General features: G+C 71.5%; 286 protein-coding genes, 3 tRNA genes and 7 pseudogenes. 163 read left to right on the forward strand and 133 right to left on the reverse strand.

What is annotated here, in order from left to right; genetic code table 11:
* The 10 genes from ACFYOP_RS18965 to ACFYOP_RS19010 all read left to right on the forward strand — a co-directional run.
* Positions 1 to 1,074 (forward strand): FtsK/SpoIIIE domain-containing protein (locus ACFYOP_RS18965; protein WP_356899414.1); only part of this gene is annotated, 1,074 nt, incomplete at its 5' end.
* 88 nt (positions 1,075 to 1,162) lie between these two features.
* Positions 1,163 to 1,822 (forward strand): DUF2637 domain-containing protein, encoded by a 660-nt coding sequence (locus ACFYOP_RS18970; RefSeq protein WP_356899413.1) that lies wholly within the window; start codon positions 1,163 to 1,165, stop codon positions 1,820 to 1,822.
* A 19-nt stretch (positions 1,823 to 1,841) separates the two neighbouring features.
* Entirely contained in the window at positions 1,842 to 2,036 is a 195-nt protein-coding gene (locus tag ACFYOP_RS18975) for a hypothetical protein (protein WP_356899412.1), read from the forward strand.
* 1 nt (position 2,037) lies between these two features.
* Positions 2,038 to 2,232 carry a mobile element transfer protein gene (locus tag ACFYOP_RS18980; protein ID WP_356899411.1) on the forward strand — a complete coding sequence of 65 codons (195 nt, stop codon included), beginning with the start codon at positions 2,038 to 2,040 and terminating at the stop codon, positions 2,230 to 2,232.
* A 16-nt stretch (positions 2,233 to 2,248) separates the two neighbouring features.
* Positions 2,249 to 2,407, forward strand: a complete 159-nt coding sequence (locus ACFYOP_RS18985) for a hypothetical protein (RefSeq protein ID WP_017947661.1) — start codon at positions 2,249 to 2,251, stop codon at positions 2,405 to 2,407.
* 25 nt (positions 2,408 to 2,432) lie between these two features.
* Complete coding sequence (locus ACFYOP_RS18990) at positions 2,433 to 2,750, forward strand: SpdD-like protein (RefSeq protein ID WP_356893763.1); 318 nt, start codon at positions 2,433 to 2,435, stop codon at positions 2,748 to 2,750.
* Positions 2,751 to 2,841: 91 nt separating this feature from the next.
* On the forward strand, positions 2,842 to 3,036 hold the full coding sequence (locus tag ACFYOP_RS18995) for a hypothetical protein (RefSeq protein ID WP_356893765.1): 195 nt from the start codon (positions 2,842 to 2,844) through the stop codon (positions 3,034 to 3,036).
* Positions 3,033 to 4,403 carry a replication initiator protein RepSA gene (repSA, locus tag ACFYOP_RS19000; protein ID WP_356899410.1) on the forward strand — a complete coding sequence of 457 codons (1,371 nt, stop codon included), beginning with the start codon at positions 3,033 to 3,035 and terminating at the stop codon, positions 4,401 to 4,403. The genes ACFYOP_RS18995 and repSA overlap by 4 nt, the downstream gene beginning before the upstream one ends.
* Positions 4,400 to 4,612 carry a helix-turn-helix domain-containing protein gene (locus ACFYOP_RS19005; protein ID WP_356899409.1) on the forward strand — a complete coding sequence of 71 codons (213 nt, stop codon included), beginning with the start codon at positions 4,400 to 4,402 and terminating at the stop codon, positions 4,610 to 4,612. The genes repSA and ACFYOP_RS19005 overlap by 4 nt, the downstream gene beginning before the upstream one ends.
* The gene (locus ACFYOP_RS19010) at positions 4,612 to 5,772 is read left to right on the forward strand and encodes a site-specific integrase (protein WP_356899408.1); all 1,161 of its coding nucleotides are present in this window, start codon (positions 4,612 to 4,614) and stop codon (positions 5,770 to 5,772) included. The genes ACFYOP_RS19005 and ACFYOP_RS19010 overlap by 1 nt, the downstream gene beginning before the upstream one ends.
* A gap of 51 nt (positions 5,773 to 5,823) precedes the next feature.
* On the opposite strand, the gene ACFYOP_RS19015 is transcribed toward ACFYOP_RS19010, so the two are convergent.
* Positions 5,824 to 5,897: transfer RNA gene (locus ACFYOP_RS19015), tRNA-Gly, on the reverse strand.
* 220 nt (positions 5,898 to 6,117) lie between these two features.
* Here ACFYOP_RS19015 and ACFYOP_RS19020 point away from each other — a divergent pair.
* The 3 genes from ACFYOP_RS19020 to ACFYOP_RS19030 all read left to right on the forward strand — a co-directional run bounded on the left by ACFYOP_RS19020 (position 6,118) and on the right by ACFYOP_RS19030 (position 7,469).
* The gene (locus ACFYOP_RS19020) at positions 6,118 to 6,300 is read left to right on the forward strand and encodes a hypothetical protein (RefSeq protein ID WP_356899407.1); all 183 of its coding nucleotides are present in this window, start codon (positions 6,118 to 6,120) and stop codon (positions 6,298 to 6,300) included.
* 79 nt (positions 6,301 to 6,379) lie between these two features.
* Entirely contained in the window at positions 6,380 to 6,955 is a 576-nt protein-coding gene (dcd, locus tag ACFYOP_RS19025; protein WP_356899406.1) for a dCTP deaminase, read from the forward strand.
* Between the two features lie 16 nt (positions 6,956 to 6,971).
* A complete protein-coding gene (locus ACFYOP_RS19030; RefSeq protein ID WP_356899405.1) occupies positions 6,972 to 7,469 on the forward strand; it encodes a phosphoribosyltransferase in 498 nt (165 codons plus the stop codon).
* A gap of 93 nt (positions 7,470 to 7,562) precedes the next feature.
* Here ACFYOP_RS19030 and ACFYOP_RS19035 read toward each other — a convergent pair whose 3' ends face one another.
* From ACFYOP_RS19035 to ACFYOP_RS19045, 3 genes are all read right to left on the reverse strand, one after another.
* Positions 7,563 to 8,438 carry a Yip1 family protein gene (locus tag ACFYOP_RS19035; protein ID WP_356899404.1) on the reverse strand — a complete coding sequence of 292 codons (876 nt, stop codon included), beginning with the start codon at positions 8,436 to 8,438 and terminating at the stop codon, positions 7,563 to 7,565.
* A gap of 261 nt (positions 8,439 to 8,699) precedes the next feature.
* On the reverse strand, positions 8,700 to 10,985 hold the full coding sequence (locus ACFYOP_RS19040; protein WP_356899403.1) for a (Fe-S)-binding protein: 2,286 nt from the start codon (positions 10,983 to 10,985) through the stop codon (positions 8,700 to 8,702).
* A 127-nt stretch (positions 10,986 to 11,112) separates the two neighbouring features.
* Complete coding sequence (locus ACFYOP_RS19045) at positions 11,113 to 11,664, reverse strand: sugar transferase (protein ID WP_356899415.1); 552 nt, start codon at positions 11,662 to 11,664, stop codon at positions 11,113 to 11,115.
* 326 nt (positions 11,665 to 11,990) lie between these two features.
* Between ACFYOP_RS19045 and dnaK the strand changes: the two genes are divergently transcribed.
* The 4 genes from dnaK to ACFYOP_RS19065 all read left to right on the forward strand — a co-directional run bounded on the left by dnaK (position 11,991) and on the right by ACFYOP_RS19065 (position 16,314).
* Positions 11,991 to 13,838: a molecular chaperone DnaK gene (gene dnaK / locus ACFYOP_RS19050; RefSeq protein WP_356899402.1), complete on the forward strand. Its 1,848-nt coding sequence runs from the start codon at positions 11,991 to 11,993 to the stop codon at positions 13,836 to 13,838.
* Positions 13,835 to 14,488 carry a nucleotide exchange factor GrpE gene (gene grpE / locus ACFYOP_RS19055; RefSeq protein WP_356899401.1) on the forward strand — a complete coding sequence of 218 codons (654 nt, stop codon included), beginning with the start codon at positions 13,835 to 13,837 and terminating at the stop codon, positions 14,486 to 14,488. Before dnaK ends, grpE begins: the two co-directional genes overlap by 4 nt.
* Positions 14,489 to 14,678: 190 nt before the next feature.
* Entirely contained in the window at positions 14,679 to 15,863 is a 1,185-nt protein-coding gene (gene dnaJ / locus ACFYOP_RS19060) for a molecular chaperone DnaJ (RefSeq protein WP_356899400.1), read from the forward strand.
* A 1-nt stretch (position 15,864) separates the two neighbouring features.
* On the forward strand, positions 15,865 to 16,314 hold the full coding sequence (locus ACFYOP_RS19065; protein ID WP_356899399.1) for a heat shock protein transcriptional repressor HspR: 450 nt from the start codon (positions 15,865 to 15,867) through the stop codon (positions 16,312 to 16,314).
* A gap of 81 nt (positions 16,315 to 16,395) precedes the next feature.
* Here the strand turns inward: ACFYOP_RS19065 and ACFYOP_RS19070 are convergent, their stop codons facing one another.
* Positions 16,396 to 17,388, reverse strand: a complete 993-nt coding sequence (locus tag ACFYOP_RS19070) for a helix-turn-helix transcriptional regulator (RefSeq protein ID WP_356899398.1) — start codon at positions 17,386 to 17,388, stop codon at positions 16,396 to 16,398.
* A gap of 128 nt (positions 17,389 to 17,516) precedes the next feature.
* Here ACFYOP_RS19070 and ACFYOP_RS19075 point away from each other — a divergent pair, with 128 nt between their 5' ends.
* Both ACFYOP_RS19075 and ACFYOP_RS19080 read left to right on the forward strand, forming a co-directional pair.
* Positions 17,517 to 17,780 (forward strand): hypothetical protein, encoded by a 264-nt coding sequence (locus ACFYOP_RS19075; protein ID WP_356899397.1) that lies wholly within the window; start codon positions 17,517 to 17,519, stop codon positions 17,778 to 17,780.
* Positions 17,777 to 18,094, forward strand: a complete 318-nt coding sequence (locus tag ACFYOP_RS19080) for a (2Fe-2S)-binding protein (protein WP_100108277.1) — start codon at positions 17,777 to 17,779, stop codon at positions 18,092 to 18,094. Before ACFYOP_RS19075 ends, ACFYOP_RS19080 begins: the two co-directional genes overlap by 4 nt.
* A 119-nt stretch (positions 18,095 to 18,213) precedes the next feature.
* On the opposite strand, the gene ACFYOP_RS19085 is transcribed toward ACFYOP_RS19080, so the two are convergent.
* Positions 18,214 to 18,618, reverse strand: a complete 405-nt coding sequence (locus ACFYOP_RS19085; protein WP_356899396.1) for a TIGR03618 family F420-dependent PPOX class oxidoreductase — start codon at positions 18,616 to 18,618, stop codon at positions 18,214 to 18,216.
* A 163-nt stretch (positions 18,619 to 18,781) separates the two neighbouring features.
* Here ACFYOP_RS19085 and clpB point away from each other — a divergent pair, with 163 nt between their 5' ends.
* On the forward strand, positions 18,782 to 21,388 hold the full coding sequence (gene clpB, locus ACFYOP_RS19090) for an ATP-dependent chaperone ClpB (protein ID WP_356899395.1): 2,607 nt from the start codon (positions 18,782 to 18,784) through the stop codon (positions 21,386 to 21,388).
* Positions 21,389 to 21,438: 50 nt separating this feature from the next.
* Here the strand turns inward: clpB and ACFYOP_RS19095 are convergent, their stop codons facing one another.
* On the reverse strand, positions 21,439 to 22,044 hold the full coding sequence (locus ACFYOP_RS19095) for a hypothetical protein (RefSeq protein ID WP_356899394.1): 606 nt from the start codon (positions 22,042 to 22,044) through the stop codon (positions 21,439 to 21,441).
* Between the two features lie 103 nt (positions 22,045 to 22,147).
* Here ACFYOP_RS19095 and ACFYOP_RS19100 point away from each other — a divergent pair, with 103 nt between their 5' ends.
* Positions 22,148 to 22,684 carry a YbjN domain-containing protein gene (locus ACFYOP_RS19100; protein WP_356899393.1) on the forward strand — a complete coding sequence of 179 codons (537 nt, stop codon included), beginning with the start codon at positions 22,148 to 22,150 and terminating at the stop codon, positions 22,682 to 22,684.
* Positions 22,685 to 23,046: 362 nt separating this feature from the next.
* Here the strand turns inward: ACFYOP_RS19100 and ACFYOP_RS19105 are convergent, their stop codons facing one another.
* Positions 23,047 to 24,240, reverse strand: coding sequence for a pyridoxal phosphate-dependent aminotransferase (locus tag ACFYOP_RS19105; protein WP_356899392.1), 1,194 nt, complete (start codon positions 24,238 to 24,240; stop codon positions 23,047 to 23,049).
* 780 nt (positions 24,241 to 25,020) lie between these two features.
* Here ACFYOP_RS19105 and ACFYOP_RS19110 point away from each other — a divergent pair.
* The 22 genes from ACFYOP_RS19110 to ACFYOP_RS19215 all read left to right on the forward strand — a co-directional run bounded on the left by ACFYOP_RS19110 (position 25,021) and on the right by ACFYOP_RS19215 (position 50,060).
* Positions 25,021 to 25,602: a DUF2617 family protein gene (locus tag ACFYOP_RS19110; RefSeq protein WP_356899391.1), complete on the forward strand. Its 582-nt coding sequence runs from the start codon at positions 25,021 to 25,023 to the stop codon at positions 25,600 to 25,602.
* A 53-nt stretch (positions 25,603 to 25,655) separates the two neighbouring features.
* A complete protein-coding gene (locus tag ACFYOP_RS19115) occupies positions 25,656 to 27,251 on the forward strand; it encodes a polyamine aminopropyltransferase (protein ID WP_356899390.1) in 1,596 nt (531 codons plus the stop codon).
* A 106-nt stretch (positions 27,252 to 27,357) separates the two neighbouring features.
* On the forward strand, positions 27,358 to 28,404 hold the full coding sequence (locus ACFYOP_RS19120) for an SRPBCC domain-containing protein (RefSeq protein ID WP_356899389.1): 1,047 nt from the start codon (positions 27,358 to 27,360) through the stop codon (positions 28,402 to 28,404).
* Positions 28,405 to 28,423: 19 nt separating this feature from the next.
* Entirely contained in the window at positions 28,424 to 29,221 is a 798-nt protein-coding gene (locus ACFYOP_RS19125; RefSeq protein ID WP_356899388.1) for an aldose 1-epimerase, read from the forward strand.
* Positions 29,222 to 29,420: 199 nt separating this feature from the next.
* A complete protein-coding gene (pyrE, locus tag ACFYOP_RS19130) occupies positions 29,421 to 29,960 on the forward strand; it encodes an orotate phosphoribosyltransferase (RefSeq protein WP_356899387.1) in 540 nt (179 codons plus the stop codon).
* 188 nt (positions 29,961 to 30,148) lie between these two features.
* A complete protein-coding gene (gene fbaA, locus ACFYOP_RS19135) occupies positions 30,149 to 31,171 on the forward strand; it encodes a class II fructose-bisphosphate aldolase (protein ID WP_356899386.1) in 1,023 nt (340 codons plus the stop codon).
* Between the two features lie 81 nt (positions 31,172 to 31,252).
* Positions 31,253 to 32,410, forward strand: coding sequence for an aminotransferase class I/II-fold pyridoxal phosphate-dependent enzyme (locus tag ACFYOP_RS19140; RefSeq protein ID WP_356899385.1), 1,158 nt, complete (start codon positions 31,253 to 31,255; stop codon positions 32,408 to 32,410).
* Between the two features lie 27 nt (positions 32,411 to 32,437).
* A complete protein-coding gene (locus ACFYOP_RS19145) occupies positions 32,438 to 33,955 on the forward strand; it encodes an MFS transporter (protein WP_356899384.1) in 1,518 nt (505 codons plus the stop codon).
* 11 nt (positions 33,956 to 33,966) lie between these two features.
* Positions 33,967 to 34,380, forward strand: coding sequence for a DUF3151 domain-containing protein (locus tag ACFYOP_RS19150; RefSeq protein ID WP_356899383.1), 414 nt, complete (start codon positions 33,967 to 33,969; stop codon positions 34,378 to 34,380).
* Positions 34,381 to 35,032: 652 nt separating this feature from the next.
* Complete coding sequence (locus ACFYOP_RS19155; protein ID WP_356894376.1) at positions 35,033 to 35,812, forward strand: DUF3152 domain-containing protein; 780 nt, start codon at positions 35,033 to 35,035, stop codon at positions 35,810 to 35,812.
* Between the two features lie 87 nt (positions 35,813 to 35,899).
* A complete protein-coding gene (locus ACFYOP_RS19160; RefSeq protein WP_356894378.1) occupies positions 35,900 to 36,718 on the forward strand; it encodes a tryptophan 2,3-dioxygenase family protein in 819 nt (272 codons plus the stop codon).
* The gene (gene kynU / locus ACFYOP_RS19165; RefSeq protein WP_356894380.1) at positions 36,711 to 37,898 is read left to right on the forward strand and encodes a kynureninase; all 1,188 of its coding nucleotides are present in this window, start codon (positions 36,711 to 36,713) and stop codon (positions 37,896 to 37,898) included. The genes ACFYOP_RS19160 and kynU overlap by 8 nt, the downstream gene beginning before the upstream one ends.
* 377 nt (positions 37,899 to 38,275) lie before the next feature.
* Positions 38,276 to 39,148, forward strand: coding sequence for an alpha/beta hydrolase (locus ACFYOP_RS19170; RefSeq protein WP_356894640.1), 873 nt, complete (start codon positions 38,276 to 38,278; stop codon positions 39,146 to 39,148).
* Between the two features lie 49 nt (positions 39,149 to 39,197).
* On the forward strand, positions 39,198 to 40,019 hold the full coding sequence (locus ACFYOP_RS19175) for an NAD(P)H-binding protein (protein ID WP_356894382.1): 822 nt from the start codon (positions 39,198 to 39,200) through the stop codon (positions 40,017 to 40,019).
* Between the two features lie 137 nt (positions 40,020 to 40,156).
* The gene (locus tag ACFYOP_RS19180) at positions 40,157 to 40,579 is read left to right on the forward strand and encodes a hypothetical protein (protein WP_356894384.1); all 423 of its coding nucleotides are present in this window, start codon (positions 40,157 to 40,159) and stop codon (positions 40,577 to 40,579) included.
* Positions 40,579 to 41,223, forward strand: coding sequence for a hypothetical protein (locus ACFYOP_RS19185; protein ID WP_356894386.1), 645 nt, complete (start codon positions 40,579 to 40,581; stop codon positions 41,221 to 41,223). The genes ACFYOP_RS19180 and ACFYOP_RS19185 overlap by 1 nt, the downstream gene beginning before the upstream one ends.
* A 3-nt stretch (positions 41,224 to 41,226) precedes the next feature.
* Positions 41,227 to 45,969 carry a putative T7SS-secreted protein gene (locus ACFYOP_RS19190; RefSeq protein WP_356894388.1) on the forward strand — a complete coding sequence of 1,581 codons (4,743 nt, stop codon included), beginning with the start codon at positions 41,227 to 41,229 and terminating at the stop codon, positions 45,967 to 45,969.
* A gap of 2 nt (positions 45,970 to 45,971) precedes the next feature.
* Positions 45,972 to 46,478, forward strand: a complete 507-nt coding sequence (locus ACFYOP_RS19195) for a hypothetical protein (protein WP_356894390.1) — start codon at positions 45,972 to 45,974, stop codon at positions 46,476 to 46,478.
* The gene (locus ACFYOP_RS19200) at positions 46,475 to 46,756 is read left to right on the forward strand and encodes a pentapeptide repeat-containing protein (RefSeq protein ID WP_356894392.1); all 282 of its coding nucleotides are present in this window, start codon (positions 46,475 to 46,477) and stop codon (positions 46,754 to 46,756) included. The genes ACFYOP_RS19195 and ACFYOP_RS19200 overlap by 4 nt, the downstream gene beginning before the upstream one ends.
* 73 nt (positions 46,757 to 46,829) lie before the next feature.
* A complete protein-coding gene (locus tag ACFYOP_RS19205) occupies positions 46,830 to 48,179 on the forward strand; it encodes a histidine kinase (protein ID WP_356894394.1) in 1,350 nt (449 codons plus the stop codon).
* Positions 48,176 to 48,835 carry a response regulator transcription factor gene (locus ACFYOP_RS19210; protein WP_356894396.1) on the forward strand — a complete coding sequence of 220 codons (660 nt, stop codon included), beginning with the start codon at positions 48,176 to 48,178 and terminating at the stop codon, positions 48,833 to 48,835. Before ACFYOP_RS19205 ends, ACFYOP_RS19210 begins: the two co-directional genes overlap by 4 nt.
* A gap of 19 nt (positions 48,836 to 48,854) precedes the next feature.
* Positions 48,855 to 50,060 (forward strand): cytochrome P450, encoded by a 1,206-nt coding sequence (locus ACFYOP_RS19215; protein WP_356894398.1) that lies wholly within the window; start codon positions 48,855 to 48,857, stop codon positions 50,058 to 50,060.
* Positions 50,061 to 50,405: 345 nt separating this feature from the next.
* Here the strand turns inward: ACFYOP_RS19215 and ACFYOP_RS19220 are convergent, their stop codons facing one another.
* Positions 50,406 to 52,064 (reverse strand): ABC transporter permease, encoded by a 1,659-nt coding sequence (locus tag ACFYOP_RS19220; protein ID WP_356894400.1) that lies wholly within the window; start codon positions 52,062 to 52,064, stop codon positions 50,406 to 50,408.
* Positions 52,061 to 53,011, reverse strand: a complete 951-nt coding sequence (locus ACFYOP_RS19225; protein WP_356894402.1) for an ABC transporter ATP-binding protein — start codon at positions 53,009 to 53,011, stop codon at positions 52,061 to 52,063. The genes ACFYOP_RS19220 and ACFYOP_RS19225 overlap by 4 nt, the downstream gene beginning before the upstream one ends.
* 89 nt (positions 53,012 to 53,100) lie before the next feature.
* Between ACFYOP_RS19225 and ACFYOP_RS19230 the strand changes: the two genes are divergently transcribed.
* Positions 53,101 to 53,610 carry a MarR family transcriptional regulator gene (locus ACFYOP_RS19230; protein ID WP_356894403.1) on the forward strand — a complete coding sequence of 170 codons (510 nt, stop codon included), beginning with the start codon at positions 53,101 to 53,103 and terminating at the stop codon, positions 53,608 to 53,610.
* Here ACFYOP_RS19230 and ACFYOP_RS19235 read toward each other — a convergent pair.
* Both ACFYOP_RS19235 and ACFYOP_RS19240 read right to left on the reverse strand, forming a co-directional pair.
* Positions 53,595 to 55,415 carry a hypothetical protein gene (locus ACFYOP_RS19235; RefSeq protein ID WP_356894404.1) on the reverse strand — a complete coding sequence of 607 codons (1,821 nt, stop codon included), beginning with the start codon at positions 55,413 to 55,415 and terminating at the stop codon, positions 53,595 to 53,597. The genes ACFYOP_RS19230 and ACFYOP_RS19235 overlap by 16 nt on opposite strands.
* Before the next feature lie 36 nt (positions 55,416 to 55,451).
* Positions 55,452 to 56,255 (reverse strand): diacylglycerol kinase, encoded by an 804-nt coding sequence (locus ACFYOP_RS19240; protein ID WP_356894406.1) that lies wholly within the window; start codon positions 56,253 to 56,255, stop codon positions 55,452 to 55,454.
* 153 nt (positions 56,256 to 56,408) lie between these two features.
* Between ACFYOP_RS19240 and ACFYOP_RS19245 the strand changes: the two genes are divergently transcribed.
* Positions 56,409 to 57,692 (forward strand): adenylosuccinate synthase, encoded by a 1,284-nt coding sequence (locus tag ACFYOP_RS19245; RefSeq protein WP_356894408.1) that lies wholly within the window; start codon positions 56,409 to 56,411, stop codon positions 57,690 to 57,692.
* A gap of 201 nt (positions 57,693 to 57,893) precedes the next feature.
* On the forward strand, positions 57,894 to 58,697 hold the full coding sequence (locus ACFYOP_RS19250) for a hypothetical protein (RefSeq protein WP_356894410.1): 804 nt from the start codon (positions 57,894 to 57,896) through the stop codon (positions 58,695 to 58,697).
* 398 nt (positions 58,698 to 59,095) lie between these two features.
* On the opposite strand, the gene ACFYOP_RS19255 is transcribed toward ACFYOP_RS19250, so the two are convergent.
* On the reverse strand, positions 59,096 to 60,946 hold the full coding sequence (locus ACFYOP_RS19255; RefSeq protein ID WP_356894412.1) for a serine/threonine-protein kinase: 1,851 nt from the start codon (positions 60,944 to 60,946) through the stop codon (positions 59,096 to 59,098).
* A gap of 188 nt (positions 60,947 to 61,134) precedes the next feature.
* On the opposite strand from ACFYOP_RS19255, the gene ACFYOP_RS19260 reads away from it, so the two are divergent.
* A complete protein-coding gene (locus ACFYOP_RS19260; protein WP_356894414.1) occupies positions 61,135 to 62,499 on the forward strand; it encodes a S1 family peptidase in 1,365 nt (454 codons plus the stop codon).
* Positions 62,500 to 62,524: 25 nt separating this feature from the next.
* On the opposite strand, the gene ACFYOP_RS19265 is transcribed toward ACFYOP_RS19260, so the two are convergent.
* From ACFYOP_RS19265 to ACFYOP_RS19275, 3 genes are all read right to left on the reverse strand, one after another.
* A complete protein-coding gene (locus tag ACFYOP_RS19265; RefSeq protein WP_356894416.1) occupies positions 62,525 to 64,258 on the reverse strand; it encodes a serine/threonine-protein kinase in 1,734 nt (577 codons plus the stop codon).
* Between the two features lie 127 nt (positions 64,259 to 64,385).
* On the reverse strand, positions 64,386 to 64,886 hold the full coding sequence (locus ACFYOP_RS19270; RefSeq protein WP_356894418.1) for a MarR family winged helix-turn-helix transcriptional regulator: 501 nt from the start codon (positions 64,884 to 64,886) through the stop codon (positions 64,386 to 64,388).
* On the reverse strand, positions 64,883 to 65,473 hold the full coding sequence (locus ACFYOP_RS19275) for a DJ-1/PfpI family protein (RefSeq protein WP_356894420.1): 591 nt from the start codon (positions 65,471 to 65,473) through the stop codon (positions 64,883 to 64,885). The genes ACFYOP_RS19270 and ACFYOP_RS19275 overlap by 4 nt, the downstream gene beginning before the upstream one ends.
* 179 nt (positions 65,474 to 65,652) lie before the next feature.
* On the opposite strand from ACFYOP_RS19275, the gene ACFYOP_RS19280 reads away from it, so the two are divergent.
* Positions 65,653 to 67,008: an aspartate aminotransferase family protein gene (locus tag ACFYOP_RS19280; protein ID WP_356894422.1), complete on the forward strand. Its 1,356-nt coding sequence runs from the start codon at positions 65,653 to 65,655 to the stop codon at positions 67,006 to 67,008.
* A 212-nt stretch (positions 67,009 to 67,220) separates the two neighbouring features.
* Here ACFYOP_RS19280 and ACFYOP_RS19285 read toward each other — a convergent pair whose 3' ends face one another.
* The gene (locus ACFYOP_RS19285; RefSeq protein WP_356894642.1) at positions 67,221 to 67,667 is read right to left on the reverse strand and encodes a hypothetical protein; all 447 of its coding nucleotides are present in this window, start codon (positions 67,665 to 67,667) and stop codon (positions 67,221 to 67,223) included.
* A 101-nt stretch (positions 67,668 to 67,768) separates the two neighbouring features.
* Here ACFYOP_RS19285 and ACFYOP_RS19290 point away from each other — a divergent pair, with 101 nt between their 5' ends.
* The 3 genes from ACFYOP_RS19290 to ACFYOP_RS19300 all read left to right on the forward strand — a co-directional run bounded on the left by ACFYOP_RS19290 (position 67,769) and on the right by ACFYOP_RS19300 (position 71,790).
* Positions 67,769 to 68,530, forward strand: coding sequence for a GntR family transcriptional regulator (locus ACFYOP_RS19290; protein ID WP_356894424.1), 762 nt, complete (start codon positions 67,769 to 67,771; stop codon positions 68,528 to 68,530).
* The gene (locus tag ACFYOP_RS19295; RefSeq protein WP_356894429.1) at positions 68,527 to 70,938 is read left to right on the forward strand and encodes a dolichyl-phosphate beta-glucosyltransferase; all 2,412 of its coding nucleotides are present in this window, start codon (positions 68,527 to 68,529) and stop codon (positions 70,936 to 70,938) included. Before ACFYOP_RS19290 ends, ACFYOP_RS19295 begins: the two co-directional genes overlap by 4 nt.
* Positions 70,939 to 71,139: 201 nt before the next feature.
* Positions 71,140 to 71,790, forward strand: a complete 651-nt coding sequence (locus tag ACFYOP_RS19300; RefSeq protein ID WP_356894431.1) for a hypothetical protein — start codon at positions 71,140 to 71,142, stop codon at positions 71,788 to 71,790.
* 181 nt (positions 71,791 to 71,971) lie between these two features.
* On the opposite strand, the gene ACFYOP_RS19305 is transcribed toward ACFYOP_RS19300, so the two are convergent.
* A complete protein-coding gene (locus tag ACFYOP_RS19305; RefSeq protein WP_356894433.1) occupies positions 71,972 to 75,043 on the reverse strand; it encodes a DNRLRE domain-containing protein in 3,072 nt (1,023 codons plus the stop codon).
* Positions 75,044 to 75,823: 780 nt separating this feature from the next.
* Here ACFYOP_RS19305 and ACFYOP_RS19310 point away from each other — a divergent pair.
* Both ACFYOP_RS19310 and ACFYOP_RS19315 read left to right on the forward strand, forming a co-directional pair.
* Positions 75,824 to 82,363, forward strand: coding sequence for an RHS repeat-associated core domain-containing protein (locus tag ACFYOP_RS19310; protein WP_356894435.1), 6,540 nt, complete (start codon positions 75,824 to 75,826; stop codon positions 82,361 to 82,363).
* 121 nt (positions 82,364 to 82,484) lie between these two features.
* Positions 82,485 to 82,994: a hypothetical protein gene (locus tag ACFYOP_RS19315; protein ID WP_356894437.1), complete on the forward strand. Its 510-nt coding sequence runs from the start codon at positions 82,485 to 82,487 to the stop codon at positions 82,992 to 82,994.
* A gap of 372 nt (positions 82,995 to 83,366) precedes the next feature.
* Here the strand turns inward: ACFYOP_RS19315 and ACFYOP_RS19320 are convergent.
* A pseudogene (locus ACFYOP_RS19320) lies at positions 83,367 to 84,422 on the reverse strand (transcriptional regulator).
* 434 nt (positions 84,423 to 84,856) lie between these two features.
* Here ACFYOP_RS19320 and ACFYOP_RS19325 point away from each other — a divergent pair.
* From ACFYOP_RS19325 to ACFYOP_RS19340, 4 genes are all read left to right on the forward strand, one after another.
* The gene (locus ACFYOP_RS19325) at positions 84,857 to 85,084 is read left to right on the forward strand and encodes a hypothetical protein (protein WP_356894439.1); all 228 of its coding nucleotides are present in this window, start codon (positions 84,857 to 84,859) and stop codon (positions 85,082 to 85,084) included.
* Between the two features lie 469 nt (positions 85,085 to 85,553).
* Positions 85,554 to 86,624, forward strand: coding sequence for an asparagine synthase (locus ACFYOP_RS19330; RefSeq protein ID WP_356894441.1), 1,071 nt, complete (start codon positions 85,554 to 85,556; stop codon positions 86,622 to 86,624).
* Positions 86,625 to 86,710: 86 nt separating this feature from the next.
* Complete coding sequence (locus ACFYOP_RS19335) at positions 86,711 to 87,013, forward strand: hypothetical protein (protein WP_356894443.1); 303 nt, start codon at positions 86,711 to 86,713, stop codon at positions 87,011 to 87,013.
* The gene (locus ACFYOP_RS19340; RefSeq protein WP_356894445.1) at positions 87,010 to 87,753 is read left to right on the forward strand and encodes a class I SAM-dependent methyltransferase; all 744 of its coding nucleotides are present in this window, start codon (positions 87,010 to 87,012) and stop codon (positions 87,751 to 87,753) included. The genes ACFYOP_RS19335 and ACFYOP_RS19340 overlap by 4 nt, the downstream gene beginning before the upstream one ends.
* A 25-nt stretch (positions 87,754 to 87,778) precedes the next feature.
* Here the strand turns inward: ACFYOP_RS19340 and ACFYOP_RS19345 are convergent, their stop codons facing one another.
* On the reverse strand, positions 87,779 to 88,522 hold the full coding sequence (locus ACFYOP_RS19345) for an SLATT domain-containing protein (protein WP_356894447.1): 744 nt from the start codon (positions 88,520 to 88,522) through the stop codon (positions 87,779 to 87,781).
* A gap of 405 nt (positions 88,523 to 88,927) precedes the next feature.
* On the opposite strand from ACFYOP_RS19345, the gene ACFYOP_RS19350 reads away from it, so the two are divergent.
* From ACFYOP_RS19350 to ACFYOP_RS19365, 4 genes are all read left to right on the forward strand, one after another.
* Positions 88,928 to 89,263 carry a YbaB/EbfC family nucleoid-associated protein gene (locus ACFYOP_RS19350; protein WP_356894449.1) on the forward strand — a complete coding sequence of 112 codons (336 nt, stop codon included), beginning with the start codon at positions 88,928 to 88,930 and terminating at the stop codon, positions 89,261 to 89,263.
* Positions 89,264 to 89,342: 79 nt separating this feature from the next.
* A complete protein-coding gene (recR, locus tag ACFYOP_RS19355) occupies positions 89,343 to 89,942 on the forward strand; it encodes a recombination mediator RecR (protein ID WP_356894451.1) in 600 nt (199 codons plus the stop codon).
* Positions 89,935 to 90,594 (forward strand): DUF5063 domain-containing protein, encoded by a 660-nt coding sequence (locus tag ACFYOP_RS19360; RefSeq protein ID WP_356894453.1) that lies wholly within the window; start codon positions 89,935 to 89,937, stop codon positions 90,592 to 90,594. The genes recR and ACFYOP_RS19360 overlap by 8 nt, the downstream gene beginning before the upstream one ends.
* Positions 90,595 to 90,688: 94 nt before the next feature.
* The gene (locus ACFYOP_RS19365) at positions 90,689 to 90,868 is read left to right on the forward strand and encodes a hypothetical protein (protein ID WP_356894455.1); all 180 of its coding nucleotides are present in this window, start codon (positions 90,689 to 90,691) and stop codon (positions 90,866 to 90,868) included.
* A 31-nt stretch (positions 90,869 to 90,899) separates the two neighbouring features.
* On the opposite strand, the gene ACFYOP_RS19370 is transcribed toward ACFYOP_RS19365, so the two are convergent.
* From ACFYOP_RS19370 to ACFYOP_RS19380, 3 genes are all read right to left on the reverse strand, one after another.
* Positions 90,900 to 91,745, reverse strand: coding sequence for a methyltransferase domain-containing protein (locus ACFYOP_RS19370; protein WP_356894457.1), 846 nt, complete (start codon positions 91,743 to 91,745; stop codon positions 90,900 to 90,902).
* A gap of 51 nt (positions 91,746 to 91,796) precedes the next feature.
* Positions 91,797 to 92,669, reverse strand: a complete 873-nt coding sequence (locus ACFYOP_RS19375) for an alpha/beta hydrolase (protein ID WP_356894459.1) — start codon at positions 92,667 to 92,669, stop codon at positions 91,797 to 91,799.
* Positions 92,670 to 92,938: 269 nt separating this feature from the next.
* Positions 92,939 to 94,675: a LuxR C-terminal-related transcriptional regulator gene (locus ACFYOP_RS19380; RefSeq protein WP_356894461.1), complete on the reverse strand. Its 1,737-nt coding sequence runs from the start codon at positions 94,673 to 94,675 to the stop codon at positions 92,939 to 92,941.
* A gap of 797 nt (positions 94,676 to 95,472) precedes the next feature.
* On the opposite strand from ACFYOP_RS19380, the gene ACFYOP_RS19385 reads away from it, so the two are divergent.
* The 4 genes from ACFYOP_RS19385 (at position 95,473) to ACFYOP_RS19400 (ending at position 100,059) form a co-directional block, all read left to right on the forward strand.
* On the forward strand, positions 95,473 to 96,744 hold the full coding sequence (locus ACFYOP_RS19385; protein WP_356894463.1) for an aspartate kinase: 1,272 nt from the start codon (positions 95,473 to 95,475) through the stop codon (positions 96,742 to 96,744).
* A 25-nt stretch (positions 96,745 to 96,769) separates the two neighbouring features.
* On the forward strand, positions 96,770 to 97,822 hold the full coding sequence (locus tag ACFYOP_RS19390) for an aspartate-semialdehyde dehydrogenase (RefSeq protein WP_356894465.1): 1,053 nt from the start codon (positions 96,770 to 96,772) through the stop codon (positions 97,820 to 97,822).
* Between the two features lie 387 nt (positions 97,823 to 98,209).
* Positions 98,210 to 98,872 carry a SigE family RNA polymerase sigma factor gene (locus tag ACFYOP_RS19395; RefSeq protein ID WP_356894467.1) on the forward strand — a complete coding sequence of 221 codons (663 nt, stop codon included), beginning with the start codon at positions 98,210 to 98,212 and terminating at the stop codon, positions 98,870 to 98,872.
* 107 nt (positions 98,873 to 98,979) lie between these two features.
* Positions 98,980 to 100,059, forward strand: a complete 1,080-nt coding sequence (locus ACFYOP_RS19400; RefSeq protein WP_356894469.1) for a hypothetical protein — start codon at positions 98,980 to 98,982, stop codon at positions 100,057 to 100,059.
* A gap of 259 nt (positions 100,060 to 100,318) precedes the next feature.
* On the opposite strand, the gene ACFYOP_RS19405 is transcribed toward ACFYOP_RS19400, so the two are convergent.
* The 7 genes from ACFYOP_RS19405 to ACFYOP_RS19435 all read right to left on the reverse strand — a co-directional run bounded on the left by ACFYOP_RS19405 (position 100,319) and on the right by ACFYOP_RS19435 (position 113,366).
* Positions 100,319 to 101,074 carry an SURF1 family protein gene (locus ACFYOP_RS19405; protein WP_356894471.1) on the reverse strand — a complete coding sequence of 252 codons (756 nt, stop codon included), beginning with the start codon at positions 101,072 to 101,074 and terminating at the stop codon, positions 100,319 to 100,321.
* Between the two features lie 83 nt (positions 101,075 to 101,157).
* Entirely contained in the window at positions 101,158 to 103,002 is a 1,845-nt protein-coding gene (locus ACFYOP_RS19410) for a prolyl oligopeptidase family serine peptidase (protein WP_356894473.1), read from the reverse strand.
* A 125-nt stretch (positions 103,003 to 103,127) separates the two neighbouring features.
* The gene (locus tag ACFYOP_RS19415) at positions 103,128 to 108,047 is read right to left on the reverse strand and encodes a DNA repair ATPase (protein ID WP_356894644.1); all 4,920 of its coding nucleotides are present in this window, start codon (positions 108,045 to 108,047) and stop codon (positions 103,128 to 103,130) included.
* Between the two features lie 257 nt (positions 108,048 to 108,304).
* Complete coding sequence (locus tag ACFYOP_RS19420; protein WP_356894475.1) at positions 108,305 to 110,407, reverse strand: SPFH domain-containing protein; 2,103 nt, start codon at positions 110,405 to 110,407, stop codon at positions 108,305 to 108,307.
* A gap of 243 nt (positions 110,408 to 110,650) precedes the next feature.
* Positions 110,651 to 111,295, reverse strand: coding sequence for a hypothetical protein (locus ACFYOP_RS19425; RefSeq protein ID WP_356894477.1), 645 nt, complete (start codon positions 111,293 to 111,295; stop codon positions 110,651 to 110,653).
* Positions 111,296 to 111,901: 606 nt separating this feature from the next.
* Complete coding sequence (locus ACFYOP_RS19430; RefSeq protein WP_356894479.1) at positions 111,902 to 112,477, reverse strand: TerD family protein; 576 nt, start codon at positions 112,475 to 112,477, stop codon at positions 111,902 to 111,904.
* Positions 112,478 to 112,823: 346 nt separating this feature from the next.
* Positions 112,824 to 113,366 carry an MOSC domain-containing protein gene (locus ACFYOP_RS19435; RefSeq protein WP_356894481.1) on the reverse strand — a complete coding sequence of 181 codons (543 nt, stop codon included), beginning with the start codon at positions 113,364 to 113,366 and terminating at the stop codon, positions 112,824 to 112,826.
* An 80-nt stretch (positions 113,367 to 113,446) separates the two neighbouring features.
* Here ACFYOP_RS19435 and ACFYOP_RS19440 point away from each other — a divergent pair, with 80 nt between their 5' ends.
* The 5 genes and pseudogenes from ACFYOP_RS19440 to ACFYOP_RS19460 all read left to right on the forward strand — a co-directional run bounded on the left by ACFYOP_RS19440 (position 113,447) and on the right by ACFYOP_RS19460 (position 116,783).
* Positions 113,447 to 114,133: a TetR/AcrR family transcriptional regulator gene (locus ACFYOP_RS19440; protein ID WP_356894483.1), complete on the forward strand. Its 687-nt coding sequence runs from the start codon at positions 113,447 to 113,449 to the stop codon at positions 114,131 to 114,133.
* A 68-nt stretch (positions 114,134 to 114,201) separates the two neighbouring features.
* Complete coding sequence (locus ACFYOP_RS19445; RefSeq protein ID WP_356894485.1) at positions 114,202 to 114,687, forward strand: hypothetical protein; 486 nt, start codon at positions 114,202 to 114,204, stop codon at positions 114,685 to 114,687.
* 448 nt (positions 114,688 to 115,135) lie between these two features.
* Positions 115,136 to 115,297 (forward strand): annotated as a pseudogene (locus tag ACFYOP_RS19450) (IS1380 family transposase); the annotation flags it as partial.
* 296 nt (positions 115,298 to 115,593) lie between these two features.
* A complete protein-coding gene (locus ACFYOP_RS19455) occupies positions 115,594 to 116,262 on the forward strand; it encodes a hypothetical protein (RefSeq protein ID WP_356894487.1) in 669 nt (222 codons plus the stop codon).
* A gap of 26 nt (positions 116,263 to 116,288) precedes the next feature.
* The gene (locus ACFYOP_RS19460) at positions 116,289 to 116,783 is read left to right on the forward strand and encodes a hypothetical protein (protein WP_356894489.1); all 495 of its coding nucleotides are present in this window, start codon (positions 116,289 to 116,291) and stop codon (positions 116,781 to 116,783) included.
* Positions 116,784 to 117,192: 409 nt separating this feature from the next.
* On the opposite strand, the gene ACFYOP_RS19465 is transcribed toward ACFYOP_RS19460, so the two are convergent.
* Positions 117,193 to 117,266, reverse strand: a tRNA-Pro gene (locus tag ACFYOP_RS19465).
* Between the two features lie 183 nt (positions 117,267 to 117,449).
* Complete coding sequence (locus tag ACFYOP_RS19470; protein WP_356894491.1) at positions 117,450 to 118,388, reverse strand: metallophosphoesterase; 939 nt, start codon at positions 118,386 to 118,388, stop codon at positions 117,450 to 117,452.
* An 854-nt stretch (positions 118,389 to 119,242) separates the two neighbouring features.
* Here ACFYOP_RS19470 and ACFYOP_RS19475 point away from each other — a divergent pair.
* The gene (locus ACFYOP_RS19475; RefSeq protein ID WP_356894493.1) at positions 119,243 to 119,707 is read left to right on the forward strand and encodes a GatB/YqeY domain-containing protein; all 465 of its coding nucleotides are present in this window, start codon (positions 119,243 to 119,245) and stop codon (positions 119,705 to 119,707) included.
* 108 nt (positions 119,708 to 119,815) lie between these two features.
* Here ACFYOP_RS19475 and ACFYOP_RS19480 read toward each other — a convergent pair whose 3' ends face one another.
* Positions 119,816 to 122,050 (reverse strand): transglycosylase domain-containing protein, encoded by a 2,235-nt coding sequence (locus ACFYOP_RS19480; RefSeq protein WP_356894495.1) that lies wholly within the window; start codon positions 122,048 to 122,050, stop codon positions 119,816 to 119,818.
* A gap of 409 nt (positions 122,051 to 122,459) precedes the next feature.
* Between ACFYOP_RS19480 and ACFYOP_RS19485 the strand changes: the two genes are divergently transcribed.
* On the forward strand, positions 122,460 to 122,804 hold the full coding sequence (locus ACFYOP_RS19485; RefSeq protein ID WP_050791514.1) for a WhiB family transcriptional regulator: 345 nt from the start codon (positions 122,460 to 122,462) through the stop codon (positions 122,802 to 122,804).
* 242 nt (positions 122,805 to 123,046) lie between these two features.
* Here ACFYOP_RS19485 and ACFYOP_RS19490 read toward each other — a convergent pair whose 3' ends face one another.
* Positions 123,047 to 124,450 carry an ArsA-related P-loop ATPase gene (locus ACFYOP_RS19490; RefSeq protein ID WP_356894497.1) on the reverse strand — a complete coding sequence of 468 codons (1,404 nt, stop codon included), beginning with the start codon at positions 124,448 to 124,450 and terminating at the stop codon, positions 123,047 to 123,049.
* The gene (locus tag ACFYOP_RS19495; RefSeq protein ID WP_356894499.1) at positions 124,447 to 125,409 is read right to left on the reverse strand and encodes an ArsA-related P-loop ATPase; all 963 of its coding nucleotides are present in this window, start codon (positions 125,407 to 125,409) and stop codon (positions 124,447 to 124,449) included. The genes ACFYOP_RS19490 and ACFYOP_RS19495 overlap by 4 nt, the downstream gene beginning before the upstream one ends.
* Before the next feature lie 116 nt (positions 125,410 to 125,525).
* Here ACFYOP_RS19495 and ACFYOP_RS19500 point away from each other — a divergent pair, with 116 nt between their 5' ends.
* From ACFYOP_RS19500 to ACFYOP_RS19515, 4 genes are all read left to right on the forward strand, one after another.
* Positions 125,526 to 125,687 carry a DUF4177 domain-containing protein gene (locus ACFYOP_RS19500; protein WP_356894501.1) on the forward strand — a complete coding sequence of 54 codons (162 nt, stop codon included), beginning with the start codon at positions 125,526 to 125,528 and terminating at the stop codon, positions 125,685 to 125,687.
* Positions 125,684 to 126,160, forward strand: a complete 477-nt coding sequence (locus tag ACFYOP_RS19505) for a RidA family protein (protein WP_356894503.1) — start codon at positions 125,684 to 125,686, stop codon at positions 126,158 to 126,160. Before ACFYOP_RS19500 ends, ACFYOP_RS19505 begins: the two co-directional genes overlap by 4 nt.
* A 132-nt stretch (positions 126,161 to 126,292) precedes the next feature.
* Positions 126,293 to 127,159, forward strand: a complete 867-nt coding sequence (locus tag ACFYOP_RS19510) for an NUDIX hydrolase (RefSeq protein WP_356894505.1) — start codon at positions 126,293 to 126,295, stop codon at positions 127,157 to 127,159.
* A complete protein-coding gene (locus ACFYOP_RS19515; protein ID WP_356894507.1) occupies positions 127,156 to 127,998 on the forward strand; it encodes an MBL fold metallo-hydrolase in 843 nt (280 codons plus the stop codon). Before ACFYOP_RS19510 ends, ACFYOP_RS19515 begins: the two co-directional genes overlap by 4 nt.
* 106 nt (positions 127,999 to 128,104) lie before the next feature.
* Here ACFYOP_RS19515 and ACFYOP_RS19520 read toward each other — a convergent pair whose 3' ends face one another.
* Positions 128,105 to 128,779: a Crp/Fnr family transcriptional regulator gene (locus ACFYOP_RS19520; protein WP_356894509.1), complete on the reverse strand. Its 675-nt coding sequence runs from the start codon at positions 128,777 to 128,779 to the stop codon at positions 128,105 to 128,107.
* A 291-nt stretch (positions 128,780 to 129,070) separates the two neighbouring features.
* Between ACFYOP_RS19520 and nth the strand changes: the two genes are divergently transcribed.
* The 3 genes from nth (at position 129,071) to ACFYOP_RS19535 (ending at position 132,036) form a co-directional block, all read left to right on the forward strand.
* Positions 129,071 to 129,916 carry an endonuclease III gene (gene nth / locus ACFYOP_RS19525; RefSeq protein ID WP_356894511.1) on the forward strand — a complete coding sequence of 282 codons (846 nt, stop codon included), beginning with the start codon at positions 129,071 to 129,073 and terminating at the stop codon, positions 129,914 to 129,916.
* 58 nt (positions 129,917 to 129,974) lie between these two features.
* Positions 129,975 to 130,712, forward strand: coding sequence for a CoA pyrophosphatase (locus ACFYOP_RS19530; RefSeq protein WP_356894513.1), 738 nt, complete (start codon positions 129,975 to 129,977; stop codon positions 130,710 to 130,712).
* A gap of 115 nt (positions 130,713 to 130,827) precedes the next feature.
* Positions 130,828 to 132,036 (forward strand): MarP family serine protease, encoded by a 1,209-nt coding sequence (locus ACFYOP_RS19535; protein WP_356894515.1) that lies wholly within the window; start codon positions 130,828 to 130,830, stop codon positions 132,034 to 132,036.
* A gap of 18 nt (positions 132,037 to 132,054) precedes the next feature.
* Here ACFYOP_RS19535 and ACFYOP_RS19540 read toward each other — a convergent pair whose 3' ends face one another.
* The 6 genes from ACFYOP_RS19540 to ACFYOP_RS19565 all read right to left on the reverse strand — a co-directional run bounded on the left by ACFYOP_RS19540 (position 132,055) and on the right by ACFYOP_RS19565 (position 140,096).
* Positions 132,055 to 132,246, reverse strand: coding sequence for a hypothetical protein (locus ACFYOP_RS19540; RefSeq protein ID WP_356894517.1), 192 nt, complete (start codon positions 132,244 to 132,246; stop codon positions 132,055 to 132,057).
* A gap of 125 nt (positions 132,247 to 132,371) precedes the next feature.
* Positions 132,372 to 133,319, reverse strand: coding sequence for an alpha/beta hydrolase (locus ACFYOP_RS19545; protein ID WP_356894519.1), 948 nt, complete (start codon positions 133,317 to 133,319; stop codon positions 132,372 to 132,374).
* Between the two features lie 55 nt (positions 133,320 to 133,374).
* Entirely contained in the window at positions 133,375 to 133,878 is a 504-nt protein-coding gene (locus tag ACFYOP_RS19550; RefSeq protein ID WP_356894521.1) for a phage holin family protein, read from the reverse strand.
* Between the two features lie 55 nt (positions 133,879 to 133,933).
* On the reverse strand, positions 133,934 to 135,328 hold the full coding sequence (nhaA, locus tag ACFYOP_RS19555) for a Na+/H+ antiporter NhaA (RefSeq protein ID WP_356894523.1): 1,395 nt from the start codon (positions 135,326 to 135,328) through the stop codon (positions 133,934 to 133,936).
* 196 nt (positions 135,329 to 135,524) lie between these two features.
* The gene (acs, locus tag ACFYOP_RS19560; protein WP_356894525.1) at positions 135,525 to 137,480 is read right to left on the reverse strand and encodes an acetate--CoA ligase; all 1,956 of its coding nucleotides are present in this window, start codon (positions 137,478 to 137,480) and stop codon (positions 135,525 to 135,527) included.
* A 240-nt stretch (positions 137,481 to 137,720) separates the two neighbouring features.
* Positions 137,721 to 140,096, reverse strand: a complete 2,376-nt coding sequence (locus ACFYOP_RS19565) for a bifunctional SulP family inorganic anion transporter/carbonic anhydrase (RefSeq protein WP_356894527.1) — start codon at positions 140,094 to 140,096, stop codon at positions 137,721 to 137,723.
* Between the two features lie 286 nt (positions 140,097 to 140,382).
* Between ACFYOP_RS19565 and ACFYOP_RS19570 the strand changes: the two genes are divergently transcribed.
* On the forward strand, positions 140,383 to 141,690 hold the full coding sequence (locus ACFYOP_RS19570) for a hypothetical protein (RefSeq protein ID WP_356894529.1): 1,308 nt from the start codon (positions 140,383 to 140,385) through the stop codon (positions 141,688 to 141,690).
* A 125-nt stretch (positions 141,691 to 141,815) separates the two neighbouring features.
* On the opposite strand, the gene ACFYOP_RS19575 is transcribed toward ACFYOP_RS19570, so the two are convergent.
* A complete protein-coding gene (locus ACFYOP_RS19575) occupies positions 141,816 to 142,802 on the reverse strand; it encodes an ATP-binding protein (RefSeq protein WP_356894531.1) in 987 nt (328 codons plus the stop codon).
* Positions 142,803 to 142,905: 103 nt separating this feature from the next.
* Here ACFYOP_RS19575 and ACFYOP_RS19580 point away from each other — a divergent pair, with 103 nt between their 5' ends.
* Complete coding sequence (locus tag ACFYOP_RS19580) at positions 142,906 to 143,736, forward strand: oxidoreductase (protein ID WP_356894533.1); 831 nt, start codon at positions 142,906 to 142,908, stop codon at positions 143,734 to 143,736.
* 392 nt (positions 143,737 to 144,128) lie between these two features.
* Here the strand turns inward: ACFYOP_RS19580 and ACFYOP_RS19585 are convergent, their stop codons facing one another.
* Positions 144,129 to 145,001 carry an HAD-IB family hydrolase gene (locus tag ACFYOP_RS19585; RefSeq protein ID WP_356894535.1) on the reverse strand — a complete coding sequence of 291 codons (873 nt, stop codon included), beginning with the start codon at positions 144,999 to 145,001 and terminating at the stop codon, positions 144,129 to 144,131.
* Positions 145,002 to 145,526: 525 nt separating this feature from the next.
* Between ACFYOP_RS19585 and ssd the strand changes: the two genes are divergently transcribed.
* From ssd to ACFYOP_RS19620, 7 genes and pseudogenes are all read left to right on the forward strand, one after another.
* Positions 145,527 to 146,630, forward strand: a complete 1,104-nt coding sequence (ssd, locus tag ACFYOP_RS19590) for a septum site-determining protein Ssd (protein WP_356894537.1) — start codon at positions 145,527 to 145,529, stop codon at positions 146,628 to 146,630.
* On the forward strand, positions 146,627 to 147,775 hold the full coding sequence (locus tag ACFYOP_RS19595) for a TadA family conjugal transfer-associated ATPase (RefSeq protein WP_356894539.1): 1,149 nt from the start codon (positions 146,627 to 146,629) through the stop codon (positions 147,773 to 147,775). Before ssd ends, ACFYOP_RS19595 begins: the two co-directional genes overlap by 4 nt.
* A 14-nt stretch (positions 147,776 to 147,789) precedes the next feature.
* On the forward strand, positions 147,790 to 148,623 hold the full coding sequence (locus tag ACFYOP_RS19600) for a type II secretion system F family protein (RefSeq protein ID WP_356894646.1): 834 nt from the start codon (positions 147,790 to 147,792) through the stop codon (positions 148,621 to 148,623).
* A 155-nt stretch (positions 148,624 to 148,778) separates the two neighbouring features.
* On the forward strand, positions 148,779 to 149,408 hold the full coding sequence (locus tag ACFYOP_RS19605) for a type II secretion system F family protein (protein ID WP_356894541.1): 630 nt from the start codon (positions 148,779 to 148,781) through the stop codon (positions 149,406 to 149,408).
* 75 nt (positions 149,409 to 149,483) lie between these two features.
* Positions 149,484 to 149,684 (forward strand): DUF4244 domain-containing protein, encoded by a 201-nt coding sequence (locus tag ACFYOP_RS19610; RefSeq protein WP_356894648.1) that lies wholly within the window; start codon positions 149,484 to 149,486, stop codon positions 149,682 to 149,684.
* Positions 149,671 to 150,294 carry a TadE family type IV pilus minor pilin gene (locus tag ACFYOP_RS19615; protein ID WP_388452161.1) on the forward strand — a complete coding sequence of 208 codons (624 nt, stop codon included), beginning with the start codon at positions 149,671 to 149,673 and terminating at the stop codon, positions 150,292 to 150,294. Before ACFYOP_RS19610 ends, ACFYOP_RS19615 begins: the two co-directional genes overlap by 14 nt.
* 53 nt (positions 150,295 to 150,347) lie before the next feature.
* Positions 150,348 to 150,569: pseudogene (locus ACFYOP_RS19620) on the forward strand (Rv3654c family TadE-like protein); the annotation flags it as partial.
* A gap of 40 nt (positions 150,570 to 150,609) precedes the next feature.
* Here the strand turns inward: ACFYOP_RS19620 and ACFYOP_RS19625 are convergent.
* Positions 150,610 to 153,309: a DEAD/DEAH box helicase gene (locus ACFYOP_RS19625; protein ID WP_356894545.1), complete on the reverse strand. Its 2,700-nt coding sequence runs from the start codon at positions 153,307 to 153,309 to the stop codon at positions 150,610 to 150,612.
* Positions 153,310 to 153,387: 78 nt separating this feature from the next.
* Here ACFYOP_RS19625 and ACFYOP_RS19630 point away from each other — a divergent pair, with 78 nt between their 5' ends.
* From ACFYOP_RS19630 to ACFYOP_RS19680, 11 genes are all read left to right on the forward strand, one after another.
* Positions 153,388 to 153,741, forward strand: coding sequence for an STAS domain-containing protein (locus ACFYOP_RS19630; protein ID WP_003967428.1), 354 nt, complete (start codon positions 153,388 to 153,390; stop codon positions 153,739 to 153,741).
* Between the two features lie 92 nt (positions 153,742 to 153,833).
* Positions 153,834 to 154,274: an ATP-binding protein gene (locus tag ACFYOP_RS19635; protein WP_356894547.1), complete on the forward strand. Its 441-nt coding sequence runs from the start codon at positions 153,834 to 153,836 to the stop codon at positions 154,272 to 154,274.
* A gap of 541 nt (positions 154,275 to 154,815) precedes the next feature.
* Positions 154,816 to 157,221, forward strand: coding sequence for a sodium-translocating pyrophosphatase (locus ACFYOP_RS19640; protein ID WP_356894549.1), 2,406 nt, complete (start codon positions 154,816 to 154,818; stop codon positions 157,219 to 157,221).
* Positions 157,222 to 157,421: 200 nt separating this feature from the next.
* Positions 157,422 to 158,009: a small secreted protein gene (locus tag ACFYOP_RS19645; RefSeq protein WP_356894551.1), complete on the forward strand. Its 588-nt coding sequence runs from the start codon at positions 157,422 to 157,424 to the stop codon at positions 158,007 to 158,009.
* A 73-nt stretch (positions 158,010 to 158,082) separates the two neighbouring features.
* On the forward strand, positions 158,083 to 159,582 hold the full coding sequence (locus ACFYOP_RS19650; protein WP_356894553.1) for a methyltransferase: 1,500 nt from the start codon (positions 158,083 to 158,085) through the stop codon (positions 159,580 to 159,582).
* Positions 159,583 to 160,228: 646 nt separating this feature from the next.
* On the forward strand, positions 160,229 to 160,426 hold the full coding sequence (locus tag ACFYOP_RS19655; RefSeq protein WP_356894555.1) for a hypothetical protein: 198 nt from the start codon (positions 160,229 to 160,231) through the stop codon (positions 160,424 to 160,426).
* Positions 160,427 to 160,649: 223 nt separating this feature from the next.
* Complete coding sequence (gene topA, locus ACFYOP_RS19660) at positions 160,650 to 163,487, forward strand: type I DNA topoisomerase (RefSeq protein WP_356894557.1); 2,838 nt, start codon at positions 160,650 to 160,652, stop codon at positions 163,485 to 163,487.
* 119 nt (positions 163,488 to 163,606) lie between these two features.
* Positions 163,607 to 166,735, forward strand: a complete 3,129-nt coding sequence (gene tmk, locus ACFYOP_RS19665) for a dTMP kinase (protein ID WP_388452168.1) — start codon at positions 163,607 to 163,609, stop codon at positions 166,733 to 166,735.
* A 319-nt stretch (positions 166,736 to 167,054) separates the two neighbouring features.
* Positions 167,055 to 168,260: a DNA polymerase III subunit delta' gene (locus ACFYOP_RS19670; protein WP_356894561.1), complete on the forward strand. Its 1,206-nt coding sequence runs from the start codon at positions 167,055 to 167,057 to the stop codon at positions 168,258 to 168,260.
* Positions 168,261 to 168,393: 133 nt separating this feature from the next.
* The gene (locus ACFYOP_RS19675; protein ID WP_356894563.1) at positions 168,394 to 169,935 is read left to right on the forward strand and encodes an alpha/beta hydrolase; all 1,542 of its coding nucleotides are present in this window, start codon (positions 168,394 to 168,396) and stop codon (positions 169,933 to 169,935) included.
* A 111-nt stretch (positions 169,936 to 170,046) separates the two neighbouring features.
* Positions 170,047 to 170,123, forward strand: a tRNA-Thr gene (locus ACFYOP_RS19680).
* 644 nt (positions 170,124 to 170,767) lie between these two features.
* Here ACFYOP_RS19680 and ACFYOP_RS19685 read toward each other — a convergent pair.
* Positions 170,768 to 171,294 (reverse strand): annotated as a pseudogene (locus ACFYOP_RS19685) (transposase); the annotation flags it as partial.
* A 180-nt stretch (positions 171,295 to 171,474) separates the two neighbouring features.
* Between ACFYOP_RS19685 and ACFYOP_RS19690 the strand changes: the two are divergent.
* A pseudogene (locus tag ACFYOP_RS19690) lies at positions 171,475 to 171,813 on the forward strand (transposase); the annotation flags it as partial.
* A complete protein-coding gene (locus ACFYOP_RS19695; RefSeq protein WP_356894564.1) occupies positions 171,753 to 172,685 on the forward strand; it encodes an IS4 family transposase in 933 nt (310 codons plus the stop codon). The pseudogene ACFYOP_RS19690 and the gene ACFYOP_RS19695, both read left to right, overlap by 61 nt.
* Before the next feature lie 335 nt (positions 172,686 to 173,020).
* On the opposite strand, the gene ACFYOP_RS19700 is transcribed toward ACFYOP_RS19695, so the two are convergent.
* Both ACFYOP_RS19700 and ACFYOP_RS19705 read right to left on the reverse strand, forming a co-directional pair.
* On the reverse strand, positions 173,021 to 173,155 hold the full coding sequence (locus ACFYOP_RS19700) for a hypothetical protein (RefSeq protein WP_356894566.1): 135 nt from the start codon (positions 173,153 to 173,155) through the stop codon (positions 173,021 to 173,023).
* 253 nt (positions 173,156 to 173,408) lie between these two features.
* Positions 173,409 to 174,161, reverse strand: a complete 753-nt coding sequence (locus ACFYOP_RS19705; protein WP_356894568.1) for an enoyl-CoA hydratase-related protein — start codon at positions 174,159 to 174,161, stop codon at positions 173,409 to 173,411.
* Between the two features lie 223 nt (positions 174,162 to 174,384).
* Here ACFYOP_RS19705 and ACFYOP_RS19710 point away from each other — a divergent pair, with 223 nt between their 5' ends.
* On the forward strand, positions 174,385 to 175,320 hold the full coding sequence (locus ACFYOP_RS19710; protein ID WP_356894570.1) for a 3-oxoacyl-[acyl-carrier-protein] synthase III C-terminal domain-containing protein: 936 nt from the start codon (positions 174,385 to 174,387) through the stop codon (positions 175,318 to 175,320).
* Positions 175,321 to 175,374: 54 nt separating this feature from the next.
* On the opposite strand, the gene ACFYOP_RS19715 is transcribed toward ACFYOP_RS19710, so the two are convergent.
* Complete coding sequence (locus ACFYOP_RS19715) at positions 175,375 to 175,860, reverse strand: MarR family transcriptional regulator (RefSeq protein WP_356894572.1); 486 nt, start codon at positions 175,858 to 175,860, stop codon at positions 175,375 to 175,377.
* Between the two features lie 24 nt (positions 175,861 to 175,884).
* Positions 175,885 to 176,334, reverse strand: coding sequence for a hotdog fold thioesterase (locus ACFYOP_RS19720; RefSeq protein WP_356894574.1), 450 nt, complete (start codon positions 176,332 to 176,334; stop codon positions 175,885 to 175,887).
* 112 nt (positions 176,335 to 176,446) lie between these two features.
* Here ACFYOP_RS19720 and ACFYOP_RS19725 point away from each other — a divergent pair, with 112 nt between their 5' ends.
* Together ACFYOP_RS19725 and ACFYOP_RS19730 are read left to right on the forward strand one after the other, a co-directional pair.
* A complete protein-coding gene (locus ACFYOP_RS19725) occupies positions 176,447 to 177,406 on the forward strand; it encodes an aldo/keto reductase (RefSeq protein WP_356894576.1) in 960 nt (319 codons plus the stop codon).
* A gap of 266 nt (positions 177,407 to 177,672) precedes the next feature.
* The gene (locus ACFYOP_RS19730) at positions 177,673 to 178,644 is read left to right on the forward strand and encodes an aldo/keto reductase (protein ID WP_356894578.1); all 972 of its coding nucleotides are present in this window, start codon (positions 177,673 to 177,675) and stop codon (positions 178,642 to 178,644) included.
* A gap of 122 nt (positions 178,645 to 178,766) precedes the next feature.
* Here the strand turns inward: ACFYOP_RS19730 and ACFYOP_RS19735 are convergent, their stop codons facing one another.
* Entirely contained in the window at positions 178,767 to 179,300 is a 534-nt protein-coding gene (locus tag ACFYOP_RS19735) for an isochorismatase family cysteine hydrolase (RefSeq protein WP_356894580.1), read from the reverse strand.
* Between the two features lie 65 nt (positions 179,301 to 179,365).
* Here ACFYOP_RS19735 and ACFYOP_RS19740 point away from each other — a divergent pair, with 65 nt between their 5' ends.
* From ACFYOP_RS19740 to ACFYOP_RS19750, 3 genes are all read left to right on the forward strand, one after another.
* Positions 179,366 to 180,265 (forward strand): alpha/beta fold hydrolase, encoded by a 900-nt coding sequence (locus ACFYOP_RS19740; RefSeq protein WP_356894582.1) that lies wholly within the window; start codon positions 179,366 to 179,368, stop codon positions 180,263 to 180,265.
* Between the two features lie 218 nt (positions 180,266 to 180,483).
* Positions 180,484 to 183,738 carry a BTAD domain-containing putative transcriptional regulator gene (locus ACFYOP_RS19745; RefSeq protein ID WP_356894584.1) on the forward strand — a complete coding sequence of 1,085 codons (3,255 nt, stop codon included), beginning with the start codon at positions 180,484 to 180,486 and terminating at the stop codon, positions 183,736 to 183,738.
* On the forward strand, positions 183,735 to 185,075 hold the full coding sequence (locus tag ACFYOP_RS19750) for an MFS transporter (RefSeq protein ID WP_356894586.1): 1,341 nt from the start codon (positions 183,735 to 183,737) through the stop codon (positions 185,073 to 185,075). The genes ACFYOP_RS19745 and ACFYOP_RS19750 overlap by 4 nt, the downstream gene beginning before the upstream one ends.
* 41 nt (positions 185,076 to 185,116) lie before the next feature.
* Here the strand turns inward: ACFYOP_RS19750 and ACFYOP_RS19755 are convergent, their stop codons facing one another.
* The 18 genes from ACFYOP_RS19755 to ACFYOP_RS19840 all read right to left on the reverse strand — a co-directional run bounded on the left by ACFYOP_RS19755 (position 185,117) and on the right by ACFYOP_RS19840 (position 202,443).
* The gene (locus tag ACFYOP_RS19755) at positions 185,117 to 185,506 is read right to left on the reverse strand and encodes a PPOX class F420-dependent oxidoreductase (protein WP_356894588.1); all 390 of its coding nucleotides are present in this window, start codon (positions 185,504 to 185,506) and stop codon (positions 185,117 to 185,119) included.
* A gap of 19 nt (positions 185,507 to 185,525) precedes the next feature.
* Entirely contained in the window at positions 185,526 to 187,187 is a 1,662-nt protein-coding gene (locus ACFYOP_RS19760) for an FAD-dependent monooxygenase (RefSeq protein WP_356894590.1), read from the reverse strand.
* Positions 187,184 to 188,764 carry an MFS transporter gene (locus tag ACFYOP_RS19765; protein WP_356894592.1) on the reverse strand — a complete coding sequence of 527 codons (1,581 nt, stop codon included), beginning with the start codon at positions 188,762 to 188,764 and terminating at the stop codon, positions 187,184 to 187,186. The genes ACFYOP_RS19760 and ACFYOP_RS19765 overlap by 4 nt, the downstream gene beginning before the upstream one ends.
* A gap of 200 nt (positions 188,765 to 188,964) precedes the next feature.
* Complete coding sequence (locus tag ACFYOP_RS19770; protein WP_356894594.1) at positions 188,965 to 189,672, reverse strand: HAD-IB family hydrolase; 708 nt, start codon at positions 189,670 to 189,672, stop codon at positions 188,965 to 188,967.
* A complete protein-coding gene (locus ACFYOP_RS19775; RefSeq protein ID WP_356894596.1) occupies positions 189,669 to 190,412 on the reverse strand; it encodes an SDR family oxidoreductase in 744 nt (247 codons plus the stop codon). Before ACFYOP_RS19775 ends, ACFYOP_RS19770 begins: the two co-directional genes overlap by 4 nt.
* Before the next feature lie 17 nt (positions 190,413 to 190,429).
* On the reverse strand, positions 190,430 to 191,413 hold the full coding sequence (locus tag ACFYOP_RS19780; protein WP_356894598.1) for a ketoacyl-ACP synthase III: 984 nt from the start codon (positions 191,411 to 191,413) through the stop codon (positions 190,430 to 190,432).
* A gap of 36 nt (positions 191,414 to 191,449) precedes the next feature.
* Positions 191,450 to 192,163 carry a 3-oxoacyl-ACP reductase FabG gene (gene fabG, locus ACFYOP_RS19785; protein WP_356894600.1) on the reverse strand — a complete coding sequence of 238 codons (714 nt, stop codon included), beginning with the start codon at positions 192,161 to 192,163 and terminating at the stop codon, positions 191,450 to 191,452.
* Positions 192,160 to 193,395, reverse strand: coding sequence for a beta-ketoacyl-[acyl-carrier-protein] synthase family protein (locus tag ACFYOP_RS19790; protein WP_356894602.1), 1,236 nt, complete (start codon positions 193,393 to 193,395; stop codon positions 192,160 to 192,162). Before ACFYOP_RS19790 ends, fabG begins: the two co-directional genes overlap by 4 nt.
* The gene (locus ACFYOP_RS19795; RefSeq protein WP_356894604.1) at positions 193,392 to 193,634 is read right to left on the reverse strand and encodes a phosphopantetheine-binding protein; all 243 of its coding nucleotides are present in this window, start codon (positions 193,632 to 193,634) and stop codon (positions 193,392 to 193,394) included. The genes ACFYOP_RS19790 and ACFYOP_RS19795 overlap by 4 nt, the downstream gene beginning before the upstream one ends.
* A 110-nt stretch (positions 193,635 to 193,744) precedes the next feature.
* Positions 193,745 to 194,785: a 3-oxoacyl-ACP synthase gene (locus ACFYOP_RS19800; RefSeq protein ID WP_356894606.1), complete on the reverse strand. Its 1,041-nt coding sequence runs from the start codon at positions 194,783 to 194,785 to the stop codon at positions 193,745 to 193,747.
* The gene (locus tag ACFYOP_RS19805) at positions 194,785 to 195,804 is read right to left on the reverse strand and encodes a ScbA/BarX family gamma-butyrolactone biosynthesis protein (RefSeq protein WP_356894608.1); all 1,020 of its coding nucleotides are present in this window, start codon (positions 195,802 to 195,804) and stop codon (positions 194,785 to 194,787) included. Before ACFYOP_RS19805 ends, ACFYOP_RS19800 begins: the two co-directional genes overlap by 1 nt.
* Before the next feature lie 786 nt (positions 195,805 to 196,590).
* The gene (locus ACFYOP_RS19810) at positions 196,591 to 197,097 is read right to left on the reverse strand and encodes an NUDIX domain-containing protein (protein ID WP_356894612.1); all 507 of its coding nucleotides are present in this window, start codon (positions 197,095 to 197,097) and stop codon (positions 196,591 to 196,593) included.
* Positions 197,094 to 197,225, reverse strand: a complete 132-nt coding sequence (locus tag ACFYOP_RS19815; protein ID WP_356894614.1) for a hypothetical protein — start codon at positions 197,223 to 197,225, stop codon at positions 197,094 to 197,096. The genes ACFYOP_RS19810 and ACFYOP_RS19815 overlap by 4 nt, the downstream gene beginning before the upstream one ends.
* Before the next feature lie 149 nt (positions 197,226 to 197,374).
* The gene (locus tag ACFYOP_RS19820) at positions 197,375 to 198,199 is read right to left on the reverse strand and encodes an MFS transporter (protein WP_356894616.1); all 825 of its coding nucleotides are present in this window, start codon (positions 198,197 to 198,199) and stop codon (positions 197,375 to 197,377) included.
* A 177-nt stretch (positions 198,200 to 198,376) separates the two neighbouring features.
* Positions 198,377 to 198,529, reverse strand: a complete 153-nt coding sequence (locus ACFYOP_RS19825) for a hypothetical protein (RefSeq protein ID WP_356894618.1) — start codon at positions 198,527 to 198,529, stop codon at positions 198,377 to 198,379.
* Between the two features lie 207 nt (positions 198,530 to 198,736).
* The gene (locus ACFYOP_RS19830) at positions 198,737 to 199,135 is read right to left on the reverse strand and encodes a hypothetical protein (RefSeq protein ID WP_356894620.1); all 399 of its coding nucleotides are present in this window, start codon (positions 199,133 to 199,135) and stop codon (positions 198,737 to 198,739) included.
* Positions 199,136 to 199,142: 7 nt separating this feature from the next.
* Positions 199,143 to 199,325: a hypothetical protein gene (locus ACFYOP_RS19835; RefSeq protein WP_356894622.1), complete on the reverse strand. Its 183-nt coding sequence runs from the start codon at positions 199,323 to 199,325 to the stop codon at positions 199,143 to 199,145.
* Positions 199,326 to 199,866: 541 nt separating this feature from the next.
* Positions 199,867 to 202,443, reverse strand: a complete 2,577-nt coding sequence (locus tag ACFYOP_RS19840; RefSeq protein WP_356894624.1) for a polysaccharide lyase family 8 super-sandwich domain-containing protein — start codon at positions 202,441 to 202,443, stop codon at positions 199,867 to 199,869.
* Between the two features lie 140 nt (positions 202,444 to 202,583).
* Here ACFYOP_RS19840 and ACFYOP_RS19845 point away from each other — a divergent pair, with 140 nt between their 5' ends.
* From ACFYOP_RS19845 to ACFYOP_RS19860, 4 genes are all read left to right on the forward strand, one after another.
* Positions 202,584 to 202,814: a hypothetical protein gene (locus tag ACFYOP_RS19845; RefSeq protein ID WP_356894626.1), complete on the forward strand. Its 231-nt coding sequence runs from the start codon at positions 202,584 to 202,586 to the stop codon at positions 202,812 to 202,814.
* A gap of 25 nt (positions 202,815 to 202,839) precedes the next feature.
* Positions 202,840 to 203,466 carry a hypothetical protein gene (locus ACFYOP_RS19850; RefSeq protein ID WP_356894628.1) on the forward strand — a complete coding sequence of 209 codons (627 nt, stop codon included), beginning with the start codon at positions 202,840 to 202,842 and terminating at the stop codon, positions 203,464 to 203,466.
* A 198-nt stretch (positions 203,467 to 203,664) separates the two neighbouring features.
* The gene (locus ACFYOP_RS19855) at positions 203,665 to 204,174 is read left to right on the forward strand and encodes a SigE family RNA polymerase sigma factor (RefSeq protein ID WP_356894630.1); all 510 of its coding nucleotides are present in this window, start codon (positions 203,665 to 203,667) and stop codon (positions 204,172 to 204,174) included.
* Positions 204,175 to 204,253: 79 nt separating this feature from the next.
* Positions 204,254 to 205,516: a hypothetical protein gene (locus tag ACFYOP_RS19860; protein WP_356894632.1), complete on the forward strand. Its 1,263-nt coding sequence runs from the start codon at positions 204,254 to 204,256 to the stop codon at positions 205,514 to 205,516.
* A gap of 350 nt (positions 205,517 to 205,866) precedes the next feature.
* On the opposite strand, the gene ACFYOP_RS19865 is transcribed toward ACFYOP_RS19860, so the two are convergent.
* Entirely contained in the window at positions 205,867 to 207,579 is a 1,713-nt protein-coding gene (locus ACFYOP_RS19865; RefSeq protein ID WP_356894634.1) for a bifunctional 3'-5' exonuclease/DNA polymerase, read from the reverse strand.
* 105 nt (positions 207,580 to 207,684) lie between these two features.
* The gene (locus tag ACFYOP_RS19870) at positions 207,685 to 208,245 is read right to left on the reverse strand and encodes a sugar O-acetyltransferase (protein WP_356894636.1); all 561 of its coding nucleotides are present in this window, start codon (positions 208,243 to 208,245) and stop codon (positions 207,685 to 207,687) included.
* Positions 208,246 to 208,353: 108 nt separating this feature from the next.
* Here ACFYOP_RS19870 and ACFYOP_RS19875 point away from each other — a divergent pair, with 108 nt between their 5' ends.
* On the forward strand, positions 208,354 to 209,028 hold the full coding sequence (locus tag ACFYOP_RS19875) for a lipoprotein (RefSeq protein ID WP_356894638.1): 675 nt from the start codon (positions 208,354 to 208,356) through the stop codon (positions 209,026 to 209,028).
* A 50-nt stretch (positions 209,029 to 209,078) separates the two neighbouring features.
* Here the strand turns inward: ACFYOP_RS19875 and ACFYOP_RS19880 are convergent, their stop codons facing one another.
* Together ACFYOP_RS19880 and ACFYOP_RS19885 are read right to left on the reverse strand one after the other, a co-directional pair.
* Complete coding sequence (locus ACFYOP_RS19880; RefSeq protein ID WP_356897886.1) at positions 209,079 to 211,208, reverse strand: FtsX-like permease family protein; 2,130 nt, start codon at positions 211,206 to 211,208, stop codon at positions 209,079 to 209,081.
* Positions 211,202 to 211,927, reverse strand: coding sequence for an ABC transporter ATP-binding protein (locus tag ACFYOP_RS19885; RefSeq protein WP_356897885.1), 726 nt, complete (start codon positions 211,925 to 211,927; stop codon positions 211,202 to 211,204). The genes ACFYOP_RS19880 and ACFYOP_RS19885 overlap by 7 nt, the downstream gene beginning before the upstream one ends.
* A gap of 115 nt (positions 211,928 to 212,042) precedes the next feature.
* Between ACFYOP_RS19885 and ACFYOP_RS19890 the strand changes: the two genes are divergently transcribed.
* Together ACFYOP_RS19890 and ACFYOP_RS19895 are read left to right on the forward strand one after the other, a co-directional pair.
* On the forward strand, positions 212,043 to 213,188 hold the full coding sequence (locus ACFYOP_RS19890; RefSeq protein WP_356897884.1) for a DUF2786 domain-containing protein: 1,146 nt from the start codon (positions 212,043 to 212,045) through the stop codon (positions 213,186 to 213,188).
* Between the two features lie 237 nt (positions 213,189 to 213,425).
* A complete protein-coding gene (locus ACFYOP_RS19895; protein WP_356897883.1) occupies positions 213,426 to 215,501 on the forward strand; it encodes an FUSC family protein in 2,076 nt (691 codons plus the stop codon).
* A gap of 83 nt (positions 215,502 to 215,584) precedes the next feature.
* On the opposite strand, the gene ACFYOP_RS19900 is transcribed toward ACFYOP_RS19895, so the two are convergent.
* Genes ACFYOP_RS19900 through rpmB form a run of 3 tightly spaced genes read right to left on the reverse strand, consistent with a single transcriptional unit; the run spans position 215,585 to position 216,654 of the window.
* Positions 215,585 to 216,073, reverse strand: a complete 489-nt coding sequence (locus tag ACFYOP_RS19900; RefSeq protein WP_356897882.1) for a hypothetical protein — start codon at positions 216,071 to 216,073, stop codon at positions 215,585 to 215,587.
* 39 nt (positions 216,074 to 216,112) lie between these two features.
* Positions 216,113 to 216,418: a 30S ribosomal protein S14 gene (rpsN, locus tag ACFYOP_RS19905; RefSeq protein WP_356897881.1), complete on the reverse strand. Its 306-nt coding sequence runs from the start codon at positions 216,416 to 216,418 to the stop codon at positions 216,113 to 216,115.
* Complete coding sequence (rpmB, locus tag ACFYOP_RS19910) at positions 216,418 to 216,654, reverse strand: 50S ribosomal protein L28 (RefSeq protein WP_356897893.1); 237 nt, start codon at positions 216,652 to 216,654, stop codon at positions 216,418 to 216,420. The genes rpsN and rpmB overlap by 1 nt, the downstream gene beginning before the upstream one ends.
* 61 nt (positions 216,655 to 216,715) lie before the next feature.
* Here rpmB and rpmG point away from each other — a divergent pair, with 61 nt between their 5' ends.
* From rpmG to ACFYOP_RS19935, 5 genes are all read left to right on the forward strand, one after another.
* Positions 216,716 to 216,880, forward strand: a complete 165-nt coding sequence (gene rpmG, locus ACFYOP_RS19915; protein WP_356897880.1) for a 50S ribosomal protein L33 — start codon at positions 216,716 to 216,718, stop codon at positions 216,878 to 216,880.
* A gap of 3 nt (positions 216,881 to 216,883) precedes the next feature.
* Positions 216,884 to 217,132 (forward strand): type B 50S ribosomal protein L31, encoded by a 249-nt coding sequence (locus tag ACFYOP_RS19920; protein ID WP_356897879.1) that lies wholly within the window; start codon positions 216,884 to 216,886, stop codon positions 217,130 to 217,132.
* Positions 217,129 to 218,265 carry a GTP-binding protein gene (locus ACFYOP_RS19925; protein WP_356897878.1) on the forward strand — a complete coding sequence of 379 codons (1,137 nt, stop codon included), beginning with the start codon at positions 217,129 to 217,131 and terminating at the stop codon, positions 218,263 to 218,265. Before ACFYOP_RS19920 ends, ACFYOP_RS19925 begins: the two co-directional genes overlap by 4 nt.
* Position 218,266: 1 nt before the next feature.
* Positions 218,267 to 218,518: a 30S ribosomal protein S18 gene (gene rpsR / locus ACFYOP_RS19930; RefSeq protein ID WP_356897877.1), complete on the forward strand. Its 252-nt coding sequence runs from the start codon at positions 218,267 to 218,269 to the stop codon at positions 218,516 to 218,518.
* A 205-nt stretch (positions 218,519 to 218,723) separates the two neighbouring features.
* On the forward strand, positions 218,724 to 218,966 hold the full coding sequence (locus ACFYOP_RS19935) for a DUF397 domain-containing protein (RefSeq protein ID WP_356897876.1): 243 nt from the start codon (positions 218,724 to 218,726) through the stop codon (positions 218,964 to 218,966).
* A gap of 80 nt (positions 218,967 to 219,046) precedes the next feature.
* Here ACFYOP_RS19935 and ACFYOP_RS19940 read toward each other — a convergent pair whose 3' ends face one another.
* Positions 219,047 to 219,541: an ATP-binding protein gene (locus tag ACFYOP_RS19940; protein WP_356897875.1), complete on the reverse strand. Its 495-nt coding sequence runs from the start codon at positions 219,539 to 219,541 to the stop codon at positions 219,047 to 219,049.
* 316 nt (positions 219,542 to 219,857) lie between these two features.
* Here ACFYOP_RS19940 and ACFYOP_RS19945 point away from each other — a divergent pair, with 316 nt between their 5' ends.
* From ACFYOP_RS19945 to ACFYOP_RS19955, 3 genes are all read left to right on the forward strand, one after another.
* Entirely contained in the window at positions 219,858 to 220,778 is a 921-nt protein-coding gene (locus ACFYOP_RS19945; RefSeq protein WP_356897874.1) for a helix-turn-helix transcriptional regulator, read from the forward strand.
* Between the two features lie 61 nt (positions 220,779 to 220,839).
* Complete coding sequence (locus ACFYOP_RS19950) at positions 220,840 to 222,297, forward strand: aldehyde dehydrogenase family protein (RefSeq protein ID WP_356897873.1); 1,458 nt, start codon at positions 220,840 to 220,842, stop codon at positions 222,295 to 222,297.
* Positions 222,298 to 222,419: 122 nt separating this feature from the next.
* Positions 222,420 to 222,974, forward strand: coding sequence for a DinB family protein (locus ACFYOP_RS19955; protein ID WP_356897872.1), 555 nt, complete (start codon positions 222,420 to 222,422; stop codon positions 222,972 to 222,974).
* Between the two features lie 34 nt (positions 222,975 to 223,008).
* On the opposite strand, the gene ACFYOP_RS19960 is transcribed toward ACFYOP_RS19955, so the two are convergent.
* Positions 223,009 to 223,710, reverse strand: a complete 702-nt coding sequence (locus ACFYOP_RS19960) for a VOC family protein (RefSeq protein ID WP_356897871.1) — start codon at positions 223,708 to 223,710, stop codon at positions 223,009 to 223,011.
* A 41-nt stretch (positions 223,711 to 223,751) separates the two neighbouring features.
* Between ACFYOP_RS19960 and ACFYOP_RS19965 the strand changes: the two genes are divergently transcribed.
* Complete coding sequence (locus ACFYOP_RS19965) at positions 223,752 to 224,393, forward strand: PadR family transcriptional regulator (protein ID WP_356897870.1); 642 nt, start codon at positions 223,752 to 223,754, stop codon at positions 224,391 to 224,393.
* Positions 224,394 to 224,400: 7 nt separating this feature from the next.
* Here the strand turns inward: ACFYOP_RS19965 and ACFYOP_RS19970 are convergent, their stop codons facing one another.
* Positions 224,401 to 225,825, reverse strand: a complete 1,425-nt coding sequence (locus ACFYOP_RS19970) for a glutamate decarboxylase (protein WP_356897869.1) — start codon at positions 225,823 to 225,825, stop codon at positions 224,401 to 224,403.
* 114 nt (positions 225,826 to 225,939) lie between these two features.
* Complete coding sequence (locus ACFYOP_RS19975; RefSeq protein ID WP_356897868.1) at positions 225,940 to 226,305, reverse strand: YbjQ family protein; 366 nt, start codon at positions 226,303 to 226,305, stop codon at positions 225,940 to 225,942.
* A gap of 131 nt (positions 226,306 to 226,436) precedes the next feature.
* Here ACFYOP_RS19975 and ACFYOP_RS19980 point away from each other — a divergent pair, with 131 nt between their 5' ends.
* Positions 226,437 to 227,138, forward strand: a complete 702-nt coding sequence (locus tag ACFYOP_RS19980) for a VTT domain-containing protein (protein ID WP_356897867.1) — start codon at positions 226,437 to 226,439, stop codon at positions 227,136 to 227,138.
* Positions 227,139 to 227,152: 14 nt separating this feature from the next.
* On the opposite strand, the gene ACFYOP_RS19985 is transcribed toward ACFYOP_RS19980, so the two are convergent.
* Positions 227,153 to 228,826 carry a threonine/serine exporter family protein gene (locus ACFYOP_RS19985; RefSeq protein ID WP_356897866.1) on the reverse strand — a complete coding sequence of 558 codons (1,674 nt, stop codon included), beginning with the start codon at positions 228,824 to 228,826 and terminating at the stop codon, positions 227,153 to 227,155.
* 139 nt (positions 228,827 to 228,965) lie between these two features.
* Positions 228,966 to 229,460 (reverse strand): inorganic diphosphatase, encoded by a 495-nt coding sequence (locus ACFYOP_RS19990; RefSeq protein WP_005314187.1) that lies wholly within the window; start codon positions 229,458 to 229,460, stop codon positions 228,966 to 228,968.
* A gap of 67 nt (positions 229,461 to 229,527) precedes the next feature.
* On the opposite strand from ACFYOP_RS19990, the gene dacB (ACFYOP_RS19995) reads away from it, so the two are divergent.
* The 6 genes from dacB (ACFYOP_RS19995) (at position 229,528) to folE (ending at position 237,004) form a co-directional block, all read left to right on the forward strand.
* Positions 229,528 to 230,979, forward strand: a complete 1,452-nt coding sequence (gene dacB / locus ACFYOP_RS19995; protein WP_356897865.1) for a D-alanyl-D-alanine carboxypeptidase/D-alanyl-D-alanine-endopeptidase — start codon at positions 229,528 to 229,530, stop codon at positions 230,977 to 230,979.
* Between the two features lie 87 nt (positions 230,980 to 231,066).
* Positions 231,067 to 232,221: a zinc-dependent metalloprotease gene (locus ACFYOP_RS20000; RefSeq protein WP_356897864.1), complete on the forward strand. Its 1,155-nt coding sequence runs from the start codon at positions 231,067 to 231,069 to the stop codon at positions 232,219 to 232,221.
* Positions 232,222 to 232,464: 243 nt separating this feature from the next.
* Entirely contained in the window at positions 232,465 to 233,508 is a 1,044-nt protein-coding gene (gene tilS, locus ACFYOP_RS20005; RefSeq protein WP_356897863.1) for a tRNA lysidine(34) synthetase TilS, read from the forward strand.
* Between the two features lie 38 nt (positions 233,509 to 233,546).
* Entirely contained in the window at positions 233,547 to 234,086 is a 540-nt protein-coding gene (gene hpt, locus ACFYOP_RS20010) for a hypoxanthine phosphoribosyltransferase (RefSeq protein WP_264250189.1), read from the forward strand.
* A gap of 161 nt (positions 234,087 to 234,247) precedes the next feature.
* Positions 234,248 to 236,281 (forward strand): ATP-dependent zinc metalloprotease FtsH, encoded by a 2,034-nt coding sequence (gene ftsH / locus ACFYOP_RS20015; protein WP_356897862.1) that lies wholly within the window; start codon positions 234,248 to 234,250, stop codon positions 236,279 to 236,281.
* A 117-nt stretch (positions 236,282 to 236,398) separates the two neighbouring features.
* A complete protein-coding gene (gene folE, locus ACFYOP_RS20020) occupies positions 236,399 to 237,004 on the forward strand; it encodes a GTP cyclohydrolase I FolE (RefSeq protein WP_356897861.1) in 606 nt (201 codons plus the stop codon).
* A 28-nt stretch (positions 237,005 to 237,032) separates the two neighbouring features.
* Here the strand turns inward: folE and ACFYOP_RS20025 are convergent, their stop codons facing one another.
* The 7 genes and pseudogenes from ACFYOP_RS20025 to ACFYOP_RS20055 all read right to left on the reverse strand — a co-directional run bounded on the left by ACFYOP_RS20025 (position 237,033) and on the right by ACFYOP_RS20055 (position 242,822).
* A complete protein-coding gene (locus ACFYOP_RS20025; RefSeq protein ID WP_356897860.1) occupies positions 237,033 to 237,518 on the reverse strand; it encodes a DUF3180 domain-containing protein in 486 nt (161 codons plus the stop codon).
* Positions 237,519 to 237,595: 77 nt separating this feature from the next.
* Positions 237,596 to 238,195 carry a 2-amino-4-hydroxy-6-hydroxymethyldihydropteridine diphosphokinase gene (folK, locus tag ACFYOP_RS20030; protein ID WP_356897859.1) on the reverse strand — a complete coding sequence of 200 codons (600 nt, stop codon included), beginning with the start codon at positions 238,193 to 238,195 and terminating at the stop codon, positions 237,596 to 237,598.
* Entirely contained in the window at positions 238,192 to 238,551 is a 360-nt protein-coding gene (folB, locus tag ACFYOP_RS20035) for a dihydroneopterin aldolase (RefSeq protein ID WP_356897858.1), read from the reverse strand. The genes folK and folB overlap by 4 nt, the downstream gene beginning before the upstream one ends.
* Positions 238,552 to 238,743: 192 nt before the next feature.
* Positions 238,744 to 239,190, reverse strand: a complete 447-nt coding sequence (locus tag ACFYOP_RS20040; protein WP_356897857.1) for a nuclear transport factor 2 family protein — start codon at positions 239,188 to 239,190, stop codon at positions 238,744 to 238,746.
* Entirely contained in the window at positions 239,187 to 240,044 is an 858-nt protein-coding gene (folP, locus tag ACFYOP_RS20045; protein WP_356897856.1) for a dihydropteroate synthase, read from the reverse strand. The genes ACFYOP_RS20040 and folP overlap by 4 nt, the downstream gene beginning before the upstream one ends.
* A 123-nt stretch (positions 240,045 to 240,167) precedes the next feature.
* Positions 240,168 to 241,441: pseudogene (locus ACFYOP_RS20050) on the reverse strand (phosphatidylglycerol lysyltransferase domain-containing protein); the annotation flags it as partial.
* 208 nt (positions 241,442 to 241,649) lie between these two features.
* Positions 241,650 to 242,822 (reverse strand): betaine/proline/choline family ABC transporter ATP-binding protein, encoded by a 1,173-nt coding sequence (locus tag ACFYOP_RS20055; RefSeq protein WP_356897855.1) that lies wholly within the window; start codon positions 242,820 to 242,822, stop codon positions 241,650 to 241,652.
* A gap of 208 nt (positions 242,823 to 243,030) precedes the next feature.
* On the opposite strand from ACFYOP_RS20055, the gene ACFYOP_RS20060 reads away from it, so the two are divergent.
* From ACFYOP_RS20060 to ACFYOP_RS20075, 4 genes are all read left to right on the forward strand, one after another.
* Entirely contained in the window at positions 243,031 to 243,717 is a 687-nt protein-coding gene (locus tag ACFYOP_RS20060; protein WP_356897892.1) for an ABC transporter permease, read from the forward strand.
* Positions 243,717 to 244,397: an ABC transporter permease gene (locus tag ACFYOP_RS20065; RefSeq protein WP_356897854.1), complete on the forward strand. Its 681-nt coding sequence runs from the start codon at positions 243,717 to 243,719 to the stop codon at positions 244,395 to 244,397. Before ACFYOP_RS20060 ends, ACFYOP_RS20065 begins: the two co-directional genes overlap by 1 nt.
* A gap of 55 nt (positions 244,398 to 244,452) precedes the next feature.
* Positions 244,453 to 245,430: an ABC transporter substrate-binding protein gene (locus ACFYOP_RS20070; RefSeq protein ID WP_356897891.1), complete on the forward strand. Its 978-nt coding sequence runs from the start codon at positions 244,453 to 244,455 to the stop codon at positions 245,428 to 245,430.
* A gap of 83 nt (positions 245,431 to 245,513) precedes the next feature.
* Entirely contained in the window at positions 245,514 to 246,584 is a 1,071-nt protein-coding gene (locus ACFYOP_RS20075; protein WP_356897853.1) for a hypothetical protein, read from the forward strand.
* A gap of 73 nt (positions 246,585 to 246,657) precedes the next feature.
* Here ACFYOP_RS20075 and ACFYOP_RS20080 read toward each other — a convergent pair whose 3' ends face one another.
* Together ACFYOP_RS20080 and ACFYOP_RS20085 are read right to left on the reverse strand one after the other, a co-directional pair.
* Complete coding sequence (locus tag ACFYOP_RS20080) at positions 246,658 to 247,800, reverse strand: NADH-quinone oxidoreductase subunit D (protein ID WP_356897852.1); 1,143 nt, start codon at positions 247,798 to 247,800, stop codon at positions 246,658 to 246,660.
* A 23-nt stretch (positions 247,801 to 247,823) separates the two neighbouring features.
* Positions 247,824 to 248,777 (reverse strand): SAM-dependent methyltransferase, encoded by a 954-nt coding sequence (locus ACFYOP_RS20085; RefSeq protein WP_356897851.1) that lies wholly within the window; start codon positions 248,775 to 248,777, stop codon positions 247,824 to 247,826.
* Positions 248,778 to 248,873: 96 nt separating this feature from the next.
* On the opposite strand from ACFYOP_RS20085, the gene ACFYOP_RS20090 reads away from it, so the two are divergent.
* Together ACFYOP_RS20090 and ACFYOP_RS20095 are read left to right on the forward strand one after the other, a co-directional pair.
* Positions 248,874 to 250,073 (forward strand): sensor histidine kinase, encoded by a 1,200-nt coding sequence (locus ACFYOP_RS20090; protein WP_356897850.1) that lies wholly within the window; start codon positions 248,874 to 248,876, stop codon positions 250,071 to 250,073.
* Between the two features lie 30 nt (positions 250,074 to 250,103).
* Positions 250,104 to 250,778, forward strand: a complete 675-nt coding sequence (locus ACFYOP_RS20095; RefSeq protein WP_356897849.1) for a response regulator transcription factor — start codon at positions 250,104 to 250,106, stop codon at positions 250,776 to 250,778.
* 36 nt (positions 250,779 to 250,814) lie between these two features.
* Here the strand turns inward: ACFYOP_RS20095 and ACFYOP_RS20100 are convergent.
* The 3 genes and pseudogenes from ACFYOP_RS20100 to ACFYOP_RS20110 form a co-directional block, all read right to left on the reverse strand.
* Positions 250,815 to 250,963, reverse strand: a pseudogene (locus tag ACFYOP_RS20100) (transcriptional regulator); the annotation flags it as partial.
* A 33-nt stretch (positions 250,964 to 250,996) separates the two neighbouring features.
* Positions 250,997 to 251,179 (reverse strand): DUF5937 family protein, encoded by a 183-nt coding sequence (locus ACFYOP_RS20105; RefSeq protein ID WP_388452213.1) that lies wholly within the window; start codon positions 251,177 to 251,179, stop codon positions 250,997 to 250,999.
* Between the two features lie 378 nt (positions 251,180 to 251,557).
* Entirely contained in the window at positions 251,558 to 252,781 is a 1,224-nt protein-coding gene (locus ACFYOP_RS20110) for a beta-eliminating lyase-related protein (protein ID WP_356897848.1), read from the reverse strand.
* A gap of 117 nt (positions 252,782 to 252,898) precedes the next feature.
* Between ACFYOP_RS20110 and ACFYOP_RS20115 the strand changes: the two genes are divergently transcribed.
* The 10 genes from ACFYOP_RS20115 (at position 252,899) to ACFYOP_RS20160 (ending at position 261,036) form a co-directional block, all read left to right on the forward strand.
* On the forward strand, positions 252,899 to 253,819 hold the full coding sequence (locus ACFYOP_RS20115) for a DUF2520 domain-containing protein (protein ID WP_356897847.1): 921 nt from the start codon (positions 252,899 to 252,901) through the stop codon (positions 253,817 to 253,819).
* A complete protein-coding gene (panC, locus tag ACFYOP_RS20120) occupies positions 253,816 to 254,898 on the forward strand; it encodes a pantoate--beta-alanine ligase (RefSeq protein ID WP_356897846.1) in 1,083 nt (360 codons plus the stop codon). Before ACFYOP_RS20115 ends, panC begins: the two co-directional genes overlap by 4 nt.
* Positions 254,895 to 256,607, forward strand: a complete 1,713-nt coding sequence (locus ACFYOP_RS20125; RefSeq protein WP_356897845.1) for an L-aspartate oxidase — start codon at positions 254,895 to 254,897, stop codon at positions 256,605 to 256,607. Before panC ends, ACFYOP_RS20125 begins: the two co-directional genes overlap by 4 nt.
* Positions 256,608 to 256,609: 2 nt before the next feature.
* Positions 256,610 to 257,614, forward strand: coding sequence for a carboxylating nicotinate-nucleotide diphosphorylase (gene nadC / locus ACFYOP_RS20130; RefSeq protein WP_356897844.1), 1,005 nt, complete (start codon positions 256,610 to 256,612; stop codon positions 257,612 to 257,614).
* Positions 257,614 to 258,411: a type III pantothenate kinase gene (locus ACFYOP_RS20135; RefSeq protein ID WP_356897843.1), complete on the forward strand. Its 798-nt coding sequence runs from the start codon at positions 257,614 to 257,616 to the stop codon at positions 258,409 to 258,411. The genes nadC and ACFYOP_RS20135 overlap by 1 nt, the downstream gene beginning before the upstream one ends.
* A gap of 301 nt (positions 258,412 to 258,712) precedes the next feature.
* Complete coding sequence (locus ACFYOP_RS20140; protein ID WP_356897890.1) at positions 258,713 to 259,333, forward strand: hypothetical protein; 621 nt, start codon at positions 258,713 to 258,715, stop codon at positions 259,331 to 259,333.
* Positions 259,334 to 259,346: 13 nt separating this feature from the next.
* Positions 259,347 to 259,520: a hypothetical protein gene (locus ACFYOP_RS20145; protein ID WP_356897842.1), complete on the forward strand. Its 174-nt coding sequence runs from the start codon at positions 259,347 to 259,349 to the stop codon at positions 259,518 to 259,520.
* A 103-nt stretch (positions 259,521 to 259,623) separates the two neighbouring features.
* Positions 259,624 to 260,019 carry a BlaI/MecI/CopY family transcriptional regulator gene (locus tag ACFYOP_RS20150; protein ID WP_356897841.1) on the forward strand — a complete coding sequence of 132 codons (396 nt, stop codon included), beginning with the start codon at positions 259,624 to 259,626 and terminating at the stop codon, positions 260,017 to 260,019.
* Between the two features lie 9 nt (positions 260,020 to 260,028).
* Positions 260,029 to 260,556: an amino-acid N-acetyltransferase gene (locus ACFYOP_RS20155; protein ID WP_356897840.1), complete on the forward strand. Its 528-nt coding sequence runs from the start codon at positions 260,029 to 260,031 to the stop codon at positions 260,554 to 260,556.
* 141 nt (positions 260,557 to 260,697) lie between these two features.
* Complete coding sequence (locus ACFYOP_RS20160) at positions 260,698 to 261,036, forward strand: Lsr2 family protein (protein ID WP_356897839.1); 339 nt, start codon at positions 260,698 to 260,700, stop codon at positions 261,034 to 261,036.
* Here ACFYOP_RS20160 and ACFYOP_RS20165 read toward each other — a convergent pair.
* Positions 261,015 to 261,578, reverse strand: coding sequence for an SCO3374 family protein (locus ACFYOP_RS20165; protein ID WP_356897838.1), 564 nt, complete (start codon positions 261,576 to 261,578; stop codon positions 261,015 to 261,017). The two genes, ACFYOP_RS20160 and ACFYOP_RS20165, sit on opposite strands and share 22 nt — an antisense overlap.
* Before the next feature lie 431 nt (positions 261,579 to 262,009).
* On the opposite strand from ACFYOP_RS20165, the gene ACFYOP_RS20170 reads away from it, so the two are divergent.
* A complete protein-coding gene (locus ACFYOP_RS20170; RefSeq protein WP_356897837.1) occupies positions 262,010 to 264,535 on the forward strand; it encodes an ATP-dependent Clp protease ATP-binding subunit in 2,526 nt (841 codons plus the stop codon).
* A gap of 101 nt (positions 264,536 to 264,636) precedes the next feature.
* Here ACFYOP_RS20170 and dacB (ACFYOP_RS20175) read toward each other — a convergent pair whose 3' ends face one another.
* On the reverse strand, positions 264,637 to 266,235 hold the full coding sequence (dacB, locus tag ACFYOP_RS20175) for a D-alanyl-D-alanine carboxypeptidase/D-alanyl-D-alanine-endopeptidase (protein WP_356897836.1): 1,599 nt from the start codon (positions 266,233 to 266,235) through the stop codon (positions 264,637 to 264,639).
* A 564-nt stretch (positions 266,236 to 266,799) separates the two neighbouring features.
* Between dacB (ACFYOP_RS20175) and ACFYOP_RS20180 the strand changes: the two genes are divergently transcribed.
* On the forward strand, positions 266,800 to 267,543 hold the full coding sequence (locus ACFYOP_RS20180; protein ID WP_356897835.1) for a M23 family metallopeptidase: 744 nt from the start codon (positions 266,800 to 266,802) through the stop codon (positions 267,541 to 267,543).
* An 80-nt stretch (positions 267,544 to 267,623) separates the two neighbouring features.
* Here the strand turns inward: ACFYOP_RS20180 and cseC are convergent, their stop codons facing one another.
* The 6 genes from cseC to ACFYOP_RS20210 all read right to left on the reverse strand — a co-directional run bounded on the left by cseC (position 267,624) and on the right by ACFYOP_RS20210 (position 273,190).
* On the reverse strand, positions 267,624 to 268,985 hold the full coding sequence (gene cseC, locus ACFYOP_RS20185; protein WP_356897834.1) for a two-component system sensor histidine kinase CseC: 1,362 nt from the start codon (positions 268,983 to 268,985) through the stop codon (positions 267,624 to 267,626).
* Between the two features lie 10 nt (positions 268,986 to 268,995).
* Positions 268,996 to 269,700: a two-component system response regulator CseB gene (cseB, locus tag ACFYOP_RS20190; RefSeq protein ID WP_356897833.1), complete on the reverse strand. Its 705-nt coding sequence runs from the start codon at positions 269,698 to 269,700 to the stop codon at positions 268,996 to 268,998.
* Positions 269,701 to 269,721: 21 nt separating this feature from the next.
* Positions 269,722 to 270,372, reverse strand: coding sequence for a hypothetical protein (locus tag ACFYOP_RS20195; RefSeq protein ID WP_356897832.1), 651 nt, complete (start codon positions 270,370 to 270,372; stop codon positions 269,722 to 269,724).
* Positions 270,360 to 270,935 carry a SigE family RNA polymerase sigma factor gene (locus ACFYOP_RS20200; protein ID WP_356897831.1) on the reverse strand — a complete coding sequence of 192 codons (576 nt, stop codon included), beginning with the start codon at positions 270,933 to 270,935 and terminating at the stop codon, positions 270,360 to 270,362. The genes ACFYOP_RS20195 and ACFYOP_RS20200 overlap by 13 nt, the downstream gene beginning before the upstream one ends.
* A gap of 194 nt (positions 270,936 to 271,129) precedes the next feature.
* Positions 271,130 to 272,044 (reverse strand): A/G-specific adenine glycosylase, encoded by a 915-nt coding sequence (locus ACFYOP_RS20205; RefSeq protein ID WP_356897830.1) that lies wholly within the window; start codon positions 272,042 to 272,044, stop codon positions 271,130 to 271,132.
* A 498-nt stretch (positions 272,045 to 272,542) separates the two neighbouring features.
* Positions 272,543 to 273,190, reverse strand: a complete 648-nt coding sequence (locus tag ACFYOP_RS20210; protein ID WP_356897829.1) for a phosphatase PAP2 family protein — start codon at positions 273,188 to 273,190, stop codon at positions 272,543 to 272,545.
* Positions 273,191 to 273,366: 176 nt separating this feature from the next.
* Between ACFYOP_RS20210 and ACFYOP_RS20215 the strand changes: the two genes are divergently transcribed.
* The gene (locus ACFYOP_RS20215; protein WP_356897828.1) at positions 273,367 to 274,206 is read left to right on the forward strand and encodes a hypothetical protein; all 840 of its coding nucleotides are present in this window, start codon (positions 273,367 to 273,369) and stop codon (positions 274,204 to 274,206) included.
* 93 nt (positions 274,207 to 274,299) lie between these two features.
* Here the strand turns inward: ACFYOP_RS20215 and disA are convergent, their stop codons facing one another.
* Together disA and radA are read right to left on the reverse strand one after the other, a co-directional pair.
* Positions 274,300 to 275,451: a DNA integrity scanning diadenylate cyclase DisA gene (gene disA / locus ACFYOP_RS20220; RefSeq protein ID WP_356897827.1), complete on the reverse strand. Its 1,152-nt coding sequence runs from the start codon at positions 275,449 to 275,451 to the stop codon at positions 274,300 to 274,302.
* Positions 275,452 to 275,495: 44 nt separating this feature from the next.
* Positions 275,496 to 276,938 carry a DNA repair protein RadA gene (radA, locus tag ACFYOP_RS20225; protein ID WP_356897826.1) on the reverse strand — a complete coding sequence of 481 codons (1,443 nt, stop codon included), beginning with the start codon at positions 276,936 to 276,938 and terminating at the stop codon, positions 275,496 to 275,498.
* A gap of 195 nt (positions 276,939 to 277,133) precedes the next feature.
* On the opposite strand from radA, the gene ACFYOP_RS20230 reads away from it, so the two are divergent.
* On the forward strand, positions 277,134 to 278,876 hold the full coding sequence (locus ACFYOP_RS20230; protein WP_356897825.1) for a hypothetical protein: 1,743 nt from the start codon (positions 277,134 to 277,136) through the stop codon (positions 278,874 to 278,876).
* A 298-nt stretch (positions 278,877 to 279,174) separates the two neighbouring features.
* On the opposite strand, the gene ACFYOP_RS20235 is transcribed toward ACFYOP_RS20230, so the two are convergent.
* Entirely contained in the window at positions 279,175 to 279,984 is an 810-nt protein-coding gene (locus ACFYOP_RS20235; protein WP_356897824.1) for a hypothetical protein, read from the reverse strand.
* 40 nt (positions 279,985 to 280,024) lie between these two features.
* Between ACFYOP_RS20235 and ACFYOP_RS20240 the strand changes: the two genes are divergently transcribed.
* From ACFYOP_RS20240 to ilvD, 4 genes are all read left to right on the forward strand, one after another.
* The gene (locus ACFYOP_RS20240) at positions 280,025 to 280,954 is read left to right on the forward strand and encodes a Ppx/GppA phosphatase family protein (RefSeq protein ID WP_356897823.1); all 930 of its coding nucleotides are present in this window, start codon (positions 280,025 to 280,027) and stop codon (positions 280,952 to 280,954) included.
* A gap of 22 nt (positions 280,955 to 280,976) precedes the next feature.
* Positions 280,977 to 281,795: a sugar phosphate isomerase/epimerase gene (locus tag ACFYOP_RS20245; RefSeq protein WP_356897822.1), complete on the forward strand. Its 819-nt coding sequence runs from the start codon at positions 280,977 to 280,979 to the stop codon at positions 281,793 to 281,795.
* A complete protein-coding gene (locus ACFYOP_RS20250) occupies positions 281,792 to 282,433 on the forward strand; it encodes a TetR family transcriptional regulator (protein WP_356897821.1) in 642 nt (213 codons plus the stop codon). The genes ACFYOP_RS20245 and ACFYOP_RS20250 overlap by 4 nt, the downstream gene beginning before the upstream one ends.
* A gap of 112 nt (positions 282,434 to 282,545) precedes the next feature.
* Complete coding sequence (gene ilvD / locus ACFYOP_RS20255; RefSeq protein ID WP_356897820.1) at positions 282,546 to 284,396, forward strand: dihydroxy-acid dehydratase; 1,851 nt, start codon at positions 282,546 to 282,548, stop codon at positions 284,394 to 284,396.
* Positions 284,397 to 284,427: 31 nt separating this feature from the next.
* Here ilvD and ACFYOP_RS20260 read toward each other — a convergent pair whose 3' ends face one another.
* Entirely contained in the window at positions 284,428 to 286,599 is a 2,172-nt protein-coding gene (locus tag ACFYOP_RS20260; RefSeq protein WP_356897889.1) for a serine/threonine-protein kinase, read from the reverse strand.
* A gap of 133 nt (positions 286,600 to 286,732) precedes the next feature.
* Here ACFYOP_RS20260 and ACFYOP_RS20265 point away from each other — a divergent pair, with 133 nt between their 5' ends.
* From ACFYOP_RS20265 to proC, 5 genes are all read left to right on the forward strand, one after another.
* The gene (locus ACFYOP_RS20265; protein ID WP_388452231.1) at positions 286,733 to 287,083 is read left to right on the forward strand and encodes a peptidase; all 351 of its coding nucleotides are present in this window, start codon (positions 286,733 to 286,735) and stop codon (positions 287,081 to 287,083) included.
* 33 nt (positions 287,084 to 287,116) lie between these two features.
* Positions 287,117 to 287,635 (forward strand): hypothetical protein, encoded by a 519-nt coding sequence (locus tag ACFYOP_RS20270; protein WP_356897819.1) that lies wholly within the window; start codon positions 287,117 to 287,119, stop codon positions 287,633 to 287,635.
* Positions 287,636 to 287,875: 240 nt separating this feature from the next.
* Complete coding sequence (locus ACFYOP_RS20275) at positions 287,876 to 288,643, forward strand: ABC transporter ATP-binding protein (protein WP_356897818.1); 768 nt, start codon at positions 287,876 to 287,878, stop codon at positions 288,641 to 288,643.
* Positions 288,640 to 289,377: an ABC transporter permease gene (locus ACFYOP_RS20280; protein WP_356897817.1), complete on the forward strand. Its 738-nt coding sequence runs from the start codon at positions 288,640 to 288,642 to the stop codon at positions 289,375 to 289,377. The genes ACFYOP_RS20275 and ACFYOP_RS20280 overlap by 4 nt, the downstream gene beginning before the upstream one ends.
* A 118-nt stretch (positions 289,378 to 289,495) precedes the next feature.
* Positions 289,496 to 290,305 carry a pyrroline-5-carboxylate reductase gene (gene proC, locus ACFYOP_RS20285; RefSeq protein ID WP_356897816.1) on the forward strand — a complete coding sequence of 270 codons (810 nt, stop codon included), beginning with the start codon at positions 289,496 to 289,498 and terminating at the stop codon, positions 290,303 to 290,305.
* Positions 290,306 to 290,332: 27 nt separating this feature from the next.
* Here proC and ACFYOP_RS20290 read toward each other — a convergent pair whose 3' ends face one another.
* On the reverse strand, positions 290,333 to 291,241 hold the full coding sequence (locus tag ACFYOP_RS20290) for a zinc-binding dehydrogenase (RefSeq protein ID WP_356897815.1): 909 nt from the start codon (positions 291,239 to 291,241) through the stop codon (positions 290,333 to 290,335).
* 285 nt (positions 291,242 to 291,526) lie between these two features.
* Between ACFYOP_RS20290 and ACFYOP_RS20295 the strand changes: the two genes are divergently transcribed.
* A complete protein-coding gene (locus ACFYOP_RS20295; RefSeq protein ID WP_356897814.1) occupies positions 291,527 to 292,222 on the forward strand; it encodes a ScbR family autoregulator-binding transcription factor in 696 nt (231 codons plus the stop codon).
* Here the strand turns inward: ACFYOP_RS20295 and ACFYOP_RS20300 are convergent.
* The gene (locus tag ACFYOP_RS20300; RefSeq protein ID WP_356897813.1) at positions 292,211 to 292,975 is read right to left on the reverse strand and encodes an SDR family oxidoreductase; all 765 of its coding nucleotides are present in this window, start codon (positions 292,973 to 292,975) and stop codon (positions 292,211 to 292,213) included. The two genes, ACFYOP_RS20295 and ACFYOP_RS20300, sit on opposite strands and share 12 nt — an antisense overlap.
* Positions 292,976 to 293,144: 169 nt before the next feature.
* Entirely contained in the window at positions 293,145 to 293,939 is a 795-nt protein-coding gene (locus ACFYOP_RS20305) for a ScbR family autoregulator-binding transcription factor (protein ID WP_356897812.1), read from the reverse strand.
* Positions 293,940 to 294,084: 145 nt separating this feature from the next.
* On the opposite strand from ACFYOP_RS20305, the gene ACFYOP_RS20310 reads away from it, so the two are divergent.
* On the forward strand, positions 294,085 to 295,074 hold the full coding sequence (locus ACFYOP_RS20310; RefSeq protein WP_356897811.1) for a ScbA/BarX family gamma-butyrolactone biosynthesis protein: 990 nt from the start codon (positions 294,085 to 294,087) through the stop codon (positions 295,072 to 295,074).
* 90 nt (positions 295,075 to 295,164) lie between these two features.
* Here ACFYOP_RS20310 and ACFYOP_RS20315 read toward each other — a convergent pair whose 3' ends face one another.
* From ACFYOP_RS20315 to ACFYOP_RS20335, 5 genes are all read right to left on the reverse strand, one after another.
* A complete protein-coding gene (locus ACFYOP_RS20315; protein ID WP_356897810.1) occupies positions 295,165 to 295,413 on the reverse strand; it encodes a phosphopantetheine-binding protein in 249 nt (82 codons plus the stop codon).
* A 90-nt stretch (positions 295,414 to 295,503) separates the two neighbouring features.
* The gene (locus ACFYOP_RS20320; RefSeq protein ID WP_356897809.1) at positions 295,504 to 296,523 is read right to left on the reverse strand and encodes a beta-ketoacyl-ACP synthase III; all 1,020 of its coding nucleotides are present in this window, start codon (positions 296,521 to 296,523) and stop codon (positions 295,504 to 295,506) included.
* Positions 296,524 to 296,573: 50 nt separating this feature from the next.
* A complete protein-coding gene (locus ACFYOP_RS20325) occupies positions 296,574 to 297,962 on the reverse strand; it encodes an aldehyde dehydrogenase family protein (protein WP_356897808.1) in 1,389 nt (462 codons plus the stop codon).
* Positions 297,962 to 299,059 carry a phenazine antibiotic biosynthesis protein gene (locus ACFYOP_RS20330; protein ID WP_356897807.1) on the reverse strand — a complete coding sequence of 366 codons (1,098 nt, stop codon included), beginning with the start codon at positions 299,057 to 299,059 and terminating at the stop codon, positions 297,962 to 297,964. Before ACFYOP_RS20330 ends, ACFYOP_RS20325 begins: the two co-directional genes overlap by 1 nt.
* 215 nt (positions 299,060 to 299,274) lie before the next feature.
* Positions 299,275 to 300,030: a DsbA family protein gene (locus ACFYOP_RS20335; protein ID WP_388452241.1), complete on the reverse strand. Its 756-nt coding sequence runs from the start codon at positions 300,028 to 300,030 to the stop codon at positions 299,275 to 299,277.
* Positions 300,031 to 300,517: 487 nt separating this feature from the next.
* Here ACFYOP_RS20335 and ACFYOP_RS20340 point away from each other — a divergent pair, with 487 nt between their 5' ends.
* Positions 300,518 to 301,474 carry an oxidoreductase gene (locus ACFYOP_RS20340; RefSeq protein ID WP_356897805.1) on the forward strand — a complete coding sequence of 319 codons (957 nt, stop codon included), beginning with the start codon at positions 300,518 to 300,520 and terminating at the stop codon, positions 301,472 to 301,474.
* A 53-nt stretch (positions 301,475 to 301,527) separates the two neighbouring features.
* On the opposite strand, the gene ACFYOP_RS20345 is transcribed toward ACFYOP_RS20340, so the two are convergent.
* The 9 genes from ACFYOP_RS20345 to wrbA all read right to left on the reverse strand — a co-directional run bounded on the left by ACFYOP_RS20345 (position 301,528) and on the right by wrbA (position 311,094).
* Entirely contained in the window at positions 301,528 to 302,616 is a 1,089-nt protein-coding gene (locus ACFYOP_RS20345) for an LLM class flavin-dependent oxidoreductase (RefSeq protein WP_356897804.1), read from the reverse strand.
* A 26-nt stretch (positions 302,617 to 302,642) separates the two neighbouring features.
* Entirely contained in the window at positions 302,643 to 303,059 is a 417-nt protein-coding gene (locus ACFYOP_RS20350) for a PPOX class F420-dependent oxidoreductase (RefSeq protein ID WP_356897887.1), read from the reverse strand.
* Between the two features lie 129 nt (positions 303,060 to 303,188).
* Complete coding sequence (locus ACFYOP_RS20355) at positions 303,189 to 304,247, reverse strand: ketoacyl-ACP synthase III family protein (RefSeq protein WP_356897803.1); 1,059 nt, start codon at positions 304,245 to 304,247, stop codon at positions 303,189 to 303,191.
* A gap of 41 nt (positions 304,248 to 304,288) precedes the next feature.
* A complete protein-coding gene (gene aroC / locus ACFYOP_RS20360) occupies positions 304,289 to 305,473 on the reverse strand; it encodes a chorismate synthase (RefSeq protein ID WP_356897802.1) in 1,185 nt (394 codons plus the stop codon).
* Positions 305,474 to 305,475: 2 nt separating this feature from the next.
* Positions 305,476 to 306,690, reverse strand: a complete 1,215-nt coding sequence (locus ACFYOP_RS20365; RefSeq protein ID WP_356897801.1) for a 3-hydroxybenzoate 6-monooxygenase — start codon at positions 306,688 to 306,690, stop codon at positions 305,476 to 305,478.
* Positions 306,691 to 306,754: 64 nt separating this feature from the next.
* The gene (aroA, locus tag ACFYOP_RS20370; RefSeq protein ID WP_356897800.1) at positions 306,755 to 308,005 is read right to left on the reverse strand and encodes a 3-phosphoshikimate 1-carboxyvinyltransferase; all 1,251 of its coding nucleotides are present in this window, start codon (positions 308,003 to 308,005) and stop codon (positions 306,755 to 306,757) included.
* Positions 308,005 to 308,748, reverse strand: coding sequence for an SDR family oxidoreductase (locus tag ACFYOP_RS20375; RefSeq protein ID WP_356897799.1), 744 nt, complete (start codon positions 308,746 to 308,748; stop codon positions 308,005 to 308,007). The genes aroA and ACFYOP_RS20375 overlap by 1 nt, the downstream gene beginning before the upstream one ends.
* A 322-nt stretch (positions 308,749 to 309,070) precedes the next feature.
* Positions 309,071 to 310,198: a DUF6081 family protein gene (locus ACFYOP_RS20380; RefSeq protein ID WP_356897798.1), complete on the reverse strand. Its 1,128-nt coding sequence runs from the start codon at positions 310,196 to 310,198 to the stop codon at positions 309,071 to 309,073.
* Positions 310,199 to 310,476: 278 nt separating this feature from the next.
* Positions 310,477 to 311,094 carry an NAD(P)H:quinone oxidoreductase gene (gene wrbA / locus ACFYOP_RS20385; protein ID WP_356897797.1) on the reverse strand — a complete coding sequence of 206 codons (618 nt, stop codon included), beginning with the start codon at positions 311,092 to 311,094 and terminating at the stop codon, positions 310,477 to 310,479.
* Between the two features lie 451 nt (positions 311,095 to 311,545).
* Between wrbA and ACFYOP_RS20390 the strand changes: the two genes are divergently transcribed.
* Positions 311,546 to 312,424, forward strand: a complete 879-nt coding sequence (locus ACFYOP_RS20390) for a shikimate dehydrogenase (protein WP_356897796.1) — start codon at positions 311,546 to 311,548, stop codon at positions 312,422 to 312,424.
* Between the two features lie 266 nt (positions 312,425 to 312,690).
* Here ACFYOP_RS20390 and ACFYOP_RS20395 read toward each other — a convergent pair whose 3' ends face one another.
* The 10 genes from ACFYOP_RS20395 to trpS all read right to left on the reverse strand — a co-directional run bounded on the left by ACFYOP_RS20395 (position 312,691) and on the right by trpS (position 323,598).
* Positions 312,691 to 313,890, reverse strand: a complete 1,200-nt coding sequence (locus ACFYOP_RS20395) for a transposase (RefSeq protein ID WP_356897795.1) — start codon at positions 313,888 to 313,890, stop codon at positions 312,691 to 312,693.
* Between the two features lie 342 nt (positions 313,891 to 314,232).
* Entirely contained in the window at positions 314,233 to 315,336 is a 1,104-nt protein-coding gene (locus tag ACFYOP_RS20400; RefSeq protein WP_356897794.1) for a 3-dehydroquinate synthase family protein, read from the reverse strand.
* Entirely contained in the window at positions 315,333 to 315,920 is a 588-nt protein-coding gene (locus ACFYOP_RS20405) for a shikimate kinase (protein WP_356897793.1), read from the reverse strand. Before ACFYOP_RS20405 ends, ACFYOP_RS20400 begins: the two co-directional genes overlap by 4 nt.
* Positions 315,904 to 316,236, reverse strand: a complete 333-nt coding sequence (locus ACFYOP_RS20410; protein ID WP_356897792.1) for a hypothetical protein — start codon at positions 316,234 to 316,236, stop codon at positions 315,904 to 315,906. The genes ACFYOP_RS20405 and ACFYOP_RS20410 overlap by 17 nt, the downstream gene beginning before the upstream one ends.
* A gap of 225 nt (positions 316,237 to 316,461) precedes the next feature.
* Positions 316,462 to 318,345, reverse strand: a complete 1,884-nt coding sequence (locus ACFYOP_RS20415) for an anthranilate synthase family protein (RefSeq protein ID WP_356897791.1) — start codon at positions 318,343 to 318,345, stop codon at positions 316,462 to 316,464.
* Complete coding sequence (locus tag ACFYOP_RS20420) at positions 318,342 to 319,004, reverse strand: isochorismatase family protein (RefSeq protein WP_356897790.1); 663 nt, start codon at positions 319,002 to 319,004, stop codon at positions 318,342 to 318,344. The genes ACFYOP_RS20415 and ACFYOP_RS20420 overlap by 4 nt, the downstream gene beginning before the upstream one ends.
* 35 nt (positions 319,005 to 319,039) lie before the next feature.
* Positions 319,040 to 319,825 carry a 2,3-dihydro-2,3-dihydroxybenzoate dehydrogenase gene (locus ACFYOP_RS20425; RefSeq protein ID WP_356897789.1) on the reverse strand — a complete coding sequence of 262 codons (786 nt, stop codon included), beginning with the start codon at positions 319,823 to 319,825 and terminating at the stop codon, positions 319,040 to 319,042.
* Positions 319,826 to 320,143: 318 nt separating this feature from the next.
* On the reverse strand, positions 320,144 to 321,367 hold the full coding sequence (locus ACFYOP_RS20430; protein ID WP_356897788.1) for a 3-deoxy-7-phosphoheptulonate synthase: 1,224 nt from the start codon (positions 321,365 to 321,367) through the stop codon (positions 320,144 to 320,146).
* A gap of 330 nt (positions 321,368 to 321,697) precedes the next feature.
* On the reverse strand, positions 321,698 to 322,255 hold the full coding sequence (locus ACFYOP_RS20435; RefSeq protein ID WP_356897787.1) for a hypothetical protein: 558 nt from the start codon (positions 322,253 to 322,255) through the stop codon (positions 321,698 to 321,700).
* A 344-nt stretch (positions 322,256 to 322,599) separates the two neighbouring features.
* Positions 322,600 to 323,598 (reverse strand): tryptophan--tRNA ligase, encoded by a 999-nt coding sequence (gene trpS, locus ACFYOP_RS20440; RefSeq protein ID WP_356897786.1) that lies wholly within the window; start codon positions 323,596 to 323,598, stop codon positions 322,600 to 322,602.
* Positions 323,599 to 324,297 lie beyond the last annotated feature (699 nt).

A 324,297-nucleotide genomic window follows, 5' to 3' on the forward strand; every position in this document is an offset into this window, starting at 1 on the left:
AGGCCCGGACAGGACGCCTTCGACGTGGCCGCATCGTGCGACCGGCTGCGGCACTCGTTCGCCATGTACGGCGTCACCTCGCGTGAGATCCGCTCAGGCGTGGTCGAGCTGCGGATGACCGGCTACGACGTCCTGGCCCGGGTGCAGATGCCCACCAAGCTCGACCGCGTGCCGATGCGCGTTCCTGTCGCGCTGCGGGAGGACGGAGCTGTCCACTACCGCGACTACCGCACCTGTCCGCACGCCCTGACCGTCGGGGCCACGAAGTCCGGCAAGTCCGTCTATCAGCGCAACTTGGTCGCCGAACTCGCCGCCGAGGATGTCGCCTTGGTCGGCATCGACTGCAAGCAAGGGGTGGAGCTGTTCCCGCTGGCCCGTCGCTTCTCCGCGCTGGCCGACAACCCCGACACCGCCGCCGAACTCCTCGAAGCACTCGTCACGCACATGGAGGGCGTCTACCAACTGATCCGCGCTGACCAGCGCATCACCGCCGATATCCCCGACGCGGAGATCGCCGCCGACATCTGGGACCTCCCATCTCATCTGCGGCCCGTCCCCATCGTGGTCCTCGTGGACGAGGTCGCCGAACTCGCCCTGTTCGCCACCAAGGAAGAGGAGAAGCGCCGGGACCGCATCATCACCGCGCTCGCCCGCCTCGCCCAGCTCGGCCGCGCCGCCGGCATCTATCTGGAGATCTGCGGGCAGCGCTTCGGCTCCGAACTCGGCAAGGGCATCACCATGCTCCGCGCCCAGCTCACCGCCCGCACCGCCCACCGCGTCAACGACGAGACCAGCGCGAACATGGCCTTCGGCGACATCGCCCCCGACGCCGTCCTGGCCGCCATCTCCATCCCGACCGACACACCCGGCCTCGCAGTCACCGGCGACTCGACCGGCGGCTGGGCCCGCATCCGCACCCCGCACACCTCGATGCGCCAGGCCGTCAACGCCTGCAACCGGCACGCCCACCGCACCCCGGACCTGCCCGGCCTCGACGCCTTCCGGCCCGAGCTGCCGCCCACGGTCTCGCTCGTCAAGATCCCGGCCCAGACCGAGGCACCCGCCTCCGCCTGACCCGCCCCCGCATCCCGGTCGGCGCGACCGTCTCGCGCCAGCTCCCTACCCCCGCCATGCCCAAACGCCCTGCAAAGGAGGTGAAGACATGACCCGCAAGCTGCGCATCGACGCCGTCCTGGTGCAAGCCGTGATTGCCGGGGCCCTGTCCTTCGCCCACCTGCACGACCTCGCCGCCGCTGCCGGACAGACCGGATGGAAGGCATGGGCCTACCCCGTCTCCGTCGACCTGCTCCTGGTCGCCGCCTGGCGACGGCTGCGCAACGACGGCCCGTCCCGGCTCGCCTGGTGCTGGTTCCTGATCGCCCTGGTCGCCTCGCTCGGTGCGAACGTCGCCACCGCCGGATTCCTCGACCTGGCGCATCCGCCCGCCTGGCTGCGCTTCGGCATCGCCGGATGGCCCGCCCTCGCCTTCCTTGGCGGCACCCTCCTCGCCCACTCACCCGCCGCGACCGACCACGCCCCCGAACCGGAGCCCGAGCCGGTCGAGGTTGTGCCGGCCGAATCGGAACCCGCGCCTGAGCCGGTTCCCTTCGCCGAGCCGGAGCCCGCCTCGGCCTTGCCCACAGCGCCCGAGCATGCTCCCGCCCCGGCTCCGTCGGTCCCGGCCGCGCTGGTCGACCACGCCCGCAAGGTCGCCGACGACCACCACGCCCGGACCGGCACACCGATCGACACCGACACCCTGCGCGCCCGCCTCGGCGTCCCGGCCCCGATGGCCGACGTCATCGCCGCCCAACTCACCTGACCAGGAAGGGAGGAACCCCGTGACCCGTGACGCCGCCGACCTGACCGCCGCCGACTACCTCGACAGCGCCCGCGAGATGACTGCCGCTGACCGGCCCTACCTCGCGCACCTGCTCGCCGAAGAAGCGGCCCAGCGCACCACCGACCCGGCCACCGCCGCCGGTATCCGCGCCACCTATCCCGACCCGACGATCACCCGAACGGAGAGCGACTGACATGCCCGCCCGCGACTACTTCCACTCCGTCATGCGGATCGGCCCCGTACAGATCGGCACCCACCGCGACCGGCACGGCCGCACCAAGCACGCCGCCGTCTGCACCGCCGACCGCTGCGGCTGGTCCGCCGACTTCTCCAGCTCCTCGGCCGCCCAGCTCGCCGCCCGCACCCACCGCTGCCGCATCTCCGACTGAACGGGAGACCACCGTCATGGACGTTCCGCTCTGGCTCGCCCTGATCGTCGTCGGCGCCCTCGGCATCAAGCTCATCCGCCCGCCCTGGTGGCTCGTCGCCGTGCTCCTCCTCGGCGGCTTCCTCCTCGCCGACAGCCTCCTGGCCCCGGTCATCGACACCGCCATCAGCAAGTAGCCCACCGCAGAAAGGAGAAGCACTCATGTTCCGACCGAAGATCCCGACCATGCCGACCCCCACCGGCATCGTCACCCCGCCCGCCGTCGAGCCGACCGCGATCGTTCAGCACACCGCTGCCCCGGCTCCGGTCCCCGTCGCCCCGGCGGCACCCGCCCGGCCCACGGTCCAGCTCACCCCCGGCACCGCGCTCGCCCTCGTCGGTGGCGGCACCGCCGTCGTGCTCGTCGTCGGCGCGGTCCTGGTCTCGATGCTCTTGGCGGTCGCCGTCACCGCGGCTTCGGTCGCCGTGTGCGCGCTCGTCGTCCGCTCGCTGATCGCCTCCGAGCACAAGCGCCGCTGACCGGCCCCCGGGGCGGTCTCAACCGCCAAGTCTCGCCCGCCCCGGGAGCCGTGGCCCAACCCATCGCAAAGGACAAGAAGGGACACCCATCATGGCCCAGCCCACCACCACGCCCGCGCGGGTCTGCTCGAACTGCGACGGCTTCCCCACCGTCCGCGTCACTCTCGGCGGCCGCGACCGCCGGGGCAACCTGCGCACCATCACCGTCCACTGCCCGGCCTGCCACGGCACCGGCACCCGCCCCGCCCGCCGGCCGATCCCCGCCCGCATCGAGGTGGCCGCGTGACCGACACCGCCACTGCGGCGGGCCTGGACCCGGCCACCCTGGACGATGTCCTTCGGGTGGCCGGGTCCCCCGGCTTCGACCGCTGGAAAGACCAGGTGCACCGCACCGGCGGCTGCTCCGACCCGATCCACCTCACCGGCTGGACCCTCGCCAAGGACAAGACCACCGGCGAGACGCTGCGCCGCTACTCCACCGACACGGAACCGGACGGACGGCTCCGCGTCGCCTGCGGCAACCGCCGCGTCTCCCGCTGCCCCACCTGCGCCTACACCTACGCCGGAGACACCTACCACCTCATCCGCGCGGGCCTAGCGGGCGACGAGTCCAAAGACATCCCCGCCACCGTCCGCGACCACCCGCGCGTCTTCGCCACCCTCACCGCGCCCTCGTTCGGCCCGGTCCACAACCGGCCCGACCGTGGCGTCTGCCGCTGCGGCACCCGCCACCCCGAGGACGACCCCGCCCTGGGCACCGCCCTCGACCCGGCCACCTACGACTACACGGGCACGGTCCTGTTCAACAACCACGCCGGGCAGCTCTGGCAGCGCTTCACCACCCGCCTGCGCCGCGAGATCGCCGCCTGCGCCGGGCTCTCCCAGCGGGAGCTGAAAGAGGTGCTGCGGGTCTCCTACGGCAAGGTCGCCGAGTTCCAGAAGCGCGGCGCGATCCACTTCCATGCCGTGATCCGTCTCGACGGACCGGATGGGCCGGACTCGCCGCCCCCGTCGTGGGCGAGCGTGCAGCTGCTTGACGACTCCATCCGCGCGGCTGTCGCTCACTCGTACACCTCGGTCACGGTCCCGGCTGCCGGGGACCATCCGCGCCGGCCTTTCCGCTGGGGCACCCAGCTCGACATCCGACCCGTCAAAGCCTTCGGCGATGGCTCCGACATCACCGAGCAGGCTGTCGCCTCCTACGTGGCCAAGTACGCCACCAAGGCAGCCGAGTCGACCGGCAGCCTTGACCGCCGGATCGGGAACCGGGAAGTGCTCGACCTCCTGGACGTGCCCGACCACCCCCGCTGCCTCATCGAGGCCTGCCTCGACCTCGCACCCCTCTACCCGGATCGCAAGCTCGACGCCTGGGCCCACATGCTCGGCTTCCGCGGCCACTTCTCCACCAAGTCCCGCCGCTACTCCACCACCCTCGGCGCGCTGCGCCAGATCCGCGCCGACTACCGCGCCGCCCAGGACCATGACGCCCTTGGCGACCCGGACACGGTGCTGGTTCTCGCCTCCTGGGAGTACGCCGGACACGGCCACACTCCCGGCGAATCCGCTCTCGCCGCCACCATCGCCCGCGACATCCAACTCAACCGCGAAACCGCCCGCGAAGCCCTCGCCGCCCTGGAAGGAGACTGGTCGTGAGTGACCTCCTGCTGACCGTCGAGCAAGCTGCCGAACGGCTCGGCACCACCGTCCGCTTTCCTCGGCGGCTCATCGCCGAACGGCGGATCGCCTTCGTCAAGGTCGGCCGCCATGTGCGGATCGCGGAAAGCGCGCTGGACGCCTACATCGACGGCAACACCGTCCAGCCCACCCGCCGCCGTCGTTCTCGCTACGGAAAGGCTGCCTGATGGCCAACAAGAAGGGCAGGCGGCGGGCGTTCGGTGCGGTGCGAAAGCTGCCGTCCGGGCGGTACCAAGCTCGTTATCCCGGCCCGGACGGTGTCATGCGGCCGGCGCCCGAGACCTTCGCGACAGTGCGCGACGCTGACGACTGGCTCGCCGAGAAACGGACCGAGATCCGCCGTGGTGACTGGCAGGACCCGGACGCCGGGGCGGTCAACTTCGAGGACTACGCGACCCTGTGGGTCAAGGAACGGCGGCTTTCCCCGACGACCGACGAGTTGTATCGGCGGCTCCTCCGACTGCACATCCTGCCCGCCTTCGAGGACCTCGACCTCGACGAGATCACGGCTCCGCTCGTGCGCTCCTGGCGCTCGGAACGGCTCGACTCGACCGGGGCCGAGACCACCGTTGCCAAGAGCTACCGACTACTGAAGGCCATCCTGGAGACGGCCGTCGAGGACGAGTTGATCCGCCGCAACCCCTGCCGCATCCGGGGTGCGGGCAAGGAAACCGCAGCCGAACGGCCCGTCGCCACCGTCGACCAGGTCGACGCGCTCGCCGATGCCCTCGGTCCGCGCTGGCGGCTGATGGTCTACCTCGGCGCGTACGGCCCGCTCCGGCCGGAGGAACAAGCCGAGCTGCGCCGCAAGGACGTGGACCTCGACAATCTGACGATCCGAGTCCGGCAGGCCGCGCCGGAGCTCACCACCGGGAGGCGGGCCGAGGGACCGACCAAGTCGGAGGCGGGCAAGCGGCTCGTCGTCCTGCCGGCCTTTCTGCGGACCGACCTTCGGCGGCATCTCGACTGGTACGCGGAGAAGGGACCGGACGGACTTCTGTTCGTGGGGGAGAAGGGCAAGCCGTTCCGGCGGTCCACCTTCGGGCGGAAGTGGCGCACGGCCCGTACGAAGGTGGGTCTTCCCGACGGCTTCCGCTTCTACGACCTTCGTCACACCGGGCACACTCTGACGACTCGCTCCGGCGCGACGCTCAAGGACACGATGGTGCGGGCCGGGCAGTCGACCGAGCGAGCCGCGCTGATTTATCAGCACTCGGACGTCGAGCGTCAGCGGGAGGTCGCTGCCGGTCTCGACAGGCTCGTCCGGCAGCGGCGCCATGCAGTGGATGACCAAGCATCTGGCACGGATGTGGCACGGGACGCTTAGACAGGTCCAGACAACAGATAAGGCCCGGGTCTATGACCTGGGCCTTCTGCGTGGAGCGGGTGACGGGAATCGAACCCGCGCTCTGAGCTTGGGAAGCTCATGTTCTACCATTAAACTACACCCGCGCGGCGGACCGGTGATCGGTGCCGCATCGTCGCACACTCTACCTCATCGCTCGCCCCACGGTGTATTTCGCCGCGGGGTGTTCGTGGTTTCCGGGGCGCGGACGCGGGTGCGGGGCGCGGGAGTTGGGGCGTACCGTGGCGGGGCGGAGTGCCGCGTGTGGCGGTGTCCGGGGTATCCCCTAATGTGACCTTCGTCCGCATTCGCTGGGGAAGGGGCCCGATGGACTTGATGGAGCGCACCGTCGTCCGCTGTGCCGAGGGGCACGTGTTCAGTACCGCTTCGTTTCCGATGCAGCAGCTCGGGACCGACCGGATCGGGCCCGGGCGGCTGATCCGGTGCCCGCGGTGCGCGCGGCTGAGGAGCGCCGTACCCGTGGCTCAGGGCCGGCAGAGCAAGCAGTAGCGACGCAGCAGAGACGCGGAGAGCGCGCGGGCAGGTGTCCGATTGGGGACGGCCCGCGCGCTCTGCGTATCCTCGGGACGTGCTTCTCTCAGACAAGGACATCCGGGCCGAGATCGCCGCCGGGCGCGTGCGTATCGACCCTTACGACGAATCCATGGTGCAGCCCTCGAGCATCGATGTGCGGCTGGACCGCTACTTCCGGGTGTTCGAGAATCACCGCTATCCGCACATCGACCCTGCCGTCGAGCAGAGCGATCTCACCCGGCTCGTCGAGCCGGAGGGCGACGAGGCGTTCATTCTTCACCCCGGCGAGTTCGTGCTCGCGTCGACCTACGAGGTCATCTCCCTGCCGGACGACCTCGCGTCGCGGCTGGAGGGGAAGTCCAGCCTCGGACGGCTCGGTCTGGTGACGCACTCGACGGCCGGCTTCATCGACCCGGGGTTCTCCGGGCACGTCACTCTCGAGCTGTCGAATCTCGCCACGCTGCCGATCAAGCTCTGGCCGGGCATGAAGATCGGGCAGCTGTGCATGTTCCGGCTCACCTCGCCCGCGGAGGAGCCGTACGGGAGCGCGCGCTACGGCTCCCGCTACCAGGGGCAGCGCGGACCGACGGCCTCCCGGTCGTTTCTCAATTTCCATCGGACGCAGGTGTGAGGACCGGAGCAGCGGCATGAGTGACGTACGCGAGAACCTGACGTACGAGAAGTTCGGCGGCGCGATCCGCGAGCTGGCGCAGACGATCGCCGACGACGGGTACGAGCCCGACGTCGTGCTGTCCATCGCGCGCGGCGGGGTGTTCGTGGCCGGCGGGCTGGCGTACGCGCTGGACTGCAAGAACATCCACCTGGTGAACGTGGAGTTCTACACCGGCGTGGGAACGACGCTGGAGATGCCGGTCATGCTGGCGCCCGTGCCCAACGTCATCGACTTCTCCCACAAGAAGGTCCTCATCGCGGACGACGTCGCCGACACCGGCAAGACGCTGAAGCTCGTCCACGACTTCTGCCTGGACCATGTGGCGGAGGTGCGGTCCGCCGTGATCTACGAGAAGTCGCACTCGCTCGTGAAGTGCGAGTACGTCTGGAAGCGCACCGACGAGTGGATCAACTTCCCCTGGAGCGTGGACAAGCCCGTCGTACGGCGGAGCGGCCAGGTGCTGGACGCCTGACCGCGGCACAGCGGACACGCGAAGGCCCCTGGAACCCAAGAAGGGGTGCCAGGGGCCTTCGCGTCCGCGCCTGCGGACGCGGCTCAGACCGGCTCAGATCGTGCCGAGCTTGATGATCGACAGCAGCGCGATCAGCTGGATCGCCGACGCGCCCAGCGCCTTCGGCCACGGCAGGTCGTGCGACTTGCTCACCATCGACGTGAACAGCGCGCCCGCCGCCAGCCACGTCGCCCAACCGAGCACCTGCACCAGGGAGTTCTCGCCGCCCAGGAAGAGGGCGACGACGAGGCGTGGCGCGTCGGTGAGGGACATGATCAGCATGGAGAGGCCCACGGTGGGCTGCCAGGCGCCGTTGCCGCCGAGCTGGCGGGCCAGAGTGTGGGTGACCGCGCCGAGGACCAGGCCGCTGATGACGAACGCGGCGCTGGTGACCATCACGTACGAGATCGCGTTCGAGAAGGTCGCCTTGATGACCTCGTCACGGGGCTCGTCGAAGCCGAAGATCGCGAGCATGCCGTAGAGCACGGTGACGATCAGCGCCGGCAACCAGACCGCGTGGTCGCGCATCTGGAGGAACGTCGGCCCGGGCCGCAGCAGGATGCCGCTCAGGAGCTGCTTCCAGTGCAGACGCGGGCCCACGGGGGCGGCGGGCGCGGCGCCCGCCTGGTAGGTCGCGCCGTCGCCGTAGGGGTCGTCGGGCACGCTGAACATCTGCGTGTGACCGGGGTTGTTGGCCGCGTACGGGTCCTGGGGGGCGCCGTACTGAGGGTGCGGATCGCCGAAGTACTCCGGTTCGCCGTATCCGCCACCGCCCTGCGGCGCGCCGCCCGCGTGGGGCCACTGCTGCTGATGCGTGTACGGCGGCGCAGGGGCCTGCCCGCCGCCCGTGTAGGGCGGCGGCGCCTGCTGCGCCTGCTGTCGTTGCGGGGTGCGGTTGTCCCGGCCGCGTCCGATCCTGAATCCAGCCACGTCAACGAACGTACCTGGTCCGGCGGGACGGGGTGGCGGCGGACCGGAAACGGGAGGGCGTTTGCGGCCGACCTGTGACATCCCCTAGGGGGACCCCGGGGGGCCTGCCCCCGGGCCCGAAGAGGCTCCAACGGCATGGGGCGGGCCGCTCCCACGCACGAGCGGCCGGTCCTGCCCCCGAGGCAGGTCCGGCCGCTCAGCGTTCTCTCGTGTTCTCTCCCGGGCTCCCGCGGAGTTGTTCCTCCGCGGAGGTGGAGACGGTTACTTCACCGGCTCCGGTTCCGGCGCCCCCTCGGACTCCGTCTCCGGCGCGGGGTCGGCCGGCGGGGTCTTGACCGAGTCGAGCAGCAGCTGCGCGACGTCGACGACCTGGAGGGACTCCGGCGCCTTGCCGTCGTTCTTCTTGCCGTTCACCGAGTCGGTGAGCATGACCAGGCAGAACGGGCAGGCCGTGGAGACGATGTCCGGGTTGAGGGACAGGGCCTCGTCGACGCGCTCGGTGTTGATGCGCTTGCCGATCCGCTCCTCCATCCACATCCGCGCGCCGCCGGCGCCGCAGCAGAAGCCGCGCTCCTTGTGGCGGTGCATCTCCTGCTGGCGCAGGCCCGGGACGGCCGACATGATCTCGCGCGGGGGCGTGTAGACCTTGTTGTGGCGGCCCAGATAGCACGGGTCGTGGTAGGTGATCAGACCGTCGACCGGGGTGACGGGGATCAGCTTGCCCTCGTCGATCAGGTGCTGCAGCAGCTGCGTGTGGTGGATGACCTCGAACTCGCCGCCCAGCTGCGGGTACTCGTTCGCGATCGTGTTGAAGCAGTGCGGGCAGGTGGCGACGATCTTCTTGGCCGACTTCGGCTTCTTCGTCGACTCGTCCTCGTCATCCTCGCCGAACGCCATGTTCAGCATCGCGACGTTCTCCTGGCCGAGCTGCTGGAACAGCGGCTCGTTGCCCAGGCGCCGCGGCGAGTCACCGGTGCACTTCTCGTCGCCGCCCATGATCGCGAACTTGACGCCCGCGATGTGCAGCAGCTCGGCGAAGGCCCTGGTGGTCTTCTTCGCGCGGTCCTCGAGGGCGCCGGCGCAGCCGACCCAGTAGAGGTAGTCGACCTCGCTGAGGTCCTCGATGTCCTTGCCGACGATCGGAACGTCGAAGTCGACCTCCTTGGTCCACTCGACGCGCTGCTTCTTGGCCAGCCCCCAGGGGTTGCCCTTCTTCTCCAGGTTCTTGAGCATCGTGCCCGCCTCCGACGGGAACGAGGACTCGATCATCACCTGGTAGCGGCGCATGTCGACGATGTGGTCGATGTGCTCGATGTCGACCGGGCACTGCTCGACGCAGGCGCCGCAGGTGGTGCAGGACCACAGGACGTCCGGGTCGATGACGCCGCCCAAGCCGTTCGACGCAGCGTCGAGCGTCCCGATCAGGGGGCGCTCGGCCTCCGCGAGGGCGGACGCGGGGACGTCCTTCAGCTGCTCCGGGGTGGCCTTCTCGTTGCCCTCCATGTCCTTGCCGCCGCCGGCCAGCAGGTACGGGGCCTTGGCGTGCGCGTGGTCGCGCAGGGACATGATCAGGAGCTTCGGGGACAGCGGCTTGCCGGTGTTCCAGGCGGGGCACTGCGACTGGCAGCGGCCGCACTCGGTGCAGGTGGAGAAGTCCAGCAGGCCCTTCCAGGAGAACTGCTCGACCTGGGAGACACCGAAGGTGTCGTCCTCGCCCGGGTCCTCCCAGTCGATCTCCTTGCCGCCGGACGTCATCGGCTTCAGCTCACCAAGGGCGCTCTCGCCGGTCGCGTTGCGCTTGAACCAGATGTTCGGGAAGGCGAGGAAGCGGTGCCAGGCCACGCCCATGTTGGTGTTGAGCGAGACCGTGATCATCCAGATCATGGTCGTGCTCAGCTTGATCATCGCGAACAGGTAGACCAGGTTCTGCAGCACGCCGAGGCTCAGGCCCTTGACGGCCAGGACCAGCGGGTACGAGGCGAAGTACGCGGCCTCGTAGCCCTCGACGTGGTGGATGGCGCCCTCGAGGCCGCGCAGCACGTAGATCGCCAGGCCGATGATGAGGATGACGTACTCGACGAAGTACGCCTGTCCCATCTTCGAGCCCGTGAAGCGGGACTTGCGGCCGGGGCGCGACGGCAGGTTCAGCAGCCGGATGGCCATCAGCGTGGCGATGCCGAGGATGGTCATCGCGCCGATGAACTCGATGTACATCTCGTACGGCAGGAAGCCGCCGATCAGCGGGAGAGTCCAGTCGGCCTGGAACAGCTGGCCGTACGCGGTGACGATCGTCGGCGGCAGCGTCAGGAAGCCGATGGCGACGAACCAGTGCGCGAAGCCGACGATGCCCCAGCGGTTCATCCGCGTGTGGCCGAGGAACTCCCTGACCAGGGTCACGCTGCGCTGGTAGGGGTTGTCCGTCCGCGTGCCGGCGGGCACCGGCTGCCCCAGCTTGAAGTGGCGGACGAACTGGCCGATGGCGCGGGCGAGCAGCGCAACGCCGACCACGCTCAGGGTCAGCGACACAATGATCGCGGCGAGTTGCATGGAAGGCTCCTCGGGCCTGCGAGGGTGGGAGGACTAGGTACTACTAAGCGGTAACTTATTCAGCCCGAGCTGAGACTACCCACTTATTCCGCCGCACTGTAGCCACGCATGCGGTGATCTGTGTCGCTCAGGCAACCCTGACCGGGGTCACCGGGGCGGCGTGGACGACGCTGCGTCCGGCGACCGCCACGGGCACCGTGCGGGCCAGGATCGCCAGGTCGAGTCCCAGCCAGTGCTGCTCCACATAATGCAGGTCCAGCACGGTCATTTCCTCCCAGGGCAGCTCGGAGCGCCCGCAGACCTGCCAGAGGCCGGTCATTCCGGGCCGCACCGCGAGCCGGGCCCGCTCGGGGCCGAGGCCCGCTTCGACGGCGTCCGGAGCCAGCGGATGCGGTCCGACCAGGGACATCTCGCCGCGTACGACGTTGAGAAGCTGGGGCAGGCGGTCCAGGAAGTGGCGCCGCAGCACCCGGCCGACCGGAGTGACGGCTCCCGGATGCCCGGTGCGGAACGTGAGCATCGAGAACGTGCGGCCGTCGAGGCCCACGCGCTCGCGGCGCCGCAGCACGGGGCCCGGTGACGTCAGCGCCACCGCCGCCGCGGCGGTCAGCAGGAGCGGCGAGAGTGCCAGCAGCAGGACCAGGGCGCCCGCCAGATCGACGACCCTCTTCGCCGTCATGGGCGTGGCGGTCATGGGCGTACCCTCCTTGACCGGGCTCATCATGGAATGACAGTTCTTGACCGCTTTTTTCGAATATGACTCTCCCAGAGGTGCGCGTTCCGAAAGGGCTGCGCCACGCGAAGAGGACTGCGTGCCATGCGAAGGGGGCTGCGCCACGCGAAGAGGACTGCGCCACGCGCACGTCGGGGCATGTGCGCAAGGAAGAACTGCACGTAAGAGCGGGATAAAAGTTGAGCGGCCTCGACTCAGCTCTGTTGACTCCGGGAAACGAGTGATGCATCCTTGAGCCAGTTCCACTCAAGTCAGTCGTTGGAGGAATCGAAATGGCACGTGCGGTCGGCATCGACCTGGGCACGACGAACTCCGTCGTCAGCGTTCTGGAGGGCGGCGAGCCCACCGTCATCACCAACGCCGAGGGTGCCAGGACCACGCCGTCCGTCGTCGCCTTCGCGAAGAACGGTGAAGTGCTGGTCGGCGAGGTGGCCAAGCGCCAGGCGGTCACGAACGTCGATCGGACCATCCGGTCCGTCAAGCGTCACATGGGCACGGACTGGAAGATCGAGCTCGACGGAAAGAACTTCAACCCGCAGCAGATGAGCGCGTTCATCCTGCAGAAGCTGAAGCGCGACGCGGAGTCGTACCTCGGCGAGAAGGTCACCGACGCGGTGATCACCGTCCCGGCGTACTTCAACGACTCGGAGCGCCAGGCCACCAAGGAGGCCGGTGAGATCGCCGGTCTGAACGTGCTGCGCATCGTCAACGAGCCCACCGCGGCCGCTCTGGCGTACGGCCTGGACAAGGACGACCAGACGATCCTCGTCTTCGACCTCGGCGGCGGCACCTTCGACGTCTCGCTGCTGGAGATCGGCGACGGCGTCGTCGAGGTGAAGGCCACCAACGGCGACAACCACCTCGGTGGTGACGACTGGGACCAGCGCGTCGTCGACTACCTGGTCAAGCAGTTCCACTCCGGGCACGGCGTGGACCTGGCCAAGGACAAGATGGCGCTCCAGCGTCTGCGCGAGGCCGCGGAGAAGGCCAAGATCGAGCTGTCCTCGTCCACCGAGACCTCGATCAACCTGCCGTACATCACGGCCTCCGCCGAGGGCCCGCTGCACCTGGACGAGAAGCTCACCCGCGCCCAGTTCCAGCAGCTGACGTCGGACCTGCTCGAGCGCTGCAAGACCCCGTTCCACAACGTCATCAAGGACGCCGGCATCCAGCTGTCCGAGATCGACCACGTGGTCCTGGTCGGCGGCTCGACCCGGATGCCCGCCGTCGCCGAGCTCGTCAAGGAGCTGACCGGCGGCCAGGACGCCAACAAGGGCGTCAACCCGGACGAGGTCGTGGCCATCGGCGCCGCGCTCCAGGCCGGTGTGCTCAAGGGTGAGGTCAAGGACGTCCTGCTCCTCGACGTGACTCCGCTGTCCCTCGGTATCGAGACCAAGGGCGGCATCATGACCAAGCTCATCGAGCGCAACACCACGATCCCGACCAAGCGGTCCGAGATCTTCACGACGGCCGAGGACAACCAGCCGTCCGTGCAGATCCAGGTCTACCAGGGCGAGCGCGAGATCGCGGCGTACAACAAGAAGCTCGGGATGTTCGAGCTGACCGGTCTGCCGCCGGCCCCCCGCGGCGTCCCGCAGATCGAGGTCGCCTTCGACATCGACGCCAACGGCATCATGCACGTGACCGCGAAGGACCTGGGCACGGGCAAGGAGCAGAAGATGACCGTCACCGGCGGCTCCTCGCTGCCGAAGGACGAGGTCGACCGGATGCGCCAGGAGGCCGAGCAGTACGCGGACGAGGACCACCGCCGCCGCGAGGCCGCCGAGTCCCGCAACCAGGGCGAGCAGCTGGTCTACCAGACCGAGAAGTTCCTCACGGACAACGAGGACAAGGTCCCCGGCGAGGTCAAGACCGAGGTCGAGACCGCGCTCAGCGAGCTGAAGGAGAAGCTCAAGGGCGAGGACTCCGCCGAGATCCGCACCGCCACGGAGAAGGTCGCCGCGGTCAGCCAGAAGCTCGGCCAGGCGATGTACGCCAACGCCGCGCCCGAGGGCGGCGCCGCCGGCGCCGAGGGCCAGGCCGGACCCGCCGCCGACGACGACGTGGTCGACGCCGAGATCGTCGACGAGGACAAGCCGAAGAAGGACGGTGCCGCGTGACGGAGGAGACCCCGGGTTTCGAGGAGAAGCCTGACGTCCCCTCCGGCGCCACCCCTGACGACGCCGCCGAGACCGCCGAGGCCTCCGAGCAGGAGACCCCGGCGGCCCCGGAAGGGGACGCAGCACAGACCGTCGGCCTGACGGCCCAGCTGGACCAGGTCCGTACCGCTCTGAACGAGCGGACGGCCGACCTCCAGCGGCTCCAGGCCGAGTACCAGAACTACCGCCGGCGCGTGGAGCGCGACAGGGTCACGGTCAAGGAGATCGCCACCGCGGCGCTCCTGACCGAGCTGCTGCCCGTGCTCGACGACATCGGCCGCGCCCGGGAGCACGGGGAGCTGGTGGGCGGGTTCAAGTCGGTGGCCGAGTCCCTCGAGACGGCCGCCGCCAAGATGGGCCTGCAGCAGTTCGGCAAGGAGGGCGAGCCCTTCGACCCGACGATCCACGAAGCCCTGATGCATTCGTACGCGCCGGACGTCACAGCGACGACGTGCGTCGCGATCCTGCAGCCCGGGTACCGCATCGGCGAGCGAACGATTCGCCCGGCGCGGGTCGCGGTCGCCGAACCCCAGCCGGGTGCGGCTCCCGCGGCGCAGAAGGAAGAGAAGCCGGCCGACGAGGAGAGCGGTGGGCCCGAGGAGGGTGCGTGACCGGGCTCCGCGTGGATGAGCGAGCGGCGTCCGGCGCGTGCAGATGCGAGGCGGAGGAGGGAGACATGGCGAGGCCATGGCGACCGACGACATCGCAGCGGATGCGCGTGCCGGGGGTCGCGAGCCCACGCGGAGCAGGGGCAGGCACCCTGCGGGCCGACGCAGGAAACGTCCGGGAGGAGGGACGCCGATGAGCACGAAGGACTTCGTCGAGAAGGACTACTACAAGGTCCTCGGCGTCCCCAAGGACGCCACAGAGGCCGAGATCAAGAAGGCGTACCGGAAGCTCGCCCGCGAGTTCCACCCGGACGCCAACAAGGGCGACGCCAAGGCCGAGGAGCGCTTCAAGGAGATCTCCGAGGCCAACGACATCCTCGGTGACGCCAAGCGGCGCAAGGAGTACGACGACGCCCGCGCCCTGTTCGGCAACGGCGGCTTCCGGGCTCCGGGCTCCGGCGGTCCCGGCGGCAGCTTCAACTTCGACCTGGGCGACCTCTTCGGAGGTCCCCAGGGCGGGGGCCAGAGCGGCGCGGGCGGCTTCGGAGGCGGCCTCGGGGACGTGTTCGGCGGCCTGTTCAACCGTGGTCCCGGTCCGGGCACGCGGACGCAGCCGCGCCGCGGCCAGGACATCGAGTCCGAGGTGACGCTCAGCTTCACCGAGGCGGTCGACGGGGCGACGGTCCCGCTGCGGATGTCCAGCTCCGCCGCGTGCAAGGCGTGCTCCGGCACCGGCGACAAGAACGGCACGCCCAGGGTGTGCCCGACCTGCGTCGGCACCGGTCAGGTCTCGCGCGGCGGCAGCGGCTCGTTCTCGCTGACCGACCCGTGCGTGGACTGCAAGGGCCGGGGCCTGATCGCCGAGACCCCCTGCGACGTCTGCAAGGGCAGCGGCCGGGCCCGCAGCTCCCGCACCATGCAGGTCCGCATCCCGGCGGGCGTGTCCGACGGGCAGCGCATCCGGCTGCGCGGCAAGGGCGCGCCGGGCGAGCGCGGCGGCCCGGCGGGCGATCTGTACGTGGTCGTGCATGTCGACGCCCACCCGGTGTTCGGCCGCAAGGACGACAACCTGACCGTGACCGTGCCCGTCACCTTCTCGGAGGCGGCGCTCGGCGGCGAGGTCAGGGTGCCCACGCTGGGCGGTCCGCCGGTGACGCTGAAGCTGCCGGCCGGGACGCCGGGCGGACGCACCATGCGCGCCCGCGGCAAGGGCGCGGTCCGCAAGGACGGCACCCGCGGCGACCTGCTCGTCACCGTCGAGGTCGCCGTGCCGCAGGAGCTCAGCGACAAGGCGAAGGAAGCGCTGGAGGCCTACCGCGAAGCCACCGCGGACGAGGATCCGCGAACGGAGCTGTTCCAGGCCGCGAAGGGAGCTTGATATGGACCGGTCGGGGCGCAGTCGCAACCCTTACGAGCTGACCGACGAGTCGCCGGTGTACGTCATCTCGGTCGCCGCACAGCTGTCGGGTCTGCATCCGCAGACCCTGCGGCAGTACGACCGGCTGGGGCTCGTCTCCCCCGACCGCACGGCCGGCCGGGGCCGGCGCTACTCGGCCCGTGACATCGAGCTGCTGCGCACCGTCCAGCAGCTGTCGCAGGACGAGGGCATCAACCTGGCCGGCATCAAGCGGATCATCGAACTGGAGAACCAGGTCGCCGCCCTCCAGCAGCGGGTCGCCGAGCTGTCGGCGGCCCTGGACGGCGCGGCCGCGGCGATGCAGCAGCGCGAGGCCCAGGTGCACGCCTCGTACCGGCGCGACCTCGTGCCGTACCAGGACGTGCAGCAGGCGAGCGCGCTCGTCGTGTGGCGGCCGGGGCGCGCCGACTGACCGGCGAACCGCACGGCCGGCGGGCCGGGAGAGCGACCGCTCTCCCGGCCCGCCGCCGTATGCGGCCGACAGGTCACGCAGTCAGGCCGTGCCGGTGTCGTCGCCGAGGATTCCGGACTGAGCGATCAGATAACCGAGTTGGGCGCGGCTCCCGCTGCCCAGCGTGGCGTTCAGCTTCGCGATGTGGGCCCGGCAGGTGCGTACGTTCATGCCCAGGCGGCGGGCGATGGAGTCGTCGACGTGCCCCTCGACGAGGAGCTTGGCGATGGAGCGCTGGACGCTGGTGATGCCGTCCAGCTCGGGCGCGTACGACAGTTGCTCCTCCCAGGGGGTGGCGTGGAGCCAGAACTGCTCGAAGACGCCCACCAGATAGGTCACCAGCCCCTCGTGGCGCAGTTCCAGAGCGACCTGCCGGTCGCTGCGGGCCGGGACGAAGGCGACCTTGCGGTCGACGATGATCAGACGGTCGATGATCTCCTCGAGGGTGCGGACCTCGACGCCGTACGGGCTGACGCGTTCGACGTACGCGAGGGTGGACGGGTGGTGGCGGGCCGTGTGCTGGTACAGCGTGCGCATCTTCACGCCGTTCTTGAGCAGCGGCTCCGCGCGGCGCAGACCGTGCTCCAGCGTGTCCGGACGGCGCCCGCTGCCGGGCTGGACCGTGAGCAGTTCCTCTGAGCACTCGGCGGTGACCCGGTCGAGAGCTGCGTTGATGATGCCGAGTCCCTCGAGCACGGTGATCGCGTGCCTGGTCGACAGATCCTGCGCCGTCATGGTCATGAACGGCTCGAATGTGCCGGCGATCGACATGGCGAGCTGCCGGCGTTCTTGGATCTCCCGCTCGATGGGGTATATCAGCTGGTTGAGTGCGAGCGACGGTGGAACGGGGCGGAGCCACTGGGCGTCGTCCGGATCGGGACGCAGCAGGGAGAGATCGAGCAGACAGGGTGCGTCCGCGGCCTCCGCCCGGGAGACCTGGCCGCTGCGCAGAGCCGTTGCGTAGAGATTCTTCCCTGCTTCGCACAGTTCGGCACCACTGTGCTTATGCCCGATGTTGTCCTGGTTCGGCGACATTTGACACCCCCTCAGGGTCCTGAATTACAGGAACATGATGCCTGTGGTCGCTGGTGGAAGTATTCGGCGTGAGACATCGTCTTAGACGCGGGGGGAGGGTATTGAACAGAATGGGGTGGAGATCCTCCATGAACAGGACGGTTCGCATACTTTGCGCACTTGCTGCCGGCGCAGCCGCGTTCAGCGTCACTGCGATCAGCGGTGAGCCGACTTGGGAGTCCGAGCCGGCGCACGCGGTCGTCGCGGGTGAGCCGACGTGGGAGTCCGGGACGGCCCACGCGGTCGTCGCGGGTGAGCCGACGTGGGAGTCCGGGCCGGAGGGTGCGGTGATCACGAGTAAGGACGAACTGACGTGGGAGACCGCTCCCGTGGACGCGGATCCGGGCGCATGACCATCCCTCCGGATGATCGTGTCTTCCGGCGCGAGATGGCGACGGCCTACCGGTCCGGGTGGCATTTCATCGACCTCGTCACGGCGATTCCGCACCGTGGCGACTCGTTGATGGTCACCCTGTTCGGTGAGCCGATCGTCGTCGCCCGCGAGGAGGACGAGGACGTCCGCGCCTACCGCTGTCTCCGCCGGCCGAGAGGGGCTCCGCAGCCCGTCCGCTGTGCCATCCGGTACGGCATGATTTTTGTCAATCTCGACCAGCGTGACCACCAGCTGGCCGAGCCCGACACCACCGCCACCCCCCGCAGTGCCTGAGCGATTCCCCCGTCGTTTCAAATCGCCCAGGCGCTTCCCCCACACAACGGCGCCATCGTGGACCTGAAACACGATGGCGCCGTTGTGCTGCCCGGAACACTTCTCCGGGCGCCGGCCGGTTATGCCCGGCCCATCGCGCGCGTGAGCGCGATCTCGATGACGACCCGGTCCGGATTGGGCGTCGGTGTGCGCCCGTACCGCTCCGCGTAACGGCCTACCGCGTCCGCCACGGCCTCCGCCTCCGTGCGGATCGTCGCGACGCCCTCGAGCGTCGCCCAGCGGCCCTTGTCCACCTGGCAGACCGCCACCCGTGCCCCCTCCGGGCCGGCGGCCAGGATGTTGGCGACCTTTCGGCTGTGCTTGTTGGTGATCACCCTGGCCGCGCCGCCCGCCGGATCGTAGGTGACCCCCACCGCGACGACGTGCGGAGTGCCGTCCGGGCGCAGGGTCGTCAGGGTGCACATATGGCGGTCCCGCCAGAAGCTGAGGTAGGACGCGTCGGGGTTGCGTGGGTCGATGGCCATGGGGCGGAACCTACCCGGACGGCAGTGGGCCCTGTCCCCCAGCACCCTGAGTGGAATAGACTCAACTTTGTGCACGTTGACTGAGTCAGCATTGACGCCCAGGCGTCGACGACCAGTACGTACGGCACCGAAGAAGTGCATCAGCGAGGAGGAGAGACCGGACGTGGACGCCGAGCTGACCAACAAGAGCCGGGACGCGCTCAACGCCGCGACCAGCCGGGCCGTGTCCGACGGGCACCCCGACCTGACCCCGGCACATCTGCTCCTCGCCCTCCTCGAGGGCCAGGACAACGAGAACATCACCGACCTGCTGGCCGCCGTCGAGGCGGACCAGGCCGCCGTGCGGTCCGGGGCCGAGCGCGTCCTCGCGTCGCTGCCCAGCGTCACCGGCTCCACGGTCGCCCCGCCGCAGCCCAACCGGGAGCTGCTCGCCGTCGTCTCCGACGCCTCGCAGCGCGCCAAGGAGCTCGGGGACGACTACATCTCCACCGAGCATCTGCTCATCGGGATCGCGGCGAAGGGCGGCGCCGCCGGCCAGGTGCTGGACCAGCAGGGCGCCGGTGCCAAGAAACTGCTGGACGCGTTCGAGAAAGTCAGGGGAGGACGCCGGGTGACCACACCCGACCCGGAGGGTCAGTACAAGGCGCTGGAGAAGTTCGGCACGGACCTCACCGCCGCCGCCCGCGAGGGCAGGCTCGACCCGGTCATCGGCCGGGACCAGGAGATCCGCCGCGTCGTGCAGGTGCTGTCGCGGCGCACGAAGAACAACCCGGTGCTCATCGGCGAGCCCGGCGTCGGCAAGACCGCCGTCGTCGAGGGCCTCGCCCAGCGCATCGTCAAGGGTGACGTCCCCGAGTCGCTGCGCAACAAGCGGCTGGTCTCGCTCGACCTCGGCGCGATGGTCGCGGGCGCCAAGTACCGCGGCGAGTTCGAAGAGCGGCTGAAGACCGTGCTGTCCGAGATCAAGGGCAGCGACGGGCAGATCATCACCTTCATCGACGAGCTGCACACCGTCGTCGGCGCCGGCGCCGGCGGCGACTCCGCCATGGACGCGGGCAACATGCTCAAGCCGATGCTGGCCCGCGGCGAGCTGCGGATGGTCGGCGCGACGACGCTCGACGAGTACCGCGAGCGGATCGAGAAGGACCCGGCCCTCGAACGCCGCTTCCAGCAGGTGATGGTCGCGGAGCCGACCGTCGAGGACACCATCGCGATCCTGCGCGGCCTCAAGGGGCGCTACGAGGCGCACCACAAGGTGCAGATCAACGACAGCGCGCTCGTCGCCGCCGCCACCCTCTCCGACCGGTACATCACGTCCCGCTTCCTGCCGGACAAAGCCATCGACCTCGTCGACGAGTCGGCGTCCCGGCTGCGCATGGAGATCGACTCCTCGCCCGTCGAGATCGACGAGCTGCAGCGCGCCGTCGACCGGCTGCGGATGGAGGAGCTGGCGCTCAGGAACGAGTCGGACCCCGCCTCCAAGGAGCGCCTGGAGAAGCTGCGCCGGGACCTCGCCGACAAGGAGGAGGAACTGCGCGGCCTGACCGCCCGCTGGGAGAAGGAGAAGCAGGGCCTCAACCGCCTCGGTGAGCTGAAGGAACGTCTCGACGACCTGCGCGGCCAGGCCGAACGGGCCCAGCGCGACGGCGACTTCGACACCGCCTCCAAGCTGCTGTACGGGGAGATCCCCGGCCTGGAGCGGGAGCTGGAGGAGGCCGCGCAGGCCGAGGCCGAGCAGGAGGCGTCGAAGACTGCGGACACCAAACGAACCATGGTCAAGGAGGAGGTCGGCCCCGACGACATCGCCGACGTGGTCGGCTCCTGGACCGGCGTCCCGGCCGGGCGCCTCCTCGAGGGCGAGACGCAGAAACTGCTGCGCATGGAGCAGGAGCTGGGCCGACGGCTGATCGGGCAGACCGAGGCCGTCCAGGCGGTCTCCGACGCCGTACGCAGGACCCGGGCCGGGATCGCCGACCCGGACCGGCCCACCGGCTCGTTCCTCTTCCTCGGCCCGACCGGCGTCGGCAAGACCGAGCTGGCGAAGGCGCTGGCGGACTTCCTCTTCGACGACGAGCGGGCGATGGTCCGCATCGACATGTCGGAGTACGGCGAGAAGCACAGCGTCGCCCGCCTCGTCGGCGCGCCTCCCGGCTACGTCGGCTACGAGGAGGGCGGCCAGCTCACCGAGGCCGTGCGGCGCCGCCCGTACAGCGTGGTGCTGCTGGACGAGGTGGAGAAGGCCCACCCCGAGGTCTTCGACATCCTGCTCCAGGTCCTCGACGACGGTCGGCTCACCGACGGCCAGGGGCGGACGGTGGACTTCCGCAACACCATCCTGATCCTGACGTCCAACCTCGGCAGCCAGTACCTCGTCGAGCCGCTGACGAGCGAGGAGGAGAAGAAGCAGCAGGTCCTCGAGGTCGTGCGGGCCTCCTTCAAGCCGGAGTTCCTGAACCGGCTCGACGACCTGGTGGTCTTCTCCGCCCTGTCCAGGGACGAGCTGGCGCACATCGCGGAGCTGCAGATCGGCCGGCTGGCCCGGCGGCTGGCGGACCGCCGGCTGACGCTCGACGTCACGCCGGAGGCGCTCGCCTGGCTCGCCGACGAGGGCAACGACCCGGCGTACGGTGCGCGCCCGCTGCGCCGGCTGATCCAGACGGCGATCGGCGACCGCCTCGCCAAGGAGATCCTGGCGGGCGAGGTCAAGGACGGCGACACCGTACGGGTGGACCGTTTCGAGGACGGTCTGATCGTCGGCGCGGTGCAGTAGCGGGGCGCGCGGCCGGGCCGCCCGGCCGGGCGGCCCGGCCGCGGACGGTTTCAGACCGTGAAGGCGAAGAGACGGACGAGGGCGGTGTCCGCGTCCTCGTTCGTCACCGTCACGTCGACCGCGGCCGCCCCGCCCGGCGGGGCGGGCGTCGGCGCGGGCCCGGACGGCGCGGTCGCGGCGGGGCCGTCGGTCGGCGCGGGCTGCTCCGGCGTCGCGTCGTCGGCGGGGATCGGGTCCGCCCCGGCGCCGTACTGGACGTTCAGGCACAGGTCGGCGTCGCAGAACTGCGGGTCCTTCGGCTCCACTCCCGGATAGTGCCGCCCCAGCCAGCCGGCCACCTCGGCGCGGGGCATCCGGAAGCGTGCCTCGTAATGGGTGTCCAGCCAGGACGCCGTCGTGCACTGCGCGTCCTCGGCGTGCTCCGGCAGGGCGGCCCCGGCGAAGGAGACCGCCTCCTCGCAGGCCACCTCCTGGGATCGGCCGGACTCACTGAGCGTGTACGCGCCCCACAGCAGCCACACCACCGGCACGGCGACCACGGCCACCAGCAGCGCTGCCCCCGCGATCCACCACCCGTGTCGGCGCCGCCCCGCCGGCGAGGACCGCCCGTCCGCTCCGGCCGGCCCGCCCTTCTCGTCCCGCCCCGTGCCCTTCATGCCGGGATCTTGTCAGCCCGCAGCGGATCGCGGGCGGCGGGGCTTGCCACCCCCCGCCGGGGATGGGAGAGGATGGCGGCATCCGTACGAAGGGAAATACACGGTGACCATCGATCCGTCCTCGATTCCGAATTTCGGGGGCCAGCCCAAGCCTCAGGCCGCAGGACCGGCGGGCCCCGTCGTTCCCGACCAGGATCTCGTCAAGCAGCTCCTCGACCAGATGGAGCTGAAGTACGTCGTCGACGACGAGGGTGACCTCGCCGCGCCGTGGGAGGACTTCCGCACGTACTTCATGTTCCGCGGCGAGGACGAGCAGCAGGTGTTCTCGGTGCGGACGTTCTACGACCGTCCGCACGCGGTCACGGAAAAGGCCAAGATCCTCGACGCGATCGACGACTGGAACCGCCGCACGCTGTGGCCGAAGGTCTACACGCACCTGCACGAGGAGGAGGGTGCGGAGCTTCCGACGATCCGGCTCATCGGCGAGGCCCAGATGCTGATCGGCACGGGTGTGAGCCTTGAGCACTTCGTGTCGTCCACGGTCAGCTGGGTGCGCGCGTCGATCGAGTTCGACAAGTGGCTCGCGGAGCAGTTCGGCCTGACCGTCCAGGAGGAGGAGAAGCCCGCCGACGACGCCTGACGCGTCGGCCCGGCTCCACGGCCCGGCCGGCCCCCGATCCTCATGATCGCGGGCCGGCCGGGCCGCTTCGTCTCCCGGTGCCGCCGTGCCGCCGCGGGACGCCCGGCCCCACTTCCCTCGTCCGACCCGTCGCCGCCCTGGCCCCGGCTGATCGCCGGTACGGACGCCGCGGTGGGGCGGCGGCCGGCATCGAGGCGGGACCGGTGCGCATCCGCGCCCGGCCGGGCGCGGATCTCCTCGTCGGGGTCGGTGACCCGTCCCAGGACCTTCCGGCCCTGCGGGCCGTGCCGCTGGTGATGGCGGCGCCCCCCACGTTCCGGAGAGAGCGGCATGGCGCGCCTTCTGCCCTGGACGCCGTGAGGTCAGGACGTCATGCTTCGCAGCCGGCCGGCCGCCTCCTGGAGGACGTCGTCCCGCTTGCAGAAGGCGAAGCGGACCTGGCTGCGTCCGGCGTCGGGGTCGTCGTAGAAGACGGAGTTGGGGACGGCGACGACGCCGCAGCGTTCGGGGAGGGCGCGGCAGAAGGCGTGGGCGTCCTTCTCGCCGAAGGGGGTGATGTCGGTGGTGATGAAGTACGTGCCCTGGGGCCGGTAGACCTCGAACCCGGCTGCCCGCAGGCCGTCGCCGAGCAGGTCGCGCTTGCGGTGGAGGTCGGCGCGGAAGTCGTCGAAGTACGTGTCCGGCAGCCGGAGAGCCTCGGCGACCGCGTACTGGAACGGGCCCGCGCTGACGTACGTCAGGTACTGCTTGGCCGTCCGGACGGCGGAGACGAGCGGGCCGTTCGCCGTCACCCAGCCGACCTTCCATCCGGTGAAGGAGAACGTCTTGCCGGCCGACGAGATGGTGACCGTGCGTTCGCGCATCCCGGGCAGGGCCGCGATGGGGCGGTGCACGCCCTCGTACACCAGGTGCTCGTACACCTCGTCGGTGACGACGATCAGGTCGTGTTCGACGGCGAGTGCGGCGATGGCGCTCTGCTCTTCGGCGGTGAGGACCATCCCGGTCGGGTTGTGCGGGGTGTTGAGGAGAAGCAGGCGGGTCCGCGGGGTGATCCTGGCGCGCAGCTCGTCGAGGTCCGGGCGGAAGGACGGCGCTCGCAGCGTGACCGGGACGCGCTGCGCGCCGGCCATGGCGATGCATGCGGCGTAGGAGTCGTAGAAGGGCTCGAACGCGATGACCTCGTCGCCCGGCTCCAGCAGCGCCAGCATGGCGGCGGCGATGGCCTCGGTGGCGCCGGCGGTGACCAGGACCTCGGTGTCGGGGTCGAAGGAGAGGTCGTAGAAGCGCTGCTGGTGCTCCGCGACCGCCTGGCGCAGCTCCGGAACGCCGGGGCCGGGCGGGTACTGGTTGCCGCGCCCGTCCCGCAGCGCCCGTACGGCCGCTTCCCTGACCTCCTCGGGGCCGTCGGTGTCGGGGAAGCCCTGGCCGAGGTTGATCGAGCCGGTGCGCAGGGCCAGCGCCGACATCTCGGCGAAGATCGTGGTGCCGAACCCCGCCAGTCTGCGGTTGAGCAGCGGTCGTGGGCCCTCGTCGCGTGCCGTCCAGTCCGTCGTCATGGCGGCCATCCTGCGCGGAACCTCTGGAGTTGCTCAAGTCTGCTTTGGCTCCGCGCGCCCGGGGGCATCCCTCTGCCACGCGGACAGCCGGTCCTGACATCACAGGAAGCGGTCACGCGGCGTCGTGGGGGTCTCCCCCCAGAGCCTTCGGCCTGGGCGGCGCCCCCGTCGGGGGAACGAGGAGGACGGTGGGAATGATGGCTGCTTTCGCGATGGTGCTCGTACTGGTCGGCGTGGTCTTCGCGGTGTCGATGTCCAGGCGCGGCAATCCCCGCCGCCGCCGTGGAGGGTCCGGCGGCAGCTGGTGGGCCGGGGGCGGCGACTCGGGCGGATCGTCGTGCGGGGGTTCGTCGTCCTGCGGCAGCGGCAGCTCGTCCTGCGGTGGCGGTGGCGGTGGTGGTGGAGGAGGATGCGGCGGAGGCAGCTGACAGGGGCGGCCGACCTGGTGCATGCGTCCGGCGGATGGGCTGTCGGCTCAACGTCCGCTGGACGCAAGGCTGTTGGGAGATTGACCGGTCGTGGTGTTGACTTCGGGCTTTCGCACCCCGCTGAACAGTTGAACCGCACTGCCCCCGAGGGGATGGAAACCACGTCAAGTTGGGTAAAAACGCTGTGGGCGTTGCCCAGTTCGTGATTTTCTCGCTGTCGGAACCTGTTGGATTCATTCAGCCATCGGACCTTACGTGGACCGGAGCAGGCCACCCCCATATGCCGGCGTTCCCTGCTCGGAGCGTCCTGGTCCACGCGTCCACCCCGCCGAAGCGCGTTTGCGGAGCCGACATGCTCACGACCATCGATACCGCCTATACCGACACCCGCGCCGACGACCTCGCCTGGGCCCTGGGGCGGGAACCCCTGCCCGCCCTGGCCGTACTCGACCTCGAACTCTCGGGAGCGCACGTGCAGTTGCGTCTCCTCGGCGCGTCCCACCAGGTGCTGCTCGAGGAGGAGCGGGGCACGTGTTCGGAGACCGTCGCCTGCATCCCGGGCAGCAGCACCCCCCTGCCACTGGGCGTCGCCAAGCGGCTCGGTGTATGGGAGTACGAGTTCGCCGCACGCGTCGAGACGCTCTCGCAGCGCTCGTTCGCGGGCCGGGCCCAGGAGCTGCTGGCCCTGGTGGCCGATCATCCGCACGGTCTCGCCGGTACGTTCCCCGGGTCCCCCCACGCGTTCACCGCGATGGTGGCGCAGAGCGACGAGGGCCAGGTCCGCTGGCGCACCTGGCACGCCTACCCGCAGGAGGGCCGGCTCGTGGTCACTCGTACGCGTGTCGGTGTCATGCCCCAGGCGGTGCAGGGTGCGCCGTCCCGGCGCCGTGCCGAGCGCCGTCCGAAGCGTCATCCGGAGCCTTCCGCACCGTAGTTGACGCGTGTGGGTAACCATGGGTGCGTGATCGGTGACGTAGCGTTTCCCGGGTGATCGACCGGCCGCAGACCTCGCCGCTGCCCCAGGGCACGGTGCTGCCCGTGCGCCCCGAGGCCGGCCGCCGGCTGGTGCTGGCGGCCGTATTCGCCTGCGCCGCCTGCGGTCTGGTCTACGAACTCGAACTCGTCGCGCTCGCCACGTACTTGATCGGCGACTCGGTCACCCAGGCGTCCGTCGTCCTGTCGCTGATGGTCTTCGCGATGGGCGTCGGATCGCTCCTCGCCAAACGCCTGCGCTGCCGTGCGGCCGTCGGCTTCGGGCTGCTGGAAGCGGCACTGGCCCTGGTCGGCGGCCTGTCGGCCATGGTGCTCTACGCGTCGTTCGCCTGGATCGGCGACTCCAGCGCCGCCCTGGTCGGCTTCAGCCTGACCATCGGGGTGCTGATCGGCGCGGAGATACCGCTGTTGATGTCGCTGATCCAGCGCGTCTCACGACGGGACGCGGAAGCCACGGTCGCCGACCTGTTCGCCGCCGACTACGTGGGGGCGCTCGTCGGCGGACTGGCCTTCCCCTTCCTGCTGCTGCCGTGGCTCGGCGAGCTCACGGGAGCGCTCGTGACCGGCGCGGTCAACACCGTGGCCGGCGGCGCGGTGGTGCTGTGGCTGTTCCGCGGCGAACTCACACCGCGCTGGCGGACCCGGCTGCTCATGGTCAACGTGCTGGTGCTGGCGCTGCTGGCGGGCGCCACGGCGATGGTCGACGACTTCGAGGCGGCCGCCCGCCGGGCGGTCTACGGCCCGGAGGTGCGGGTCGCGGTGCGCACCGGTGTCCAGGAGGTCGTGCTCGCCGGAGGACCGTCCCGGCCGCCGGACCTCTTCCTCGACGGGCGTCTGAAGGTCCGGGGCCACGACGAGCACCGCTACCACGAGGCCCTCGTCCACCCCGCCATGAACGGGCCGCGCGAACGCGTGCTGATCCTCGGGGGCGGCGACGGGCTCGCGGCCCGCGAGGTGCTGCGCTACGCGGACGTCGGCGCTCTGACGGTCGTCGAACTCGACCCCGGGGTGATCAGGCTGGCGCGCAGCGACCCGGGACTCACCGCGATGAACGACCACGTCTACGACGATCCCCGGGTGCGGGTCGTCACGGCGGACGCCTTCACCTGGCTGCGCGAGCACCGCGACGCCCCGTACGACGTGATCGTCTCCGACCTGCCCGACCCGGGCGTCACCGCGAGCACCAAGCTCTACTCCCTGGAGTTCTACGGGCTCGCCCGGCGCGCCCTCGCGGACGGCGGGCGGCTCGTGGTCCACGCCGGGCCGACCACCCGGCCCGGTACGTACTGGACGGTCGACGCCACGCTGCGCGCCGCCGGGTTCGGCACGGCGGCGTACCGGGGGCGAGGTGCGCAGGAGGGGGCGGCGAGCGGTCCGGAACGGTTCAGGGCCACCGCCGCCGCCTCCACCGACTGGGGGCTGCTGCTCGCCGCCGAGGGCCGCGCCCCGCGGCTCGGGCTCGGTCCGGACGCGCCGCCGCTGCGCTCGGAGACGCAGGACACGCTCGCCCAGGACGCGGCCGCCGCCGCGGACACCCGGCTGCCCGGCCTGGCACCGTCGACGCTCGTCCACCCGCGCTACGCGTCGTGACGGCGACCGTGAGCCGGGGTGGGACACGGGCGCGGGGCGCACCGCACGCGCCGGGCGCGCGCCGAAAGGCAGACGCGGCGGGCCGTGCTGAGTAGGCTCGGCTTCCATGGAGCATGAGGTGTTCGTTCCGGTACCGGCTGAGACCCTCCGACAGGCGCTGAGGGACCCCGCACGGGTCGCCCGCTGCGTTCCCGGGCTCCAGCGCGACGCGGACGAGTCGGCGGGCCCCCTCGCCGGACGGCTCAAGATCAGAGTCGCCGGGCACACCATCACCTACCGCGGCGCCCTGCACCTCACCGAGCAGGGTGACGAGCGGGGCGGCGCCTTCGCGGTCGAGGGCGAAGGGGCGGAGGCCCGCGGCGGCGGCTCGGTGAAGCTGACGCTGATGATCCGCCCGGCGCCGACCGACGGCGGTACGACGCTGACGTTCACCGGCTCCACGCACGCGGAGGGCCGGCTGGCCGAGCTCGCGGTCGGCGCGAGGACGTCGGCCGCGCACCGGCTGCTCGACCGTTTCGCGGAGGCGCTGGCCGCGGCCGCGTTCGAGGAGCCGCGGCCCGTGCAGGGTGCGGCGGGTGCGAAGGGGGCCGGCCCGGCCGTCGTCGCGCAGGCGGACGCCGCGGCCGACGGCACGCCGGATGACGGGCCCGGCGGCCCGGACGACGCGGCCGACCACCAGGCGCTGCCCACCCCGCCGGCCGCGGACGACGCGTCCGAGGCCGACTCCGGCAATGAGGCCGACTCCGGCAATGAGGCCGACGGCGACACCGACGAAGAGACCGGCACCGGGTCCGTCTTCGAGACGCCCGTGCCGCTGCCCTCGCTCGGACCCGACACCGACGACCAGTTCGACGACCTGGACGACGACCTCGACGGTGTGGACGCGGCCGACGACATCGACGGCATCGAGGAGCTCGACGACCTCTCCGGCCTGCCCGGCGCCGTGCCCGCCGAGGCCGCCCACGCGCGGCGCACCATGATCGGCCGCAGCGCCGAGGAGGTCGACCACGCCCCGCCGCGCGGTCGTTACGCGCCGACGCCCGCGCCCGAAGCCGGCTCCGCCGGCGCGACGCTGCGGTGGCTGGCGCCGGCGGCGGCTCTCGCGCTCGCGTCGGTGGTCGTGGTCGGCAGGGCGCTGCGCCGCCGCAAGTGACACGCCGTAATGTCGGAGTGTGAGTAGCGAAAAGATCATCCGGCTGGCCGCCGGTGACGTCGAGTTGACCGTGGAACCTACGATCGGCTGCCGCATCGGGAGCCTGCGCGTCGGCGGCACCGAGCTGCTGCGCCAGGGCGAGCGGTACGGCTCGTTCCCCATGGTGCCGTGGTGCGGGCGCACGCGGGACGGTGAGTTCAGCAACGGCGGTGTGCACCACCGGCTGCCGCTCAACGCGCCGCCGCACGCGATCCACGGCACCGGCCGGGACGCGGTCTGGCGGACCGCGCGGGAGACCGGCGGCGAGGCCGCCTTCTACTACGACCTGGCGGACCCGTGGCCGTACACCGGGCGTGTCACGCAGATGTTCGAGCTTCTCGACGACTCCCTCACCATCCGGATGGGCGTGGAGACGTACGGGACGTCGTTCCCCGCGCAGGCCGGGTGGCACCCCTGGTTTCTGCGCAATCTGGGGGCCGGCGGTGAGGACGTGCGGATCGACTTCACGCCCGAGTGGCAGGAGGAGCGCGGGGAGGACCATCTGCCGACCGGCAAGCGCATCACGCCGCTGCCGGGCCCCTGGGACGACTGCTTCGGTATGCCGGACGGGGTCGATGTGACCCTGACCTGGCCGGGCGAGCTGGAGCTGGCGGTCAAGAGCCCGGCGGAGTGGGTCGTGGTCTACGACGAGCAGCCGGAGGCGGTGTGTGTGGAGCCGCAGTCGGGCCCGCCGAACGGTCTCAACACCGATCCGCGGCTCGTCACCCCGATCGAGCCGCTGGAGATCACGACCACCTGGAGCTGGCGGCGGCTGTGAGTCCCGGCGTCCAGCGGCGGCCGCAACGACCTCACCCGCGACAGAGAGTGGATCGGCGAGCGGCGTCCTGCGGCTTCGAATCCAAGGCGGAGGAGGGAGCGATGGCGGAGCCATCGCGACTGACGACAACGCCGGAGGCGAAGTCGCAGGACGCCGGGAGCCCGCCGGCTGTCGCGGGTGAGGTCGTAAGCTCTTGGGCATGACTGACGTGCGTGCTGAGCTGCTTCAGCAGATCAAGGACAAGGCCGTGGTGCACGGCAAGGTGACCCTCTCCTCGGGCATCGAGGCCGACTGGTACATCGACCTGCGTCGGATCACGCTGGACGGCGAGGCCGCGCCGATGGTCGGTCAGGTGATGCTCGACGCCACCGCCGACCTCGACTACGACTGCGTGGGCGGTCTGACGCTGGGCGCCGACCCGGTGGCGACGTCGATGCTGCACGCCTCGGCCGCGCGCGGTAAGCGGCTCGACGCCTATGTCGTCCGCAAGGCCGGCAAGGCGCACGGTATGCAGCGGCGGATCGAGGGCACGGACGTCAAGGGCCGGCGCTGCCTCGTCGTCGAGGACGTGTCGACCACCGGCGGCTCGCCGCTGACCGCCGTCGAGGCGGTCAGGGAGGCCGGCGGCGAGGTCGTCGCCGTCGCCGTCATCGTGGAGCGCGGCGCCGCCCCCAAGATCGCGGAGGCGGGTCTTCCCTACGTCAACGCGTACTCGCTCGACGAGCTCGGCCTCGCGTGATCAAGGGCTGACCTGCATCGACCCGAAGGGGCGCGCTGTTTCACGTGAAACAGCGCGCCCCTTCGGGTTGCGTGCACGGCAGGCATGGTGGACCCGGGGCGGGAGTCTGGAAAGATGGGCCGCGACGATGACGTCGCCCAAGGTCAGGGCCAAGCAACACATACCCGCACATCACAAGGAGCGGACACATGCCCATCGCGACTCCCGAGGTCTACAACGAGATGCTCGACCGGGCGAAGGCAGGCAAGTTTGCCTACCCCGCCATCAACGTGACCTCGTCCCAGACCCTGCACGCGGCACTGCGTGGCTTCGCGGAGGCCGAGAGCGACGGCATCATCCAGATTTCCACCGGCGGTGCCGAGTTCCTGGGTGGCCAGCACAACAAGGACATGGTCACCGGCGCCGTCGCCCTGGCCGAGTTCGCGCACATCGTCGCGGCCAAGTACGACATCACCGTCGCGCTGCACACCGACCACTGCCCGAAGGACAAGCTGGACGGCTATGTCCGTCCGCTGCTCGACGTCTCCGCCGAGCGCGTGAAGGCCGGCCGCAACCCGCTGTTCCAGTCCCACATGTGGGACGGTTCGGCCGAGACCCTCGCCGACAACCTGGCCATCGGCCAGGAGCTGCTGGCGCAGGCCGCCGCCGCAAGGATCATCCTCGAGGTCGAGATCACTCCGACCGGTGGCGAGGAGGACGGCGTCACCCACGAGATCAACGACGAGCTGTACACCACCGTCGACGACGCGCTCCGCACCGCCGAGGCCCTCGGCCTCGGCGAGAAGGGCCGCTACCTGCTGGCCGCCTCCTTCGGCAACGTGCACGGCGTCTACAAGCCGGGCAACGTCGTGCTCCGCCCCGAGCTGCTGAAGGACCTGCAGGCCGGTGTCGCCGCCAAGTACGGCAAGGCCGACCCGTTCGACTTCGTCTTCCACGGCGGCTCCGGCTCGACCGCCGAGGAGATCGCCACCGCGCTGGAGAACGGCGTCGTGAAGATGAACCTCGACACCGACACCCAGTACGCCTTCACGCGCCCCGTCGCGGACCACATGTTCAAGAACTACGACGGCGTCCTGAAGGTCGACGGCGAGGTCGGCTCCAAGAAGACCTACGACCCGCGCACCTGGGGCAAGGCGGCCGAGGCCGGCATGGCCACCCGTGTCGCCGAGGCCTGCGCGGCCCTGCGTTCCACCGGCACCAGGATCAAGTAGGCGTCTGGCGTCACCGCAGGCCCGTCACCCTTCGCGGGGCGCCGGGCCTGCGGTGTGTCCGCTCCGGGGAGGGTTCGACACATGACCTTCGACTTCGATGCCGTCGTCGACCGGCGGGGCACCTGGTGTGTGCAGTGGGACGGCGTCGCCGACCGGTTCGGTGTCGACGGGCTGCTGCCCTTCACCATCTCCGACATGGACTTCCGGTCCCCGCCCGCCGTCCTGGACGCGCTCAGGGAGCGGATCGACCACGGCGTCTTCGGCTACACGGACTGGCAGAACGAGGACTTCCTCTCCGCGGTCCGCGACTGGTTCGCCCTCCGGTACGGCACCCGCATCGACACCGACCGCGTCGTGTACGCGCCGTCCGTGCTGGGCCAGCTCTCCCAGCTGCTGCGGATGTGGACCGAGCCCGGCGACGGCGTGGTCGTCCACACCCCCACGTACGACGGCTTCCTCAAGGCGGTGGACGGCCTCGGGCGTGAGCTGCGCGGGGTGCCCGTCGGCGACGACGAGGCGCTGGAACGGCAGCTCGCCCGGCCCGGGAGCAAGGTCCTGCTGCTCTGCTCACCCCACAACCCCACCGGCCGGGTGTGGACGCACGACGAACTGACGCGGACCGCCGAGCTGGCCGCACGGTACGGCGTCGCGGTCGTCAGCGACGAGATCCACGCCGACTTCGTGCACGGCGACGGTGTGCACCTGCCGTGGACCCGCTACGGCGCCGGCCGCTGGGCGCTGATCACCTCCGGGGCCAAGGCATTCAACTTTCCCGCGCTGAGCGGCTCGTACGGCATCATCGGCGACGCCGGCGACCACGCCGAGTTCCTGCGCCGGATGCGCACCGGGGAGGGGCTGGCCTCTCCGGCCGTGCTGTCGCTGACCGCCCACATCGCCGCGTACCGCGAGGGCGGGCCGTGGCTGGACGCGCTCAACACCTATGTGGCGGGCAGTCTGCGGATGCTCGCCGACCGGCTCGGTGCGGCGTTCCCGCAGCTCGGCTGGGAGCCGCCGCAGGCCGGTTACCTCGCCTGGATCGACCTGCGGCCGCTCGGCGTGGGCTCACGCGTCGACGACGCCGCCCTCCAGCGGGAGCTGGTCGTACGGGAGAAGGTCGCGATCATGCCGGGCACGACCTATGGGTGCGAGGGCTTCGTCCGGCTCAATGTCGGCTGCCCCCGCAGCAAGGCGGAACGCGGTGCCGACGCCCTGATCGCGGCCCTGCGCCGACTCGTCTGAGCCGCCCACGGCTGTAATGATCCCGGTATGGACACCGGCCCGGGGAACATCAGGCTGTCGTCGGCCACCGGCCGCTGGGTGGTGCTGACGACCGTCCTCGGCTCGGGCATGGCCATGCTCGACTCGACCGTCGTCAACGTCGCGCTGCCCCGCATCGGCGAGGACCTCGACGCCGACCTGGCCGTCCTCCAGTGGACCGTCAACGCGTACATGCTGACGCTGGCGGCGCTGATCCTGCTCGGCGGGGCGCTCGGCGACCGCTACGGACGCCGCCGGATCTTCGTCCTCGGCGTGGTCTGGTTCGCGCTCGGCTCCCTGCTGTGCGGGATCGCGCCGAGCGGCGGCGTACTCGTCGCGGCCCGCGCCCTCCAGGGCGTCGGCGGCGCGCTCCTCACCCCCGGGTCGCTGGCGCTGATCCAGGCGAGCTTCCACCCCGACGACCGTTCCCGCGCGGTGGGCCTGTGGTCCGGGCTCGGGGGCGTCGGAGCGGCGGTCGGACCGTTCGTCGGCGGCTGGCTGGTGGACGGGCCCGGCTGGCGGTGGGTGTTTCTGCTCAATGTGCCGCTCGCCCTGCTGTGCGTGCCCGTGGCGCTGCGGCACGTACCGGAGTCCCGCGATCCCCGGGCCACCGGCCGCTTCGACGTACTGGGCGCGCTGCTGTGCGCCGTGGCGCTGGGCCTGGTGACGTACGCGCTGATCGACGCGACCGTGTGGGCCGGGCTCCTGGGCGTGGTGACGGCGGTGGCCTTCGTGCTGCGCGAACGGCGGACGCCCGAACCGATGCTGCCCCTGTCCATCTTCGCGTCGCGCCGGTTCACCGCCGTGAACGTGGTGACGCTCTGCGTGTACGCCGCGTTCGGTGGGTTCTTCTTCCTGATCGTCCTCCAGCTCCAGGTCGTGGCCGACTACTCGGCCCTCGCCGCCGGCACCGCGCTGCTGCCCACCACCGTGCTGATGCTGCTGCTGTCCGCGCGCGCCGGAGCGCTGGGCGACCGGATCGGCCCGCGCATCCCGCTCACGGTCGGGCCGCTGCTCTGCGCGGCCGGGATGATGCTGGCGCTGAGGATCGGCGAGGACTCCTCGTACGTCGCCGACGTGCTGCCCGCGCTGACGGTCATGGGTCTCGGCATGGTCACGCTCGTCGCGCCGCTCACCGCGACCGTGCTGGCGTCCGTGGAGACCGGCCGGGCGGGCATCGCCAGCGGCATCAACAACGCGGCGGCGCGCGCGGCCGGGCTGATCGCGGTGGCCGCGCTGCCCCTGCTGGCGGGCATGGGGCCGGAGTCCTACCGCTCGGCGGCGGAGTTCGGGGAGACGTTCCGGCGGGCGATCCCGATGTGCGCGGGGGTGCTGGTGGCCGGTGCGCTGATCGCCTGGCGGACGGTGCGGGTGCCGTCGGCGGAGGCCGAGTTCTGCCACCCCGAGTGCAAGGTCAACTGCGGCGTCGCCGCGCCGCCGCTGGAACCGCCGGGCTCCGGGAGCGCGAGCCGCCCGGACGCCCGCGAACATGGGCCCGGCGGCCCCGTAACACCGCCCGACCTGTGAGACTGGGGACCATGTCGATCCACGAGAACCTGCTCGGGGGCCCGCCCCCGACCCACCTGCCCGACGAGCCCGGCCCGCGCGAACTCCTGGCCGGCGGTACCGCCCCGGCCGAGGTCGCCGCCCAGTACCCGACCAGCTCGCTCGCCTGGGCGCAGCTCGCCGACGACGCCTTCGAGAACGGCCGCGTCGTCGAGTCGTACGCCTACGCCCGCACGGGTTACCACCGGGGCCTCGACGCCCTGCGCCGCAACGGCTGGAAGGGCCACGGCCCGGTCCCGTGGGAGCACGAGCCCAACCGCGGCTTCCTCCGCGCGCTGAACGCGCTGGCCCGCGCGGCCGGGGCGATCGGCGAGAAGGAGGAGCACGAGCGCTGCGCGACGTTCCTGCGCGAGTCCTCCGAGACCGCGGCGGAGACGCTGCGCTGATCTGACCCGTGCCCGGCAGGCGCGCCGCCCGACGACCGTCGGGCGGCGCGCCTGTTGCCGTACGGGGGTCTTCCGGGCGGGGCGGAGGGGCCGGGTGCGGTGGGCGCCGGCGGGGCGCGGGGGTGGCGCGGGGCGGGCCCGCCGGCTCGCGTGTGGGTACGGCGCCGGCCGTGGGCCCGGTAGCTTGCCGGCAGGGCGCCGGTCGCGGGCGGGGGCGCGGGTCGGCACGGTGCCGGGCCGCTTGCACGGTGCCGGTCGCGGCCGGGGGCGCGGGCCGGGCGGCGTCTGTCCGGGCCGGGGCGCCCGGCCGTCCGTCGCCCCGTCGCCCGCCGTGAACCGGGGCGTCGCTCTCGCAACACCCCGCCGCAACCTGGGCGTTGCCGTTCCCCGGGGCCGGTGGCCCGGGCCCCGGGGCGGCCGGGCGGGGGCGGGTACGATCGCACGTCGTAGAGCTGTTTCGTGGAATCACCAGCTGGTGCGGAGGCCCATCCGCCTCTCCCCCCAGCCCGGCCGACCAGGGGAGACGACCGTCTTGGGCCAGCGTGCCTCCGCCCGTCAGGGACGCAGCCGCGCACGGGGACGCCGGAGCACGGCGCGGCGCCGTCCGGCCGGACCGATAGTTCTGCTGGGCAGCTGCCTGGCAATCCTGTCCGTGGGTGCGGGGGCCGCCCTCGCGCACTGGCGGGGCGCCCCGCCCGCCGGGAGCGCCGCCGACGGCCCACCGCCCAAGGTCTCGCCCCTGATGTCCGCCGAGCCGTCACCCGGGGCCGGCTCCCCGTCCCCGGCCAAGAGCCCCAAGAGCTCACCGAAGCCGAAGCCGAAGCTGTCGTCGTCCCCGTCCCCGTCGAAGAGCGAGACGCCGGTCGTCCCCGCCTCCGGCCCCGGGACATTCACTGTGGCGGACGCGAGCGGCGCGGCGACCGGCGACAGCGGCACGCTGCGCCGCTACCGGGTCGAGGTCGAGGACGGCATCGACGTCTCCGCCCGGCAGGCCGCCGCCGAGATCCAGCAGATCCTGGCCCACCCCCGCGGCTGGGCCGCGAACGGCCGCGGCCGCTTCCAGCTCGTCTCCTCGAACGCCGACTTCGTGATCAGGATCGCCACCCCCGCCACCGCGGACAAGCTCTGCCTCGCCGTCGGCCTCAACACCCACGGCGAGCTGAACTGCGAGACCATCGAGGGAGTCGTGGTGAACCTGAAGCGCTGGCTGCTGGGCTCGCCCACCTTCGCGGGGTCGCCGGCCGAGTACCGGCACCTGATCATCAACCACGAGGTCGGCCACGAGATCGGCATCCGCCGACACATGGGCTGCCCCGGCGCCGGCCGGCCCGCGCCGGTGATGATGCAGCAGATCAAGGGGCTGAACGGATGCGTCTCCAACGCCTGGCCGTACGACGACGAGGGGACCTATCTCACGGGTCCGCCCGCCTGAGGTTCTGTTTATGATGCCGGTGGGGACCGGGGCCCACACCGGCAAAGGAAGGGGCGGACCGCTACCCGGATCGTCGAGGAGACAGAGATGTCACATGACGCCGCCCCGAATCTGGACTTCGCGGGCACCACGCCGTACGAGGACTACGTCCAGGCGGACGTCCTCACCCACCTCCAGCATCCGCGGTCGGACGACCCCGGTGAGATGGTCTTCCTGGTCACCACCCAGGTCATGGAGCTGTGGTTCACCGTCATCGTCCACGAGTGGGAGACCGCCGCACGCGCCCTGCGCGAGGACCGGATCCCCGTCGCGATGGACGCCCTGAAGCGGTCGGGACGCGAACTGGAGGCGCTCAACGCCTCCTGGAAGCCGATCGCCAATCTGACCCCCGCGCAGTTCAACGCCTACCGCGACGCCCTCGGCGAGGGCTCCGGCTTCCAGTCGGCGATGTACCGGCGGATGGAGTTCCTGCTCGGCGACAAGTCCGCGTCCATGCTCGTACCGCACCGGGGCGCCGCGCGCGTCCACGCCGAGCTGGAGAAGGCACTGCACGAGCCGAGCCTCTACGACGAGGTGCTGCGTCTCCTCGCCCGGCGCGGGTACGCGGTGCCGGCCGAGGTGCTGGAGCGAGACCTGTCGCAGAAGTACGAGCCGGCGGAGGCGGTCGAGCAGGTCTGGGCCGAGGTGTACGCGGGCGACCAGGAGACCGAGCTGGTGCGGCTCGGCGAGGCGCTCACCGACGTCGGCGAGCTGGTGTGGCGCTGGCGCAACGACCATCTCGTGGCGACCCGGCGGGCCATGGGCTCCAAGGTCGGCACCGGCGGCTCCGCCGGTGTGGCCTGGCTGGAGAAGCGCGCCGGGAAGAACGTCTTCCCCGAGCTGTGGACGGCGCGCAGCCATGTCTGAGTCCCTGGCCCAGCGGGCCGCGGCGCTCGACGCCGCAGACGAGCTCGCGGGTGCGCGCAAGCTGTTCACCCTCGACGGGACGGTCTACCTCGACGGCAACTCGCTGGGCGCGCTGCCCGCGCACGTGCCCGAGCGGGTCGCCGACGTGGTGAACCGCCAGTGGGGGCAGCTGCGCATCCGCTCCTGGACCGAGGGCGACTGGTGGACCGCGCCCGAGCGCATCGGCGACCGGATCGCGCCGCTGGTCGGCGCGGCGCCCGGGCAGATCGTGGTCGGCGACTCCACCAGCGTCAACGTCTTCAAGGCCGTCGTGGGCGCGGTGCGGCTGCTCGACGACCCGGTCCGCACGGACGTCCTGGTCGACGCGACGACGTTCCCCACCGACGGGTACATCGCGGCGTCCGCCGCCCGGATGACCGGCCACCGGATCGTGCCCGTCGACCCGGCGGACCTCGCGTCGGCGCTGGGCCCGGCCACGGCCGTGGTGCTCCTCAACCACGTCGACTACCGCTCCGGCCGCCTCCACGACCTGCCCGGTCTCACGGCGGCGGTCCACGACGCGGGCGCCCTCGCGGTCTGGGACCTGTGCCACAGCGCGGGCGCGCTGCCGGTCGGGCTGGACGCGCACGGCGTCGACCTCGCCGTCGGCTGCACCTACAAGTACCTGAACGGCGGTCCGGGGTCGCCCGCGTACCTGTACGTCGCCGAGCGGCACCAGGCGTCCTTCGACTCGCCCCTGCCGGGGTGGACGTCGCACGCCGACCCCTTCGCGATGACCCCCGGCTACGAGGCGGCCGCCGGATCCACCCGCGGCCGGGTCGGCACGCCCGACATCCTGTCCATGCTGGCCCTCGAGGCGGCGCTGGACGTCTGGGACGGCATCTCGATCGAGTCCGTACGGGCGAAGAGCCTGGCGCTGACGGACCTCTTCCTGGAGTGCGTCGAGGCGTACGTCCCGGCAGGGCGTGTCACGTCCCTGACGCCGGCCGACCACGCCGCGCGCGGCAGCCAGGTCGCGCTGCGGTGCGGGGACGCGCCGCGGGTCATGGCGGAGCTGATCGCGCGGGGCGTCGTGGGGGACCTGCGGCGGCCGGACGTGCTGCGGTTCGGCTTCACGCCGCTGTATGTGGGCTTCGCGGACGCGGAGCGGGCGGCGCGGGTGCTGGCGGAGGTGCTGTAGCTCTGCGGGGTGGGGTGGGCCGCTGCGCGGGGCCTGTTCCCCACCCCGCCCCTTCCCGTAACCGGGGGCGCTGCCCCCCGGACCCCCGCGCCTCAAACGCCGGCGGGGCTGGAACTTGCCCTCCTGTCGGGGCTCCGCCCGAGCCCCGCGCCTCAATCGCCGGCGGGGCTTGAGTTGCCTCCGTCAGCGCTCTTGTTTCGCGCAGCGGGGCCGGGCTTCGCCACGCGGCGGAGCCGCACATCGGTACACCGGCCGGTGGGCGAAGCGGCCGGCCAGGGGGACCGGGCCCCGCCCGGGAAGGGAACCGGTCCCGGGCTGGTAGCGTCCGCGCTGGTCAGGTGGAACAGGCCACCACCGCGGGACTGTTGGAGCAGCGCATGCCGGACCCCGTCGCCCGTGACGCCGCCGAGGAAGCGTCGGCGATGTCGCATCCCGCCGTCGCGCCGGACGTATCCGTCGCGTACGGGGATCATCCCGACCAGGTCGTCGACTTCTACGCGCCCCGGAGCGGGCACGCCTTCGTGCCGCTCGTCGTCGTGCTGCACGGCGGGGCGTGGCGGGCGCCGTACGACCGGCGGCATGTGACGCCGTTCGCCGACTTCCTGGCGCGCCGGGGGCTGGCCGTCGCCAACGTCGAGTACCGGCGCGGCCGGGACATCCCGCAGCAGCGCGGCGAGGCGGGCCCGGTCGCCGGGCGGTGGCCGGAGACGTTCGACGACGTGGCCGCCGCGCTGGACGCGCTGCCGGACCTGGCACGCAAGGCGCTGCCGCAGGCGGACCCGGGGCGGGTCGTGGTGACCGGGCACTCCGCGGGCGGCCATCTCGCGCTGTGGGCGGCCGCCCGGCATGTGCTGCCGGCGGGTTCGCCGTGGCGGCTGGCCGCGTCGCCTCCGCTGCGCGGCGTCGTCGCGCTCGCCCCGATCGCGGACTTCGGCACGGCCGTGGAACTCGGCGTGTGCGGCGGCGCGGTGCGCCAACTGCTGGGCGGCGAGGAGCGGTACGACGAGCGGGCCGCCCACACCGACCCGGCCGCGCTGCTGCCGACGGGCATCGCGACGGCAGTGGTGCAGGGCCGGACGGACATCGTCGTGCCGCAGGCGGTCGCGGAGGCGTACGTCGACGCGGCGGCGAAGGCCGGGGAGACCGTCGGGTGGACGCTGCTGGAGGAGGTCGGGCACTTCCCGCTGATCGACCCGGCGGCCGACGCCTGCGCGGTGGTCGCGGAGGAGATCGCCCAACTGGCTTGGTGACAGAGAATCGCGGACAGAAGGTGACCGCAACGCTTTCTACGTTGTTCCCATGACGAATCTTGTGACCGGAGCAACCGGAACCGTGGGCCGCCAGGTGGTAGCGGAGCTTCTCCGCCGCGGACAGCCTGTCCGCGCCCTGACGCGCGACCCCGCGAAGGCCGACTTCCCCGACGGCGTCGAGGTGGTGCGGGGCGACCTCACCGACGCCGAGAGCCTGGCCCCCGCCCTGGCGGGCGTCACCGGCCTGCACCTGATCACCTTCGGTGGTCCGTACTTCGCCCCGCTGGAGACCGGCCCGCGCATCATGGAGCTGGCGAAGGCGGCCGGCGTCCGCCGTGTCACCGTGCTGCACGGCGGCGGCCCGAGCCCGCTGGAGGACGCCGTCCGGGCGGGCGGCATCGCCTGGACGGTGCTGATGGGCGTGGAGTTCATGTCGAACGCCCTCGCCTGGGCGGGCAGGGTCCGCGCCGAAGGCGAGGTCCGCGAACCGTTCGTGGGCAGGCTCAGCGCCATGGTCCACGAGGCCGACATCGGCGCCGTCGCGGCCGTCGCGCTCACCGAGGACGGCCACGACGGGCAGGAGTACGTGATCACCGGGCCGCGTGTGCTGACCGTGCAGGACAAGGTCGACACGCTGGCCGCCGCCCGGGGCGACAGGATACGGCTCGTCGAACTGACCGAGCAGCAGGCGGTCGAGCAGTGGCGGGCGGCGGGGCAGCCGGAGGACGTCATCGGCTTCCTGCTGGACGTGTACGGCAACACGCCGCCCGTCGGCCGTACCGTCACCGACACCGTGGAGAAGGTCACCGGGCGGCCGGCCCGCACCTTCGCCCAGTGGGCCGAGGAGCACGCGGACGCCTTCCGGGCCTGACACGGGCAGGTGGGGCAGGACTGCGAGGGCCCTGCCCCGCCCGGGGACCTCCCCGTCCCGGAACCGCCGGGCCATACTCGTGCGTGGTGTCCGACGAGGACGGAGCGGAGGCCGGCACGACGTGGGAGGAGCCTTGGGTGAGCGACGGCACTGAACTCGCCGAGCGAATCGCCGAGCGCAGGGACGGCTCGGGCGACCCCCGGGAGCTGGTGGGCGAGTTGCGGCGCGCCCTCGTCCTGGTACCCGTCGAGGCGGGCGGCCTGTGGACCGCGGAGCTCGGCGGGGTGCGCTGGATCTGCGCCTTCACCGACGAGGCCGCCCTGGCCCGGTTCGCCCGCGCGCGGGACACCGGCGACGGCCGGGAGACGGGCCGTTCCTGGGAGTTCGCCGAGATGCGCGGGGCGCGGCTGCTCGACGAGATCGTGCCGGCGATGGGTGTGCCCGCGGGCGTGGCGGTCGACATCGCCGATCCGGAAGGGGCGATGGCCTTCCCGCCGGTCAGGGGCATCGTGCCGGACGCGGTCGCGGTGGACGTGCAGGCGGGGGAGGCCGGCGTCTGATGGGTGGCGCGGAGGACCTGCGGATCGATCCGCAGAGCGTGCAGCGCATCACCAGCGGCATGCGCTCTGCCATCGCCGAACTGCGGGACATCGGCACGGGCACCGGGGCGGTGCTCGGCAAGGGCTTCTCGGACATGGCGATGACCGGGATGGAAGCCGGACACCACGGCCTGTCGGTGGACTTCGAGGACTACTGCGAGCGCTGGGAATGGGGCGTGCGCGCGCTCGTCCAGGACGCCAACGTCATCGCGGCGATGCTGGGCCTGGCCGCCGGGGTGCTCTGGGAAGAGGACCGGTACATCGAGGGCACCTTCAAGATCGCCGTCAACGCCGCGGTCGGCAATCCGCACGCCTCCGAGGAAGACATCGTCCAGCAGAACTGGGGCGATGTGCTCACACCGGACTATCTGAACCCCGACTGGAGTCCCGAGTCGTTCCAGCGGGCCGGCGACGAGATCGGACAGACCTGGAAGGACACCGGCCGGACCGTGCTCACGGAAGGAAACGGCGGCCGTCAGTCCCGGATCCTGAACGAGATGCTCGGCATTGACCAGGAGGCGTTCGACCGCGCCGTGGACGAGACCTACGGTCCTTCGCCCGAGGAGCGGGCAGCGCAGCAGCAGCCGGGCGACGGGGGGAACTGAGCCGTGGGCATCGGGGATTTCGTCAGCGACATCACGCCGGACGTGGTCGAGGACGCGATCGAGGACGGCGTCGAGTGGGCCGGCAACCGCGTCGAGGACGCGGGCAATTGGACCGCCGACCGGCTCGAGGACGCCGGCTGGGAGTCCGGCGCCGACTGGGTGCGCGAACAGTCCCGTTCGCTGGCCAACCGGATGGGCGCCGAGGTCGACGAGATGGACCTCGGGCAGACCGAGGACAAGACGAAACTGGTCTACGGCAGCCCGTCCAAGCTGCGGTCCACCGCCTCGCACTTGCGGGACCTCCAGAAGTCGTTCGATCTGGTGGGCCAGGGGCTCAAGGGTCTCGACTCGTCCGAGATCAAGGGCGAGGCGGCCGACGCCTTCCGCGAGAAGGTGTCGATCGAGCCGCCCAAGTGGTTCAAGGGCGCGGACGCCTTCGGGAAGGCGGCGGACGCGCTCGGGAGCTTCGCCCTCACGGTCGAGTGGGCGCAGGGTCAGGCGCAGACCGCCATCGAGAAGTGGAAGGCGGGCTCCAAGGCGTCGTCCGACGCCCTGGAGGCGCACAACAAGAAGGTCGACGACTACAACAGGGCAGCCGACCGCTACAACGCCCAGTCGGCGGACGAGCGCGACCCGGCCACCGTGCCGCCGAAACCGGGCGCGTTCAGCGACCCGGGCAAGGCACAGATGGAGGAGGCGCAGGAGATCCTCGCCGAGGCGCGCAAGCAGCGCAACGCGGCCGCGGAGACCGCGCGTACGGCGGTGCGGGCCGCCAGGGACGCCGCGCCGCCGAAGCCCTCCTACGGCGAGCAGGCGATGGACGGCCTGGAGGAACTCCAGGTCATGCAGACCCATTTCGGGGCGGGCATCGTCAAGGGCACAGCGGGACTGGTCAACTTCGTCCGCAGCGTCAACCCCACCGACCCGTACAACATCACGCACCCCGCCGAGTACGCGACCAGCCTCAACAGTCTCGCGTCCGGCCTGGTGCTGGTGGCCAACGACCCGTGGGGCGCCGGCAAGCAGATGCTCGACAACTTCATGAAGGACCCGGCGGAGGGCTTCGGCCGGCTCGTGCCCGACCTGCTGCTGACCGCCGCGACCGGCGGCGCCGGGGCCGGCGTGAAGGGCGTACGCGTCGCCGCGGAGGCGGCGGACCTGGCCTCGGACGCCAACCGGGCGCGCAACCTGATCGACGACGCACCGAACGGCACCCACAACCGCAGCGACGGCCAGCGCCACTCCGGTGAGACCGACCCGGTGGACCTCGCCTCCGGCCGGATGTTCCTCCCGCAGACGGACATCGTGCTCCCCGGCACGCTGCCCCTGGCTTTCACCCGGCGCACCGAGTCCGGCTACACCTGCGGCCGGTATTTCGGGCCCTCCTGGTCCTCCACCGCCGACGAACGCCTGGAGATCGACGCGCTCGGCGTCGTCCACGTCACCGACGACGGTCTGCTGCTCACCTACCCGCATCCCGTCCCGGGCGTGCCCACCCTCCCCGAGTCCGGCACCGTGCGCCGGTCGCTGAGCCGCGAGGAGAGCGGCGACTACACGCTGACCGACCCGGAGAGCGGCCTGACACGCCACTTCACCGCACCCCTCGGCGCAGAGCCGGGCGGTGACGGGGCCGCCTGGCTGGAGCGGATCGGCGACCGCAACGGGCACACCGTCACCGTCGACCGCACCGACGACGGCACACCGCTCGCCCTCGTCCACTCGGCCGGGTACCGCCTGGACGTCGAAACGGCCGACGGCCGGGTGACCGGCCTGTCCCTGCGGCTTCCCGACGGCAACTCACAGCCCGTCATGCGCTACGGCTACACGGACGGCGACCTGACCGGCGTCACCAAACCCTCCGGCGCCACCCTCACCTTCGAGTACGACGACCGCCGCCGCGTCATCGCCTGGACCGACTCCAACGGCAGCCGATACGACTACGTCTACGACGAGCACCACCGGGTCATCGGTGAGGGCGGCCAGGCGGGACACCTCCAACTGACCCTGTCCTACGGTCCTCCCGACCCGGCCACCGGCCATCGGACCACCGCACTGACCACCGCCGACGGCCGCACGACGCGGCACCTGATCGACCACGCCTGCCGAGTGGTGGCCACCACCGACCCGGCCGGGAACATCACTCGCTACACCTATGACACGCACGGCAACCTGCTCAGCCGGACCGACGCCCTCGGCCGGACGACCGGATACGTGTACGACGAGGCGGGCCGTCTGCTCACCGTCGTCCGCGCCGACGGCAGCCGGATCACCACCGTCCGTGACGAACGCGGCCTGCCGGTGGAGTTCACCGACGCGGACGGGGCACGCCGGCAGAGGCAGTTCGACGAACGGGGCAATCCCACCCGCGTCACCGACCCCGCCGGGCACACCACCCGGTACGTCTACGACGGCGACGGTCACCTGGTCTCCTCCACCGACGCGCTCGGAGCCGTCACCACGTTCCGCTGCGATCCCGCAGGTATGCCCGTGGAGGTCACCGACCCGCTCGGCGGGATCACACGCTGGGACCGGGACGCCTTCGGCAGGCTCGTACGCATCACCGATCCCCTCGGCGCGGTCACCACCCTCGAATGGACCCCCGACGGCGAACTGGCCCGGCGTGTCGGCCCCGACGGCAGCGCGGAGACCTGGACGTACGACGGTGAGGGAAACTGCACCGCGCACACCGACGCGGCAGGTTTGACGACCCACTTCGAGTACACGCACTTCGACCTGCTCGCCGCCCGCACCGGGCCGGACGGGGTGCGTCACGAGTTCGAGCACGACGCCGCACTGCGCCTCACCCGTGTCACCGGCCCGCAGGGACACACCTGGTCATACACGTACGACGCGGCCGGCCGGCTCGCGTCCGAGACCGATTTCGACGGACGCACCGTCGGCTACACGACCGACGCCGCCGGACAGGTCACCGCCCGCACCGACGCGCTGGGCACGATCGTCAGCTACCACCGGGGACCCCTCGGTCAGCTGCTCCGCAAGGACGCGGCGGGAGCCGTCACCGACTACGTGCACGACGCCACGGGCCGGCTGCTGGAAGCCACCGGCGCGGACGGCACCCTGGTCCGGCAATACGACCGCCGCGGTCTCCTCAAGTCCGAGAGCGTCGAGGGCCGGACCACCACCTACGCCTACGACGCCCTGGGCCGCAGAGTCCGCCGCGTCACCCCCACCGGCGCCGCCACCTCCTACGGCTACGACGCCGCGGGCCGCCCCACCCACCTGACCAGCGGCGAGCACCGCGTCACCTTCACGCACGACGCCGCGGGACGCGAACGGCTCCGGACCTTCGGTGACACCCTCGCCCTGGTGTCGGGCAGGGACGGCGCCGGCCGCGTGACCACCCAGGACCTGCTCAGCGGCGACCGCACCGTCAACCACCGCGCCTACACCTACCGCGCCGACGGGCATCTCACCGCTCTCGACGACTCGCTGCGGGGATCCTTCCGCTTCGACCTGGACCCGGTGGGCCGGGTGACGGCGGTGACCGCCGCGGGCTGGACGGAGTCGTACGCCTACGACGCCGCCGGCAACCAGACGGCGGCGTCCTGGCCCTCCTCGCACCCCGGTCATGAGGCGACCGGACCCCGCAGCTACACCGGCACCTCCCTCACCCGCGCCGGAGCGGTGCGGTACGAGCACGACGGCGGCGGCCGCACCACGCTGCGGCAGAAGACCCGTCTCTCCCGCAAACCCGACACCTGGCGCTACACATGGGACGCCGAGGACCGCCTCACCGCCGTCGTCACTCCCGACGGGACGCGCTGGCGCTACCGGTACGACCCGCTGGGCCGGCGCACCGCGAAGCAGCGCCTGGCCGCGGACGGCGAGAGCGTCGTCGAAGAAGTGCTGTTCACCTGGGACGGCACGACCCTGTGCGAACAGATCACCACAGCCCCCGGTCTGCCCCGGCCGGTCACCCTGACCTGGGACCACCGGGGGCGGCAGCCACTGGCACAGACGGAGCGCGTGCTCGGCGCGGACGCGTCGCAGCAAGTCTTCGACGAACGGTTCTTCGCCATCGCCACGGACCTCGTCGGAACCCCGACCGAACTCGTCTCCGAGTCCGGTGAGGTCGCCTGGCGCACGCGTACGACGCTGTGGGGCACCACCGCCTGGCCGTCGGGGAGCACCAGCTACACGCCACTGCGGTTCCCGGGCCAGTACTACGACCCGGAGACCGGTCTCCACTACAACCTGCACCGCCACTACGACCCGGAGACCGCCCACTACCTCACCCAGGACCCCCTCGGCCTCGTTCCGGGGCCCAACCCGTCGGCCTACGTCCACAACCCGCACACCTGGGCCGACCCACTGGGGCTCGCCCCCTACGACCCGCTGCGGGAGGGGTACACCTCCTCACCCGCCTTCGAGAAGGACCCGTACCACCCGGACGTGGTCGAACGCCGCATCAAGGAGAACCGCGAGCTCTACGGCATCAAGGACCCCGACGGCCCGGGGATGATCGGCGCGAACGGCACGCAGATCACCAGCAAGACGCTGTGGAACCATGGGCCGTACCGGATCGACGTGGAGAATCCGAACCCGGGCGACCGACCGGGACAGCTGCACTTCCAGGACCAGAGCAACAAGGGCGCGAAGTACCAGTACAACTTCGAGACCGGAAACTTCGACGGCCTTCCGCGCAGCATCGAGAAGGCCGTCGGCAACAACCCCGGTTTCATCGCCGGAATCAGGAAGGGGCTCGCCGCACTCGGCGAGGGATAGACGTGCGCAGCAACCAGCAGATGGCCGGCCTCCTGGCGGACGCCGACCTCACCGGACTGTCGGTGCGGGACATCCCGCCGATGTTCCGCGAGGTCGTGGCACGGGGGTGGGTGGTGACCGGGAGCGGCGCCCGGGTGCTCGCCGACCTCCGTCCCGACGAGGACCGGTCCTACTTCGACCGCCTCGCGGAGGAGACCACGGTCAACGGACGCGGCATGACCGACTACGACCTCCCCCCGGGCGCCGGGAGGGAACGTGCCGAGGTGCTGCTGCGGAGGTCGATGGCGTACATCGGCGCCTGTCTCCGGTCGGCGGAGAAGGAGTTCGGCGATCAGCGGGTGCGTGCGTACCTCTCCCTGTCCCTCGGCGGCACGGACGACGACCTCCTGACGGCCCACGTCACCTTCTGCACCCCCCGGCCCGACACGCCGCCGTACATCGCCGGCCTCGAAGAGGTCCGGGACGCGGCGGTGGCGGAGCTCTCGGTGGAGGACTGTCCGGACCGGTGACGTCACAGGGCGACGACAACAGCCACGCCACCGAGGTACGGGAGCGGTGGTCGCGACCGGAGAACGTCTCCGCCCTCGCCGCGATCCGGGACGCGCTGACCGGTGCCGGCGACTGGCGTGCACTGGTACGTGACGGGACACAGCCGTGGGGCGCGGAGACCGACCTGGCCGGCATTCCGCTGGAGGGCGCGGTCCTCGCCGGGAGGGACCTGACGGGCGTTCACCTCTCGTACGCCGATCTGCGCGCTTGCGGCCTGCGCGGCGTCCTGCGCCCCTGACGCGTCGGCTTCGCCACGGAAACCCCGGCGCCACCAGGTAGTACTCAAGGCGGACGCCCCAGAATCCGCAGTGATGCTGACGACCCGGGCCCGTGCGCCCGCTTACCTTCGTTACGTGACCCAGAAGACCCGCAGCCCCGAATACGACCTGGCCCAGGGAGCGCTCAGCGGCCTCCGCCAGGACCTCGTCCACGACGCGTTCGCCTACCGGCCGCTGCCGCCGCTGAACGCCGAAGGGCCGGTGGTCCGCCGGCTGCCGGGCGAGCGGATACGCCGCGGCGCGGTGTGGCTGCCGCACGCCGCGGTGCTCTTCCTCGCCCTGTGCACCCTGCTGCTCGCCTACGCCGACGACGAGGGCGGCCTCACCTTCGTCATCGGCGGCTTCGTTCCCGCGGCGGCCGTCGTGATGACGCTGGTCAGGCCCGTGGGCGCCTGGTGGGTGTCGATCGCGAGCACCCCGTTCGTGGCGGTCCTCGGCTCCTGGAACGACTGGCCCTGGGCGCCGGCCGGGTTCCTGTCCCATCTGACCGTGCTGATCGTCGTCGCCCTGCGGACCCGCCCGCGGACCGCCGCCTGGATGTGGGTGATCACCGCGGCGTACGGGATGTTCGCCGACACGGTGATCAGCCGGGGCTACGGTCCCGGCGCGGCGCCCATGCTCTTCACCTCCGCGGTCCTGCTGCTGATGGTGAGCATGATTCTCGTCCGGCGGGAGGCGAAGCAGGAGGTCGCCGCCCAGCAGACCGTCACCGCCACCGAACGCGACCGGCGCACGCTCCTCGAGGAGCGCACCACCATCGCCCGCGAACTGCACGACGTGGTCGCCCATCACATGTCCGTCGTCGCCATCCAGGCGGAGGCCGCGCCCTACCGGGTGGAGAACCCGCCGGAGGAGCTGGAGAAGGCGTTCGCCACGATCCGTGAGAACGCGGTCGCCGCGCTGACCGAACTGCGCCGCATCCTCGGCGTCGTACGGGCGGAGGACTATCAGGCCCCCGACGCCCCGCAGCCCGTCCTCGCCGACCTCGACCGTCTGCTGGCCAACGTCCGCGAGGCCGGCCTGGAGACCGAGAAGACCGTCACCGGCGCGGTCCGCGACCTGCCGCAGGGCGTGGAGCTGTCCGCGTACCGGATCATCCAGGAGGCGCTCAGCAACGCGCTGCGCCACGCGCCGGGCTCCACCGCCAAGGTCGAGCTCTCGTACGTGCTCGGCGGTCTGGGCCTGCGGATCGTCAACACCGCGCCGCAGGGTCTCGTCAAGCCGTCGCCGGGTGCGGGTCACGGGATCACGGGGATGCGGGAGCGTGTGACGATGCTGAGCGGCGACATGACCGCGGAGCCGACCGAGGACGGCGGGTACGCGGTCACCGCGTTCATCCCCGTCGTCGCCCCCGCCGCCCCTGCCGCCGAGGAGACGTCATGACGATCCGGGTCCTCATCGTCGACGACCAGATCATGGTCCGCGAGGGTTTCTCCGTCCTGCTGAACGCCATGCCCGACATCGAGGTCGTCGGCGAGGCGGTCAACGGCCGCGAGGCCGTCACCAAGGTCGCCGAGCTGGCGCCCGACGTCGTCCTGATGGACATCCGGATGCCGGAGCTCAACGGCATCGAGGCGACCCGCGAGATCGCCGCCGCGCACGCCGGGTCCAAGGTGCTGGTGCTCACCACCTTCGACCTGGACGAGTACGTCTACCAGGCGCTGCGCGCGGGAGCCTCCGGCTTCCTGCTCAAGGACGCCTCCGCCCGGCAGCTCGCCGACGGGGTACGGGTGGTCGCGGCCGGCGAGGCGCTGCTCGCGCCGACCGTCACCCGCCGCCTGATCACCGAGTTCTCCAAGCTCTCCGACACCCCGCGGCCCGCCGCGATGACGCAGGTCGCCGACCTGACGGAGCGCGAGACGGAGGTCCTGGTGCTGATCGCGCAGGGCCTGTCGAACGCCGAGATCGCCTCGCACCTGGTCGTCGCCGAGTCCACCATCAAGACGCATGTGAGCCGGGTGCTGGTGAAGCTGGGGCTCCGCGACCGTACGCAGGCGGCGGTGTTCGCGTACGAGGCGAGGCTGGTCACACCCGGGTAGCGGCGGCTAGCGTCCGGACATGGACGCGCTCTTCGAACCCTGGTCGCCGTCGTTCGTCGCCGATCCCTACCCGGCCTTCGCGGAACTGCGGGCGCGGGGCCGGGTGCACTGGTACGAGCCGACGCGGCAGTACCTCGTACCGCACCACGCGGACGTGTCGGCACTGCTGCGGGACCGGCGGCTGGGGCGGACGTATCTGCACCGCTTCACCCACGAGGAGTTCGGCCGCACGCCGCCGCCCGCCGCGCACGAGCCGTTCCACACCCTGGGCGACCACGGGCTGCTCGACCTGGAGGCCCCCGACCACACCCGGATCCGGCGCCTGGTGACGAAGGCGTTCACCCACCGGACCGTGCAGACGCTGGAACCGGTCGTACGACGGCTGGCGGCCGGCCTGGTCGCCGACTTCAAGAAGGCGGGCGGCGGGGACCTGCTCGCCGAGGTCGCGGAGCCGCTGCCGGTGGCGGTGATCGCGGAGATGCTGGGCATCCCGGAGTCCGACCGTCCGCTGCTGCGGCCCTGGTCGGCGGACATCTGCGGCATGTACGAGCTGAACCCGCCGGAGGAGACGGCGGCGCGGGCGGTCCGTGCCTCGCTCGAATTCAGCGCCTACCTGCGGGAGTTGATCGCCCAGCGGCGCACGGACCCGGGGGACGACCTGATCTCCGCGCTCATCGCCGCGCACGAGGAGGGCGACCGGCTCAGCGAGCAGGAGATGATCTCCACGTGCGTGCTGCTGCTGAACGCGGGGCACGAGGCGACGGTCAACACCACGGCCAACGGATGGTGGACCCTGTTCCGCCACCCCGAGCAGCTGGCCGCGCTGCGGGCGGACCACTCGCTGCTGTCCACAGCTGTGGACGAACTGATGCGGTACGACACCCCGCTCCAGCTCTTCGAACGCTGGGTCCTCGACGACATCGAGATCGACGGCGTCGTGGTGCCGCGCGGCTCCGAACTCGCGCTCCTCTTCGGCTCCGCGAACCGCGACGGCGCGCGGTTCGCCCGCCCCGACGTGCTTGATCTGGCGCGCGAGGACAACCCGCACGTCAGCTTCGGCGCCGGCATCCACTACTGCCTGGGCGCCCCCCTGGCCCGCATCGAACTGGCGGCGTCGTTCGGCGAACTGCTGAGGGAGGCGCCGGGGATGAGGCTGGTGGGGGAGCCGCGGTGGAAGCGGGGGTTTGTGATCCGGGGGGTGGAGGAGCTGCGGGTGGAGCTGTGACGGGTGGTGTGGCGGGCGGGGGTGCGTGGCGTCCGCGGCGGGCTGTTCCCCTGCCCTCCCCCTGCGGCCTGACGGCCGTGGGGGGCCCGCCTCCCCGAAACCGGGCTCTGCCCGGACGCGCGCCGCAAACTCCCCCTACGGCCTGGCGGCCGTGGGTGGGGTTACCTCCCACGCCGCCAGGCGCAGGGGGAGTGCCCCCAGGGGCTGATGTCGCGCATCGAAATCAAGCCCGCCCGGCGATTGAGGGCACGGCCGAAGGCCGTACGGGGTCCGGGGCCTTGCCCCGGTTTCGGGGAGGGGAGGGCAGGGGAACAAGCCCCGCGCAGCGGACACCCCCGCGCGGCCCTACTTCGTCTCCACGTCCCGCCTCCGGAACCCCTCCAGCCCCACCCACACCAGCCCCGCCGCCAGCACCGTCAGCACGAGCAGCGGCGTCCAGCTCATCTCCGCCGCCGGCAGCTGGGGGACGTGCCCGAACGGGGAGAGGTTGTTCATCCAGTCGGGGAACTGCAGCAGCCGCCCCAGGTACCCGACCACGAACGCGTACACCGGCACGGCCCACGCCGCCGCGCTCGCCCTCGGGAACCAGCCGAAGAGGACGACCGCGACCCCGACCGTGACCCACAGCGCCGGTGCGTACGCGAGCGCCGCGCCCAGGAGCGTGAGGAACAGGCCGCCGTCCGACGCGGACGCCGCGCCCGCGAGGCCGAAGCCGAGCCCTGCCAGCAGCAGGAGCGCCGTGCCGCCGGCCATGGCCACGGTCAGGTGGCTGCCGACCCAGCGCCCGCGGGACAGCCCGGTCGCGAGCAGCGGCTCCGCGCGCCCCCCGGTCTCCTCGGCGCGCGGCCGGAGCGCCGCCATCACCACGTACACCGACGCGACGACCGCGATGACGACCATCACCATCGAGGCGAACGACTCCGCCATCGTGGCGCCGCCGATCTTCTCCAGCGCCTCCTGGATCTGGTCGATGTTCTTCAGCATGTCCTCGGCTTCGCCGAGGATCGACCCGTACATCGCGCCCATCAGGAGGAGCCCGGCGCCGAAGCCGGTGAGCATGCCGCGGTGCAGCCGGAGCGCGAAGCCGAGGGGGGTGCTCAGGGCACCGGAGGCCACCGGGCTGCCGAGCCGGGAGGCGCGCAGGCCCGCGCCCACGTCCCGCCGGGTCGACAGGACGAAGCCCGCGCCCGCGCAGACCACGGCGAGCGCCAGGCACAGCAGCAGCGGCCACCAGCGGTCGTCGACGTAGACGTACGTACGCTGTGCCCAGCCGATCGGGGACAGCCAGGACAGCGCGTCGTCGCCGCCCGCGTCCCCGGCGGCGCGCAGGACGTACGCGATGCCGACGACGGCGAGCGCCATGCCGGACGCGCCGCGGGTGTGCGAGGTGATCTGCGCGGTGACGGCGGCGACGGCCGCGAAGGCCAGGCCGACGGCCGCGTGCGTGAAGCCGTAGAGCAACGAGCCGCCGGAGTCGATGCCGTCGATGCCCAGCCCGCCGAGGCCGGCGGCCAGCAGCAGGGCGAGGACGAGGTTGGCGGCGGCCGCCACGGTGAGCGCGGCCGCCAGGTGGGCGTGGCGCCCGACGGCGGCGGAGCGCACCAGTTCGGCGCGGCCCGTCTCCTCCTCGTTGCGGGTGTGCCGGGTGACGATCAGGATGCTCATCAGCCCGACCATGACGGCCATGAAGCCGATCATCTGGTGGCCCAGCATGGCGCCGAAGCCGTAGTCGTCCAGGTAGTGGCGGGGCCCGGTCATGGCGAGCCCGGCCGGGCTGTCCATGGTCCCGACGACCGAGGCGCGGTCCTCCGGATCGGCGTACAGCATCTGGTAGTTGTTCGCCGTGGAGAGCGTCCCGAGGGTCAGGGCGACGATCCACACGGGGAGCCGGACGCGGTCCCTGCGCAGGTTGAAGCGGATCAGCGTGCCGGTTCCCGCGAGCGCGCCCCCGCCCGTGCGGGACCCGGTGGGGGCGGGCGCCCGGGTGGCGGTGGCGGTGCTCATCGCGTGCCTCCGTCGCCCGCGCCGCTCACGCCGTCCGCGCCGCCGTTGCGGCCGCTCACGGCCAGCTCGTCGCCGTAGTGCCGCAGCATCAGCTCCTCGAGCGTCGGCGGGTGGCTGATCAGGCTGCGGACGCCGAACTCGGAGAGCCGGCGGATCGCGCCGTCGAGCCGGTCGCCGTCCACGGCGAACCGGACCCGGCCGTCGTCGGTCCGTACCTCGTGCACGCCCGGCAGTCCGTCCAGTCCGGTGACCGGGCGGGCGGTCTCCGCCTCGACGGTCGTACGGGTCAGATGCCGCATCTCGCTCAGCGTCCCGGACTGCACGACCTTCCCGAGCCGGATGATGCTGACCCGGTCGGCGAGCTTCTCGACCTGCGCCAGGATGTGGCTGGACAGCAGGACGGTCTTGCCGGCGGCCTTCGCCTCGTTGATGACGTCCTGGAAGACGACCTCCATGAGGGGGTCGAGTCCGGCGGTCGGCTCGTCGAGCAGCAGCAGCTCGGCGTCGGAGGCGAGGGCGGCGACGATGGCGACCTTCTGCCGGTTGCCCTTGGAGTAGGCCCGGCCCTTCTTGGTCGGGTCGAGGTCGAAGCGTTCGACGAGTTCGTCGCGGCGACGCTTGTCGATGCCGCCGCGCAGCCGCGCCAGCAGGTCGATCGCCTCGCCGCCGGTGAGGCCCGGCCACAGCTCGACGTCACCGGGGACGTAGGCGAGGCGCCGGTGCAGCTCGACGGCGTCGTGCCAGGGGTCTTTGCCGAGGAGCTGCGCCGCGCCGGAGTCGGCGCGCAGCAGCCCGAGCAGGACCCGGATCGTGGTCGACTTCCCGGCTCCGTTGGGCCCGAGGAAGCCGTGGACCTCCCCGGCCCCGACCGTGAGGTCGAGACCGTCCAGCGCACGTGTCCGCCCGAACGACTTGTGGAGTCCGGAGACGGTGATTGCCTTCGTCATGTTTCTGAACGTACGCTTATTTCAGAAATTTGTGAAGTTAAGGAAGCGTATAAACTCCAATCAGGGCCGTGAACAGGGGAGATGATCCGGTGGGAACCGAACAGACCACGACAGCGCAGCAGCCGCGCGACGAGGACGCGGTGTCGGCCTTCGTGGAGCGTTTCGCCGCCCAGCTCGTCGAGGCGGGCATGCCCCGGATGCCGTCCCGTGTCTTCGCCGCCCTCCTCGCCTCCGACGCGGGCGTCCTGACCTCGGCCGACCTGGGCGAGGCGCTCCAGGTCAGCCCCGCCGCCGTCTCCGGCGCGATCCGCTACCTCGCCCAGGTCAACATGGTCACCCGCGAGCGCGAACCGGGCTCACGCCGCGAGCGCTATCGCGTGCACAGCAACCAGTGGTACGAGGCGCTGACCAACCGCGATCAGATCCTCAAGCGCTGGGAGGGCACTCTGCGGGACGGCGTGACGAGCCTCGGCCCCGAGACGGGGGCCGGCCGCCGGATCTCCGAGACGCTGGAGTTCTTCCAGTTCATGGAGAGGGAACTCGCCTCTCTCATGGAACGCTGGCGCGAACACCGCGCCCGCCTCTACGACTCGGCCTGACCCGCGCCGCCGGCCGCCGCGTCGTGGGTGGCCGCCCCGGCCGCCAAGCGCTCCAGGAACTCGCGGTTCTCCGGATCGCCCGGGTTCAGCTCCTCGCAAGGGTGCTGCGGCCAGTGGGCCCGCCCCTCGATCCAGGGCACGGCGAAGGCCGACTCCTCCGGCCCGCCATGGAGCTCCGCCGTGCCGACGGCAGCCGCCGGAAGGCCGAGCCACGGCCGCTTCCTGGTGCCGGGCGGCAGGAGGGTGACCACCGACTCCGGCGGATCGTCGTCCCCGCCGTGCGCGGGGAACAGCAGGAGGAGCGGAGCCCCGCCGTACGGATCGTGCAGCAGGGTGTACCGCTTGGGCACGGGGTCGGGGGCCACGGCCGCACGCGCCAGCAGCCGCGCGGCGGGCATGCTCCGCGTCAGCGTTCCCCAGCCGCCGTACAGCAGGAGCGCGAGGCCGGCCGCTCCGGTCAGCAGCGCCTGTGCCGGGCCGAGGAGAGGCCAGAACACCGGGGCGAGCGCGATGAGCACCGCGGCGCTCGCCAGTCTCTCCAGACCGGCCGCCGCGCGAAGGCCGCGCACCCGCCACCACGGCACGTCCCGTACATCCGCCTCGGGTCTGCGGACGCTTCCGTACCGGGGCTGCGGGATCGCCTGGCGCTCCGCCTCGGCGGCGAACACGGCGTACGTCAGCGGTGGGCGAGCGGAGACGCCGGCCTCGTGCGGTGGGCGCTTGGTGAGGTCGACGCGGCCGGGGTGCGGGGCGGTGGCGCCCGCGTCGCCGGCGCGGCGGCGGGTCCACCGCCGGACCGCGCCGCCGATCAGCGCGAGGGGGGTGAGGGCGAGGCCCGTCAGGCCCGCGGCCTCGTTCGCATGGTTGGCGCGGGTGCCCTCCCAGTCCGCGTTGTAGAGATCGCCCTTCCACGGGCCGTAGGAGACGACGAACCCGGTGCTCCAGTCGTGCAGCAGCGGGCTCCGGCCGGGGTCGCAGTGGTACGGCCCGGTCCGCTCACGCCCGTCGAACGGGTCCGTCCAGCGGACCACGCAGCGCCCGTCGGCCTCTTCGCTCAGCACCGTCAGGTCGATCTGCGGGTCGTGGTCCGACGCGTTCGAACCGGCGATGCCGAGACCGAGGCAGACCACGCCGAGCAGCAGCACCCAGCGGAAGATGCCCGTGCGGCGCCCGCGTCCGGTCGTGGCCGGCGCCGCGCCGGACGGCGCGGCGGGCACCACGGTCGCAGGGGGCGGTGACGGAACGGCGGCGCGGTCGGACAGCCCCAGCGCCTCGGCCTTCTGTACGAGACCGGACCGGGTCCGCTGCCCGTGTACCGGCTTCACCCAGATCAGCTCGTCACCGCCGGGCGGTGCGAGGACGCCGCCCGTCCGGGGGTCGCCCGCCCACCACAGCACCCCGGCGGGGCCCGGGTCGACCAGTGGGTACCGCTGCTTCACCGCGACGACCTTGAGCGGCAGGCGTTCACCGGTCGCGGGGTCGGCCAGGACGACGGTCGCCGCGTGCAGCGAGCGCGGCACGGGCACGGCGGCGCAGGTCCGCCAGGGGTACGCGGACAGGGTCCGGCGCATCCGGCGGGAGAGCGCCAGGGCCCCGAGGCCGATGCAGCAGAGCGCCAGGCCCAGGCCCACGGCGCCCGGGGCCAGGCTCTCGGTTCCTCCGAACCGGCCCACGCCGAGCACGATTGCCGCGGCGATCAGGCCCGTGCCCGCCGTCGCCACGACGGCGGCCCGCCGCCGGTACCGCTCCAGCGCCTCCGCGGTTCTCTCCCGGTCCATGGCGACCGGACCTCGTACCTCGCTCATGACCCCGCCCCTCGCCGTCCCCCGCCCGCCGGGAGACTATGCCATCGGCAAGGTCAGTCCCCAGGCCCCCGCCCGCACCGTCCACGTCCGCGTCCGGACCGGGCCCGTGACGTGGGCGTCGGCCCGGTAGCGGAAGTCCGGGCCGGAGACCGTGAGCGACCGGGCGCTCGTCCGCAGCGGCTCCTCCGCCGACCCGTGCCGTACGACGACCTCCGCGCGGCCGTCGAGCCCGGCGCGCACGGTCACGTCCTCCACCGGGCGGTCGAGGTCGGTCAGCAGGACGCCGTCCGCCTCCACGCGCAGCCGGTGCGTACGGACCTGCGCGGTCGTGGGGACGGGGCGCACCAGCGTCCGGACCAGGGAACGGGCCGTGGTCCACACCGACGCCGCCTCCGCCCGCGGCGTCGTCCGACGGGCCACCGGGATCGACAGGTCGCCCAGCACCACCCCGTCGCTCTCGTCCACCAGCAGATCCAGCCGCCGCGGGCTGCCGTCCAGCACGGCCCTGGCCGCCGCGACCGCCCCGGCGGGCACGCCGAGCGAGTGCGCGAGCCCTACCGAGGCGCCCACCGGGACCACGGCGAGCACACCGTCGCCCAGCCATCGGTCGCGGTGCAGCAGGGACACGGCCCGCAGCAGCGCCCGGTCGTCCCCCACCACCACCGGCCTGCGAGAACCCCGCCGGGCCAGCGCCCGGGCGAACTCCTCCGGACCCTGCGGGAAACAGATTTTCGCCTCCGACCCGCCGCACAGCACATCTTTCGCGATGCGCACGGACTCGCCGTCCATTCGGCGGGCGACCGGGTCGATGACCACCAGCAGCTGGTCGTGAGCCGACACCTCGGTCCTTCCTCGGGTAGCATCTTTGTGCAAGAGCCCCTTGCGCTATTGCGCCAGGGGCTTCGTCTATTCCGGGGCAACCTGTCCCAGGACTCAGGCACGGCTCCAGCCCCCTGACCTTGGTCTTGCCCCGCCCGGAAGGGGTGTACGCCTGTGCCCGCACTTGTGCTGCTCGGTGCTCAGTGGGGTGACGAAGGCAAGGGAAAGGCCACCGACCTGCTCGGTGGATCAGTCGACTATGTGGTGCGTTACCAGGGCGGCAACAACGCCGGCCACACGGTCGTCGTCGGCGACCAGAAGTATGCGCTGCATCTCCTCCCTTCCGGAATCCTCTCGCCCGGATGTACTCCGGTCATCGGCAACGGCGTCGTCGTGGACCCGGCGGTTCTGCTCTCCGAGCTGAGCGGGCTGAACGACCGCGGCGTCGACACGTCCAAGCTCCTGATCAGCGGTAACGCCCACCTGATCACCCCGTACAACGTCACCGTCGACAAGGTGACGGAGCGGTTCCTCGGCAAGCGCAAGATCGGCACCACGGGCCGCGGCATCGGCCCGACGTACGCCGACAAGATCAACCGGGTCGGCATCCGCGTCCAGGACCTGTACGACGAGTCAATCCTGATGCAGAAGGTCGAGGCGGCCCTCGACACCAAGAACCAGCTGCTGACGAAGGTCTTCAACCGCCGCGCGATCGAGGCGGAGAAGATCGTCGAGGAGATGCTCCAGTACGCGGAGCAGATCAAGCCGTACGTCGCCGACACCACGCTGATCCTGAACAACGCCATCGACGAGGGCCAGGTCGTCCTCTTCGAGGGCGGCCAGGGCACGCTCCTCGACGTCGACCACGGCACGTACCCCTTCGTGACGTCGAGCAACCCGACCGCGGGCGGCGCCTGCACCGGCGCCGGCGTCGGCCCGACGAAGATCAGCCGGGTCATCGGCATCCTCAAGGCGTACACGACCCGCGTCGGCGCGGGCCCGTTCCCGACCGAGCTGTTCGACGAGGACGGCGAGGCGCTGCGCCGCATCGGCGGCGAGCGCGGCGTCACCACCGGCCGCGACCGCCGCTGCGGCTGGTTCGACGCGGTCATCGCCCGCTACGCGACCCGGGTCAACGGCCTGACGGACTTCTTCCTCACCAAGCTCGACGTGCTCACCGGCTGGGAGCAGATCCCGGTCTGCGTCGCGTACGAGATCGATGGCAAGCGGGTCGAGGAGCTGCCGTACTCGCAGACCGACTTCCACCACGCGAAGCCGGTGTACGAGATGCTGCCGGGCTGGTCCGAGGACATCACCAGGGCGAAGACCTTCGCCGACCTGCCGAAGAACGCGCAGGCGTACGTGAAGGCGCTGGAGGACATGTCCGGCGCCCCGATCTCGGCCATCGGCGTCGGCCCCGGCCGGACCGAGACGATCGAGATCAACTCGTTCCTGTAGGTCTGCCGGGCAGGACGGACACGGTGCGAGGCCCCGGACGCGAATCGGCGTCCGGGGCCTTCGCGTCGTTTCCCGCCGTTGTACGAGGCGGGCAGGGGCCTCTCCCCGCCGTGCACACGGCTGGTTAGGCTGCGTGTTCCGAATGTTCACGCCGGCGCCGAGGCGGGAGCACTGCCGAGGCCGGTTCAGGGGTGAAGACACATGGCGGATCGCCAGACAACCCAGTTGTTCGACAGCATGCGGCGGGGCATGCCGTTCGAGTTCACAACCAAGATGTCGATGACGAAGCGGCTCGCGACGCTGGTGTGCGTCGCCGAGCTGTTCGGCTACCAGTACGCCGGGGCCCGGCAGGAGGTCTTCTCCATCAAGCTGGCCTTCACGCCCGACCCGAGCCCGCAGGCGCAGGCGCGTGCCGCGCAGTACTGGCCCTACGCACCCCGGGTCCCCGAGATCCCGCAGCAGGTGCTGGAACTCAACAAGAAGCGGGTTCTGTTCGACCTGAGCAGCAGAGCCGCGCTGCTGAGGCGGCTGCCGGTCATCGCGATCGCGCTCCTGCTCGCGACCTTGCGCCCGCTCGGCTCCCTGGGCGACAGTCCTGGCCTGGCTCTCGGCTACGTGTGCTTCCTCGCCGTGCTCGTCGGCCTCGGCGTCTGGATCAACTTCGCGCGTCACAAGAAGGCTGGCGCACACCTCGAGGCCGCGGGTTTCGTGCGCCACGAGCCCTCCCCCGGCCAGGTCTCCTACCTCCCGCCCGGCAGCCTGCCGCCCGCACAGTGGCACCAGCCGCAGCAGTACGGGCCCGGCGGGCAGCAGGGGTACGCCCAGCAGCCCTACGGCGGGCCGCAGCCTCCGTACCCGGCGCCGCAGCCCCAGCCGTACGCCCAGCAGCCCCAGCAGCCCCAGCCGTACGCTCAGCAGCCCCCGGCCCCGGCCCCGTACGGCCACCAGCCCTACGGCGGCCAGCCCTACGGCGGCCAGCCCTACGGCGGTCAGCCGCCGCAGTGAGGCACGGCGGCTGCGGGTGGTGATGCGTGGAAGGTGCCGTCCCGTCCCGTACCGGGGCCGTGCCCGGGATCCGGCAGGCGGTGTGGGGCCCCGACGTTCGAGATCGACTCGTCACTGCGGGGCAACCGCGGCACACTGGAAGCCCCCGAGGGGCAGATCCGCGGCGAGGGCCGAGCGCCTTCGCCGCGGATCCGCGCCCGGGGGTTTTCCGTGGGCGGTACGGCATCCGTGATGCGGCCCTCGGGCCCCGGCGGCGGCCCGGCTCAGTCCTCGCCGCACACCCGCAGGCCCTTCGGCGCCGCGCACGGCAGGTGGGCGTGCGCGGGGGCCGTTTCCGGGTCGGGACGCCCGATGCCGGTCCGCCGTTCAGACGGCGCTGACGGCGGCCCGACGGCTCCTCACTTGCGGAAGTACTCCGCCGGTTCGCCGTCGGCGCTCATCCCGTACATCAGGACGCGCTCCTTGCCCCCGAGGCGGTCGACGCGCAGGTTCTGCGACGAGCCGGACGGGGAGCACTCGCGGTCGGAGCCCGGTTCCGGCACCGGCGGCCCGAGGACCACGAGGTCGCCGACGCCGCCGAGCACGGCCGTGCTCTCGCAGTGCACCAGGTCGCCCGTCTCGGCGCCGGTCTCGTCGTCGACGCGCGGGTAGTTCTCCGAGAACCGTACGAGCGGGGCGCCGACCGGCCCCTGCGTGACGGTCATCTCGAAGGTGCGGTTCTCCTCGTGGTCCGGCGGGGCGTCGAGCACCTCGAACTTCTGCTGCCAGTGGCCGACGAAGGCGGACGGGACCGCCTTCGGCCCGCTCTGCGACCGGTGGAAGGTGGCACTGACGTCGCCGGACGTCCACTCCAGCACGTCGGGGGACCGTACGGTCAGGGTCTGGTGCGCCGCGGGCGTGCAGCGCTTCTCGGGCACGCTGGTGGTGACGTCGCTCTCGCCGAACACGATCCCGTCGGCGTCCGCGGAGACGAGCGTGGAGCGGCCCATGCACAGCCGCTCGCCGGAGACATGCACGTACACGCCCGTCTTCTCGCCGGCCCGGCCCTGGGTGATCTCGATGCGCCCGGTCTCGTACGGAGCGTCGGCGCTGCCGCGCAGGACGCCCTCCCAGGCGCCGAGGAAGTCGTCGGGCACGGTGCCGCCGGAGCCGCCCGGGCCGTTGGACGACCCGGCCGGGGAGCCGGTCGCGCCCGGCGTCCCCTTGGCGTCGTCCGTCCCGCCGCCGTCCCGCAGGGTCAGGGCGGCGTACGTGCCGGCGGCGGCGAGGACGGCGGCCGCACAGACGGCGGCGAGGACCGTACGCCGGCGCCTGCGCGGGGCGGCGGGGACGGCGGCGACCGGCGTCGGCGGGGTGGGGTCGCCGTCCGCGTCGAGCAGCCGGGCCGCGTGGCGGCCGAGCCCGGCCAACAGCCCCGCGGGCAGCCAGGGTTCACCGGGCAGCGTCACGTTCGCCAGCTCGGCGGAGGCCGGCCGCGCGGCCGGGTCCTTGTCCAGACAGCCGCGTACGAGCGACTCCAGCTCGGGCGGCAGCCCGGTCAGGTCCGGCTCCTCGTGCGCGATACGGAACAGGACGGCGTGCACCCCGCTGTCGGCGGACCCGAACGGCGGGCGCCCGGTGGCCGCGTACGCCAGCACGGCGCCCATGCAGAAGATGTCGGACGCGGGCGTGAGCCGCTCGCCGCGCACCTGCTCGGGCGACATGAAGCCGGGCGAACCGACGACCGCGCCGGTCGAGGTCAGCCCGCCGTCGGTGACGGTGTCCACGGCGCGGGCGATCCCGAAGTCGATGATGCGGGGCCCGTCGACGGTGAGCAGGATGTTCGACGGCTTCAGGTCCCGGTGCAGCAGCCCGGCGGCGTGGATGTGCCCGAGCGCGTCCGCCAGTCCGGCGGCGAGCGCGCGCACCGAGTACGCCGGCAGCGGCCCGTACTGGTCGACGACCACGCTGCGCAGCGACGGCCCGGGGACGTACCCGATGGCGACCCAGGGCGACGCGGCGGCCGTGTCGGACGCGATGACCGGCGTGGTCCCGGATCCGCCGACCCGCTCCAGCGCCTCCACCTCGCGGGTGAACCGGCGCCGGAACTCGTCCTGCGCGGCGAGCTCGGGCCGTACGAGTTTGACGGCCACCGTGCGCCCGCCGGCGGACCGGGCGAGATACACGCGGCCCATCCCGCCCACCCCGAGCCGGCCGAGCAGCCGGAAGGGGCCGATCTGCGGCGGGTCTTCGGGCATCAAGGCATCCACGCCCGGATCCTCGCACACCCGGCCGGGGCCGGCCGGGCTTCCGGGAGCGCCGTCGGACACACCGGCCGGGCGCGGCGGGCGCCGTCTTTGAACACACCGCCGTTGGCGCACGTACTGAACGCGGGGGCCCCGGAGCCCGGGGCCCCCGCCAACGGTCAGACCGTTCCGTCACGACCATGGGGCTGCGGATGAAACACACACGCCGGAGGCGCGCACGACGGAAACTCCAGCGGATCGTGCGGCTGGCCGCCGCCGTGGGGCTGCTCAGCGGCGGCCTGATGGTCTCCGGCGCCGTCGCCGGCGAGGCGCCGCCCGCAGGCGGGCCGCAGACGGACCCGGCCGCGGACGTCGTCTCGCGGCTCGGCCCGTCCCGTACCGCCGGCAGCTGGACCGGCGCCGACGGCCGGACGGTCGTCGCCGTCACCGACCGGGACGCGGCGGAGGAGGCGCGCCGGGCGGGCGCGGAGGCGAAGGTCGTCGAGCACAGCATGGAGCAGCTCCGCTCGGCCACCGAGGAGCTGCGCTCGGCGCCCCGCGTGGCGGGCACGGCCTGGTCGGTGGACTACGCCGACAACAGCGTCACCGTGCGCGCCGACAGCACCGTCTCGGCCGAGGAGTGGTCGGAGCTGTCCGGCCTCGCCGAGCGGATCGGCGGCTTCGTGCGCATGGAGCGGACCTCCGGCGCCTTCACCACCCGGGTGAGCGGCGGCACGCCCGTCTTCGGCGACCGGCGCCGCTGCTCGGCGGGGTTCAACGTCACCGACGGCCGGGACACCTTCATCCTGACGGCCGGGCACTGCGGGCCGCGCGACACCACCTGGTTCCTGGACCGTGACGGCGACGAACTCGTCGGCACCACCACCGTGGCCGGCTTCCCCGGCGACGACTACTCCCTGGTCCGCTACGAGGACGTCGGCACCCTGGACCGCACCAACGTCGTGGACACCGGCAACGGCAGCGCCGTGCAGATCGTCGGGGCGGGCGAAGCGGCCGTCGGACAGCGGGTGTTCCGCAGCGGCAGCACCACCGGCTTCCGCTCGGGGGAAGTGACCGCCGTCGACGCGACGGTGAACTACCCGGAGGGCACGGTCACCGGACTGATCGAGACCACCGTCTGCGCGGAGGCCGGCGACAGCGGCGGCCCGCTCTTCTCCGAGGGGCTGGCGCTCGGCGTCACCTCGGGCGGCGACGGGGACTGCGTCACCGGCGGCACGACCTACTTCCAGCCGGTGACCACGGCCCTGGAGAGCCTCGGGGTGGTCCTGACGGGCGGCCCGCCGCCTCCCGGTGACGGGAACGCGAACGGCGGGACCGGGCAGAGCGCGGAGAACGGGGCCGGCGCCCCGCCCGTGCCCGCGCCGCAGGTACCGCCGGTGCGACCGGAGGAGGGCATCGCGTCGCGCACGGTCACCTCCATCGTCGACTTCGGCAACCCGGCTCTGGGCGTGGGCCTCATCGGGGTGAGCCTGACGGGTCTGCTGGCCGCGCGCTGGCTGGTGTCGGCCCAGGAACGCCGGGAGTACCGCAGCTTCCACAGCGCCAGCTGGGGCTGACCGGGCCCGCTCCGGCGCGGGTCGTTCAGCCCGATTTGGTGTAGGTGAGGGGTTCGCCGCCGGAGCCGACGAGTTCGCGGACGACGGTGGTGTCGTCCCGCAGGGTCAGCCGGCTCCACTGACCCGGCGCGCAGGACGTCCGGTCGCCGAACGTCACCCGGGTGGGGTCGAGTTCGAGGGGCGGGCCGGAGGCACGGAGGGTGGCGGACCAGCGGCAGTCGTAGTTGGGGCCGGTGCCGGTCAGGCTCATGACCTGTTCGCCCCGCGCGCCCTGACGGATCGTCATGGTCCGGGTGTTGGTGCCGTCCCCGGTGTCGAACGACGCCTGCCAGGTGCCGACGTACTCCTGCGGCACGTCCCCGTCGGCCTGCGCGGTCGACGGCGTACCGCTGGGCGGCGGTGTGGCGTCGCCGGTCGGCGTCCGCGGGGAACCGGTGGGCGTCTCGGCGCCCGGCTTCGGGTCCGCGGCCGTCCCGCCGGGCCGGTCCTCGGCCATCAGCGCGTAGACGGAGCCGCCCGCGCCGAGCGCGACGACCAGGGCGACGGCGATCAGCGCGAGTGTCCCGCCACGCGAGCGGCGCGGCGCGGGGGCGCCGGGGCCGTGCCCGGCGGGCGGGTACGGGGCCGGGGCGTAGGGCTGCGGGTATCCGTACGCCTGACCGTGCTGCCCGGGGTGCGGCGGTTGCCCGTAGTGCGGGGGAGGCGTGGGTGCGGGTGTCGACTGCGGCGTGAAGGCGGGCGCCGGTCCGGGTGCGGGCGCGGGCGCCGGTTCGTGGCGAGGCGGAGCCGTCAGCGTCGGCATCGCGGGAGGCGGGGACGAGGGCAGGGGTGCGGCGGGCAGGGCATCGGGCGTACGGGGCCGGTCCTCGGCGTCCAGCAACTGGACCGCGTGCCGCCCCAGTTGCGCGATCAGCGCGCCCGGCAGCCAGGGTTCGCCGTCCGAGTCGGCGGTCGTCCGCTCCAGCACCCGCGCGAGCGCCGGCCGGGCCTCCGGCTCCTTGTGCAGACAGTCGCGGACCAGGTCGAGCAGACCGGCGGGGACGCCGACCAGGTCCGGTTCCTCCTGCGCTATGCGGAACATCTGGGCGTGCCCGCCGCTGTCCGCCGCGCCGAACGGGAGCCGGCCGGTCGCCGCGTACGCGAGGACGGAGCCCAGGCAGAAGACGTCGCACGCCGCCGTGACTTGACGGCCGCGCACCTGTTCGGGGGACATGAAGCCGGGGGAGCCGACGAGCGCGCCGGTGCGGGTGAGACCGCCGTCGGTGACGGTGTCCAGGGCGCGGGCGATCCCGAAGTCGATGACGCGCGGCCCGTCGATGGTGAGCAGGATGTTCGACGGCTTGAGGTCGCGGTGGATCAGCCCGGCCGCGTGGATGTCCGTCAGCGCGTGGGCCAGCCCGGAGGCCAGCAGCCAGACGCTGCGCTCGGGCAGCGGACCGTGCTCGCCGGAGACGACCGCGTGCAGCGAGGGCCCCGCGATGTATCCGGTCGCGACCCACGGGATCGGCGCCTCCGTGTCCGCGTCGAGCACCGGCGCCGTCCACTGCCCGCCGACGCGCAGGGCGGAGCGCACCTCGAGACGGAAGCGGTCGCGGAACTCCTTCTGCTCGGCGAGCTCCTGACGTACGAGCTTCACCGCGACGGTCCGCCCGCGGTCGGACCGGGCGAGATACACCTGTCCCATGCCGCCCGCGCCGAGGCGGGCCAGGATCCGGTACTCGCCGATGCTCTGTGGATCCCCTGGTGCCAGCTGCTCCATCGCCGCGCGGCCCTTCCCCCGTACGAAACCCCGACAGGGCCGAGGATAGTGCGCCGACGGCGGCCGTACGGGGCGGGCTCCGGCCTGTTGCCCCCTGCCGTGTACCGGCGGCCGGCGGCCAGGACCCTCAGGCGTCGCCCGGGACCGCCGGCGCCGGGGCGCCGGCCCGGTCCGCGTCCTCCGCCTCGATCACGGACATGGCTTCCGAGAGCCGCTCCAACACCTGTACGGTCTCGGCGAATTCGTCCGGTCCGAGTTCTTCGAGCAGCCGGTTCGCCAGCCGTGCGTGACCCGGGTCGATCTGCCCGACCGCCGCCCGGCCCTCCGCCGTCGCGTGCAGCAGCTTCGCGCGCCGGTGGGCCGGGTTGGGCCGGTACTCCGCGAGCCCCTGCTCCGCCAGGACGTCGGCGATGCGCTGCACGCTCTGCCGGGTGATGCCCATGGTGCGGGCGACCTGTGCGACGGACTGCGGCTCCCGGAGCACCGCGCCGAGGACCTGCCAGCGCGCCGCCGTCAGCCCCGCCTCCCGGGCCAGGGCGTCGGACACGGTGATGAACTGCCCGTTCAGCCGGAAGACGCCGAGGGCCGTGCGGGTCAGCAGCTCCTGGGGGTGGTGCGCGGGGCTCATGCGCTCAGGACCTCGAAGGCCGCCGGGTCCGAGTCGTGGAACAGCCGGTACCAGGCGTCCAGCTTCTCGCCCTCGTACACCCCGAGGCGGGCGAAGACCTCCCGGGCGAAGGCGACCGGCTCGGTCGGGCCGGCGGTGATCAGGTCGCCGTCGGTGACGGCGTCCGTGTCGGCGTAGCGCGCGCCACCCTGGTATCCCGTGGCGTCCAGGTACATCGGGACGGCGCTGGTGTGCGCGCGGTCGTCGAGCAGGCCCTCCCGGGCGAGCCCCGCGGTCGCGCCGCAGATCGCGGCGACCGGCACGCCCGCGTCGAGGAACGTGCGGGCCTCGGCGGCGAAGGGGGCGAGGTCGTCGCCCATGTCCCACAGGTCCGCCCCGGTGAGGATCAGCAGGGCGCTGTCCGCCGGGTCCAGGCCGGCGAGCGCGAGGTCGGGCTGGACGCGGACGCCGCCCATGGTGGTGACGGGGTCGGTCGTCGGACCGACCGTCTTCACGGTGAAGCCGTTCCGGGTGAGGTGAGCGGTGGTGTGGCCGGTCTCCCAGTCGGCGAAGGTGTCGTACACGGCCAGATGAACGGTGCGGGTCATGGTGGTCTCCGTAAGGTGTGCCCCCGTCATGCTCATATGACAACAGGCTGTCATGTCGACAGTATGCTGTCAAACTCCCGTGAGGACGGCGACGGCGCGACATCCTGCCCAGATAAGCGGCCGAGGCCGTACAAGGTGGCCATGTCGTCGCCGCTCGGCGCCTCCTTACGCTGGTCCGCATGACCCCTCATGCCGACCCCCAGGCCGGCGCCGCCGTGAAGGCCGCCGACCGTGCCCATGTGTTCCACTCCTGGTCCGCCCAGGGCCTGATCGACCCGCTCGCCGTCGCCGGCGCGGAGGGGTCGTACTTCTGGGACTACGACGGGAACCGCTACCTCGACTTCACCAGCGGCCTCGTCTACACCAACATCGGCTACCAGCACCCGAAGGTCGTCACGGCGATCCAGGAGCAGGCCGGGCAGCTGGCCACCTTCGCGCCGGCGTTCGCCGTGGAGCCGCGTTCGGAGGCCGCCCGGCTGATCGCCGAGCGCACCCCCGGCGACCTGGACAAGATCTTCTTCACCAACGGCGGCGCGGAGGCCGTCGAGAACGCCGTCCGCATGGCCCGGCTGCACACGGGCCGCCCGAAGGTGCTCTCGGCCTACCGCTCGTACCACGGCGGCACGGCCACCGCGATCAACATCACCGGCGATCCGCGCCGCTGGGCCAGCGACAGCGCCACGGCGGGCGTCGTCCACTTCTGGGCACCGTTCCTGTACCGGTCGCCGTTCTACGCCACGACCGAGGCCGAGGAGTGCGCCCGCGCCCTCACCCACCTCGAGGACACCATCGCCTTCGAGGGACCGCAGACGATCGCCGCGATCGTCCTCGAGACGATCCCCGGCACCGCCGGCATCATGACGCCGCCGCCGGGCTACCTCGCGGGCGTCCGCGAGATCTGCGACCGGTACGGCATCGTCTTCGTCCTCGACGAGGTCATGGCCGGCTTCGGCCGTACGGGCAAGTGGTTCGCCGCCGAGCACTTCGACGTGGTCCCGGACCTGATCACCTTCGCGAAGGGCGTCAACTCGGGGTACGTGCCGCTGGGCGGCGTCGCCATCTCCGCCGAGATCGCCGCGACCTTCGACAAGCGGCCCTACCCCGGCGGCCTCACCTACTCGGGCCACCCTCTGGCGTGCGCGGCGGCCGTCGCCACGATCCGGGTCATGGAGGACGAGCAGGTCGTCGAGCACGCGGCCGCGATCGGTGAGCACGTCCTCGGCCCCGGCCTGCGCGAACTCGCGGAACGCCACCCGTCGGTCGGCGAGGTGCGCGGCCTCGGCGCCTTCTGGGCCCTCGAACTCGTCCGCGACCGCGAGACCCGCGAGCCGCTGGTCCCGTACAACGCGACGGGCGAGGCGAACGCGCCGATGGCGGCGTTCGGGGCGGCCTGCAAGAAGAACGGCCTCTGGCCCTTCATCAACATGAACCGCACCCATGCGGTCCCGGCGTGCAACGTCAGCGAGGCGGAGGCCAAGGAGGGTCTGGCCGCGCTGGACGCGGCGCTGTCGGTGGCGGACGAGTGGACGTCTTAGCCGCGGTCGTTTCCCGCCCCGCCCCTTCCCCGCTTGTACCGGATGTGCGGCTCCGCGGCGTGGGGGCGGGCTCCGGCCCCGATACGCCTGGGGGCGGGCCGCGCTCCGCCGGGGCCCGGTCCCGCGCTCCGCGCGGTGGCCTCAAACTCCCCCTACGGCCGGGCCGGGCCCGGATCGACCGGGCCCGGACCGGCCCGGACCGGCCCGGTCCGTTAAGAGGGCTCCACCTCCAGGAACCGCCGCTTCCGCGGCCCCCGGTACAGCAGCGCCTCCCAGCCCAGCCCCGCCAGCACCTCGGCGCACGCCTTGAGCCGGGTGTCCTCCTCCTGGGCCGCGCCGCCGCCCGGCGGGCCGAGCCACTCCACGTACACCGTCCGGGCGCGCTCGCCGGGACGCACGCGGTAGCCCGTGGCCGTGCGCCGGGTGTCGTCGTCCGCGGCCACCGCGGACGGCGGGAGGCCGGCGGCCTCCAGTGCCAGGGCCACGGCGCGTACGGTCCGGTTCAGCTCCCACGGCGCGGGCACGCTCTCGCCGCCCGTGGAGTTCGTCACTCGGCGGATCCGGAGCAGCCCCTCGAACGCCGTCCGCACCTCCGCGTCCCTGCCCGGCCCGGTGACCTGGGGCCCGTCGCCGGTGGCCGGCTCGAACACGTCCTCCATCCGGGCATCGCCTCCCCTCACGGTCAGACCGTACGCCGCGCACTCGCCGCGCCGGCCCTGGCCTATCGTGTCCGGGACCGAAGGCGAAGGGGAAGGCCACGATGCCCGGCTACGGGAGCGGCAGCGGTGGCGGGAACGGCGGCACGAGCGCCGTCACCCGCAGCACTCTGCGACAGCAGATCGCCGATGCTCTCCGTGACGAGGTGCTCGCAGGCCGTATGCAGCCGGGGCAGGAGTTCACCGTCAAGGAGATCGCGGAGCAGTACGGCGTCTCCGCGACACCCGTCCGCGAGGCACTCGTCGACCTGTCTGCGCAGGGGCTGCTCGACTCCGACCAGCACCGCGGTTTCAAGGTGCACCAGTTCTCCGTGGACGACTACCGGACCATGGTCGAGACCCGGACCATGGTCGTGTACGCCATCTTCGGCCACCTCGAGCAGCACCGGCCCTGCCCGCCCACCCCGCAGGCGCTGCTGTCCGTGCAGCGCCGGGCCGAGGAGGCGTCGCGGGCGGCGCGCACGGGCGACCTGGACATCCTCATCGGCTACGACCTGCGCTTCTGGCGGGAACTCGCCGCGCTCGCCGCGAACCGCTACCTCTGCGACTTCCTGCACCGACTGCGGGTGCAGGCATGGGTGTTCGCCGTGCCGTTGCTGCGCGCCGACCCGGATCTCTCCGACTGGCTGTGGAGCGGGCACCAGGACATCGTCGACGCGGTGAACGGCGGGGACACGGAGGGCGTGCGGACCGCGATCCGCGCGTACAACGACCACGCCCTGGCCTGGGCGGACCGGCTGGAACAGCAGAGCATGCAGCGGGAGCAGAACCGGCATCAGGACCGGCAGCGGCGGCAAGAGCGGTGAGCGTGGATCTGAGCGTCGTCGTCCCGGCGTACAACGAAGAGGCGCGGCTGCGGCCGACACTGGACGCCATTCGCGCCCATCTGTGCGCCGAACCCGACCGCTGGGGCGAGTGGGAGCTGATCGTCGTGGACGACGGCTCGACCGACGCCACCGCGAAGATCGCGCAGGAGGCCGCGTCGGAGGAGCCGCGGATCCAGGTCGTGACGAGCGCGACGAACCGCGGCAAGGGCAGCGCCCTGCGCCTCGGCGTCCTCGCCTCGTACGGCCGGCGGGTGCTGATCACCGACGCCGACCTGGCGACCCCCGTCGAGGAGCTGGACCGGCTGGAGACGGAGCTGGAGTCCGTCGGCGCCGCCGCCGCGATCGGCTCGCGAGCCCACCCCGACGCGCGGATCGAGGTGCACCAGCGGCGCGTGCGGGAGTGGCTCGGGCGGATGGGCAACCGGCTGATACGAGCGGTCGCCGTCCCCGGCATCCGGGACACCCAGTGCGGTTTCAAACTGCTCGACGGCGACAAGGCGCGCGCCGCCTTCGCCGACTCCCGGCTGGACGGCTGGGCCATCGACGTCGAGGTGCTCCGCTTCTTCCGGCGCCAGGGCTGGCCGGTGACCGAGGTCCCGGTCCGCTGGTCGCACGTCGCCGGCTCCAAGGTCAGACCGGCCGACTACGGCAAGGTGCTCCTCGAACTGCTGCGGCTGCGCGCCCGCGCCGTGCGGCGGGTCGACCTGGCCGTCACCGGGCTGTTCCTCGTGGCGTCCGTGCTGCTCTACAAGGGGCTGTGGACGGACCTGGACCGCGCGTACATCCGTGACGCCGGCCAGGACCAGAACCAGTGGGAGTGGTTCTTCGCCGTCACCGCCGACAACGTGGTCCATCTGCGCAATCCGCTCTTCACGACCCTCCAGAACAATCCCGAGGGCGTGAACCTGATGGCGAACACGGTGATGCTCGGGCTGTCCGTGCCCTTCACCCCCGTCACCCTCGCCTTCGGCCCGACCGTCACCTGGGCGCTCGTCCTCACGCTGGGGCTCGCGGCGACCGCGACCGCCTGGTATCTGCTGATCGCCCGCTGGGTGGTGGCGAACCGGTGGGCGGCGGCCCTCGGCGGCGCCTTCGCCGCGTTCGCGCCGCCGATGATGTCGCACGGAAACGCGCACCCGAACTTCCTCGTCCTGTTCATGATCCCGGTGATCATCGACCGGGTGCTGCGACTGTGCGAGGGACGCGACGTCCGGCGGGACGGGATACTGCTGGGCCTGTTCGCCACATACCAGATCTTCCTCGGCGAGGAGCCGCTGCTGCTCGCCGCGATGGGCATGCTGCTGTTCGCCCTCTCGTACGCGCCGGCCGCCCGCGACGTGGCCGGGGCGGCCTGGCGGCCGCTGCTGAAGGGCACGGGCATCGCGCTGCTCGTGTGCCTGCTGCTGGTGGCGTTCCCGCTCGGCTGGCAGTTCTTCGGGCCGCAGAGCTACCAGAGCGTGCTGCACGGTGACCACGCGGGCAACAGCCCCCTGGCCTTCCTGCAGTTCTCCGGCCGTGCGCTGCTGGGCTCCGACGCGGGCGCCGACCCGCTGGCCATGAACCGCACCGAGCAGAACGCGTTCTTCGGCTGGCCGCTGATCGCGCTGGCCTTCGCGATCGTGATCCGCCTGTGGCGGCTGCCGCTGGTCAAGGCGCTCACCTTCACGGCGGTCGCCGCGGCGTTCCTCTCCCTCGGGGCGAAGTTCCGCATTCCGTACACGGACATCGTGCTGACCGGCCCGTGGCGGGCGCTGGCGCACCAGCCGCTGTTCGAGTCGGTCATCGAGTCGAGGGTCGCGATGATCTGCGCGCCCGCCCTCGGGGTGCTGCTCGCGCTGACGGCGCAGCGGCTCGCCGCCTGGCGCCCGCCGCTGCGCGGTCTGGGCTTCGCCGCGCTGGCGGCGGCGCTGGTTCCGGTGCTGCCGACGCCGTATCCCGTACGCGAGCGGCCCGGGATACCGGGCTTCATCGCGCAGGGCACGTATGAGAAGTACCTCGCCGACGGCGAGTCCCTGGTGACCGTCCCGCTGCCGCACCCCGGCAGCGCGGAGGCCCTGCACTGGCAGTCGGCGACGGGACTCGGCTTCCGGGTGGCGGGCGGCTACTTCAACGGTCCGTGGGGCCCGGACCGCATCGGCATCTACGGCGCGACCCCGCGCCACACCTCCAACCTGCTGAACGACGTCCGCAACTCCGGCCAGGTCCCCGTCATCGGCCCCAACTGGCAGGCGCAGGCCCGCCAGGACCTCGAGGCGTGGAACGCGGGCGCGGTGGTACTGGCTCCGCAGTACAACGAGGGGCCGCTGTACGCGACGGTGGAGAAACTCCTGGGCCGGCCGGGGGAGAGGGTGGCCGGGGTGTGGGTATGGGACGTGGGAGAGGAGTGACAAGGGGGTACCGGACCGTACGAAACCGTGCTGAACGGTCCCTTCGCGGACCGCCCCCGTCGCACTACGCTGCTGTGACCACCGTCCTTCTTCACGCTTCCTCCACCTTCCGCCGTCTTTGACCCGCAGGCCCTACCCCGTACGGTCACCGGACCCTCGACCGCACCACCCGTGCCCGAACTGCTGAGAGCGAGCCCTCCCTTGGCCTGTGACCTGTGGCTGGTCCCCCTCGTCGACGTGCTGTGCCACAGCCCCGACAATCCCTTCGCCGAAGAGATCGCGTCCTACGACAAGGCACTGACCGGCGCGGGCCTGCCGACGGTGCCCGTCTTCGCCTACATGCCGGGCCTGTCGGGCGACGTCGCGCCGGTGGCCGGGTTCGACTACGACGCGCTGCACTTCCTGCGCCGTGCCTATCTGCTGCAGCTGTGCGGGCTCGCGGTGACGCCGGTGGACGAACTCGGCGGCGACTACGAACAGTTGCTGGAGATGTTCGAGTCGACGGCCCAGCAGTCCCATCTGGTGTGGCACTACGACCACGCCGGCGCGTATGTGCCGGTGGACTTCCCGGCTCCGCTCTTCAACGACGAACTCCTCGAGGGCGGCGGCCCCTTGGGCTCCACCCAGGGCCTGCTGCGCGAACTGGAGTACGTGGCCCCGTCCATCGGCATCGACCCGGCCAACCCGCCGGCCGCACCGGAACCCCCGGACCGCCCGACGGCCCTCGAGGAACCGGCCGGCCCGATCCCCTACGACGACAACCCCTTCGCCCGTGAACGCCACGTCTGGCTGGGCCTGCACGCGGCGGCGACGCGGAGCCTCGGCCAGGGATCAATGATCATCTTCAGCTGACGCCCGGCCTTCCTGCAGCCCACCCCACCGACCAGGTGCCCGACACATGTCGGGCACCTGGTGCGTACGGGGGCGTGTCCCTGAGGGCCTCCGCCGGGCCTCGGGCCGGCGGAGCCGCGCAACGGGGCCGGCGCCGCCGGGAATCGTGTCCCCGACGGCGCCGGCCCGCGTACCCCCGCTGTCACCCGAAGGCGCTGGGGTGCATCCAAGGTGTGCCTTCCGCGTCGGCATCCATCACGAGCCGTGGGGTTCCAGCGGCGCTGCGGCTGCCGTGGTAGACGTGCACGTCTCCGTTGGACGCCGCCATCGCCCAGATGTCCGGCACGGAGTCGCCGTTCGTGTCCGGTGTACCCATGAGCAGCGGTCTGACAGTCGGTGACCAGCCCGTGGCGTACTCGGCGTCGGTGCCGGTACGGGACGTGCCGGCGAGTCCGAGGGAGAGCAGATCGGTCCCCGTGCCGTCAGCGTCCGGCTTGCCTTCGCGCAGCAGCAGTCGGCCGGTGCCGTGGGTACGGAACACGAGATCGGCCGTGCCGTCGCCGGTGACGTCGTCGACGAGGACGATGTCCCGCCCGTCCCACGCGGACGCGGTCATCTGGTGTGCGGAGGCGAAGCTGCCGCCGCTGTATCCGGAGATGATCCACAGCTGTGGGCCGTAGCGGGCGAACAGGTCCGGCAGTCCGTCGCCGTCGCCGTCCCCGATGGAGAGGATCTGCGTCAGCTTGTCGGACGTCGGCGCGTTCGGCGGCAGCAGGACACGTTGCCGCTGCGCCACGTCGAAGCCGCTGAAACCGTCGCCGGGGTAGATGTAGAGCTCGCCGTCGGGCATCCGCGCGACGAGGTCCTGCACGCCGTCTCCGTGGAACCAGTCCCCGTTGTGCGTGATCAGGGCGCCCTTCCAGTAGCTGTCGGCCACGGCCTCGGGTGTACCGGAGCCCGTGTCGTAGGACGCCGTCATGCCGTCGTGGATATCTCCCGTGCCGTTGCTCGGGTACGCCTTGAGCCGGCCCGATTCCTCGATCACGAGGAGGTCGGGATGACCGTCCCCCGAGGTGTCGCCGGGGGCGTCCGGTTCTGTGCGCGGCGCGACGGAGAAGTGGTACGACATGCGAGCCGACGGGTTGCCCGCCGTGTCGACGGACTGGACGTACAGCACGTTCGGCCCGGCCTGCGGCGGCCGTACGGTGATCACGGCTCCGCCGCTCGTCGCGGTGACAGTGGAGGGAAGACGGGTGTCGTTCACCCCGTACTCGAACTTTGCCGCACCGGTCGCGCCGGCGAGAGTGAAGGTGCCCGACCCTCCGAAGCGGATGTCCGGCCAGTTGCTGTCCGTGGCGTCCGCCTCCGGGAAGTCGTCCGAGGTGACGGTAGGAGCTTCGGGTGCCTCGAGATCGACGATGAAGCGGCAGGGCAGGGTTCCGTCCGGCGCGAAGGTGGAAACCGCGCCCTCGGTGTCCACCGACCGTACGTCCCACGAGTAGGTGGCGCCGTGGACGAGACTGGTCCACTCGACGTAATGGTGGGCGTATCCGGTGCTGTCGGTGGCCACGTTCTTGTCGACGAGCTTGGTGGTTTCACCGGTGCGCCACAGCCGGAAGTGCAGGTACCTCAGATTGCCGTCCGGGTCGGAACCCTTGGCACGGAACGTCAGCCCGGACTTGCCGACGCGCTCGTAGGGAGAGACGACGTCACAGTCCGGCCCCGGCGTCATGCTCTGCGCCGTCGGCTGACCCGGCGGGCGGTTGTAAACGATCTCGATGTAGGGCGAGCTCTCGCCGTTCGCGAGGAACTTCTTCCATGCATTGGTGTCGCTCTCGTTCGCGGCCTTCAGCCCCATGGTGAGCGTCGACAAACGGTCCCGTGAGCCCCTGTCGGCGGCGGACTTGACGTTGTGGGCGACCCAGGCGTCGGGACAGCTTCCGGACTTGTAGCCGTGCCCGTTGGTGCCACTGGACAGACGCTCGATCTCTCCCGGTTGGTTGGCCCAGGTCGTGGAGCTGGAGATCACGCCCGTGAGGTAGAGGTGGTACTGACGGGCAGCGCAGCCCCATGAGTATGTCTGCAGGGCGCGGAAGGTGGCGGACTTGATGCTGGCCCCGTGCAGTGCGGAGCTGAACTCGAACGTGAACAGGGAGCGGGACAGGCCGTCCGTCGTCGTCTCGAAGCCGACGCGTGCCTCGTTTGTCCCGTCGTTGAAGTTCTGGCCGTTCCAGAAGCTGGAGTTGCGCGCGGACTCGTAGAGCAGTGTCCAGTTCTTCTTGCGTCCCTTGAAGGACGGGTCGATGAACACGGGGTAGACCATGTCCGGGTCGCCGAGGGCCTTCTTGTCCACGTTGACGGCGAGTCTGCCGTCGGTGGAGAGGTCCGCGTCCAGGGGGCTGGCATGCGTTCCGGGCTGGGGGCCGGCCAGTCCGGGGAGGGCCAAGGCAGGGTGGGTGACCGCGGGATCCGGGGCAGGCGTGGACTCGCCGATCGTCACCGCAGGCTTTCCGGAGGAGTCCCACATGTAAGGAGTCGGCGATGCCGCCATCTCCGTACCGTCGCCGTCCTTGGCACTCACAGTGCTCGACGGTTCGTCGAGCTCGAACTTCAGGCTCGCGGACTCCAGCAGGTAGTGGAGCTGCGAAAGCAGCGGGTCCTCGGCGGCCTCACGGGTGTGGACGATCAGCACATGGCTGAAGCCGCTGTCACGAGCCGTGAGCAGAAGGTCGATGTCCGGGCGCACGTTCTCGTAGAGCGCGCGGGGGCCGTCGACGACGGGGGCCGGGAGAGGACCTGGCCAGCTCACCACCAGGTCGTGACCTCCGGTGGTGAGACGTACCAGTTGGGTCCATTCCTCATCCGCTGCCGATGCGGCAGAGACGGCGGCCAGTCGAGGTCGGCTCAGGGCGCGGGATGCGCGGGAGTCCTCCTGCCCTCCGCCGGCGCTGAAGAGCAGCGGGTCGTTGACAGCCTTGGGGGCGTAGCCACCGTCGACCCGACGCAGCGTCGTGTCGACCTTCCTCCACTCGTTGCCCACGTGAGCCCGGATCGTGTCGCTGTACGTCCGCGTCCGCAGGTTGCCGTCCGGCTGAGCCCAGGTGGTCGAATTGGCGGTGTGCCAGGCGGTGACTTGGACGTCCTTGCCGGACCGTGCGGCTTGCCGGAGAGCCTCGGCGGCCTCCACAGGTCCGCTCTTGCGATCGGCCTCGGGTGCCGACCGGGAGCCGTGGTCGTCGACCAGATGCACGCCCACGGGCACGGCAAGCGCCATGGCGAGCAGGGCAGCTGTGCCGACTATTCGCCGACGTCGGCCGATGCCCTTGAAAAGCCTGTGCCGCAACGGGAGTTGAGTCCGGGCAATGCCTTTCTCCGGTGGCAGGTTCTCCGTCTTCCGTGACGTTTTCGAGGCGTCCATCTCGTCCTTTCCCCCGTGAGCGCCTGGATGCTGAGCTGCCCTCGGAATTTCCGCTGAGCGCAAGAGCGCGCGTGCAGAGCATGAACCATCTTCACGTCTTCGTCACGAAGCCCCTGTATCGGTGCCCCCGGAACCGCTGACAGCCTCGCTGCGTCCCTGAAGTGGTCGAATGCACCGCCTGTGTGGCGCTCGGCACTGGCTCCCCGGTCGTGAATCAGGAAATTGGTGGCCATACCGACCCCTGATGCGAGGCATATCGCAGGACCTTCCCGGAAGGTCGCGTTCTTCGGCTTACGTATCGCTCTTCCGCTGATGGCAGGTGATGGCCAATCAATTCCCTTGGCCCTCATCTGTATTGATTGGCCATGGTGATTGATGTCACACAGATTCGGCAGTTGTGGATTTACTGTGCAGCGCACGTGCACAATCGCCGGACTATTTGTCGATTTCCCTGCGTTGGCCGCACTCCGCGTTCCGGCCGGCGGCAGCGGATGTGGGGGTTCCATGTCGCCGTCCGTTTCAGGACGACCGTTCCGCCTGCCCGGAAGCCGGCGCTCGTTCCTGCCGGCACGTGTCATGGCGCGCGTCGGCAGTCGAATGCGTCGTCGTCCGTTGCTTCCCTTCCGGAGCACGGGTGTGGCTGTGTCGGCCCTTCTGGTCGCGACGCTCCTCCCCGTACAGGCATGGGCCGTCCCGCCCGCCGACCCCCGCAACGGCATCGCACTCCCCGGCCTTCAGCAGGAGCAGCCCGCTCCGCCGGACGAAGTCAAGATGGCGGAGCTGAGCACATGGCTGGGTGCGTCGGCCGAGCCCCCGCGCGAGTACGTCCCGACCGACGTGACGCCCCCGGCCGCCGACACCGGCAGCGTCACTCTCGACGGCTCCGGTGACGCGCTCGTCCCGGTCGAAGACCTGCCGGTGAGCATCGGCAAGGCGTCGCCTACGGCTGACGAACCGAATCCGCCCGCGCCGACAGGCACGTGGGACGTCGCCGTCGAGTCCAGAACGGTCACCCAGGCGGTGGACGTCGATGGCGCGATCATCAAGGTGACACCGCCGAGCACGGGCTCCACTCCTGTGGACGTCGAGTTGGACTACGCGCAGTTCGGCGACCTGTACGGCACCGAGTGGTCCTCCCGGCTCAAGCTCACCCAGCTGCCTGAGTGCTTCCTGACCACTCCGGAGCTGCCGGAATGCACCGCATCCGTCGACGTGCCGAGCCAGAACGACCCGGCGGCCGACACCGTACGGGCCACGATCGACCCCGCGGCGAGCCAGGCGGCCGGCCTTTCCACGCAGGCGGGCGGGGGCCCTGTGGTCCTTGCCGCCACCGACTCCGGCGCGGGCGCCGGCGGTACGTACAAGGCCACACCGCTCTCGCCGAGCGGCAGCTGGTCCGCCGGCGGCAACAGCGGCGGCTTCTCCTGGTCCTACCCGCTCGCCGTTCCGGCACCAGCGGCCGGGCCCGCGCCGAAGATCGCTCTCAACTATTCGTCCCAGGCCGTGGACGGCCGGACGTCCGTGGCCAACGGCCAGGCTTCCTGGGTCGGTGACGGCTGGGACTACCACCCCGGCTTCATCGAGCGCCGATACCGCGGCTGCTCGGACGACCGCGACAAGGTCGCGGGTGCCGCACCGAACAACGACACCACCGCCGACAAGAAGAAGTCCGACCTGTGCTGGGCCGACGACAGCGTCTCACTGTCCCTGGGCGGCTCCACAACCAAGCTGGTGCACGACGACTCCGGCAAGTGGGTACCGGCCAACGACGACGGCTCCAAGGTCACGTACCTGAGCAGCACCGGCTCGGCCAAGACCGGCCAGACCGGCAAGTACGACGGCGAGTACTGGGTGGTCACCAGCCGTGACGGCACGCGTTACTGGTTCGGCAAGAACACTCTGACCGGGCGCTCCGCGACCAACTCCGTCTTCACCGTCCCCGTCTTCGGCAACCACGCGGGCGAGCCGTGCCATGCGACCTCGTACGCGTCCTCGTCGTGCGACCAGGCGTGGCGCTGGAACCTCGACTATGTCGAGGACGTACACGGCAACGCGATGGTCATCGACTGGAAGCAGGAGACCAACCACTACGCGAAGAACGAGAAGTTCAAGGACCACGTCTCCTACGTCCGCGGCGGTCACCCGACGCAGATCCTCTACGGACTGCGCGCCGACAACCTGGCCGGGGCCCCGGCCGGCAAGGTCGTCTTCTCGGTCGACGAGCGGTGCAAGAAAGAGGGAGTCGTCACCTGCTCCGACACGGAGTTCGAGTCGACGAACTACGAGGACAAGCAGCCCTGGTGGGACACCCCGTCCACACTGCACTGCAAGGCGTCTGCGGAGAACTGCTACGTCTCCTCACCGACGTTCTGGACGCGCATGCTGCTGAAGGCGGTCACCACATACGGCCAGCGGACCCCTGGTTCCACCGCCCTGTCGAAAGTCGACCGTTGGGACCTGACGCATTCCTTCCCCTACCAGCGCACTGACATCCACCCGCCCCTGTGGCTGGACTCGGTCAGCCGCACCGGTTACGGCACGAAGACGAACGCGGAAGGCGACCAGATCGGTGACAGCCTGCCGCCGGTCACCTTCATCCAGAACCAGGTCGACATGCCGAACCGGGTCTCCAGAGGCGCCGGCGACACCACACCCGACTTCGACCGCCCGCGTATCGAGACCATCCGGACGGAGACGGGCGGGGAGATATACGTCGACTACTCCGCCCCCTGCCCTGTCGGTACCACCCATCCCGCCCCTGAGGCGAACAAGAGCCGCTGCTTCCCCGTCCACTGGTCGCCCGACCCGGGCGTGGAGAAGCTGAACACGGAGTGGTTCAACAAGTACGTCGTGGACCGGGTCGTCGAGAAGGACCGTGTCTCACGCCAGCCGGACGTCGTCACGACCTACACCTACGGAAACGGTCAGGACGACGCCGCCTGGGCCAAGAGCACCGACGAGTTCGTCAAGCCTGCCCTGCGCACCTACAGCGAATGGCGCGGCTACGCCGACGTGACCGTGAAGCGGGGCGTCACCGCCAACGCCGGTGGGCCGGAGGCGACGGAGCAGTCCCAGACCCGTACGCGCTACTTCCGCGGCATGTCGAAGGACGCGGGCCGACCCGCGGTCACCGTCAAGGACTCGACGGGCCAGGAGACACTGGCCGAGGACCTGCGCGCCTACCAGGGCCGGGTCGCCGAGACCATCACGTACAACAAAGCAGGCGGCAGCGTCGTCTCGCGCGAGGTGCACTGGCCGACGGCCGTCAAGACGGCCTCACGGGACCGCACCCAGTACGGACTGACGCCGCTGGAGGCGTACCGCACCGCCACTGTCCGCACCGATGCGGTGGAGACGGTCAGCGCCGGTCGCACCCGCACGGTGCGCACACAGACGACGTACGACTCCGCATACGGCCTCCCGCTGAACGTCTACCGGCACACTCTCACCCCCGACGGCGCCGACACCTGGCGGACCGGCGACGAGACGTGCACGACCACCTCGTACGTCCACAACACCGGCACGCACCTCATCGGCCTGCCGCAGCGGGTTCGCACCACCGTCGGAACCTGCGCACAGGCCGCCACGGCCACCGGCGACCAGGTCCTGGACGACACCCGCACCTCGTTCGACGCCCTGGCGGCCTTCGGGCAGCAGCCGACGAAGGGCCTGCCCTTCCAGGTCGACACCATCCAGGGCGACGGCTCGGGCTGGGTCACCTCGACCCGGACGACGTACGACGCCCTGGGCCGCCCCACCAAGGTCACGGACGCCGCAGGGAACTCCAGCACTACGGCGTACAGCCCCGCCACCGGCCCGGCATTCAAGGTGACGGCCACCAACGCCGCCGGGCACTCCGCGACCTCCGAACTGGATCCGGCGCGCGGCACGGTACTTTCAACCGTCGACCCGAACGGCCGCAAGACGACCAGTACGTACGACGAACTCGGCCGGATCACGGCCGTATGGTCCCCGTCGCGCACACAGGGGACGGACAAGGCGTCGGCCCTCTTTGAGTACCAGATGGCCGCCGACGACCACCCGGCCGTCACGACCCGTGTCCTCCGCGACAACGGCACCTACGAGGACTCGATCACCCTCTACGACGGCCTGCTGCGCCCGCGGCAGACGCAGTCCGAGGCGCTCGGCGGCGGCTCGATCGTCACGGACACCATGCACAACGCGAACGGCACGGTACGGCAGACCAACAACGGCTACTACGTGAAGGACGAGCCGACACCGGAGCCGTTCATACCGGAGACCGTCTTTGAGGTGCCGAACTCGACGAAGACCGCGTACGACGGCCTCGGCCGGCCGATCCGCACGACGACGCTCCACGAGGACCTGCCCCAGCACTCGGCCATCGCCCGCTACGAGGGCGACTGGACGCTGACCCGTACCGGCATGTCCGCCGACGGCCTGACGCCGAAGCCGGGTAGCCGCGCGGTGAAGACCTGGACGGACACGCTGGGCCGCACGTCCCTGGTTCAGCACTACACCGCCCATGACCTGACCGTTCCGATCGACACGTCCTACACCTACAACGCACGTGGCAAGCTGTCACGGGTCACGGACGCGCACGGCAACGCGTTGACCTACACCTATGACTTCCGCGGCCGTCTGACCGGCTCCACCGACCCGGACATGGGCGCGGCCCACTTCGGCTACAACTCGCTCGACCAGCAGGTCTGGTCCCAGGACGGCCAGGGCCGCAAGCAGTACACGGCCTATGACGTGCTGGGCCGGGCGACGGAGCTGCGCGACGACTCCGCCACGGGCCCGCTCGTCGCCAAGTGGACGTTCGACTCGCTGCCGGGTGCCAAGGGCCTGGCCGTCGCCGCCACCCGGTACAACGGCGGTGCGGCGTTCACCAGCGAGGTCACGGGCTACGACCAGGAATACCGCCCCACCGGCACCAAGGTCACCATCCCGGAGACAGCCCGCACCAAGGGCCTCGCCGGCACCTACGCCTACGCCACCTCCTACACCGAGACGGGCAAGGTCCAGTCCGTCCAGCTGCCGGCCACTCCCGGCGGCCTGGCGTCCGAGAAGGTGATCACCCGCTACAACGGCGAGGGCTCTCCGATCACGACATCGGGCCTGTCCTGGTACACGGGTGACACGATCTACAGCCAGTTCGGCGAGGTGCTGCGCACCGCCTCCGGCCAGGCGCCGCACCGGGTCTGGACGACCAACGAGTTCGACCAGAACACCGGCCGGGTGAAGACCGCGAGCGCGCACCGCGAGACCCAGACGCAGAATCTGGTCTCGTCCCTGGCCTACGGCTACGACACGGTCGGGAACATCACCTCCCTCACCGACACCGGCTCGGGCACCGGTGCCGACCGCCAGTGCTTCGCGTACGACCCGATGGGCCGGCTCGTCGAGGCATGGACGGACGTCGACGCCTGCCAGAGCACCCCCGACCGCAGCCAGGTCGCCTCCGGCCCCGACGGATCCGGCTACTGGCACTCGTACCGGTTCGACGCCATCGGCAACCGCACCCAGATGACGGTTCGTGACCTTGCCGGCGCGGACCTGGACGACGAGCACAACTACACCTACGGCACCCCGATTCCGGGTGCCCAGCCGGCGGCCGTCACACAGCCGCACACGCTGACCAAGACGGTGATGACCGAACGGGCGACCGGCTCGGAGGTCACGTCGCAGTCGACGTACACGTACGACACGTCGGGCAACACCGTCACGCGGGTACTGAACGGCGACACCCAGAAGCTCGCGTGGGACCGGCGGAACAAGCTGACCTCGGTCGACACCGACAACAACGGCACGGCGAACGTCTCGTACCTCTACGACGCGTCCGGCGCCCGCCTGATCGAGGACAACGGCACCACCCGGACCCTCTTCCTCGGTGAAGCCGAGATCACGGTCAACCTGGCCGGCGCGGCCGTCGACGCCCAGCGCTACTACTCCCACCCCGGCGCGCCGACGACCGTCCGCTCCACAGGCGGTAAGACCACCGGCCACAAGCTGACGGTCCTGTTGAGCGACCACCACAACACGGCGACGGCGTCGGTCGAGATGGCCGCCGGCCAGACGATCACCCGCCGCCGCTACGACCCGTACGGCAACCCGCGCGGCACCGAGCCCGCGGCTTGGCCGGGCCGCCACACCTTCGTCGGCACCGGCATCGACGACCCGACGACGGGCCTCACCCACATCGGCGCCCGCGAATACGATGCCACCACAGGCCGCTTCCTCTCGGTCGACCCGCTCATCGACATCACCGACCCCCTCCAGATGAACGGCTACACCTACGCCAACGGCAACCCGGTGATGCTGTCGGACCCGACGGGTCTGTGGAGCTTTTGGGACAGCGCCAAGGACGCTGCCAAGGGCGCCTGGCACGGCGCCGTTGACTGGTTCTCCGAGGTGGGCGAAGGCTGGAATCGGGTCACTGGTAACCACACCAAAGCCAAACGGATGAAGGCGGAGCGCGAAAACAAAGCAGGTCACGTCAACGGCACGGTGTGGGTTAAGAATTTCGCTGGCAAACCGTCGTCAAGCCTTGCCTACAAGTTGGGGTACAAGGCAGCGAAATTTGCTATGCCGCTCCTTCCGGGGGCAGGAATGGCGGCGAAGGCGTCGACGGCCCTGGCTCACGCAACGGCGAATGGAACGTCAAAGGCCGCCGCCAGTACGGCACGGGCAGCTGCTTCAGGTTCTATTAGGAATGCGCGGGCTGGTCTACCCCGAGTTACGCCGACTCCCCGCGGTATTGGGTCGAAGAAAGTCTCCCCGGTTGTGGAAGTCCATAGAGCTCCTCAAGGGTGGACCGATGCAGAGCAGCTACGGCAGGCATCGTCGATGGTTCCCGAATTTGCCCTCAAGAACCGAACGGCTAGTACAGCGAGCCGGAGTTACGTCGGCGGATATAATATCGACACGGGTGAGATCGCCCTAGCTAGCTCCGGCGGACGTGCTCCCGGCTGTGGATATTGCGCCGAGGGGAATGTTGTTTGGGCCCTGGGTGGTGATGCTTCGAGAGTTGTCTTCACCACCGCCTACCATGTTGTCGGTAGTGCGGGAGCACGTAGAGCCGAGGTGAAGGACGTCTGCGTAAAATGCCAGGTGGACTATCCCAACGCCCACTTCTTTGAAGAAGGTATTACTTGGGATAAGGAGGGGCCCTGGGGTTCCCACGGTCCATGGTAGTGGTATGTGTTCTGTAGGATTCCGTACTGGGGTGGGCAGTAAGCACCTGCGACCCGGGCGCGGTGTATATGTGCGCATCGTGCAGTTGAGTGACTGCTGACCAGAGAAATGGTTTGTCGCGATGAAACATGAACGACGGCTGCTGCAAGCGGTAATCGAGTGCAGTGGCATCTCGGAGGTTCGGTGTGTGTGCGGCAGGAATTCTCGCCATGTAATCGACGAGCTCTTCGAATCCCTGGATCGCGCCCCCGGAAGCCTGGTCGAGAAGGACTGGATGGAAGGGCACGTGCTCATTCAGTCCTTCATGGAGGAGTCTGCGCCTGCTGTAGCGCAGATCCTCATGTCGGCCTTGCCCGTCTACCCGTCGGGGGAAGCCAGGCAAGTTCTTCTGGAATCACTGATGTACCTGTCTGGAGGTGACTCCGACGACTTGGTCGGTCGATGCCAGGAGGTGATCGTCCGTGGTGCCTGGCTGTTTCTGGAGGAGATTTCCTCAGGTCGATCGGCAGCCTGCGCTTCCTATGCGTTTGAAATTCTGGAAATCCTTGGCGAGGACGAGTGGGTGAGCCTTTCACGTGCGTACTTCTCGGATCTGCTGCCCCAGGAACTAATCAACCCCGACCATGCGTGAGAGCGGAGCCGCACGCATTGAGCAGGGTTCAAGTTGAAGTAACGCTTCATGTTGATTGGTGAACCGGGGCAGCACTCCATACTCGGTGATCACTTCCGGGTCCGACATCGATGACCGCTGGCCAGGAGGGGAGAGCCGACTGAAAGTCTCTGCGCTGGCTCGCGGGCATCGGCAGCGCGCGTGCACACGTCGTCACGGACGTAGGTGATCGTGCGCCCGGTGGCCTCCGCGACCCGGGTGGAGGCTGTAACGGAATGAGACGGCGTGGCTGAGGCCGAAGCGGGGATGCTGGAAACGCAAAGTGGGGGTCTTCCTTCGACGCACCCGCCGTCATGGCTGATCTCTTGTGGCTGAGGGCCACGTCGGGACAGGTCAGCCGGCAAGGGACGGGGACGCGATCGTTCGCGCTCGGTCGTAAAGGTCCCGTGCGGTGGCGTTCTTCAGGTGGGGTCGCAGGAGGCTGAACATGGTTCTGATCCGGTCGTCGGCGCGGCCGGATTGCACCATGGGGTAGTCGTTGAGTGCCTGGTGCCAGGTGGCGCAGGCGGCTTCCAGGTGGTCGATCTCCAGTTGGCGCTCAGCCAGGGTGGCGCGGTGCCGTACGCGAGCGCGGCGGTAGACGCTGTAGCGCACCTTGTCCGACTCCTGCATGGCTTCGATGGCGCCGAAAACGTCACCGAGTTCGTAACGGACCTGGCTGATGTGGTAGTTGAGGGCCGACGGATCCTACGAGCCGAAGATCTTGCCGCGCGACTCGGCGCGATCCATGGCCCCTTCAGCCTCGCGGATGTACCGCAGCGCGCCCGTACGGTCCCCCATCTGCGCGGCGGCGTGTGCCTGCTGGCCCGCGAGGAACGCCTGCATACGGGGACCGGCCTTCGGAGAGGCAGCGGCAGCGGCGTCGGCCAACTCCATGGCCTTCGCCCCGTGGCGGAGGTCGACCGCTTGGACGCTCATGCCACGCAGGGTGGTGCAGTAGGTCAAGTGGTCCTCGGCCGCGCCCGCCAGCTCCAGCGCCTTGACGTAGTAGCGCTGTGCCAGGCCGTGCAGTCCTTCGTCCACGGCCATGTAGCCGGTCAGGTACAGGAGGTCCGAAGCCGCGGACAGCATTGCCTTCCGTACGTCCTCGGGAGCGTCGGCGCGCAGGTAGGAGGCCACGGTGTTGACCATGAACGAGGCCGCCATGGGGCGTGCGTGGGGGCCGCCGAACTGGTCGTCCAGCTCTGAGACGCGCTCGGTCATGGCGATGACCATGTCCACTTCGTTCATTCCGATGCGGGTGGTGCGGCCGGACTCGACGGCTTCGGCACGGCCGATGACATCCGGCCAGCCGGGGATGGTGAGGGCGACGGAGAACAGGCCGGTTCCCGGGACGCTGCGGCGGGACGGGTCCATGTCATGCCTCCCCGGATCGATCAGTCCTTCCACGGTATCTGCGGCCGTGGGGAACTGGCCGCGGGCGACGGGCAACCCGGCCTCGGCGTGGGTGACGGGGCGGCCGAGGCGCCGAGAGAGAGCTTCAAGGATGCACACGCGCACCGCGCTACGGGGAACGGTGCCGCCCAGCCAGTGGCTCACCGCCGACCCGTCGTAGCGCAGGGGCGTCCCCGTCTCGGTGCCGACACGGTTCACCGACCGCGCGAACTGGCGGTGAGTCCAGCGGCTTTCAGCGAGCAGCTGCCCGAGCGCCCTATTCGGATCACGCCTGGCCATGCCCTCAACTCCCCGCGCCCGCGCGAAGTTTCAAGGCTTTCAAGTCCTGACCCTGCCGCAACAGTACCGCTGAGCGTAGCTGCACGGTTGCGTAGGGGTAGCAGGGAACGGCGAGACCTCGCCGCAGCCGTCGTCTGAGGGACTGATGGATGAGAAGCGAAGCGCGGGCCCGCCTGGCCCGGATGACCGAGGAACGGGGCACGGACGGGATGTTGCGGATCGACACCTACGAGGGCGCGGATCTGCCTCCGGGGTCGAGTCGGTTCTCGACGTGCCGCTGCCCACAGCACCGCAGCACCACGCCCGAGGGCGAGGCAGCGAGGCTGAGCGCCGCCGTACGCGCGGTCAACGAACGCAGCCGCGGAGAGCGACTGTGAAACGGTGGGCCGCTGCCGTCGGCCGCTGCGCCGGACCGCTCCTCATCACTGTCTCGGGATCGGTCGGCTTCGTCCTGGGCGTCGCCGCCTCCACACCCACCTGACTCCTTCCCTGTCGCGCAATCCAGGCTCCTCGCCTGTGACTGGGAGGGCCCGCCGATCGTAAGCGGCGGGCATCCCGCCCGGCTGCCTTCTTCGCAAGGGTCCGGCAGCCGGGCGGGTCCAACTCCGCAGCATCAGCCGCGGAGTCCACTGAAAACCGTACGGGAGAACACGATGAACGTGGACGAGCTGTTCACCGGCGACCTGATCACCGGCGTCCCGGCCGTCGAGGCCGTGCTGCTCGACAAGATGCCGGGCGGCGGCGACAACAACGGCGACCACTGCAGCAAGTGATCCAGGGCTTACGCCAGGCGGGGCGGGGCCGTAGGCGATGCCGCCCCGTCGCACGACCTCGGAAGGGAACGACATGCTGTCGATGCGTCTGCGCCTGGACGATCTCCATGAGCCCAAGTGGAGGCCGGCAGGCGGCCGATGGATCAGCGGTGAGAGCGGGATCGAGCCCGCGAACGTGTCCACGCTGGTCATAGAGGTCAACGACAACCAGGCGCCTCGTATCCGGGTCCGGGTGAAGGAGTGCAAGCGGGATGAGGCCGACTTCGTCGAACTCATCATGGAGCCGGGACAAGCCCGCCTGGCGGCAGGCGCCTTCGGCACAGCCCCGCTGTACCTGACAGAGCAGGACGGCGAGTTGCATGCCTCATGGGACCTGTCGGCACTGCGACCGCAGCTGCGGGCCGACCGCCTGGTGCCGCGAGTCGTCGCCCGAACGCTGACGCGGCAGCACCGCTACACGTCCCAGACGCTGTTCGAAGGCGTCTACCGCCTCACCGAGCGGGCATCGGCCACGTTCACCCCCTCGGGGCTCACGCTCCACCACCCAGAACCTGCCGAGCACGTACTTGAACCGCGTACGCTCCGGCCTGGAGTTGATCCACTCGCCACTCTGGACGAGTTGCTGACCGACGTGATCCGCCAGGTGCCGACGGCAACCGGATGTGTGGGTGTCGAACTGTCCGGCGGGGCTGACTCCGGGAACGTCGCCCTGGCCGTGAATGCGGTCCGATTTCGCGAGGTGCACAGCTTCGGCTTGCTGGTGGGAGGGAGTAGCGGCAGGCAGCAGCGTGAGCGTCGCAGGGCTTTTGTGGAGTACTGCGGCTTCCGTGATACGGCCATCCCCGCCATGCGGCATCCGCCATTCTGTCCCGGAGGCGTGCGCGCTCTGTGCAAGCCACACGATCCGGCGGGAGCCTTCTACCAGGAGGCGTTCGACGTCGTACGAGAGGAGGCAGCCGCTTGGCGGTGCGAGATCATGTTCACGTGCAGCGGCGGCGACGAGATCAACGCCCACCATTCCAGGACGCAGGCCCGACTGCCGACTCCTCAATCCCTGCCGTGGCTGGGCAGCAAGGCGGTCCGAGTGCTCGCCGAGGTAAATGATCACCTTGCGCCCATCCCGGTCTGCCCGTACCGACCCTGATGGCGTTCGGGATGCAGAATCCCGGATTTCTCCGGGCCGGAGTGTAACCGGTGAGCCCGCTCGCACACCCGCGGATCGTGCGGTTCATGGAGCAGTTACCCCACGAGCACAAGCGTGGCAAGGCGCTGTTTCGTGCGCGGATCAGACGGGCCGGGCTGCCCGAGTCGGCCGAGTCGGAGAGCTTCCTGGCCGTCCTGGAGAAAGGGCTGCGGTTCTACGGCCCGCCCGTGCTGGACGACATGCTGAAGCAATCAGTCCTGGTGGAGCTCGGCTACGTTGACGGGAAGGCTCTCGCCAAGGCGCGGGATGATGCCGCTGCCGCCCCGGTCGTTCCTGATCTGCTGTGCGATGCGCTCGCCTTGGAGGTCGGACCGCGAAGCCTCATGTGACCAGCCTCAACACGGAAGCCGAGCACGTGGAAGCCACCAACCTCCTGTACCGCGATCCGGCGCTCTACGACGTGCTCCAGGCAGACCGTGCGAGCGCCGAGACCTGCCAGGGCCTGATCCGACGGCACCGGCCGGACGCCCGGACACTGGTCGACTTCGGCTGCGGTACCGGCCGGGACCTGGAGATGCTGGCCGAGCGCTTCGAGGGCATCGGAGTGGACCTCCAGCCCGGTCTGGTCGACCACGCCCACCGGGCCCGGCCAGGGCTCGACATCCGTGTCGGCGACATGCGCACCGCACGACTCGGCACGCGCATGGACGTGGTGACCTGCATGGGCAACAGCCTCGCCTACGTACACGACAACGAGGAGATCAGCCAGGTCTTCGCCACCTTCGCGGCCCACGCCGGGCCGGGCGCGCTGCTCGTGCTGTGCTCACCGGTCGCCCCGATCACCCGGACCGAGCCGACAGTCGCCACGGTGAACACCCCGAGCGGATCCGCGACGGTCACCGTCCGACATCAGTGGGAGCTGCGGACCCAGATCAACACCACGCACCGGCACTGGGTGCTCCCCTCCGGCGACGAGGCCCGGGACGAGATCCGCAGACGTGTCCTGTTCCCCCGCGAGCTGGAGCGCTACGCGGAGGGCGCCGGCTTCGAGGTCCTGGAGATGACCGACGGCACAGGAACAGGGCTCACCGGGCCGACGGCCTGGACGGTGGCCCGGTACGCCGACTGAAGGCCGGCCCGGGCCCCGGGCGGGCTCAGCGCGGCGGCTCCGGGGGCCGCTGCCTCGGCATGTTGGGGCGGGTGGTCGGGGGGAGGGGGAAGCGGCCCTGGATGACGCCGGGGGCGGGGTGCGGGTCCGGGGCCGGGCGGCCGGGGGCGGACGGGAGGCGCAGCGGGGCCGGACCGGGGCGGAAGTCGGTCATCCAGTCGGAGGTCTCGGACCGGACCAGGTCCGCGATGTCCTCGGAGAAGCGGCGCAGCACGCCCAGGCAGCGCTCGGCCGCCTCACTCGCCGTGCCCTCGGTGGGGCCGAGGACCTCGCGGACGCTCTCCGAGGCCCAGTCGTACTGCAGCGCCTGGAGGCGGCGCTGCACCGCCTGCGCGGTGGCCACGTCCCGCATCCAGCCGGCCGTCAGGCCGAAGTACCGGTCGCAGGCGAGGCAGGCGGTGGCCGCCAGCAGGGAGAGGTAGCCCCAGGGGGCGGCTCCGGGGATCGCCCGGGTCAGGTCCAGAAGCGGGAGGGCCGCCCCGGCGAGCGCGCCGGCGGCGGTGCCGAGGCGCAGCGCGCGGGCGGCCCGGCGCTTGAGGACCCGGTCCGCCAGATACCAGTCCGCCGTCCGCAGCGCGTCGGCCTCGACCCAGCGGTAGAGCTCGTCCAGTCGGGCCGCGGGCTCGCCCCAGTCCCCGAGGGGGAACGTCCGTCCCGTCAGGTCACTCGGCGGCGCCTCGCCACCCTCCCCGCGGGTCGGCCCCCCGGGCTGCATCTCCGGCTGGCTCACCGGTGCACTCCTCTGCGCTCTGCTGACGGTCAGGGCTGACGGTCAGGACTGACGACCCAGGCCGACAACCAGGGCTGACGCCCGGGACTGACTATCAGGTCCGAAAAGGTGCTGAAAAGGTGGTGACGTTACACCGCGTGACGTACGTGGCGCGCGTTCGTTCTGATGCGGCGCAGGCCCTTCATACCGCCGAATGGTGGGCTGTGGGTCGCGGATCCCGGTATTTCCGTCCGCACGGGGGTTCTGGTCAGGTATGGGAGCGTCGAGCGGCCCCGTACCGCTCACTCGAAAGAGTTGCCCGAGGCGGGGTGATGCAGGGTGGGGCGGTCGGCTGGGTGAGCACGTAGGCTCAAGGAGTACCGAAACGTACAGCGCGTTCAGTCGTCGATGTAGCCAGGAGTGACCGTGATCCCCGGTGGTGGCCAGCCCAACATGCAGCAGCTGCTCCAGCAGGCCCAGAAGATGCAGCAGGACCTGGCGCAGGCCCAGGAGGAGCTTGCGCAGACCGAGGTCGAGGGTCAGGCCGGCGGCGGTCTCGTGAAGGCGACCGTCACGGGCTCCGGCGAACTGCGGGGCCTGGTCATCGATCCGAAGGCCGTGGACCCCGAGGACACCGAGACCCTGGCGGACCTCGTCGTCGCCGCGGTGCAGGCCGCGAACGAGAACGCCCAGCAGCTCCAGCAGGACAAGCTCGGGCCGTTGGCGCAGGGCCTCGGCGGCATGCCGGGCATGCCCTTCTGATCCGCTACCGCCGTCGGCCTTCTGAGCGGAACCGGCAGCAACTACCGTAAGCAGCAAGCACTCCAGGAGAGGCGTTCCGTTGTACGAAGGCGTGGTTCAGGACCTCATCGACGAACTGGGCAGGCTGCCCGGCGTCGGTCCCAAGAGCGCGCAGCGGATCGCCTTCCACATCCTCCAGACCGAGCCGACCGATGTCCGCCGCCTCGCGCACGCCCTGCTCGAAGTCAAGGACAAGGTGCGTTTCTGCGCGGTGTGCGGCAACGTCGCGCAGCAGGAGCAGTGCAACATCTGCCGCGACGCCCGCCGGGACCCGACGGTCATCTGTGTCGTCGAGGAGCCGAAGGACGTCGTCGCGATCGAGCGGACCCGGGAGTTCCGCGGCCGATACCACGTCCTCGGCGGTGCCATCAGCCCCATCGAGGGCGTCGGCCCCGACGACCTGCGCATCCGCGAGCTGCTGACCCGCCTCGCGGACGGCACGGTCACCGAGCTGATCCTGGCCACGGACCCCAATCTGGAGGGCGAGGCGACGGCCACGTACCTCGCGAGAATGATCAAACCGATGGGTTTGAAGGTCACGCGGCTGGCCAGTGGACTCCCTGTAGGGGGAGACTTGGAATACGCCGACGAGGTCACGCTCGGCCGTGCCTTCGAGGGGAGACGACTGCTCGATGTCTGACGCCATGCTGCACGCCGTAGAACAGGATCCCGACAGCTTCGCGGTCCAGATCGCCGACTCGATCGAGTCCTTCATCGTCGCGACCACGGAGGTCGCCAAGGGCGACGAGCCCGACAGCGCGGTCCCGTTCCTGCTGCTCGAGGTCTCCCAGCTGCTGCTGACCGGCGGCCGCCTCGGCGCGCACGAGGACATCGTCCCGGACGAGCGGTACGAAACGGACACCGGCCCCGACTTGGACGTCGACGATCTGCGCATGCGTTTCGCGACCATGCTGGAGCCGATCGACGTCTTCTCCGAGGTCTTCGACCCGTACGAGCCCCGCAAGGCGCCCGTGCCGTCGCGGATCTCCGACAGCCTCGCCGACATCATCATGGACCTGCGCCACGGCCTCGCCCACTACCGGGCGGGCCGCATCAGCGAGGCGCTGTGGTGGTGGCAGTTCTCGTACTTCTCCAACTGGGGCCCGACCGCCTCCGCGACCCTGCGCGCCCTCCAGTCCCTGGTCGCCCATGTCCGTCTCGACCAGCCCCTCGCGGAGCTGGACGGGCTCGACACCGACGAGGACGTCACGGAGGACGCGCTGGCCGAGGAGGCCGGCAAGGTCATGGTCCAGGAGATCGCCGCGCCGCTGGGACTGCGGCGGGCCCGCTGAGCTGTCCACGAGGCCGTAGTACAACCGCTGCTTCCGCGTGTCCTGACCGCTCCCCCGTGCTGCCAGGTTCGGCCGCCGGCCGACCGCCCTGCCGATGTACGCGTCGGCCGGCGGCGGCCCCCTGAGCCTGGTGCGCGGCGGGGCGGCCCGCGAGTTCACGGTCACGGTCAGCAACGGCATCCGCCTCGTCGACACGACCGCGCCCGAGAGCGCGCCGTACGAGCCCGGTGTCCCGGCGGCCACGTCCCTGACGGTCACGGCGCGTCGCGGCTGAGGGCACCGTCCGGGACGTGTGCGGGCCGGCGTCACTTCGTGCCGACGCCCACGTTCATCCGGCTGTTGAGCACGGCGACGCCGCGCCCGCCGGAGCGTTCGAGGAGCATGCCGTCCAGCACCTGACGTGCCGCACCGCGTTGCTCCTCCGTCAGACCGGAGACGAGCGTGGCGACGATCGGGTGGCCGGAGGTCGTCACGTTCCACAGGTGTGCGGCGGAGCGGATCTCGACAGGCCAGTCCACGGTTTCCACGCGGACGTCGGTGAGCGAGGCGTCGGCGAGCACGTGGCGCATCTTCTCCGGGTCGGTGAGCCGGAACGGCGGCGGCGGGGGATCCGTCAGTGGCGGCGTGAAGCCCGGCACCGCGGCCCGCAGGGCGCCGAAGACGAAGGCGATGAACTCCGTTTCCTGGATCGGCGCCCCGAACGCGACGAGCAGAGCCCGCCCGCCCGGCCTGGTGACCCGTACCAGTTCCGCCAGTCCGCGGGTCAGGTCCGGGAAGACCGACACACCGTTCTGAGATCCGGAGACGTCGAACGTGTCGTCCGCCAGATCAAGGGCCAGGCCGTCCATGACGTGGCTCTCCACCCCGCTCAGGCCTGCCGCCTGCGCCCGGGCGGCGAGGCGTTCGACCATCGCGGGGGAGTAGTCCGTCGCCGTGACGTGTGCGCCGCGGCGCGCGGCGGGGATGCTCAGTGCCCCGCTGCCCGCAGCCACGTCCAGGAAGCGCATTCCCGGACGGAGGCCGGCCAGGTCCAGGGCCCTCTCGGCCAGTTGGCCGGTCAGCGGGGTGACATACCGGTCGAAGTCTTCGGCGATGTGGTCCCAGGCCGCCCGTTCCCGTTGCTGCTGCTGTGTGGATGCATGCGTGGTCATGACCGTCACTTCCTCCCACCCCCCTTGGTGTTCATGCCGGCAGGTTGGTGTTCACGTCGGCCGGAGGATGGAGCGCAGTGCCTTGAGGAACGCCTCCGGCTGATCGATGGGCGGCTCGTCACCGGCTCGGTCGATCACGTGGAGGGGCCAGCCGTAGCGGGCGCTCGCGGCTTCGGCCGTCCGGACTCGTGTCTGGGGGTCCTCCCGTCCCCAGATCAGCGCGGTGGGAACGGTGATCCGCCGCAGGACCTCGTCGGGGATGGCCGGCAGGGCGAGCTGAGGCATGAGAGCGCGCATCGCGGCCTTGTTGCGTCGGGTGCGGGCCGTGTCGACGGCGTACGTCTTCAGCGCGTCCGCCGTGTCGCCCAGTTCCCGCGCCACGCGCTCCGGTTCGGCCGAGCACGCGCGGAAGAGGCGGTCGATGGAGCGCGGGGTGGGACGTGCGGCGAAGCCGGCGAGAGCGACGGCGAAAGACGGCGTCGGCCGGAAGCGGGTCAGCCCGTAGCTGTCGACCAGGATCAGGCGTTCGAGCCGGTCGGGGCGGGCGGCGGCGAAGCGGGCCGCGATGGCACCGCCGAGCAGCCGTCCGACGACGGCGGGCGGCGACGGACAGGTCTGCTCGACCAGGTCCTCCAGCCAGGCCACCGTGCGGTCCGCGTTCAGGGGGCCGTCCCCCGTGTCTCCCGTGTCGGAGGAGCCGTGGCCGGGGAGATCGGGGGCGACCACACGGTGGGTCGTCACGAGGTCGGGGATCACCCGGGTCCAGTGCGCCGCGCACTCCCCCGGACCGTGCAGAAGGACGAGCGGCGGGCCGTCCCCGCCTTCCAGGACGGCGGTGCTCACACCCGCGCAGGTGAGGCGCCGCTCGGTGACGGGGAGCGGGGCCAGCAGAGTCTCACGCGCGTCGATGGTGATGGTGGCCATGACGTCCACCTCTTCTTCGTATGGCGGTGGTTCTTCGTATGGCGGTGGCCCGAAGTACTTGACGCCGCCGACGCTACGGAGAGCCGCCGGGGCGCCGCATCGCGCACGCGTACCAATGCGGCGCGTCGGCCGGAGTGGTCCGTACATACCACGGGCGGAGCCGGGGGGCGCCGGACGAGGCCGGAGGGGGCGCGGTGCCGTGACGGCGTGTCCTGACCGGAGCACTGCCGCCGCACAGCGGCGTGCGGCGGACCGGGCTCGTGGCGGCGTCAGAGCAACCCGTGCCGGTAGGCGTACGCGGTGGCCGCGGCGCGGGAGGACACTCCCAGCTTCGTGAAGACGTTCTGCAGGTGGCGGCGGACCGTGTGCTCGCTGAGGAACAGTTCCGCCGCGATCTCGCGGTTGGTCCGCCCGGCCGCCGCCAGCTCCAGCACCTGGACCTCGCGCCCGGTGAGCCCGCCCGCCGCCGTTGCGGGCCCGCCGCCGACTGCGGCCCTCTCCGCCGCGTCGAGGAGGGCCAGGTCGGGTGCCGCGCCCAGGTCGCGGAAGATCCGGCGTGCTCCCTCGAGGTCCAGCGCGGCGGTGTCGTGGTCACCGAGCCGGTGGCAGGCGATCCCCATCAGGGCACGGGTGCGGGCGTCCTCGTACGGGACCTGGAGCTCCAGCCAGAGCTGCCGGGCCCGGCCCAGTTCCGCACAGGCGGCGCGGGCGTCGCCCTCCGCGAGAAGCACCGCCCCCGTCGCACGGGCGGAGACCGCGCGCAGCAGCGGCGCCCCGAGGCCGGCCGCGATCGCCGCCAATTCGTCCGCGGCGGTGCGGGCGGCGGCTGTGTCGTCGGCGGCCGTGTCGTCGGCCGCAGTTCGCCGCGACGAATGCTCTGTGTCCACGGCAGGGGCGGTGTCGTCGACGGGGGTCCGGCCGTACGGGCCGAGCATGGCCTCGACGTACGCGGCCAGCACCTTCGACCGGGTCGACCGGTCCTGGACGTCCTGCACGATCCGGCCCAGGGCCGCCCTCGCATCCGCGGGCCGCCCCTGGACGAGGCGCAGCAGGGCCAGTCCCGGCTGCGGCGGGCGTCCCTGCTCCGCGGCCTGTCGGTAGGCCTGTTCGGCCTCCTGGAACTCGCCGCGCAGCCGGTGCAGTTCGGCCTGCTGGTAGTACGCCATGCCGATCGCCGGCTGCCCGGGTGGTGTCGCGAGCCGCTCGCGCGCCCGCCGTACCTCGGTCATCGCCGAGGCCCACTCACCGTGCATCTGAAGGATCTCCGAACGGTGCACCAGGCACTGGCCGCGGTAGGGCACCAGATCCGGGTGGGACGCGCACCAGCGGCTCAGCGCCTCCGCCCACTCCTGCGCCCGGTGCAGATCGAAGGCCTCCTGGCAGGTGATGATCACCGCGCAGTGGACGATCCCGGCGACCACCGGTGACGCCTCGCCCGCGGTGACGCCGGTCATCACCTCGTCGAGCAGTGCCAGACCCTGGGCCGTCTCACCCATCCGGACCAGTGTCTGCCCCCGTCCCAGCAGCGCGAACGCGGCGAGATCGCGGTCCCCGAAACGGTCCGCGACCTTGGCTGCCTGGCCGCAGAGGGCGTACGCCGCCGGGGCGTCACCGCCCTCCAGGGTCTGCAGCGCCATGGGCACCAGCAGGTAGCCCTGCTCCACGCAGTCAACCGCCCCCTCGTCGAGCAGCCGGTGCGCCCGGCCGATCCAGCCGCCGCCGCGCGCTGTCTCGCCCCGGTTGAAGAGGAGCATCCCGAGCCAGAACGCGCACCGTGCTCCACCGGGGACGTCGTTCTGCTCCAGCAGCACATGGTGCGCCCGCTCCCAGGCGCGGACGCTGCTGTCGTCCTGGCCCACCAGATACGCGGCTGTGGCGAGCAGCTCGAGGTCCCCGGGGGCGAGCGGTTCGCGGTCGTCGGCAGAGCGGAGCAGGGCGCAGGCGTCCGCCCACCTCTGCTGCCCGAACGCGGTCCGGCCGTCCTCGAGTGTGCCGAGTGGGGACATGCCCGCCTCCTGCCGTCGCCGTCCCGGCGCGCACCTGAAATTTTACGCTCCTGGGCGACCGGTGCGGCGGTGCGGCGGTGGCTCAGGAGCGGCGGTTCGGCAGTGCGGCGGTCCGGCGATGGCCACGTCCGGCCATCGAAGTCACCGCGCGACAGGGACGCGAACCGTCGCGATCACGTCGATGCCCAGATGCTGTGCGACAGCCGGAATCCCCGGCTGCCTCCTGGTCGACCGTGACGACCACTCCCGCACCGGCTTCCCCGACAGTCGGTGACGCGGTGGTGGGCGCGGCGGCGGCCCTCCGGCGCGCAGTTCAGCCGGGTGGCTCCGGTCGGCGAGCGGCGACGTGCCGACCTCGTCCTTCCGGCGGACACCCCCGGTCGGAAAGCTGCTGCCGGACCCCAGCAGCCCACGCCGCGAGGACGCCCAGGCCGCCGGAGGCGAGCAGCAGCGCGGTCGCCAGGCCCCTGGTTCCGACCGAACCCGGACACGAGGCCGCGCCGACCGAGGCCGCGTGTCCCGGCCGGCCAGGCGAGGTCCGCGGTTTCCGGCCGGGGCCCGGAGTGTTTCCGGGCCGGTCAGGACCGGTGCGTGTGAGCCGGCCCACATACTCGCGTACCCCGGCGACCCTTGGGCAGTAGCCAACCCGAACGGCCGCGGACGCCCTCCGGGACTTCCGGATGATCACGTAGTGAGCGGGACATCTCACGATGTGACATCAGCGGGGCGATCCGCGGCCGCTCGATAAAATGAGCCGACCGCAGTAGTGACTGCAGAAGACCGAGCGAGGAGCGCACGTGGGCCTTGTCGTGCAGAAGTACGGAGGCTCCTCCGTAGCCGATGCCGAAGGCATCAAGCGGGTCGCCAAGCGAATCGTCGATGCCAAGAAGAACGGCCACCAGGTGGTCGTCGTGGTATCGGCGATGGGCGACACGACGGACGAGCTGATCGATCTCGCCGAGCAGGTATCCCCGATCCCTGCCGGGCGTGAGTTCGACATGCTGCTGACCGCGGGAGAGCGGATCTCCATGGCCCTGCTGGCCATGGCGATCAAAAACCTGGGCCACGAGGCACAGTCGTTCACCGGCAGCCAGGCAGGCGTCATCACCGACTCGGTCCACAACAAAGCGCGCATCATCGATGTGACGCCGGGCCGGATCCGCACAGCGCTGGACGAGGGCAACATCGCCATCGTCGCCGGGTTCCAGGGTGTGTCCCAGGACAAGAAGGACATCACCACGCTCGGGCGTGGCGGGTCCGACACCACGGCGGTGGCGCTGGCCGCCGCGCTGGACGCCGAGGTCTGTGAGATCTACACCGACGTCGACGGTGTCTTCACCGCCGACCCGCGGGTCGTGAAGAAGGCCCGGAAGATCGACTGGATCTCCTCCGAGGACATGCTGGAGCTCGCCGCCTCCGGCTCCAAGGTGCTGCTCCACCGCTGTGTGGAGTACGCACGCCGATACAACATTCCGATCCACGTCCGCTCGTCCTTCTCGGGACTGCGCGGCACCTGGGTCAGCAACGAACCGCGAGGGGATCAGAAGGTGGAGCACGCCATCATCTCCGGAGTCGCCCACGACGTCTCCGAGGCCAAGGTCACGGTTGTCGGCGTCCCCGACAAGCCCGGTGAGGCGGCAGCCATCTTCCGCGCGATCGCCGATGCCGAGATCAACATCGACATGGTCGTGCAGAACGTCTCGGCGGCCACCACCGCCCTGACCGACATCTCCTTCACGCTGCCCAAGACGGACGGCGCCAAGGCGATGGCGGCCCTGGAGAAGCAGAAGTCCGCCATCGGGTTCGACTCGCTGCGCTACGACGACCAGATCGGCAAGATCTCGCTGGTCGGCGCGGGTATGAAGACCAACCCGGGCGTCACCGCCTCGTTCTTCGAGGCGCTGTCCGACGCCGGCGTGAACATCGAGCTGATCTCGACCTCCGAGATCCGCATCTCGGTGGTCACCCGTCAGGACGACGTCAACGAGGCCGTGCGCGCCGTGCACAGCGCCTTCGGGCTCGACTCCGACTCGGACGAGGCCGTCGTCTACGGAGGCACCGGCCGATGACGCGCCGGCACGGAGGCGTGGCGCGATGACGTCCAAACCGGCGCTCGCGGTCGTGGGAGCGACCGGAGCCGTCGGTGCGGTGATGCTCCAGATCCTGTCCCAGCACGCGGACGTCTGGGGCGAGATCCGACTCGCCGCCTCCCCGCGCTCGGCCGGCCGCAAGCTGGCCGTGCGCGGGGAGGAGTGCGAGGTCCTGGAGATCGGCGAGGGCCTCTTCGACGGCATCGACGTCGCGATCTTCCTGGCGCCCGGCGAGGTGTCCGAGCGGTGGGCGCCCGTGGCGGTCGCCAAGGGCGCCGTCGTCGTGGACGCGTCTCCGGCGTTCCGCATGGACGCCGAGGTTCCGCTGGTCGTCCCCGAGGTCAACCCCCATGCCGTACGGGTGCGCCCGCGCGGCATCGTCGCGAGCCCGCACGACACGACGCTCGCCATGCTCCCGGCCGTCGGCGCGCTGCACGGCGAGTTCGGCCTGCAGGAACTGGTCGTCTCGTCCTACCAGGCCGTCAGTGGCGCGGGCCGTGAGGCCGTGGCCTCGCTGCGGGCGCAGTTGTCGATGGTGGCCGGTACGGATCTGGGCGTGGGGCCCGGGGACGTACGGCGTGCGGTGGGCGACGACCTGGGGCCGTTCCCGGCACCGCTGGCGCTCAATGTGGTGCCCTGGGCGGGGACGGTCGCCGACGACGGCTGGTCGTCCGAGGAGCTGGGGCTGCGGGCGGAGACCCGCAAGATCCTCGGCCTGCCGGCTCTGAGGGTGACCGCCACCTGTGTCCGGGTGCCGGTGCTGACGACCCACTCGCTGTCGGTGCACGCGCGCTTCGAGAAGGAGATCACCGTCGAGCGGGCCCACGAGGTGCTCGCGACCTCGCCCGGCGTCGTGCTCTACGACAACCCGGAGGCGGGCGACTTCCCCACCCCCGCGGACGTGGTGGGCACCGACCCGACCTGGGTGGGGCGCGTGCGGCGTTCCCCGGACGACGCCTGCGGTCTCGAACTGTTCGTCTGCGGCGACAACCTCCGCAAGGGCGCGGCTCTCAACTCCGCCCAGATCGCCGAGTGCGTCGCCGCCGAATACAGGTGAGACCGCCCTCTTCGTGCCGGGTTGTACCCGGCCCGTGCTGCGGCTCGCGGGCGGGTGGCGTCGGTGCTGTCAGTGCCGTCTCGTAATCTCGTGGTCCCAGCAGTTAATACGACGTGGTGCGGCCCCCGTTCTTTGTAGGATCTGTGAACGCCCTGTGAGGGAAACGGTGGCCTGTGCCGCTTGAGCTGGGGCGTCGGCATGTTCGAGTATGCGATTCCCCCTCGCTGCAACCGGTAGTTGGGCGGGAGCGTCTTTGCGGGCACCTCGGCACGGTGCCCCAAAAATGGGGCATTGGGGAAGAACGGTGCGCATGCGGGTTTTCGGTTCGCCGCCAAAAGCGGTGGCATGCGCGTACAACCCTGGCGGGGGGCAGCGTGTCCAACAGGCGTGGCAGAGGTTCTCGACATCGCAAGGGTGGTCCCGGTACGTGGCGCTTCGGTGCGCCCGCGCCGCAAGCCACGCCCGGCCGGCGGCATGCCGGTGATCGCGCCCGTGCCTGCCTCCCGGACCACGCGCGTGCCGTCGCAGCGGCCGGGTGCTGAGGACACCATGGCCACGGGTACCACCGTCGACCTTCTGACCGAGACCTACCGCGCCCACTACCGATCGCTGCTGGGCCTCGCCGCCCTGCTCCTCGACGACACGGCGTCGTGCGAGGACGTGGTCCAGGAGGCGTTCATCCGGGTCCACTCGGCGCGGAGCCGTGTGCGGGACCCGGAGAAGACCCTCGCCTATCTGCGGCAGACCGTGGTCAACCTCTCCCGGTCCGCGCTGCGCAGGCGCATCCTCGGCCTCAAGCTGCTCTCCAAGCCGATGCCGGACATGGCGAGCGCCGAGGAAGGCGCGTACGACCAACTGGAGCGGGACGCGCTCATCAAGGCGATGAAGGGGCTGCAGCGGCGCCAGCGCGAGGTGCTGGTGCTGCGATACTTCGCCGACATGACGGAAGCTCAGGTGGCCGAGACGCTGGGGGTCTCCCTCGGCTCGGTCAAGGCGTACGGCTCGCGGGGGATCGCGGCGCTCCGTGTCGCCATGGAGGCCACGAAATGAGCGGCCGCGACCACGACTCCGAGCGTTTCGGGCTTTTCAAGAAGTACAGGCATGCTGAGCATTACGGGCCGGACGGGCCGTCCGACCACCGGACTGGGAACGACACTGTGAGCAACGGGCCGGCCGACGGGCCGAAGGAACGTCCGGTCAACGACACCGGAGGGGACGAGGACGCACTGCGGCGCCTGCTGCAGGGTGCCGTCCAGGACATCCAGCCCTCCGCCGACGCACTCGACCATCTGCGGCGGGCGGTCCCGGCGCGACGGGCCCGCAAGCGGCAGGCCCTGGTCGGCATGGCCGCGGCGGCCCTGCTGATCGGCACCGCCGTCCCCGCCTTCATCCACGTGGCGAATTCGCGGGGCGCCGACAGCGCCAACCCCGTCAACGCCGGACACGACCAGCAGGCGCAGGGCGGCACGGGCAACGACCCGGGCGTCACCGGTGGCGACAACGGCGTCAAGGCGCCCACCCAGGGCGCCGGGGACACGGTCTCGCCCGGCCGGACGACCGGACCGGGCCAGTCGGCGCAGGCGCCGACCGGCGGCTCGGACGGCGCGTCCGGCGCGGTGCAGCCCCCGGCGACACAGGCTCAGGCCTGCAAGCCCGGGCAGCTGGCGGTCTCGACGGAGCTGGGCGCCCCGGACGCCGAGGGCAAGGCGTACGGAACCTTCCGCGTCACCAACCTCTCCGACGCCGACTGCTTCGTCGGCGGCTCCACCGTCGGCTTCTCGGCGGTGGGCGCCGCCGACCCGGCCCGGATCGGTGTGGCGCGCCACACGGCGGGTGACGCGGCGAGCGGCCTGCCCGACCCGGCGGCGGAGACGGACGTGGCGGTCGCGACGGCGGCCCAGTCGTACGAGGTGAGGTTCGCGTGGGTGCCGTCCGACACCTGCCCGACCGAAGGCTCCTCCCCTGCTCCCTCCCCGTCCAGTGGTGACACCTCGGGCGGTGGCGGAACCACCGGCGGAGGCACCGGCGGTACGGCCAGTGGCGCCGGCGGCCAGGACGGCACCGGTACGTCCGAGGGGAACGCCGCCGAGCCGCAGCTGATGGTCGAGGACGGTACGCAGGACGGCAGCGTGACGGTCACGTACTCCGCGCTGAACGGCGCGGTCACCGGCCGGACGACCGTCCCCGACGCCTGCGCCGGAACTGTCTACTACACCGGCGTGCTGGCAGGCCAGTGACGCGGGGCGGGCCGGGGCGGAGCTGACGCCTGCTCGGCTCGGGGTGCGGTGGGGGCGGCCCGGCCGACGCGGGCCGGGTCTTGCCGGTTCGACGCGGCCGGGTGGGACGAACCGGCCGTGCCGACGCGGGCTCGGTTGGACCAGCCTGACGCCGCCGGGCCTGGCCAACGTGCCGCGAGCCCGGTCGCCCCAGACTGACGCTGCCTGGCCCACCCCGCCCGTGCCGTACGCCGCCCGTGCCGTACCCCGCCCGGTCGGGTCAGGCGGTCTCGAGGTCGAGGCCCAGGGCCTTGTCCCGGGCCGCTTCCGCCTCCCGGCGGACCAGGCGGAACCACATGAAGAGCACGAAACCGGCGAAGACGAACCACTCGCCCGTGTAGCCGAGGTTCTGGAACGCCTTCAGGTCCAGGCCGCTGTTCTCCGGGGCCGCCGCCGGCACGGCCGTCAGGCCGCCGTCCGCCTTCGACAGCGTGACCCACGCGTCGTACACGTCGTCCGGGACCAGGTTCACCAGCGACGCCGCGCTGATCATGCCCAGCTGCCCGCTCGGCAGACCGCCCGCCGTGTGCACCCCGTCCGTACCCGTGGACTCGGAGGCCTGCAGGGCCCCCGTGACCGTGACCTCGCCGGCCGGGGCGGCCGGCGCCCGCCCGCCCTCGGGCATCCAGCCACGGACCACGGGCAGCACCCGTCCGCTGTCCGTCCGCAGCAGCGTCAGCACGTACGAGCCGCTCCTGCCGTCGAGTTCACGCTGCGGGACCACGAACTGCTCGCCGTACCGGCCGGACGCCTTCGCCAGCCGGCCGGACGTCTCCTTGTCGACGGGCAGCAGCTCCTCCAGCGGTGCCGCCTTCTGCTGCTTCTCGTCCGGCCGCTGCTCCGCCTCACGGTGGGAGTCGACGCGGTCCTCGAACCTGCCCAGCTGCCACGAGCCCATGAAGATGCAGAAAGGGATCGCCAGCAGGACGAAGACGTTGATCCCCCACCAGCGGGGCGTCAGCAGGAATCGGTACACCCCTCTACGGTACGGAACGCGTCAGCGGTTCCGTGTGCCGGGTCGGCGACGGAGGCGGCGACCCGGGCGGCGACCGGGACGGTTCACCGCTCCATCGCGGCTCCCTTCAGATACCGGTCCGCGAAGTCGATCTCGAGGCGCACCTGCTTGATGCGCTCCTCCACCACGAGGGAGCCGTGCCCCGCGTCGTACCGGTACACCTCGTGCACCGCGCCGCGTGCCGCGAGCCTGTCCACGTAGTTGTCGATCTGCCGTATCGGGCAGCGCGGGTCGTTGACGCCGGCCGAGATGTAGACCGGGGCCCGGACCGCGTCGACGTAGGTCAGGGGCGACGATGCCTCGTACCGCTCCGGCACCTCCTCCGGGCTGCCGCCGAACAGCGTGCGGTCCAGTGCCTTCAGGTTCTCCATCTCGTCCTCGTACGACGCGACGAAGTCGGCGACCGGCACGGCGGCGAGGCCCACGGCCCACTCCTGCGGCTGGGTGCCGAGGCCCAGCAGGGTCAGGTAGCCGCCCCAGGAGCCGCCCGCCAGGACCAGCTTCGCCGGGTCGGCGAGGCCGGAGGAGACCGCCCATGCGCGGACCGCCGCGACGTCCTCCAGCTCGATCAGGCCGATCCGGTGCTTCAGGGCGTCCGTCCACTCGCGGCCGTAGCCCGTCGAGCCGCGGTAGTTGACGCGCACCACCGCGTACCCGTGGTCGATCCAGGCGGCGGGGCCCGCCGCGAAGGCGTCACTGTCGTGCCAGGCGGGACCGCCGTGGATCTCGAAGACCGTCGGCAGCGGACCGGTGGCGCCCGCGGGCTTCTGGACCAGGGCGTGGATGCGGCCGCCCGGCCCCTCCACCCACACGTCCTCGACCGGCACGGAGGCGGGGGCCTTCAGACCGGGAGGCTCGAGGACCACGCCACCACGGGTGGACCGGACCTGGGGCGGCTGCGCCGCGGACGACCACAGATACTCGACGCCGCCTCCCCCACAGGCTTCGGCCTGGGAGGTGCCCCCAGGGCGGGCTGTCGCGCCGGAGACCGAACCGGCCGGCGTGTCGATCCGGGTCAGCGCACGCGTCGCCAGGTCGTAGCGCCACAGCTCGTCCCGCGCCTCGAAGCCGTGCGCGATCAGCAGCGCGGAGCCGTCCGGATACCACTCGGCGTTCACGTCGCCCGGCAGCTCGACACCGAGGTCGGTCTCCTCACCCGAGGCGACGTCCCAGATCATCGGCTCCCAGCGGCCGCGCCGCTGATGCCCCACGAGGAGCCGGGTGTCGCCGTCGACCGGGGCGAAACCGAGGACCTCCAGGCCGAGCTCCACCGTGCCGCCCGCCGTGTCGTCCAGCTCGGCCACGGTGGTGCCGTCGAGCCGGGTCACCCGCAGCGAGGAGTGCATGGCGTCCCCGTGCTCCGTGTGCTCGATCGCGAGCAGCGACCCGTCGTGCGAGAGGTCGCCCACCCCGCCCGACTCCCGGTGCCGGTAGATCTCCCGGGGTGCCTGTCCGGCCCGTACGACATGGATCGTCGTGCCGTCCTCGTCGGTGGAGCGGCCGACGACCGCGGTGGTTCCGTCCCTGCTGATGGCGAGACCCGCCGGATACGAGGGCTCCAGGCCGGGGGCGGCGGGCACGTCGTCACCACCGTGGAACGGCTGGCGCATCCAGACGCCGAACTCGTCCCCGTCGGTGTCGGAGAACCACCAGACGGCCTCACCGTCAGGGGTGAGTATCCCGTCCGACGTGCCGTTCGGCCGGTCGGTGACCTGGCGCTGTTCGCCCGTCGACCGGTCCCAGGCGTACAGCTCGTACGTCCCCGTCGCGTTCGACACGAAGAGGGATCGGTCCGGCGCGTCCTCCGCCCAGTCGGGCAGGGAGACGCGCGGCGCCCTGAAGCGCTTCTCCCAGTCGGGCATCTCGGCCATGGTGTGTGCGTCGCTCATGCCCTCAATGAAAGCGGATGGCGCCCACATCCCCCGCAGCCTGTGGACAACTTGTCCACAGGCTGCGGTCCCGGCCCTGTTCCCGGCGGTGGATCACACCCCGCTGTCCGCCGCCGCGCCGCGCGTCACATCCCTTCGTCCCCCGCCCCTTCGCCCGCGAAGTCCGCCGCGTCCGCCGCCGCGAGAGCCGGCGCCGCGTGCCGGCCCGTCGGCCGGGCCACCAGATGGCGGGGGTCGGTCGCCCGCGTGATCGCGGACTCGACCGCCGCCACCCGGTCGGCCAGCAGCCCGAGCGCCGCGACCGCCCGCGTCAGCGGATCCCCGTCCGGGCCGCCGAGGGCGTGGGCGCGGACGTACCGCGACTTGATCTCCTCCCAGCGGGCCGCCTGCTCCGCCGTCAGCGTGCCGCGCAGCTCGGCCAGCTTGAGCAGGGCCGCCTCCGCGCCGGTCGTCAGCGTCTGGGCCTCGCCGGAGTAGTGGTCCTCGATCACGGACGCCAGCTCGTCGTCGTTCATGACGGGGCTGATCCGCTCCACGATCTTGTTCATGTTGCGGTAGGAGCCCTGGAGCCGGAACGGCGGCTCCGAGCGGGTCTCGTCGCTGCTCGCCGCCGAGGCGATGTACGCGGCGTTCACCGCGAGGACCGTGCGCCGGGCGGTCAGCAGATGCCGCAGGACCGCCAGGATCTGCTCCAGCTCCGCCGGCGGGTAGGCGTGCCGCAGCCGGTCGGCCCGCGCGGTCGGGTCGCCGGCGGCGAGCGCGACCAGCAGGTCCAGGTCCGCCCGGTCCCGGCCGGAGAGCGGCGCGAGCAGCGGATGGGAGGTGAGCGCGTTCTCGACGAAACTCATCGCGAACACGTCGTCCTTGCCGGTCAGCACGTCGCCCAGGTTCCACACGTCGGCACGGTTGGCGAGCATGTCGGGGATGCGGAACCGCTGCCCCGACTCCGTGTACGGGTTGCCCGCCATGCACACCGCGAAGCGCTTGCCCCGCAGGTCGTACGTGCGCGTCCCGCCCCGCCACACCCCCTCCATGCGGCGCTGCGCGTCGCACAGCGAGATGAACTTCTGCAGCAGCTCGGGCGAGGTGTGCTGGATGTCGTCCAGGTACAGCAGGACGTTGCTGCCCGCCTCCAGCGCAAAGTTGATCTTGTCGACCTCCTGGCGGGCGGTCGCGTTCGGCGCCTCCTCCGGGTCGAGCGACGTCACCGCGTGCCCCATCGCGGGGCCGCTGACCTTGACCAGGAGCAGGCCGAGCCGGTCGGCGACGTACTCCATGAGCGTCGTCTTGCCGTACCCGGGCGGGGAGACCAGCAGGAGCAGGCCGTTGCTGTCGGTGCGCCGGGACTCGCCGACGGTGCCGAGCTGCTTGGCCAGGTTGTCGCCGATGAGCGGCAGGTACACCTCGTCGATGAGCCGGTTGCGGACGAACGCCGGCATCACGCGGGGCCGGTGCTCGTCGAGCCGCAGCCGCTCGCGCTCGGTCGCGGCCAGGGCGGTGCGGCGCTGCTGGTACGACCGGAAGCCGGGGGCCACGTCGTCGCGGAAGCGCCGGGTCCGGGCCAGGAGTTCGTCGATACGGACTGTCATCGTCCGCCGCTCGACGCGCGGGTGGCTGCCGAGCAGCCCCTCGACCGGCTCGCTGAGCGGCGCCGCGCACTCGTACCGCACCAGGTCCGGGCACAGCTCGATCGCCGCGGCCTCCGCCAGGTCCGTGTCGTCCGCGCCGGTCGCCTCGGTGTAGGCGCACAGCCAGTTCTCGACCACCTGCTGCCGGGCCGGCAGGTCGTCGCCGAGCGCGGCCAGGTCGTCCTCGTACACCGAAGTCCCGACCGTACGGCGGAACTTGTCCAGCAGTGTGCGAGCCGAAGCGCCCGTCACAAAGCCCTCGGGGCCGCGGGTCAGTTCCTCGAAGAGGTACTCGGCCGCGAGCGCGTCCCCCAGCTCCCGGGCCATCTCCGCCCGGAACACGTCGATCGCCGGCGCCAGACCGAACGTCTCGCGCGCACGCGCCAGCGACACCGCACGCCGCGTCCACGCCGTGCGCCGTGCCTCGTCCGTGCCGTGCGCCCAGAACAGCTGGGCCGCGGCCCGCGCCTGCGGCGGGTAGCGCAGCAGCCCGGCCTGCTCGTGCAGCCGCAGCAGCGCGCCGAGGATCAGGGTCGCGTCGTGGTCGTGGACACCCCGCTCGTAGCCCTCGTCGTACGCCGCCTCCGCCGCCCTGCGTACGAGGTCGGCGAGATCGGCGCCCGCCAGGGCGGCCGCGCCGTGCTCGTCGAGGAGCCTGGCCGCCAGATGCTCGGCGCGGTACACCGACGCGTTCTCCGACGGGAGGGACTGCTCCCAGTACGGCCGGGTGTCCGTGAAGCCGGGCGCCGTCGCGTCGGTGACCGGGGAACGGTAGTCCGTGCCGGTCAGCGCGAAAGCGAGCCCGTCGCCCTGCGGCACCAGCGTCAGCTCGAACGGCTGGCTGTTGACCGCGAACCGGTGCCGGCCGAACCGGATCGACGAACCGCCGTCCGCGTACAGGTCGGTCCGGTCGCGCAGCGCCCGTGCCGCTTCCTGGCGAGCCGCCTTCAGCCGGCCCTCCAGCTCCTCCGCCCTGACCTCGTCGCCCAGTTCGCGCAGCTCGTCGGCGGTGCGGCGGACCTTGGCGACCATCGGGTCGGAGGCGAAGTAGGTGTTGATCTCGCCCGTGTCGGCCAGCGTGGCGACCCGCCGGGAGACCGTCTCCAGTACGCGCACGGCCGACCCCGCCAGCCGCTCGGCGCGCCGTGCGCGGGCGTCCTGGAGGGTCTGCCGGCGGGACGCGAACGCGTCGTACACCTCGGTGCGCTTCGCGCCCAGCTCGGCGAGGAAGTCGTCCGACTCGGCGAACCGGGACTCCAGGTTCTCCAGCCGCAGCAGCAGCGCCGCGAGCTGCTCGTCGCACGCCTCCGGGTCGGAGGCGGCGGCGAGCGCGCCGGTCACCGCCTGCCCGAGCAGCGCCAGTTCCGCGGCGAACTCCGCCTCGCCCTCGTGGGCGAGGAGCTCCCTGCGGCGGGCGTCGAGCGTGGCGCGGGCGCGGTTGACGCCGCCGAGGACCTCGGCGATCCGCTCCAGGATCGAGGTGCGGACGACCGCGTCGCCGATGTCGAGCCCGGCGACCACCTCGGTCACCGTACGCAGCCCTTCCGCCTGCCCGTCGAGCTGCCCGCCGACGGGCGCGGCCTCGGCGACGGTCGCGATCGCGCCCGCCTTCTCCGTCAGCTCCGCGATGTCCGCGTGGTAGTCCGCGAACGCGTCCTCACGCGCCAGGAACGCCACGGCGCGCTGGGCGAAGGAGGCGATGTCGGCGTCGGTGTCCGCGGCGAGGGCGTCGATGCGGTCCGTGTCCGCGTACCGGAGCTCCTTGAGGGTGATCAACTCGCCCTGTGCGCGGCGCAGTCCGGTGAGTCCGTCGACCCAGCCGCTCGCGCCCCGCGGCGTCTCGCCGCGCAGCCGGCGCACCTGGGCGGCGATCCGCCCCGCCGTCTCCTCCAGCGCGCGGGCGGCCTGCGCCGTCAGCTCCCGTACGGTCTCGAACTCGCCGATCACCTGCTCCGCGGTCGCCCGTACACCGGCGAGCGGCGTGGCGAGGTCGCCGAACTCGGGGTCGGCCAGCCAGTGGTACGCGTCGGCGGTCCGGGTGCAGGAGGCGACCAGCGCCTCGTAGACACCGGTCGTGGGACCGGACTGCGTCTCGGTGACGGCGCGGGCGAGCGACAGGCAGTCGGAGATGCCCCGCACCAGATCGGCGTTGCCGACGACGGCCAGCGGGCCCTGCCCGGCGGGGCGGGCGGCGGCGTAGGTGTCGGAGACGAACGGCGACTGCCAGCGCTGCACCGGGTGGACCCTGGCCGGCTCCCCGCCGTCGGTGCGCAGGACCAGCAGCGCGCCGTCCTCGAACACGGCGTAGCCCTGGCAGTTCAGGGGGGTGGCGACCGTCTTGCGGATCACGTTGTACGGCAGCAGGAGGCTGCGGCCCTCCGCGCGCGCGTGGAAGGCGAACATCACGTCCTCGCCGTTCGGCGACCGTACGGTCCGCTCGTACTCCAGCGCACCGAGCAGCCCGGCGTCGACGTCGAAGGTACGGGCGGTCCCCGTCGCGGCGAGGTAGTAGCCGCCGGGGAAGACGATGCCCTGGTCCTCCGGCAGCAGGCGGCAGGCCTGACCGATGCCGTCGAGCCGCACCACCGTCTCGGTGACCGTGTTGTGGACCAGGTACCGGTACGCCTCCTCCTTGTACGGGCGGATGCGCAGCAGGACCAGCGGTCCGACGCGGGCGTGCTCGATATCGGCGTCCGCCAGCGACTGGAGCGGCTCGTCGACGGGCTCCGCGTGGATGCCCTCGCCGGTCTCCGTGTCGTTCTCGGTCTTCACCGTCAGGGCGCCGCCGACGGTCGCGACGAACACCTCGCCGCCGATGGACACATGCGGATGCCGGCCGAGGACGTGGTCGTCGCGGGTCGAGGGCGTCCACTCGAACTCGTGCGACGCGGGGAAGACATGGTCGCGCTCGCCCCGCGCGTCCAGGAACTCGGCGCTCCCGTCGGGCGTCACCGCCCAGCGCAGCACCCGGATGTCGGTGGGCTTGTCGCCGGTGCGGAAGACGGCCAGCAGCCGGCCGCCCGTGCGGCGGAGCTGGAGGAGACGGGCCCCCTGGTAGTAGCGGTACAGGGCCTCGAACTCACGCAGGAACGCCGGGTCGTCGAGGAGTCCGGGCACCGCGTCGTCGGGAAGCCGGTTCAGGTCGCGGTCGTGCAGTGCCAGGACGTCGCCGACCGAGGTCTGCGGACGCACCCCGACGACGACGTTGTAGCCGAAGAGCAGGCTGTCGCCGACGGCGACGATGTCGCGCGGCACGCTGTTGTTCTCGGTGCGCAGGTGCTCCGTGCCGGCGAGCCGCAGTTCCGTCGAGCCGAAGGTGGCGACGCGGCGGGTGTTGAGGTCGTCGGCACGCCGGGCGAGCTCGGCCGCCCGGGCGGCGAGGCGGTCGCGCAGCACCTCGTACGTACCGGCGTCCATCGTGCCGGAACCCGTGGTCTGGGCTTCGGCGGGCCCGGCTCCCGCGGGGCGGGCGTCCGCCGGCTTCGAGCCCGTGGCCCCAGGGGCCGGCGGGTTGCTGCCGGGGGCGCTCTCCCCGCGGGCGGGGCCGTCGTTGACGGGCACGGCGGTGGTGGGCGTCGTCATGTGCCTGCTCGCTTCCTGCGATGAAGTTCGTGCCCGGGGCGGGACCGGCGCTGCTGACCCCCGTCCGGCAGCACCGGTCCCGCCCCGGAGATTCAGGCGGCCGGCTGGGCCGAGCCGTTGAGCGAGGCCGCCGGGGCGGCGCCGCCCTGCGCTGCCGGGGCCGCGAGCGACCCGACCGGGGTGTCCGCGAGGCCCAGCCGGTCGGCGGCGTCGAGCAGCTGCTGCAGCTGCCCGCTCTGCGCGCCGCCGATCCCGGACTTCATCAGCCGCATGAGCAGCGCCGACACCGTCAGGTTCTGCACGTCGCCGGTCGACACCGAGCCGAGGACCGACGTGAGGTCGTCCGTGAAGCTCGACGTGCCGTTCAGCCACGGCCCGGCCAGCGTCTGCGCGGTCTGCGAGTGCTCCATGAAGGAGTCCACGCTCTTGCCGAGCGAGATCGACGACATGAGCCGGTCGAAGAACACGGACTCCCCGCCGACGATGCTGATGTCGGCGCTCTCCAGACCCGCGGCGAGCACCGTGGCCTGCGCCTCCGCCACCTGGCGCTGGACGTCGATCCCCGCCAGCCGGATGTCCTTCTCCGCCTCCAGGCGCAGTCGGTACTCCTCGTGCCCGCGTGACGCCTCGTCCAGTGCCGCCATCGCCGCGGCCTTCTCGGTCAGACCCTCGGCCTCGGCCTTCAGCTTGTCGCCGATCGCCGCCGCGTCCGCCGCGCCCTTGGCCCGTACGCCCTCTGCCTCCGCGAGCAGGCGTGCCTGCGTCGCCCCGGCCTCCGCACGGCCGGCCTTCTCGATCGCGTCGGCCTCCTTCTCGCGCACCTGGACCGCCGCGAGCCCCTCCGCGGCCGCCTCGGCCTGGATGCCCTCGGCGAGCCGCAGCTTGGCACGGGCGTCGAGGTCCGCGGACTTCACCCGGGCCTCCGCGAGCGTGACCTCCTCGGCCGCGCGGTGCACGGCGGCCTGCTCGGCCGCCTCCGCCGCCTTGATGTCCTTGACCAGCCTCTCCTGGGCCTCGGCCTCGGCCGCGATGACGATCGCCTGGCGCTCGCGCTCCGCTTCCTCCACCGCGCGCAGCCGCTTGATCGACTCCTCCTGCTCGGCGACCGTACGGTCCACGGCGACCCGCTCGCGCACGACCTCCGCGATGTCCCGCTTCTCGGCCTCGACCTCCTTGTCGGCGGCGATCCGGGTCAGCGCGGTCTCCCGCTCGCGGGCGATGACCTCGAGCATCCGGTCCTTCTCGATGCGCTCGCTCTCGATCGCGATCACACGCTCGCGGTTCTTCTCCGCGACGGCCACCTCGCGCGCCTGGTTCTCGCGCTGGACGCCGAGCTGCTCCTCGGTCCGCAGGAACGCGCTCTGCGCCCGCAGCCGCTCCTCCTCCATCACCCGGGCGGTCTCCGCCTCCTCGCGGGCCCGCACGGTGTCGATCTCGCGGCGCTGCTTGATCTCGGCGTCGGCCTGCCGGCGCTCCAGCTCGAGGATGGCCTCGCGGGCGTCGACGTTCTGCCGGGTGATCTCCTTCTCCTCGGTGCGCTGGAACTCGTTGGTGCGCACATGCTCGACGGACGTCATCTCGGTGATCTTCCGGATGCCCTGCGCGTCGAGGACGTTGGACGGGTCGAGCTGGGAGAGCGGCGTCTGCTCCAGGTAGTCGATCGCCGCGTCCTCGAGGCTGTAGCCGTTGAGGTCGGTGCCGATGAGCTGGATGATCCGGTCCCGCAGCTCGTTGCGCTTGGTGTAGAGGTCGGTGAAGTCCATCTGCTTGCCGACCGTCTTGAGCGCCTCGGAGAACTTGGCGTTGAACAGGTCCTGCAGCGTCTCCTTGTCGCTGGCCCGGGCGGTCCCGATGGCCTGGGCGACCTTGATGACGTCCTCGGCGGTCTTGTTGACGCGGACGAAGAAGGAGATACGGATGTCGGCGCGGATGTTGTCGCGGCAGATCAGACCGTCGCGGCCGGTCCGCGTGATGTCGATGGTCTTCACCGAGATGTCCATGGTCTCGGCCTTGTGCAGGACGGGCAGCACGACCTGACCGGTGAAGGTGACGTCGACCTTCCGCATCTTGGAGACGATCAGGGCCTTGCCCTGCTCGACCTTGCGGAACAGCCTCGTGACGATCAGCAACAGACCTACGGCGATGAGCAGTACGGCGGCGATGAGCACGCCGATGCCCGCGGTGATGGCATCCATGGGGAATCCCTCGGGGTGAGAGGTGAAGAACGAGCGGCGAGAAGGGCTGCCGGTGCAGGCTGCCGGGTGGGGCTTCGGTACGGGTGTCTGTGTGCGGTGCTTGTACGGGTGTCGCTACGGGGTGCCGGCGAGCACGCTCGGGCGGCGCGGCTCAGCCGACGGGGCTTGACGAGTTCTGACGGGTTCTGGCCCTGGCGGGCTCTGACGGGTTCGGTTGACCGGGCCGGGCGTCCTCGGGCGGCGTCAGGCCGCGTTCGAGGAGTCGGCCCCGGGCAGTTCGCCGATCGCGGTGAACGGCGCGACCCAGAAGAACTCACCGGCTTCGTCGTACTGGTAGAGCAGCCCCGTGGACCCGGCGGCGAGAGGACCCTCGCCCTTGGCGTCCAGCTGTCTGACCTGTACGACGGCGGTGGAGCCGTCCCTGGCCCTGACCTCCGCCTGGCCGAAGCCCGCGTCCACCCGTCCCGTACGGACGGTGCACGTCATGCCGACGAAGTCCTGCCGGGACGGCACCCGTTCGTCGGGGAAGAGTTTCGCCACGGTGCGGACCAGCCGCCGGGTGACCACCCAGGCGACGAGTACGGCGGCGGCGAGGACCGTACAGGCGAGCGCCGCGTACGGGATGCCGGCCAGGTCGGAACGGCGCAGCAGCACCGAGCCGGTGAGGCTCGTGAACCACCCGATCGCGATCAGCAGCGACGCGGCGACGGCGACCGGCACTCCACCGAGCCCCGAAGCACCGATGCCGGCCGGCTCGACGTCGCCGTCGAACGAGTCGTGGTCGGCGGCTCCGAGCAGCACCAGGAGCCAGAAGACGACGACCACGGCGAGAGCGGCGCTGAACAGGATGGTGGGAAAGGCGAAGGCGGTCGACAGGAACTCGTTCACCGTTTTCGACCCCCGTCTCCCACTACCGAACCATCACCGGCCCATTGCCGAGCAGCAGCATCCGGGATGTGCCGGGCTGCCGACTGGTCCCATCCTGGCAGCGGGGACGACTCAGGCGCATTGCCGGGTTCCGGCAATCTTTACGGTGTGTGGATGCCGGATCGGGGGCCGCGTGACGCAGCCGGGCGCCGATTGGTTCCGGGGGCCGCGGGGGGAAATACGTGGCGCGGCGGCGGAGGCGCGGGCCATGTGCCTGGTCGGACATGGGGGGCGCCGTACGCAGGTTGCTCGCGGGGCTGCGGGGCGCGAGGAGTGCGGCGCGAGGGGGTTGGGGCGGGTCCGAGGGCGCGGCGCGAGGCGTGCGGGGGCGGGCCGGGGCCCGTCTGGTGGGGCGGGTCGGGGGCGCGGATGCCGAACCGGCCGGGGGCCCGCTCCGGTGTCCCTGGCGCGGCCGGGACGGCGGTACGAGGCAGCTGATGCCCGGCCCGTGGACGGGCCGGGCACCAGGAGCCGGCACTTGTCAGACGCTGACGCCTCGCACACAGACGGCTGAGTGCAGACGCCTCAGATGTCGACGCTCAGAGGCCGAGGCGCAGATGACGACGCTCAGATGTTGACGCCGAAGTCCTGCGCGATGCCGCGCAGGCCGGAGGCGTAACCCTGTCCGACGGCGCGGAACTTCCACTCCGCGCCGTTGCGGTACAGCTCGCCGAAGACCATCGCGGTCTCGGTCGAGGCGTCCTCGCTCAGGTCGTAACGCGCGAGCTCGTTGTTGTCGGCCTGGTTGACGACGCGGATGAAGGCGTTGCGCACCTGGCCGAACGACTGGCCGCGGCTCTCGCCCTCATGGATCGACACCGGGAAGACGATCTTGTCGACCTCGGCGGCCACACCGGCCAGGTTGACCTTGATCTGCTCGTCGTCGCCCTCGCCCTCACCGGTGAGGTTGTCACCGGTGTGCTCGACGGAGCCGTCGGGGCTCTTGAGGTTGTTGAAGAACACGAAGTGCGAGTCGGTCAGGACCTTCCCGTTCGCGTCCACCAGCAGCGCGCTGGCGTCCAGGTCGAAGTCGGTCCCGGTGGTGCTGCGGACGTCCCAGCCGAGGCCCACGACGACCGCGGTCAGGCCCGGGGCCTCCTTGCTGAGCGAGACGTTGCCGCCCTTGGAAAGGCTGACACCCATGGAAATCCCCTGCGCAATCCGGCGCGGGCCGCGCCACTTGACGATTCCTTTGCCCAACCGGTCAACGACGGACCCCCCGCTTCGGTTCCCGACCCGTCGCATCGCCTGTCAGGCCTCCGCTCCAGACTGCCACCCCACCCGGGCCGCCGGCCCGCCGACGCGCTACGAACGGGCCGGACCGTCGTCCTCGTCGACGAAGGAGCTGTCGAGCTCGACCAGGAACCGGGCGAACTCCTCGCCCCCTTCGCCGCCATCTCCGCGACCTTCTCGAAGTAGGTCCCAGGACCGACGGGCCGCGGCCCGCCGGTCCCGGGGTCGGCTCGGGAGCGGCGTGCCCCCGGCAGGGTCACACCCGGTCGAGCGGCCGATGCGGCTCCTCGGGCAGACGCACCGCGATCGTGTCGCCGGGCAGCACCGCACCGCCCGTGACGACGACGCTCATGATGCCCGCCTTCCGTACGACGTTCCCGGCGTCGTCGCGGCTGACGACCTGCTTCAGCAGCCCCGCCCGGAAGTTCTCGATCTGCAGGCACGGGTTGCGCAGTCCGGTGACCTCCACGACCGCCTCGTCGCCGATGTGCAGCCGTGTCCCGACCGGCAGACCGAGCAGGTCGATGCCGCGCGTCGTGATGTTCTCCCCGAGGTCGCCGGCCTTCACGTCGAACCCTTCCCGGGCGACCTCCGCGAAGAGCTCCTCATGTATGAGGTGCACCTGGCGCAGATTCGGCTGGGTCGGGTCCTGGGCGACCCGCGAACGGTGCTTGACCGTGATGCCCGCGTGCACGTCCCCCTCCACGCCGAGCCCCGCGAGCAACGTGATGCGGTCGCGGTTGCCCTTGGTGAACGAGTACTCCCCGTTGCTGCTGACCGCCGTCACCGTCCCGCTCATGGCGGAACCCCCCTTCTTCGTCGGCAGAGATCCGTGTCGAGCCTAGTCCGTGACACGACTCGGCGCGCTAACATACGTACATGCATGTACGTAACCAGCCGGGCCCGGACGGCCCGTCAGAGCGCGCCGCGGCCGGTCGGTCCCGCCCCCGGGCCAGCCAGGCCGACCGCAGAGCGCAGTCCCGCGGCGCGCTGCTGGAGTCCGCCGCCCGGGGCCTGTCCCGGTACGGCTACGGCAACCTGAAACTGGAACAGGTGGCCGGCGAGGCCGGATACACCCGCGGCGCCCTGTACCACCAGTTCAAGGACAAGCAGGAACTGACCCTGGCCGCGCTCGAGTGGGTCCTCGACACCTGGCAGCAGGAGGTCGGGCGCCTCGTCGACCAGGAACCGGAGCCCGTCGCGGCGTTGCGGGCCATGGCGCGTGGACACGCCGTCTTCTGCCGGCGTGACGTCGCGCGTATGGCGATCGCCCTGCGGCTGGAGTTCACGGGCCAGGACCATCCCGTCGGGCGGGCGGTGGAGAGCAGTTACGAGGAACTCGTCACGCTCTGCGGCGGCCTCATCGAGGCGGGCCGCGCGACCGGCACGATCCCGCCCGGCCCGCCGACCCGCACGCTGGCGTCGGCCTTCGTCGGCGCCCTCGAAGGAACCGTCGTCGCCCTGGCCGGCGAGGCCCCACACGACGAGACCCTCGCCGAACGGGCCGCCACCGGCGTGCTGGGCCTCGCCCCCGCTGCGCGCGACCGGTCGGAGGACCGCCGGTAGGCCCGAAACCCACGCGCCCGCAGTCCTGTTGGCACGTCCTCGAACCCCGGCCACCGAGAGGCGCCACCATGCACGACCGCACCCTGACCGCCCGTCAGCAGCACGACATACCGGCGGCGATCCGCTCCCTCAGCACCTTCGACGACCCCGACTACGCCGACCTCTTCGCCCTCCCCACGGACGATGCCGCACACACGTCACCCGAGCAGTGGGCCCGCACCGCCTTCGAAGACGTCGCGGGCTTCCAGGGCCAGGTGATCTGGCGCGTCATGCTCGGCCTGCGCCTGAAGCGGCGCTCCTCGCCGGACCACGTGGCCGGCTGGCGGATCGCCGACCGCACCGACCGGTGGATCAGGCTCGAGGCCAGCTCCTGGATGCTGACCGGCCACCTCGTCATGCATGTCGCCGACGAGCAGGTGTCGCTGGCCACCTTCATCCGATACGACCGCCCGGCAGCCGCAAGGGTCTGGTCACGCCTCTCCGCCATCCACCGCAAAGTGGCCCCCGACCTCCTCCGCGACGCCCACAGGATCCAACACCCCGCCCACCGCTGACGCGCCGACCGACAGCCCGTTGGCCTTGTGAGGAGCCCCGAGGGATGTCCTCGAGCTCCACTCGCCGCGCGCCCAGGTGTTCGTGAATGCCGGCCCCTGGCGCTGAACGAGCCGGAAGGTTCGCCAGTTGATCAGAGCTGGTGGCTGCCCGAGACGACTGAGACCCTCCACTGGGCCGGCCCGTCGGTCACCTGGATCGTAAGGCGCTGCAGCGTCTTCCCGGTGTGGATGACCCCCGCGGTGTGCGCTCCGTCGCATGCGATCAGATGGGCTTCTCCGTGACCGTCTCGGTCGACGATGGTCACCCTGCCCTTGCCGGAACAGCCGGCGTAGACGGTGTACGCCTCCTCGGAGGGGGTGAACTCGCGCAGATCCTTGCTGCCTGTGCCGACGGTCTCGGCAACCAGTACCTCTGCGTTCTTGGGAACCTCCGGCGCCGGCGGCTGTGCAGTACCGGCGCGGACGCCGGACGCTGATCCGTACCGACTCCGCAGGCGGCACCCACGAGTTCGTCGCCTGGCTCGCTCAGCGGGGCAGGTGGCTCTCGTGCTCGGTCGGCATGACCATCACCGAGCAGATTCACCAGGCCGTGTGCGCAGAGCCGACCAACTGACGGACATCGCCAGCAGGTTGGAATCAGCTCATTTCTCCGGGCGGATCATTTCACGGACGTGAAAGTGAGAGATTCCTTTCCCACCGTTTGAGGGTTTCTTGAGTTTGCCGCAGCCAGCCGGTACGTGAATCTTCATTCCGAAGAGACCTGCGTCACTTTCGATTGTGGATGCATGTCCCGCGGCATTAAGAATGCTGTGTGCACGTCGTGTGAGCGCAGACCGGCCAAAGTGACGTGCCTTCGGCTCCCTGACCAGGAGTCGTCTCGCAATATTTCATCGAAACGGGGGGTCGATGAGCCGCGTCATAATGCGTACGGGAATTCCTTTCATTGTCGCCGGAGCAGTACTGCTTTCCGGGGCCGGCGCGGGCGCCGTCGCGGCCGTCGAGGAGCCTCGTCCTGCCGAGGGCGCCGAAATCGTCCTGGACGACGGACGTGTCGTGGGCGCCGACGACACGATCACCTTCACCTTCGAGGGTGACGAGGAATCCGAAGCCCTGCCCAAGCCGGGGAAGGGGGAGGCGACCGTGATGGCCTGCCCCGAGGTGAACAACAAGCCGACGTACACCGTCAAGGGGTCGCCGTACTTCATGCCCGACAAGGGCAAGCCCCAGTCGACCTGGCTGCTGCCTCGTCAGACAGTGACCTGGACCGTGACCGGCACCCACACCTTCACCTGGGACATCGGGGCGAGTGCCGAAGCGGAGGCGGGGGCCATCCTCGCCAAGGCCAAAGTCAGCGTTGATACCAAGATCAGCAACTCGTGGACGTGGACCGGCACTCAGACCGTCACCGACACGAACACCACCTCGAAGGGGTATCGGGCCGTGCTGGGACAGGTCGGCTATAACCTGACAGCGGTCAAGACGTGGATCGCTCCCCCCTGTAACGTCAAGAAGAAGACCCTCGTCGTCCTGGCTCCGCGGAAGGGCGACATGTCGATCGGACGGCAGGACTCATGAGGCACGGGCGGGGATCGGACCGGAGAGTGTGGCTGATTCTGCCGGTTGCCGCCCTGCTCCTTGTGGTGGCGTGCAGTTCGGGTGAGGGGGACGGTTCGCCCGCCCTGAGCAAGAGCCCGACGGGGTCCGCACCGGCCGCCACGGCCATTTCCGGCGACGGTGAGGCAAAGGCCGTCCTGGACAAGGCATTCACCACCAGGGAGTCCCTCGGGAGCGGTTCCGGCCGGTTGACGCCGCAATTCGGCAACACGCATCCCGCTGCCCCCGATGAGGTGCTGAGCGTGACTTTCGCGTTCACTTGCACGGGCGGCGCCAAAGTGGGGCTGAAGGTTGCGGCGGGAGGCGAAGAGGTCCAGTCGGCTGCCGGTTCCCAGACGTGTGACGGGTCTATCTTCCAGCGGAGCGTGGACGTGTCCGAAGGTCGCGCTCTCAGTTTCGAGGCGAACGTTACCGGTTCGGAGAACGGCGGCTTTGCCTATGCCTATTATGCCGAGAAGAAGCAACTTCCGCCCGGCTCGTAATACGTGCACGCGAAGCCTTGTGCAGGGTAGGGCCCGGTCGCCTGTCCCGGAGCAGTCCTGATCCGACGACAAGCGACCGGGCCCGGCCCGTCCGGAGGCGGACGTGCCGTCGGCGGCCGTTAGCTACTGCGAACTGCTGGGTTTCACGTTTTCCGGTGGATTTCTTAGCGCGGATGAGGAATCGGCTCATGGATGAGCTGACAGAGCAGTGGGAGGAGTCGTTGGAGGCCCGGTTGGCCCCCGGTCCCCGGTGCGCGCGCTCGATGTCCTGCTGAGAGCGCGCCGGACGTAATGCTCGGGGAGTGGATTTCCTTGATCCACTCCCCGTTCACTCCCCAGAGGCTCCGCGAAACGAGTCAGGGCCGGTTTCCCGTGAAGGAGAACCGGCCCTGACCTGGTGTTTCAGCTGTCGGGGTGGCGGGATTTGAACCCACGACCTCTTCGTCCCGAACGAAGCGCGCTGCCAAGCTGCGCTACACCCCGATGTCGCCGGTGTCCCGGCGACATCGATTACTTTAGCCCACCCGCGGCCGGAGACGAAATCCGGTTTCTGCCCGGGCCGCGCCCGTCCCGCGGCCGCCCCGGACCCGTCGCGACGCGGCCTCGACGCGGTCCGGGAGGCGGCGCGTTTCGGTCTCGGGCCGGCCCGTGGCCGGCCCCGCCGGGTCAGTCGCGTGGCGTCAGGGTCAGGAGGGTCGCCTCCGGGGGGCAGGCGAAGCGGACCGGGGTGTAGCGGTTCGTGCCGCAGCCCGCGGAGACGTGGAGGTAGGAGACGTTCCCCTCGGCCCGGTGGGTGGAGAGGCCCTTGACCCGGTCCGTGTCCAGGTCGCAGTTGGTGACCAGGGCCCCGTAGAAGGGGATGCACAACTGTCCGCCGTGGGTGTGGCCCGCGAGGATCAGGGGGTAGCCGTCGGCGGTGAAGGCGTCGAGAGTCCGCAGGTAGGGGGCGTGGACCACGGCCAGGGAGAGGTCCGCGTCCTTCTCGGGGCCGCCGAGGACCTTGTCGTACCGGTCACGCTTGATGTGCGGGTCGTCGAGGCCGGTGAACGCGATCTCGTAGCCGTCGAGCTTCAGCCGGCCACGCGTGTTCGTCAGGTCAAGCCATCCGGCGGAGTCGAACGCGTCCCGCATGCCTTCCCACGGGTTGTGGACCGCGCCGACGGCCGGGGCGTTGCCGTTGAGACCGTGACGGCCCTGCGCCTTCTCGAGGAGGTAGCGGGCGGGGTTGCGGAGCTTCGGTCCGTAGTAGTCGTTGGAGCCGAAGACGTAGACGCCCGGGATCTCCATGAGCGGGCCGAGGGCATCCAGGACCTCCGGTACGCCCTCCGGGTCGGAGAGGTTGTCGCCCGTGTTGACGACGAAGTCCGGGCGCAGGCCGGCCAGCGACTGGAGCCAGGCACGCTTCTTGCGCTGGCCGCTCACCATGTGGATGTCGGAGACCTGGAGCACGCGCAACGGCCGCATCCGGCGTGGCAGCACCGGCACCGTCACCCGTCGCAGCCGGTACGAACGGGCCTCGATGCCCGCGGCGTAGACGAGGCCGGCGGCACCGGCCGCCGTGATTCCTGCGGTGATCTTCAGGGGGAGCCCGTAGCGTGCGCGCATGTGTCCATCGTCGCAGACCTGTCAGGTACCGGGCGGCGGCGGGACGGCTTCCGCCGACGCGCTGTCGGCCGGCGTGCTGTCGGCCGACGCGCTGCGCACCAGTAGGCGCGCCGGCCGGCGCACGGGCAGCGCGAAGAGGAGCCCGACGCGATCCAGACGTATGTGTTGCCGCTGAGGACCCGTCGATGCCGGACGGCTCGCGGCGTCCGGGTGGGTGGGGGCCGCGTACCGCTCTGCCCACGAGCGCCCACGCCGCTACCAGGACGACGAGCCCGAAGGACGCGCCGACGAGTTCGAACGCCGCCCGTCCCGAGTCGGGGGCGAGCATCGTCCGTACGGGGAGTGCTCCGGCGCTCACGCCGCCCGCCGCCAGGGCCGTCGAGCCGGTGATACGGAGCAGTTGGCAGTGGCGGAAGCCGACGGTCCGCCCGAGGACCCGAACGACGGCCGAGACGATCCGGCTGAAGGCCCGGTCGACATCGCGGTCGACATCGCGGTCGACATCGCGGTCGACATCGCGGCCGAGAGTCCGGCCGATGGTTCGGCCGACGGCCCGGCCGGCGGTCCGTTCGGCGAGGAGACGGAGGGACGGCACCCGTGCAGGCTGTCAACAGCCGGTGTCCGGCAGACGAAGCCCCGGCCGCCCACGGGGGCGTTCATGTGTGTAGGTCGCCTTACGGCCCGGGGGAGGGAGGGGGACCGGACCGGCCACGCCGCGCTGACGGCTCTCGTCCTTCCGCCGCCCACCGGTCGTTCGACACGCGGCCGCCGAACCACCTGAGATCCACTCGGCGCCGGCGACCCACACGAAATGCGCGGGCGCGCCTCGTCACGCACCTGCCACACTTGCCCGCATGACCACGCTCAAGTCCAAGCTGCAGGAAGACCTCACCACGGCGATCAGGGCGCGCGACGAACTGCGCTCCTCCACGCTCCGGCTGACCCTCGCCGCGATCACCAAGGAGGAGGTCTCGGGCAAGAGCGCCCGTGAGCTCTCCGACGACGAGGTGCAGAAGGTGATCGCCAAGGAGGCGAAGAAGCGCCGTGAGGCCGCCGACGCGTTCGCCCAGGGCGGTCGTGCCGAGCAGGCGGAGCGTGAGAAGGCGGAGGGCGTGATCCTCGACGCGTATCTGCCGCAGCAGCTGACGGACGACGAGCTGCGCCAGATCGTGGCGCAGGCGGTCGAGGAGGCCAAGGCCGCCGGTGCCGAGGGCCCGCGCGCGATGGGCGCCGTCATGAAGATCGTGAACCCGAAGGTGGCCGGCCGCGCCGAGGGCGGCCGCGTGGCCGCCACGGTGAAGCAGCTGCTCGCGGGCTGACGCCGGCGGGAAGCTCCGGTCCCGGACGCGGTCCCGGGCCCGTATGCACAAGGGGGCGCCCCCAGTCCTGTCAGGACCGGGGGCGCCCCCTTGCACATCACCGGACTCCTACGGCCAGTTGCCGCCGCCGTCACCGCCGCCGTTGCCCTGGCCGCGGTTGTTGCCGCCGCCGATCAGGTCCGGCGGGATGGAGATGCCGGGCCACGGGTCCCGGTCACCGGGCTTGTCGTCGCCGGGCTTCTCCTTGTCCTTGTCCTTCTCTTTGTCCTCGTCCTTCTTCGGGTCCGGGATGTGGACTCTGATGAACGACGGGGCGGGCTGGCCCGCCAGCGCCCCGGACATCGCGTCCTTCCAGATCGGACCCGGCACGCCGCCGCCGAAGACCTTCGGGTGGTACTGGCCGCCGATGGTGATGTTCTCCATCTCCACCTGCTGGTCGGCGCTGCCGACCCAGACCGCGCCCGACATGTTCGGGGTGTAGCCCACGAACCAGGCGTTCTTGCGGAAGTCCGTGGTACCCGTCTTGCCCGCGTTGTCGCGGCTCTGCAGACCGGCCTGCCGGCCGGTACCGGAGTCGACCACTCCGCGCAGCAGCGTGTTGATCGTGTCGGCGGTCTTCTCCGACATCGCCTGGGAGCACTGGCTCTGCGGGACCTTCAGGCTCTTGCCGTCCGCCGTCTTGATCGACTCGATCGCCGTCGGCGTGCAGTAGTTGCCGCGGTTGGCGAAGGTCGCGTACGCGTTGGCCATGGTGAGCGGCGAGATGCCGGTGGAGCCGAGAGTGAGGGCGGAGGGTAGTTCGGGCAGCTTGCTCCCGTCACCCTGCACCACACCGAGCTTGGTGGCCATCTCCGAGATCGGGCACATCCCGATCTCGGAGATCATCTGCACGAAGTAGGTGTTGACGGACAGTTCCATCGCCTTTTTGAGCGGGTACGGTCCGACCTCCGCCTCGTTCTCGTTCTCGAGCACGGCGCCGTCGGTGTTGACCCAGGGCTTTCCGCTGCACGTCATGATGCGCTCGGGGTACGGCATCTTGAACGGCGACGGATACACCTGCGTCGGAGGCTTGCCCTGCTCCAGCGCGGCGGACGCGAGGAACGGCTTGAAGGTCGAGCCGACCGGGAAGCCGTAGTTCGAGCCGCCCATCTTCTTGTTGACGGAGTAGTTGATCTGGGTCTCGTTCTTGCCGAAGCCGTACGGCTTGGACTGGCCCATCGCCACGATCTTGCCGGTCCCGGGCTCGACGAGCGTCACCGCGGCGGCGACCTTGTCGGTCTGGTAGACGTGGTCCTTGATCGACTGCTGCGCCGCCTTCTGGGCCTGCGGCTTCAGCGTGGTCCTGATGGTCAGACCGCCCTGGTTCCAGACCTTGAGCCGGTCCTTGCGGGTCTTTCCGAAGACCGGGTCGGTCAGGAAGACCTGGCGCACGTAGTCGCAGAAGAAGCCCGCGCCGTCCACGGCGGTGATGCAGCCGTTCTTGGGCTTGCTCACCTTCAGCTCGATGGGCGCCGCCTTGGCCTTCTCCGCCTCGGCCCGGGAGATGTCGCCCACCTCGGCCATGCGCTGCAGCACGATGTTGCGGCGCTTGGTCGCCTCCTCCGAGTCGTTGACCGGGTCGAAGCGGCTCGGCGACTGGACGATGCCGGCGAGGAGCGCCGCCTCCTCCAGCTTCAGGTCCTTGGCGTGCTTGGAGAAGTAGCGCTGGGAGGCGGCCTCGATGCCGTACGCCTGCTGACCGAAGAAGGTGATGTTGAGGTAGTTCTCGAGGATCTTCTTCTTGCCGAGCTCCTCCTCGACCTGGATCGCGTACTTCAGTTCGCGGATCTTGCGGCCGAGGGTCTGCTGGGTGGCCTGGGCGACCTTGTCGGGGTCGTCGCCGGCCTCTTCGACGAAGACGTTCTTCACGTACTGCTGGGTCAGTGTGGAGGCGCCCTCGGAGACGCCGCCCGACTGCGCGTTCTTGTTCAGCGCGCGCAGCACGCCCTTGAGGTCGATCGCGCCGTGCTCGTAGAAACGGGCGTCCTCGATCGCGACGATCGCCTTCTGCATGTACGGCGAGATGTCCTTGAGGGGCACCACCGTGCGGTCACGTGAGTAGACCACGGCGATCTTGCCGCCCTCGGAGTCGAGAATCGTGGTGCGCTGACTCAGCGGCGGCGTCTTGAGGTTGGCCGGGATCGTGTCGAATCCTTCGACCGTCCCCTTGGCCGCCAGTCCCAGCGCTCCGGCCGCGGGCAGGGCGATGCCTGCCAGCACCGCTCCGGAGAGCACACTGACACCGAGGAACTTGGCGGCCTGCTGCGTCGCTGTCAGACCGCCGCCCGAGCGCTTCTTTGGCATGAGGGCAGCCTACGTTCTCATTTGCCGGACAGGCGTAAAGGCCTTGGCCTAAGCTGCTCACAACTGTCACAGCAGTGCGGTTCCGCATCAAGTGCTTGACACGACTCCCGCTGTACCCGAATCCGGCGAAATTGTGTCCGCACATCATGTCCGAATCCGGCGCATGCGTGGTGATGTGCCCCCGTGTGACCCAACTGAATTGCCCCGCTTTGTCGGGGCTTTCTGTTATGTCTCCAGGTCACTCCCCTGGGTGATCTGCCGCGTACGCATAGTCCGTTCGGGCCATTCAAGATTGGGCCCCAAGGGGGTGTTGCGCTGTGCCCACCTTCCGTAACGTCCTCAACTGGCAGCGGTGAATATGCCGCTGCCGCCGTGGGGGAGCCTCGATTCGGGAGAGGACGGCGCCGGCATGGGCTGGGTAACCGACTGGAGTGCGCAGGCAGCCTGCCGCACGACGGATCCGGATGAACTGTTCGTACAAGGGGCAGCGCAGAACAGGGCCAAGGCGGTGTGCACGGGATGCCCGGTACGCACCGAGTGCCTGGCCGACGCGCTCGACAATCGCGTCGAGTTCGGCGTGTGGGGCGGCATGACCGAGCGGGAGCGGCGGGCACTGCTGCGCAGGCGGCCCACGGTCACCTCGTGGCGGCGACTGCTCGAGACCGCACGCACGGAATACGAGCGCAGCGCCGGGATCCTTCCCGTCGCCCTCGACGACGACGAGACCTACGAGGCGTACGCGGCGGTGGGTTAGCGGCCGGTCAGCGGCCTGAGAAAGCGCGCGGCGTGCGCCGTCCGCATACGCCGGCCGCGCGACGACGGCCGATCGACCGGGAGTGCGTGGCACGCCTGACACCCGGTCACGCCCGTACGGGCGCCAACAGCCGCAGTGTGTACGGGGTGTCGGGGCGGTTTTCCGTGGAGGGGTGCCGAGGACCGACGCGGCAACGCCGGACGTCGCGCGCCCACGAGCCTGCGCGCTGAGTTCCGACGTGCCTAAGCCGCTCCGGCCGACGCGTCCCCGCCCTCCGCGAGGCGGTCGCCGATGGCGCGCAGGCCGGCGAGGTCGTGGACGTCTCCGGGGAACGCGGGCACCTCGGCCACCGCCACTTCCGGGTGGAGGGCGGTGAAACGGTCACGGGTGCGCTGCTCGCGGGCGAGCACCTGCATCCGTTCCGCATGCAGCCGCAGCAGACCGGCGGTCATCTGCTCGGTGGTCTGCGCCGGCGAGATCTTCAGGTCTGCGGGCGGGTCGGGAACTTCGAGAGGATCCGATACGTCTTCCGGTGTGCCGGCGGCCGACGTGCCGACTGCCGGTGGGGCTTCGGGGGAGCGACCCGCGGACGGCGATTCGGGAGAGACGGCCGCGGCGTCACGAACACCAGTCTTCCCGGGCCCCTGATCCACAATGCCGGCCTCCTCAAGATTTTCCGCGGCCGCCAGCGCCCGCTCCGCGGACAGCCCCGCCGCCCCGCTCCCGTGCACCCGGTTGAGGACCAGACCGGCGAGCGGCATCTTCTCGGCCGCCAGCCGTTCCACGAAGTACGCCGCCTCCCGCAGCGCGTCGCGCTCGGGCGCCGCGACGACGAGGAACGCCGTCCCGGGGGCCTGCAGCAGCCGGTACGTGGCGTCCGCCCGCGTACGGAACCCGCCGAACATGGTGTCCATCGCGGCGACGAACGTCTGCACGTCCTTCAGCAGTTGGCCGCCCAGCACCTTGCCCAGCGTGCCCGTCATCATCGACATGCCGACATTGAGGAACTTCATCCCCGCCCGGCCGCCCACCTTCGCCGGCGTCATCAGCAGCTTGATGAACCTGCCGTCCAGGAACGACCCGAGCCGCTTCGGCGCGTCCAGGAAGTCCAGCGCCGAACGCGACGGCGGGGTGTCGACGACGATCAGGTCCCACTCGTCCCGCGCCCGCAGCTGGCCCAGCTTCTCCATGGCCATGTATTCCTGCGTGCCCGCGAAACCGGCGGACAGGGACTGGTAGAAGGGGTTCTCCAGGATGGCGCGCGACCGCTCCGCGTCCGCGTGCGACTCGACGATCTCGTCGAACGTCCGCTTCATGTCGAGCATCATGGCGTGCAGTTCGCCCGCCGGCCGGCCGTCACGGCCCTTGCCGGAACCCTTCCGCGACGCCTCGCCCCGGTCCTCGATGCCCTTGACCCTGCGCGGGGTGTTGTCGAGCGAGTCGATGCCCATGGACTGCGCGAGCCGCCGGGCCGGGTCGATGGTGAGGACGACGACCTTGCGGCCGCGCTCGGCAGCCCGTACGCCGAGGGCCGCGGCCGTCGTCGTCTTGCCGACGCCCCCGGCGCCGCAGCACACGATGATGCGCGTGGCCGGGTCGTCGATGAGCGGGTCGATCTCCAGCCGGGCCGATGGGTCCAGTGTCATGAGCCCGCCCCCTGCTTGCGCAGTTCCTTCGCCAGTTGGTAGAGGCCGGACAGGTCGACGCCCTCACTCAGCATGGGGAGTTCGTACGCGCCCAGCTCCAGCGTGTTCAGCGTCCCGCGCTGCTCGCGTTCCAGCTCCACACGCTGCGCGTGCTCGGCGGCCTGCTCCAGCAGCGGGGTGACGAGCGTCGCGGCGCCCGGGACGCCGGCCGCCTTGAGCGCCTTGGTGACGGCGCCGCGCCGGCCGTCCGCCGCGTCGCGCAGCGCGTCCTCGTCGAGGAGGTGCGGGCGGACCATGTTCACGATGACCCGGCCCACCGGCAGATCGGCGGCGCGCAGTTCGGCCACGCCGTCCGCGGTCTCCTGCACCGGCATCTCCTCCAGGAGGGTCACCAGGTGGACCGCCGTCTCGGAAGACTTCAGGACCCGCATCACCGCCTGCGCCTGATTGTGTATCGGGCCGATCCTCGCCAGCCCCGCCACCTCGTCGTTGACGTTCAGGAAGCGGGTGATGCGCCCGGTGGGCGGGGCGTCCATGACCACGTGGTCGTAGACGTACCGCCCCTGCTTGTCCCGGCGGCGGACCGCCTCGCAGGCCTTGCCGGTCAGCAGCACGTCACGGACGCCCGGCGCGATCGTCGTCGCGAAGTCGATCGCGCCGATCTTCTTCAGGGCGCGGCCCGCGCCGCCGAGTTTGTAGAACATCTGGAGGTAGTCGAGGAGCGCGCGCTCGGCGTCGATGGCCAGCGCGAAGACCTCTCCGCCGCCGGAGGAGACGGCGATCTTGCGCTCCTCATAAGGAAGCGCCTCTGTCTCGAACAGCTGGGCGATGCCCTGCCTGCCCTCGACCTCGACGAGGAGAGTCCGCTTTCCCTCGGTCGCGAGGGCGAGCGCGAGGGCGGCGGCAACCGTGGTCTTACCGGTCCCGCCCTTGCCGCTGACGACCTGGAGCCTGCTCACGTATGCGAGCCTAACCAGTCGCGCCCCGCCCTACGCACGAGGTCGCGTGCGGGCTGCGTCACGAACCGTCGGCCTGCGTCACGGACCATGCCGGGGGTGCGGCTACAGTCGGCTCCATGACCAAGTGGGAATACTCGACCGTGCCCCTTCTCGTGCACGCGACGAAGCAGATTCTGGACACCTGGGGCGAGGACGGCTGGGAGCTGGTCCAGGTCGTACCCGGCCCCAACAACCCCGAGCAGCTCGTGGCCTACCTGAAGCGTGAGAAGTCCTCGTGAGCGGCGTCGTCGACGCCCGGCTCGCCGAGCTCGGACTGACGCTGCCCGAGGTGGTGCCGCCGCTGGCCGCGTACCAGCCGGCCGTGGTGTCCGGAGCGTACGTCTACACCGCGGGCCAGCTCCCGATGGTGGACGGCAAGCTTCCGGTGACCGGCAAGGTCGGGGCCGAGGTCACCCCCGAGGAGGCCAAGGAGCTCGCCCGCACCTGTGCGCTGAATGCCCTGGCGGCCGTGAAGTCGGTCGTCGGTGACCTGGACCGCATCGCGCGTGTGGTGAAGGTCGTCGGCTTCGTGGCGTCCGCCGCGGACTTCACCGGCCAGCCCGCCGTCCTCAACGGCGCCAGCGAGCTGCTCGGCGAAGTGCTGGGTGACAAGGGCGTCCACGCGCGCAGCGCGGTCGGTGTGGCCGTGCTGCCCCTGGACGCTCCGGTCGAGGTCGAGATCCAGGTGGAGTTCGTTCCGGACGGAAGCTGACCGAGCGCCTCAGTACGAGTACGGCCCCGTGCCCGCCGCCCTGCCGGCGGGCACGGGGCCGTTGCCGTACGACCGCGGTCCGGCGCGAAGAGGGCCCTCGAACATCGACGCGGAAGCGCATAGCATCCGCCCATGTCCAATGGTCAGTGGTACCCGCCGGAATGGCCCGATCGCATTCGCGCGCTCGCGAGCGGCGAGCTCACCGCCGTGGCCCCCAGGCGGGCAGCCACGGTGATGCTGCTGCGCGACATGGCCGACGGCACCGCCGTCCACATGCTGCGCCGGCGCGCCTCCATGGCCTTCGCCGGCGGCGCGTACGCGTACCCGGGCGGCGGCGTGGACCCCCGGGACGACCGCCCGGTGCGCTGGGCGGGCCCCTCTTTGGAGGTCTGGGCGGAGCGCCTCGGAGTCGGCGACACGGCGTCCGCCCAGGCCATCGTGTGTGCGGCGGTGCGCGAGACGTTCGAGGAGGCGGGCGTCCTGCTGGCCGGTGCCACCCGCGACACGGTCGTCGGCGACACGACGGGCGACGACTGGGAGGCGGACCGGCAGGCACTGGTCGACCGGGGACTGTCGTTCGCGGACTTCCTGGACCGCAGGGGGCTCGTGCTCCGCTCGGACCTGCTGGGCGCGTGGGCGCGCTGGATCACGCCGGAGTTCGAGCCGCGCCGGTACGACACCTGGTTCTTCGTGGCCGCCCTCCCCGAGGGCCAGCGCACCCGCAACGCCTCCTCGGAGGCGGAGAGCACCGTCTGGATCAGTCCCGCGGACGCCACCGCCGGGTACGACAAGGGCGACCTGCTGATGATGCCGCCGACCGTCGCGACGCTCCGCACGCTCCAGCCGTACGGGACGGCCGCGCGGGCCCTGGAGGCGGCGGCGGACCAGGATCTCACCCCGGTGCTGGCCAAGGCCCGGCTGGAGGGCGGGGAGGTCGTCCTGAGCTGGCCCGGACACGACGAGTTCACCAAGCATGTGCCCACCGGAGGCCCGCGATGACGGACGCCGCCACGCTGCCGGGACAGCCCCGCGGCGGTGTGCTCTCCGGGCCTGCCACCGCCCGCGCCGTGAACGTCCTCGCCCCGAACCCGTCCGCGATGACCCTCGACGGCACCAACACCTGGATCGTCTCCGAGCCGGACTCGGATCTGGCCGTCGTCGTCGACCCCGGGCCGCTCGACGACGGCCATTTGCGGGCCGTCGTCGACACCGCCGAACGGGCGGGCAAGCGGATCGCCCTCACCCTGCTGACCCACGGCCACCCCGACCACGCCGAAGGCGCCGCGCGCTTCGCGGAGCTGACCCGTACGAACGTCCGGGCCCTCGACCCGGCGCTGCGGCTCGGCGACGAAGGGCTCGCCCCGGGCGATGTGATCACCACGGGCGGTCTGGAGATGCGGGTCGTCCCCACGCCCGGCCACACCGGGGACTCGCTCAGCTTCCATCTGCCGGCCGACCGGGCCGTGCTCACCGGCGACACGGTCCTCGGCCGTGGCACGACCGTCGTCGCGCACCCCGACGGCAGGCTCGGCGACTACCTCGACTCGCTGCGCCGGCTGCGCTCGCTCACCGTCGACGACGGCATCCGCACCGTGCTCCCCGGCCACGGCCCGGTGCTGGACGACGCCCAGGGCGCCGTCGAGTTCTACCTCGCGCACCGCGCGAACCGGCTCGCGCAGGTGGAGACGGCTGTCGAGAACGGCTGCGCCACAGCCGCCGAGGTGGTGGCGCGGGTGTACGCGGACGTGGACAGGTCCCTGTGGCCGGCCGCGGAGCTCTCCGTACGGGCACAGCTCGAATACCTGCGGGACCACGGCCTCATCGGGCCCGCCGCCTAGCGGCGCCCTCAGGAGGCCGGGGAGACGTCTTCTCCACGCGAAGGGGCCGCCCGCAGCACGCGGGCGGCCCCTTCGCACGGGACGGGGTGTGCCTGAGCGGGTGGCGTCAGCGCGAACGCTTGGCCAGGCGCTCCACGTCCAGCAGGATCACCGCACGCGCCTCCAGACGCAGCCAGCCGCGCTGCGCGAAGTCGGCCAGGGCCTTGTTCACGGTCTCGCGGGAGGCGCCGACCAGCTGGGCCAGCTCTTCCTGGGTGAGGTCGTGGACGACGTGGATGCCCTCCTCCGACTGCACGCCGAAGCGGCGCGACAGATCGAGGAGCGCGCGGGCGACACGGCCCGGTACGTCGGAGAAGACCAGGTCGGACATCTGGTCGTTGGTCTTGCGCAGCCGGCGGGCGACGGCGCGCAGCAGCGCAGTGGCCACCTCGGGCCGGACGTTCAGCCAGGGCTGGAGGTCGCCGTGGCCGAGGCCGAGGAGCTTGACCTCCGTCAGCGCCGAGGCGGTCGCGGTGCGCGGGCCGGGGTCGAAGAGGGACAGCTCGCCGATCAGCTCGCCGGGGCCGAGGACCGCGAGCATGTTCTCGCGGCCGTCGGGGGAGGTGCGGTGGAGCTTGACCTTGCCTTCGGTGACCACGTAGAGGCGGTCGCCCGGTTCGCCCTCGTGGAAGAGCGCGTCGCCGCGGGCGAGCGTCGCTTCACTCATCGAGGCGCGGAGCTCCGCGGCCTGCTCGTCATCGAGCGCCGCGAAGAGCGGGGCGCGCCGCAGAACGTCGTCCACGAGTTCTCTCCTTGTCGACCTGCTCAGGGGACGTTGGTCCCATGATGCCGGACTGTGCTGTGCCGGCCTGGGGACACTGTGCCCGGTGGGGCTCCACCCGGGCACGGACCCCGGTGGTAAACAATCGTGCGATCAGTCACAACAAGTTTGACGTACTGGCGCGTCTCTCCCTACGGCAGGGGCCCGATCGGGTCCTGATTGCGGGTGACCGGGGCGGATGTCGGTGGGGGCCTTTAGGCTGGCCGGGTGTCCAATTCGCCGGTGAGAGCACAGGCCGAGGGGGCTGGGAGCGTGTCCGGTAAGCAGAATTCCGCTGTGGGCGAACAACGATCACCCACCTCGGGCAAAAAGGATAAAACACCCAAGCCGGAAACGCGGCTGGCCATGGTCCGGCGCGCCCGCCGCATAAATCGCGAGCTCGCCGAGGTGTATCCGTACGCCCATCCGGAGCTCGACTTCGAGAACGCCTTCCAGCTGCTGATCGCGACGGTCCTGTCCGCGCAGACCACCGACCTCCGGGTCAACCAGACGACGCCCGCCCTCTTCGCCACGTACCCCACGCCCGAGGACCTGGCGGCGGCGGAGCCGGAGGCGGTCGAGGAGCTCATCCGCCCGACGGGGTTCTTCCGCGCCAAGACCAAGTCGATCATGGGCTTGTCGGCCGCCATCCGGGACAACTTCGGCGGCGAGGTCCCCGGCAGGCTCCAGGACCTGGTGAGCCTGCCCGGAGTGGGCCGCAAGACCGCGTTCGTCGTCCTGGGCAATGCCTTCGGCGTCCCCGGGATCACCGTGGACACGCACTTCATGCGCCTGGCCCGGCGCTGGAAGTGGACCGACCAGGACGATCCGGTGAAGATCGAGGCCGAGATCGCCACGATCTTCCCGAAGAGCGAGTGGACCATGCTCTCGCACCGGGTGATCTTCCACGGCCGCCGTATCTGCCACGCCCGCAGACCCGCCTGCGGCGCCTGCCCGATCACGCATCTCTGCCCCGCGTCGTACGGGGAGGGCGAGACGGACCCGGAGAAGGCCACGAAGCTGCTGAAGTACGAGAAGGGCGGCCAGCCCGGCCAGCGCCTCAAGCCGCCTCCGGACTATCCGGGGAAACCGGCCCCGGCGCTGGGCGCGACCGGGTGACGCTGCCGCGAGCGGAACGATCGAGGCGCCCAGGGACGTTGTGCGTGAGGGGGTGCCGATGACACGCACTGGAGAAGAGACGTACCAGCGATTCGAACAGCACGGCGACGGTGAGGTGGTGGTCGACGGTGACGTGGTCGTCACGACCGACGGCCTGCCCGAGTGGCTCGACCCCGTGGTGCGCGCCGCCGATACGGTGGAGCCGCACCAGCTCAGCCGCTTCCTGCCGCCCGAGAGCGGACACGGCCGCCAGTCCGCCGTCCTCGTCCTGTTCGGAGAGGGCCCCAAGGGGCCGGAACTGCTGCTCATGGAGCGTGCGGGCACGCTGCGCTCCCATGCGGGACAGCCCTCCTTCCCCGGCGGCGCGCTCGATCCCGCGGACGGCGACCCGGCGACGACCGGGCCGCTGCGGGCCGCGCTGCGGGAGGCCCAGGAGGAGACGGGGCTGGACCCGACGGGGGTGCAGACCTTCGGCGTACTGCCCAAGCTCTACATCCCGGTGAGCAGTTTCGTCGTCACGCCCGTACTGGGATGGTGGCGAGCCCCCAGCCCGGTCGGAGCGGTCGATCCCGCGGAGACCGCACGCGTGTTCACCGTGCCCGTGGCGGACCTCACGGACCCGGCCAACCGTGCGACGGCCGTGCACCCGCGCGGCCACGCCGGCCCGGCGTTCACGGTGGAAGGGGCTCTGGTCTGGGGTTTCACCGCCGGGGTGATCGACCGGATTCTGCACTTCGCGGGCTGGGAGCGACCATGGGACCGCACCAAGAAGGTCCCGCTGGACTGGCACGCATGACAGGCTGAAACGAGTGATGCCCTCCCGGCGGGGGCGTGACACCGACCGCGCGGCTCGCCGTGCCCCACCCCCAGCCGGACCGAGCACCGGCGACGACACTGCGAGGCAGAATTCGGTGAACGTGCTGGACTTCCTGTTGCTGGTCGCCGCCGTGTGGTTCGCGATCGTCGGCTATCGCCAGGGCTTCGTCGTCGGCATCCTCTCGGTGATCGGCTTCCTTGGAGGCGGACTCGTCGCGGTCTATCTGCTTCCGGTGATCTGGAACGCGCTGACCGACGACGCCGAAGTGTCCACCACGGTCGCGATAGTCGCCGTCGTCATCGTGATCGTCTGCGCCTCGGTCGGCCAGGCCTTCACCACCCATCTGGGCAACAAACTGCGGCGGTTCATCACCTGGTCGCCCGCCCGCGCGCTCGACGCCACGGGCGGTGCGCTGGTCAACGTCGTCGCGATGCTGCTGGTCGCCTGGCTGATCGGCTCCGCGCTCGCCGGCACCTCGCTGCCCACCCTGGGCAAGGAGGTGCGCAGTTCGAAGGTGCTGCTCGGGGTGTCGCGTGTGATGCCCGATCAGGCCAACACGTGGTTCAGGGACTTCTCCTCGGTCCTCGCGCAGAACGGCTTCCCCCAGGTCTTCAGCCCGTTCGCCAACGAGCCGATCACCGAGGTGCAGCCCCCCGACCCGGCACTCGTCGGCAGCCCCGTCGCCGCGCGCGCCAAGCAGTCCATCGTCAAGGTCGTCGGTACGGCCCCGAGCTGCGGCAAGGTCCTCGAAGGGACCGGCTTCGTCTTCGACGAGCGCCGGGTGATGACCAACGCCCACGTCGTCGGCGGCGTCGACGAGCCGACGGTGCAGATAGGCGGTGAGGGCCGGCTCTACGACGCCAAGGTCGTCCTCTACGACTGGCAGCGCGACATCGCCGTCCTGGACGTCCCGGACCTCCAGGCCCGCCCGCTCGAGTTCGCCGACTTCGAGGAGGGCGACGCCGAGAGCGGCGACAGCGCGATCATCGCCGGCTTCCCGGAGAACGGCGCGTACGACGTGCGCTCCGCCCGCGTCCGCGGACGTATCAACGCCGACGGCCCGGACATCTACCACCGGGGCACCGTCCGACGTGACGTCTACTCGCTGTTCGCGACCGTGCGACAGGGCAACTCCGGCGGCCCGCTGCTGACCACGGACGGCAAGGTCTACGGGGTCATCTTCGCCCGGTCGCTCGACGACGCGGACACCGGCTACGCGCTGACCGCGGACGAGATCCGCAAGGACATCGAACTCGGCCGCAGCGCCAACGAAGAGGTCGACAGCCAGGGGTGCGCCTTGTAGCGGCGCCGCGACGCAGGGTCAGTCCCGGGGATGATGCCGCAGGCGAGCGGACACCCAGCGCGCGCGGCGCCTCAGGATGTGCGGAATCCCCATTCCCTGCCCCGGATGCTCGTGACCCTCGCGCGGAAGGCCACTTGTCTCGCGAGTGATCGGCCTACTGGCCGAGCGTCGGTTGCGTGCTGCGTCACCGTAGTCGTGCGTCCAGCCCATACCCGGACGTGTGCCCGGGCCCCATGGTCGGTAACCGTGCCCCGGGCGGCCAATTGGCTTATGCGCCAGGCATTTGGCTGCTCATAGCACCATCGAACTTTCGGTGGGCGGAACCCTTCGGCCGGCTACCGATCGGGCTCGGGGTCCTTGAGCCAGTTGATCAGTTCGTTCGAGAAGGCGACCGGGTCCTCCTCGTGAGGGAAGTGGCCGAGGCCGTCGAACAGCCGCCACCGGTAGGGCGCTTCGACGTACTCACCCGAGCCGGCCGCGCTGCGTGTCCGCATCGCCGGATCGAGTGAGCCGTGCAGATGCAGCGTGGGCACCCGCACCGGACGCTTCATCCGGCGGTTGAACTGGATGCCGTCCGGCCGGGCCAGCGACCGCACCATCCAGCGATAGGGCTCGATGGAGCAGTGCGCGGTCGACGGAATGCACATCGCCCGCCGGTAGACCTCGACGGCCTCCTCGTCGAGCGGCTGCGGCCCGGACCAGTTCTCGATCAACTCGCCCACCAAGGCCGCGTCGTCCGCCACCAGTTGGCGCTCCGGCAGCCAGGGCCGCTGGAAACCCCACACGTAGGAGCCGGCACGGCTCTGCGCGAAGTCGGAGAGCATCGCCGAGCGCCACCGCCGTGGGTGCGGCATCGACGACACGGCCAGCCGGCGTACCAGCTTGGGCCGCATCACGGCCGCGGTCCACGCCAGGTAGCCGCCCAGATCGTGCCCGACCAGGGCGGCGTCCGGCTCGCCCAGTGATCGGACGACACCGGTGATGTCGAGCGCCAGATTGGCCGGGTCGTAACCCCGCGGCGTACGGTCGCTGCCGCCCACCCCGCGCAGGTCCATCGCCACGGCCCTGAACCCCGCGTCGGCGAGCGCCGGGAGCTGATGCCGCCAGGTCCACCAGAACTGCGGGAACCCGTGCAGCAGCATCACCAGCGGCCCGTCGCCCATCTCGGCGATGTGGAAGCGGGCGCCGTTGGCCGCCACGTCGCGGTGGGTCCAGGGACCGTCGATGCGTACGGGACTGCCAGGGGCGCCGAAGCTGCCGGGAGCGGAATCAGGGACCGTCATGCTGATGAGCGTGCCACAACCCGGGACGCGGTGTTCGCGTCCCGGTGCCCGCAGGTCACGCCGAAACCTTGTCCGACAGCCGGTCCGCCCTCGTGTTGCCCTGGACCTTGGTCAGTTCGACGCCGCGCGGATGCGGCTTGGCGTTGCCGAGCACGGCGGCCGTCTCCTTGGCCGACGCGACCGCATTCTGCGGACCCTTGCCCTTCTTCGCCTTCTTCACGAAGACCATGCCGATGAGTCCGAGCAGAGCGGCCAGAACGACGTTCACCGCGAACGACAGCAGGAAGCACCATGCCAGGTTCCAGCCGGTCCACGCCTCGAAGCCGTAGGCCAGGGCGAAACTCAGCATGGGCAACGAGAAGAGCAGTACCGCGCCGGCCGCCGTGAACGCGGCTCCACCGATCCCGGCCTTCTTCACATCCTGCCGCAGCTGGGCCTTGGCCAGCGCGATCTCGTCGTGCACCAACGCGGACATCTCGGTGGTCGCCGAGGCGACCAGCTGGCCAAGACTGCGGTCGGCGCCGACAGCGTTCGCTGTGGTGTTGCCGGGGTCGCTCATCGCTGACTCCCTCTCCTCTTCCACGGGTCCGGTGTTCGTACGGTCCGATGTCAGATCATGCCGGACTGTCGCCGTTGTCGCTCGAAACCGCGGCCGTTTCCGCCTTCTTGCGGTGCTCCGCCGCCTTCTTCTCGTAGATCGCGGCCATCCGCAGGTGGTACGCGGGGTCATCCTCCTCGTAGATGTCCGGGATCCCGGACATGTCCTCGTCGCGCTCCTCCTCCGCCGACAGCGCCTGGTACGTGCGTACCCGCATCTTCAGCAGGATCGCGGCGAAGACGGCGGCGATCAGCGAACCGATCAGCACCGCGGCCTTGACCTCGTCCGTCAGCGTCGAGTCGCCGGTGAAGGCGAGCTCGCCGATGAGCAGCGAGACGGTGAAACCGATGCCGGCGAGTGTGGCGAGCGCCAGGACGTCGGGCCAGGCCAGGTCTTCGTTGAGTTCGGCCTTGGTGAAGCGTGCGGCCAGCCAGGTGCCGCCGAAGATGCCGAGGGCCTTGCCGACCACCAGGCCGAGCACGACACCGAGGGTCTCGGGCTTGGTGAACACATGGGTCAGCGAGTCACCGGTGACGGCGACGCCGGCCGAGAACAGGGCGAACAGCGGTACGGCGATTCCGGCCGAGAGGGGGCGGACGAGATGCTCGATGTGCTCGCCCGGGGAGTGCTCCTCGTCCTCACGGCGGGAGCAGCGCAGCATCAGGCCCATCGCGACGCCGGCGATGGTGGCGTGGACGCCGCTGTTGTACATCAGGCCCCAGATGACCAGCGCGAGGGGCACGTAGATGTACCAGCCGTGCACCGACTTGCGCAGCAGCAGCCAGAACACGGCGAGACCTGCGAAGGCTCCGCCGAGGGCCCAGAAGTTCAGGTCGCTCGTGAAGAAGACCGCGATGATCAGGATCGCGAAGAGGTCGTCGACGACGGCCAGTGTCAGCAGGAAGGCGCGGAGCGCCGACGGCAGCGATGTGCCGATGACGGCGAGAACGGCGAGGGCGAACGCGATGTCGGTGGCGGTCGGCACGGCCCAGCCGTCCGTGGAGCCCCCGCCGACGGTGGTGACCACCAGGTAGACGAGTGCGGGCATCACCATGCCGCAGAGCGCGGCGATCACGGGCAGAGCGGCTGCCTTGGGGTCGCTCAGCTCACCGGCGACCAGCTCTCGCTTGAGTTCTATGCCGGCTACGAAGAAGAAGATCGCGAGCAGTCCGTCGGCGGCCCAGTGCTGGATCGAAAGATCGAGGTGGAGCGAGGCCGGGCCGATGTGGAAGTCGCGTACGGAGGCGTAGCTGTCGCTGAGGGGGGTGTTCGCCCAGATCAGTGCCACGACCGCCGCGAGCAGCAGCAGCATGCCGCCCACGGTTTCCGTGCGCAGGGCTTCGGCGACGTAGTTGCGCTCGGGCAGCGAAAGGCGGCCGAGGAACTTGCGGTCGGGACTGGGCGGAACCACGGGACGAAACCTCCGGTCGGGGGCAGCACAACAAGCTTGCCGACCAGACTTCCCGGCGCACCTTGGATCTACGTCGCTTCGCTGACGCGTTCTTCACTCTACCCAAGCCCGTTCCGGCACTACCGGTGAGCGGGGTGCGGGCACGCGCAGGCCCCGGCACGGTCTGCCGGGGCCTGCGTGCAGGCGTTTCCGCTGGTCAGTCCTCGCTGGCCGCGCTGGGCAGCTTCGTCTGGATGAGATCCATCACAGAGGAGTCCGTCAGCGTGGTGACGTCTCCCAGCTGGCGGTTCTCCGCCACATCCCGGAGCAGTCGGCGCATGATCTTGCCGGAACGGGTCTTCGGCAGCTCGGCCACCGGAAGGATCCGCTTGGGCTTGGCGATCGGTCCGAGGGTCGCGCCGACGTGGTTGCGCAGGTCGTTCACGAGGCTGTCGTCCTCGGTCGCCGTCCCGCGCAGTATCACGAAGGCGACGATGGCCTGCCCGGTGGTCTCGTCCGTCGCACCCACGACGGCCGCCTCCGCGACCTTGGGGTGCGAGACGAGCGCCGACTCGACCTCAGTGGTCGAGATGTTGTGACCGGAGACCAGCATGACGTCGTCGACCCGGCCGAGCAGCCAGATGTCGCCGTCGTCGTCCTTCTTGGCGCCGTCGCCCGCGAAGTACTTGCCCTCGAAACGCGACCAGTAGGTGTCGAGGAAACGCTGGTCGTCGCCCCAGATGGTGCGCAGCATCGACGGCCACGGCTCGGTGAGGACCAGGTAGCCGCCGCCTCCGTCGGGGACCTCGTTCGCCTCGTCGTCCACGACGGTGGCCGAGATGCCGGGCAGCGGGCGCTGCGCGGAGCCCGGCTTGGCGGCCGTGACACCGGGCAGCGGCGAGATCATCATGGCGCCGGTCTCCGTCTGCCACCAGGTGTCCACGACCGGGGTCTTGCCCCCGCCGATGTGCTCCCGGTACCAGATCCACGCCTCGGGGTTGATCGGCTCGCCCACCGACCCGAGGACCCGCAGGCTGCTCAGGTCGAACTTGGCGGGGATGTCGTCGCCCCACTTCATGAACGTACGGATCGCGGTGGGCGCGGTGTAGAGGATCGTGACGCCGTACTTCTGGACGATTTCCCAGAAGCGGCCCTGGTGCGGGGTGTCCGGGGTGCCCTCGTACATCACCTGCGTCGCACCGTTGGCCAGCGGCCCGTACACGATGTACGAGTGGCCGGTCACCCAGCCGATGTCGGCCGTGCACCAGTAGACGTCCGACTCGGGCTTGAGGTCGAACACGGCGTGATGGGTGTACGCCGTCTGGGTCAGATAGCCGCCGGACGTGTGCAGGATGCCCTTCGGCTTACCCGTCGTGCCCGAGGTGTAGAGGATGAAGAGCGGGTGCTCGGCGTCGAAGGCCTCGGGGGTGTGCTCCGCGGACTGGCGGCCGACGATGTCGTGCCACCAGACGTCGCGCCCCTCGGTGAAGACCGTCTCCTGGCCCGTGCGCCGCACGACGAGCACGTGCTCGACCTGCGGGCAGCGGGTGACCGCCTCGTCGATCGCGGGCTTGAGCGCGCTCGGCTTGCCGCGGCGGTAGCCGCCGTCGGAGGTGATGACGAGCTTGGCGTCGGCGTCCTGGATACGGGAGGCCACCGCCTCGGCGGAGAAGCCGCCGAAGACCACCGAGTGCGCGGCGCCGATCCGGGCGCAGGCCAGCATCGCGACGGCGGCCTCGGGGATCATCGGCAGGTACACGGCGACCCGGTCGCCCTTGCGGACACCGAGCTCGAGCAGCGCGTTGGCGGCCTTGGAGACCTCGTCCTTGAGCTCCGCGTAGGTGATGGCGCGGCCGTCGCCCGGCTCGCCCTCGAAGTGGATGGCGACACGGTCGCCATGGCCTGCCTCGACATGGCGGTCCACGCAGTTGTACGCCACGTTGAGCTTGCCGTCGGCGAACCACTTCGCGAAGGGCGGGTTGGTCCAGTCGAGGGTCTCGGTCGGTTCGGTGGCCCAGCTGAGCCGACGCGCCTGCTCGGCCCAGAAGCCAAGCCTGTCCGCCGCGGCCTGCTCGTACGCCTCCGCCGTCACGTTGGCGTTCGCTGCCAGCTCGGCCGGCGGAGTGAACCGCCGCTCTTCTTTAAGAAGGTTGGCCAGGCTTTCGTTGCTCACGACATCTCCCTTTCCCAGGGCGTCTTCCATGCGTATGTGTCCCAGGCCATAGCTCATCAGCCAGGGGGCCGGGTGACAAGGCCCTTCCGGATATTGGTTTAGACCTGTCGTTTCCCGGGTCTGTGGGCGCCCCTCGCCTCCGGGCGGTGGGGACGAGGGGCCACACGTTCTCACGGACGCCGGGCGGGGCTGGTTCAGCCACGCTGCCGGGCGGCCGGAACCGGCCGCCCGGCGGGTGGATCAGGCCCGGGACGTCTCCAGCGCCGAGGGGGTCGGGGCGACTCTGTCGAAGACCTCCTCGGTCTCGTGCTCCGCGGTGCTCGTGAGGAGGTATGCCTGGGCCTCGCCTACATGGAAGTACATCCCGTGCAACTGGAGGGTCCCGTCCGCGAGCCGGCGCGCCACCGACTCGTGGGCGCGCAGGTGCTCCAGCTGCTGGACCACATTGGTCAGGCTCAGCTGTTCTACCGCGTCGGCCGGCAGACGGCCGGAGATTCGTGCCCAGTGGTTGTGCCGGCTTCTCATCCGCTTCAGGCTGGGCTGGCCGTGGCGCAACCACCGCCTGAGAGGAGTCCGGACCCCTTCGGGCGGGCTGGCAAGCAAGGCTTGCATCGCGCCGCAACCCGAGTGTCCGCAGATGGTGATCGAGTCCACCGAGAGCACGTCCACGGCGTACTCGATCGCTGCCGCCACGGAGTCGTCGCCGGTCTCCTCCCCCGGGTGCGGAACCAGGTTGCCCACATTGCGCACCGTGAACAGGTCACCCGGCCCGCTCGCTGTGATCATGCTGGTCACCAGTCGGGAGTCGGCGCAGGTGATGAACAGCTGGGAGGGGCGCTGGCCCTCGCGCGCCAGCCGTGCCAGCTCCTCGCGGACCAGTGGGGCGGTGTTCCGCTGGAAGGAGCTGATGCCGCTTGCCAGGTGGTGGGCATCCGCTTGTAGTGGGCGCTCACCGCAGTGGTGGTTGCGCCAGGGGGTCCACGGGCGGCAGCACCCATGGGCCTCGTCGGACGGCTCGCTGATCGGCACGCCCGACCGGCCGGTGATCTCCACCGTCCCTCCCTGCGCGACGTGCGAGGTCTGCCAATCGTGCAGGGTCTCATATGCGGCATGGTCCATGAACGAGCCGTCCAGTTCGACGACGGCGTCCGCCCCTTGGGGCACTTCGTGCAGCAACCGGCTGAGCCGTGGCACCGCGAGGAACGTCAGCTGGCCGCGGGCCCGCACGCGGTGCAGGCCTTCCTGTTCCTCCAACGTGATCCGTGTCCGGGTGAGTCGGTACAGCGCGACGGAGACCGCTACCGCCACCCCGATGATCACGCCGGCCAGGACATCGGTGATCACCACGGCGCCGAGCGTGGTCGCGTAGACGAGCGTCTCGCGGTTTCTCTTCACCTTCCGCAGATGGGTGATGTTGACCATCTGCATCCCGACCACCATCACGAGAGCCGCGAGTGCGGCCAGTGGAATCAGGTCGAGCACCGGGACGAGGAACAGCGCGGCGACGACGATCCACAGCCCGTGGAGCATCGTGGAGTGCCGGCTGACGGCACCGGCGGCCACGTTCGTCGTGCTGCGGACCGCGACACCGGCAACGGGCAGTCCGCCGAGCGCACCGGACACGATGTTGGCCGCACCCTGCCCGGCCAGCTCCCGGTCGAGGTCGGAGCGGTGGAGGGGACCGTGCGTCTCCGGACGGGCCGCCGCCAGTTTGTCCACCGCCACCGCGGACAGCAGCGACTGCACGCTGGTGACCAGGGTGATGGTGAGGACGGCCGCGGCGAGTCCGAGCACCGGGCCTTCGGGCAACGAAGGCAACGCATGACTGTGCCAGGAGGGCAGGTCGACCTGGGGCAGTCTGAGGCCGACGACCGCGGCCATCGCCGTCGCTGTCACCACGGCGGCGAGGGCGGCGGGAATCTTCCGGACGATCCGGCCGGCGCGACCCGGGACACGGGGCCAGCCCAGGAGCACGGCGATGGTCAACGCGCTGACCGACAGTGCGGCGGGCCGGGCGTCGGCCAACTGCTCAGGCAGCCCCGTGATGTTGGCGACGACCGAGCTCTGCGGGGTGCCGCCCAGGACGATGTGGAGCTGGGCGAGGGCGATCGTGACGCCGATGCCCGCCAGCATGCCGTGCACGATCGCCGGGCTGACGGCAAGAGCCGAGCGGGCGACCCGTAGTGCCGCCAGACCGAGTTGGCACACGCCTGCGAGCACGGTGATCGCGCAGGTGACGCGCCAGCCGTACTGCTGGATCAACTCGGCGGTCACCACGGTCAGTCCGGCGGCAGGTCCACTGACCTGGAGCGGGGAGCCGCCGAGGCGGCCGGCGACGATGCCTCCGACGGCCGCTGCGACGAGACCGGCCTGGAGCGGTGCACCGGTGGCCAGGGCGATGCCGAGGGACAGGGGCAGCGCGATCAGGAATACGGCGATGGACGCGGAGAAGTCGGCGCCCCGGATGCGGAGTCGGCGGACGCCGCCGGGCGGCGGGCCGTGCGGACGCTGGAAGCGAGATGCGGGGGACACCCCGTCGAGCTGGGCGGGGTGGTTCTTCGTGAGCTTGTCGGGCTGGTGAGAAGGATCGTCGGTGTGAGTGGGGGCGCAGGACATGGTTCCCGTCTCCTCCGGGGCAGCGCGGTCGCGGAATGGGGGACGCGGCCGTGGGTCACGGCGTGCAGCGGCGGGATACTCAAACGTTCGGTAAATGGATCGTAATGCAGAGTAAAGACTCGGGCATTATTTTCGCGGCAAATAGGCCAGGCTTTCACTCGATCTGCTGATTAGTCATTTCATATCGGCTCGTCGTTCATTACCTCAGCCCTCGCAATGCGAGCTTGACGGCTCCGTATGCACCGGTCGTCAGACAGTCGTATTGGCACAGGAATGAGGTGGGCGGATGTTGGCCGCCACGAAGAGGCTCGTCGTCGTCGGCACGGTCGCCACGGCGCTGGTCGCAGGTCTCGCGGGGTGTTCCGGGCCCGGCGGCGCCGAGGTGCCGGGCGGTCCGGCCGCCAAGGAGGGAGCCGCGGGAGGCAAGGAAGGCGTCGCCGCCCCCAAGGGCGCGGTACGCCTCATCGGCGACGGATCCACCGCCTTCACCGGTGCCCAGCCCGGCCTGCTCGAGCCGAAACGGCTGAAGCCCGGTCAGAAGCCGCCGCAGTTCGTGGTGTTCTCCTGGGACGGTGCCGGTGAGGACAGCCAGAAGCTGTTCTCCCACTTCCGCGAGGTCGGCAAGAAGTACGACGCGACGATGACCTACTTCCTCAGCGGCGTCTATCTCCTGCCCGAGGAGAAGCGGGCGCTGTACAACCCGCCGCAGCACGCGGCCGGCCGCTCCGACATCGGCTTCAACGACGCCGAGGGCATCAGGGACACCGTGCGTGAGCTGCGTGCCGCCTGGCTCGACGGGAACGAGGTGGGCACGCACTTCAACGGCCACTTCTGCGGCAAGGACGGCGGGGTCGGCACCTGGTCGGTCGAGGAGTGGAAGAGCGAGATCCGCCAGGCCAAGTCGTTCGTCAAGAACTGGAAGACCAATGCGGATCTGGCCTCCATGGAGCCGCTCCCCTTCGACTACGACAAGGAGCTCATCGGCGCCCGCACACCGTGCCTCGAAGGACGCGAGAACTTCGTGCGCGCGGCCAGCGAACTGGGCTTCCGCTACGACACCAGCGGCGTCAACAACCAGGTCTGGCCGGAGAAGGAACTCGGTCTGTGGGACCTCTCGCTGCAACTGGTCCCCGTGCCCGGACGCGCCTTCGAGACGCTGTCCATGGACTACAACTTCATGGTCAACCAGTCCGGCACCGTGAAGGGCGACCCCTCGAAGCACGCGTACTGGGGAAACCAGATGCGTGACGGCCTGATCCAGGCATTCGAGCGGTCCTACGACGGCAACCGTGCGCCGCTGATCATCGGCAACCACTTCGAGTCCTGGAACGGCGGCACCTATATGCGCGCCATCGAGGAGACGATCGCCACGGTGTGCGTGAAGAGCGAGGTGGAGTGCGTGTCGTTCCGCCAGCTGGTCGACTGGCTGGACGCGCAGGACCCGAAGATTCTCGAGAAGCTGCGCGGCCTCGGGGTCGGCGAGGCGCCCAAGGGCGGCTGGACGCAGTTCCTGACCGCGCCGGTGGCACCGGCGGCTCCGCCGGCCGGGAAGCCCGCCAAGGGAGCCGGGCAGAAGTCGGCGGAGAAGCACTGAGCGCGACGGCTCCTTGAGTAGGAGGGCCGCGGTCCCGCCCCGGGGAAGCCCACGGGGCGGGACCGCCGGCCTCGGCCGGCCGCACCTCGGCACGGAAAACCCGGCCGGCTGCGGCACCGGGAGTCTCAGCCGGGCTGTGGCACCAGGGCGGGCTCACGGAGGACGAAGGCAGGGTCCACCTGTGCCGCGAGATCGGCCCCGGTCCTGGCGTTGCCCCAGTTCTCCGCGTTCTTCAGATGGAAGTGCACCATCTGGCGGGTGTAGCGCTCCCAGTCGCGGGCGGCGTACGAATCCTCCGCCGCGTTCTGCAGCGTCTGCAGCGCCATGCGGTTGTCCGCCTCCAGAAGCTCGAAGCGGAGCGGGCGTCCCTTCTCCATGGCGCGTACCCAGTCCGAGTGCCCGAGGGTGACGAGCAGATCGTCACCGACCTCCGCGCGGAGGAACTCGATGTCGTCCTTGCTCTGCACCTTGTTGCCCACGACCTTCACCGCGACGTCGAAGTCCCGGGCGTACTCCTTGTACTGGCGGTATACGGAGACGCCCTTGAGAGTCGGCTCGGCCACCAGGAACGTCATGTCGAAGCGGGTGAACATCCCGGAGGCGAAGGAGTCGGAGCCGGCCGTCATGTCGACCACGACGTACTCCTCGGCGCCGTCGACGAGGTGGTTCAGGCAGAGCTCGACCGCTCCGACCTTGGAGTGGTAGCAGGAGACACCGAGGTCGGACTCGGTGAAGGGGCCGGTGGCCATCAGCCTGATGTCACCGTCGTCGAGCCGGACCGTGCGGGCGCAGGCGTCGTAGACGGGGTTGTCCTCGGTGACCGTGAGCAGGCGAGAACCTTCGCCGGGAGGGGTCGTCTTGATCATCGTCTCGGTCGAGGCGATGCGGGGGTTCGAGCCGCGCAGATAGTCCTTGATGAGCGGCAGGTGGGCGCCCATCGACGGCAGCTCGGCCGCTTCGGTCTCGCTGAGGCCGAGCGCGGCGCCGAGGTGCTGGTTGATGTCGGCGTCCACCGCGACGACCGGGGCTTCGTTGGCGGCAAGGTGGCGGATGAAGAGCGATGACAGCGTCGTCTTGCCACTGCCGCCCTTCCCTACGAAAGCGATCTTCATGTTCACCTAGCGTAGTGGAGTGATGGCTCGCTGCTGTCGTGTCGGGTGAGGAACGCCACTCGAAGGTGGGGAGCGCCCGCTGCGGCGCGTAGCCTCGCTACCTATGAGTACGAACGCCTCGCCGGCCGATCCCCTCGCCATCCTCGGCGCCTTGCCGGGCGTCGCCGACTCCGTGGACTCCGTGCGAAAAGCCGTCGACCGGGTCTACGGGCACCGGGTCATGCGCCGGCGCAGCAACGAGATCACCTCAGAGGCGGCGCTGCGCGGAGCCCGCGGTTCCGCCGCCCTGTCGGGAGCGGACTGGGCGCTGGAGGAGGTCCGCAGGCGCACCGACTTCGGCAGTGAGCCGGAAGCCCGTACGGTCGGCGCCGCTCTGCGGCTCACCGCGGAAGCGGGTCAACTCCTCTCCATCTGGCGGCAGTCGCCCCTGCGGGTGCTGGCCCGGCTGCACCTGGTCGCGGCGAGCGGTGCGGGCGACGACGACACCGTCGGGCGCCCCCGCCTTCCCGGCGAGGGGGTGGACGAGCCGCTGATCGGGGCGCCGTTGCCGGAGGTGGCCGAGCTGACGGGGCGGCTCGAGGGCCTGGCGGAGCTGATCATCTCGGGCACGGAGGCTCCTGCCCTGATCACTGCCGCCGTGGTGCATGGCGAGCTGCTGGCGCTGCGCCCCTTCGGCTCGTACAACGGACTGGTCGCGCGGGCGGCGGAACGGATCGTGCTCGTCGGCAGCGGGCTCGACCCGAAGTCGGTCTGCCCGGCGGAGGTCGGCCACGCCGAGCAGGGCCGGGCCGCGTACGTCGCCGCCTTCGAGGCGTACCTGACCGGGACGCCCGAGGGAATGGCCGCCTGGATCGCCCACTGCGGCCGTGCCGTCGAGCTGGGTGTCAGGGAGTCCACCGCGGTGTGCGAGGCGCTTCAGCGGGGCGCGGCCTGAGGTCTCCCGAGATCCCTCGAAGCGGCGAGGCCCTGGACAAAGGGTTGCGGCGGTACCGGTTCCGGTACCGCCGCTGGCATGAGCGCCGAGTTACCATGCGTCCTCGAAATGTTGCCCATCAGGTCGGGAACTTTGCCCGTCACCTGGTGCGGCTGGCCCGTAATCGACGGGTCGACGTCGCGTGGGTGCTCGGTTTTCATGCTTCGGTCCGTGGGGCCTTTGTGCGTTAAAGGTGATCCTTTCGGATGTGCCTCGGTCTCGCGGGCCGTGACTCCTTTGTACTACTACCAGCAGCGATGTGAAAGCCCTGCCCGCGCTTCTTTACTTTTAGGTTCAAATACGGACGAACCTTCAAGCCTCTTGCCGGAGGCCCGACCGGAGCCGAAGCACGCTCAGAAGGCGGTGGCCCGGCCCGCCGTCTGAGCCGCGACAGTGCGCCGGCGGCTGGCGTACCAGACGAGTCCCGCCGTGGCCGCCGCCGCTCCGACAGCCGCCATCGCCATCAGTGCGGGCCGCGGTGCCATGGAGAAGCCGGGCAGCCGCTGCTTCAGCCGCACGGGCCGGTTGAAGTCGAGAATCGGCCAGTCCCGCACGGCCGCCTCGCGGCGCAGTCCGCGCCCCGGGTTCACCGCGTAGGGGTGTCCGACCGCCGCGAGCATGGGGACGTCGGTGACCGAGTCGCTGTACGCGTAGCAGCGGCTCAGGTCGTACCCCTCCGACTCGGCGAGCTCCCGGACGGCCTCCGCCTTGGTCGGCCCGTAGGCGTAGTACTCCACCTCGCCGGTGAAGCAGCCGTCGTCGCCGACGACCATGCGGGTGGCCACGACCCGGTCGGCGCCGAGGAGCTCCCCGATGGGCTCCACCACCTCGGCGCCGGAGGTGGAGACGATGACCACGTCGCGGCCGGCGGCGTGATGCTCCTCGATGAGGGAGGCGGCCTCGTCGTAGATGATCGGGTCGATCAGATCGTGCAGGGTCTCGGCGACGATCTCCTTCACCTGCTGGACGTTCCAGCCCTTGCAGAGTGCGGAGAGGTACTCGCGCATCCGCTCCATCTGGTCGTGGTCCGCGCCACCGGCGAGGAAAACGAACTGTGCATAGGCGGTACGCAGTACGGCGCGCCGGTTGATCAGCCCGCCTTGGTAGAAGGACTTGCTGAAGGTCAGAGTCGAAGACTTCGCAATGACCGTCTTGTCCAGGTCAAAGAAGGCAGCTGTGCGCGGCAGGGAGTGGTTTTCCACGAGCTGAGCATATGTGCCCGCCATTCGGCGTACGCTGGGGCCTGTGGGTTTGCCTGAGAAGGCTCTCGGGTACACCATGGAAGTCACGGATCGTTCGCGACCGTGCTAACCCGGTCCGGCTCCTCCCCCCCCGAGTCGGCCGGAGAGACGACCCCCGCTCTCCCCCCCGGCGGGGGTCGTCGCATGTCCAGGCACGTTTTTCCTCTTGGATTCGCCTCGCAGCCGCCTTCGCGGCCCTTTGGCGCGCCTCGACGCCGGCGGACGGCCGACCCTCAGTTTCGTCACCTTGTGTAACGATCAGGCTGCGCTGCGGCAGGTCCTCGGGAACGGCTTTAAGGGAACGCTTCCGGTGCCGTCCATGGGCCGCCGCGCACTCACTGGTATGGGCTACGGGGATATTCACAAGTGGCTAGTTGTCCACAGTTTTTCAGCAAGATCCACACGATTTTTCACTGCGCTGCACCGTGATTCCAGCCGCGTAACTCGCGGGCCGGAAGGAATCACCGATCTCGATGAGATGCGAGATCGCAGAGGGAAGGGGTGGAGATCGTGGCCGGATCCATCACATCGGACCGCTCGCGCGCCGCGGAGAAGCGGCCGGGCGGACCCTTGATCGTCACCGAGGACCTGGAGCTGCTCGACGATCTGCTGCGGCTCTGCGCGGCGGCCGGCGCCGAGCCCGAGGTGCACCACGCACTGCCGGAGCGGAACGGCGGATGGGAGGACGCGCCGCTCGTCCTGGTCGGCGACGACGCCGCCGCACGCTGCCGGGGAGCCTCCCGCAGGCGCGGCGTGCTGCTGGTCGGCCGGAACCAGGACGACCCGGATGTATGGCGGCGGGCCGTGGAGATCGGGGCCGACTGCGTGCTGCGGCTGCCCGATGCCGAGAGCTGGCTCGTCGACCGGATCGCCGATGTCGTCGAGGGGGTCGGACGCCAGGCGCTGACCGTCGGAGTGATCGGCGGACGCGGCGGCGCCGGCGCCTCGACGCTCGCGACCGCGCTCGCGGTGACCGCGGCACGCGGCGGCCGGCGCACCATGCTCGTCGACGGAGACCCACTGGGCGGAGGGCTCGACGTGCTACTCGGAGGCGAGCACACCGAAGGCAGGCGATGGCCTGATTTCGCCGCTTCGAAGGGCCGGGTCGCCGGCGGGGCACTGGAGGAGTCGCTGCCCGAACTGCACGCGCTGCGCGTACTGAGCTGGGATCGCGGTGACTCCGTGGTCATCCCTCCGGAGGCCATGAGATCGGTCCTGGCAGCCGCACGTCGACGTGGCGGAGCAGTCGTCGTCGACCTGCCGCGCCGCGTTGACGAAGGCGTGGCGGAAGCGCTGGCACAGCTCGACCTCGGCCTGCTGGTCGTCCCCGCTGAGCTGCGCGCCGTCGCGGCCGCCAACCGGGTGGCGTCGATCGTCGGCATGGTCCTCCCCGACCTGCGGGTGGTGGTGCGCGGACCGTACGCGCCCGGCCTGGACGAGCAGTGGGTGGCGGGTGCCCTCGGGCTGCCGCTCGCCGGTGAGCTGCCGACAGAGCCCGGCCTGGCGGCCGCACAGAGCGGAGGGGCGCCGCCGGGCGGGAACGGCCGTGGACCGCTGGCCAGGTTCTGTACGGCCTTCTGGGACCGTGTGCTGGTCGGGGAGGGCGTCGCATGAGTTCCGGCCTGCTGGAGGCGGTACGGCAGCGGCTGGCGGAGAGCGGCGCGGAGCCCACGCCGGCCCGGGTGGCTGCCGCGCTCCGGGCCCAGGGGCGGCTGCTGGGCGACGCCGAGGTGCTGGGCGGCACGGAGAAGCTGCGCTGCGAACTGGTCGGCACAGGGCCGCTGGAGCCGCTGCTCGCCGATCCGTCGGTCACGGACGTGCTGGTCTCCGCGCACGACCGGGTGTGGGTGGACCGCGGCAGGGGCCTTGAGCTCACCGAAGTGACGTTCGCCGACGCGGCGTCGGTGCGCAGACTCGCCCAGCGGCTCGCGGCAGTGGCCGAACGGCGGCTGGACGACGCCCGCCCATGGGTGGACGCCCGCCTGCCGGACGGGACACGGATGCACGCCGTGATCCCTCCGGTCGCGGTCGGCTCGACATGCCTTTCGCTGCGCGTCGTGCGGCCCCGCGCCTTCTCCGTGGAGGAACTGGTCGCGGCGGGAACCGTGCCCCCGGGTGGAGACAGGCTGCTGCGGGCGCTGGTCGAGGCCCGGCTGTCGTTCCTGATCAGCGGCGGTACCGGTTCAGGGAAGACCACGCTGCTGAGCAGTCTGCTGGGGATGGTGGGGGAGCGGGAGCGCATCGTGCTGGCCGAGGACTCGGCCGAACTCAGGCCCGAGCACCCGCATGTGGTGCGGCTGGAGTCGCGCGCGGCGAACCAGGAGGGCGCCGGGCGGGTCACGCTCCGGGACCTGGTCAGGCAGGCGCTGCGGATGCGCCCCGACCGGCTGGTGGTGGGTGAGGTGCGTGGCGCGGAGGTGACCGAACTCCTCGCGGCGCTCAACACCGGCCACGAAGGCGGGTGCGGCACGGTCCACGCCAACGCGGCGGCGGACGTGCCCGCGCGGCTCGAGGCGCTGGGGACCGCCGCAGGGCTCGACCGGGCCGCGCTGCACAGCCAACTGGCGGCGGCACTCTCGGTGGTGATCCATCTGATGCGGGACAGGGCAGGCCGTCGGCGGGTGGCCGAGATCCGCGTCCTGGAGCGGGATGCGGCGGGCCTGGTGGTGACGGTACCGGCGCTGAGGTGGGGCAGGGCGGCATTCGTGGCCGAGGCCGGGTGGGAACGGCTGCGAGCACTGGTCGGTGATGCCCTGTGACCGCCGTACAGGCGATGTGCGCGGCGGCGCTGTGCCTGGTCGGGGCCGCCTGGCTCACGGCAGGCCAGCAGCGGGGGCTGCGGAGAGCGCGGCTGCTCTTCGCGGACGCGGGGGCGGCGGCGCTGCCTCCGTGGTGGTCGGGGGAGCGGCTGCTGCCCGTGATCAGGCTCCGGAGGGAGTGGCTGTGCCTGCCGGTCGCTCTGATGGCGGCCTTTGCCGCCGAGTCGCCGCTGCCGCTGGCCCTGGGAGCCGCTGCCGTGCCGTTGGTGCGCAGGTGGCTGCTGGCCCGGGAGCGTGGGAGGGACAGCGACCGGCGGGTCCAGGGAGTCATCGATCTCTGTGGCGCGACGGCGGGGGAACTGCGGGCCGGGCTGCAGCCGGCGCAGGGACTTCTCCTTGCCGCAGGGGCGACGGACGTACTCGGTGACGCTGAGGCGGCCGTGCTGGCGGCTGCCCGGTTTGGTGGAGACGTGCCCGAGGCGCTGCGCAAGGCGGCTCAGCAGCCGGGTGCGGAAGGGCTTGCCGGAATGGCGGCCTGTTGGCGGGTGGCCGTGGACAGTGGCGCGGGCCTGGCCGCCGGGCTGGACCGCCTGGAGGCGGCTCTGCGTTCCGAGAGTGATCAACGTGAGGACCTGAAGGCCCAGTTGGCAGGAGCCTGGTCGACCGTCGCGCTGCTCGCGTTGCTTCCGGTCGCGGGCCTCGCCATGGGCTGGGCACTCGGCGCGGACCCGCTGTACGTGCTGTTCCACACCTCGGCGGGAATCGCGTGCCTGGTGACCGGCGGGCTGCTCGAGACGGCAGGGCTGTGCTGGGCCGGACGGATCGTGCGTGCGGGGGAGCAGGCGTGAACGGTGAAGCTGTGCACAGGCTGGGGACAGTTGTGGCGGTCCTCTCGTCGGTGACTTGTCTGGTCTCGCTGATGGCGACGAGGCGGCGGGAGCACAGGGCTCGAAAGAGGATCCGGTCTCTTCTGCGCATCGGCCCCGAGCCCCGGCGTGGGCACGTGGACTTACGGCGCTGGGGCAAGCGCTGGGCGCCGCCTCTGGGCGTGGCGGTGCTCGTCTGGGTTCTGATCGGCGGGCTCGCGGGCGGCGCCGTGGGGATCGCCGCCGCTTTCTGCGTCCGGCGCCGGCAGCGAAGCCGTGACCGGCGGCAAGGTCCCGCTGCGGTCGAGGCCGGTGATCACAGGGAGGCGGCGCGCCAACTGCCGTTGGCCGCGGATCTGCTGGCCGCGTGCATCTCGGCCGGGGCAGGCCCGCGCGAGGCCGCGGAGGCGGTCGGGGAGTCCCTCGGCGGCCCGGTCGGCGCCCGCCTCGCACACACCGCCGCACAGTTGCGTCTCGGGGCCGAACCGGCGCCCGCGTGGGGCTGGTTCGCCGGAATACCGGGCGCGGAGCCGCTGGCCCGCTGTCTGGAGCGGGCCGACTCCACCGGAGCGCCGGCCGCCGAACCGGTGTCGCGGCTGGCCGAGAGGTTCCGTGCCGAGAGGGCCCGCGCCGTGGCCCGCCAGGGCCGCAAGGCGCAGGTGCTGATCACCGCACCGGTGGGCCTGTGCTTCCTGCCCGCGTTCCTCGCGGTCGGCGTGGCACCGGTGGTGATCGGCCTGGCGGGCGGACTCCTGCATGGCAACTGAGGCTACAACCCCCGGCAATTGCCGGAAACGCACCACCCAGGACAGACGACGACTTCGACATCTGGAGGCATGGACATGTGGAAAACGATGCGTGACCGCCTGAAGGCGCTGAGGCGCGGACTGCGTACCGACGAGGGAATGACAACGTCCGAGTACGCGATGGGAACGATCGCCGCGTGTGCCTTCGCGGCGGTCCTCTACAAGATCGTTACCAGCGGGACCGTGTCGGGAGCCCTCGAAGCGGTGATCGGAAAGGCGCTCGATGCCCAATTCTGAGGCACTGTGTGCCGCTGGTTCCCGTGAACGGGGCTCGGTGACGGCGGAAGCGGCGGTGGCTGTGCCGGCCCTGGTGGTGTTCGCCATGGCCCTGGTCTGGGCACTGACGGCCGCTGCGGCGCAGATCCAGTGCGTGGACGCCGCTCGGGCGGGCGCTCGGGCCGCGGCACGGTCCGAGCCGCGGGCGGCCGCGGTCGCCGCCGCCCGTTCGGCGGCACCGAGCGGCTCCGTGGTCACGCTGACACGCAGCGGCGACCTCTGGCGTGTTCGTGTCGAGGCGGATGCTTCCGGTCCGGGCGCGCTGGCCCTGACGCTCGGCGCCGAGGCGGTGGCGTCGGCGGAGGACGCCGTGGGGCCGGGAGCCGCGGCCGCGGGGCACGGGGTGGTCGTCCGGCGGGATGCCGAGCGGGAGGGTGAAGCCGGCCCGGGTGTGTCGGGCCGCGGGGAGGTCGTACGGGTCACTGCGCCTCACGAGGCCACGCCCCGGGGTGCGGCGCCGGTTGTGGCCGTGGAGCAGCCCCTGGCTCCCGCCTCAGGGCCGATCACGGCCCCGGGCGCGGTTCGGGAGGGCAGTCCGGTCCTCGTCCGGGGGAAGGGGGCGGCTCGGTGACCGGACGTGGCGCCCTGGACGAGGACGGTGGCTCGGCGACCGTGTGGGTGGCGATGGCGACGACCGTACTGTGCGCGGTCTTCGCGATCGTGCTGGCGATGGGTCAGGCCGTGGTGGCCCGCCACCGGGCCGGAGCCGCCGCCGACCTGGCGGCGCTGGCCGCGGCCGACCACGCCCTGAGCGGCACGGCCGACGCCTGCGCGAGGGCGGGCCGGGTGGCGAGGGCCCAGGGCGCCGAGGTGGTGCGGTGCGCCGTGACGGGCGAGGTCGCGGACGTGACGGCACTGGCCCGGTTCGGGCCCTACGCCCCGGCGGTCAGGGCGCGGGCGGGGCCGCAGGGGCTCCCGGATCCGGCGCGCCCAGACCTGCCCCTCCACGGGCCGTCGCTCCGGGACGCGACCCTCCGGGGCCCGACGCTCCCGGAGGCGGGGCTTCAGGAGGCGCAAGGGCTCCCGGGTCCGGCGTTCCGGAAGGGGGCGCTCCCGGAGGCGGGGATTCAAGAGCGGCCGGAGTTCCCGGGGCGGGCGCTTCAGGGGGCGCCGGCGTTCCCGAGCCCGGTGTCCCGGCCGCCGGGGCCGCTCGCAGGAGCTCCGTGAGCAGCCGGACCGCGCCCCGCTTGTGCAGCGGATCGTTCCCGTTGCCGCACTTGGGCGACTGGATGCAGGAAGGGCAACCCGCCTCGCACTCGCACGAGGCGATCGCCTCTCGCGTGGCGGTGAGCCACTCGCGGGCCGTGTGGAAGGCCCGCTCGGCGAAACCGGCCCCGCCCGGGTGCCCGTCGTACACGAAGACCGTCGGCAGCAGCGTGTCCGGATGGAGAGGCACGGAGACGCCACCGATGTCCCAGCGGTCGCACGTGGCGAAGAGGGGCAGCATCCCGATGGAGGCGTGCTCGGCGGCGTGCAGAGCGCCGCCCAGCTGCTCCGGGCCGATGCGGGCGGTGTCCAGCTGGTCCTCGGTGACCGTCCACCACACGGCCCGGGTCCGCAGTGTCCGGGGAGGGAGGTCGAGCTTGGACTCGCCGAGGACCTCGCCGGTGATCAGCCGGCGTCGCAGGAAGGAGACGACCTGGTTGGTGACTTCGACGGAGCCGAAGCAGAGGCGCCCGTCGCCCCACGGGATCTCGGTGTCGGTCTCGAGCACGGAGATGGCGGTGGTGTCGCGGGCGGTGGTCGAGTAGGGCGGGTTCGCCTCCGAGACCAGGGCGACGGAGTCGTCCAGGTCGAGCCGGTCGACCAGGTACGTGCGGCCCTGGTGGAGATGGACCGCGCCGTCGTGGACAGCCGTGTGGGCGGCGCCTTCGTCGACCGTGCCGAGCAGCCGGCCGGTGGCGGCCTCCACGATCTGCACGGGGCGTCCGCCCTCGCCCCGGATGTCGGTGAGGTCGGCGGCGCGCTCCCGGCGGGTCCAGTGCCAGCCGGAGGCACGCCGGCGCAGCAGCTTCGCCGCCTCCAGCTGGGGCATCAGATCGGCCGTGGCCGGTCCGAAGAGGTCGAGGTCGGCGTCGGTCAGCGGAAGCTCCGCGGCGGCCGCGCACAGATGTGGCGCGAGCACATAGGGGTTGTCGGGATCGAGGACGGTGGATTCCACCGGACGGTCGAACAGCGCTTCGGGATGGTGGACGAGGAAGGTGTCCAGCGGGTCGTCGCGGGCCACCAGCACGGCGAGGGCGCCCTGGCCCGAGCGGCCGGCCCGGCCCGCCTGCTGCCACAGGGAGGCACGTGTGCCGGGGTATCCGGCGATGATGACGGCGTCCAGACCGGCGATGTCGACGCCGAGTTCGAGCGCGGTGGTGGCCGCGAGGCCCAGGAGCTCGCCGGAGTGGAGGGCGCGCTCGAGGGCGCGGCGCTCTTCGGGGAGATAGCCGCCCCGATAGGCCGCGACACGCCCGGGCAGAGATCGATCCACTTCGGCGAGGCGTTCCTTGGCGATCACGGAGATCAGTTCGGCGCCGCGCCGGGAGCGTACGAAGGCCACGCTGCGTACGCCCTGCACCGTCAGGTCGGTCAGGAGGTCGGCGGTCTCGGCGGTCGCCGTGCGGCGCACCGGTGCGCCCTTCTCGCCGTGGAGCTCGGTCAGGGGCGGTTCCCACAGCGCGAAGACCAGCTCGCCGCGCGGTGAGGCGTCGTCGGCGACCTCGCGCACGGGCAGACCGGTGAGCCGGCCCGCGGCGACGGCCGGCTGCGCCGAGGTGGCCGAGGCGAGGAGGAAGACCGGATCGGCGCCGTAGCGGGCGCACAGACGGCGTAGTCGCCGCAGTACTTGGGCGACATGGGAGCCGAAGACGCCGCGGTAGGTGTGGCACTCGTCGATCACGACGTAGCGCAGGGAGCGCAGGAAAGACGCCCAGCGGGGATGGGAGGGAAGTATGCCGCGGTGCAGCATGTCCGGGTTGGTGAGGACGTAATTGGCGTACTGACGCACCCATTCGCGTTCCTCGACCGGCGTGTCGCCGTCGTAGACGGCGGGCCGGATCCGGTTGCCGAGCGGCGCGGCGAGTTCCTTCACGGCGCGCCGCTGGTCGGCGGCGAGCGCCTTGGTGGGCGCCAGGTACAGGGCGGTCGTGCCGCGGCCGTTGGGGGCCTCCGCGCCGTCGAGCAGGGCGCTGAGCACGGGGGCCAGATAGGCCAGCGACTTGCCGGACGCGGTGCCGGTCGCGATGACCACGGACTCGCCGTCCAGGGCGTGCTCGGCGGCGGCCGCCTGGTGGGCCCACGGATGCTCGATCCCGGCGTGCTGGACGGCGCTGATCACTTCTGCCCGGATGCGGTCCGGCCAGACGGCATGTCTGCCCGGTCGAGGGGGCAGGTGCTCCGTATGAGTGATGCGCGCAGCCCGGCTCGCACCCGCGGCGAGCCGGTCGAGGACCGAGCTGGGAGAGGGGCGGTTCGCCCCGCTTCCGGGCGGTCGACTGGGACGGTGATTCATGGCCATCGGCACCGAGTGTGTCACCGGCGTGACGGACAATGGTCCCAAGGCGTCGTGCATGGCTGCTGGTAAGTGATTGAATGCCATCGCGGCTGGCGACCGTCTTCCGGCTCCGTCGGGGAGACTTGAAGGGCGGCCGCTCGATAGCAAGGTGCTGGAGGATCCGTGGACCTGTCCCTGTCGACTCGCAATGTGTCCGGACCTGGTGGTGACCGTACGGTCGTCGAGGTCGGTGGCGAGATTGATGTGTATACCGCGCCCAAGCTGCGCGAGCAGTTGGTCGAGTTGGTGAACGACGGCAGCTACCACCTGGTTGTCGACATGGAGGGCGTGGACTTCCTCGACTCCACCGGCCTCGGCGTGCTCGTGGGCGGGCTCAAGCGTGTGCGTGCGCACGAGGGCTCCCTGCGCCTGGTCTGCAACCAGGAGCGCATTCTCAAGATCTTCCGGATCACGGGTCTGACCAAGGTGTTCCCGATTCACACCACGGTCGACGAAGCAGTCGCCGCGACCGACTGACGGTCGGCCGGAGACTGCCGGAAGCAGAGAGGGGCCCCGGGCATCCAGCCCGGGCCCCTGAGAGGCACGTCCGTACGTCCGAGGGGGACTGCATGGCAACCGTCGAGCTCCGCTTCAGCGCCCAGCCCGAGCACGTCAGAACGGCCCGTCTGGTCGCCGCTGCCGTGGCTCGCCGGGCCGGGGTCGAGGAGGCGGTGCTGGACGAGGTCCGGCTCGCCGTCGGAGAGGCATGCAGTCGTGCTGTCGGGCTGCACCGCAGCCACGGCATCACCGCGCCCGTACGGGTGATCCTGGCCGAGGAGGAGAAGACTTTCTCCATCGAGGTCGGTGACGAGGTGCCGGCGTCGGGCGCCGGTTCCACGGCAGTCTCCGCCGGCGGCGTGGGGGCCGACGGCGTCGACGCGGAGGGCGAGGACGAGATGGGCCTCGCCGTCATCAGCGGTCTCGTGGACGATGTGGAGGTCTCCACCACGGAGGACGGCGGCGTCATCCGTATGAGCTGGCCGGCCGCGTCGGTCGTGACCGCTCCCTGAGTTCTGTCGCGCCGCCGTTCCCTGAGCGGATCGCCGCGGGCCCCTGGGTACCTCTGTGGGACCGCTGACGGCCCCTGCCGACCGCCCGCGCCGGACCGGACGGCGTTGCGCCACAGCACCCGCTCTACGGCACCGCGCCCACCGAGCGGCGTCCACCGCGCCGGTCACTCGCGTGGCCCGCCCAATGACGTCGGCCGAGCGGGTTTACCGGTCATTCCCGCGTTCGCCGGACAGTCTTGTGCCCGAGGGGGCGGACGGGGCGGAGCCGCGCGGCCGCTGCGGCCGATCTCTGGTCAGTTGATCGTTCTCCATGATTCCGAATGAAAGAGGCCCTGCTGAGCAGGGCCTCTTTCATATTTTCTAGATCATCGATCCGGCGTCAATGCTTTTGCCCCGTTACCGCTTTCGGGGCCGATTTTCGTGCCCGATCGTTCCCTGAGGAGCAAGTCAAGGTCAATTGCATTTACCGCGCCCTGTTTTGATCAGGTTCCGCTCCCTACAATCCGTCCACATCTTGAGCTCTGAACGTCAAGGAGGACGAATGGCGGGGCTCTTCAACCCACACCTGATCGATCACCCCACTTCTCTCTCAGCCGCGGTACTCACGAATGACAACCGACTGATCGTTATTGTGATCGCGGTTGTCGCCCTGGCGGCGCTCGTCGTCGCCCAGCTCCTGGTCCGCCAGGTGCTCGCCGCGGGCGAGGGCACCGAATCCATGAAGAAGATCGCGGCCGCCGTGCAGGAAGGCGCAAATGCCTATCTGGCCCGGCAGCTGCGCACACTCGGCGTCTTTGCCGTCGTGGTCTTCTTCCTGCTGATGCTGCTCCCGGCCGACGACTGGTCGCAGCGGGCCGGGCGTTCCGTGTTTTTCCTGGTGGGTGCGCTTTTCTCGGCGGCCACCGGATACATCGGGATGCGCCTTGCGGTACGGGCCAATGTGCGCGTCGCCGCTGCCGCGCGCGAAGCGACACCGGCGGAAGGCGAGCCGGAAAAGGATCTGACGGCCGTCGCGCACAAGGCCATGAAGATCGCTTTCCGTACCGGAGGCGTGGTCGGCATGTTCACCGTGGGCCTCGGCCTGCTCGGTGCGTCCTGTGTCGTACTCGTCTACGCGGCCGACGCGCCGAAGGTGCTCGAAGGCTTCGGCCTGGGCGCCGCGCTCATCGCCATGTTCATGCGTGTCGGCGGCGGCATCTTCACCAAGGCGGCCGACGTCGGCGCCGACCTCGTAGGAAAGGTGGAACAGGGCATCCCGGAGGATGACCCGCGCAACGCCGCCACTATCGCCGACAACGTGGGCGACAACGTCGGCGACTGCGCCGGCATGGCGGCCGACCTCTTCGAGTCCTACGCCGTGACACTCGTCGCGGCGCTCATCCTCGGCATGGCGGCGTTCGGCGACGCCGGCCTCGCCTTCCCGCTCATCGTCCCGGCGATCGGCGTGGTCACCGCGATGATCGGTATCTTCGCGGTCGCCCCGCGGCGCGCCGACCGCAGCGGGATGACGGCCATCAACCGCGGGTTCTTCATCTCCGCGGCGATCTCGCTCGCCCTGGTGGCTGTGGCCGCCTACGTCTACCTGCCCGGTTCCTACGCCGAGTTGGACGGCGTCGGTGACGCCGCGGTCCGGGCGCACGACGGGGATCCGCGGGTACTGGCGCTCGTCGCCGTCGCCATCGGAATCGTCCTGGCGGCGCTGATCCAGCAGCTAACCGGGTACTTCACGGAGACCAACCGGCGCCCCGTGCGGGACATCGGCAAGTCCTCGCTGACCGGCCCGGCCACCGTGGTCCTGGCCGGCATCGCCATCGGCCTCGAGTCGGCCGTCTACACCGCCCTGTTGATCGGCCTCGGCGTGTACGGGGCCTTCCTGCTCGGCGGTACGTCGATCATGCTGGCGCTGTTCGCGGTGGCGCTGGCCGGTACCGGCCTGCTCACCACGGTCGGCGTGATCGTGGCCATGGACACCTTCGGTCCGGTCTCCGACAACGCCCAGGGCATCGCCGAGATGTCCGGTGACGTCACCGGCGCCGGCGCCCAGGTCCTGACCGACCTGGACGCGGTGGGCAACACCACCAAGGCCATCACCAAGGGCATCGCCATCGCCACGGCCGTACTCGCGGCCGCGGCGCTCTTCGGCTCGTATCGCGACGCCATCGCGACGGCGGCCACGGAGGTCGGCGAGAAACTGGGCGACGGTGCCCCGATGAACCTGGTGATGGACATCTCGCAGCCCAACAACCTGGTGGGCCTGGTCCTTGGCGCGGCGGTCGTCTTCCTCTTCTCCGGGCTGGCCATCAACGCCGTCTCCCGCTCCGCGGGTGCGGTGGTCTACGAGGTGCGGCGGCAGTTCCGCGAGCACCCCGGGATCATGGACTACACGGAGAAGCCGGAGTACGGGCGCGTCGTCGACATCTGCACCAAGGACGCGCTGCGCGAGCTGACCACGCCCGGTCTGCTCGCCGTGATGACGCCGATCGCGGTGGGCTTCTCGCTCGGCGTGGGCGCCCTCGGATCGTTCCTGGCGGGTGCGATCGGCACCGGCACCCTGATGGCCGTCTTCCTGGCCAACTCCGGTGGCGCCTGGGACAACGCCAAGAAGCTCGTCGAGGACGGGCACCACGGCGGCAAGGGCAGCGAGGCACATGCCGCCACGGTCATCGGCGACACGGTCGGCGACCCGTTCAAGGACACGGCCGGCCCGGCGATCAACCCGTTGCTGAAGGTGATGAACCTGGTGGCGCTGCTCATCGCGCCCGCGGTCGTCCAGTTCAGCTACGGGGACGACGCCAGCGCCGGTGTACGTGCCGTGATCGCGGTCCTGTCGATCCTGATCATCGTCGGTTCCGTGTACATCTCGAAGCGGCGCGGCATCGCCGTCGACGACGAGGGCGGTGCGGCGGAGCGCGGCGCGCAGCAGACCGGTGCGGCGGTGGTTTCCTGACCCTTTGTCAGTGGACGGGCGGGCGGCGCGCTTTGGGGCGGCCGCCCGCCCGTCCGTGTGTGTTCAAGAGGCGTGGGTGAGGCTTGTCTCCCTTGGTGCAAATGGCTTTAATAGCCCCTTAATCGGGCGCACGACACGCGGTTGTCGCCCAGTTGGCGTGTATGTTCCGGGGCCGAGAGGCCTTGGAAGGGACCGATCCGGTGAACAAGAAGCTTGCGGCCGCACTGTCCAGCGGTGCGGTACTGGTACTCACACTGTCGGGCTGCGGCGACGACAGCGAGGAAAAAGTGAACGCCTGGGCCAAGGAGGTCTGCGACCAGGCCCAGCCGCAGATCAAGAAGAGGGCCGACGCCCAGCAGGCCATCATCTCCACGGCCGCGGACGGCAAGCCCGCCGACATCCAGGCGGCCGACTCCAAGGCGTTCGCGGACATCGCAGCGGCGGACAAGGCGCTCGCCAAGGGCATCAGCGACGCCGGAGCGCCCCCGGTCGAGAACGGCGCGAAGCTCCAGCAGGACGCGGTGAAGGAACTCGAGGCCACCGCGAGCGCCTACCTCGACCTGAAGAAGAACGTCGACGAACTCGACCCCAAGAACCAGCAGAAGTTCGCCGACGGCCTGCAGACCGTCGCGGACGGGCTGAAGAAGATCGAGCGGATGGACCAGGCGGCGCTCGAAAAGCTCCAGGCGGGCGAATTGGGCAAGGCCATGGTGAAGCAGCCCGGCTGCCAGCGGGCCAAGACGTCCAGCCCCGCGAGCGGCGCGTCCGCGTCGCCCGACAGCGCGTAGACCGCGGCCTCGGAAGAAGCCGAGTGGGCCGGGCCGTGCGGCGGTTGTCAGTGGGGGCGGCCACAATGGGCGGGTGAGTACGACCCGCCTTCCCGTGCCCGACCGCTCGCCCCGGCTCCGCGAAGCCCTTCTCGCCGCCGCGTTCACCGCGGACGGGCTGCTCGACCTGCTCGGCGCGCCCGCCTATGCGGCGCTCGCCCGCAGCGAGACCGTGCCTGCCCTGCGCGCCACCCGGGGGAGCGGCGCCCTGGAGACCCTCGTCCGGCTGTTCCTGCTCCAGTGCGCCGTACCGCAGGACCGGGCGCGAGCCGCGCTGCCCCTCGAGGAGTGCCTCGCCGACGGTTGGGTGGTGCGCGACGGCGACGAGGTGCGGGCCGCGGTGGACGTCCGGCCGTACGGCGGGCCGGAAGGGCAGGACTGGTTCATCGTCTCTGACCTCGGCTGCGCGGTCGGCGGCGCGAGCGGCGCCGGCGGCCAGGGCGAGGGAGTGGTCCTCGGGGTCGGCGGGGCGTCCACCACGCTCGCCGGCATCACGGTGCGTGCGCCCGTCGCCTCGGCCCTGGACCTGGGCACCGGCTCCGGTATCCAGGCGCTGCACGCCGCGCAGCATGCGACGCGGGTGACGGCCACCGATCTGAACCCCCGCGCACTGCACTTCACCCGGCTCACGCTCGCCCTGTCCGGTGCGATGGAGGCCGATCTCCGGGAGGGTTCGCTGTTCGAGCCGGTCGGCTCGGACACGTACGACCTGATCGTGTCGAACCCGCCGTTCGTCATCTCCCCCGGCGCCCGGCTGACCTACCGGGACGGCGGGATGGGCGGCGACGACCTGTGCCGCACGCTCGTGTCGGAGGCCGGGGAGCGGCTCAACGACGGGGGGTACGCCCAGTTCCTCGCCAACTGGCAGCACGTGGAAGGGGAGGACTGGCAGGAACGGCTCCGCTCCTGGGTGCCGCGCGGCTGTGACGCCTGGATCGTGCAGCGCGAGGTCCAGGACGTCACGCAGTACGCCGAGCTCTGGCTGCGGGACAGCGGGGACCACCGCACCGATCCCGCGCAGTACGCGGCTCGGTACGACGCGTGGCTCGACGAGTTCGAGGCGCGGAAGACGAAGGCGGTCGGCTTCGGCTGGATCACCCTCAGGAAGTCCGGTTCCGAGCGGCCCTCGATCGTCACGGAGGAGTGGCCGCATCCGGTCGAGCAGCCGCTCGGCGACAGCGTGCGCGCCCATTTCGACCGGCAGGAGTATCTGCGGACGCGGGACGACGCGGCGCTGCTCGCGGACCACTTCGTGCTCGCCGACGAGGTCATGCAGGAGCAGGTCGGGCTGCCGGGCGCCGAGGATCCGGAGCATGTGGTGCTGCGCCAGAACCGCGGTATGCGGCGCGCCACCAAGGTCGACACGGTCGGCGCCGGTTTCGCCGGTGCGTGCGACGGCAGCCTGAGCGCCGGGCAGATCCTCGACGCCATCGCCCAGCTCCTCGGGGAGGACCCCGTCCAGTTGCGCGACCGCACGCCGCAGGCGCTGCGGCTGCTGGTCGACGAGGGCTTCCTGGAACCGGCCGCGCGCTGACGGCCCGCCGCGCGATCTTCACCCGGGGCGCCTGATCCCGGCGCCGCCGACGACCCCGCCGCGCCGGGTTTCCGGCCGCCGTGCGGTGACGGTGCCGTCCTGCGTCTCTGGCCGCTCGCCGAGCACGGCCGCGTTGGATCTTCGCCGGGCGAGGACCGGGCGGGACGGCCTCGCCTCGCCCGGTCGTCGCCCGGCTGGGCCGACGCCTGCCGCGTCGGCGGGCCCCAGTCCTCCTGGGGCTCTCCGTGTGCGCGGACCGCAGCCGAACCGGATCTTCGCCGGCCGGGCCGGGTGCCCATTCTCGGCTGCGGGTCGGCTGCCGGCCGCCGCGTCCGCCCGGCCCACCCGCCCCGTCCCCGCCCGCTCCGGGTGACGGTGCGGGCACCGGACGTCCCGGGCCCGGTGACGGACGCCCGCCCCGAACCTCCCGGGCCCGCTCACCGACGCCCGCCCCGTACTCCGGTGGCCCGAATCGACGGGTAAATCCGGCCAAGGTTCGTTTTGCGGCCGCGTTTGCTGTGACATCGCCCGCCACCGGGCGGGTGAACCCCCCGTGGCGTTCATCCGCAATTCGTGCCTACGACGCCCAGGGGTGCCAGCCTCGCCCTGCAAGGACCTCGGCACCAGGGAAGGACCGGGTACGGGCATGGAGAGCGGGCCAGCGATCTTCGCCGGGACGGCATTCGCGCTGTTCGGGGCCGCGCTGCTGCTGTGGACCGGGACGCGCCTCGCGCACCGCCGACCCGTCGCACACGGAGTGACCGCGGCCACGGCCGGCACCTTCGGCACGCTGTTCGGTGCGGCGTTCCTCACTCTCGCGGTGTGGTGCTTCAGCCGCCTCTGAGGGGGTGCCCGGGAGACGACGTGCCGGTCCGGGCGGCATGAACGGCTGGACTCGGGTTACCGTTCGAGTGGCCGTTGCGGGCTTTTGCCGTTTGACACGGGGGCGGGTTGTACCGTCACACTCCGCAGCGACAGCAGCGCCACAGCAGCGCAGCAAGGCATCACCACCGTGTGCCGCAGTGCTGTGAGCGCCCATCGAGCGTCGACCGGAGAGAAGAGCGAAGTTGTCCCCGACCAGCGAGACCGCACAGGGCGGCCGCCGACTCGTGATCGTCGAGTCGCCTGCCAAGGCGAAGACGATCAAGGGCTATCTCGGCCCCGGCTATGTCGTCGAGGCGAGCGTCGGGCACATCCGCGACCTCCCGAACGGCGCCGCCGAGGTGCCGGAGAAGTACACCGGTGAGGTGCGGCGCCTCGGCGTCGACGTCGAGCACGACTTCCAGCCGATCTATGTCGTCAATGCCGACAAGAAGGCCCAGGTCAGGAAGCTCAAGGAGCAGCTCGCCGAATCCGACGAGCTCTACCTCGCAACCGATGAGGACCGCGAGGGCGAGGCCATCGCGTGGCACCTCCTCGAGGTCCTCAAGCCCAAGGTCCCCGTCCACCGCATGGTCTTCCACGAGATCACCAAGGACGCCATCCGCGACGCCGTCGCCAACCCGCGCGAGCTCAACAAGCGCATGGTCGACGCCCAGGAGACCCGCCGCATCCTCGACCGTCTCTACGGCTACGAGGTCTCACCGGTCCTGTGGAAGAAGGTCATGCCCCGGCTGTCCGCCGGCCGTGTGCAGTCCGTGGCGACCCGTCTCGTCGTCGAGCGTGAGCGCGAGCGCATCGCGTTCCGCTCCGCCGAGTACTGGGACCTGACCGGCACCTTCTCGACCGGCCGCGCCGGTGACCTGTCCGACCCGTCCACGCTCACCGCCCGGCTGAACACCGTCGACGGACGGCGTGTCGCACAGGGCCGCGACTTCGGCTCGGACGGCCGCCTCAAGTCCGACCAGGTGCTCCACCTCGACGAGGCGAACGCCCGGGCGCTGGCCGCCGCGCTGGAGAACGCCTCGTTCGCCGTCCGCTCGGTCGAGTCCAAGCCGTACCGCCGCTCTCCGTACGCACCGTTCCGTACGACGACGCTGCAGCAGGAGGCCTCCCGGAAGCTGGGCTTCGGAGCCAAGGCCACCATGCAGGTCGCGCAGAAGCTGTACGAGAACGGCTTCATCACCTATATGCGTACGGACTCCACCACCCTCTCCGACACGGCCGTCTCCGCGGCCCGTGCGCAGGTCACGCAGCTCTACGGTGCCGACTACCTGCCGGAGAAGCCGCGGGTGTACGCCGGCAAGGTGAAGAACGCGCAGGAGGCGCACGAGGCGATCCGTCCCTCCGGCGACCGGTTCCGTACGCCCGCCGAGACCGGGCTGACCGGCGACCAGTTCAGGCTCTACGAGCTGATCTGGAAGCGGACCGTCGCTTCTCAGATGAAGGACGCGACCGGCAACTCGGTCACCGTGAAGATCGGCGGCCGGGCGTCCGACGGACGGGACGCCGAGTTCTCCGCGTCCGGCAAGACCATCACGTTCCACGGCTTCATGAAGGCCTACGTCGAGGGCGCCGACGACCCGAACGCGGAGCTCGACGACCGCGAGCGGCGTCTGCCGCAGGTCGCCGAGGGCGACGCCCTGTCCTCCGAGGAGATCTCGGTCGACGGTCACGCCACCAAGCCGCCGGCCCGCTACACCGAGGCCTCCCTGGTCAAGGAGCTGGAAGAGCGCGAGATCGGCCGCCCGTCGACCTACGCCTCGATCATCGGCACGATCCTCGACCGGGGCTACGTCTTCAAGAAGGGGACGGCCCTCGTCCCCTCGTTCCTCTCCTTCGCCGTGGTCAACCTGCTGGAGAAGCACTTCGGCCGGCTCGTCGACTACGGCTTCACCGCGCGGATGGAGGACGACCTCGACCGCATCGCGCGGGGCGAGGCGCAGGCCGTGCCGTGGCTGAGGCGCTTCTACTTCGGCAAGGGCGACGCGACCGGCGCCGCCTCCGAGGCGGGCAACGGCGACGGCGACCACCTCGGCGGCCTCAAGGAACTGGTCACCGACCTCGGCGCGATCGACGCCAAGGAGATCTCCAGCTTCCCCGTCGGCAACGACATCAAGCTGCGCGTCGGCCGCTACGGACCGTACGTCGAGCGCGGTGAGAAGGACGCCGAGGGCCACCAGCGCGCCGACGTCCCGGACGACCTCGCGCCCGACGAGCTCACCGTGGAGTACGCGGAGGAACTGCTCGCCAAACCGAGCGGCGACTTCGAGCTGGGCACCGACCCGGTCAGCGGACATCAGATCGTCGCCAAGGACGGGCGCTACGGCCCGTACGTCACGGAGATCCTGCCCGAGGGCACGCCGAAGACGGGCAAGAACGCGGTCAAGCCGCGGACGGCCTCCCTCTTCAAGAACATGTCCCTGGACACAGTCACCCTCGACGACGCGCTGAAGCTGATGTCCCTGCCGCGCGTGGTCGGCACCGACGCCGAGGGCGTCGAGATCACCGCGCAGAACGGGCGCTACGGCCCCTACCTGAAGAAGGGCACCGACTCCCGTTCCCTGGAGCGCGAGGAGCAGCTGTTCTCCATCACGCTGGACGAGGCGCTGGCGATCTACGCGCAGCCCAAGCAGCGTGGCCGGGCCGCCGCCAAGCCGCCGCTGAAGGAACTGGGCACCGACCCGGTGAGCGAGCGTCCGGTGGTCGTCAAGGACGGCCGCTTCGGCCCGTACGTCACGGACGGCGAGACGAACGCCACGCTGCGGACCGACGACAGCGTCGAGGACATCACGCCCGAGCGCGGCTACGAGCTGCTCGCCGAGAAGCGTGCCAAGGGGCCCGTCAAGAAGAAGACGGCGGCCAAGAAGGCGCCGGCGAAGAAGGCCCCGGCCAAGAAGACGGCAGCCAAGAAGACGGCGGCGAAGACGACCGCCGCCAAGACGACGGCCGCGAAGAAGACGACGGCCAAGAAGACGACCGCGAAGACCGCGGCCAGGAAGACGGCCGCGTCGTCCGAGGAGTAGACCTCCGCGCGACCGCATACCGGCGTTTTGTGGCAGGGGAACTTCACACCCTTGCCACAAAGCGCCTGTATGTTCGGACACCCCTCCGGGGAGTGTGCGGCTCCGGATAGGCTGGCCGAATGACGCGAGCCGAGCAGCCAGCCGATCAGCAGGCGGTCATGAACACCGCTTCAGAGACTGCCGCACACGCATCGGATTCCGACACACTCGCCACGGACTCACGAGAACGGGCCGTGCGCTCCCTGCTGCGCCACCCCCCATTGAGGCGGCTGTGGAACGCGCAGGTGGTCAACGGCGTCGCGGACGCTCTCGCCGTTCTCGTCCTCCTGCTGCTGTCGCTGCAGGCGGCGGTTGCGTCCGGCGCGTTCGGGAGCGGGTACCGCGGGGCCGCCTTCGCGGTCGCCGCCGTGCTGGGCGCCCGCGTGCTGTCCACGCTGCTCTTCGGAGCCGTACTCCTCGGTCCCATGACCTCGCTGACGGCGCCCAGCGGCCTGTTCGACCGGCGCTGGACCATGATCGGGGCCGACGGGCTGCGACTGGGGATGCTGGTGGTCGCACCGCTGTGGATCGACTGGATGCCGGGCAAGGCGCTGGCGATGCTGCTCGTCACGGTCTTCCTCACCGGAGTCGCGGAGCGCTTCTGGACCGTGGCCCGTGAAGGCGCCGCGCCGTCGCTGCTGCCCGCGCCGCCGCCGGAGGGCGCGGCGGTCCGGCCGCTGCCCGACCACCTCGACGCGCTGCGCAGGCTGTGGCTGCGCACCGGCTTCGGGGTCATCCCCGTCGCCGCCGCGGCGCTGCTGGCCGCCACCCTGATCGGCAATCTGCTGGGCACCGGCATCGACTGGTTCACCGCCCACCAGGCCGCCCTCGGGTCCTACGTCGCGGCCGGCCTCTTCGCGGCGTCCGTGTCGATCCTGTACTTCCTCGAGCTGCCCGGCTCCCAGACGCCCCGGCCGCGTTCGCCGCTCGAGGGCCTGCGCAGGCCGTCCGCCGGCGACGGCGTGGACAAGGGCCGCACCGGCGGCATACCGCTGTTCGTCGTCGCCTGCGCCGCGGTCACCGGAGCCATCGCCTCCGCTGCCGCCGTCGGCGTGCTGCACGCCGTCGACCTCGGCGGCGGACCCGTGACGTTCGCGCTGCTGATCCTCGCGCTGATCGGCGGCACCGCCGCCGGTATCCGGGGAGCGGGCTCCGTACTGCCCTCACTGTCCCGCCGCAGGCTGCTGCCGCTCGCGGTCGCCGTGACCGGCGTCGCGCTGCTCGCGCTGGGACTCGTGCCGGACACGGCGACCGGGCTGTTCCTCGCCACGGTCGCCGGCGTCTCCGCGGGCGTCGCCGCGAACACCGGGCACATCCTCATCGACCAGGAGACCGAGGAGTTCCGGCGGCACCGGCTCACCTCGCACCTGCAGGCGGTGGTCCGCGTCGTCATCGCGCTCGCCGCGCTCGCCGCACCGCTGCTCGCCGCCGCGATCGGCCCCCACCGGCTGGCGAGCGGCGACTTCGTCTTCGCGCACGGCGGGGCGGCGTTCACGCTCATGCTCGTCGGGGCGCTGCTGCTGCCCGTCGCGGCGATCGTGCTCGCCAAGACCGACGACCGTTCCGGTGTGCCGCTGCGCCGCGACCTCGGCGACGCCCTGCGCGGCGGGGCGGACCCGGCGCAGGCGCCCGTGGCAGGCGGCTTCTTCATCGCCATCGAGGGCGGCGACGGGGCCGGCAAGTCCACCCAGGTCGAGGCCCTCGCCGAGTGGATCCGCGCCAAGGGCCACGAAGTGGTCGTCACCCGCGAGCCCGGCGCGACCCCGGTCGGCAAGCGGCTGCGCTCCATCCTGCTCGACGTGTCGAGCGCCGGACTGTCGAACCGGGCCGAGGCACTGCTGTACGCGGCCGACCGCGCGGAGCACGTCGACTCGGTGATCCGCCCGGCTCTGGAGCGCGGCGCGGTCGTCATCTCCGACCGGTACATCGACTCGTCCGTGGCCTACCAGGGCGCGGGCCGCGACCTGTCGCCGACCGAGATCGCCCGGATCTCGCGCTGGGCGACGGACGGCCTCGTACCGAACCTGACCGTGCTGCTCGACGTCTCCCCGGAGGCCGCGAGGGAACGCTTCACCGAGGCGCCGGACCGTCTCGAGTCGGAGCCGGCCGAGTTCCACCAGCGGGTGCGCTCCGGCTTCCTGACGCTGGCCGCGGCCGACCCCGGCCGCTATCTGGTCGTGGACGCGGGCCAGGAGCCCGAGTCGGTCACCACCGTCGTACGGCACCGGCTCGACCAGCTGCTGCCGCTGTCCGAGGCCGAGATCAAGGCCCGGGAAGAGGCGCGAAGGGCGGCCGAGGAGGCAGCCCGCCGCAAGGCAGAGGAAGAGGCCGCCCGCAAGGCCGAGGAGGAGCGCCTCGAACGCGAGCGGCAGGAGCAGCTCGCCAGGCTCCGCGCCGAGGAGGAGGAGCGCAAGCGCCGCGAGCTGGAGGAGGCGCGGCAGCGGGAGGCCGAGCGCCAGGCCGAGGAAGCCCGGCAGCGGGCGGAAGAGGCCCGGCGCCGTGCCGACGAGGAGATGCGGCGCCGCGAGGCCGAGGAGAAGGCCCGCCAGGCGGAGCAGGAAAGGCTGCGCAGGCAGGCCGAGGAAGAGGCCCGGCTGCGCAAGGAGGCCGAGGAGCGCCGCCTGGAGAAGCAGCGCAAGGCGGAGGAGGCGCTGCTGCGCGCCGAGGAGGCCCGCCGGGCGGCGGAGGCCGCCGCGGCCTCGGTCGCCGCCGCGTCGTCCGCCGAGACCACGGTGGCGACTCCGGTCGTCAGGCCGGACGAGGTCACGCAGGAGGTCCCGGTCCCGGGCGGGGCGCACGACGAGACGAGCGTGCTGCCGCAGGTCCCGGACGAGGCCGAGACGGCCATGCTCCCGCAGGTGCAGGACGAGGCCGAGACGGCGATGCTTCCGCAGGTGCGCGAGGAGCGTGCGGCGGACGAGACGGCGGTTCTGCCGCCGGTGCGGGACGCGGGGCCGTCCGGTCCGGCCGACCGCGTGCCGCCGGGCATCTTCCGTGACGAGCGCGAGCAGCAGCGCGGCGAGAACGGGAACGAGCGCACCACGGAACTCCCGCAGGTCGATCCCTCGGCGGAGCGCTCGCGCCGCCGCTCCGACTGGGCGGAGGAGACCCCGCTCGACGACCTGCCGACGCTCGCGGACGAACTCCTCGGTCCGCGTGAGGACGACGAGGACGACGGCGGCCGCGGGCGCCGGGGCCGGCGCGGCTGAGGAACGCTCCGGGCGACCGGACGCGACAGAAGAGGACCGGGTCCCATGGGGGCCCGGTCCTCTTCCGTGCGGGGCCTGTGCCGCCGGGGCCTGTGGATTCCGCCGCGGCACGGGCGCGCGTCACGGCGCACCGGCACCGGCGACCGGACGGCCGTCAGGGCGGGCCGGCGGAAGGTGCGGCGGCAGACGGAAGAAGATCAGGCATTCGTCGCGGCTGTCCGGTGGCAGCCGCGCAGCCGGCGGCGGAAACGACGTGGACGGGACTGTCGGTGCTCTCCCCCACAATGGGAGACCCCAGCAGGAAAGGCGGTGACGGCACATGGCCGTGTGGGACGACGTGGTCGGCCAGGAGCGTGTCCAGGAGCAGCTCTCCGCCGCCGCGCGCGACGCGGACGCGCAGATCACCGCCCAGTCGGCCGGCGAACCGGTGCCCGCCGCGTCCAAGATGACGCATGCGTGGCTGTTCACCGGCCCACCCGGCTCGGGACGTTCCACCGCCGCCCGTGCGTTCGCCGCCGCGCTGCAGTGCACCAGCCCCGACCGTGCCCTCGGCGCCGCACCGGGCTGCGGCTTCTGCGACGGGTGCCACACCGCCCTCGTCGGGACGCACGCCGACGTCGACGTGATCCGCACCGACCTGCTCTCCATCGGCGTCGGCCAGACCCGTGAACTGGTCCGCCGCGCCCAGCTCTCGCCGGCGGTGGGCCGCTGGCAGGTGATCATCCTGGAGGACGCCGACCGCCTCACGGAGGGCGCGGGGAATGTGCTGCTGAAGGCGGTCGAGGAGCCCGCGCCCCGCACCGTCTGGCTCCTGTGCGCGCCGTCCATCGAGGACGTGCTGCCCACCATCCGCTCCCGCTGCCGTCACCTCACCCTGCGTACGCCACCGGCGGCCGCCGTGGCCGACGTGCTGATCAGGAGAGACGGCATCGAGCCGGACGTCGCGGTGGCCGTGGCCCGTGCCACCCAGGGCCACATCGGCCGGGCCCGCCGGCTCGCCACCGACGAGCGGGCCCGTGCCCGCCGTGCCGCGGTTCTCAAGCTGCCCCTGCGCGTGGAGGACATCGGTGGCTGTCTCAGAGGCGCCCAGGAGCTCATCGACGCGGCCGCGGAGGACGCCAAGCAGGTCGCGGAGGGCATCGACGTCAAGGAGACCGAGGACCTCAAGGCCGCGCTCGGCGCGCAGGCAGGCGGCCGGATGCCGCGCGGCACGGCCGGCGCGATGAAGGAGCTCGAGGACAGACAGAAGCGCCGCAAGACCCGCACCCAGCGCGACAGCCTCGACCTCGCGCTCACCGACCTCACCAGCTTCTACCGCGACGTGCTGGCGCTCCAGATGGGATCGCGCGTGGAGCTGGCCAACGGCGACGTACGGGACTCCCTCGACCGTGTCGCCCGGAGCTCCACACCGGAGGGCACTCTGCGGCGGATAGAGGCGGTGGTCGCCTGCCGTGAGGCCCTGGAGCGCAACGTGGCACCGCTGCTGGCCGTCGAGGCGATGGCGGTCTCGCTGCGGGACGGCTGACGGCACCGGCCTGCCCGGCGGGGCCGTGTACGGGCGCAGCGGCTGTGTGCGTACCTCACCGGGTCCGCCCGGCCGGTTCGTCCGCGCGAGCCGGGACCGGCATCGGCCGCCCGCTGCCATTACGCTCCGTTGAATGGACACCAGGCGCCTGTTCCGCACCTTCGCCCTTCCGCTGGCCACGGTCGGCCTCCTCGTCTCCGGCTGTACGGCGGGCGGCCCGTCGGCAGGGGAGCGTGACGCGCCAGGCGCGGCCGGCGGGGCGGCGCCGTCCCCGGCCCTCGAGCCGTACTACAGCCAGAAGCTGGACTGGCGGGAGTGCGGCGTGCCCGGTTTCGAGTGCGCCACGATGAAGGCTCCACTGGACTACGCGAAGCCGGAGGGCGACTCGATCAAGCTCGCCGTCTCCCGGATCAAGGCCACCGGGCCCGGCAAGCGGCTCGGCTCCCTGCTGGTGAATCCGGGCGGCCCCGGCGGCTCGGCCGTCGGATACCTCCAGGCGTACGCCGGCATCGGCTACCCGGCCCCGGTCCGCGCCCGCTACGACATGGTGGCCGTCGACCCGCGCGGTGTCGCCCGCAGCGAGCCCGTCGAGTGCCTGACCGGCCCCGAGATGGACACGTACACCCAGGTCGACCAGACGCCGGACGACACCGCGGAGGCCGGCAGGCTGGAGCAGGCGTACAAGGACTTCGCCGCGGGCTGCGAGGAGCTCTCCGGCGAGGTCCTCCCTCATGTCTCGACCACGGAGGCCGCCCGTGACATGGACGTCCTGCGCGCGGTCCTGGGCGACGAGAAGCTGAACTACGTGGGCGCCTCGTACGGCACCTTCCTCGGCGCGACCTACGCCGAACTGTTCCCGGACCGGACCGGCCGCCTGGTCCTCGACGGGGCGATGGACCCGGCGCTCCCGGCGCGCGAACTGAACCGCGACCAGACGGCCGGGTTCGAGACCGCCTTCAAAGCCTTCGCCGCCGACTGCGTGAAGAAGGCGGACTGCCCGCTGGGCAGGACGTCCGTCGCCGACGCGACCGACCGCCTCAAGGACTTCTTCGCGAAGCTCGACGCCACGCCCGTGCCGACCGGCGAGGACCGCCCGCTCGGCGAGTCGCTGGCCACCACCGGCGTGATCGCCGCCATGTACGACGACGGCGCGTGGCCCCAGCTGCGCTCCGCGCTCACGGCCGCGCAGGACGGCGACGGCGCACCGCTCCTGGCCATGGCCGACAGCTACTACGAGCGCGAGGCGGACGGCTCGTACGCCAACCTGATGTTCGCCAACGCGGCCGTGAACTGCCTCGACCTCCCGGCCGCCTTCGACGGCGCCGATGAGGTGCGGGCCGCGCTCCCCGAGTTCGAGAAGGCGTCCCCGGTCTTCGGCCGCGGCTTCGCCTGGGCCTCTCTGAACTGCGGCTTCTGGCCCACCGAGGCCACCGGCAAGGCCCACGCCATCGAGGCGAAGGGCGCGGCCCCGATCGTGGTCGTGGGCACCACACGCGACCCGGCCACCCCGTACAAGTGGGCCGAGAGCCTGGCCGGCCAGCTCTCGTCCGGCCGGCTCCTGACGTACGACGGCGACGGCCACACCGCCTACGGCCGGGGCAGCGACTGCATCGACACGGCGATCAACACCTACCTCCTGGAGGGCGAGGCCCCCAAGGACGGCAAGCGCTGCTGAGGCCCGCGCCGGGGTGACCGGGGGTGGTTCGGGGCACCCCCGGGAACCCTGTAGACTTGGCGCCGCTGCTGATGAGAGCGTGTCCCGCGAGGACGCGTACGTCCGCAGCTTGCCGCCTTAGCTCAGTTGGCCAGAGCAACGCACTCGTAATGCGTAGGTCTCGGGTTCGAATCCCGAAGGCGGCTCCATGGTGAACCCCAGGTCAGGCCTCTGACCTGGGGTTTCTTGCTTCGGATGGCCTTGGAATCTCGGCAAATCGGGCACCGTCCGTCTGTGCATCGTAATGCGTAGGTCGGAGGTTTGGTTTCTGTGACGAGATCGACGATCCAACGCTCTGACCTGGTCTTTTACCTGCCCGTAGGGGATGGAGCATGCTGGCGCAAAGGATCCCGGTGGACACCCGGTGGACAGCCGTGCGTGACACTCCATCAGGGGAATCTCGCTGACCCTGGGGCGAGGGTGAAATCCACCCGTAGCCGATGGGGCGACCGGCGTCGTCGAGACTGTCCGGTCCTGACAGATCTCACGTCCGGCTCGGGCCCTGGCGAAGATTGGCCGTGAGGACACTCCGTAGCTGATCTGAGGGCGCAGAAGGAGCGGGTGCGTCGGTGCGTGCGGGAGCGTCGGCCCATTTCAGCATCAGCACTATAGGTTCGGTGCTCTCGTTGTCCCTGGATCCCAGGTGCGCGGCCTGTCATCGAGCCGGGCGACGAGCGGCAAACGATATCAGTGCGGCATAAGGTGCGCGTAGCATTAATGGTCATGGATCTCGTGGCACGCGTACGCCGGGCGTTGGGCGAACAGGCTATCCACCCAACGGAGTTCGAACGCTGCGGAGCTCGGCGGTGATTCGCGGGGCTCCGCAGGTGCCGTCCGACTCGTGGTGCACGGCCCGTATTCGGGCTGCCAGGCGGGCGTCGGCCGCCTGACGAACGGCCCGGTCCGCGGCCGTCCGACGCCAGTAGTAGAAGCTCGAGCGGGCAACGTCGAGGATGCTGCAGAGCCGCTTCACGCCGTAACGGCGCTGGAGGTCGGCGACGAACTGGAAGCGGTTCACCAGCGCGTCTCCCCGGCGAAATACTTCGCCGCCTTCCGCAGGATCTCGCGTTCCTCCTCCAGCTCACGGACCTTCTTTCGCAGGGTGGCGTTCTCCGCCTCCAACGGCGTCGGCGGCTCAGCCGGCACCTCCGCCCGGCGTCCCCGGGGCCGACTCGCTCCGGCTGCCCGGACCCAGTTCCGCAAGGTCTCGGGGCTGATCCCCAGATCGGCGGCGACCGACCTGATCGTCGCCTCGGGCCGCGACTCGTACAGCGCGACCGCGTCCGCCTTGAACTCCGGCGGATAGTTCTTCATGACCACGAGATGTCCGTTCTCAGATCCTCAGGACCCAGTGTCTCGTGTGTCCAACATCAGGGGTCAAGGCCCAAGGCCGGGTAGTTACTGACTTCGGCTCGTCAGGGTGAATCTTTGCGAAGTCCCTGATGATGCTGCGTGGTTGGTTGTATCTCCTGGTGTGTGAGGTACGCGGATGGGGGCGGGCTGACGCCTGCGGGGCGGCGGCGCCGCGAGTCGGTACGCATGCAGGCAGCCGAGCTGTTCGAGCAGAAGATCAAGCCGTTGGAGGTGGCACGGCGCCTGCGGGTGAGCCGAAAGTCGGCCTACGAGTGGCAGCAGCTGTGGCGGGACGGCGGTCGTGAGGCTCTGGCCTCCCGTGGCCCGAGCGGGTCGCGATGCCGTCTGTCGCCGCGTTGCCTTCAGAAGCTGGCCGAGTATCTCGAGCAGGGGCCGGCCGCGCACGGCTGGGTGGAGGACCAGGTGTGGACCGCCGCGCGGGTGGCCACGCTGATCGGCAGGAAGTTCCACGTCTCCTACACACTCGAGTAAACACCCTCCCGGCGCGCTGGAAAGGACTGCACGTCGTCGCGATCGACGGCACTTACCTGGACGTCGCCGACGACGAAGCGGTCCGCGCCAAGCTGGGCAAGGGAGCCAACCAGTACACCACCGCCTCGGGATACCCGCAGGTCATGCTGGTGGCACTGGTCGCCTGCGGCACCCGCGCGGCCATCGACGCGGTCTTCGGACCACGCAAACCCGGCGAGTCCGTCCTGGGACGGCGCCTGGCACGCTCCCTGAACAGCGGAATGATCGTCCTGCTGGACCGGGGATTTGCCACCAACCCCTTCCTGACCACCGTCGCCGGCACCAAAGCGGCTTTCCTCGCCCGTCTCTCCTCGGTACGCAAACCGCCAGTCCTGGCTACCTACCCGGACGGCTCGTTCTTGTCCCGGGTCGGTGACATCGAGGTCCGTATCGTCACCTGCGAGATCACCATCGCCACCAGCGCCGGCCGCCGCACCGGCACCTACCGGCTGGCCACCACACTCCTGGACCACCACACGCACCCGGCATTCGACCTGGTCAGGCTGTATCACGAACGATGGGAAGTGGAATCGGCCTACTTCGAGATCAAGAAGGCCATGCTCGGCCAGCGCGTTCTGCGCTCACGCACCTGGCCGGGCATCGCCCAGGAGATCTACGCACTTCTGACTGCCTACCAGGTGATCAGGATCGCCATAGCCGACGCCGCCCAGGCATCCGGCACCGATCCCGACCGCTGCAGCTTCTCCACCGCCCTGCAAACCGCCCGCGACCAGGTCGTCCAGGCCCAAGGCGTGATCGCCGACACCGTTATCGATCTCGTTGGCACGATCGGGCATGCCGTCCTGGGCGCCCTCGTGCCCCAATGACGCCTCCGCTTCAGCCCTCGCGCGGTCAAGCGGCCCCTGTCCCGATACGCCTACAAGAGCCTCAAAGTGGACCGCCGCACCTACAAGGCCACTATCAGCATCGACATCTTGACGTCGGCTTCCGGCCCGTAACTTCACGGCCTTGCCCTTTAACTACCCGGCCTTGGGTCAAGGCCCCCTGCGGTCAGGGCCTCGGTGAGCTCGGGGATCTTGTTGCGGAGCTTACGCTTGGCCAGCTCCGCGAGGAGTTGCGGGTCGCGTTCCCCGACGATGAGGGCTTCGAGCATGGCCCGTCCAGCTGCGATGCAGACCATCCGCGGACGCCGCCAGTCGATCTACTCGGTCGCCTCCACGCCCAGCACCCTCCGTACAAGTGCCTCGAACTCGTGCTGCGCCGACTCCAGCCAGGACAGGTACGAGACGGCCACTCCGCTGTCGGAGCCCTTCGTGTCCTTCTTGAACTCGATCATCACTGGGCTTCCGTTCTTGTCCAACCCAAGGTGTCGATCCGCCCCCGGTGCCAGGGGCCGGTCGCATGCTCCGATGCCAGGAAGCGGATGCCGAGCATCTGCTCCAGGTCGGCCTCCCCGCGTCGCTGTAGCTCCACCTCCAGCACCACCGTTGAACCGGACAGCTCGTCGTACGGCCATCACGCCTCCGGCCGCCGAGAGGAGTGTCCTGGTCAAGGGGTAAGCCGGCCGCTACAGGGCGCGGGACCGTGGATCATCGCGGTGCGAAGACCGGCTTGCGGCGCTCCCGGACGGCGGCCATGGCCTCGGGGAAGTCAGGGCGTGTGAACGATTCCCGCATGAGGGAGACGGACTCGGCCACGGCGTCGGCCGCGGGCATGCGGAGGCCGTCCAGAATCTGGCGCTTGATGACGGCCATGGACGCCGGGGAGCAGGTCTCGGCGAGTTGGCGGGCGTACTCCTGGGCGGCCGCCAGCACCGTGTCGCGAGGCACGGTGTGCTGCACCAGGCCCATCCGCAGCGCCTCCTGCGCGCCCACGGCCCGGGAGGACAGCAGCAGGTCCGTCGCGTTGCCGACGCCCACCAGGCGTGGCAGCAGCCAGGCCGCGCCGTACTCGGCGATCAGGCCGAACCGGCTGAACACGGCCGAGACCTGCGCCTCGTCCGCCATGAACCGGACGTCGGCGTACAGGGCGTGCACGAGACCGAGGCCCGCCGCGCTGCCGTTGATCGCCGCGATCAGCGGGGTCCGCATCGTCAGCGGAAGATGCGCCGGGTGTCCGAGGAACGCGTCCGGATCTTCTTCCGGCGAGTCCTGCGGTTCGGAGAGTTGGGCCAGCAGGTCGGGGGTCGCTCCGGAGCAGAAGCTGCTGCGCGCGCCCGTGACGACGACGGCGCGAACCTCGTCGTCGGCGTCAGCCTCGGCCAAGGCGTCGTAGTAGGCGCCGAACATGGCCAGGTCCATGCCGTTGCGGCGCTCGGGACGGGCGAAGGTGACAGTTCGCACGGAGCCCTCGGTGTGTATCTCAATGCCCGTCGCGCTACTGGACATACCCTCTACCTCCATATGGCAGACTGCTGACTTTCCTTAGTGGCCTGCTTACCATGAAGCCCCTGATGATGAGTGGAGCATTGTTGTGCGACTACCGAGGCCGCTGGGCCTGTCCGGCCTGAGTACGTGGATACCCGAAGCACGTCAGACCGCCCGCGATGCCGTCGAACAAGGCCTGGTGGAGGCGGACACGGCCGAAGAACTCGGCTACGAGGCGCTGCCGGTGGCGGACAAGGCTCCTCCCGAGATGGCGGTCTTGGCGGGGCGCACGGCCCTGCGGAGCGCCGGGGTCGCGTCGGCCGGGCTGGGCATGGTGCTGCACGCCTGGATGTACTACCAGGGGCACGACCTCTGGTCGCCTCCGCACTACATAGCCGATCAACTCGGCGCCCGGCGGGCCGAGCCGCTGGGTATCCAGCAGGTGTGCAACGGCGGAGCGGCGGCCGTCGAGGTGGGCGCGGCCCGGTTGCTGGCCGACCCCGGTCTCGGCCACGTCCTGGTCACGACGGCCGACCGGTTCGCGGCACCGGGCTTCGACCGCTGGCGCGGAGACTACGGGATCGCCTACGGGGACGGCGCCACCGCGCTGCTGCTGCATCCGCTCGACGTGCGCTCTCCGGACCTGCTGCTGCACGCGGTCACCACCGTCGCCGCACCGCAGCTGGAGGGGATGCACCGAGGACGGGACGCGTTCGGCGCGATGCCGCGCTCCGTGAGTGACCGGGTGGACATGCGCCGTACGAAGAAGGCCTTCCTCGAACGCGAGGGCATGGAGGCGTTCACCCGGGCCAGCGCGGAGAGCCTGACGGCGGTCGTGGAGCGCTGCCTCGCCGCCGGCGGACTGGCGGCCGACAGTGCGCTGCTGCGCTGTGTCGTTCCGCCGCGGCTGGGCGCGAAGACCATCGACCTCGCCTATGCGCCGGCCCTGCGCAAGATGCTGCCGGCCGAGATCCGGACGGTGGGCGGGGATACGGGACACCTGGGCGCGGGGGATGCGGCGGCCAGCCTGACCGAGCTGTGGGCGGACCGCGTCCTGTCGCCGGGCGAGTACGCCCTGGTGGTGAGCGCGGGAGCCGGGTTCACCTGGTCGTGCCTGCTGGTGAGCGCGGTCTGACCGCAGGACGCCGAGACGCCCGGAACCGGGCGGCCCGGTGTGGAGCCACCCGGTTCACCGCGTCTCGTTCAGCGTCTTGATGGCCCGCTCCAGGTAGTTCTCGAACTGCTTGAACTCCTCCGGGGTGAACTCGGCCCGCAGCCCGTCCTCGACGCGCATGGCCTCCTTGTCCGCCTTCTTCAGCACGGCGCGTCCGGCCCTGGTCAGCTTGTTGACGATGACCTTCTGGTGGAGCGGAGAGGGCTCCCGCTCCATCAGGCCGTGCTTCTCCAGGTTGGCGAGGACCGTCGACATCGTCTGCGGCGTCACCATGCTCTCCCGGGCGAGCTGCGCGGCCGACATCCCGCTCGGGAAAAGCGAGAGCAGCAGCAGTACGGAGTACTGGGGCACGGTCAGGTCGAACTGGCGCATCGCCTGAGTCTTGCGCGCGATCAACGCCTGCTCGGCCCGCTTGATGGCGTTCCCGAGCCGGTTCCCGACCGCTGCCGTCACGGCCGCGCGGAGGTCCTGCGCCTGCTTCGTCGTTCTGGTTTCCGCCATATCAGTAGTCTCCCATGAATGAGCCTACGAATCTCTCTCGGGACGCGCCTGCCGCAGGGGCTGGGGAAGCGCACAGGTGAGCCGGGCGGTGCAGACCCTGCGTTCCCGCTCGTCGGAGATGACGATCTCGTACGTGGCGACTCCGCGCCCCACGTGCAGGGGGCGGCAGATGCCTGTCACGAGGCCGGAGCGCACTGCGTGGTGGTGGGTGCAGGAGAGTTCCTGGCCGACGATGATCCGGTCCGGTCCGGCGTGCACCCAAGCGGCGAGCGAACCGAGGGTCTCGGCGAGGACCGCGTTGGCGCCGCCGTGCATGATCCCGATCGGCTGCCGGTTCCCGCGCACCGGCATGGTGCCCACGACGAGGTCCGGTTCGCAGCGGAGGATCTCGATCCCCATGCGGGTCACGAGCTGTTCGTCCAGGTAGTTGGGAAGGACCGGCACCGGCCCCAGTCTCGCCGCCGACTGCGTCATTCGACTCTCCATGATCGTACGTGCCTGCACGAGTGTATGTGTTCTGTCTTATGGTAGCTATAGAAGTCAAGTATGTGTACTGTTACAGTCTGTCGAGGAGAGGGAGGCCGCGATGCGCGGTACCGCACTGGGGACGTCCGGCCCGGAAGTCGGCGTCGTAGGTCTGGGCTGCATGGGCATGTCCTGGGCGTACGACGAGCTGGGCAGGGACGACGCGGCCTCCGTGGCGGTCGTCCACCGTGCCGTGGAGCTGGGCTGCACGCTGATCGACACCGCGGACATGTACGGCCCGTTCACCAACGAGGAGCTCGTCGGCCGGGCGCTGCGCGGCCGACGGGACGAGGTGGTGCTGGCGACCAAGGGCGGTCTGGTGGTGGACGATCCCAAGACCTACGCCAGCCACCGCGACGGAAGGCCGGAGCACCTGCGCGGCGCTTGCGAGGCCAGCCTTCGGCGCCTGGGCGTCGACCACGTCGATCTCTACCAGCTCCACCGGGTGGACCCGGACGTGCCCGTCGAGGAGAGCTGGGGCGCCCTGGCGGAGCTGGTACGGGAGGGCAAGGTGCGTGCCATCGGCCTCTCGGAGGCGTCGGTCGAGGACATCCGGCGAGCTCAGGCCGTGCATCCCGTGGCCTCCGTGCAGAGTGAACTGTCCTTGTGGAGCCGGGACACGGTCGAGTCGGGGGTCCTGGAGTTCTGCCGCGAGCAGGGCATCGCCCTCATCGCCTTCTCGCCGCTCGGCCGGGGATTCCTCTCCGGCCGGATCAGCTCCGCCGACGACCTCCCGGAGGTGGACGGCCGCCGCCGGCTGCCCCGCTTCCAGTCCGAGGCGCTGGCCGCGAACCTGGGCATCGTCGGCCGGCTCCGGCAGGTCGCGGAGCGGCTGCGGGCCACCCCGGCGCAGGTGGCGCTGGCCTGGGTGCTCGCGCAGGGCGAGAACGTCGTGGTGATCCCGGGCACGAAGAACATGCGCTACCTGGAGGAGAACGCGGGCGCGGCTGCAGTGGAGCTGGACGACGCCTCGCTGGCTGCGCTGGAGGACGTTCCGGCGGCGGTGGGCACGCGCTACTGACCGATCCGGCCGCACTCGGGCCGGGCCTGTGACAGTCATGGCGCACGGGTCGTTCCGTACCGCGCACCTGCTTGCGGACTCTGACAGCGCGACGAAAGGCTCCGTGGCTACCTTTGCTCCGCGCCGGTCCGCGCGCCGAACGGCAGTCGGCGGACGGCCGGAACGAGGCGCGCTGCGTCAGCGGCCGCACCACGGTTCCGCCCTCGGGTTCACGGCGTCCGCCCAAGGCACGGTGCCTGCGGCGGCAGGAGAGGAGAGGGGGAAGGGTGCGCCTGCGAAGTCTGGGCAACACGGGAACCAAGGTCGGCGCCATCGGCCTCGGTTGCCTGGGCATGAGCCGGCCGCACCGGGAGTCCGCCCGTGACGACGGGCAGTCCCTCCGGATCGTCAACGAGGCCCTGGACCTCGGCGGGAACCTCCTCGACACCGCCGGCCTCCACGGCACCGGACACGACGAAGCGCTGCTCGGCAAGGCCATCGCGGGACGCCGGGAGGAGGCCGTCGTCGCGACGAAGCCCGGGATCGCCCCGGACGATCTCTGCCGACGGGCGATCCACCGCGACGGCTCACCGGCCCATCTACGCGAGGCCGCGGAGGCGAGTCTACGACGCCTGGACATCGACGTCATCGATCTCTATTACCTCCACCGCATCGACCCCGCGGTGCCGTTGGCGGAGACCTGGGGCGCCATGGCCGAGCTCGTCCAGCGAGGCATGGTGCGCTGGCTGGGGCTGTCCGGGGCGACCGTGGCGCAGGCCCGTGATGCGCACGCGATCCATCCGGTGACGGCGGTGCAGTCCGAACTCTCGCTGTGGGCCCGCGACGCGCTGGACGGCGCGTCGGACGGCATGGTCGGCTGGTGCGAGAGCGTGGGAGCGAGCTTCATCCCCTCCGCGCCCCTGGGGCGCGGCTTCCTCACCGGGACGTTGCGTGCCGGCGGGCTCCGGAGCGGCGACCTGCGGACCTCCGACCCCCGCTTCCACCGCACCGCGATGGAGGCGAACCTGCCCATCGTCGACGTGATCAGAGAGGTGGCCGACCGCCGGTCGGTCACCCCCGCACAGGTCGCCATCGCCTGGATCCTCGCACAGGGCGAACAGGTCGTGCCGATCCCCGGCACGAGCAACTCCCGCTATCTGCGGGAGAATCTGGCCGCGGCGGACGTACGGCTGACCGATGAGGACTTCGGGGACCTCCATAGGCTGCCTGCTCCCGTCGGCAGCGGCACCGAGCCGTGAGCGCCGACGCCTCCACGACCGTACGCGGCCCGCGTCGCCCTGCCCGGCAGCGGGCCCCGGGCCCCCGCAACCCGTGTCACGCGACGGCCCACCGGCTACGGCGCACTCCTCTCGACGTCGTGTCAGCTTCCGACGGCCTCGGAGGCCACGAGGGAGTCGACCGGACGCGTGCGCGCGCCGAGCGCGGTCAGGCGGTCCAGCGCCTCGCGGTGCTGTGCGTCGCTCTCACTGGCGGTGGCGTCGGAGACGACGGTCACCTCGTAACCGAGGCGCAACGCCGTCACCGCCGTGGACGCGACGCCGTGCGCGGTGGTCAGGCCGGCCAGCACGACCTTCGTCACCCCCGCCTGCCGCAGGTGGTCGTGGAGACCTGTGTCCTCGAACGCGTCGAGGCCGTGCTTGGTCACCACGTGCTCTCCGGCACGGGCCGCGCACGCGGGAACCAGCTGGTTGGGGGTCGAGGCGAGGCCGCCGTCCGCGCCGTCGGCGCGGACGTACCGGACGAGTACGACGGCCGCGGAGTCCGCCGCCGCGAAGTGCTCTCGCAGCTTTCCGCAGGCGTCCGCCACGGTGGCGCCGCTCACCGGCTGCCAGGGCCTGTCGACGATCCACCGTTGCAGATCGATCAGGACGAGTGCCGTGTGCGCGCGGGTCATGAAGTGTTCCCCCGGGAAAAGATGAACAGCGTCCACGGCACACTAGCAAGGAGAAATTCGGGTCAGTGGAGAGGGTGATTCCGACCGACGACGGTCTGCTTCTGTGGGCCGAGACGTTCGGCGACCGTCGTGATCCCGCGGTGCTGCTGGTCATGGGCGCCACCGCGCCGGGCATCGTGTGGCCGGACGAACTGTGCCGGCTGCTCGCGTCGGCGGGGTACTACGTGGTGCGCTACGACCACCGCGACACCGGGAGATCGGGCAAGTCCTCCGTCGCGTACGGCCTTTCGACGCTGGCCGCAGACGCCGCGGCGGTGATCGCCGGGCTCGACGCCGGCCCGGCCCACGTGGTCGGCCAGTCGGCGGGCGGCATGGTCTCCCTGCTGCTCGCCTTCGGCCGTCCCGGACTGGTCCGTTCCCTGGTGCTGCTGTCCAGTTCGCCCGGCACCGATGCCGATCCGCGGCAGTCCCGGACCGGGCCTTCGGACGCGTCCGAGCCGGAGGCGGACCCGCCCGAGGCCGGTCCCGAGGAGCGCCGGGCCATGGCGGTCGAGGGCTGGCGGGGACTGGTGGGGACCGCCGTGCCGTTCGACCGCGCCTACTGGTCGGACCTGGTCGACCGCGTGGCGGAGCACAGCCGCGAACCCGACACCTCCGCGCGCCACTTGGCGGCGATGGCGCGTACGCCCGCGCTCACCGACCGCATCACGGCGCTCCGGGTGCCGACGCTGGTGGTGCACGGCGAGCAGGACCGGGTCTTCCCCGTGGATCACGGCGAGGCGCTGCGCAGGGCGATTCCGGACGCGCGGCTCCGCCGGATCCCCGGCATGGGACACATTTTCCCTCCGCACTGGTCGTCGACGATCGGCGCGCTGATTATCGGCCATCTGCGGCGGAATTCCGGCGGTGGTGAGAAGCGCCACCCTGACGGTCCTGCTCCAGTAAATCCTTTGGCCAATACATGATGTCTACTAGTGTGACATCCGCATGAGTGAAGTGCCCTTATGGAACGCGCAGTTCCGGCGATGAAGCCGCACCTACACGCGGAAGGATCGGGCACGAGCAAACCAACACAGGTCGACGGGGGAAGGTGAGCTGTGTGACAGGGACGACCACGGTCGCGGTGGACAATTCCGCGACATCCGGCTACAGAAACAACTTCGGGATCCTCGGACCGCTTTCAGTGACGGTCCAAGGTAAAGAATTGGCATTGGAATCTGCAAAACTTCGCATTCTGCTGGCAGCACTGCTGGTGCGAAGCGGAACGGTCGTGAGCAACGAGCGTCTCGCCGAATGGCTATGGGACGAACGGCAGCCGTCCAATCCTCGCGGAACGCTGCACACCTACGTACGGCGCCTGCGCATGCTGCTCGGCGACGCACTCCCGCTGGAGACGGCCGCAGGCGGCTACCGGATCGATGTCCCGGCGGGCGAGCTGGACCTCCAGCGCTTTCGCCGACTGGTCCGGGACGCCCGGCGGTCCGAGGCGCTGGAGGAGCGGGCCCGCCTGCTCGCCTCGGCGCTCGCCACCTGGCGAGGATCGGCGCTGGAGGACGTTCCGGCGAGCTCGCCGCACCAGGTGGAGTGCCGGTCCATGGAGGACGAGCGACTGGACGTGCTGGAGGCGTACTTCGAGACCGACCTCCAACTCGGCAGGCATGCGCAGCTGGTGCGGGAGGTGCGCGCCGAGGCCATGGCCAACCCGCTGCGGGAGAACTTCTGGTGCATGCTGATGCTCGCCCTCTACCGCTCCGGCCGGCAAGCGGAGGCCCTGGACGTCTACCAGCAGGCACGGCGGAACCTGGTCGAGCAGCTCGGCATCGAGCCGGGCGAGCGGCTGCGCACCCTGCACACTGGGATCCTCGAGTCGGACCCGGCGCTGGCGGCTCCGGACGGCCCGGGCCCCGGCATCGGCGAGACCGGCCCCGTACCCGCCCAACTCCCGCCGCTCGGCGCGGGTTTCGTGGGACGCGCCACCGTGATCGACCGGATCGCGGCGGCGCTTTCGCCCGCGTCCGAGCGCACCAGCGTCCCGGTCTTCGTGCTGTCCGGACCGCCCGGAGTGGGCAAGACGGCGCTGGCGGTGAGCGTCGGCAGACGCGTGCGGCCGGTCTTTCCGGACGGCCAGTTGTACGTGGACCTGAGCGGCTACGACCAAGGAGCGGCGCGTGAGCCGTTGCCGGCTGAGCACGTGCTCTCGCAGTTCCTGCGCGCGCTCGGGGTGCCGGCGAAGCAGATCCCGGTCGACCTCGTGGAACAGGCGAACCTGTACCGGTCGAAGCTGACCGGTAAGAAGGTGCTGGTGGTGCTGGACAACGCCGCCGGCGCCGAACAGGTGGTCCCGCTCATACCCGGTGACGGCGGCTGCTCCGTGCTGATCACCAGCAGACGGCAGCTGCGGTCCCTCGTCGTCACGCACGGAGCCCAGTTGATCCAGGTCGGCACGCTCACTCCGCCCGAGTCGGCGGAGCTGGTCGCGGGCATGATGCGTCAGGCCGCGGTGACGATCGATCCGGAGACGGTGCGCGAGATCACCGCGCTGTGCTCGTATCTGCCGCTGGCCCTGCGGATCGCCGCGGCCAACCTCATCGGCGCTCCGGGCGGGCAGACCGAGGCGTACCTGGAGTGCCTGCGGCGCGGCAACCGCCTCGCCGCGCTGTCCGTCGACGGCGACACGACGTCCGCCGTCTCGACCGCCATCGCCCTGTCGTACAATGCTCTCGGACCGGACGACCGCGCCATCTTCCGGCTCGCCGGACTCTTCCCGGGCTCCGACTTCTCCCCCGTCGCCGTCTCGGTGCTCGCCGACATCAGCGAGGCGCAGGCGCGGGCGGGCCTCAGCCGCCTGGAGATGGCGAGCCTGCTCCAGCAACCCGCCCCGGGCCGCTACCAGTTCCACGACCTGCTGCGCGACTACGCCCAGGACCGCGCCGCCGAGGAGCACCCTGAGCGGGAGCGGGCCGAGGCGGTGGAGCGGCTCGGCCGGTGGTACCTCGCGGGCGTCTGCGCCGCGGCCGACGTCCTCCACTCGGAATTCGTCCGGCTCACCGAACCGCCCTCGCCACCGGGGGCGTTCGACGCGCCGAGCCATCTCGACGAGAGCCACTCGATGGCCTGGCTGCTGGCCGAGCGGCGCAACCTGATGGCGTCCGTGCGCTACTTCGCCGCCCACGGACCGCACTACCTCTCCTGGCACATCGCGGACGCCCTGCGCGGTTTCTTCTGGACGGGCAAGTACCGGACCGAATGGCGGGAGACGACCCGCACCGCCCTCGCCGCCGCCGAGGCGCACGCCGACGACCGGGGCATCGCGGCGATGCACCGCAGCCTCGCCAACCTCGCCAACACGATCGGTGACTACGAGTGGGCCCTCGTGCACCAGGAGAAGAGCCTCGCGGTGCACGACCGGCTGGGCATGGCCGAGGAGGCCGCGGCCACGCTCAACAACATGAGCCTCGCCCACCTCAGCCTCGGCCGCGGAGGGCGGGCCCATGAGGCCGCGCAGCGGGCGCTCGACATCGCGCGCACCATCCTCTCGTCGCGCCTGGAGGCCACCGCCAAGGGAGTCCTCGGCTTCATCCACTGGACGCGCGGGGACATCGAGGGCGCGACCGAGTTCCTCACCGCCTCCCTGGCCACCGCCGGAGCCCTCGGCCTGCACCACATCAGCTCGTACAGCCTGCGCAACCTGGGCCTGGTGCACCAGGCGACCGGAGAACTCAGCCAGGCGCGCTCCTACTTCAGCCGGGCGCTGGAGGTCTCCGAGGCCATCGACTCCTCGTACGACCGCAGCGTCTCGCTGTACGGGCTCGCGCTCGTCGACCTGGACATCGGCCACTACGACAGCGCGAGCGAGGCGGCGCAGCGGGCGCTGAGCTCCTTCCAGGAGTGCGGCGACCGCACGTACGAGGTCGAGACGCTGTGCCTGTTGTCGGCCATCAGCGGGAGTCTGGGCTCACCGCGGCGGTCGGCGCGGTACGCGGCCGCGGCGCTCGACGGGGCCCGGCAGATCGGCTACGTGGACGGCGAGGCGTACGCGCTGGCACGGCTCGCCGTCGCCGACGGGCTCCTCGGCCGTGACCCCGCCGAGCACGCCGAGAGGGCCCGCTCGCTGGCCGACTCCAGCACGAACCGGATGGCCCGCAGCAAGATCCTGCTGGACCTGGCCCAGCTCCACCTGACGCTGAGCGCGCCGGAGCGGGCCGAGGAGTGCGCGCGCCAGGTGCTGCGCCTGTCGAAGCCGGGAGCGCAGCGGCTGAACATCGCCCGGGCCGAGGAGGTCCTGGGCGTCGTAGCCGCTTCCGGCGGCGACCACGCACGGGCGCGCGCACTCCAGAGCAGGGCGTGGGCGACCTTCACCGAGATCGGCGTCCTCGCGGACGCGGGTCCGCCGGCACGGTTGGACGCGTCGTGGGGCCAGGAAAGGACGGCATCGTGAGCACCGCCGCTCCAACAGCCGGCGTGCGCACCGCGCCGGAACGCGGACGCCTGCGCCAGATTCTGCTCGCCTCCCTCGGCAACGCCGCGGAGTGGTTCGACTGGACCGTGTACGTGACGTTCGCCGCGGTGCTCGGGCCGCAGTTCTTCCCGTCCGGCGACGGCGCGACGAACGTCCTCGAGACCCTGTCCGTGTTCGCCGTCGGTTTCCTCTTCCGGCCGGTCGGCGGACTGCTCATCGGCGCCTACTGCGACCGTCGCGGCCGTGGCGCGGGGCTGCGGCTGTCGCTGCTGCTGATGGCGGGCGGCAGTCTCCTGATCGCGCTCGCCCCGGCCCATCGGACCGCCGGCGTGCTGTCCCCGGCGCTGCTGGTGGCGGCCCGGGCGCTGCAGGGACTGTCCGCGGGCGGCGAGAGCACGGCGATGAGCACCTACGTGACCGAGACGGCGCCGAGGCGGCGGCGCGGGCTGTACTCCAGCGCCATCTACATCAGCACCACGCTGGGCACGCTCACGGCCACCTTCCTCGCGCTCCTGCTGCGGAACACGCTCACACCGGACCAGTTGGCCGACTGGGGGTGGCGTGTTCCCTTCGCGCTCGGCGCCCTGTTCGCGTCGTACGGCTGGTGGATGCGCCGCGGGGTGCGCGAGACGCCGGTCTTCGACGCGGTGCGCGAGCGGGCGCGCCGTCCGGCCTGGCAGGTGCTGCGCGCTTATCCGCGCCGGGTCGTCCGGGTGGCCGGCTTCTCGCTGGGCGCGACCGTCGTCTACTACACCTTCGCGACCTATCTGCCGCTGTACGCGCAGGTGCACGGCGGGGTGCCGGCGAACTCCGCGCTGTGGGCGTCCGTCGCCGCCCAGGTGGTGTTCATGGCCGCGCTGCCGCTGCTCGGGATCGCCACCGACCGCTTCGGGCCACGGCCCATGCTGCTGGCGTTCGGCGGCGGCTTCGTCTGCCTGACGCCGGTGCTGTTCGCGGTCATGTCGGGTTCGGTCGTGCGGCTGTTCGCGGTGATGACCGCGGCGCTGCTGCTGTTCGGCTGCTACGCGACGGCCGCGCCGGCGGCGACGTTGCAGATGTTCCCCACCGCGCTGCGCTCTACCGGCGTGGGGCTGCCGTACGCGCTCACGGTGGCGCTGTTCGGCGGCACGGCGCCCTATCTCAACGAGTACCTCGCCGGACTCGGTCACTCCGCCTGGTACTCCTGGTACGTCGTGGTGCTCTGTGCGACGAGCACGGTCTTCTTCGTCCGGTTCCGGGGGACGGCCGACGCGGACCTCACCGCCGTCGAGGACACCGGCCGCGTACCCGCGGCGGAGGTCGCCGTGCGGGGCTGACGCCGGAGGGGGCCGCAGGGCGCCGGGCCCGTGCCCCGTCCTCACTGCTTGCTGGTGCCGGTCGGACGGATCACGTACACCACCCGGTGCTCGGCGTCGGCGGGCGGGCCGTCGAACTCGAGGGAGTAGCGGTCCGCGAGCCGGAGGAAGAAGGCGCCCTCGGGGTCTGGGTCGATGCGCTCGACGGAGCCGCGGATCTCCAGGTAGCGGTAGGGCTGCTCGGGGTCGTTGATGGACACCGAGACGACCGGATGCCGGGTGACGTTGCGGTACTTGTATCGGGTCGTGGTGTTGGTGAAGTACAGGTACTCACCGTCCCAGCCGAACCACATGGGGTTCACCTGCGGCGTGTTGTCCGGCCTGATGGTGGCCAGGTGCGCGAAGAGGGGGCGCTCCAGCAGATCGCGGTGGCTCTCGGGAATGATCGACATGGTGTTTCTCCGGTGGACGTCAGACGGCTTCGTGCGGATGTGGGAGCGCTGCGGCATGTTTCTCGGGGGTGTCGGCGGGCGTGAGCAGCGGCGCGAAAAGCTCTTCGAGCCGCCGCCGCACTCGCCAGGAATCGCGCGCGGGACAGACCAGGTCGGCGATCCCGTCCGGGCGGACCAGGACGATCCGGGCGGTGTCCGGGCCGCTCCGCGACGCGGACCGTTCGGCCGTCCACGGCCGCAGCGTGCCGGCGCGGGTCCGCAGTACCTGGACCTCGACCGTCTCGGCGCACTGGTCGCCGGCCCAGGCGGCCAGCCGGGCGGATCGGCTGCCGTTCGCCGGGTCGCCCAGCAGGAGGAGCGTGTGGCGGAGGTCGGAGAGAGCCGAGCGCAGCGGTGTCCGGCGGGAGCTCGTGGCGTCCCAGATCCGTCGCTGCGGGACGAGGCCGCCCTCGGTGAACCCTCCGGAGCCCGGCCACGGCCGGCCGGCGGGCAGGGCGAGGCGCCGCCGGGAGCCGGGCTGCGCGTAGACGGTGCGCTGGCCGGCCAGCCAGGGCAGGTAGTCGAGGTGGAAGAGGCGCAGCACGGAGGCGACACGGAGCGCGTTGTCGCGCAGGGCCACCTGGTGCGGTTTGTTCAGCAGCCAGATCCTGGTCTGGGTGTCCGCCTGCCGGATGGCGGCCCGGGCGGTCTGGGCGCGCTCGCGTTCGAAGCTGTCCAGCAGCGCCGTGTCACTCCGGCCGTGCCAGCACAGGGCCAGTTTCCACGCCAGGTTGTGCGCGTCGGCCATGCCGATGTTCAGCCCCTGGCCGCCGGCCGGACTGTGGATGTGCGCGGCGTCGCCCAGCAGGAAGACCCGCCCCTCGCGGGTGCGGTCCGCGTGCCGGGAGTGCACCGCGAACACGCTGATCCAGTCCGGGTCGCGCAGTTGGATGCCGCCGGGCCCCCGCTCGTCGACCAGCTTCTGGACGACCGCCAGGTCCACGTCGTCGCGCCCCAGGCCGGGCGGCGCCGAGGTGAAGACCCGGAAGCGGCCGGAGGGCAGTCCACACGTCACCAGGATGCCGCGCGGTGAGCAGAAGTAGTGGGTGACGTCCGGCTCCAGCGATCCGTCGAGGTCGATGTCGGCCACCACGAAGGACAGTTCGTGCGTGGCGCCCTCGAAGCCGATGTCCAGGTGCTCCCGGACGCGGCTGCGCGCCCCGTCGGCGCCCACCACCCAGGAGAACTCCTCCGTCCGCTCCGTTCCGTCCGGGCCGCGGAGCACCGCCTCGACCGCCGGACCGTCCTGCTGGAACCCGACCAGTTCGGTGCCCCACGCGATCCGTCCGCCGGCCTCGGCCAGCGCGTCCCGGAGCATGTCCTCGACGTCCGGCTGCGGCAGGCAGACCGGTTGCACGTCCGGGTCCCGGAAGCGCAGGTCGGCGATGACCCGGCCGTCGGAGTAGTACCGCATGGCCCGCTGCGGCAGGACGCGCCGCCGTATCTCCTCGTCGGCTCCCATCCGGCGCAGCAGTTCCAGGGTGCGGGGCCAGACGCCGAGAGCCTTCGTCGACATGCTCGGGCCTTCGGCGCGGTCCACGCAGTACACCGGCACACCGCGCCGGGTCAGTTCCACGGCGGCGGTGAGGCCGGACGGGCCTGCGCCGACTACCAGGACGGGACGCTGGTCTCGAGTCGTCATACCCGGGTGGCTTCCTGGGCGGTGGCGTCCTCGGCGGCCGGAGCGGCGATGGCCGGCTCCGCGCGCTCGCGCAGCATCAGGTAGACGACGACGGTGGCGACGGCGCAGACCGCGGCCAGCAGCCACAGCACGGAGTGCATGGCGCCGGTGTAGCTGTCCGCGAGGAAGTCGCCGAAGCGGTCGCGCAGTCCGGGTTCGACACTCTGTCCGGCGCGCTCCAGGTCGCCGCTGGCGACGCTGTTGGCCACGCCGGCCGCGTCGCCGGCGGGGAGCCCGTAGTCGCGCAGTCCGCCGGCCACCCGGTTCTGCAGGAGGGAGACCAGGACGGTGCTCATCACCGTGATGGCGACCGCTTCACCGGCGAGCCGCATGGTGTTGAACATGCCCGCGGCCATGCCGGCGCGTTCCGGGGCGACCGAGGTGATCGCCACCCCGTCGATCAGCCCCGCGGAGAGGCCCATTCCGAGGCCGATCAGCAGGAGCGGACCGGCCAGCTCCAGCGTGGAGATGCCCGGGCGCAGCACGGTGAGCCAGGCACCGCCGAGCGCGACCAGTAGGAGGCTGAGGCTGAGGACGACGCGGGTCGACATGCCCAGCTTCACCAGCCGGCTGACGCCGAGCGGCACCACCAGCACCGGCAGGGTGAGCAGCATCATGGTCGCGCCGGCGGCGTCGGCGGAGGCTCCGTTGGCCGCGCTGAACCACGAGGGCAGCAGCACCAGCAGGCAGACGAAGCCGAAGGCGATGGCCACGGGCAGCAGGCAGACGGCCAGGAAGCGGGACTGCCGGAAGAGCGCGAGGTCGAACATGGGGTGCGTCTGACGGCTCTCGGCGACGAGGAACAGCGCGATCAGCAGCGCCGCACCGGCGAACATGCCGATCACCTCGGCGCTGGCCCAGCCGGTCTGCGGTCCCTGGACCACGGCCAGCATCAGCAGGAAGAGGCTGCTGGTGAAGGTGACGGTACCCCACCAGTCGATCCTGGCGCCCTCACTGTTGCGGGACTCGCGGATCGAGGGCAGCGCCAGCAGGGCCATGGCGGCGACGAGGGCGTGCGTGAAGAACACCCACCGCCAGCCCAGCGTGCCGACGAGGAAGCCTGACACGGACGGGCCGAGGGCCAGGCCGGCGCCCGCCGAGGAGCCGAGGATCGCGAACGCCCGGCCGAGCGAGGCTCCTTGGAAGGTGGTGGCCAGGATCGCGCTGCCGCTGGTCATCACGGCGGCGGCGCCGAGCCCGGCCAGGCCGCGCATCACGTCGAGCAGCAGCACGTTGCCGGCCAGGCCGCTGGCCACCGAGGCGAGGACGAACACGGTCGTTCCGGCGGCGAACAGGCGTCGGCGGCCGACGATGTCGGCCAGTGAACCGCAGGCGAGCATGAAGGAGGCGAACGCGAGGTTGTAGGCGTTGACCACCCACTGCAGCGGCACGATGCCGGCGTGCAGGTTGGAGGCGATGTCGGGCAGGGCCACCGAGCTGCCGGTCAGTGAGGCGGGCAGGATCAGGACGGCCACGCACACCGCGGCGAGGACGATCGTGGGCCGTGCCGTGGCGCGGTCCGAGGTCACTGTGCTCATGTGAGCTGCAATCCCTCCGTGGATGACTTGTAGAAAGTACCCTTGAGTCAGAACTCTAGTTTATATCAGTACTCTGTCATAGATGCGAGCTGTACCTTGAGTGAACAGGCTGAGCTGCTTCCGCCGTGCCGCCGGCGCGGGCGCCGCCGTCGGGCGCCCGCGAGACGCACGGGCCGGACCGGTGCGGGCGGGACGGACGGTCAGACGGGTATACGCTCGGTGCCGGGCACGAGCGCGTTGGACAGCACCCGCCAGCCGTGCTCGGCCGCCATCCCGGCGAGCACGGGGTGGTTGCCGACGACGGTGGGCCGGCCCACCAGCCGGAGCATGTCGAGATCGCTCGGGTCGTCGGCGTAGGCGAAGCACTCTCCCGCCGCCGCGCCCCGCTCCGCGAGGACGTCGCGCACCGCGGACCCCTTGGCCGGGCCGAACATCGCCCGGGAGACCCGTCCCGTCAGCAGCCCGGCCGCGTCCACCTCGGGCTCGGTGCACAGCACCACGTCGATGCCCAGGTCTTCGGCCATCGGCCGCAGGCTCGCGGCCCACGCTCCGGACACGGCCACGGTGAAGTGGCCTTGGCGCTGGTGGTGCCGCAGCTCGCGCAGCGTGGCCTCGACGAACGGGACTCCCCGGCCGCGCAGCCGCGCGTACCAGTCGCGGCCCTGGTGCAGCAGCTCGTCCCACGCGACGCCGGCGACGCCGCGGTAGAACATCGCGCTCACCTCCGCGGGGGCGCCGCCCTCGGCGGCGAACCTGCGGAGAGGGTCGGTCATGGCCCGGTACGCCGAGCCGTCCAGGTCGCCCTGTTCGCACAGCCGGTGGCGCAGCATCGCGAACGGGCTCTTCATCGCGACCAGCGTCTCGTCGACGTCGAAGAAGGCCACCACCGGAGCGGACGACGACGTCACGCCGCCCACTGCAGCCCCCCGTTGACCTCCAGCACGTGCCCGTTCACGTAGGAGCTGTCCGAGGCGGCGAGGAACACAGCGGCCGCCCCCACCTCCTCCGGCCGTCCCAGCCGCCCGGAGAGCAGCCGCTTGCGGTAGCTCTCCCAGATGCGGTCGTCCGCGGCGACCTGCTTGCCCATGCCTTCGTCGATGTAACCGGGCGACAGGCAGTTGACCGTGATGCCCTTGTGCGCCAGTTCGAGAGCCGACGCACGGGTGAACATCTCCACGGCGGCCTTGCTGGCGCTGTAGGCGGCCGCACCGGCCACGGCACGGCTGGCCACGCAGGACGAGAGGTTGATGATCCGGCCGCCGCCCTGTGCCTGCATCGGGCGGATGGCCGCCCGGGTGCACAGGAAGACCCCGTTGAGGTTGGTGGCGACGGTGGTGTTCCAGTCCGCCGTCGAGAGCCGGCTGATCGTGCCGTCGCGGCTGACTCCGGCGTTGTTGACCAGCACGTCGATCCGGCCGAAGGCGGCCACCGCCGCCTCCATCAGCTCCGCCACGGAGTCCTCTTCCGTGACGTCGGTGCGCTGGTAGTGGGCCCGGCCGGGATGCCGGTCGACGAGTTCCTTCACGTCGTACGGGTTGCGGGCGGCGCAGACGACGTTCGCGCCCTCGGCGAGGAAGCTCTCCGCGATGGTGCGGCCGAGGCCGCGCGTGCCGCCTGTGATGATGGCGGATGTTCCGTCGAGTCTCATTGGTTGCTCTTCCGTCCTCAGTACCAGGTCATGAGCGTGGCGGCGGCGGTCATGCCACCGCCGATGGAGGCCAACAGGACACGCTCGCCGCGCTCCAGGGGGCGGTCGTGGTGGGTGTGGTGGAGGGTCAGCGGTACGGAAGCGGCTGCGGTGTTGCCCAGGCTCGGCGCCGTGAGGGCGACCTTGTCCGGGTCGATGCCGGCCCCGGCCGCGAAGGACTCCAGCAGCCGGGTGTTGGCCTGGTGGAAGACGAAGCGGTCCACGTCCTCCATCCGGGCGCCGCATTCCGCGAGGGTCTGGCCGACCACCTTGTGCAGCGTGGTCATCGCGTACTCCCGTACGGCCCGGCCGTCCATCCGGAAGAGGTGCTCGCCTGCCGCGCGGGCCCGCTCGTCCAGCGGGGTCCGGGTGCCGCCGGCCTCGACCTTCACGTAGTCGTGCAGTTCGCCGTTGGCCAGCAGGGTGCCGCCGTGGATTCCGTAGCCCTCCGGCACCGGGCCGAGCACGACCGCGCCCCCGCCGTCGCCGAAGAGGCTGACGGTCTTGCGGTCGCCGCGGTCCATGAGCGTGGAGAACATGTCCGCCCCGACCACCAGGGCGTACTGACCGGGCTGCCCGTCGAGCAGCGCCTTGGCGACGGTGAGCGCGTAGAGGAAGCCGCTGCACACCGCGTTGACGTCGAAGGCGGGCAGGGCCGGCAGGCCGAGGCCCGCCTGCACGACGGCCGCCGTCGACGGCTGCGGGTGGTCGGGGGTGCAGGTGGCGACGATCAGGGCGGCGAGCCGTTCCCTGGCCTCCGGTCCGGCCTCGTCGAGCGCCGCGCGGGCGGCGGGCAGCGCCAGGTCGGACGTCGCCTCGCCGGCCGCGGCGTAACGCCGCTGAAGAATGCCGGTTCGTTCGGCGACCCACTCCTCGGTAACGCCCGCCCAAGCGGCGATCTCCCGGTTGTCCACGATGCGCTCGGGAAGGTGGGCACCGACTGATATCACGCCGATTGCCATGGATTCAGCCTCTTCTTCCTGCTAACTGACGGATGGTCATATGCCCATGCCGAGTCCGCCGCCGACCGGCAGCACCGCGCCGGTCACGTAGCTGGCCTCGGCACTCGCCAGGAAGCGGACGGCTGCGGCCACTTCCTCGGCCCTGCCGGGCCGTCCCAGCGGCGTCCGGCTCAGGAACTGCTCGCGCCGGGCGTCGCTGAGGTCGCGTGTCATGTCGGTGGTGATCAGTCCGGGAGCCACCACGTTCACGGTGATGCCGCGCGGCCCCAGCTCCCAGGCCAGCGAGCGGGCCATGCCGACCAGACCGGCCTTGGCGGCCGCGTAGTTCGTCTGGCCCGGCGAGCCCGTGAAGGCGGCCGACGAGGAGACCAGCACGAGCCGTCCCCAGCGCTCGGCGAGCATGCCCCGGGACGCGTGCTTGACCAGCCGGATCACCGCGCGGAGGTTGGTGTCGAGCACCTCGTCCACGTCGTGGTCGGCCATCGACAGCAGGAGCGCGTCCCGGGTGATGCCGGCGTTGGCCACCAGTACCTCCACCGGCCCCTGTTCGGCGGCCACCTTCTCGAACAGCCGCGCCACCGCCTCGGGATCGGTGATGTCGCAGGCCACCCCGTACAGGCCGGGCGGCGCCCCGGTGCTGTGGTGGGTGACCGCCACCCGGTCGCCCTGCGCGGTCAGGTCCCGGGCGACGGCAAGGCCGATGCCGCGGTTGCCTCCGGTCACCAGGACGGAGCGGCCGGTGCGCGTCATGCCGCCGTCACCACCACGGCGGCGTTCTGCCCGCCGAACCCGAAGGAGTTCGACATCGCCGCGCCGATCGTCGCCGTGCGCGGCGCCCCGGCGACGACATCGATCTCCACCTGGGGGTCGACGCGCTCCAGGTTCGCGGTCGGCGGTACGGAGCCCTGCTCCACCGCCAGCACCGTGTACGCGGCCTCGACGGCTCCGGCCGCGCCGATCAGGTGGCCAATCGCTCCCTTGGTCGAGGTGACCAGGGGATGGTCGCCGATGACCCGGCGGATGACGGCCGCCTCGGTGACGTCGTTCTTCGGCGTCGACGTGCCGTGGGCGTTGACGTGCGCCACCTCCGCCGGGTCGAGGCAGGCGTCGGCCAGCGCCGCCCGCATCGCCCGCTCCGCCCCGTCGCCCGTCGGGTGCGGGGCGGAGGCGTGGAAGCCGTCGGCCGACGCCCCGAAGCCGCTGATCCTGGCGCGGACCCGGGCCCCTCTGGCGTGCGCGTCGGCCACCCGTTCGAGCACCAGGACGCCTGCGCCCTCACCAGCGACGAAGCCGTCCCGGTGCGCGTCGAACGGGCGGGACGCGCTTGCCGGGTCCTCGCCACGCCGGGAGAGCGCGCCCATCTTGTGCAGGCTGGCCATGCCGGTGCGGGTGAGAGCCGCCTCCGAACCGCCGGCCAGCACCACGTCGCAGAGTCCGGCCTCCAACAGCATCCGGCCGATACCGATAGCGGTGGTGCCGGAGGCGCACGCGGTGGACACCACCTGGTTCGGCCCCAGCGCCTGGCATTCCATGGCGATGTGACCGGCCGTCATGTTCACTGGTGCCGTCACCATGAGCTGCGGTGAGACCACCGTCGGTCCGCTGCTCAGGTAGGTCTCGTGCTCGCGCTCGAAGCTGGCGGAGCCGCCGAACGAGGTGCCGATCACCACGGCGACCCGGGCACCGTCCCAGACCTGCGGGTCGAGGCCTGCGTCCGACACGGCCAGCCGCGCGGCGGTGACGCCGAGCTGGCTGACCCGGTCCATCCGCAGCGCCGTGCGCCGGCCGAGTTCCGCCGCCGCGTCGAAGTCTTCGACCCGGCAGGAGAAGTCGACGGCCATGCCCTCCAGATCGGGGCTTCTGCTCGCGGTGGACCGGCCGTCCCAGATCTGGGCCACATTGGCCTTCACCCCGGTCCCGGCCGGCGTGACGAGTCCCAGTCCGGTGACGGCCACGTCGAACCGGCGGCGTCCGGCGGTCACGAAGCCGCCTTGAGCTGGCCGTCGAGGGTGCCGAGAACCTCGCCGACGGTGCGCTCGGGCGCGAGCTGGAGCTCGTCGAGCACCACGCCGAACTCCTTCTCCACGGCGACGCTGACCTCGACGAGCAGGAGCGAGTCGAGGTCGAGGGATTCGAGGGTGGTGTCCGCGGTGAGCGACTCGGTCTCCACGCCGATCTTCGCGCTGAGCAGGGAGTAGAAGCGGTCCTGGACGTCGTTCATGTCGGTTTCTCCTGTCGATGGGTCGGTCGTCCGGGCGGTTCTCCGCCCGGGAGGTCTCTTCGATTCCGCCGGGGTCTTTCCGGACCGGCAGGTGGGACGGGACGCCCGGTTCAGACGGCGGGGTCCGGGCGGCTGACCACGGCCGCGGTGAAGGTGAACCCGCCACCACCGTTCAGCACGAGGGCGTACTGCCCCGGCTCCAGCCAGTCGCCGTTCGCGAGGTCGGCGAGCGAGGCGTTCAGGTCACCGGCTCCCAGGTGGCCGGTGGCGCGCCCGAGGTCCAGCAGCGGCGCCGCGACGGACTCAGCCAGTGGCGGTACGTACGCCTCCGCCATCGCCTTGGAGCCCAGCCGCGGCAGCACGGCGTGACGCAGTCGCGGATCGTTCGGTGCGAGGCCGCAGGAGGCGAGCGCCTCGAAGACGGCTGCCCGGATGCGGTCGTGCGCGAGCTTGGTGAAGTGGTCGACGCCGAAGTACCGGACGAAGTGACGCTTGGGACGCCGGACGTCGATCATCGGGCCGTGTCCGAGCGGGTCCGCGTTCAGCTCGTCCTCGCCTCGGTGCATGACCTCCAGCTCGGACGCCACAGTGGTCGCCAGGGCGTGCAGGGTGAGGTCCGAAGGCAGCTCGTCGCCGCGGTGCACCAGCACCGCCGTGCCCGCGTCGCCCGCGGCCATGCCGTAGTCGGTGCGCCAGCGGTGCCAGCTCGGCATGAGGAATCGGTCGCCGGTGGTCACCAGGGCCGGTCCGGCCTGCGGGTCGCCCTGGAGCCGGGAGACGGCCAGCTCGATGCCGATGGCTCCGCCGTTGCACTGCTGCAGCAGTCCGATCGGCACCGCGTGGTGCGCGCTCAGCCGGTCGGCGATGTAGTGAGGCGCCGACCACGCGTCGTGCCCCTGATGGTGCACGCTCGCGTGCAGCACCATCGACAGCGTCCGCGCCGGCCAGTCGCCCCGCTCCAGCACTCGGCGCCCGGCGGTCACGGCCATGTCCGGCGGCGCGGTGTCCGCGCTGACCGGCAGCGCCGTGTATCCCAGGTCGGCCGCGGTGCGCCGATCCACGTCCCCGGCGGCCAGGGCCTCCTCGACGGTCTGTCTCTCCGACGGGTACCAGGCCGCGCACACGAGCCCGTACGTTCCGCTCAGCCGCATCAATGGCCACCGGAGGCAGTGGCCGCAGGAGCGGGGTCCGCCGACGGTGCGAGGACCGCGACCTCGCAGTCGCAGGCGGTCGCTCCGTCCTGCTCGAACAGCACGGCCACGGAGCGGCTGCTCCCGGCCTGCTCCACGCGCGCGGACACCTCCGTCGGGCTGTCCAGTTCGACGAAGCGTCCGAACCGGGCGCTCAGCGCACTCACCCGCCACGGCCCGTGCGCCTCACCGGCGTCCTCCGTCTCCGGCGCGACCGCCGACAGGGCGGCCTGACGGGCGGCTTCAAGCAGCGCGGTCGCCGGTACGTGGTCGAGCGGGTGGTCGTAGAACACCGGATGCGCGACCGGTACGTCGAGCTCCGCGACGGTCAGTCCGCCAGTGCGGCGCACCGTCGACAGGACGACGTTCTCCTCCAGCGCCCGCCCCACCCGACGGCCGTCCGCGGGCGTTCCGCCCAGGCGCGGCGGCATGGCATCGGAGAGCGGCGCCGCCGAGCTGCGGCGGCGGGTCCGGAAGCTTTCGTAGCCGGCACGGGACGGGTAACCGGTGATCACCGTGCTGGTCGCGACACGGCGCCCGGCGAGGTACAGCTCACTCACCAGCGTCGCCCCGAGCAGAGACTCTCCGCGCTGCTTCAGGTCCTTCGCCTCGATGACCATCGTCAGCTCGCCGGTGCCGTGTCCGGGCCGCTGGACAGGCGGTTCGCCGTCGAGGGCGATGGACCACTCCGCGATGAGGAACGCCGTGTTCGTCGGGACACCGAGATGGCGGTGGGCCACCAGGGTTCCGGCCTGCCGCGAGCACTCCAGGAGCAGCATCGGGTCGATGGACGCCGAGGGACTCGGGTCGTCGTTGAAGTAGCGGTGGGCGGACGGCAGCCGTGCCGCGACGCCGAAGCGGCCATCGCCCAGCGCGACGTGATCGGTGACGAAGACCTCGTCAGCCGCGTGACGGTGCACCAACGATCGCTCCAACGGTCCGTCGAACCGCAGCTGCCGCTCGCCGTGGACCTGGGTCATCGACCTGCTCCCTTCACATCGGTCTCGCTGTGGCACCTGCGCGGAACACCGGTAGACCGGCGCGGCTCCGCGGCGGAATCCGGAGGTCGGGCGACGTCATGTGTCGTCGCTGTCATCCGCGGGCACTCCTCCCCGTGGGAGACCGGTGACTTTCGCACCGCTCTCGCTCTCTCGTCGTGATGTGCCGCATGCCTCGAACTCCGCGGCCGACAGAATGAGAAGCTAGCTGCGGCGTCTTTCGCGCTGCTGTCGGAGCGTGTAAGCGACGGCTGCGGAGGGGGTGCTTCCCGTCCTGCCGGGGCGCGAGTGGCAGATCTTCCGTACGGAGCCGGCGGGGGCCACGCTCAAGGCCGGCGAAACCTGCCTGTTGGGCATCCCCGCGGCCGTGGTGCACGTTCACGCAGCCGATCGTTTCGATTCGCCCTTGGTCACCGGCATGCTGCCCCGGCCCGCGTCCTACCTTGAGATCCTGCGGCAGGGCGAACCCTAGGACCCCGGGCGCCGACCTACGCGGTCGTGATGCGTAGGTCGGAGGTTTGACAGTGAAAGCGTTCTATGGGGAGGGGTATATGGACGTGCCCTGAACTGCCGCTTTCGGCGGTTTGCTGATGCCTGGTCTGTTCCGGCTGTCGACGGGGTGCGCGAGGGGAGCGCATCGGTGCACCGGCGATGCGGCTGGTGCTGTGGATGGCAGGCGGTCCAGCGGGATATGCCGACCGTGTTCATGGTGTCGATGTCGAACAAAAGCGGCGGATGACTGGAGAAGCGTCAACAGCGGCATATCCATCAAGGCTCTGGTGGCCCGAACCATGGTGGTGCTGTCGGCGTGAGGTTATGAGGCCGAACGGGTGCGAGCGCGCCACGGCGTTGCAGCAGAGGCAGCACGTGGTCTCGTACGGCGGGCGCGAGCACAAGGTCTTGTTCTCGGCCGGATGCCCACCGCAGGTGAGCCAGTTCGGCCGCCGGCCGGGGAACCTGGCTGATGTGCGCCTCGAACACAGTCATCCGCATCGGTACACTCTCCAGCGCCGCCACGGCTTCGACTTCGGCCAGGAAGTGCGTGTTTATCGGTTCCACACCGAGTTCCTCATCCAGCTCCCGCGCCAGGGTCTCCAGCGCTTCCTCGTCCGCATCGGGCTTGGCACCCGGCAGGTAGAACACGTCAGGTGCCGACTTCTTGCTCACGACCAGGAGACGTCCTTCCTGCACGATGGCGGCAGCTACCACGAGCAGTGGCCGCCCGCAGCCGAGGGCACTCCTGTTGCTGCACGGTCGATCGTTCATGCGCCTCATTTCGCCGTCTGCTCGGGGCGCAGGAGCATGGTCAGGAGGGCGGCGAGGGCGCAGAAGGCCATGCCGGTGACCATCACCAGAGACGGGTGCGAGCGATCGAGGGCGAGGGAGCCGAAGAGCGCCCCCATAGCGATCGAGACGTTGAAGGACAGGACGTATAGGGAGGTCGCAGCTTCCCGCGCCTCGGGGCGCTGCGGAAGACCAGGGTCTGCAGGGCGAACGGAAGTGCGGAGTAGGCGAGCCCCCAACTCAGCAGGAAGACGATCGCCGCCGGCTTTCAGGCGCCGGCGGCGAGCAGCAGGGCCGTCGAGCCGCCGGTGCAGGCGACGAGGCCGAGAACGATGGTGCGCAGCGCCGGGCCGCGTCCGATGACCGCTCCTGCCAGGAAGCTGCCCGCGACGCCGGCGGCGCCGAAGGAGAGCAGCAGTACTCCGGTCATGTTCGGGGCCACTCCGACGTTCCGGAGCAGGAAGGGAGTGATGTAGGTGCAGGCGGCGTAGTGGCCGATCACGACGACGGCGGTGACGCCCACCGCCATGCGCAGGTTGCCGGTCTTCAGCAGGCGGGGCAGCTCGGAGAGGTAGACGCCGCCGCGCGCGGGCATCGGGGGCATCAGCACGGCGGTGGCGGTGAGCGCGACGGCGCTGCACGCGGCCAGGGCCCAGAAGGCGGCACGCCAGTCCAGCCACTGGCCGACGATGGTGCCGAGGGGGACTCCGAGGACCGTGGCCAGGGAGATGCCGGAGAACACGACGGCCGTCGCCCGCACGGAGTGGGCGGGTGGCACCAGCCGTACGGCGATGCTCGCGACGATGGCCCACAGCACGCCGTGGATGAATCCGATCAGCAGTCTGACGAGCATCAGCCACACGTAGTTCACGGCCAGCGCGGTGAGGACGGTGCCCACGACGAACACCGTGAGGATGACGAGGAGCAGCCGTCCGCGGTCGAGACCGCGGGTGGCCGCGGTGAGGACCGGCGCGAGGATGTCGGCGAACAAGCCGTACAGAGTGACTGGGAGCCCGACCGTTCCTTCCGAGACCCGCAGACCGGCCGCCATCTCTGGCAGCAGCCCGACGGGCATCGTCTCGGTCGCGGTCACGGTGAAGACGCCGAAGGCGACGGCGGTGACCGTGAGCCATCCTCTCCAGAGTTTCTCCGCATCCCCGACGGGTCGTACGCCGTGAAGGCCTTGCCGCGGTGTCAGGGTCGGCGCTCGCTCGTCGATCCGCACGGACCGCCGCACCCAGACCCCCCGTTCCTTGGTCTTCGTCCTCGTTCACCAGTTCCCGTAGTCCTCTACGTAGGTGGCGATCAGCTCGAGCAGGGCGTCGGCCCGGTTCCGGTCCTCGCGCTGCTCGCGCAGGGCCTTGTCGGCGGCCTGGAGGCGGGCCAGGGCGGCCGGTTCACCGTCGACCAGGTCGTCGACCACCGGCGTGGCAACCAGGTCCAGGCATTCGGTGAGCAGGCGGCGGGTGGCCGGGGCGGGGGAGCCGGGTCGGGGTCGGTGAAGCTGGTGGTCAGGTAGCGCGCGGGGTCCGTGAGGCTCCAGCCGACGACGGTGCCGTGCTGGGCGAGGAGTGCCACGTCGGGGGCTATGCCGATACAGGATTCCAGCGGCTCGTCCAGGACATCGAGGTCACGCAGGCAGATCAGCGCGGTGTCCCCCGGGAGCGCGGCACAGCACCGTGCACGTCTCATGCCGGAAATCCCGGACCTCGTCCGCACGGAGCCCGCCCCGGCGTACGGCGGGCATGACGGGAAGGCGGGTGGAGGTCTCGGCGGCGGCGTACACGTACGGCAGCTGGAGTTCTGCCCCGACCAGCTTCCGGCTGTCCGGGGCGAACCGGAAGAGGTCCGGCGTGTCCCACAGCCAGTGCTGGCTGCCGAAGGTGTCCGCGACGAACCGCTCACGCTCGCTTACGTCCGCGTACCGCGCGAGATCCACGGAGTCGCCGGTGAAGCGGGGGGTGATGTGCAGTGGATTGTCCGTCATCGCTGCGCGCCAGTCGCCGTCGAACGACAGTTTCGTGGTCATTCCTGCCTCATCTGATCTGCACTCCTGGGGCCAGGTTGCCGAACTTGCCGGGGATCCTGCCCTCCATGACGTCCTCGTGAGTAACTGGCTTGCCGGGGTCCGACGGACGGCCGCCGAGCGCCTGCGCGCCGGAGTCGCCCTTGTCTCCGTACGCCGTGATGGCCTGGCCCTGCTTGGCGCCGGGCGCCAAATGAGACGACCTCTAAAGGGAACGGGGCAGATGTGGCTGCCCGGCCGTGGCATTGATCACGGCGAGCGAGGACGGTGGCCGGCTGACGGTCGTGGGTACGGTCAGGAATTCGGTCCGTCGTGATGCCCAAGCGATGTGGTGCTGAGCGGGCTGTCAGGTGTCGACAATAGTTTCTGCACTCAACCAGGGTGCGAGTGGGAAGTTCTCCGAGGGTTGGCTGCCGCGCCCGGATAATGGGGGTGTGGTCCCGTCCGGTGGACAGCCGGTGGACAGACGCCCTTGGACAGCGCATCACAGGGTGGCAGGGGTCAACCCGCTGCGCATGCTCTGATCAGCCCAAACGTCACTGGGTAGCACGACGAGGCACGGCGCAACACGAACGCTCATGGTCTCGTAATGCGTAGGTCTCGGGTTCGAATCCCGAAGGCGGCTCGGATCAGCCCCAGGACTCACTCGCCGTGACCTGGGGCTTTTTCATGCCTGGGGGCGGGCCCGGATGTCGGGTCGCGGGAGGGGGCGATCCGGCCGTGCCCGGAACGAGTCAGGTCCGCTGACGCAGCGTCGCCGTGAAGGTGCGGCCGTACGCGTGGTGGGTGGTGACGTCCAGGCGGGTGCCGCCGGGGACGCGGCGGACGTGGACGGCGTCGTCGGCGGAGACGGGGCGCAGGGCCCGGCCGTGGAGGGTGAGCGAGACCGTGCGGCGCGTCGTCGTCGGGTCGGACACCGCGATCGAGACGGTGCCGTCGGCCGCCGTGCGGAGCAGTACGGACGCCGGTCCCTCGATCGCGAGGCGCTCCGCGTGGTGGACGCCGGGGGCGAAGGTGTTGGCGGCGACGATGCCGAGGCCGGTGTGCTTGACCGCCTGGAGGCGGACGGTGTTGGCCAGCACGGAGAGCGGGCCGTGGGCGTAGGCGGCCAACTGCCGTGCGGAGGCGTTCGGTACGAGGGCGTGCGCCATGGCGGCGGGCCCGGAGCCGGCGTCCTGTGCGTAGGAGAGCGTGAAGACCTGCTTGGTGACGGCCGTGTCCGGGTTGGACAGCCGGACGGTGCGGCGGCTGCGGGTGACCGTGCCGAGCGCGGCGGTCGGTGCGGGGCCGGACAGGAAGACGTATCCGACCGCGGTGCCCTGGTCGGCGTCGGCGTCGGCGTAGCGCAGCCAGGCCAGCGGGGCGGTGCCCGGTCCCTGCCAGGGCGTCGAGTCGTGGAGCCGGCCGGTGAGGGTGACCGGGGCGGTCGGCGCGGCGATGCGGCTGTCGACCGTGGTGGTCACCGCCCGGCCCGCCCCGCCGGACACACCGGCGGCGAGGACGACGATCTCGTCGTCGAACATGAACCACGACTTCGTCGCGCGGGCGCCCCGGTAGGCGACGAAGTCGTCGGGCAGCTCGCCCGCCTGCCGCGCCGCGTACGCGGCGTCGTCGGACACGACGAGCCCGGCCGCTCCGTACGCGCCGAGGCGGGCGCCGCCGGAGTAGGGGTCGGTGCCGCGCGGGAAGTAGACGTAGGCGTTCTGCGACTCGGAGGACGACGTGAAGCCGCGCTCCGGATTGTCGTACCAGAGCGTGCCGTAGAGCTCGGGGACGGTGCGGCGGTTCTCCACCGGGGCGGTGACGCCGGCCAGCCGGTACGGCGGGACGGCGGTGAAGTAGTCGACACCGAACGCCTGGCGCTGGTCCTGGCCGGCGAGGTAGAGGTAGTGGGCGCCGTCGCCCTGGAACCACGGCATCAGGTTCTCGCCGCTCATGTACTCGTACTTGCTGATCCGGTCCGAACTGCGGGCCAGCGCGAAGGCGTAGCCCGGCCGCCGGTGGACGGTTCTCTCCATCGCGTTGAACGCGGTGTGGGAGGCGTCGGGCACGAGGTCCTTCGCGGGGACCGGTGAGCCGAGGATGCCGGCGTAACGGGCGATGCTGACCGGAGAGGTGAACGAGAGCGGGTCGAGGCCCGTCCGCGAGGTCTGCCGGACGTACTTGACGTAACCGGCGAGGGTCTCGGCGTCGCCGTCGGCGGCGTACCCGGAGATGTCGACGACGGACTCCACGACGGCGGCGACGTCCGCGTAACCGGTGCCGGTCCGGGAGACGGCGCGGCCCTTGACGATCTCCATCATCCAGCCCTCGTGGATCAGCGGGGCGAAGCCGTCGGCCACCCAGCCCTGCACGACGCCGACCAGGTCGGCGACGGGCACATAGGCGGTGCCGTCGAGGATCTTCACGGTCTGGACGATGCGCGTGAGCAGGCCCTTGCCGTACGAGCCGGTGTAGGCGACGGACGCGTGCTGAACAAAGGAGCCGTCGGCGTAGAAGCCGTCGGTGACGCCGTGGCGCAGGTCGTACGGGTCGATCCGCGCGAAGACGGTGAGCTGGTCGGCGACGGCCTTCCGGACCCGGGCGTCGTCGCCGAGGACGGCTCCCTGGAGGATCCGGTTGGTCGTGATGTCGGCGAGGTTGGCGCCGGTGTGGAAGCGCGAGTCGAGGTCGACGTCGCCGTCCTTGCCGTTGCGGAGGTACCCGTCCATGGTGGCGACGCAGACGGCGGTCAGATCGGGCCGGTACGCGGCGAGTTCGTCCCGGAGGAGGACGAGGGTCCGGGTCAGCTGGGTGGAGATGCCGATCTCCCAATGGAACCAGTTGCCGTAGTACCCCGCCGCCCCGTCGCCGTAGTACTCGGCGTGGAGGTGCGCCAGGCCGTCGACGACCCGTCGCTGCACCGCCCGGTCGTCGCGCAGTTCCCCGCCGGCGGAGCCGGGGAGACGGGTGGCGAGCGCGATCTCGTACAGATACTGGAACGACCTGCTCAGGTTGGCCTCGGCGGCGCCCAGCGGGACGCCCTTGAAGAGCTCGCCCGGCCCGGCGCCGTCCATCGCGGCGAGCCGGGACCGGGCCGTGCGGACGACGGACGCGAGCTTCGGGGACACCTCGGGGTGCGCGTTGGCCTCGGCGGTGCCGGCGAGGACGGCGACCGTGTTGCGGAGCAGAGTGGCGTGGTCGGCGGCCGTCGTCTGCGCCGGCTCGGTGGGTCCTGACCGGGGTGCGGCCGCGGCTCGCAGGGACTCCGCCACGGCAAGCAGTGTCGCGGCGGGGATCACGGACAGCACGGAACGACGCGAGAACTCCACCTGAACGCTCCAAGGTTCGGCCGGAAAGCGCTTGCGGGCCAGCCAAGCAACGGTGCTCCGGGGTGTCAACGGCCCGGGCCGCGCCGACCGAGCCGGTACGGGACTGGCCGTGGGCGCGGTCCGGGGCGCACGCTGGGGGCATGGCCGGGAGCCCGCCGCTCGTCGTCCACCGGATCTCGCCCTCGGGCGGGCGCCGGGTGACCGTGCGCGGGCGGATCATGGGGCTCGCGCACTCCGACGACGAGGTGCTGGAACTGGTCCGCCGGGCGGGGGAGACGCCGGCCGCGGCGTGGCGGCTCGAGGACCCCACATGGGTCGAGTGGACCGGCGGCAGGCCGCATCAGTACGAGTCGTTGAAACTGTTGCCCTGAGCGAGGTCGGCCGGAGGGCGGGGGCATGGGGTTCAACAATTTCGCACGCAAGGTCCGGGACGCCTCGCTGCCCTACGGGCACCGGGTCGTGTCCCTGCGTTCGTGCGTTCAGCTGTACCGGCCGATCGGTTTCGAAGCGACGGTCGGCTACCTGGAGGCCGAGTCGGGCCCCTTCCGCGAGGACGAGACGTCGCTGCTGCGCGCCCTGAACATGATCGGAACGAGCCGGGCGCTGTGGCAGGAGGACGTCCGTGGTTATGCGGTGCTGCGGGCCGAGGCCAAACGGCGGGGTCGGCGGGTGCCACGTGACGACGAGGGGAATCCGCTCCGGCCCGCCTTCTGGTACGGCGCCCGGCGGGAGGCCGCGCTGTACGCGCTGGCCCACTGGCTCGGGCGGAGAAGCGAGGGGCACCGCGACGACGAACTCGGCCACGCCATCGCCCGGCTGGCCGTCGGCTGCGTCGCCACGGATGGCGCCCTGGGAGAGCGCGAGTGGGTCTCCCTCGGCGCGTGTGCGGCCGAGTTGGAGCGGCGCGTGATCCCACCGGCGTGGCAGGACGCGCGAGCCGGCTACTACGGGACTTGGGAGCTGCGCTTCGCCGTACACCTGATGAGGACGGCGGCGCCCGACGAGGTCATCCCGCGGGGCTGAGCGCGGGGCTGAGCGCGGACCCGAGCGGGACCCGAGCGGGACCTGAACACGGGCCGGGGCAGCAGCCCACCGGGTTGCCGGGACGGGAGACCCGGGGCCGGCGAGCCGGCTCGCGAAGTCGGTTGAAACATTACGGGGACGCCGCCGCGTCAATGAGGTGAAGGGGTCGTCGGTACGCACGGGGAGAGTGGACAAGGGATGAGAGCGTCCCGAATCGAGGAGTACCGAGAGTTCGCGGCCAACCGGGCCGCGCATCTCTACCGTTCCGCCTGCCTCCTGACCAGCGGGGACACCCACCTCGCGGAGGACCTGGTGCAGGAAACGCTCAGCAGGATGTACATGCTGTGGGGCCGTGTCTCCCGGATCGACAATCCGGCGGGGTACGCCCAGACCGTGCTCGTCCGCGCGTTCCTCACCCACCGGCGGCGGCGCTCCGCCTCCGAACGGCCCGTCGGCGAACTGCCGGACTCCGCACTCCTCTCCGGCGACGACCCGGAGCTGCGCCTCGCGCTTCTCGGAGCGCTCGGCCGGCTCTCGCCGAAGGACCGGGCGGTCGTCGTGCTGCGGTACTGGGAGGACCGCAGCATCGAGGAGACCGCCGACGCGATGAACGTCAGCTCGGCCGCCGTGCGCACCAGATCCGTACGCGCACTCGCCAGACTCCGCGAGCAACTGGGCGGCAGCCTCGTCGAGTTCGCGGCTCGCTAGCGCACGCACCTGTCTTTCGCGGCCCCCGGGCGGGCCCGAACACTTCATTCCGTATTGCGACCAGAGAGTGTGGTTCCCCATGCCTTTTGAGGACGAGCTCGGTGAGGCGATGCGCCGCACCGGGGACACCTTCCGGCCCTCCGACCGGCCGGGCCTCGTGGACGGCGGACTGACCCGCGGCCGCCGCCGGCTTGCCCGCCGGCGGGCGGCCGCCATGACCGGCAGCGTCCTGGCGCTGGCCGTGGTCACCGTGGCCGGCGGCTATGCGACCGGCTCGCTCGGCGCGGGCGACGACAAGGCGTCGGCCGCGGCCGCGTCTCCTGCGACACCGACGGTCCCGGCCACGTCGACGGCTCCGGGCTCGGTCGAGACCGGCGGTGTCACCAAGGAACAGATGATCGAGACCTTCAAGGGCCTGCTTCCCGAAGGGAAGACGACCCATGAGACCGGGGCGGGCGTCTCCGACGGCCCTTCGCAGAGCGTCTACGCCTCGGTGGTGTTCGACGACGGCAGGGGCGCGGCGGCGATCGGTCTCGGCGTCAACGTCGTCGACCCGGCGGGGAAGAGTGCCGCCGACTCCGTGACCTGTCCGTCGCAGGCGCTGGTGCGGCACGACGACTGCAAGGAAGAGACGCTGTCCGACGGCTCCCGGTACATGCTGTTCCAGGGCTACGAGTACCCGAACCGGCGTGAGGACACCAAGGTGTGGCGGGCCACCCTGGTCACGCCCAAGGGCGTGATGGTCGACGCCAGCGAGTGGAACGCGCCGGCGGAGAAGGGCGCGGCGGTCAGTCGGCCGGCCCCGCCGCTGACGGCGGCGCAGATGAAGGCCCTGGTCACCGCCGAGGCGTGGCGCACGATCGGCGCCCAGCTCGACGGACCCCGTAAGGAGACGGCCCAGCCCGGCCGGTCCACCGGTGTCCCGGTGGACAAGGTCCTCGTCCCCCTGCTCCCCAAGGGCCTGAAGGTCGTCGACCAGCAGGGCGATCCCGGCTACGGGTTCGTCGTCGCCGACGACGGCCAGGGTGCGAGCTTCGTCCAGGTCAACGTCCAGACCAGGATGAAGGAGCTGCTGAAGGACCACTTCACCGGCGACGTCACCACGCTCCCCGACGGCACCAAGGTCCTGGTGAAGAAGGAGAACGACGCGGACGAGAAGGGCGGCGAGGGCGCGGTCGGCTGGACCGTGGACACTCTGCACCCCGACGGCTTCCGGGTCGTGATGATGGCCTTCAACGCACCGGGCCAGGGTCAGGACGCCAGCCGCGCGGAGCCGGTGCTGACGATCGAGCAGATGAAGACCATCGTCCTCGACGAGAAGTGGCGCGCGGCAGCCGAGTGACCTGACGGCCGGGCCGCCGGCGCCCGGGCGCCCCGGGCCGCCGGCGACGGGGCGGCCTGTGGCCGGATGGCCGGACCATCGGCTGTCGGACGGCCGTGGGCTGTCCGGCGGCCCGGCGGCCGGACGCCCTGTGGCCTGACGGCCGGACCGCCAACTCTCCGACGGTCGTGGCCGACGGCCGAACGATGTACGCCCCGCATGGCCGGCGCCCGGGTCTCTGGTGCCGGACGCCCTGGTCCCGGACCGTCGGCACCCCGGACCGTCGGCGCCCCGGACCGTCGGTGCCCCGCGGTCGCCGGCCGCGGGGCGGCCCGGCGGCCGGACCGTCGGCCGCGCGGCCCCGCTGGGGCTCACTTCGCGTCCGAGTAGCGCTCCACCACCGCGATCGTGAACGGAAACCGCACCGGCGTCTCCCCGAAGGCGATCCGCCCGGCCAGCTCACCGGCCGTGCGGATCGCCTTCGCCACGTCCTCGGCCTCCTCGGCGGGGCAGTGCACGATCACCTCGTCGTGCTGGAAGAACACCAGCTCCGCCCGCATCTGCGCGGTCGCCTGCCGCAGCGCCGCCAGCATCAGCAGCGCCCAGTCGGCGGCGCTGCCCTGCACCACGAAGTTCCGGGTGAAACGGCCGCGGGCCCGCGCGTTCGACGACGCGTAGCCAGGCGTGAAGCCGGGCCCCGCGGCGGCCGTTTCCAGAGGCTCCGGGGGCTCCGCGGGTTCGGCGGGCTCCTGGGGGATGCCGGCCTCCTCGTCGTCCCCCGACCCCACGGCCCGGGGGCTGGTGCGCCCCAGCCAGGTCCGTACGAGCCTGCCCTCCTCGCCCGCCTTGGCCGCGTCGTCCACATAGGCCACCGCGCGGGGGAATCTGCGGCGGAGCGCCGCCAGGTTCTTCAGGCCGTCGCCCGACGTCTGGCCGTAGACGGCGCCGAGCAGCGCCAGTTTGGCGTGGGCGCGGTCGCCGGAGAAGGCGCGGTCGGACAGGGCGGTGTACAGGTCGCCGTCGTGGCCCGCGACCTCCATCAGTCCGTGGTCCCGTGAGATGGCGGCGAGCACCCGCGGCTCCATCTGGTCGGCGTCGGCCACGACGAGACGCCAGCCCTCGTCCGCGACGACGGCACGCCGGATCACCTTCGGGATCTGAAGCGCCCCGCCGCCGTTGGTCGTCCAGCGGCCGGAGACCGTCCCGCCGGGCAGGTACTCGGGCCGGAAGCGGCCGTCCCGCACCCAGCCCTGCAGCCAGCTCCAGCCGTGTGCGGTCCAGATCCGGTACAGCTGCTTGTACCGGATCAGCGGTTCGACGGCCGGGTGGTCGATCTGCTCGAGCTCCCAGCGCCGGGTCGAGCGCACCTTGACGCCGGCCTGGGCGAACGCCTTGACCACGTCCGCCGGCAGATCCGGCCGCACCCGCCGGCCGAAGGCGGCCGACACCTCGCCCGCGAGCTCCGCCAGCCGCCGTGGCTCGCCGCCGCCCGCGTACCGCTCGCCGAGCAGTTCGTGCAGCACCTCGCGGTGCACATCGGCGCGCCAGGGCAGTCCGGCGCGCGTCATTTCGGCGGCCACCAGCATCCCCGCGGACTCGGCGGCCGTCAGCAGCCGCATCCGGTCCGGGTGCTCGGCGGCCGCGTGTCTTCGCTGCTGCTCGGCGTAGACCTCGAGCAGCGCCTCCAGCGGCACGGTGACCGACTGCGGTTCGAACAGGGAGGGTTGGGCTCCGGGCTCGGCGGCACGCGCGGGCGGGTCGGGCGGTACGGGAGCGTTGCGCAGGCGCGCCCAGGCGGCCGCCGCCGAGCGGGGCTCACCGAGCCTGCCCTCATGGCCGAGGAGCAGCAGCTCGGCGGCCTCGATGTCGTAGCACCGCTCGACGCGGACGCCGGCCGCCAGCAGCCGGGGGAAGACCTCCGTGGTGGACCGCCACACCCACCGGTCGACCTCCGGCCGGGACCGGACCGCCTCGACCAGGTCGGGCTCCTCCAGGACCGGCCCCGCGGGCAGGCCGTCGGGACCGAGGGGGACGAGCCGAGCCCCTCCCCCTTCGGTCGCCGCCAGAGCCCACCGTCCGCTCACGGATCCGAGTGTGGCAGCAGGGTGTGACAACGGCCCGGCCGTCGCCTCCGCTACGGCCCTGTCGAGACCGCCCGCCCGGCCGGTGGCCGCCGTTCCGGCCGGGCGTCACGGGTCGAGGCTCCGTACGACACGGGCCGGGTTGCCGACGGCGAGCACCCCGGCCGGCAGGTCCTTGACCACGACCGACCCCGCACCCACGACCGTGTTCTGGCCAATGGTGATCCCGGGGCAGACGATCACACCGCCGCCGAGCCATACGTTGTCCCCGATCGTGATCGGGGACGCCCTCTCCCAGCCCGCGCGGCGGCGCTCCGTGGACATGTCGTGGGCCGGCGTGAGGAGTTGGACGCCGGGCCCGATCTGCACGTCGGAGCCGACGGTGATGGGAGCGGCATCCAGGAAGACCGCGTTGAAGTTGATGAACGTGCGGTCCCCGATGGCGATGTAGCGCCCGTAGTCGCAGTGGAAGGGCGGCCGGATGCGCACGTCCTCGCCGAGTGAGCCGATCAGTTCACCGAGCATCGCCGTCCGCTCGGCGGGGTCGGCGCCGCTGTACGCGTTGTAGGCGGCGCAGAGCCCGGCGCGGCGCAGCGTGTCGGCGCCCAGCTCCTCGTCGTCCGGCAGGTACCAGTCGCCCGCCAGCATCCGGTCCTTGTTCACACCCATCGGTCGGCCCCTCCTCGACACCCGCTCCGTAGGATCGATCCTGCTACGCCGCCGACGACGGCGGTGGGTTCTTGGACAGGGTGGGGACGTTCGGTGGTACGCGGTGCGATGCGGAGACAGGTGCGGGGCGCGGCCCTCGGGGTGGTGGCGGCGCTGGCCATGGGGGCGGTGACCGGTTGCTCGCTGGAGACCAAGGCACCGCCGTCGAAGAGGGCCGGTGGGTCGCCGGTCCCGCAGGAAGAGACGGCGGCGCGTGACAAGGCGGCGGCGAAGGACGAGGGGCCGGCCGTGGGCGGCCCGGTGGGCGCCGCCGGTTCGGCGTGCCCCATGCCGGTGACCTTCGACCTCGCGGAGCACTGGAAGCCCGAGGCCGTCACGGCTCCCGAGGACGGGGAGTTCGCCGAGCTCTTCGTACGCGGCCCGGTCTCGCTCGTGTGCGAGATCGACGCCAAGCCCGCGGGGAGTATCGGCTTCATGCGGGTGTGGGTGGGGGCCGGCGCCGGCGGCGACACCCGCAAGGTGCTGGAGGCGTTCGTCACGGCGGGGGGCGACGACCACACCAAGCAGGAGTACACGGCGATCAAGGCCGGCTCGTACGAAGCGACCGAGGTCACGTACGTCAACACGAGTGTCCTGCTGGACGAGCCGACGGACGAGCGGGCCTTCGCCGTGGCCACACCGAAGGGCGTGGTGGTCGTCGACCTCGGCGGGCTGGACTCCGAGGAGCAGGAGGAGATGCTGCCGGCGTACGAACTGGCGAAGCGGACCGTACGCGGCTCCTGAGCGCGAGGGAGCCCCGGAGGCGGGCGGGGCGCACCGGCCCCGCCCGCCGCTCACCCCGCCCGCCGGTACCCGGTCGTCGCCGCGAGGACCGCGACCCCCGCGCAGGCCCCGAGCGCCGCCCCCGCGGTCGCCCACGGCACCGCGAGCGTCACGGGCGCCGACAGCGCGGCGAGTGCCGCGGCGAGCCCGGCCAGGTTCACCGCCGTGACCGCGGCGCCCAGCACCGCGCCCACGGCGACGGCGAGCAGCGCCTCTCCCGCGACCACCCGCAGCACCTGGCCGCGGGTCGCTCCCGCGAGGCGCAGCGTGGCCAGTTCGCCGGCGCGCGCGGAGGTGGCCGTCAGCAGCGTGCCCGCGAGGGCGATCGCCGTGTAGACGAGGGCGATCCCGAGGACGACGAGCAGACCCAGGCGGGTCTGCGGACCGGTACGCGGATAGGTCTCCGCCGCCCAGTCGGCCGCCGTGCGGACCGTTCCGCCCGTGGCGTCCCGCAGTTCGGCGGCGACGGCGTCGAGGGAAGCGCCCGATCCGGCTCGTACGTCGATCCTGTCCACCGGCGCGGCGGGCACGGCGGCGGCCGTGACGAACGCGCCGTCGGCCCCCGTCCCGGTCGCCACCACGGCGGCGACACGCAGCCGGGCAGGGCGTCCGTCGCCCAGCCACACATCGACGGTGCCGCCCACCTCGGCGTCCTGCCATTCCTCGCTGACGACGATCGAACCGTCGTCGAGGTCCCGCAGTTCGCCCGCCGTGACCGGCAGCCGCGCCAGCGCGGCGAAGGCCGCCGGGTCGGTCACCGCACGCGCTTCGAAGCCGACGAGCGCGGTGCCGTCGTCCTCCCGTACGAACACGGCGGTGGACGCGGACGGGGAGACGGTCGCGCCACGCGGATCCCGCTCCGGTGTGCGCAACCGGTCGCCGGTGACGACCAGTTGCGCCGCCGTCGTCTCCCGCGCCTCGGCCGCCCGTGCTGCCGCCACCGACTCGGCGGACCCGGTCAGCGACCCGGCGAGCGCCACCGTGACGAGCACGGGCGCGGCGACAGCGGCGGTACGGCGCACGGACGCGGCGGTGTTCTCCCGTACGAGCATCCCGGTCGCCCCCGGCAGCGGCAGCAGCCGCGCGACGCGCCGTACGAGCAGGGGGGCCAGCAGCGCGGCGGCCGTGATCAGCAGCATCGGCCGGGTCGTGTACGTCTTGCGTTTCAGCAGGTCGGCCGGATCGGTGGCCAGTCCCCAGAGCAGCAGTCCGGTACCGGCCGCCGCGAGGGCGAGGCCGGTCAGCAGCCTGCCGCGGGGCAGCACGCCGGTGTCCACGTCCGCCTCGCGCAGCGCCTCCGCCGGGCCGACGCGACCCGCCCGGCGCGAGGCCGCCCAGGCCCCGGCGAGCGCTACCGCGAGCCCCGTCCCGAAGGCCACGGGGAGCGGCCAGGCCACGCCGGCGCGGATCGCGAACCACTCGGGCGCCACGCCCCCTTCGACCAGCACCCGGGCCAGCACGGGCGCGCCGTGGACGCCGAGTGCGCAGCCCGCGGCGGAGGCGAGCACCCCGACGGCCAGCGCCTCCGTCAGCAGCAGTCGCCGGAGCCGGCCGGGCGTCGCCCCCGCCGTCCTCAGCAGCCCGAACTCGCGCCGCCGCAGGGCCACCGCGAAGGCGAACGTCGAGGCGACGACGAAGACGGAGACGAACGCGGACACGCCGCCGGCCGTGCCGAGCAGGGAGTTCACGGTGACGAGCGCCTGCGCGTCCCGCCCGGAACCGGGATCGGCCCGGCGCCGGTCGTCCCCGGTGAGGACCTGCGCCCGCGAGCCCACCACCTCGCGCACCGCGCCGGGCGCGGCGTCGACGCCGACCGCGTCGGGTCCGCCGCGCCGCACGACGGGGCCGAGCCGCCGCAGCTCCCGTACCAGCTCGCTGTCCACAGGCTGTGGATGGGCGAGCGGCTTCGACGCCTCCGCGGTCCGCGGGCCACGCCGCACCTCCACGGTGATTCTGTCCTGCCCCATGACGACCACCGGGGACGCGGCGAACCGCTCCGGCGCGCGCCGCGGCGCGTCGGACGTCGAGGCCAGGCCGAGCCCCATCGCCGTGAGCAGCCCGACGCCGAGCGCGAGCGCCACGAAACTCGCCACCAGCGTGGTCCCGCGCGCCCGCATGGAGGCGACGGCGACGGTCAGCACGGGACGGCCTCCGGGCCGGCGAGACGTGCCGCGACCTGTGCGGCGGTGGGCGCGGTGAGCTCCCCGCCGACGCGGCCGTCGACCAGGAGGACGACCCGGTCGGAGAACGACGCGGCCACCGGATCGTGGGTGACCATCACGATCGTCTGCCCCTCCTGGTCCACCAGCCCCCTGAGCAGAGCCAGCACCTCACGGCTGGTGCCGGTGTCGAGAGCGCCGGTCGGCTCGTCGGCGAACAGCACGGCCGGCCGGGTGATCAGCGCCCGGGCGAGGGCGACGCGCTGCTGCTGTCCTCCCGACAGCTGCCCGGGCCGGTGCCCCGCCCGGCCCTCCAGGCCGACCCGGGCGAGCGCCCCGCGCACCTCGGCACGGGACGGCCGCCGGCCGGCCAGCCGCAGCGTCAGCCCCACGTTCTGCGCGGCGGTCAGCGACGGGACGAGGTTGTACGACTGGAACACGAAGCCGATCCGCTCCCGCCGCAGCAGCGTCAGCCGCCGCTCGCTCAGCCCTCCGAGCCCGATGCCGTCGATCTCCACCGTCCCCGAGGTGGGCCGGTCGAGTCCGGCCGCGCACTGGAGGAGGGTGGACTTGCCGGACCCGGAGGGCCCCATGACAGCGGTGAACGAACCGGCGGGGAAGTCGAGATCGACGCCGTCGAGGGCGGCCACGTCATGGTGTACGCGGCGAAGAGCGGTGAGCCGTACGGCTGTTGTGGTCATGGCCCCAGGCTTCCGGTCCCGGCGGTCCTGATCACGACCACTGGAGGGTGTTCCGGGGGTAGGGCCTGCCCTACCCCGAGGCGGTGCCCGGCGCGCCCGTGGGACCATCCGAGGTATGAGTACGGTCGAGAAAGCGCTGGCAGCGGTGCTGTACGCGGAGAGCGACGAGGCGCTCGACACCGGTGCGTCCCTGCTCGCCGCCGACCCGTCCGCCGACGCCGAGCTCGACCGGCGCGGCGAGGAGTTCGTCCGGCGGGCCTGGGAGCGCGGCTGGCAGCCCGCCGACGTCCTGCGGCTGGTCCGCCGCGATCTCGGCGAGGCGCACGAGCTCCTCGCCGCCGCTCTGATCACGGCGGAGACGAAGCGCTACGGCTCCCGTCTGGCGCCCCGCTTCCGGGCGCAGCTCGCCGAACCGGCGGCCCTGCGGCCGCCGCGGTCCGACCGCTTCTCGCGGGCCACGGCCCTGCTGGAGCTCTACCGTCTCCTCGCCCGCCTCCCCGCGATCGAACCGGTCGGCCCGGTCCCCGGCGAGCCCCTGTCCGCGGTGCGCGCGTCACCCCACGAGCCGCGCATGCTCGGCCGTATCCGGGCGCTGCTGGCGAAGGCGGAGGCCACCGGTTTCCCGGAAGAGGCCGAGGCGCTGACCGCCAAGGCGCAGGAACTCATGGCGCGCCACAGCGTCGACGAGGCCCTGCTGTCGGCCCGTACGCACAGCCCGGACGCCCCGTCGGCGTGCCGGATCGGCGTGGAGGCCCCGTACGAGACGGCGAAGGCGGTCCTGCTCGACGCGGTGGCCGGCGCGAACCGCTGCCGCGCGGTGTGGAACAGCTCCTTCGGCTTCTCGACCGTCGTCGGCTTCGAGAGCGACCTCGAGTCGGTCGAGCTCCTCCACACCTCATTGCTCGTCCAGGGCGCGACCGCCCTGGCCAAGGCGGAGTCGGCGCAGCGCGCGGGGGGCCGCAGGCGCACGAAGACCTTCCGGCAGTCGTTCTGGACGGCGTACGCGAGCCGGCTGGGCGAGCACCTGGCCGCGGTGGCCGACGAGGTGGTCACGGCGGACCTGCTGCCGGTCCTGGCCTCGCGCGACGTGGCCGTGACCGCCCACACCGACCGGATGTTCCCCGAGACCACCACCACGCGCGTGCGCGGCGTGACCGACCTCGACGGCTGGCACGACGGCCGCGCCGCGGCCGACCGGGCCGAGCGCCGGGGGCCCGGTCCGTCTGCGGGCGGCGTGGCACGGCGGCGGCCGGGGCGTTAGCGCGGGGAGACATCGGATCGGCGGCGGGCGGCGCGCGGAACGGCCGCGCTGCCCGTGCCGCGGAAACGGTGGCCGGTGCACCGATGCGGCGGGTCCGGGGCTCGTGAAGCGACGGACCGGTGCGGACGGCGCCGGGAGATGACGGACCCGTGCGTGAGGCGCCGCCGCGGGGCCGCCAGGACCCGGGACCGGCCCGCCCCTTGAAGAAATGTCCGTGAAGCCCGTTACGCTCGCCCCATGAGCTGGCTCCGGGCGCTGAGGGAGACCGCCCGTTCGGGCCTGAAGATCGAGCGGCAGCGGCTGGAGCCCCTGGTCGCGATCCGCGGCGCCGCCGGGTTGGCGCTCGTCGTCGGGGCCGCCCTCACGCTCTTCGGGCCGGTCGTCGCGGTCAGTTCCGCCTTCGGGGCCTTCCAGGCGGCCATCGCCACCTTCCAGCGCAGCTGGCGCCCGCGGCCCGTGCTGGCGCTCGTCTCGGGCGCGACGCTGGCCGTCTCCACCTTCCTCGGCTATGTCACGGGCGCCCACATCGCCCTGTTCCTGGCGCTGCTGATGCTGTGGACCTTCCTCGCCGGGCTCGCCTGGGCCGTCGGGCCGACCGTCGGGATCATCGCCTCGTCGAACGTCGCCATCATGCTGGTGACGGTCACCCTGCCCACCTCGGTCGCCGCCGCGGCCGGCCACGCCGCCATGATCGCCGTCGGCGGGATCGTGCAGGCCCTGCTCGTCGTCGTCTTCCCCGTACGCCGCTGGGGGGCGCGGCGCGACGCGCTGGCCGACGCGCTCTCGGCGGAGGCGGACTACGCGCGCCGGCTGCGGAGCGACCCGACCGCGTCCTTCGACCCGGCACCGCTGATGCACGCCCGCAGCGCCGCGGCCGTCACCCCGAGGGAGGCCCGGCGCAGGCCGGCCGAGCTGCACGGCACCCGGGGGGTCGCCGAACGCATCAGGCCGGTGCTCGCCTCCCTCGCCGACCCGGCCGTCGGCGTGCCCGCCGAAGGACCGGCCCGCGACCGGGTGCGCGAACTCCTCGACGCGGCGGGCGCCGTGCTCGACACCGCCGCGCGTGCCGTGCGCCACGGGGAGGCGGTGGAGGTACCGGCGGCCGCGGCCGCCGCCCTGCGGACGCCCGACGCCGGCGCCGCCCTCTCCGGGCCGCCCCGCCGCGCCGCTCTGCGGCTGGCCGCGCTGCTCGACGACGTCGTCGCCACGGCCCGCGGCGACGGCGTCACCGAGTCCGGCCACCGCACGCGGCAGGGCCTGCTGCGGCTGCTGCCCGTGGCCCTGCGCGCCGTACGGGGCGAGTTGCGTCCCGGCTCGCCGATCCTGCGGCACGCGACGCGCTCCTCCGCGGTCGTGGCCGCCGGCTATCTGCTCGGCACCGTGCTCCCGTTCGGCCACGGTTACTGGGCGCCGCTGACGGCGGTCATGGTCATGCGACCCGACTTCTCGCAGACGTACGGCCGTTCCGTCGCCCGGCTGTGCGGCACCCTCGTCGGGGTGGGCGTGGCGTCCGCGGTGGTGCGGGCGGCCGATCCCGGCACCTACGTCAGCGCGGGCATCGCCGTCCTGTGCGCCTTCGGCATGTTCCTCGTGATGCGCACCGGTTACGTCGCGGCCAGCGTCTTCATCTCGGCCTATGTGGTCTTCCTGCTCGGCACCGGCGGGGAGGAGTGGGACCAGACCGTGCCCCAGCGGGTGCTGCTCACCCTCCTCGGCGGGCTGCTGGCGATGCTCGCCTACGCCGTGTACCCCGCGTGGGAGACGCCGCGGCTGCATCACCGTCTCGCGGACTGGCTGCTCGCGGACAGCCGTTACGCCGCGGCCGTCCTCGACCGCTATGCCGACCCCGCCGACACGGCGGACGTCCGCCGGGCCCTGCTGGCCTCGCGGGACGCCCGGATCGCCTGGCGGGAGGCGCTGAAGAAGGCGAAGCACGAACCGGTGCGTTCCCGGGTGCTGTCCCGCGACACGGCGGAGGAGGCGGGCCGCGCGCTCGCGCAGGCCGGCCGGGTCGCCATGCTCATCGAGGCCCATCTGCCGGAGTACCGGCCGGGGCGTGACGCCGAGCCCGTTCCCGCCGCCGCCGCGCTCGCCGAGGTGCTGCGGCACGCCGCGCGGGACGCCGTGGAGGCCATGCGCGACCACCGGGTGCCCGACTGGGAGGCGCTGCACGAGGTCGTGGACCGCTGGGGCACCAAGGAGGCGGCCGACGCGGTTCTGCGGGGCGGAGCCGTGCAGCTCCTGGACGCGCTGGACGCGCTGGCGGCGGCCCTCGCCGCGGGGCCCGGACGACGAAGGGCCGCGGACCCGTGAGGAATCCGCGGCCCGTGGCCCGGCGAGGTGTCACCCGTGACAGTGACCGTCGACCCGGCGCGTGCCCGTGACGGGCAAGACCGTCAGGGGATCTGGAACTCGCTCGGCATACCGGTCGGCAGGCCGTCGGGCAGCTGTCCCTGGTCGATCTTCTTCAGGGTGTCCTTCTTGCCGGCGTCCCACGAGATGACCAGGGTCGTGCCGTCGTTGGACTCGACCGTGCCCGTCGTGCGGTCGGTGTTCCCGTCCGCGCACTTGAGCGCCAGCATCTGCTTGCCGGTCTCGCGCACCTCGCCGTGGCAGGTGTGTCCCTCGGCGACGAGCGTCGCCGTCCCGTTCTGGACGCTGAGCGCGACGGGGCCGGCGCTGCCGCTCGTGTCGGCCCAGGTGCCCTCGACGTCGCGGCTGCGGCCGCCGTCACCGCCTCCGGTGTCCCCGCCGGTCTCCGTGGGCGAGGCCGAGGGCGCGGCGTCCTTGCCCGCGTCGTCGCTCTCGCCGCTGCCGCATCCGGTGAGCGCGAGGGCGGCGACGAGGCCCGCCGCGGCGGCCGTGGTCCGTACGAGCTTGCGCATGTGATCGATCCCCCTGATCGGTAGCAGGACCGCGCCAAGCTACCAGGAGGACTTGCGGACTCCGGGGAGGAATCCGGCGTGGGCCTGCTCACGCATTCGCACCCGGGAAAGCCCGAACTTCCGCAGATGACCGCGGGGCCGGCCGTCCACGCCGTCCCGGTTGCGGACGCGCGTGGGGCTCGCGTCACGCGGCTGACGCCGCAACTCGGCCTGCGCGGACCGCCGTTCCGCTTCGCTCGTGTCCGGCGCGCGGACGATCCGCTTCAACTCCGCCCGCCGGGCGGCGTACCGCTCGACGACCGCCTTGCGGTGCTCGTTGCGGGCGATCTTGCTCTTCTTCGCCATCAGACCTTCACTCCCCGGGCGCGGATGCGGGCCACGGCGGCCTCCACGCCGATCACGTCGATCGTCTTGACCGCCCGCGCGCTGAGCGTGAGTCGCACATGGCGGCCCTCGCCGGGGAGCCAGTACCGCTTGCGCTGGATGTTGGGGTCGAAGCGGCGGGACGTGCGCCGGTGGGAGTGGGAGATCCGATTGCCGAAGCCGGGCACGGCCCCGGTCAGCATGCAGTGCGCGGACATGGTGATGCACCTCTCGCGAGTGGGGTTGGAAATGGAAATCATTTCCATTTATTCTAACCCCATGGCTCGCAACGACATCCGACCGGTCATCAAGCTCCGCTCCACGGCGGGCACCGGCTTCACCTATGTGACCCGCAAGAACCGCCGCAACGACCCCGACCGGCTGACCCTGCGCAAGTACGACCCGGTCGCCGGGCGGCACGTCGACTTCCGAGAGGAGCGCTGAGCGATGAAACCCGGCATCCATCCGCAGTACGGGCCCGTCGTCTTCCGCGACAAGGCCGGCGGCTTCGCCTTCCTCACCCGGTCGACCCTCACCAGCGACAGGACGGTCGACTGGGAGGACGGCAACACCTACCCGGTCGTCGACGTGGAGATCTCGTCGGCGAGCCACCCCTTCTACACGGGCACGGCACGGGTCCTCGACACCGCCGGACGCGTCGAGCGCTTCGAGCGGCGTTACGGAGGCCGGGGGTGACGCTGTCCGTCGTGCTCGTCGGCGGCCTGCACGCCGACGCCCGCCGGGCCACCGTGGAGCGGCTGCTGTCCACGGTGCCCGGCAGTGTCGCCCTCCACCACGACCTCTCGACAGCCGGGCGGGGCACGGTCGTCCGCACCGTGCGCGACGCCTTCCGCGTCCGCGACACCGGCGAGGCGCAGCTGGTCAACGACTGCGCCTGCTGCGCGCTCCGTGAGGACCTGGTGCCCGAACTGGCCCGGCTCTCCGACGACGGCGCGACCGCTCTCGCGATCGTCGAACTGTGGGACTCCGTCGAACCGAAGGCCATGGCGGAGGTCGTCGCGGCGCACGGCGGCGACCGCCTCGCCGTGACGTCGGTGATGACGGCCGTCGACCCCGCACTGCTGCTGCCGTATCTGGGCAACGGCGACGACCTGGCGGACGCGGGCCTCGCCGCGGCCGCCACCGACCGCCGTACGATCGCCGACACCTGGGCGCGGCAGCTGGAGTACGCCCCGGTCCTCGCCGTCGTGGACGCTGGCGAGGCAGCCGAGGAGGACCACGCGCTGCTGAGCCAGCTGCACCCGACGGCCCGCCGGGTCCCGGTGGACAGCGCCGAGCTGGCCGCCGCGGCGGTCGCCGGGTTCGACGTGGAGGCGGCCGCGGCCGCGCAGCACCCCGCCTGCGCGCTGCTGCCGCAGGAGGCGGACGAGTGCGGTGTCGCCACCTATGTGTGGCACCGCAGCCGCCCGTTCCACCCCGAGCGGCTCTATCAGGCGCTGGAGGACCTGACCTGCGCCGCCGCCCGCAGCCGCGGCCGGTTCTGGCTCGCCGACCGGCCGGACACCCTGCTCGCCTGGGACGCGGCCGGCGGAGCGCTCTGCGTGGAGGGCACGGGCCCCTGGCTCGCCTCGCTGCCGGACGCCGCGTGGGAGATGGTCCCGCCGGTGCGCAGGGCGGCCGCCGCGCTGGACTGGCACCCCGAGCACGGCGACCGCTGCCAGCACCTGGTGTTCACCGCGCCGGGTCTCGACCGCGACGGGCTGGAGGAGCTCCTCGACTCCTGTCTGCTGACCGACGCCGAGTACGCCGCGGGCCGGGAGGCCTGGAAGCGGCTGCCGCCCGCCTTCGACTCCCTCCTGGAGGTCTGACATGTCCCCCCGGCCCGCACAGCCGCGCAAGCCGTCGGCCCCCCGTCCCAATCCGCTGGAACGGGACGGCGTCACGTACATCGACTACAAGGACACCGATCTGCTGCGGAAGTTCATCTCCGACCGCGGGAAGATCCGCAGCCGCAGGGTGACCAGGGTGACCGCGCGGCAGCAACGCCAGTTGGCCCGCGCTGTCAAGAACGCCCGGGAGATGGCGCTGCTGCCGTACGCCTCCGGAGCCGCCGGCCGCTGAATGCCGCGAGACAGTGGCCGATTTCCGGGGGATGGCACCGATCGCCGGGGGCAGACGTCTCTATGTCGGAGAGCTGTAGCTGTAACCGCGGTGACACCCCGCGTGCACGTGCATCTGCTTATGCATCCGCCTCACGCATCTGCATATGAACACAGCTATGATCCGGGATAGTTGACACTTGCACCTTGCACCCCGGGAGCGACTTGTGCACAACGTGTACAACGGCATGGCGGCCACGGAGCTTCAGGGGGTCGTCTGGCAGAAGAGCAGGCACAGCAACTCGCAGGGCTCGTGCGTGGAGTTCGCCAGGCTGCCCGACGGTGGCGTGGCCATGCGTAATTCGCGGCACCCCGACGGGCCCGCGCTCGTCTACACGCCCGCCGAGATAGAGGCACTGCTTCTCGGTGTGAAGGACGGCGAGTTCGACCATCTCGTCGCGGGGGCCTGAGGCCGGAGACCGAGCGGCACGACGCCGAACGCCGGGCCGGGGAGCTCCCCGGCCCGGCGCTTTCGGGTGCGGAGGGCGGCCTAACCGACGCGGAACAGCGCCCAGACCACCTTGCCGTGCAGTGATCCGGCGAGCGGGTGCCAGCCCCAGCCGTCGCTGAAGGAGTCGACGAGGAAGAGGCCGCGGCCGGACTCGGCGGAGAAGTCCTCGTCCGCCTCGCGCGACCGGGGGCCGTCATGGCTGGGATCGCGCACCGCGCACACCAGGCGGCCGGTCCACCGCATCAGATGGAGCCGGACCGGCCCTTCATTGGCGGGTACGCGCGGTGCGCTCTCGGCCGGCAGGGCGTGCCGCAGGGCGTTGGTCACCAACTCGGAGACGACCAGCGCGACGTCGTCGAACCGCTCCTCCAAGTCCCACTGGCCCAGCGTGCTCTCGGTGAACCGGCGGGCGCCGCGGACCGCGTCGAAGCGGGCGGGCAGGGAGCACGAGGCCGAACTGGACACGGCCGCGGGGTCGATCGGGGGAAGGCCCTGCCGTAACGGCTCGAGCATGGTGGATCCATTCGGTCCCATGCGAGGCACTCCCGGGAATCGCGGCTGTGACGCTACAACACGAACGAGTACGCAGGTGGCGCGCCAGCCATGGTTCCCAATGCGCAGGGCAGATGCAAGGGCAGATGCACGTGCACGCGCCGGACCTGTCCGCCCCCGTGCCGTTTGTTGCTCATATCTTCCGTGAATTTCCTCAACTTCTATGGACGGACCGCTCACGTATCCGTAACGGGATGAGTACTCACCGAAGCGTTTTGGTGGCAGAATCCCGCTCTTGGGGTTCGGGGGGACCCTCGGCAGCATCGGAACGAGTGAACAGAGCGTCAGTACAAAAGGGATGGGGAGGGTCGAAGTCGTGGCGGCAGCAGAGGCCGAGTGGGCGTGGGGACAAACCCGCACCGAGGGTCCGGGCGGAGGTTCGGTGGTGCGGCGCATCCTGCTGGGCTCCCAACTGAGAAGGCTGAGGGAGTCGCGCGGCATCACGCGAGAGGCGGCCGGCTACTCGATCCGCGCGTCCGAATCGAAGATCAGCCGTATGGAGTTGGGCAGGGTGAGTTTCAAGGCGCGCGACGTCGAGGACCTGCTGACCCTCTACGGCGTGGCCGACGACGGCGAACGCGCCTCGCTCCTCGGGCTCGCCAAGGAGGCCAACGTCACCGGCTGGTGGCACAGCTTCGGCGACGTACTGCCCGGCTGGTTCCAGACATACATCGGCCTCGAGGGCGCCGCCTCGCTGATCCGCATCTACGAAGTGCAGTTCGTGCACGGGCTGCTGCAGACCGAGGCGTACGCGCACGCCGTCGTCGTCCGCGGAATGCCCGACGCCCCGCGGGCCGAGATCGACCGCCGGGTCGCGCTGCGCCTGGAGCGGCAGAAGACCCTCGTCTCCGAGCGCGCCCCGCATCTGCATGTCGTGCTGGACGAGGCGGCCCTGCGCCGGCCGTACGGCGACCGGGCGGTGATGCAGGCCCAGTTGCGCCATCTGATCGAGGTCTCCGAGCACCCCGACATCACGCTCCAGGTGATGCCGTTCAGCTTCGGCGGGCACGCGGGGGAGAGCGGCGCGTTCACCATGCTGCGCTTCCCGGAGTCGGACCTCTCCGACATCGTCTATCTGGAGCAGCTGACCAGCGCGCTGTACGTGGACAAGCGCGAAGAGGTCGCGCAGTACGAGCGGGTGATGGAGCGGCTCACCGAGGACAGTCCGGATCCGGCCGAGACGCGTGACCTTCTCCGGGGACTACTTCAACTCATCTGAAACATAAGTACGATGACGCCACATCAGACTTCCGTGCTCATGCCTTGGAGTAAGGGATCACATGGCCTTCTTCACCGACCTGGCCCAGCAGTACATAGACGGCGAGTGGAGGCCGGGCAGCGGCTCCTGGGACATCATCGACTTCAACCCGTACGACGGTGAGAAGCTCGCCTCGATCCCCGTGGCCACGGCCGACGAGGTGGACCTGGCCTACCGGGCGGCGGAGCGCGCGCAGCGGGAGTGGGCCGACACCAACCCGTACGCCCGCCGGACGGTCTTCGAGCGGGCCCTGCGGATCATCGAGGACCGCGAGGAGGAGATCTCGGAGGCGATCGTCGCCGAGCTCGGCGGCACGCGCCTCAAGGCGGGCTTCGAACTCCACCTCGCCAAGGAGTTCCTGCGCGAGGCGGTGAATCTGGCGCTGCGGCCCGAGGGGCGCATCCTGCCGTCGCCCGTCGACGGCAAGGAGAACCGGGTCTACCGGGTGCCGGTCGGTGTCGTCGGTGTCATCAGCCCCTTCAACTTCCCCTTCCTGCTGTCGATCAAGTCGGTCGCCCCGGCGCTGGCCCTCGGCAACGCGGTCGTCCTCAAGCCGCACCAGAACACCCCGATCTGCGGCGGTTCGCTGGTGGCCAAGGTGTTCGAGGACGCGGGCCTGCCGGCCGGTCTGCTGAACGTCGTGATCACGGACATAGCCGAGATAGGCGACGCGCTCATCGCGCACCCGATTCCGAAGGCGATCTCCTTCACCGGCTCCGACAAGGTGGGCCGCCACGTGGCCACCGTCTGCGCGGCCAACTTCAAGCACGCCATTCTGGAACTCGGCGGCAACAGCGCGCTGATCGTGCTCGACGACGCCGACATCGACTACGCGGTGGACGCCGCGGTCTTCAGCCGTTACGTCCACCAGGGCCAGGTCTGCATGGCGGCCAACCGCATTCTGGTGGACCGCTCGGTGGAGAAGGAGTTCACCGAGAAGTTCGTCGCCAAGGTGCGGACCCTCAAGGTCGGCGACCCCGCCGACCCGGCGACCCACATCGGGCCGCTCATCAACTCCTCGCAGGCGGACGCGGTCACCTCGGTGGTCGACCAGACGGTCGCGGCGGGCGCGACGGCCCTGCTGCACGGCACCGCGGAGGGCAATCTGGTCTCCCCGTCGGTGCTGACCGGCCTCCCGGCCGACTCGCCGGTCCTGTCCCAGGAGATCTTCGGCCCGGTGGCTCTGATCATCCCCTTCGACGGTGAGGACGAGGCCGTCAGGATCGCCAACGACTCGCCGTACGGGCTGAGCGGCGCCGTGCACACCGGCGACGTGGAGCGCGGTGTGCGGCTCGCGAAGCGCGTGGACACCGGCATGATGCACATCAACGACGGCACCGTGCACGACGAGCCCATCGTCCCCTTCGGCGGGGAGAAGAGGTCGGGCCTCGGCCGGCTGAACGGCGACTCGATGCTCGACGCGTTCACCACCCAGAAGTGGATCTCCGTGCAGCACGGACGCTCGCGGTTCCCGTTCTGAGGAATCCTCCGGACGCCGGGCCCTTGCGGACAGGATCTGACCGCAAGGGCCCGTAGCTTTCTGGGTGTCGGCAGGAGGGCGGACGGGTCCCTCCCCGAGATCACCCACCGGAGGCGGACATCATGGTCACTCACGTTCCCGCGGAGGCCCACGGCGACGAGCGCGGCGCGCTCCTCTCCTTCGTCGAGGCGCAGCGCGGCGCGATCCGGCGCTCCGTCCTCGGACTGACCGAGGAGCAGGCGGCGAGCCGGCCGAGCGCCAGCGAGCTCTCCCTGTCCGGACTGCTCAAGCATGTGGCCGAAATGGAGCTGAACTGGCTGCGGCTGGCGCAGCAGCGGCCGAACGAAAGGCAGCGGTCCGAGGAGACCTGGGGCGACAGCTTCCGGCTGGTCGGCGACGAGACGATCCCCGGGACGCTGGCCTTCTGGGACTCGGTCGCCAAGGAGACCGAGGAGTTCGTCCGCGCGGTGCCCAGCCTGGACGACACCTTCCCGCTGCCGCCGGCGCCCTGGTTCCCGAAGGACGCGCGGGTCTCGATGCGCTGGCTGATGATGCACCTGGTCGAGGAGTTCGCCCGGCACGCGGGCCACGCGGACATCATCCGCGAGTCCCTCGACGGCAAGGGCGCGTTCGATCTGGTCGCCCTGGAGAGCGGCACGAGCGGCGAGGAGGGCTGAACGGGGCCGGGCCGCCCGCACGGTCCGGAGGCCGCTACGCCCGCAGTTCGGCCAGCCGGGCCAGGGCGTCCCGCGCCGCCTCCCGCTCCCCGGCGTCGAGCGGCAGCGCGGCGGCCCGCTCCAGCAGCCGGCCGGCGAGCGGTTCGTCGCCGAGCCGCCGCGCGATGTCGCCGCGCAGGACCAGCAGCCTCAGGTGCTGCACGGCGGTGGGGCGCTCGTCCTCCCGCGCCAGCGCATGGTCGATGAGCCGCGCCGCGCCCGCCGGGTCCTGCTTGGAGTCGGCGAGCAGATCGGCCAGGTGCAGGGCGCGGGCGAACGTCTCCCTGGGGGCGGGCCGATGGCTCTGGTCGTCGCCGAGCGGCGTGCCCACCCGGATCGTGTTGCCGCCCGGGTCGGTCATCAGGAACTGCCGCATCCCGTACGACATGTCCTTCAGCGGGCCGATACGCGGCAGGCCCCGGGACGGAATCCGGCCGTAGGCCGCCTTGAGCCCGGTGCGGAACGCCGCGTGCAGGGCGTCGACGTCGTCGGTGACGACGTAGCAGCCCGAGTAGGACTCCGCCGGGTCGTACTGCTTCATGCCGAAGAACTGCAACTGCACCGAGCCGCGCTCGACCACCGCGTACGGGTAGGGGCTCTTCTGTATGAAGGTCGTCTCGAAACCCAGGGCGGTGTAGAAATCGACCACCGGTTGGATCGTCCGGCAGGGCAGGAGCGGGATGGTCTTCTCGGTCATGGCAGGTACTCTAGTCAAAGTTGAATAGAAGGGAAGCCGTGATGTCGGCCATCCGTCTGCTGGTCCTGGGAGCCGTGCGCCAGCACGGCCGGGCGCACGGTTACCAGGTACGCAACGACTTGGAGTACTGGGGAGCACACGAGTGGTCGAACGCCAAGCCGGGCTCGATCTACCACGCGCTCAAACAGATGGCGAAGCAGGGGCTGCTGCACGCGCACGAGATCGCGCCCTCCACGGCCGGCGGCCCGCCGCGCACCGAGTACGAGATCACCGAGAAGGGCGCCGAGACGTACTTCGCCCTGCTCCGTGAGTCCCTGACCGCGCACGACCAGAAGATGGACGTGCTCTCCGCGGCCATCGGCTTCGTCGTCGACCTGCCGCGGGCGGAAGCCGTCGAGCTGCTCGAAGAACGGGTGCGCGGCATCGAGCGGTGGCGGGCCTCGGTCACCGAGTACTACACGCCGGAGGAAGGGCCCGAGTCGCTCGGGCACATCGGCGAGATCATGAACCTGTGGGTGTCGTCCGCCGATTCCGGCGCCGAGTGGACCCGTGGCCTGATCCGGCGGATCAAGGCCGGGGCGTACACCTTCGCGGGCGAGGGCGAGCCGTTCGTCGGCGTCCTCGCCGAAGGCGAGGAGAACCCGTACGCGACGGGCGAATCCCACGAGGGGGACACCCGCTGACCGGCCCTCAGTGGTGGAACGGCGTCTCCGGCCGCCGCTCCGCGCTCGCCGGGTGCGACTGGCGGCGCAGATCCGGCAGCAGCATCCGCAGATCGTCGAGCAGCAGCGCCGCCAGGTCCGCGGAGAACCCGTTGCGGCAGACCACCCGCAGCACCGACAGGTCCTCGCGATGGGCGGGGAAGGTGTACGCGGGCACCAGCCACCCCTTCTCCCGCAGCCGCCGCGACACGTCGAAGACGTCGAACGCCGTCACCTCGGGCGCGGTCGTGAAGGCGAAGACGGGCAGCTGGTCCCCGCGGGTGAGGAGCCGGAAGTCCCCCAGCGCCTCGATCCGTCCGGCGAGCCCTGTCGCGATGTCCCGCGCCGTCTGCTGGACCGCGCGGTAGCCCTGCCGCCCGAGCCGCAGGAAGGTGTAGTACTGCGCCACCACCTGCGCGCCGGGGCGGGAGAAGTTGAGGGCGAAGGTCGGCATGTCACCGCCCAGGTAGTTCACCCGGAAGACCAGTTCCTCGGGCAGCGCCTCCGGCGAACGCCACAGCGCCCAGCCCACGCCCGGGTAGACGAGTCCGTACTTGTGCCCGGAGGTGTTGATCGACGCCACCCGCGGCAGCCGGAAGTCCCAGACCAGTTCTTCGTCCAGGAACGGCGCGACCATCGCGCCCGACGCGCCGTCGACATGGACCGGGACATCGATGCCCGTGCGCTCCTGGAGGGCGTCCAGCGCGGCGCAGACCTCGTCGACCGGCTCGTACGAACCGTCGAAGGTCGAGCCGAGCACCGCCACCACACCGATGGTGTTCTCGTCGCACAGCTCGGCCGCGGCCTGCGGATCGAGGTGGAAGCGGTCGCCCTCCATCGGCACGAGCCGCGGCTCGACCTCCCAGAAGTTGCAGAACTTCTCCCAGCAGACCTGGACGTTGACGCCCATCACCAGATTGGGCCGGGCCCCGGTCCCGTAGCGGTCGGCGTTCCGGTTCGTCCAGCGGCGTTTGAGCGCCATCCCGGCGAGCATGCAGGCCTCGCTCGACCCGGTGGTCGAGCAGCCGACCGCGGTGGCCGGGTCGGGCGCGTGCCACAGGTCGGCGAGCATGGCCACACAGCGCCGCTCCAGCTCGGCCGTGCGCGGGTACTCGTCCTTGTCGATCATGTTCTTGTCGCGGCACTCCGCCATCAGCTCCGCCGCCTCCGCCTCCATCCAGGTGGTGACGAAGGTGGCGAGGTTGAGCCGGGAGTTCCCGTCGAGCATCAGCTCGTCGTGCACCAGCTGGTACGCGGTGGGCGGCGGCAGCGGGCCGTCCGGCAGCCGGTGCGTGGGCGGGGCCGACGTCATCCGGCCGACCGGATCGGCGAGCCCGAAGAAGGGGTTGACCGACAGTCTGCGCCGCTCCGGTCCGTGGTCCTCGGTCCCGGTGGTGCCCTGGTGGAGTGCCATGGGGCTCAGGCTGATACGGGCTCGCACCTCACGCAATGCGAGGACGCACGCCGGGAGCCCGGCCTGACCCGAACGCGGGGCCGGCCCGGCGGCGCCGCGCTGGCCCGTCTCCCGTCACATCCGGGCGATGACGACCGCCGTGCCGTAGGCGCAGACCTCCGTGCCGACGTCCGAGGCGTCCGTCACGTCGAAGCGGAACGCGAGAACCGCGTTCGCGCCCCGGGAGCGGGCCTGTTCGATGAGGCGTTCCATGGCCTGGTTGCGGGTCTCCACCAGGGTCTTGGTGAGCCCCTTGAGCTCACCGCCGACCATCGACTTCAGACCCGCCCCGATCTGACTGCCCAGGTGACGCGAGCGCACGGTCAGTCCGAAGACCTCCCCGATCACCTGCTCCACCCGGAAGCCCGGGATGTCGTTCGTCGTGACGACCAGCACATCGGCCTGCGGGCCCTGCCCGCCGCCGTACTCCTCGATTCCCATGGTGCACAGCCTCGTCGGTGGCCGTTCACCCCGCATCCGCTACGACCGGTGGAACGCGGGGTCACACCTGTGCGTTGATAGCTTTGGGCAGCCGACCCGCCGATGACTATGACCACAGGAGCCCGGACCTCGTGAACACCCTTGCGCTCGGACCGAGCTGGCTCGACCCGGACTACCTGATCACCACCTTCGGCCTGATCGGCGTGCTCGCCATCGTCTTCGCCGAGTCCGGTCTGCTGATCGGCTTCTTCCTGCCCGGCGACTCGCTGCTGTTCACCACGGGCCTGCTGGTGACCACCGACGTGATCAAGCAGCCCCTGTGGCTGGTCTGCACCCTGGTCGTGCTCGCCGCGATCATCGGTGACCAGGTCGGCTATCTCTTCGGCCGCAAGGTCGGCCCGGCCCTCTTCAAGCGCCCCGACTCCCGCCTCTTCAAGCAGGAGAACGTGGAGAAGGCCCACGAGTTCTTCGAGAAGTACGGTCCGAAGTCCCTGGTCCTGGCCCGCTTCGTGCCCATCGTGCGGACGTTCACGCCGATCATCGCCGGCGTGAGCCGGATGAACTACCGCTCGTTCGTCACGTTCAACATCATCGGCGGCTTGCTGTGGGGAGCCGGTGTCACCCTGCTCGGCGCCGCGCTCGGCAAGGTGGACTTCGTCCACAAGCACATCGAGGCGATCCTGATCCTGATCGTCCTGCTCTCGGTCGTGCCGATCCTGATCGAGTTCCTGCGGGCCCGCTCCAAGGGCAGGAAGGCGGCCGCCGCAGCGGGCTCGGACACCGACCCCGAGATCCCGCCGTCGTCCCGCGGCGGCCGTCACGCCAAGCGCTGACGCTTCCCCACGGCTCAGAAGCCGCGCGTCCGCTTGGCCGCGCGGCGGCCGCCCGGCGTCTCCACGCCGGGCAGCGCCCCGGTGACACCCGGCACCCGCAGGAACAGCCGGGAAATCTCGCCGCCCAGGTTCACCCCGATCGCGATGGCCAGCGCCAGCGCCGCCGCCTTGCTCAGCGAGGTCAGACCGGCGTTCGTGTTGCCCCGCGCGATCTCCAGCAGTCCGAAGTACGTGGCGCTACCGGGCAGCAGCGGGCCGATGGCGGCCGTGACGTACGGCAGTGCCGAGGCGAAGCGGTAGCGCGACAGCATGTGCCCGAACAGGCCCACCAGGCCCGCCGCGGCGGCCGTCGCGGCGACCGGCGAGGCCTCGGCGACGTCCGCGAGCGCGCCGTAGACGACCCAGGCGACACCGCCGTTGAAGGTGACCAGCGCGACCGTGCTGCGCTCCTGCTGGAGCATCACGGCGAAGCACAGCGACAGGCTCATCGCGGCCAGCGTCTGGGGCACCGGCCGCGGCCGGCTGTGGATCGCGGTCTCCGGACTGAGCCCCGCGTCCAGCGCGACGCCCAGATACAGCACCGCCAGCACGCCGACCACGATGGCGACCACGAGATAGCCGACCTCGAGCAGTCGCGCGGCCGCCGTGATGTAGAAGCCGGTCAGCCCGTCCTGCACCCCGGCGACCAGCGCCCGTCCCGGGATCAGCGCGAACAGCCCACCGGTGATCACCGCGGAGGCCCGCAGCTCCAGGGGTGAGAGCGACAGGGCCACGCCCATCGCCGCCGACGGCATCGCCGCCGCCACGAACTGGTAGAACTCCGGCAGTCCGCGCCCCGCGCACAGCCAGGCCAGCCGGTCGCCGAGCATCGCACTGACCGCGGCGGCGACGAACACCACCGCGTCACCGCCGACCAGCACCGACGCCGACCCGGCCAGCATGCCGCCGGCCAGCGTGAGCGCCCAGCCGGGGTAGGGGTGCCGGTTACGGCGGATCTCGGCGAGCCGCCGGTAGGCCTCCTCCAGGGAGACGTCCGACTCCTCCGCGCTGATGTCGTGGACCAGCAGGTAGACCGCCGCCAGCCGCGTGTAGTCGGTGCCGCGCCGCCGCACGGTGCGGCTCGCGGTCACCGGGTCGTCGACCAGGGACGGCTGATACGTGATCGACAGCAGTGTGAAGGTCACCGTCGGCTCGCAGCGGTCCAGCCCGTACGAGCGCGAGATGGCGAACATCGCCGCCTCGACGTCCTCGGCGCCCTCACCGCCCGCGAGCAGCAACTCGCCGATACGCAGGGTCAGGTCGAGCACGCGGGGGACGGCCGGGCCGGCCTCGTCGTGCCGGTGCGGCGACTCGGGCATCGGCCGCTCGCCCACCGGGATCTTGAGCATCGCGCGCATCCGGTCCTGCCAGGGCGCGTCCTTGGACGTGCGCACCAGGGGGATGCCGTGCGCCGGGGTGAAGGCCGGCGGCGAATTGCGCGCGCTGTACGTGCGCGGCGGCGCGAACGCGGACCCCTCGGGCTCGGCGGCCGACTCCGGAGCAAGGCCCTCCGGAACGGCGAACTCGGAACTCGGGTGGTCCTCCTCGGGCACCTCCGGCTGCCCGACCCCCGCCGGAGGGATGAAGGCGCTGTGCGCCTCGTCGGACTGGGGTTTCCGGTCCTCCGGGCCCTCGGGCTCCGCCACCACTCGTCGTCCTCGCTCTCCCTCTCGTACTGTCCCTCGACCGGCGCTCCTGCCCAGTATGGGCACGGGCAAGGGGGGACACGCGACGCGGGCGGCACACCAGAGGTGTGCCGCCCGCGCCGGAGTGCTCAGTCGTGCGGCGTCAGTGCGCGCCGCCCTGTGCCTCGAGGCGCTTGAAGGAGGCCTCGATCTCGGCCTCGGCCTCGGCGCGGCCGACCCAGTCGGCGCCCTCGACGGACTTGCCGGGCTCCAGGTCCTTGTAGACCTCGAAGAAGTGCTGGATCTCCAGGCGGTCGAACTCGGACACGTGGTGGATGTCCCGCAGGTGCTCCACGCGCGGGTCGGACGCCGGGACGCACAGCAGCTTGTCGTCGCCGCCCGCCTCGTCCGTCATACGGAACATGCCGATGGCGCGGCACTTGATGAGGCAGCCCGGGAAGGTCGGCTCGTCAAGAATGACCAGCGCGTCCAACGGGTCGCCGTCCTCGCCGAGGGTGTTCTCGACGAATCCGTAGTCGGCCGGGTAGCTGGTCGAGGTGAAGAGTCGACGGTCCAGGCGGATCCGACCGGTCTCGTGGTCCACCTCGTACTTGTTCCGCGAACCCTTCGGGATCTCGATGGTGACGTCGAACTCCACGGGTGGCTCCTCCATGATCAAACACACAACAAGACGCAGTACTGGTGATTAAGTGTCCCTCACGCACATGTGTGATCGCGAAAGGGGCTGGTGCGAGGTGCCGGTGATCAGGACGTGGCAGCTTGCAACAGGTGCTGCCGTGGTCGGCCTCACCCTCGCCGCCGGGGCGGTGGCCGCGGCGGGGCCTTGGGACTCGGGCCAGCGTAAGGCCGAGAGAGAGCGTGTGGCTGCCCACAGCCCCACGGGTGGCGCACATCACGCGCCCGCCCCGGAGCGGCCCGCTCCCGCGCCCAGCGCGGCCCCCGTTCTCACGGCCCTGGGCGGCCCGCGGACCGTGACCGCGGAGGAACCGGCCGCACCCGCCGGCGGGCTGCCGAAGATCCTCGACTCCCTGCTCGCCGACCCCGGTCTCGGTCCGGCGCCCGCCGCCTGCGTCGTCGACCTCGCCACCGGCGAGCGGCTGTACGGGAAGCGGGCCGAGACCCCCATGGTCCCCGCGTCCACCGTCAAGATCGCCACGGCCGCCGCCGCGCTCACCGCCCTCGGAACCGGCCACCGCGTCCCCACCACGGTCGCCGCGGCGCCGGACGCCGACGTGATCACACTCGTCGGCGGCGGTGACGCCACCCTCGACCGGGCCCGCCTCGGCGAACTGGCCGAGCGGACCGCGCGCGCCCTGCGGGAGCGGAAGCCGGCGGCGAAGGACGGGCAGCCCGCCGCGAAGATCCGGCTCGAGTACGACACCTCGCTCTACGAGGGCCCCCTCCTGCATCCCATCGGCCCCAACGACAACATCGCCCCCGTCAGCGCCCTCATGGTCGGGCAGGGCCGCCTCGACGCACGCACCACCGGGGCGGCCACCCGCAGCGCGGACCCGGCCGGCGAAGCCGCCCGGGTCTTCCGGGACATGCTCTCCGAACGCGGGGTCCACATCGCGGCGCCCGTCCCCGGCCGGGCCGCGGCACAGGCCGTGCCCCTCGCCCAGGTCCTCTCCGAACCCCTGTCGTCGGTCGTCGAGCGGATGCTCACCGACAGCGACAACGACATCGCGGAGTCCCTCGCCCGGCAGACCGCCCTCGCCACCGGCGAGAAGGCGTCCTTCGCCGGCGCGGAACGAGCCGTCACCCAGCAGCTGCGAAGGCTCCGGCTGCCGCTGAACGGGGCCCGGTTCGCCGACGGCAGCGGTCTCGACCGCCGCGACCGGGTGTCCGCCGCACTGCTCACCACTCTCCTGGCCCGCGCCGCCGACCCCGACCACCCCGAGTTGCGGCCGGTCCTCACCGGGCTCCCCGTCGCCGGCTTCAACGGCACCCTGGAACACCGCTGGTCGGACACCTCCGCCGGCACCGGTCTGGTCCGCGCCAAGACCGGCACCCTCACCGGGGTCAACGCCCTGGCCGGCACCGTCGTTGACCCGGGCGGCCGACTCCTCGGCTTCGCGTTCCTGGCCTCCGGCACCCCCTCCCCGTACGAAGCGCAGCCCGCTCTCGACCGCCTCGCGGGCGCGCTCGTGTCCTGAGCCGTCCCGTTCCGCCCGCGGCCGCCGGCCGGACCGGGGGCGGGCAACACCTCTCCGCAGCCGCAGCCGAGAACGTACGGTTGACGCATGACGAGCATCGGTGGTGCCGAGATGGTCGACTGGAACCTCGCCGTGGCGACCGCGACCCGCTTCGTGCGGCCCGGTCCCGAGGTGAGCCGGGAAGAGGCCCGCGCGGTCGTCGCAGAGCTGCGCCGGCATGCCAAGTCCTCGGAGGAGCACGTCCGGGAGTTCACCCGGATGATCCCGGAGGGCGCGGTGCCACGGGACACCCCGGTCCTCGTCGTGGACCGGGCGGGATGGGTCAAGGCGAACGTCGCGGGCTTCCGCGAGCTGCTGCGGCCGCTGCTGGACAAGATGCAGGAGCGCCGCTCCGGCGGCCCCGGCGGCGCGGTCCTCGGCGCCGTCGGCGGCAAGGTGACCGGTGTCGAGCTGGGGATGCTGCTGTCCTTCCTGGCCTCCCGGGTCCTGGGGCAGTACGAGACCTTCGCCCCCGCCACCCGCGACCTGCCCGCCGGCGACCCCGCCGAGGCCGGCGGCAACGGCGGCGGACGGCTGCTGCTGGTCGCGCCCAACATCGTCCACGTCGAACGTGAACTGGAGGTCGACCCGCACGACTTCCGCCTCTGGGTCTGCCTCCACGAGGAGACCCACCGCACCCAGTTCACCGGCGTGCCGTGGCTGCGCGACCACCTCGAGGGCGAGATCCAGTCCTTCCTCGCCGAGACCGAGACCGACCCCATGACGGTCCTCGAACGGCTCCGCGAAGCCGCCCAGTCGCTCGCCGGGGCACGCCCGGAGGGCGAACGGGACGAGGGCGGCCACTCGATCGTCGAGATCGTCCAGACCCCCGCCCAGCGCGAGATCCTCGGCCGGCTGACCGCCGTGATGTCCCTGCTCGAAGGGCACGCCGACTTCGTGATGGACGGCGTCGGCCCCGCGGTCGTGCCGTCGGTCGCCGAGATCCGGGAGAAGTTCCAGCAGCGCCGGGCGCGCGGTGCGAGCCGGCTCGACCTGGCCCTGCGCAAGCTGCTCGGCCTCGACGCCAAGCTGCGCCAGTACCGCGACGGCGAGCGGTTCGTACGGGCCGTGGTCGAGGAGGTGGGCATGGACGGCTTCAACCGCGTCTGGACCTCGCCGAACACGCTCCCCACCAAGGCGGAGATCGCCAAACCGGCGGACTGGGTCGCGAGGGTGCACCGGAAGGGGGAGGGCGCACCGTAGAGGAAAGGCGCGAAAAGCGGACGCGTGACGGCAGAAGGACGCCGCACCAATCACCCGTCCGAGGGACCGTGGGCTGTGGATAGGCGTGCAATGCTCGGGTATTGGCTCGGTTCTGTCACCATCGACGCACTCTGAGTGACAGCTCTCGGAGTGGCGATCGTCGTCCGCTGGCCGTTCCTGATCGTCGTCCCGACTCGACCGAGACACTCCTCCCTCCCGAACCGTTCACGAAGGGCACCGGACATGGGTCCCCATCCTGCGGTCGCGGCGATACGCCTGGCGGTCCGCCGCGTACTCCACGACGTACTCACCGATCACACGGCACGAGCAGCCCGCTTCGCCCGCTCCGCCCCGGGCCCGGCCCCCGCGGGCGAACCGCCGCTCGTCCTCGTGGCGTGCTCCGGCGGAGCCGACTCCATGGCCCTCGCCTCCGCCCTCGCCTTCGAGGCCCGCAAACTCTCCGTCCGCGCCGGCGGCATCACCGTCGACCACGGCCTCCAGGACGGCTCCGCCGGGCGCGCCGACGAGGTCGCCGCACGCCTCGCCGCACTCGGGCTCGACCCCGTGGAGACCGTCGCCGTCCGGGTCGGCCGCGCGGGTGGACCCGAGGCCGCGGCCCGCGACGCCCGGTACGCGGCGCTCGACGAGGCCGCGGAGCGCCACGGCGCCGCCGCCGTGCTGCTCGGACACACCCGCGACGACCAGGCGGAGACCGTCCTCCTCGGACTCGCCCGCGGCTCCGGCATCCGCTCGCTGTCCGGGATGGCCGCCGTCTCCGGGACCGCCGGCCGCTACCGCCGCCCCTTCCTCCAGATCGACCGGCAGACCGCCCGCAAGGCCTGCATGGTCCAGTCGCTGCCCGTCTGGGACGACCCGCACAACGCCGACCCCGCGTACACCCGCTCCCGACTGCGCCACGAGGGCCTGCCCGCCCTGGAGAAGGCGCTCGGCAAAGGCGTCGTCGAAGCCCTCGCCCGCACCGCTCAGCTCTCCCGCGACGACGCCGACGCCCTCGACAGCTGGGCCGCCGACGCGGACGCCTCCGTACGGGACGAGAGCGGCATGCTGGACTGCGCCAAGCTGTACGTCCTGCCCCCCGCCGTACGGCGCCGGGTGCTGCGCCGGGCCGTGATCCGGGCCGGCGCGCCCGCCGGGTCGCTCTTCGCCCGGCACGTCGAAGAGGTCGACCGGCTGATCACCGGATGGCGTGGTCAGGGGGCCATCAACCTGCCCGGCCGGGTCCAGGTGCGACGGCAGGGTGGCAGACTGGTCATTCGGCAAGGCTGAACCGCCGAGAGAAAGCGACGCGGGTGAACGAGAAGGACATGGGCACCGACCTTCAGTCGGTGCTCATCACCAAGGAAGAGATCGACGCGAAGCTCATCGAGCTGGCCGCGAAGATCGACGCAGAGTACGCGGGCAAGGACCTGCTCATCGTCGGAGTCCTCAAGGGCGCGGTGATGGTGATGGCGGACCTGGCGCGCGCGCTGTCCTCCCCCGTCACGATGGACTGGATGGCCGTGTCCTCGTACGGCGCCGGCACCCAGTCGTCCGGTGTGGTGCGCATCCTCAAGGACCTGGACACCGACATCAAGGGCAAGCACGTCCTGATCGTCGAGGACATCATCGACTCCGGACTGACCCTGTCCTGGCTCCTGTCGAACCTCGGCTCCCGCGAGCCGGCCTCTCTCGAGGTCTGCACCCTGCTGCGGAAGCCCGACGCGGCCAAGGTCGCCATCGACGTGAAGTGGATCGGCTTCGACATCCCGAACGAGTTCGTCGTCGGTTACGGCCTCGACTACGCGGAGAAGTACCGGAACCTTCCGTTCGTGGGCACACTGGCCCCACACGTCTACGGAGGCTGAAGCAAGGGCCCACCGGGAACCAAGCCCGCCTTTTCGCCGTTGGAGCAAGGGAAGGCGGTCCCCGGTGGCATTGCTGAGGTACCGTCCGAAGAACAGTTGTCTTTTCTCACAGCAGCATTTACCTACGGGCAGGAGGGACGGGGCGACACCGCCCCGTATGGATGGACGTGAAGCGATACTTCCGTGGGCCGGTCATGTGGATCGTGCTGGCCGTCCTCGCCGTGGTCGTGCTGATGCAGGTTGTCGGCTCGTCCGGCGGCTACAAGACGGTTGACACCGGCAAGGTCGTCCAGGCGATCGACAAAGACCAGGTCAAGCAGGCAAAACTGACCACTGGTGACGAGCAGATCATCAAGATCGAGCTCAAGGAGGGCCAGAAGGTCGACAACAGCAGCAAGGTCCAGGCCAGCTACATCGGCACCCAGGGCGTAGACCTGGCGGACACGCTGCAGGACAAGTTCGAGTCCGGCGCGATCGAGGACGGCTACACGGTCTCGCCGTCGAAGCAGAGCCCGTTCGTCTCGGTCCTGCTCTCCCTCTTGCCCTTCGTTCTGATCGTCGTGGTCTTCCTCTTCCTGATGAATCAGATGCAGGGCGGTGGCTCCCGTGTCATGAACTTCGGGAAGTCCAAGGCCAAGCTGATCACCAAGGACACCCCGAAGACGACGTTCTCGGACGTGGCGGGATCCGACGAGGCGGTCGAGGAGCTCCACGAGATCAAGGAGTTCCTCCAGGAACCGGCCAAGTTCCAGGCCGTCGGCGCCAAGATCCCGAAGGGCGTGCTGCTCTACGGCCCGCCCGGCACGGGCAAGACCCTGCTCGCACGCGCCGTCGCCGGCGAGGCGGGCGTCCCCTTCTACTCGATCTCCGGTTCCGACTTCGTCGAGATGTTCGTCGGCGTCGGTGCCTCCCGCGTCCGTGACCTCTTCGAGCAGGCCAAGGCGAACGCCCCGGCGATCGTCTTCGTCGACGAGATCGACGCCGTCGGCCGCCATCGCGGCGCCGGCATGGGCGGCGGCCACGACGAGCGCGAGCAGACGCTGAACCAGCTGCTCGTCGAGATGGACGGCTTCGACGTGAAGGGCGGCGTCATCCTGATCGCCGCCACCAACCGGCCCGACATCCTGGACCCGGCGCTGCTGCGCCCGGGCCGCTTCGACCGGCAGATCGCGGTCGACCGGCCGGACATGCAGGGCCGTCTGGAGATCCTCAAGGTCCACCAGAAGGGCAAGCCGGTCGCCCCGGACGTCGACCTGGGCGCCGTCGCCCGGCGGACGCCCGGCTTCACCGGCGCCGACCTGTCGAACGTGCTGAACGAAGCCGCGCTGCTCACCGCGCGCGGCAACAAGAAGCTGATCGACAACCACTTCCTGGACGAGGCGATCGACCGTGTCGTGGCGGGCCCGCAGAAGCGGACCCGGATCATGTCCGACAAGGAGAAGAAGATCACCGCGTACCACGAGGGCGGACACGCCCTGGTCGCGGCGGCTTCACCCAACTCCGACCCGGTCCACAAGATCACGATCCTGTCCCGCGGCAGAGCCCTCGGTTACACGATGGTGCTGCCGGAGGAGGACAAGTACTCGACCACGCGCAACGAGATGCTCGACCAGCTCGCGTACATGCTGGGCGGGCGCGCGGCCGAGGAGCTCGTCTTCCACGACCCGACCACCGGCGCTGCGAACGACATCGAGAAGGCCACTGCCACGGCCCGCGCGATGGTCACGCAGTACGGCATGACGGAGCGGCTGGGCGCGATCAAGTTCGGCGGTGACAACACCGAGCCGTTCCTGGGCCGCGAGATGGGTCACCCGCGGGACTACTCGGAAGAGGTCGCGGCGCTGGTCGACGAAGAGGTCAAGAAGCTCATCGAGACCGCGCACAACGAGGCGTGGGAGATCCTGGTCGAGAACCGCGACGTTCTCGACAATCTGGTCCTCCAGCTCCTCGAGAGGGAGACGCTCGGCAAGGAGGAGATCGCCGAGATCTTCGCGCCGATCGTGAAGCGCCCGGCCCGCCCGGCGTGGACCGGCTCCTCGCGGCGTACGCCCTCGACGCGTCCGCCGGTGCTCTCGCCCAAGGAACTGGCCCTGACCAATGGCGCCGCGAACGGTGCGGCCTCGTCGGCGGCCACGGTGACCGATGTCACCAAGGCCCCCGCGGAGCCGGTCGCCGAGGAGCGTCCAGAGGCCTGACCAGGCACTATGCCGTGGCGGCTCGCCCCGCCCCGGAATGAACGCCGCATCTCCCAGGTTCTAGCCTGGGAGGTGCGGCGTTTTCACGCCATGTGGAAGCAGAGGAACGAGGCACAGATGACCGACCCGGTGACGCTGGACGGCGAGCGTTCTATCGCCGAGTTCGACGAGAAGCGAGCGGAGAACGCCGTCCGCGAACTGCTCATCGCGGTCGGAGAGGACCCGGACCGTGAGGGCCTGCGCGAGACCCCGGCGCGGGTGGCGCGGGCGTACCGGGAGATCTTCGCCGGGCTGTGGCAGGAGCCGGGGGACGTCCTGACGACGACGTTCGACCTCGGCCACGACGAGATGGTGCTCGTCAAGGACATCGAGGTCTATTCGACGTGCGAGCACCACCTGGTGCCGTTCCGGGGCGTGGCCCACGTCGGCTACATCCCGTCGACCACGGGCAAGATCACGGGCCTGTCGAAGCTGGCCCGCCTGGTGGACGTCTACGCCCGCCGGCCCCAGGTCCAGGAGCGGATGACGACGCAGATAGCCGACTCCCTGATGGAGATCCTGGAGCCGCGCGGTGTGATCGTGGTCGTCGAGTGCGAGCACATGTGCATGTCGATGCGCGGCATCCGCAAGCCCGGCGCCAAGACGATCACCTCGGCGGTGCGCGGCCAGCTGCGGGACTCGGCGACGCGCAACGAGGCGATGAGCCTGATCATGGCGCGGTGACCGGACGGCCGGCGGCGCGGCCCGGCGGTCAGGCCGCTCGGGCCGCGCCGCCGTTGTCGTCGTCGTCCTCGGGCAGTCTGCAGACCCGCTCGAGGAAGATCGCCGCGGCGATGACCGCGATGCCGGCCACCACCGCGAACCCGGCGTAGATCGCCTGGTCGCGGCGGGCGGGGACGTCGAGCGAGCCCAGCAGGAACACCCCCGTGCCGCCGTACATCCCGCTGACCAGCGCCGCCACCAGGGCGCTCGCCTGGCCGAAGACCACCGCACGGGCGGCCATCAGCGGCTCGACGCCCTTGGCGCCCGGGCGCCGTTCGCGCTGGGCGCGGAGCCGGGCCCGGATCGAGAGGGCGGTCGCGGCGAGGACGGCCGCGATGGCCGCCAGCACGATGGGGGCGGCGAGCGGCACGCTCGGCAGCGTCCCCAGCGAGTCCCACAGGCGGGCGCCGCCCCAGGACAGCACGCCTGCCGCGGCGAAGAGACCGGCCAGCACACCGAGCCGTAGTTGCTTCACCGAGAAAGCCGCCCTTCGCCTGTTGCTCCCGACTGTGCACGGCCGCCGTGCGCGACCGTGCCGTACGAGCCTAACGACTACTCGGGCAGGCGCAGTTCCAGGTCGCCGCGCGGCTGGACGCCGGCGACGCCGACACCGGCCAGCAGCTCGGCCACCGCGCCGCGGCCCGGCAGCTGGGCCTCCGGCTCGATGTCGTGCCACGGGGCGAGCACGAAGGCGCGCTGGTGGGCGCGGGGGTGCGGCAGCGTGAGCTCCGGGTCGTCGGACACCACGTCCGCGTAGGCGACGATGTCGACGTCGATGGTGCGCGGGCCCCAGCGCTCCACGCGGACGCGGTCGAAGGCCTCCTCGATGGCCTGGCCGCGCTCGAGGAGGGAGGACGGCGGAAGCGTCGTCCTGATCATGACCACCGCGTTGAAGTACGACGGCTGGCTGCCGGGTTCGACACCCCACGGCTCCGTCTCGTAGACGGGAGACACGGCCTTCACCCGCAGGCCGGGGGTGTCCTCGAGCGCGTCGATGGCGCCCTGGAGGGTCTCCAGCCGGTTGCCCAGGTTGGAGCCGAGGGAGATCACGGCGTCCTTGGGATTGGACAGAGTGACATCGGCGGCATCGACCTGCTCCGTGACGGAGGACGGCACCGGCTGCACGGTCGGGTCGCTTGCTGCCTGATTCATACTCGGCTCCGGGTGATCGTGATGGTGACGTCGTCGAAGGGCACCGTGATCGGGGCGTCCGGCTTGTGCACCACCACCTCGACCTCCTGGACGACATCGTGTTTGAGGCACACCTGGGCGATCCGCTCCGCCAGCGTCTCGATCAGGTCGACCGGATCGCCCTCGACGACGGCGACGGCCTCCTCGGCCACCACGCCGTAGTGGACGGTCTTCGACAGGTCGTCGTCGGCCGCCGCGGGGCGGGTGTCCAGGCCGAGCACCAGATCGACGATGAAGGTCTGGCCCTCGTCCCGCTCCTTGGGGAAGACGCCGTGGTGCCCGCGGGCCTTGAGGCCGCGCAGCGCGACACGATCCACGCGAATCACTCCTGCTTCTGTAGGTCCTCGGGCACGCGGCCACATGCGGATGGCGCGGTGCCCGCCGTCGAATCTACCTGCGAGCACCGACATGACGTGCCCACGGGGCCGGGGGCGGCTCACGTGGGGCTGGGTAGCCGCGTATACCCCGTCGGCGGCGGCGACGAACCCGTCTGCCCGGCCCCTACCCACTTACGAGGAGCTGTTCTCGTCTTCTTCGCCGTCTGTTTCCGTCAGAACGGGTGATCCGTGGTGCGACCAGATCTTCCAGCCGTCCAAGGTGCGGCGGAACACATTCGTGGCGACGACCAGCTGCCCGACGAGCGGCCCGAGCTCGCCCCCGTCCTCCGCGGGGCCGCCGCTGAGGATGTTCTCCGTGCAGGTCACCAGGGCCGTGTCACCGGCCACGCTCACCTTCACGTCGGTGAGGAAGAACTGGATGTACTCCGTGTTCGCCATGATCAGCGCGTACGAGCGCAGGACCTCGCCGCGGCCCGTCAGGACCGGCCAGCCGGGGTGGATGCACGAGATGTCGTCGTCCAGCCAGAGGTCGGACAGCTCGTCGAAGTCGCCCCGTTCCATCGTCTCGTAGAAGGCCGTGTTGGCCTGCTCCACGAGCTCCGTGTCGGTCCCGCTCACCGGGCTCCCTCGACGGCCCGGGCGACCCGCACGGCGTCGGCCGTGGCCCGTACTTCGTGGACCCGGACCGCCCAGGCGCCTTCGTGGGCGGCGATGGCCGAGACCGCGGCGGTGGCGGCGTCCCGTTCGCGGGCCGGCGGGGGCGCGCCGTCCCTGGCCAGTACACGGCCGAGGAAGCGCTTGCGGGAGGCGGCCACGAGCACCGGCCGGCCGAGTGCGTGCAGGTCGGCGAGGTGCGCGACGAGGGCGAGGTCGTGCTCGGCCTGCTTGGCGAAGCCGAGGCCGGGGTCGATGACGATACGCTCGGGCGCGATTCCGCCCTCGACGACGGCCTCCATCCGGGCGCGCAGCTCCCGGGCGACCTCCGCGACCACGTCGCCGTAGACGGCGCGGCTGTTCATGTCCTCGCTGAAGCCGCGCCAGTGCATCACCACGAACGGGGCGCCCGTCGCTGCCACGACCGGGACCATCCGGGGGTCGGCGAGGCCGCCGCTGACGTCGTTGACGAGGACCGCGCCCGCCGCGACCGCCTGCTGGGCGACGCCGGAGCGCATGGTGTCGACCGAGACGGTGACGCCCTCGGAGGCGAGGCCCCGCACGACGGGGACGACCCGGCGCAGCTCCTCGTCCTCGTCGACGCGGCTGGCGCCGGGCCGGGTGGACTCGCCGCCGACGTCGATCAGGTCGGCGCCCTGGGCGGCCAGGTCGAGACCCCGCTTGATCGCGGCCGTGGTGTCGAACCAGCGGCCGCCGTCGGAGAAGGAGTCCGGCGTCACATTGACGACTCCCATGACCGCACAGCGGTCCCACTCCGGCAGCCCTTCGGCCGTGCCCCGTCCGCGCAACGTACTCATGGCCCCACCCTAGGGCTTGTCCTGACCCGTACACGGCCCGCCCGGCGGCCGGGGCGCCGGGCGGCACGGGCTCGCCTGCCTCAGGCCGGCGGGGCAGTGGACCGGTCGCGGCGCGTAGGTGCACCGGTCGCGGCGCGTCAGCTCCCCGGACATGCCGTCCGCCCCGGGGGGACGAAGTGGATGACGGCCGTCAGGTCGCCGTACGGGGACGCCCCCGGCCCGCCGCAGGTGCGGTCACGGGTGCGGTGGGCGTGGGTGTGGTGGCCGTCCCGTTCGCTGTGCCGCACCGTCCGGCGCGCGCTGTGCTGCGCGTGCCCGGCCGGAGAGAAATCCGCGGCGTCCACCACCGCCTCGTCGCCGGGCTCCACGCAGCCGAGTCCGGTCTCGCGGGACCAGACCTCGCAGCCGGTCTTGGAGCAGCCCGTCACCGCGGGCGTCCAGGAGCGCGCTTTCGCCTCGTCCATGAAGCGTTCGATGGCGCCCGGCCATGCCTCGACGTCGCCGAGCGGGTCGCCGGCGGCGAGCATCACGCCGGAGACGACGCGGTAGCGGACGGCGGCCTTGCCGCTGGGGGAGAAGACGACGCCTTTGTCGCGGCGGGCGAAGTGGCCGAGCGGGTCGCGTACGCCGTGGAACGCGAGCAGGTCGCGCAGCCGGCGCTCCTCGTCCTCGGTGACGCGGGCGGCGGGGAGCTCGGGGCGTAGGGCGAGGTAGCCGGTGGTGATCACGGTCAGCAGGCCGAGTGAGCCGAGACAGTGGCCGACCGTCGAGGAGACGCCGGGGGAGTACCGGAGGGGGCCCTCGAGGCCGGCCAGCCCGTAGATGACGTGCTCCAGGCGGTCGGTGAGCCCCGGGCTGCCGGTGATCCGGCCGGGATGGGCGCTGACGGTCACCAGGCCGAGGACGAGCGAACCGGCGCCCATCAGTACGAAGTTGGTCAGCGCGCGCCAGCGGCTGCGCGGGTCGGGCGGCGCCGCGAACGCGCCCCGGTGGCGCAGCAGCAGCCCCAGCAGCGCCAGGGAGAGCAGCGTGCCGACGACCGAGTGGCGGTGGACCACCTGCGCGAGGGCCCCGGCGGGCAGCAGGACCACGGCGGCCCGCCAGGCCCGGCGCTTGTGGCGTCTGATCCCACGGGCGAGCAGGAGCAGCAGCACGCCCGCGCTCAGGGAGAGCGCGGCGGCGACCGGGCCGGCGGCGCCGGGGAGCGCCTCGGCGACCGTGTGCGTGCGGCTGTGCCGGAAGAGGGGGAGGATCCCGGCCGCGATGTCGACCAGCCCGACGGCCGTGACTGCCGTGCCGGCGAGGGCCGGGACCGTCCCGGGCCACGGTCCGCGCGGGAGGCGGCGTACCCGGTCCGGCGCCGATCGTGATGTGTCCCCATCCACCGTTGCAGACATCGCTTCCCGTGACTTCCGTGATGTGCGTGATCGCGGATCGGATTCCGCGCCCAAGACCGCATATCGGTCGGCCGGGACGATTCGCGCCCTCTAGGACGGGACTTCGGGAAGGGGGGTTCATCCGTGCCCGGGAATTCGTGGACAGGGCAGCCACTTCGGGCGGCGCACGGGCCGGCCGGCACGGGCTCGCGCCGCGTGGCCGGCCGGCTCAGCCCTTCGTGACGGGGCCGGCCGGCGGGACCGTCGCGATGGACTCCAGGGCTACCTCGGCGCGGGCGATCTCCTGCGCGTCGGCGTCGATCGAGCGGCGCAGCGCCCCGTGCAGCCGGGCCGGGGTGAGGACTCCGAGGAACCGGCCGGTCTCCTCCTTGTCGATCACCGCGATCCAGCCCGCGTCGTGCTGGAGCATCGTGGAGAACGCCTGCTTGAGCGAGGCGCCGACCGGCAGCCACGCCTCCATCCGGCGGGCGTGGTCGCGTACGGCGCCGGATCGGCCGGCCCGCTCGGCGGAGATCCAGCCGTGCAGGTTGTTGTCGCCGTCCAGGACGACGGCCCAGCGGGCGCCGAGGTCGCGGGGGAGCGGATCGCCGAGGTGGACGACCGGCGGCTGTTCCAGGTCCGCCGCCTCGATGGGGGTCACGGAGAGCCGCTTGAGGCCGCGGTCGGCGCCGACGAAGTCGGCCACGTACTCGGTGGCGGGGGCGCCGAGGACGGCGGCGGGCGCGTCGAACTGCTCGATCCTGCCGTGCCCGTAGACGGCGATACGGTCCCCGAGGCGTACGGCCTCCTCGATGTCGTGGGTGACGAACAGGACCGTCTTGCGGACCTGGGACTGGAGCTTCAGGAACTCGTTCTGCAGATGCTCGCGCACGACCGGGTCGACCGCGCCGAACGGCTCGTCCATCAGCAGCACCGGCGGGTCGGCCGCCAGCGCCCGGGCCACGCCGACGCGCTGACGCTGGCCGCCGGAGAGCTGCTCGGGGTAGCGGTCGCCGTGGACGGACGGGTCCAGGCCGACCAGTTCGAGCAGTTCGGCGGCGCGTGCGCGGGCCTTGGCGCGTCTGACGCCGAGGAGGTGGGGCACGGTCGCGGTGTTCTCCAGGACCGTCTTGTGCGGGAAGAGGCCGACCTGCTGGATCACATAGCCGATACGGCGGCGCAGCTCCACCGGGTCGGTCCGCGCGATGTCCCGGCCGTCGACGAGGATCCGGCCGGAGGTCGGTTCGATGAGCCGGTTGACCATCTTCATGGTGGTGGTCTTGCCGCAGCCCGACGGCCCGACGAGCGTGACCAGTTCTCCCTCGGCGACCTCGAACGAGAGGTCGTCCACGGCGGTGGTGCCGTCGGGGTACCGCTTGGTGACGTGCTCGAATCGGATCATGATCCCCCCATGGTGACGAAGGCTGTGTGGAAGCAATGGTGCTGCAACGCGGCCGTCCTGGAGGATTGTCGGTGGCCGGGGATAGGGTCGCGGGCAGTGGTCGGCATCAGGCGCGGTCACGGGCGCGGTATCAGGGGTATCAGGAGTGCCGGCGGCGGCATCACGGGGGAGGGGGGAACCGGTGGGTCCGGGGTGGGAAAGTGCTGAACTGGCGGCGCAGAGCTGTCTCGCGGCCAACGATTGGATCTGCGGCGAGTATCTGCGCACGCGCAGCGACGAGTTGACCGAGGCGACCGTCCAGCATGTGTGGATCACCGTCGCGTCGGTGCTGCTCGGCCTGGCGGTCGCCTTCCCGCTGGCCCTGCTGGCCCGTGCCAGACCGCGGTTGGCCGGTCCCGTGCTGGGGCTCACCACCCTGCTCTACACGATCCCGTCGCTGGCGATGTTCTCGCTGCTGCTGCCGTTCTTCGGGCTGTCGGCGGCGCTGGTGGTGACCGGGCTCGTGCTCTACTCCCTCACCATTCTCGTGCGGAACATCCTGGCCGGGCTCGAAGCGGTCCCGGCCGAGGCCCGTGAGGCGGCCCGCGGCATGGGCTACGGCCCGGCGCGGATGCTGTGGGAGGTGGAACTGCCGCTGGCCCTGCCCGCGTTGATGGCGGGCATCCGGATCGCGACCGTGTCCACGGTCGCGCTGACGACGGTCGGCGCGCTCGTCGGCCAGGGCGGGCTCGGCAATCTCATCGACGACGGCGTGCAGACCACGTTCAAGGCGCAGGTGCTGACCGCCTCCGTGCTGTGCGTGCTGCTGGCGGCCGTCGCCGATCTGCTGCTCCTCGGCGCCCAGCGGCTGCTCACCCCCTGGACCCGGATACGCGCGGCGGAGGCGAAGCCCTGATGGACGCGGTCACCGGCGCGTGGACCTGGCTCACCACCGGCGCCAACTGGTCCGGCGAGTCCGGCGCCTGGCACCGGCTCGTCGAGCATCTGTACGTCAGCGGCGCCGCGCTCGCCCTGGCCTGTGCGATCGCGTTGCCGGTCGCCCTGTGGCTGGGGCACATCGGCAGGGGCGGCGCCCTCGCGGTCAACATCTCCAACGCCGGCCGGGCGATCCCCGTGTTCGCGGTCCTCGCCCTGTTCATGCTGACACCGCTGCGCAGCGCCGGGTACGCGCCGACGATCATCGCGCTGGTGCTGTTCGCGGTGCCGCCGCTGCTCACCAACGCGTACGTGGGCATGCGCGAGGTGGACCGGGCGGTGGTGGAGGCCGCCAGGGGGATGGGCATGTCGGGCGGCCAGGTCTTCCGGCGGGTCGAACTGCCGCTCGCGTACCCCCTGCTGATGACCGGGCTGAGGTCCGCCGCCGTCCAGGTGGTGGCGACGGCCACCATCGCCTCGATGGTCGGACAGGGCGGCCTCGGCCGCATCATCACCGCCGGATTCAACACCTACGACACACCGCAGGTGGTCGCGGGCGCAGTGCTCGCGGCGCTGCTGGCCCTGCTCGTGGAAGGGATGCTGGTGGCCGCCGACCGGCTGCTGAGCCCCCTGCGCAAGTCCGTGCCGTCGTCCGGCTGACGGCACTCCATTCTTTTTTCGTACTGCTTCCATGACGCTGTGGACGGAGATCCTGATGACCAAGACCTCGCGCATCGCGGGTGCTGCACTGGCCGTGGCCGCCCTGACAGGCGCCCTCGCCGGGTGCGGCGGCGATTCCCTCGAAGGGGAGAAGGACAGCGTCTCGTCGCCGGGCGGGTCGGGCAAGAAGGGCACGCTCGTCGTCGGCGCGGCCGCGTTCACCGAGTCCAAGGTGCTCGCCGAGCTGTATGCGCAGCTGCTGCGGGACGCCGGCTACCAGACGTCGATCACCACGGTGAAGAACCGCGAGCTGTACGAACCGTCCCTGGAGAAGGGCGAGATCGACGTCGTACCGGAATACGCGGCGACGCTCGCCGAATTCCTCAACGCGAAGGTGAACGGGCCCAAGGCGACCGAGGAGAAGCCCGTCGCGTCGGGTGATGTCGCCGCCACCGTGAAGGCGCTCACCGAGCTCGCCGAACCGCGCGGACTGAAGGTGCTGCCCGCGGGGGAGGCCGTCGATCAGAACGCGTTCGCCGTGACGAAGGAATTCGCGGAGAAGAACAGGCTCACGTCGCTTTCCGATCTCGGCGATTCGAAGCTGAAGGTGAAGATCGCGGCGGGTGACGAGTGCGAGGTGCGGCCCTTCTGCGCGCCGGGCCTGAAGAAGACGTACGGCATCGACGTGGCGGGCATCGATCCCAAGGGTGTCGGCACTCCCCAGGCCAAGCAGTCCGTCAAGGACGGTGTGAACCAGATGGTGCTGACCTACACCACCGACGGCACGCTCGCGAGCTACGACCTGGTGGTCCTGGAGGACGACAAGAAGCTGCAGAACGCGGACAACATCCTTCCGGTCGTCAATGCGAAGGACGCCGGCAGCCAGGAGATCGCCGACGCCCTCGCGAAGCTGACCAAGGCGCTGACCACTGAGGATCTCGCCGAGATGAACCGCAAGGTGGACGGGGAACGCGCCAAGCCGGAGGACGTCGCGAAGGCCTATCTGGAGGCGGAAGGGCTTCTTCGTAAGTGACCGGAGCGCGGCCCGGCGTTCTCGGCCAGAGATTTGCCGGGCCGACACCCCATTCGGAGGCTACGCACGGTAAATTTCGGGCCATGCCACGAGGACGCCACCGTCATTCCCCTCCCCTGCACAAGCTGCTGCCTCCCTCGGCAGTGGCCGGAGCGTCGGTTCTGTGCGCCCTCGGCGCGTGGTTCGCCGGCAATGCGGTCGTGCTGCGCCTGCTGGTCGCGGCAGCGGCGACCGCCGCCGTCACCGGCGCCGTCCTCATGCGCAGTTGGGACCGCAGCGCCGGCCGCAGGGTCGCCGAGCTGACCCGCGGGCGCGCCGGCGACCAGTGGAAGGCGGAGGAGCGGATCGCCGAACTCGAGGCGGACGTCGAGGAGTCCCGCGAGCTGCGCCTCAAGCTCGACGCGAGGCTGCGCGCCAAGCGGGTCGAGCTGGCCGCGCTGCGGAACGAGCACGCGTCGCTGCTGCGCCGGTACGCCACCGCGGAGACGGAGCGGGCCAGCGCCCTGGAGGGCCGCAGGCAGCTCGCGATCGAGGCTGCCGCACCGGCGAAGGAGCTGCTGCCCGCGGGTTCCACGCCGACCCCGGCGACGTTTCTGCGCGCCGCCAAGGCGCTGGAGAACCTGTCGCGCAACGCCGCGGCGCAGGAGGCCGGGCGCATCGCGGAGGAGGCCCGGCGCAGGGACATCGCGGAGCGCGCCCGGGAGGCGGACGAGCCGGAGGGGAAGCACCCGGCGGGCGGTGGGGCCGCCGGGCGGCGTGTGCGTCCGCCGTCCGCCCTTCCCGCCCGTCCCGCCCGTCCCGTCCCGGCCGCGGCCGCGATCGTTCCCTACGGCGCCCAGCGGTCCCGCGTGAAGCGGCCCGAGGGCGGCTTCGACTTCTTCGGCACGGCCGCCGAGGGCTCCGCCCAGGCGTCCGGCACCGGTGGCGGCGCGACCGCGGCGGGAACCGGGTCCATGAGGGCGATCGAGGCCCCCGGCACCCAGAAGGCGATCGAGGCCGTGCAGCACGAGGACCTCGCCGACGTGGTGGGCGAGGAGGCGCTCGCCGCGCAGCGCGTCGTGTGCCCGCGCGCGGTCGGCAAGGTCATCGACCTGACCGCGCACGACGAGACCGAGCAGCTGGACGTGGCCGAGCTGCGCAACGCGGTGTCGTAGCGCGCACGCCACCCGCCGGCGGTCCGGAGCGGCTGTGCGCCGGCTGTGCGCCGGCTGTGCGCCGGCCCGGGCGTTACTTGTCGATGTCGCCGACGACGAAGAACAGCGACCCCAGGATCGCGACCATGTCCGCGACCAGCGTCCCTGGCAGCAGCACGGCCAGCGCCTGGATGTTGTTGTACGACGCCGAGCGGAGCTTGAGGCGGTACGGCGTCTTCTCGCCCTTGGAGACCAGGTAGTAGCCGTTGATGCCGAGCGGGTTCTCGGTCCACGCGTATGTGTGGCCCTCGGGCGCCTTCAGCACCTTCGGCAGCCGCTGGTTGATCGGACCGGGTGGCAGCTCCCCGATCCGGTCGAGGCAGGCGTCCGCCAGCTCCAGCGCGTTGTGCGTCTGCTCCAGCAGGACCTCGAACCGGGCCAGGCAGTCGCCCTCCTGCCGGGTCACGACCCTGAGGGTGTCCTGCAGTTCGCCGTAGGCCAGGTAGGGCTCGTCCCGGCGCAGGTCGAAATCGACTCCGGAGGCCCGGGCGATCGGGCCGCTGACGCCGTACGCGTGGACGGCCTCCGGGGAGAGCACGCCCACGCCCCGGGTCCGGCCGCGGAAGATCTCGTTGCCGATGACCAGGCGGTCGTAGACGTCCATCCGCGAGCGGACATCGGCGATCGCCCGGCGGGCCCGGCCGAGCCAGCCCGCGGGAAGGTCCTCCTTGAGGCCGCCGACCCGGTTGAACATGTAGTGCATCCGCCCGCCGGAGATCTCCTCCATCACCGTCTGGAGTTCCTCGCGCTCGCGGAACGCGTGGAAGACGGGCGTGATCCCGCCCAGCTCCAGCGGGTAGGAGCCGAGGAACATCAGGTGGTTGAGGACCCGGTTCAGCTCGGCGAGGAGCGTACGGGACCACACCGCGCGCTCCGGGACCTCCATGCCGAGCATCCGCTCGACGGCCATGACGACGCCGAGTTCGTTCGAGAAGGCGGAGAGCCAGTCGTGCCGGTTCGCCAGCACCACGATCTGCCGGTAGTCGCGGGCCTCGAAAAGCTTCTCCGCACCGCGGTGCATGTACCCGACGACCGGCTCGGCCTGCCGGATGCGCTCGCCGTCCAGCACCAGGCGCAGACGGAGCACGCCGTGGGTGGAGGGGTGCTGGGGTCCGATGTTGAGCACCATGTCGGTGCTCTCCGCCGCGCCGCCGATGCCGACCGTCGTCTCCGTCATGCGCACCAGTCTCTCAGAGCCCGTCACACCCGCTGCATGAGCCAGGTGAAGTCGCCGAGCCCGCCCCGGGCGGTCAGTTCCGCCGCCTCACCGGCCCGGGCGAGCGCGCGGACGTAGCCCGCCGGATCCGACGACGCCAGGGCGAGCGGCGGCCGCTCCCCGCTCACGCCCAGCCTCCGCAGCGCCTCCCGCTGGCCGACCAGCTCCGCCCCCGGCCCGGCGCACGCGTCGAGCGCCACATGGGCCGTGAGGTCGCAGCTCCCGTCCGGCACGGGGCGTACCTCGCGCCCGTCACGGAAGCCCGTCAGCGTCCCGTACGGGGGCCGGGCCCCGGCCGTGTGGGCGTAGTCGACGGCGACGGCGAGGCCGGCGCTCAGGGCGCCCGCCGCCGCCCGCCACGCCTCGTCCCTGGGGGCGCCGATCTCCGCGCGGGCGCCCGGTCCGGTCAGCGGCCACCAGCGGGCGAGCCAGTCGGCGTCCGCGCCGGTGACCTGCTCGCCGAGGCGCTCCTCGCCGTCCTCGCGGACCAGTACCCGGCGGACCTCCCCGTCGGCGTCGACTTCGGCGACGTCCACCGGGACGTTGTCGAGCCATTCGTTCGCGAACAGCAGCCCGCCGAGCCCCGTGGGGATCTCGGAGGTCCACTCGACGCGCGGGTCGAGGCCCGGGGGCCGGTCCGCCCGTTCGACGCCGTACGCGCGGACCTTGTACCCGGGCGGCAGGGCGGCGAGCACCCCGGTGAGCAACTCGCCCCGGCCCGCCCCGACGTCGATCAGCGCGGGCTCCGCCAGTCCCAGCGACTCCGCGGTGCCGGTCAGCAGCCGTGCGACGGCGGCGGCGAACAGCGGCGAGGCGTGGACCGAGGTGCGGAAGTGCCCGGCCGGCCCCTCCGGGCGCAGATAGAAACCCCCGGGCCCGTACAGCGCTTCCTCCGCGGCCGCCCGCCACCCGCGCCACCCGCCCGTCTCATACGTCACGGGCCCAAGTCTCCACCTTGCGGAGTATGCCTCCGCCCACCGGATCGACCCTCCGGTTGACCCCTGCACCTTTCCGACTTCCCTACTCTGGGTTACGTGCAGCTCCTCTACGACTTCATCCGCAGGAACCCGACGGGCATCGACACCTTCTGGGCTGTCATGCTCCTCGGTTTCTCCTCGATGTGGGTGGTCCAGGAGCCGGAGGGCCCCGGGGAGACGGCTGCCGCCGCGCTCACCGTGCTGGCCCTGTGCCTGGTGGTGGCGCTGCGCCGCCGGCTGCCCCAGCACATGCTGCTGCTGACGGGGGCGACAGGCGTCGCCCAGCTGGTCTTCGACGTCCCCGTCAACCCGGCGGACTTCGCGATGCTGGTCATCATCTACACCGTCGCGGCGGCCGGCAGTCCGCGGTGGGCGTCCCGGCTGGCGCTCGTCGGCGGTCTCTGCGCGGCCTCCTTGGCGCAGATCCGCTGGCCGACGGAGGCCGAGTCGACGCTCAGCAGGGTGTTCATCACCGTGATCATGAGCCTGCCGTTCGTGCTGGCCTGGGTCCTCGGCGACTCGATACGCACCCGGCGCGCCTACTTCGACCAGCTGGAGGAGCGCGCCACCCGGCTCGAGAAGGAGCGCGAGGCGCAGGCCAAGGTCGCGGTGGCGGCCGAGCGCGCCAGGATCGCCCGCGAACTGCACGACGTCGTCGCCCACAACGTGTCCGTGATGGTGGTGCAGGCCGACGGCGCCGCTTATGTGCTGGACGCCGCCCCCGACCAGGCCAAGCAGGCCCTGGAGACCATTTCGAGCACCGGCCGCCAGGCGCTCGCCGAGATGCGCCGGCTGCTCGGCGTGCTGCGCACCGGCGACGGCCCGGAGAGCGGCGAGTACGTGCCCCAGCCCGATGTGCAGCAGATCGAGGACCTGGTCGAGCATGTGCGCGCCGCGGGCCTGACCGTGGACTTCAGGATCGAGGGAACGCCCCGGCCGCTGCCCAGCGGTGTCGAGCTCACCGCCTACCGGATCGTCCAGGAAGCGCTCACCAACACCCGTAAGCACGGCGGCCCCGAGGCCGGCGCCAGCGTCCGCCTCGTCTACTTCGACGACGGCCTCGGGCTGCTCGTCGAGGACGACGGCCGTGGCGCCTCCCACGAGCTGTACGAGGACGGCGGCGCGGACGGGCACGGCCACGGTCTCATCGGGATGCGCGAACGCGTCGGTATGGTCGGCGGCACGCTGGACGCCGGGCCGCGGCCGGGCGGAGGCTTCCGGATCAGCGCGCTGCTGCCGCTCAAGCCCGCCCACTAGAGCCACTACAGACCGAGGGACGGAACCCACATGTCCATCCGCGTGATGCTCGTCGACGACCAGGTGCTGCTGCGCACCGGCTTCCGCATGGTGCTCGCCGCCCAGCCGGACATGGAGGTCGTCGCGGAGGCCGGGGACGGCGCGGAGGCGATCGAGATCCTGCGGTCCACGGCCGTCGACGTCGTGCTCATGGACGTACGCATGCCGAGGCTCGACGGGGTCGAGGCGACGCGGCGCATCTGCGAGGAGCCGGGCGCCCCGAAGGTGCTGATCCTGACCACGTTCGACCTCGACGAGTACGCCTTCTCCGGGCTGAAGGCGGGCGCCAGCGGCTTCATGCTCAAGGACGTGCCGCCCGCCGAGCTGCTCGGCGCGATCCGCTCCGTGCACAGCGGCGACGCGGTCGTGGCGCCGTCGACCACGCGGCGGCTGCTGGACCGCTTCTCCCCGCTGCTGCCGAGCGCGGGCCCCGAACCGCGCCACAAGGAGGTGGAGAAGCTCACCGAGCGGGAGCGCGAGGTGATGCTGCTCGTCGCCCAGGGACTGTCGAACGGCGAGATCGCGGCCCGGCTCGTGCTCTCGGAGGCGACGGTCAAGACGCACGTCGGCCGCATCCTCACCAAGCTCGGCCTGCGCGACCGCGTGCAGGTGGTGGTACTCGCCTACGAGACGGGGCTGGTCAGGGCGGGCGGCGGCGCGGGCTGATCCGAGGCGCGGCCCGGTCCGGGCCGAGGGCCCCGGTCAGCGCAGCACCGTCTCCAGGAAGTCGCTGCCGAGACGCGCGACGGTGGCCGCGTCCACTGGTGGAGCACGTAACGGCCGCGCCTGCGGGTCGAGACCGGCTCCGCCTTCTTCAGCACGGTCCGAGAACGTCGACCGTCACAGGAAGTCGGCCTCGTGCAGCCGGTCCGCGAGGTCCGGCTTCAGCCCGGCGGCCGTCGCGGTGGCCCGTCCGTGCAGGCCGTCGCGGTGGCCTGTCCGTGCAGGCCGGGGTGGGGCCCCGGCTCGTGCAGGGCATGGAGGGCCACGCCCAGCTCGGCGAGGGGGGACAGGCCGAAGACGACGCGTTCCGGGGGCAGACCCGTGATGTCGATGGCCACGCTCACTCGTCCATAGTGAGGGCCGCGCGGTCCGGGCCCGCTGCGCGGGGAGTGTTCCCCCACCCCGCCCCTTCCCTTCCCGAACCGGGGGCTCCGCACCCGGACCCCGCGCCTCAATCGCCGGCGAGGCTGATGTCGCGGAGCGAAATCCAGCCCGGCCCGGGGGCTTCCCCCCTACGGCCTGGCGGCGCGGGAGGGGCCCCCACCCTCGGCCGCCAGGCCGTAGGGGGAGATCGAGGCCACCGCGCGAAGCGCGGTACCGGGCCCGGGCGAAGCCCGGAGGGCGGTGCGCGCTCCGGGGCCTGCCCCGCCACGCGGCGGAGCCGCACATCCGGTGCAGCGGGAAGGGGCGGGGCGGGGAACGGCCCGCCGCAGGCGCCCCGCCTACCGCGCCGGCAGGCTCACGCGGCGGACGAACTCCGCGACCGCCGCCGCCACGTCCCGCTCCGTCCACGCCAGCCCCTCCGCCGCGACCGTCACCTCCGTGACCGAGACGCCCGGCGGGAAGCCCTGGGAGAACCACCGGCGGAAGAGCGTCACGCCTGTCTCCTCCGACTGCGTCACCGCCGCCTCGTTCAGCAGCTCCGTCCCATACGGCAGCCACACCTGGAACTGGTGGGTGTGCGGAACGGGCGGGTGGATCCGGGACCAGGGCACGCCCGAGGCGCGCAGCGCGTCGGTGAGCGCGGCCGCGACGACCTTCGCGTGGGCCACGTACGACGGCAGCCGCGGCAGCTCCCGCTCGAGCCCGGCCAGCGCCGACAGCGCCGCCGGGTACTGCTGGAACAGCAGGCCCCCGTACCGGTGCCGCCAGGCCCGTGCCTCCTCGATCAGCTGGGCGGGGCCGGCGAGCACGGCGCCCGAGATGCCGTCCAGGGACTTGTAGAACGACACGTACACGCTGTCCGCCAGCGCGGCGATCTCGTCCAGCGGGCGGCCGAAGTGCGGGGCGCACTCCCACAGACGCGCGCCGTCGAAGTGCACCACCGCGTCACGCTCCCGTGCCGCGTCCACCACCGCCACCAGCTCGTCCCAGGAGGGCAGCACGAAGCCGGCGTCCCGCAGGGGCAGTTCGAGCATCAGCGTGCCGAAGGGCTCGTCGCAGTAGAGGACCTCTTCCGCCGTGGGCAGCCGCGGCTCGGTGGTCGGGTGGACCGTGCGCAGCCCGCTCACCACAGAGAGGGCGGAGCGTTCGTGGACCTCCGGATGCGCCCGCGGATGCAGGGCGACCGTGGCGTTCTGGGTGCGCGCCGCCCAGCAGCGGAGGGCCACCTGCTGCGCCATCGTCCCGGTCGGGAAGAACGCCGCGGCGGGGAGGCCGAGCAGTGCGGCCGTCCGCCGCTCCAGCTCCTCCACGACCCCGTTGCCGTACACGTCGGTCCAGTCGTCCAGGTCGTACACCTCGCCCGCGGCCTCGGTCAGCGCCGCGAGACGTTCCCCGATCCGCCGGTCGGCGGAGGCCCGCGCGAGCACGCGGTCCGAGGCGCGCCACGCGGCGAGCTGTCGCTTCCGCTCGTCCTGCCCGTTCTCGTCCGGACCGTCCCCCTGCCGCCCGGCCGCGTCGTGCTCGCTCGTGTCCCGCTCGTACGTCCCGCTCGTGTCCGTCACGGTCCGATCATCGCCCACAGCCTGTGGACAACCGCGGGGCTCCCGGAAACGCTGGCGTAGCATCGTCACGAGAAATCGTCCGGTACCCCCGCGGACTGGAACGGAAGGCACCGCCGCGTGAACGCCACAGCACCACAGGACCCGCTCGACCCGCGGGACCGCCCCGCCCGCCTGACCGTCGGAGTGGTCGGAGCGGGCCGCGTAGGACCCGCGCTCGCCGCGTCCCTGCAGCTTGCGGGACACCGGCCGGTGGCGGCGTCAGGAGTGTCCGACCAGTCCGTCCGCCGGGCCGCCGCCCTGCTCCCCGACGTACCCCTGGTGCCGCCCGCCGACGTGCTCGCCCGCGCCGAGCTGGTGCTGCTGACCGTCCCCGACGACGCGCTGCCCGGCCTGATCGAGGGCCTCGTCGAGACCGGTGCGGTACGGCCCGGGCAGCTGCTCGTGCACACCTCCGGCCGGTACGGCACCAAGGTGCTCGAGCCCGCCCTGCGGGCGGGAGCGCTGCCGCTCGCCCTGCACCCCGCGATGACCTTCACCGGCACCGCGGTGGACGTGCAGCGGCTGGCCGGCTGCTCCTTCGGCGTGACCGCCCCAGAGGAGCTGCGGCTGGCCGCGGAGGCGCTCGTCATCGAGATGGGCGGCGAGCCCGAGTGGATCGAGGAGCAGAACCGCCCGCTCTACCACGCCGCCCTGGCGCTGGGCGCCAACCACCTCGTCACCCTCGTCGCCCAGTCCATGGAGTTGCTGCGCACGGCGGGCGTCAGCGCCCCCGACCGGATGCTCGGCCCGCTCCTCGGGGCCGCCCTGGACAACGCCCTGCGCTCCGGCGACGCCGCCCTGACCGGGCCGGTCGCCCGGGGCGACGCGGGCACCGTCGCCGCCCACGTGGCCGAACTGCGCGAGCACGCGCCCGCCGCCGTCGCCGGCTATCTCGCGATGGCGCGGACGACCGCCGACCGCGCCCTCGCGCACGGCATGCTCAAGCCGGAGCTCGCGGAGGACCTGCTGGGCGTGCTGGCCGAGGGGGACCTGCGATGAGCCGCCACCTCGAACTCGTACCGACGCGTGAGGACCTTCAGTACGCCGTCGAGCACTACGGCGTGCCCGGCCGCACCGCCGTCGTCATGACCATGGGAGCCCTGCACGAGGGCCACGCCACCCTGATCCGCGCCGCCCGGGAACGGGTGGGCCGCAAGGGCTTCGTGATCGTCACCGTCTTCGTCAACCCGCTGCAGTTCGGCGCCGGCGAGGACCTGGACCGGTACCCCCGCACGCTCGACGCCGACCTCAGGACCGCCGAGGAGGCGGGCGCCGACGTGGTGTTCGCGCCGTCCGTCGACGAGGTCTACCCCGGGGGCGAGCCGCAGGTCCGCATCACCGCCGGGCCCATGGGGGAGCGGCTCGAAGGCAGGACCCGGCCGGGCCACTTCGACGGCATGCTCACCGTTGTCGCCAAGCTGCTGCATCTCACCGGCCCCGACGTGGCGCTGTTCGGGCAGAAGGACGCCCAGCAGCTCGCCCTGATCCGCCGGATGGTCCGGGATCTCAACTTCCCCGTGGAGGTCGTGGGCGTCCCCACGGTCCGCGAGGAGGACGGCCTCGCCCTCTCCAGCCGCAACCGCTACCTGTCCACGGCCGAGCGGCACACCGCGCTCGCCCTCTCGCACTCCCTGTTCGCGGCCCGCGACCGTCTCGCCGCCCAACAGGCCCTGCACGCCAGGGCCGAAGCCGTGCCGGCCGCGCCCGCCCGCGCCGCCGCGCTGTCCGCGCTGGGCGAGGCCCGCGCCGCGGCGGACGCCCACGCGGTCGCCCAGGCGTGGCCGCCGATCGGCGCCGACGCCGTCCGCGCGGCCGCGCGGACCGTGCTGGACGAGGCCGCGAAGGCGAACCCGCCGCTCCACCTGGACTACGTGGCCCTCGTCGACCCCGCCACGTTCGTGGAGGTCAGCGACGACCACGAGGGCGAGGCGGTCCTCGCCGTCGCCGCCAAGGTCGGCTCGACCCGCCTGATCGACAACATCCCCCTGGACTTCGGCACCGCCCACCTGGCACCCGTGCCGACCGGACCCGTGCCCACCGCAACCACCACCGCACCGACCGACGGAGCCGCCACGTGACCGGTATACGGCTGACCGCCCCCGCCCCCGGCTGGGCCGTCGAGGCAGACGTCGTCGTGGTCGGTTCCGGCGTCGCCGGACTCACGGCGGCGCTGCGCTGCGCCGCGAGCGGCCTGGACACGGTCGTCGTCACCAAGGCGCGCCTCGACGACGGTTCCACCCGCTGGGCGCAGGGCGGCATCGCCGCGGCACTCGGCGACGGCGACACCCCAGAGCAGCACCTCGAGGACACCCTCGTCGCGGGCGCGGGCCTGTGCGACGAGGCGGCGGTGCGGGCCCTCGTCACCGAGGGGCCCGACGCCGTGCGCCGGCTGATCGCGACCGGCGCGCTCTTCGACACCGACCCGGCGTCCGGCGAGATCGAGCTGACCCGCGAGGGCGGTCACCACCGGCGCCGCATCGCGCACGCCGGCGGTGACGCGACCGGCGCGGAGATCTCCCGCGCCCTGGTCGACGCGGCCCGCGAGAAGGGCCTGCGCACCGTGGAGAACGCTCTGGTCCTCGACCTGCTCACCGACGCGGACGGCCGCACCGCGGGCATCACCCTGCATGTGATGGGCGAAGGCCAGCACGACGGCGTCGGCGCGGTCCACGCCCCCACGGTGGTGCTGGCCACCGGCGGCATGGGCCAGATATTCTCCGCGACCACCAACCCGGCCGTCTCCACCGGCGACGGCGTCGCCCTCGCCCTGCGGGCCGGCGCCGAGGTCTCCGACATCGAGTTCGTCCAGTTCCACCCGACCGTGCTCTTCCTCGGCGCGGACAGCGAGGGCCAGCAGCCGCTGGTCTCCGAGGCGGTACGCGGCGAGGGCGCCCACCTCGTAGACGCCGCCGGCACCCGCTTCATGGTCGGCCAGCACGAGCTGGCAGAGCTCGCCCCCCGCGACATCGTCGCCAAGGGCATCATGCGCCGCATGCAGGAACAGGGCGCCGCCCACATGTTCCTGGACGCCCGCCACTTCGGCGCGAAGATGTGGGAACACCGCTTCCCCACCATCCTCGCCGCCTGCCGCGCCCACGGCTTCGACCCGGTGACGGAGCCGATCCCCGTCGCCCCGGCCGCCCACTACGCCTCCGGCGGCGTACGGACCGACCTGCACGGCCGCACCACCGTCCCCGGCCTGTACGCGTGCGGCGAAGTCGCCTGCACGGGCGTCCACGGCGCCAACCGGCTGGCCTCCAACTCGCTCCTCGAAGGACTCGTCTTCGCCGAGCGCATCGCCGCCGACATCGCCGAGCGCCGCCCCTGGCCCACGGCCGCGCCCGCCGCGCCCGTGGAGCCGTCCCTGCTGCCGCTGATCGCGCCGGAGCAGCGCCCCGAGATCCAGCGGATCATGTCGCACGGCGCGGGCGTCCTCCGCTCCGCCGAGTCGCTCGCCGCCGCGGCCGCCTCGCTCGAAGCGGTGTACGCGGACGCCCGGCACGACCAGGAGGGGTCCGGCAAGGCCGCGGAGCCCGGCGTCGAGTCCTGGGAGACCTCGAACCTGCTCTGCGTCGCCCGGGTGATGATCGCCGCGGCGCTGGAGCGCGAGGAGACCCGCGGGTGCCACTGGCGTGAGGACCGCCCCGAGCGCGACGACGCCGAGTGGCGCCGCCATCTCGTCGTGCGGCTAGCGCCCGACCGCCGGCTCGTCGTCAGCCGCACGGGCTCCACCGCCTTCCCGGCGACCGATATCTTGTCCGTCCCAAAAGCCCCCAGGGAGCCGTAACCGTGAGCACCCCCGATGAACGTCCGAGCCCCGTGGACGTACCGCTGATCCAGATCGGCGCCCCGGCCGGCGGTGGCTGCGGAGACGACTGCGGCTGCGCCGAGGAGGCGTACGAGTGCGGTCTCGACCCCGCGCTCGCCACGCTGCTCGCCGAGGCCGGACTCGACCCCGTCCAGGTCGAGGACATCGCGCACCTGGCCATCGAGGAGGACCTCGACGGCGGTGTCGACGTGACCAGCATGGCGACCGTCCCCCAGGACGCCGTCGCCACCGGCGACTTCACCGCCCGCGAGGCGGGCACCGTCGCCGGGCTGCGGGTCGCGGAGGCCATCCTGTCGATCGTCTGCACGAACGAGTTCGAGGTCGAGCGGCACGTCGAGGACGGCGACCGCGTGGAGGCGGGCCAGAAGCTGCTGTCCGTCACCGCCGGCACCCGTGACCTGCTCACCGGCGAGCGCAGCGCCCTCAACATCCTCTGCCGGCTCTCCGGCATCGCCACCGCCACCCGCGCCTGGGCCGACCTGCTCGAAGGCACCGGCGCGAAGGTCCGCGACACCCGCAAGACGACGCCCGGACTGCGCGCCCTGGAGAAGTACGCGGTGCGCTGCGGCGGCGGCGTCAACCACCGCATGTCGCTGTCCGACGCGGCCCTGGTCAAGGACAACCACGTGATCGCCGCGGGCGGGGTCGCCGAGGCGTTCAAGGCCGTACGGGACCGCTTCCCCGACCTGCCGATCGAGGTCGAGGTCGACACCCTCGACCAGGTCCGCGAGGTCCTGGACGCGGGCGCCGACCTGATCCTGCTGGACAACTTCACGCCCGCCGAGACCGAGCAGGCCGTCGCGCTCGTCGCCGGCCGCGCGATGCTTGAGTCCTCCGGCCGCCTCGCGCTCGACAACGCCCGCGCGTACGCCGAGACGGGTGTCGACTACCTCGCGGTCGGCGCGCTCACCCACTCCTCCCCGATCCTCGACATCGGCCTCGACCTCCGCGAGGTCGAACGCTGATGCTGCTCACCATCGACGTCGGCAACACCCACACCGTTCTGGGTCTCTTCGACGGCGAGGAGATCGTCGAGCACTGGCGCATCTCCACCGACCCGCGCCGCACCGCCGACGAACTCGCCGTGCTGCTGCAGGGCCTGATGGGCATGCACCCGCTGCTCGGCGAGGAACTGGGCGACGGCATCGAGGGCATCGCGATCTGCTCCACGGTCCCCTCCGTGCTGCACGAGCTCCGCGAGGTCACCCGCCGCTACTACGGCGACGTCCCGGCCGTCCTCGTCGAGCCCGGCATCAAGACCGGCGTGCCGATCCTGATGGACAACCCCAAGGAGGTCGGCGCGGACCGCATCATCAACGCGGTCGCCGCGGTCGATCTGTACGGGGGGCCGGCGATCGTCGTCGACTTCGGCACGGCCACGACGTTCGACGCGGTCAGCGCGCGCGGCGAGTACGCGGGCGGCGTGATCGCCCCCGGCATCGAGATCTCCGTCGAGGCCCTCGGCGTCAAGGGCGCCCAACTGCGCAAGATCGAGCTCGCCCGCCCGCGGAGCGTGATCGGCAAGAACACCGTCGAGGCGATGCAGTCCGGCATCGTCTACGGCTTCGCCGGCCAGGTGGACGGCGTCGTCCAGCGCATGAAGCGCGAGCTGGCGGAGGACCCGGACGACGTGACGGTGATCGCGACGGGGGGTCTGGCGCCGATGGTGCTGGGGGAGGCGGCGGCGATCGACGAGCACGAGCCGTGGCTGACGCTGATCGGGCTGAGGCTGGTGTACGAACGGAACGTCTCCCGCCTCTGACGCCTGCCGGCGTCGGCAACCGGGGCACGTTTCCGGGCGCGGCCGGGCCTGGCGCGGGCCTGGACCGGCCCCCGTACTGACCACCGGCGCGGCGTGCCCGCTTGCCTCGGGGACGCCGCACCCGCCGACCGGGTCAGGGCGGCCCGTGCCGGGGTCGGCCCCACCAGAAGGCCGGGCCGCGCCCCCCGAACCGCGCCCCGCCGCGGAAGACGCCGCGCCCAGGTTTGGGGTGGTAAGAGGATTTTGTCCAATTAGGACGTATCGTCGGGACATGCCCACGCCATACGGAACCCGTGGCGGCATGGCGTTCGGTGCGGACGAGCTGCGTGTGCTCCGACGCGCCCTTGCCGTCGCCCTTCACCCCGTCCCCCTGGCCGACGACGACGTCCGGGAGTGTTTGCGCCTGGCCGACTCCGTGGACGAGGCGGTTAGCGAGGCAGGCCGGCTGCGGGCGTTCCTCCTCGCCGAGCTCGCCCGCTACCGCGACGCCCTGCCCGGAACGGCCGCCGGATACCTGGAGCGCCTCCAGGACGCCCTGGCCGCCGGCTACGCCCCCCGGCCGGACGATCTGGCGGCGCTGCGCGCGCTGCGCGGCAATCCGGCCGCCGCGGCGGTGCTGCGCCGCTGTCAGACGCTGGCGGAGGAGGCGGTGCGGAGCCGGCTCGCGGGACGGGCCGTTTCCGTCCCGGCGCCGGCGCAGCCGTCCGTCCCCGCCAGCGCGGTCGCGACCACGCCCGGACCCCGCCGCGCCCGGCTCCACGCGCTGCCGGGCGGCCGTGCCGCCGACGCGCCGAAGCCCAGTCCCGGGCCGCAGCCGAAACCGGAGCCGAAACCGGACGAGCGACCGGTGCCGAAGCCCTCGGAAGTGTTCCCGCCACGCCGTAAGCCCGTGCCCCCGCCGGAGCAATGGGCCGCCGGATAGATACTCTGGAGGCATGGACTACGTTTCCGCGCTCGTGCCCCCCGTGGTGATGGCCGTCTTCTTCATCGGTCTGGTCGTGACGATCGTCAAGAGCCAGGGCGGTCCGAACAAGGCCAAGGAGGACGCCGCCGTGGACGCGGCGCTGGTCCGTGCGGAGTCCGGCCCGCAGGCCGGGCGCGACAGCTGACCACCGTCCCCGACGGCACAGGACGTACGGCGAAATCTCGCCGTACGTCCTTTTTGTTACGTCAATAGTCGTTTGATCGTCGATCTCCCACTATGGTGGCGATGTGCCCCGCCAATTGGGAGAGCTCGAAGACGCCGTCATGACTCGGATCTGGCAATGGAACCGGCCGGTCACGGTCAGGGAAGTCCTGGAAGACCTCCAGCAGGAACGGTCGATCGCCTACACGACCGTCATGACGGTAATGGACAATCTCCATCAGAAGGGCTGGGTCCGCAGGGAAGTCGAGGGCCGGGCCTATCGATATACGGCGGTGTCCACGCGCGCCGCGTACTCGGCCGCACTGATGAACGAAGCGTGGTCCAAGAGCGACAACCCCGCGGCGGCCCTTGTCGCCTTCTTCGGCATGATGTCCCCCGAGCAGCGCGAGGCGCTGCAAGCCGCCGTGCGCCTGGTTCAGGGCAGCGGGCCCGGCGAGGAGCAGGGCCCGGCGGAGCGATAGCGTCGGGCCATGCCTTATGCCGCAGCAAACGCCTTCACCGTCCGGCGGGCGAGGACGAGTGATGTGCGGGACGTCCGCCGGCTCGTGGACCCGTACGTCGGCGAAGGCATCCTGCTCGACAAAGCGACGGTGACGCTTTACGAAGCCATCCAGGAGTTCTGGGTCGCCGAACGCGACGAGGACGGCCTGGTTGTCGGCTGCGGCGCTCTCCACGTCATGTGGGAGGACCTCGCGGAAGTCCGCACTCTCGCCGTCGACCCCGCCTTCAAGGGCCACGGCATCGGCCGCCGGGTTCTCGAGAAGCTCGTGGCCACCGCCCGCCGACTCGGGGTGCGCAGGGTTTTCTGCCTCACCTTCGAAGTCGACTTCTTCTCGCGGCACGGCTTCGTCGAGATCGGAGAGACGCAGACGCCGGTGGACACCGATGTCTACGCGGAGCTCCTGCGTTCCTATGACGAGGGTGTCGCCGAGTTCCTTGGCCTCGAACGAGTGAAGCCGAACACCTTGGGCAACAGCCGGATGCTTCTGCACCTGTGATCGCCGCAAGAGCGATCCCTATGTCCGAATCGCGCACGTTTCCCGCGTTCTCGCGGTTCTGAACCTCTGTCAAGGGTTTGTGTTTTCCAAGGAAAAGCGGTTTCCTTTCCGCGTACTGCATTTTCGATGAAAGGAAATCCGGTGGCACAGAAGGTTCAGGTCCTTCTTGTCGACGACCTCGACGGCGGCGAGGCGGACGAGACGGTGACGTTCGCTCTGGACGGCAAGACCTATGAGATCGACCTCACCACCGCCAATGCGGACAAGCTCCGGAGTCTGCTCGAGCCTTACGCGAAGAGCGGTCGCCGTACCGGCGGCCGGGCCGCGACCGGCCGCGGCAAGGGCCGCGCGGCGGCGGGCGGCGGCAACAAGGACACCGCGGAAATCCGCGCGTGGGCGAAGGCCAACGGCTTTGAGGTGAACGACCGGGGCCGTGTCCCTGCCACGGTTCGTGAGGCTTACGAGAAGGCCAACGGCTGAGCTCGCGTCTTTCGCGCATTCGTGCGCGTCATGCGCATAAGCCGGGCGCGGTGGCACTCCGTGGCCGCCGTGTCCACCAGCCGTACGAGATCGGGGGCACCCCCACTGCCCCCGAGTCCGGCGAGGGCCGGCAGACGCAGGCGCCCCGCCGCAGGGGGGCGCAGCCACACGGCGGCTCCCTGCGGAGAGGAATGCCCGGGCGGCGGCGGGGCGGTGATCGCTCCGCCCGCGCCGAGGGCGGTCAGCTCGAGGCCGACTCCGCGCCATTCCAGCCAGTCGAGCAGCCCGGGCAGCTCTTCCGCGCTGCCCGCGGCCACCAGCAGCTGCATGGTCGCCCCGGAGAGCGCCACGGGGCCGGTGGCGGCCCCCCGGCGCAGTGCGGCCGCTCCGGCGTCCGCGGGGAGCTCCAGCACGTCGAACCGGGTTCCGGTCGCCAGCCGCACGGGGCTGCCGTCCGTCGCGTCCCAGCCGAGCTCGCCGCGGTACCACTGCGCGGCGCGGCCCTCGGAGGGTGAGCGGGGGGACGGCACGGTGAAGGACATGCCACGGGAACTCCCGATCCCGCCCGGGAGTTACGGATGGTGTGGAATCTGTCGCACACGGTCACGGAATCGGCGGCGCGCGAACGGGTGGAACGGCGCAAGGTTGTTCGCCCGTAGCTGAGGCGCGGGGGGTGCGCCGCATGGAGTGTCAGTGCGGGCGGGTAAGACATCCCTAGTGGGGAGGGGCGACACGCCTGCAGAGCAGTCTCACGTTCGCCATCGGCGTAGTGGCGGTGGGGGTAACTGCTTGGCCTGCGGGAACATCGTCTCGCACCATCGGGTTGGAGCAGTTGTCGGCGTTCAGGGGTCAGGAGGCCACAGACGGGTGTCGGCAGTTGGAATGAGCGGTCCCCGCTTGCGGGACTAAGCTGCGGAAGGACAGGGAGGGGACCGACCCCTTACTGCCTGACCGCTCTGAGGAGCGATTAACGATGTTCGAGAGGTTCACCGACCGCGCGCGGCGGGTTGTCGTCCTGGCTCAGGAAGAAGCCCGGATGCTCAACCACAACTACATCGGCACCGAGCACATCCTCCTGGGCCTTATCCACGAGGGTGAGGGTGTCGCCGCTAAGGCCCTGGAGAGCCTCGGGATTTCGCTCGAGGCGGTCCGCCAGCAGGTGGAGGAGATCATCGGTCAGGGCCAGCAGGCCCCGTCCGGCCACATCCCCTTCACGCCCCGTGCCAAGAAGGTCCTGGAGCTGTCGCTCCGGGAGGCTCTTCAGCTGGGCCACAACTACATCGGCACCGAGCACATCCTGCTCGGCCTGATCCGCGAGGGCGAGGGCGTCGCCGCCCAGGTCCTCGTGAAGCTGGGCGCCGATCTCAACCGGGTGCGGCAGCAGGTCATCCAGCTGCTCTCCGGATACCAGGGCAAGGAGGCCGCCACGGCAGGCGGCCCGGCCGAGGGCACGCCCTCGACCTCCCTCGTCCTCGACCAGTTCGGCCGGAACCTCACCCAGGCCGCTCGTGAGTCCAAGCTCGACCCGGTCATCGGGCGCGAGAAGGAGATCGAGCGGGTCATGCAGGTGCTGTCCCGCCGTACCAAGAACAACCCGGTCCTCATCGGCGAGCCCGGCGTCGGCAAGACGGCGGTCGTCGAGGGCCTGGCGCAGGCCATCGTCAAGGGCGAGGTGCCCGAGACCCTCAAGGACAAGCACCTCTACACCCTCGACCTCGGCGCGCTGGTCGCCGGCTCCCGCTACCGCGGTGACTTCGAGGAGCGCCTGAAGAAGGTCCTCAAGGAGATCCGCACCCGCGGCGACATCATCCTGTTCATCGACGAGCTCCACACCCTGGTGGGTGCGGGCGCCGCCGAGGGCGCGATCGACGCCGCGAGCATCCTCAAGCCGATGCTGGCGCGAGGCGAGCTGCAGACGATCGGCGCCACCACGCTCGACGAGTACCGCAAGCACCTGGAGAAGGACGCCGCGCTCGAGCGCCGCTTCCAGCCCATCCAGGTCGCGGAGCCGTCGCTGCCGCACACCATCGAGATCCTCAAGGGCCTGCGCGACCGTTACGAGGCCCACCACCGGGTCTCCATCACGGACGAGGCGCTGGTCCAGGCCGCCACCCTGGCCGACCGGTACATCTCGGACCGCTTCCTGCCGGACAAGGCGATCGACCTGATCGACGAGGCCGGTTCCCGGATGCGCATCCGCCGGATGACCGCGCCGCCGGACCTGCGCGAGTTCGACGAGAAGATCGCCGGTGTCCGCCGTGACAAGGAGTCCGCGATCGACTCCCAGGACTTCGAGAAGGCAGCCTCACTCCGCGACAAGGAGAAGCAGCTGCTGGCGGCGAAGGCCAAGCGGGAGAAGGAGTGGAAGGCCGGCGACATGGACGTCGTGGCCGAGGTCGACGGCGAGCTGATCGCCGAGGTCCTCGCGACCGCCACCGGCATTCCGGTCTTCAAGCTGACCGAGGAGGAGTCCTCGCGTCTGCTGCGCATGGAGGACGAGCTCCACAAGCGCGTCATCGGGCAGAAGGACGCCATCAAGGCCCTCTCGCAGGCGATCCGCCGTACGCGAGCCGGTCTGAAGGACCCGAAGCGCCCCGGTGGCTCGTTCATCTTCGCCGGCCCGTCCGGTGTCGGTAAGACCGAGCTCTCCAAGACGCTCGCCGAATTCCTCTTCGGCGACGAGGACGCGCTGATCTCCCTCGACATGTCGGAGTTCAGCGAGAAGCACACGGTTTCCCGTCTCTTCGGTTCGCCCCCCGGATACGTGGGCTACGAAGAGGGCGGCCAGCTCACCGAGAAGGTGCGCCGCAAGCCGTTCTCCGTCGTCCTCTTCGACGAGGTCGAGAAGGCCCACCCCGATATCTTCAATTCCCTTCTGCAGATCCTGGAGGACGGTCGTCTGACCGACTCCCAGGGACGCGTCGTGGACTTCAAGAACACGGTCATCATCATGACGACCAACCTCGGGACCCGGGACATCTCGAAGGGCTTCAACCTGGGCTTCGCCGCTCAGGGCGATGTGAAGTCGAACTACGAGCGGATGAAGGTCAAGGTCAACGAAGAGCTGAAGCAGCACTTCCGGCCCGAGTTCCTCAACCGCGTCGACGACACGGTCGTCTTCCACCAGCTCACCGAGGAAGACATCATCCAGATCGTCGACCTCATGGTCGCCAAGGTGGACGAGCGCCTCAAGGACCGTGACATGGGCCTCGAGCTCAGCCCCACGGCCAAGTCGCTGCTCGCGAAGAAGGGCTACGACCCGGTTCTGGGCGCCCGGCCGCTGCGCCGGACGATCCAGCGCGAGATCGAGGACATCCTGTCGGAGAAGATCCTCTTCGGCGAGCTGCGCCCCGGTCACATCGTGGTCGTGGACAGCGAGGGCGAGGGTGAGGAGAAGAAGTTCACCTTCCGCGGCGAGGAGAAGTCGGCTCTGCCGGACGTCCCGCCGATCGAGCAGGCGGCCGGCGGCACCGGCCCGAACCTGTCGAAGGACGCGTAACGGCCCTGACGGCCGGCTGACGTGACGGGGCGGGCCCCGGACCCACACGGTCCGGGGCCCGCCCCTTTCGCGTGCCCGGACGTGCCGGGTGCCGACAGCGGTCAGCAGGAAGCGGGCTTGAGCCAGGAGCATTCCAGCGAGGCCTCTGGCTCCGCGGTGCGGGCACGCGAGGTCGACGCGGCCACGATCGTGCCCGCAGCAGTGTCGGAGGACGCCAGGGTGGTGACGACGGCGTCCTCGATGCTCTTCACCGAGGAGGCGAGGTAGTTGTTGAGGACGACGCTGTAGACGAGCTCACGGCCGCCGGCGTCGGTGACGTAGCCGGAGAGGGCCGACGCGCCCGTGAGGGAGCCGGTCTTGCCGACGGCGTTGAGCGCGGCCTGAGTGCCGCACATCCGGGAGCGCAGGGTGCCGCCGACGGCGCGGTCGCGCGCGCAGGCGACCGGGAGCGAGGCGTACCAGTCGTCGAACCACGGCGCGTCGCGGACGCCGAGGAGCAGGGCAGCGAGCTGCTCGGCGGGGAACAGGTTCATCCGTGACAGTCCGGAGCCGTCGGTCTGGCGGAGCGTGGACGTGGTGACGCCCTCCTTCTCCAGCCGGGCGCCGATCGCCGCGAGGCCCGCGTCCCAGGCGCCCCGGCCGGAGACCTCGTGGCCCATGGTCTTGGTGAGCGCCTCGGCGTGCATGTTGTTCGAGAGCTTCATGAAGGGGTGCATCAGCTCCTTGAGCGGCATGGAGCGGTGCGAGGCGAGCGTGCGGGCTCCGGGCGGCGTCGGCCGCCCCAGCCGGGGGCTGCCGGAGATCCGTACGCCGTGGTCGGCCAGCGCGTCGGCGAACACGGCGGCCGCGTAGCCCGTCGGCTCCCAGACCGCGATCCACTCCTTGGCGGTGCTCGCGCCGGCGGGCACGGCGCCGCTCACGGTGATCGTGTTGCCGCCGTGCTCACGGGAGACGGAGAGGGTGTCCGGGCGGTCCTGGGCGACCGTGGTGGCGGTGACGTCGAGGCGCACGTAGTCGGTGGGCGGGGTCAGCTTCACCCGGGGGCGGGCGCCGGGCCGGGCTCCCGGGGAGACCTCCACGACAACGGTGCCGGCGTCGTAGTCGGTGTCGGGGGCCAGGGTGAGCGCGGAGATCTGCGCGGAGTAGTAGGCGGACTCGTCGTCGGCCGCCCAGGAGCGGCCCAGGCGCTGGTCGTCGAAGCGCGTGTCGTCGGCCACGAGGCGTCCGGTGACGCGGTCGACGCCCGATGCGGCGAGGTCGGCGGCGAGCCGCCGGTAGTCCGCCGCGAGCAGCGTGGGGTCGCCGCTGCCGCGCAGATACAGGTCGCCGACGAGCGTGGAGCCCTCGCGGCGGCCGGTGGTCAGCACATCGGTGGTGTAGCGGTGCTCGGGGCCCAGGACGGCCATGGCGGCGGCCGAGGTGGCGAGCTTGGTGTTGGAGGCGGGCATCAGCCGGTCCCCGCCGTCGCGCTGATAGAGGCGTTCACCGGTGGCGGCGTCCGCGATCACGACGCTCACCGCCCCGCCGTCCATGCGGGGGTCGGCGAGGATCTTGTCGAGGGCGCCCTTGAGGCCGGTGTCGGAGGGGCCGGCCCCGGCGGGCGAACTCCAGGTGAGGGTGCAGACGAGCCCGACGACGAGGGGCCAGGTCCGGGCGCGGTGCAGCGCGCGGCGGCGTACACGAACCAGGGGTCTACTCATGCCGAGGAGGATCCCGGAAGCGCCGCCTTCCCGGAAGGACGCGCGATGGGCCTTTCAGGCGATGCCGGGGCTCCTCTTTGTGGCCCCGGTCACCGTAAAACCCCTTTTCAACGGGGGCGACCGGCCCTTTCCGGACGGCCCGTACGCGTGGCCTGAGTCACGATTCCGGGGCTTCGAGAAGGGTCGCTCCGTGACAAGGCGCACAGGCGATTTGGGGTCTACTAGGCGGGTTAGTGACTGGTTTATCCGTTTTGCCCTACGCGGTGGAGTCGCCGGGGCCGGGGTCTTCGGCCTCCGGGGTCCTCGGTGGGAGTGGCTGGGCGTCGTTCCCGCCGCCCCATGGCCTGGAAGTGGGGTTAAACCGTCTCGAGCGGGGCATAAGCGGCCCCTTCGCCGGGTGGTCGGCAGGGGTGGGCGTGGCAGTCAAGAGGCCTATTTCCGCTCCCGTCGCTACGACCGGATGTCGTAGATGGGGGGTTTGAGGCGACTTGGGGGCTCGGGTTACCAATGTGGAGCCAGCCCGGCGAGCGTGCCGGGTCCATTCATGCCCGGAGGTTCTCCCGTATGTCGAAGCGCACCATGATCCACCAGCTCCGCCCGTCCGTGCTCCGTACCCGTGGTGCTGTCGTGGCCGCCGGAATGGGTGCCGTGATGGTTGTCGGAGCCGGTGCGGGTGTCGCCTCCGCCGACGCGGGCAAGGCGGCCAAGCCGGCCGTCGTGGACGCCGCTTCCGCCGTCGCCGCCCAGGCCGACGCCCAGGCGAGCGCCGCGAAGGCGAAGGCCGCCGCGAGCGCCGCGAAGGCGAAGGCCGCTGCGAGCGCCGCGAAGGCGAAGGCCGCTGCGAGCGCCGCGAAGGCGAAGGCCGCGAAGAAGCCCGCCAAGAAGACCCCGTCCTGGGTCAAGCCGGTCAGCAAGTACACGCTGACCGCGAGCTTCGCGCAGGGTGGCGCCATGTGGTCCGCCAAGCACTCCGGCCAGGACTTCGCCGTGCCGATCGGCACCCCCGTCAAGGCCGCCGGCGCCGGTACCGTCGTCAAGGCCGGCCCGAACGGCGGCGGCGACGGCCCCGCGTACGGCAACGCCGTCGTGGTCAAGCACAACAACGGCAAGTACTCGCAGTACGCGCATCTGTCGAAGATCAACGTCAAGATCGGCTCGAAGGTCAAGGCCGGCCAGACCATCGCGAAGTCCGGCAACTCCGGCAACTCGTCCGGCCCGCACCTGCACTTCGAGATCCGTACGACCCCGAACTACGGCTCCGCGCTGAACCCGATGGCGTTCCTGCGCTCCGCCGGCGTCAACCTCTGACGTACGACTGAGGCACCCCTCCGGCTCGACGGCCCCGCCCACCCGGGCGGGGCCTCGGCCGTTTCACGGTCCCTCGGCCCTCAGCCCTTTCCGCGCGAGCGCATCCGTCCGCGCGGCCTGCGGTCCGTCCGCGGTTGCAGCACCGGGAAGCTCCCCGTGTTCGTCGGCGCGTGCTCCGGCAGCCAGAGCACCGCGACGGCCCCGCCGGAGCGCCCCGGCGGCGTCGTGCCCTCTGGCGCGGCGTTGCGGAACGTCAGCCGCGCCCCCAGCACCCGGGCCTGCCCCGCCGCGATCGTCAGCCCCAGACCGTGACCCGCGGCGGCACGGTCGCTCGCTCCGGTACGGAATCGGCTCGGCCCCTCCCGCAGCAGCGCCTCCGGGAACCCGGGGCCGTGGTCGCGCACCCGGAGCACCCGGCCCTCCACGGTGACCTCGATGGGGCCCTGGCCGTACTTGGCGGCGTTGGTGAGCAGATTGCCCAGGATGCGCTCCAGCCGCCGCGGGTCGGTGTTGACCCAGGAGCCGTGCACCACCCGGACCTCCGCGTCGGGGTGGAAGACGGCCACCCGGCGCGCGACGAACTCGCCGAGCTGGATCTCCTGGAGCTCCGCCCGCTCGGAGGCGCTGTCCAGCCTGGCCACCTCCAGCACGTCCTCCACCAGCGTGCGCATGGCCTGCGCCCGGTCCCGCACCAGCTCGGTGGGCCGGCCGGGCGGCAGCAGCTCGGCCGCCGTGAGCAGGCCGGTGACGGGCGTGCGCAGCTCGTGCGCGATGTCCGCGGTGACGCGGCGCTCGGCCTCGATGCGCTCGTTCAGGGCGTCGGTCAGCGCGTCGACGGCCCGGGCCAGGTCGTCGGTCTCGTCACGGACCACGCCGCCGATCGCCTCCCGCACCCGCACCTCGTGGTTGCCCTCCGCCACATGGCCCGCCGCCGCGGCCGCCTTGCGCAGCCGGCGTGACAGCTGCCCGCCGATCAGGACGCCGAGCGCGGAACCGCCCAGCACGACGGAGACGGAGCCGATGATCAGGGCCCGGTCCAGGTCCTGCATGATCACGGCGCTGCGCCCGGCGAACGAGGTGTGCAGGGAGAGCACGTCGCCGTCGGCCAGGGGCACGGCCGCCCAGATCTCCGGCGTTCCGTCGCGGCCCGTCTCGACGTAGGACCCCCGCCGCTTCTCCCGCATCAGCCGCTTCAGCGCGGCGGGCAGCGCCGGGTCGTTGATCTTGCTGTTGAAGCGTGGGTCCCGGTTCTTCGACGTCTCGTACCAGCGCTGGGCGAGCAGTACGCGGTCCATCTGCACGTCGCGGGCGTTGCCGAGCATGGAGACCCGGGCCGCGTTGTGCACCACGAGGCTGAGGGCCATCGCGATCAGGGCGCCGACGGCCGCGATCGCGATGCTGATCTTCCACCGGACGCCGGTGCGCAGGACAAGACGTCTCATGCCGCGGGCCTCACGCCTTGAGTTTGTAGCCGAAGCCGCGGACCGTCTCGATCCGGTCCTGGCCGATCTTCGTCCGCAGCCGCTGTACATGGACGTCCACGACCCGGGTGTCGCCGCCCCAGCCGTAGTCCCAGACCCGCTCCAGCAGCTTGTCGCGGGAGAGCACGGTGCCGGGGACGGCGGAGAACTCCAGCAGCAGCCTCATCTCGGTCGGTGTCAGGGACACCGGCCGGCCCTCCCTGAGCACCTCCATGCCCTCGGTGTCGATCATCAGGTCGCCGAAGGTGAGCGCCCCGCCCTGCTCCTGCCGCCCCGCCGCGGCACCGTCGCCCGCAGGGCCGCTCGCGTGGCCGAAGCGGCGCAGCACGGCGCGGATGCGGGCGACGAGCACGGCGCCGTCGAACGGCTTGGTGACGTAGTCGTCCGCGCCGGCCTCCAGGCCGAGCACCACGTCGATCGAGTCCGCGCGCGCGGACAGCATGATCACGGGAACCGTCGACTCGTCGCGGATACGGCGGCACAGGCTCACCCCGTCGAGCCCCGGCACCATCACGTCCAGCAGCGCGATGTCCGGCCGGTCCGCCCGGAAGGCCTCCAGGCCCAGCAGGCCGTCGGGCACGGCGGTGACGGCGAAGCCGTCCCGTTCCAGCGCGAGCTGGGTGGCCTCGCGGATGACATCGTCGTCCTCCACGAACAGGACATGGGTCTCGGCCATCCGGCTGTTCTCCCCGCTCTCTCAGTTCTCGCCGGGCGCGGGTGCCTCCGTGGCGACCACCTCGCCCTCGCCGACCGCACGGCTGAACTCGTTGCGCACCCAGAACTCCCGGGTGAACTTGCCGTCCGACCAGCGGTAGGTGCTCACTTCCTCACCCGACGGGTCGGACACCGGGTCGTCCTTGGTGTACACCTGCTTGGTCACCACCAGGTCCCCCCGGTCGACCGCCGAGTAGACCGCCGGTTCCTCGACGGCGAAGACGTTCTCGTACGCCTTGCCCGTCTCCCGGTACACATACGTGCCGAGGCCGACCGCGTCACCGCAGGTCAGCACGTTGACGACGACGTCCGGCGTGCCGTTTCCGGTGAGCTGGGCGTACGAGGTGTCGACCGGGTACGAGTTCTTCGCGCACGGCCGGAGATCGGCCTTGACCCGCGAGCTGACCTTCGGGTCGGCCAGCAGCAGCTCGACCGCGTCCACGGACTCCCTGAAATGCCCCGGGCTGCCGGACGGCAACGGGGAAGGGGTCGCCTTGCTCGCCGCCTCCGAGGGCACCGCGCCCTCGTCCTGCACCCCGGTACCACCGGTGGAGCAGCCGACCGCGAGCAGGACGGCGGCGACGAGCCCGGCCGTCGCCGTCAAGGTCCTGCCACTGCCTCTCAGGCCGCGCACCGCTCCTGCTCCCGTTCGTCACGCCGATGGGCCGCTCGCCGCGTCTCATCGCGCTCCAGGGTGCGGGCGTTCAGGTCCCGTGCCTCGAGCTCCTGACGGAGCCGGGCCAGGGCCCGGTGCAGCGTGCTCTTCACCGTACCGGCCGACATGCCGAGCGCGGCAGCGGTCTCCTCGGTGCTCATCTGCTCCCAGTGCCGCAGCACGACCACACTGCGCTGCTTGGGCGCCAGCACCTTGAGGACGTCCATCAGCAGGGCGCGGGCGGCGCGCTGCTCGCTGCCGTCGTCGACGCTCGCGTCGGGCAGCTGCTCGGTGGGGACCTCGTCGAGCTTGCGCGCCCGCCACCACTCGGTGCGCGTGTTGATCATGACGCGGCGGAGGTAGGCGTCCGCGAGCGACTTGTCCGCGATGCCGTCCCAGCGGCCGTAGGTGCGGACCAGGGCGGTCTGGAGGAGGTCCTGCGCGTCGATCGGGTCGGGGACCAGGCGACGGGCGCTGCGCAGCAGCGCCTCCTGCCGGGTGCGTACGTACTCCTCGAATTCGAGCACCTCGCCGTGCGCCATTCCAACCGCCTCCGTCCCCGTGAAACCCCGTGTGTCCTTGCGTCACAAGAACCTACGGAGCGGTTGTCACGGCGCTGTGCGGAGCAGCCGTCGGACGGCGCACGGCCGTCCATCGGTTGTGTAACAGCGGATGTTTCAGGTGTGGCGGGAGTGGGGTAGGGACTCTGGCTCCCCTCCAGCAGGGGCGGGCCGGGTCAGGTCAGCGGGAGGCGGTAGTGACCGTTCTCGAGCGGCTCGACCAGTCCGTCGGAGACCAGCCCGTCCAGCGCACGGCCGCGCTGCACCGGCTCGTGCCAGACCGCGTCCAGCGCCGACTGCGGCACCGGGGTCACCGACTCGCGCAGTACGGCCAGCAGCCTGCCGCGGACCTGGCGGTCCGTGCCGGCGTACGTCTGGCCCCGGCGGGCCGGCCCCTCGTGCGCCGGCTTGCCCGCGAGGCGCCAGGCGCACCGGTCCGCGATCGGGCAGCGGGAGCAGTCCTCGTTCTTGGCCGTGCACACCAGCGCGCCGAGCTCCATCGACGCCGCCGCCCAGCGTGCCGCCGTCCGCTCCTCCTCCGGGAGCAGCAGGCGCGCGAGCTTCCGCTCGGCCGCGGTCGTCGCGTTCGGCGGGTACTGGATGCCGGTCGCGGCGCGGGCGAACACCCGGCGGACGTTGGTGTCCAGGACGGCGTGCCGCTGCCCGTACGCGAACGAGGCCACGGCCGCCGCGGTGTACTCGCCGATGCCGGGCAGCGCGAGGAGCTGCGCGTGCTCGGTGGGGACCTCGCCGCCGTGCCGCTCCGTTATCGCCTGCGCGGCGCCGTGCAGACGCAGGGCACGACGCGGATAGCCGAGCCGGCCCCAGGCGCGGACGGCCTCGCCGGGCGCCTCCTGCGCGAGGTCGGCGGGGCGCGGCCAGCGGGCCAGCCACTGCTCGTACACGGGCAGCACCCGGCTCACCGGAGTCTGCTGGAGCATGAACTCGCTCACCATCACAGCCCACGCGCCGGCCTCCGGGCGACGCCAGGGCAGGTCGCGGGCGTGCTTGTCGAACCAGGCGATGACGGGGGTGTGGAGCGAGGCGGGATCGAGGGTGTCGGACGTCTGGGTTACGTGAGTGACAGTCATGGCACCCCGATCCTGGCACGTCCGCCGGTGCGGGGGCGGCATCCGCCTGCCGGGGACGCCCGCGCGTCCCCTCCGAACCGGATCTCCGCCCCGGGGCCGGCCTGTCCTCGGGCCCCGGCCCGCGGGGGCGTCGCTTCGGGCCGGGGCCTCGGGCCCGTGCCGCCGGGTGGGTGGGCCGGGCTCCGCCCTGGCCCGGTTCCGCGCTTCGCGCGGTGGCCTCAATCTCCTCCCACGGCCTGCCGGCCGTGAGTGGGGGCAACCCCCACGCCGCCAGGCGGAGTACCCCCGGGCCGGGCTGGAAATGCCGCTGCGCGGCAACCCGCCCGAGCCGGGCACATCCAGCCCCGCGGGCAATACCGGACGCGGGGGCGTGTGGCCCGGCCACTTCAGCCTCGTCGGCGATTGAGGCGCAGGGTTCGGGGCGGAGCCCCGACGAGACCGGCAACTCACGCCCCGCCGGCGATTGAGGCGCGGGGCCGGGCTGAGCGTGGGGGCGGGTCAGGCTCGGGGCTCGTAGGCGGCGCGGGTCCGGCGGAGGCGCGGGCCCGGGCCCGCGAGCCAGAGCGCCAGGGGCGTACGGCTCGTCCGCATCGTGGTGAGGAGCGAGCCCGCCGGCCGGGCCAGGAGCAGCGTCGCCGCTGTCGCGACGGCCGCACCGAGCAGCAGGCCCGTCAGCACGTCGTGCGGGTAGTGGACGCCCACGAACACCCGGGAAAAGGCCATCAGCAGCGCCATCGGCACGGTGAGCAGCGCGATGCGGGGCCAGGCGAGGGCCAGAGCGACCGCCGCCGCGCCCGCGATCGCCGCGTGGTTGCTCGGGAAGGACCAGTCGCCCGTCGGCGGGCACGGCACCAGTGACGCCGCCGCGTCCGCGACCGTGCGGCACGGGCGTTCCTCGTCCACGACCGACTTCAGCGACTCGCTGACGACATAACCGACGGCCGTCGCCGGCGGGGCGAGCACCGCGAGGGCGACGGCCCGGGTGTCGCCGGTCCGCGAGCGCCACCAGGCCACGACGAACAGCACCCCGAAGAGCAGGAGCCCCGCCTCCGTCCACAGTTCGGCCAGGTGCTGCACCCAGGAAGGAGTGGTGTGGGCGAAGTCGATGATGTCGCGGTAGAGATCGCGGGTGATGCTGCTGTCCATGGTCACGGACCGTACCTGCTCCGGGGTGACCATGACCTTTGGCGATCGGCGGGGAACACCCTTGACGAAAGTAACGGCCGTGCGGAACACGGTCCGTGATGATGATCGGCAGAGTTTGGTAAGTACGGCGGCGGGTGGGGCGGGAGTTGGCCCCGATCTCTCGTAGAGTTTGGGCCGTGGGATCTCTGCGCAATCCGATCGGGCCGCTCCCCTCCTCCATCTACTGGCGACGGAGGGCAGTGGCGGCGTCGTTGGTCGCGCTCCTCGCGGTGCTGATCGTATGGGCCGTCAGTTCGGCGGGAGGCGGCGGCGGGGCGGACGGCAAGGGCGCCGGCGGTACGACCCCCGCTTCCACGATCACGCCCGGCCCCGGCCAGTCCGGTCCCGCGATCACTGAACAGCCGGGCGGACGCGACGAGTCGGGCACGGGTGGGGACGACGGCGGGAACGGCTCCGGTGGCTCGACCGGCTCCGCCGGCTCGACCGGTTCCGGCGGCTCGACCGGTTCCGGCGGGAGTTCGGACGGCACGACGGACGGAGCCACCGGGAGTACCGCGGCCGGCGGCGCGTCGGGCGGCGGCTCCGCAGGCCGGCCCGTACCGGCAGGCTCGACGCTCGCCAACTGCGCCCCGGGATCACTCAAGTTCGCGCTGAGCAGCGCCAAGGTGGCCTACGAGCCGGACGAGAAGCCCGTCTTCCGTCTCGCCGTCACCAACTCCTCCGCGACGACCTGCAAGGCGGACTTCGGCCCCAGGTCCGCCGTGATCACGGTGACCGACTCCGACGACGAGAGCGTGTGGTCCACCAAGGACTGCCCGAGCCCCGCCGGAAGCCGGCTGCTCCAGGTCCCCGCGAAGTCCACGATCACGCACTCCGTGGAGTGGGACCGCGAGCGGAGCGCGCCGCAGTGCGCGACACCGAAGGGCGGCGCCGTCGGGGCGGGCACCTACCTGCTGGAGGCCACGTTCCCCGGCGCGACGGTGCTGCCGGCTTCCTTCCGCCTCGAGAAGGGCTGAGTCGGGCCGGGAAGTCCCGGACCGCTCGCACGGACCGGTTGCTCGCGCGGACCGGTTGCTCGCGCGGACCGGTTGCTCGCGCGGACCGGTTGCTCACACGTACCGTTCGAGGATCGACGACTCCGCGAGCCGCGACAGGCCCTCCCGCACGCTGCGGGCGCGCGCCTCGCCGACGCCGTCCACTGCCTGCAGGTCGTCGACGCTGGCCGCGAGCAGCTTCTGCAGTCCGCCGAAGTGCTCGACCAGCCGCTCGATGATCGCGCCGGGCAGCCGCGGAACCTTCGCCAGCAGCCGGTAACCCCGCGGGGAGACCGCGGAGTCGAGCGTCTCGGGCGAGCCGCTGTAGCCCAGCGCCCTTGCCACCGTGGGCAGTTCGAGCAGCTCCGCGTGGCTGAGCGCGTCCAGCTCGGCCAGTGCTTCCTCGACGGTCCGGGAGCGCTGGGGGCCCCTCCCGGGCGCAGCTCTGGGGGAGGTGGGCTCGGGCACGTAGTCCCGGACGACCAGCTCGCGCTCCGGCTCCACGCCCGCGATCAACTCGTCGAGCTGGAGGGCCAGCAGGCGGCCGTCGGTGCCCAACTCGACCACGTACTCGGCGATCTCGGTCGCGATGCGGCGCACCATCTCCAGACGCTGCGCGACCGCCGTGACGTCCCGGACCGTGACGAGGTCCTCGATCTCGAGCGCGGAGAGCGTGCCCGCGACCTCGTCGAGGCGGAGCTTGTACCGCTCGAGGGTGGCGAGGGCCTGGTTGGCGCGGGACAGGATCGCCGCCGACTCCTCCAGAACCCGGCGCTCTCCGTCCACGTACAGCGCGATCAGGCGCATCGACTGCGACACCGACACGACCGGGAAGCCGCACTGGCGGGAGACGCGGTCCGCGGTGCGGTGGCGGGTGCCCGTCTCCTCCGTGGGGATCGAGGCGTCGGGGACCAGCTGCACACCGGCCCGGTGGATCTTGGAGATGTCCTTGTCGAGGATGAGCGCGCCGTCCAGCTTGCACAGCTCGCGCAGCCGGGTGGCGGTGAACTCCACGTCCAGCACGAAGCCGCCGGTGCACATCGACTCGACGGTCTTGTCCATGCCGAGAACGATGAGACCCCCGGTGTTTCCGCGGAGGATGCGTTCCAGGCCGTCGCGCAGCGCCTTGCCCGGTGCGACGGCGCTCAGGGCGGCGCGGATCAGCGCTTCGTTGCCGGAGCCTCCGCCGGACTTTCCGGGTGCTGATGCCCCGTCCTTGGCTGCCACTGCACTCCTCCGGCTCGTACGGGTGGGCGAGACCAGGGCAAAGTCTACCGGCGAGCCGCCTCCTCCCGGGGGGCCTGTGCCCGCTCTGCGCGTGAAGCGCCGCCGGAGCCGCCCTGACGGCCCCTCGGCAGTACCCGTAGAGCATCGCCCATGTCCGCGACTTCTGTGACCCTCATACCCGGCGGGACCTTCCCGGGATCACACGGGACCAGGGCGTGGGTGAAGCCCAGCCGGTGCGCCTCCGCCAGTCTGCGCTGGACGCCTGTGACCCTCCTGACCTCGCCCGCGAGGCCGACCTCGCCGATCGCGACCAGGTTTTTCGGCAGCGGGGTGTCGCTCGCGGCCGACGCCAGGGCGAGCGCGATCGCCAGGTCCGCGGCCGGCTCGGAGAGCTTCACCCCGCCGACCGTGGCGCTGTAGATGTCCCGCTTGCCGAGGGCGGTGATCCGGCCCCGCTGTTCGAGGACGGCCAGCATCATCGACACCCGCGAGGTCTCCAGACCGGACGTGGTGCGCCGGGGGGAGGGGATCTGGGAGTCGACGGTCAGGGCCTGGACCTCGGCGACCAGCGGACGGCGGCCCTCCAGGGTCACGGTCAGACAGGTGCCGGGGACGGGCTCCGCGCGGCGGGTCAGGAAGAGGCCCGACGGATCGGCGAGGCCGGTGATGCCCTCGTCGTGCAGTTCGAAGCAGCCGACCTCGTCGGTCGCGCCGTACCGGTTCTTCACACCGCGGACCAGACGCAGCCGGGCATGGCGGTCCCCCTCGAAGGAGAGCACGACGTCCACCAGGTGCTCCAGCAGCCGGGGGCCCGCGATCGCGCCGTCCTTGGTGACATGGCCCACGAGCAGCGTCGACATGCCGCGCTCCTTGGAGGCGCGGATCAGCGCGCCCGCGACCTCCCTCACCTGCGCCATGCCGCCCGGGGCGCCGTCGATCTCCGGGGAGGCCACGGTCTGCACCGAGTCGAGGATCAGCAGGGACGGCTTCACCGCGTCGAGGTGGCCCAGCACGGCGGACAGGTCCGTCTCCGCCGCCAGATAGAGGTGGTCGTGCACCGCCTTGATCCGGTCTGCGCGCATCCGGACCTGGCTCGCCGACTCCTCGGCCGTCACATAGAGCGTGCGGTGCTCGTCGCTCGCCGCCTTCGCCGCGACGTCGAGCAGCAGCGTCGACTTGCCGACGCCCGGCTCGCCCGCGAGCAGCACGACGGCGCCGGGCACCAGGCCGCCGCCGAGGACGCGGTCCAGCTCGTCGACACCGGTGGAGCGGGCGGTCGCCTGCCGGCCGTCGACCTGGCCGATCGGCAGGGCGGCGCTGGAGACACGGCCGGCGGCGGTGGTGCGGACGGCGGGCGCGCCGTACTCCTCGACCGTCCCCCATGCCTGGCACTCGGGGCAGCGGCCGAGCCACTTGACGGTCGTCCAGCCGCACTCCGTGCAGCGGTAGGACGGCCGGTCCTTCGCGGTTTTCGTACGGGCAGCCATGCGCACACCGTAACCGGCCCGTCTGACAGCGCTGTCGTTCCGCCGGAAGGAGGAACGGTTCGTCCGCCTGTTCGGCAGCGCATTCGGGCAGCGGCACGCTTCTGCTGTCCCCCTTCGAGGGAACTGTTCACCCGTAGGGATTAAAAGGGCTCAAGGGGTACGAACGGGCTGTGGTCCTGCCCCTACGGTCACGGAGTGACGAGCAGCAGGCTGGAGCCCCCTACGCACACCACCGGCGCACACCGGGCGCACCGACGCGCCCCCCGTACGAGCCCCGGACGCCCGCCCGCACGTTACGAGCCGTACCTGGACGGCCTGTTCACCTACTGCCTGTCCGTGCTGTGCGACCACGACGCGGCCACGGCGGTCCTCGGTGACGTGCTCGCCATCGCCGAACGCCAGCACGGGCGCTGCCCGGCCGGCGCGGCCGAGCGCACCGCCTGGATGTACGCGCTCGCACGGTGGGCGTGTCTGCGCCGGCTGACCGAACAGCGGCGCAGGCGTCAGGGCGCGCACACGGGGCGGGCGGCCGACTCCGGGGAAGCCGCACCCCGCGTGCCGCCGGAGACCGCGCGGCGCCGGCGCGCCGAACTGGCCGTGCTGGCCTGGCCGGAGGCCGCCGGCACCACGCCCGAGCAGCGCGAGGCGCTCGAACTCGCCGTACGGCACCGGTTGGAGGCGGGTCAGGTCGCCGCCGTCCTCGGGGCGGAGCCGGCGGCCACACGCGAGCTCCTCGCGGCCGCGGCCTGCGAGGTCGAACGGACCCGTGCGGCGCTGGCCGTCGTCGAGACGGGCAACTGCCCGGCCGTCGGCCGCCTCACCGGCGACAACCGGGTGCTGCTCTCCGCGGCCCTGCGGCAGGAGCTCGTGCGGCACGTCGACGACTGTCCGCGCTGCCGGCGCGCCGCGGAGCGCGCCGGCGCGGGCGGGCCGTGGCCCGGCTCCGCGGTCACCCCGGCCGCGCTGCCGCTGGTCGAGGCGCCGCGGTCGGCGGCGTACCTGGCGATGCAGCACGTGCCGCGGGCGCGGGCGGGCGGGCCGCGCTTCGGGCCCACCGGTTTCCCCCTGGACCCCAAGGACCATGCGGCCCGGCGTGACCGGCTGCGTGCCAGGGCCGTCACGACGACCGTCGTGGCCACGGTCGTCGCGGCCCCCGTGCTGGCCCTGTGGGCGGCGTACCGGGGCGCGCCACTGACGGGCGAGGCGCGGGGGCCCGCGGCCAGCGCGGGCGAGCGGGCGGACGGGGGCGGGTCGGCGGTCGACCCGTACGACCACTACGAGAACGCGGGCAACGCGAGCGTGACGCCGGACCCGCGGTTCAGCGCGAACCGGCGTTCGCCGGACGTCTCGGTCGAGGTCGTCAGCACGGACGGCCCCGTGCCGCCGACCGGCCCCGGGCAGCTCGGCCCCGGCCGGATCACGGTCGAGGCGGAACCGGCCGGTGACAGCACGCGCATCACGCTCACGGCATTGGGCGGATCGCCGGTGCGCTGGGCGGTGTGGACGGACGCGACCTGGCTGTATCCGAGCCGGTCGTCCGGCACGCTGCGCCCCGGCGAAACGATCACTCTGTACGTGACGGTCGACCATACGCGCGAGCCCCCGGGGGCGTGGGTGGCGCGGGTCGGCGTCGATCCGTCGGGCGCGGTCGTGTTGATCCGGGGGTACGGGGACGTGGCGAGTACGCCGCCGCCGTCGTCGTCCGACCCGGAGCCTGATCCGACGCCGCCGTCGTCCCCGCCGCCGTCGTCGTCCGACCCGGAGCCTGATCCGACGCCGCCGTCGTCCCCGCCGCCGTCGTCGCCCGACCCGGACCCGGATCCGACGCCGCCGTCGAGTCCGCCGCCGTCGTCGCCGTCGCCGTCCGACCCGGACCCGACCCAGCCGGAGCCGACGGCCCCACCGTCGGATCCGGCGGTACCGCCACCGGCGGACTGACCCAGAGGCTCCCCCGGGCCCCGGTACGCCCTCCGGGCGGCCGGGTCCCGGGGTTCGGCGTCCACGGCCCGCCGGCCGGGCGGCCCGGGCTTCGCCCGGGCCCCGGTACCGCGCTTCGCGCGGTGGCCTCAATCGCCGGCCGGGCTGGATGCGCCCAGCCCCGCCGGACGCCTCACCGGCCCGGCTGGATGTGCCCGGCAACTTCAGCCCCGCCGGCGATTGAGGCGCGGGGTCCGGGGCGGGGCCCCCGACAAGACCGGCAACTTCAGCCCCGCCCGCGGTTGAGGCGCGGCCCGGGTCAGGAGGGGTCCGCCGGGTGGGGGGCCAGGAGGGGGAGGGTGGAGGAGAGGCGGGACTCGCAGAGGTCGGACAGGACGTCGTACGCCGCCTTGCCCATCAGCTCCGTAAGCTCCGGCCGGTACGTCACGTACACCGGCTCCCCCGCGCCGTGCGCGGACGTCGCCGAAGTGCACCACCAGTGCAGGTCGTGGCCGCCTGCGCCCCACCCCCGGCGGTCGTACTCGCCGATGGAGACCTGCAAAACGCGCGTGTCGTCCGGCCGGTCGATCCATTCGTACGTACGCCGCACCGGCAGCTGCCAGCACACGTCCGGCTTGGTCTCCAGCGGCTCGCGGCCCTCCCGCAGCGCAAGGATGTGCAGCGCGCAGCCCGCGCCGGCCGCGAACCCGGGGCGGTTCTGGAAGATGCACGAGCCCTCCCAGCGCCGGGTCTGGCGCTCGCCGTCGTCCTCGTCCTCCTGGACCCAGCCGCCCTTGCCCGTGCCGACGTCGTGGAACTGCCACACCTCCGGTGTGAGGCGGGCCACGTGCCCGGCGACGCGCTGCTCGTCCTCCTCGTCGGAGAAGTGCGCCCCCAGCGTGCAGCAGCCGTCGTCCGCGCGCCCCGCCTCGATGCCCTGGCAGCCGCTGCCGAAGATGCATGTCCAGCGCGAGGTCAGCCAGGTCAGGTCGCAGCGGAAGACCTGTTCGTCGTCCGCCGGATCCGGGAACTCCACCCAGGCGCGGGCGAAGTCCAGGCCCTTCTCGTCTGCTTCGATCTCGGTCAACGGGTTGGCTTTGCCCGGCTTCGCCTTTTTCGTCTTTGGCACAGGTCCAGCGTATGCGCGCGGCCGCAGTAGCGTTCCGTCCATGAGACTCGGAGTCCTCGACGTCGGTTCGAACACGGTGCATCTGCTGGCGGTGGACGCCCACCCCGGTGCGCGGCCGCTGCCCGCCCACTCCCACAAGGCGGAGCTGCGCCTCGCGGAGCTGCTGGACGCGGACGGGGCGATCGGCCCCGACGGGGTGGACCGTCTCGTCGCCACCATCACCGACGCCCTTCAGGCCGCCGAGGACAAGGGCTGTGAGGAGGTTCTCGCCTTCGCGACCTCCGCCGTGCGCGAGGCCACCAACGCGGACACGGTGCTGGCGCGGGTCAAGGACGAGACCGGTGTGGTGCTGACGGTGCTCAGCGGTGAGGAGGAGGCCCGGCTCACCTTCCTCGCCGCCCGCCGCTGGTTCGGCTGGTCGGCCGGAAAGCTGCTCGTCCTCGACATCGGCGGCGGCTCCCTGGAGATCGCGTACGGCATCGACGAGGAGCCCGACAAGGCGGTGTCCCTGCCGCTCGGCGCCGGGCGGCTCACCGCGATGCTGCCGGGCGACCCGCCGGACATGCGCGACGTGAAGGCGCTGCGCCGCCATGTGCGGGCGGAGATCGCCCGTACGGTCGGGGAGTTCACCCGCTTCGGGAAGCCCGATCACGTCGTGGCGACGTCCAAGACCTTCAAGCAGCTCGCCCGGATCGCGGGCGCGGCGCGCTCGGCGGAGGGACTGTACGTACAGCGTGATCTGAGTCGCAGTTCGCTGGAGGAGTGGGTGCCGAAGCTGGCCGGCATGACCGTCGAACAGCGGGCCGAGCTGCCCGGCGTGTCCGAGGGCCGGGCCCGCCAGATACTCGCGGGAGCCCTGGTCGCGGAGGGTGCGATGGACCTTTTCGGCGTGGAGGAGCTGGAGATCTGTCCGTGGGCGCTGCGCGAGGGACTCATCCTGCGCCGTCTCGATCACCTCACTACCGGCTAGTTCGGCCCCGTACCCTGTCTCCGTGGCAGAACCAGTCGTGCGTATCCCGGATGCGAAGGTTGTCCTGTCGACGGCTTCCGTCTATCCGGAGTCGACGGCGACCGCCTTCGAGGTCGCCGCACGCCTCGGCTACGACGGTGTCGAGGTCATGGTGTGGACCGACCCGGTCAGTCAGGACATCGAGGCCCTGCGCCGGCTCTCGGACTACCACCGGATGCCCGTCCTCGCCGTGCACGCGCCGTGTCTGCTGATCACCCAGCGGGTGTGGTCCACCGACCCGTGGGTCAAGCTCCAGCGGGCGCGGGCCGCGGCGGAGAAGCTGGGGGCGTCGACGGTGGTCGTGCACCCGCCGTTCCGCTGGCAGCGCCAGTACGCCCGTGACTTCGTCAGCGGGATCTGGCGGATGGCGGACGAGACGGACGTGCGGTTCGCCGTGGAGAACATGTACCCGTGGCGCTACCGGGACCGCGAGATGCTGGCGTACGCCCCGGACTGGGACGTCACCAAGGACGACTACCGCCACTTCACGATCGACCTCTCGCACACCGCGACGTCCCGCACGGACACCATGGCTATGGTCGACCGGATGGGGGACCGGCTGGGCCATGTGCACCTCGCCGACGGCAAGGGGTCCGCGAAGGACGAGCATCTGGTGCCGGGCCGCGGCGACCAGCCGTGCGCCGAGCTGCTGGAGCGGCTGGCGCGGACCGGCTTCGACGGCCATGTCGTCATCGAGGTCAACACGCGGCGCGCCATGTCCGCCGCCGAACGCGAGGCCGACCTCGCGGAGGCGCTGGCCTTCACACGGCTGCATCTGGCGTCGGCCAGCCGTGTCTCATGACGCAGGAGCGCAGGGGGCGCGGCCGCCCGGCCCGCAGGGCGGCCGGCGAGGGGCCGGGGGCGCGCGAGCGCATCCTCCAGGCGGCCCGCGAGGAGTTCGCGGAGCGCGGCTACGACAAGACGACGATGCGCGGCATCGCCAGGGCGGCCGGGGTCGACGCGGCGCTCGTCCACCACTACTTCGGTACGAAGGACGACGTCTTCGCGGCCGCGATCGAGGTCTCCTTCGAGCCCGCGACGGTCGTCCCGCAGATCCTGGGGCAGGGCGCGCCGGGCATCGGCGAGCGCCTGGCGCGCTTCTTCATCGGCGTCTGGGAGAACCCGGCGTCCCGTGCCCCGCTGCTGGCGATCATCCGCTCCGCGCTGACGCACGAGGCGGCGGCCAAGGTGCTGCGCGGCTTCGTGCTGCGGCACCTGCTGGAGCGGGTGGCCGCGGAGCTGGACGTGCCCGATCCGCGGTTCCGGGCGGAGCTCGCCGCCTCCCACATGGTGGGCATCGCGATCCTGAGGTACGTGATCCGGGTGGAGCCCTTGGCGTCCGCCGATCCGGAGGAGATCATCCGGATCGTGGCGCCCACGCTGCAGCGCTATCTCACGGAGGCGGACCCGGCGGGCCCCGCCGCGGCGACCGGAGACTGAACCGGTCGTCCCGCATTGCGGACATGCTGTCCAGATCGTGGAGTGGCGGCGTACGCTCGACACAGACCCATCTGTCCTGAAGGACGTCAAGGACGCTAAGGAGCGAGCGACGATGCCCGAGCTGAGGTCCCGCACTGTCACCCACGGCCGGAACATGGCGGGCGCCCGCGCCCTTATGCGGGCGTCGGGCGTAGCGAGCGAGGACATCGGCAAGCCGATCATCGCCGTCGCCAACTCCTTCACCGAGTTCGTGCCCGGTCACACCCACCTCCAGCCGGTGGGCCGGATCGTCAGCGAGGCGATCAAGGCGGCGGGGGCGGTGCCCCGGGAGTTCAACACGATCGCCGTCGACGACGGCATCGCGATGGGCCACGGCGGCATGCTCTACTCGCTGCCGTCGCGCGACCTGATCGCCGACTCCGTCGAGTACATGGTCGAGGCGCACTGCGCGGACGCGCTGATCTGCATCTCCAACTGCGACAAGATCACCCCGGGGATGCTCAACGCGGCCCTGCGGCTGAACATCCCGACCGTCTTCGTCTCCGGCGGCCCGATGGAGTCCGGCCGGGCGACCCTCGTGGACGGCACGGTCCGCACGCTCGACCTGGTCGACGCGATCTCGGACGCGGTCAACGACAAGATCTCGGACGAGGACATCCTCCGCATCGAGGAGAACGCCTGCCCGACCTGCGGCTCCTGTTCCGGCATGTTCACCGCCAACTCGATGAACTGCCTGACCGAGGCCATCGGTCTGTCCCTGCCGGGCAACGGCTCGGTCCTCGCCACCCACACCGCCCGCAAGGCGCTGTACGAGAACGCCGGCGCGACGGTCGTGGACATCACCAAGCGGTACTACGAGCAGGGCGACGAGTCCGTCCTGCCCCGCAACATCGCCACGATCGCGGCCTTCGAGAACGCCATGGCCCTCGACATCGCCATGGGCGGCTCGACCAACACGATCCTGCATCTGCTGGCCGCCGCCCAGGAGGCGGGCGTCGAGTTCGGTCTTGACGAGATCGACGCCGTCTCCCGCCGGGTGCCCTGCCTGGCGAAGGTCGCGCCGAACGTCGCCAAGGACCGTACGTACTACATGGAGGACGTCCACCGCGCCGGCGGCATCCCCGCCCTGCTGGGCGAGCTCCACCGCGCCGGGCTGCTGAACGAGGACGTGCACTCCGTGCACAGCCCCTCCCTCGCGGACTGGCTCAAGAGGTGGGACGTGCGCGCCGGTTCGCCGTCGCCCGAGGCCGTCGAGATGTGGCACGCGGCGCCCGGCTGCGTCCGCTCCGCGACCGCCTTCTCCCAGTCCGAGCGCTGGGAGGCCCTGGACGAGGACGCCGAGAACGGCTGCATCCGCTCCGCGGAGCACGCGTACTCCAAGGACGGCGGACTCGCGGTCCTGCGCGGCAACCTTGCCGTCGACGGCTGCGTCGTGAAGACCGCCGGTGTGGACGAGTCCATCTGGACCTTCGAGGGCCCGGCCGTCGTCTGCGAGTCGCAGGACGACGCCGTCGACAAGATCCTGCGCAAGGAGATCACCCACGGCGACGTCGTGGTGATCCGCTACGAGGGCCCCAAGGGCGGCCCCGGAATGCAGGAGATGCTCTACCCGACGTCCTTCCTCAAGGGCCGCGGCCTGGGCAAGACCTGCGCCCTGATCACCGACGGCCGCTTCTCCGGCGGCACGTCCGGTCTCTCGATCGGCCACGCCTCCCCGGAGGCCGCCTCGGGCGGCACGATCGCGCTGGTCGAGGACGGCGACCGCATCCGCGTCGACATCCCGGGCCGCACCATCGAACTGCTCGTGGACGACGCCACGCTGGCGTCTCGCCGCGAGGCCCTCGGCGGCGTCTACGCCCCGAAGTCCCGCGAGCGCAAGGTGTCCGCCGCGCTGCGCGCGTACGCCGCGATGGCGACGAGCGCCGACAAGGGCGCCGTCAGGGACGTGTCCAAGCTGGGCTGACGCCCCGAAGCGTCGGCGGGACCCGGTGCGCTCACCAGCGGGCCGGGTCCTTCGCGTCCACGGCGAAGACGGAACCGTCGGGGGCGGTGGCGTACACCGTGCCGCCGGCGACGACCGGTGCGGGCAGCAGGGACGCGAAGGTGGAGCCGTCGTCGGCCATCCGCAGCCCCGTCTGGCCGACGACCCTGCCGTGCGCCGCGTCCACGGCGAGCAGACGCCCGTCGGCGGCGGAGAGGAAGACCGCGCCCGCCCCGGCGACCGGGCGTGACAGATGGGCGACCCCGGTCTCCAGGCGCCACAGTTCGGCGTCCTTCGCCCCGCTGCCCGCCCTGGCCGTGTCGACGGCCGTGAGCGAACCCCCGGCGCCGGCGATGTAGACCACCCGCCCCGCGACCGTGGCCTGTGCCTGGTCGGCGGGGACGGTCAGCGGGATCCGCCGCACGGGCCTGCCGGCGGCGGCGGTGTCGAGTGTCACGACCGCGCGGGTGATGCCGTCGGGTCCGGTCGCGAGCAGGTGCAGGGAGCGGTCGGAGAGCCCCACCGGAGTCAGCGAACCGGTCAGCCGCCGGGTCCAGCGAAGTTCGCCGCCCCGCGGGTCGACGGCGCTGATCAGGGTCGTCGACCCGTCGGCCGAGGGTGCTGCGGCGATCGCGGGTCCGTCGCCGTCGGGCGGGGCGAACCAGTGGGCGCCCCGCCCGCCGTGCCGCTTCCGCCAGCGCTCCTCGCCCGTCGCCGCGTCGACGGCGCGCACCAGTCCGGCGTCGGTCACCAGCAGGACCGTGTCGCCGGCGGTGAGGACCGTCGCGTACGCCGGGACGTCCAGGTCCCAGCGCGGCTCACCCGTCACCGGGTCGAGCGCCTCGTAGCGGCCGGCGCCGGGTGTCACCACATGGAGCAGCCCGCCGGCCAGGTGCGGCGCCAGGCCCTCGTCACTCTGGCCGGCGGCGCCCTCCCCGCCCGTGGACCAGACGGAGGTGCCGTCGGCCGGGTCCAGCCGGGCGGCCTTCACACCGGGGGCGGCGCAGTAGAGGGCGTCGTCGCCGTCGGCCGAGCACACCGGGGTGACGCCCGGGGCCCCGCCCCGAAGGGCGACGCTCCAGGGGCGGAAGCCCGGGTCGGCGGGAGGCTTCACGGGGGAGCCGTCGTCGGCGGACGCGCCGATGGCGACGGCGCCGGCCGACGCCAGGACGGTGAACGCGGTGGCCGCGAGCGCCCAGCGGGTACGGCGGCCGCGCCGGCGCGGAGCCTCGTCGGCCGCCGCCCGGTCCGTTGCGGGCTCCGAGGCGGCGGGCCCGGAAACGGAAGGCACGCGCCTCTCGGCGGTGTCGAGTTCGCGCTGCACCGGGATGTACGCCTGGGTGTCGTACCCGGCGGAGGGCGACGACGCCCGCAGCGCGACCATCAGCTCGTACGGCGTCGGCCGGTCCCGCGGGTCCTTCGCGAGGCAGCGCGACAGCAACGGCACGAGATCCTCCGGCACGCCCGCCAGGTCCGGCTCGTTGTGCACCACCTGGTACGCCACTATGTACGGGCTGTCGGAGTCGAACGGGCCCCGTCCGGTGGCCGCGTGGACCAGCACCGCCCCCAGCGCGAAGACGTCCGCCTCCGGCCCCACCTCGCGGGGCCGCTGGAACTGCTCGGGCGCCATGAACGGCGGCGTGCCGATCAGCTTTCCGGTCTCGGTGCGCAGATCGCTGTCGACGGGACGCGAGATGCCGAAGTCGATGACTTTCGGCCCGTCTTTCGCCAGCAGCACGTTGCTGGGTTTGAGATCCCGGTGCACCACGCCGGCGCGGTGGATGTCGCGCAGCGCCTCCGCGAGGCCCGCGCCCGCTCCGCGGAGTTCGGCCGGATCCAGCGGGCCGCTCCGCTTCACCCGGTCCGCGAGCGTGGGGCCGTCGATGAAGAGGGTGGCCATCCAGGGCCGGTCGGCGCCCGGGTCCGCGTCGACGACCGGCGCGGTGAACGCGCCGCTGCCCCGGCGGGCGGCGGCCACCTCCTGCCTGAAACGCGCTCTGAACTCCGGGTCCAGGGCGTGCTCGGCGTGGATGACCTTGACCGCGAGCCGCAGGCCGGAGGCGGAGGTGGCCAGATGGACGACGCCCATGCCCCCGTTGCCCAGGCATGCTTCGAGCCGGTACTGCCCGGCAAATTCCGGATGCTCCGCTTCCGGGAACGGCCCGGTGCTGCGCAGCGGTGGCATCTCCCACCCCCGTCTGATGGTGCGCACGCGCGACGCTCGGAGCCTAGTCGATGATGCGTGCGATCCAGCCATGGGTTGCTAGCCTGCGCGCGGCGGCGAACGCCGCTCATCCATGTCAACGGGGGGAAGTCCGATGGCTCTTGAAGAGACGCAGAACGGGAAGGCCGGGAAAGAGGAGATCCGGGACGCGGCGGCAGACGGCGGCGTGAGCGCCGAGCCGGTCGGGACCATGGCGGCGACGCGCTATCCGGTCGCGCCCGGCGTCCGCCTCAACGTCCGCTCCGGCCCCGGCACCAACTACCGGCTGGTCAAGATCCTCCCGTACGGCGCGTCCGTGCCGATCAACTGCCAGAAGGCCGGCGAGACGATCACCGGTCCGTACGGCACCACCAACCTGTGGGACAACATCGCCAACGGCCAGTTCGTCTCCGACGCGTACGTCTACACGGGCAGCGACGGCTACATCGCCCCGCGCTGCTCCTGACCCGTTCCCGACGCGGCGGGGATAATCGACCCCGTGAGCGAGCACACCGAGAACACCACGACGGCCGGCGGCGGCCCGGAACCCGAGCCCATCCGTTTCTTCGGCACGACCTGGGTCGGCCACGACGGGGGGTACGGGCCGCGCCGGGCCGGCGTCGCCGCCGGCGCGCTGGTGACCGCCGTCGCGGCGGCCCTGGTCCTGCGCTTCGCCTACCAGGGCCTCGCGATCGCCGAGGTCGGCAGCTTTGTGAACGTCCTGGTCATCGTCATGTTCGCCGTCTGCAGCGCCATCGCGTTCCGCAAGACGTGGGAGAGCTTCACGCGCCGTCCCGACGGCTCGTCGACCGAGGACTCCCTGCGCACCCTGAAGATGATCGGCTTCATCGGCTCGCTCATCGCGTACGCCCTGCGCTGCCTCGTCGAGGCGCCGGGGGAGGGGCTGCGCCGCGCCGAGTACGAGACCGCGCGGGCGCAGTACGAGAAGCGCCGCGGCGTCCGCTCCGGGAACCCGGCCGCCCGCAGACGGAAGGGCGGCGGGCCGAAGCGCGGTTGACCGCGCCCGCGGCGGACCGTCGCCGGTCCGGCCGGCATCCTGGGGCCACCGCGCGGAGCGCGGCCAACGGCGCCCGGGCGGGGCCCGCGTGTCCCGTCCCGTGTGACGCCCGCCCCGAACATCGAGCACAGACAGGATCACCGCGGGAATGCGCCCGCCGACCGCGCCCGGTCACGCCCCAGGGGTGTGACCGGGCGCGGTGCTTGACGGCTCCGGGCACCCGGGAGCAGAATTCATCACATGATGAATTCATCTGAGGTCGCCGTCCTCGCCCGCGGCCTCACCGCCGTCCGGGGAGAGCGCACCGTCCTGCGCGGCATCGACTTCACCGTCCCCACCGGGCGCGTCACGGGCCTCCTCGGCCCCTCCGGCTGCGGGAAGTCGACCCTGATGCGCGCCGTCGTCGGCACGCAGGCCAAGGTCACCGGCACGCTGGAGGTCCTCGGCGAGCCGGCCGGCGCCGCCGGGCTCCGCTCCCGTATCGGCTACGTCACCCAGGCGCCGTCCGTCTACGGCGACCTCACCGTCCGCCAGAACCTCGAGTACTTCGCCTCCGTCCTCCTGCCGGGCCGCCGCAGTCGCGACGCCCGGCACGAGTACGTCACGCGGGCCATCGAGGACGTCGACCTGGCCTCGCACGCGGACTCGCTCGTCGGCCGGCTCTCCGGCGGCCAGCGCAGCCGCGTCTCGCTCGCCGTGGCGCTGCTCGGCACACCGGAGGTGCTCGTCCTCGACGAACCCACCGTCGGGCTCGACCCCGTTCTCCGCCGCGACCTGTGGGACCTCTTCCACCGCCTCGCCGCCGAACGCGGCGCGACGATCCTGGTCTCCTCCCACGTCATGGACGAGGCCGAGCGCTGCCACCGCCTCCTGCTCATGCGCGACGGCGCGATCCTCGCCGAGGACGCCCCGGACGACCTGCGCACCCGCACCCGCTCGGAAACGGTCGAACAGGCCTTCCTCCACCTGGTCGACCAGGCCGCCGCCCTCGAGGAGAACGCCCGATGAGCCCCGCCCGCACTCTCGCCACCGCCGCCCGGGTCCTGCGGCAGCTCCTGCACGACCCGCGGTCCATCGCCCTGATGATCCTCGTGCCGTGCGTGATGCTGTTCCTGCTGAGGTTCGTCTTCGACGGCAGCCCGCGGACCTTCGACTCCATCGGCGCATCGCTGCTCGGCATCTTCCCGATGATCACGATGTTCCTGGTGACCTCCATCGCCACCCTGCGGGAACGGACCTCCGGCACCCTGGAACGGCTCCTCGCCATGCCGCTGGGCAAGGCCGAGCTGATCGCCGGCTACGCCCTTGCCTTCGGCCTCGTCGCCGTCGTCCAGTCGCTGCTCGCCACGGGCCTCGCGCTGTGGGGCCTCGGCCTCGACGTCACCGGCTCCGCCTGGCTGCTGCTCCTGGTCGCGCTCCTCGACGCACTGCTGGGCACGGCGCTCGGACTCTTCGTCTCCGCCTTCGCCGCCTCCGAGTTCCAGGCGGTCCAGTTCATGCCGGCCGTGGTCTTCCCCCAGCTGCTGCTGTGCGGTCTGTTCACCCCGCGGGAGAACATGCAGCCCGTGCTCGAAGCGATCTCCGACGTGCTGCCGATGTCCTACGCCGTTGAGGCCATGAACGAGGTGCTGCGCAACGCCGACGTCACCGGCGTGTTCGTCCGCGACGTCCTGGTCGTGGCCGGCTGCGCCCTGGTCGTCCTGGGCCTGGGGGCGGCCACCCTGCGCCGCCGCACCGCATGACCCCGGGCCTGCCCGTACGCCGCGCCGACCGTACCGACACTCGGACGGGACGGCGCGCCGCCGCCCGACGGTGACAGGATGTGCGCACGTGCCCCCACCGGCGAGGTGAACTTCAGCCATGACCCAGACAGTCGCAGTCCTCGGTACCGGCAAGATCGGTGAAGCCCTGCTCAGCGGCATGATCCGCGCCGGCTGGCGCGCCGCGGACCTGCTGGTCACCACCCGGCGCAGCGAGCGTGCCGACGAACTGCGCGACCGCTACGGGGTGGACTGCGTCAGCAACGCCGAGGCCGCGAAGCGCGCGGACACCCTGATCCTCGCCGTGAAGCCCCAGGACATGGGCAGGCTCCTCGACGAGCTCGCCCCGCACCTCACCGCCGACCGCCTCGTGGTCAGCGCGGCGGCCGGCATCACCACCTCCTTCATCGAGGAGCGCCTGGCCGTGGGCACCCCCGTCGTCCGCGTCATGCCGAACACCCCCGTGCTGGTGGACGAGGGCATGTCGGTGATCTCCGCCGGCAGCCACGCCACCGGTGAGCACGTCGCGCACGCGGAGGAGATCTTCGGCGGCGTCGGCAAGACCCTCCGCGTCCCCGAGTCCCAGCAGGACGCGGCCACCGCGCTCTCCGGGTCCGGCCCGGCGTACTTCTACTTCCTCGTCGAGGCGATGACCGACGCGGGCATCCTCCTCGGCCTTCCGCGCGCCCAGGCCCACGACCTGATCGTCCAGGCCGCCATCGGCGCCGCCGTCATGCTCCGCGACAGCGGCGAACACCCGGTGAAGCTCCGCGAGGCCGTCACCTCGCCCGCCGGCACCACCATCAGCGCCATTCGCGAGCTCGAGAACCACGGGGTGCGCGCCGCCCTGATCGCCGCCCTGGAGGCGGCCCGCGACCGCAGTCGCGAGCTCGCCTCCGGCAACGGCTGACCGGACCGGAACCCCTGCGCGAGCGGTTCAGGGGACCAGGTACGTCTTGCCGGTCGTGCGGCGTCCGCGCAGCGCCTCGTGGGCGCCGCGGGCGTCCGACAGGGCGTACGGCTCGGACGTCACCGGGGACAGGCGGCCCTCGGAGACCAGCCGGAGCATGTCCTTGAGCGGGCCCGACACCGCTCCGGGCAGCGCCAGCGTCGGGCGCAGCCAGAAGCCCACCACCGCGGCGTTCAGCCGGGACAGCCGCCCGGGGTCCACGGGGGCCGGCGTGGCGCGTGAGGCGTTGCCGTACGTCACCAGGCGGCCGAAGTCCGCCAGGGACTCCAGGGCCCGGCCGAACAGCGGTCCTCCCGTCGCGTCCAGGATCACGTCCGCGCGCTCCGCGAGCGGATACTCGGCCACCGCGTCCGCGCCCAGTTTCAGGGCCAGTTCGCGCTTGGCGGGCGTCGACGCCTCCGCCAGCACCCGGCCTGCGCCGAACACTCCCGCGAGCTGTACGGCGAGGCTGCCCACGCCGCCCGCCGCCGAGTGCACGACGACCGTCTCGCCGGGCTGCAGCCGGGCCGCCGATCTGAGCAGGTGCCAGGCCGTCAGTCCCTGCACGAGCAGCGCCAGCGCCTGTCCCGCCGCCAGCGACGCGGGGATCTCGACGGCGGAGTGCTCCTTGGCGAGGGCCAGTTCGGCGTAGCCGCCCGACACCCGGGCGAGCACCCGGCGGCCGTCCTCGGTGCGGCCCACGACCTCGCTGCCCGGTATCAGCGGCAGGGATTCCGCTCCCGCGTACGAGCCGTCGATCAGGTGGGTGTCGGCGTAGTTCACTCCGGCCGCCTCGACCGTGATCAACAGCTCGCCCGGGCCCGGTACGGGATCGGGGACCTCGACGGACTCCAGTACCTCGGGACCGCCGAATTGGCTGAACTGAATCGCACGCACTAGTGGTTCTCCCCATTCGTGTTCGAGTGTTCCGGCCGTTTTTCGAGCCGAATCGCATAAACAACCGACCAAACGGTTTTTTCTGAGTCGAGCGCTCGCCGGAGATGACGAGGTCTGGCGATCAGCGAGGCTCCGACCTCCCGGTTCGCGGTAGTTTCAGAGGCCATCGACAGTGGAATCCGGTCGACCTTGTCAGGCCAAGAGGACAGTAAGAAACCGCATGGTAGGTTTCTGAGCTGGGATAAGTCCCTCGCAATGCCGTGGCATGGGAAGGGGTGGCGGCGGATGGCCATGCAGGAACGGGCGGAACAGACCCGGCGGGCCTTGATCGGCGCGGCGGCCCACGCCTTCGACGAGGTCGGCTACGAGCGCTCCTCCCTGGTCCGGATCAGCGAGGCCGCCGGGGTGTCCAAAGGCGCCCTTTCGTTCCACTTCGCCTCCAAGGACGAACTGGCGGACGCCGTCCAGGGGTCCGCCCACGACGCCGCCCGGACCGTCGTCGACGACGTGTGCCGCCGCCCCGGCCCGGCCCTGCAGTCCGTCATCGACATCACGCACGCGCTGGCCGCCCTGCTGGAGACCGACGCGGTCTGCCGGGCCGGCGCCCGCCTCGCCCGCGAGCGCGCCGCGGCCGACATCCTCCCGCACCACTGGAACGCGGCCTGGGCGCAGCCCGTACGCCATCTGCTGCACCACGCCCGGGACGACCGGTCCCTGCTTCCCGGCGCGAACGTCCACACCGTCGCCGTGCTCGTGGCGTATCTGATGGCCGGTGTGGAGACGACGGTGCGGGACCACTGGATGCTGGCCGCCCTCGTGCCGCAGCACCGCGACGAGCAGCGGGAACCGCCCCGGGCGTGGCTGGCCAGGATCTGGGAGCTCGTGCTGCCGGAGGTGGCCGCCGTCGACCACCTGCCCCGGCTGCGGGCCTGTGGGCCCCCGGGGCGGGAGTCGTCCCGCACCTCGGTGTCAGAGCCGTGAGCCGCCCGTGGCGTCGATGTACTGCCCGGTGACCCAGCGGGAGTCCTCGGAGGCGAGGAAGCCCACCACGTCCGCGATGTCGGCGGGCTGCCCGAGCCGGCCGAAGACCGAGAAGCTCTCCATGCGGGCCCGGCCCTCGGGGGTCGAGCGCGTCTCGGCGTTCATGTCCGTCTCGACGTAGCCGGGCGCCACCGTGTTCACGGTGATCCCGCGCCCGCCCAGTTCCTTGGCGAGGGCCAGTGTGAACGTGTCCAGGGCGCCCTTGGTCATCGCGTACACGATCGCCTCCGGGTTCGCGATCCTGGTCACGCCGGACGAGACGTTGACCACGCGGCCGCCGTCCCTCAGCAGCCCGAGCGCCTGCTGGACCAGGAAGAACGGCGCCTTGACGTTGACCGCGAAGAGCTCGTCGAAAGCGGCCTCGGTCGCCTCGTCGATCCGGGCCCTGGGCCCGATCCCCGCATTGTTCACCAGCACGTCGATCCCCGGCTCGACGCCCTGCTCCGCGAGGCCCGCGCGGAACGCCTCGTACAGTTCGGCGACCCCGTCCGGGGCCGCGAGGTCGGCCCGTACGGCGAACGCGCGGCCGCCCTGCGCGGCGATCGCTTCGACGGTCTCCTTCGCGGCCACCTCGTTGCTCCCGTAGTGGACCGCGAGGAGGAATCCGTCGGCCGCCAGCCGCTCGGCTATGCCGCGGCCGATCCCCCTGCTCGCCCCTGTGACCAGTGCCGTCCGTGCGTCCGAAGCAGTCATGCGACCGCCCTCCCCTTCGAGTCGTTCGGTACAGGTGATCGTCGTGCGCGTCGTCTGAATCGTTTCGTCGCGTGCGCGTCGTGCGCGGCGTCGTGACAGCGGTCCGGCGGGGCAGCGCGCCCCGCCGGAGACTTCGGCTGCCGCCCCGGCCCACGGCCCGGGAGCGGCGTCAGGCTCCCGCCGCCCCCGCCGCGGTCCCGAACGCGAACCGCCCCCCGGCCGGGGAACGGCCCGGAGCCGTGACCCGGGCGGCCCCGCCGTCCCGGTCCTCGTCCTCCGTGCCGGCCCCACCGGGCGCAACGGCCTCGTCCGGCTCGGCCGTCTTCCGTCCCGCGTGGGACTGGGCGATCACCCGGGCCCCGCGGTCCGGCCGGGTGTCCAGCCTGCCGAGGATCCCCGGCTGGGCGATGGCGGGCAGCATGTGGTCGTACAGCAGGCCCACCTGACGCTCCAGGCAGGCCATCCCGCTCGCCGCCTGCGAGGTCAGCGACAGACCGGTGAACGAGCCGACGAGGATCTGCGCGGTCTCCTCGGGCACCACGTGCGGAAGCAGTTCGCCCTGCTTCTTCGCCTGCTCGAGCAGGCGGGTGACCAGCTTGGTCCACTCGCCGTAGGGGGTGCCGATGAGTTCCCCCTCGAAGCCCTGGTCCGCGGCGAGCCGGGCGGACGCGCGCAGCGTGACCTCGCGGGGGAGCCGGTAGGCCAGCATCATGCTGACGTCCACGACCTCCTGCAGCTTGCAGGGCTGCTCGGGCACGCCGTCGGTGGTCACCGCGTAGGCGAGGACCCCTCTCGCGAGGTCTTCCTTGGAGGAGAAGTGGAAGTACAGCGCGCCCTTCGTCACGTCGGCGCGGACGAGGATGTCCGCGATGGTGGCGGCCTCGTAGCCACGCTCGGCGAAGACAGTGGCGGCTGCCTCGACGATCGCCGCTCGAGTCCTGTTCGCGCGCTCCTGACGTGCCATCAGGCCTCCTCTCGCTCCCCGTTCGTGTTCAAGTTCTTGCTCAGTTTGCCTCAGAACGATTGACAAAACAAACCGGGTGGTCCGTATCTTAGTCGCGGAGCGGACAGCCGCTCCGCGTAGAAGGTCCAAGAACCTGGGGGGTTCTATGTCTCAGCTGTCGATCCACGCCCGCAAGAGACCTGCTCGCACGCTCCGCCGGTCGGTTTCCGCGCCGACGGGGACGCTGGTCTCCGCGGCCGGCACCCGACCGAACTGTTCGATCACTCCGAAGTTCGTGCACCGCGTCACCGAGGACGACATCCTGATCACGTCGTGGACGCGGCTGGGCGGTGACCGGTTCCACCTCTCCGCCGACTGGACGGTGGCACACGGTTTCTTCGCTCCGGCCCCGAGGGCCAGGCACAACGAGATGCTCGTGGCGCAGACCATCCGTCAGGCCGGTTTACTGCTGGCGCACGCCGGGTTCGAGACCCCCACCTCGAACCAGTACCTCATGAACAAGCTCCAGTACTCCTCCGACCCGGACTACCCCACGGTGGACCGGGCCATGGACTCGATCGACATCGACGTCCGGTGCGTGCCGTCCGGACGCCGCAGTCTTGACATGCACTTCGTGTTCTCCTACGAGGACAACATCTTCGTGACCTGCAGTGCCGCGTTCAGCTGGGTCCCGGCGAACCTGTACGGACGGCTGCGTGGGGACTACGTGGCCGCCCGGCCGAACGGCGCCCCCGCCCCCATCGCTCCGGAGCTCGTCGGCCGGAGCACCGAGGACGAGGTGACGCTCGCTCCCGGCGACCGGCCCGACCGGTGGCAGCTGCGGGGCGACACCGGGCACCTGGCGCTGCTGGACCACCCGGTCGACCATGTGCCGGGCCTGGTCCTCGTCGAGGCCGCACACCAGGCGGCCTTCGCCCACGCAGGCCCCGACGGCTTCGTGCCGACGTCGACCTCCATCGTGCCCATGAAGTACGTGGAGTTCGACGTGCCGTGCTGGATCGAGGCCCGCGACGTCCAGGGCGCACTCCCCGGCAGCAGGGCGATCGAGGTCACCGGGATCCAGCACGACGAGCTCACCTTCCGCTGCGTGCTCACGTCCTGCGTCAACTGGCCGCCGGCCGTGGGCGACTGGTAGCCCGGCAGCGGTAGCCCGACAGTAAGGCGCACGGCGGAGGCCCTGTCCGGGGCGGGGACAGGGCCTCCTGCTCGTGGGGGGTGTGGCGGGTCAGGCCGCGACACCCTCCTTCTGCTTCTCCTGGAGCATCACCGCGGTGTTCTCGATGGTCCCCGCGGCCTCTATCTCCCAGTCCTCGACCTCGACGCCGTACTGCTTCGTCAGCAGCACCGCCAGCTCAACGAGGACCAGGGAGTCCAGCTCCATGGACTCGTAGTCGGCGGCGACGTCGACCTTCGCGGCGTCGATCTCGAGCTTGGAGACCATGATCTCGGCGATGTGCTCGGCAATGGCGCTCATGGGGTTCCCTCTCCCTCTCCCGGCGTTCTGCCGGCCTGCTGATGTGTCGGCTGCGGTGGTGCGGTGGTGCGGTGGTGTGTGCGGCAGGGCTCAGACGGTCGTGATGTCCGGCCATACGAGTGCGGTCGAGCCCCAGGCGAGCCCGCCCCCGTAGGCGCTGAGCAGCACCCGGTCGCCCGCGGTGATCCGCCCGTCCGCCACCGCGTCCCCGAGCGCGAGCGGAATGGACGCGGCGGCCGTGTTGCCCACCCGGTCCAGGTTCACCACCGCGCGCTCCCGGTCGATGCCGAGGTGATCCGTGAGCGAGTGCAGGATGCGGAGATTGGCCTGGTGGCCGACGAACCGGTCGACGGACCCCTTCTCCCAGCCGATCTTCTCCAGCAGGGCCGTCGACGACTGCCCCATCCGCTTCACGGCGTGGGCGAAGACCGCCTTGCCCTGCATCCGGAAGTAGAAGTCGGCCGGATCCGGCTCCTCGCCCGTGGACCGCTGGCGTGATCCGCCCGCGGGGACGGTGATGAGGTCCGCATGGCTGCCGTCGCTGCCGAGGTCGAAACCGAGCAGCGCGCCCGGCTCGTCCGCACCGCCGGCCTCCAGGACGACCGCGCCCGCGCCGTCGCCGAAGATGGCCGACGTGGCGCGGTCCGCGGGGTCGAGGATCGTGGAGTACGTCTCCGCGCCGATGACCAGGACCCGTTCGGCCGCCCCGGCCGCGATCAGACCGGCGGCGGTGGCCGTCGCGTAGACGAAGCCGGCGCAGACGGCGGAGACGTCGAACGACGCCGCGGTCCCGAGCCCGAGCCGGGCCGCCACCGCCGGGGCGGTCGCCGGGCAGGGGTGGTCGGGGGTCGTGGTGGCGAGGACCACCGCGTCCACGCTCTCCGTACCCGCGGACTTGAGCGCACGGGAGCCGGCCTCGACCGCGAGGTCGGAGGTCGCCGTGCCCGGTTCGGCCCAGAAGCGCTGCCGGATGCCGGTCCTGGTCCTGATCCACTCGTCGCTGGTGCCCAGCCGCGCGGACAGTTCCTCGTTGCTGACGACGCGCCGGGGAAGCCATGTCCCCAGGCCCTTGAGAACGGCGGCGCGCCGCGCCGGCTGCTCGGTGCTCATTGACCTTGGCCTCTCGCAGAAGGAGTCGGGAAGGGGCCGGACGGACGGCGTCAGCCCCGGATGACGGTCTTGGTGCGCATCAGGAACTCCCCGAGGTAGCCGTCGTGCGGCACGCCGCGGTCCATCCAGTGGGTGGGATGGTCGCCGAGATGGACGTTGCTGATGGTGGGGTCCTCCACCAGCGCGTCGATGAGGTCCGCGTGACGGCTCTCGTCGCCGGTGATCACGCCGAGGACGAGGGTCTCGCGCAGCGGGGCGATGCCGTCGTCCGGGCTCCAGGGCGCCACCCATACGCAGGGGAAGGGCAGTTCGACCCGGTGCCGGCCGCCCTCGGCGCCGGCGAGTTCGTGCACGGCGGGCCGCAGCACGGCGCTGCCGTCGGGCAGTTCCTCGACGATGCCGTCGCCGCCGAGGTGCGCCGTGGTCCCCGCGGACTGCGCGAGCAGATAGCGCTCCAGGGTCCGGGCGGTCTCGGCCGGCTGTACGGGCAGCACGGCCTTCTCGTCCTCCGGCGGCAGCGACGGCAGGGCGGCCAGCCGCTCGGCCAGCGCCCGCGCCAGCGGCGCGGGATCGCCCTCGACGAACACGGCCGTCGCGTTGACGCACTTGACGCCGCCGTGGTGGCCGACCGAGTCGACGATCGTGTCCAGGTGCTCGCGCCAGTCGGCGTCCGCGGTCACCAGGATCTTGGAACGGCCGGGCCCCTGGGCGAGCACCGTCGTATCCGCCGCGTACTTGCGGACCACGTCGTCGCCGCCGTAGCTGAGGCTCAGATCGGCGCCGGCCATGACCTCGTCGGCGACCGAGTGGTCGGTGGGCAGCAGGACGACATGGTCGTCGCCGAAGCCCGCCGCGCGCAGCGCGAGCACCAGCCGGTGCGGGGTGAACGGCTCGCGCCGGGACGGCCGCACCGCCACCCGGTAGCCGAGGGCCAGCGCCTCCAGCCACAGCGCGTGCGGCGCCGGGTGGTTGCCCGCCGCGTTGACCGCGAGGACCTCTCCGCGCCGGGTCCACACCGCGCGCCCGATGCGGGTGAGCGGGTGCCGCCAGTCCGAGACGGCGCCGGCCGGCCGTGCGTTGTACGAGGGGGTCAGCACGCGCTTGGCGGAGTCGGCGATCTCGTCGGCCGCGGACCGCACGGCCCGCAGCGGGACACCGCAGACCCGCGAGACGGTCCGCTCGTACCGCTCGTACGGCAGTCCGCCGACCTCCTCCTCGCGGAAGATCCGTGCCGCACGCGACAGGGCGGCGAGCCGCTGCTCCTTCGGCAGCGGGCGCGCCCGGCGCAGCGCGGCCGTCGCCCGGCTGACGAACAGCGCCGGCACCAGGCTCAGTTCGGCGACGGGGGCGCCGGACACGTCGGGGACGGTGAGCCGCTTGCGGGACCGGTAGGGGCCGCCGGGGCCGAGTGCGTCGAGGGCGACCGGTTCCGCGGTCATCAGTAGACCCCCTCGATGACCTTCTCGTCGTCGAACTCCCGCACCGGGGCGATGTCCGCGACCGAGTCGCCGACCTGGCCCTCCAGCGGCCGGATCCGGGTGGCGAAGTCCCGCTCCAGGTTGTTCGGCAGGAACAGGCTCTTGCCGACGTAGTTCATGACGACCCGGCCGCGCTCGCCGTACTCGACGGGCCTGCGGGCCTCCAGGTCGATCACGTTGTACGTCATGTACGGCGAGAACGGGTCGTACACGCACGGCTCGTCGTCGCTCAGCCCCGGCCGCTCGCTGACGTGGCCGAGCGTCATCGTGTTGCCGAAACCGCTGTAGAGGGCGATGCCCGGGTACAGCTCGGAGCGGTACAGATGGCGGGTGTCGGGGTCGAGCTGGGTGCCGACCCACATGATCGCCCTGACCTTCTTGCGGATCAGCTCGACGAGGTCGTCGCGCCGGCTCAGCCGCTCCAGCACCGGCGGCGTCAGCATCAGCACGCCGATGTCCTGGGACGCCAGCGGGTGGGAGAGCTGGTCGACCAGGTGGTCGGTGTAGAGATCGGCCTCCGTGTCGGCACCGCGCGCGATGAGCTTCTTCACCCAGCGCGGGTCCACGTCGATGGTGAACGACAGTCCGCCGCGGGCGGCGACCAGCTGCTGGAAGGTGGCGCCGACCATGTGCGGGCCGGAGGGGATGGCCATCAGCCAGTTGACGTCGCGCGGCACGCCGTGGGCGTCGAGCTGGGCGCTGCTGTGCTCGATCAGCAGGTCCAGCCACTCCTGGAGCATGACCACACGCTTCGGGGCGCCGGTCGTGCCGCCGCTGTCGAAGACGCCGACGGCCTTGGGGCGGGGCCCGTAGCCGCGGGGGACCAGGTCCTCCGCGGGGACGTCGCGCAGCGTGTTCGCCAGGTTCGGGAACAGCTTGAGGTCGTCGAAGCCGCGCACATCGGCTATGGGGTCGAATTCCAGATTCCGTGCCTGGGAGAGCCAGAACGGCGAACCGGTCTCCGGTGAGAAATGCCAGCGGAGGGCCGCCCGGAGGAATTCGTCCGGATCGGGGGTCACGCCGTACGGCAGTTCAAGAATGGGATCGATGGCGGGCACCGATGTGCTCCCTTCGGGAAACAGCAAGAGCGAGAACAAGTCAGCTTGTCCCAGCATTGAAATGCCCGCGCATCGGCCCGGCAAAGGCCGTCAATTTACTCTGTCAAGTGGTAAGCCGGCCGATGCGACCGCCCGTATGCCGCCGTCCATTTCGCCGCCGCCCGCATGCGGCTGCTCGTACGCGGCTGTTCACGGGCGGCCCGTCGGCCGGTGCGTCAGCCCTCCGCCGGAGCGGCGGTGACGGAGTCGAGGACGCCCTCGGCCCAGTCGGCGGAGTACGCGTGGAAGTCCGGGAAGCCGCCCTCCTGGGGGTTCGCGGTCCAGCGGAAGTCGGCGCCGGGGTTGTGCACGTCGACGCCGGCCGCGGTGAACAGATGCGGGCTGCCCTGGACCCGGGGGCCGCCGGCCACGGCGAAGTCCCGGTACAGCGCGGCCCGTCCCTCGCCCCGCTCGATGGCCGCCGCCAGCGCCTTCTCGTCGACCAGCGGGCACTCGGCGGCGACCGCCAGGATCTCGGACGGGGTGCTGATGCAGCGGTTCTGGGCGTAGAACGCGTGCCGCAGGGCGGTGTCGAGCTGGTCGGACGCGGGCAGCCCGCCGACCTCGGCGGCCTTCGCCGCCTGGACGGCCTCCATCGCCGGAAGGATCGTCCCCGGGTACGTGTACTCCGGCGCCGACCACAGCCGCCAGCCCAGCGCGGGCTCCTTGGCGCCGATCGCCACGACTTCGGCGTCGATGATCGGCTTCGGGGTGGACTGGTTGTTGAACAGCTCCAGCGGGAAGACCCGGTGGTCGACGACGAGCCGCACACCGCGCCGCTCGGCGGCCGCGTGCAGCGTGTGCAGCGCCAGCGTCGCCCACGGGCAGCCGATGTCCGACCACACGGTCACGGTCGACGCGTCGGACGAGAACAAAGCGTCGGGGGAGAGCGCGTCGTCGGACATGATCGGGGTATCGGCCAAGGGGTTCATCAGGGGTCCTCATTCCTCGAGTCCGGGCCGTGCCGGAAGGCCGGGGAGAACCACCGCCGGCCGAAGCGCGGCACAGGCAGTCTGTCCGCCCCGCCCCGCCGGAACGCACGCTGCGCCGCGACTTCGTCAGATGCGCGGCGCCGACCTGACGAAGCGGCCCGCCGCGGATCGGCCGGACGGGCGCCGGAACGGGCTGACACGGCCAGGGCCCGTCGGCCCGGGTGACCGCCGCCCGGCGGGGCGGCGGTCCGGCCGGCGCATTCGGAAGGCGGGCCGGGCTTTTCCGGAGTACGGCTCGAACCCGCCGTCGGCGCGGGTGTGGTCGTCGTCGCGGCCCCGGTCATCTCCGTATTTCTCGGGCGCATCATGCGGCGTCGCGGAAACGGAACGTGACACAGTCGTCCGGCCCGTACTTTTCACCGGGCGTCCGACGCAGTTCAATTCCCCTTGCTCCGCTGCCGTCCCCACAACTGCAAGGAGAAACGGAATGGATTACACAGTCGGTTCGGATACCGCTGTGCGCGCGGATGCCGCCGGTGACTACCTCCTCGGCGGAGACCTTTCGGTCCGTCGGATGGGGTACGGCGCCATGCAGCTCGCCGGCCCCGGGGTGTGGGGGCCGCCGCGCGACCCCGACGCGGCCGTCGCCGTCCTGCGGCGCGCCCTGGAGCTCGGCGTCAACCACATCGACACCAGCGACTACTACGGCCCCCACGTGGTCAACGAGCTGATCCGCCGGGCGCTGCACCCGTACGCCGACGACCTCGTCATCGTCACCAAGGTCGGTGCGCGGCGCACCCCGGACAAGGTCTGGCCGGCCGCGCTGTCCCCCGCGGAGCTGCGGGACGCGGTGCACTCGAACCTGAGGCACCTGGGCATCGAGCGGCTCGACGTCGTCAACCTCCGGATCGTCGCCGAGGGCACCGGCGGGCTCTCGCCGCAGGACTCGATCGAGGAGCCGTTCACGGCCCTGGCCGAGCTGCGCGAGCAGGGGCTGATCCGTCATCTGGGCGTCAGCAACGTCAGCCCCGCGCAGCTCGCGGAGGCCCGCGCCATCGCGCCGGTCGTCTGCGTCCAGAACGAGTACAACGTCGTCCGCAGGGACGACGAGGCGCTGCTCAAGGAGTGTGCTGCCGACGGCATCGCGTACATGCCGTTCTTCCCGCTCGGGACGTACACGCTGCTGCGCGCGGAGAAGGTGCCCGGTCAGGACGCCAAGGTGCCGATGGCGGTGCCGCTGACCGGCGGGCCGCTGGAGAGCGTCGCCGAGCGGCACGGCGCCACGCCCCACCAGGTGGCGCTGGCCTGGCTGCTGGACCGCAGCCCCAACCTCGTCTGCATCCCGGGCACTTCGTCGATCGGCCACCTGGAGCAGAACATCGCGGCGGCCGCGCTGCGGCTGACCGGGCAGGACCTGCTGGAGCTGGACACGCTCCAGGCGTAGCGCCGGGCGACGAAGAAGCGGAAGGGGCCTGCCGTCGGCAGGCCCCTTCCGGTTCAGCGGCCGGCGTGCTCCCGGTCCCTGCGCGCCACGCGCTCCGCGTGGGTCGGGCCGGCGGGTACGTCGGCGGGACGGCCGGACGCGAACTCCTTGCGCAGCACCGGCAGCACCTCCTCGCCGAACATGTCGAGCTGCTCCAGCGCGACCTTCAGCGGCACCGCGCTGGCGTCGACGATGAACAGCTGCCGCTGGTAGTCGCCGAACGTCTCCCGGAAGGTCAGCGTCTTGTCGATGACCTCCTGCGGAGAGCCCACGGTGAGCGGCGTCCGCTCCATGAACTCCTCCATGGGCGCGCCGCCGTACAGGGCCGTGTTGTCGAAGTACGGCCGGTACTCGCGGACCGCGTCCTGGGAGTTCCGCCGCATGAAGAACTGGCCGCCGAGCCCGACGACCGCCTGCTCCGGCGTGCCGTGCCCGTAGAACGCGTACCGCTCGCGATACAGACCGACCAGCCGGACGAAGTGCTCCTTGGGCCAGAAGATGTGGTTCGCGAAGAAGCCGTCGCCGTAGTACGCGGCCTGTTCGGCGATCTCCGGGGAGCGGATCGAGCCGTGCCACACGAACGGCGGGACGCCGTCCAGCGGCCGCGGCGTGGCGGTGAAGCCGCGCAGCGGCGTGCGGAAACGGCCGTCCCAGTCGACGACGTCCTCGCGCCACAGCCGGTGCAGCAGCGCGTAGTTCTCGACCGCGAGCGGGATGCCCTGGCGGATGTCCTGGCCGAACCAGGGATACACCGGAGCCGTGTTGCCGCGGCCCATCATGAGGTCGACCCGGCCGTCGGCGAGGTGCTGGAGCACCGAGAAGTCCTCGGCGATCTTCACCGGGTCGTTGGTGGTGATCAGCGTGGTCGCCGTCGACAGAATGATCCGCTCCGTGCGCGCGGCGATGTGGCCGAGCAGGGTCGTCGGTGACGACGGCACGAACGGCGGGTTGTGGTGCTCCCCGGTGGCGAAGACGTCCAGGCCGATCTCCTCGGCCTTCTCGGCGAGCGTGACCATCGCCTTGAGACGTTCGTGCTCGCTCGGGGTGCGGCCGGTGTTCGGGTCCCTGCCCACGTCACCGATGCTGAATATGCCGAACTGCATGCTGTTCATCCCCTCTGTGCCCGGGCTCACTCCGCGATGCCGCCGGCGGCGACGATCCTGGTGGGGCGCAGGCGCACGAGCAGCTCGCCCGGGACTCCGTTGCGTTCGCCGAACTCCTCGGCGCGGTCCTCGCCCATGTAGCGGCCGCCGATCCTGGCGGCCCAGTGCCGCAGTTCGGCGGGCTCCTCCGAGATCGTCGCCTCCCCCTCGACGAGGACGAAGGCGTACGGGGACAGGTCGTCGTCGACGCAGATCGTGGCGCGCGGGTCGCGCGCCAGATTGCGGCCCTTGACGGACGTCTTCCCGGTGTTGAACAGGACGTCGTCCCCGTCGAGCACGAACCAGACCGGGGCGACATGCGCGCGCCCGTCGGCCCGTACGGTGGCCAGTTTCGCGGTACGGGTGCCTGCGGACAGGAACGCCCGCCTCTCGTCCTCCGTCATCTTCTTCACGGCGAACAGATTCCTCCGCGGCGCCCGCCGTCGCACAGACCCGGCCCGTACTGCGTCAGGTCGCGCCCCGGAGCGCAGGGGCGACGCCCCGGGGCGCGGTCATCGGGCGCCGCCGGCCCGTCAGAGGGCGGACTCGACGGTCGCCGGCGGCCGCAGGATCTCGATCACCGCGGTCGTCCAGTTGAAGCCGAGGCCGATGCCGGTCAGCATCACCCGCTGGCCGGGGACGAGCAGACCCGCGCGGCCGAGGTGGTCCAGCGCGCCGAACTGGTCGGTCGCGCCGGCGTGCCCGACCTCCGCCACCCACTGCCAGGGCGTGCGTTCGTTGCCGATGCCGAGCGGATCGAGGACCTCCTGCCGCATCATCTGCCGGCCGAAGTTGGGGAAGATCAGGTGGTCGACGTCCTCCAGCCGCGTCCCCGCCTCCTCGGCGGCCGTGCCGACGGTCTCGACCAGCGCCTCGTTCATCCGCCGGAACACTCCCGACATCCCCCTGCCGCTGGCCTTCGCGTAGTCCTGCATACGGCGGATCAGGCTGATCGGGTACAGGTCGGTGTCGTGCGGGTCCGCGTACGGCTTGAACGGCAGGTCCGCGCGCTGGGCGCGCTCCAGTTCCGGCCGGCTGTTCGTGACGACCGACAGCACCCGGGCGAAACCCGACCGCCGAGAGAGCACGGCGGCGCTCGCGCCGTCGCCGAGGACCAGGCCGGCGTAGGCGCGCCAGCGGTCCCAGACCGGCAGGACGAAACGGTCGGAGGCGGTGATGAGCGCGGCCGGGCGGTCGGTGCCCGCGGCGAGATAGGCCGCCGCCAGCTCGATGGCGGCCATCGCGCCGTTGGACTGCTGCCGGACCTCCGTGGACAGCCCGTGGCCGGCGAGGATCTCGTGCTGGAGATGCGAGGCGATGTTCCAGCCGTCGAGGCCGTTGAACCCGACCGCCGCGTGCAGCAGCACCCCGAAGTCGCTCTGGGCGTGCCCGGACTGACGGACGGCCAGCTTGCCCGCCCGCACGGCCATCCCGGGCTGGGTGTCGTCGTCACCGGCGACCGTGGCGCTCACCTGGCCGGTGCGCCGCCGCCCGGCCTCGTCCCACAGCCCGGCCTCGATGGCCTCGTCCGCGGTGACCGGCTTGGGGTACCAGGAGCCGACACCGGCTATGTACAGGTCTTCGTGTCTCATCGGAGCCTTCCCTCGGCCTTGTGTCGTCGAAGCCCCGCCGCTCAGCGGACGGTCAGGGCTTCCAGGTAGGACGTGACGTTGCGGCGGGTCTCGGTGACGCTGTCGCCGCCGAACTTCTCGGCGACCGCGTCGGCGAGCACCAGCGCGACCATCGCCTCCGCGACGATCCCGGCCGCCGGCACCGCGCACACGTCGGACCGCTGGTGGTGCGCCCGGGCCGGCAGCCCGGTGCAGACGTCGAAGGTCGCGAGGGCCTTCGGCACGGTCGCGATCGGCTTCATCGCCGCCCGCACCCGCAGCGTCTCGCCCGTGCTCAGCCCGCCCTCGGTGCCGCCGGAACGGCCGGAGGTACGCCGTACGCCCTGCTCGGTGGGCACGATCTCGTCGTGCGCCTTTGAGCCGGGCACCCGGGCCAGCTCGAAGCCGTCGCCGACCTCGACGCCCTTGATCGCCTGGACGCCCATCAGCGCGGCGGCCAGCCGGGCGTCCAGCCTGCGGTCCCAGTGCACGTAGGAGCCGAGTCCGACCGGCACGCCGTACGCCAGGACCTCGACGACCCCGCCGAGCGTGTCGCCGTCCCGGTGGGCCTGGTCGATCGCGGCGACCATCGCCCTGCTGCCGTCGGCGTCCAGGCAGCGCACCGGGTCACCGTCCAGCCGCTCCACGTCGCCGGGGACCGGCAGCACCCCGGACGGAGTCCGGGCCCCGCCCAGCTCGACGACGTGCGAGAGGATCTCGATGCCGGCCGTCTCCCTCAGATACGCGCGGGCGACGGCGCCCAGCGCGACCCGGGCCGCCGTCTCCCGGGCGCTCGCCCGCTCCAGCACCGGCCGCGCGTCGTCGAAGCCGTACTTCTGCATCCCGGCCAGGTCGGCGTGGCCGGGGCGCGGCCGGGTCAGCGGCGCGTTGCGGGCGAGCCCGGCCAGGACCTGTGGATCGACCGGGTCGGCCGACATCACCTGCTCCCACTTGGGCCACTCGGTGTTGCCGACCATGACGGCGACCGGCCCGCCCTGGGTCAGGCCGTGCCGTACGCCGCCGAGGAACGTGACCTCGTCCCGCTCGAACGTCATCCGCGCGCCGCGGCCGTGTCCGAGGCGCCGCCGCGCCAGCGCGTCCGCCACCGCGGCGGTGGTGACGGGAACGCCGGCGGGCAGCCCCTCCAGGGTCGCCACGAGCGCGGGACCGTGCGACTCACCCGCGGTGAGCCAGCGCAGGGTGCCCACGGTCAGACCAGACCGGCGGGCACGGGCGGCGCGGTGTGGCCGGCGACGCCGACCTTGCTGCCGTGCAGCCAGGCCACCTTGTCGTACATGTCGTCGGCGCTGAGGGAGGCCAGCATCGCGTTGCGCTCCTTCGCGGCCGCGCCCGCCGGGTGGTACAGCAGCCTGCCCATCTCACGGGCGACGAGCTGGGTCGCGGCGGTGCGCTCGCGGCGTTCGGCGTTGAACTTCTGGAAGCTCACCTCGAAGCCGGCCTCGTCCGTGCCGATCAGCTCACCGAGCACGACCGCGTCCTCGACCGCCTGGCAGGCGCCCTGGGCCGCGTACTGCAGCATCGGATGGGCCGCGTCGCCGATCAGGACGACCCGGCCGTCGGCCCAGTCGGTCACCGGGTCGCGGTCGCACAGGACCCAGGTGCGCCACTCCTCGCCGAGGTCGAGCAGCCGGCGCGCGGTCTCGCCCAGCTCCGGGAACTCGCCGAGCACGTGCTCCTTGGTGACCGGGGCGCCGAGCACGGCCTCGGTGGCGCCGTCGTCGCGGGTCGCCGCCAGATTGAGGAACTTCCCCTCGCCGATGGGGTAGTGGACGAAGTGCCACTTGGGTCCGGCCCACAGCGTGACCGTGTTCCAGCGCAGCTCCTCGGGCACCTGCTCCATCGGGATCACCGAGCGGTAGATGGTGTGCCCGGAGACCCGGGGGAAGCCGTCGCCGACGAGCTGCTTGCGGACGAACGAGTTGATGCCGTCGGCGCCGATCAGCGCCGCGCCGGTGACCCGCTCGCCGGAGGTGAGGCGCGCGGTCACCGAACCGGGCCGCTGCTCGTAGCCCTCCACGTTCGCCTCGGTGCGCAGCTCGATCGCGTCGGTGGCGCGGCAGGCCTCCAGCAGCGGCGCGTACAGGTCGATCCGGTGGACGACCGCGTACGGGTTGCCGAAGCGGCGGCGGTACTCGCCGGTGAGCGGCATCGCGGCGACCTTCTCGCCGGTGGTGCCGTCCATGAAGCGCAGTTCGTCGATGTGCACGGCACGGGCGCGAACGGCGTCGCCGACGCCGAGCCGGTCCAGGGCCTGGAAGGCGTTCGGGCCGAGCTGGATGCCCGCGCCGAGCTCGGTGAAGGTGTCGCGGGCCTCGAGCACGACGACCCGGTGGCCGCGCCGGGAGATGCTGAGGGCTGCCGCGAGCCCGCCGATCCCACCGCCGGCAATGATGATGTCCGCCATCTCGCTCTCTCTTCTCGCTGTCGTGTGTCTGCTGCTGCTCGTCGGTCGGGTGCCGTGCTCCGCCTCAGTGCGCCTGAGGACCGAAGAGCCTCGACAGCTCCTCGTGGAAACCGGGGAAGGTCTTGGTGACACAGCCGGGGTCGTCGAGGGTGATGCCGGGGGCCCGCAGTCCGAGGACGGAGAAGGCCATGGCGATGCGATGGTCGCGGTGGCAGGCGATCCGGGTGGGCGCCATCGGTCCGGGACGGACGGTGATGCGGTCCTCTTCCTCCTCGACCCCGACGCCGCCCGCGCGCAGGTTCTCCGCGACCGCGGTGATCCGGTCGGACTCCTTGAACCGCGCGTGCCGGATGCCGCGGATGGTGACGGGGCCGTCGGCGAGGGGCGCGACGGCGGCCAGGGTCATGAAGGTGTCCGAGATGTCGCCCATGTCGACGTCGAATCCGCCGCGCAGCGGTCCGGTGCCGGTGACGGTGGTGGCGTCCGGGCCGGTCTCGACCCGGGCGCCGGTGCGCGCCAGCACCTCGGCGAAGCGCAGGTCGCCCTGGAGGCTGTCCTTGCCCAGGTGCGGCACGGTGACGGTGGTTCCCGTGACGGCCGCGGCGGCGAAGACGTACGAGGCGGTCGACGCGTCCGGCTCGATCCGCAGCCGGCTGCCGGTGTAGCCCCCGCGCTCCACCCGCAGCCGCCCCTCGGTGTCGCGCGTGACCTCGGCGCCGAAGTGGCGCATCAGGGCGGTGGTCATGTCGATGTACGGGCGGCTGACCAGCCCCCGGGCGGCGACGGTCAGCGGCTCGCGCATCAGCGGCGCGGACAGCAGCAGCCCGGTCAGGTACTGGCTGCTGACCGACGAGTCGAGCGTCAGCTCGCCGCCGGACAGCCCGCGCGCGGTGATGCGCAGCGGCAGGCCGCCGCCGGCGGCCGCCTCGACGCCCGCGCCGAGCCGGTCCAGCGCGCGGACCAGCGGACCGAGCGGACGCGCCCTGAGCTGGTCGGAGCCGTCGAAAGTGAACTCGCCCTCGCCGGCGGCCGCGAGGACCGGCAGGAAGCGTGCCGCGGTGCCGGCGTCGGCGCACCGGACGGACGCCCCGGTCCGCGGCGCCCGGCCGAGCCCGGTGACCGTCCAGCGGTCCTCGCCCGCCTCGACGTCCACGCCGAGGTCGGTGAGCGCCTCGCGGAAGGCGACGGTGTCGTCGCTGACCAGCGGGGCGACGAGCTCGCTGGTCCCGTCGGCCGCGGCGGCCAGCAGCAGGGCCCGGTTGGTGATGCTCTTCGACCCCGGGACACGGGCCACTCGGGCACGTATCCCGGACATCAGAGGGTCACCCCGCCGTCCAGCACGAGGTCGTGGCCGACGACGAACTTGGACTCCGGACCGCAGAGCCACACGACCGTGTCGGCGACCTCCTCGATACCGGCGATCCGGCCGGCCGGCGCCGCGGTGCGCACGTGCTCCTCCCAGTCGGCGCGGCCGTCCGTGGCCTCCACGTCACCGGGACTGATCGCGTTGATGCGGATGCCGTCGCCGACGTGCTCCTGGGCGGCGGTCCTGGTGAGGGTGGACAGCGCGGCCTTGGCGGCCGCGTAGGCGCCGAATCCGACCTTGCGGCCGTTGATGCTGACATTGGTGGAGTGATTCACGATCACGCCGCCGCCGTTCTCCCGCATATGGGCGATCTCGTGTTTCATCAGCAGCCACACGCCGGTGAGATTGCTGGAAAGTATTTCGCCCCATACGGCTTCGCAGGTCTCCGCGAGCCGGTGCGGCTTTCCTATCCAGGTGGCGTCGTTGAAGGCGATGTGCAGTCCGCCGTGGCGTTCCACCGTCGACTTCATCAGCCGGATGACGTCCATTCCGTGCGTCACGTCGGCCATGATGGCGTCGGCGGTGCCGCCCTCCTTCTCGATCAGGGCGACGGTGTCCCGCAGGTCCCGGGGCTCCCGCCCGGCGACCACCACGGTGGCGCCCTCCTTGGCGAAGGCCAGCGCGGTCGCTCTGCCGGTACCGGAACCCCCTCCGGTGACGAGTGCGACCTTGCCGGTGAATCGTGCAGTCATCAGGATTCTCCTGTAGCGAGCTGGGGACCGGAGAAACAGGCGTCCACCAATGGATTACCGCGCGGCAATTCACGGAGATGCAACGTCACGAATCCTCGCGACAGTCGCGACGTACGGGGTGCTCACGATGTGCAAGACGCCGGAATCGCCCCTGGAATCTCCCTCACTCTGCGCCGCGCCGTGGCCATGCATCAATGCGGGTAGGGCTACTTCGTCAGCTGACGTCAAGTGCCCGCGGCCGGCCGCGGACATGGAAAAGCCCCGCATTTCCTTTCCGGCGGACCGGATTCCGGCGGAAAGGAAATGCGGGGCTGAAGGTGTGTCAGTACCGGGCGCCGGTGATGCTCAGCTGCCGCACGTCCAGCCGTGCGCCCTGGCCCCAGAGCCGGTTGCCCGGCCGGCTGTCCGGGTCGACGAAGGTCTGCGGCACCGGGGCGCCGGCATCCGGGTCGTAGTACGAGGTGGTGTCGGTGAGCTTCACCAGCGCGCCGTCGGCGCGCGGACCCCCGTCCCGGTCCGTGCCCAGGTGCGGGGCGTCCGCGTCGAGCAGGACGAACATGCCGAACCCCGGGGCGAGCTGGCGCGGCGCGACCAGTTCCTCGCGTCCGCCGAGGTCGATGATGAGATGGGTGCGGTCCTTGGGCCGGAAGCCGATCTTGTCGACCTTGTACACCTCGCGGCCGTCCACCTTCCACACCACCGTGCCGGCGGACCGGTCGTAGGAGATGGCGAGGTCGTTGACCTGGCCGGGGTGGGAACGCCGCTCGACCGGGAGGGCGTAGGAGAAGGCCACGTGGTCGGCGCCGGGAGTGGGCAGCCGCTCGTAGAAGGCGTAGACCCACTCGTTGGTGACGAAGAAGTCGAAGACCATGTTCGACTCCTGGTCGATGGTGGTCATCGCGCCGGACGCCAGCCGCAGATCGTTGCGCGGGTCGGCCACCGCGTCGCCGAACGGATGCTGTCCGGTGCCGTACGTGCGGGCGCTGAAGGTGGAGTCGAAGGTCAGCACCGAGCCGGGGTCGGCGTCGAAGCCCAGCACTCCGGAGGACGCCCGGTGGTTGGCGAGGGCGTACCACTTGACGTGGTCGAGCCCGCCGTCGCCGCCGTCGGACTCCTTGCCCGTGGTGTAGGCGAACGCGGGCGCTCCGGTCCTCGGATTGGTGCCGGTGGGCACGACCCGCAGGCCCGCCGACGAGGTGGAGGCCTTTCCGTCGCCGTTCGGGAACGGACCGAGCGGCGTCAGCGCCCACTTGGCGTCGTCGCCGGTGTGGTCGAAGCCGCCGCTGAAGTCGTCCCAGGTGGTCCTGGCGCGGCTGTCGGTCGCGACGGGGTGGGCCGCGGAGACCGGGGCCGCATAGCCGAGGGACGGCGAGCCCGGGGCGGCCGGCATGAGGGCGGCGGCGAGAGCGGCCGTCAGCGCCACCGGCAGGAGGAACATGGCGCGTTTCACGAGACTGGCTCCCTGTGTCGTCGTAACGGGGGGAGGCGGAGCGCGTGCGAGTGGGGGTGAGCGTGTGGTTGTGCGGCGCCACCCCCGCGGTCACGCATCGGGCCGTGCAGCCGGGGGAGTCGGGGGGAGTCGGGTCAGGACGCGCGGCGGCGCGTCCATGGATCGTCGGCCGGACCCGGCCGGGCGGCTCCGCCGGCGCCCGGCCGGTCCGGAAACGCCCGTACCGTCGTCGTGTCGCTCATCGCGTAACCGCGGTGGACGGAGGTGACCGCGGCGGATCAGGCCGTGGCCTCGAGCCCGCGCTTCAGCGCGGTCCCGATCTCCACGGCACGGCGTGCCTGGAACGCGATCGCGGCCAGGTTCTCCGGGCCGGGGACCTCGCCGTTGTAGCCGACGTGGCTGGCGCCGTACGGGTTGCCGTTCTTGACGTCGAACTGGATCGGGTCGGCGTAGCCGGGAGCGACGATGATCGCGCCCCAGTGGTAGAAGGTGTTGTTCAGCGCCAGGAGGGTGCTCTCCTGGCCGCCGTGGGTCTGCGAGGTCGAGACGAAGGACGAGACGACCTTGTTGACCAGCTTGCCCTGGGCCCAGATGCCACCGGTGGTGTCGATGAACTGCTTGAGCTGGGCGGCCGGCAGGCCGTACCGGGTGGGCGTGCCGAAGAGGATCACATCGGCCCACTCCAGGTCGGCCAGGCTCGCGACGGCCACGTCCTTGGCGGCCTCGCGGTGGGCGGCCCAGGCCGCGTTGGAGGCGATGGCGGCCTCCGGCGCCAGCTCGGCCACCTGACGCAGCCGGACCTCGGCGCCCGCCTTCTCCGCCGACTCGGCGGCGGCCAGGGCCAGCTGGTGGACGTTACCGGTGGACGAGTAGTAAATGACGGCGACGTTCGTCACGGTGGTGCGCTCCTTGATCGGGTGTGCGGGGCGTGGACGGCTGAAGAACCGCACCGACCATCCCGCGGCGGCCGCCCGGCCCTCAAACGACGCGGGGTGATTTCGTCACGTGTGACGGCCCGTCGGGGCAGGCCGAGTGGCGCTCCCGCGGTGCCCGGCACACTGCCGCCGACCGGCCGCACGCGGCCAGAACGCGGGGCGACTTCGTCAGGACGCCCGGGCCGGGCGGGGCTCGCCTTCTGACGAAGTATCCGGCGGTGGGTGCCCCCGTCACGCATCTTCCGTCACGCTGAGTCAGATAGCGGAAGCCGGAAATCCGCGTGGCCACGCTCTCTCCCTCCCCCGGAGCGGTCGCGCACCCCTGACCCCGGGTGCATCCCGTGGCGGCCGTCCGTTGCACTCCGTGATCGTCGTCGTCTTCCCCTCGGCCGATCCGACAAGGAGCATTCATATGAGAACCGCTCTCCCCTCCCCCCGGCAGCGCACCCGTCCCGGACACCGACGGCGGCAGCACGCCGCGGTTCTGGGAACCCCCGTCGCGCACTCCCTCTCACCCGTCCTGCACCGCGCCGCGCACGCCGCCCTCGGACTGGACTGGTCCTACACGGCCCTCGAATGCGACGAGGAGCGGCTGCCCGAGCTGCTGGACTCGCTCGACGACTCCTGGGCGGGGCTGTCCCTGACCGTGCCGCTGAAGCGCGGGGTCCTGCCGCTCGTCGACGAGGTGACCCCGCTGGCGCTGGACGTCGGCGGGGCGGACACGGTCGTGCTGCGCCACGGCCGACGGTACGGCCACAACACCGACGTCCGCGGCATCGTCACGGCACTGCGCGAGGAGGGTCTGGCCGCGAGCCGGCCCGACGCGGTGATCCTCGGCGGCGGCGCCACCGCGTGCTCGGCGCTGGCGGCGCTGAAGGAGCTGGGACAGATCGAGATCCCGGTCGTCGTACGGGAAAGGATCCGCGGCGGCCAGGTGTGCGCGGCCGCGACCAGGCTCGGCGTAGCCGTGCGCTACTTCACCTTCGACGAACTGCCCGACGCGCTGAGCGGCGCGGGCCTCGTCGTCTCGACGCTGCCCGCCGGCGCGGCCGATCCGTACGCCGCGGCGATCGCGCGCGGCGGGGCCGACATCTTCGACGTCGCGTTCACGAACTGGCCGACGAGGCTCGCCAGGGCGGCCCGCTTCAGCGGCGCCCGGGCGGTCGGCGGCCACGCGATGCTGCTGCATCAGGCCGCGGCGCAGGTCGAGTTGATGACCGGCCGCTCGGACCTGCCCATGGAGGCGATGCGCCGGGCGATGACGGCGGAGCTCGACCGCCGGGCGGCGTGACGCGGCAGGCCGGCGACTCCGGCGGGGTCCACAGCCGTACCGGGCACAGCGGTCCTCCGCGCGGGGGACGCGGCGGACCCGGGGCCTGCCCGCCCCGGCCCGCCGGCGTCGCACGCCCCTCTCCGCCGCACGTCGCCCGGGACGCCTCCCGTGCCCGCAGGCGTACGGGGCGGGGAACCTCCACGGCGGGACCTTCCCTAGGGGACTCCCACGACGGGACTCCCACTACGGGACTCCCACGAGGGGCGGGACCGGCCGGGCGTGCGCTACGCCGTGCGGATCAGGCTCCGTTCGCCGCGCTCACCCTGCCGGCGCGCGGCCGAGATCGTCACGATCGCGTGCGCCACGGAGCTGAGCGTGACGTGGCGATGCCAGCCGCCGAACGTACGGCCCTCGAAGTCCCGTACGCCGACCCGGGTGCCGATCTGCCCGAAGTCGTGCTCGACCCGTTCGGTCAGCCTCCCGAGCCGCAGCAGCACGGCCGGCGGCGCGTCGGTCAGGTTGGTCAGCCACAGCTCTCCCGGCTGCCGCTCCCAGCCCGACCAGGCGCCCGCCAACTGCAGCGGCAGCCCTCCGCCCGGCCCGGGCAGGGTGACCTTGGTGCCGGTCACGAGCGCCGAGCGGTTGATCGAGCCGTGCGGGTCGATCCAGCCCACCTGGCGGGACGCCTTCTTCACCCACTCGATCAACTGCTGGGCCTGCAGCAGCCGGTCGCCGTGTCCCGTGGACAGCGTCTCGTTCGGCAGCAGCAGCGTCGTCGCGCCGATGCGCAGCACGAACGGGATGCCCTTGCGGGCGAAGTTCCGTGCGAACTCGCCCGCGTCGTGATCACGGACGTCCATCACCACGGGTCGGCAGCGCAGGCCCCAGGCGCGCAGCGGCTCCAGGGCCGTGTGGAGGGCGACGGCGCCGGGGTCGGACTCGCCCTCGCCGTCCGGTATCTCCGCGCGCTTGCGCCGCTCCTTGTCCTGCAGCCAGTCGTTGGGCAGGACAAGCCGCCAGTTGATGGGTGCGCTCTGCTCCTCGTTGGCCAGCCAGACGCTGTACGACTTCTGGCTGTTGACGACCCGGCCCAGCTGGGGGACGAAGGACTCCTCGACCCCCACCGTGTGTTCGCCCGTCTTGACGACGAACATCGGCCGCACCACCCAGGCGTGGGGCAGCAGCGTCCGGTCCAGGTGGCCGGCCAGGGCCCTGCGTACCGGCAGCCAGTCCCAGGACGACTTGCTGATGAAGTGGTGCAGCCGCTGTTCGGCCGCGCCGCCGCCGATCACCGAGGCGATCGACCGCATGGACTTGCGTCCGGGGATCGAGAGCAGCCCGGAGATGTACCACTCGCCACGCTCCCGCTGATCGCGCCGGGGCAGTGACGTGAGCATGCGCTTCGAGAACTCCGTCACGAAGTCGTCGGCGACATCGCCCCAGGCGATGTCCGGTCGTCCTTCCCTGTCCTTGGTGCCTTCCACAGGGTCCCCTTCCCCTGGATGCGACCGGTCCGCCGCTCCTTCCGGGCACGCCGGGGAGTCGATGACCTGGCCAACTCAACGACCATACCAAACCACGCAGTCGGTTTTTAACCGAAACAGGCCAACGACACTCCGTCAGGTCCCGGTGACGGATCTGTGGCATATGCAGCGGGTTGTGTGGTCCACCGGGGCGAAATCGCAGGTGCGGGCCCCAGGGAGGGTCCCTGTGGGCCCTCTCGCCAGGGGCCTGCAAACAAGGAAGACGGTCGGTTTTTTGTCAGTCGTTTTTCACCGCGTGTCTGTATCGGCCTCAACCCGTACCGGTCGTGCTGTATCCGACGGTCAGGAGCCGGTCCGGCGGTAGGCCGCGTCCAACAGCTCGGACGACGGGTCGTCGAGCACCGCGGGCCGGCCGATCCCGTCGAGGACGACGAACCGCGGCTCCGCGTCCCCGGGCCCCGTCCGCAGGGCGTCACGCAGCGCGCCCCAGGCGTCGAGCGGGTACGAGGTCGGCAGCCCGATCGCACGGAGCAGCCCGCGGTGCCGGTCCACGGCGGCGTCGTCGAGCGAGCCGGTCAGCCGGGCCAGTTCGGCGGCGAACACCATGCCGACGGCGACCGCGTGCCCCGGCCGGGCGCGATGGCGCTCCACCCGCTCGATCGCACGCCCCAGGGCGTGCCCGTACTCGAGGGACCATGCGCGCTCTTCGGCCACCGCGTCGGCCTTCACCCGTACGGCGCGCTCGATCAGCTCGGTGACCAGCGGGTCACCGGCTCGCGCCGCCCGCACCGGATCGGCGGCGACGAGATCGAGAACGGCCGGGTCCGCGACGAACCCGGCCTTGAGCACCTCGGCGAGACCCCCGAGGTGCCCTTCGTCGCCCACCGTCGCGAGCAGCGCCGGATCGCAGACCACCCCGGCCGGCGGATGGCAGGCGCCGACCAGGTTCCTGCCCTCGGGCACATTGATCCCGGTGCCGCCGCCGACGGCCGCGTCGGCCATGGCGAGCAGCGTCGTGGGCACCAGGAGCAGCGCCACCCCGCGCAGCCAGGTCGCCGCCGCGAACCCGGCGAGGTCGCAGGTCGCGCCGCCGCCGAAACCGACCACGGCGTCGGTACGGGTGATGCCCGCGGCCGCGAACCTCGACCACACACCGGCCAGCACGCCGATCTGCTTGGCCGCCTCGCCCCGCGGGATCTGCAGCACGGCGACCCGGCGGCCGGTGGCCTCCAGCGCCGCACGGACCGACCGCACCTGGCAGCTCAGGGCCTCGTCGTGGACGAGGGCGACCGTCCGCGCCGTGTCCGGGACCAGCTCCGGCAGCACGGCGGCGGCGTCCGCGCCGATCAGCACGTCGTACGGCCGCTCACCACCGGCCCGGACGCGTACGGGCCCGCGGAGCGCCTCGGTGGCGGCGGGCACGGTCGCTTCAAGGGTGACGCTCACGCGGACTCCTTCGCTCGCTGGGACTCACGTAGGGGATGTCGTACGGACCGCTGCGGGGACCGACCTGACAGCAGGGTGGCGATCCGTCCGGCGACCTCGCCGGGGCGCTCGCCGGCCGCCACGGCCACGGTGTGGCGGGCGAGCCTGCGGTAGATCGGGGTGCGTACGCCGAGAGCGGTGGCGAGCCGGCCGCGCGGATCGTCCGCGAGCAGCGGCCGGCTCGCCGCGTTCCCGACGCGTCGGAGCAACTGCTCCAGCGGTACGGCGAGATGGACGACGGTGTGCGAGCGCAGCGCCTGCTGCACGGACGTGTCCAGGACCGCCCCGCCGCCCAGCGCGACCACACCGTCGTGCCGGGCCAGCGCGCGGTGCACCGCCGCCCGTTCCAGCAGCCGGAAGTGGGCCTCGCCCGCGCCGTTCAGGATGTCGGCGATCGAGGTGCCCGAGGCCGCCTCCAGATCGGCGTCCGTGTCCCGGAAGCCGGTGCCCAGCAGAGCGGCGAGCAGCCGGCCCACCGTGGTCTTCCCCGCGCCGGGCGCGCCGATCAGCACGGCGGCCGGGCGGCTCTCAGGACGCGAAGGCAAGACCGTGTCCTGAGAGCGAGTCCAGGGTGTGCACTCCCTGGACGGTGGCCTCCACGTCGAAGGCGTGGCGGTGGCCGGGCGGAGCGCCGATGATCTCGGCGGCGCGGGTGGGGATCGGCTGGGCGGCGGCCGCCGCGGACTCCCACAGGAAGACCGCTCCCCAGCGCTGGGTCGCCTCGTCGGAGATCCACGTCTTGAGCACCAGTCCGGGCACGGCCGCGAACCGGTCCACGGCCTCGTCCCTGAGGAAGTCGCGCAGATCGGCGATGGTGCGACCGGTGCCGGCGAGTTCCCACCAGACGACTACGGCATGCATGGCTGTCCTCCTCGGCGGTGAACACCCGCCTGTGTCAGGTCTGTTGTCCGAAGATGCGCGGGAATGCGTGGGAGTGTGGGGGTGTGAGTGCGTGGGGGGTGCGGCGGCCGCGGGCGGATGTTCCGGGGAGGGGGAACACCGCGCCCGCGGCGCACCGAGAGTGCCGGTCCGGCAGCGGGGGATGGTGCCGGACCGGCAGGCCGACCGGGGCGGGGTTGCCCTGGATCAGTCGGCCGTCAGGGGGGCGAGCAGATCGCGCACGATCCGCACGCCGTCCTCGGTCAGGATCGACTCGGGATGGAACTGCACCGAGCGGAAGCCCGGTCCGCGCAGCCCGTGCACCTCACCGGTGACCGCGTCCCGGCTCACGCCGACCGGTGCGCCGACGAGCTCGGGCCGCACGGTCTCGGTGGTGCTGCGGGCGGCGAACGTGTTGTAGAAGCCGACCTGCTCGGGCCGCCCGAACAGATCGATCTTCCGCTGCACACCCTGGTTGGGCCGCTCCCTGCGCACCAGGTCGAGACCGAGGATCGTGCTGAGCACCTGATGGCTCAGACACACCGCCAGGAACGGGACGCCCCGCGCCAGCAGTTCCCGGGCCGCGCCGTGCAGATGCGCGATCTTCGGATGCCCGGTGTCGCGCGGATCACCGGGGCCGGGCCCGAGCACGACCAGGTCGCAGCCGTCGAAGGTGTACTCCTGGTCGAAGCGCCGGACCGTCACCTCCATGCCCAGCGACCGCAGCTGGTGCGCCAACATGCCGGTGAACGTGTCCTCCGCGTCGACCACCAGCACCCGCTTGCCGGCGAGTGCGGGCTCCGCACGCTGCCGCGCGCCGGGCTCCTCCAGCCAGTACGCCGAGATCGACCGGTTGCGCTGGTCCAGCGCCGCCAGCACGTCCGGGTGCCGGGAGAGCCCGGATTCGCGTCCGCCGAGCGCGGCGAGCAGCCCGGACGCCTTGGCCCGGGTCTCCGCCACCTCCGACTCCGGCCGCGAGTCCCTGACGAGGGTCGCGCCGACGCCGATGGTGACCCGGCCGGTGTCCGAGATCTCCGCGGTCCTGATCATGATCGCCGAGTCCATGGTGGTGCCGCCGTCGGCGTCCCGGCCGATGAGCGCCAGCACCCCGCTGTAGAAACCGCGGCCCTGCGGCTCGTACTTGGCGATCACCTTCGCCGCGCTCTCCAGCGGGCTGCCGGTGACGGTCGGGGCGAACAGCGTCTCCCGCAGGATCTCGCGCGGGTCGCGGGTGCTGTGCCCCTCGATGAAGTACTCGGTGTGCGCGAGCCGGGCCATCTCCTTGAGGTACGGACCCACCACCCGCCCGCCGCCGTCGCAGATGCGCGCCATCATCTTGAGCTCTTCGTCGACCACCATGTAGAGCTCGTCGGCCTCCTTGGGGTCGGCGAGGAAGGCGGTCACGCCCTCCAGCGTCGGACCGGTGGAGGGGTAGCGGTAGGTGCCGCTGATGGGGTTCATCACGGCGGTGCCGCCGTGCAGGCTCACATGCCGTTCCGGGCTGGCGCCCACGAACGTACGGTCGCCGGTGTGCACGACGAACGTCCAGTACGCGCCCCGCTCGCCCTCCAGCAGCCGCCGGAAGAAGGTCAGGGCGGTCGCCGGGGACCAGCCGGTGATGTCCGCGACGAACGACCGCCTGATGACGAAGTTGGCGCCCTCACCGGTCCCGATCTCGTCGGCGAGGATCTCCCGCACGGTCTGCGCGTACGCGGCGTCGTCGACGTCGAAGCGGCCGTCCGACACGTCGATCGGCAGGTCGGGCAGCCGGTCGAGCACCTCGCGCAGCTCCAGCGACTCCTGGTCGCGCACCGACAGGGTGATCAGCGGGGCGCCGTCGTCGGCCGCCGCGTAGCCGCGCTCGGTGATCTGCCGGTACGGCACCACGACCAGCGCCTCGTGCTCGGCGCGGCCCGTGCCGGCCATCCGGACGCCGCCGCTGGTCGGGACGTCCGCGAGGACCGCCGTCGCGACCGGTTCGCCGATGAGCACGTCGACCCGGTCCGCGCCGCCCGCCTCGGGGCGGTGCAGCAGGGCGAACGGCGGCGGGTCCGCGGCGAGGACCAGCGCCAGCGTTCCGTCGTCGGTCATCGGTCCCCCCTGCCGTCCCCGGCCTGCCCCAGCTGGGACAGCACCGTCTTGGTGGTCACGGTCATGGCGCAGCGCTGCGCCGCGTAGTCCAGAGCCATCCGGTGGTGGTCGTGCGAGAAGTCCGCGATGGCGTCGCCGACGAGGAACGGCTGGACGTCGTGCGTGAAGGCGTCCGTGACCGTCATGAGGATGCCGACGTGCGCGTACACACCGCAGACGATGAGCTGGTCCCGGCCGGAGCCGCGCAGCAGGTCGAGCAGCTCGGTACGGAAGAAGGCGCTGTAGCGCCACTTGGTGAAGACGGTGTCGCCCTCGGTGGGGACGAGTCCGTCGACGACCTTCCTGTGCTCCGGGTCCACGGTCATCCCCGGGCCCCAGAAGTCCTTCAGCAGGCCGCGCTGTTCGTCCGTCATGCCGCCCGGCTGGGCGGTGTACGTCACCGGGATGCCGAGGGCGGCGCAGCGCTCCCTCAGGGCGGTGGCGTTGCGGACCAGGTCGGTCACCGGCGACTCCCCGGCCGGGAAGGGCCGCAGGAAGTACTTCTGCATGTCGTGGATCAGCAGGACCGCGCGATGCGGGTCCACGGTCCACCGCGCGATGTTCTCGGGCATGTCCCCCTGACCGGGCATCGGGTAGGGGCTGATCGTGGGCAGAGCCATCCGGATCTTCCTCTCGGCTGTTGAGTGACGGTCGATCAGTGACCGAGCGCCGCACCGCCGTCCACGGTGAGGTCGTGCATGGTGATGTGCGCGGCACGGTCGGACAGGAGGAACAGCACCGCGTCGGCGACGTGCGAGGGCTGGGCGAGCCGGCCCATCGGGATGCCGACGCGGAAGGCGCCGGGGACGCCGTCGATCGAGGAGCGCGCCGCGCTGCCGTCGTCCCACAGGGAGGTCAGCATCGGCGTGTCGGTCGAGCCGGGCGCGACCACGTTGCAGCGGATGCCGTAGCGGGCCACCTCCAGGCCGAGGACCTTGGTGAACATGGTCGAGGCGGCCTTGGAAGCGGAGTACGCGGACATGTCCACGCGTGCCGTGCCCGCGGCGTTCGAGGCGACGGTGACGATCGCGCCGGTGCCGCGCTCGACCATGCGGTTGACCACCGCGCGGGAGACGAAGAAGACCCCGCTGGTGTTCACCGCGAACGTCGTCGCCCAGTCCTGGTCGCTGAGCGCCTTCGCCTTGCCGAGGCGGAGCACGCCGGCGCCGTTCACCAGGTACTGGATGCCGCCGAGCTGCTGCTCGACCGCCGCCACCACGGCGTCGACGTCCGCGCTGTCCGTGACGTCCGCGGGGTAGGCCTCGGCCACCTGTCCCACCGCGCGCAGTTCCTTGGCCAGTTCCTCCAGTGGCTCCACGTTCCGGTCGACCATGGCGACCGCGGTGCCATCGGCCGCCAGAGCGCGCACCACTGCTTCGCCGATGCCACCGGCGGCACCGGTGACGAGGGCGACCTTCTTTTCCGTCTTGTCGGCAATCATCGTGGTCCCAAAGCTCGGGGGATTGCGGCGGCCGGGCCGCCGGAACAGGTGATGCGGCGCGATGCCGCACCGAAATCCCGGCGAACCGCCGCCATTTGCTGCTGCGGAGTCGCAACGGGGTCTTTGTCGTGCGTCGTGCCTTTCCCGCGCCCTACGCGGGTACCGCGTCGCGTGGTGATACGTCGTGCGCCGAACGTGGATGCTCGAACGGTCGTGCCTTCAAGTCGTCGCGTTCTTCGTGCGGCGTTCTTGTGCCACCGTTCTTGTGTTCGCCGTACTTCGTGTCTGCTCTTCGTGCTGCGCCTTCGCGCCGCGGGTCTAGATCCGCCAGGCGGCGGCGACTTCCAGCGCCTGGTCCGGATTGAGCCGCGGGTCGCACAGGCTCGTGTACTTGTCACCGACCCGGTCCAGCTGCGAGGCGTCGTGGACGCACTCGGAGACCTCGTCGGGCGTGGTCTCCAGGTGCAGCCCGCCCGCCGTGCCCCCGGCCTCGGTGACGGCCTTCTGGAACTCCTCGACCTCACGGATCACCGTGGTGACGAGGCGGGTCTTGAAACCGTCGGGGGAACCGACGGTGTTGCCGTGCATCGGGTCGCAGAGCCAGATGACCGGGTGCCCGGCCTCCCGGACCGCGTGGACGAACCCGGGCAGCCGCTCGCCGACCCGGTCGGCGCCCATCCGCGAGATGAGCGTCAGCCGGCCGGGCGTACGGTCCGGGTCGAGCCGTTCGCACAGCGCGAGCAGCCCGTCGCGGTCCATCGTCGGGCCGACCTTGCACGCCACCGGATTGGCGACGGACGCGAGCAGGGCGACATGGGCGCCGTCCAGCTGCCTGGTCCGGTCACCGATCCACGGCCAGTGCGTCGAGGTGAGGACCGGCCGGCCCTCCTCGTCGCGCCGCAGCTGCGGCAGCTCGTAGTCGAGCACCAGCGCCTCGTGGCTCGTCCACACCGGCGCGTCGACCGGCGAGAGCGAACGCACCGACCGCGACCGCAGGGCGTCCATCGCCGTCGCCGCCGCGTCGTGCCCGGACAGCAGCCGGCGCGGATCGGGCCTGCGCAGCTCCGGGTCGGCCTCGGGCGCGTTGACCAGGTGGCCGCGGTAGACCGGCAGTTCGACACCCCCGACGACCTCCGTGGAGCTGGAGCGCGGCTTGCCGAACTGGCCCGCCATCCGCCCCACCTGGACCGCCGGCCGCAGCGAGTGCAGCGCCATCATCCCGGCGAGGGCGTCGAGCAGCGCGGTCTTGCGTATGACGTGTTCGGGCTGGCACTCGAGAGGGTCCTCGGCGCAGTCGCCCGCCTGGACCACGTGAAGCAGACCCTCGGCCACCTCTGCCAGGAGATAGCCGAGGGTGCGTATCTCCTCGGCCGCGACCAGCGGGGGCCGCCGGGCCAGTTCGGCCGTCGCCTCCGCGAGGGCCTCGGCGTCCTCCCATTCGGGCTGCTGCAGAGCCGGCAGCTTCCGCCAGCGCTGCCATTCGCTGTCAGGAAGTGCTTCTCCGAATACGGCCGGCCTTGCCGAGATCGTATTGCTCGTCACCCAGGACCTCCCTCGTGAGAATTCTCCATCGGTTCCTGCCACCGGTGAATCGATTCCCAACCCACCCTGGATTTCCGAGAATCGAACCCAACTCGAGTCTGGGCGCGGGAATTAGGAGGGTCAAAGCGGGCCCCGGAACTTCGTCACATGATGCGAACGCCACATTCATCAGACAAAGTCGTCCCGCTTTTCCATCAGGTGCCGGTGAATCCCGGAAAGTATCCGGGCGACCCCGTCAGGTCGACCGCGCATAAAAAAGCCGCCCGTCCGTTTTCCGGAAAAGGAAAGGACGAGCGGTCTTTTTTGTGGGCGGGCGCCGCGGTTGCCCGGTCAGCCGACCGGCACGGTGCTGCGGCGGCGGCGCAGCGCGCCCTGGCCGAGGGTGACCCGGTCGGACGGCAGCACCAGCAGCATCCGGTCGGTGACGTGACCTGTGAGCGTCACTCCGGTCCGCTCCAGCTCCAGCACCGGTACCGGCTCGCCGGCGCGGAGGCCGAAGCGCGCGCGCTCCTGGGCGTACGGCATCCGGCAGCGCAGATCGTCGACGAGCTGAAGCGGCTGGTCCCAGCGGCGCAGCGGCCACAGGGCCGGGTCGTGCGGCGCCGTCGCCGCCTGCGGAAGCCAGATCCGCGCGGTGCACAGCAGGGTGGAGCCGGGGCCCCGGCCGAGCCGGTAGGCGAGGGAGAGCCGCAGCCCGAGCCGCGCGGCGGCCGCGGCTTCCTCCTCGTCGCCGGCGGCCCAGTCGGGCGCCGTGCCGACCTCGCCGTCCAGCGCCTCGACGGACACGTCGTACCCGGTGGACTCCAGCGCCTGGGCCACCGGGTCCGTCCGTACGGCTCGGATCCACGCCGCCTCGTTCAGCGGCAGCCGGACCGTGTTGTCTTCCATCCGCATCATGTTCTTCTTCCCCGTGGACGCCCGACCGTTGCCGGACGCGCCGGGGTCCGGCCGCCCTGGCGGGAGACCGGACCCCGAGGCCACAATCGGTGACGAACCTTCAACATACTGTGGGCGGCGGCGCGTTGGTGAGGTGGGACCGGCGCAGGAGCCGGACCGGGACCGTCCGCCCACGGAATCGGCGGCACATCGGCGGTACTGCGTGCGCAGTGACTCTGCACGGGACCGCCGGGCCGGCGCCACGCCCACCGGCCGACCTTGTCATATGCCCTGACTGCCCGGTCGCTGCCCGGGGGACCGACCGCGCCCGCGCCGCCGGTCCCAAAGTGCGTTCCTCACCCCGCCGGCAGCAGTCCGATCGCCCGGTACGCGGCGTCCACCGTCGGACGGGCCATCCCCCTGGCCCGCTCGGCCCCCTTCTTCAGGACCTCGTCGACGTGTCCCGGATCGGCCGCGAGCTCGGCGTGCCGTTCCCTGATGGGACGCAGCAGTTCGAGGACCGCCTCGGCCGTGTCCTTCTTGAGGGCGCCATAAGAGGTGTAGGCACCGGCCAGCTCCTTGGGCTCCTCTTGCGTGCAGGCCGCCAGGATCTCCAGCAGATTGGCGACGCCGGGACGGGACGACGGGTCGTACTCGACATCCGGTTCGGTGTCCGTGACCGCCCGCATGATCTTCTTGCGGACCACATCGGCCTCGTCGAGCAGATAGATGATCCCGACCCCGGAGTCGTGGGACTTCCCCATCTTCGACGTGGGGTCCTGGAGATCCATGACGCGGGCCGCCACCGGCGGACGCGTGGCACGAGGCACGGTGAACGTGTGCCCGTAGCGCTGGTTGAACCGCAGGGCCAGATCGCGTGTCAGCTCCACATGCTGGGTCTGGTCCTCGCCCACCGGCACCTCGTCGGCGCCGTAGGCCAGGATGTCCGCCGCCATGAGCGCCGGGTACGTCAGCAGAGACAGCCGCACGCTCTGTCCGGCGGCGCGCGCCCGGACGCTCTTCTCCTTGTACTGGATCATGCGCCGCATCTCGCCGTCGGTCGCCGTGCATTCGAGGAGGTACGACAGCCGGGCGTGCTCGTCCACATGGCTCTGGACGAAGATCGTGCACAGTTCGGGGTCCAGTCCGGCCGCGAGCATCATCGTCGCCGCCTGCCGACTGAGTCTGCGTACCCGGGCGGGATCGTGCTCGACGGTGAGCGCGTGCAGGTCGACGACGCTGAACAGTGCGTCCGCCCGGTGCTGGTCGGTCTCGACCCATCCGCGCAGGGCCCCGAGGTGGTTCCCGAGGGTCAGATGCCCCGTCGGCTTGATCCCGCTGAAGATCCGCTTCATTCCGTACTCCGTCTCCTGATCGGAGCCGCCGCGCCCAGCGGCCGGACCCCCTGAGGAGGGAGAGACGAGAACGGCCGCCGAGGCGGCGGCCGTGAGTGCATGCGCAGGTGCCGGCCGCCGTCAGGCGGCCCACCACTGAAGAAGGCACATGCGCGATGTCATGCCGCACAGGCTACCGCTCAGGGGCAGGCCAGGGGCAGGTTGACACCAGGAACCGGCATCCGTAGTGTTCTCCGGGTTGCCCGACGTGAGCACCGACTCCGGTCGGCCCCGGGCAGCCACTTCGCAAGACCACTTCGAGACGAGCGACATTCCGTGTCGCTTGTCTTTCGTGCACTTTTGCGAAATGAAGAATCAGCGTTCGAAAGGACGCCGGCCCCGATTAGCGTCGCGGCCGACGATTCGCTAAAGTCTCACTCGTCGGAACGGCCCAACGGCCGCGAAGACAACTCCCGCTGACTGGGAGTCAGGCCCGGAAAGAGTCTGATAGAGTCGGAACCGCCGGAAGGCCGAAAGGCCGGAAAGCACCGAGGAAATCGGACACGAAAGAGTCTGATAGAGTCGGAAACGCAAGACCGAAGGGAAGCGCCCGGAGGAAAGCCCGCAGGGAGACCTGAGGGTGAGTACAAAGGAAGCGTCCGTTCCTTGAGAACTCAACAGTGTGCCAAAAATCAACGCCAGATATGTTGATACCCCGTC

This window comes from Streptomyces sp. NPDC006294 (assembly GCF_042870895.1).
GTDB lineage: Bacteria > Actinomycetota > Actinomycetes > Streptomycetales > Streptomycetaceae > Streptomyces.

What these genes read in the sequence shown, in the direction of transcription:
- ACFYOP_RS18970 (WP_356899413.1), top strand. Translation starts at nt 1,163, where the DNA reads ATGACCCGCAAGCTGCGCATCGACGCCGTCCTGGTGCAAGCCGTGATT.
- ACFYOP_RS18980 (WP_356899411.1), top strand. Translation starts at nt 2,038, where the DNA reads ATGCCCGCCCGCGACTACTTCCACTCCGTCATGCGGATCGGCCCCGTA.
- ACFYOP_RS18985 (WP_017947661.1), top strand. Translation starts at nt 2,249, where the DNA reads ATGGACGTTCCGCTCTGGCTCGCCCTGATCGTCGTCGGCGCCCTCGGC.
- ACFYOP_RS18990 (WP_356893763.1), top strand. Translation starts at nt 2,433, where the DNA reads ATGTTCCGACCGAAGATCCCGACCATGCCGACCCCCACCGGCATCGTC.
- ACFYOP_RS18995 (WP_356893765.1), top strand. Translation starts at nt 2,842, where the DNA reads ATGGCCCAGCCCACCACCACGCCCGCGCGGGTCTGCTCGAACTGCGAC.
- ACFYOP_RS19010 (WP_356899408.1), top strand. Translation starts at nt 4,612, where the DNA reads ATGGCCAACAAGAAGGGCAGGCGGCGGGCGTTCGGTGCGGTGCGAAAG.
- ACFYOP_RS19020 (WP_356899407.1), top strand. Translation starts at nt 6,118, where the DNA reads ATGGACTTGATGGAGCGCACCGTCGTCCGCTGTGCCGAGGGGCACGTG.
- ACFYOP_RS19030 (WP_356899405.1), top strand. Translation starts at nt 6,972, where the DNA reads ATGAGTGACGTACGCGAGAACCTGACGTACGAGAAGTTCGGCGGCGCG.
- ACFYOP_RS19040 (WP_356899403.1), bottom strand. Translation starts at nt 10,985, where the DNA reads ATGCAACTCGCCGCGATCATTGTGTCGCTGACCCTGAGCGTGGTCGGC.
- ACFYOP_RS19045 (WP_356899415.1), bottom strand. Translation starts at nt 11,664, where the DNA reads ATGACGGCGAAGAGGGTCGTCGATCTGGCGGGCGCCCTGGTCCTGCTG.
- dnaK (WP_356899402.1), top strand. Translation starts at nt 11,991, where the DNA reads ATGGCACGTGCGGTCGGCATCGACCTGGGCACGACGAACTCCGTCGTC.
- dnaJ (WP_356899400.1), top strand. Translation starts at nt 14,679, where the DNA reads ATGAGCACGAAGGACTTCGTCGAGAAGGACTACTACAAGGTCCTCGGC.
- ACFYOP_RS19065 (WP_356899399.1), top strand. Translation starts at nt 15,865, where the DNA reads ATGGACCGGTCGGGGCGCAGTCGCAACCCTTACGAGCTGACCGACGAG.
- ACFYOP_RS19070 (WP_356899398.1), bottom strand. Translation starts at nt 17,388, where the DNA reads ATGTCGCCGAACCAGGACAACATCGGGCATAAGCACAGTGGTGCCGAA.
- ACFYOP_RS19075 (WP_356899397.1), top strand. Translation starts at nt 17,517, where the DNA reads ATGAACAGGACGGTTCGCATACTTTGCGCACTTGCTGCCGGCGCAGCC.
- ACFYOP_RS19080 (WP_100108277.1), top strand. Translation starts at nt 17,777, where the DNA reads ATGACCATCCCTCCGGATGATCGTGTCTTCCGGCGCGAGATGGCGACG.
- ACFYOP_RS19085 (WP_356899396.1), bottom strand. Translation starts at nt 18,618, where the DNA reads ATGGCCATCGACCCACGCAACCCCGACGCGTCCTACCTCAGCTTCTGG.
- ACFYOP_RS19095 (WP_356899394.1), bottom strand. Translation starts at nt 22,044, where the DNA reads ATGAAGGGCACGGGGCGGGACGAGAAGGGCGGGCCGGCCGGAGCGGAC.
- ACFYOP_RS19105 (WP_356899392.1), bottom strand. Translation starts at nt 24,240, where the DNA reads ATGACGACGGACTGGACGGCACGCGACGAGGGCCCACGACCGCTGCTC.
- ACFYOP_RS19110 (WP_356899391.1), top strand. Translation starts at nt 25,021, where the DNA reads ATGCTCACGACCATCGATACCGCCTATACCGACACCCGCGCCGACGAC.
- ACFYOP_RS19120 (WP_356899389.1), top strand. Translation starts at nt 27,358, where the DNA reads ATGGAGCATGAGGTGTTCGTTCCGGTACCGGCTGAGACCCTCCGACAG.
- pyrE (WP_356899387.1), top strand. Translation starts at nt 29,421, where the DNA reads ATGACTGACGTGCGTGCTGAGCTGCTTCAGCAGATCAAGGACAAGGCC.
- fbaA (WP_356899386.1), top strand. Translation starts at nt 30,149, where the DNA reads ATGCCCATCGCGACTCCCGAGGTCTACAACGAGATGCTCGACCGGGCG.
- ACFYOP_RS19140 (WP_356899385.1), top strand. Translation starts at nt 31,253, where the DNA reads ATGACCTTCGACTTCGATGCCGTCGTCGACCGGCGGGGCACCTGGTGT.
- ACFYOP_RS19145 (WP_356899384.1), top strand. Translation starts at nt 32,438, where the DNA reads ATGGACACCGGCCCGGGGAACATCAGGCTGTCGTCGGCCACCGGCCGC.
- ACFYOP_RS19150 (WP_356899383.1), top strand. Translation starts at nt 33,967, where the DNA reads ATGTCGATCCACGAGAACCTGCTCGGGGGCCCGCCCCCGACCCACCTG.
- ACFYOP_RS19160 (WP_356894378.1), top strand. Translation starts at nt 35,900, where the DNA reads ATGTCACATGACGCCGCCCCGAATCTGGACTTCGCGGGCACCACGCCG.
- kynU (WP_356894380.1), top strand. Translation starts at nt 36,711, where the DNA reads ATGTCTGAGTCCCTGGCCCAGCGGGCCGCGGCGCTCGACGCCGCAGAC.
- ACFYOP_RS19170 (WP_356894640.1), top strand. Translation starts at nt 38,276, where the DNA reads ATGCCGGACCCCGTCGCCCGTGACGCCGCCGAGGAAGCGTCGGCGATG.
- ACFYOP_RS19175 (WP_356894382.1), top strand. Translation starts at nt 39,198, where the DNA reads ATGACGAATCTTGTGACCGGAGCAACCGGAACCGTGGGCCGCCAGGTG.
- ACFYOP_RS19185 (WP_356894386.1), top strand. Translation starts at nt 40,579, where the DNA reads ATGGGTGGCGCGGAGGACCTGCGGATCGATCCGCAGAGCGTGCAGCGC.
- ACFYOP_RS19205 (WP_356894394.1), top strand. Translation starts at nt 46,830, where the DNA reads ATGCTGACGACCCGGGCCCGTGCGCCCGCTTACCTTCGTTACGTGACC.
- ACFYOP_RS19210 (WP_356894396.1), top strand. Translation starts at nt 48,176, where the DNA reads ATGACGATCCGGGTCCTCATCGTCGACGACCAGATCATGGTCCGCGAG.
- ACFYOP_RS19215 (WP_356894398.1), top strand. Translation starts at nt 48,855, where the DNA reads ATGGACGCGCTCTTCGAACCCTGGTCGCCGTCGTTCGTCGCCGATCCC.
- ACFYOP_RS19220 (WP_356894400.1), bottom strand. Translation starts at nt 52,064, where the DNA reads ATGAGCACCGCCACCGCCACCCGGGCGCCCGCCCCCACCGGGTCCCGC.
- ACFYOP_RS19225 (WP_356894402.1), bottom strand. Translation starts at nt 53,011, where the DNA reads ATGACGAAGGCAATCACCGTCTCCGGACTCCACAAGTCGTTCGGGCGG.
- ACFYOP_RS19235 (WP_356894404.1), bottom strand. Translation starts at nt 55,415, where the DNA reads ATGAGCGAGGTACGAGGTCCGGTCGCCATGGACCGGGAGAGAACCGCG.
- ACFYOP_RS19250 (WP_356894410.1), top strand. Translation starts at nt 57,894, where the DNA reads ATGGCGGATCGCCAGACAACCCAGTTGTTCGACAGCATGCGGCGGGGC.
- ACFYOP_RS19260 (WP_356894414.1), top strand. Translation starts at nt 61,135, where the DNA reads ATGAAACACACACGCCGGAGGCGCGCACGACGGAAACTCCAGCGGATC.
- ACFYOP_RS19265 (WP_356894416.1), bottom strand. Translation starts at nt 64,258, where the DNA reads ATGGAGCAGCTGGCACCAGGGGATCCACAGAGCATCGGCGAGTACCGG.
- ACFYOP_RS19270 (WP_356894418.1), bottom strand. Translation starts at nt 64,886, where the DNA reads ATGAGCCCCGCGCACCACCCCCAGGAGCTGCTGACCCGCACGGCCCTC.
- ACFYOP_RS19275 (WP_356894420.1), bottom strand. Translation starts at nt 65,473, where the DNA reads ATGACCCGCACCGTTCATCTGGCCGTGTACGACACCTTCGCCGACTGG.
- ACFYOP_RS19280 (WP_356894422.1), top strand. Translation starts at nt 65,653, where the DNA reads ATGACCCCTCATGCCGACCCCCAGGCCGGCGCCGCCGTGAAGGCCGCC.
- ACFYOP_RS19285 (WP_356894642.1), bottom strand. Translation starts at nt 67,667, where the DNA reads ATGGAGGACGTGTTCGAGCCGGCCACCGGCGACGGGCCCCAGGTCACC.
- ACFYOP_RS19290 (WP_356894424.1), top strand. Translation starts at nt 67,769, where the DNA reads ATGCCCGGCTACGGGAGCGGCAGCGGTGGCGGGAACGGCGGCACGAGC.
- ACFYOP_RS19305 (WP_356894433.1), bottom strand. Translation starts at nt 75,043, where the DNA reads ATGGCGCTTGCCGTGCCCGTGGGCGTGCATCTGGTCGACGACCACGGC.
- ACFYOP_RS19315 (WP_356894437.1), top strand. Translation starts at nt 82,485, where the DNA reads ATGAAACATGAACGACGGCTGCTGCAAGCGGTAATCGAGTGCAGTGGC.
- ACFYOP_RS19325 (WP_356894439.1), top strand. Translation starts at nt 84,857, where the DNA reads ATGAGAAGCGAAGCGCGGGCCCGCCTGGCCCGGATGACCGAGGAACGG.
- ACFYOP_RS19330 (WP_356894441.1), top strand. Translation starts at nt 85,554, where the DNA reads ATGCTGTCGATGCGTCTGCGCCTGGACGATCTCCATGAGCCCAAGTGG.
- ACFYOP_RS19335 (WP_356894443.1), top strand. Translation starts at nt 86,711, where the DNA reads ATGGAGCAGTTACCCCACGAGCACAAGCGTGGCAAGGCGCTGTTTCGT.
- ACFYOP_RS19360 (WP_356894453.1), top strand. Translation starts at nt 89,935, where the DNA reads ATGTCTGACGCCATGCTGCACGCCGTAGAACAGGATCCCGACAGCTTC.
- ACFYOP_RS19365 (WP_356894455.1), top strand. Translation starts at nt 90,689, where the DNA reads ATGTACGCGTCGGCCGGCGGCGGCCCCCTGAGCCTGGTGCGCGGCGGG.
- ACFYOP_RS19370 (WP_356894457.1), bottom strand. Translation starts at nt 91,745, where the DNA reads ATGACCACGCATGCATCCACACAGCAGCAGCAACGGGAACGGGCGGCC.
- ACFYOP_RS19375 (WP_356894459.1), bottom strand. Translation starts at nt 92,669, where the DNA reads ATGGCCACCATCACCATCGACGCGCGTGAGACTCTGCTGGCCCCGCTC.
- ACFYOP_RS19380 (WP_356894461.1), bottom strand. Translation starts at nt 94,675, where the DNA reads ATGTCCCCACTCGGCACACTCGAGGACGGCCGGACCGCGTTCGGGCAG.
- ACFYOP_RS19390 (WP_356894465.1), top strand. Translation starts at nt 96,770, where the DNA reads ATGACGTCCAAACCGGCGCTCGCGGTCGTGGGAGCGACCGGAGCCGTC.
- ACFYOP_RS19410 (WP_356894473.1), bottom strand. Translation starts at nt 103,002, where the DNA reads ATGAGCGACGCACACACCATGGCCGAGATGCCCGACTGGGAGAAGCGC.
- ACFYOP_RS19415 (WP_356894644.1), bottom strand. Translation starts at nt 108,047, where the DNA reads ATGGACGCCGGTACGTACGAGGTGCTGCGCGACCGCCTCGCCGCCCGG.
- ACFYOP_RS19420 (WP_356894475.1), bottom strand. Translation starts at nt 110,407, where the DNA reads ATGGATGCCATCACCGCGGGCATCGGCGTGCTCATCGCCGCCGTACTG.
- ACFYOP_RS19430 (WP_356894479.1), bottom strand. Translation starts at nt 112,477, where the DNA reads ATGGGTGTCAGCCTTTCCAAGGGCGGCAACGTCTCGCTCAGCAAGGAG.
- ACFYOP_RS19435 (WP_356894481.1), bottom strand. Translation starts at nt 113,366, where the DNA reads ATGAGCGGGACGGTGACGGCGGTCAGCAGCAACGGGGAGTACTCGTTC.
- ACFYOP_RS19440 (WP_356894483.1), top strand. Translation starts at nt 113,447, where the DNA reads ATGCATGTACGTAACCAGCCGGGCCCGGACGGCCCGTCAGAGCGCGCC.
- ACFYOP_RS19445 (WP_356894485.1), top strand. Translation starts at nt 114,202, where the DNA reads ATGCACGACCGCACCCTGACCGCCCGTCAGCAGCACGACATACCGGCG.
- ACFYOP_RS19455 (WP_356894487.1), top strand. Translation starts at nt 115,594, where the DNA reads ATGAGCCGCGTCATAATGCGTACGGGAATTCCTTTCATTGTCGCCGGA.
- ACFYOP_RS19470 (WP_356894491.1), bottom strand. Translation starts at nt 118,388, where the DNA reads ATGCGCGCACGCTACGGGCTCCCCCTGAAGATCACCGCAGGAATCACG.
- ACFYOP_RS19475 (WP_356894493.1), top strand. Translation starts at nt 119,243, where the DNA reads ATGACCACGCTCAAGTCCAAGCTGCAGGAAGACCTCACCACGGCGATC.
- ACFYOP_RS19480 (WP_356894495.1), bottom strand. Translation starts at nt 122,050, where the DNA reads ATGCCAAAGAAGCGCTCGGGCGGCGGTCTGACAGCGACGCAGCAGGCC.
- ACFYOP_RS19485 (WP_050791514.1), top strand. Translation starts at nt 122,460, where the DNA reads ATGGGCTGGGTAACCGACTGGAGTGCGCAGGCAGCCTGCCGCACGACG.
- ACFYOP_RS19490 (WP_356894497.1), bottom strand. Translation starts at nt 124,450, where the DNA reads ATGACACTGGACCCATCGGCCCGGCTGGAGATCGACCCGCTCATCGAC.
- ACFYOP_RS19500 (WP_356894501.1), top strand. Translation starts at nt 125,526, where the DNA reads ATGACCAAGTGGGAATACTCGACCGTGCCCCTTCTCGTGCACGCGACG.
- ACFYOP_RS19510 (WP_356894505.1), top strand. Translation starts at nt 126,293, where the DNA reads ATGTCCAATGGTCAGTGGTACCCGCCGGAATGGCCCGATCGCATTCGC.
- ACFYOP_RS19515 (WP_356894507.1), top strand. Translation starts at nt 127,156, where the DNA reads ATGACGGACGCCGCCACGCTGCCGGGACAGCCCCGCGGCGGTGTGCTC.
- ACFYOP_RS19530 (WP_356894513.1), top strand. Translation starts at nt 129,975, where the DNA reads ATGACACGCACTGGAGAAGAGACGTACCAGCGATTCGAACAGCACGGC.
- ACFYOP_RS19540 (WP_356894517.1), bottom strand. Translation starts at nt 132,246, where the DNA reads ATGGGCTGGACGCACGACTACGGTGACGCAGCACGCAACCGACGCTCG.
- ACFYOP_RS19545 (WP_356894519.1), bottom strand. Translation starts at nt 133,319, where the DNA reads ATGACGGTCCCTGATTCCGCTCCCGGCAGCTTCGGCGCCCCTGGCAGT.
- ACFYOP_RS19550 (WP_356894521.1), bottom strand. Translation starts at nt 133,878, where the DNA reads ATGAGCGACCCCGGCAACACCACAGCGAACGCTGTCGGCGCCGACCGC.
- ACFYOP_RS19565 (WP_356894527.1), bottom strand. Translation starts at nt 140,096, where the DNA reads ATGTCCTGCGCCCCCACTCACACCGACGATCCTTCTCACCAGCCCGAC.
- ACFYOP_RS19570 (WP_356894529.1), top strand. Translation starts at nt 140,383, where the DNA reads ATGTTGGCCGCCACGAAGAGGCTCGTCGTCGTCGGCACGGTCGCCACG.
- ACFYOP_RS19575 (WP_356894531.1), bottom strand. Translation starts at nt 142,802, where the DNA reads ATGAAGATCGCTTTCGTAGGGAAGGGCGGCAGTGGCAAGACGACGCTG.
- ACFYOP_RS19580 (WP_356894533.1), top strand. Translation starts at nt 142,906, where the DNA reads ATGAGTACGAACGCCTCGCCGGCCGATCCCCTCGCCATCCTCGGCGCC.
- ACFYOP_RS19585 (WP_356894535.1), bottom strand. Translation starts at nt 145,001, where the DNA reads ATGGCGGGCACATATGCTCAGCTCGTGGAAAACCACTCCCTGCCGCGC.
- ACFYOP_RS19595 (WP_356894539.1), top strand. Translation starts at nt 146,627, where the DNA reads ATGAGTTCCGGCCTGCTGGAGGCGGTACGGCAGCGGCTGGCGGAGAGC.
- ACFYOP_RS19600 (WP_356894646.1), top strand. Translation starts at nt 147,790, where the DNA reads ATGTGCGCGGCGGCGCTGTGCCTGGTCGGGGCCGCCTGGCTCACGGCA.
- ACFYOP_RS19610 (WP_356894648.1), top strand. Translation starts at nt 149,484, where the DNA reads ATGTGGAAAACGATGCGTGACCGCCTGAAGGCGCTGAGGCGCGGACTG.
- ACFYOP_RS19615 (WP_388452161.1), top strand. Translation starts at nt 149,671, where the DNA reads ATGCCCAATTCTGAGGCACTGTGTGCCGCTGGTTCCCGTGAACGGGGC.
- ACFYOP_RS19625 (WP_356894545.1), bottom strand. Translation starts at nt 153,309, where the DNA reads ATGGCATTCAATCACTTACCAGCAGCCATGCACGACGCCTTGGGACCA.
- ACFYOP_RS19635 (WP_356894547.1), top strand. Translation starts at nt 153,834, where the DNA reads ATGGCAACCGTCGAGCTCCGCTTCAGCGCCCAGCCCGAGCACGTCAGA.
- ACFYOP_RS19640 (WP_356894549.1), top strand. Translation starts at nt 154,816, where the DNA reads ATGGCGGGGCTCTTCAACCCACACCTGATCGATCACCCCACTTCTCTC.
- ACFYOP_RS19655 (WP_356894555.1), top strand. Translation starts at nt 160,229, where the DNA reads ATGGAGAGCGGGCCAGCGATCTTCGCCGGGACGGCATTCGCGCTGTTC.
- tmk (WP_388452168.1), top strand. Translation starts at nt 163,607, where the DNA reads ATGACGCGAGCCGAGCAGCCAGCCGATCAGCAGGCGGTCATGAACACC.
- ACFYOP_RS19670 (WP_356894561.1), top strand. Translation starts at nt 167,055, where the DNA reads ATGGCCGTGTGGGACGACGTGGTCGGCCAGGAGCGTGTCCAGGAGCAG.
- ACFYOP_RS19675 (WP_356894563.1), top strand. Translation starts at nt 168,394, where the DNA reads ATGGACACCAGGCGCCTGTTCCGCACCTTCGCCCTTCCGCTGGCCACG.
- ACFYOP_RS19700 (WP_356894566.1), bottom strand. Translation starts at nt 173,155, where the DNA reads ATGATCGAGTTCAAGAAGGACACGAAGGGCTCCGACAGCGGAGTGGCC.
- ACFYOP_RS19715 (WP_356894572.1), bottom strand. Translation starts at nt 175,860, where the DNA reads ATGGCGGAAACCAGAACGACGAAGCAGGCGCAGGACCTCCGCGCGGCC.
- ACFYOP_RS19720 (WP_356894574.1), bottom strand. Translation starts at nt 176,334, where the DNA reads ATGACGCAGTCGGCGGCGAGACTGGGGCCGGTGCCGGTCCTTCCCAAC.
- ACFYOP_RS19725 (WP_356894576.1), top strand. Translation starts at nt 176,447, where the DNA reads ATGCGCGGTACCGCACTGGGGACGTCCGGCCCGGAAGTCGGCGTCGTA.
- ACFYOP_RS19735 (WP_356894580.1), bottom strand. Translation starts at nt 179,300, where the DNA reads ATGACCCGCGCGCACACGGCACTCGTCCTGATCGATCTGCAACGGTGG.
- ACFYOP_RS19755 (WP_356894588.1), bottom strand. Translation starts at nt 185,506, where the DNA reads ATGTCGATCATTCCCGAGAGCCACCGCGATCTGCTGGAGCGCCCCCTC.
- ACFYOP_RS19760 (WP_356894590.1), bottom strand. Translation starts at nt 187,187, where the DNA reads ATGACGACTCGAGACCAGCGTCCCGTCCTGGTAGTCGGCGCAGGCCCG.
- ACFYOP_RS19765 (WP_356894592.1), bottom strand. Translation starts at nt 188,764, where the DNA reads ATGAGCACAGTGACCTCGGACCGCGCCACGGCACGGCCCACGATCGTC.
- ACFYOP_RS19775 (WP_356894596.1), bottom strand. Translation starts at nt 190,412, where the DNA reads ATGAGACTCGACGGAACATCCGCCATCATCACAGGCGGCACGCGCGGC.
- ACFYOP_RS19780 (WP_356894598.1), bottom strand. Translation starts at nt 191,413, where the DNA reads ATGGCAATCGGCGTGATATCAGTCGGTGCCCACCTTCCCGAGCGCATC.
- fabG (WP_356894600.1), bottom strand. Translation starts at nt 192,163, where the DNA reads ATGACGCGCACCGGCCGCTCCGTCCTGGTGACCGGAGGCAACCGCGGC.
- ACFYOP_RS19795 (WP_356894604.1), bottom strand. Translation starts at nt 193,634, where the DNA reads ATGAACGACGTCCAGGACCGCTTCTACTCCCTGCTCAGCGCGAAGATC.
- ACFYOP_RS19800 (WP_356894606.1), bottom strand. Translation starts at nt 194,785, where the DNA reads ATGCGGCTGAGCGGAACGTACGGGCTCGTGTGCGCGGCCTGGTACCCG.
- ACFYOP_RS19805 (WP_356894608.1), bottom strand. Translation starts at nt 195,804, where the DNA reads ATGACCCAGGTCCACGGCGAGCGGCAGCTGCGGTTCGACGGACCGTTG.
- ACFYOP_RS19810 (WP_356894612.1), bottom strand. Translation starts at nt 197,097, where the DNA reads ATGAGGCGCATGAACGATCGACCGTGCAGCAACAGGAGTGCCCTCGGC.
- ACFYOP_RS19815 (WP_356894614.1), bottom strand. Translation starts at nt 197,225, where the DNA reads ATGGGGGCGCTCTTCGGCTCCCTCGCCCTCGATCGCTCGCACCCGTCT.
- ACFYOP_RS19830 (WP_356894620.1), bottom strand. Translation starts at nt 199,135, where the DNA reads ATGACCACGAAACTGTCGTTCGACGGCGACTGGCGCGCAGCGATGACG.
- ACFYOP_RS19845 (WP_356894626.1), top strand. Translation starts at nt 202,584, where the DNA reads ATGGCCGGGAGCCCGCCGCTCGTCGTCCACCGGATCTCGCCCTCGGGC.
- ACFYOP_RS19850 (WP_356894628.1), top strand. Translation starts at nt 202,840, where the DNA reads ATGGGGTTCAACAATTTCGCACGCAAGGTCCGGGACGCCTCGCTGCCC.
- ACFYOP_RS19855 (WP_356894630.1), top strand. Translation starts at nt 203,665, where the DNA reads ATGAGAGCGTCCCGAATCGAGGAGTACCGAGAGTTCGCGGCCAACCGG.
- ACFYOP_RS19860 (WP_356894632.1), top strand. Translation starts at nt 204,254, where the DNA reads ATGCCTTTTGAGGACGAGCTCGGTGAGGCGATGCGCCGCACCGGGGAC.
- ACFYOP_RS19870 (WP_356894636.1), bottom strand. Translation starts at nt 208,245, where the DNA reads ATGGGTGTGAACAAGGACCGGATGCTGGCGGGCGACTGGTACCTGCCG.
- ACFYOP_RS19875 (WP_356894638.1), top strand. Translation starts at nt 208,354, where the DNA reads ATGCGGAGACAGGTGCGGGGCGCGGCCCTCGGGGTGGTGGCGGCGCTG.
- ACFYOP_RS19885 (WP_356897885.1), bottom strand. Translation starts at nt 211,927, where the DNA reads ATGACCACAACAGCCGTACGGCTCACCGCTCTTCGCCGCGTACACCAT.
- ACFYOP_RS19890 (WP_356897884.1), top strand. Translation starts at nt 212,043, where the DNA reads ATGAGTACGGTCGAGAAAGCGCTGGCAGCGGTGCTGTACGCGGAGAGC.
- ACFYOP_RS19895 (WP_356897883.1), top strand. Translation starts at nt 213,426, where the DNA reads ATGAGCTGGCTCCGGGCGCTGAGGGAGACCGCCCGTTCGGGCCTGAAG.
- ACFYOP_RS19900 (WP_356897882.1), bottom strand. Translation starts at nt 216,073, where the DNA reads ATGCGCAAGCTCGTACGGACCACGGCCGCCGCGGCGGGCCTCGTCGCC.
- rpsN (WP_356897881.1), bottom strand. Translation starts at nt 216,418, where the DNA reads ATGGCGAAGAAGAGCAAGATCGCCCGCAACGAGCACCGCAAGGCGGTC.
- rpmB (WP_356897893.1), bottom strand. Translation starts at nt 216,654, where the DNA reads ATGTCCGCGCACTGCATGCTGACCGGGGCCGTGCCCGGCTTCGGCAAT.
- rpmG (WP_356897880.1), top strand. Translation starts at nt 216,716, where the DNA reads ATGGCTCGCAACGACATCCGACCGGTCATCAAGCTCCGCTCCACGGCG.
- ACFYOP_RS19920 (WP_356897879.1), top strand. Translation starts at nt 216,884, where the DNA reads ATGAAACCCGGCATCCATCCGCAGTACGGGCCCGTCGTCTTCCGCGAC.
- rpsR (WP_356897877.1), top strand. Translation starts at nt 218,267, where the DNA reads ATGTCCCCCCGGCCCGCACAGCCGCGCAAGCCGTCGGCCCCCCGTCCC.
- ACFYOP_RS19940 (WP_356897875.1), bottom strand. Translation starts at nt 219,541, where the DNA reads ATGGGACCGAATGGATCCACCATGCTCGAGCCGTTACGGCAGGGCCTT.
- ACFYOP_RS19945 (WP_356897874.1), top strand. Translation starts at nt 219,858, where the DNA reads ATGGGGAGGGTCGAAGTCGTGGCGGCAGCAGAGGCCGAGTGGGCGTGG.
- ACFYOP_RS19950 (WP_356897873.1), top strand. Translation starts at nt 220,840, where the DNA reads ATGGCCTTCTTCACCGACCTGGCCCAGCAGTACATAGACGGCGAGTGG.
- ACFYOP_RS19955 (WP_356897872.1), top strand. Translation starts at nt 222,420, where the DNA reads ATGGTCACTCACGTTCCCGCGGAGGCCCACGGCGACGAGCGCGGCGCG.
- ACFYOP_RS19960 (WP_356897871.1), bottom strand. Translation starts at nt 223,710, where the DNA reads ATGACCGAGAAGACCATCCCGCTCCTGCCCTGCCGGACGATCCAACCG.
- ACFYOP_RS19965 (WP_356897870.1), top strand. Translation starts at nt 223,752, where the DNA reads ATGTCGGCCATCCGTCTGCTGGTCCTGGGAGCCGTGCGCCAGCACGGC.
- ACFYOP_RS19970 (WP_356897869.1), bottom strand. Translation starts at nt 225,825, where the DNA reads ATGGCACTCCACCAGGGCACCACCGGGACCGAGGACCACGGACCGGAG.
- ACFYOP_RS19975 (WP_356897868.1), bottom strand. Translation starts at nt 226,305, where the DNA reads ATGGGAATCGAGGAGTACGGCGGCGGGCAGGGCCCGCAGGCCGATGTG.
- dacB (WP_356897865.1), top strand. Translation starts at nt 229,528, where the DNA reads ATGTGTGATCGCGAAAGGGGCTGGTGCGAGGTGCCGGTGATCAGGACG.
- ACFYOP_RS20000 (WP_356897864.1), top strand. Translation starts at nt 231,067, where the DNA reads ATGACGAGCATCGGTGGTGCCGAGATGGTCGACTGGAACCTCGCCGTG.
- tilS (WP_356897863.1), top strand. Translation starts at nt 232,465, where the DNA reads ATGGGTCCCCATCCTGCGGTCGCGGCGATACGCCTGGCGGTCCGCCGC.
- hpt (WP_264250189.1), top strand. Translation starts at nt 233,547, where the DNA reads ATGGGCACCGACCTTCAGTCGGTGCTCATCACCAAGGAAGAGATCGAC.
- ftsH (WP_356897862.1), top strand. Translation starts at nt 234,248, where the DNA reads ATGGACGTGAAGCGATACTTCCGTGGGCCGGTCATGTGGATCGTGCTG.
- folE (WP_356897861.1), top strand. Translation starts at nt 236,399, where the DNA reads ATGACCGACCCGGTGACGCTGGACGGCGAGCGTTCTATCGCCGAGTTC.
- folK (WP_356897859.1), bottom strand. Translation starts at nt 238,195, where the DNA reads ATGAATCAGGCAGCAAGCGACCCGACCGTGCAGCCGGTGCCGTCCTCC.
- folP (WP_356897856.1), bottom strand. Translation starts at nt 240,044, where the DNA reads ATGAGTACGTTGCGCGGACGGGGCACGGCCGAAGGGCTGCCGGAGTGG.
- ACFYOP_RS20055 (WP_356897855.1), bottom strand. Translation starts at nt 242,822, where the DNA reads ATGATCCGATTCGAGCACGTCACCAAGCGGTACCCCGACGGCACCACC.
- ACFYOP_RS20065 (WP_356897854.1), top strand. Translation starts at nt 243,717, where the DNA reads ATGGACGCGGTCACCGGCGCGTGGACCTGGCTCACCACCGGCGCCAAC.
- ACFYOP_RS20070 (WP_356897891.1), top strand. Translation starts at nt 244,453, where the DNA reads ATGACCAAGACCTCGCGCATCGCGGGTGCTGCACTGGCCGTGGCCGCC.
- ACFYOP_RS20075 (WP_356897853.1), top strand. Translation starts at nt 245,514, where the DNA reads ATGCCACGAGGACGCCACCGTCATTCCCCTCCCCTGCACAAGCTGCTG.
- ACFYOP_RS20080 (WP_356897852.1), bottom strand. Translation starts at nt 247,800, where the DNA reads ATGACGGAGACGACGGTCGGCATCGGCGGCGCGGCGGAGAGCACCGAC.
- ACFYOP_RS20095 (WP_356897849.1), top strand. Translation starts at nt 250,104, where the DNA reads ATGTCCATCCGCGTGATGCTCGTCGACGACCAGGTGCTGCTGCGCACC.
- panC (WP_356897846.1), top strand. Translation starts at nt 253,816, where the DNA reads ATGAGCCGCCACCTCGAACTCGTACCGACGCGTGAGGACCTTCAGTAC.
- ACFYOP_RS20135 (WP_356897843.1), top strand. Translation starts at nt 257,614, where the DNA reads ATGCTGCTCACCATCGACGTCGGCAACACCCACACCGTTCTGGGTCTC.
- ACFYOP_RS20140 (WP_356897890.1), top strand. Translation starts at nt 258,713, where the DNA reads ATGGCGTTCGGTGCGGACGAGCTGCGTGTGCTCCGACGCGCCCTTGCC.
- ACFYOP_RS20145 (WP_356897842.1), top strand. Translation starts at nt 259,347, where the DNA reads ATGGACTACGTTTCCGCGCTCGTGCCCCCCGTGGTGATGGCCGTCTTC.
- ACFYOP_RS20155 (WP_356897840.1), top strand. Translation starts at nt 260,029, where the DNA reads ATGCCTTATGCCGCAGCAAACGCCTTCACCGTCCGGCGGGCGAGGACG.
- ACFYOP_RS20165 (WP_356897838.1), bottom strand. Translation starts at nt 261,578, where the DNA reads ATGTCCTTCACCGTGCCGTCCCCCCGCTCACCCTCCGAGGGCCGCGCC.
- ACFYOP_RS20170 (WP_356897837.1), top strand. Translation starts at nt 262,010, where the DNA reads ATGTTCGAGAGGTTCACCGACCGCGCGCGGCGGGTTGTCGTCCTGGCT.
- dacB (WP_356897836.1), bottom strand. Translation starts at nt 266,235, where the DNA reads ATGAGTAGACCCCTGGTTCGTGTACGCCGCCGCGCGCTGCACCGCGCC.
- ACFYOP_RS20180 (WP_356897835.1), top strand. Translation starts at nt 266,800, where the DNA reads ATGTCGAAGCGCACCATGATCCACCAGCTCCGCCCGTCCGTGCTCCGT.
- cseC (WP_356897834.1), bottom strand. Translation starts at nt 268,985, where the DNA reads ATGAGACGTCTTGTCCTGCGCACCGGCGTCCGGTGGAAGATCAGCATC.
- cseB (WP_356897833.1), bottom strand. Translation starts at nt 269,700, where the DNA reads ATGGCCGAGACCCATGTCCTGTTCGTGGAGGACGACGATGTCATCCGC.
- ACFYOP_RS20200 (WP_356897831.1), bottom strand. Translation starts at nt 270,935, where the DNA reads ATGGCGCACGGCGAGGTGCTCGAATTCGAGGAGTACGTACGCACCCGG.
- ACFYOP_RS20205 (WP_356897830.1), bottom strand. Translation starts at nt 272,044, where the DNA reads ATGACTGTCACTCACGTAACCCAGACGTCCGACACCCTCGATCCCGCC.
- ACFYOP_RS20210 (WP_356897829.1), bottom strand. Translation starts at nt 273,190, where the DNA reads ATGGACAGCAGCATCACCCGCGATCTCTACCGCGACATCATCGACTTC.
- radA (WP_356897826.1), bottom strand. Translation starts at nt 276,938, where the DNA reads ATGGCTGCCCGTACGAAAACCGCGAAGGACCGGCCGTCCTACCGCTGC.
- ACFYOP_RS20240 (WP_356897823.1), top strand. Translation starts at nt 280,025, where the DNA reads ATGAGACTCGGAGTCCTCGACGTCGGTTCGAACACGGTGCATCTGCTG.
- ACFYOP_RS20250 (WP_356897821.1), top strand. Translation starts at nt 281,792, where the DNA reads ATGACGCAGGAGCGCAGGGGGCGCGGCCGCCCGGCCCGCAGGGCGGCC.
- ilvD (WP_356897820.1), top strand. Translation starts at nt 282,546, where the DNA reads ATGCCCGAGCTGAGGTCCCGCACTGTCACCCACGGCCGGAACATGGCG.
- ACFYOP_RS20260 (WP_356897889.1), bottom strand. Translation starts at nt 286,599, where the DNA reads ATGCCACCGCTGCGCAGCACCGGGCCGTTCCCGGAAGCGGAGCATCCG.
- ACFYOP_RS20265 (WP_388452231.1), top strand. Translation starts at nt 286,733, where the DNA reads ATGGCTCTTGAAGAGACGCAGAACGGGAAGGCCGGGAAAGAGGAGATC.
- ACFYOP_RS20275 (WP_356897818.1), top strand. Translation starts at nt 287,876, where the DNA reads ATGATGAATTCATCTGAGGTCGCCGTCCTCGCCCGCGGCCTCACCGCC.
- ACFYOP_RS20280 (WP_356897817.1), top strand. Translation starts at nt 288,640, where the DNA reads ATGAGCCCCGCCCGCACTCTCGCCACCGCCGCCCGGGTCCTGCGGCAG.
- proC (WP_356897816.1), top strand. Translation starts at nt 289,496, where the DNA reads ATGACCCAGACAGTCGCAGTCCTCGGTACCGGCAAGATCGGTGAAGCC.
- ACFYOP_RS20295 (WP_356897814.1), top strand. Translation starts at nt 291,527, where the DNA reads ATGGCCATGCAGGAACGGGCGGAACAGACCCGGCGGGCCTTGATCGGC.
- ACFYOP_RS20300 (WP_356897813.1), bottom strand. Translation starts at nt 292,975, where the DNA reads ATGACTGCTTCGGACGCACGGACGGCACTGGTCACAGGGGCGAGCAGG.
- ACFYOP_RS20305 (WP_356897812.1), bottom strand. Translation starts at nt 293,939, where the DNA reads ATGGCACGTCAGGAGCGCGCGAACAGGACTCGAGCGGCGATCGTCGAG.
- ACFYOP_RS20310 (WP_356897811.1), top strand. Translation starts at nt 294,085, where the DNA reads ATGTCTCAGCTGTCGATCCACGCCCGCAAGAGACCTGCTCGCACGCTC.
- ACFYOP_RS20315 (WP_356897810.1), bottom strand. Translation starts at nt 295,413, where the DNA reads ATGAGCGCCATTGCCGAGCACATCGCCGAGATCATGGTCTCCAAGCTC.
- ACFYOP_RS20320 (WP_356897809.1), bottom strand. Translation starts at nt 296,523, where the DNA reads ATGAGCACCGAGCAGCCGGCGCGGCGCGCCGCCGTTCTCAAGGGCCTG.
- ACFYOP_RS20325 (WP_356897808.1), bottom strand. Translation starts at nt 297,962, where the DNA reads ATGACCGCGGAACCGGTCGCCCTCGACGCACTCGGCCCCGGCGGCCCC.
- ACFYOP_RS20335 (WP_388452241.1), bottom strand. Translation starts at nt 300,030, where the DNA reads ATGAACCCCTTGGCCGATACCCCGATCATGTCCGACGACGCGCTCTCC.
- ACFYOP_RS20340 (WP_356897805.1), top strand. Translation starts at nt 300,518, where the DNA reads ATGGATTACACAGTCGGTTCGGATACCGCTGTGCGCGCGGATGCCGCC.
- ACFYOP_RS20345 (WP_356897804.1), bottom strand. Translation starts at nt 302,616, where the DNA reads ATGCAGTTCGGCATATTCAGCATCGGTGACGTGGGCAGGGACCCGAAC.
- ACFYOP_RS20350 (WP_356897887.1), bottom strand. Translation starts at nt 303,059, where the DNA reads ATGACGGAGGACGAGAGGCGGGCGTTCCTGTCCGCAGGCACCCGTACC.
- ACFYOP_RS20355 (WP_356897803.1), bottom strand. Translation starts at nt 304,247, where the DNA reads ATGAGACACGAAGACCTGTACATAGCCGGTGTCGGCTCCTGGTACCCC.
- ACFYOP_RS20365 (WP_356897801.1), bottom strand. Translation starts at nt 306,690, where the DNA reads ATGGCGGACATCATCATTGCCGGCGGTGGGATCGGCGGGCTCGCGGCA.
- aroA (WP_356897800.1), bottom strand. Translation starts at nt 308,005, where the DNA reads ATGTCCGGGATACGTGCCCGAGTGGCCCGTGTCCCGGGGTCGAAGAGC.
- ACFYOP_RS20375 (WP_356897799.1), bottom strand. Translation starts at nt 308,748, where the DNA reads ATGACTGCACGATTCACCGGCAAGGTCGCACTCGTCACCGGAGGGGGT.
- ACFYOP_RS20390 (WP_356897796.1), top strand. Translation starts at nt 311,546, where the DNA reads ATGAGAACCGCTCTCCCCTCCCCCCGGCAGCGCACCCGTCCCGGACAC.
- ACFYOP_RS20410 (WP_356897792.1), bottom strand. Translation starts at nt 316,236, where the DNA reads ATGCATGCCGTAGTCGTCTGGTGGGAACTCGCCGGCACCGGTCGCACC.
- ACFYOP_RS20415 (WP_356897791.1), bottom strand. Translation starts at nt 318,345, where the DNA reads ATGACCGACGACGGAACGCTGGCGCTGGTCCTCGCCGCGGACCCGCCG.
- ACFYOP_RS20420 (WP_356897790.1), bottom strand. Translation starts at nt 319,004, where the DNA reads ATGGCTCTGCCCACGATCAGCCCCTACCCGATGCCCGGTCAGGGGGAC.
- ACFYOP_RS20425 (WP_356897789.1), bottom strand. Translation starts at nt 319,825, where the DNA reads ATGATTGCCGACAAGACGGAAAAGAAGGTCGCCCTCGTCACCGGTGCC.
- ACFYOP_RS20435 (WP_356897787.1), bottom strand. Translation starts at nt 322,255, where the DNA reads ATGGAAGACAACACGGTCCGGCTGCCGCTGAACGAGGCGGCGTGGATC.
- trpS (WP_356897786.1), bottom strand. Translation starts at nt 323,598, where the DNA reads ATGAAGCGGATCTTCAGCGGGATCAAGCCGACGGGGCATCTGACCCTC.